Consider the following 461,373-nt stretch of genomic DNA (forward strand, 5'->3'; position numbering starts at 1 on the left):
GAGCGGGTACTGCAGCGGCAAGCCGCTGCAGAGCGATCCGCCTTGCGCAAGCGCAAGGCGGATTCCCGCGCAAGCGCGGGAATGGAATTCCGCAAGCGGAATTCCTGGAGAGATTCAATTCGCGCAAGCGCGAATTGAAGGCACCCGCGCAAGCGCGGGTGCCTTGGCTGGCTGCGAGGGATGCATCGCGTGTGGGTCTGTGTAGTGACTGGAAATTCGCAGTTGCAGCGGGAGTGACGGGGTGTCGGCTCGGTCGGGTGCCGGCCTTGGCGTGGTTACGGGCTCCGCTGCGCTCCGCCTGAACCCCTACCCCGTCTTCGGGTGCGCCTGTTAGGTGTCGCTGACTCTCACCTGATACAGCTGCGGGAGGAGTGGGGATCGGTCGTGTTTGGCTCTGCTCTTCGGAGCTGAGCCACGGTGGATGCATCATAATGACTCACTGTGTAGGGTTTGGCATCAGATGCTGTCTCCCCCTGATGTGATCGGTTTTCAGAGAATTCGTTGGTTACACTCCCGATGAATAGGATCTGCTAATGAATAGTGAAATGCCTTGGATAGCGGAAATCGAGAGATGGGTGCCAGCGCACCAAGCCGTGGAAGTCAGCGATTATGAGGCGCTCACCGTGCTTCTGGATGCTGGGACCGATCCGAACGAGGTGTGTTTCGGGCATACGCTGCTCACTCATGCCGTCGAGGTCGAGGGCGACAGTCATCTGCAGTCGGGGCACCCTTTGAACACCGCTGCCACGGCGATCCTGCTGGCCTACGGCGCCGACCCGCGGCTGACGGCCGAGGACGGACGGACTCCCCTGCAGGTTGCACAGGACTACGACCATGTACTGGCCGAACGCCTGCTTCAGCGCCTCCCGCCAGCCGATCCGGAGCCCCGGCCCCAGGGCAAGGAATGAGGACCAGCCGTGAAACTACGTGACCATCAGGTCGAGGCCGTCGATGCCATCGTGCGCGGCCTCGACGTCCCACCAGAAGGCATCCCTTCTCGTGGCCTGCGCGGGCAGGTCCACGCCGCGTGCGGCACGGGTAAGACCCTCATGGCAGCCGTGGCGGCGCGGCGGATCGTTTCGCGTGGGCGGGTGTTGGTGCTGGTGCCGACACTCGACCTCCTCGCGCAGACGGTGAAAGCATGGCATGAGGCTGGGCACAGAGGGCCGGCTGTCGCGGTGTGTTCGCTGCAGGATGATCCGGAGCTGTGGAACCTCCGGGTCCGCTCCACTACGAACCCCGTACAGCTGGCCCTGTGGCACGGCACGGGGCCCCTGACCATCTACGCAACGTATGCCAGCCTCGGAGTCCTGGCAGAGGCCTTCGAAGGCGCATACGGCCAGCAACTCGCCCCGGTAGACCTCGCGGTAGTCGATGAGGCCCACAGGACGTCGGGCTCGATGGGCAAGGCGTGGGCGGGCATCCACGACCAGAGCGTCATCCCTGCGCACCGTCGGCTGTACTTGACGGCGACGCCGCGGATCTGGGAGGAGCGACCGAACCGGGAAGTCGCGGAGGGGGTACGTGACCCGCTGCCGCCTGAGATGGCGGCCTCCATGGACGACGAGAAGGTCTTCGGACCCGTCCTCTACAAGCTCTCGCTGGCGTCGGCGGTGTCGCGCGGTCTTCTTGCGCGGTACCAGATCATCGTCCTGGAGCTCCAGGACCCGGTCGTCACCCCGGAGCGGCTGATGGGCGAGGAGCGGCGCAGCGAGAAGGTCCGTGGGGAGCGCCTAGGGGCGCTCCAGGCCGCGCTGCTGCACACGATGGCGCAGCATGACCTGTCGACGTGCATCACCTTCCACCACCGGACGATAGAGGCGCAGGCGTACGCGGAGGGCCTTCAGCGCGTGGCGGCGAAGCTGCACGCGGATCAGCCCGAGCAGTACCCCGCCCGGATCTGGGCGGACTGGCTGTGTGGTGAGCACGTACCGGAGCACCGGCGGGGGGTCCTGGGTGGCTTCGGGTCCACCGCGCTGCGGGCCGTCCTGTCGAACTGCCGGGTCCTGGGCGAGGGCGTCGACATCCGGGCCGTGGACTCGGTGGCCCTCCTGGACCCCAAGGGCGCGCCGCACGACATCGTCCAGGCCGTCGGCCGGGCGCTGCGTCAGAAGCCCGGACAAGGGAAACTCGCCTCTCTGATCGTGCCGGTATTCCTCCAGCCCGGTGAAAAGCCGGAGGATATGTTCACCTCGGGTTCGTATCGGCCCTTGGTGAAGGTGCTGGAAGGTCTGCGCGCTCATGATGAAGAGGCAATCGAATTGCTCGCGATTCCGCAGGAGCCTCAGAAGGACATCGCGCAGCCGTCCGAGTACATCGGTCCGCCGCCCGGGGAAGGTGAGGAAGAATCCCGTCTGCTGCTCCGTTTTGCGGCTCCGCGTGATCCGGTGATGGTCGCGGAGTGGGTTTCCTTCAACGTGATCGACACGGAGCGTCAGGACTGGGCGCGCGGCTGGGCGTCGCTGAAGAAGTTCGCGGAGCGTGAGCTGCACGCGCGGGTTCCGTACGGGCACAAGGAGGGTGCGTACCCGCTGGGGCAGTGGGTCGCTGAACAGCGGCGGGCGTACGGGGCGGGGCAGATGACCGGCCGGCGCGCGCAGCGGCTGGAGAAGCTGGGCATGGTCTGGAATCCGGCCGATGAGCGGTTCCAGGAGAACCTTCAGGCCGCGAAGGCGTACTACGAGGAGCACTGGACGCTGTGCGCGCCCCGGCACGCGACGGCGCTGGACCGGCCGGTGGGGCAGTGGCTGTCCAACCTCCGCCGCCCCGGTGTCCTGGAGGGACACCCCGAGTGGGAGACAGTGCTCAAGGAGGTTGATGAGGACTGGAACCCGTCATGGCCGCCCGAGTGGCAGCGGCACTACGCCGTGGTACGGGAGATGCTCGCGGAGGAGACCATCCTCGCGTACATCGAACCCGGGGTCACCGTCCACGGCATGGACATCGGAAAGTGGCTCGCCAAGCAGCGGAAGCCCGAGGCCTGGACTGCGCTGAGCTCCGGGCAGCGCGAGCGCCTGGAGGCCATCGGCGTCGTACCGGTCGCGGCGGAGCTCGAAGCGCCGGCCAAGCCGTCCACCCCGACCCTGAGCACCTTCGAGAAAGGCGCGGCAGCCCTGGCACAGTACAAAGCCCGCACCGGGTCTGTAACCGTACCCAGAGCCCACGAGGAACGGATCGTGATCAACGACCAGGAACACCTCGTCAAGCTCGGAGTGTTCCTGTCCAACAGCAAGAGCCGCCGGGACAAACTCACCACCGACAAACTGGCCACCCTCGCCAACCTCGGACTCGACTGGGCAGCCACGGAACGAGCGGCGTGATGAGCACGAGCGACCAGGAGACCGGCGAGCAGTGGGTGCGGGGCGCCGTGCGGCGGCACGCCCGCACCAGGGCCTTCCCGGAGGCGGAGGGACGTCATCACTGCTGTGCTGGCCGACCCGGGGGTTGCAGGAGGGGCGGGCCCGGGTGGAGGTGGCGGAGACGGAGCTCGGGATGGAGCTGTTCACTCGTCTCCAGCCGTTCCAGGACCGCTACGACCAGGCCGTGCGCGACGGCGACGTGGACGGGCTCACCGAGCTCTGCGGGGGCAAGCACGGTCGTTGGGGGCAGATCTGCGTTCTGCCCGACGGGCACGAGACCTCGATGGAGGAACCGCACTGGGGCCGTACCAGCGAAGGCCGGCCGATAGCTTGGGAGGCAGCGCACCCGACGACTGGTGAGCGGTGGCGGTGCGAGCAGCGAAGGCCCCCGGGGCGCAGGGCGGCCCGGGGTCTTTCGCTGTCCGGGGCCAGCGACACCGCTCCCAGGCCCTACACGCACTGGGGCGCAATGCCCGGGGGTTCTGAGCTGCGGCATCGTACTGGTGTGCGTGTAAGCCCTGGGATCTTGGGCCGCTCCCCCTAGTGCTACCTGGTGGCTGGGCGCGGCTCGGGCGCAGTAGGGCGCGCAGCTCGCGACCCGCAGACTCCAGGCACTTGCCGCCCTCGCGCGGGCGTGGGCGGCGGGCGTGCCGAGACGCGGCAGGCCCCAAGGAGTTCCTGGGGCCTGCCGCGTGCTTCGTGGGTTGCGGGATCAGGCGGGAGGCAGGCCCGGGAGGACAATCCCCGTGTATGCGGCGAGCACGCTTCCCAGTGCTCCGCTGACGACCGGAGAGTTGAGGATGCCCATGACGGAGCTCCCCCACCGCTGGAGCCTGCCAGGGTCGGGCGAGCCACTGGCGGCCTCGGCTTCGATACGTGTGGCGAGCTGGGTGAACTCGATGACCTCGTCTTCCGGCAGGTCGAGGATCGGTGCGGCTTGGCGCAGGGCTCGGGCGAGCATGACGACCGCCGCAGGGTCGATCCCGTCCTTGTTGGTTGTGGCGTTCATGGTGAAGTCGCGGCTGTTCGCGGCGATGTTGCCCGTGTTCTCGCCGATGTGGAAGGTGATATTGTCGCCAGGTTTCGGCTGGTTGACGTGGTCTTGCACGCTTCCTCCTGCCAGGGCGCAGCTGGCGCCCTGGGGTGTGATGGCGACCCTGGCGGGGTCGGTGTCGATGGCTTCGATGAGATCGTGCTCTGCCATGTAGGAGAGCGCTTGGTGCAGTTCGGTGCCGGTGATCTCGGCTCCGGCGAAGTACGAGCCGGGCGTCGCGAGGAACAGGGACGGGTTGATGGGCCTCTGGTCGCCTGCGGTGTCGTAGAGCCATCGCAGGAAGGCGTTCATCGTGTGGCGCAGTCGGGCGGCGCGGTCCTTCTGAAGTTTCTTCAGCCGTTGCACGGCGACGACACCTTCGTCGGTAAGGTGGACGTCGGTGGCCCCAGTCATGTCGCGGGCGATCTCCACCAGGCCGTGTTGCTCAAGTTGGAGAGCGAGGACGGTGGGATCTTCGTCTTCGAGCTGGTGTTCTTCGACGAACCGAGTCACGTCGACGTACTCGGCTGGGCGCTGTTGGTGGTTGGTGTCCAGCCAGATCAGCACTTGTGCCAGGTAGGCGCTGTCCTCGATCGCCCCGCTGTGGTTCAACTCGCCTCCAGATGTGCTGCTTTCGGCCTGGATATGCACACGAGGAGAATTGCGCCGCGCGGCCTGCTCCAAGCTCTTCTTCAAGCCCCCGACGTATGCCTTCGAAAACTTGTCGAAGGCACGGGAGCTGATGCCACGGGCCACGTTGCCCTCCTGTCTCAGGTTTCTCACAGCAAGCGTACGGAGAGGGTCTGACAGTGAACCGTCCGCTCGTGTGTCTCCCGTTTCGCTCGCGTACTGAAAGAACCTTCGTCAGGGCTCTCTACGGGTTCTGGATCCCTTGCTCTACCGCTTCCAGGGCAAGCCGTCGGACGTCGGGGGAGTGGGTGAGGCTACGGATCGTGGACAAGAATTCCTCCGTGATACCCCGCACTGCCCCGCGGTCGGGTACGGGGGCCTCAGCAGCCGCCTGAAGCTCGCTCGTCTGTGCCAGCAGCGCCTGCTGCTCCCCTGCCTCCGGGGTCAGAGCCGGGGTCAGTTGCCGGATCAGGCTGACCACTGCCAGGACCTGTGCCGGGTCGAAGCTGGCCGGTGTTGTGGAGTTCTGGGTGACGCTGGTGCTGTTGGCTGCGATGTTGCCGTTGTTCGTGGCGATGTGGAACGTCACAAGGCCGTTGTCCCTGCGGCGGACGTACGCGCCGACGTCCCCGTTGTACCCCTCCACGCAGTCCTCACCGACCGCAGTGATCTCGGCCAGGACCAGGCCAGTCATCGGATCGAATGTACCGCCGCCTCGGATCAGTCCGTGCTGCTCCAGGTATGCAGAGGCTCGGTCGATCTCGCCCTGGGTAAACCGCACGCCCTGGTCCACGGAGAAGCCGTCGTCCGAGAGCACGTCCATCACGTTCGGCATGGGCTCGCCTGGACCCTGTTGCTGTTTCTGGTGCCACAGCCACTTCAGCAGAGCCGTGCGGGACGCGTTGAGGTGAACCACCGGGTCAGGGAACGGCGCGGGCACTGGCTTCCCGCCGGTGATGTTCCGGTGGGCCTCCTGCAGAACTTGGTGCACCTGTCTGCAGGTCTCGCTTACGTAGCCGCGCAGGTCAGTGACATGCTCATAGCTCATGACACGCTGCGGGACGTCCATCCTCCAGCTGCCGTCCGGTGCTCTGCCGGACGAGCCGGACCAAAACGGTTCTTCGAGGCAGGTGCCCGGGACCATGCGGATGATGCGGGGATCCATCTGCGGGAGTGCCCGCTGAAGGTCCTCTGACGTCAGGGAGACCTCTGTGACCTCGTTCGGGGAGCGCGGGGTGTTCCGCCACAACGCGATCATGTGATGGAGCACCTGGAGAAAGGGCTCCCCTAGGAAGTAACGCGCTTCGTCCAGTGCCCAGGGTGCGGCGACCGTCAGCTTGATCCGGGTGTCCTCCGTGAGGATGCGGGGGACCGCCGTGGTGAAGCCGTAGGAGAGCGCTGCGGATCCGGAAGCCCCGACCCGCGGCAGCGAGTCGAGCACGCCCCAGGGATCCGCCATGCCAAAGGATTTCGCCTTGTATTCCACCCAGTCCCACATCGGCCATAGGCCGTCAGGATCTGCCGCCTGCTGGGTTCCGATCATGGCGAGCAACGCGATTTGCTCGCGTTCGAGTTGTACTTCTGTCAGGTCGTGCACGGACATGTTGTCGATGTCCCCCGATGAGGCGATGTGCTGATACTAAGGGGACGCTAGCGGACACAGGACGTCGCCGTCAGGGCACGCGGACCACTGCACCGGAGGTGAACCACTGCACCAGTGTCGCCGCTGCGTGGACGCCAGCGCGGACGGTTTCCAGGGATCGTTTCGTGCGAACCGGACAGGGCCGGTTCGCGGCCTTCGGCGGGCCGGGGCGGTCAGTCGGGGTCGGTGGTACCGGCGCGGGGCCGGTTGCGGGCCCACTTCTTGAGGTCGCCGACGCGGTAGAGAAATTCGGCGCCGCGCTTGTCGACGGGGCCGGGGGAAGTCCGGGTCGTTCTGGCGGGCCCAGCGCATCGCCTTGAGGCTGGCGACGGCTTCCGACAAGTGGTTCGCGTACGCCTCGCGCAGGCCGACCACCGCGTCGTCCGGGTCGGTTGCCGGGGCCGGGTTCGCCGGCGGCACCGTGGTGTCGGCGGCCTGATCGGCGACTCCGGCACCGGCAAGTCCCACCTGCTCATCGCCCTCGGTACCGAGGCGGCGATGGCCGGCTACCGGGTCAAGTACGTCCTCGCGACCAAGCTGGTCAACGGACTCGTCGAGGCCGCCGACGAGAAGCAGCTGACCAAGACTATCGCCCGCTACGGCCGCGTTGACGTGCTCGGCATTGATGAGCTCGGCTACATGGAACTCGACCGCCGCGGCGCCGAACTCCTCTTCCAGGTTCTGACCGAACGGGAGGAAAAGAACAGCGTGGCCATCGCCTCGAACGAGTCGTTCTCCGGCTGGACCAAGACCTTCACCGACCCGCGTCTCTGCGCGGCCATCGTCGACCGACTCGCCTTCGGCGGCAACATCATCGAGACCGGCACCGAATCCTACCGCCTCGCCACCACTCGCGCCCGCGCCGAACAGCAGGCCGCTGCTGGCTGATCACCGAGGGGGGCCGGGTTGGTGCCAGCCCTTCAGCTCTACCTCTTGCCAAGGTTTCCGAAGGCGCGCGGCACCCACTGATGGAGCTGGGTGCCGAAGGCCGCTGCCGATGTTATGTCGAACGCCGGTATCTGCCCGCCGTCGTCGATACCGTCGAAGTAGTCCACGTCAGCCCAGCCGCCCCGGAACAGCACCACGGACAGCCCAGCGTCCCCCGGGCCGTCGATGAGCACGCCGATGGATACGGGATCACGCACGAGCGCCCTGTCAGTCTCAAGCTGCCGAGGCCACGGCGAAGTTGCGTCCATCCACGTCACCTGCCCAACAGTGAGACCGGCAGCCAGCCACCCCGCAGCCCGCTCAGAGATCACTGCGGCTGCCTGATCAAGATCGATGACACGCTCCATGAGCGGATCATGCCCCACTCCGACGGACGGTTCCACCGACTTCCACACACCCTCCGGCCGGGCCGCACACCCCCGAGCCGACTCCGGTGCTCTCAAATCTCAGCGACATTTTCAGAGCGCCCTGCCATCAACCGCTCTTGGAAGCCACCGACAAACGCTCTCTGGTCTCACCTACGCAGCCAGGATCAAAATGCTCAAGCGCCAGATGTTCGGCCGGGCCGGCTTCGCACTGCTCCGCAAGCGAATCCTGTTGGCTAACTGATCGATGTTAGATGCGTGCGATAGCTTCCACACATGGGTGTCTATCTGGTGAGCGTCGGCGCGGAGGAATGGTTCGGTGGCGAGAAGGACGAATGGGGCCAAGTGGCTTCGGCCCTCGATGCTGAACTCAGACGGCGGGGCCTGCCGCCCTACGAGGACGTCCCCGCAGAGTCGGACTTCGCACCTGGCTCAGGACAAGCTTTCGAGGAAAAGCTGACCCCCGACATGACCGAGTTCCTCGCCTTGTGCCAAACACACCTGTCGCGAGAGGAATCGGAGGTTCTCTGCGGCTGGACCGTGCTCGTGCCCTTCTCGCTCGATGACGCGATCTGGTTGCCCATCGAATCCGGCGACCACGAGTCCATGGTCGCCGGCGCTCCTCAGGTCCTACCGCTCGCCGAGAAGCTGGCCGCATCCATCGATCTGCCAGCAGAAACCCCAGCAACATGCGACAACCTCGACCTGAGCACGTGGTTCAGGCAGCAAGCAAAGGAACTGGCCACTACTCGAACAGGACCGTGGACCAAGGACCTGGACACAGCCTTCTACGTCGCACTGTTCCTGCGCGCTGCACAGCACACAATCCGACGCGGCTGCCCCATCGTCTGCGCCTGAGGCCCCCTTCGGTCTCACCGGTCTCACCGGTCTCACCGGTCTCACAGCGAGGATCACGCACCGTGCACGCGTCACGGAAAGCGTGCCAGTACCCGTACTCGTGGACAAAGCCACAGCCGTGTCCGTGGCTACCGACCCGTATCAACAACTGGATCAACTGACCGTGGATGTTGACATCGACCATGCTGACCAGCTGCTGTGGCCGTCGCCAGGCGTTGAGCTGACAGGGCGTGCAGCCCTCGGCCAAGTGACCGGCGATCTGGCTCAGCCGTTGGTGCCCTCCCATCTTCGGAAGGGCACTGGCCCGGACTCCAGGGCCGGCCAAGCCTGGCCGGCTACTGACGGCGGACGGCTTCTTAGCCTGCCCCGAGCCTGCCTCCGGGGTCGTCTGCGCGGCCGACGCGGCCGCGTGATGGCTTGGGTGGCGGCGGGTAGTCGTCGACGTTCATGGAGTTGTGGAGGCGTGCGGTTTTGGTGGTGAGGCGGAGGAGGGCGCGGCTGGGCCCTGCGGGTAGGGCGGAGATCAAGCGGGCGCCCTGGGCCAGTCCGTGCACGCCGAGACGTGAGTTGGGGATCAGGGTCTTCGCCGCGCTCAGCGCGGCCGCGCGACTGCCGCGGACGTACTCCGCCATCGCGCGCTCATAGGCGGGAAAGGCGCGCTCGTGGTCACCGTCCGTCCGCGCCAGCTCCGCGGCGAGTACGTATGCGCCGACGACGCCCAGGCTGGTGCTGCCGCCGACGGCTGGGCCGGGACTGTAGCCCGCGTCGCCGACGAGCGTCACCCTCCCCCGTGACCAGTTGTCCATGCGGACCTGGGTGATCGAGTCGAAGTAGAACGCCTGGGTGCGGTCGAGCTCGTCCAGCCAGCGGTCCACATCGGGGTGCAGGCCTTCGAACGCACTGCGCAGCAGCTCCTTCTGCCGGGGTACGTCGTGGTGGTGGCCGAGTTCGGGCTCGCTCCGGAACAGGAACAACACCCTTGCGTCACGGAGGTGCCGTGCGCCGTACATGCCGGCGGTGCGGCCGACGCCGACGTGGATGGAGAGCTCGCCGTCGAGGCCGGAGGTGTTGGGGAGGGTCAGCACTCCGAAGGAGGCCCCGATGGAGGTGCTGAAGCGGGGCTCGTCGCCGAAGGTGAGGCGGCGCACGTTGGAGTGCAGCCCGTCCGCGCCGACGACGAGATCGAAGCGGCGCGGCGCGGCGTTCTCGAACCGCACATCGCCGTCGGGCGAGATCGCGGTGATCGAGTCGCCGAAGATGTACTCGACGTCGTCACGCGCGGCGTCGCAGTAAATCTCGCTCAGGTCGTCGCGCATCACCTCGATATGGCGGTCCGAGGTAGCGCTGAAGATCTTGGAGAGGTCCACCCGGACGGAGCGCCGTGTGCCCTCCCGGTAGACGGTCATCCGGTTGGTGCCGGTGGCCCGTTCCTCGATCCGCGGAAGCACGCCCATCTTCTCCGAGATGTTCATGGCGGGCCGGAACAGGTCCACCGCGTGACCGCCGGTCCGGCGCGGTGTCGGCGCGCGCTCGACGACGGTGACAGAGAAGCCGTGCCTGGTGAGCCAGTAGGCCAGAACCGGACCGGCGATGCCGGCGCCGGAAACGAGAATCCGCATGGCTCCCCTCCTTGTCATTCAGCCCATCCGCACGGCGTGGATGGTGGTGAAGGGCAGTAGGGAAGTGGCGGTACGCGGAGGATCCTCAAGTATGGGTGAGTGTCCGAGACCGGGCAGCAACTCGACTGTCGCCCCCGGAACGGCCCGGTAGTCATCGGCGGATGAGGATCGCCATCTGCGGTCGTCCTCGCCGAAGATCACCAGGAGCGGTTTACCGAGGGCCTTCAGTCGGTCCGGGAGCGCCTGCTGCTCCAGGTACTCACGGGTGGCCTGCATCGTCGCGGTGAGTGTGTGGAGGGTCATACAGCGCACCTCGTCCAGGAGTTCGGGCGGGATCCGGTAGCCCGCTCGGCTGAAGCCGGTGCTCGCGAAGGAGCGGATCTGCTCGTCGGTCGGCGGCCACTGCGAGAGCCCGGCCGAGTCGGGCTGCGGTGCGATAAAGGCGTTGAGGCTGGGTCCGGTGTTGACGAGCGCGAGCGCGGTGACCAGCTCCGGTCGCTGTTCGGCGAGGGCGGTGGCGACCACGCCGCCGCTCGAATGTCCGACAACTATGGCATGCTCGACGCCGAGCCGGTCCAGTACCACGCCGGCCCGGCGTGCCTGGTCCGGGAGCGCATAGCTGCGGTCGGTCGGTTTGGCTGACCGGCCGTGCCCGAGGAGGTCGATCCGGATGACTCGGTGAGATCCGGTCAGCAGGGGAACCAGCGGGTCCCACGAGCGGGTCGAGGATGCGGACCCGTGGATGAGCAGGAGTGCGGGGGCGTTGCGAGGGCCGTCCTGGCAGACGTGTATGTCGCCGCCGTCCAGCGCCAGGGCCGCGCTCTCGATGGTCTGGGCGCCGTCATTCATGTGCGGTCCGCCGTCAGATGCAGTCATGAGCTCACTGTCGCCGCCGGTGCCCATCGGCGGATTGGATAAATGTTCCCCTCGGCCGTTCACGTAACATGAAGAGATGCGGACCTTCACGCACGGTACGGCTGTGTGGGACGTCGCAAGCCCTCAGCGTCCCAGCGGGGTGGCCGGTGTCGCCATGGCCGGGTTCCGTGTCCGTGACTTGGACACGCTCCGGATGGTCCCGCACCCGGCCGTGACGCTGCTCATCGAGTTCGGCGCCGGGTCGCCCGTCCTTGACTGTGCCGCGGGTCAGCAGCGAGGAAGCGTCGTGGCCGCGCCCGGGTTCGGGCCCGGAGGCGCGGTGTGGGCGCGGGGAGAGAACGTCGAGTGCCTGCAGGTGCGCCTGTCCCCGGTGATCGCACGCGCAGTTCTGGGCACCTCCCCCGCCGACCTCGACGGCGCCCCCGTGTCCTTGGGCGACCTGTGGGGCCGGGACGGGATCCGGATCCGCGAGCAACTGGGCGATGCCCCGTCCTGGCCGGAGCGATTCGCGTGGACGGACGCACTGCTGGCCCGCCGGTATGAGGCGGGGCCGCCGGTGGACCCGGAGGTGGCCTGGGCCTGGCACCGGATCGTAGGCAGTCGTGGCCTGGTCCGGGTAGACGCTCTCGCGGCCGAGGTCGGATGGAGCCGAAAGCGCCTGTGGTCCCGGTTCTGGTCCCAGCTCGGTCTGCCGCCCAAGCGCGCCGTGAAGCTGGTCCGCTTCGACCACGCCGCCCACCGCCTGGTCGCGGGTGAAGGCGCGGCCCGAGTCGCGGCCGACGCCGGCTACGCCGACCAGTCCCACCTGCACCGTGACGTCATGGCGTTCACCGGGGCAACTCCCGCGGCCGTGGCCTGCGAGCGGTTTCTCGCCGTGGACGACATCGCGTGGCCCAGCCGTGGAGTCCCCGCCAAGCCTCACGTTCCAGGGATCTCCGGCTCGGTCGCCGGCCGGGGGTGAGAAGGGTGATGCTGTGAACGTCGCCTCGGTCACCCGCGCCGGGCAGCGCGGCGGCCCGGAGGCCCGGCGGCGCGCAGGTCCATGGGCGCCGACCATACCGGTCGAGCCGGACCGTACCGGCTCCCGCCTGGAACAGCGCCCCGCCACCGTCGCTCCGCCCCGGGCGACCTTCAGGGCCATACGAAGCAGGATGGCCTCCCAGTAGTAGGCCTGCTGACGCGTGGCAAGACGGGCGCTCAACGCCCGTACTGTGGCTGACGTCGATGAGGGCTCGGTTTCGGGGCGCCTGGCTGCACCACGACGTCGGCGCCCTCGCCCCCGCCGTCACCTCGTACCAGGTGAGGGCGACGTCGCGGCGACGGCCAGATCCATCCGGTGCTGAGTGACGAACCGACCGGACCGGGCGTAAGGATCACGGCCTCCTCGGTGCGCTACGAGCAGGTACGACGTGCCGTAACGGTTCGTTCAAGATCCCCCCGTACACGACTGCAGTAGTTCTCGGTTTCCTCCTTGGGCGTCCGGGCCGCATTCGTCGCGATGGCCGGCCCGTGCTCAGCGCCAGGTGTGCCGAGCCGTGAAGCCCAGCAGTTCCCGGCTGCGCGTCGTGTCGAAGAACGCGTCGTGGCCGCTGAAGCCCTCGCGTACCCGGGTGTCCGGGTGGTGTGCGGCGAGCAGGTTGAGGCTCGGCTCCAGGGCCGCGCTGTCGGGTGCGCAGATGTTGATGACGTGGTGGCCCTCCAGGTCCGCGTCGAGTGCCGCGGCCACGGAGGCGGCGGCGTCCTCGGTGTGCAGCCAGCCCCATAGTTCGCGGCGGTTGCCTGCCGGGTCGCGGTGTACCTCGTCGAGGCGTTCGCGGAGTCGGTCGCCGGCGCCGACGAAGGGGAAGCGGAGCATGACGGTGGTGGTGCCCCAGCGGCGGGTGGTGAACGCGGCGGCCTCCTCCGACATGACCTTGGACAGGCCGTAGGAGTCGACGGTGAGGTTCGGGTGTTCCTCGTCCACCGGCACGTAGGCGGGGTGCAGGTCGCGGTCGGCCCAGGCGAGGCCGACGGCGGAGGCGCTGGAGGCGGCCACCACGCGGGGTACTCCGGTGCGGCCCGCCTCCTGGTGGACCAGGTAGGCGGCGAGGAGGTTGGCGCGCAGCGTTTCGTCCTCGGCGACGATGCCGGGTGCCGGGTAGGCGGCGAGGTGGACGACTCCGGCGAGTCCTGCCTCCCCGGCCGTCTCGCGGGCGGTGGCGAAGCACTCGGTGACGGTCTTGGCTTCGGCGAGGTCGCCGGTCACGAAGGCCGCGCAGCCCTCGTCGGTGTCCCCGTGCTCGCGGTCGGCGCCGACGACGCGGTAGCCGGCGCCGATGAGGTGGGCGACGACCGTGCGTCCGATTCCGCCGGCCGCCCCGGTCACCAGGACGGTTGCCGTCGGGGCCGTGCCGGCCGTTGTTGTCCGTTCGGTTCGCTCGCTCATCCCTTGACCGCTCCCATCAGTCCGTTCACGAAGTAGCGCTGTGCGCAGAGGAACAGGGCGATCACCGGTACCACCATGATCAGTGCCGCTGCCATCAGCGAGTTGTACTGCACGACGTTGGAGGACTGCATCGTCTGGAGCGCGATCGGCAGGGTGTAGCTGTGCGGATCGTTCAGGGAGATACGGGTGAGCTGGTACTCGTTCCACGTGGGGATGGCCGTGAGCAGCGCGATCGTGACGATCGCGGGGCGGGCCAGGGGCAGGTAGATGCGGCTGAAGATGCGCAGTTCGCCCGCGCCGTCCATGCGGGCCGCCTCGCGCAGCTCGGTGGGGACGGAGTTGAAGGAGTTGGTGAGCATGAGGATCGCGAGTGGGGCGCTGCCGTTGACGAAGGGCAGGATCAGGCCCCAGTGGGTGCCGAGGATGCTGAGCTTGCTCTCCAGCAGCACGATGGGCAGCAGGGTGACGACGCCGGGGACGAAGAGCAGTACGAGGAACAGTCGGTACAGCCATTTCTTGCCCGGGAACTCCAGCACCGAGAAGGCGTAGGAGGCGGCCGAGTAGATGACTACGACGAGGACGGTCGTGAGGGCGGTGACCTTGACGCTGTTGAGGAAGTAGTCGAAGAAGTCGAGTTTGTTCCAGGTGTCGCTGAAGGTCTGGAGGGTGGGGTGGTGCGGGATGAGGTGCCCGCCCTCCTGGACCTCCGCGTTGGTCTTGAAGGCCGCGGACACCATCCACAGGAAGGGGTAGACGCTGACGGCGGCGTAGGCGGCGAGGACGATGCCGACGATGATCCGGCCGATGGGCCTGCGGGTTTTGGTGCGGCTGGTGCGGGCGGTGCGGCCCGGGGCGCCGGTGCGGCGCGGGGTGCTGAGCGCTTGGCTGCTCATCCCATCCTCCTCATGGCCCGCTGGTTGATGAAGGCGACGACGAGGGCCGCGATGAACAGGAGCCAGCCGAGGGCGCTGGCCAGACCGAGTGTCGGGGAGAGCTCGTTGAGGAAGGCGAGGCGGTATGTCTCCAGGCCGAGCACGCTGGTGGAGTCGCCGGGGCCGCCGTTGGTCATGATCAGGAAGGACTGGAAGCCCTGGAGAGAGTCGCGGACGTTCAGCAGGATCACGACGACGGTGATGGGCTTCATGAGCGGCCACACGATGGTCGTGGTGGAGCGCAGCCAGCCGGCGCCGTCGATCTGGGCGGCTTCGAGCAGGGAGCCGTCGAGGGACTGGAGGCCGGTCAGGTAGAGCAGCATGGCGACGGGGACGGCGGACCAGACCATGACGACGATCATGGTGGGGAGGGCGGTGTGGGGGTTGCCGAGCCAGCCCTGGGGTTCCTGGAGGGAGCCGAGTCCGACGGTCTTGAGCAGCAGGTTGATCGCGCCGCCCGGTTCAAGGATGTAGTTCCATGCGAAGTACACGGCGATGCCGGTCGTGACGTACGGCAGGAAGTAGATGGAGCGCAGGACGCCCTGGAAGCGTTTGACGGAGTTGAGGACGAGGGCGAGCGGGAAGGCGACGAGGACTGTGAGGAGGGGTACGCCGATGACGACCCAGAGGGTGTTGGTCGCGGCCTTCTTCACGATCGGCCAGTAGGTGGGGCTGCCGCCCAGCAGGTCGGTGTAGTTCTTGAAGCCCTTCCAGTGCCATTCGGGCCAGAAGCCATTCCACTGGGCGAAGCTGAGCGAGAAGCCGTAGATGATCGTGTAGACGCCCATGAGGGCGAACAGGAGGATCGCGGGGGCGACGAAGAGGTAGCCCCAGGCGGCCTGCTTGCGCTTTTCGCGCATTCTGCCGAGGGGTCCGCGTCCGCGGGGTGCCCCGGCCGCGGGGCTGTTGCCGTCCCGGGGTCCGTTCGCGGCGGGGCGCGCGCCCCGCACCGTACCGGTTTCGGTGGTCATTTCTTCTGCTCCGCCCAGTAAGACTTGATCATCGAACTCATCTGGGCACCCGTGCTTTTCGCGGTGCGCGATTTCAGCGGGGTGAACTGGGCCAGTACGGCGCCGACCTTTCCGGGGTCGTACAGGCTGGGCCGGTAAGCGGTGTATCCGGCGTTGTACGCCTTCGCGCCGGAACCGAACGCGGTTTCCATGGAATTCAGGACGGGTCCGAGTGTTTTGCTCTGGTTCTTGTCGAGAGCGTTCGGTGGTACGTCGAGTGCCTGTTTTCCGAAGTCGGCGGCGATTCCGTCACGGGAAAGGAACTTCAGCCACTTCAGAGCCTCGTCCTTGTGTTCCGACTTCTTGGTGACGGAGAGGCCGGTCAGGGAGAACGGGGAGAGCTGGAGGTTGGGGATCGCGGCGTCCTTGGGCGGGGGCACCGGGAAGGTCATGAGGTTGTCGGCGTCGTAGCCGTTCTCGGCGAGGAAGGCGAGGGTGTAGGTGCCGCCGATGTCGAAGGACGCCTTGCCCTGGGCGAAGGCGAGGTCGGCCTCGTCGATGCCCTTGGACTGGGTGCCGGGCACCCAGTACGGGGTGACCTGGTTGTAGGTGTTCAGGACCTTCTGGCCGTCGGCGGAGGACCAGCCCTTGGCGGCGTCGGGGCCGAAGAGCGCCTCGAACCTGTCCTTGCCGAGCATCCCGTAGGCCATGGGCTGCATCAGCCATTCCAGGGCGGTCGAGGGCTGCTTGATACCGATGGTCATCCCGCCGTTGGACGGGTGGGCCTTCTTCATCTTGGCGAGCGCGTCGACGAAGCCCTCCCAGGTGGTGGGCGCCTCGGTGATGCCGGCCTGTTCGGCGCGGCTCTTGTTCATGTAGACGACGCCCTGGGTGCCGACGGTGAGGGGCACGCTGAAGCGCTGTCCCTTCTCGACGCCCTGGGTCTTGGAGCCTTCGGTCAGCGAGTTCCGGTAGACGTCCTCCGTGACGGTGCCGTCGGCCAGGACCTGCGGGAGGTACTGGTCGAGCCAGGTGCGGTCGACGTCCTTGGAGAGGTCCTCAAGGATTCCCGCGCCGCCGAAGGCCAGGTCGTCGCCGTTGGCGTGCACTTCGAGTACGTCGGGCAGGTCGTTGGTGCGGGCGGCGGCCTGGATCTTGGTCAGGAACGCGTCGTCCGGCGTCACCGCCTGGATGTTCACCTTTGTCCCGGTCTCGGCGGTGAACTTCTTGGCGGCCGCCCGCAGGGCGGCCACATGGGACTGTTTAAAGGTCCACATGGAGAGTTCACCGCGCCCGGAACCATTCCCGTCGCTCGTCCCGCACCCCGCGAGCAGTACGCCCATGACGGCGACCGAAGCAAGAATCGAGGAGCGGCGCGTGGTCGGGAGAAATCGTTTCACGTTCCCAGCGCCTTTCTTGAGAGCTGTCCGTTCAGCTCCTGCCGTAGCAGCACATGGAATCTAAATCGACTTGATGTACGATGTCAATAGACGTAACTACACGGAAAACAATGAGAAACCACAGCCGTGTCACCTTCCAGGAGGACCTCCATGACTCCACCGGAACGAGCAGCGGACGCGGTGGCTCCGCGCTCCCCCTCGTCCCCCTCACCGGACGCCGGCACCTTGCCCGGTGCCACCCCGGAGCCCGGTGAGGTGCTCGCGCCCGCTCCGTGGGCCTCGGCCGACCCCGACGCGCTGCGCGTTACGGCCGTACGCACCTTCCTGTGCGCCCCGCAGGGTTGCCCGTACGTCATCGTGCGCGTCGAGACCAACCAGCCCGGACTGTACGGTCTGGGCTGCGCGAGCGATCCGCAGCGCACCCTCGCGATCCGCTCGGTGGTCGACGACTACTACGGGCCGATGCTTCTCGGCCGCGACCCCTCGGACATCGAGGACCTGCACCGGCTGCTGCTCAACAGCGGCTACTGGCGGGGCGGTTCGATCGGGCAGAACGCGCTGGCCGGGGTGGACGTCGCGCTGTGGGACATCAAGGGCAAGGTCGCGGGCCTGCCTCTGCACCAGCTGCTCGGCGGCCGGGCCCGGCAGGCCGCGGACGCGTACACCCACGTCGACGGCTTCGAGGCCGGGGAGATCGCGGAGAAGGTGCTCGCCGCGGCCGAGGGCGGCTACCGCCACGTCCGCGTCCAGGTCGCCGTCCCCGGCACCGACACCTATGGCACCGCCCCGCGCGACGAGGCCGAACGGCGCCGCCGGGCGCTGCGTTCGGGCAGCTGGGACTCGCTGAGCTATCTGCGTCACGTGCCGCCCGTCCTGCGCGAGATCCGTGAACGGGTCGGCCCCGACGTCGAGTTGCTGCACGACGCGCACGAGCGGCTCACGCCCTCGCAGGCCCGCGAGCTGGTCCACGAGGTCGAGGACGCGCGGCTGTTCTTCCTGGAGGACGCGCTGGCGCCCGAGGACGCGGCGCACTTCGGCCAGTTGCGGGCGGCCGGCTCGGTGCCGCTGGCGGTCGGCGAGCTGTACCACGACATCGGGATGTACCTGCCGCTGCTGGAGGCACGGGTCATCGACTTCGCGCGCATCCGGATTCCCACGCTGGGCGGGCTGACCCCGACCAGGAAGCTGGTCGCGGCGGTCGAGCTGTTCGGCGCGCGCACGGCGCCGCACGGTCCCGGCGACGTGAGCCCGGTGGGCATGGCCGCCAACCTCGCGCTCGACATCAGCTCCCCGGCCTTCGGCGTCCAGGAGGCGGCGACCTTCAGGGAGGCGACCTGCGAGGTCTTCCCGGGCACCCCGGTGCCCGAGAGGGGGCGGCTGCATCCCTCGCCGCTGCCCGGTCTCGGCGTGGATTTCGATGAGTCGGCAGCCGCGAAGTACCCGGTGACTGCGCCACTGGAGCACGATCGCTGGGCGCTGCTACGCAACACGGACGGCAGCGTGCAGCGGCCCTAGCGAGCGGTACGCACGGGCGCGGCCCACGCGCCCGTACGCGCATGGCCGAGGGCCCCGACGGAGCGGTTGCGTCGGGGCCCTCGGCCATGCGGAGGATGCTGGTAATGCGAGAGGGAACGGCGGGCTCAGCGCAGCAGCAGTGACATCGGCTGGGCCGACAGGCTGCGGTCGAGGACCAGGGAGGCCGCGCCGACGGCGGCGACGTTCTCGCCTATGGCCGTCGAGGTGACCGTCGTGGGGTGGCTCTGCTTGACGAACGGGGACTGCGCGACCATCGGTTCGATCACGGCCAGGAGCCGGTCGGCCAGCAGTGTCCAGATGGGGCCGCCGAACACGATGGTGTCGGAGTCCAGCAGGGTCGCCGCCGCGCTGACCCCGCGTCCGATACGTACGCCCCAGCGATCGATGATGCTGCCGGCGCGCGGCTCGCCACCGGCCGCGAGAGACGCGAGGTGCTGCAGGCTGCGCTGCGCGTCCTGCGGGTCCGTCGGCGTGAACTCATGTCCCAGTACGGCGAGTTCGATGGCCTCTTCGACGAGGGCGCGGGTCGAGCAGGCGGCGCCGAGCCCGCCGACCTCGCCGACGTTCCCGGACGAGCCGCGCAGCACCGTGTCGTCCACGACCAGGCCCATGCCCGAGCCGGTGCCGAGGTAGAAGAAGAGGAAGTTGCGGCTCTCGGTTGCCGCGCCCGACCAGCGTTCCGCTACGGCGGCGGCGATGACGTCCTTGTCGAGCAGGGCCGCGTAGCCGGTCTCCTCGCTGAGCCGGTCGCGCAGCGGGACGCTGCCCCAGCCGGGGAGCTCGGGCGGGTCGACGACGAGCCCGCGGGTCACGTCGATGGGGCCCGGTGCCGCGATGCCGAGGCCCAGGACCCGGTCGCGGTCCACGCCGGAGTCGCCGACCAGTCCGCTCACCGAGGCGGCCATGCCGGCCATGACGGTGTCGGTGTCGCCGCCGCGCGGGGTGGGTTCGCTGCGCTGGGCGACGACTGTGCCGAGCAGGTCGAGCAGGACGTAGGTGATGACGGCGGGGTCGAGGTGCACGCCGACCGCGTAGCGCGCGCCGGGCGCGACCTGGAGGAGGGTGCGGGGTTTGCCGCTGCCGCTGCTCTGCTTGCCGGTCTCGTGGGCGACGCCCTGGTCGATGAGGCGGCGGGTGATGTTGGAGACGGTCTGCGCGGACAGCCCCGTGGCCTCCGCGAGTTCCACGCGGCTGAGGCCCGCGCGGTCCCGGCGGATCGCGTCAAGGACGACGGATTCGTTGAAGTCGCCCATGCGGGGCAGGTTCGTGCCGCGCCGGATCGACGCCTTCCCGGCACTCGCCCTTTTGCTCGTCACTGTGGTGTCTCCTGGACGTCTCCCGCTCCCGAGGAGGACCGCGGTCGTCCGTGCTCTCGTCCCCCGGGTGCGTCGAATCGGTGGAATTCTACCGGCCGTCGGCCGGTAGCCGTCGCCGTACGCGCGCCGCGGCGGGGTCGGCCCCGGGGGCGCAGCCGCGTACGGCGGCCGGTGGATGGCGCAGAGGAGGTGGCACGGGCCGGTGCCGCCGTCCCGTTGCGTGCCGCCTCCCCTGCGCCCGTCGGGGGTGGCGCTTCCCTGTCGGGGGTCGCGCCCGTTCGCGTCCTCGCCCTCAGAGCTGCTCGACCAGGGCGAGCGACCAGGGGGCGAGGACCGTGTCGAAGCGCAGGACACCGTCCTGGCCGGCGAGGACGGTGCGCACGTCGGTGGCGCGGGCCTGCCGGTCGATGTGGGCGAGCTGTTCGCGGGTGGGTGCGGCCGGGGAGCCGAGCTCGCGCCAGGCGCCGATCGCGTTGCCGTGCTCGGCGTCCAGCACCTCCACCCGGAAGGGGGCGCCCGCGGGCAGACCGGCCAGTTCGAGGGCGAGTCGGCGGGGGGTGCCCTTGGCCTGGGTGGTCTCGGCCACCTCGCGGCTGTCGAAGGAGGCGGGCACCGACTTGGGTTCCTCCTGCGGGTAGTGGTGGACGAGCGCGGTGAGCCTGCCACTGGCCGCGTGCCGGGTCAGGACGTGGTCCTCACCGCGTTCGATCAGCTCGTCGCCGAGCGCGTGCAGCATGCGGTAGGCGTGGAAGGTGGGCTTGGGGATTCCGGGCAGCGTGATCATGCCGAAGCCGCCGTGGAACAGCTCGTCGCCGGCCCCGCCCTCCTCGAACACGTCCGTGAAGGTCCAGTACGACAGCGAGTGCACGGTGTCGAGGGAGTGGAGCAGCGAGCGCGTCACGTAGGTGGCCGCGGGCAGTGTGTCGTGTGTGTGGTCGCGCGGCGAGGAGGACGAGGACCACTCGGTGAGGTGGATCTCGGCGTCCGGGTAGGCGCTCTTGGCGATGAGTTCGCGCAGCAGCGCGAGGTCGACCGGGGTGGCGTCCTTGCCGCGGGTGAGCTTCTCGCCCTGGCCGTGTTCGTCGAGCGCCCAGTCCGTGGGGTACGGGTGGGTGGAGACGAAGTCGACCCGCAGCTCGCGCTCGACGCAGAAGTCGAGGAACGCCTGCATCCACACCGGTCGCCATTCGAGCTCGTCGATGTCGTCGCGGCCGGCCACGATGCGCCGGGAGACGTCCTCCGACTCGCCGCCGAAGCGCTCGTCGGGTACGAAGTTGGAGGTCGCGGGGCCGCCGACGCGCAGCTGGGCGTCCACGTCCTTGACCGCGCGCGCTGTCACCTCGTACAGCTCGAAGTACTCCGAGCGGGTGCCGTGGAAGAAGCCCCAGAGGTTGGCCTCGTTCCACACCTCGAAGTACCAGGAGCGGACCTCGTCGAGGCCGTAGCGGGTGATCCAGTGGCGGGTGATGCGCGCGATGAGGGCGCTCCACTTGCCGAGGTCCGTGGGCGGGGAGCCGTGCGCTCCCCACCAGAAGACGGTGTTGGTCTCGCGGGCCAGGGCGCGCGGGCTGAAGCCGAACTCGACGAAGGGGCGGACCCCGAGGTCGAGCAGGAAGTCGAAGAGCGCGTCGACGTACTGGAAGTTGTAGACGGGTTCGCCGTCCTCGGTCTCCGTGTAGACGAACATGTCGTCGTGGAAGAGCCCGTGGAAGCGGATGTACTCGAAACCGCAGGCTGCGTGCGCCTCGGTGAGCTGGCGCTGCCAGTCGGCGCGCAGACCCTCGTTGGCCCGGCCGGCGCCCACGACACGGCTCCAGTAGTGCGGCAGCGGCGTCGAGGGGGCGTGCGCGAGGGCGCTGACGGAGATGTCGCCCGGCATGATGGTCCTTCCGTCCTGGCGTGCGGGTTCCTCATTAAATCAAAATGATAGACATAAGGCCAGTGAGGCGAGCCGACGCGACGAAGCACCCCGCGGCGGCGCGAAAGGGGTGCGGCGGCAGTTCCCGGTGTCGTGGTCCCCGGGGTCTTGTCGTGCCCCTGGCGACACGACTATGTTGCCGGGGCGCCTGTTGACGGAGGGGCGGACTGCCGCCGCCATACCTCTCCCACTCCAGCGGACGCGGAATCCGTGCGCGGCCGCGCCCCTGGGGACGGCCGCGCCGATGAGGCAGACCGAGAGGGCATCCCCCATGAGTATCTCCCGACGTACCTTCGTCCTGTCCGGCGCCGCCGTGGCGGCCGCGGCGGCTGGTGGTGTAGCTGCCACGCAGGCCGGCGCGTCCCCCGCCCCCGCCGCGAACCCGGCCTCCTCCCCCGCGGGTGATGTGGTCGGCAAGATAACCGTCGGCTACCAGGGCTGGTTCGCGTGCAAGGGCGACAGCGCCCCGATCGACGGTTGGTGGCACTGGAGCCCCGACATGAGCAAGGCGCCCGCGCAGGGTGCGAGCAGCGCCAAGTCCTGGCCCGACGTTGCGGACTACACGCACACCTACCCCACCGCGATGGCGGACCTGAACGGCGGCGGCAAGGCCGCTCTGTTCTCGTCCTGGGACCAGCAGTCGGTGGACACCCACTTCCGCTGGATGCGGGAGAACAACATCGACACCGCCGCGCTCCAACGCTTCAACCCCTTCAGCCCGGAGGGCCCCACGCGTGACGGAATGGCGCAGAAGGTGCGGCAGGCCGCGGAAGCCAACGGCCGGAAGTTCTACATCATGTACGACGTCACCGGCTGGACCTCGATGCAGTCCGAGATCAAGCAGGACTGGACCGAGAAGATGAAGGCGCACACCTCGTCCAGCGCCTACGCGAAGCAGAACGGCAAGCCGGTGGTGTGCGTATGGGGCTTCGGGTTCAGTGACGACGCCCGCCCCTTCGATCCTGCCCCGTGCCTCGATGTCGTCAACTGGTTCAAGGATCAGGGCTGTTACGTCATCGGCGGGGTGCCCACTCACTGGCGCACCGGCACCGAGGACTCGCGGGCCGGCTTCGGGGACGTCTACCGCGCCTTCCACATGATCTCGCCGTGGATGGTGGGCCGTATCGGCAGCGCCGAGCAGTCCGACCAGTTCTACCGCGACATCAACACCCCCGACCAGGCGGACTGCGACGCGCACGGCATCGACTACCAGCCGTGCGTGATGCCCGGTGACCTCCAGGAGGGGCACCGGGCCCACGGGGACTTCATGTGGCGGCAGTTCTACAACATGAAGCGGGTGGGTGCGCAGGGCATCTACATCTCCATGTTCGACGAGTACAACGAGGGCAACCAGATCGCGAAGACGGCGGCGACCGCTGCCGACGTGCCGTCCGGCTCCGGGGTCAAGGCTCTGGACGAGGACGGCACCACCTGCTCCCCGGACTACTACCTGCGGCTGACCGGCGACGGCGGGCGCATGCTCAAGGGTGAGCTCCCGCTGACGGAGACCAGGCCCACCCCCACCACCGTCTAGCCGAAGGGCAGTTGCGGCACAGCGCTGATGGCGGATCGGACACGGCACCCTCGCGGATCTTGAGGCGTAGACACCCTCATGATCCGCGAGGGGTCGTGTTCGTCTGCCTCCGGGGCAGCACTCCGGGGCCTGGCTCCACTCCTCCCGAGCCGACCGGGTCCGCACCTGCTCCGAGCGGCCCCTGATCGCCGTCCGCCACGGAACCCCGCTCCCCCGTGACGTCGCCCCTCGCGTCCGTCACCGACTCTCAGCTCCGGTCGGGCTCCCCCTGGCCGCGTGCGATCTCCTTCACCTTGGCGACGGCGTACCCCCAGCCCTGCGCCACCGTCGGTTTGGCCGGTACGGCGATCTCGTCGGGGTTCGTGAGTACGTCGAGGAGAACGGGCCCCGGTGTGTCGAGGGCTCGTCGTACCGACTCCTCCAGCTCGTCGGGATCCGTCACCCGGATGCCGGTGATGCCCATCGCCGTGGCCACGGCGGCGAAGTCGGGGTTGTCCAGCTCGGTGCCGAACTCGGGCAGGCCGGCCTGTTCCTGCTCCAGCTTGACCATGCCGAGGCGCCGGTTGTCGAAGACGACCAGTTTGACGGGGAGCTTGCCGGTCTTGAGTGTCATGAGGTCGCCGAGCAGCATGCTCAGGCCACCGTCGCCGCAGAACGCGACCACCTGCCGTCGCCGGTCCAGGCTCTGGGCGCCGAGTGCGTGCGGCATGGCATTCGCCATGGAGCCCAGGTTGTACGAGCCGAGCAGGCGCCGCTCGCCGCGCATCTCCACGAACCGTGAGAGCCATACCGTGGCCATTCCGGTGTCGGATGTGAAGACCGCGTCATCGGCGGCGAGCCGGTCGACCGTCGCGGCGAGTGCCTCGGGCCTGATGCCGTGTTCCGGGTTGTCGAACGCGGCGCGGAGCCGACCGGCCGTCCGCTCGTCGTGCTTCGGATCGGCCAGCCGGGCCTGGCCGTCACGCCACGTCTCGAACTCCTTCCGGGCCTTGTCCAGGTGCTTGCGGTCGCGGCCTTCCTCAGCGCCGAGACACGTGAGCAGATCGCGGACCGTGGCGGCCACATCGCCGACGAGGCCGGCCTGTACCGGGACCCGGCGTCCGATGTGGGTGGGTTCGGTGTCCACCTGGATGACCGTGCGCCCCTCGGGATACCACTCGCGATACGGGAAGTCCGTGCCCAGCAGGAGGAGCGTGTCGGCCTCCCGCATCGCGGAGGCCGCTGCCGGGTTGCCGATCAGCCCGGTCTGGCCGACCTGGAAGGGATTGCCCTCGCCCTCGAACCCCTCCTTCGCCTTCAGGGTCAGCACCATCGGAGCGGCCAGACGGTCGGCGAGCGCCAGTACGTCCGCGCGGGCCGCGCGGGCTCCCCGGCCGACGAGGAGTGTCACGCGTCCGCCGCGCTCCAGGAGGCCGGCCGCGTCGCGGACGGCGGACTCCTCGGGCCGCGTCACCGCCCCGCTCAGGGAGAAGCGGGCCTCGCGGTCCGTGCTCAGCTTCCGGTCGCCGATGTCGGCCGGCACGGTGAGCACGGCGACGCCCTTGCGGCCCACGGCGTTGCGGACGGCCGCCTCCAGCATCTGCGGCAGCTGGTCCGGGGAGGAGACCGTGGCACGGAACACCGCGACATCGCTGAAGAGAGCGTCGTTGTCGACCTCCTGGAAGGACTCGCTGCCGATCTCCGCCAGCGGAACCTGTCCAGCGATCGCCAGAACGGGAGTGCGGCTCTTGGCGGCGTCGTAGAGCCCGTTGAGCAGGTGAATCGAACCCGGGCCGACGGTTCCCATACAGACGCCTAGGCGGCCGGAGAGCTGGGACTGGGCACTCGCGGCGAACGCCGCGGCCTCCTCGTGGCGGCATCCCACCCACTCCACGTCCTCGGTGAGCCGGATGGCCTCTGTCAGTGGATTGAGCGCGTCTCCGACAACACCGAACACCTGGCTCACGCCGAGTTCGCTCAATGCGTCGACGATGACGCGGGCAACGGTACGGGGCACAAGGTCCTCCTGGTCAGACGGTGAAGTGATCGGGGTCCGCGGCTTTCCAGTCGGCGGCCCAGGACGAAGGGGGCTCGGCGAGGAGCTGTCCCGGCGCGAGCCATTCGTACATTTCGTCGAAAGAACGCAGCGTGTAGGGGTCGACGCGTCGCTGAAGCATGTGCGGACGCAGGTGGTCCGGATCCGTGACGCCCATGGAGGCCATGATCTGGAGGGCGCCGGCGACCGTCGCCTCCTGGAACCTCTGGACCCGCACGGACTTGTCGGCGACGTTCAGGGCGCGTGCGCGCCGGGGGTCCTGTGTGGTGACACCCGTGGGACAGGTGTTGGTGTGACAGCGCTGCGCCTGTATGCAGCCCACCGCGAACATCATCGCGCGGGCCGAGTTCGCGTAGTCGGCTCCTTGGAGGAGCCTCTTGACCAGGTCGGACCCGGTGGCGATCTTGCCGCTGGCGCCGATCTTGATCCGGTCCCGCAGGCCTGCGCCGACCAGGGCGTTGTGCACGGTGAGCAGACCGTCGGTGAGGGGTGTGCCGATGTGGTCGGCGAACTCCAGCGGGGCGGCGCCCGTGCCGCCCTCTGCCCCGTCCACGATGATGAAATCCGGTGTCGTTCCCTCCTCCACCATGGCCTTGCACACGGCGAGGAACTGCCGCCGCGAGCCGGGGCAGAGCTTGATTCCCGCGGGTTTGCCCCCGGCGAGTTCCCGCATCCGTGCCACGAAGCGGACGAGTTCACGCGGTGTGGAGAACACCTGGTGGTACGGGGGCGAGGTCACCGTTTCTCCCTGGGGCACGCCTCGTACCCGGGCGATCTCCGCGTTGACCTTCGCCCCCGGCAGCACACCGCCGATGCCGGGCTTGGCGCCCTGGGACAGCTTGAGCGACACGCACTTCACATGGTCGTGTGCCGCCTTCTCCGCGAACTTCCCGGCGTCGAAGCCGCCGTCCTCCGTCCTGCATCCGAAGTAGCCGGTGCCGATTTCCCAGACGAGGTCTCCCCCGGGCCGCAGGTGGTAGTCCGACATGCCGCCCTCGCCGGTGTCGTGGGCGAAATCGCCGCGTGCCGCACCGGTGTTGAGGGCCAGGACCGCGTTTGCCGAGAGTGAGCCGAAGCTCATGGCGGAGACGTTGAACAGTGCCATGTCGTACGGCTGGGTGCAGTCGGGGCCGCCGATCCTGACCCGCGGTGGTGTCCGGGGTACCTCGCAGGGCGCCATCGACGGGACGAGGAATTCGTGGCCGGGTTGGTAGACGTCCCGCTCCGTGCCGAACGGCTCCTCCGCGTCCGTGCCCTTCGCGCGTTCGTACACGAGGCTGCGCACGTCCCGGTCGAAGGGGCGGCCGTCGTAATTCCGCTCCACGAAGTACTGCTGGAGTTCGGGGCGGATCTTCTCCAGCAGGAAACGCGCGTGCCCGATCACGGGATAGTTGCGCAGCACCGAATGGCCGCGCTGAGTGAGATCCCATGTTCCGAGCAGGCCCAGGAGAGCGAGCAGCACAGAGGCGGTCCACCACCACGGTGAAATCCATACCGCCGCGCTTCCCGTTCCCAGAGCCGCGAGCAGGGTCAGACCAACAGAAACGATTCGTATCACTGCAGTCGGATTGCCCGGTCCGGGCAGGTCACGCCACCGGGCTTCCCCAAGAGAGTCCAAAAGATCGCAGGGCGGTCTGTACCTCCTCTGCCTGCTGTCTCCCGCACGGTGACGCCGCCTCTGCCCGGTATCGAGGCGGCGTCACCGTCTTCCGCTACGGCATGGCCGGTGTCCGTGGGGCGGGCAGGTAGCCCGTGCCGTGGAAGTACGTCAGGTAGCGGATCAGGATCTCGTCCGTGAGGGGTTTCTGGTGGATGCCCACGGCCGCCGCGGCTTCGGCCGTTCGGCGGGAGTCGAAGCGGCGGAGGTCCTTGGCCTCCGGCCGGCTCCGGCCTTCGTCGCCGAGGAACAGTTGTGCCGCGTTGTCGGGCTGCGCGGATACGCGGGCCTGCCAGTGCGGCGCGGATACGGTTCGCAGCCCGTGACCGAGCCGGGCGGCCGCTTCGAAGACGCGGTCCAGGCCCGGCGCGTCCGGGTTGGTGAGGTGGTACGTCTGCGCACCGACCGGGCCGGACAGGGCGAGGGCCACGACCGCGGCGCTGACGTAGTCGACGGGCACCCAGCCCGTCGAGCCGTGGGGCAGGTCGGGCACCGCTCCCGCCTGGAGGCAGCCCTTGATGAGCTGCCACAGCAGGTCGCGGTCCTGGCAGGCGCCGGTGGCGGTGTCGCCGCTGATCCGGCCGGGGCGGTGGACGGTCACCGGCAGGCCGCGTTCGCGGGCCAGGCCGACGAGTCCTTCGGCGACCCATTTGCTCTGCCCGTACCCGTCGGGCAGTTCGGGCGCGGGGCCCGTCGGCGTCGACTCCGTGATGGTGACGGGATCGGGGCCGGACGCCGGGGCGTATACGCCGGTGGTCGAGATGTAGTGCATTCCGGGTGAGGCGGAGTCGGCGAGCAGGCGCAGCAGCTCTTCGGTTCCGGCCACGTTCGCGTCGCGCAGATCACCGTACGCGGCGGCGAAGTTGACGCGTGCGCCGTTGTGCAGAACCGTGCCGAGGCGGCGGACCAGGGCGGTCCTGTCCTCGGGTGCCAGGCCCAGGCCCGGGGCGGCGAGGTCGCCCGGAACGGCGTGGACGAGGTTCTCGTACCGGGGGCGCCACAGGCCGTAGCGCTCCAGGTTGGCGCGCAGCCGTTGGGCGGCGCTGTGGCTGTCCCGCGCCCTGACGAGGCAGTCGACGGGCCCGTCCGTCGTCTCGATGAGGTCGCGCAGCAGGAAGGCGCCGAGGAAGCCGGAGGCGCCGGTCAGCAGGGGTCGGGCGGACGGGCGCAGGGGGCGGCGCGGGGCGGGCGGGAGAGACGTGGTCTGCCGACGGGTGCCCGAGATGTCCTTGGGCAGCCGGACTTCGGCGGCCAGGTCCGGTGTGCCGGTGTCCGCCTGGTCCTCCTCTCCCGTCGCGCGCCCGAGCAGACGGTCGATCCCTTCGACGGTGGGTGCGGCGAACAGGGCTCGCAGGGTGGGACGCCGGCCGCATCGCTCACCGATGCGCCGGGCCAGGGTGACGGCGAGCAGGGAGTGGCCGCCCAGGGAGAAGAAGTCGTCCGTGACGCCCACCTCCGGCACGCCGAGTGTCTCCGCGAACACCTCGCACAGTGCGCGTTCGCGGGCGGTGCGCGGTGGGCGGCCGCCCGCCGGAGCGGCGCGGTGGGGGGCGGGCAGTGCGCGCCGGTCGGTCTTTCCGTTGGGGGTGACGGGCAGGGCTGCGAGGCTGAGGTGGGCGGCGGGGACCATGTGGTCGGGCAGGCTCGCCGCGAGGTGTGCGCGCACCTCGTCCTCGTCCGGGCCCGGCGCGCCGTCCACGGGCACGGTGTAGACGACGAGGCGGCGGTCGCCGGGCCGGTCCTCACGGACGGCGGCGCAGGCCGCGGCGACCCCGGGCATCGCGGCGAGGACCGCCTCGATCTCTCCGAGTTCGATGCGGAAGCCGCGGAGTTTGACCTGGTCGTCGACCCGGGAGACGTAGACGAGCTCCCCCTCGGCCGTCCAGCGCACCAGATCGCCCGTGCGGTACATGCGGCCCCCCGTGCGGTCGAACGGGTTGGCCAGGAACCGGGACGCGGTGAGCGCGGGCCGGCCGTGGTAGCCGCGGGCGAGTCCCGCCCCGGAGACGTACAGCTCTCCGACCACGCCGGGCGGTACGGGGGCCAGCCGGTCGTCCAGGACGTGGACCGTGGTGCCGTCGACCGGGGCTCCGATGGACACCGTGCGGTCGGGCGCCAGGGGCCCGTCCGGGTGCTGGCGGCCGCTCATGGTGGCGCAGACGGTGGTCTCGGTGGGTCCGTAGGCGTTGACGAGGAAGCGGTCGCGCGCCCACGTGTGCACCAGGGCGGGCGGGCACGCCTCGCCGGCGAGGACCATGGTCGTGCCGGCCGGCAGTGAGTCCGGCGGCATGACGGCGAGTGCGGCGGGTGGCAGGGTGAGGTGGGTGATGCCACGCTCGCGGGCCAGCGCCGCGAGGGTGGGGCCGGGCAGCAGTGCGTCGCGCTCGTCGATCTCCAGGCAGGCTCCGGAGAGCAGCCCCATGCAGAGTTCCCAGAACGCGGCGTCGAAGCTGACGGACGCCATGTGCAGGACCCGGCTGCCAGGGGTGACGTTCAGCCGGTCGCTCTGGGTCCTTGCCATGGCGCCGACGCCCCGGTGGGTGACGACGACGCCCTTGGGCCGGCCGGTGGATCCGGACGTGTAGATGACGTATGCGGGGTGTGCCGGTCGCGGAGCCGTGCCGGTGCGGGCGGTCGCCGGGGCGCAGTCGCCGAGCTGGTCGGCGTACAGGTGCGGCACTGCGGTCCGGGGAAGGCGGCGGTGGATCGCGGGGGTGGTGAGGAGCAGGCGCGGGGCGGCGTCGTCGAGCATGTACGACAGGCGCTGGGCCGGGTAGTCGGGGTCGAGCGGTACGTAGGCCGCTCCGGTCCTGAGGACGGCGAGCAGCGCCACCACGAGGTGGTGGGTCCGGGGCAGGGCGACGGCGACGCGGTCCTCGGGGCCGATGCCCTGTGCGGCGAGGTGGTGGGCGAGGGTCTCGGCGCGGGCGTCGAGTTCGCCGTAGGTGAGGGTGGTCGCGGCGTCGCGGACCGCCGGGGCGTCCGGGGTGCGCCGGACCCACCGGTCGAAGAGTTCGGGGACCGTCGACCCGGTGTGGTGCTCGGCGGGCCCGGTCCCCCAGTCGGCCAGGCGGGTGTGTTCGGCGACGGTGAGCACGTCGTAGGTGTGCAGGGGGCGCTCGGGGTCAGCTGTGACGGCGTCGAGCAGCAGGACGAGCCGGTCGGCGAGGCCGCGGACCGTCGCCTCGTCGAAGAGCTCCGTCGCGTAGTCGACCGCGGCTCGCATGCCGTCCGGGGCGCCGCTGTCGTCGTACGTCTCCATGAAGGTGAACGACAGGTCGAACTTGCTGACCCCGGCGGCGACCGGTACGCCACTCACGGCCAGGTCCGGCAGGTCCATGGCGGCGGCGGGCGTGTGGTTCTGGAGGACGAGCATGGTCTGGAAAAGGGGGTGGTGGCTCTCTGAGCGCGTGGGGTTGAGCAGTTCCACCAGACGCTCGAAGGGGACGTCCTGGTGTGCGTACGCGGAGAGGTTGGAGTCCTTCACGCGGTCGAGCAGTTCGAGGAACGTCGGATCGCCTGTCAGGTCCGTGCGGAGCACGAGGGTGTTCACGAAGAGTCCGACGAGGTCGGAGGCGGCTTCGTCGGTGCGTCCGGCGACCGCCGTGCCCAGCGGGATGTCGTCGCCGGCGCCGTGCCGGGACAGTACGGTCGACAGGGCGGCCTGGAGGACCATGAAGGCGCTGCATCCGCTGGTCCGGGCGAGTTCCGCGACCCGCGCGGAGGTGGTGGAGCCGACGGCGAAGTCGTAGGTGGCTCCGGTGTGCCGGGGTACGGCCGGGCGCGAGCGGTCCCACGGCAGCTCGACCATCTCCGGAAGGCCGTCCAGTGCGGCTTTCCAGTAGTCCAGTTGGCGCGATACGACACTGTCCGGGTCGTGCTCGTCGCCGAGGAGGCGGCGCTGCCAGAGGGTGTGGTCGGCGTAGTCGACGGGCGGTGCGGGCAGTGCGGGTTCCTCGGTGCGGACCCGGGCCCGGTAGGCGGCGCCCAGGTCGTGGGCGAGAGGGGCGAGGGAGGATCCGTCGGCGGCGATGTGGTGGATCACGAGCACCAGGACGTGGGCGTCGTCGGCCAGACGCAACAGGGTCGCCTGGAGCGGGAGGCGGTGTTCGATGTCGATCGGCTCGGCCGCGGCGGCTCTGATCCGGTGGTGGATCTTGTCCTCGTCGATGGCCTCCCACGCGAACGGAAGGCGGACGTCGTCCGGTGCGGTGATGTGCTGGTGCGGTCCGGTGTCGCCCTCGGGGAAGACCGTGCGCAGGGCCGTGTGCCGGCTGACGACGTCGTGCAGGGCCAGGCGCAGGGCCTCCGTGTCGAGCGGTCCTTCGATGCGTACGGCGAAGGGGATGTTGTACGTGGAGGAGGGGCCTTCGAGCCGGTGGAGGAACCACAGCCGCTGCTGGGCGTACGAGAGCGGAATCGTGGCGGGACGTTCCTGCGGGGTGAGGGCGGGGCGGGGCGGGCGGCCCGATTCCGCCAGGGCGGTGGCGAGTGCGGCGACGGTGGGGTTCTCGAAGAGGGTGCGAATCTCGGTCTCGGTGTCCAGGGCGGCGCGGACTCGGCCCACCAGTCGGGTGGCGAGCAGTGAGTGGCCGCCGAGGGCGAAGAAGCTGTCGTCGATGCCGACGCGTGCCACGCCGAGCACGTCGGCGAAGAGACCGGCGAGGATCTCCTCCATGGCGCCGCGCGGCGCCCGGCCCCGTGCGGCGGGCGTGCTGTCCGGCCTGGGCAGGGCCGCCCGGTCGAGCTTGCCGTTGGGGGTCAGCGGCAGCGAGTCGACCGGCTGGATGACGGAGGGCACCAGGTAGGCGGGCAGGTGGTGTCCCACGTGCGCGGCCAGCCGGTCCGGGTCGGGGGCGGGCCGTCCGGGTGCGGGGACGACGTAGGCGGTGAGGGTGCGGTCGCCGGGCAGGTCCTCGCGGACCAGGACGCAGGCGGCGTGTACCGACGGGTCGGTGCGGAGCACCGTCTCGATCTCGGCGGGCTCGATGCGGTGGCCGCGGAGTTTGATCTGCTGGTCGGTTCTGGCCACGTAGTGCAGGAGGCCGTCGGCGTCCCTGCGTACGAGGTCGCCGGTGCGGTACATGCGCTCCCCGGCGCCGGTGAACGGGTCGGCGACGAATCGGGTGGCGGTGAGGCCGGGCCGTCCCAGGTAGCCGCGCGCCACTCCGGCGCCCGCGATGTACAGCTCGCCCTCCGCGCCGGGCGGTACGGGTCGCATCGCCGCGTCCAGGACGTAACCGCGCATGCCGTCGAGCGGCCGGCCGATCGGGGCCGCGCCTGTGGGAGCGTCGCCGGGGCGGACGCGGTGGAGGGTGGCGAAGGTGGTCGTCTCGGTGGGGCCGTAGACGTGCAGGACGGTGGTGCCGGGGTGGTCTGCGGCGACGCGTTGCGGGATCCCGGGTGCGGCGGCCTCACCTCCGGTGGCCACCGTACGCAGCAGGCCGAGGGCGGCCGGGTCCGCTTCGGCGAGGACGTTGAACAGGGCCGTCGTCAGGAACGCCGACGTCAGGCCGTGCCGGTTGACGAGGTCCCTGAGCACGGCGGGCTGGAGCGTGCCTTCGGGTGCCACGACGACGCGGCCCCCGTTGAGGAGCGGGGCCCAGATCTCGAAGGTGGAGGCGTCGAAGACGTACGCCGAGTGCAGCAGGACGGCGTCGGCCGCGCCGTCCTGCCAGGCCCGGTGCGCGGCGAGGGCGGTCACGTCGGCGTGGGTGACGCCGACGCCCTTGGGGAGGCCGGTGGAGCCGGAGGTGAACATCACGTACGCGAGCCGGGCTCCGCCCGTGACCTCGGGAAGAGCGCCCGGTCCGGCCGGGTCCCCCGGCCGGACGCGGCCGGTGGCGTCGACCCTCAGCACCGCTGTGTCCGGGCCGAGTTCACTTACCCAGGGGTGTGTGCGAGTGCTTTCGTCGACGATCAGGACACGTACGGCGGCGACCTCGGAGACCTGGCGGAGCCGTTCCACCGGCCAGCGCGGGTCGAGGGGCACGTAGGCGGCGCCCGCGCGCAGGGCGGCCAGGGAGGCGGTGACGGTGGCGGCCGAGCGGGCCACCAGGATGCCGACGCCGTCCTCCGCGCCGGTCCCTGCCGCGGTCAGGGCGCCGGCGAGAGTGTCCGAGAGGTCGCGGAGCTGCCGGTAGGTGAGCTGCTCGCCCGCGCCGGACACGGCCACCGCGTCCGGGTGCCGGTCGGCGTTCCTCGCCACGGCGTCCGGGATGCTCATGTCCGGTGCTTCGCAGGCCAGTTCGGCGCCGCGCCCCTGGGAGATCAGGGTCTCGCGCTCACCGTCCAGGAGGACGGGCACGGCGTCGGCGGGGCGGTCGAGCCCCTGTGCCATCGCCGTCAGCAGGCGCCGCGTGCGGGCGACCGCCTGGGCGACGTAGTCGTGGTCCAGGACTGCGGCCCGGTAGCCGAAGGTGATCCTCAGGGTGTCGCCCGGGGCAATGGTGAGGGTGAGCGGGTAGTGGGCGGCGTCCGTCCCGCTGAACCCGGTGACGGCGAGGCCGGGCAGTCCCCGTTGCGCGGTGCGCAGGGCCTCGTCGTCCATCGGGTAGTTCTCGAACACGGTGAGGGTGTCGAAGAGTTCGTCCAGCGCGGTGACTCCCCGGATCTCGCTCAGGCCCACGTGCTGGCTGCCGAGGAGCCGGCCCTGTTCCTCCTGGAGCCGGGTCAGGAGCGCGGCCAGGGTTTCGCCGGGCTCGGGGCGCAGCCGTACGGGCACGGTGTTGATGAACAGGCCGATCATCGACTCGATGCCGGGGATCTCCGGCGGCCGGCCGGACACGGTGGCGCCGAACACGACGTCGGGGCGTCCGGTGAGGTGGCCGAGCAGCAGGCCCCAGGCGCCCTGCACAAGGGTGTTGAGGGTGAGGCGGTGGGCGCGGGCCGTTTCGCGGAGCCGGGCCGTCGTGGCCGCGTCCAGGTCGAGCACCAGGGTTTCGGGCAGTTCCGCGGAGTCCGGCGCGCCCGCGCGGCCGGGTCCGGCGATCAGGGTCGGTGCCTCGATCCCGGCCAGGGCGGTGGACCAGGCGCCGAGGGCTGCCGCGCGGTCCTGCTGGGCGAGCCAGCCGAGGTAGGTGCGGTAGGGGGTGACGCGCGGCAGGGTGCTGTCGTCGCCCCCGGTCGCGTACAGCTCGAAGAGCTCCCGCACGAGCAGCGGCATCGACCAGCCGTCGAAGAGGATGTGATGGCTCGTCATGACCAGGCGGTGGCGCCGCGGTGCGGTGCGCACCAGGGTGAACCGCAGCAGGGGCGGGGTGGTCAGGTCGAAGCGGCGGGTGCGGTCGGCGGCGAGGAAGGCGGTGAGGCGTTCCTCCGTCGTGCCCGTGGAACGCGTATCCGTCAGGTCGAGTTCCTCCAGTGGTACCGGCACCTCGGCGGCCACGGCCTGCACGGGCTCGTCCAGGCCCTCGTGGAGGAAGCCGACCCGCAGGTTGGCGTGTCTGCGCAGCAGGCTGCCGATGGCGGCGCGCAGCGCGGGAATGCCGACGGGGCCTTCGAGGTCGAAGACGAACTGCGCGGTGTAGACGTCCACGGCGTGCGAGTCGTAGAGGGCGTGGAAGTGCATGCCTGCCTGAAGCGGCGTCAGCGGTAGTACGTCCTCCAGCTGGAAACCGGTCACTTGTGTCCACCCCACTTGTTCTGCAGTCGGTCGATCTGGGCCTGGTTGAGCGACACCAGGGGAAGGTCGGACGGTGTGTAGCCGCCCGCGTCGGGCCGTTCGGCGTGGTCCGCGATGGCGCGCAGCGCCCGCGCGAACGCGTCGGTCAGCGCCCCCACGTCCTCCTCCTTGAGGAGGTCGCTGGGCCAGGTCCAGCGGGTCACCAGCCGTGGGCCGTCGGGCAGGTCCTCGGTGTGCGCGTTGATGTCGAGGACGTGGTGCACGGGCATGTCCGGGTCCTGGCTGCGCGGCCCGCCGCCGTCGAGGAGTACGTCCCAGTCGGCGCCCGCCGCGCCGTCCGGGGTGCTGTGTGAAGCGGCATACCGTCCGAGGTAGTTGAAGCCGATCTGAGGGTCGATGCCGGTGGTCAGGCGGGGGCGGGTCGCCGGGTTGAGGTGGCGCAGCATTCCGTGGCCGACGCCGTGGTCGGGCACGGCCCGCAGCTGTTCCTTGACGCGTTTGACCGCGCGTTCGATCAGTGCGGCGTCGAGCCCTCCCGGCCTGCGGGCATCGATGGGTCCTGGGTCGAGCCGGACGGGGTAGAGGCTGGTGAACCAGCCGACGGTGCGGGAGAGGTCGATGTGGTCGGCGATCTGCTCGCGGCCGTGGCTCTCCAGGTCGATGAGGACGCCGGTGCCGGTGGGCGCGGGTGTGCCGGGGTTCGCGTCCCGTTCCGCCCGCCAGGTGCGGACGGCGAGGGCGAGACCGGTGAGCAGGATGTCGTCCACCCCCGCGTGGAAGGCGCCGGGGGCGGTGGTGAGCAGCGGCTGTGTCCAGGAGGCGGGCAGGTGGGTGACGAGGGTGCGGGTGCCGTCGGCGGTGTCCAGATGGGGGTCGAGCGGCCGGTATCCCAGTTGGGGGTCGGGGGTGCTCAGTACGTCCTGCCACAGGGGCAGTTCGGCTTCCCGCTCGGTGCTCCGTGCCTGGGAAGCGAGGAGGTGTGCCCAGCTTCGGTAGGACGTGGTGACGGCGGGCAGGGCCGTTGCGGGGGTCTCCTCCGCGGTGCCGGCTTCGGTGACGGCCTGCCAGGCGCGGGCCAGGTCCGCGGCGAGGACGCGCCAGGAGACGGCGTCGACGGCGAGGTGGTGCACGACGAGCAGCAGGCGGCCACGGGCCTGCGGTCCGGCGTCGCACCAGACGGCTTCGACGACGTTCCCTTCCGCGGGCCGCAGCCGCTTGCGTACCTGTTCGCCGGCCTCTGTGGTGGCGGCGCGGGCGGCCTCGGCGTCGAGACCCGCGATGTCGACGCGGGTGAAGCGGTCGCGGGCCGGGACGGCGCCGGGCGGCAGGGCTTCGAGGGCGGGTTCGCCCCCGGCCGGTCGGGTGATGCGCAGGCGGAGCATGTCGTGGTGGTCGATGAGGAGTTGGAGGGCGGCGATGAGCGTGTCCTCCTCGGCTCCCGCAGGCGTGCGCAGTACTCCGGACTGGTTGTAGCCGTCCGTGGTGCCGGGCCGTTCCAGGAGCCAGGCGGCGATGGGTGTCGGCGGCATCTCGCCCGTGCCTCGGTCGGCCCGCGCGGTGGTGTCGTGGTCGAGCGCGGTGGCGGCGGCCGCGATGGCCTCGGGGGTGCGGTGGACGAAGACGTCGCGGGGTGTGACTCCGAATCCCGCCTCCCGGACCCGGCTGACGAGCTGGATCGAGAGGATGCTGTCGCCGCCGAGCGCGAAGAAGTCGTCGTCCGTACGGACGGCCGGGGCGCGCAGGACGGAGGCGAAGACGTCGCACAGGACGCGTTCCCGATCGGTGCGCGGCTGCCCGCCCGGCCGGGTGGCGGCGGGGCGCGCCGGGGCGGGCAGCGCCCCGCGGTCGGTCTTGCCGTTCGGCAGGAGCGGCAGCGCGTCGAGGGCGACGAAGACGGCGGGCACCATGTACGGCGGCAGGGCGGAGGTGAGCCGGGTCCGCAGTTCGCTGTCCGTCGGGCCGGCGCTGTCATCGCGCGCGTCGGGAACGGTGTAGGCAACCAGGCGCCGCTCCCCCGGCCGGTCCTCGCGGACGACGGCGCAGGCGGCTGCGATGCCGTCGAGGCCGGTGAGCGCGGCCTCGATCTCGCCGGGTTCGATGCGGAAGCCGTGCAGCTTGACCTGGTCGTCGGCGCGCGAGACGTAGGTGAGCAGCCCGTCGGCGTCCCGTTTGACGAGGTCGCCCGTGCGGTACATGCGGCTGCCGGCGGGGCCGTACGGATCCGCGACGAAGCGGGTGGCGGTCAGACCGGGGCGCCCCAGGTAGCCGCGGGCGAGACCTTCACCGGCGATGTGGAGCTCTCCGGTGATGCCCGGCGGGACCGGCCGGAGCCCGGCGTCCAGGACGTAGGCGCGGGTGTTGTCGACGGGGTGGCCGAGCGGCACGCCCGCCGCGGTGGCGGCTTCCTCGCTCCGGTGCCGGTGGGCGGTGGCGTCGATGGTGGTCTCTGTCGGTCCGTACAGGTTGTGGACCTCGGCGCGCCAGGCCTGTCCGATCCGCTCGGCCAGGGACGTGGGCAGGGGTTCGCCTCCGCACAGGACGGCTCGCAGCGTCGACGGCGCCTCCTCGGGGCCGGTCTCGGTGAGGACGGCCGAGAGGTGCGAGGGGACGAACTGCGCGAGGGTCACCCCGGCGTCGCGCATGCGGGCGAGCAGTCCGGCGGGGTCGTGGTTGACGGCGGGCGGCACGGGGCAGGTGGAGCCGCCGTGCAGCAGCGGCAGCCAGGTCTCCCAGACCGAGGCGTCGAAGCTCGGGGAGGTGCGTGCCAGGACCCGGTCGTCGTCGGTGAGCGCGAGGTGGCCGGCCATCCAGGCCATGTGGTTGGTCAGGGACGCGTGGGTGACGACGACGCCCTTGGGGCGGCCGGTGGAGCCCGAGGTGTAGATGACGTACGCCGCGTCGAGCGGGTCCGGTCCGGCGCCGGGCGGGGCTCCGCGCCCTGTGGACCACGCTGCCCGGTCGTCCAGCGCGAGGCAGGGGACGGACGCGGCGTACCGCGCGGCGCGTGTGGTGCCGTGGGTGAGGAGCAGCGCCGGGCGGGCGTCGTCGAGCATGTAGGTGATCCGCGCCTCCGGGTACTCCAGGTCGACCGGCAGGCAGGCGGCCCCGGCCTTGGCCACCGCCAGCATGGCGACGACCTGGTCGGCTGTGCCTTCGAGGGCGAGGGCGACGAGGTCGCCTCCACCGATGCCCCGGTCGTACAGATGGTGTGCCAGGTCGTCCGAGAGGGCGTCCAGTTCGCTGAAGGTGAGACGGTGGGCGCCGTCCCGTACGGCGATCGCCGCAGGGGTTCTGGCGGACTGCCCGCGGAACGCCTCGGGCGCGGTGCGCGCGGTCAGGGTCCGGGCGGGGCCGTGTGCGGCCCGCTCCAGGCTCTGCCGCTCGGCCGTCTCCATGACCTCGACCGCGTGGACGCGACTGTCGGGCTCTGCGGCGAGTGCGGTGAGGAGACGGGTCAGACGTGCGGCCAGGGTGTGTGCGGTGGCGGGGGCGAAGAGTTCGGTGGAGAACTCCAGTACGCCGTCGAGTCCCGCGGGCCTGCCCTCGCCGTCGCGCGTCTCGGTGAAGGTGAAGGTCAGGTCGAATTTGCTGATGCCGGTGTGCACGGGCTGCCCGGTCACCGTGAGACCGGGCAGCTCCACCGTGGTGTCCGCCTGGTTCTGGAGGACGAGCATGGTCTGGAACAGTGGGTGGTGGTTCTGAGCCCGTACCGGGTCGAGCGCGTCCACCAGCCGCTCGAACGGCACGTCCTGATGGGCGTAGGCGGCGAGGTCGAATTCCCTGACCCGGTCGATGACTTCGGCGAAGGTGGGATCTCCCGACAGGTCGGTGCGCAGGACGAGGGTGTTGACGAAGAAGCCCACCAGATCGTCCAGGGCCTCGTCGGTGCGCCCTGCCACGGCGGTGCCGAGCGGGATGTCCTGACCGGCGCCGTGCCGGGAGAGCAGAACCGACAGCGCGGCCTGGAGCACCATGAAGAGGCTGCTTCCCCGGGACCGGGCGAGTTCCGCGAGGGCCCGGTGGGTGTCCGCGTCGACGGGGAAGGCGTACGCGTCGCCGCCGTACGCCGTGACGGCGGGGCGCGGCCGGTCGCACGGCAGGTCGAGCAGGTCGGGGGCCCCGGCGAGTGCGGTGCGCCAGAAGTCGAGCTGGCGGGCCGCCTGGCTCGACGGGTCGTCCTCCGCGCCGAGCAGCGCGCGCTGCCACAGGGTGTAGTCGGCGTACTGGACGCCGAGGTCCGTCCAGGCCGGTTCCTCGCCCTCCGCGCGTGCCCGGTAGGCGTCGCCGAGGTCGCGGGCGAGCGGGGCGAGGGACCAGCCGTCGCCCGCGATGTGGTGGACGAGCAGCACGAGTACGTGGGATTCGGCGTCGAGCCGCAGCAGCCTTGCCCGCACGGGCAGTTGGGTGCCGATGTCGAAGGTGTGCGCGACCTCGGCGGTCAGTACCTCGTCCAGGCGGGCGGGGTCGGTGTCGCGGGGGCTCAGGTCGAGGTCGGCGCCACCGGCGTCGAGGACCAGCTGGCGCGCGACGCCGTCGGTCTCGGGAAAGACGGTGCGCAGGCTTTCGTGGCGTTCGACGACGTCCGCGAGGGCGCTCTCCAGGGCCTCCGCGTCGAGTGGGCCGTCCAGGCGCAGCACCAGCGGCACGTTGTACGTGGCGCTGGGCCCCTCGAACCGGTTGAGGAACCACAGGCGTTGCTGGGCGAAGGAGAGCGGCAGCGGATCGGGGCGGTGCGGAGCGCGCTCCAGCTGGTTCCTGGCCCTCTCCGCGCCGTCCAGTGTGGCCGCGAGCGCGGCCGGCGTGGGGTGCTCGAAGACGGTCTTGACCTGGACCTCGACGGCGAGCGCGGTGCGGATGCGGGCGGCCAGCCGGGTGGCGAGCAGGGAGTGGCCGCCCAGGGCGAAGAAGTCGTCGTCGGCGCCCGCCCCTTCGAGGCCGAGCACATCGGCGAAGAGTCCGCAGAGGATCTCCTCGCGCGCGGTACGGGCGGCGCGCCCCCGGACCGGTGCGTCGTGCGCGGGCCGCGGCAGGGCGCCTTGGTCCACCTTCCCGTTCACGGTCAGCGGCAGGGCGTCCAGCAGGACGAACGCGGAGGGCACCATGTAGCCGGGCAGGGACCGGCCGACGGCTCGGGCGAGTTCGGCTGGTTCGGGACGCGTCCCGGCCGCGGGCACCACGTACGCGACGAGCCGCCGGTCGCCCGGGGTGTCCTCGCGGACGACGGCGAAGGAGTCGGCGACACCGTCGCAGCAGGCCAGCACGCCCTCGATCTCGCCGAGTTCGATGCGGTAGCCGCGCAGCTTGACCTGGCTGTCGGCGCGGGTGACGTAGGCGATCTGTCCGTCGGGGGTCCACCGCACGAGGTCGCCGGTGCGGTACATGCGGCCGCCCGACGGGTCGAACGGATCGGCGACGAACCGGGTGGCGGTCAGGCCGGGGAGGCCGGTGTACCCGCGTGCCACGCCGCGTCCGGCGAGGTACAGCTCGCCCGTGACGCCCGGCGGGACCTGGCCCAGGGAGCCGTCGAGGACGTACAGCCGCATGCCGTCCAGGGCGCGCCCGATGGGTGGCGGGCCGGACGGCAGGCCGGGCGCCACGTCGTAGCGGGTGGCGAAGGTGGTCGTCTCGGTGGGGCCGTACACGTGGAGGACGCGGGTACCGGTCGCGGTGCCCGCGATCCGCTGCATCGCATCCGGCGAGGCCAGTTCCCCTCCGGCGCAGACGAGCCGGAGGCCGGTGAAGGCACCCGGATCGGTCTCCGCGATCACGTTGAACAGGGCCGTCGTCATGAAGACCGCGCTCACTCCGTGTTCCTGCACGGCATCGCCGAGGGCGCGGGCCTCCAGGACGCCGTCCGGTGCGACGACGATCCGCCCTCCGTTCAGCAGCGGGGCCCAGATCTCGAACGTCGACGCGTCGAAGACGTACGCCGAGTGCATCAGAACGGCGTCGGCGGCGCCGCCCTGCCAGGCGGAGTCGGCCGTCAGCGCCACCACGTCGGCGTGCGTGACACCGACGCCCTTGGGCAGACCGGTGGAGCCGGAGGTGAACATCACGTAGGCGAGGGCGCCGGGGCTCCGCACGGTGGCGGGGTGTCCCGGCTGCTCGGGCGCGCCGTGGAGGATCCGGCCGAGCCGGTCCACGACCACGACCGGGATCCGGCGCGCGGTCTCGGCCACCCAGGGGGAGGCGAGGGCGTTCTCGTCGACGACGAGGACCCGCACGTCGGCCACCCCGGCCACCTGTTCCAGCCGCTCCGCGGGCCAGCGCGCGTCCAGCGGGACGTACGCGCCGGCCGCGCGGACCGCGCCGAGCGACACCGTCACGACCGCCGGTGACCGGGAGAGCAGTACGCCGATCCCGGTCTCGGGGCCGACGCCCAGGCCGGCCAGGGCGCGGGCCAGTCCGGCGGAGGCCAGGTCGAGTTCGGCGTAGGTGAGGGCGCCGCCGTCGCCGGTGACGGCCACGGCGTCCGGTACGCGGTGGGCCTGGGCCGCGAAGAGCGCGGGCAGGGTGGCGTCCTCGGTGTGCGCCGGCAGGGCGCCGCCGGTCCCCCGGCGCGTGACGCGGGCGTGCTCGTCCGGTGTCATCAGGTCGTAGCCCGACAGGGGCAGGGCGGGGTTCGCGGCCGCCTGCTCCAGGAGCCGGACCAGGCGGTCCGCGAGGGCTTCGACGGTGGACCGGTCGAAGAGGGCGGTGGCGTACTCGATCCCGGCGCTGAGGCCGCCGTCGCGCTCCTCGTCGAAGGCGAAGGTGAGGTCGAATTTGCTGAGCCCGTTGTGGACGAGCCGGCTCTCGACGGTGAGGCCGGGCAGTGCGGGCAGGGCGGTCTCCTGGTTCTGCAGGACCAGCATGGTCTGGAACAGCGGGTGGTGGTTCCGGGCCCTGACGGGGTTGACGCTCTCGACGAGACGCTCGAAGGGCACGTCCTGGTGCGCGTAGGCGGCCAGGTCGAATTCCCGCACGCGCAGCAGGAGTTCGTTGAAGGTGGGGTTGCCCGACAGGTCCGTGCGCAGGACGAGCGTGTTGACGAAGAACCCGACCAGTTCCTCCAGTGCCTCGTCCGTGCGGCCGGCGACGGGCGAGCCGAGCGGGATGTCGTCGCCCGCGCCGTGCCGGTGGAGCAGGGTGGCCACCGCTGCCTGGAGGACCATGAAGAGGCTGCTTCCCGACTCCCGTGCCAGGCGCAGGAGCCGGGCGTGGAGGGCGGGCGGTACGTCGAAGGTGTGGACGGCTCCCGCCGGGTCGGTGGTGACCGGGCGCGGCCGGTCCAGCGGGAGGTCGATGAGGCCGGGCAGGCCCGCGAGGGCGGTGTGCCAGTGGTCGAGTTGCTGCCGCAGGACGCTCCGGGGCGCGAGACCGTCGCCCAGGGCGGTGTGCTGCCAGAGGGTGTAGTCGGCGTACTGGAGCGGGGTGCCGGTCACCGGTTCGGGTTCCCGGCCGGTGAGGCGGGCTTCGTAGGCCTCGCCGAGGTGCCGGGCGAGCGGGGCGAGGGACCAGCCGTCGCCCGCGATGTGGTGCAGGACGAGCACCAGGACGTGGTGGCCGGGCGCGGACCGCAGGAGGAGGGCGCGCAGCGGCGGGTCCGTGATGACGTCGAACGGTTCGCGCACGGCGGCCAGGACCGCGGCCTCCAGATCGGCGGGCGCGGTGCTCACGACCGGCAGTCGGGGGGTGGCGGTCCCGGCGGGAAGGACCACCTGGTGCGGTACGCCGTCGCGTTCGGGGAACAGGGTGCGCAGCGCCTCGTGCCGCTCCACGACGTCACGCAGCGCGGCACGCAGGGCGTCGGTGTCCAGGACCCCGTCGAGTTCGAGCACGAGCGGAATGTTGTAGGCGGAGCTGGGCCCTTCGAACCGGTTGAGGAACCACAGGCGCCGCTGGGCGTAGGACAGCGGCAGCGGATCGGGCCGCCGCACCACGGGCACGACCGGCGGGTGGGTCCGGCTCCGGGTGTCCAGGACGCGGGCCAGGCCCGCGACGGTCGGGTGCTCGAAGAGGGTGCGTACGGCGATCTCGGCACCGAGGACGGCGCGGACGCGGCTGACGACGCGCATGGCGAGGAGCGAGTGCCCGCCCAGCTCGAAGAAGCTGTCGTGCAGTCCCACCAGGGGCCGGCGCAGGACGTCGGCGAAGACTCCGGCGAGCAGGCCTTCCCGGAGGGTGTGCCGCCCCGCTCCGTCGGTGTTGTCGGAGCCGTGCGGGGGTTCCGGCAGGGCGCGCCGGTCCACTTTGCCGTTGGGCAGGAGCGGGAGGTCGTCCAGGATGACGACGGCGCCGGGCACCATGTAGTGCGGGAGGCTCTCGGCGAGGGCGTCGCGCAGGGTGACGGGGCGTTGGGCCGGGTCGCCGGTGACGGCGTAGGCGACCAGGCGGCGCACGCCCGGTGTGTCCTCACGGATCACGGCGCAGGCGGCGGTGACGGCGGGGATCGCCAGCAGTGCGGCCTCGACCTCGCCCGGCTCGATGCGGAAGCCGCGCAGTTTCACCTGGTCGTCGGCGCGTGCGACGTAGTCGAGGAGACCTTGGTGGTTCCAGCGCACGAGGTCGCCCGTCCGGTACATCCGCGCGCCCTTCCCGTCGAACGGGTCGGCGACGAACCGCGCGGCGGTCAGGCCGGGGCGGTCGAGGTAGCCGCGGGCGAGGTTGGGGCCCGACAGGTACAGCTCACCGGTGACGCCCGGTGCGACGGGCCGCAGCCGGCCGTCCAGGACGTAGGCGCGCATGGTGTCGACGGGGCGGCCGATCGGCACGGTCTCGTACGGGGTGGCGGACTCCGCGTGCCCGTCGTTCCCCGGCACGTCGATCCGGTGGGCGGTGGCGTCGATGGTGGCCTCGGTCGGCCCGTAGAGGTTGTGCACGTCGGCCCGCCACACCTCGGCGGCCTCGGCGGCGAGAGCGCGCGGCAGCGGTTCGCCACCGCACAGTACGGCGCGCAGGCCGGGCAGCGGCGCGGCGTGCGCCGCCTCGGTGAGCACGAGGGCCAGGTGGGAGGGGACGAACTGGGCGAGTGTGACGTCGAACCGGCTCATCCAGGAGACCAGGGCACGGGGTTCGGTGTTGGCGCCGTCCGGCAGCAGGCAGACTTCGGCGCCGTTCATCAGCGGGAGCCAGAGCTCCCACACGGAGGCGTCGAAGCTGGCGGAGGTACGGGCGAGCACCCGGTCGTCCGGAGTGATCGCCAGGTGCCCCGCCATCCAGGCCATGTGGTTGGCGAGTGCGGCGTGCGGGACGACCACGCCCTTCGGGCGGCCGGTGGATCCCGAGGTGTAGATGACGTACGCGGGGTCCGCCGGGTGGGGCGCGTCCGGGATGCGCCCGGCACGGCCCGTGGCCGGGGCGGCCGGGGCGTCCAGGGCGAGCCAGGGCACGCCGCAGTCGGACAGCTCCGCCTGGACGTCCGTGGTGCCGAGCAGCAGGACGGGGCGGGCGTCCGCCAGCATGTGGCGGATACGGGCGGCCGGGTACTGCGGGTCGACCGGCAGGTAGGCGGCGCCGGCCCGGAGCACGGCCAGCATGGCGACGACGGTGTCCACGGAGGGCGGCGCCGCGATCGCCACCCTGGTCTCACGGCCCGCGCCGCGTTCCCGCAGGAGGTGGGCGAGGGCGTCGGCTCGTGCGTCGAGCTCGGCGTACGTGAGGCTCGTGTGCGCGTCGCGCACGGCGACGGCGCCGGGTTCGCGCGCGGCCCGTTCCCGGACCGCTTCGGTGACGGTGCGGGATGGCGGGGGCCGCTCCGCTCCGCGTCCCTGTTCCAGGAGGCGGTCCCGTTCGGCGGGGGTCAGCGGGTCCAGGTCGCTGATGGGCCGGTCCGGGTCTGCCACGGCCAGGGTGAGGACGTGGGCGAACCGGGCGCACAGGGCGCGTGCGGTGGCGGCGTCGAAGAGGTCGGTCGCGTACTCCAGGTAGCCGCTGATGCCTCCGCCCGCGTCCGTGGCGCCCAGCAGCGGGTCCGGGGCGGCGCCGCGCGGTGGGCCGGCCTGTCCGCCGATCCCGGCGGATCTCGTGCTCCCGGATTCTTCCGCCGGTCCCGGCACTTCGGTGAGCGAGAACGTCAGGTCGAACTTGCTGCCACCTCGGTGCCGCGACCGGTCGTGGACGGTGACGCCCGGCAGATCGAGACTCGTGCGCTCCTGGTTCTGGAGGACCAGCATGGTCTGGAAGAGGGGGTGGTGGTCGCCGGACCGTTCGGGGTTGACGGCCTCCACGATCCGCTCGAAGGGGATGTCGCCGTGGCTGAGGGCGGCGATGCCGAACCGCTTCACCCTGTCCAGCAGTTGCCGGAACGGCGGGTCGCCGGACAGGTCCGTGCGCAGGACGACGGTGTTGACGAAGAAGCCGACCAGTTCGTCCAGGGCCTCGTCGGTGCGTCCGGCGACGGCGGTGCCCAGCGGGATGTCGGATCCGGCGCCGTGGGCCTGGAGCGTCACGGCGAGGGCCGCTTGGAGCACCATGAAGGGCGTGCAGCCCGCGGTGCGGGCGAGCCGGGTGAGGGCGGCGTGCGCGGCGGCGGGCAGCTCGAAGGGGACGGCGTCGCCCCGGTGGCTGGGCACGGCCGGGCGGGGTCGGTCGAGCGGCAGGTCCAGCAGGTCGGGGGCGCCGTGCAGCGCCTCCTTCCAGAACCCGGCCTGCCGGGCGCCCAGGCTGTCCGGGTCGCTGTCGTCGCCGAGCAGCCGGCGCTGCCAGAGGGCGTAGTCGGCGTACTGCACGCGCAGCGGGGCCCAGTCGGGGGCTCCCGCGCCCTCGGTCCTGGCGCGGTAGGCGGCTGTGAGGTCGCGGCTGAGCGGGGCGAGGGACCAGCCGTCCGCGACGATGTGGTGCAGGACGAGGACGAGGACGTGGCGGTCGGGTCCCGGGCGGAGCAGATGGGCGCGGACCGCGGTGTCGCCCGCGAGGTCGAAGGGTGCGGTGGTCAGGTGACGCACCGTCTCCTCGGCCCAGGTGCCCGCGTTGTCGTCGGCCCCGGGCTGTTCGACGGGGAGGGGGACGAGCGAGGCGGCGGCGTCCGCGTCCAGGACTTCCTGGCGGGCGATGCCGTCGTGTTCGGCGAAGACCGTGCGCAGGCTCTCGTGCCGGGCGACCACGTCGGCGAGGGCGCCGCGCAGGGCGTCCGTGTCCAGGGGGCCGTCGATTTCGAGGACGAGCGGGACGTTGTAGCTGCTGTCGGGGCCCTCCGCCCGGTTGAGGAACCAGAGGCGCTGCTGTGCGAAGGACAGCGGCACCGCGTCGGGACGGGGCTGCGGGAGGAGGAGCGGTCTGGTCGTACCGGTGGTGTCCAGGACCGTGGCCAGGGAGGCGACGGTGGGGTGGTCGAAGAGGGTGGCGAGGCCGAGTTCGGCACCCAGGGCGGTCCGTACTCGGCCGGTGAGGCGGGTGGCGAGCAGGGAGTGGCCGCCCAGGGAGAAGAAGTTGTCGTCGATTCCGACCGCCGCCATGCCGAGGACGTCGGCGAAGAGACCGGCCAGGACCTCCTCGTAGGGGGTGCGCGGGGCACGGCCCCCTGACGTGACGGCGCGGGGCGCGGGCAGAGCCCCCCGGTCGACCTTGCCGTTGGCGTTCAGCGGCAGTGCGTCCAGTGTCACGAACGCGGAGGGCACCATGTACGCGGGCAGTGCGCGGCCCGCTCTGCGGGTCAGGGCGGATGCGTCCGGCCGGGCACCGGGAGCCGGTACGACATAGGCGACGAGCCGGCGGTCACCCGGTATGTCCTCGCGGACCACGACGCAGGCACCTCGTACGTCCGGGGCGGCCAGCAGGACGTTCTCGGTCTCGGCCGGTTCGATGCGGAACCCCCGGAGCTTGATCTGCCCGTCCGCACGCCCGACGTACTCGATGTCGCCGCGGGCGGTCCAGCGCACCAGGTCGCCCGTGCGGTACATCCGGCGGCCCGACGTGTCGTGCGGGTCGGCGACGAACCGGGTGGCCGTCAGCGCGGGGTTGCCCTGGTAGCCGCGGGCGACGCCGTGGCCGCCGACGTACAGCTCCCCCACGACACCGGGCGGCACCATGGCGAGGGTGTCGTCCAGGACGTACAGGCGCATCCCGTCGAGGGCCCGGCCGATGGGCGGGACGCCCGTGGTGCCCGGGGCGACCGGATGGCGGGTGGCGAAGGTCGTGGTCTCCGTGGGGCCGTATACGTGCAGGACGCCGGTGCCGGGCGTCGCGGCGGCCACCCGCTGCATCAGGTCCGGCGTCGCCGCCTCACCGCCGGTGGCGACCACGCGGAGCCCGGCGAACGCGGCCGGGTCCGCCTCGGCCATCACGTTGAACAGGGCCGTCGTCAGGAACAGCGCGGTGACGCCGTGCCGCTCGACCGTGTCGCGGAGGACCCGTGCCTCCAGGACGCCGGCGGGCGCCACGACCACGCGGCCGCCGTTGAGGAGCGGTGCCCAGATCTCGAAGGTGGCGGCGTCGAAGACGTACGCCGAGTGCATCAGCACCGCGTCGCAGACGCCGCCCGTCCAGGTGCGGTCGGCGGCCAGCGCGAGGACGTCGGAGTGGGTGACGCCGACACCCTTGGGGAGTCCGGTGGACCCGGAGGTGAACATCACGTAGGCGAGCCGGTCGCCGCGGACCGCGCGCGGCAGCGGTCCCGGCCGCGGCGGCGCGCCACGCAGGACACCGCCGAGCGCGTCGAGGACGATCAGCGGCATACCCGCGGCTGTCCGCTCCCGCACCCAGGGCTGACGGGCCGTCGCCTCGTCGGCCACCAGGGCGCGTACGCGGGCCGCTTCCCCGACGCGGTCGAGCCGTTCGCCGGGCCAGGCCGCGTCCATCGGTACGTACGCGGCTCCGGCGCGTACCGCGCCGAGCGTGGCGGACAGCACGGCCGCGGAGCGGCCGATGAGTACGCCGACGCCGTCCTCGGCCCCGATGCCCCAGCCGGCCAGGGCAGCCGCGAGGTCCTCCGCCGTCCCGGCCAGCTCCCGGTACGTGAGCGTGACGTCGCCGTCCACCACGGCCGGGGCGTCGGGTGTCCGGCGTGCCTGCGCGCCGAACGCGTCCGGGAGGCTCGATGCCACGGTCCGCGCCGGCACGGCAGCACCACGCCCTTGCCGGCGGAGGACCTCGGTGGCGGTCTCGTCGAGGAGCGGCAGTTCGCGCAGCGGGAGGTCGTGGTCCGCGTCGGCGAGAGCGGACAGGAAGGAGACGACGGCCTGCTGGAGCAGCCGCACGTCCTGCGGCTCGTAGCGCTCCGGGTCGGCGTCGAATCCGATCAACGGCCCCTTGTCGTCGGCCCGTTCCGAGACGAAGAAGGACACGTCGTCGGCCGGTCCGACGGACAGCACGCGGGAGGCGCCGGGGCTGCCGGCGAAGTCCAGGTCGTAGTCGTAGCCCATGATGTTGACGACGACACCGGTCAGGCGGGCCGCGTCGTCGGTCATGTTCAGCTCACGTGCCAGCTGTTCGCGGGAGAACCTGCGGTGCCGCAGGGCGCCGCGCATCTCGGCGGCGACGGCGCGTACGAGAGAGCCGACCGTCATCTCGGGGGTGACGGTGAGGCGCAGCGGCAGGATGTTGGAGGTCATGCCGACGATGTGGCGGAGTCCGCTGTGACGGCCGTTGGAGGCGAGGCCCACGGTGACGTCCTGTGTTCCGGTGGCCCGGCCGATGTAGGCGGCGACCGCGCTCACGAGGACGGCGCTCCAGGTGGTGCGGTTGGCGGAGGCGATCGTGCGCAGGCGGTCGCGGACGGCGATGGGCAGCGTCTCGCCGGTGTGCAGCCGGATCTCCGGTGCGTCGGGGGTGGCCGACGGCGGTGCGTCGGGGGTGGCCGGCGCAGGTGCGGCGGTGCGTCGGCGGATGAGCGCCCGGCCGGCGTGCGCGTCCGCTCTGTCGCCCGGTCCGTGCGTGTCAGCGGTGCCGGGTGTGTCCGACGCGGCGCGATCGGCGACCAGGTCCGCGAACCGGCCGGTCCAGTAGGCGCGGTCGGCCTGGTAGCGGTCCGATTCGCGGTAGGCCTCCTCGTCGGCGACGAGATCGCGCAGGGACGCTGCGGGCACCTCGGCCGTGTCGAGGTTCTCGCCCCGCACCGCGCGACCGTAGAGATCGGCCACGGTGCGGGTGAAGACGGAGCCGCCGAGGCCGTCGACGGCTATGTGGTGGAACCTCACGTACCAGTAGTGCAGTCGGTCGCTGACACGGAGCAGCGCGAAGTGGTGGGCCGGGGCCTCGATCGTGTCGACGGCGGCCATGTCGTCGGCCAGGTAGCGCTCGACCGCGCCGATGGGGTCGTCGGCTTCGGACAGGTCGACCCGGCGGAGCAGGCTGGTCCCGTCCGGGGAGCGCCGGACGACACGCTGGCGGACCGCGCCGTCCTCGGTGACGTACACGGTGTTGAGGCTGTCGCACAGTGCGGCGGCCCGGTCGAGCGCGGCGGCGAATAACACCTCGTCGAGGCCGCCCCGAACCTCGACGCATTCCCCGATGTTGTATTTCGGGCTCTGCGGATCGACCAGTTGCCCGTACCAGACCCCTTGTTGAGCCAAGGTCGTCCCGAACAAATCTTCGGGAACAGCCCCTGCGGAGTCGGAGTTGTTTTCGCGCATGGCGGATCACACCTTTGGGGAGAGATTTACGGGGGACGGAGAGGGCGCGACAAAACCACCCGCGCCGACGCATCACATTTGGGCGACGGCGGACAGATGAAATCACGGAGAAGCGTCGCCGAACCCATGGCATCGACATGGTGGAGTCCCTGTCGGCCCGGTGGATCGACAGGCACACCACCGACTTCACGCATCGAGGACGATCCGCGAGTCAGTCCATTAATGATTCACGAAAGCCAAACAAGGGCGACATGATCGCTCATGGGTCAGACGTGAATGATTGCCGCTCCAGCCTGATCGATTCTGCTCGGTTGCGAGCGAAGACGATCGGACTGGAGCACCGGAACATGCCCGCCCCAGGTGGTCGCCTACGGCGGCGTCAAGGGCTCGGACGCCCTCCTATCCGGCGTCGGCCTCCATCATCCGCACCAGGCTGGTGGGCCGCATATCGGTCCACTCGGCCTCGATCGCGTCCAGACACTCCTGACGCGATCCTTCCGGGCCGCCCACGCTCCAGCCGCCCGGGATTTCGATGTGCGCCGGCCACAGCGAGTACTGTCCCTCGCCATTCACCAGCGTCACGAACCGCCCCGACTCGTCATCGAAAGGATTGGTCACGACCGTCCCCCCACTTGTTCTCGCACTTTCCACGACATGTTCATCAGCCTTTTCTGGCACGCCGCAAATCGATGTCCACAGCGACGCACCGAACCGACCGCCCCCTCACGGTGCGATATCCAGACCATGCGGGGCGAAGATTCGTTACGCCTCGGGATACCGACGTTGCACCGATGACCGAGCCGGATCCCCCCGACTTGGCTCGCTCACGCCAATCACAATAGAGGACATTCGACGGCCGAAGACGCAAATTCAGCCCTTTGCCCGCGCGTACCCAATGGGACCGCAACGGCCGGGACACCGCCGAGACATATGCCAGGGGAATCACAACAGAAACATTCAGCCATCCCATGTCCCTATTGTGTGAGTATCACCGAATACGACCCGATCGAATTTGGATAGTCGGTGGCGTACGCCAGCTGACGTTCTGGCACACCGAGATCACACCGCGCTCCCGTGCGCCGGGGTACGCGCCCCACCTGCGCCCCCCGTCCCACCCAGCCAAAGAGAGCCAAGGGCAGAGGGGGTGCCCGTCGTCCGGCGTGAGACCGGCCGGGCCGGACGCGCCAGTTCGCCGCACTCCCGGAGGGCCAACGCCTCCGGGAGCGCTCAGGACACGGCCTCCCCACGCGCCGCCCCGGTCCGCGCCGGTCAGCTCCTGGACCCCGGTGCGGCGGTTGACCACGCGAATCCCTCGGCCACGGCGCTGCCGGCTTCGGCGTTTTCGGCGGCCGCCACGTACCGGACCACTTGTCTTCGAGTCCACTCGAAGGTGTTGTCTGGCGGGAGATGTTGTCCGAGCGGATGACGGGTTTCTGGAGGAGCACACCATGACGCAGAAGATCTGGTTCATCACCGGCGCCTCGCGCGGCTTCGGCAGGGAGTGGGCCGTGGCCGCCCTGGAACGCGGCGATTCGGTGGCCGCGACCGCGCGCGACCTCTCCACGCTGCATGACCTTCGCGAGAAGTACGGAGAACGGCTGCTGCCTCTGCGCCTCGACGTGACGGACCGGGACGCCGACTTCGCCGCCGTGCAGCAGGCGCACGAACGGTTCGGGCGTCTGGACGTGGTGGTCAACAACGCCGGTTACGGCCACTTCGGCCTGGTCGAGGAACTCACGGAGGCCGAGGCGCGGGCGCAGCTGGACACCAACCTGTTCGGGGCCCTGTGGATCACCCAGGCGGCGCTGCCGCTGCTGCGCGAGCAGGGCAGCGGCCACATTCTCCAGGTCTCCTCCATCGGAGGCATCAGCGCCTTCCCGCTGGTCGGGATCTACCACGCGTCGAAGTGGGCGCTGGAAGGCATCAGCCAGGCGCTGGCGCAGGAAGTGGCGCCGTTCGGCATCAAGGTCACGCTGATCGAGCCCGGTGGCTTCGCCACCGACTGGGCGGGTTCGTCGTCGAGCACGTCCGACCCGTTGCCCGCGTACGCCGACTTCCACAAGGAGGTGCAGGAGCAGCGCCGCAAGCGCGTCGGCACGCCTGGCGACCCGGCCGCGTCCGCCGCTGCCGTGCTGGAGATCGTCGACGCCGACGAGCCGCCGCTGCGCTGCTTCTTCGGCTCGGCGCCGCTGGGTATCGCCAAGGCCGACTACGAGCAGCGGCTCGCCGTCTGGGAGAAGTGGCAGCCCGTGGCAGAGCTGGCGCAGGGCTGAGCCGGGGCCGGTGACCTGGCCATCGCGGCCGCCTCACTGTTGGACACGACGTCCCGGATACGGGAAGCGGTTCGCGTCGCCGCTACGCGTCTCCGGCCGCGGGGGCCGGGGGCGCAGCCGGTCGTTCGATGGTGAACGCGCGGGTGACCGGGTTGACCCGGGCCGGCAGCACAGTCCCCGGGGTGGCGCTGCCGAACCGGTACGCCGGGACTTCGTTGCCGCACTCGAAGGATTCGAAACCGGGGCCGCTGATACGCGTCAGGAGCCGGACCTGGTGGTGGTCGTCGTTGGTCGGCGGGGCTGAGGCGACCGCCAGGACCACGGCGGTCGCCTCGACGCCGAGGGCGGCGAGCTGGAGCGTGGCCCGCCGTTCCTCGCGGGCGAAGAGGAGGGTGGACAACCCGGCGCAGGCGATGCACGCCGCTGCCAGGGCGAGGCCCGCGCCGGCCCACGCCCACCCCGCGCCGGTCTCACCGAGGTCGGCGACAGTGCGGACGGTGACATAGACAAAGGCCCCTCCCGCACCGAGGAACAGGACCGCGCCCACAGTGAACGCGATCGCTGTGATCACCGGCCCCTTGGGGTCCAGCAGGACGGGTTCGTGGGCGCGGGCGATGGCCATGCTCGCACCCTAGGGGCTGTCCGGGAACGCCGTGTTCGGCAGTCCTTGGAGACCTGTCGCGGTCCGGACAAGGTCGGCGACGGCTCTGGACCTGCTGTGCGGTGGCCAGGCGATCACGGTGGTGACGGTCGGCGCGTCCAGCACGGGTACGGCCGCGAGGTCACTGGGCAGTTGGGCTCGGCACGACTCCGGGGAGACCGCGCAGGCACGGCCGAGTGCGACGAGTTGCAACAACTGCGCGTGGTCGCGGACCTGCGGGCCGGGGCCGGGCGGGTAGGTGCCGTCGGGGTCGGGCCAGCGCGGCAGGGGCAGGCCCGGCAGATCGGTGATTTCGGCCATGCGCACATGGGGCCGGGCAGTGAGCGGATGTCCGGACGGCAGGACCACGACCTGCCCCTCCGTGGCGAGCTCTTCCGCGTCGAACCCGGCCGTCGAGTCGAACGGCCGGTGCAGCAGAGCCACGTCGGCCCGGCCCTGGCGCAGGAGTCGTTGCTGCTCGGACGGGCCGCACAGGATGACGTCGATGGGGACCGCGCCGGGTTCGGCGGCGTACGCGTCGAGCAGTTCCGCCAGCAGTTCTCTGGACGCGCTGGCTTTCGTGACCAGGACCAGGCCGGGGCTGCCGGTCGAGGAATGTGCGGCACGGCGGGCCCGGCGTTCGGCGGCGTCCACCGCTTCGAGGGCCGCTCTGCCCTCGGCCAGCAGCACCGCGCCGGCCTCGGTCAGCGTAACGGTGCGGCTGGTCCGATCCAGCAGCGCCGCCCCGAGGCGGCGTTCGAGCTGCTGGATCGCCCGTGACAGGGGCGGCTGCGCGATCTCAAGCCGCTGTGCGGCTCGCCCGAAGTGCAACTCTTCGGCGACGGCGACGAAATAGCGCAGTTCCCGGGTCTCCATATCGCCACGGTACCCGGGATCGATACCCTGACGGTATCGGTGTCCACCCTGTCGGTCTTGGACTCGGCCGGGCCGCGAAGGCAGCATTGACCCCATGAGCGAACGGACAATTGCGCTGGTCACCGGCGCGAACAAGGGAATCGGCTACGAGATCGCCACGGGCCTGGGCGCCCTCGGCTGGAGCGTCGGTATCGGCGCCCGCGACGATGAGCGCCGTAGGTCCGCGGTGGAGCGGCTGCGCGCGGCCGGTGTCGACGCGTTCGGCGTACCGCTGGACGTGACCGACGATGCGAGCGTGACCGCCGCCGCGCGGCTGATCGAGGAGCAGGCCGGGCGGCTCGACGTGCTCGTCAACAACGCGGGCATCACCGGCGGCATGCCGCAGGAGCCCACCCAGGTCGATCCCGACATCATCCGGACGGTCGTGGAGACCAACGTGATCGGCGTCGTCCGGGTGACCAACGCGATGCTGCCCCTGCTGCGCCGCTCCGCCTCGCCCCGGATCGTGAACATGTCCAGCAGCGTCGGCTCCCTCGCCCGGCAGTCGGGAACCGCCGCCGAGCAGACGACGGGTCCGGTGGCCGTGGCGTACGCGCCGTCCAAGACGTTCCTGAACGCTGTCACCCTTCAGTACGCCCGGGAGCTGGACGGCACGAACATCCTGATCAACGTCGGCTGCCCCGGCTACGTGGCGACCGACCTCAACGGCTTCCGCGGGGTGCGTACCCCGGAACAGGGCGCCGCGATCGCCGTCAAACTCGCGACCCTGCCCGACGGCGGCCCGACCGGCAAGTTCTTCGAGGACGCCGGTGAAGTCCCCTGGTGACCCGCGTAGGTCGGAGTCGGAGAGTGAGCACGGGCGTCGGGGCATGCTCCGGACGGCTGCCGGGCCCGGCATCGTCGCGGCGGCCCGACCGGGTTACTGGAGTCCGGCCCGGTCCGGCTTCGGGGCGTCGCTCGGGCCGGACTTGTGGGGCGCGAGCGCTGCCAGGAGGGCCGTGACCACAAGGTCGGTCGAGGCCGCCATGTTCACGGCGTCGGGCGCCAGCAGCCACTGCACCTGCAGGCCGTCCATCACTGCGATGACGGCGTTGGCCGCGTCGTCGGCCTTCTTCGCGTCCTCTTCCGGCAGGTCGCACGCCTCGCGCAGCGCGTCGGCGACGAACGCTCGCAGCCCCTCGTACCGGTCGCGGAAGTAGTCCTGCGCCGGATGGTCGTCCGTGACGGACTCCGCGGACAGCACGGCGTAGAGGCGGACGATGCCTTCGCGTTCGGCGTTGCGGTGCGCCGTGTCGACCAGGTGGCGCAGGAAGTCCAGTCCGCGAGGACGGTCGGGGCCCAGTTGCTCGATGTCCGTCTGGTCGCGGAGTTCGAGGACGCTGGTGAGCAGGAGCGACTTGGACCGGAAGTAGTGCAGGACCCCTGCCTGGGTCAGACCGGCCCGGTCGGCGATCTCGGCGAGCGAGGCGTTGTTGTAGCCGCGGGCGGCGAAGGCGTCCGTCGCGATGTGCAGGATGTCCCGCTGCCGCTTCCGGGCTTCCGGGCTTCGGGGCGTGCGGGGTGTGGCCGCTCGGCCCGGCCCGTCCGCTGACTGGTTGCTCACCGGCACAGCTTAAGGGCTGGGATTTTCGGTACGGGGGCTGAGCCCGCGCCGCTGACCAGGGGCCCGTCGGGGCAGCGGAGGAAAGCCGGGACCAACCACTTACTAACCACTTAGTAGGTGTGCTTCTATATCGCCGTCATCCCAAGGAACTCGCCCCGCCACGGCCGGAAGGGATGCGGCACGGCCTCCCCGCTCCTGCCGTCGCCGCTCCCGGCGACGAGGCCCTCCCCGGGCTTCGTCGCCGCCGGCACGAGCGACACAGCCGAAGGAGAGCCGCACATGTTCCACGCCAGTCCCCTACGCCCACGGACGCGCGCCGCGGGCGCCGCCCTCGTGATGGCCGTGGCGGCCGTCGGCCTGGCCGGCAGCGGTACAGCCGCGCAGGCCGCAGACCCCACGGCACAGGTATGGGTCACCACCCCCGACGGCGGAAAGAAGCTCTCCGCCGAGGGCACCGTCCCGTTCGACGGATCCGCGCAGCCCGTCGACATACGCATCGATGGCACGAACAAGGGCCAGCGGTTCACCGGGGCCGGCGCCTCGGTCACCGGCGCCTCCGCCCACCTCATCCAGGGCCTTCCGCAGGAGAAGCGCGACGCGCTCATGGCCTCGCTGTTCTCCACCGGCGGCGACGGCATCGGCCTCAGCTACCTGCGCCAGCCCCTCGGCAGCAGCGACTTCAACGCCGACAGCAGCCTCTACACCTACGAGGACACGCCCGGGTCCTTCTCCATCGACCGGGACAAGGCCGAGATCATCCCGGTCCTCAAGCAGGCCACAGCGGTCAACTCCTCGATCCGCTTCATGGGCACCCCCTGGACCCCGCCCGCCTGGATGAAGACCAACAACGCCCTCAACGGCGGCAGCCTCAAGCCCGAGAGCTATCAGGCGTACGCCGACTACCTGGTCAAGGCGATCCGGGCATACGGGCAGCAGGGCATCACCCTCACCGACCTGAGCGCCCAGAACGAGCCGGAGTTCGCGGCGAGTTACCCGTCGATGACCATGACGTCGTCGGAGCAGGCCGAATTCTTCAAGGTGCTCGACCGCGCTCTCACCTCGGCCGGTCTGCCCACGAATCTCCTGGCGTTCGACCACAACTGGGACCACCCCAACTACCCGATCGGTGTGTTCGACGGGACCCGGGGCATCAACCGGGTGATCGGCGCGGCCTTCCACTGCTACGGCGGAACTCCCGCCGCGCAGCAGCAGGTCATCGACGCGGGGAAGCGCGTCTTCTTCACCGAGTGCTCCGGCACCGAGAGCGCCGACCGGTCCACCACCTTCGCCGACACCCTCAAGTGGCACGCCGAGAACCTCGTCGTGCAGAACATGCGCAACGGCGGCGAGACGGTCATCGACTGGAACCTCGCCCTGGACCAGAACGGCGGACCGCACCAGGGCGGCTGCGCCGATCGCTGCAACGGGGTCGTGGAGATCGCGGGCGGCAACGTCACCCGCAACGCCGAGTACTACGTGCTCGGTCACGTAAGCAAGTTCGTCAGGCCCGGCGCCACCCGCATCGGCTCCACCAGCCAGGGCAACGGCGGGGTGGAGAACGTCGCCTTCCAGAACCCGGACGGCACCCGTGCCGCGTACGTCGTGAACACCGCTTCCGGCGCGCAGCGGTTCTCGCTGACCGACAACGGCAAGTCGCTCGTCTACACGCTGCCCGCCGGCGCGGTCGCCACCTTCGTGTGGAGCGGCGACGGCGGAACGACCGTGCCGCCCGCCGAGGGTTCCATCGATCCGGCCGCCTGGTACCGGGTGAGGAACATCGGCAGCGGTGGCTGCCTCGACGCCGCCGACTGGGGCACGGCGGACGGGACCGCGCTCCAGCAGTGGAGCTGTGGCACCGGAGCCAACCAGAGCTGGCAGTTCCGGCCCGTGGGGGACGGCGCCTACCAGGTCGTCAACCGGCACAACACCAAGGTGTGGGACGTCGACGGCGGCCCCGGCGCCACCGCGGCGGGCACCAGGGTGCACCTGTGGACATATGTGGGAGGCACCAACCAGCAGTGGAAGGCGGAGTCCGCCGGCCCGGCCGGGCGGTACCGCTTCGTCGCGGTCAACAGCGGCAAGTGCCTGTCCGTGGACGGCGCCTCCACCGCGGACGGCGCCAGGCTGTCGCAGCGGGGTTGCGACGGATCACCGGCGCAGACGTTCTCGCTGGACGGCTGACGCGCGCGGTCCGGGCGGGCCGCGGCCGTCGGGCCACGTCCGGCAGCCGCCGGAACGGAGGGGCCCCCGCGAGCAGGACGACTCGCGGGGGTCCCTCCTGGCATATACGACACAAGATGTCGGGTTTCCGATCGAGCATGGGCGGACGGGTCGGCGTCGACAACAGGGCGCGGGCCACGCCATGCGGACAGACAGGGAACTCCATGGGATTCATGCCCGAAACACCGGAACCGGACCTCGAAGGGAAGATCGCCCTGGTAGCGGGTGCCACCAGAGGTGCTGGGCGCGGCATCGCGGTCCGGTTGGGCGCCGCGGGCGCCACGGTCTACGTCACCGGGCGCACGACGCGTGAGCGGCGCTCGGAGTACGACCGGCCCGAGACGATCGAGGAGACCGCGGAGCTCGTCACCGCGGCGGGCGGAACCGGTATCGCGGTGCCGACCGACCACCTGGTGCCCAAGGAGGTCCGGGAGCTGGCCGGGCGCATCGATGCCGAGCAGGGCCGACTCGATGTCCTGGTCAACGACATCTGGGGCGGTGAGAAGCTGTTCGCGTTCGACGAACCGGTGTGGGAGCACGACCTCGACAACGGGCTGCGGCTGCTCCGGCTGGGCGTGGAGACCCACGCGGTCACCAGCCACTTCCTGCTGCCGCTGCTGGTGCGCCGGCCCGGCGGGCTCGTGGTCGAGATGACCGATGGAACGTCGGCGTACAACTCGGCGCGCTACCGCAACTCGTACTTCTACGACCTGGTCAAGAACAGTGTGCTGCGCATGGCGTTCGTGCTCGCTCACGAGTTGAAGCCGCACGGTGGAACGGCGGTGGCGCTCACCCCGGGCTGGCTGCGCTCGGAGATGATGCTCGACGGGTTCGGCGTCGCCGAGGGCAACTGGCGCGACGCGCTGGCAGAGGTGCCGCACTTCGGTATTTCCGAGAGCCCTGCCTACATCGGGCGGGCGGTCGCCGCGCTGGCCGGCGACGCCGACGTGGCGCGGTGGAACGGCGAGTCGCTGTCCAGCGGGCAGCTCGCACGGGAGTACGGCTTCACCGACCTGGACGGTTCGCGTCCGGACTGCTGGCGCTTCCTGATCGACTCCGAGAACACGGACGAGCCGGTGGACGCCGACCTGTACCGGTGATGCCCGCCGCTCGGGCCGGGCCGGGGCGGCGGACAGCGGTGGCTGTCCACGCCCCGGCCCGGCACCGGGCGGCGCACTCCGACGCCGGTCCGGGCCCGCACCGGGTGGCTACAGGCGCAGCAGCACCGCCCGGGTCCCCAGCGTCGGCACATCGATGGTCGTCGCGCCCCCGGTGTCCGGCTCCAGGGGCGCGCCGGCCGCGCCGAGGTAGTCGGCGGCGACCGTCTCCGTGACCGGGAAGCCCGGGGTGATCCGGCAGGCGACCGGCTCCTCGGCATAGGACTGGAGCCTGACCAGCACCTGTCCGGGGGCGGGAACGGTGAGCCCGACGACGCGAACCCTCGGGTCTCCGACGGTCAGCAGTCCGTAGCAGGCCGCCGGTTCCCCGGTCTGCTCGCCCAGGGCGCGTACGGCGAGGAGCGGGCGGCTGCCGGTGGCCGCGGTGCGCATACCCAGCTCGGGTCCGGTGGTGTGCGGGGCCTCCGCCACCGCCACGCTATAGCGGAACACGTGGTCGAAGGCCTGCTCGGAGGGGAAGTTGGTGTCCCAGATGTTGTTGTGGACCCAGGAGAAGAGGGTGCCGGGTTCGTCCTGGGCGAGCGACTGCGGATAGGGCGCGTACGGGATCGCGATTCCGCCCACCTGCACGAGCGGGGCGTCCTGGGTCGCCACCGCGGCGACCACGGTGTCCTCCTCGAAGCTCACCCAGCGCCGCACCGCGCGCATGTGCTGTGCGGACCCCGGCACGGTCGGCAGAGCGGTGCCCGTCATGCCGCCGGTGGCCTCCATCCGGACGGCCGGCTGCCGCATCGCGAACGGGAAGGCGAAGAACGCGCTCTCCTTGGTCAGGGTCGCGGGCTTCACGATCCGGTTCTCCAGATCGATGCGGGCCTGCCCGTGCGGGAGGTGGACGCGTACCCGCAGCTGTTCCGTGCCGGCCGGTGCGCACTCGTAGACCAGTGTCTCCCCGGTGGCGTCACGGAAGCGGTCCACCAGCGCGGCCGGCGGGGCGGCCGTGCGGGAGGCGAGGAGGTGCATCGAGCCGTTCGCGGTGGTCTTGCTCGACTGGTGGTTGAAGCCGCCTGCCGTGGCGTACTCGTCGTACACGTAGCCGTTGAGGCCGAGGGTGGCGTCCTGACGCACCAGTTCCCGGCCGGTGCGCTTGTCGGTGACCGAGCTGATCCACGCCGACCGCAGGTCGACGCTCACCCGGAGGAACTCGTTCTCCAGGACGGTGGGCCGCGTGTCGTCGCCCGCGTGGGCGGGTGGGGTCCGCTCCCCCGCGACGATGTCCACCCGCACCGCCCCGTGCGCGGGCACATCAATGAGCTGGAACAGGAGGAAGCGGCCGGCGGCCCGGTGCAGTTCGTTGGTCTGCGCCTCCTCGGTGTGTTCCAGCGGTGAGCCGTCGCGCGCGTCGAGCACCCGGACCGGGTCCTCCAGCGGGACCGTGCTCTCGGGGAGGAAGAGCCGGACCGTCTCCGAACGGGTCCAGCTGCACGTGTTGGTGACGTAGAAGCCGGCCAGGGTGCCCGCACGCGGCGCGAGCCGGCCGCCGAGGGCCGCACCGGCACCGTCGAGGAGGGTCTTCGCGTCGTCGTGGGCGCGCAGCGCCTGCGCGTACTTCCAGTGCCACTGACGTTCCCCGGACGCGTGGCCGTGGTCGCCGTGCGTCCACGGGTCGCCGCCGCCCCAGGTGTGCTCGTTGAACAGTGAGGCCGCCCGGTACACCTCGGGAGCCGCCGCGGTGATCCCGGCGCCCGCCGCGCCGAGGATCTCCGCGTGCCCGGCCACCGACTGGGCGTCGGCCAGTGCCGCCTGGCCGTCACGGGTGGCGGCGAGCGGGACGGCACCGGCGCCGACGCCGTCCACCCACCAGTCGCTCCAGTCGCCCTCGAAGGTCTCCAGCCGGTCGCCGTACCGGGCCTCCGCGTCGGCGAAGAAGTCCTCGTTGCGTGAGGTGCGAAGGGTGGGGAAGGCCCACTCCTCGTTCCACCGGTTCACGGTGTCCGCGATGACCCGGCGCGGCGGGCCGTTGTCCGCGAACTTGCCCAGCACCCGCAGGTGCAGGATGTCCCAGGGATACGGGTCGCCCTTGAACTCCTCGTCCAGGACCGGGAAGCCGGGGATGCCGCGTCCCTCGTGCGGGTACTGGTGGGTGGCCAGCGCCGACAGGTAGTGCGGCAGGAGGTCGTCGACCCGGTCGAAGGACTCGTCGAAGCCCAGGATCGAGCCCTCCATGTACGCCAGCCCGTGCGGGGTGTCCGTGCGCCACACCAGTACGCCGCGGCCGCTCGGCGCCTGCCACCTGAACAGCCGGGGCAGCTCTCCGCCGCCGGTGTGGTGCGGGACTGCCCGGCCGGCCCAGTTGTGGGCCACCGAGAGATAGCGGATGCCGCTGTCCGCGAGTACGTCGGGGAGCCCGACGACCTGACCGGGGACGTCCGTCTGCATCGCCGTGGTGATGTCGATGCCGTGCCGCTCGCGCAGCTCCCTCACAGGGCGCAGCAGTTCGTGCAGCTCGTCGGTGGAGCAGGTCTCCGTGTGCAGGTTGAACGGCATCGCGGTCAGCTCGATACGGCCCTCCCGCACCCGCTCCAGGAACCGGGCCACCTGCTCGGGCGGGCGGTTCGCCGACCAGTTCTCGAAGCTGAAGAAGCCCTCGACCGCCCAGCGGAACATCGAGGCGTCGGGCCGGTCGTCCGTCGCGCGGCACAGTTCGAGGAGGGAGTCGAGGTACTTGCGGCCCTCGGCGAGCACCGTCCCCTGCGGGTCGGTGTAGCCGATGTCGAGGTGGGCGTGCTGCACCAGGTGCAGCGTCCAGTGCCGCTGCGGGGTCAGCAGCACCTCGACGTGCTCGCCGGGTGCCAGCTCGGGCAGTTCCACCTGGACCGCGAGGGGCGAGTCCACCTCGGGGACCAGCAGCCGGGTGTCGCCGTCCGGGCCGGGTATCAGCTCGCAGCGCACGGACGTACCGGACAGGGTGGTGACGTGGGCCCGTGTGAGGGGGCGGCCTGCCCCTACCCGTACGGACTGCAGGAGGCCGCCGTCGCCGTCGTGGCGCAGGAGTGGCTCGCAGGAGAGCCGGACGGGGTGTCCGCCGAGGACTCCGGTGGCGCTCACGCCGCGGTCGCGCAGGATGTCGCGGGCGATGTCGGAGTCCCACCAGGAGGGGCGGGACAGGTCGGGGCGGGGCATGGAGAGGGTTCTCCGCTCTGGCGTGGTGCCGGTTCGGGGGGTGCGGGACGTGGAGGGGCGGACGGCAAGGGGGCGGTCAGGAGCCGTCGGTGGCCAGGCCCGCGAAGATCTGGACCATCGCGGACTGTTCGAGGGTCTCCGCGGGAGCGGAGGGGTCGTAGTCGCCGCCGCCCGAGGGCTGGAAGCGGAAGAGACCGTTCGACGGGTCCCGGTTCTCCTTCCAGACGCGCTCCGCGTAGGCCTTCTCCACCTGCCGGTAGGCCTGGCCCGGGTGCGCCCCGGACAGGGTCCGGAGGTTGTCGAAGTAGATCGCGTTGAAGATCGCCGGCTGGTCGTGCAGTCGCTCGCCCTGTTTCCAGTACGCGAGCGAGCCGTCCGCGTCCTGTACGGCGCGCTTGAGGTAGGAGCGGTCCCCGGTGACCTGGTAGAGCGTCGTCGCGGTCCCGATCATGGCTCCGGAGTTGTAGCTCCACAGGGTGGGGTCGACGGTTCCGTCGTCGCCCCGGCTGTTGCGGTAGAGCCCCGGTGACTCGCGCAGGCAGGACCAGTTCCACTCGTACCACTTCTGGGCGCTGGTCAGGTAGCGGCTCTGGTGCGTCTCCTGGTTCAGGCGGGCGGCGAGTTCCGCCGCGAGGCCCGTCACGTTGGCGGCGCGCATGGTGTTGGCCGGGGAGTCGACCCAGTCCATCCCGCCGGGGCACTCCTTGGCCGGGTCGTCGTCCCAGCCTCGGCTGACTATGTCGAAGGTCAGTTCGGCCCGGTGGAGGTAGCCGGTGTCTCCGGTGGCGCGGTACTGGTCCAGCAGGGAGAGGCCCACCACGGAGTTGTCGTCGTAGAAGACGTCGCCGCCCTGGCCGAGCGGTGCGGGGAGGTACGAGTCGTAGCCGGGCCGGCCGTCGCGGGGCTCGAAGTAGAGCTCCAGGGTGGCGAAGCGCTCGGCCGCGTCCGCCGTGTAGTGCGCGCCCTCACCGGGGAGGCCGGCCATGTCGACCGTCGCGGCGGCCGCCTCGCGCATCGGCCACAGGTAGGAATGGGCGTTGTCGGTGCTCTGGCGCGGGAACTTCTCCTGGTACAGGCCGTGGTTCTCCGGCCCTTGGTACAGGTGCTCCTGGAGCGCGTCGTACGTGTGGACCGCGCGGTCCTTCCACGGGTCCGCTGCCGGCAGTGCGGCGGCGGGCGTGGGGCACAGGGCGGCGCACAGCAGCGGGGCGGCGGCCAGCGCGAGGGCGGTGCGGGCGGGGATCTTCACCGGGGTGCCTTTCGGGGGTCGGCTCGGGGCGTCGGAGCGGGGGCGGGTCCTTGCCGTCTCGGCGGCCGGGCTCAGCCGAGCTTGAGACTGCTGACGAAGAACCGCTGAGCGGAGAAGAACAGGACGACGGTCGGCAGCGAGACGAGGAGCGCTCCGCCCAGCACCACCGGGGGCCCGACGTTGGAGTAGTTGCCCTGGAGCTCGGCGAGCGCGGCCATCACCGGACGGATGTTGCGGCTGGTGGACAGGGTGATCCCGAAGAGCAGGTCGTTCCAGACGGCGACGAACTGGAAGACGAACGCCGCGATCATCGCGGACCTGGACAGCGGCACGTGGATCTGCCAGAAGACCCGCCACCAGGACGCGCCGTCCAGCCTCGCGGCCTCGATCACCTCACCGGGCAGGGTCTGGGCGAAGTTGCGCATGATGAAGTAGGCGAACGGGATCGCCACCGCGACATAGACGACGAACAGGCCGATCTGCGCGTCGTAGAGGCCGGTGCGCGCGTACGCGAGGAACAACGGCCGCAGGAAGACCTGGAGGGGCAGCAGGGTGCCCGAGTAGATCAGCCAGAACCACAGCGCCTTGCGCTTCACGGGCATGATCACGGTGGCGAACGCGGCGGTCGTGGCGACCACGATCGCCGCGGCCGAGCTGGTCACCGCGTAGAGCAGGCTGTTGCCCATGGCGGGGCCCAGCCTGGCCCGGGTCCACGCCTGCGACATGTTGTCGAAGAGACCGAAGCCCCCGTGCGGCAGCCAGTGCGGGCTGCCGCCGTACTCGGCGGCGGGCACCATCGCGTTGACCACCAGCAGCCAGGTCGGGACGGCCCAGAGGAGGGAGACCAGCACCAGGACGGTGTTGCGGACGGCGGTGCCGGCGGTGATACGGCGGGTGGACATGCTCATGCGCCTTTCGGGGTGAGCTGGCGCCGCAGATACAGCCACGAGGCCAGCAGCACGATGACGGTGAGGACGACGGCGACGGCCGCCCCGGCGCCGGGACGCAGCGCGAGGAACGTCTCCTGGTACATCGAGACCGCGAGCGTCTCGGAGTTGCGGCCGGGGCCGCCCTGCGTCAGCACCCAGATCAGGTCGAACGACTTGAGCCCGTTGACCAGGCTGCTGCCGACGACGATCACGGAGACGGTCCGCAGCTGCGGCATGACGACGTACCAGAACTTCCGCAGCCCGTCGGCCCCGTCGAGGGACGCGGCCTCCAGGGTCTCCGGTGGGATGGTCTGCAGACCGACCAGGAAGAGGATCACGGCCACACCGGTGGACTGCCAGGTGTTCGCGACGATCATGACGAGGGTGTTGCCCGGCCATTCGAGCAGCCAGCCCTGGGCGAACGAGCCGAGGCCGAGCGCCTGGAGTGCCTGGTTGGCCGCGCCGTCCGTGGTGAGGATGAAGTTCCACACGACGGCCACGGCGGATCCGGAGATCGCGTACGGCAGGACCACGAGCAGCCGCGCCACCCGGGACCACCCCGACCCGTTGGTCATGACGGCGATGCCGAGGCCCAGGACCAGCGGCAGGGCGACCGTGCCGACCACCCACATCAGGGTGTTCTCGATGGATTTCGCGAGGACCGGATCGCTGAGGAACAGCCCGTAGTTGGTGAACCAGCTGAAGCCGGACACCCGGCCGTCGCTGAAGAAGCCCCGGTACACCGTCACCGCGAACGGCGTGAGGAGCAGGGCCGCGACGAACAGGACGGCGGGCGCCAGGAAGCCCGCTCCCGCAGCCCGGTCCCTCAGCCCGCGCGGGGGTGTGCGCGGAGGGGGCGTGGGTGGCGGCGCGGATGAGGAGGCTGCCGTGGGACGCCTGTCGACTGCCGATGTCATGATTCGTCCTTGTTCCAGGCCGCCCACTCCTTGGCGGCACGGCTCGCCATACTGCGCAGCGTCGCCTCGGGTGACATGGCCTGTGTCATGAAGGCTCCCAGGTCATCGGTGTTCCCCTGCATGAGGTTGGGCGGCCCGGACTGTCCGTAGCGGGGCAGCTCGGTCCAGTGCTCGCGCAGCGCCCTCTTCCTGAGACGGGCGAGGACCGGATTGGAGGTGACCGCCTCCGGGTTGGCCGAGCCGTCCTGGAGGAAGTCGGTCCAGACCCGCTGGACGGACGGGTCCAGCCAGTGGCCGGCGTTGGCCATGGCGGCGTCGTGCGACACCGCCTTCTCCGGCACGGCGAGGACGCCCGCCTCGGTGATGACGGACCGCTTCGTGGAGGCGTCGACCGGGGGCAGGACGAAGGCGTCGAAGCCCTCCCCCGGTTTCATTCCCGCCGCCGCCAGTCCCTGCGACTGCCAGGAACCGTGCAGGAACATGCCGACCTTGCCGGTCTTCAGAGCGGCCGGGCCGTTGTTCTGGTCGAAGTCGGCCGGGGTCATCCAGCCCTTCTTCATGAAGTCCTGCCAGATCTGCATGGCCTTGTGCGCCTGCGGATCGGTGTACCGGGCCCGGCCCGCGATCAGGTCGGCGTAGAAGGCCGGGTCGACCTTGCTGATGAGCTCCTCGAACCACTCGTACGCGGGCCAGTTGCCGCTCTGCGTGGCGACGAACGGGGTGACGCCGGACTTCTTGAGCACCTCCGCGTTGTGCAGCAGTTCGTCCCAGGTCCCGGGCGCCCGCAGCTTGTGCTTCTCGAACACCCGCGTGTTGTAGAACAGCACGTAGTACGACTGATAGAGGGGCACCCCGTACACGGAACCCCGGTAGGACATCGCGTCGCGCAGGGACTTGGTCACCCAGCCCTTGCGCTCGTAGGCCTCCCACACCCGCGTCAGATCAGTGAGGCTGCCGGTACGGGCGAGCTGTTTGAGGTTGTAGCCCGACTGCCACTTGATGAGGTCCGTCGCCTTGGTCGTCTGCAGGGAGATCTGCGTGACCTGGGTGTAGGCGGTGGGGTTCGGATTGGACAGCGGGCGCAGCGCGTAGCCGGTGAGCTTCTTCAGTTCGCGTCCGGCCGCGACGTAGCCCGCGTCCCAGGTCGCGTTGTCGTTGGCCAGTGACGTCGTGCCGGGTATGGAGGCGGTGCTGTCGCCCCGCGCGCAGCCGCCGGCCAGCACGGTCGCGGCGCCGGCCCCGAGGCCCGCCAGCACGGTGCGTCGGCGAAGCGGGGGAGACGACTGCTCTGTCGTCCCGCCGGTTGATCTCATGGGTTCACTTCCCTCTGGATCCCGCCGGGGATCCGTGGCTCTGGGGTGCGGTGTGGAGATCCACCGGATGCACGTACGCCGTTCGTCTCCGCGCTCCGGGTTGCCAGGATGTTAACGACACCATGAGTTTGAGACAAGGGTTTCTCGCGCGCTTAGACAAATCCGCACTTCAACATGGGTGCTAAGGGAATGCCATCTTGCAATTCTTGTTCGCATGGAGTGTTATCGATACCATTCACCCGCTTGCCGGTCCCCCTACTCAGGAGCATCTGTGCATCAGCCGCGTCCCTACGAACGCAACCCTCGGTACACCGCCACTGGCGGAACCGTCGTCACCGGCTGGGCGGCCGCCGCGGCGGACGTACCGACGGCCTCCACCGTCCTCGCCCTCGACGGGCCCGCCGCACTGGACTGGGAGGGGGCCGCCGGCTCCCTCGCCGCCGCCCTGCGCGCCCGGGGCGCCGAGGTCGCCCTGTGCGACGTGCGTGACCTCTGGTCCGCGGCGGCCGTCGAACGGCTCTGCGTCCCGGGCCCGGACGCGGACCCGTTCTTCCTGCCCCTCGCCGAGTTCTCGATGGGCGACCTCTTCGAGACGCCCCCGCTCCAGCGGCGCCCGCGCGCCGGCGTCCTGCTGGTCTTCGGCCCCGGAGCCGCCCTCGCCGAACCTGACCTGCTGTGGTGGGCCGACCTGCCCAGGCGGTACGCGGAGGAGGCGATCACCCGGGGAGAACTGCCGCTCGGCACCAACCTCGGCCGTCCCGGAACCCCCGGTGAGCTGCGCAGCCTCTTCTACACCGACTGGCCGGTGGGCGACCGTCACCGCGACGCGGTCGCCCACCGGGTGGACCGATGGGTCGACCTGCAGGGTGAGCGGGGCCCCGCCTCGCTGGACGGCGACGCCGTGCGGGCCACGCTCGCCGCACTGGCGACCGGCCCCGTCCGCACCCGCCCCTTCTTCAACTCCACCCCGTGGGGCGGGCAGTGGGCCGCGCGGGAGCTCGGCTTCGAGCCACGGGGCGGCAACACGGCCCTCGGCTACGAGCTCATCGCCCCCGAGGCCGGGATCCTGGTCGGCCAGGACGAGGCGGCCCAGGTGGAGATCCCCTTCCAGCTGCTCTGCGAACTCCACCCCGAGGAGTTCCTCGGCACCGATGTCCACAGCCGCTTCGGCACGTCCTTCCCCATCCGGTTCGACTACCTCGACACGGTCGGCGGCGGCAACCTGTCCCTGCACCTGCATCCTCGGGAGCGGTACATGCGGGAGACGTTCGGCTGGCCGTACACCCAGCACGAGACGTACTACGTGACCGCGAGCGAGCCCGGCGCACAGGTCTATCTCGGGCTGCGGGACAGTACTGACGTGGACGTCATGCGCAAGGAGGTCGAGGCGGCCGCCGCGGACGGGCTTCCGCTGCGCGTCGAGGACCACGTCATGAAGCACCCGGCGGACGCGGGGCAGCTGTTCATGATCCCGGCCGGCACCCCGCACTCGTCCGGCGAGGGCAACCTCGTCCTGGAGATCAGCGCCACGCCCTACCTCTACTCACTGCGCTTCTACGACTGGCTGCGCAGGGGCGTCTCCGGTGCGCCGCGGCCGCTCTCGTACGCGCACGCCTTCGCCAACCTCGACACCTCCCGGCGCGGCGACGACGTCCTGAAGGACCTCGTCCAGCAACCGCGGACCCTGCGCGAGGGCCCCGGCTGGCGCGAGGAGGTCGTCGGCGCGCTGCCCGGCATGTTCTACGCCGTGCACCGCTTCGTGATCGAGGGACCGGAGGCCGCGGAGGACGACACCGAGGGCCGCTTCCACATCCTCAACGTCTCCTCCGGTGACGGCATCGTCGTGGAGACCGCCGGCGGTATCCGTCACGACCTCGCCTTCGCCGAGACCCTCACCGTGCCCGCGTCCGTCGGCCCCTACCGGCTGCACCCGGTAGGCAGCGGACCGGTGCACGTGGTGAAGTCCCTGGTGACGCCGGTATGAGCCACGTTCCCGTGCTGGAGATCGGCGGCACGCATGTGACGGCCGCCGTCGTCGACACCGAGGCGCGGCCGCCCGTCCCCTTCTCCGCCGTACGGCAACCGGTCCCCGCCGACGCGCCGGCCGGTGAACTCCTCGACGCCATCGCCGCGGTCGCCCACCACATCGACGTCCCCGAAGCCGCTCGCTGGGGCGTGGCGATACCGGGCCCCTTCGACTACGCCACGGGCGTCGGGCGCTTCCGGGGAATCGGCAAGTTCGAGTCGCTGCACGGTGTGGACGTGGGCGCGGAGCTGCTCGGCCGGCTCCCGGGGGCCCCGAGCGGCATCAGTTTCGTCAACGACGCCGATGCCTTCGCCATCGGCGAGTACCGGGCGGGCGCTGCCGCCGGCCGGGGCCGGGCCGTATGCGTCACGCTCGGCACCGGCGTCGGCTCCTCGTTCCTGGACGGGGGGCACCCGGTCGTGGAAGGCCCCGATGTGCCGCCCGACGGCAGGGCGCACCGGCTCACCGTCGACGGGCTCCCGCTGGAGGAGGTGGTCTCGCGACGGGCGATCCGCCTGTTCTACGCCCGGACCGCCGCCGTGCCGGACACCGGGCGGCTCCCGGACCTCCCGGACGTGCACGACATCGCCGGCTCGGCCCGCGCAGGGGACGCCCACGCCCTGCGTACGGTCCGGCACTGCTTCGGCGCACTGGGACGGGCGCTCGCTCCCTGGTGCGAGCGGTTCCGGCCCGACCTCATGGTCGTCGGAGGATCGATGACCGGCTCCTGGGACCTCGTGGGGCCTGCCATCCGGGCAGGCTTCGATTCGTGGGCACCGGGGACCGCGCCCACAACCGTCACGGCCATGCGTCCTGCCGACGCGCCGCTCATCGGCGCCGCCCACTGGGCTCTGCACAGGTCCGCCACTCCCCCGGTACCGACCTAGGCCCGTCTTCGAACCGCCGTCTGCCGGGCGACGCCATGCACGCCCCCGTCCTCCGGGCGGACGACGATATTTCGCGGACACTCCCTAGAATGACGGCGTTCGCGACCCACCGGCCATCCGACGACCCCGCAGGAGAACCCCTCATGGCACAGCACCGGTCGGGCGACGGCGCCGCCCCGACGATGCGCGACGTGGCCGCCAGTGCCGGTGTCAGCGCCATGACCGTCTCCCGGGTGCTCAAGAACGACGCCCGGGTCAGCGAGACGGCGCGCGAGCGCGTGCTCGCCGCCGTCGAGACACTCGGCTACCGGCGCAACGAGACGGCGCGGAGTCTGCGGCTGGGCGGCAGCGGGATGATCGGACTGGTCGTCACCAACCTCGCCAACCCGTTCTACTCGCGCCTCGCGCTCGGTGTGCAGGAGGTGGCGTCCGAGCACGGTCTTCGGGTACTGCTCAGCAACACGGCGGAGCAGGTCGACAAGGAGCGCGGGCTCGTGGAGGACCTGGCGTCCCGTCAGGTCGACGGCATGATCGTGGTCCCGGCGGGCAGCAGTCACCGTCATCTCGCGCCCGCGGCGCTGCGCGGCATGCCGATCGTGCTGGCGTCCCGGCCGCCTGCCGGGATGGACGCCGACTGCGTCCTGGTCGACGACTTCGGCGGCGCCGAGCAGGCCACCGGACAGCTCATCGCGGACGGCCACCGCCGCATCGGCTTCCTGGGCAACCCACCCGCGCTGTACACCGGAGCGGAGCGGTTCCGCGGCTACTGGGCCGCGCACGAGAGCGCCGGAATCGAACCGGACGAGAGCCGGGTGCGGCGCGGGCTCACCGATGTGGCCACCGCGCGGGCCGCCGCTCTGGCACTGCTCGACGCGCCCGACGCGCCGACGGCGCTGTTCTGCACCAACAACCGTCTGACGCAGGGTGCCATCCGCGCCGTGCGGGAGCTCGGCAGGCCGGTCGCTCTCGCCGGCTTCGACGACTTCGACCTCGCGGACGTCCTCGGCCTGCCGCTGACGATCGTCTCGTACGACGCCGACGAGATCGGCCGGCGTGCGGGCCAGATGCTCATCGACCGGATCAACGGCACGGCCACCGGACCGATCCCCGCCCGCAGGACCGTCGTCCCCACCCACGTCATCCGCTACGGGACGCACTGACCCGACCCTGCCACCCCGCTGCCGCCCCTTCCGTGGCACCGGCATGCCCTTTCGCCTCCCCCGCAATCCCTCACGGAGGACCCATGCACCACGACCGAACCGTCACCGAACGCCGGCTCGCCCGCGTACTGGACCAGCGCCTGCGGCCCGCGGTGTACCGCGAGAGCCTGCCCCTGGACGTCGCGATGTGGAACGTCAGCGGCGAACCCGTTCCCGTGTCCGAGGGAATCGCCGCCCCGTACGAGCCGGTCCACAGCGGTGCGCTGTGGGGGCCCGCCTGGTCCACCAGCTGGTTCCGGATCAGCGGCACCGTCCCCGCCGCCTGGGCCAGGCAGCGGGTCGAGGCAGTGGTGGACCTCGGCTTCGGCACCACCCAGCCGGGGTTCTCCGCCGAAGGCCTCGCCCACCGCGCCGACGGAACGCCGGTCAAGGCCCTCAATCCCCGCAACGCCTGGCTCCCGGTCACCGGAAAGGCCGAGGGAGGAGAGGAGTTCACCTACTACATCGAGGCCGCCGCCAATCCGGTCATCTTCGACTCGGGTACCGACGGCGACCCCTTCGTCCCGACCCCGGCCGGTGACGTCGCCCCGTGGCTGCGCGGCGGGACGGCCGCGGGTGAGCCGCTCTACCGGCTGAACCGGATGGACCTCGCCGTCTTCGACACCGACGTATGGGAACTCGTCCAGGATCTGGACGTCCTCTCCGGCCTGATGCACCAGCTGCCCGAGGACTCCACCCGGCGCTGGCAGCTGGTGCGCGCCGTGGACCGCGCCCTGGACGCCGTCGACCTCCAGGACATCGGCGGCACGGCGGCACGCGCACGCGAGGTCCTCGCCCCCGCCCTCGCCTCCCCCGCGCACGCGGGCGCCCACCGGGTCTCCGCCGTGGGCCACGCGCACATCGACACCGCCTGGCTCTGGCCCGTACGCGAGACGGTCCGCAAGGCGGCCAGGACCGTCTCCAACGTCACCGCCCTGATGGACGACCACCCGGACTTCCGGTTCGTCATGTCCCAGGCGCAGCAGCTCGCCTGGCTCAAGGAGCAGCGGCCCGAGGTGTTCGCCCGGGTGGTCGAGAAGGTGCGTACCGGACAGTTCCTGCCCACCGGCAGTCTCTGGGTGGAGCCCGACACCAATCTGTCCGGCGGGGAGTCCCTGGTGCGGCAGTTCGTGCACGGGAAGCGTTTCTACCTGGACGAGTTCGGGGTCGAGACGAAGGACATGTGGCTGCCCGACACGTTCGGTTACAACGCGGCCCTGCCCCAGCTCATGAAGCTGGCCGGCATCGAATGGTTCCTCACCCAGAAGATCTCCTGGAACACCACCAATGCCTTTCCTCACCACACCTTCTGGTGGGAGGGCATCGACGGCACCCGCGTCTTCAGCCACTTCCCTCCCGTCGACTCCTACAACGGTGATCTCTCAGGCGCCGACATCGGGCACACCGAGCGCAACTTCCGGGACAAGGGCGCGGCCAACCGTTCGCTCGTCCCCTTCGGTTACGGCGACGGCGGCGGTGGCCCCACCCGCGAGATGCTGGCACGGGCGCGTCGGCTGGAGGACCTCGAAGGCTCGGCCCGGCTGGAGATGGAGGGCCCGGCGGAGTTCTTCACCAAGGCACGGGAGGAGTACGCGGACGCCCCCGTCTGGGTCGGCGAGCTCTATCTGGAGCTGCACCGGGGAACCCTCACCAGCCAGCTCGCCACCAAGCAGGGCAACCGGCGCAGCGAACACCTGCTGAGGGAGGCCGAGCTGTGGGCCGCCACCGCTGCCGTGCGCACGGGCCGGCCGTACCCGTACGAACTGCTCGACCGGGTGTGGAAGACCGTGCTGCTGCATCAGTTCCACGACATCCTGCCCGGCACGTCGATCGCCTGGGTGCACCGCGAGGCCGAGGAGGCGTACGCGGAGGTGGCCCGTGAGCTCGGCGAGGTCATCGACACCGCCCAGCGCGGCCTGGCGGCGAACGGGAGCGGGGAGGCGGGGGGTGAGACCGTGTTCAACGCGGCGCCGCACGCCAGGGACGGTGTGGCCGCACTCGGCGCCTCACCGCGTGCACGGGCCGCCGGCCCGGTCGCCGCCCGGCCCACGCGGGACGGCGGGTTCGTCCTGGACAACGGCCTCGTACGGATCACCGTGGACGCCCGGGGCCTGGTCGTCTCCGCCGTCGACCTGACGGCCGGGCGCGAGGCGCTGGCGCCGGGCACGGTCGGCAACCTCCTCCAGCTCCACCAGGATTTTCCCAACCAGTGGGACGCCTGGGACGTCGACGCGTTCTACCGCAACACCGTGCGCGACCTGACCGAGGCGGACGAGGTCAGTGCGGTGCCCGACGGCGTCCGGATCGTGCGCAGGTTCAACGACTCCCGTATCACCCAGGTGCTGCGCCTGACCGAGGGCAGCCGCCGGCTCGATATCGAGACCGATGCCGACTGGCGGGAGTGCGAGAAGATCCTCAAGGCCGCCTTCCCGCTCGACGTACGGGCGGCGGAGTCCAGCGCCGAGATCCCCTTCGGTCATGTCCGGCGCCCCACGCACTCCAACACTTCCTGGGACAACGCCCGGTTCGAGATATGTGCCCACCGCTACCTGCACGTCGCGGAGCCCGGCTGGGGCGTGGCCCTTGTCAATGACTCCAGCTACGGCCACGATGTGACGCGGGACGTACGCCCCGACGGTGGAACGACCACGACGGCACGGATATCGCTCCTGCGCGCCCCGCTCTTCCCCGACCCCGACTGCGACCGGGGGGAGCACCGTCTGCGCTACGGGCTGGTGCTCGGCGCGGACATCCACGACGCGATCCGCGAGGGCTATCACTTCAACCTGCCCGAACGTGCCGTCCCCGGCGGCGCGGCTGTCGAACCGCTGGTGCGGATCGATGGGGACGGTGTCGTCGTCGAGGCGGTCAAGCTCGCGGACGACCGCTCCGGCGATGTGATCGTCCGCCTCTACGAGTCCGCGGGCGGACGCGTCCGGACGACCCTCAGGGCCGGCTTCCCCGTGGCCTGCGCGGGGATAACGGATCTGCTGGAACGGGAGCTGGAGGGTGAGCCCGCTCTGTCCTTCGACGGGTCCGAAGTGGAGCTGTCTCTGCGCCCGTTCCAGATCCTGACCCTTCGCCTGGTGCCCGGCGGCCACGCGATCTCGGCGGCGGAGCCGGGGTGAACCCAGGAACCTCGTTACTTGCCGGGGGTGTCCGGGAAGGATGCCTCGTCGCGGTCCGTGCCGTCGGTGATCCACCATCTGCCCCCGCCGAAGAGGGCCAGTTCCGAACGGCCGTCGCCGTCCCAGTCGTGGACGGTGGCGAGGGCGCCGTCGGCGGGGCCGTAGTCACCCGGCACGGAGCGCTTGGTGGCGCGCCAGGGCTTCGACCCGAGCCCGTGTTCCGAGCCGCCCCGCAGCACCTCGATCCGCGCGTCCCCCGTCTCCTTCTTCCTGGTGAGCTGTACGGCCAGGTCGTCGCAGCCGTCGCCGTTGAAGTCTCCGGTGGCGAGCTCGGTACCGAAGCCCTCCTTGTAGTCGCCGCCGTCCATGGTGACCCACTTCCCCGGTTCCTTCCCGTAGCGGACGCTGATCCGGCCGCGCCGGTGGGGGGTGTCGAGCTCGTCATCGCTGTCGACGAAGCTCCGGCCGATGGCGATGTCCTGCCGCCCGTCGCCGTCGAAGTCACCGAAGACGACGTTCTCGCCCTCGGGCAGCCGCTCGGGCTCCTTGCTCAGGCCGCCGGCGGTGGGGGCGCCGCCGGTGAACAGCAGGGGCGGGTCCCAGGGAGAGCCGTACAGCGCGAGATCGGTGGCGTGGTCGTCGTTCGCGTCCCCGGCGACGAGCACGGGGGACGCGCCCTCGTCGACCGGGCTGGGGATCTCCACGGTCCTGGCGGGGGCGCCGGAGCGGTTGAACGGTCCCTTGAGGAGGACGAGTTCCTGGTCCTCGTTGGAGAACCTGAAGACCACGAGGTCGGTGTGGCCGTCCCCGTCGAAGTCGCCGGCGATCGGCGCGGTGCTGTATCCGCTGCCCGGCAGCGGGACTCGTCCGTGCGGTCCGCCGGCCCGCGGGCCCTTGGAGCCTCCCCACAGGATCCGGGCGGCGCCGCTGACGACGAGGTCTGCGTGGCCGTCCCCGTCCAGGTCGGCGACCGTGGGCTGCCACGGGTCGTCGCCCGTCTGGATGTCGTCCGGCATACCGAGGTCGTCGCGGTCGAGGACGGTCGTACGGTCGTGGTCCGGGCCGTGCCGGGAACCGGGCACGACGACCACGTCGAACCTCTCCGTGTCGGAGTTCTCGTACACCAGATCGGCGTAGCCGTCCCCGTCGAGGTCCAGGTCGGGGTCGGGCTTCGCGGGCGTGTCCTCGCGCACGGAGTCGGCCGAACCGGCGGGTCTGCAGGGGCTGCTGGGCACCGAGCGCGGGCCGTCGGACGGAAGTAGGGCGAGATAGGCCACCACCGCGATCGCCGCGACGGAGCCCGTGCGCAGGTGGCGGAAGAACGGACCGCCTGCTGTCGAAAAGTACATCAGCCCACTTCACGGGCTTGGACGACGCCCGCACAAGGAAGCCGATCACTTTGTTACCGGGGTGATGCACGACGGTCCGCTCCGCCTCAGGTGGCGGGTGGGATTCGATGCGCCGTGACGTAGCGGGCGGGGTCGTTGCGGTAGGTGGTGTTCCAGTGGCGTGCGGTTCGCTCGGCGAACGTCTCGTTCGTGTCCAGGATCTCGTCCAGCGGGTCGAGGAAGGCGAGCACCTCGGGTTGTTCGAGCCCGGCCCGGACACGGGCCCGCAGACCTGTGCGCGCCAGGCTGAGCAGGTGGCCCGCCAGCTCCCGGACGGTGTCGCCGCCCAGCCGGGTGGCCAGCCCGTCCGTGGGCAGGGCCTGTTGTGCGGCGTTGCCCTCCTCGGGTGTGTAGTGCCCGAGGAGCTCCCAGGCGGCGGCGCGCGAGGGCGCGTGATAGGTCAGCCCGGTCCACAGGGCCGGGACTGCGGGAATGTGCGGATACGGCGGGCCGTCCGGCGCGCGGGTCTCCAGGGTCCGGCGGACGCGGACGGTGGTGTAGACCTGGTCGAGGTGGGAGAGCCAGTCGTCCCAGTCCGGAGCGGTGCCGTCGTCGAAGCCCTCGCGGAGGTGGTGCGCGAAGGACTGAGGGCCGGCGAGGCGGTAGCCGCCGGGGCCGTGGCGGTAGATCATGGGCAGGCCGAGTGCCCAGTCGGTGAGGGCCTCCGCGGTCAGCGGGGTCCGGAGTGCCGGGCCCGGGGAGCCGACGCGCCTGGGGTCCATGCGGAGCCAGTCGCGGCAGCGGTGGGAAAGGACCCCGTCCAGTTGTCCCGCGTACAGCGGCGAGTTGACGAGCAGCGCGGCGACGACGGGCGAGGCGGCGACCTGGACGCGGAGCTTCGCGGCCAGGTCGTCCTCCGAGAGGTAGTCCAGGGTGGTCTGGGTCGAGGTCGACAGCTTCATGATGTGCGGTGCCCCCTCGCCTTCAGGGCCGAGTCCGGCGAAGTACGTGCGCATGACTCCGCCGCGCACGGTGGGTACCCAGGTGGAGGTGTCGGCCCGGTCGAAGGGGAGGTTCCCGCCGGGGACGATGGCCAGTCCGTGCTGCTGGGTGAGGGCGGCCAGGTCTTCCATGGTGCGGCGCATGCCCGTCACGAGCGTGACGAGGTCGTCTGCGGGAGGGGACGAGAATTCGAGCTGGCCGCCGTGTTCGAGCGTCAGCTTCGTCCCGTCCGGGAGGTGGGCTCCTGTCAGGACGTCTCCGGCCCTCTGTGGCGAACCGCCCCACTCCTGTACCACCTGCCGCAGGAGGGCCGCCATGCCGTGTGGACCGTCGTACGGAGCGGCGAGCCCGGTCGTCTCGTCCAGCACACCTGCCTCGACTTCGAGGCCGATGCGTTCGCGCGTGCCCGGAGGGGCGAGGAAGGCCTTGTGGAGGTCCGGCATGTGCAGGGTCGGACGCGTGCGGCTGTTCTGCGGGTCTTGCGTGCTCATGACGTCACTCCTTGCCTGATGAGGTCTTCCTCTGCGCGGCGCGCGTCCGGCCCTGCCTCGGTGGCGGACAGACGGTCGAGCACGCGGCCGACGGCGTGCAGCGCGGACTGGGCGGCGCCCTGCATCCACGCGTGGGCGGCCGACAGGTGCTCGCCCGCGAAGAAGAGCCGGGGGTTGCTCTCGGGGTGCGGTGCCGCGAGGCCGCCGAGGTATCTGGTGTGCTCCCCCGGGGCGAGGTAGGCGAAGGACCCGCCGCTCATACCGGGCTGGTTGTCCCAGTCCCAGTGCACGATGTCGTCGATGTCGTCGCAGATGCCCGGGTGCAGCTGTTCCAGGCTCCGCATCACCACCCGGTCGCGGTCCGCGGGCGTCAGCGTGGTGAAGCGCCGCGCGTGTGGGCCCCAGAGGTAGGCGCCCGTGAGTACGCCCGGCTCGTGCGAGAGCTCCGCGCTCCGGGCGGTCAGCCGCGGGGACGAGTTCGCACCGGCGAGGGGGGCGGGGCGGGCGTTGTCCGACGGGTACCAGCACTGCTGGATGGGGAGATCGGTGAAACTGCCGCCACCGTAGATGCCGTCGTTGATCTCCCAGCCGCGCCGGCGGAGGTGCACCAGGGTCTTGGTGCTGCTCGCGTACGTGAGACTGCGGACCGCTCGGGCCTGCCGGTGGGGCAGCTCCGGGGTGATGGCGATCTGGTCGAGGGTGGTCAGCGGGACGCAGGCCATCACGGCGTCGTACGACTCGTCGACGGTCCGGCCCACACACTGACCAGTGATCCGCGCCGTGTCCGAGAACAGCTGGACGGCGTCGATACGCGTGGACAGCCGGAGCGTGCCCGGCTTCAGGCGGCGTACGAACTCACGGATCAGCGTATCCATCCCGCCATTGATTTCGAGGGGCGCGGCGTGGAAGAGACCGAAGTAGTCGACGAGCACTTCGAGGAGAGAGGCGTGCTCGTAGTGGACCAATCCGCTGGTGTGTCCGAGCAGGTCCCAGACGTCCTGGGAGAATTCGCGGCGTGCGAACTGCCACAGGGAGGTCGACATCAACTCGTCCAGGGCGGCGTCCCTCCAGTCGCCTTCCAGAACGCTCATCTGCTGTGCCGGAGAGAGTGCGTCCCACGCTGTACGCAGCACATCGTCCAACCACGCTCTCGGTCCGTTCCGGCCGGCCGCGTCGATACCGTAGGCCGAATACAGTTGCCGCACCTGACTCAATCGCACCCGCCGGCCACGCAGGTGGTAATACCCGTCCGGATTCAGATTGATGAAGGGGCGGGTCCCCAGCCCGAACTCCCGCACGTAGTGGAGCACGCATTCGTGGTTGCCCGGGATGCGCATCGCGCCCACATCGGCGTATGTCCCGTCCCAGAACCGGTGCGTGCGGACCCGGCCCCCGGGGCGTTCTGCTCGTTCATAGATCACGGCGTCCACCCCACGCCGCTGGAGTTCATAGGCCGAAACCAGCCCCGCCAGCCCGCCGCCGATGATTCCGACACGCGCCGGGGAAGACCGCTCAGCCACACGTAATTCATCCGGAAAAGCAAAGCATCGGTCGAACAAACCCTCACACTCCCCTTTTTGTTGACCTTCCGAAAACCGATGGTCCGCGCCCGCGCGACAATGCCCGCCGAGACCGCGAGCACAGAATATGAATGGTCATCAGCACTGCGGCCGAAACGCTCGACCGCTGATGACTTCGCCCGGAGACCGGACCCGTTTGCCCCAAGATCTCGTAACACGATCTTGTGACCTCAGATTCTGCATCGTCGCCACACGGCTGCCTGCTCGCTCGCGATACTTGGACCATGGACAGCTACGAGGGCACCGCGACGTTTGAGTGGTGGGCCAATCGGTCGACCTGTCAGGGCAGGCTTTGTGTGCGGGTCGCGGTCCGTGCCGCCGGAGACACCTGGACGTCAGAGGCGACCCTCGAATCTCCCCTGGCCACGAAGGACAGGGAGAGCTTCGACTTCCTGATGCAGCTCGATCCGCACTTCACTCTGCGTTTTGACGACGCGAGCACGGTGCTGGTCGAGGTCGCCGAGGCACGGGCGACAGACCGAGTGACCGCTGTGCATGAGGTCTCGTCTCGAACCTGAGGTGACGGTTGAGGTTGTGCATCCGGGCGATTTTGGGCATGGCGTGGTGGACACCGTCCGGGAACGCGGCCCCGTGGCTCGTCGCGCGCCCAGATTTTTTCACACGAGTGCGGCCATGCTTTGCGCGAAGCGGGGCATCCGGACCTTGTCGCCAGCCAGACCCCTGCTGCGGTGTCGGCCTGGAAGTTGACCCATTCTAAGAGGAGTTGGCCTTGCTGCTTCCCACGCCCATGGACCTGCGTACCGCGCTGTCCCGCTACGCCGACGCGGTCATTGATGACCACCGCCATTCCACCTCGGACACCGCCCGGCGGCACGAAGACACGGCATACACCCTGTGCATCATGACGGGTGCCAACGAAGTGAGGCGCGCTCTGGCCATCGCCGATGCACTTCTCCGGACGAGCACCCCCGCCGCAGGAACGGCACACGGCGATGCGAGCCAGCCGGCTGACGGCCTCCCCAACTGTTCAGAGGCCCTTGCTTCCTAATGCTCTTGTCAAGCGGCTGTAGTCGCTGAAGGTGCAACTTCGTAGCATCGGTCACGGATCAAGGGCCAGATGACGTTGACGCGCCGACGGGCGAGGGCGAACACGGCCTGGACGTGGTTCTTCCCCCTCGGCGCGTTTGCGGTCGTAGAGCCTCCGCGAGTTCGGGTCGCACTGAACGCTGACGAGCGCGGAGGCGTAGGGGACCCGTTGAAGTCGCAGCTCCTCGGCCGGGATGCCGACCAACTTGGCAAGCGAAGCATCGTCACCGGCACACTCGGCCTTCTCCCCACCGTGCTGGTGGCCGCGGCCGGCGTGCAGGACTCCGTGGCCGGGACCGCCCTGCTCGACCAGCTCGCCGCTGGCCATCCAGGCATCCGCAAGGTGTGGTCCGCAGTGGCCTGGCTTGCCGGTCACGGTGACCGAGGAGGGCCGCACCGCGCTGGCCCGTAGCCCCAGCACCGGTGCCGCCGATACCCGGCACCTGGCCGACACTCCCCTCTCGCAGACAACGTTGAACCGGGCACCCACACGGAGATCTGTACTCCTGCCGAACTCGGCCAACAGCTGGACGACTTCAAGCCCGTGGACGGCCAGGCGCAGCCCGGCGTGCGTACTCCGCCTGTGCCGGGCACCTTCGCCTGCCGGGCCCGCACCCGCGCGAGGTCCCGATCCGTGCCCGCCTTCTCCCCGTCCCGGTCACGCCGGGGCGTGGACCCGGTCAGACGACCATGACCCGACGCCCGCGTGTGTGGCCGGCCTGGCTGTCGATGTGGGCCGCCGCGGCCTCGGCGAGGGTGTACGACTTCTCGACCGGGATGTGGAGCCTCCCTCGCGCGATGAGACGGGCGGCCTCAGCAAGCGCCTCGGGCACGCTCCCGGCCACGCCGGAGAACCGGACCCCGGATTCCGGCGCGCCGAGATCGGCGATGGAGACGACCCTCTCCGGATCCCCTGTCAGATCGACGAGCTCGCGGATCACTCCCGAACCAGCCAGGTCGAGAGCGGCGTCGACCCGGCCGAGCTGCCGCACCCGCTCGGCCCAGCCCTCGCCGTACGTGGTGGCGAGGGCGCCCAGGCCCCGCAGATACTCCTGGTTCGAAGGACTGCCCGTGCCGATCACCGCGATGCCGCGGTCGCGGGCGATCTGCAGCACGGCCGACCCGACTCCCCCGGACGCCCCGCTGACCAGCAGCGTCTGCCCCGGCAGCACACCGACCTCGCGGATGACGCGCAGCGCGGTCTCCACCACGGAGGGGTACCCGGCCGCCTCTTCGAAGGAAAGTCCCTCGGGCATCCTGGCCCAGGCTGACAGGACGGCGAACTCGGCGTAGGTACTGGAGCCCTCGCCGAACACGTGGTCGCCGATCTCGATCCCCTCGACGCCCTCGCCGACCTCGTCCACGACCCCCGCGGCGTCCAGCCCGACTCCGGCGGGCAACTCGGTCGGGTGGGCGCCCAGGACCTGTCCTTCCCTGATCCGCCAGTCGACGGGGTTCACACCCGCCGCCCTCACGGCGACGCGTATCCGGCCGGGACCGGCGTGAGGCTCCTCGGCATCGATGAGTCGCAGGACGTCCGGACCGCCGAACTCGGCGAAGTTCACTTTCTTCATACCGAGAACCTAACACTAACGGTTAGCTTTTTGAAACGGTTAGGAATTACTACCTGCTAGCGTCGAGGCATGACCACCGTTGAGTCCGGACGCCGTGAGCGCAAGAAGGCCGCGACCCGCCAGAAAATCGCCGACACCGCCCTCCGGCTCTTCCTGGAACGCGGGTACGACGCGGTGGGCATCCGTGACGTGGCCGCCGAGGCCGATGTAGCCGTCACCACCCTCTTCTCCCACTTCGCCTCCAAAGAGGCTCTGGTGTTCGAGCAGGACGCGGACTTCGAGCAGCGCCTCACCCAGGCGGTCACCGGACGGGCGCCGCACGAGCCGCTCCTCCCCCCGCTGCGCCGCGAGATCCACGCCCTGGTGCGCCACTGCACGGCGGACGGCAACGCCCCGGTCTGGCACATGGTCGTCGGGTCCCCCGCTCTGCGTGAGTACGAGGAGTCGATGAGGCTGCGCCATGCGGAGACGCTGGCAACGGCCATTGCCGCCGATCCTGACCTGGCACGGACCGCGACGGCCTGCCGGACGATCGCGAGGTTCGTGATCGACGCGTACGCACTGGCCCGTGAGGCGCCCGATCCGCAGGCCGCGGTGGACGAGGTCTTCGAAATGATCGAGGCGGCGTGGCGCGTCACCTCCCCTTAGGGGTCCGTCACTGCCGAGGGGCAGCGTCCCCCGCAGAGTGAGGTCGGGGGGCTTCCCCGGCTTCCCCGACCCGATCGAGGCCGTCCAGGAACGGATCCACTGTCGCCTCGGGGAGGCGCTGACGTGTCTCTCGCCGGTCGGCCGGCTGCGGCCGCGCGACCCGGCCCTGGCCGTGGAGCAGCTTCTCGCCCTTCGCGCCAGCCCGATGGCGGTGCGCCTTGCCGCTCCGCCACCCTCGCCCGGGCGCGAGCGGAGGCTCACAACCCGTTCGCCGTGAGGATTTCCATCAGTTTCGGCTTGCGTTTGAGCTCCCTGCGGAGGGCGGCGAGGAAGTGGGTGAAGGTCTCCGGGGTGCCGAGGCGTTCGTGGCAGGCGCGGATACTGCGGAGGAGGCGGGCGATCTCGTGATACGCGCGGTCGCCGGTCGACTGTTTGAGGGGTTCGAGCCGGCGGAGGTAGACGGCGAGCGCGTCGGAAGGGCGGTAGTCCCTGATGCGGTCGGCGAGGGGGAGGAGTTCGTGATCGTAGACGTGGCCTACTGCGGCCTCCCACGCCGCGTCGGCCTGGCCCGCGTCGAGCAGGATGTCGACGCGTACGCGGACAGGGACGCGGGCGTCGTCTCGCAGCAGGGCCAGCGCGGCGTCGCGTTCCTCCTCGCCGCGGTTGCAGGCGCGGCCCGCCGTGTGCAGGGAACGGAACGCGGCGAGGGAGATGTGGGACCGGAAGCCGTCGCGGCGCAGGGCGAGGGCCTCTTCGTGGCGGCCGGTCCGCGCGTAGCGGGCGCAGAGCCACTCGACGAGCTGAGGGTCCTTCCCACTGGCCGGCAAGCCGCGTTCGGCCCATTGGAGGGCATCCCCGGGGCGCCCGGCCGCGTCCAGTTCCCGGGCGATCCGCAGGTGGCTGCTGCCGTCGGGGGCGGGGGTCGCGCCCCAGAACGCGACGAGACCGTCGACGTCGCCGCGCGCCTTCAGTAGCAGTTCCACCAGGCGGCCCGTCTTCTTGCCGGGGTCTTGCCGCCATGCCTCGGTCGCCAGTTCCATGGCACGGTTCAGGCCGGTCGCGCCGAGGACGTCGCGGTAGTCGGCGGGGTCGGCCGAGGTCTTCTCCCCGTAGGGACCGAGCAGGTGCCCGACGAGCCAGCGGGCCGTCGGCTCCGGTTGCGGGCCGGCCGCCCGGCTGGCGCGCAGGTGCAGTCCCTCAAGCACACCCATGGGCTCGTACAGGCATGCGAATCCGAGCGCGTGCTCGTAAATGCCGCTCAGTCGCCACAGCACCCAGCGGATCCCATCGACGGCTTCCGGCACCCGTTCTGCCGCGATCAGCGCGCTCAGGATGATGCCCGCCTCCGCCACCCGCTCGCCGTATTCGACGGCGTTCGCGGAGTCGTCGTTCTCCTGGTCGTACTCCCAGTCCCCGGGGTCGAGCAGGCTTTTGACGCGGTCGCGGATCTCCGCGTGGCCGACCCGGGCGACCTCGGCCCGTAGGCGCAGGCGCTCGCGAACGCCGGGGTCGGCGGCCGACTCCTCGGCCAGCAGGGCGAGCAGGGCGTCCCGGTCCAGCGTCGCGAGCCAAACCGCCGCGTCGTCGCCGGGCAGATTCGGCGACCGGGCCTCGGCCGCGGGGCCCGGTACGGCGTCCGGTACGGAGTCCGCGTTCGAAGGCATCTCCGGGGCAGTTTGCCGCAGGGCCGCGAGGCCGACGGCGACGCAGTGCTTGCAGAAGTGGCCTTCGGCGCCGTACGGACAGGAACAGGTCCCCCTCACCTCGGCCTTGGGCCCGGCGACGAGTTCGATGCAGTACCTCTCCCGGCCCGGCACGGTGGCGCGGATCGTCCCTTTGGCGATGTGCAAGCCACTCACCGCACCCGCGTAATCCTTACCTCGCTCGAAAGACGTCGGCCCGGCGGCACTCCTCAAGGAGCCCTCACCAAACCCCAGTTGCATGCCCGTCATCTCCGCCACCCGTACATTCAAACGGATGCCGCAGCCCGGGCGGAACACCTCGTCCCGCCCACCCGCAGCCGAAAGAGAATCAGCTGGAGAAGGCCGTGAGGAGCATCTCGACGATTACCCGCCGGCGGGCAGCCGACAGCATCCCCATGTCAACTGATCCGGTCCGGGCTACGACGGTGCCATAGCTTCAATAGTCACGCGTGCGCAGCACAACGGCCGGCAGCCCAAAGGAGACGAGGTCCAAGTCGGGTAGCCGGTCAGGTCTCGGCGGGAAGCTCACGGAAGTTTCCGTTCCGGGCGGGCGAGCTTCCGGATCAATCGGACGAGGTCGATCCAGACCAAGGTGCCACCCGATGCGCCGCCGTCTGCCTCTGCCGCGGCCAGCACCGGCCAGGGGTGCGCGTCCCGCCGGCCGGTCGAGGCGGCTACCGCTTGGCGGCCACGAACCCCCACTGGTCGACCGGCACGCCGACGGCGGGCTCATCGGGGCGCCACAGGCTGATCGAGCCGAAGCCCGGCTCCACCAGCTCAAGTCCGTCCGCGAAGGTCGCCATGATCTCCTTGGGACGCGAGATGTACGGCATGGCACCGCCACTGGCGTACTCCTCGGACCCGGCCTCGGTCTCCGGAGTTCCGATGGTGTCGCACAGCATCAGGTGACTGCCCGTGGGCAGCACGTCCAGGTAACTGCGGAGCAGCGCCGCGGCCTCGTCGGAGTCCGCGACGTGTCCCAGCGTGGAAAGGACCATGACGGCCACCGGCTGGTCGAGGTCCAGCGTCCGGGCAGCCTCACGGAGCACCGTCTTCGCGTCGGTCAGGTCCGCGTGCACGTAGTCGGTCGCGCCTTCGGGCCTGCTGGTCAGCAGGGCACGTGCGTGAGCCAGGACGATCGGGTCGTTGTCGACGTACACGATGCGTGCCGTCGGCTCGACGTCCTGGGCGACCTCGTGTGTGGCGTTCGCCGTCGGCAGGCCGGTGCCGAGGTCCAGGAACTGCCGCACCCCTGCCTCACCGGCCAGGTAGCGGACCGCTCGCGCCTGGAACGCCCGGGAGGCGCGTGCTATCTCGATGATCTGCGGGTACAGCTCCGCCATTTTCGCGCCGAGCCGACGGTCCACCTCGTAGTTGTCCTTGCCGCCCAGCCAGTAGTTCCACACCCGTGCCGAATGCGGTGTGCTGCTGTCGATTCCGTCCACCGGCGCTTGGGTGCCCTGCTCGTCAGTCATCGGTCCTCTTCGTTTGTCACATGAGTTGCGCGGACGACGACCGCGCACGCCCATGCTTCCTCACCAGCAAAGTCCGCACCAGCCACAAGGGGGATCAACTCCCCGGCAGCGAGGGGGAACAGGGCGGGGCGCGTACAGGATCTGCATCTGCTGCGATGTGCAGGAGTGCCGGCCCAGAGAACAGGGAGGGCGCCTGTGAACTCGGCGCCGACCAGGCCCTGACCATCCTCCGTGAGGAGGACCCGTCGCGGCCGGGGCGAGGTCCTGGAGACCGCTCCGGTCACGGGGCAGCAACGGCTCGGTCAACGCCCACAACCAGGACGTGTCAGCAAGCGGGATCAGTACCCCTGGCCGACCAGGAAGGAATCGAAGTCGAGAGCGAGTGAGCGGGCTTCGGCCAGATGGCCCTCGTTCGCGCCGTCGACCAGCGCGAAGATGCAGATGCCCTGCTGGGTCCGTACCACCCACATGCTCCGGTCGCCTTCACGGAGCAGCACCAGGCCGAGTTCGGTGCCGGTCACCGCGTCCGTGACCTGGTCCAGGCTCTCGCGGCGCCACACGGCCTCGCCGATGCCGAGGAGCGGAGCAGGCGCGTCCGCTTCGCCGGCCGTCCACAGGGCTTCGAGGCGGGACGGGTCCAAAGCGTGTGCACCCGGTTGTACGCGGGCCTCCTCGGCGGGGGCGAAGTGCGGTCGGCCGTCCTCGCCGTCGCGGCCGGCCATGGCGAAGAATCCTGATTCGGCCGAGTGGACCGCCGCCGCCCGGACGGCGGGGAGTTCTTCACCGAGAGCGAAGTGGGTTCTGAGCACATCGGCCCATTGCTCCGTCACAGGAGACATCGATAGTGACCTTCCGTTGGCATCGCTGCGGTCCAAGGGCCTGTTCGCCTGACGAACCTGCCCAGGTCGCCGCAGGGGCGGGCGCGTTGGGCGGCCCACCCCTGCGGCAATGACTCTCCTGCCCACTAATGCGCAGATCAGACGGGGTGCGCGGCAGACTGGACGGTGAAGTACCTCTCCTGCCCGTGTCCCGCCCTACTGGCCCGGCAGCATCGCGCGTGCGGACTCGGCGGCTGAGTTCACTGCCCGGCCGGCACCGCTCACTGCGTCGGACGTGCTCGCGCCCACCGCTTCGATCGTCGAGTGCAGATGTCCGCCCGCCTTGGCCGTGGCTCTGTGGGCCTTCTTCCGGCTGGTGTGCACCGCTGTGCGGGCGCGGTAGGCCGCCGACGGTTTGCCGTGGGTATCGGCGGCGGCGAGCAGGAGCGCGCCGAACAGGCCGACGCGCCGGGCGAAGTGGAACCGCTGGTCCTTACGCAGTTCCGGGTCCTTCTCCTTCCACCACGCGTGCTCGGCGAGAGTGGTCGGCACGAGGCTCGCGGCCAGGACGAGTGAGGCGGAACGGGGGAAGCGGCCCAGCGCGAGCGCTCCGCCGGCGACGATCTGAGCGGCGGCGTTGAGCCGGACCAGTCTCAGCGGGTCGTCAACGGTGACACCGAACTGCCGCGCCCGGGAGGCGGTGCCGGCGGCGAGGGGGCGTGGGCTGCGCAGCGCGTGCCCCGCATCGGTGATGAACGGGGTGGCCAGCAGCGGGCGGGCGATTCTTCTCAGTACAGCCATGCGTCTCCGTCTGCCCGTGGAAACAGGCGGCATACACGGTCATACGGCATCGACTTCCACGAACGGGTACAGGCAGGCGTGCCCGCGTGTGTGAGGTGTTTCGGGTGTTCCCCTGCTCTGCGCCTTTTCACAGGCAGGGGGTCTGCCGGCGAGTTCTGGGGGCACATGCCGATCGGACGGTGGGAAATGCCATCCACCACGCTGGCCGCCGCGAGGCGGGACACACAGGGGAGTTTCAATGCCGATCGCCGTGCCGGGAAGACCCGCCGAACTGCCCGGTGCGGGCGTGTCCGGGACCTCGCGGGAGAGCAGGGCCTTCACGCTGCCCCGCGGTCTGCGGGGTACGGCCGGCCGGATCGCCGCATTCACCGTCGGGCAGGCAGCGCTGATGGTGGGGGCGGGTCTGCTCATCACCGGCCCCGCCGCGCATGTCTGGCCGATGACCGCCGAGGACCGCGTCGACGAGGGCTTCGAACATCTCCGTACGGGCGCCCTCACCACCGTGTCCTTCGTCTTCTCCGAAGCCGGCAACACTCTCACGGTGATCACCATCGCCCTGCTGGCGTGCCTGGGGCTGGTGCTCATACCCCGGCTGCCGATGTGGCGCCAAGCGGCGTTCCTCGCCGTGTCCGTCTCGCTCCAGGCACTCGTCTTCCTGGTCATTACCCTGTCGGTGGACCGTCAGCGGCCGGACGTGCACCGGCTCGACGCCTCCCCGCCGACATCGAGCTACACCTCCGGCCACACCGGCGCCGCCACCGCGCTCTACGCGGGTCTCGCCTACCTCGCCCTGTCCAGGATGCGCGGCCCGTGGCGCAGGATCACCGGCGCCTTGCTGCTGCTTCTGCCGCTGCTGGTCGCCCTCGCCCGGCTCTACCGGGGTATGCACCACCCCACCGACGTGCTCGGCGGCCTGGTCAACGGCAGCCTGTCGCTGGTGATCGTGGGGTGCGCGCTGTTCGTCCGGCCCGAGGTGGTCGCCGCGCCCGCCGAGCGGCCGGGGCGTGCCGCGACGGCGGGCGGGCACACCGCGGACGTCCCGGGCCCCGTCACCGTCATCGTGAACCCGACGGTGACCGGGCCGCGAGAGCAGCAGGCCCTGCGTGCCGTCCTGGAGCGTCACGGCCATCACGAAGCGGAGTTCGTGGAGACCACGGCGGACGACCCGGGCACCGGCCAGAGCGCCCGGGCCATCGCGGGCGGTGCCGGGCTCATCGTGGTCTGCGGAGGCGACGGCACCGTGCGCACCGTCGCCGACGCCGTGGCGGGCAGCGGCGTCCCGCTCGCCATCGTGCCCAGTGGCACGGGCAACCTCCTCGCCCGTAACCTGCGCCTGCCCCTTACCTCGACCGAGGCGCTGGACGCGGCGCTCCGCGGCGTCCCGTGCCCCGTCGATCTGGCCCGCATCGAGGGCGACGACTTTCCCGCCACTCACTTCACCGCCATGGCCGGGGCCGGACTCGACGCGGCGATCATGGAGAAGACCGCCGAACGTGCCAAGTCCGTCCTGGGCTGGCCCGCTTACGCCCTGGCCGGGGTCTCCTCCCTGACCACGCCCCCCATGCGGCTGACGGTGCGTCTCGACGGGGCCCCGGCCCTGCGCCGGACCGCCCGGATGGTACTTGTCGGCAACATCGGCACCGTGCAGGGCGGCGTGACTCTGCTGCCCTCCGCACGCCCCGACGACGGCCTCCTGGACCTCATGATCCTGGACCCGCATGGTCCCTCCGGCTGGCTGCGGGCGCTCGCCAAAGTGCTGCGGGGCCGTGAGGGAGCCCCGCGCCCCACCCGTCTGCCTGCCTCGGAAGGGGAGGCAGGGGGCCTCCTCGTGGAGTACTTCACCTTCCGCCGGGCCGAGCTGAGGTTCGAGGCGCCGCACCCGCGTGAGATGGACGGCGATCCCGTCGCCCCGGGCAGCCGGCTGACGGTAACTGTCGCCCCGGGCGCCCTGAGTGTCATGCTTCCGCGGGACGAAGCCTGATGGGCACCGTCGTCAAGGTCCCGGTGACCCGTGACATGTCGGGGGACGACCTCTCCGCCGATGAGGCGCTCCAGTCTCTGCGCCGATACGGCCGCTGGCCCTTGGTGCGCGATTCCTTCGTCCGCTTCCGCTACGCCGACGGGTTCAGCCATTCCCGTGCGCTGGCCCTGCAGACGGTACTCGCCCTCATCCCGATGGCCATCGCGTTCGTGGGTCTCTCCTCGACCCTGCACACCGAGAGCATCGGGCGCCTCGCGGAGCTGACCATTCATCAACTCGCCTCGGGGCCGAGCGCCGAAGTCGTCGACGACGCGCTACGGCGTAGCCGCAAGGAGGCGGGTGACGGCGCGGCAGTCGCCCTCTGGCTGGGACTGGGCTTCTCGCTCGTCAACGTCACGACCGCGATGTGCCAGATAGAACGCGGCGCCAACCGCATCTACGGCAACGAACGCGACCGCCCCTTCCACCGCAAGTACCTGCGCGGCCTGGTGATGTCGCTCAGTGCCGGGCTGCCTCTGGGGCTCGGGTTCGTCGTCATGGTCGCCGGCCAGGACCTGGCCACCGCCGCGGTCGGCGTCTACCACCTCGACAGCGAGGCTCAGTCGGCCTGGAACATCCTGCGCTGGCCCTTCGGCCTGCTCCTGGCCCTCATCTCGGCGAGTGCCATCTTCCGCCGGTCACCCCGCCGCGCGCAGCCCGGCTACACCTGGCTGGCGTTCGGCTCCGCCGTCTACCTGGTGCTGTGGACGCTTCTGACCTGGCTGTTGAGTCTCTACCTCCAGCTGAGCGGGTCCTTCGACACGGTGTACGGGCCGCTCAGCGCCTTCATGTCCCTGCTGCTGTGGGCCTATCTCACATCCATCGCCCTGTTCCTCGGCCTGTCCTTCGCCGCCCAGCTGGAGGCGTCACGGGCCCGGGTGCCCGGCCCGATCCACGCCGACCCGGGAGTCTGAATGCCGGTGCGCACCACCGCTCGACATTTCCGCGAGAGCCGCCGTCGCGCGGCCGACCGCCGTTTCGGCGTCCACCTGCTGGGTGCGATCGCCGTGGCCGCCGCCGCCTCGGTCCCTTTCGGGCTGCTGCTGGTCCTGGTCAAGGGCCGGTGGGGACCTCTGCGCCGGATTGACGAGGGCGCGGCCGAGAGCCTCCATCGCACCGCTTTGGAGCACCCCGGCTGGACGACCGTCCTGCGGTTCCTCTCCGACCGTGTGTGGGATCCCTTCACGCTGCGGACCTTGGTCGCGCTGCTCACCGTATGGCTGCTGTACCGCCGCAGCTGGCGGCTCGCCGCCTGGTCGGCGGCGACGGCCGTGGCCGGGGGGCTGATCGGACTGCTCGTCAAGTCCGTCGTCGAGCGAGCCAGGCCGACGCTGGAGGACCCGGTCGCGCACGCACCCGGATTCTCGTTCCCCTCGGGGCACGCGATGACCGCGACCACCTCGTGCGCCGTGCTGCTGCTGGCCCTGCTGCCGATGGTGCCGCGCGTCTGGCGGCCCGTCTGTTGGGGGCTGGCCGTCGTGTCGGTGATCGGTGTCAGCTTCACTCGTGTCGCGCTCGGGGTCCACTGGTTCAGCGACGTGTCCGGAGGCTGTCTCCTGGGCCTGGCGGTGGTGGCGGCCACGTCCTGGGCGTTCGAGTCCTGGCGCGCCGACACGGGCCGGGCTCCGGCCCCCGTGGGTGAGGGGCTGGTACCCGAACTGACCGAGCCCCACCCCGAGGCGGGCACCCGGTCCGGCAGCCGAGCCGACCGCTCCGCCTGACCGGCGGCGAGTCCCCGGCGGTCGGGCGGCACGGTCTCGGCTTGTTCCGGAAGACGATGAGCCGGCCCCCGCGCGGGCCGGCCCGGTGCAGCGGCCCCGAGCAGGGCGTTCGAGACTCCGTTCGGGGCCGTGGCACCATGTTCCGCATGACGACGAACCGAAAGGTCCATGCCGCGTAGTCGGCCGGGACGAGGCCGTGCCGGCGCCGGCCTCCACCGGGCAACGGGCGCACATCCCGTCATCGACGGCCTGTCCTCGCGCGCCCTGTCCGAGATCAACGAGCTTGAGCGCACCCGGAACTACCTGCGGCCGGGCAATGTAAGCGCGGCTCTGGCCCTGTGGAAGGACTACGCCCACCGGCCAGAGCGCGCTCTGTGGCACGCCTACGAGTGGGGCGACGCGCACTTCGACTGCTGCGGGGACCCCTTCGAAGGCCGAGCTCTCCTCGACACGGTAATGCGGGCCCTGTCGCCACGTAGCGCCCGCGAGCTTCGAAAGCTCGTCAGCCGGTGGGACGCCGGCTGGGACATACCGCCCTAGAGCCCCGCCAGTTGCCTCACCACAACCTCGGCTGCCCTTGCATAGCGGTCGGGCTCGCCCGAGTGAGCCCGACCCAGTGGACCCGCGCTCTCGCTGTGCGCGACGAGCCTGAAGATCAGTGCACGGACCAGCATCTGCGGCCAGTCACGATGATCGCCGCCAACCGTCAGCAGGTCGGACGGAAGGTCGAACCACAGCAGCCCGTCTGCGACCACGATCGCCTCGGCGAACGCCGGCGGCCGCCAGTACGGGGAAAAGTCGATCACGACGGGCACTTGATCCGGAGCGAACAGGACATTGCCCGTGAGGTCGCCATGGATGAGCTGAGCTGTGTCCTGCGTAACCGGGCGCCTCAGCTCCAGCAGGGTCGAGAACGGTGCGGCGAGGTCGTCGATCACGTCGATGTCCTGCTCGCCCCACGCGACTCGGTCAGCTACAGCCCACGGGTGCACATGCCGATCAAGGAATGCGGGCCGGGGCAAATGCCGCAGAGCCTTGTGGAAGGCCCGACCGGCACTGAGGACACCGGTCCAGTGCCCCTCCGGTCCAGGTTGACCGGCCAGGAACTCGCTGGCGGCCCAGCCGTCTACAGCGCTTCGCCCGTCGGTGGCCCGCAACGGCAGTGGAACGCGGAAGCCACTGTCTGACGCCAGCTTCTCGTACAGGGAAGCCGCCCACTCGACCTCGTCGTCCGTGCCCTCGGCGGGCTTGAACACAAACCCACCGACGAGGACGCTTCGCCCCTGCCCACCTGTCAGCGGGAGCGCAGAACCCTTCACACCAAAGGCATCAAGGACCGCAGGGGCCGGCACGGCGTTGCTCGGAATTTCATTCACGCCGGGCATCCTGCCGACGTCATCGCGCCTGGCGCACCTTCTTTTCGCCCAACCCCATCCGTCACACGGCACTGGGATGATCAGCCGGACAGGCCCTGGCCGCGGGTGTGGCGGTCGTTCACGTTGTGTCCTCATGAAAGGACGCCGTGGTCGTCACCGGTGGCCGGCTCGTCGTCACCAGCACGGGCACGATCACCTCCGGCCGCTTCACCGGCTGAGCGGGAGTGTTCGTCAAGCGGTAGGAGGATCGTGCCTCCTTCAGCTGGTGCCGGCTGTGGCGAGCAACACGGCCAGGAGGAGCTGCGCGCCCCACTGGACGCCCAGCGCGACGCCACGGACCCCTGGGGAGCGCCGAGTACGGGGCAGCGGATTGAGCGCGGCAACGAGGCCGGAGACGAGTGACAGCACGAAGAGTCCGGTGAGCACCTCGGTGGGCGGCAGTACCGTGCATTCACCGCCGTCGTAGCAGGAACCCAGCGTAGGACTCACGGAAACGGCCGGCGCAAGTGCCGAACCCGGTACGAGCAGCACGATCCCGAGCCACGCGCAGATTCGTACGCGGCGGGTTCGCGGAGAGACCGGGACGCGGTCGTCAGTGGCCGAAGCGCTGTATGTCATCCCACCAGCCAACCGGGACAGCGAACCCTCGGCATCGGCAGATCTACTCATCTGCCGATGAGTAGGCCACCTGAACCTGTCGAACGTGCGCCGAGTCCGGCGCCGGTCGTCGGTGCGACGGTCACGGGGACCTGCACCACGCGTTGGTCCGCCGGACGCCGGACCCCCCGCGTCCGTGACTTCGCCGCACCCGGCCGTGCGCACGCCCGATGCTGGAGCTACGCTGCGATCGATTTGCTGGAATCGCGCTGCGATCTGGGGGAGTTGGAGCTGTGGTGGATCGCATACTGGCCGATCGATACCGGCTTGTCAGGCTGCTGGGACAGGGCGGGATGGGCGAGGTCTGGGAGGCCCGCGACGAGGTACTGGGGCGGGCGGTCGCCGTGAAGGTGATCTCGGTGCTCGGGGGCGGTGGCAGCAGCGCCGACGAGGCACGCGCCCGCTTCCTGCGTGAGGCGCGGATCACCGCCGCGCTGCAACATCCGCACATCGTGACCGTGCACGACCTGGGCACGGCGGCCACCCCCGAGGGGGACACACCGTTCCTGGTCATGGAGCTGCTGCGCGGCGAGGGCCTGGAGGCCGCCGTCCGGCGCGGGCCGGTCGGCGGGGCGGAAGGGGCCCGCTGGGGCGTACAGATCTGCGAGGCCCTCGCCGAGGCGCATGCCGTCGGTGTCCTGCACCGTGACATCAAGCCCGCCAACATCTTCGTCGCGTCGTCCGGTCGGGTGAAGGTCCTCGACTTCGGCATCGCCCGAGCCGCCGACCCCTCGGCCGCCGACGGCCGGCTGACCCGCACCGGGCTCGTCGTCGGCACGGCCGCGTACATGGCGCCCGAGCAGGCGCGCGGCTACCCGGAGCAGCGCAGCGACCTGTACGCGGTGGGCTGCGTCCTGTTCGAACTCCGCACCGGACGGCTGCCGTTCAGCGCGCCCGACACCCTCGGGTTCCTGACCGCGCACCTCAACGATGCGCCGCCCGTGCCGAGCAGCGTGGGGCCGGGCGTCTCAGCCGCCTGGGACCGGTTGATTCTGCGCCTGCTGGCGAAGGATCCCCGCGACAGGTACGACTCCGCCGCCGAACTCGCCGACGCGCTGCGCGAGTGCGAGGGCCGGGCCGCTCCCACGGGGCCTGTGCCGTCCCCGCGCCCCGGGCAGGCGGACACCGTGGTGCCGCCCGAGGCGGCTCCCACCGTCACGGCCACGCGTCCCGACACGCCGGAGGCGGCCGGTCGCACTCCACTGAGCCGCCGCGGGCTCCTCCGGCGCGGCGGCGGAATCGCCGCGGTGGCCGCGGTCGGCGTCTCCGCCGGCGTCTACCTCACCGGCAGCCCCGAGCAGGGGCCGTTCTCCTGGTCGTACGACCCCGGCTCGGACAGGGCGGGGTACGACCAGCCCATTCGGTCCGGTGGACGCTGCTTCGTACCCGCCCATGACAGTGCCCTGATCCAGGCGTTCGATCTCAACAGCGGCAAGCATCTGTGGAAGCGCGACCTCGGCCTTGAGTGGCCTCTGCACGGACGCTCGGAGACGGTCGCGCTCGGCGGCGGCGACACCGTGGTCGCACTGGCCCAGCTGCCCGAGGATCTCATTCCGGTGCTGTACGTCCTCGACGGCGCCACGGGCAGGACCCGTTGGAAGCTGGAGGCGTACGACAAGGACGACCGTGACCTGCACGTGCTCGACCGGGGGCTGGTCCTCTTCGGCAGTGACGACCCCAACGAGCAGCACATCACGGCCTTCGACGCACGCACCGGGAAGGAACGCTGGAGCCAGTCGGTGTCCGGGCCGGGAGACATAACGACGATCGGCGATCTGGCACTGGTGGGCTCGACGGCACTCGACGGCGCGACAGGAAAGAAGCTGTGGGAGCAGCCTCGCATGAACCTGTACAGCGACCTCGCGGAGTACGTCGGCGCGCCGCGGCGGACGGACGACGCGGTCCTCTTCCATGAGCACGGCGAGAAGCAGCGCGTCGACCTCGTCCTGCGCAGCGCCCGCACGGGTGGGGAGAGGTGGCGCGTTCCCCTGTCCGAGATCAAGGCCTCACCCGGCAGCAACGGCACCACGCAGGGGACTCCCCCGGCGGCGCCCCTCTCCGGCACCACCCTCCTCCTCCCACGGCTTGAGGGCGAGCGCGGCAGCCTCACGGCCATCGATGTCCGCACCGGGAAGCAAAAGTGGGCCTTCAAGGGGGAGGCCGGCTCCGGGGAGCGCCAACCCGAACCGGTGTCCACTCCCGGCGGCTTCGTCCTCCCCACACCTGACGGCGCCGTCTGTCTCCGTGCCGAGGACGGGACGGAGCGCTGGCGGTCGAAGGGTGGAGCGGACCTCAGGATCGACTCCGCGGGCAACTACACCATGATCCGTCACTCACACACCGCGAGACTGTTCCAGCATCGGCAGGCGGTCCGCATCCTCCGTTCTGCGGACGGCCACACGCTGTGGGAGGGCGAGTTCAAGTCGAGTATCCGCAAGAGCGCTCCAGTCGCCTCGGGCCGGACGCTCGCCTTCCTGGACCCTCAGGAGACGCTGCGCGCCGTCCGTCTCACGGGCTGATCCCGGCGGGGTCCGAGAACGCCCGCCCCCTCGTGCACGGCTGACGCCCGCACGAAACCGACCGAGAACAGGCCATTCCGCCCCGGCATGATCGTACTGGCCGATTTCGGCGTCGCCCCGCCGTTAGTGGTGACGCTAGGTTCACTCGCGCTCGGCACCATCACACGGCCAGACGACACCGGCCGGTCCCGCGTGCGCGGGTCGGCCAAAGGGGGAGAACAGATGATGCGTCACATACGGTGGACCGGCCGCTTAGGCAGAGGACTCATCGCCTTCACGGCCGCGACTGCCACCGGGATCGCCGCCATGAGTTTCACCGCCACACCGGCAGCCGCCGCACCGGCCGCCACCACCGCCGCTCAGACGGAACTCGGTGACGCCTGCACCGCCGCCGATCTCGGCAAACGCCACCCGTTCATCCGGAGTGTCGAAGTCGCCCCGACGATCACACACTTCAAGGGCTGGTACGTCACCGACGGCTCGCTGGGCTCCCAGACGGTCGAGACCAGCACCCAGACGGTCATCTCGGTGTCCGTCGGCCAGAAGACCAGCATCGAGAGCAGCTTCGAGGTCGAAGCCCTCAGCAAGGCCGGCGCGTCCGTGGGCCTGGACGTGCAGATGTCCTACACCTCCACCGGCAGCACCTCGAAGTCGATCACGTGGAACTTCCAGAAGCCCGGCTACTACGCCCTCTACGAGGGAACGAAGAAGGTGACCGGCGAGTACGGCAGCCTCAACTGCAACCGTGTCGACCTGGGCGGCGGCACCTTCGGTCTGAAGTGGGTGGAAGGCCCCAGCAACGGCAGCTACACCACGTACACGACGCTCGAAGAGGGCGCGGTGCGCTGCGAGGACGCTGTGCCGGCCAACAGCATCATGCGCAAGGCCCAGGATCTCCTCGACTGCGGGACCCCCGCGGCCAGTGCCGAGCAGACACCGGCGACGAAGGCCACCGCGCCGGCCGAGGCCGGGAAGGCCGCACGGGCCGGGAAGGTCGCAGCGAACGGGAAGGCGGCGGACCCGGATGCGACCGGCCCCTCCGTCGGCGCCAACGTCGCACCTGGCTTCACCTGCGACGAGGGCTACTACAAGATCGGCACCGCTGACCGGGCCCTGTTCTGGACCGCGCCCGGCTTCCTCCAGGGCGACAACATCCAGCTGAAGCCCTCCACGGTGCTCAGCCTGAACCTGGACCAGTGGCAGCTGTGCCACGGGCCGGACAACAACGGCGTCTCCGAGCAGATCCTCGTCAATCACTCAAGCAACAAGTGCCTGGCCATCGCGGAGCAGACCGCGGCCGACGAGGGGTCTCCGCTGGTGCAGGCCGACTGCAAGTCGGACGACCTCCAGCGATTCTACATCTACCGGGATGTTCCCGGCTCGGACAACATCGGCGTCCAGAACAAGTACACCGGCTACATGGTCGGGCACGACCGCTACGCCGAGGGCCAGCCGCTGCGTCAGTACAGCAGCGGCAGGCAGGACGGCTCCGGTACGTACGTCCTGGTCAAGGCCTGACGCCTCCCCCGGCCCGATGTGATCCGGACTGACTCCGGTCGCCGGAAGTCGCCTCGTATCAGGCGACTTCGGGCGACCGGGTCCCGCCTCACGAGCCTGCCGCAGGAGAGCCTGTCGCGCTCAGCCCCTCCGTGGCGGGCACGTCACCGGACGCCATCCGCTGGGTGATGCGGTCGAACAAATCCGTCAGAGGCTCGCTGACGTGCCGGCCGAACTCGGTGAGCCCATAGGTGACCTGGGGCGGCGTCGTCGGCTCGACCTCCCGCCGGACCAGACCGTCCTGAACCAGTGCGCGCAGGGTCTGGGAGAGCATCTTCTCGCTGACGCCCCGAATGCTGTCGCGCAGCTCGTAGAACCGAAGGTCGTTGCTCCGCAAGGAGATCAGCACCCAGATGCCCCACCTGCTGGTCACATGGTCGACCATGTCGCGCGCGGGGCAGTCGGTGTGAAACACCTCATACCCGCCGTGCGCACCGGCCTGTGTGAGCTGCGTGCCTTCCCTCATGTTCGGAGCTTACCTCCAGGTATGTTCTTACGAAAAGTAAGCCCGTCTCCTAGCGTCAATTCCCGCAGCGCACAACCGACTAGGAGTCTGAACATGATCGTGGTGACCGGAGCAACCGGCAACGTGGGCCGCCCCTTGACGCAGGCCCTGGCCGAGGCCGGCGAGCAGGTGACGGCGGTGTCCCGGCAGGCGGCGGCGGTGCCGGACGGGGTCCGGCATGTGGCGGCCGACCTGGCGGAGCCGGCAAGCCTCTCCCCCGCGCTGGACGGGGCGAAGGCACTGTTCCTCCTGCTGTCCGGCGACCTCCACTCCCCCGGCGCCAGGCCGTCCGACATCATCGACCTGGCCTCGGCCTGCGGGGTCGGCCGGGTCGTCCTGTTGTCTTCGCAGGGCGTGGCGACCAGGCCGCTCGGCGCCACGCGGATCGCGATGCGCGCGCTGGAGGACGCGTTGCGTGGGTCCGGTATGGACTGGGCCGTCCTGCGACCGGGCGGCTTCGCCTCCAACGCCCTGGCCTGGACGGAGTCCGTCCGCACGCAAGGGACGGTCGCCGCACCGTTCGGGGACGTCGGAGCTCCGATCGTCGACCCGCTGGACATCGCGGAGGTCGCGGCGGCCTGCCTGCTGGACGACCGGCACTCCGGGGGAATCTACGAGCTGACCGGGCCCGAGGTGATCACGCCGCGTCAGCAGGCGGCGGCCGTCGCCGCCGCGCTCGGCTCGCCGGTGCGCTTCCACGAACTCACGCGCGAGGAGGCCAAAGCCGCGATGACCCGGTTCGTGCCGCCGGAACTCGCCGACGACACCCTGGACATCATCTCCGCTCCGAACCCGGCCGAACTGCGGATCAGCCCGGACGTGGAACGAGTCCTCGGGCGCGCCCCGCGCCCGTTCAGTGACTGGGTCGCCCGGAACATCGCCGCTTTCCGCTGAGTGATCGCTCGACCGGGGCCTCGTGCGATGCCGTACGACCACGGCCGCACGGGGCCCTTAGGATCTCCGGCATGGCGACACGACTTGTGCAGATCAACATGAAGGCCCATGACGACTCCGCGCTCGGCGGGTTCTGGGCAGAGGCACTCGGTTGGGGTATCCACAGCGAGGGCCCCGGCGTGACCAACCTCGAACCCATCGGCTTCGCCTACCCCGACCCCACAGCCGTCTGCATCGACATTATCGCCCGCCCGGAACCCAAAACGGTGAAGAACCGCGTGCATCTCGATCTGGCCACCACCTCGACCGCGCATCAGGCCGAATTGGTCGCGCGGCTGAAGGGTCTCGGCGCGACGCTCGCCGACGTGGGTCAGGGCGACGTCCCCTGGACGGTCATGGCCGATCCGGAGGGCAATGAGTTCTGCGTCCTGGAGCCCCGCCCGGTCTACCGAGGCACCGGGCCGATCGCCGCGGTGGTCGTCGACTGCGCCGACCCACTAGCGATGGCCCGGTTCTGGGGCGAAGCGACGGACTGGACGGTGCACGAGGTCACCGACGACCACGCGAGGATGCGCTCCGCCAAGGACGTGGGCCCCTACCTGGAGTTCCTCCGCACCCCGGACGCCAAGACGGTGTGGAACCGCGTCCACCTCGACGTCTCGCCCTACACCGGTGACGACCCGGCGGCGGAGGAAGCCCGGCTGCGCGCTCTGGGCGCGACCGCCCCCGACTACGACCGGTCCGCGATCTCCTGGACGATCCTGGCCGACCCGGAGGCCAACGAGTTCTGCCTCCTCAGCCCTCGCTGACATCGCGCAACGGGAGCGGCCAGGCCCTTTCGGGCTGTCCCCGGGGGCCGCTCGGCTCAGGAGGTCACTCAGCCGGGGTCATAGGGCGGCGCGCCCGGCCGGCAGCTTGCCGATCAGCCCGGCCGCCGCCGGCCGGGCCGCTGTGACGGGCCCCTCCCGCACGACGCTCGCCAGCACGCCGAGCTGGGTCACGCTCAGCCCCGTCGTGTGCTGCCCCGATTCCGTGCGCAGCCGGGCCCGCAGTTTACGGAGTGGAGGAGCCGGCGCCAGAAGGCGCGTCGTCGGGCGCGGCCCTCGTGTGATGCTGGCGTCATGACTGATCACCGCCCCGCGATTGCCGTGGTCCGCTGGCCGGGCTCCACCCCGCCGACCGTGGACGGGGTGGCCGCGCTGCTGGCGGCCTACCATCTGCTGACGGAGGCCGAGAAAGGCGCACCGGTCGCCGGTGTGGCCGGGCTGCCGGAGCGGTACCGGGCAGAGGTCACAGACCCCGGGGCCGCGTTCGCGGGCGATGTCCTGCTGGTGGCTCTCCTGGGGGACGCCGCCGTGGGCTGTGTGGTGGTGACCTCGCCGGCCGACGGGCAGGCGGAGATCAAGAGGCTCTGGACCGACCCCGGGTTCCGCGGCCGGGGCATCGCGTCCGCCTTGCTCGACGCCGCGCTGGCCCGTGCCGCGGAGATCGGCGCGGACACCGTCCGGCTCTCGGTATGGGCATGGCGGACCGGGGCCATCGCCCTGTACGAACGGCTCGGCTTCACCGTCGCCCGGTCGTGGGACGAGCGGGATCAGCTGGTGTGCATGCGGCGTGCCGTACATGAGGCTCCGGGTCCGCGCTGATCCGCTCCGTCACACGGTCACGAAACGTCCTCCTCCTGCGCGGACTCCTCGAAGTGGACGACGCCGTCCTCGTCGAGGCGAGGGTGGATGACCTCGGGATCCTGGGTGTTGCCGTCGGAAGGGCGTGGGCCTTCCGGTCCGTCGGGGCCCCAGCGCAGCAGGCGGCGGGTGCGGACGATCCGGAGCGCGGTGCCCGGGACTTCGACCTGGTTGAGCCGGCCCGCGCGGAGCCGGTCCGCGGCCTGCGCGAATGCCGCCAGCTCCGCCGCCGCGTCGTCGTCCTTGGGGACGGCGGTGTGCGCGTCGACGTCCCGGCCGGCGTCGTGGGCGATCAGGCCCCGCAGGCGTGGTCTGAACCACATCAGGGAGAAGTACAGCGTGACGCGTGCCTCGTGGGCGGTCACGTGCAGGGCGCTGCCCGGCCTCCAGGCCCTGTTGCCGGACCGCTCCACGACCTGGAAGGCGGCCGGCATGAGCAGGACATCGGGGTGGCTCTCCACAGCCCGGACAGAGTCGCCCAGCACGGAGTCGGGGAACCTGCCTCCGGTGTAGACGAGCGAGCGCAGGGACAGCCGCTCGGAAGCCTGGACGGGGGAAAGGGGTGCGTCCGGGTCAAGCACCAGGTCGGCGTCGACCCTGGGACCGTGGATGCCGGGGCCCCAGTCGGGGGTGAGGGGTTCGGGGTCGGTCGGCCGGGGCGTCTCGATGTCACCGTTCGCGTCCATGCCCGCGTACTCCTCGGCCCTCACGACGCGGTAGCGGGTGTCGAGCACGGTGAGTTCGTCGACGCGTTCGCTCTCCAGCCGGGCAACCGCCGCCAGCAGCGCCCGCCGTTCGGCCCTGTCCTCGGCTTCGTCCTTCGCCCGGAACCAGAGCAAGGAGTTCAGTGAGTCCCGGGCCTGCTGCGGACAACCGTGGGTGACCTCCACGGCCACCCGCCACCGCCGCCCGTCGCCCGGGCTCTGCGTGGCCACCCCGAACAGCGGCCCTCTGACGGCCAAGGTGCTGTGCAGCGCCGCGTCGAGAGCGTCGGCCTCCATCGCCGCCTCCACGGGCTCCACCGGCACCCTCACCACCACTGGCCGGCAGGCCGGCCCCACACCCTTTTCGTTCATGTCCCTCATCCTGACGGCAAGGGAGCGCCCGCGTCCTGGATTCACCGGCTCGGTCGAGTGGGTGGATGCTTGTCGCATTTTCCGGTCCGCCTCCGACCGCGGGCCGGGGCACGGCCGGGCGCGGCCGGAGGCGGACCGGCTCAGGTGGCGGGGTGGGCGGCCAGGAATTCGGGCAGCGTCTCGGCGGTGAGCGGGTAGTAGTCGGACAGCCGGGCGCCCTCGTCGAGGCGGCGGCGCGCGAACTCCTCCCGATCCTGATGCCGGATCGAGTCCTCGGCCAGCGGCACCGCGCTGTGCTGCGGGACCACGACGGCCCCGTCCTCGTCGGCCACGATCAGGTCACCGGGGGCCACCAGGACGCCGCCGACCCCCACCGGGACGTTGAACGCGGACGGGAAGAGTTCGGTCTGCGAGGCGTAGTGCGGGGTGACGCCCGTGCACCAGATGGGGACGCCGAGCGCGCGCACCCGGGCCGCGTCCCGGATCCGCCCGTCCACGACGATCCCCGCCCCGCCCTTCAGCTTGAAGTAGCGCACCAGCATGTCGCCCAGGCAGCCGGTGTAGTGGCTGCCCTGGGCCGAGACCACGAGCACGTCGCCGGGACGGATGGATTCGAGGACCTTCCACAGCGCGGTCTCCCGCTCGGCGTCCTCCTGCTCGGCACCGTTGAAGACGTCCTCGCGCCTCGGCAGGAACTGGAGGGTGACGGCACCTCCGGTGATCTGTACGTCGGGCTCCCGGTGCAGCGGCACCGGGCCGTCGATGAACGTCCGTGTGATTCCCATCTGGTGGAGCTTCGCGCAGGCCGTGGCCGCGCTGACCTCGCCGAGGGCCTCCACCATGCGTGCGGTGGGCCGCACGTACTCCGAGGTGTGGATCGGTGCACGCATCGACGCGTACGTCCGGATCTCCTCTGTCGACGGTGCTCCGTGATCCCGGGTCGGGTTCATGCTTTTGCCTCCGTACACAGCGCCAGTGACATCATCGCCTATCGATGGTAGATAACAGTTAATCGATTAGTACTGTCAATGTGTCAGGAGTTTTTTCGTGACCACCACGTCACCTGGCTGGTTCGAAGCCGAACGCTTCGGGCTCTTTGTCCACTTCGGCCTCTACAGCCTGGCGGCACGTCATGAGTGGGTGCGTAGCCGGGAGTTGATGGACCAGGAGAGCTACGACCGCTACCTGAGCCGCTTCGACCCGGATCTCTTCGACGCGCGGGCGCTGGCACGGGCCGCCAAGGAGGCGGGTATGCGGTACGCGGTGCTCACCGCCAAGCACCATGACGGTTTCTGCCTGTTCGAGTCGGAGTTGACCGGCTACTCCTCGGTCCGGGTGAACGGGCGCGATCTGGTCCGGGAGTTCGTGACGGCGATGCGGGAGGAGGGGCTGCGCGTCGGTCTGTACTACTCGCTGCTCGACTGGCACCACCCCGGCTTCACGGTCGACGAGCACCATCCGCTGCGCGGCACAGAGGCCGTGGACGAACCGCGTGACATGAACGCCTACCGTGCCTATCTCCAGGGGCAGGTGCGGGAGTTGCTGACCGGGTACGGGCAGATCGACCTCCTCTTCTTCGACTTCACCTATCCGTCGAAGACCTCCGAGGACTGGGGTGCGCGGGAGCTGATGGCCATGGTCCGCGCCCTGCAGCCGGACATTCTGGTCAACGACCGGCTCGGGATACCCGGCGACTACGTGACCCCGGAGCAGTACCAGCCCGAGCGGCCGCTGGAGCGCGACGGTGTGCCGGTGCGCTGGGAGGCCTGCCACACGCTCAACGGTTCGTGGGGGTACGACCGCGACAACCACGACTACAAGGATCCCGCGCTGCTGGTGCGGATGCTGGTGCAGTCGGTGGCCTGCGGCGGGAACCTCCTGCTGAACGTCGGGCCGACCGGGCGGGGCGCCCTTGATCCGCGCGCACGTGAGACCTTGGCGGCGATCGGCTCCTGGGCGGTGCCGCACTCGCGCTCCGTGCACGGGGCCGGGCCGAGCGGTCTGACCCCGCCCGCGAATGCCCTGTACACCCGGCGCGGCCGTCACCTGTATCTCCATCTGCTCGCCTGGCCGCTCAGGCATGTGCACCTGCCGGGACTGGCGGGGCGGGTCCGGTACGCGCAGTTCCTGCACGACGGCTCAGAGATCGGCTTTCACGAGGTCGACGGCGCCGGTCACGAGCACACCAACATGACTCCCCCGGGCGAGCCGGCCGGGACGCTGACCCTGACCCTGCCGACGGCCCGGCCCGACGTACTCCTGCCGGTGATCGAACTGGAACTGGACGAGGACCCCGACGCCGCCGAGAACGGGGAGGTCTAGGCACATGACGACGGAGACTCTGGGGGCGTCGTTCCGCTCGGCGCTCGGCCCTGAGCTGGCGGGGCTGCTGGGCGATCCGGCGGGCCGGGTCGGAGTACCGGACGTGACGTGCCGGGAGGTGTGGGACGGGGTGCCGGACCCCGTGCGCGAGCGGGTGATCGCCGGCGCGCGGGCCGAACTGGCACGCCCCGAGCCTCGGCTGACCGCGGGGGCCTGGGCCCGCGCGGCGCGCGACGGGGAGAGGGGCGCGTACGAGGACCGGGCCTGGGAGCTCCAGGAGCGGATCTCCCGGCTGGTCCTCGCGGCGGTGCTGACCGGCGAGGTGGCCGACGCGACCGACGCCGGAGAGGTGTGCCCGTATCTGGACGCCGCGGTGGACGGTCTCGTGCGGTTCGCGGAGGCGAGCACCTGGTGCTGGGCCTCGCACGACCGGTTCACGGCGGCGCGCGGCGAGGTGGTGCCCGATGCGGACGAGCCGTATCTGGACCTGGGGGCGGCCGAGGTGGCGGCGCTGTTCGCGTGGGCGGACCACGTGCTGGGGCCTCATCTGGAGCGCCGGGCCCCCGGGCTCCGCCGGCGGCTGCGGCGGGAGGTGGACCTTCGGGTCCTGGCCCCGTTCGAGCGGGTGCGGGACTGGCGGTGGATCGGCGCCGACGGCAACGCCAACAACTGGAATCCGTGGATCCACAGCGCGGTACTGGCGTCCGCGCTGCTGCTGTGCGAGGACGGGGCGCGGCGGGCCGGTCTGGTGCGGCTCGTGGTGGAGGGGCTCGACCACTACATCGCGGTCCTTCCCGACGACGGGGGCGTGGACGAGGGGATCGCGTACTGGTGGGCGGGGGCGTGCCGGGTCCTGGAGGTCCTCGATCTGCTCGCCGGAGTGGGCGGCCCCGCGCTCGACGCACGCGAGCTCCCGCTGCTGGCCCAGCTGCTGAAGTACCCGCAGCGGATGCACCTGGGCGGGAGCTGGTACGTGAACGTGGGCGACGCCCCGCCCCGGCTGTCCGGTGACCGGCCCTGGCACGTCCCGTACCGGTGGGGTGTGCGTCTGGGCCGGCCAGAGACGTCGGCGCACGCGGTGGCGGGCGCCCGGCTGGAGGGCGATCCCGCGCCGCCCCGGGCGGGCCTCGGCCGTGCGCTGGCGGCGCTCGCCGATCCTCGGTGGTGCGGCGCGGTCGCCGAGGAGTCCGCTCCGGATGACGGCTCCCCGTGGCTGGCCCGCGAGGTGTGGCTGCCTCGTCTTGAGGTGCTGGTGGCGCGTCAGGAGGCCGCTTCCACGCGGGGGCTCACGCTCGCCGTGAAGGCGGGCCACAACGGCGAGCACCACAACCACCTCGACGTCGGTTCGTACTGGGTGGCGATGGACGGCCGGCCGCTGGTCGTCGACGCGGGCCGGCCCCGGTACACCACGCAGACGTTCGGGCCCGACCGGTATGAGGCGTGGCCCTTCCAGAGCGCGTGGCACAACGTCCCCGAGCCGGGGCACCCGCAGTCCCCCGGGCGGGAGTTCACCGCCCGCGACGTCGCCGTGCGGCTCGATGGCGAGCGGAGCGTCCTGGGCGCGGAGTTGAGCGGGGCCTATCCGGCCGGTCCGCTGAGCAGCTGGAACAGGACGGTGCGTCTGGTGCGTTCGAGCGGGTCGGCCGTCCCGTACGTGGACGTCGAGGACACCTGGCGGGGGCGGCTTCCGTATGTACGGATCCGGCACCTGCTGTCCGGTCACGTCGAGTTGGGGGACGGGTGGGCGCGGGTGACGGCGGATGGTTCGGGAGTCGTCATGCACTGGGACGCCGCCCTCGCCGACGCCTCGACAGAGCGCGTGGAACTCGACGATCCCCTGCTCAGCGCGAGTTGGGGCGCGTTCCTGACGCGGATCACGCTGACCGTGCGGACTCCGGGCAGCGCCGGGAGGGTCGTGGTGCGGTGGGAGCCGGCCACTTGAACAACAGGTTACGGCAGCACTCTTGAACATTGTGGGATGCCAGCCATAGCATCAGCAATCGATAGACGATTAGCGAAGAGCGAAGGCGTCCCGACCCCGCGTCTCCAGGGTCCGTGGCCGCCGATCGCCCGCCGACGCCCGCCGGCCTTTCCGCCCGGCGCGGCGCGGCACCCCACTCCACCGCGCATCATTTTCGACCCGTACTTCCCGACCGACAGTAGCTATCGATTATTCACGACTACGCAACGGAGCGTGTCCGATGAAAGCAGTCTGGCGCCGTGTTTGCGCCTTCGCCGCCGCCCCCCTGGTGATGGCCTCGGCCGTCGCCTGCGGCGGCGGTTCGTCCGACGAGAGCGCGGGTGGCACCACCACTCTCCGCGTCATCGTGAACATCACGCCGAACCTGACGGAGAAGTACTGGAACGACCTCTTCGCCCGGTACGAGCGCACCCATCCCAAGGTGAAGGTCGATCTGGAGCTGACCGGCACCATCTCGGCGAACGCCAAGCTGACCCAGGACCTGGCGGCCGGCGACCCGCCGGACGTCGCCCAGCAGATCACCCCCACCGCCGAGACCGAGTCCCTCTTCGCCGACCTCTCGGACCAGCCGTGGACGGCCAAGACGCCGCTTGCCGACGAGTACGCCCTCGGCGGCAAGCGATACGTGGTCGGTGTCGGAGAGCAGATCCAGTCGCTGGTCTTCTACAACAAGCAGGCCTTCACCAAGGCCGGGATCGACGCGGGCTCGATCCGCACCCTGGACCAGTTCACCGCCGCGATGGGGAAGCTGAAGAAGGCCGGGTACGAACCGCTGCAGACGGCCGGGCAGTGGGTGACCGGCAGCCAGTTCTCCATGATGGCCGACGCCGGCGTGCTCACCGCGGAGCCGAAGTGGACGGCCCAGCGCATCGCGGGCAAGAACTCCTTCGCGGACAGCGGCTACGTCGACTACTTCGCGCAGTACAAGAAGTGGATCGACGCCGGTTACCTGAAGAAGAGCGCGCTCGGTCTCACCTACGCCGACGGGCAGACGGCCTTCCTCAAGGGGAAGTCCGCCATGTACATCATGGGGTCGTACTTCGTGCCCGCCGCGGACGCCGCCAAGAAGAGCGACGAGATCGGCGTCTTCAGCATGCCGACCGACGGCGCCTACCCGTCCGGCCAGTTCGGCAACATCTCCAACCCGTACGTCGTGATCGACAAGTCCCGGCACAAGGCCGAGGCGACGGACCTGGTCAAGTGGGCCGTCACCGACCCGGAGGCGATCAAGAGCCAGCTCGCCGCCGACGGCAACCTGCGCGCCGGTTTCAGCTACAAGATGTCGAGCCTCGGCACGTCCGTGCAGAAGGTCCTGGACAAAACCCCCTCGGTGATCGTGAAGTCCGGTGCGAACCAGCCCATCGCCGGGTTCAGTGACGAACTGAACAAGCAGGTCCAGTCCCTGTACACGGGCACCTCCGCGGAGGACGCCGCCGGCGGATTGGACAAGTGGTGGAACTCGCAGCGCTGAAGCGTCCGGGGCCGCTCGACGACACCGCCCCGGTCATCCCCGCTCCCCCCTCGCCGACCGGCCGGCGCAGCGCCCAGGTGCGCGCGGCGGCGGTCTCGATCGGGCTGATGGGGCCGGCCGTCCTGCTGTACACCGTGCTGACGGTCGTCCCGGTCGGTGTCGCGATCTATCTCAGCCTCACCGACTGGGACGGCTTCTCCTCGGTCTCGTTCATCGGGCTGGACAACTACCGGCACCTGTTCGACGACCCCAGTTCCTCGCAGGCCTGGTACGTGACCGCGGTCATCGCCGTGTCCGGCACCGTGTTCATGGTCGGGCTCGGTCTGATCTACGCCCTGATCCTCAAGGGCCGCTCGCGCTCCAACTCCTTCTTCCGGGCCGTGGGTTACTTCCCGCACGTGATCAGCGCCCTGGTCCTCGGCTATCTGTGGGCGGCCATCCTCGGCACCAACGGGGCCATCAACAACACGCTCGCCAAGTTCGACATCGAGCCGATCGGCTTCCTGTTCGACGAGAAGATGGCGCTGATCTCCCTGATCGCCGTCATCGTGTGGGCCGGGTTCGGTTTCAACGTGGTGCTGTTCGTGGCGGCGCTGCAGACGGTGCCCGCCGAGCTCCTCGAAGCCGCGGCGATCGACGGGGCGACGAAGCGGCAGACGAACCTGCGGATCGTCGTTCCCATGATCGCTCCGGTGGTGACCGTGGCGACCATCCTGAATCTGGTCGGCCTCATCCGCGCCTACGACATCATCGTCAGCCTCACCGGCGGCGGCCCGGCCGGATCCACGCAGACGTTCACCTACCTCATTCTCGCCCGCTCCTTCGAGGGCACGAAGGTCGGTTACGCGACGTCCCAGGCGGTCTTCCTCATGATCGTGTCCGCCGTGCTCGCCCTCGTCGTGACGGCGCTGCGCAACCGCCAAGATCAAGCTGCGACAGGTTAGGAGCCAGTGGTGGTCGTAATGGAGGCAAAGGCCCGAGAGGCGAAAGCCCACAGGACCAGGACGAAGCCGCCGCCGTCGGCTCCCGACGGGCTGCCGGGCCGTACCGATCAGGGCGAAGGCCGTTCACCCCTGCGCTGGATCATGCTCGGCGGGCTGCTCTTCGTCATGATGGTGCCGGTCTATCTGCTCCTCGTGAACGCGTTCAAGTCGCAGCAGGACATCCTGGACAGCCCCTTCGGCATCCCGCTGAGCAGGCTGACGCTCAAGCACCTGTCGGCCGCGGTGACCAGTCCGCAGTTCAACGTCATCGGAGGCTACGGCTTCACGCTCTTCCTCGTTGTGATGGTGGACGTGCTGTGCATCCTGCTGGCGGGGCCGGCGGCGTACGCGATCGCCCGCAGCCTGAAGAAGCGCACACAGCTGGTGATGCTGTACTTCCTGGCGGGGACGTTCATCCCGGGTGCCGCCGTGATCATTCCCGTGATCTACGTGCTCCGGGAGATCGGCCTGGCGAACACGGTGACCGGTCTGATCGCGCACGACGTCGCCTCGACGCTGCCCGTGAGCATCTTCCTGTTCGTCGGATTCATCCGCACCATCCCGGTGGACATCGACCACGCGGCGACGATCGACGGCGCGGGCAGGTACCGGACGTTCTGGACCATCATCTTCCCGCTCATGCGGCCCGCGGTCGTCACCGTCCTGATCCTCAACTCCATCGGGATCTGGAACGACTTCGTGAGCCCGCAGATCCTGCTGAGCCCGTCGTCCGGGCATTACACGGTGACCACGGCGATCTACGCGGGCATCAGCCAGTACTCGACGGACCTCACGAAGGTCTTCCCCAACCTGCTGCTCGCCATCGCCCCGGTGGTCATCTTCTTCATCTACATGCAGCGCCACATCATCAGCGGCCTCACCGTGGGCGCCGTGAAGGGCTGACCATGCCGGGCGCCCCCCTGAAGGACAGCTGAAGGACCCCAGAAGGACCGAGAAGAGGACCTGGAATGCCCATCCCCCCAGCAACTCCGGTACCACCCCTCCCACCGACGCCGGGGAGGGCACGCGGCCCGCAGCCGCGTACCCGACCGTGGCAGGCGGCCACCATGTTCGCGGCACTGTGCATGGTCATGGCCGGCGCCCACCCGGCCGCCGCCCAGGACGGGCAGACGTACTACGTGGCGACGAACGGCCAGGACACGGCGGCGGGCACCTCGGCCGCGCCGTTCCGCCACATCCAGCGCTGCGCCGACCTCATGCAGCCGGGCGACACGTGCCTGATCAACTCGGGTACGTACGAGGAGACGGTCGTACCCGCCAACTCCGGCACGGCGCAGGCGCCGATCACCTACCGGGCCGCACCCGGCGCCCAGGTGACGGTGAGCGGCGCCTCGCGGGTGACCGGCTGGCAGCCCGTCACCGCCGCCGACGTCACCGCGATCGGCCAGGGCGACCCGTACGCGCCGGACTCCGACTTCGCCGACGCCGTCGCGGCCGGACACGTCTACTCCACGGATGTGGACCTGGGCAGCGACGTGAGCACCGTGCAGGTGTTCACCGACAAGGCGATGGACGTCGAGGCCCAGTGGCCGTACCCGGGTCTCGACCCGCTGGACCCCGTGCTCCAGTACGCGGGGGCCGGAAGCGCCGACGCCACGATCGCCGACCCGGCCCAGACCCGTCCGGCGGGCTACTGGAACGGCGCACGGGCCCTCACCGGCTACTGGTACGTCTCCGCCACCGCCAAGGTGACCGGCTCGACGACCGGCTCGGTGACCCTCGACGCGGCGCCGCCGTGCGTGCACAAGGTGGTGCCGCAGGAGACGCGCTACGCGCTCGCCGGGAAGATCGGCGAACTGGCCCATCCCGGAACCTGGTTCTACGACCCCGCCGCCCATCGCCTGTACGTGTACAGCACCGACGACCCCGGCAGCCACACCATCGAGGCCAAGCGCCGCACCCTGGGCTTCGACCTGACCAACGCCAGCCACACCGCGGTGGCCGGTGTCGGCCTGTTCGCCACGACGGTCAAGACGGGCGCCACCACCACCGGCGTCACGCTCGACGGCATCAAGGGCACCTACCTGTCGCACTACACGGACATCACCAAGGGCGCGACGGACTGCGGCAGCACGGTCACCCGTGGCGTCGGCGACAGCGGCATCATCGTGGACGGCACGGGCAACAAGGTCGTGAACAGTGATCTGTCGCTGAGCGCGGGCAACGGCATCGCGCTGCGCGGACAGAACAACACCGCGAGCGACAACGTCATCCACGACGTCGACTACATGGGCACCTACGCGGCCGGTATCGCCGTGCAGGGCAACAGCCAGACCGTGACCCACAACACCATCTCCCGGGTCGGGCGCAGCGGGATCAACCTGCAGTGGAACAGCGTGGCGGGGCTCAACCCGGGCAAGGACGTCATCGCGTACAACGACATCTCGGCCTACGCCCGGCTGAGCCTGGACGTCGCCGCGGTCTACACCTGTTGCAGCGCCGACATGATGGGCACCTCCATCGACCACAACGTGCTGCACGACCCGGCGCCGAAGACGAGCTCCTCCACGTTCGGCATCTCCGGTGTCTACGCGGACAACGGTCAGAGCGACCTGGTGATCGCGAACAACGTGGGCTGGGGCAACCGCGAGGGCACGGTGATGCTCAACGGGCTCGGGACGGGCTCGCACGACAACGGCGTCTACAACAACACGGGCGGTATGACGCTGTTCTACGTGAAGGGGCCCGACCAGTCGACGGGCACGAAGATCTACAACAACATCGGGAAGATCGCCGGCATGGACGGCGCCACCGACGGCGGTCTCGTCATGTCGAACAACCTGCCCGCGGAGACCGACCCGCTCTTCGTCGACGCGGCCGCCCGGGACTACCGCCTGGCCGCGGGCTCTCCGGCCAGGAACGCGGCGATCGCGCTGCCCGGCATCAATGACGGCTCGACGGACCCGGCGCCCAGCCTGGGCGCCTACCAGTACGGCGCCCCGAAGTGGACGGCGGGCGCGCGGCGCTGACGTTCCCGCGCAAAGGGGGAAGGCCCGGACCTCTCGGTCCGGGCCTTCCCCCTTCTGCCTGCGGTACATCAGTCGCGGGCGGTGGCGGCCTTCCCGCGCGGCTTCTTCGTGGCGCGGCCGTCCGGAACCGGACCCCGGCCGGCCGCGTGGTCGGCGAACGCGATGGCCGCCCCCTCGCCGTCCCCGTCGCGCAGCAGGCTGACCAGGCGGCCGTGCTCGTCGGCCATCGCGGACCAGTCGCCGGCGAACAGCGGGTCGGAAATGGCCCGCAGGGTGCGCAGACTGGGCTCGATGACCTCCCACATCCGCTCCAGGAACGGATTTCCGGCGGCCTGGCTGACCAGTGTGTGGAACTCGATGTCGGCGTCCCTGAAGACACCCACGTCTTTGACCGTCACGGCTTTGCGCATCCGCTCGACCAGCGCGTCGAGTTCGCTCAGCTGATCCTTCGTGATGTGCTGCGCGGCGAGCTGAGCAGCGAGCCGTTCGAGCGGCTCGCGGACCTGGCGCGCGTATTCAGCGTCCTGTTCCGAGATTTCTACGACGAAATGCCCGCGACGCGGCACATGCATCAGCAGGCCCTCCCGGGCCAGCTGTTTCACCGCCTCCCGGACGGGCGCCTGGCTGACCCCGAGCCGTCGCGCGATCTCGGACTCGACCACGCGGTCGCCCGGGGCGAGGTCACCGTCGACGACGGCCTGCCGCAGCAGCTCGTACACCTGGTCGGAGATCAGGGCCTTTCGGAACCGGTCCTTGTTGGTGGCCAGTGTGGAGTCGAATCCCGCCGACGCGTTCGATGCCATGAATTCCCATTCCTGCGTTGGGGGAGGCCAGTTGGGACACTATACGCGCTCATCGCCTATCGATGGAATGCGCGTGCTTTTCCCCACTGCTTCCCCAGCCATTCCAGTTTGACGACTTCGTGGGCGGGGCCGCCACCCTCATGATCATTGAACGGGTACGCCCGTATCTCCTTGTCGGCCTGATCCACATTCCGCAGCGCGCCGTAATGGTTGAACGCCGCGTACACGGTGGAGGGCGGACAGATGTGGTCCATGAGCCCCACCGAGAACAGCGTAGGGGCGTTCGCCCGGCGCGCGAGGCTGACCGCATCGAAATAGGCCATGGTGCGGCTGACGGTCGCCGCGTGCTCTCTGCGCGACTTCACGAACTGGGCGACCTCTGCGTACGGCGGCTTGTCCGTGAGCGTCGTGGCGCGCGGGAAGTGGCAGAGGAACGGCACGTCGGGCAGGACGGCAACCAGGTCGGGGACGAGTCCCCCGGCGGCGAGCGCGATGCCGCCGCCCTGGCTGGTGCCGGCGACCGCGACGCGGGCGGGGTCGACCTCCGGGTGGCTGCGGACCGCTGCCACCGCGCGCACCGCGTCGGTGTACAGGCGCCGGTAGAAGTAGCGGCGCGGGTCGAGCACCCCGCGGGTGAGGAAGCCCGGGGCGGCGATGTCGCCGGACGCGGGGTCCGTGTCGGGGGTCTCGGAGCCCTGGCCGCGGGTGTCCATGACGAAGTGCGCGTACCCGGCGTCCGCCCACAGCCGCCACTCGTGCGGGGCCCCGCGACCGCTGTTGTAGCCGAGGTACTGGACGACAGCGGGCAGCGGTCCCGTCCGGGTCACCGGCAGATGCAGCCAGCCTCGTACGGGGCTGCCGCCGTATCCGGCGAAGGTGACGTCGAACGTGTCCATGGTGGCCAGGCCGTTGTGCACGGGGGTCCAGGTGACCGCGACGTCGTCCGGGTCCTGTTGGGCGAGTGTCTCCTGCCAGAACGCGTCGAAGTCCGCGGGTTCGGGCAGCTCTGGACGGTATTTCTCCAGCTCGTCGAGGGGCAGGTCGAAGAAAGCCATGTCGAATCTCCGCGTCGGTCGGGCCGGCGGGGCCGGCTGCGAGCCACTGTCATCGCCTATCGATCATCGAGAGAATCGAATCAGGGTGCCGCGAAGGCTGTCAACCGCGCAGCCGGTACACCCGCTCGGCGGTGGTCCGCGAGAGCTGCCGGTCCTGCGCGGGGGTGAGGTGTGCGAGTCCGGCGCGCGAGGCGGCGAGCGATCCGGCGCGGGTGCCACGCGTCAGACAGATGGGCCAGTCGGAGCCCAGCAGACAGCGCTGCGGACCGAGTGTGTCCACCACGTGCCTTACCAGGCCCGCGAGTTGACTGTCGGGAACGCCGTGCTGCTGGGTGAGCAGGCCGGAGATCTTCACATGGACGTTGGGTACCCGTGCGGCGCGTTCGAGGTCCGCGTACCACTCCCCCGGATCACCGGTGACCAGGTGCGGCGGGTTGCCCAAGTGGTCCACGACCACCGCGAGTCCGGGATGGCGTTCGGCCACTTCCGCGGCGGACCTCAAAGCACCCCGGTACAGGTTGAGTTCAAGGGCGAGCCCGGTCTCCGCCAGCACCGTGACCAGGGCACGGGCCGGCTCGGGGGTGCTCGCCCAGTCCGGTCCGCCGAGGCGCATTCCGTTGGGGCGGGTGTCGCCGGACTCGTCCAGGAGCGCGCGGAACGCGTCGGGTCCGGCTTCGCCGTGGACATGGAGGTTGCCCACGTAACCGGCGATCAGGTCCGGCCGCCTCCGGCGCAGTTCCCGCAAGGCGTACGTCTCTGCGGCATCGCCCCGTGAGGCCTCCACGAGGATCGCGCCGGCCAGGCCGAGCCCCGCCCCGGACGCGTCCAACTCGGCTTCCGCGTAAGGCCGGTGCAGTGGTGTCCCGGGGCGGATCCACGGGAACCCCTCGGCCGGGTCCCACACATGGACATGGCAGTCGATCACGATCGTCCTCCTCATATCGGCCGGGTCCGGCGTATTGACACCTCGGCCGTATGCCGGTGAGTCTAGCCATCGGCTATCGATGGGCGATTATCTGAGCCCGATGGTCCTGATGTCGGTTCGAAGGCAGGAGTCGTGAATGCGCGGGGTCGACAGGTCGAACGGGGCGCCGGCAGCGCACGGGCCGGTGCTGTACGCGGTCCGGCCGGTGACCGAGGTGCCCCGGTGGGCGCTACTCGAAAGGGAGTTGTTCGCCGCACTGGACAAGGCGTGGCGGCTGTTCTCCGACCGCTACACCGAGGACGACGGGCGGCTGGTCTTCCGTGACCGGCTCGGGGTCGGACTCGACGGCCGGGACGGCGTGGACGACTTCTACGAGCCGTTCTTCAACTGGCCGACGCTGTACCTCCTCGGCGGCAGCGCGGACCTGCTGCCCGCGGCGCGCCGGCACTGGCGCGGGGTGACAGCGCAGCTCACCGAGATGAACATGCTGGTCGACGGGTACGAGCGCGGCTACGACTGGTTCCACCAGGGCGAGGGCCTGCTGCTCTTCTACGGCCTGTGCCTGGCCGACCCGGCCGACCCGGAGCTGCGCCGACTGGCGGCGCGGTTCGCGGACCTCTACCTGCCGGACGGGCCGAACTACGACGCCGGCCACCGCATCGTGCGCGCCCCGCACAACGGTGCGGAGGGGCCCCGCTGGGGGTTCGCGGACGAGGACGCCTTCTTCCCGTGGAGCCTCGCGCTGCGCCCGTACGGTCTGCCGCTGGACGGCATCGACGGCGTCACGCACTTCGACGAGCTGGCCGCCGACCCGGAGCGGGCGCGCGCCTACGGCCGGGCGATGTGGGACCGGATGGGGCGCGGCGACACCCTGGTGAACCTGGCCGCCACCGGGCTCGCCACCAACGCGTCCCTGCTGACCGGGGACCGCCGCTACGCCGACTGGGTCGCCGCGTACACCGGCGCCTGGCAGGAGCGGCTCGCCGGGCGTGACGTGCTGCCGGACAACGTGGGGCTCGACGGAACCGTCGGCGGGCACCTGGGCGGCCGCTGGTACGGCGGCCACTACGGCTGGTCCTGGCCGCACGGACTGTCCTCCGTCGCCTCCGGCGCCCTCGTCGGCGCCACCAACGCGGCGTTCCTGACCGGCGAGCGCGGCTATCTGGACCTCGCCCGCAACCCGCTGGACGCGGTGCTGCGCCAGTCCGAGCAGCGCCGCCCGGACGAACGGGGAACGCTGGGCGAGCGCTGGGATCCGCACCTGCGGTCCATGACCGCGGAGCGGACCCTGATGGTGCCGCAGCGGCACAACGACTCCGGCTGGTTCGACCACACCGTGATGCCCACCCAGCTCCCCATGGCCCTCTGGCACTTCAGCCGCGAGGAGTCCGACCGGGAACGCCTCGAACTGCTCAGGGCCGGTTCCGGCTGGGACTGGTCGGCCGTGCACACGCAGCGCATCAAGGACGAGGCGGGCCACGAGGAGCCCTGGTACGAGTTCCTGCACGGGCGCAATCCGGACTTCCCCGAGCGGATGCTGAGCTCCGCCCTCGCGTCCAGCGCGGAGCGGGTGGCGGCGATCGAGAGCGATCCGCTGGACCCGGCCACCGGCCCCGACGCGCTGGGCATCCACCACTGGCAGCACCTCAACCCCGTGGTCACGGAGGCGCTGCTCCAGCTGACGACCGGCTCGCCGCAGATCCTCTACAACGGCGGCCTCACCCATCTGCACCTGCGCTACCACGACGCCACCGAGCGCCGCCCCGGACTGCCGTCCGACACGGCGGCGCTGGTGACGGACATCCGGCCCGGCAACACCGTGGTCGAGCTGGTGAACACCGGACCGTCGGCGCGGTCCCTGCTCGTACAGGCGGGCGCCTTCGCCGAGCACCTGATCCGGACGGCGCGCGTGGACGAGGGAGCCCCGGTGCCGGTCGACGGGCCGTACTGCCGCGTCGAACTTCCCGCCGCGACCCGCGTCCGGCTGACCCTGACCATGTCCGTGCGCGGCGCCCGTGCGGCCTGCGCGTCACCTTGGGAGACGGCGTGAGCGACGCGTTCTTCACCGGAGACCGGGGCGCGACCCGGCTGCCCTTCGAGCTGCCCCGCCTCGGCATCGGCACCGCGCCGCTCGGCGGCCTGTTCACGGAGGTGAGCGAGGAAGCGGCGGCGCGGACGCTCCGCGCGGCTGGCGACGCCGGGATCAGCTACTTCGACACCGCGCCCCGCTACGGCCACGGCCTCGCAGAGGAACGGCTCGGCCGGCTCCTGGGGCCCGCCGGGGTGAGCGAGCCGGTGCTCTCGACGAAGACCGGATGGCTGCTGCGGCCCCGGCCCGACGGCTCCCCGGGCGAGGTCGTCCCCGACTGGTCGGAGCGCGGCATCCGCGCCTCCCTGGAGTCGAGCCTGACCCGCCTCGGCCGCTCCCACATCGACATCCTCTATCTGCACGACCCGGACAACTTCCTCGACGAGGTGCGGCGCACCGCGTATCCGGCGGTACGGCGGCTGCGCGAGGAGGGGCTGGTGCGGGCCATCGGCTTCGGCATGAACCACAGCGCGCCGATGGCGGCCCACGTCGCGGAGTACGACGTCGACGTCGTGCTGATCGCGGGCCGGTTCACCCTGCTGGACCACGAGGCGCTGGGAACCCTGCTGCCGCTGTGCGCCAAGACCGGCACCGCGGTGGTCGTCGGCGGCGTGTTCAACACGGGGCTGCTCGCGGACCCCTCCCCCGGCGCCATGTTCAACTACCGCCCGGTCCCCGAGGAGACCCTCGCCCGAGCCCGGCGCTGCCACGAGCTGTGCGCCGCCCACGACGTGCCGCTGACGGCGGCCGCCGTGCAGTTCCCCGCCCTCCACCCGGCCGTCACCTCGGTCGTCCTCGGCTGCCGGTCCGCCGACGAGGTCACGGCGAACGTGGCCGCCGCACGCTTCCCCGTACCCGCCGAGCTGTGGCGGTCCCTGGCCGACGAGGGCTTCGTACCGCGGGAGCTCGTCCCGTAACGGGCCGGCGGCGGACCGCCGCACACCCCCTCTCCCCTCGTATCCCGTCGCGTTCCACAGAGGAGTCCCCTACCGTGCGCGAAGAAGAGACCCGGCACGACATCGTCGTCGTCGGTGGCGGGCTGGCGGGCGTCTGCGCGGCCGTCGCCGCGGCCCGGCTCGGGCGCCGTGTCGCCCTGATTCACAACCGCCCCGTCCTGGGCGGCAACTCCAGCAGCGAGGTGCGGGTCTGGGTATGCGGGGCCACCGCACACGGGGTGCACCGGTGGGCGCGCGAGAGCGGCATCATGGGCGAGCTGTACACCGAGAACCAGTACCGCAACCCGGAGGGCAACCCGTACTACTGGGACCAGGTCGTCCTGGACGCGGTCCTCGCCGAGCCCCTGCTCGACCTGTACCTGAACACCGACGTCCGCGAGGCCGAGGCGGACGGCCCGGCCGACGCGCGCAAGGTGCACAGCTGCACGGGCTGGATGATGGGCTCGGAGCGTCGCATCACCTTCCGGGCGGAGCAGTTCCTCGACTGCACGGGCGACGGGCTGCTGGGTCATCTGGCCGGGGCCCGCTACCGCATCGGCCGTGAGGCGCGCGCCGAGCACGCGGAGCCGTGGGCGCCGGAGGAGGCCGACGACGCGCTGCTCGGCTCCACGATCCTCTTCCACACCAAGGACGCCGGACACCCGGTCAAGTTCGTGGCGCCCGCGTACGCCCGCGACCTCGCCGCCACCCCGATCCCGCGCAACCGGGTGCTGCGCACGGGCGACAACGGCTGCGACTACTGGTGGATCGAGTGGGGCGGGGAGCTGGACACCGTCCACGACAACGAGCGCATCCGCGACGAACTCCAGGGGGTCGTGCTCGGGATCTGGGACCACATCAAGAACTCCGGCGAATTCCCCGACGCGGAGAACCTCACCCTGGAGTGGGTCGGCAGCCTCCCCGGCAAACGCGAGTACCGGCGCTTCGTCGGCGACCACGTCCTGACCCAGCAGGACATCCTGGAGCAGCGGTCCTTCGAGGACCGGGTCGCGTTCGGCGGCTGGTCGGTCGACCTGCATCCGGTCCAGGGCATGTACGCGGACGAGCCGGGTGCCCGCCAGCGGTACGCGGACGGCGTCTTCCACATCCCGCTGCGCTGCCTGTACTCGGTGAACGTGTCGAACCTGCTGTTCGCCGGGCGGAACATCTCCGCGACGCACATCGCGTTCGGCGCGACCCGGGTGATGGCGACCTGCGCCACGCTCGGCGAGGCCGCGGGGACGGCTGCGGCCCTGTGTGTCGGCACCGGGCTGTCCCCGCGCGAACTGGCCCTGAAGGAGCCGGAGTCCGTGCGGCGCACGCTGCTCCGGCAGGACGCCTCCGTCATCGGGATCGCCGACGACGACCCCGGCAACCTGGCGCTCGGCGCGGTGGCCACGGCCTCCTGCCACCTGTCCCGGCTGGCGGCCGAGCCGACCGCCGCGGAGCCCGGTGAGCGGTACCCGCTCGACCGGGACCTCGCGCTGCTCCTGCCGGCGGATCCCTCCGTGGAGGCGGTCGACCTGCTCGTCCACGGCGACTCCGCACCGGCGGAACTCACCGTCGAGCTGTGGGACACCGGGCGCCCCGAGAACGCCGTGCCCCAGGGACACCTCACGACGACCACGGTGGCGGTGCCGCCCGGCGGACCGCACTGGGTCACCGCGCGCTTCGGCCACCGACCGCCGGCCGCGCACAATGCCGTGGTCATCGTGCGCGCCCTCCCCGGAGCCGCTCTGGTCCTCGTGCCGCACCGCACCGACGGGGTGCTCGCGCTGCGCCGCAGGGCCGAGGGGGACGCGGCGGTCGACCACGACATCCCGGAGGAGGAGGGGCAGGCCGTGCTGGAGTGGCAGGCCCGCGGCCTGCGCCGCCACACGTTCTGCTTCCGGCTCTCCCCCGACACCCGGGCCTTCACCCCCGCCCAGGCGGTCGGCGGATTCCAACGCCCTTACGGCGGACCGAACATGTGGTCCTCCGACACACTGCCCGGCGCGGGTACGGACACCACCTGGCTGCGGCTGGACTGGGACCGGGAGCAGACGCTCACCGAGGTACGTGTGGTCTTCGACGACGACGTCGACGAGTACCTCAACAACCTGCACAGGCACCGCACCCCGTTCGAGGTGATGCCGGAGCTCGTACGCGCCTATCGCGTACAGGCGCTGGCACCGGACGGGACCTGGGCCACGCTGGTCGCGGAGGCGGCGAACCGGCGCCGCCACCGCGTGCACCGGCTCGCCGCCCCGGTCGGCACCCGTGCGCTGCGCCTGGTGGTCGACGCGACACACGGCGCACCACGCGCACATGTGGGCGCGCTCAAGGCGTACGGCGAGGCCCGCTGAGCCATTCGTGCACGGCGAGGGCGGTCGTGCGGGAGTGTTCCTCCAGTACGGTGAAGTGGTCGCCGGGCACGGTGACTTCGGTGTGCGGCAGGGTCCAGCCGGCCGCCGGCTCGATGCCCGGCAGCGGGTCCCCGGCGCGGACGAAGAGCGTGGGTGCCGACAGCTCCGCCGGTTCCCAGCCGGAGAACCGCTCCAGATATCCGGCCATCGCCGTGAGCCGGTCGGATTCGGCCGAGGCGAACCGGGCGGCCTTGTCGAGCATTCCGACGGTCATCGCGGAGAGAGCGGGCCCGTCCTCGGCTCTGCTTCCGCTGTCGCCGGGGAAGGTGTCGATCAGGACCACGCCGGACGGGCCGGTACCCGTGCGTTCCAGGTGCTCGGCGACGGCGTGTGCCACCCAGCCCCCGGCCGAGCGTCCCAGCAGTGCGAACGGCTCGCCGTCCGCGCACGCGAGGACGGCGGCGGCCTGCGCGGAGACGAAGGCCTCCAGTGTGGCGGGCATCGCCTCGTGCGGCAGGAATCCCGGGTTCGGCAGCACAGAGGCGTGCCGCCGGCCCTGGAGGGTCAGCCCGAACCGGGCGTACTCGTGCGGGCCCGACAGCGCGCTGAGTGCCGGGAAGCAGATCAGCCGGGGCAGGGCGGGCCCGGTGGCGACGGTGACGGGCGCGGGCGGGGTTGCGAGGGCTTCCGCGCTGTCGAAGACCTCGCGGAAGCGGGAGGCGATCGTCAGCAGTGCCATGCCGTCCCAGGCCCTGCCCCGTGCGCAGGCCGTGCGGAAGAGGGCGGACAGTGAGTCGGCGCCGCCGCCGGGTGCCGTGCTCCCGGTCGGTTCCCCGCCCGTCGCACCGGCCGGTGTCGCGGGCGCGGTGGCGGGTGTCCGCGGGGCAGTCCGGGAGAACTGCTCCGCCAGGTGGGCGGCGACCGCACGCGGTGTGGGGTGGTCGAACAGGAGCGTGACCGGCAGGGCCAGCCCCGTCATCTTCGCGAGCCGGTTACGCAGTTCGACCGCGGCCAGTGAATCGAGGCCCAGCTCCGCCAGTGGCCGGTCCGCCTCGACCGCGGACTCCCCCTCGGTGTAGCCGAGTGCGGCCGCGGCCTCCTTCCGTACTTCCGACAGGAGCAGTGCGCCGTGTTCGCCGGAGGGCGTGGCGACCAGCCGTTCCGGCAGGGAATCGCCGCCCCGCGGCTCCGGGAGGGCCCTGCGGACGGGCCGGTGGCCGGGCATGCGGGAGAGCGGCGCCCCGGGGGTGGCGCTCGTCTCCGGGTTCAGCCGGGCCGCGACCAGGACCGCGTCCCGGCTGCCGACGGCGGTGTCGAAGAGCGCGAGGCCTTCTTCGGTCCGCAGCGGGACGAGGCCGGTACGGGCCATCCGGCGCAGGTCCGCGCCGCGCAGTTCCGCGGTCATTCCGCCGCTCTGGCGCCAGGGGCCCCAGACGAGGGAGGTGCCGGGCAGGCCGATGCTCCCGCGGTGCTGTGCCAGCGCGTCCAGGAAGGAGTTCGCCGCCGCGTAGTTGCCCTGGCCGCCCGATCCGAACACCCCCGCCACCGAGGAGAACAGGGCGAAGACGGCCAGGTCGCTGCCCCGGGTCAACTCGTGCAGAGCGAGCGCCGCGTCCACCTTCGGCCGCAGCACACGGTCCAGGCGCTCCGGGGTGAGCGCCGGGATCACGCCGTCGTCCAGCACGCCCGCGGTGTGCACCACACCGGTCAGCGGATGCCTGTCCGGGACGTCCGCGAGGAGAGCGGCGAGCGCGGTGCGGTCGGCGACGTCGCACGCGGCCACCGTCACCTCGGCACCCAGCTCGGCCAGTTCCGCGCTCAGTTCGGCGACGCCGGGCGCGTCGGCGCCGCGCCGGCCGACGAGCAGCAGGTGGCGTACGCCGTGCTCGGCCACGAGGTGGCGGGCGAAGGAGACGCCGAGGGAGCCCGCGCCTCCGGTGATCAGGACGGTCCCCTCGGGATCCAGCCGGCGCGGCGGTCCTTCGTCCGCCGCCGTCCGGGGGGCCGGTACCAGTTCGGGTACGTACGCGACTCCGTCCCGCAGGACCGTCTGCGGTTCCGGGCTCGCCAAGGCCCGCGCCAGGGCTTGTGCGGATGCGGGGCTGTCGTCGGTGTCGACGAGTGCGAAACGGCCGGGGTTCTCCGTCTGGGCCGAGCGGATCAGGCCCCATACCGGCGCGCAGACGAGAGTGTCGTCGCCCGTCGCGGCGCGGCCGTCCGCCTCCGCCCCTGTGACGACGGCGCCCGAAGTGACGACGACCAGACGGGAGTCGGCCAGGCGTTCGTCGGCCAGCCAGTCCTGGACGAGCCGCAGCGCCCATCCGGCGGTGCGGTGCGCGGCCGCCGCGCGGTCCGCCCCGTCCGTCCCGGTGAGCGGCGGGGTGGCGATGACGACGGCCGGTGCGTCGGCGCCCGCGGAGGCGACGTCCGGGTACGCCGTGGGCCCGACGTCCGACCGCAGGAGTGTCTCGCGCAGTCGCGGGCCGGGCTCGCCCAGGAGACCCCAGGTGGCCTGCGCGGTGGATGCGGCGGCGGGCGCGGGCAGGGGTGTCCAGTCCAGCCGGAACAGGCAGTCGTCGTGCGCCCGGACCGCGTTCAGCTGTTCGCGGGGCAGTGGTCGCAGGATCAGTGAGCGCACCGTGGCCACCGGGGTTCCGGAGCCGTCGGCCAGCTCCAGCCGTGCCCCGTTCTCCGCCGTCGGGGAGACCCGCACCCGCAGCCGTCGGGCACCGGAGGCGTGGAGCCGTACACCGCTCCAGGCGAACGGCAGGGACACCCCGCTGTCGTCCGGCGCGGCTCCCGCGAGCATCAGGGTGTGCAGCGCGGAGTCCAGCAGGGCCGGATGCAGGGTGAACCGGCCGGCGTCGCTGTGTTCCCCCGGCGGGAGCGAGACCTCGGCCAGGATGTCGTCGCCCAGCCGCCAGGCGGCCCGCAGGCCCTGGAAGGCCGGGCCGTAGCGGAGCCCGCCGTGGGCCAGCCGGTCGTAGAAGTCCTCGCCGGACTCCGCGTCGAGCGGCAGCGGGACGGCGCCCTCGGGCGGCCACGGGCCGGGCGCGGCCGGTGGCTCCGGCAGTTCCTGGGGCGCGAGGGTCCCGGAGGCGTGGCGGGTCCAGGGCCCGTCGTACCCGGGGGTGTGCGGCCGGGCGTGGAAGGCAACGGCCCGCCTGCCGTGCGCGTCCGGCCGTGCCACCTTCACCTGGAGCTCGACCGTTCCGTCGCGGGGCAGCGACAGGGCCGCGGTCAGGGTGAGTTCCTCCAGGACGGGGGCTCCCACCCGGTCTCCCGCGTGGACCGCCATGTCCACGAACGCCGTCGCGGGCAGCAGCACGGCGCCCAGCACCACGTGGCCGGCCAGCCAGGGATGGCCGCCGAGCGACAGCGGACCGGTCAGCAGCAGACCGTCGTCGTCGGCTGTCGACGTGGCGGAGCGCAGGAACGGATGGGACGCGGTGTCCAACTCCGCCGTGGCTTCCGGCCGGTCGGCTTCGAGCCAGTACCGCCCGCGCTGGAAGGCGTACCTGGGCAGTTCCGTACGGCGTGCGCCGCGTCCGGCGAAGACCGCGTGCCAGTCGATGCGCACACCCTGGGCGTGCAGTGCGGCGGCGGTGTTGAGCAGCGCCTCGGCTTCCGGCCGGCGCCCGCGCAGGGTGGGGACGGCCAGCGGCTCCGGCGCGGCCGCGTCCGTCGTCGGCGCGGGCGCGAAGGTGTCACCGGACAGGCAGTCACGCACCATGCCGCAGAGCACGCCGTCCGGACCGAGTTCCACGAAGTGGGTCGCGCCGCGCTCCCGCAGGAGCCGCACCGAGTCCGCGAACCGGACCGGACGGCGTACGTGGTCCACCCAGTGGCCCGGCGAGCTGAGTTCCGCGTCCGTGGCGGGCCGGTCCGTCACCGCGCTCACCAGGGGAACCACGGGCCGGGAGTAGCCGATCCCCCGGGCCACCTGTGCGAACGCGTCCAGCATGGGTTCCATGCGTACGGAGTGGAAGGCGTGGCTCACCCGCAGCCGCGTGGTCTCGCGGCCCTGCCCGCGCCAGTGCGCCATGGCATCGAGCACCGCGGTCTCGTCGCCGGAGAGGACCACCGAGCTGCCGTTCAGCGCCGCGATGTCCACGTTCCCCTGCCGGCCGGCCAGGTACGCGGCGATCTCCTTCTCCTCCGCCCGCACCGCGGCCATCGCCCCGCCCTCGGGCAGTCCGTCCATCAGACGGCCCCGTGCCGCGACCAGTGTGCAGGCGTCGGGGAGGGAGAGCACCCCGGCGGCGTGTGCGGCCGCCAGCTCTCCCACGGAGTGCCCCGCCACGAGGTCCGGGCGTACGCCCCAGGACTCCAGCAGCCTGAACAGCGCCACTTCCAGGGCGAAGAGCGCGGGCTGCGCGTACCGAGTGGTGTGCAGCAGGCCCTCTCCCTCCGGTCCTTCCGCGTCCGCGCCCGCGTCCGTGAACACCACCTCCCGCAGCGGCTTGGGGAGCAGCGGATCCAGCAGGGCGCAGGTCTCGTCGAAGGAGCGGGCGTAGACGGGATGGGTCTCGTACAGTTCCCGGCCCATTCCGGCGCGCTGGCTGCCCTGACCGGTGAACAGGAAGACGACCGGGCCCGCCGGGCGGGGGCCGCCGGTGCTCACTCCCGGTCGCTGCCGCCCTTCGGCGACGGCGTCGAGGGCGGCGAGCAGCCCGTCCCGCTCTGCGGCCACCACCACCGCGCGGTGCTCGAAGGCGGCGCGGGTCGTGGCCAGGGAGAATCCGAGGTCCAGCAGGCTCGTACCGGGGCGGGCGGCCACTTCGGCGCGCAGCCGTCGGGCCTGTGCCCGGAGCCCGTCGGCGCTCCTCGACGACAGCGGGAACGGCACGGCCCGCCCCGGGGTCTCCCGTCCGGCCGGGAGGCCGCTGTCCGGGGACTGCCGGTCCTCCTCCGGCGCCTGTTCGAGTACCACGTGGGCGTTGGTCCCGCTGATCCCGAAGGACGACACGCCCGCCCGCCGGGGGCGGCCGGTCCGGGGCCACGGCACCGGGCGGGTCAGCAGTGACACCGCCCCGGAGGACCAGTCCACCCTCGGGGTCGGCTCGTCGGCGTGCAGCGTACGGGGCAGCACCCCGTGCTCCATCGCCTGGACCATCTTGATCACGGCGGCCATGCCCGCCGCGGCCTGAGTGTGCCCGAGGTTCGACTTGACCGAGCCCAGCCACAGCGGGTTCTCCCTCGGCCCCGACCGCCCGTAGGCCGCGAGGAAGGCCTCCGCCTCGATGACGTCGCCGAGCCGGGTGCCGGTGCCGTGCGCCTCGACGGCGTCGATCTCGGCGGGCTCCAGCCGCGCGTCGGCCAGGGCCTGCCGGATCACCCGTTGCTGGGCCGGTCCGTGCGGTGCGGTCAGGCCGTTGCTCGCGCCGTCCTGGTTCACCGCGGAGCCGCGTACCACGGCCAGTACCCGGTACCCGGCCCGCCGGGCCTCGGACAGCCGGGTCACCAGCACCATTCCGGCGCCCTCCGCCCACCCGGTGCCGTCGGCTGACGCGGCGAACGCCTTGCAGCGGCCGTCGGCGGCCAGCGCGCGCTGTCTGCTGAACTCCACGAAGGAGTTGGGCCCCGACATGACCGTGACGCCACCGGCCAGTGCGAGCGCGCACTCGCCCCTGCGCAGCGTCTGGGCCGCCAGGTGCAGGGCCACCAACGACGACGAGCACGCCGTGTCCACGGTGATCGCGGGCCCTTCCAGGCCGAGGGTGTAGGCGATGCGCCCGGAGGCGACGCTACCCGCGTTCCCGATGCCGAGGTGGCCCTCGACCTGCTCCGGTGTGCGGGCGAACCGGTCGGCGTAGTCGCTGTACATCAGCCCGGCGTACACGCCCGTGGGTGTCCCTCGCACCGAGCCGGGGTCGATTCCGGCATGTTCGAAGGCTTCCCAGGCGACTTCGAGGAGCAGCCGGTGCTGCGGGTCCATCGCCAGGGCCTCGCGGGGCGAGATGCCGAAGAACGCCGGGTCGAAACGGTCCACCCCGGACAGGAAGCCGCCCTCACGCACGTACGTCCGGCCGACCTTCCCGGGGTCCGGGTCGAACAGCCCGTCGATGTCCCATCCCCGGTCGGTGGGGAACGGGGTGATGGCGTCGGTCCCGTCGTCGACGAGCCGCCACAGGTCCTGCGGGGACTCCACACCGCCCGGAAAGCGGCACGCCATCCCGACGATCACCACGGGGTCGTCGTCCGTGCCGTCCGCGTGTGTACGGGCGGACGCGTCGCCTGCCTGTTCGCCGGTGAGCCGCGCCCCGAGGTGGGCGGCCATCTCCCGTGCGGTGGGGAACTCGAAGGCGGCGGCCTCGGAGAGGGTGAGGCCGGTCGCCGCCGAGAGGCGGCCGGCCAGCACGGTCGACGTCAGCGAGTCGAGGCCCAGGTCGCGGAAGGCGGTCCCCGGTTCCACCTCCTCGACGGCGCAGCCCAGTACGGCGGCGACCTCGCCCCGCACCAGAGCCGGCAGATCCACCGCTCCTGCCCCCGGGGGCGAGGTGGTGCCCACCGCCTCCTCCAGGGGCCTGGCCGGCAGCTCTGTGAGCGCGTACCTCCTGGTCTTCCCGGAGGCGGTGCGCGGGATGCCCGCCACCTCGTAGAGGGCGGCGGGGACCTTGAACGGTGACAGGTGCTCACGGCAGGCGGCCAGGACCGCTCGCCTGTCGAGCGAGCCGGGCGTCCGCGGCACGAGGTAGGCGACCGGCACCTCACCGAGTACGTCGTCGGGCCGGCCGGCCACGGCGGCGTCCTTGATCCCCGGCAGGGACAGCAGCACCGCCTCCACCTCGGAGGGGTGGATGTTCTCGGCGGCGCGGATGATCAGCTCGCTGACCCGGCCCGTGATGGTGACCTCGCCGTCGCCGTCGATCCGGGCGAGGTCGCCGGTGCGGTACCAACCGTCGCGCAGGACCTCCGCGGTGTCTTCGGGCCGGCCGTGGTACCCGGCCATGACCCCGGGCCCGGAGACCCACAGCTCGCCCTCCCCCGAGGCCTCGCCGTTGCTCGCGCTGCCGTCGCCGACACGTGCCCGGGTGCCCGGGAGGACCCGGCCGCACGAGCCCGCCGGACGGGCGGCGCCGGGCACCGGCATGGTGACGGGCCCCGCCTCCGTGCTCCCGTAGTGCTCAAGGAACGGGACCCCGCACGTCTCCTCGAAGTCCCGCCGGAAGGCGGGCGCCGCTGCCACGCCTCCGCTGACACAGCCACGGAGCGCCGGGGCCCCCAGCCCTTCGTCGCGTACGGCGTCGAGGAGCTTGCCGTACGTCGTCGGCACACCGGCGAGCAGGGTGAACGGGTCGTCCGTCCGGCGCAGTTCAGCCAGTACGTCCGGCACGGAGAACCTCGGCAGGAGGACGGCGGACGCCCCGGTCGCGGCCACCCCGATGACGCAGAGGATCTGGCCCATGGCGTGGTGGAGGGGCAGCGGCCAGAGCAGCCGGTCGTCGGACGACATGCCGAGGACGCCGACGAGACCGGCGTCCACGGTCGACAGGCGGTTGCGCTGGGTGGACAGCACGCCCTTGGGGCTGCCGGTCGAGCCGGAGGTGTAGAGCAGCCATGCCGCCTCGTCGAGCCCGAGGTCGTCCGGAGCGGGGACCGATGGTTCGGTGGCGGCCAGGTCCTCGTAGCAGAACGTGCCGGCGGTATCGGCCGCCGCGCCGTCGCCTCCCGCGTGGACGAGCACCACGGTCAGGTCAGGGCGTTTTGCCAGGAGCGGCCGCAGCGTGCCCAGATGAGGCCGGTCGGTGAAGACGACCCGGGCTCCGCTGTCGTCCAGCATGTGGGCGAGCTCGGCCCGGGTGCTCCGCGAGTCCATCGGCACGCCGACCGCGCCCGCTCTGGTGACGGCGAGAACGCTCTCCACGGCTTCGACGCGGTTTCCGAGGAAGATCGCCGCCCGCTCACCGTGCGGCAGTCCGAGTCCGGTGAGCCCGCCGGCCAGTCGGCCGGTCCGCGACTCCAGCTCCGCGTAGGTCACCCGGGACTCGGAGTCCTGGAAGGCGACCTTGGAGCCGATACCGCGCGCGTGCTCCCTGAGCAGCTCGGACAGTGGCCGGATCGGGGCTACGCGTGAAGTCACCGGGACGAACACATCCTCTTCGGGCGGTAGTTGATGTTGGTCCAGTATGGATCGGCAGTCGGGTGAACCCGTCACCCTTTCGAACCAGGCGTGTTGGCGGGTCGCGGCGGTCGGAGCGCCCGGTGGCCGGCGCTTTCCCGTCCGTGCCGCTCCGGTACCTGTTCCGCTTCCCTCGGTTCGGACCGATGCTGACCCTTTTCGCAGCGGCCTACAGCGGATCCGCGTCTGCTGCCGCTGTCCAGCACAACTACCGCATCGCAGCGTCGACTTGTCTGTCGATTCCCTCGCGAACGGCCTCGGGCTTCGCCGCTCCGCTGCCCGCGACAGTTGCCGCTGGAGCTGACGCCGCCGCCCGGAGTGGCGGCGTTGGTGCGTGCCGCTGCCGGTCAGTCGCGGCGCTCGCGCTCCTGCTCCAGGAGGGCGTCGAGGTCGCGGAGCCTGTCCAGACCTCGCACCGCCCAAGTCATCCGCGCGTTGCGCTCGAACCGGTCACGGTGGCGGTGCAGGAGGTTCCAGTATCCGGCGGTGAAGGGGCAGGCGTCCTCGCCGACCCGTACGGACGGGTTGTACCGGCAGGGGCCGCAGAGGTCGCTCATCCGGTCGATGTAGGCGCCCCCGGACGTATAGGGCTTGGTGGTCATGCGGCCCCCGTCGGCGTACTGCGACATGCCCACCACGTTCGGGACCATGACCCAGTCGTAGCCGTCGACGAAGCTGCGGTGGAACCAGTCGGTGACGGCCCGGGGATCCCAGCCCCGTTGGAGGGCGAAGCCGCCGAGGATCATCAGGCGGGGAATGTGGTGGGTCCAGCCTGTCGTCCTGACCTGTTCCAGGACGTGGGAGAGGCAGTTCGCCCCGGTGCCTTCCGGAGACAGGTCCGTGAACCAGCCGGGCAGTGGCTCGTGGTGACGCAGGAGGTTGCTCGCGCGGTACTTTTCGTCGAAGTACCAATAGACGTGCCAGACGAACTCGCGCCACCCGGCGATCTGCCGCACGAACCCCTCGGCACTGTTGAGCGGCACACCGCCCGACCGCCATCCGGCCTCCGCCCGCTCGACGCATTCGGCGGGGTCGAGCAGCCCGAGGTTGAGCGACGTGGACAGCAGACTGTGGCTCATCGTCGGGTCCCCGGCCAGAACCGCGTCCTCGTACTCCCCGAACGTGGCGAGCCGGTGCTCCACGAAGCGGCGGAGTGCGGCGAGCGCCTCCCGGCGCGTGGCCGGGAACACGCGTGGTGCGTCATCGCCGACGAACTCCACGTCCCCGTCCCGCGACCACCGGTCCAGGTCGGACCGCACCTCGTCGTCGATCTCGCTCTCCCGGGGCCGGTACGGCGCCGGGACGCCCAGCTCGGTGACGCCGCGAGGCGGGGGCTGCCGGTTGTCGTGGTCCAGGTTCCAGCGCCCGCCGGCGGGCCGGTCGCCCTCCATCAGCAGATCGTGCGTCCGGCGGACCCACCGGTAGAAGTCCTCCTGACGGAGCTGCTTCGAGGCGCGGCTGTCCGCCCAGGTCTTGAAGTCGTCGTGGCTCACGAGGAAGCCGCGCGCCGGCAGAACCCGCACCGAGGGCAGCCCGCGCACGAAGGCGTGGGCCGCACGGGATGTGGGGTGGTGGACGGTCACCCGGGCGTCGCCCACCGCCTCGCGCAGTCCCTGCCGGTAGGTATCCGCCTTGACGTACCGCACCCGGTCGCCGAGCTCCGCTGCCCGATGGCGCATCGCCGAAAGGAGCAGGTGCGCCTTGGCGCGATGGAAGCGCCTCCTGCGGAGGACGTTCCGGGACTCGATCATCAGCAGCGGCGCGTTCCGGTGCGGGCCGCCGTTCGCCGGGTCGATGAAATGCGGGCCGAGCTGATCACCGAACAGCCAGTGGGGCGTGCCGGATTCTTCCTTGCCCATGCCGAACGCTCCCTTGAAGGACTGCTGCCCGGCCCATGACACGCGGTGCCCGCCGGACCGGTCCGCACCGCGCGCTTCCCCCAAAGATCAAAGCGCACGACGGCGCGGGACGTGGGCCGCACACGCCGTCGCCCGTACCACCGGCTCCGTTATGCCCGCATCGACTTACCAAGCGCATTTCCTTCCATACGGTGACATCATGTCGTCGAACCGCATGCGTCAGCCGCGTATGACCATTTCCGAAGCCGCCGATCCGCAGGAGTTCCCGTGTCGGACCGAAAGCCCGTCCTGAGCGGCCGTACAGCCGTGGTGACCGGAGCCGCGCGTGGCCTCGGTGCGGCCGTCGCCCGCGAACTGTCGGAGCGAGGCGTCCGCCTGGCCCTGCTCGGCCTGGAGGGGGACGAGCTCGCCCGGACCGCCGCAGGACTGCCCACGGAGTCACTTCACTTGCACGTGGACGTCACCGACGACGACGCGATGGTCCGCGTCGCCGAAGAGGTGGGCCGTCGTCTGGGTCCCGTATCGGTCGTCGTCGGCAATGCCGGGGTGGCGGAAGGAGGCCCTTTCGTCGACTCCGACCCGGACACCTGGCGACGCGTGATCGAGGTCAATCTCGTGGGCAGCGCGATCACGGCACGGACGTTCCTGCCACAACTGCTCCGCACCCGAGGTCACTACCAGCAGATCGCCTCGCTCGCGTCCATCGGCGCCGCGCCGATGATGAGTGCGTACTGCGCCTCCAAGGCGGGCGTGGAGTCGTTCTCCCACTCCCTGCGCGCCGAACTGGCCCCCCGCGGGGTGAGCGTGGGCATCGCGTATCTGAACTGGATCGACACCGACATGATCCGGGACGCCGACCAGCACCGCGTGCTGCGCGAGCTCCGGGCCCATATGCCCCCACCGGCGCGCAGGACCTACGCCCCCGAGTACGTGGCCCGTCTCGTGGTCGGCGCGGTCGAACGGCGGGCGCCATCCGTATATGTGCCCGGGTGGCTCCGGGGTGTCCAGGCGGTGCGAGGCGGTCTGCCGGGGCTGGTCTCGCTGCTGACACGCCGGGAGCTGACGCGGTCGCAGTTCGAAGCGACGGGACTGCTGGGGGCCGGCGGACGCGCGGCGGAGGGATTCGGGCCGACGCACGCCTGACACCCGGGCTCACCTTCGTGGCCGGTCCGCCGCGGCTCACCGGCCACGAAGGCGGCGCACAGAACGCGGGCCGCGCAGCGCGGCCCGCGCGGCGTTCGCGCCGGGGGCCCCATGAACCCCACCGCCGGGGTGTGCGGAGGCTGAGGCGAGGTAGAGGCCCTTCACCGGCGTCTCGGGCCGCCCGGTACCCGGAGTCGGCCGGAACACCAGTTGCTGGTGGGCGGCAGCGGTCCCGCCGTTGATCGCGCCGCCGTGCAGATTGGCGTCCATGGATTCAAGGGTGGGCGGTGCGAGGATGCGCCGGGAGGCGATGAGGGAACGGAATCCGGGGGCCCGCCGTTCCACCTCGGCCTCCATGCGGTCTGCCATCGCTTCCTGTTCTCGGCTGTCCCACCGCCCCGTCAGGTCGTCCTCACCTGCGTCCCCCTTGATCAGGTGCGGGACATGGGTGTAGGCCCACGCCGATTCGGTGCCGGCCGGTGAACGGGTGGCGTCGGCCGTGGTCATCTGCCCGACGAGGAGGAAGGGGTGGTCGGGAACCCGGCCCGTCGCGATCTGCGCGGCGAAGCGGGTGAGCCCGTCGACGCCGTCGGCCAAGTGGATGGTGCCCGCCGAGCCGGCCTCAGCGGCGGTCCAGGGCACGCGGCCGGTCAGTGCCCAGTCGACCTTGAACGTCGCGTAGTCCCACTGGAACCCGTGCAGGTCCTTCAGCAGCCGGTCGGGGAGATACCGCGCGTCGACCAGTTCGCCGTAGAGCGCGGGCGCGGACACATCGGCCAGCACCGCACGGGACGCCGGTACGGACTCCCCTTCCGCTGTGCGTACGCCGACGGCTCGTCCGCCGCGTACGACGATCTCGTCGACACGCTTCCCGCAACGGACCACGCCTCCGTGCCGCTCCAGCCGCCGTACCAGAGCGGCGGTGAGCGCGCCGGCGCCTCCGGCCGGCACCGGAAATCCGTAGGTCTGTCCGAGCATGGACATCAGCCACCCGAAGCCCCCGCTGCCCGCCGCTTCGGGGCCGAGGTCCGCGTGCAGCGCGTTGCCCGCGAGCAGGAGCCTGGCGGCCTCGCCACGAAACTGCTCCTCCCCCAGACGACGGACGGGCAGCAAAAGCGTCCGTGCCAGACGCAGACCACCGGCCGCCCGGAGCCTGGCCGCCAGGCGCACGGCGGGCCGCACCGGCGGGAAAGGGGTGAACAGTGCGCGCAGAAGGTCCGGGCCCAGGCGGCTCCACGTGCCGTACAGGTCGAGCCAAGCGGCACCGTCGCCCGCGGCGAACATGTCCAGGCCCTCCGCCGTCTCCTCGGCTCCACGTTCGAGCAGCGCGCAGCGGCCGTCCGGCAGCGGATGTGCCAGGACGCGCGGGGCACGGCTCCAGCTGAGCCCTTCAGCACGCAGGTCCAGCCCCGCCAGTACCGGGGAGGCGGCGGCCAGCGGGTAGAAGGCACTGAACAGGTCGCTCACGTAGTCGGGATGGACGCCCCGGTCACTACGGACCGCGCCGCCCGGCTCCGGCTGCGCCTCAAGTACCTCCACGGTCCATCCCGCGTCGACAAGAAGGTTCGCCGCCACGAGACCGTTGGGCCCCGCGCCGACCACCACCGCGTCAGGCATCGATACCTCCACGTGCTCGCCGTTCCGGGAGACCTGGGCGGGCGTCAGCCGACCTTGTGCATGCTCTGCGAGGCTGTCTCGACCGTGTCGGCCAGTCGGGCGAGCATGCTGCGGTGGCGTAGTTGGATCAGCGCGTCCGCTGCTGTGTTGTGCAGCTTCCCGGCCGGTCCGCGCAGCGGGTGTTCATCAATGGTCACCAGGGCGTTGTCACCCCACGGCCGGACTTCCAGGGCGATCCGGGCCGTGCCGAGCCACCCGCTGTCGACCTCCAGCTCCAGCACTCCGGGAGGCTCGCAGCGCCGAACGACGGTGCTTCCGGCCACCGACCACGGGCCGACCCGAACGGTGTACGTGATGCTGGAGCCGACCTGCGGCCACTCTCCGCCCTCAGGACGCGATTCGGACGTCCCCACCACCCAGTCCGCGTACCGCGTCCCGTCGGCCAGAACCGCCCAGACATCGTCCACGGGGCTTTCGATCAATCGATGTCGTACGGCCATCGGTCCTCCACGTGTCGTCGGGCGGGCGTCCGCTTCCGCCGGGCCGCTCGGGCACCGTGCTCAGGGGATGAGCAACGTTTTGATCATCCCGTCGCGCTTGTCCTGGAAGGTCTTGTACGCCTGCGGCCCCTCTTCGAGCGGCAGACGGTGCGTCGCGAAGTCGTCGACGCCCAACGGGTCCTCATCCGTGAGCAGCGGGAGGATGTCGTCGACCCAGCGTCTGACGTTGGCCTGCCCCATCCTGAGCTGGATCTGCTTGTCGAACATGGTCAGCAGGGGCAGCGGGTCGGCCGCGCCGCCGTACACGCCCGACACCGAGATCGTGCCGCCCCTGCGCACCACGTCGATCGCCGCCCGGACGGCGGCCAGGCGGTCCACGCCCGCCGATTCCATGAGCCGTTCCGCCAGAGCGTCGGGCAGCAGCCCCACGGCCCCGTGCGCCGCTTTCGCCACGGGTGCGCCGTGCGCCTCCATGCCGACCGCGTCGATCACCGCGTCGGTGCCCCGTCCGTCGGTGAGATCGCGGATGGCGTCGCCGAGTTCCTTGCCGTGCCGGCGCAGGTCGAGGCAGAGCACCCCGTCGGCGGCGGCGCGGGACAGCCGGTCGGGCACGAGGTCGACGCCCACCACCGGGCCGGCGCCCCGGTGTCTGGCGATCCGCGCCGCCATCGCGCCGATCGGCCCGAGCCCCAGAACGGTGACGGACCCGCCGGGCGGGATCGCCGCGTACTCCACGGCCTGCCAGGCCGTGGGCAGTACGTCGGACAGGTAGACGAACCGGTCGTCCGCCGGCCCGTGCGGCACCTTGACCGGCAAGCTGTCCCCGAAGGGAACCCGCAGCAGCTCCGCCTGGCCCCCGGGGACCTGGCCGTAGAGCTTGGTGTAGCCGAAGAGGGCGGCTCCCATGCCCCGCTCGCGGACCTGCGTGGTCTCACACTGGGAGTGCAGCCCCTGGTCGCACATGTAACAGTGCCCGCACGAGATGTTGAAGGGGACGACCACACGGTCCCCGGGCGCCAGGGAGGTCACCTGGGGGCCGACCTCCTCCACGATGCCCATGGGCTCGTGGCCGAGAATGTCTCCGGGGTCGAGGTAGGGGCCCAGGACTTCGTACAGGTGCAGGTCAGAGCCGCAGATGCCCGTGGACGTGATTCTGACGATGATGTCCGTCGGGTCCTCGATCCGCGGATCCGGAACGGTCTCCACCCGGACGTCTCTCTTGCCCTGCCAGGTCAGTGCGCGCATTGCGAATCCTCTCAAGAGGAACTTCGGGGACGGCTCCGTGATCGTGAGGGCTCAGCTCTACTTACTGTCGCGCCCTTCATGGCTCGGCGCATCGCGGCAGGCGACCGCGTCCCGGGCCGTCTCGACCTGGGTGGAGGAGTGACCGGCGGGTAGGCGCGCGCGGGCCCAGGGCATAGGTACGGGCGTGAGCGAAGAACAGAACAGCCACCCGGACACCGCGCACCGCCGTCCCGAAGGCGTGAGCGACAAGACGGTCGAAGCGCTGGGCGCCCTGTCGAAGGCCCTGGAGACCACCGAGCGCGCCCGCGGCGCGCTGTACGAGTTCCACCAGCTGACCGGCAGCGCCGACTTCGCCGTCGGCGACGCGGTGCGTCTCCTGCGCGAGGCCGGCCACGACGAGGACGCCGACCTCGTCGAACGTGAGCTCCTCGGCCGCGACGTCATCCCCGGCCACTGGACCTTCCAGCTCATCGAGAGCTACAACCGGACCTACTACCGGCCCTTCACCGAAATCGAGCAGCAACTGGTCCACAGGCTCGCCCGGGGCCGCGACCACCTGTACGAGGCCGAGCTGAAAGGGGCGCGCCGCCCCCTGGGAGGCACTCCCGGCACCACCACGCACACGGGCTGAAGGCTGTCGCAGAAGGTGGGTACGGGCAGACCGGCTCGGGGAGAGGTCCACTGCGCGTTCCCGGCCATTTGCCATCGCGGTCATGCCTTGCGTTTCGGTGGGCAGGTGTGTCCCGAACCCAGGGAGGCCGCAGTGAAGCGTAATCGGATTGAACTGGCCGAGGTACTGGCAGCCGCGGAGGACGCCGCGCCGGTCGGCTCCCTCGATGTCGTGGCGGGGCTCCTCCGCGATCACTTCGGCGCCCGGTACGTGAGCTTCCTGTTCGCCGACGCCGGCGGCAGTCGTCTCCTACGGGTGAGCGACGCGGCCGCCAGGCCGTCGGAGCGCCGTGCCGAGCCGGTTCCCCTCGCCGGCAGCAGCCCCTACGACAAGGTTCTGCGCACCCAGAGACTGGTGCAGGCCGCCGAGGGCGACCGGGAGCGGCGGGTACTCGCCCCGGTCAGCAATCGCGGCGACACGGTCGGTGTCCTGGAAGTGTTCCTCACCCAGGTCACGCCGGATGTGCTGGAGCAGATCGAACAGGCCGCGCGCGCCCTGGCGTACATCATCGTCGCCGACCGCCGCTTCACCGATCTGTACCACTGGGGCAACCGCACCGCCCCGGTCGGCCTGGCCGCGGAGATACAGCGCCAGCTCCTCCCATCGGCCGCCTCCTGCGAGGCAGCCGAGTTCGCCCTCGCCGGTGCCCTGGTGCCGGCCTCCGACATCGCCGGTGACACGTACGACTACAGCCTGGACCACGACACTCTGCATCTGTCCGTCACGGACGCCATGGGGCACGACGTCGACGCCTCGCTCATGGCCACGCTCCTGGTCAACGCGTCGCGCGGCGCCCGTCGCGCCGGGGCGGACCTCTCCGAACAAGCGCGCCAGACCCACCAGGCCCTCCTCGACCACGGCAGGCGCACCTTCGCCACCGGCCAGCTCCTGCGCATTGCCCTGGACGGGTCCCGCGCACAGATCGTGAACGCCGGCCACCCCCGGCCGCTGCGGCTGCGCGACGGCCGGGTCGACGAGCTCCGACTTGCGGTGAACCTGCCCTTCGGCGTCGTCGGGCAGGGCCCGTACCAGGTGCAGGAGCTCGACCTGCGGCCCGGCGACCGCTTGTTGCTGTACACCGACGGCACGCAGGAGCGGGAAGCCGCATCCGTCGACCTGCCCGCCCTTGTCCGTGACACCGCGGCCGAGCACCCCCGCGAGGCCGTGCACGCTCTCGTCGCCGCGGTGACGGACGCCTACCACGGCGCCCCCAGAGACGACGCCACCTTCATGTGCCTGGACTGGCACGGCGCTCGCACGGGAGAGCGTCCCGGCCCGGCAGGGGCCGCGTTCCGCCCCTTGTGCGGCGGAGAAAGAGAAGGCGGCGTCTGACTCACCCGCGCCTGCGAGTCGGACTTCCGAGTCACTCAGAAGTCGCGCTCCGCAAGCCGGCCGCAAAGGCGGGCCGACTCCGCGGGACAAGAGGCATCGCCGTACGCAGACCGTGACCGCCGGAGTGGCGGCCGACTCGCACACGGCCCATGGTGGACAGGCGACGATCAGTCGTCGCCACTACGAAGTCGAGAGGCGGCCATGGCCGTACCACTTCGCACGAGGCCACGACGCATGCTGACGGTGCCCGGCGTCTACACCCCGCAGCACGACACGCACCTCCTTATGCGGGCCCTGGCCAGGGAGAACATCAGCCCCGGCACACGCGTACTGGAACTGGGGACCGGCAGCGGCGCGCTGGCAGTGCACGCGGCCCGACTGGGCGCCCGGGTCACCGCCGTCGACGTCTCCCGCAGGGCGGTGCTGTGCGCCAGAGTGAACGCCGCACTGCACCGCAGCCGGATCACCGTCCGGTACCGCGATCTGTCGGCTCGCGACACGGGACGGTACGACATGGTGATCAGTAACCCCCCGTACGTTCCCTCGCCGACCGCTCTGCCGCCGTTGCGAGGCAGAGCGCGTGCCTGGGACGGCGGCCCGGACGGCCGGGCCGTCGTCGATCAGGTCTGTACCACCGCCGCAGCCGTTCTGCGACCGGGCGGAACACTGCTCATGGTCCATTCGAGGATGTGCGGCGCCCAGACGACGATCGATGTCCTCGCACGGGCGCGCCTCGACGCGGAGGTCGTTGACCGCGAACTCATCCCCCTCGGCCCCGTTCTGCGCTCCCGCCTGCCGTGGCTGCGCGATCAGGGGCTGCTGGACGACGAAGACCAGGACAAAGAGGAACTGGTGGTTATCCGTGCGCGACAACGCTGACCCCCGCCGTGTCCGTCTCGAACGCAACGGACCCCTCCTGGTGGAGGGGCCCGTGACCGTCACCGGGCACGACGGCGTGGCTGTCACCTCCGAGCGCTTCATGGTGGCGGTGTGCACATGCCGTCGCAGCCGCCGCTACCCCTGGTGCGACACCAGCCACCGCAGCCGCCCTGCCCGGGCCGAGACCGACGCCGTCACCGACCCGGACGCGGGTGGGGCGGCATGACAACCTCTCCCTACCTCGAATCCCGTGGCATCAGCCCGGCGCTGCCCGCCCCACGCGGTGTTGTCTCGCGCGGCGTGCTGTCGGCCTTGCGGGACGGGCACGCGCCCCTGGTGGATCCGGAGGCCGTTTCCGGCGCCGATCCGTACGGGGACGATCTCCAGCTCGCGCTCTATGTGCTCTACGAGCTGCACTACCAGGGATTCGACGATGTCGGCAACGACCGCGAGTGGGATCCCGACCTGTTGCGGCTGCGCGGCGCACTCGAACACCGCTTCCTGAGCGCCTTGCGCACGGACGTGCCGGGCGAGGCCGACGCGCACGAAGCGCTCGCCAGCATCCTCACCGAACCGGCCGTTGACGACGGCACCGGCGTGAGCCACTTCCTGCGGGACGAGGGCCGGCTCTGGCAGGTCCGGGAATACGCGGCGCTGCGCTCCCTCTACCACCTGAAGGAAGCCGACCCGCACGCCTGGGTCATCCCACGGCTGCACGGCCGCGCGAAGGCCGCGATGGTGGCGGTGGAGTACGACGAGTTCGGCGCCGGACGCGCCGAGGACATCCATGCCCGGCTCTTCGCGAACCTGATGGACGACCTCGGCCTGGAACACGCCTACGGTCACTATCTCGACGCGGCCCCCGCGCAGGGCCTGTGCACGGTCAACGTGATGTCGCTGTTCGGTCTGCACCGGGCCTTGCGGGGCGCTCTCGTGGGGCACTTCGCCGCGGTGGAGGTGACGTCCTCGCCCGGGTCCCGGCGGCTCGCCAAGGCGATGCGGCGCACGGGTGCCGGACCGGCCGCGGCGCACTTCTACGACGAGCACGTCGAGGCCGACGCGGTGCATGAGCAGGTCGTCCGGCACGAGGTGATCGACCCGCTCCTGGCGGCCGAGCCCGGTCTGGACGCGGACGTGGCCTTCGGCATCCAGGCCACGGGTCTGCTCGAAGACAAGCTGGGTGCGGTGTTGTTGGCGGCCTGGCGCGGCGGCCACTCCGCCCTGCGCGTCCCGTTGACGGCGACCGCGAAGCAGCCCCTCATGCTCGGTGATCAGCGGAAGACGGTTCCTCATGATCACCGAGCATGAGGGGCCGGGTTCCCTCGTGGTTCTCGCCAACTTCGTCTCCCCGCTGGCGGTAGATCTCCGGGAGGAGTCGATCCTGCGTCAGTGGTCGGAGCAGGCACCGCGCAAACGATGGCTCACCCGGCCTGGCGATGTCCTGATCACACCGGCCCCCCTCAGTGATCCGTTCCGCCGCTACGTCTTCCATCGGTTGGGCGTACCCGACGGCTCCGTGGCCATCATCGTCGTGCCGGACACCCCCCACGTACCGATGGCCGAGGCGCTGGCCGAGCACGGCCTGCTGAAACCGCGGCCCTGGGTCACGACCACCTGTGAGGGAGCGCGGGCCCTCGCGGTGCCCGATGTCTTCGCCGACCCGGCGCCCGGCGGCGCACCGGCGGACGCCTCGGCGCCGACCTACCATCGGCGCCGAGCGGTCCGGCTCATCCCCCACTCCCTGCCAGGGCGTCATCCGCTGGGCCCGCGGGCCTCACTGAACGCGACGCGACCTCTCGGGAGAGCCCTGCTCCTCGTCGTCATCGCTGTCGTCGTCCCCCGGCACGTAAACATCAAGAACCTTGATGTTGATCTCAACAACTTCCAGCCCGGTCATCGTCTCCACCGCGTCAGTGACATGGACGCGGATCTTCTTGGCGGTGTCCAGAATGAGAGTTCCGTAGTCGACCACGATGTCGACATCGACGGCGGCCTGCTTCTCGCCCACCTCGACCTTCACTCCGCGGCCAGGGTCGTTGGAGCGGGACACCTTGTCCCGCATCGCCCCCACGGCCCGGGAGGCTCCACCGCCGATGGCATGGACCCCATCGGTCTCACGTACCGCTATTCCGGCGATCGTGGACACCACGGTGTCCGCGATGACCGTCGTCCCCTTGGTTCCGCCCGACGATTCGTTCGATCCGAGCGCCGTTCCGTTGCCATTGCCGTTCGTCGCCATGAGTACCTCGCAGCGAGAGTTCCGAGAGGGGCAAACCGGATTTGGCGGACGTTTCCGCCACCCGTGCCCCCTTCCACCGTGCTCCAAGATCCCCACGTACGCCATTCGAGTGCCCTGGCGGCGCGGCGCATTCGTGTCGCCCTCCCCGGCTCGGCCCTCAGTCGCGCGGCAGGAGGGAGCCCAGGGGTCCGAGATCGAGGTTGAGGTCTTCCGGCCGTACGCCGTGCTGCTCGCAGAGCTCTGCCATGCGCTGATCGAGCATCATCAGCGTCGTGCCGATCTCATCGGTCTGTTCGTCGGTCAGGTCCCCTTGGTCGATGCGCCGCAGGGCTTGCCGCTCCATCAACTGCCTCAGCAGTTCGACCACCGTGAGGACCAGGGTGACCAGATCGCGCCCCATCTTCTCGGAATCCAGGTCCACCCGTGAGCTCGTCACAGCGGCCCGCTGTCGCCCCAGGGGGCGGGAACACGCTCGTTGACCGACGACAGCAGCGCATGGAGTGAGACCCGTACGAGGGGTACGTCGGCGATCGCGATGACCAAGTCACCGCTCACGACCACCCCTGTCCCCAGGACACGGTCCAGCAGATCGACCAGTGGCACGCCGATCGGACCGCTCAAGCCGCCGGGGGTGTCCCAAGGGACCGCTTCACGCGTCACGGACTACACCTCTCCCACGAAGGAGTAAGGCACCCAGGGCCCCGAGACCTCGATGTGCGCACCGGTACGTTCTCGCAGGCCGGCGACCAGCAGGTCCAGCTCTGCGGCCCGGCTCTCCTCGACCAGATAGGTGGCGTTCAGGACCTGCACGCGATGGTCATCACGGGCTCCGTCGCCGTGCGGCCGCAGGCGACGGGACTCCGTGGCGAGGCGGCTCACATCGGCGTCCACGGCATCCGCGACCCGCAAGGAGTCCACCTGTCGCTGCTCACGCCGCGACTGCAGGTTCCGCTTGCGCTCCAGGTAGGCTCTGCCCGCTCCAGGGGCCGGGCCTTTCCCTTCTGCGGTCACAGCCGTCCGCTCCTCTGCGGTGCCATCGCCCGTGCTCCGCGGGGCGGGCGCGTAGACCTTGATTCCCCACTCGGCGTGATGCGCGATCCGCGTCAACGCCCTGCGAAAGCGCGTCGACTCACCGGCGAGTGCGAGTGCGGCTCTCTCGTCCCCGTTGTACAACGTGGCCAGCGGCAACGGGACTGTGGGAAAGCGCGTGGCGACCGCCGAAACGACCTCGTGGTGAGCACGCGCGTACCGTTCGAGTTCAGCCTCGTCGGTCAGCCGTTCCTGCCAGGCCTCGTCCGTGAAGTCAGCCCCCCGAACGGTCTGCACGATCGCTGTGAGCGAGCCGGTACGGAGGCAACGCACCGGTCCGTCCCGCGAGACTCCGGCGAGCCCGTCAACGTCGGGGTCCCCCTCCGTGTGGCAGACCGCGAACACGTAGGTGGCGTTCGTCTCCGATGTCCCTGTGCTGCACTCCGTCATGAGCCCCTGTTCTTCCTCTCCGTGGCTCGTCGCGGTTCCGGCGATGTCTCTTCGGTGCGCGATTCGAGTGCTTCGAGCCGCGCCCGCAGCTCGCGGTTCTCATCCCTCAGGGCGTCCTTCGCCGCGCGAGAGCTGAGCGCGGGGTCGGTCTCCCACCAGTCGATCCCGGCCTTCTTCGCCGTGTCCACGGACGCCACGAAGAGCCGCAGGCGGATGGTGAGCAACTCGATATCGAGAAGGTCGATCTTGATGTCCCCGGCGATCACGATGCCCTTGTCGAGAACGCGCTCCAGGATGTCCGCCAAGTTGGTGTTCTGCGGTCCGGCCACGGGATAGGAAGCATCCTGTCGGAAGTCGAGATCAGTCACTTCGTGCTCTCCGTGATCGCTGCTTCGCGGACCCGGTCCGCCTCCTGCGCGGTGCCTCTTCCTCTTCTTCCTCTTCCTCTTCTTCCTCCGGCTCGTCCTCCTCTTCGTCTTCGCCTTCCTCCTCGTCCTCGTCGGTCAGCGGGTCCTCGTCCTCTTCATCCCACTCGTCCTCGTCTTCGTCCTCGTCCTCGTCCTCGTTTTCGTACTCCTCCCCCTCCGGGTCCTCCTCGTTCTCCGCCTCTTCCTCTTCCATGGCCTCTTCGTGAGATACGACCACTTCTCCGTCGCGGATCTCGCCCCGCCACCCGTCCGGCTCCTCGTCCGTGAGCGTGACGTACCGCTGGAAGTGCTTGAAGTCGAGCCGGATCCGGCGTCCTTGCACACGCCAGAGGTTGCCCGTCTTCTCGAAGAAGCCGGACGGGTAGTACTCAATGACCAGAACGATGCGGGTGAGGGACGGTGCCAGTTCGTGGAAGCTCACCACGCCCCGTGTCGTTCCCTTGGCACCCTCGGATGTCCAGACAATGCGATCGTCAGGGACCTGTTCCTGGACCGTTGCCTTGAAGCTGCGCGAGGAGGGCCCCACCTTGACCTTCCAGTCGCTCGACATCTCCTCGTCCATCGAGACATCCTGCACGCCCTTGGCGAAGCTGCTGAACTGGTCGTACTGGGTCCAGTAGTCGTAAGCGGTGCGCAGCGGTACTCCCACATCGAGGACCTCGATGATGTTCATGGATTTTCCGCCGCTCGCCTTGCGCTTGCCCTTGCCGCCTCCGAAGGCCTCCTTGGCCTTGTCCACGACGTTGTCCTTGGCACCCTTGGCCTTCTCCGACACGAACGCCTTCACCGGGGAATCGCCCTGGAGTATGCGGGAACCGATGGCCGGCAAAGAGCCGCCGTTCTCGGCTACATCGGTCAACTGGCCGGTGACATCGGTCAGCTTGTCCCCCGCCTTCTCCGCAAGCTTCTCCACCTGCGTACTGAGGAAGTTGGAAAGCTCGCTGCGGAGTTTGTCCATTCCGGACTCTTCGGCCTCTTCGGTCTCTGCCGATTCAGGCTCTGCTTTCTCCGTCCTGGCCATGACTCGCTACCTCCGACCGCTGTTGCGCTTGGATGCCGCCCGCTTCGACGATGACTTTCCTGCTGCCGTCTTCTTGGCCGCCGTCTTCTTTGCCGGGGCGGTCTTCTTGGCAGCGGCCTTCTTCGCCGAGCCGCCGGACTTCTTGGCTGCCGCCTTCTTGGCCGGGGCGGTCTTCTTCGCGGCGGCCTTCTTCGCCGAGCCGCCGGACTTCTTGGCTGCCGTCTTCTTGGCTGCCGCCTTCTTTGCCGGGGCGGTCTTCTTCGCGGCGGCCTTCTTCGCCGGAGCCGTCTTCTTGGCCGGAGCGGTCTTCTTGGCCGGAGCGGTCTTCTTCGCTGCGGCCTTGTCGGTCCGAGGACGCCTTCTCGGCTGCTTCTCCTCCGGCTCCTCCTCGGGTTCTTCCTCGGGTTCTTCCTCGGGTTCTTCCTCGGGTTCTTCCTCGGGTTCGTCCTCGTCCTCGTACTCGTCTTCGTCCTCTACCGGCTGCTCACCCTCGTCGTCACCCTCCTCCGGCTCGTCCTCGTACTCTTCGTCCTCGTACTCGTACTCGTCGTCCTCGGCGCCCTCGTCCTCGTCGCTCGGGGGTTCGAGGAGACGAGCCGTGCGCTCGCTGATCGAGCCGGCCAACGTGCTCATGCTGCGGTTGGCGGCGGCGGTCACGGCCTTGCGCCCCGCGTCAAGAACCTCGCCCCTGAGCTGTTCCTGCAGTTCAGCCACCTGGGGGACCTCACCGAGTCGGCGCATACCCTCTGCGGCGATTTGGCGGGGTTCCAGACCGAAGCGCCGACCGGCGAGGTAGGTCGCGACGCTCAGAGCCACTCGCCCCTTTTTGGTCCGGCCCAGCACATAGCCGCCGACTACTGCGACCGCGAGGGTCAACTTCGTCTGATCTTCCATGAGCTCGTCACCTTCGATCACTCTGTGCCAGGCCGACCCGTACGGCGTGCAGGCGGTCAAGCAAGCGTTCCTCTTCGCGTTCGAACTCCTCCAGGCTGATGTCTCCGGATTCGAGTTCCTGGTTGAGAACAGCCAGCTGCGTACGCAACACGGCAGGGTCGTGCAGCTCGCGCTCGGCAGCGTCATTGAGCTTCTCCGCCACCCAGACCACGCCGCGTACCGGCGCGATCGGGAGCGTGAGCAAACCGGTGATCAGCCCCATGTCATCCGCCGCCCACGAGCGCGGGTCGGGCCTCCGCCGAAACGAAGCTGTAGCAGGGAAGCGGGCCGACGGGCCGGATCTCCGCATGGTCACGAAAAGCAGCGCCCAGGCTCCGGGCCCGCGCGAGGAAGGCCTCGCTCCCGGAACGGTCGACAAGGAAGGACTCGTTCAGCACACATCCCGGAACATCGGGCCCCGCGACGGCTGCCCGAGCGGCGGGTGCGAGCTCGCGAAGGATCTGCTGCGCCGCGGCGGCTGCCCGCCTGCTGAGAGCAGCGGCGATGGCCTCGCCCAGCCGGAGGCTGGCCTCGTAGCCCGGGGCTCTCCGAGCGGCCGCACGGAGTTTCCGCACGCTCGTGTCCTCTGCGACGAGTGCTTCCAGCGCGTTCTGCGCGGGAAGCACCTTCACATTGATCTCGACGTGTCCCGCGAGCCGGTCCAGGGTGGCGGCATACCCGGCTTGCTGAGCTGCCAGCTGAGCGAGGACCGACCGCTCGTCCGCCGCGACCATGCCGAACCGCATGGGCAGCACCGGCCCGTCGTCGGCCAGGCGCATCAGGAGGTCCTGGTGTGCCAGCAGATCACGTCGACGGGCGCGCAGTTGCGGCGGCGCGTCGCTGACGACCGCTTCGAGCAGGCCGTGACTGATGACCCGGAGGGCCGCCGGTGGCGATCCGACGCCGACCGCGTCCTTCGGAAGCGCCGTCGCTGCCCGCAGGATCGCGTAGACGTAAACACCCTCGGTTGCCACGGTCGCGCTCATGCGTCCGCGCGCCGTCGTCGGCTCTCACTGCTGCGGGCAGGTGCGCGTCGCTTCTTCGGACGCGCCTGCGGCTCGTCCTCTTCCTCTGCCAAGTCGTCATCACCGCCTACTGCTTTGCGTACGGTGTTGCCCACGGTCTCCACGGCGTTGCGCGCCTTGCGCTTCCCCACCGACTTGGCCACACCGCCGCCCAGAAGCTCGGGAACGGTGGTGCTGCCGGAGTCGCGCTCCAGGTCGAGCCGGTTGCACGCCTCCGCGAAGCGCAGGTACGTATCCACGCTCGCGACAACGATGCGGGCGTCGATCTTCAGGATCTCGATGCCGACCAGCGAAACCCGGATGAATACGTCGATGACCATGCCGCGGTCAAGAATGAGCTCCAGTACGTCGTACAACGTTCCAGCGCGGGGCGGGCAGGCCACTACCTCGTCCGTGTAGGTGGTCGCGGTCATCGAAAGTCCTTCCAACAGGGAGCAAAGCGCGGGTTACTCGTCGGCTGCACCGCGTCGGTAGCGCCGGACCCTGCGGTATTGCAGGAGTTCGCCGTCCCGGTCCAGCTGCACCTCGTAGGAAGCGAGGAGGCTTGTGGTGTCGGGGATCCGTGGCACTTCGAGAACATCCACCACCACGCACCAGCCGTCGTCCTCGCGCCGCACCGCGGAGACCCCCTCCGCGGGGTGGCCGATCAGCCCCTCCAGGCTCTTGCTGGCAGCGCGAGCCGCGTGCTCCGGCCCCCGCGCCGGTCGTCGGGAGCGGGAGGCGGTCGCCGTCTTCGAACTCCCGGCGTGTGTGCGACGTTCTTCTGCCATAAGGCCAGTCTCGTCACTCACGTCGGCCGCGCATCTTGAGCGGTTCCATCGGAGTGCGTGGGACGAGGACCGGGGCGTCCGTCGACGTCTCCAGCGGTATACGGGGGCGGGGCCTCGGCGCATTCCTCGGATTCGCGCGGGCGGCGAACGCCGCACGGAATCAGGGGTGACGGCATTGCCAGTCGGAACGACCGATCATTCACATGGCACGGACAGCTAACGCTGTTCTTCCGCGAACGTGAGCGCCTCGCGATGCTTATCGAGGCCTTCCCGCCCGTCCCGCGCTCGCAAGGACAGGTCCGAGCACAGTCTCCGCGCCATCTCGCGTGCGTCGTCCCGCGGCGCCGCCCCCTCGACGTACTCCAGAAACCCCAGCAACGCCTGCACCTCGCCGCTGCGCAATGCCACCTCGACGACCTCTTGCTTCTCGGCGGTCAGGGCCTTCACCACACGCCTCTGACAGGCGTCGATCCGCAGGCATTCGAGTCGGCTGTCGTAGGACGATTCCGTACTGCCGGTGTCGGTGTCGGTGTCGAAGACGGCGAGCCGCTGAAGAAGCGATCCCGGGTCCCCGTGCGGAGCGCGATAGAAGGGTCGCTCGTCGCTCCCCGAGAATTCGGCGTCCAGCTGGACCTCGGAGAGGAAAGCGGCCACCCGGCCGGGGTCCGGTGTCAGCCCGCCGCCCATCCATCGGGCCGACTCCATCAGCGTCCGGCCGGCCCCCTCCGGGATACAGAAGAAGCACCACCCCGACACGCCGCACCAGAGGAGCCCCGCGTCCCGGCCCGCGCCGAACGCCTTTCGCCGGAAGGCATGAGTGAACTCCACGCTTCCTTCCACGTCGGCCCCGAACGCGTCCTGGGTGGGGTCGTCGTAGGCCCCGTACGAGGAAATGGAGGAAACCGGGAGGCCTTCGTCGAGAAGCCTTCCGGCGACAGCCACCATGTAGTGGCCTATGGCAGCTTCGAGGTCGTCCCTCATCTGCTGCGCACGGTTTTCCTTGTACACCACGAGGGTTCTCCTGATCTGGCTCCGGCCGCGGGTCCTTCCTTCAAGCCGGTTCCCAGAAAACTGCAGTTCACACGGGGTGCGGCGCACCTGGCTCCGCGTCGCCGTCTCTGGCGGGACCGAGGCGGGCCCCTCTCGGATCCCGCCCTTGCGGACCGGGCTGCAGGAGGGCTTCCCACCACAGGGCGCACCGGTTCGTGCGGTCCCTCCTGCGTATCCGCCGGCTTGTGCGCATGCTGGATGGACGATGCTGTTCTGCTCGCCCTCGGGCCGGCACCGGTTCGAGGTGGTGCACACCAACAGATGAGGCGGTGAGCCCTGTGAAGGCACTCGTCTACCAGGGGCCGCGGGATGTTGCGGTTGCCGATGTTCCCGATGCCAGGATCGAACGTCCGACAGATGTGCTCGTCAAGGTCACCTCGACCAATATCTGTGGGTCCGACCTGCACATGTACGAGGGCCGGACCACCATGGAGACGGGGCGGATACTCGGCCACGAAAACCTCGGAGAGGTAATCGAGGCCGGCGCCGGGGTGGACCGCGTAAAAGTGGGCCACCGCGTCTGCCTGCCGTTCAACGTCGGCTGCGGATTCTGCGCCAACTGTGAGCGCGGTTTCACCGGCTTCTGTCTCTCGGTCGACTCCAGCACACCCGGCGGAGCCTATGGCTTCGCGGCAATGGGGACCTACGCCGGTGGCCAGGCGGAGTACCTGCGGGTCCCCTGGGCCGACTTCAACTGCCTTGTCCTCCCGGACGACGCCGCGGAGAAGGAGAACGACTACGTGATGCTGGCGGACATCTTCCCCACCGGCTACCACGCCACAGAACTGGCCGATGTCTCGCCGGGCGAGTCCGTCGTGGTCTACGGGGGCGGGCCTGTCGGCCTCATGGCGGCCTATTCAGCTCGTCTGCGCGGCGCGAGCCAGGTTCTGGTCGTGGACCGGCAGGCCGACCGGCTCCAACTCGCCGAGCAGGCCGGAGCCACCGCGGTCGATGATTCCGAGGGCGATCACGTGGAGCGGATACTCGACCTCACCGACGGTGGGGCCGACAAGGGCTGCGAATGCGTCGGGTACCAGGCCCACGACCCGCAGGGCGAAGAAAAGCCCGAGGCGACCATGAACGACCTGGTCGCTTCCGTGAAGGCGACCGGTGCCATTGGAGTCGTCGGAGTGTTCCTCCCCCAGGACGACGGCGCTCCGACCGAACTGACACGCGAGGGCAAGCTGCCCTTCGACTTCGGCCAGTTCTGGTTCAAGGGCCAGCGGATCGGGACCGGTCAGGCCAATGTGAAGGCGTACAACCGCTACCTCGGCCGGCTCATCCAGCACGACAGAGCGAAGCCGTCCTTCATCGTCTCGCACGAACTGCCTCTGGACGAGGCCGCGAACGCGTACCGCCACTTCGACGACCGCGACGCGGGATGGACGAAGGTCGTCCTCAAGCCCTGAACCTCGCCGCGCGGGCGCCGGGCTCGGGTGGCCTGCAGGGGTCACGGCAGGTTGGAGTCCACGTAGCCACCCGCAGGGCGCCGCCCGGGGTGGCGGAGGCGTGCGAGAAGGCCAGGTAGACCACCATGTGGGCGATCTCCTCGGGCTCGAAGAGGCGCTGGAGCAGCGACTGGGGTCGGTGCGTGCGTATGAACTCGTGCTGCGCCTCGTCCCACGCAATCACCAGACTGGCCAGCAGCCCCACGGCGCACCGAGGCCCACGGCGACCGTCGACGTGCTGAGCATCATCGCGATGGTGCTGGGAGTCATCCCGCTCGTCTTCTGCCGACCGTCTTCGGCGTGGTCGCCCTGGTCCTGGCCGGAGTCGCCCAGATCGTCCGGCACGAGCGGCTCGCGGTGATCGCCATCGTGGTCGGCGCCGAGGGTCTGGTCGGCGGCATGGTGCTCGGGGCACTGCTGGCGTCATGACGGTGCGGATCCTCGGCGGCCTCATCACGGTCCGGATCCTCGCATCGGGCCGGCACCGGGCCATGTCGTCCCGTCACACGAACCGTGCCGGCTACCAGCCAGCTTCACTCCGTTGCAGGCCGTGCGGCAGTCGGATGTATCAATGCCACTGCTCGGCGTTCTGTACTCGGCTCGACTAGGACTTGTCCGGCCGATCATGTCAATGTCCCGTGCCCGGCTCGTTGTGCTGGGCTCAGATTCCCCGGGCAGCTTGTGCCGGAACCGCGCCAGATGTCCGGTCACCCTCACATCTCCATGTGATCACACGCTTGACCTCAATCGCGCTTGAGGTATGACGATGATCCACATGACCACAGAATCCACATCCCACGCGGCAGACATCGAAGCGATCGACCGGCTCGTCGCGACCGTCGAGCACTCCCAGCAGAACAAGGACCCCGAAGAGTTCCTCAGCCTCTTCCACCCTGACGCGATCTGGACGACGGCCCACGGCAAGGTCCTCATCGGCCTCGACATGATCTCGGAATTCACCCGCAAGACCCTCCCCACGGCAAGCTGGGACGGCAAGGTCACCTACGAGGTGGTCCACGTGCTCTTCATCCGCCCCGACGTCGCGGCAGTCAAGGTCCGTCAGCGTTACCTGACCCCGGGCGAGGAGAGCGAGGGTGCCCCGCTGTACGTGCTCTCGAAGCAGGCCGACGGCCGCTGGCTGATGACCGCCTGCCAGAACACGCCGGTGGTCACCGACTAGCTTGCCTGTCGTTCATGTTCGGGGCCAGATCGCGAGGGCTGCCGCAGTGGCGATGCCGAGATGGATGTAACGGCGCTTGTCGTAGCGGGTGGCCACCGCCCTGTACTGCTGCAACCGATTGATAGCCCGTTCGACGGTGTTGCGTTTCTTGTACCGCTCCTCGTCGAAGCCGGGCGGCCGCCCGCCGCGTGAGCCTTTGCGCGGCGGGCGGCCCTGCTGTCTGTCTTCTCCGGGATCGCGTGCCGGATGCCCCGGCGCCGCAGATACTCGCGGCACGAGCCGTGGCCGTATGCCATCTGTGCCGCGGGGCTGTCAGGCTTCCTGCGCGCTCTGCCCGGTCCGTCCGTGGGACGCGAATCTTCTCCAGCACGTGCCTGAACTGCGTGCAGTCCGCCCGCTGTCCCGGTGTGACGATCAGGGAAAGCGGGCGACAGCGGCAGTCCGCACTGAGGTAGGGCTTCGTGGTGAACCCGCCCCGCGAGCGGCCCCGGCCCTCACTTCCTGCACCACCTCCGCCAGGCGGGCGACAAGGCTCTGCCATGGCGTTTCGCCCTGGTGTTCTGCCGCCGTGTCCCCCTTTGAGACGGGGACCGGCGGTGGTTCGGTGCGGGCGTCGGCGGCATGCTGATGTGCCCGCACGATGGTGGAGTCGACGGAGATGCCCCAGTCGATCTCGCCTGCGGCATCGGCCTGGACCTGCTGGAGCAGGCGTTCCCAGGTCCCGTCGGCCGACCACAGGCGGTGGCGTTCATAGACCGTCTTCCACGGGCCGAACCGTTCGGGCAGGTCCCGCCACTGAACGCCGGTCCGCACCCGGTGCAGAATCCCGTCGATCACCTGCAGGTGATCCCGCCACCGGCAGCAACGTCTGTTGCTGACCGGCAGGAACGGATCCACTCTGGCTTTCCACTGATCAACAGCTCGCGTGAGCGACGACGGCGGGCCCCGGACATGGCTCGGGTCCCGCCGTCGCACAGGCCGAAGTCAGCACATCGACCGGTCGACGCCTCCAAGCGGCGAGACCGTGCCGCTCACTTCCGTCGTCACTCTGATCTCCACCTGCCTGCGGGCGCTCCAGGCCCGGCAACTTCAACAGGTCAGCCGTAACCATCTGGTATCCGTTGCCGAGGACCCGTGACCTACGCATGACGAGCGCACCAGCCCCAGACCACGCACACTCGGCCGCAGACCACCGCCTACCTCCACGGCAGAGCGACAGCCTGACTTCACATCGACCTGACCCAGCTCAGAGACGTCATGCGCCCTTCGCTCCAGGGCTTTTCAGGGACTTTATGTCGCCCAAAGCAGCAACCTACTGAAAGACCAGGAAGGGCCTCTGACGCAGGTCAGAGGCCCTCCTCAAGGCAAAGCCACCGGTGGCGGCAGACGAGTCGACCTGTACGACCACCGCACCTCACCCGGGCCGCCGCGATGACCACTGGCGAACTGTCCGACTGGGAACGCGAGTTCTACGGCGCCAGCCGCCGCGCGGACGCGGCCCCCATGTTCGGCCTGGACGCGGCGTCCAACACCGTCGCCTACGCACGCGAGGTGGGCCTGCTGGACGAGGCGTTCGGGGAGAACCTGGAGGTCGCGCCGGCCTCGGCCGCCCTGCTGCGCGCGGCACGGCGGGTCCGACTGATCACGGTCACCGGCGGCGCCAACTTCCCGTCCTCGCGGACCTACCGGCCGCTTCCGGAAGCGGCTGGAGCTCGGTCTGGGTGGCGTCGCTGGTGCTGCCCCGGCTCCTACCGGCCCGTCGCGGAGTGCCTGGAGTCCTTCGGACTGGTCACGGAGAAGGCCGTCCCCCACACGTTCGTACAGCGCCGCTTCACCGGTCCGCAGGAGCGGCGGTTCGCCGCGAGTCGGTGACGTCGGACGGCAAGGACCCCCGGGAGAAAGAGACGGACGGCCATTTCCACACCGCTGCCCATCTCCCCCGCCCCGCCCAGGACACCGTTTCGTTCCCGGTCACCGACCTCGTGCGCTCTTCCTGAGTGGCCCACCTGCCTGAGGCGGGGGCGGCCGCAGCGGCTACGTCCGTGGCCAGGTCACCAGCAGGCGTTCCGGGCTGCGCGAGGTGGTGCCGACCCGCCAGTGGACGGACTCCGGCGGTTGGGACAGCCGGAGCTCCGGGAACCTGGCCGCCAGGCGGTGCAGGGCCAGTTGGAGTTCCGTCCGGGCCAGCCAGGCGCCCAGGCAGTAGTGCGGGCCGGCGCCGAACGACAGGGTGGGGGCCTCCATGGGTGCGAACAGGTTGTCCGCCGTGCTCGGCGGAAAGACGGCGGGGTCGCGGTTGGCCGTGCCGCAGTCCGCCAGGACGACCGCTCCGGCCGGGATCAGTACGCCACCGACCTCGACGTCCTCGGTGGCGCGGCGGGTGCTTCCCCGGTCGTCGCCCAGGGGGATCAGGTGGAGCAGGCGGTCGGCGAGCGTGCCGGCCTCCTCCTCGGAGGCCGCGAGGAGCGGCCAGGCCTCCAGCCTCTCGGTGAGCAGGTAGAGGAGCGAGTTGCCGAGCATGGTCATCGTGCTGTCGTGTCCGCCGACCACCAGCCCGCAGACCAGGCTGACCAGTTGCGCCTCTGGGATTCCTCCCTCCTCATCGGCGGCCCGTACCAGGCCGCTCACCAGATCGACCCCGGGTTCACGCCGCCGTGCCGCCAGGAGCTGTGCGCCGAACTCGGAGAACTCGGCCATGGCGGCGCCCACTTCGTCACCGCTGCGGGAGCCGTCCGTGAAGGCGTGGTCGCTCCAGTGCCGCATCCGCTCCCGCGCGGACTCGTCCAGCCCCATCAGCCGGCTGATCACGGCCACCGGCAACGGCAGCGTGAACTCCGCGACGATGTCCACCTGGCCTTCGCCCCGCGCCAGTCCGTCCAGCAGCTGTTCGACGATCGCCGCGATCCAGGGCTGCCACCTGGCGACCGCTCGCGGAGTGAACGCGCGGCGCAGGGTGCGGCGCAGTCGCAGGTGGTCGGGGCCGTCCTGGTTGAACATCAGGTCCGGGTCGTTGACCAGCCCCGGCGACTGGGTGACGGAGGGCCCGTCCGGCGCGTACAGCTCGGCACGGCCGAACCGGCTGTCGCTGAGTACCTGTTTGACATCGGGATACCGGCTGACCAGCCAGGCCGGCGAGCCGTCCGTGAGCTCGGTGAGCCGCGGCGGGCCCGGGGTGCCGAACTCCATGCGGTGGAGCGGCGCCAACAGCGGTTCGGGACCGGCACTGCTGGCGGTGCTGACTGCGGTGGACAAGGTACCTCCTGGCTGTGTGTGTTCGACAGGACAGCGGACGAGTGGAAGGCCGGGCCGGGGAAGGGGGACGGCGGGGGGGGCCGGCCGGGCGGTCACAACTCGACCAGCACCTTCCCGAGGTTGGCCCCTCGGTCGTGGTAGAGACTCCCGTAGGCTGCGGGAATGCGGTCGAAGCCGTAGTGAACGGTGTGGTCGCAGACCACCTCGCCCCGCCGGACCCGTTCGCCCAGCTCGGTGTGGAGCGTCTTCCAGTTCTCTTCGGTGAACCACTCCAGGGAGAAGATCCCGCGCACGGTGGCTCGCGGGAACATGATGTACGGAAGGAGCCGGGGTCCCACCGCGTCGCGGCCGACCTGGGTCGCCCACTGCCAGCACACCGCTACCTGGCTGCCGACGTTGAGCAGGGAGAAGACCACGTCGGTCACGGCACCGCCGAGGTTGTCGAAGTAGCGGTCCACGCCGTCCGGAGCCGCCCGTGCGAGCGCCTCCCGCACGCTGTCGGCACTGTCGCCCTGCCGGTAGAGGACGACTTCGTCGAACCCCAGCCGCGACAGGTACTCCGCCTTCTGCGGGCTCGACGTCGTGCCGACCACCCGGGCGCCCGCGATCCGCGCGAGCTGGCCGACCAGCGTCCCCACCGCGCCGGAGGCGCCGCTGATCACCATCGTGTCCCCCGGTCCGGCGTCGAGGAACGTGGCGAGTGTGCCCCAGGCGGTCATGCCCGGACCGCCCATCGCGCTCAGTGCCGTCGCCAGGGGCAGCGCGTCGTCGTACCAGCTCGGGTCGAGCCGGCGGAAGGCGGGGAAGACCATCGGGAAGGTCCCCGTCTGCCAGAGGGATTCCTCGCCGGAACTGATCAGATGGGAGCGCCAGCCGCCGAAGCCCTGCACGAGATCGCCGGGCCGGTGCGCCGCGCGCGGTCCGGCATCGAGCACCTCCATGATCGAGTCGGCGCCCATGTGCCCGCCCAGCGGGGTGTCCAGAGCGATGCCCTGGAGGTAGGGATCGACCGAGACGTAGAGCGTTTTGAGCAGCATCTCGTCGGGTGCGAGGTCCACGTCGATGTCGCGGACGACCTTCTCGTAGATCCGGTCCACGTCGGGAGTGCCCTCGACGTGTTCACGGACGACCCACTCCTTGATCTTCACTTCTGCTCCTGTTCCACACGGGTGGATCCGGACCGGGCCGCGGGGAGCCCCCCGACCGGAATGACGAGATGGGTCGGCGGCGGCCGGGTCTCATCGAGGGAGGCGGTGAACGCCCTGCGGTCGTCGCGGCAGACGAACTGCATGACGTGCCGGCCCGCCGCGGCCGCGCGGATCAGTCCGCCCGTGGTCGCCCAGACACCGGACAGGTAGAAGTTCTCCAGGCCCGGGAGCCCGGGGCCGTGCTTCTTGATGAGCTCCTCCAGGGTCTCGCCGCTCTCCACGAACGGTTGCCATCCAAGGACCGTCCCGTCGTGGTTGCCGGTGTACCTGACCTGGGTGAGGGGGCTGGACACGTCACGTACCGCGATGGCGTCCTCCAGGCCGGGGTACCGCTCCTCCAGGAACTTCACGAGCGCCGTGCGTGCCCGCCGTTTGGCCGCGTAGTAGCCGCGGCCGTGCCGCACGGGGAGGGTGTGGAGCTCCTGGCCGCCGCGGCTCCGGGTGATCTGTTCCGGGCCTTCGTCCAGGGCCCGCCAGGGGGCGATGTCGCAGAAGTAGGTGGCGTAGACGATGGTCGTCCCGTCCGGCGAGAGCTCGGGGTAGTGGCGGCTGCGGAACTGGACGTTGATGCTGCGGTGGCGGATGCCGGTCAGCTCGGCCGCCTGCGCCTCGTCCAGCAGGTAGGTGGTGCACGGTTCGCCCTCCGGGAAGGGCCGTTTCAGACCCAGGAAGAGAGTGAAGTAGCCGGGGAAGACCATGCCCGGTTCGTTGAGGGTCTCGGTGTAGAGCCGTCGGTAGGCGTCGTTCAGATAGCGGCCCTTCAGGAGTTTCATCATCGTGGTGGGTCCGTCGCAGGCGGACACGATGATGTCCGCGCGCAGTTCCCGGCCGTCGCTGAGCCGGACGCCGACCGCCCGGTCGTCCTCGACGAGCACCTCCTCGACCTTGGTGTTGTACGTGACCCGGCCGCCGAGCCTCAGGTAGCGCTGCTCGATCGACTCGGCCAGGCCTAGCGAGCCGCCTTCGGGGACGCCCGCGGAGAGGTTGGCGTGCGAGGCGAGCTGGAAGTGGGTCGGCAGTACGGGGAACGCCGGGTGCTTCTCGTACAGGACGAAGTTGAACGCCTCTCGCAGCAGCGGGTCCTTGAACCGGGCCGAGTACTCCGACATCAGCACCGAGATCGACTTGCGCACGGCGTTGAAGTACGGGACGAACGACGCCAGCATGCGCCATCGCTCCACCCGCCCCATCAGTCCCACCGGTTTGAGGAACGGGTAGACGGCCAGCGCCTTGCGGAAGGAGCGCAGCTGGCGGCAGAACTCTCTGATCTGCTTCGCGTCGGCGGGCGAGAGTTCGGTGAGATGGTCCTGCAGCCGGTCCGGGTCGGAGTAGAAGTAGACCGCCCTGCCGTCCTGCCCCCGCACGATGTTGAAGACGTCGAAGTGGCGCACCTCCTTGCCCTGGAGCGCGCCGAGCTCCAGCCAGATCTGGTGCATCTCGTTGCCGGGGCCGCTGCCGAGCATCCAGCTGACGCAGGCGTCCAGGGTGAAGTCGCCGCGTTCCCAGGCGGTGCAGCACCCTCCTGGGATCTCGTGCATCTCCAGTACCTGGGAGCGGTAGCCGTTCATCTGCGCGTAGCAGCCGGTGGAGAGGCCGCCGAGCCCGGCACCGATAATGATCATGGTCTGTCTGTCGCGCGGCTCCCGCGCCGCGGACCTCTTCGTCTGACTCCTCTCTGTCCTCACGCGCCGGTTCCCTCCTTGGAGGACCACCGGTCGAGCTGGGGCAGCTTGCCCAGCCTGTCCGGGTGCCAGGGGGCGGTGCCGCCGCTCTCCCAGGCCTTGAACGGAAGGCCCAGCTCCGCGCACAGGTACTGGGTGGCGAAGCGGCCGGTGGAGGCGGCACGGATCAGGCCGCCCATGCCGACCCACTGACCGGCCATGGAGAACCCGCTGAGTCCGGGCAGCCGCATCCGGTCCTTGCCGACCAGGCCCGCGGAGACGTCGTCGGCGTCGGAGAACGCCTTCCAGGCCAGGATCGAGCCGTTGTGGTTTCCGGTGTAGCGCCGGGTCGTCGCCGGTGAGGCCACGTCCACCAGGTCGATCCGCTTGGCCGTGCCCGGCCAGAGCCGCCCCAGGAACCGCCGTACGAAGTCGGCCACCTTGCGCTTCTGCGCCCAGTAGGCCTTGCGGTCGCTCTGGCGCAGCGCCTTCCAGTAGGTGTAGTCGCTGAAGTAGGTGCAGTGGACCACGGACTTGCCCGGCGGTGCGAAGCCGTCGGAGTAGCGCGAGCGCAACTGGACCACCAGGCTGTTCTGGAGTGCGCCGGGCAGTTCGGCGGCCTCCTCTGGCCGCAGCAGGTACGTGGTGCTGTGGGCGTCCCCGGCGGGGAGATCGCCATGGACGCCGACGAACGCGGAGACCACGGCGGGGAACAGCGTTCCCGGGCGTTCCAGCAGTTCGGTGTAGAGCTTGTCGATCCTCTGGCCGGTGTATCTGCCTCCCAGCAGCTCGTAGACGGTGGTGTGCCCGTCGGCGGCGGACACGATGTGATCGGCGTAGTAGCGCCTGCCGTTGCGCAGCTCGATGCCGACGGCCCGGCCGCTGTCCACCAGCACCCGCTCGGTACGGGCGCGGTAGGTCACCGTCCCTCCGAGCCCGGTGTACCGCTCCTCCACGGAGCGGGCGAGGCCGAGCGAACCGCCCTGCGGGAAGCCCGCGTTGCCGTGGTAGGCGCTGGCCATGTTGAACAGGTACGGGAGCAGGGGGAAGCCCTCCGGGTCCTGGAAGAAGATGTTCCGGAAGGCTCTGCGCAGCAGCGGGTCCTCGAACCGGTCCGCGAACCGGTGCATCGGGGTGGCGGCGGTGCGCCAGAAGAGGCGGAACGCCGGCAGTACGGTGCGCAGTGTCGCCGCCCGCTCCCGGACGGTCCGCAGGGCCGGTGCGGTCAGGAACGGGTAGAGCTCGATCTCCGTGAACCTCCTCAGGTCACGGCAGAAGGAACGGATCAGCCGTGCGTCGGCGGGCGATACGCGCAGCAGGTGTTCCTCCAGCCGGGCCGGGTCGTTCCAGAAGGTCACCGACCTGCCGTCCTCGTCGACGACCTTGTTGAACAGTTCGAAGTTCCTGACGGTCTTGCCGTCGAGCGCGCCCAGCTCGCGCCAGACCTGGTTGGCGTCGTTGCCCGCGGCGGTGCCGATCAGCCACTCGATGCAGTAGTCGAAGAGGTAGCCGTCGCGGGACCAGGCCGTGCAGCATCCGCCGGGCAGCACGTGTTTCTCGAAGATGCGGGTCCGCATCCCGCTCATCTGCGCGTAGCAGCCCGTGGACAGGCCTGCCACGCCCGCGCCGATGACGATGACGCGGGGCGCGCTGCCGGGTGTCCGGTGCGGGCTGTCCCAGTCGTCCTCATCCGGCATGGTCGGCGTCCCCCGTGAGAAGGGCGCGTACCAGGGCGGCGTTGCGCGGGAGGTGTTTCGGGTCGAGCATGTCGGCGTGTGTCCCGGAGCCCCGCAGGACGTGGGTCCCGCCGGTGGAGCTGCCGTGCCACGTGCCAGGGGCACCGACGGCGTAGAGGCCCGCCTTCTCCTCGTCGGTGACGACGCCGACCGAGGCCGCCACCGTTCCGGTGTTGGGGGTTCTGCCGCAGAAGCCCACATACTCGGCCGCGTGCTCCAGGACGGTCTCGGCGACGATCTCTGAGCCGGTGTGCTGGTACAGATGCCTGCCCAGCTCCGCCTCGAAGATCCTGACGCCCTCCTCGCCCGGTTCGTACGTCTCCAGGATGCGCCGGGAGTCCAGCACGACGACGTGGGAGACCTCGCGCCCGCGTGATTCGAGCTCCTTGGCGACCTCGAACGCGAGGTTGCCGCCCAGCGAGTACCCGAGCAGCCGGCAGGGGCCCTCGGGCTCGACGGACTCCACCAGGTCCGCGTACCGGGTGACCTTGTCGTCACCGGGCACATAGTTGAACGCGACGATCGGATAGGTGAGGAGCTGCGCCGCGAAGCCCCGGTAGACGAGCGCGTGGCCGCCGGCCGGGGGGAAGCAGAAGACGGGCTGTCCCGGTCCGGGGTTGAAGGTGAGGTACGGCAGCTCCTCCGCGGTCGTGTTGTTGACGAGGTCCTCCACGGCCGCGGCCATGCCGTGCAGGGTCGTGGCCTGGTACAGCCGGCTGACCGGGACGCCGATGCCGAACTCCGTCCGCAGGTGGTGGAGAAGCTCGATCAGCTTGATCGAGCTTCCGCCGGATTCGAAGAAGTCGTCCCCGAGCCCCGCCCGGTCCATCCCGAGCAGCGCCTCCCAGTGCCGGGCCATGCTGTGTTCGTAGAGGGTCACCGGTGCTTCGTAGGACTGCTGCCTGTCCGCCCCGGCCGGTACCGGGAGCGCGGCGACATCCACCTTTCCGTGCGCGGTGAGCGGCAGTTCCGGCAGCTCGACGACGTGGGAGGGCACCATGAAGGCCGGTACGGCTCCCGCGAGATGGCGGCGGACGGCCCGCCGGTCCAGTGTCCGGCCCGGCTCCGGTACGCAGTACGCGCAGAGGGTCGGTTCCCCGGCCGCGTCGGGGCGGACGGCCACCACGGCGCGGGCGAGGCCCGGCCAGTCCGCCAGATGCGATTCGATCTCGGCGACCTCGATCCGGTGGCCGCGCAGCTTGACCTGGTGGTCGCTGCGTCCGAGCAGGTGCATCCGGCCGTGCGTGTCCCAGCGGGCCACGTCGCCCGTCCGGTACAGCCGTACCGGTGCGGCGCCCGGCTCGCGGCTCAGCTGCCGCGTCACGAAGCGGTCCGCCGTCTGCTCCGGGTCACCGGCGTATCCGAGCGCGACGCCCTCGCCGCCGATCCACAGCTCGCCCGGCACGCCGGGCGGGACGGGTTCGCCGTGCTCGTCCAGGACATGGAGGGTGCTGTTGGCCAGCGGGCGGCCGATCGGCACCATGAGACCTGGTTCGAGGCCGTCGGCAGGCCCTTCGAAGAAGGCGCTGTCGATGGTCGCCTCGGTGACACCGTAGGAGTTGATGACCCTGGTGCCGGGGCCGCACAGCCCGCGCAGCCGCTCGTACTCCGCCACCTTCCACGCGTCGGAGCCGACCACCAGCAGGCTCATGAAGTCGAGCCGTTCGCCGGCACGCTCGCAGTGGTCCATCAGGCCCCGTACTACGGCGGGGACGAACTCCGCGCAGTCGACCCGTTCCGCCCGCATCGTGCGGTACAGCCGGGTCGTGTCGAAGATCAGGTCCCGGTCGGCCAGCACCAGCCGGCCGCCGGAGCACAGGGCGCGGACCAGGTCGCCGGTGAACACGTCGAACGAGGGCTCGGCCATCTGGAGGTGGACGCGTGCCGCGTCCGCAAGCCGGTACTCCCCGGACCATGCCGCGTACGCCGAGGCGAGGCTGCGATGGCTGACCCGGACGGCCTTGGGACGGCCGGTGGACCCCGAGGTGTTGATGACGTAGGCGGGCGCGTCGAGGTCGGTGGCCTCCTGCGGCGCGGGTCCCTCGGTCTCCGTGGCGCGCAGCCCCGCCGGGGTCAGCACGGTGGCGGGCAGGCTCTCGGCCCAGGCGGCGCGCGTCTCGTCGACGACGATGAGGGCGGCCTGAGCGACGCCCAGGACATGGGCGACGCGCTCCGCGGGCTGGTCGGGGTGGACCGGCAGGTAGGCGCCGCCCGCCCTGAGCACCGCGAGGAGGGTGACGACGAGCTCCGGTGACTTGTCGAGGCACAGCCCGACGACGGAACCCCGTGTCACGCCCAGCTCGCGCAGCCGCCGGGCCCTGGCATCGGCCCTGCGGTCGAGCTCTCCGTACGTGAGGTGTTCCGTGGGACCCCGCAGGTCCGGCACGGAGACGGCGACGGCTTCGGGCTGGGCGCGGGCGATGTCTCCGATCAGCTGGTGGACGGCCCGGTCACGGCCGGGTTCCCGTCCGGCGACGGCCGGCAGCCGGGAGGAGCCGCTCCAGTCGGTGACCAGTCGCTCGCGCTCCTGGGCTCCGAGCATCTCCAGCCTCGGGGTGGGCAGTCCGGCGGGTGCACGCGTCATGCTGTCGAGCAGCTGGGCGTAGTGAGCGGCCATGCGGCGGACGGTCCGGGGCAGGAAGAGATCGGTGTTGTACTTGAGGACGCAGTGGAAGCGTCCCTCCGCCTCGTCCTCGTAGACCGACAGGGTGATGTCGAACTGCCCTTCCTCTTCAGGCAGTTCGATGTACTCCAGGCGGTAGCCGTACTGCTCGGTGGCGACCTTGTGGGTGAGCAGGATGAACATCGCCTGGAACACGGCCGAGCGGCTGGGGTCGTGCTGGAGACCCAGCTCCTCGACCAGCAGGACGAACGGGTACTCCTGGTTGTCCAGGCCGTTGAGGACCGTCCTGCGGACCTGCTCCAGCAGCTCCGCGACCGTGGGGCCCTCGGACAGGTCCGCGTGCAGCGGCAGCGGGTTGACGAAGTAGCCGTAGACCGAGGAGAACTCCTGGTGGGTGCGGCCGGTCACCGGGCTGCCGACGATGACGTGGTCCTGGCCCGAGTAGCGGTGCAGCAGGATGTAGTAGGCGCTGAGCAGCACCATGAACGGCGTCACGCCGTGCTCCTGTGCCAGCGCGTGGACCCGGGCGCTGAGCTCCTCGTCGAGCACGAAGAACTCGGAGGCGCCGTTGTGCGTCTGCACGGCAGGTCGGGGCCGGTCCACCGGCAGGTCCAGGAGCGGGACCTCCGCGGGCAGGTGGGAGCGCCAGTAGTCGAGCATTCCGCCCGCTTCGGGTCCCGCCAGGAACCGGTTCTGCTGGTTGAGGAAGTCCAGGTAGCGGGCACCGACGGGCGGCAGCGCGGGTTCCCGGCCCTGCTTCAGCGCCTCGTACACGGCGAGCAGTTCCTCGATGAAGGTGAACGTGGAGATCGCGTCCGAGACGATGTGGTGGACGGCCTTCATGATGACCCAGCGGCTCGGCCCGCGTTTGAACAGCCGGAACCGCACGAGCGGGTCGCGTTCGAGGTCGTACGGTTTGCGGTACTCGCGGATGATCGTGTGCCGGATGTCCTCCCAGTCCTGGCCCTGGACGTCGAACAGGCCGAGGTCGGGCTCCGTGCCGGAGGTCGTGCGCTGCACCGGCAGGCCTTCCTCCAGGTGGAAGTTGGCGCGCAGCGCCGGATGGCGCGCGACGAGCCTGCGCACCGCCTCGAACATCAGCTCGGGTTCGATTTCGGCGCGCACCTCCACGGCGCCGCCGATGTTGTACGCGTAGCCGTCGGGGTTGAGCTGCTTGAGGAACCAGAGCGCCTTCTGGTTCTGGGTCAGGGGATGGCTCAGCTCGTCCGTGTACACCTCCACGGCCGTGGCGTCACCCTCCCCGGCGCTGCCGGCCGCGACCCGTTCGGTCAGGCCGTCGTACAGCCTCCCGGCCAGTTCCTCCACGGAGGTACCGCTCAGCAGGGCGACCACGGGCAGGGCGATTCCGAGATCGGCCTGTGTCCTGGCGCGCAGCTCCATCGCGAGCAGCGAGTCCAGCCCCAGCCCGGTGAGCCCGGCCGCTGGGTCGATCTCGTGCGGCGCGGTGCGAAGGACGGTGGCGGTGATCGCCGTGAACCGGTCGGTCACCAGACGGCGGCGGTCCGCCTCGCCCGCCTCGCGGAAGGCGTCGAGGAGTCCGCCGCCCTCCTCCACGGCGTGTTCCCGGGCGGCCGCGGCCAGTTCGGTGACCAGCGGCGGCGGGGAGTCGTACCAGGCCAGGAAGGTCTGCCAGTCGACGACCGTGGCGACGAGCAGCTGTGCCCGGTCCTGTCCGATGACGCGTTCCAGGACGCTCATCCCGGCTTCCGGGGACAGCGAGCTCATGCCCCGGCTGTGGAGGTAGTGGTCGACCAGGCCCAGTTCCTCGATCATTCCGGTGGCCCAGGGGCCCCAGTCGAGGCTCAGTGCCGGCAGGCCCCGCGCACGCCGCCGATGTGCCAGCGCGTCCAGAAAGGCGTTGCCCGCGGCGTAGTTGGTCTGGCCCGCGGTCGTCAGCAGTGAGGCGATCGAGGCGAAGAGGACGAAGTGTTCGAGCGGTTCGTCCCGCAGGTGCTTGTCCAGCAGGTACGCCCCCACGGCCTTCGGGTCGAGCACCGCGTCGAACGTGGGGCGGTCCATGTCCGGGACCAGCTTGTCCCGCACCTGCCCCGCGAGGTGGAACACGCCGCGTACGGGCGGTGCACCGCCCCGCCGGTGCTCGTCGAGCCAGCCGGTCAGCGCGTGTTCGTCGGTCACGTCGACCGGCGCGAGGACCGTCTGCGCGCCTGCGGCCTCCAGCTCCCTGAGGAGGGCCACGGCCCTGCCCTGCGCCGTTGCCGGGTCGGTCTCCTGCCAGGCGTCCCGGCCGGGTACGGGGGTCCGGCTCATCAGGATGAGCCGGCGGGCACCGCGCTTCACCAGTGTCCGGCACAGCAGCCGGCCCAGGGCGCCGAACGCCCCGGTGACGAGATAGCTTCCGTCCGCCCGCAGGCGCAGCGGCAGCGGCCTGCTCAGTCCTTCGGCTGGCCGGATGCGGCTGGTCGCCCGGCGGTCGCCGCGCAGCCCGATCTCCTCCTCGTCGTCGCTGAGGAACTCGCGCAGGAGTGCCTCGGCGTCCGCCCGGACGCCGGTTTCGCCGGGCTCCCGTGCGGGGTCGAGGTCGATCAGCTTGCCGGGGTGTCCGGCCAGCTCCTGGTGCCGGAGGACCCGCGTGACGCCCCAGGCGGGCGCGCCGAGCGGTTCGGGCGCCTCTCCGGGTGACACGGGCTGGGCGCCTCGGGTGACCACGTGCAGCCGTCCGCCGGTCTGCCGGGCCAGCAGGATCCTGGCGAGCGCGACCAGGGAGTAGGCCCCGGTGTCGGCGGCCCGCACCAGGTCCTGGCGTTCGGAGGCGTCGATGCCGGGCTGGTCCAGGTTCCACAGATGCACGACCGTGCCCCGGAAGGCCACACCGTCGCGGTCCAGTTCGGTGAAGAGCTGTTCCAGCCGGGCGGCGCAGTCCGGTGCGGCGGACAGTTCTCCGGTCCGCCCCGGCCGGTCGTCCGCTTCGTCCGCGTCGTCCGCGTCGTCCGCGTCGTCCAGCCGTACCGTGCGGCAGCGGTCGCCGCGCGCGGTGACCAGCTCCGCGAAGGCGTCGCCCACTCCCCCGTTGTCCGCCAGGACGAGCCAGTCCTGCGGCTCGCCGGTGCCGGATGGCTCGGCCGCCGCTCCGGAGGAGGCTGTTCCGGAGACCGCCGGCCAGGGGCGGTCGGTCCAGACGGGTTCCGCGAGCCAGGAGTCGACGGTGCTGCGGGAGACGGCCCCCGAGGCCTTCTCCACGTCGGCCGCGCGGAAGCCCCGCATGCGGCCCAGCGCCGTCCCGTCCTCGGCGTACAGCGCGAGATCGCCCACCAGTGCGTCCCCGTCGTGGCGGCGCACCGTGCCGTGCACCCACAAGGTGCGGTCGCCCACGGGGGAAACGCTCATCTCGTCGAGCGACAGAGGTAACCGGATGCCGGTGCCCGGCGCCTGTGTCTCCCCGGTCGCCAGCTGCGGCGTCAGCAGAGTCTGGAAGCAGGCGTCCAGCAGCACCGGGTGGATGTGGTGGTTCGCGGCCCCGCTCCCGATCGCCGCGGGCGGAGTGATCCGGGCCAGCACCTCGTCGGCGCCGATCCAGACCTCCTCGATGGCCTGGAAGGCGGGACCGTACTGATAGCCCAGCGCGGCCAGCGCGGTGTAGCACTCCTGGCCGTCCAGCCGGCGCGGGCACCGTTCCCTGATCGGGTCCGCGTGCAGCGGTGGTCCGGCCGAGCGGCGCTGCGCGGTACGGAGCACTCCGCCGGCGTGCACCACCCGCTCCGCCTCAGGCCCGGCAGCGGCGGACGCGACGACGAAGCCGCCGTCCTCCAGCGACACGGAGAGGTGGACCGTGCGGGCGTCGTCCTCGGCCAGGAAGAGCGCCTTGCGCAGATCGATGTCGGCCAGCACGACGTCCGTGCCCCCGGTCAGCTCCCGTACGGCCTGTGCGGCCATCTCCAGGTAGCCGGCCGCGGGGAAGACCACGGAATCCTGGATGCGGTGGTCGGCCAGGTAGGGCAGCCTCTCGGTGTCGAGCCGGGCCTGCCAGGTCGGTTCGGTGTGGTCCGTGCGGCGGCCCAGCAGGGGGTGGTCGAGCCGGCCGAGGCGGATCTGTGCGACGGCTCCCGGCTCCGTCCAGTGCCGGTCACGACGCCAGGGGTAGCGGGGCAGCGGGACCGTGCGTCCCACGGGCTGGAGTACGTCCCACGCGATGTCGAACCCGTGGTTGTGCAGGGTGGCCAGGGACAGGGCGAAGCGCTCCGGCTCGTCCTCAGCGCGGCGCACCGACGGCACGGAGACTCCCGTGCGGCCCTTCGCCTCCAGGCATTCGCGGATGGCGTGTCCGAGGACCGGGTGGGGGCCGATTTCGAGGAACAGCCGGTGGCCGTCGTCTGCCAGCCGGTCCACGGCCGCGTGGAAGCGCACCCGGTCGCGGACGTTCTTCCACCAGTAGCCGGCGTCCAGCTCGACGCCCTCCGCGACGCCCTCCTGGCCCGTCAGGTGAACGGGAACCGTCGCCGGGCGGGGCTCGATGCCGGCGAGCGCGGTGAGGAGCTCGTCCTTGATCCGGTCCATGGCGGCGCTGTGGTAAGGCACCTCCACCGCGAGGAACTTGGTGAAGACCTGTTCGGTGCGCAGCTCGTCGGCGAGCGCGGCCAGCGCCGTCCCGTCCCCGGCCAGGGTGACCGAGGCGGGGCTGTTGACGGCGGCCACGGAGATCAGGTCGCCGTAGGGGCGCACCCGGCGATCGGCCTCGGCCTCCGGCAGCCCGACGGCGAGCATGGTGCCCGTTCCGGCCAGGGTGTGCTGGAGCCGGCTGCGGTGGACGGCGATCTTGACCGCGTCCTCCAGTGTGTAGACGCCCGCTTCGTAGAAGGCGGCGATCTCGCCGGTGCTGTGTCCGACCACGGCGTCCGGCTGGATGCCGTAGGAACGCCACAGGGCCGCCAGACCGATCTGCACGGCGAAGTTGGCGGGCTGCGCGAGCCAGGTCTCCGCCATCCGCGACCGGCTCTCGTCGGCCGCCATCTCGTCCATCAGGGACCATCCGGCGATCTTCCGGATCTCCCGGTCGCACGCGGTGACCGCGTCCCGGAAGACCGGCTCACTGGCCAGCAGGCCCCGGCCCATGGCCCACCACTGCGGGCCCATGCCGGTGAACACCCAGACGAGTCGGCGGTCCGGGGCGTCCAGCTGCCTTCCTTGCGCCACGCGGGGATGCGGTTCGCCCCGCAGATAGGTGTCCAGCGCCTCCTCCAGGGATTCCCTGGAGGAGTAGACGACGGAGAGACGGGATTCGAGGTGCTGGCGCCGGTGGGCGAGTGTGTGGCCGAGGTCGTCGAGTGCGACGGCGGGGCCGTGCTCCGCGGTGAGCTCGCCGCTGATGCCCCGCGCCAGTTGCGGGAGGGCGTCCGGGTGCCGTGTGGTCAGGGGCAGGATGCTCCAGCCGCGCTCCTGTGGTGGCAGGACGGGCGGGGAGTCCGGGGAGGGCCTGGGGTTCTCGGCGCGTGCTGTGTGCGCGGGTGCCTCCTCCAGCACCGCGTGGGCGTTGGTCCCGCCGAAGCCGAAGGCGTTCACTCCCGCCCGCGCGGGTCCCTCGTGCTCGGGCCAGTCCGTGACCCGGGTGGGGATGTCGTACGGCGAGGAGCCGCGGTCGATGGCCGGGTTGATCCTTTCGAGGTTGATGTGGGGCGGGATCCGGCGGTGCTTGAGCGCGAGGGCGGTCTTGATCAGCCCGGCGATGCCTGCGGCCGATTCCGTGTGTCCGATGTTGGCCTTCACCGAGCCGACGTAGCAGGCGGCGCCGGGGGCGCGCCCGATGGCGAGCGCCCGGGACAGGGCGTTGGCCTCGATCGGGTCACCCACCGGTGTCGAGGTGCCGTGCGCCTCCATGTACTGCAGATCACCGGGGGTGATGCCCGCCTCGGCGCAGACCTGCCGCACGAGTGAGACCTGGGCCTCTCCGTTGGGAACGGTTATGCCGTTGGTCCGGCCGTCCTGGTTGACTCCGGTGCCGGCGATCACCGCGTGGATCGGGTCCCCGTCCCGCAGCGCGTCATCCAGCCGCTTGAGCGCGACGAGGCCGACACCCTCGGCACGTACGTAGCCGTCGGCCGAGGCGTCGAAGGTGCGCGAACGCCCCTCGGGCGACAGGAATCCGCCCTTCGTCTCCGCGATGGTGTACTGCGGTGCCATGTGCAGGAGCACTCCGCCCGCGAGCGCGAGACCGCTCTCTCTTCTGTTCAGGCTCTGGCACGCGAGGTGGACGGCGACCAGGGACGAGCTGCACGCGGTGTCGACCGAGAGGCTGGGGCCGCGGAAGTCGAAGGAGTGCGAGATCCGGTTCGACACCATCGTCATCATCGTGCCGGTCGCGGTGTGAGCGGCGAGTGTCCCGAAGCCCAGATCGGCGAACTGCAGGATCTTGTAGTCGAGCGTGAACGCTCCCACGTAGACGGCCGTGTCACTGCCCGCCAGTTCGGCGGGCCGTTGGCCGCCGTCCTCCAGGGCCTCCCAGGCCACCTCCAGGAGCTTGCGCTGCTGGGGGTCCATGTGATCGGCCTCGCGCGGGCTGATGCCGAAGAAGCCGGGTTCGAACTCGTCGAAGCCCTCGATGTATCCGCCCCTGCCGCCCACGAGGCGGCCGGGCTTGTCCCGGTGGCCGCTCCCGAGGGTGGTGACGTCGTAGCGGTCCGCGGGTGTCGGGATGACGCAGTCCTTGCCGTCCAGCAGGTTCTGCCAGAAGGCCCGGTGGTCCGATGCCTCGCCGGGAAAGCGGCAGCCGATACCGATGATCGCTACTTTGCCCGTAGAAGCGTCATTGATCGCGTCAGCCAAGTTCGCACACTCCTCATCAGGTGGTCACGCTGCCGGGAGGCAGCGCCGAAGTCTGTGGTGCGGGGCAGGGCCCCGGGGTCGGACGGTCTCGCCTCAGGCCCCCTTCGCACGGCGCCACGGGTGGAGAAGGCTGCCGAGGATCTCGCCGGTTCCGGGGAAGGAGGCGGGATCGCAGAGACCGACCGAGGCCGGCTCGCGCCCCGGCCGCCAGGTGAAGCTCCCGAAGAGGTGGTCCCAGCACGAAAGGTCGGAGCCGTAGTGGCCTGCCTCGGACAGATCGGTGCTGTGGTGCAGACGGTGCTGTTCGGGGCTGGCCAGGACGTGGTTGAGCCTGCCGATGCGCACGTCGATGTTGGCGTGGACGAAGTAGCCCTGCGCGGCCACGAACAGGCCCGTGGCGAGCACCGAGCGACTGGAGAATCCGGCCACTGCCAGGGTGAGTTGGACGGCGCCCTGGGCGAGGACGATGTCCAGTACGTGGTTGACGCCGTTGTTCGCGACGTTGACCTTCTGCGGTACGTGGTGCACCCCGTGCAGCCGCCACAGCAGCGGGTTGGCGTGCCCCAGTCGGTGTACCAGGTAGCTGGCCAGCGAACCGCTCAGCAGGGCGGCCGGGATCTCGGCCCAGAGCGGGAGAGCCGGATCGGCCGGTGCGATCCTCCCGACCGCGGTGGTCACCCCGAGCTGTGCGAGTGCGCTCGCGGCCATGGTGAGGAGGAAGTAGACGCCGTACCAACGCCATTCCGCCCGGCTGGGATGCCAGTCGCGCCGGTGCGGAATGAGCCTTTCCAGTACGGCGAGGTAGATGAGAGTGCCCATCAGGAAGAGCGGGCTGACCCGGCCGGGATCCCAGTGCAGGATCAGCGAACTCGCGGCCACGCAGAGGGTGGCTGCCAGGAGCAGCGGATAAGCGAGAGAACGGAGAATCTCCGGGGGCTGGACCCTCGTCGATAATCGTCGCGCGGGCCGAATGCAGCCGTCGGCGCGCCGTTCGTATTCGTACACCCGAAACACCTCCGTGGAAATGCTGACCGACCGCGCCACCTGCGCCGCCGCAAGGGGAACCAGGACTGCCGGGCTTCAGTGGGAAGCCGAAAGCCCCAGGGCGTACGGAAATTGAATGGCAAGCACCCACGCACCCTTGAGGGGCGAATGTGGGTAGCCGAGAATTTGAGCTGATTCAATGCGGTGACCTCATGAAAGGCGCCCCGCACGAACCCGATACATCCATGTCCGCTTCCAGCGGCTTCAATCCTCGACCGGTGACTTGATGAGATTCCCCCCGAGCGCCTCGACTGATCTTCAACTCATTGAACCGGACGTTCGGTCCGGAAGAAATAGGGAGAGGCCCCGCTGTCGCCAATGTGGGTTACTTAGTATTCTTTTCGTTTCTTTCATGCTCGCCCGCCGGGCTCGCGGCGACCGGCCCCGGCGGCAGGGAACCCGGCGTGCGACACCCTTGCGGTACCTAGGAGCCCTAGGTTATATCTAGACCCCTTAGGAACTTGGGGAGGACGCATGGTGCGGGCCGGACTGACAGTCGAACGGGTGACGATCGCGGGCGCGGAGCTGGCCGACGAGGTCGGTCTCGACCGGGTGACCATGTCCCAGGTGGCGCGGCGGCTCGGGGTGAAGGACGCGAGCCTCTACACGCATGTCCGCGGTCTTGAGGATCTGCGCGGCCGGATCGCCCTGCTCGCGGCGGACGAGAAGACCATGCGGATCGCGGAGGCGACGGCCGGGCGGGCGGGCCGGGACGCACTGGTCGCGTTCGCGGACGCCTGGCGCGAGTACGCCCACGAGCATCCGGGCCGCTACACGGCGACGCAGATCCCCATCGACATCGATCCCGAACTGGCCGCGAAGGCACCCGGACCACGACGCGCGGTCGAGCTGACCTACGGCATGCTGCGCGGCTACGGACTCGCGGAGCCTGACCTGACGGACGCGGTCCGGTTGCTGCGCAGCACGTTCCACGGCTTCGTCGCTTTGGAGGCCGCGGGCGGCTTCGGACACGCGCGTTCACCTCAGCACTCGTGGGTGCGGGCGCTCGATGCCCTGCACACCCTGCTGGAACACTGGCCCCAGGCCCGGGAAGGCGACCCCGCGTGACCGAACCGACAGTCGGCAGCCTCCGCGTGGACGGCGCGACCCTGCACTACGAGGTACGCGGCCACGGACCGCTCCTGCTGCTGATTCCCGGCGGGACGGGCGGCGCCGCGTCCTTCGACCCGATCGCCGGCGAGCTGGCCGCCGAATACACCGTCGCGACCTACGACCCGCGCGGCATGTCGCGCAGCACGCTGGACGACCCCGGGGCCGGGCAGCACGTGGCCGAGCACGCCGACGACGCCTTCCGCCTGCTGCGGCTGCTCTCCCCCGGTGAGCCCGCCCGTGTCTTCGGCTGCAGTTCCGGCGCGATCGCCGCCGTACATCTGCTCACCGTCCGCCCCTCGGCCGTCGAACGGGTCGTGGCGCACGAGCCGCCGATGGTCGAGGTCCTCCCCGACGCTCCCGCGCATCGCGCACTCATCGCGCGCGTCACCGAGACGTTCCGTACGGAGGGGCTCGGTCCGGCGATGGCGGCGTTCGCGGCGGGGCTGAGGAAGGACGGCGCCCCCGGCGAACCGGTCGCGGCGGTCGAGCTGCCACCGCAAGCGGCGGCGCGGGCCGAACGGACGATGGCGGACCTCCCGTACTTCGTCGGACGCATCGTGCCCGCGTTCATGTCCTACGCACCGGACGTCCACCGGCTCGAAGAGCTGTCGGACCGGCTGGTACTGGCGTGCGGCCGGGACTCACACGGTGAGCTGCCCTACCGTCCGGCCGCCTTCCTGGCCGAGCGCCTCGGCACGGAACTCCGGCACTTCCCCGGCGGGCACACCGGGCTCAGCACGCATCCCGCCGAGTTCGGCGAACACCTCCGCCAAGCCCTCCGCACCTGAGACAGCGGCAGCGGCAGCGGCAGGGCGTGATGGCGGCGGACAGCTGCGGGCACACGTACCCGCGGCCGGCACGCCACGAGGGTGTGCCGGCCGCGGGCCGGGTCGTGTCCGGTGCGAGGACCGGAGCTACTTCTTGGCGGACGCCTTACCGGCGCTGCCGTTGATGACGAACTGTGAGCCGGGTTCGACCACGACGTCGCCGTCGGCCGAGCCGCTGATGGTCACACCGGACAGAGTCGCGCTGCCCCTGGCCCCTCCCATGGCCAGGATTCCCGACCCGTTGACGGAATTGTCGATATGGACGTTCGAGATCTTCGCGCCGGGCACGGACCCGCCGCCCGACTTGAACTGGATCCCGTCGTAGGTCGAGTCATGGATGTCGGTGTCCCGGATCGTGACACCCGGTATGTCCTGACCGGACGCGAACAGCGTGATGGCGCCGAACTCCTGGGCCTCGCCCCAGAACGCCCCGCCGGTACGGAAGAGCTCGTTGTTGGCGATCAGCGTCTCCCCGGAGAACGGCAGCGGATCGTGGTCCGTCGCCAGCATGATGCCGGGGTAGTTCATGGTGTCGGAGACGATGTTGTTCTCGATCGTGTTGCCGTAACCGCCGTAGACCGCGATGCCGTTGGCACGCCAGGGCAGCTGGATCGTGTTGTTGCGGAAGTGGTTGTCGTGGCCGACGTCCACCGACGGGTTCTTCACGTACTTGCTCGACCACACGGCGAGCGAGTCGTCTCCGGTGTTCCTGAACGAGGAGTTGAACACCGTCGAGTTGCGGGTCCCGTTGGCGAAGTTGATGCCGTCCGCGTAGGTGTTGCGAATCCGCATGCCGGTGAACTCGACACCGTCACCGGGTCCCCAGAGGTCCGGGATGTTGTCGTAGTCGCGGCCGACCCACACGCCGACGTTCGCGTGCTCCAGCCACACATTGGTGATCTTGGTGTCCTTGCCGAACCGGCCGTTGAGGCCGACGCCGCCCTCGGCGTTGCCGTCACCGCCCCGGATGGTGCCGGAGCCGAAGATCGCGATGTCCGAGATCTTGGTGTTGTCGTCGATGTCGAACCCGAAGTTCCCCTCGTGCGGGTGGTTGATGCCGCCCGCGTCCTGCGGCGCGGTCAGCGTGTACAGCTGCGAGTGCCACATCCCGGCGCCCCGGATCGTGACGTCGCTGATGCCCACCTGGTTGTACTGACCCCGGTTCAGCGGGTCGTCGGTGAGGATCTTCTGCTCCTGGCGCCACTGCCCCGGCGGAATCCACACACAGCCGATCTCACCGTTCTGGTTCGCCGTCACGGCCCGCTGGATGGCGTCCGCGTCGTCGATCCCGTCGTTCGGGACGGCTCCGTAGGTGGTGATCGAGGTGCATCCGGCCGGCTGTGCGATCGCCGGTGCCACCTGCTCCAGGTCGACGAGGTCGATGATGTAGAAGGACGCCGAGTCACCCGCGTCGCGCTGGAGCCGGAACTTCGTACCCGCCGGGTAGGTCTGGCCCAGCAGCGCGTTGGACTCGTCGAACAGCCGGCGGGCATCACCGCCCGGCCGGTTGGTCAGACCCTCCGGGCTGTCCGTGTCGCCGTAGAGCCAGCTGTGCTTGGAGGAGAGGGTCAGCTTGCGGGCGAAGGTGCCATTGACGTAGAGGCTGATCGTGGCCTCCGCCCCTCCGCCGGCCGGGGCGTCGGGGACGGAGTTGCGGACCACGATCGAATTGGACGGGACGGTCGAGGTGACCTCGACGTACTCACCGGTGGAGTCGAGCCGTACGGACTGGCGGCCGGAGGACTCGGTCGCGAAGTTCGTGTGGCCGAAGGTGCGCTTCTTGTCGGAGGTCAGCAACGTGCCCCGGTAGTCGCCCTTCTCCGCCTCGTACTCGGTGTACGGAACCGCGGCGCCCCGGCCGACGACGATGGCGCGGGAGTAGACGTTGTTGTTCTCGTTCGTCTCGGCGACCGCGCCGGTCGCGTCCGCGGTCGCGGTCAGGTTCGCGCCACCGCTCTTCGCGGTCCAGCTCCCGCTGATCGGCACGGTGACCGTGGCTCCGGCGGGGATCGCGCCGGTCGTACCGTTCAGGGTGGTGCTCTCGACGAGAAGACGCGTGACTGTCGACGCGCTCACCGCGGTGGTTCCCCGGTTGTGTACGGACACGGTGAACGTGACGGCGGAGCCCACAGCGGGGTTCGCCGGGCTGGAGGTGATGCCGACGACCTCCAGGTCGGGGCCGGGGCTCTGCGAGACCACGAGCTTCGACGCGGCGGTACGGCTGTTGTTGGTGTTGTCCTGCTCGATGACCGTGTCGGTCGGGTCGACCACGGCCGAGACGCTGTACGTCCCCATCGGCCGCTTGCCGACATCGACGGACACGGTGTCCGACGCACCGGCGGCAAGGGCGCTCACCGGCGCGCTGCCGGCCACCACTCCTTCCAGGCTGACATCGACCGTCGTCGCGGCGGCCGGCGCCGTACCCGTGTTGCGTACGGTGGCGGTCACGGTGACGTCGTCGCTCTCGGAGGGCGAGGCGGGCGACCACTTCACTTCGGAGACGGTCAGGTCCGGGTTGGGCGCGGCGGTGCCGACGACCTGTATCTCGGCGACCTGGGCACCGGGAGCGCCGGTGTTGGAGAAGAACTTGAGCTGGACGTCCGCGTACCGGCCGGTCACCGGGATCGTCACCGTGTTCTCGTTGCCGGTCGGGCTGAACGCGTAGTCGGCCCGGTCCTTCAGCGAGGTGAAGCCGGTGGCGGACTGGGAGCGGCCGAGGATCTGGAGACCCTGGGTGCGCGCCGCCCAGGCCTGGTCGGGCGAGAGCTTGACGACGACGGCTTCGAGATCGGCGTCGGCGCCGAGCTTCACCGTGAGCGTCGCGGGGTAGCCGTTCGACTCCCAGTACGTGCCGGTCCTGTCGTCATTGGCGTTGGCCGCCACGAAGTTCTGCGTGGCCGAGGAGGCCTCGATCGGCTTGTTCAGCGCCAGGTTGGAACCGACGGTCACCGGTGGGCCGGGGTCGTCGCCCCCGTCCTCTCCGTAGACCTCCACCTGGGAGAGCTGTGCGGCGTTCCAGCCGGTGTTGGCCGTCACCTGCACCCGGATGTAGCGCGTCTGCTTCGCGGTGAGGCCGATGGTGACGGTGTTGCCCGCCGACGGTGTGAACACCCGGGCGGCCGACGCCGACAGCGTGCTGAAGCTGCTGCCGTCGCCGCTGCCCTGGACGGCGAGCGTCTGGGTCCGCGCCTCCCAGGTGTTCGGCAGCTTCAGCACCACCTGGTCGACGTCGAACCGGGCCCCGAGGTCGATCCGCACCCACTGCGGGAACGTCCCCGGGCTCTCCCAGTACGTCTGCTGGCTGCCGTCGGTGACGTTCGACGCCACGTAGGCACCGTTCGAAGCGCTGGCCGTCGCCTGCTTACCGAGAGCGAGGTCGGGACCCGGCACGGCCGCAGAGGCCGTGACCGGCAGGATCCCGACCGTCATCAGTGCGGCTGTCACCGCGCCGATGAGGAGCCGCCATCTGAATTGCTTCCATCTCATGCTGTCCTCTGTTCCGTGGGGCCGCGGGACCGGGAGGGCATACGACGACGCGTCACCGACCGCACGACGCGTGGTGCGTCATGCGGTCGGTCAGGGCCGGGGTGTGGACTGCCGGTGCACCGATGGAGGGACGATCAGGTACGCCGGCAGAGGGGAGAGCGAGCCGCCTGCCGGGAAACTCACGCTCATTGCCTAGTATTTTGAGTGATCTGGTCAATTTTTTGCGGTGTTGAGGTGACAGGTTTCTAGCAGGTCACGCTTTTGTCAACGGTTCTCGCCACCCCTTCCACCGACAGGCCCTGTCCTTGCGATGCCGGGGCGGAGTGGCAGGGGTGCGCCGACTCCCGTCCCGACCAGCGGAGTCAGGCCTGGCCCCTCCTCCAGCGGCGAGTGTCAGGAGAACTACGGGAAGCGGGACTTGGGACTCGGCAGGAGAGTGATCGTCGACGTTGCGGCCCTCCGGGCGGTGCACCACAATGCCGGTATGACGGGTGAACTCAGGCCGACCGGCGACTCCTCCGGATCCAGCGCAAGGCCCGACATGCGGGCGTCCGACCGGGACCGGGACCAGGTCGTGGAGATCCTCCAGATCGCCGCGGGCGACGGCCGGCTCACCGCCGCCGAGCTGGACGAACGCCTGGACGCGGCACTGTCCGCCCGCACCGCCGGCGAGCTGGCCCGGCTGACGGCCGACCTGCCCTCGGAGGGGATGCCTCCGCAGGCCAAGGATCTGGTCCGGATCGACCAGCGGTTCGGCGATGTCTCACGCACCGGACGCTGGCTGGTTCCGCGCCGGATGGAGATCCGCCTGATGTTCTGCGACGCGAAGCTCGACTTCACCGACGCGCTGATCACGCACAGCACCCTGCACATCGATGTCGACCTGCGGATCGGGGGAAACCTGACCCTGGTGACCAGGCCCGGGATCGTGGTCGATGCCGACGGCCTGGAACGCAGCAGTGGCGACATCAAGATCCGCCCGGCGTCGGAGGCCGACGTTCCCACCGCCCTGCGCGTGCTCGTGGCCGGACAGTCCCGGGGCGGCGACTTCACCGCCCGACCCCCGCGGCGGAAGCTCTCGGAGCGGCTGCGCCGCACACCCGGCAGGCTCGGCAGCTGAGCCGGGCCTTGGCCGCTGCCGCTCTCCCGATTGATTGAAACCGTTCAATCGACGAACTCACCTATTCGGCAACGCACATGAATGACGCGTGCCCGATCAAGGCCCCGTCGAGAAACTCGCTGCACGCTCATTGACCCACACCCCGTGCGCCTCTACGTTCAGCTACGTCCACTCTGTGAATCGATTCATCACTTCTCTGTGAGGGGCCGCATTGATCAGCAGGCGGAACATCCTGACGAGCGCCGCTGCCACGGTGGGCGCCGTGGCGGCCGGAGTCGTACCGGCCGCGGCAGCTCCGGCGCCGGTGCCGGTGCCGGCCAAGGCACCTGTGCGGCGCGGTGCGCCACGTGTCACCGCGCCGACCGTCGAGTACGTGTCGCACCCCCTGGGGCTCGACGCGCGACACCCACGGCTCAGCTGGCCGGTCGCCTCGGACGAGCCGGACGTCCGGCAGAGCGCCTATCAGCTCCGGGTCGCGTCCAGCGCGTCCCGGCTGTCGCACCCGGACATCTGGGACAGCGGAAAGGTGCTGTCCGGCGAGTCCGTCCTCGTCCCCTACGCGGGGCCGGGGCTCAAGCCTCGGACTCGCTACTTCTGGTCCGTGCGGGTGTGGGACACGGCCGGTGGGGAGTCCGGCTGGAGCGCGCCCTCGTGGTGGGAGACCGGCCTCATGGACCCCGCCGAGTGGTCCGCCGCATGGGTGTCCGCTCCCCCGGCCCTCACCGACGCGCCCTCGCTGGAGAACAGCTCCTGGATCTGGTTCCCCGAGGGGGACCCGGCCAACAGCGTCCCTGAGGGCACCCGTTGGTTCCGTCACACGGTCGATCTCGCGGACGGGATCACCGCGGCGACCCTCGCCATCAGCGCGGACAACGTGTACACGGTCTCGGTGAACGGCACCGAAGTGGCGCGCACGGAACTCGCGACCGACAACGACGGCTGGCGCCGTCCCGCGGTGATCGACGTCCTGGCGCAGCTGCGCACCGGCACGAACGTCCTCGCGGTGTCGGCGGCCAACGCGAGCGAAGGGGCCGCCGGTCTGATCGCCGTGCTCGCCCTGCGCACCGCGTCCGGCGAGCAGAGCATCGTCACCGACGCCTCCTGGAAGTCGACGGACGAGGAGCCCGCCGAAGGCTGGCGCGGGCCCGGCTTCGACGACAGCGGCTGGCCGGCGGCGAAGGTGGCCGCCGCGTGGGGAGCCGGACCGTGGGGCAAGGTCGTTCCCGCCCTGTTCGCGGCCAACCAGCTGCGGCACGGGTTCGAGCTGCCGCGCAAGAAGATCGCACGGGCGCGGCTGTACGCGACGGCTCTCGGCCTGTACGAGGCCCATCTCAACGGCCGCCGGGTGGGACGCGATCAGCTCGCTCCCGGCTGGACGGACTACCGCGAGCGCGTCCAGTACCAGACGTACGACGTCACCGAGCTCCTGCGGCCCGGTGCGAACGCCATCGGCGCGTATGTGGCGCCGGGATGGTATACGGGCAACGTCGGCATGTTCGGGCCTCATCAGTACGGCGAACGCCCGGCCCTGCTTGCGCAGTTGGAGATCGAGTTCACGGACGGCACGAAGAAGCGGATCACGTCGGGCACGGACTGGCGGGCCGCCGCCGGACCGATCCTCTCCGCCGACCTCCTCGGCGGGGAGACGTACGACGCGCGCAAGGAGACCCCCGGCTGGACCTCGCCGGGCTTCGACGACCGCACCTGGTCCGAGGTCAGCGGCGCGGGCGAGGACGCGCCCCGCCTGGTCGTCGCGCAACTGGACGGCCCGGTACGGGTGGCGAAGGAGCTTCCCGCCAGGAAGGTGACCGAGCCCTCGCCCGGCGTCTTCGTCTACGACCTGGGCCAGAACATGGTCGGCTCGGTGCGGCTGCGGCTGTCGGGCGACGCGGGCACGACGGTGCGGCTGCGCCATGCCGAGGTCCTCAATCCCGACGGCACGGTCTACACCGCGAATCTCCGCAGCGCCGCGGCGACCGACACCTATGTCCTCAAGGGCGGCCGCTCCGAGACGTACGAACCCCGCTTCACCTTCCACGGGTTCCGCTATGTCGAGGTGACCGGACTGCCCGTCGCTCCCCCGGCCAGTGCGCTGACCGGTCGCGTGATGCACACGTCCGCCCCGTTCACCTTCGAGTTCGAGACCGACGTCCCCATGCTCAACAAGCTGCACAGCAACATCACCTGGGGCCAGCGCGGCAACTTCCTCTCCATCCCCACGGACACGCCCGCACGCGACGAGCGTCTGGGGTGGACGGGCGACATCAACGTCTTCGCGCCGACGGCCGCGTACACGATGGAGTCGGCCCGCTTCCTCACCAAGTGGCTCGTCGACCTGCGCGACGCCCAGACCGCGGAGGGCTCCTTCACCGACGTGGCGCCCATTGTCGGCAACGTCGGGAACGGCGCGGCCGGCTGGGGCGACGCGGGCGTCACCGTCCCGTGGTCGCTGTACCGGGCGTACGGGGACCGGCAGGTCCTCAAGGACGCCTGGCCGTCGATCCGGGCCTGGCTGGCGTACCTGGAGAAGAACAGCGACGGCCTGCTGCGGCCGGCCGCCGGTTACGGCGACTGGCTGAACGTCTCCGACGAGACGCCGAAGGACGTCATCGCCACCGCGTACTTCGCGCACAGTGCCGACCTGGCGGCCCGGACGGCGACGGAGCTGGGCGAGGATCCGGCACCGTTCGTCGACCTCTTCACCCGGATACGCACGGCGTTCCAGGCCGCGTACGTCACCCCGGAGGGGCGGGTGAAGGGCGACACCCAGACGGCGTACGTCCTCTCCCTGTCGATGGACCTGCTGCCCGACTCCCTGCGCACGGCGGCGGCGGACCGGCTCGTCGCACTGATCGAGGCCAAGGACTGGCACCTGTCGACGGGCTTCCTCGGTACGCCCAGGCTGCTGCCCGTCCTCACCGACACCGGGCACACCGATGTCGCCTACCGCCTGCTCCAGCAGCGCTCCTTCCCCAGCTGGGGCTACCAGATCGACAAGGGCTCCACCACCATGTGGGAGCGATGGGACTCCATCCAGCCGGACGGCGGATTCCAGACCCCGGACATGAACTCCTTCAACCACTACGCCTACGGTTCGGTCGGTGAGTGGATGTACACGAACATCGCGGGCATCGCGGCGGGCCGGCCCGGCTTCCGCGAGATCGTCATCCGGCCCCGGCCGGGCGGCGACGTCACATCCGCCCGCGCCACGTTCGCCTCGGTCTACGGACCCGTCTCCACCCGGTGGAAACTGCGCTCGGGCTCCATCGATCTGCGCTGCACCGTGCCTCCCAACACGACCGCGGAGGTGTGGGTCCCCTCGGACGCCCCGGACTCGGTCACCCACACCCACGCCACGTTCCTGCGCGAGGAGGAGGGCTGCGCGGTGTACCGGGTCGGCTCCGGGAGCCATCACTTCACCGGCTAGGACACCCTGTCAGCGGGACTCCGTCGTAAGGTAGTTGTCCCATACATCTCATAGAGGGAGACAGTCGTATGCCGATCCCGCTCGGTCTTGGCCTTCCGCAGATGAAGCAGTACGACATCGGCCGCGACGTGCCCGACGTGGCAAGGGCCGCAGAAGCGGCCGGCTACGAGAGTCTGTGGGTCTTCGAGCGGGTTCTGTTTCCCGAACCGGCCACCCAAGGCCTTTACGGAGTACCGGGCCTGGCCTGGCCGGACCACTACCGGGGCGTCGCGGATCCGTTGATCACCATGACGCTCGCCGCCTCGGCCACCGACCGCGCCCGGCTCGGCACCAGCGTTCTCGTCGCGCCGCTCCACATCCCCTTCCAGCTGGCCCGCTCGCTCGCCTCGCTGGACGCCGCCAGCGGTGGCCGGGTGGTCGCGGGGCTGGGGACGGGCTGGTCCCTGGACGAGTACGCCGCCGCGTCCGTCGCTCCCTTCGAGCAGCGCGGCGCGGTGCTGGACGAGCTGCTGGACGTGTTCGCGGCCGTCTGGGGGCCTGACCCCGTCTCGTACGAGGGGACCCTGACCACGATCGCCCCGTCCGTGGTGGGGCCGAAGCCCGCCCGCCCGATCCCGGTCCTCCTCGCGGCGAGCGGCCCCCGGGCCGTTCGCCGGCTGGTCGACCGGGCGGACGGCTGGATGCCCGTGGCCATGGGGGCGTCGGCCTTGGCCGAGCAGTGGCAGCGGGTGCAGGACGCCGCCGCCGAGCGTGGTCGGGAGCGGCCGCTCGCCGTCTGCGCCCGCGCGAACGCGCGGTACAGCGCCAAGCCGGTGGAGGGCGACGACCGGCAGCCGTTCCAGGGAAGTGTGGCGCAGATCGTCGAGGACCTGGTGGCACACGCCGCCACCGGCGTCACGGAGATCATGCTGGACCTCCAGGGCACCACGCGTGACGCCACGGAGCTCATCGACGTGGCGACCGAGGTGTACGAGGCGGCGCGGGCAGCGGGGGTCTGAGCCCGTCCGTCCGGGGCTCGTTGTCGTACCCCCGTGGCAGGGTTTTCTGAGGGCGCCGGACCGGGCGTCCTCAGCACACTGCCGGAATCCGGCTGCCCGAATCCCGCCCTGGGATCGCGCAGCCGGATTCACCCGGCCGAACGCGGTCGACCGGACGCGGTCCGACGGCCGCCGAAGGAGCGCACGATGTCGGGCACCGACGAACCCCGTACCTCCCTGGCCGCTGTCGCGGCTTTGCTCGCTCCGGCCCATGGGGCTGTCGCCGCACGGGTGCTTCACGCCCACGACGACCCGGCGGGCTACGTACGCGACCACGCCGACACGCTGGCGGACCGGGGCATCGAGGGGCCCGTTCCCGGCCTCGCGTGGATAGCGCTCGTCGACGCGCTGTCCGAGCACCGGTTGCTGGCGGAGCTGGACTGGAAGGAGGACTCCCACGAGATCCGGTCCCGGCTGCGTGGGCTCGCCTCCCGGCCGTCTGTGGACCCCTGGGTACTGGTCGGGGCGGATGTCATGGGTCTGCCGACCCATGACTTCCTGGAAGCGTGCGGCCGGTGTTTCCGCGACGTCGGAGCGGCGCTCGCCGTTCTCGACATCGAGTCCGACTGCTATCCGGTGGTGTGCCTGCGGGCCGCGCGGGTGGAGGAGCTGGCCTCGCTCGCTGCCCGCGCGGGCTTCACCGCACGGGGTTTCGGCGTCTGACCGCCGTGTCGGGCCGTAGCCGATCCGGGGGCTTCACCGGCCGGACGGGCGTATCAGGCCGGTCTCGTAGGCGAACACCGCGGCCTGGGTCCTGTCCCGGAGTCCCAGCTTGACCAGGATGCGGCCGACGTGGGTCTTGACCGTCTGTTCCGCGACCACCAGGTGCACGGCTATCTCGGCGTTGGAGAGTCCCTGCGCGATGAGCGCCAGGACCTCGGTCTCGCGTTCCGTCAGGTCGCCCGCCCGGCCCCGCTCCGGGATGCGGAGTGTCCGGGTGACGCGGGAGAACTCCGCGATCACGCGCTTGGTGATGCTCGGGGCGAGGAGGGCGTCACCGGCGGCCACCACCCGGACGGCCTCCGCGAGTTCGGCCGCGGAGGCGTCCTTGAGGAGGAATCCGGAGGCACCCGCGCGCAGGGCCTCGTACACGTACTCGTCCAGGTCGAATGTGGTCAGGACGAGGACCTTCACCGTGGACCCGGCGGGTTCCGTGATGCGGCGCGTGGCCTCGATGCCGCCGACGCCGGGCATGCGGATGTCCATCAGCACCACGTCCGGGGCGAGTTCGGCGACCTTGGCCACGGCGTCCAGGCCGTCGACCGCCTGACCGACCACCTCGATATCCGGCTCGGCGTCGAGCAGGACCGTGAACCCCTGGCGGACCATCATCTGGTCGTCGGCGATGATCACGCGGATGCTCATACGGGTTCCTCCAGGGAAAGTGCGGGTTCCTCCAGGGGAAGTATCGCCACGACCTCGTAACCGCCTTCGGGAGTGGCCCCGTTGGCGAAGTCCCCGCCCAGCATGGCAGTGCGTTCCCGCATGCCGAGCAGCCCGTGGCCGATGGCGCGCGGGGGCGGGGCCGGGTCTTCCGGCGCCGTGTTGGTGATGCGGACGGCGAGGCAGCCGGGCCGGTAGGCGATCTTGACGTGCACCGCCGTCCCGGGCGCGTGCCGGATGGCGTTGCTGAGGGATTCCTGGACGATCCGGAACGCGGAGAGATCGACGCCGGGCGGGAGGGGCCGCGGTGTGCCGGTGAGCTCGGTCGTGGCCCTGAGGCCTGCCCCTCGCACGTTGTCGAGCAGTTCGGGCAGGCGGTCGAGGGTGGGCTGGGGGCTGTGTCGCGCCTCGGCGGACAGCGTGTCCTCCGAGCGGAGGACGCCCAGGACGCGTCGCAGTTCGGTGAGTGCGTCGACGGCGTTCTCACGGATACCCGCGAGGTTCTCCTTGAGCTCGTCGGAGGGGTGCTCCACGAGGTGCGGGGCGACCTGCGCCTGGATGGAGATCACCGACATGTGATGGGCGACCACGTCGTGGAGTTCGCGGGCGATGCGGTTGCGCTCCTCCAGGAGGGTGCGGCGGCTGCGCTCCTGCTCCGTGCGTTCTTCCTGAACCACGAGTTCGGTGCGGGCGACCTGACGGCCACGCAGCGCCACACCGACCACGACGGCCGCGACGAGGACGGCCACGGCGACCCGTGTGTCGACTGTCGGACGCACGAAGTCGGCGGGGTTGCAGACCAGCCCCGCCAGCACGCAGAGGACGAGGGCCTCGACACCGACCCTGGGCCGCAGTCGCAGCGCCATCACCAGCAGCACCCCCGCCTGCGCGACGGTTCCGGACACGGTCCAGGGAATCGAGCCGTCGCCGTCCTGGGGCCGCGCGGTCAGCGCGACCACGATCATGACGGTGGTCACCGCCCACCAGGCCGGCACCGGTCGGTACAGGGCGGCGATGAATGCCACGGACTGCAGTACGCCGAGGAGTACGGCGCTGCGGTTGTCCATTCCGTACTGCGCCACGAGCGTGTTGATGCTGAAGACCGCGAGCGGCACCGTGCACACCACGAGCGGCAGCAGGAAGGCGGGGAGCCAGTCGTGCAGCGAGGGCCGGTCCGGCCGGGGCGGAGGATCGACGGCAGTGGTCCACAGATCGTGGACGAGGCTGCGCGGGAGGGCTCTCAGACGCTCCGTCAGCTGCGCCCCGGCTCCCGCCCATAGCCTGTGCATGGCTGTCACTCTAGGCACGGTGTGTCTCGCAAGCACTAGTGGGTCGTCCTTCCCGCACCACCGTGGTCCGTCCCCGCCGGCGCTGTTCGTACGTTCTGAACGCCGCCCAGCACGCCGTCAGCGCGACGGCGAAGACCGGCAGCCACAGGAGCCGGGCGATGATCCACTGCGCCCCGTCCGGGCGGGTGTGCAGCCCGGGCAGGGTGCGTCCGGTGAGGAGCCCGGTCGCGGTGACCGCGAGCATCGCCGTCTGGTGCCAGAGGAAGACGGTCATGGCGCTGAGGTTGACCAGCGCCACCGCCGCCCAGGCGGCAGGCCTCACGAGGATCCGCCGCAGTGGCCCCGACAGGAGCAGTGCCGCCCCGCACTGAGCCAGTCCGAAGGTGACGGCGGCCAGGGTCGGCGGGTCGAGGTTGGAGATGCCCGCGCCCGGTACGCCGACCATGGAGGCGGGGTATCCGGCGAGGAGGACCAGCAGCGCGGTGGCGGTCGCGCCGCCGATGAGCAGGGTCCAGCCGGTCGTACGCGACCGCAGTTCCCCACGGGCCCAGGCGGTTCCGAGGCAGTACGGCACCAGCCAGCCCGCGGCCACGTTGATCCAGCCGAGCCGGGCGGGGCCGTCGAGTCCCAGCCTGATGATGTCGACGTGGATGACCACGACGACGGGCCACAGCGGGTGGAGGCGGGCGACGAGCGGGGTCAGCGCGGTGAGCCCGGCGAAGACCAGCAGGAACCACAGGGGTGAGAGCACCAGTTTGAGCAGGGCGTGCAGATTGTCGTAGCCGACTCCGGAGACGAACATCGTGCCGGCCGTCACGGTCCAGACCACCAGCAGCGCCGCGACCGGCCGGAACAGCCGGGCGGTCCTGGCGCCGAGCCAGTGACCGTAGGTGGCGCCACGGGCGCGGGACGACTCATAGCTCTTGGCCGCCACCTCACCGCCCACCAGGAAGAACACCGCGAGGGTCTGGAACACCCAGGAGACCGGGGCGAGTTCGGGTGTCCGCTGGAGCGGGCTCGCGGCGTGGACGCTGCCGCTGTCGACGACCATGGCGGTCACCAGCCAGTGGCCGAGCACGACTCCGAGGATGGCGAGGGCACGCAGCGCGTCGACAGCCCGGTCGCGGTGGGACGGGGTCGCGGCTTCGATCCGCTCGATGAGCTCACGCATGCCGGCTCCCCCCGGAGGGCTCGGTGCCCGAGACGATGCGGGCGATGTTCTTCAACGACCGGGAGCCGGGCTTGAGATAGTCGCTGTGCCCGCCAGTTCCCGCGTCGAAGACGCGGGCGCCGAACCCCGGTGACACGGGGTCCGCTCCGAAGCCGATCGAGACGAAGGGGAGGCGGAGCCGGGTGTGCGGAACGTCCGCCACCCAGTCCGCCGTTGCCCTGCCCGCCCAGACGGTGGCACGGGTGTGCAGGGCACGGACGTCGCCGGCACCCGTGCCGGGGCTGGCGTAGAGGACGAGGGCGGCCACTCCCCGCAGGCCGGGCGCGGCTCGGGCGCATACGACCGAGCCGTAGGAGTGGCAGAGCAGGGAGATCCTGGCGGCCGGCCTGACCGTGTGCAGTTCGTCCGCGAACCGGGTCAGCCCGGGTGCCGCCGTGTCGGCCCGTCCGGTGGTGAGCGCCGCCGGGCTCACCGTGGCCGGTGTCCGGTAGCCGAGCCATGCGACGACGGCGGCCTTCGGCCCCAACTCCCTTCGCAGGGCGGTGGAGTCGTTCCTCAGTCGCCAGTACCGGTCGAGGTTGGTATCGGCGCCGGGCACCAGTACGGCGATCCGCTCGGCCCGCGTCAGATCTCCGAACACCTCGGCTGTGCGGCCGCCGTCGCGGCCGTCGAAGAGGAGGAAGTGGCGACGGGGGTCCGCCATCCCGCGCAGCGCGGCGGCCCGCTTCCGGTCCCCGTGACGCGCGGCCATGCGCCCGGCGGCCAGGACGCCGTCGCGGGTGGCGGCGTACCGGGCGTCGAGGGTGCCCCGAGCGGCGTCCCGCAGCGGGGGGAGCGGCGCCGGGGCGGGTGCCGGGACCGCCGCGGGGCTGGAGGCTCCGGACACGGGGGCGGCGACCGAGGCGGCGATGAGCGCGGCCAGCAGGGTGCGGCGCAGCCGGCTGTTGCGGAGGCGGACGGGCATGGGGGCTGGGGTCCTTCCGTACCGGATGCGTGAATCGCATCCGGTACGAAGTTATGGACCGCGCCCTGTCGTCGGCGTCCCTCCCGGGACCGCACCTGTCACGTAGCTCCCAAGTACTACGGGTCTCCGGAAGGTTGACCGGCGCTCAGGGAGCCTTCGGCGGGCCGCTGTACGCGCACGGGCCGGCCGGAGAGCGAAGGCTTGGGGCCGGTGGAGCTCGGGCCGGCCTGACGCGCGCGGGCTTCCGGGGGGCCCGCTGTCAGCCCTGGAGGGCGGCGAGTTCGCGCACCGTCGCCATGTCGCTGAACGGGATCAGCTGTTCGCCGACGATCTGGTACGGCTCGCTGCCCTTGCCCGCCACCAGCACGATGTCGTCGGGGCCCGCGCTCTCCAGGGCGAAGGCGATCGCGGAGCGCCGGTCCGCGCGGCGTTCGAACCTGGTTCCGGTGGCCTCCAGGCCCGGAACGATCTGGTCCATGATCGCTTCGGGGTCCTCGTTCCTGGGGTTGTCCGAGGTCAGGACGCAGAGGTCGGAGCGGGTTCCGGCGATCTCGCCCATCCGGGCCCGCTTGGTGACGTCCCGGTCTCCGCCGCAGCCGAAGACCGTGATGACCCGGCCGCCCCGCGAGAAGTCCCGGACCGCGCCGAGGACCTTGTCCAGGGAGTCCGGCGAGTGGGCGTAGTCCACGATCACCGCGGTGCCGCGCGGCGTCTCGAAGCGCTCCAGCCGGCCGGGGACGGGTGGCATCCGGTCGAGTGCGGCCACCAGTCCGGCCAGATCGTGGCCCAGGAGGTGACAGGCGGCCACCGAGGCCAGTGCGTTGGACACGGAGAACCGTCCGGGGACGGGGATCGCGGCCGGGTACTTGCTGCCCTCGTGGTGGAGGGTGAAGCGGGTGCCGAAGGCGTTCATGCTCAGGTCCGTGGCCCGGTAGTCGGCCTCGGCGTCGATGCCGTACGTGGTGACCCTGCCCGGCATCGTCGGGGCGATGGCGGCGCCCACCGGGTCGTCCGCGTTGACCACGGCCCTCTCGCAAAGCCCCTGGAAGAGGCGGAGTTTGGCGTCGCGGTAGTTCTCCATGGTGCCGTGGTCGTCCAGGTGGTCCTGGGTGAGGTTGGTGAAGATGCCCACGTCGAGGAAGCCGCGGTCCACCCGGTGGTGCAGGAGACCCATCGAGGTGGCCTCCAGCACGACCGTGCCGACCTCGTGGTCGCGCATGTGCCCCAGGAGGTACTGGAAGTCCGGTGACTCAGGTGTGGTGAGGACGGAGCGCGGCATCGGGATGAGCTCGTCACCGATCCGGCTGCCGGCGGTGCCGATCACGCCGACCCGCGCGCCCTCGGCGATCCTGAGTACGGACTCGACCATGTACGAGACCGAGGTCTTCCCGTTGGTACCGGTGACGGCCACCATGTCCATGCTCCGGCCGGGCTCTCCGTGGTAGCGGGAGGTGACCACCGCGGCCGCCGTACGCGTGTCCGCCACCCGCACCACGCACGCGCCGCCGGGGGACGCCCGCACCGCCGCCAAAATGTCCGGCCCCTCGTTGCCCACCAACACCGCCACGGCACCCCGCGCGAGTGCCGGGCCGACGGCCTCCGGGCCGCCTTCGCGGTGGCCGGGAACGGCGATGTAGAGCGAACCCGGTGTCACGCGGTGGGCGTCGAAGCAGGCTCCGGCGGTGATCGGGGTCTCCGGGTCACCGAGGAGTACCTCGTGATCGTGCCCGGCCAGCAACTCCCTCAGATTCATGCGGGGTCCTCTCGAAGATGCGGCTGGGCCCCCGGCGGGCGCCGCCGGGGTTGCCGACGGAGCTCCTCGGGAGCCGCGCATGGTGTGGGATGCCGCTGTGTACGCAGCGAAAGCGGTGGAAGAGCTCCGTGGGCGGAGTGGGCGGGCGCGGCCGGAAGCGGAACGACGGCGCGGCGCGGGGCCGGCGGTGGTTCCTGGTCAGCCGTGACCGTGCAGGGCGCGGCAGCGCGCCTGGTTGGCTGCGGGGCACAGCGGGTGAGGTGCCTGTCGCAGGCACTCCCTCACCGCATCCATGTGACCCATGAGTGGAGTGTACGTCCTGGGGACGGCGCGGGATCACCGTCGTCGTGACGGCCTGGAGCAGGGGGCGCTCCGGTGGGGCGCGGGCAGGGCTCCGGCCAACTTTCGCACGCGAAGGGCCTGTCGCGCGGAGTGGGCACTCCGCGCGACAGGCCCCCGGTACCCGGCGTGGTACTCGGGCCGGGTGGAACGTCAGGTCGCGCTGGACATCAGGCCGTGTGGAGCGTCAGCCCGTACCGGTTCAGGATCTCGTTGATCGGCTGGTGCCAGGTCTCGCCACCCGAGCTGCAGTCGCCCCAGCCGCCCGAGGTGACTCCCTGCGCCTGGTCGCCGCTGATGAAGGAGCCGCCCGAGTCGCCCGGCTCCGCGCACACGCTGGTCTTGGTCATCTCGTAGACGGCGCCCTGGCTGTAGTTCACCGTGTCGTTGGTGGCCAGTACGTTGCCGCAGTGCCAGTGGGAGGTGGAACCGGAGCGGCATATCGAGGCGCCGACGGGAGCGACGGCGGAGCCGCGTACGAGCTGGTCGGAGACGGTGCCCCAGCCGATGACCACGGGGACGGTCCACCAGCCGTTGCCGACGCTCACCCAGGCGTAGTCGTCACCGGGGAACGACGACCCCTGGAAGTTGCCGATGGCGGAGCCGTCCCAGCCGCTGACGGACGCACCCGCCTGTCCGCAGTGTCCGGCGGTGACGAAGCCGCCGATGACGGAGAAGCCGATGGAGCACCGTACGTTGCCGGTGTAGTACGGGTCGCCGCCCACGGTCCCGGCGGCGAAGGTCCGCGGTGCCCGGGCGGTCTGTTCCACGACGACCGGTCCGGCGTCGCGGGCCTTCTCGACGAACGTGCGGACATCGTTGTCATCCTGCGCGGAGGCGACGACGTTCACGACGACCTTGTTGGCCTTCGGGTCGACGTGCCAGCTGCTGACCCCGGCGGGCGCGTCGAACGTGTCGATCCGTGCCTTGACGGCGTCCAGCTGGCGCGCGGTGTGGGTGACCAGGCGGACGTCGGCACCGGTCGCCCGCACGGCCGCCCGCTGCTTCGCGCTGGTGACGGCCACTGTGAGGCTGCCCGTCGACGGATCGAACCAGGAGCCGCCGTAGGTGTCTCCGGCGGCGCGCTCCGCCTTTCCCTGGATGGCGGTCGCCGTCTTCTCCGCGGACAGCCTCGCCTTCGCCTGGCTCTCTGTCAGCCCGAAGTCCTTCTGCATGGCGGTGAGCAGTCCGGCGGACGCCGGGAGTGCGTCGGAACCGGCGCGGGAGGCGGTGGCGGGGGTGTCGGCGGCGGAGGCGGAGGGGAAGCCCGCGCCCGCCCAGGCTCCGACGAGGAGCACGGCGGACAGTGCGGTTCTCAGAGCTGTGATGCGTCTCAAGGCATTGGCCCTTCTGTTGTTCCGGCGAAGTGGGGGAGGAACAGCAGGCGTCCGGGAGGCGTCTCGTCTGAGAGCGCTCTCAGAGTGTGCCGTTCCGGACTGTAGCCCAGAGTTGTTTACAGGTCCATGCCAATGCACGAGTGGCGCCGGACGACTCCGTCCGTATCGTCCGGCGCTTCGGGACATACCCACGCCGTCGTGGTGGCACCGGATCCACGGGGCGAGCCCGTGAACCCGGTGCGGGAGTGCGGCGGGTTACGGGAGGGGCAGGGGCCGGTAGTCGAAGCCCCGCCACAGCGCGCGGACCGTCCCGCTGTCCGACCAGTGGGCGGGGGCCGGCGCTCTGCCGGTATCCGTCGTCTCCCAGGTCCGGACCGGACCGTCGGCGGCGAGCGGCTCCCAGCCCGGTTCGCCGTTGGTGGCGAATCCGGCCCAGGCGGCGGCCATCCGCTCCGAGAGGTGATGGTCGGCGGCCGTCGGGGCGCCGCCGATCAGGAACCGGACGCTCTCCTTGTCGAGGTTCCCGAAGGCGAACGGGACGTCCGCGCAGTGCCAGGCGTAGGCCACCGGCTGCGATCCGCCGCGCTGCCGCGCGAAGCGCGAGAGGAAGGTGCGCCCGCCCGCCCGTGCGTGGGCGTCGGCGAACCGGCTGCTGTACTCGCCGAACATCAGGTCCCCGTACAGGGCGAGATGGACGTCGCCCACGGGGGCTTCCGGCATGAGCGCCCGGTAGCCGCGCGTCAACGGATCCGGAAGTCCGAAGTCCGCCGCGAATCGGCTCAGTTGTGGCTCTGTAGTGACCTTCGCACTGCTGCCGACCGCGTCCAGCAGCCAGTACTCCTGGGTGGTGTGGCAGACGAGCAGGTCGATGCCGCGGGCCGCCCCGCCGGCCAGGAGGGCGAGCGGGTCGCCGCGCAGCCACACGCCGTCGGCGACCGGGCCGTAGATGACCGGGTCCCAGTGGTGCCGTCCGGAGTGCGGGTCCTGCCGGTATCCGTCCAGGACGGCGTCGGATGCTCGCACCAGCGCCTGCGGCGAGGCGGCCGTCAGCCCGGCGGCCGTCGCGGGGACGCCCGCCTCTGCGGCCACCTTCTCCATGAGGTGCTCCGCGAGCTGAGGTGAGTAGCAGGGGCCGACCACGCTGTGCGCTATCGCTCGCCGGAACAACCCGCGTGCGCTGTCCATCGCCATCAGGCAGGCCACCGACGCGGCTCCGGAGGACTGCCCTGCCACGGTGACGTTGTCCGGATCCCCGCCGAAGGCGGCGATCTCGCGGCGCACCCATGTCAGGGCGGCGATCTGGTCGAGCAGCCCGCGGTTGGGCGGGCAGGGGTCGGGGCCGTCGGCAGGAACATGGCCGAAGCCCTCGAACCCGAGGCGGTAGTTGAGGGTGACCACGACCAGCCCGGCGCGGGCGAGCGCGGCGCCGTCGAAGTCCGGCTGGGCACCGGAACCGAAGGTGTAGGCGCCCCCGTGGATCCAGACGAGCACCGGCAGCCGGGCCCCGGCTACGGCGTTCCCGGACGCCGGGGTCCAGATATTGAGGCTGAGGATGTCCTCGTCGCCGGGCGACCAGCCCGGTGCGTCCGGCAGCTGCGCGGACTGCGGCGCGACGGGTCCGAAGTCCACGCAGTCACGGATGCCCGCCCAGGGGCCGCGGGGTCGCGGCGCCCGGAACCGGCCCGCCCCGAAGGGCGGCTCGGCGTACGGGATGCCGAGGACGGCGACGACATCCCGGTCCGGGTCTCTTCCCCGCACCGGGCCGCAGGTCGTTTCGAAAACACTTGTCAACGTCGCTCAGCCGTCCTTCACTCCCCCGCCCCAGCCGGGCGCGGGGATCAGGATGGCAGAGTTGTCGATCACCGCGCGACCGATTTCACCGTCGCCCGCGATGCCGGAGTACTGGATCAGCGGGCCTGGCTGATCGCCGTACGGAGCATCGCCACGGTCGTCGCGGCCGCCGCGCGTTCCGCGTCGTCGCTCGTCGCACGGACCCGCTCCTCAAGCAGCACCACGGCCGCCTGGAGCACGCCGACCCGCACCGGAACGCTCTGCATCGCCGTGAGGACCGCCGCGGCCTGTTCGGCCGGGGTCGCGGTCGCGGCCTGCGGGATGAGAGTGGAGATACCGCGCCCGAGCGCACGGTCACGAGGCGGCTGAGCCGCGGCTGTGGTCACCGCAGAAGTCTGCCGCACGGGGCGGCCCGAACGGGTCAGCGACCTGGCCGCCGCGCCCGGTACCGTCCCGGACGCCTTCTCGGCGCGGGTGCGCCGATCAGGCGGGCGGGCCGCCGAGATCGAAGACGAGGCGTCCGGACACCTGCCCCTTGAGGACTTCGCCGATCGCGGAGTTGATGTCCGCCAGATCCCGGCTCTCGCGGACCACACGGGTGCGGCCGAGCCGGTGCAGCTGGAAGACTTCGGTCAGGTCCTGACGGGTTCCGACGATCGAGCCGATGACCTTCGTACCGTTCAGCACCGTGTCGAAGACCGGGAGTTCGAGCTTGCCCTCCGCGGGAAGGGCCACCAGGACGAGGGTGCCGCCCCTGCGCAGCGCGCTGTAGGCCGCGCCGAACGACTCGTTGCTCACCGCGAGGGAGATCGCCGCGTCGGCGCCGCCGAGCCGGCGGGTCTCCTCCGCGACGTCCTGGACGCGGGCGTCGATGACGTGATCGGCGCCCAGCTCCCGGGCCAGAGCCAGCTTCTCGTCGGTGACGTCGACGGCGACGGTCTCGGCGCCGAAGATCCGCGCGTACTGAAGGGCGAGGTGCCCCAGTCCGCCGATACCGGAGACGAGGGCGCGGGTGCCGGGGCGCGCGCCGGAGAGCTTGACCGCCTTGTAGGTGGTGACACCCGCGCAGGTCAGGGGCGCCGCGTCCAGCGGGTCGATGCCGTCGGGCACAGGCACGACGTAGTTCCCGTGGGCGAGGGCGTACTCGGCGTGGCTGCCGTCGACCGAGTAGCCGCTGTTCTCCTGCGCCAGACAGAGCGTCTCCCACCCGGAGACGCAGTGGTCGCAGTGTCCGCACGCCTCGCCGAGCCAGGGGATGGCCACCCGGTCGCCCACCGCGAGATGGGTGACCTGGTCGCCGGCCGCCTCGACGATGCCGATCCCCTCATGGCCGGGGACGAAGGGCGGACTCGGTCTGACCGGCCAGTCCCCCTGGGCCGCGTGGATGTCGGTGTGGCAGAGCCCGGAAGCCTCCATGCGGACCAGGACCTGGTGTCCGGCCGGGGTGGGGACCGGCCGGTCCTCGACGACGAGGGGCTCGGTGAAGCTGCGGACGACGGCGGCCCTCATGCGTACTCCTCCGCTTCGGTGCGGTGTGCCTGCCCGGCACGCGAAGACGCGCCGCGAGCACACAAGCCTCGTAACAGAGTATTTCGGATGGCCGGATCTCGCCCCTTGTCGCCGTCGGCCGAGCCGCTACCCCTTCGCCCAGGTGCGCATCGCCGCCCGCGAGGAGAAGTCCGCGACGTCCTTGTCCAGGGGGTGATCGGTGTACTGATGAATACGCCAGGAGGCCTTGATGCGGGGCTTGCCCGCCGTGACGTAGTCCGCGATCCACAGACCGTCCCCGGCGTACGACGTGGTGTCGTGGTTCAGCCAGAAGTAGCGATTGCAGTACAGCAGGACCCGGTGGTGCGGCCGCAGCCGTTTGACCTCGCGGATGAACTGGTCCTTCTCTGCGTTGCTGGCGCGGGTTCCCTCACCGTTCTCCTCCCAGTCGACGGCCAGCAGTTCCCCCGCCTTCTCCGGTGCCTTGCTCAGGAAGTACGCCGCCTGCGCCGCGATATTCCCGGGCCACAGGAAGTGGTAGAAGCCGACCACACATTCCGCGTCGCGTGCGCGTTTGGTCTGCTCGGCCAGATGCGGGTTGACGTACGAGCGCCCCTCAGTGGCCTTGATGAAGACAAAGTCCAGACCGTCCGTATCGATGGACGACTGATGGGAACTGACGTCGACACCGTGGAGCATGGGCACCGCCTTCAAGTGGTCCGGGTGATTCCGCTTTCTCATCCGTTAACTGCCCGCGACTTACGCGTCCCATCCGCCGGTGGGGTAGAGGAATCGTTTCTCCGTCACCCGGAATAGCCCCGGGCCGGACGGGGTTGGTGAACCGGCAGGAGCCATTTCACGCAACGCGGGCACCAATTCAGGCAGCGCGGGCACCATCGGAGGTCGGACCATGAAGATCGGCATCATTGGCGCGGGAAACATCGGCGGCAATCTCACCAGGCGGCTGGCGGCACTGGGCCATGAGGTGTCCGTCGCCAACTCACGCGGCCCGGAGACACTCGCCGAGCTGGCCCAGGAGACCGGCGCCACCGCGGTCACCGCGGCGGAGGCCGCCCGGGACGCCCGGGTCGTGGTCGTGACCGTGCCGCTCAAGGCCGTCCCCGCGCTGCCCGCCGGATTCCTTGACGCCGCCGCGGAGGGGGTCGCGGTCATCGACACCGGCAACTACTACCCGCAGCGCGACGGCCGCATCGCCGCCATCGAGGAGGGCCTGCCGGAGAGCCGCTGGACGGAGACCCAGATCGGCCACTCCGTCGTGAAGGCCTTCAACGGGACGTACGCGCAGGACATCCTCAACCGGGGCCTGCCGGCCGGCACCGCCGGCCGGCAGGCTCTCCCGGTGGCCGGTGACGACGCGGCCGCCAAGGCGGCGGTCCGTGAGCTGATCGACGAACTGGGCTTCGACACCGTGGACGCCGGAGGGCTCGACACGTCGTGGCGCCAGCAGCCGGGGACGCCGGTGTACGGCGACCGGGGTGACGCGGCAGCCATCGAGAAGGCCCTGGCCGCGGCGTCCCCCGAGCGCACCGCCGAGTGGCGGGCCTGACACCGGACCCGGAGGACCGGGCCTGACGCCGGGCGCGGAGATCCTGACCTGACACCGGGTTCGGGGCCCGCCCCGGCGGTTCGGTCCGTCAGTCCTCGAAGGCGGTGCTGCGGCTGACCTTCTCCCAGGTCAGGACCTCGGCGCGGGAAGCGTCGAGGGCGCCGAGCACCGCGTCCGTGGCGTCGTTGCCGAGCGGCAGCCGGAGTGGGGTGTCCGGGGCGTCCAGGGCGGCGAGGATCGCTGTAGCCGCCTTGGCCGGGTCCCCCTCCTGCTTGCCGTCCGAGCCCGGGAGATCGGAACGGACCGGGCCCACGGTCGCCTCGTACGCGGGCAGCGCCGCCGACTGGTGCAGGGCGCCGCCCCCGGCGAACCCTGTCCGGAACGAGCCGGGCTCGACGATCAGCACCTTGATCCCGTGCGGGGCCACTTCGGCGGCAAGCGCCTCTGACAGGCCCTCCAGCGCGAACTTCGTGGCCGAATAGGCGCCGACACCGGGGAAGGTGAACCGGCCGCCCATGCTGCTCATCTGGACAATCGCGCCGGAGCCGTTGCGGCGCATGTGCGGCAGCACCGCGCGCACCAGCGCGGCCGGCCCGAAGAAGTGCAGGTCCATCAGATCACGCAGCTCGCGGTCGCTGGTCTCCTCCACGGCCCCGATCAACCCCATCCCCGCGTTGTTGACCACCACGTCGATCCGCCCGTACCAGAGCACGGCGTCCGCGACCACGTCCGCGATGCGCGCCGTGTCCGTGACGTCCAGCTGGACCGCGACGGCGCGGTCCGGGTGCGCGGCGACGAGGTCGTCGAGCGTCTTGGGCCTGCGGGCAGTGGCGACGACGGTGTCCCCGGCGGCGAGTGCGGCGGAGGCGATGGCGCGGCCGAATCCGGAGGAGGCGCCGGTGATCAGCCAGACCCGGCCCGGCGTCCCGTCGCCGGCAGCCGCGGCGTGTCCGGTGTTCGTACGGTGCTCGGCGTTCATGGCCAACTCCATCTGTTCTCGGGTTCGTTGCGGTGGTTCAGTTATGTCATCCGGCTCCCCCGGCGGTCCAAGACAGAGACCCGTCCGGCCGATAAAGACGACTTATGATGCCTGGATGGAGCTGCGTCAACTGCACTACCTCACGGTGATCGCCGAGGAGGAGAACCTGGGGCGGGCCGCCCGGCGGCTGTTCGTCAGCCAGCCCGCCCTCTCGTACGCCCTCAAGAGCCTGGAGTCCGAGCTCGGGGTGCGGCTGTTCGACCGGCACGCCGGGGGCGTCTCCGCGACCGCGGCGGGGCAGGACGTGATCGCGGAGGCGTTGCTGACCGTTCGCCAGGCGGAGCGGGTATCGGCGGCGGCCGAGCGGCACACGCGCGGTGAGACCGGCGTGCTGCGGGTGGGTTTCGAGGCGAGCGGCGCGGGCGAGCTCACCACGCGCGCCCGCGCGGAGTTCGCCCGGCGCCACCCCGGGGTGCGGGTGGCGCCCAAGCGCTACGACTGGGGACAGGAGGCCGACGCGCTGCGCGACGGCCAGACCGATGTCGCCTTCGTCTGGCTGCCGAACGACCTGAGCGGGCTGCGCGGCGAGCTGGTGCACACCGAACCGCGTGTCGTCGGGCTGCCCCGCGGGCACGCGCTGGCGGACCGTTCGGGCATATCGGTGCTCGAAGTGGCCGACGAACCCCTGCTGTGGACACAGCGCGCGCCGCGCGAGTGGGTGGACTGGTGGGCGGTCAACCCCCGGCCGGACGGTTCGAGTCCGAAGTGGGGGCCGACCAATGACAACGTCGAGGAGATGCTGGAGCAGGTGGCGGAGGGTTCCTCCGTCTGCTTCGCCCCCCTGAGCATGGCCCGGTACTACGCGCGGCCGGATCTCGCCTGGGTCCCGCTGACCGATGTGGAACCGCTGCGGGTGGTGCTCGCCTGGGCGGACGGCAAGGACACGGCGCTGGTACGCGGCTTCGTCCAGGTCGTACGGGAGCTCGCCGCCGCGGCGGACGCCCCGGCCGGCTGACCGCCGGTCAGGGCCTCACGCCGTCAGGGCTTCTCGTCGTCAGGACTTCTCGTCGTCGGGGCGGGCCGGCAGGCTGTCCATGAAGGAGCTCACGGAGAACACCGCGCGTCCGGGACCCGGCGGACCGTAGCCGGGAGGCGAGGTCAGCCCGTACTCCTCCATCGTCGAGCGGTAGGCGTCCAGCAGCCGGATGTGGTACTCCAGCGGCGCGCCGTCCGGGTTCGTCTTCCCCAGCGGCGTCGTGGGCTCGGGGCACCAGGTGGTGAAGCGCGGCGTGATGCCGTGCGACATGAAGAACCGCAGGCCTTCCGTGGTGGAGTCGATGGCCTCCTTCACCGTGGTGAAACCGAACGGCTCGGCCATCTCCACGCCCGCGACGAAGTTGGGGATGACGTTGCGGGCGCCGAAGACCTCGGCGGAATCCAGGATGCGGCGGTGCCATTCGTCGCGGCCGACGTAACGCTCCTTGCCGGGGCAGTACAGCTCGAACAGCCGGGGGTCCCAGACCTCGTAGTTGGGGTGGTAGATCTGCACGCCGTAGTCGTGGAAGCGCTGCACATCGGCCTTGGGCAGGGCCTGGGCGACGACCTTGCCGATCCAGCGGCCGGGGAAGCGCTCCTCGATGGCCTTCGCGTACTGGCCGTAGAAGTCGGCTTCGTCCCGGCCTCCAATGTGCGAGGTGATGGCACCACCGGTGAGCGTGTAGGCCGTGGACGTCTTCGCGGTGTCGTAGCGGTCGATGATGGCCAGCGCCTCAAGGACCTCCTCGACCGGTTTCACTCCGGTGTACGGGCGTCCCGCCGCCTTGTGCTGGCGCCAGTTGTGGTTGATGTCGCAGTACTGGCACTCCTCCTTGGCGCCGAAGTACTGGCAGACGCGGAAGACCGTCAGATAGACGAGGTAGCCCCACTGGATGGTGGGCGCCACCTCCATCACGGACTTGCCGTTCTCCAGCGTGTGCCGGTAGTAGTCGGGCATCGGGGGAAGCCCGACGTCCGAGATCCGCCTGCCGTCGAGGTAGAGCCCGAGGACACCGTCGGCGTCGGCCGCGACCCGGTAGGGCGATGTGGGGTTCACCCGCACCGAGACCACGGTGCGCCGCAGTTCGTACGGTCCGCCGGTGAGGACGATCTCCTCCGGCGGGCGGCGCAGGGCGGCGGCCCCCAGCTCGGGCAGGGTGCCGTGGTCGAAGGAGAAGATGAAGTACGACTTCGGCTTGACGTCACCGCCCTCGTTGTCGCTGAGCGCGGACTCGTCGAAGGCCAGGCCGCCGCGCAGCAGATCCTCCTTGATGACGGCTTCCCGCGGCACGTGCGGGAACTGCTCCATGAGCCGTTCGATCAGGCGGGTGCGGCTCGCGTCGGCGCTGCCGGGCTGGGTACGGCCGGTGTCTGTGCGGCTGGGCATGTGCGGGGCTCCTCGGTCCGGTTCTCGGTGATGTTCCGGATACGCCACCTGTGCAACGAACAGCGGAGCGGATGCGTTCTCGATCCCGGGCACCGGATACGGGGACGGTCGCGGCGCCCGCCGCCGCGGCGTATGTGACCGGCCAGTAGGGTGTGGGGCCCCGGAGCCCGTCGGCCGTGCGGCCGTCCCGACGCCCGGTGGTTGCCGCAGTCGGCCGCGGATCGGAAGTGCCTCATGACCCGCACCATGTCCGTCTCGGACAGCACGGTGGTCTCCGCCGCGCCCTCGGCGGTGTACGCGCAGGTCAGCGACCCGACCGCGATGGGTCGCTGGAGTCCGGAGAACCGGGGCGCGAAGGTGCTCGGGGAGCGCCGGGAGGCGTACGTCGGCATGGTCTTCGAGGGCCGCAACAAGCGCGGCAGGATGAGCTGGACGACGCGGTGCACGGTGACCGCCGCCGATCCCGGCGAGCGGTTCGCCTTCCGGGTCCACGCGATCGGCGCCCGGCGGCCGCGGCTCCCCGGCGCGATCGCCACCTGGGAGTACCGGTTCGAGGAGGCGGACGGCGGCACCCTGGTCACCGAGACCTGGACCGACGACCGCCGCGCCTGGCCGGACTTCCTGGCCAACGCCTTCGACCGGGCGGCCACCCGGGGCCACACCTTCGCGGACTTCCAGCGCGGCAACATCCGTACGACGCTCCAGCGGCTCAAGGCGGCGCTGGAGGCCCCGTCGGCAGGGGACGCGCCGGGGGCGTAATCGCTCCGGCGGCTCCTTCAACGCTCCCAGTGGGAGGGACGGCTGAGCGACAGGGGGATCCTGGTGGCGCCGTTCCCCCGGGCCGCGTTGAGCTGTGCCTGCGTCAGGAAGAGCGCTCCGGTCAGGTCCGCACCGGACAGTCGCGCGTCCCGGAAGTCCGCGCCGATGAGGTCGGCGAGCCTGAGATCGGCACCGGTGAGGTCCGCCGCTATGAGGCAGGCGCCGCGCAGGTCGCCGCCGCGCAGGTCGGCTCCCTTGAGCCGGGCGCCGATGAGGTCTGCGCCGCGGTGGTCGCGCCTCTTCTTAAGAGGGGCGGTGGCACGGACGAGTTCGCTGGTACGCGAGAGGAGAGCCGCGACCTCGTCCCGGTGGGCGGCGACGTCCAGCTCCGCGAGGGCGTCGGCGTCGAGGTGGGTGAGGCGCTCGGTCTCGTCGAGGGTGCGGCCGATCTCGCCGTGCAGGGGGCGGGCCGGTGCCAGCTCGGCCGCCTCCGTCAAATACCAGAGCAGCTCATGCAACTGGCGCATGACCGGGAAGACCTCGAACATCCGCTGGGCGCTCTCCGGGGCCGCGCGCCAGTCCTGTCCGCCGAAGGTCTCCCCCGAGACCTTCTGTCCGGCGCCGAAGCAGTCGTACACGGTGCAGCCCGGAAAGCCCTCGGAACGCAGCCTGGTGTGGATGCCGCAGCGGAAGTCGTCCTGAAGGTTGCGGCAGGGTTTGCCGGCGTCCTTGTTGATGGCGAAGTCCGCGGAGCGGGTCAGGGTCAGCGCGACACAGCACAGCCCGAAGCAGTTCCCGCAGTCGGCGCGCAGACCTGCCCGGCCGGTGCCGTCCGGGTCGTCGGTGCCGGGAGCTCTGTCGGTATCGGGCACGGTGCCTGTGTCCTTCGGTGTGCGGTGTTCATGAACGGGCCGAGCCTACCGAGGTCCCCGCCGGGCCCGGTGCACGCGGTGTCCGTTCCGGAGAACGGGGGGGCTCCCCCACGGCCGGCGGCTCCGCGCGCGACAATGGTGGGTACTACATCTTTATGGGAGGTGCCACCATCGTGGCGAACGCACCGGTCGACAGCATTCCGGCCAGGCGGGTACTGACCGATCCGGCGGGCCTGACCCGGTACCAGCACGACGAGGCCGAGTGGGCTCCGTACGGGATGCCACTGGCCGTGGTCCGCCCGGCGAGCACCGACGAGGTCCGGGATGTGGTGCGCCACTGTCTCGCCCACCGCATTCCGCTGGTGCCGCGCGGCGCGGGCACCGGCCTGTCGGGCGGGGCCAACGCCGTGGACGGGGCGATCATCCTGTCGTTCGAGGACATGAACCGGATCGTCGACATCGACGCGGCCGAGCGGCTGGCCGTGGTCCAGCCCGGTGTGGTCAACGACGACCTCCGGGCGGCCTGCGCGGAGCACGGGCTCTGGTACCCGCCGGATCCGGCGAGCTCCCCTTGGTCCACGATCGGCGGGAACGTCGCGACCAACGCGGGCGGTATGTGCTGCGTCAAGTACGGCGTGACCCGCGACTACGTGCTGGGCCTCGAAGTGGTCAACGGGCTCGGCGAGGTCGTCTCGCTCGGACGCCGTACCGCGAAGGGGGTGGCGGGTTACGACCTCGCCGGGCTGATGGTGGGCTCGGAGGGCACACTCGGGGTGATCACGGAGATCACGGTGCGGCTGCGCCCGGCACGCCTCCAGGAGCGGACGGTCGCGGGCTACTTCTCGTCGGTGGTCGCCGCGGGTGAGGCGGTGAGCGCCGTGACCGCGTCCGGTGTCATCCCGTCCGCGCTCGAACTGGTCGACCGCCACTGCCTCGCCGCCGTGGACGCCTGGAAGAAGATGGGGCTGTCCGCGGACGCGGACGTGGTGCTTCTCGGCCGGGTGGACACTCCCGGGGCCGAGGGCGACGCGGAGGCCGAGCTGATCCGGGACTGCTTCGAACAGGCCGGCGCGAGCTGGGCCGCGGTCTCCACCGACCAGCAGGAGGCCGATGCGCTGTTCCAGGCTCGACGGCTGGCCTATCCGGCGCTCGAACGGCTCGGCCCGGTCCTGACGGAGGACGTCTGCGTACCCCGTACCTCGGTTCCGGAGATGCTGGCCCGGATCGAGCGGACGGCGGCCAGGCACGACGTCCTCATCGCCAACATCGCCCACGCGGGGGACGGCAATCTGCATCCCCTGATCATCACGCCGCCGGGTGATGAGGCGGCGCGTGCCCGCGCGCAGTCCGCCTTCGAGGACATCCTGGACGACGCGATCGCGCTCGGTGGCACGGTCACGGGCGAGCACGGGGTCGGACTGCTGAAGATGCGCGGCATGGACAAGGAGCTGGGTCCCGCGGTGCTCGCCATGCACCACGCGGTGAAGGCGGCGCTCGATCCGCACGGCATCCTGAACCCGGGCAAGGTCCTCACAGAGCTCGCCTGACCCGGGCTCCGGCCGGAGCCACGGAGCCGGTGGGGCGCCGTTGTCAGTGCGGCGGCGCACACTGGCGGCAAGCGCGTACGGGCGAAGGGGGAAGCGGATGGGCACCGAGGAGGAGGCCGGTTTCGAACCGGCCACCGGTGAGGGCCCGTCACCCCTGGGCCCGGCGGAGAAGCGTGCCGCCGCTGTTCGGGCCGCGTTCGCCGGGATGGCGCAGATCCGGCGGCTGGCCAACTCCGGGCACCCGGACCCGGAGTCCGTACCGGCCCCGTGGGAGCTGCACAGGCCGGTACGGGCCGTCGCCCTCGCGCTGGAGGCGTCGGGGCTCTCCGCGTCGGCGGTCGACGCGTCGGGGCGGCGTACGGCGACCGGATACCGGGTGGAGGCCGCGACAGCGCCGGGGACCGTACGCGTCGAATGGCTCGGCCCGCCCGGCAGCGGGGCGGCGCACGAGGAGGGCGACGAACTGAAGCGGTGCGCGGCCGCGTTGCGGGCGTCGGGCTGGATCGCGCTGCTGTACCACGGCCCGCGCCGCCGGCGATTCCTGGAGGTCGAGCCACCGGCCGGCGTGCGGGCCTGACAGCCCGTAGGGGCCAGGTCCCGGGGTGTTGTCAGACCCATGGGGGATGCTTGTGGGTCCGACACCTCTGACCGGGAGATGCTGAGATGCCCGATGCCGAACTCGCCGCGGCCCAGGCGTACGTCCGTCTGCTCGAAGCCACCCGGGCTGCTCTCTGCGATCCGGATGACGCCCCGCTGTACATGCCCCTGCTCGCCGCACCGATCGAGGAGGCCGACGGCGCGCTGCGGCGGGCCGGGCTCTCGGGCAACGAGTCACGGTTCTTCGACCTCGTCCGGTCGCTCCGGCCGAGCATGTCGGACAGCGGGCACTGAGACGACGGCCCGGAGGAACCCCGGACGCCGGGTGCGCGCCCGCGCCGCCAGGACCGGCCGGTAGCGGTCTTTCCGGCCGATCTGTGGTGAATTGATTCAAAACAAGGTTCAAACCAGGAACAAGACTGGCCAGCCGCTTGACTAGTCGTCGGCGCCAAACCTAGCGTACGTTCCAGATGAAACGATTCACATCCTTCCTGACGGCCGCGGTCGCCGGATGACTCTGCTTACGAGGTGCTCATGTCTGATGTGTCGGTCGTCAAGGCAGCCCTGAAGTCTCAGGTGATCGAGACTCCTTCGTGGGGTTACGGCAATTCCGGGACTCGTTTCAAGGTGTTCGCCCAGCAGGGGGTGCCACGCGACCCGTTCGAGAAGATGGAGGACGCGGCGCAGGTACACGCGTTCACCGGGGTCGCGCCGAAGGTGTCGTTGCACATCCCCTGGGACAAGGTGACGGACTACGCCGCACTGACCAGGCACGCCGAGGGCCTCGGGCTCCGGATCGGCGCGATCAACTCGAACGTCTTCCAGGACGACGACTACCGGCTGGGCTCCGTCACCCACCCCGACGCGGCGGTGCGGCGCAAAGCGACCGGCCACCTGCTGGAGTGCGTCGACGTCATGGACGAGACCGGCTCGCCCGATCTGAAGCTCTGGTTCTCCGACGGCACCAACTACCCCGGCCAGGACGACATCGCCACCCGCCAGGACAGGCTGTCGGAGGCGCTGGCGGAGGTGTACGAACGGCTGGGCGACGACCAGCGGATGCTGCTGGAGTACAAGCTCTTCGAGCCCGCGTTCTACGCCACGGACGTGCCGGACTGGGGCACCGCCTACGCGCACTGCCTGAAGCTCGGCCCGAAGGCCCAGGTGGTCGTCGACACCGGTCACCACGCACCGGGCACGAACATCGAGTTCATCGTGGCGATCCTGCTGCGCGAGGGCCGGCTCGGCGCGTTCGACTTCAACTCCCGCTTCTACGCGGACGACGACCTGATGGTCGGCGCGGCCGATCCCTTCCAGCTGTTCCGGATCATGCACGAGGTGGTCAAGAACGGCGGCCTCAAGCCCGAGACCAACGTCAACTTCATGCTCGACCAGTGCCACAACATCGAGGCGAAGATCCCGGCGGTGATCCGGTCGGTCGCCAATGTGCAGGAGGCGACCGCGAAGGCGCTGCTGGTGGACGGTGACGCGCTCGGCGCCGCGCAGCGGGCGGGTGATGTGCTCGCGTCGAACGCCGTCCTGATGGACGCGTACAACACCGATGTGCGGCCGCTGCTCGCCGAGGTGCGCGAGGAACAGGGCCTGGCCCGTGACCCCTTCGCCGCCTACCTCGCCTCCGGTAACCAGGAACGCATCGCGGCCGCCCGGGTGGGCGGCACCCAGGCCGGCTGGGGCGCCTGACCCCTTCCGCACGGCCCCGCCCACCGTTCGTACCCCGCCGTGAACGCATCTCTCACCCCGAAGGAACCCCTATGACGTCCGCGACGCACGCCGAGGTCGCAGCGCTCCTGGAGCGCGCGCACCGGATCGGCTCCGACCCCCGCAACACCAACTACGCCGGTGGCAACGCGTCGGTGAAGGCGGTCGGCGCCGATCCGGTCACCGGTGGCGGGACCGAGCTGCTCTGGGTCAAGGGCTCCGGGGGCGACCTCGGCACGCTGACGGAGGCGGGTCTCGCCGTCCTGCGGCTGGACCGGGTCCGCGCGCTCAAGGAGGTGTATCCGGGTGTCGAGCGCGAGGACGAGATGGTGGCGGCCTTCGACTTCTGCCTGCACGGCAGGGGCGGCGCCGCGCCGTCCATCGACACCGCCATGCACGCCCTGGTCGAGGCGGCCCACGTCGACCACCTGCATCCGGACTCGGGGATCGCCCTGGCGTGCGCGGCGGACGGCGAGAAGCTGACCGCCGAGTGCTTCGGGGAGAGGGTGGTCTGGGTGGGCTGGCGCCGGCCGGGGTTTCAGCTCGGTCTCGACATCGCGGCCGTCAAGGAGGCCAACCCGCAGGCGGTCGGGGTGGTTCTGGGCGGTCATGGAATCACCGCCTGGGGCGATACGTCCGACGCGTGCGAGCAGAACGCGCTGTGGATGATCCGTACCGCCGAGACGTTCCTGCTGGAACGCGGCAGGGCCGAGCCCTTCGGTCCCGTACTGCCGGACCGGATGCCTCTGCCCGAGGCGGCGCGCCGTGCACGGGCCGCCGCGCTCGCCCCGTTGATCCGTGGTCTGGCGTCCACGGACCGCCCCCAGGTGGGGCACTTCACCGACGCCGCCCCGGTGCTGGACTTCCTGTCCCGCGCGGAGCATCCACGCCTCGCCGCGCTCGGCACCTCGTGCCCGGACCACTTCCTCCGTACGAAGGTGAGGCCGCTGGTCCTGGACCTTCCGGCGGACGTGCCACCGGAAGAGGCCGGGGAGCGGCTGCGGGAGCTGCACGCGGAGTACCGCGAGACGTACCGCGCCTACTACGAGCGGCACGCCACTGCCGGCTCCCCCGCGATGCGTGGTGCGGATCCGGCGATTGTGCTGGTGCCCGGGGTGGGGATGTTCTCCTTCGGGAAGGACAAGCAGACCGCGCGGGTGGCCGGGGAGTTCTACCTCAATGCCGTCAACGTGATGCGCGGCGCGGAGGCCGTCTCCTCGTACGCGCCGATCGAGGAGTCCGAGAAGTTCCGGATCGAGTACTGGGACCTGGAGGAGGCCAAGCTGCGCCGGATGCCGAAGCCGAAGCCGCTGGCCACCCGGGTGGCACTGGTGACCGGTGCGGGCTCGGGGATCGGGAAGGCCATCGCGCACCGGCTGGCCGCCGAGGGCGCGTGTGTCGTCGTCGCCGACCTCAACGCGGAGAGCGCCGCAGCGGTCGCAGAGGACCTCGGCGGAGCGGACCGGGCGGTCGCGGTGACGGTCGACGTCACCAGCGAGGAGCAGATCGCCGCGGCGTTCGAGGCCGCCGTGCTCGCCTTCGGCGGTGTGGACCTCGTCGTCAACAACGCGGGGATCTCCATCTCCAAGCCGCTGCTGGAGACGACGGCGCGCGACTGGGATCTGCAGCACGACATCATGGCGCGCGGTTCGTTCCTGGTGTCGCGGGAGGCCGCCCGGGTGATGCGGGCTCAGGGCATCGGCGGCGACATCATCTACATCGCCTCCAAGAACGCCGTGTTCGCGGGTCCGAACAACATCGCGTACTCCGCGACCAAGGCCGACCAGGCCCATCAGGTGCGGCTGCTGGCGGCGGAGCTCGGCGAGCACGGGATCCGGGTGAACGGGGTCAACCCGGACGGTGTGGTGCGCGGTTCCGGGATCTTCGCCGCCGGCTGGGGCGCCCAGCGGGCGGCGACGTACGGCATCGAGGAGGAGAAGCTCGGGGAGTTCTACGCCCAGCGGACCCTGCTCAAGCGCGAGGTGCTGCCGGAGCATGTCGCCAATGCCGTGTTCGCTCTGACCGGCGGCGACCTCACGCACACCACAGGTCTGCACATTCCTGTCGACGCCGGTGTGGCGGCGGCCTTCCTGCGATGACCCGGACACGATCCTGATGGCTGCGCACGCATGCGACCGGCCGGTCGGCGAGGCCGTTTTCGCCGCCGTGGATCTCGGCGCCACCAGTGGCCGGGTGATGACGGGCAGGGTGGGCCCCGGCACGTTGGTGCTGAGCGAGGCGCACCGGTTCGCCAACGAACCGGTGCGGCTGCCGGACGGGCTGCACTGGGACGTACTGGCCCTGTACCAGGGGATGCTGGACGGGCTGCGGGCGGCCGGGCGCAGCGGCCCGCTCACCTCGGTCGGCATCGACACCTGGGCGGTGGACTACGGTCTGCTGGATGGGGACGGGGCGCTGCTCGGGGTGCCGTTCCACTACCGGGACGGGCGCGGCGACGGGATGGCGCGGCGGCTTCCGGAGGGCTGCGGCGCCGCGGAGCTGTACGCCGTGAACGGGTTGCAGCATCTGCCGTTCAACACGGTGTTCCAGCTGCTGGCCCACCGTGCCACGGCTCAGTGGGAGGCGGCGCGGACACTGCTGTTGATGCCTGATCTGCTGGTGTACTGGCTGACGGGGTCTGTGGGTGCGGAGATCACGAACGCGTCGACGACCGGTCTGTTCGACGCCCGGGCCGGTGGCTGGTCGGATGCGCTGATCGGGCGGCTGGGGCTGGCGCGTTCGCTCTTTCCGCCGCTGCGTGAACCGGGTGATCCGGCGGGGACGCTGCTGGCCCACGTCGCCGCGGCCACGGGTCTGCCGGCCGGGACCCCGCTGACCACCGTCGCCTCGCACGACACGGCGTCGGCGGTGGTGGCGGTCCCGGCGACGGAGCCGGACTTCGCGTACGTGTCGTGCGGAACCTGGTCACTGGCCGGTCTGGAGCTGGACGCCCCGGTGCTGTCGGAAGAGTCGCGGGCGGCGAACTTCACCAATGAGCGCGGGGTGGACGGCACCGTCCGCTACCTCCGCAACATCATGGGGATGTGGCTGCTGGAGGAGTGCCGCAGGGCGTGGGACCGCGAGGGCACCGCCACCGGACTGGCCGGGCTGCTGGCCGACGCGGCCGAGGCGGAGCCGTTCGCCGCGGTGATCGATCCCGATGACGAGGCGTTCCTCGCGCCGGACGACATGCCCTCCCGGATCGACGCGTATCTGCTGCGGACGGGGCAGAGGCCTCCGGGGAGCCGCGGCGGCTATGTGCGCTGCGTGCTGGAGAGCCTGGCGCTGGCCCACCGCAGGACGTTGCGGCGGGCGGCCGAGCTGGCGGGCCGCGAGCCGACACGGATCCATCTGGTCGGCGGCGGCTCGCGCAACGGGCTGCTGTGCCAGTGGACGGCGGACGCGAGCGGGCTGCCGGTGACGGCCGGGCCCGCAGAGGCCACGGCGCTCGGCAACATCCTGATGCAGGCCCGCGCCCAGGGTCTGGTGGGCGGCCTCGCCGGGGTGCGCCGGCTGGTCGCCCGTACCCAGGAACTGCGGCACTACGAACCGAGGGGCGACGGGCGGGACTGGGACCGCGCGGAGGCCCGGCTCACCGGAAATCACCTGCGAGGAAGGGAAATACCTGATGTCTGACGACCGCGCCGCCGAGCCCGGCGGCGCCCTGGCACGGACGTCCCGCCACCGGACCCGGGTGGGCCTGGTCTCCGGCGGGCTCGGCGCGTACTGGCCGCAGTTCCCCGGCCTTCTCGAACAGCTGCGGGAGTCGGCCCGGTTCGTGACCGCGCGGATCGAGGCGATGGGGTGCGAGGTGGTCGACGCGGGCTTCGTCTCCGATCCGCAGGAGTCGGCCAGGGCTGCCGAGCAGTTGCGGCGGGCCGACTGCGATCTGGTGGTCACGTTCCTGACGACGTACCTCACCGCGTCGATGGTGCTGCCGGTCGCCCAGCGCACGCACACCCCGGTGCTGGTCATCGACCTCCAGCCGACGGAGGCCATGGACCACGCGAACACCGGGACCGGCGAGTGGCTGGCGTACTGCGGGCAGTGCCCGCTGCCGGAGGTCGCCAACGTGTTCCGGCGCAGCGGCATCCCGTTCCGCTCGGTCTCGGGCCATCTGCGCGACGAGAACGCCTGGGGCCGGATCCGCCGCTGGATCTCGGCGGCCGGGGTGCGCGGTGCGCTGCGTCACGGCCGCCACGGGCTGATGGGTCATCTGTACCCGGGCATGCTCGACGTCTCCACCGATATGACGCTGGTCTCCTCGCAGCTGGGCGGTCATGTCGAGGTGCTGGAGTTCGACGACCTGCGGGTCAGGGTCTCGGCGGTCACGGACCGGGAGACCGCCGAACGGGTCGCCCTGGCCCGGGAGGTCTTCATCCTGGACGATTCCGTCGATGAGGGCGATCTCGCCTGGGCTGCCCGGGTCTCGGTCGGTCTGGACCGGTTGGTGGCCGATTTCGCGCTGGACAGCCTCGCCTACTACCACCGGGGTCTTGAGGGTGAGATCCATGAGCGGCTGGGGGCCGGAATGATCCTGGGCGCCTCGCTGCTGACCGCCCGCGGGGTGCCGATGGCCGGTGAGTACGAGCTGCGCACCAGCCTCGCCATGCTGATCGCCGACACCATGGGGGCGGGCGGCTCTTTCACCGAACTGCAGGCGCTCAACTTCCGCGACCGGGTCGTTGAGATGGGTCACGACGGGCCCGCCCATCTGGCGATCAGCGCGAAGGACCCGTTGCTGCGCGGTCTGGGTGTGTACCACGGCAAGCGCGGCTGGGGTGTCAGCGTCGAATTCGACGTCACCCACGGGCCGGTCACCACGTTCGGTATCGGTCAGGAGGCCGACGGTTCGTTCGTCCTGATCGCGTCCGAGGGGGAGGTGGTGCCCGGTCCCCTCCTGGAGATCGGCAACACGACCTCCCGGGTGGACTTCGGCTTCGATCCCGGTGAATGGACCGATGCCTGGTCCGCCACGGGCATCGGTCACCACTGGGCGCTGTGCACCGGCCACCGTGCGCGGGATTTCCGGGCCGCGGCGGACCTGCTGGGCCTGGCCTTCCGTACGGTGACCGGGCCCAACGCCCTCTGACGGGGGCGGCGCCGTCAGGGAGCCGCCGGGGTGTCCAGGCCGAGCTCGCCGTCGCCGAGGGAGGCGAAGAAGGTCTCCACGTCGGCGTCGGTGACCTCGGTGAGCGCGGCGGGGCTCCATCGCGGGTTCCGGTCCTTGTCGACGATCTGGGCGCGTACGCCCTCGACCAGGTCGGGCCGGGTGAAGGCGGTGGACGAGACCCGGAACTCCTGGTCCAGTGCGGCCTCCAGGCGGTCGAGGCGGCGCGCCCTGCGGACAGCTTCGAGGGTCACCTTGAGCGCGGTGGGCGACTTCGCCAGGATCGTGGCGGCGGTTTCCTTCGCGGCGGACTCGCCGCAGTCACCGAGGCGCTCGACGATCTCCTCGACCGTTCCGGCGCTGTAGCAGGAGTCGATCCAGCCGCGCTGTGCGGCCAGTTCGCCCCCGGGAGCCGCACCGGCGTAGCGCCGCACCGTCGTGGCGATGTCCGAGGGTGTGGTGCACAGCTCCAGGGCGGCGGTCAGGCCGGGAAGCTCCCGCGACGGCACGAAGTGGCCGGCGAGTCCGCACAGCAGCGCGTCCGCCGCGCCGACGGCTGCCCCGGTGAGCGCCAGGTGGGTGCCGAGCTCGCCGGGCGCCCTGCCCAGCAGGTAGGTGCCGCCGACGTCCGGGACGAACCCGATACCGGTTTCGGGCATCGCGATGCGCGAACGCTCCGTGACGATCCGGATCGAGCCGTGGGCCGAGACCCCGACGCCGCCGCCCATCACTATGCCGTCCATGATCGCCACGTACGGCTTGGAGAACCGGGCGATACGGGCGTTCAGCCGGTACTCGTCACGCCAGAAGTCCAGTGCGGTCCCGCCGCCGGCCAGGGCGTCGTCACGGATGGCGCGGATGTCGCCGCCGGCGCACAGCCCCCGCTCCCCCGCCCCCGTGAGCAGCACGGCGGCGACCGAGTCGTCCCGCTCCGCCGCGTCGAGCGCTTCCGCCATGCGCAGCACCATGGTGTGGTTCAGCGCGTTGAGGGCCCGGGGCCGGTTGAGCGTGATGTGGCGGATGCGCCCCTCGGTGTGCAGCAGGACGGGATCCTCGTGGTTCATGCGTGCGCTCCGGTCAGCCCCAGTACATGCCGCTCCGCCGGTCACGGACGGCCTTACGCTGCCATTGTGCGCGGCGGTGCCGGAGCCCCGGCAGGAGGGGTGGTGGCGGCCGCGGCGCGGCGGACCGGTCGCCTGCCGGGAGCGTTTCCGCTGTGGCAGCCGTACCCGACCGGCCAGACAATTGGGTCAGGCAGTACGGCAGCCCCGCCGGACGATCTTCGGAGCAGGAATGACCGATCACGACCGGCCACCGATCATCCCGATCCGGCCCGGCCCGTCGGCCGGGAAGGCGCCCGGCGGCGACATGGGGACGGCGGAGCGGCTTGCCATGAACCGCACCGGCAGTTTCGAGTGGGATCTCGATGCCCGGACGCTGGACATCGACGAGGCGGGCCTGCTGGTGTTGGGTATGGACCCGGCCACATTCGACTCACGGCCGGAGTCCCTGGTGGAGCGGCTGGAGCCCGAGGAGCGGCTCCGTCTCGATACGGCGATCGACGAGGCCGTCAAGGGCGGGCGCAGCTCGTACAGCCTTCATTTCCGGGTCCCGACGGAAGAGAGCGGCGACCAGTGGACCCATATCCAGGCGCGCATCCTGCGCGGCGCCGACGGCCGGGCGCACCGGGTGATCGGGGTGGTGCGGGACGCGACGGCGGAAGTCACCCATTCGGCCTTCGTGCTGGAACTGGAAAAACGCCGTCAGCGCCAGACCGACATCGTTGAACGCACAACGAGCGCGTTGTCACGGGCGGTGACCGTGGACGACGTGACGGCCGCTCTGACGGGACCGGGCGGGCTGGCCCGGCTGGGCGCCGACGGTCTGGCGCTCGGGCTGCTGGACAACGCCACGCTGAATGTCATCGCGCTGAGCGGCGATTCGCTGGAGGTCATCGATGAGCTGGGGCAGGGCCGGCTCGACCGGAACTTCCCGCTGGCCGACACCGTTCTCAGCGGCCGGCCGCGCTTCGTGAGCTCGCTCGGCGCTCTCACCCGGCGCTATCCGGTGCTGGAGCCGTATATGGGCCAGCTGAAGTTCCAGGCGGCTGCCTATCTGCCGCTCGTCGCGCAGGCGCGTTCACTCGGCGGACTGGCGCTCTTCTACCGTGAGCGCACGGCCTTCAACGCCGACGAGCGCAATCTGTGTCTGGGGCTCGCCGCGATCGTCGCCCAGTCCCTCCAGCGGGCCAAGCTCTTCGACGAGGAACGGGAATTCGCCACCGGGCTCCAGTCGACGATGCTGCCCCGGCGGATCCACGACATCGAGGGCGGCGAGATCGCGGTCCGCTACCACGCGGCATGGAGCGGCCGCCAGGTCGGCGGTGACTGGTACGACGTGATCCCGCTGCCCAAGGACCGCGTCGGCATCGTGGTGGGCGACGTGCAGGGCCATGACACGCATGCGGCCGCGATCATGGGCCAGCTACGGATCGCGCTGCGTGCGTACGCCGGGGAGGGGCATCCGCCTTCGACGGTACTGGCCCGCGCCTCCCGGTTCCTCGCCGAACTGGACACGGACCGGTTCGCCACCTGCGCCTACGCCCAGGTGGATCTCGGCACCGGAACGGTGCGGGTGGTGCGGGCCGGTCACTTCGGTCCGCTGATCCGGCACATGGACGGCCGGGTCGGCAGCCCGCAGGTACGCGGCGGGCTGCCCCTGGGCATCTCAACCGACTTCGAGGACGAGGAGTACCCAGAGACGCGGCTCGATCTGGTCCCCGGAGAGACACTGGTCCTGTACACCGACGGACTGGTCGAGGAGCCCGGCGCCGACATCGACGCGGGGGTGCGCACGCTCGTCAACGAGGTGAGCGCGGGCCCGGCCGGGGCGGAGGCGCTGGCCGACCATCTGTCGGACCGGCTGTGGGAGCGCTGGGGCTCGGGCGACGACGTGGCGCTGCTGGTGTTGCGCCGCAGTCCGGACCCGGGTTCGCCCCGGGCGCCTCGGCTGCATCAGTACATCCATCAGGCCGACCCGGAGGGGCTCTCCGACGCGCGGACGATCGTGCGGCAGGCGCTGACCGACTGGGGCATGGCCGAACTCGCGGACGACGCGGAGCTGGTGACCGGGGAGCTGCTGGTGAACGTGCTGCTCCACACGGAGGGCGGCGCGGTGCTCACTCTGGAGGTACTGCCGGAACCGGTGCGGCGGGTACGGCTGTCGGTGCAGGACCGCTCCAGCGCGTGGCCCAGGCGCCGGGCACCGGGTGAGACGGCCACTTCCGGGCGGGGTCTGCTCCTCCTGGACGCCGTCTCGACGCGGTGGGGCATCGAGCCGCGCGGCGAGGGAAAGGCGGTCTGGTGCGAGATCGGACCGGCGGCGCCGCCCACGTCCCCGCCGGTCCACCGGGACACGGACAACCGGTAGTCACCGGCGAGTCCGGCGGCCGCCACGGAAGGCGGGGTCCGCATGACGCGGTGTCCGCGCGACGCGGTGTCCGTTGCCCGGACGGGGTGTCAGTTCCGTGGACACGGCGGGTGGACAGCGTTGAGGGGCGTGGGGGGGGCCCCCCCCCCGGGGGGGCCCCCCCCCCCCCCCCCACCCCCCCCCCCCCCCCCCCCCCCCCCCCCCCCCCCCCCCGGGGCCCCCCGCCCCCGGGGGGGGGGGCCCGCGGGGGGGGGCGCCGGGCCGGGCCCCGGGGGGGGGGCCCGGGGGGGGGGGGGCCCCCCCCCCCCCCCGGGGCCCCCCCCGCCCCTCGACCGGACTACCGGGCGACGAACGCCCGGACCGCCGGACTACGTCAGTGCTGAGCGGTGCGACGCTTGCGCACGGACCACATGATGCCGCCACCGGCCAGCAGCACGGCGACAGCCGCACCACCGATGATCGGAGTGGCGGACGACGAACCGGTCTCGGCCAGGTCCGGCGAGGAGGGGCTCGGTGCGGCTGCGGCGGGCGCAGACGACGAAGCGGACTCGCTGGGGGTGTCGGCCGGGGTGGGCGCCGAGGTCGTGGGCGTCTGAGACGGCGTGGACGGCTCGGACGGCTTCGTCTCGGAAGGCGTGGGCGTCGGCGTCGAGGTCTGACCCTCGCACACCGGTGCCGTCTTGTCGTCTTCCTTCGAGTACTGGTCGCCGTCACCGGCCTTGACGGAAAGGTGCACCGCCAGGGCCTTGTCGTGCTCAGGCAGGTCGATCGTCTTGTCGAGCCCCTTGCCGAAGCTCTCCGTCGGCAGCAGCTCCTTACCGTCAACGGTCACGGTCACCTGGTTGGTGACCCTGTCGTTGTACGCGCTGAGGTGAAGGCTCACCTCGGTACAGGTCACGTCCCAGGTGGGGGTGTGAGCTGCGGCCGGACCGGCGGTGAGAACCACGCCGGTCAGACCGACAACCGCAGCGGCGGCGAGGGTTCCCGCAGCACGCAGCGATCTCCTGGGTATGGTCATGGATTGTTCCTCCGCATATGTTTCATCGCCCGAATGGCGGTGGGGCGCACAGTACTGCCCCTGTCTCCCGTATGTGCACCCGCCCCACACACCATTCGACGTCACAACTGACAGCACATCGTCGCTGGTTGGGACATCACGGACAGCCCGGTCCGGGCGACGGCCGGTCCGCCGGTGGCGCGAAGTGAGCGCATGACACCGGAACGTACCGTTCGAGGTGGTGTCAGAGCGGTCGGTGCATGATGTGCACGCCCACGAACCCGTGCTTCGGATGGTTGAATCCATCGGGCAGTGTGCCCAGGACTTCGAAGCCGAGCGAGCGGTAGAGCCCTACGGCGGCGACGTTCGTCTCCACCACGGCGTTGAACTGCATGGCCCGGAACCCCGCCGTGCGCGCCCAGTCGATCGTGTACTCGCACAGGGCCCGCCCCACGCCGCGTCCGGCGTGCCGGGGATCGACCATGTAGCTGGCGCTCGCGATGTGCGAGCCGTTGCCCATATGATTCCTGTTCATCTTCGCCGTACCCAGAACCGTCCCGTCGTCGGCGACGGCGACGACCGCACGGCTGGGCGACTTGACGAGCCACCACTCGCTGCCCTCCTCCTCCCCGAGGTCGAGGGGGTAGGTGAAGGTCTCGCCCACGGAGACGATTTCGTGAAAGAACGGCCAGATAGCGGGCCAGTCACCGGTGGTTGCTTCCCTGATCAACATTGCGCAAAGACTGCCAGCCGGGGCCCCATTTCGCGACCCCCTGCCCGCCGTCCGCGACGCCCTCCCTCCGTGGGCCCACCCGCTGACCGGCCGGCGGACGGTTCCGGCCGCGCGAACCGTGCCCACCGCGCGGACGACGCTCGGCAGAGTGGCCGGCCGGGCGTGGTGCCCGCTCCTGACGACGCCGCTCGCCACGTACCCGGCGCAGCCGGAGCCGGGCCAGCAGGCCGAGGGGGGTCGCCCCCGCGGTCGGTTGGGCCGGCTCCGCCGCGTCTACTTGTTCGGCCACGCCTACTCGTTCGGCCGGCTCTACGCGTTCGGTCACGTCTACTCGTTCAGCGGGCTCTGCTCGTTCGGCCGGGTCGCCCGGGTCAGGCCGATCGATCGGCACGGCTGCCATCGGCGGCCGGTCGAACGCCTCCAGGTCCGCACGCTGTTCGTCACCGGGCCGCGGCGCCTGACGGACCTCGCGGGCGCCGTCCAGCTCCATGATGAGGTTGACCCGCCGCCAGAGGATCTCGTCGGGTTCGTCGGCCAGCATCAGGCGCCCCATCGTGTCCTGCGTCGCCGTTGACGCCCGCCGGCCGAATACCGGTTCGGGCCGGACCCGGGCGAAGTAGGCGCGCTCGTACGGATCGTCCACCACTTCCGCCAGCTGGGCCGGGTCGAGCGCCTCGGCCACGACCGCCGCGCGTGCCCAGGGATCCTCGGTCAGGCTCAGCAGCCGTTCGATGCGCCGCGAGCGCCAGTTGCGCGGGCGGCAGTCCCTTCCGGAGTCGAGCCGGTCGCGCATCCAGACCGGGCTCCTGCCCAGCAGCAGTTCGGGCGAGCGGGCAGCCAGTTCGCCCAGCTCCTGAGCGAGGTAGAGCCACACCACCGCCCGGTAGCGGTTGAGGTAGAACGCGATGGGCGTGACACATCCCGCGCGCGCCAGCCGCGTGAAGCGGACCGGGCTGATTCCGAGCAGCCGTGCGCCTTCCGCCGTCCCCACCGTTCGCACCCGCTCCCGCAGGGCCCCCGGAAAGCCGCTCTCCGAGCGGAGCCGGTCGATCTCCTCCTGGCGGACCCTGGGCCGCCCACCGCTCCGCCGCGCCTCCACCCGGACGATGCCCAGGTGCACCGCAAGCTCGAACTCTCCTCGCTTCAGAACGAGGTCCGCGGCGGCCCGGCTCGCGGCGACCATGTGAGCCCCGTCCGTACCTACCGCATCCGTCACCGGCATCACGATTCTCCCCCGTGAGATTCGAATACTCTCTGTGACCAAAGGTAGCTCAGAGGGAGTGACAGCCATCCTGCCTGTGGATAACTGCCGGGCCGGGCGGCGGAACCGAGCACCGGGTCCGGGGTGCCAGCGCCGAGCGTCCGGCTCGTCAGAGCCGGTCGAATCCGCCGGTCCCGTCCTGTCGCGCCGCCACGCCGAGGTGCTCCCCGACCTTGTTGACCAGCAGCGTCATCTCGTACGCCACCTGCCCCACATCGGCCTCGGCCTCACTCAGCACACACAGGCAGCTGCCGTCCCCGGCGGCCGTCACGAAGAGCAGTGCCTCGTCGAACTCCACCATGGTCTGCCGGGCCCTTCCCGCACGGAAGTGCCGTCCCGATCCGCGGGCGAGGCTGTGCAGGCCGGACGAGACCGCCGCCAGATGTTCCGCGTCCTCACGTGCCAGACCTGTACTGGCTCCGGTCACCAGACCGTCGTTCGACAGCACCAGGGCGTGCCGTATCTGTTCCACCCGGCTGGTGAGATCGTCAAGGAGCCAGTCGAGTCCCCTGTCCAGTGCCATTCCATTCCTCCCCGTTCATACGTTCCCCGTGCCCCACTTACGTGTAAGCCTTGCGCACGGGTCACGTCCGGGCAAGCGTCCCTCCGCGGATCGGACAGGGCGAAATCGGGCCAAGTCTGCGGAGCGCAGTGCGACGTCGAGCCGGGGCCTGTCGCAAAGGGCCGCGACCGACGACCGCTCGCCCCGGGCGCTCCGCGTCCGGCGCCTACACTGGTCCCTTCGGGTGCGAGGAGTCGGCCCACGCGGACGGGAGTGAAAGAGTGTCGACAGGTGCCGGCGGCGGTTTCCAGGATCCGCCCGCAGAGGTGCTGGCCCAGGCGGCTGCCGCGTTCGGTCTGCTGGCGACGCCCGCCCGGCTGCACATCGTGTGGGCGCTGGCCCAGGGCGAGAGTGACGTGACGGGCCTGGCGGAGCGGGTGGGCGGCACTCTGCCGTCCGTGAGCCAGCACCTGACGAAGCTCAAGCTGGCCGGTCTCGTCCGCTCCAGGCGCGAGGGCCGCCGGCAGGTGTACCTGGTCGATGATCCAGAAGTGGTGACGGTCGTACGGCTCATGGTCGGCCAGCTCGCGGAGCGGGCCGGGTACCCGGCCTCGCAACCGGTACGGCTCCATGAGCTCGGTGCCTGAGAACGCTGCCGCGGCGGGAACGGGCGACGGAACGGGCGTCGTCGTACCGATGCCCGGCACCACCGCCGGCTCCGCGGCCAGCCCGCGACCGCCTGCGGCACCGACGTCGCTCCAGGTCCTGCGTGCCCTGGACAGCGGGCCCCGGGGGCTGGCCGAGGCCGAGGCGGAGGAGCGGCTGGCCCGGTTCGGCGAGAACATCCTCCCCGCGTGGCGCCCGGTCCCCTGGCCGCTGCGCTTCCTGCGCACCTTGCGGGACCCCTTCACTTCCGTTCTGTTCTGCCTCGGGCTGGTCTCGGCAGCGGTGGACGCGTGGGGCACGGCGTCGGTGACGCTGGTGCTGGTGGTGGTCAGCTGCCTGCTGCGCTCGGCGGAGGAGCACCGGGCCGACCGGGCGACCGCGGCGCTGCGCGAGCTGGTCGCGACGACAGCCACGGTGCTGCGCCGCAGCGGGCCCGGGGCCACGCCACAGGCCCGCGACGTACCGGTGGGTGAGCTCGTGCCGGGCGATGTGATCAAGCTCGGCCCCGGAGACCTCGTACCCGCCGACGTGCAGCTGTTGCGCGCGAGCGGCCTCACCGTGCACCAGTCCGCCCTCACCGGGGAGTCCGCGCCCGTCGGGAAGCATCCCGCTGACGACGGCCGGCGGCAGCAGGCCCCGCCCGCGCTGCACAGCGTGACCGAGGGAGCGGAGGGTGTGTTCGCCCAGCGCCAGCTGTGTTTCCAGGGCAGCAGTGTGGCGTCCGGGAGCGGCACGGCGGTGGTGGTCGCGACCGGTGGGGACACCCGGTTCGCCGCCGCGTACGACCGCTCGGCACACCTGCGCGGCGCCAGCGCGTTCGACCGGACGGTGCAGGGGATCTCCTGGACCTTGATCCGCTTCATGCTGCTCACCCCGCCGCTGGTCCTGATGGCCAATGCCGCGCTGCGCGGCCGGGGGCTGGAGACGCTGCCCTTCGCCGTGGCGGTGGCGGTGGGGCTGACACCGGAGATGCTGCCGGTCATCGTCACCACGGCACTGGCACGGGGTGCTTCGCAGCTCGCCCGGAACAGCGGGGTGATCGTCAAGCGGCTGCCCGCGCTGCACGACCTGGGCGCGATCGATGTGCTCTGCCTGGACAAGACCGGAACCCTCACCCAGGACCGGCCCGTCGTCGACCGCTCGCTCGACCGGACGGGGGGCCCCGATCCTCAGGTACTGCACTGGGCGGCGGTCAACGCGCTGTGGACGCTCCAGCTCGCCGACCTGCCGGCGCCCGACGCCCTCGACGAAGCCGTGCTGGACGCCTCGGAGCAGCAGGAGGAGTCCGGTCCCGGCGGCGGGAGCCCGCGTACCGCTGTCGGCTCGTACGACGCGGTGGCCGCGCTGCCCTTCGATCCGGTGCGGCGTCTGTCCACCGCCGTCGTCCGGCTCCCCGGCGGACTCGGCACCCATGTGCTGGTCACCAAGGGCGCCGTGGAGGCCGTCCTGGAGCGGTGCGAACTGGAACCGGCGGAACGGGAGCGGCTGGCCGGCGTGGCGGCGCGGGAGGCCGCGGAAGGTCTGCGGCTGCTCGCCGTCGCCCGTACCGAGCGGCCCGCGCGGCTCGGTACGTACACCCCGGCGGACGAGCACGGGCTCGACTTCCTGGGCTTCGTGGCCCTGCGGGACGCGCTCACGCCGAGCGCTGCCGACGCGCTGGACGTGCTGGCCCGCCGCGGTGTCGCCGTGAAGGTGCTCACCGGGGACCATCCGGGCACCGCGGCCCGTGCCTGCCGGGACCTCGGGCTGGATCCGGGGCAGGTCGTCGCCGCGGAGGAGATCGACGCGATGACCGGGGCGGAGCTCGCCCGCACGGCCGACCGCGCGACCGTGTTCGCCCGCTGCACCCCCGGCCACAAGGCCAGGATCGTCGCCGCGCTGCGTACCTCCGGGCACACCACGGGGTTCCTCGGTGACGGCGTCAACGACCTGCCCGCCCTGCACGCCGCCGACGTGGGCATCTGCCCGCGCAACGCGGTCGACGTGGCTCGGGAGACCGCCGATGTGGTCCTCGCGGAGAAGGACCTCGGCGCCATCGACCACGCGATCACCGCGGGCCGGCGCAGCAGCGGCAACATCGCCACGTATCTGCGCATCACGCTCTCCTCGAACCTCGGAAACGTGATCGCGATGCTGGCCGCCGGTCTGCTGCTGCCGTTCCTGCCGATGCTTCCGGCGCAGGTCCTGGTCCAGAACCTGTGTTTCGACGCGGCGCAGCTGGCCTTCGCCTTCGACCGCCCCGCCTCCTCCGTACTGCGGCGGCCGACGGTGCTGCGCCCGAGGGACTTCCTCCGGTTCATCACCCGGTTCGGGCTGCTGAACGCCGCCGCCGACCTGGCGACCTTCGCCGTGCTGGCCCTTGCCCTGCACGATTTCCGGGCGGACGACCAGGCGGCCTTCCACTCCGGGTGGTTCACCGAGAACCTGCTCACCCAGGCCCTGGTGATGCTGCTGCTTCGCACCGGCCGACGGGCCGCGGAGGGGCGCACCGGCGGGCCCCTGCGGGCGGCCGCGGCCGGTCTGGCGGCCGTCGGCGTCCTGCTGCCGCTCACACCGCTCGGCCCGCCACTGGGCATGAGCGCGCTGCCGCCGCTCTACTACCTGTTGCTCGCCAGCGTCCTCGCGCTGTACGCGTACGGTCTGGCGGGGGCGCGCAACCGCTACGAACGGAAACGGGGGCTCTCGTGACCACGGTGAGCGACGACGCCACGGGGTCCGGGGCGCGGGCTGCGGCGGTACCCGGCGCGGAACTGCCGGAAACCACCGTCGGAGGCGCTCACGGCCGAACGGCACGGGTACGGCGCGCCACGTCCGACGACATTCCGGCGCTGGTCCGGATGCGCGCGCTGATGCTGTCCGACATGGGGCTCGACACCGGCGACGAGAGCGCGCCGTGGCGCGCCGCCTCCGCGCGGTGGTTCGCCGACCGGATGCCGCTTTCGGACGAGTTCGCCGCGTTCCTGGTCGAGGATCCCGAGCTGGGCGTCGTGGCGTGCGCGGTCGGCGCGTGCGACGCGCACGCGCCGAGTCCGGCCAACCCGAGCGGGCTGCACGGGCACGTGTCCAACGTCAGCACCGATCCTCGGCGGCGCAGGCTCGGCCATGCCCGTGCCTGCCTCGACGCACTGCTCACCTGGTTCGAACAGGAGACGCGCGCGGCCGTGGTCGGTCTCAATGCCACCGGGGACGGCGCCGGACTCTACGAGTCGTTCGGTTTCGCGCCGCCCCCGCACCCCTCGTTGCAGCTGCGGACGGCCGGGCCGTCGGCCTGAGCCTTCATCGGGCCGGTCAGCCGTACGAGAGGTCGCTGCACAGGTCGTCGTCGGCCGAGCGGGCTTCACCGGCGACGGCGGACGGTACGGCGTCGGGCTTCGGTGTCGCCGGGGCGGCCGCGGGGTTCTGGGCGTAGTCGCTGCCGACGATGACCTGGATTCCGGCGTCCGCCGACTCCGTGGTGTGTGCTCCCTGGAAGAGCCTGGCCGTGTTCTCGGCCTTGTCCCGGAGGCCGGGGCCGTAGGTGATCAGGGTCCGGGTCTGGTCCTGGGAGTTCGCTGTGGCCGTGCCGGTGACGGTGAAGCCGTGCGAGCGCAGCAGCTCCGCCGCCTTGGCCGCGAGCCCGGTCACCGTGGTGCCGTTGTAGACGGCCACGTCGGTGCCCGCGCCGGAGACCGGAGCGGTGGGAGAGGGGGACGCCCCGCCGGAAGCCGGGCCGCCGCTTCCCTTCTTGCCTGCGGCGTTCTGCCCGTCGAGTGTGCGGTCGGCCTTGAGCGACGCCCACAGTGCGTCGGCGTCCGGTTCCACGATCGCTACACGGGCGCCCTGGTAGCGCCAGGGGATGGTGACGAACTTCGTGTTGTGCAGGTCGACGTTCTTCATCGACATAGCGAACGACAGCAGCCGGTCGGCCGAACCGAGCCCCGGGTCCACGGTCATCGCTTTGGTGGCCGCGTTGGCGAGCGGCAGCAGGGTGGTCGGGTTCAGTCCGCGTGACTTGACCTTCTTCACGAGGGAGCCGACGAAGGCCTGCTGCCGCTTGATGCGCCCGATGTCGGATCCGTCGCCGATGCCGTGCCGGATCCGTACGTAGTCGAGAGCCCGCTGTCCGGAGACCGACTGCGGCCCCTTGGCGAAGACCAGGGATCCCTGGGTCGCCCGCTTGGGATTCAGGTCGCGCTGGTAGATGTCCTGCGGCAGGCAGACGGGTATGCCCCCGACGGCCGAGGTCAGCGCGGAGAACCCGGCGAAGTCGACCACGATGGTGTGGTCGACCCGCAGTCCGGTGAGGTGTTCGACGGTGTTCTGGGTGCAGGCGGGGTTGCCCTCGGCCGTCTCCCCCACCGAGAACGCCGCGTTGAACATGGTGTTCCGCTGCGGTGCCGTCCAGCTGCCGTCGGGCTTCTTGCAGGCCGGGATGGAGACCAGGGTGTCGCGTGGGATGGACACCGCGACGGCGTGTTCGTGGTCGGCGTAGACGTGGAGCAGGAACGCGGTGTCGGAGCGCCCCACGTCGCCCGTGCCGCCGCCGAGCCCGCTGTTGGCGCCCGCGCGTGAGTCCGATCCGATCACCAGGACGTTCTGCCCCTCGGACGTGTCGGGCGGGCGGTCGCCGGAGATTCCGTCGGCGCTGAACGTGTCGATGCTGCCGTTCAGCTTGAGGTACCCCCAGCCGACCCCGGCGACCAGCAGCACGAGGAGCGAGAGCCCGAACAGGCCCGTCCGCCGCAGGCGGCTCCCACGTCGCCCTGTCCCCTTGCCTTTGTGACTGCCCGCCATGTCGCACCCCAGTTCGTCCGGCTTCCATGGAGTCGGACTCGCACCGCCCACGCATGGTTGTACAGTTGCGCAATGTAGCAAGTGTTCGCGTCCGAATGGATCACTGGATCACCGGACCTGTCCATGGTCGGCCTCATCCAGTGTCCACGAACACCTGCCGGAATCATTGACCGGAAGACACCCGAAGAAAGGGCGTGGAGCGCATGCTGCGCAACGGCCTCGAACCCTGGCACCTGCTGATCATCGCGCTGGTCGTGGTGATGCTGTTCGGCGCGAAGAAACTGCCGGACACCGCGCGCGCCCTGGGCAAATCCATGCGGATCCTGAAGAGTGAGGCGAAGGCCATGAAGGAAGAATCGCCTCAGTGAGCGGAGCGGCCACGGACTCTGCGGCGCCTCCCCACTTCACGGCTTGCGCAATCGGGGAACCGCAGAGGACGGGCCGTCGTTCAACTCGATGACGGCCGAAGAAGCACTGATCAACGGATCACTGGATCATTGGAGGAAGTTCATGGGTGTGACCCTGGCCAAGGGCGGCAATGTCTCCTTGTCGAAGGAGGCACCCGGCCTGACCGCGGTGACGGTCGGCCTGGGCTGGGACGTACGGACGACGACGGGCGCCGATCACGACCTCGACGCCAGCGCGCTGCTGTGCTCGGAGACCGGCAAGGTCCTCTCCGACCTTCACTTCGTCTTCTACAACAACCTCAACAGCCCCGATGGTTCGGTCCAGCACACCGGTGACAACCTGACGGGTGAGGGTGAGGGCGACGACGAGTCCATCAACGTGGACCTGGCGGGTGTCCCGGCGGATGTCGCGAAGATCGTCTTCCCCGTCTCCATCCATGACGCGCAGAGCCGGGGGCAGAGTTTCGGCCAGGTGCGCAACGCGTTCATCCGCGTGGTGAACCAGGCCAACGGGGTCGAGCTCGCCCGTTACGACCTCAGCGAGGACGCGTCGACGGAGACGGCCATGGTGTTCGGCGAGCTGTACCGGCACGGGGCGGAGTGGAAGTTCCGCGCGGTCGGCCAGGGGTACGCCTCCGGCCTGGCGGGTATCGCCTCCGACTACGGCGTCAACGTCTGACCTCTTCGGCACGGTGACCGGCCTCGCCGGCTCGGTGACCGAATGCGTACGGGTCCCGGCCCGCTCTCCCGCCTGCGGAGTGCGGGCCGGGCCCGTTTCCGCCGGCCGCGGCCGATCCAGGGCACTGCCGCGAGGAGCGGTTACGCGATCATGTCCGTATGGCCGATGACCACAGGCACGTACAGGACTTCTTCAGCGCCCGCGCCGCGGACTGGGACGCCCGCTTTCCCGACGACGGACCGACCTTCGCCTCGGCGGTCTCCGCCATGGGCCTGCGCGCGGGCGACGCCGTGCTCGACGCGGGCTGCGGTACGGGGCGGGCACTGCCCGCCCTCCGTTCCGCGGTCGGCTCCGGGGGCACCGTGCTGGGCGCCGACCTCACCGCGGCCATGCTGGAGGCAGCGGCGCGCGCGGGCCGCGACCGCGACGGGCTGCTGATCCAGGCCGACGCCGCCCGGCTGCCGGTCCGGACGCGGGCGCTCGACGCGGTGTTCGCGGCCGGGCTGATCGCACATCTGCCGCAACCGGAACGGAACCTGGCGGAACTCGCCCGGGTGGTGCGGCCGGGCGGGCGGCTGGCGCTGTTCCATCCCATCGGCAGGGCGGCGCTGGCCGCACGGCACCGCCGCACACTCACCGACGACGATCTGCGGGCGGAGCCCAACCTCGCCCCGCTGCTGGCCCGTTCGGGCTGGCGGCTGAACACGTACCTCGACGAGGAGGCCCGCTTCCTCGCCCTGGCCGAACGGGTGAGCTGATCCCCCCGCGCACCGGGCGGACGACTCACTCGGCCGGGGCGTCCGGACGGCTCAGGTGCCGGACCGGGCAGCCGCCGAGGCCGGGCGTGGGATACGTACCGAGTCCGGACACCTCGTAGCCGCCCGGATACCCCTTGATCTCGGGATTCTGGCGGGCGTAGTGCGGGGTGGCGCGAGGCGGCAGCAGCCGCACCGCGCGGGCCCTCAGCCGCAGGGCGCCCCGGGTGAGCCCGCGTGCCACCGGTCCCGGGCGTTCGTAGCGGAAGGCCCGTAGCAGCGAGTCGTCCAGCAGCGCGAGGCTCGCTCCGCGCACCAACCGGGCGAGGGGGCGCGGGTACCAGGAGGCCATCAGCGCCAGCGTGGCGTCCGATACCTCGCGCGCCCCCTCGTCCCAGCCGAAGTGCTCCTGCTCGTAGGCGTCGAGGGCCCGCTCGAAGTCCTCGTACGTGTGCGGCAGGTCCTTGATCCCCATGTGCGCGCCCAGGGTCCGGTAGTAGGCGGCGCATGCCGCCTTCTCGTGCGCGGACAGCCGCCGCCAGCCGTAGGCGTCCAGCCATCGCTTCGGAGTGACGACGAAGGTGCACAGCACATAGCGCATGTCGTCGTTGCCGATGTCGTAGCTGCGGTGCATCTGGTTGATGCGGCGGATGGCCGTACGTCCGGGGACGCTGTCGAAACCGTGCTCGACCACCGCGTCCAGAAGGAGCGCGGTGTCGTCGTAGCGCTTCTGCGAACGGTCCGTCAGCTCCGCCGTCTCGGCGAGCAGTCGGCCGATGCTGGGGACGGCATACGTCCGGTACAGGGCGAGTTCCAGGGCGCGGGTGATGTCCCAGGGGAATTCGTACGTCGCCGTGATCCGGTAGATCTCCAGGAAGTCCCGGTCCGGATCGAGGCGTTGGATATCCTTCAGCCGGTCGTAGCGCTTCACCGCACCGTCCCCCTCGCTGTCCGGGTCACGTGTCCAACCCTACGTGCGCGGGCAGGACCGTGAGTACACGCGCAGGGCAGGGAACGCCGTGCACGCGCGGCACATCCTCCCGCGTGCGCACGACGCCTGTCGGGCACATACATATCCAGGAAGGGCGGTCCCCATGACCGACATGTTCGGCATACTCCGCAGAGCCGTGAACCCGGGCCGCAAGGACGGCCGGCCCGGTGGTGCCACCAAGGCGCCGGAGCGCCGGCAGCACAATCTGTTCGACGCGGCGGCCACGTTCGTCGCGGCGTCGGCGGAGGACGACCAGGAGCGGATGGACGAGGCGAGCGGCTGGGTGTCGCCGGAAGCGCTCTCCTTCGGCGTCGGAGAACTGGCCTGCCGGGCGGTCATCGCCCTCGCCCGTGAGCGCGGCGAATCACCCGAAGCGGTGGCCCGCGATCTCCTCGGACTGACCGGCGAGTAGGCGTTCCGTCCTCGGCTCACCGGCACCGGGCCACCAGTGACTCCGCCTTGTCAGGGCCTCGACGAGCAGGTTACCCACTGGTTAAGGTGCGCCGACGGACAACCATGACGGACGAGGAGGGTGCAGTGACCGGGACGGACAACGCAGTCGCCGATGACGCACTGTACGTACTGACTGCGGTCCTGCTGACCCCAGCGCAGTTCCCGAGCGTGCTCGGCGACGACTATCCGGCGGCCTGCGCGGCACTCGGTCTCGATCCTTACGCCACGGGGTACGGGCTGGTCATGGGTCAGGACGGCGACGGGGCCAGATGGACCGTCGTCATCGATGACGTGTCCCTGGTAGCCGTGGCGATAGCGTCCTGGGACTGCGGCATGGAGTATGACCTGTCCCCCGACGAACACTCGGTGGTCCGCGCTCTTCCCGGCTGGCCGCTCGCCGTGGCGGTCGCCGCGCCCGGCCTGGCCGCTCCGCACGACCCCGCCCCCGATCCCGGGGCGGACGGCGGGGAGCTGCCTCCGCTGGCTCCGCCGGACCCCGATGCGTGGGGCCCGGCCCAGCGCCGGCTGGGCGCGGACGCGGTCGCATCGCAGTGGGCGGACTGGCGCGAACAGATCAACGACGAGACCGCGCTCCCGGCGAAGGGGGACGCGGTTCCGGACGAGACCACCGGGGATGTCGAGGCATCCGGTGCGGACGATGCGGACGCGGAGGCCCGCACCGAAGACACCGAAAGCCCGGACCCCGACTCCACGGGCCGCGAGGGCGTCGTCCCGGAGGGGGCGGACTCCGCCCCCTCCGGGACGCATCCCGGTGTCCGGCGGGCTCTGGCCGAAGCCCGCGCCTACGTCGACGACCCGCCGCCGCCCGGCCGGGTCCGGTCCTCGTTCGCGCCGGGGGACGCCCGGACGATCCGGGCCGACGGCCCCGGCTGGTCCATGGTGGCCAGGACCGACGACATGGCGTTTCTGCTGCTGGACGAGATGCCGGGCGAGATACTGCCGGTCCGGCGCGGCACCGCTCTGCCCGGCCTGCTCAAGGCACTGGACACGCTGGCGGTACGGCCCTCCTGAGGCGCCCCGGGCGCTGACGCCTCATGCCGGGCGGCTGCGGGCCGCCCCGGGCCCCTCCGATCGGGGGCCCGGCACCGCTCAGCGGCCGATCTCCTTACGGCTGATCCTGCGGAGCCTGCGCCGCTGGCTGGGGTCCAGTGCCAGGTAGGCGATCGCGGGAACTCCGATGAGCACCAGCAGTGACAGCCAGAACCCGATGAACGGCATCAGGACGACCGCGACGACGACTCCCCCGATTGCGATCTTTGCGCTGTTCGACATCGTCCATGCCTCCTTCGCGGCCAGCGGCCGCTCCTGCTGTGAGAACGCCTGTGCGTGCCCATCGGTTCCAGCCTGCCCCGAACCCGTCGGAAACGGTCACCTGAGCGGTGCGCCGACCTCGTGCATGTGCTCAAGCGCCTGGCGGTAGGACTCGATGAGTCCGGTTTCCGCGTACGGCATGCCGAGCGCCTCGCAGTGGGCCTTGACCAGGGGCTGCGCCAGCCGCAGATGCGGGCGGGGCATGCTCGGGAAGAGGTGGTGCTCGATCTGGTAGTTGAGCCCGCCGAGGAACCAGTCGGTGAGGGCGGCGCCCCGGACGTTGCGCGAGGTGAGGACCTGGCGCTGCAGGTGTCCCCAGCGGTCTCCGTCCGGGTCGGGCATCTCCATGCCCTTGTGGTTCGGGGCGAAGGCCATGCCCAGGTGGAGACCGAAGAGCGCGTGGTGCACGAGAGCGAAGACGACGGCCTTGCCCGGTGACATGACGGTCAGCAGCAGCGCCGCGTAGAGGCCGAGGTGGGCGACGAGCAGCAGGGCGGAGAGGGCGCGCTCGCGTGCGGGCTGGTGTCGCAGGTACTGGAAGCCGGAGACCTTCAGAGCGATGCCCTCCAGGAGCAGCATCGGGAAGAACAGCCGGGCCTGGTTGCGGGTCAGCCAGCGGGCGAAGCCCTCGCGCTGTGCGGCCTGCTTCTGCGTCCAGACGAGGGCGCCGACGCCGACGTCGGGGTCCTTGTCCACGTGGTTGGGGTTGGCGTGGTGGCGTACGTGCTTGTCGTTCCACCAGGCTTCGTTCATGCCGAGGAACAGGTTGGCGTGCACCAGGCCGATGGCCCGGCTCGCCCTGCGGTCGCCGGATATCTGGGCGTGTCCGGCGTCGTGACCGACGAACGCGGTGCGGGACCAGAAGATGGCCAGGGGCAGCGCGAGCAGCAGGGTCCACCAGGTGTTACCGAGGAGGAACATGCCCGTGAGCACGGCACCCAGCGCGAACAGATTGGCGGCGATGCCGGCCGCGTACCAACCGGTGCGGCGTTCGAGGAGCCCTTGCCCCTTGACGGCCCGCAGCAGTGGCGCGAAGTCGCTTCCTGTACTTCCGACACTTCCGGCACTTCCGGCACCGTCACGGGTTCGTTCCGCGACGGTGGTTGCGGCCTGAGGCATGATGTCTCCGGTCTTAAGGGATGCGCTGACCTGATGAAACGTACGGGTCGCAGATATACGGCAGCCATGGAGCCACCACCCGAGGTTTCCTGGTGCCAGCCCCCTCATTCCGGAGGGGGGCTGGCTACACCTGACCGACATACCGGACACAGGTGTGTGATCTAAAACATGCGGCGACTAGCCCCGTCGCGGGATGCGATGGAGTACCCTCGGCGACCTCAGCCAACTAGTCAAATTTGAGGAATCTGACATCGCTGTGCACAGCCTCCCCGCAGCAACGCTCTCCGAGATCTCCGCACTCATCGGCTGTTCCGTGGTGTTCCTGCCCGCGGATCCCTCCCGGACCGGACGCGTCGCCTTCTGGTGCCCAGACGGTAGCAGTCCGCCCGATGGGCCGGGGACCGTCGAGGACCTGACCGTGACCGGCGCCGACGCCGAGCCGTACGAAGTACCGGCGCGACTCCTCCCCGTGCGGGACGCCCTGCCGGTACTGACCCGCGCACGGGCCTCCGCGCACGCCTCCGCGTCGGCCGCCTTCTGGGGCGCGGCCGGGCTGGTGTCCCTTCAGTTCACCGCGCGTGGGCTGCTGTTGCCGGGGCTGAGCACCACGGACCAGGACGCATGGCGGGCCGGACCGCTCTCCGCGGACGATCAGGACCGGATCCGCGCCCTGGCCGCCTCCATGCCGCCAAGTGCCCACGCCGTTCCGCTGGATGCGACTGCCGAGCCACTCCTGCTGCCCGAACCGGAGTGGCTGGTACGGGCGTTCCTCGACGCGGTGGCCGACGGCCTGCCGCGCACGCCCGCCGCGGCCCTCGCCAACGGTGGCCCGGCCTTCACCGCGGACACTCCGCGGCGGCTGCCGGACCACCGCGCCTGGGCCGCGGATGTCGCGGCCGGTCATGACGCGGGTGTCCGGCTCTCGCTGCGCGTGGAGGTGTCCGGGCTCGACCGGGCCGACGAGGGGACCGGTGGCCGGCTGTCCGGCCCGTCCTTCCGGGTGGTGCCGCAGATCCACAGCGTCAGCGACCCCACGCTGGTCACCGATGCCGCCCTGATCTGGACGGGCAACGGACCGGCCGCCGCCGCCCTCGGCCCGAAGGCCCGGATGGACGCCCTGCTGATGCTGCGCCGGGCCGCCCGCGCCTGGCCGCCTCTCACCCCGCTGCTGTCGGCCGCCGTGCCGGACGCCGTGGAACCGGCCGACGAGGAGATCGGAGAACTGCTCGGCCCCGCCTCACGGGCGCTCGCCGCGACGGGCGTGCAGGTGCACTGGCCCAGGGAGCTGGCCCGCAAGCTCACGGCGCGTGCCGTGATCGGTCCGCCCGACGACGAGCACGACAGTGCCGGCCCGGACGGTTTCCGGCCAAGTGCCCGTACCGGCTCCGACACCGCGCCGCTCCTGTCGGCGGACTCCCTGCTCGCCTTCGACTGGAGGTTCGCGCTCGGCGACCGGAGCCTCAGCCGCGCCGAGCTGGACCGGCTGGCCGAGGCGGGCCGGCCGCTGGTGCGGCTGCGCGACCAGTGGGTGCTGATCGATCCCGAAGAGGTGCGTCGCGCCCGGGAGACCCAGGACCGCAAGGTCACCCCCATCGACGCGCTCGGGGCGGTACTGACCGGCTCCACCGAGGTCGGCGGCCGCCGGGTCGAGGTCCGGGCCACCGGCTGGCTGGAGACCCTGCGACAGCGGGTCGCCGATCCGGAGTCCCGGCAGACGCAGGACGGCGAGCCCGCGCTCGGCCAGCCCGCGGCGCTCACCGCGACCCTGCGCGACTACCAGCTCCGTGGCCTGAACTGGCTGCACACGATGACCTCGCTCGGACTCGGTGGCTGCCTCGCGGACGACATGGGGCTCGGCAAGACCATCACCCTGATCGCGCTGCATCTGCACCGCCAGACCGTCGAATCGGCCGCGGGCCCCACCCTGGTCGTCTGCCCGACCTCCCTGATGGGCAACTGGCAGCGGGAGATCGAGAAGTTCGCCCCCGGCACCCCGGTGCGCCGCTTCCACGGCGGCGCACGGAGTCTGGAGGACCTCCCCGACGGCGAGTTCGTCCTCACGACGTACGGGACGATGCGGCTGGACGCGCCCAAGCTCGCGGCCACCCGGTGGGGCATGGTCGTCGCCGACGAGGCGCAGCACGTGAAGAACCCGTACTCGGCGACGGCCAAGCAGTTGCGCACGATCGGCGCGCGGGCCCGGGTCGCCCTCACCGGCACTCCGGTGGAGAACAACCTCTCCGAACTGTGGGCGATCCTCGACTGGACGACCCCGGGTCTGCTCGGCCGGCTGGGCACGTTCCGTACCCGGTACGCGCGAGCGGTGGAGGACGGCAGCGACCCGGCGGCGGCCGAACGGCTCGGCGCGCTGGTGCGTCCGTTCCTGCTGCGCCGGCGCAAGTCCGATCCGGGCATCGCTCCGGAGCTGCCGCCGAAGACCGAGACGGACCGCGCGGTCTCCCTGACGGCCGAACAGGCGGGCCTGTACGAGGCGGTGGTCCGCGAGACCCTGGCGGCGATCTCCGCAGCAGACGGCATCGCCCGGCGCGGCCTGGTGGTGAAGCTGTTGACCGCGCTCAAACAGATCTGCAACCATCCCGCGCAGTACCTCAAGGAGGACGAGCCGCAGATCGCGGGGCGTTCGGGAAAGCTGGAGCTGCTCGACGAGCTCCTGGACACCATTCTCGCGGAGGGCGCGGCCGTCCTGGTGTTCACCCAGTACGTACAGATGGCCCGGCTCCTCGAACAGCACCTGGCGGCGCGCGGGGTCCGTACCCAGTTCCTGCACGGCGGGACTCCGGTCACCGCGCGGGAGGAAATGGTGAACCGTTTCCAGGCGGGCGAGGCCCCGGTCTTCCTGCTGTCGCTCAAGGCGGCCGGTACCGGGCTCAACCTCACCCGGGCGGGCCACGTGGTGCACTTCGACCGCTGGTGGAACCCGGCGGTGGAGGCCCAGGCCACCGACCGTGCGTACCGCATCGGGCAGACGCAGCCGGTGCAGGTACACCGGCTGATCGCCGAGGGCACCATCGAGGACCGGATCGCCGGGATGCTGGCCCGTAAGCAGGGGCTCGCGGACGCGGTCCTCGGTTCCGGCGAGAGCGCCCTGACCGAACTCAGCGACGCGGAACTGGCCGACCTGGTCGAGCTGCGAGGGGGCGCACGATGAGCAACGGATACGAGTACGAGCCCGGCGCATACGGGCCGGACAGAGATGAAACGGACGGATACGGCTCCGATGGCTACGGCTCCGGCGGATACGGCTCCGACGAGTACTCCGGCCCGTACGAGGAGAACGACGCCTACGAGAGCGGCGGGCGGGACGGAACGGCTCCCCCGCCCCCCTCGCAGGAGCGCACCTTCGCCGCGCTGCCGCCCGCGAGCGGGCGCGCTTTCGCCGAGTCCTGGTGGGGCCGGGCCTGGCTGAAGGCGCTGGAGGACACCGCGCTGGACGGCCAGCAGCTCAAGAAGGGGCGCCGGCTCGCCCGTGAGGGCGGCGTCGGGGTGGTGTCCGTGCGGCCCGGCCGGATCACGGCTGTGGTGCAGGACCGGGACACGAGCGCGTACCGCAGTGACGTGCTGCTCCAGGAGCTGAGCGAGGAGCAGTGGGACCGGTTCCTGGACATGGCGGTCGACCGGGCCGGGCACATCGCGGCGCTGCTCGACCGCGAGATGCCGCCACATCTGGTCGAGGACGCCTCCGCGGCGGGCGTGGAACTGCTCCCGGTCATCGGCGACCTCGATCCGGAGTGCACCTGCGAGGCCTGGGACCACTGCCCGCACACCGCCGCGCTCTGTTACCAGGTCGCGCGGCTGCTTGACCAGGACCCGTTCGTCCTGCTGCTGATGCGCGGACGCGGCGAACGCCGGCTGCTCGACGAGCTCCAGGTGCGGATCACCGCCCGCGCCGCGGGACACGAGCCGTCCGGGCCCTCCGACGCGACGGCCGCCGGGCCCGCGGGCCCGGCCGTGCGCGGAATCCCGGCGGCGGAGGCGCACGCGGCGGGCGACATCCTCCCGCCGCTGCCCCCTCCCCCGGCCCTTCCCGCGGAGGCCGGCGTGTCACCCTCGCTGGACACGGAGACCGACCCGGAGCCCGGCGTGGACCCGACGGCGCTGGAGATGCTGGCGACGGACAGCGCCGCACGCGCGCACCGGATGCTCGCGGACGCGCTGTCACCGGGCCACGGACTACAGCCTGTCCCGGCCGCGCTGACGCCGGAACAGGACGCGGTACGGCTGGCCGCCACCGCGCGTCCCGAGCCGTGGATCGCGACCCGGCTGGCGACCGCGTCGGGGCGCGGACCGGCCGGCCTGCGGATCGCGGTCCGTGCCTGGCGGTACGGCGGCGCGGCGGCGCTCTCCGTCCTCGACGAGCAGTGGACACCGGACGCGGCGTCACTGGCCCACGCCAGGACGCGGCTCGCCGCCGCCTGGGACGAGGACGAGGCACCCCGGCTGCGGGCCGAGCACAACCGCTGGACATCGGTGGACGGCGCGCTCCAGCTCCGCTACGGACGGGACGGGCGCTGGTACCCGTACCGCAAGGAGAGCGGCCGGTGGACCCCGGTCGGCCCCGCCGACGACGATCCGGCGGCGGCCCTGGCCGGCGCGGACCAGAGCGAGGCGGGTCGGAGCGACACCGGTCGGAGCGAGGCGGGTCCGGGCGAAGCAAGCCGGGGCCAGATCTGACGGAACCTCACTGGCGGCCGTGGGCAGGCGCATCACCCCCGGCCGCCGCCGCTGCCATCGCCCCTGCCATCGCCCCTTGCTTCTGCGGCCACCGCGGAGATTCATCCCGCCTGTCACCCGACCGAGCGTGGATTCGCCCTCGTGCCGTCTTCCGCCGCTCGCGCGGCCCCCGTACCGTGGGGCGCGCGAGCCGCTCGGCCGTACATCGGACAACGCGTTCCGGCCATCGGACAGGAGATACCGACCCCCGACCCGATGCCCAAGAACCCGGGGACCCGGGAACCCGGGGACCCGGGGACCCGGGAACCCGGCGGAAGGCAGCCTCCCCCACGGTGGTCCGCCGCCCCGGACACACGGTCTCCTGCCACCTCGGACAAAACCCCGGACTGCTCCCCCACTCACAGCTGGAGTACACATGCACCGGAGAAGGATCCTTCAGGGCGCGGTGGCCACGGCCGCGGCCACGCTGCTCCCGGCCTCCGCTCGGGCCGCCGCGGCGGCAACGGCCGGTGACACGGACTATCCGTCGGCCCACTGGGTGCCCGCCTCGACTTCCAACTACACGGTCTCGACGCGCCCTTCGGCGTATCCCGTGCAGTACGTGATCATCCATGTCACCCAGGAGACGTTCTCGGACGCGGTCGCGATCTTCCAGAACCCGGCGAAGCAGGTCTCCGCGCACTACGTGGTCCGCTCGGCGGACGGCTACATCGACCAGTGCGTCAGGGAGCGGAACATCGCCTGGCACGCGGGCAACTGGGACTACAACACCCGGAGCATCGGCATCGAGCACGAGGGCTATGTGGACCGCCCCGAATACTTCACCGACGCCATGTACGAGAAGTCGGCGCTGCTGACCGCCTCGGTCTGCGACCGCTACGGCATCCCCAAGGACCGCGCGCACATCCTCGGCCATGTACAGGTCCCGGGTACCGACCACACCGATCCGGGTCCGAACTGGGACTGGGTCCGGTACATCCGCCTCGTCAACCTTCTCGGAACGGGCTGACCGACGGCCGGACGGCCCCGGCTCAGGGCCGGCCGATTGCTCTCCGCACCACGGTTGTCGCAGGCGTCCGGTGCGACGACGATGGGGGGTGTACGGCGCCCCTGGACGGGAGGGTGATTTGACGGACCCCTGGTTGGCCCTGGCAGCCGACGCGGACCCCGGTGAACGGCTCGGCGAACTGCGCCACGCGCACGAGGTGTTCACCGCGGCCGGCCGCCTGGAGCGGCCGGTCCGCCCGGTGGTGGGTGAGTCCTGGCGCCGCTCGGCGCGGGCCCGCGTCTGCCCGGACGGCGCCGCGCTGGTCGATCTGGACGCCGACGACGTCGGCCCGTACCGGGAGTCCCATCCGCTCGCCCGTGCCATGCCGGTGATCCGGGAGCTGATGAGCGCCTACGCGACGGACGGGGAGCACCTGCTGGCGGTGTGCGACGCGCACGGGAGGCTGCTCTGGGTCGAGGGGCACCCGGTGACCCGACGGCGGGCCGGGCGGATGAACTTCGTGGAGGGCGCCCGCTGGGCGGAGTCCGTCGCCGGGACCAACGCGCCGGGGACGGCCATCGCCGTGGACCGCCCGGTCCAGGTGTTCGCGGCCGAGCACTTCCTGCGCCCGGTGCAGCAGTGGACGTGCGCGGCCGCGCCCCTGCACGACCCGCACACCGGACGGGTACTGGGCGCGGTCGACATCACCGGCGGGAACGGTCTCGCGCATCCGCACAGCCTGGCGTTCGTGCAGGCCGTCGCCCGCGCCGCCGAGTCCCAACTGGCCCTGCTCGCCCCGCCCCCGGCCGCCGGCACCGTACGGCTGAGCGCGCTCGGCAGGAACGAGGCGCTGCTGACCGTGGCCGGCCGGGGGCTCCGCCTCAGCCCACGGCACAGCGAGATCCTGGTGGCGCTGGCCAGGCACCCCGGGGGCATCGGCGGCGAGGAGCTGCTCATCGAGCTCTACGAGGACGAGTCGGTGACCCCGGTGACGCTGCGGGCGGAACTCTCCCGGCTGCGCCGCCTGCTCGGCCCCGACCTGTTGCTCTCCCGCCCCTACCGTCTCGCCTCGCGCGTCGACGCGGACTTCGACACGGTCGCACGCCGGCTGGCCTCGGGCGCGGTCGCCTCGGCCATGAGCGCCTACGCGGGCCCTCTGCTGCCGGGTTCGCAGGCCCCGTCGGTCGTACGGCTGCGGCGCCGGCTCGACGACTCGTTGCGGGCCGCGCTGATCGCGCGCGGTGATCCCGGGCTGCTGGCGGACTGGGTATCGAGCCCGTGGGGCGAGGACGACCTCCCCGCGTGGCGGGCGCTGGCCGAGGCCGCACCGGCGGCCCAGCGGCCGGCGCTGCTGGCCAGGGCCATGTCACTGGACGCGGAACTGCGCTAAGGGCTGTCCCGCAATTCCTGGCGGGCGCGCGACGACCGCTACGGCATCTCTCCCCCGTAGCCTGAACGGCACGGGACCCCTCCGCCTTGCGATGCACCGCATCCGACGCCGCGCGCTGATCCACCAGGAATTGCGGGACAGCCCTTAGAGGACCGGCGACCGACGAGACCAGGTGTCACCCGACCCTGCGGCAGTCCCGAGTGTCGCAGCGAGGTCATGGCATGCGAGCTGCGGAAGCACCTGCCCGCGCTATGACCGGTTCGCTCAGCCGATGTACGCCGGAGACACCGCCGCCGTGCTGATGCGTCGGGGTGTGCCCGTGCCGTCGGCCGGGATCGTGTAGAGGTCGGCTCCGTAGTCGCCCGGCAGGGCGTACGTCAAGGTGCGGTCGTCATGCCAGACCGCCTGGTCGTCAACGCTGCGAGGTTCCGACAGGGCCGTTTCGTGGCCGGTGCGGAGGTCGAGGACGTACAGGTGCCACGGGGCGTCCGCCGGGAGGCCCTTGACGCGTTTTTTGTAGGCGACGCGCGTGCCGTCGGGGGAAAGGGACGGGCACTCGACGTTGGTGTGCACGGTGGTGACGGTGCGGGCCCGCAGGTCGCCGCGGACCAGGTAGGCCGAGCCGTGCGTGGCCATCGTCGCGTAGAAGGTGCGGTCGTCCGAAGCAAACGTCACGCCCCAGAAGTTGACGTCCGCCGCGTGATAGGTCCGGCCGCCCTTGACCACGCGGTATGCCTCCAGTGACGACGTCAGCCGCCCCGTGTGGGTGTCGACGATCGCTGCCCGAGTCGAGAAGTTCGTGCCCGCGTAGGAGTCGCCGCCGACGAACGCCGTCCAGGCCGCGTACCGCCCGCTGGGCGAGACCCTGGCCCGGGACGGGATCCCGGGCACGTCGTAGCGGGCCCGCTCGCGCAGCCCGGCGTCCAGGACTACCGCCTGGTAGGTGTCCTGGACGGCGCCGCGCTTCGCCCGGAGGCACACGCCGGTGCCCGAAGCAGCGTAGAAGCGGAGGCACTTGACCTTTGACGCGACCCGGGGGCTAGACGGGTCGGACGCCGGGACGGACGCCAGCTCGTCGCGGTGCGGCCCCCACGCCATGTTGCGGAACACCATCAGCCGGGATGCGGTCAGGGACACCGGCCCGGCGGTGATCCGGGGGCCGCCCGGCCGGGCCTGGTTCCTGCGGTCAGCGCGCGCCGAGGCGTGCAGTACGGAGGCCACCGCGACGCCTGCGAGGACGACCAGGGCACAGGCCAGGACCAGGATGCGGTTGCGCAGCGTCATACGAGACCTTCTGAGGGGGTGGTGGGGCGGATCGGGCGGACGCACAGCGCGAACACGGCGCACAGGGCGAGCAGGGCGGCCGACGCCGTGAGCGCCGTCCGGTCGCCCCATGCCGTCCAGGCCGCGCCGAAGCCGAGCGAGCACGCGAAACGGGCCAGCGCCTGGCCCGTCTGGACGAGCGCGAGCCCGGACGAGCGCAGCTCGCGCGGCACGCTCTCCGAGGCGGCCGCCATCAGCACGCCGTCGGTCGCCGCGTAGAAACCGCCGTGGAGGAGCAGTACGGCACAGGCCGTCGCCGTGCCCTGCCACGAGCTGAGCAGAAGGGCGTACGCGAGGAGCAGGGCGCCGTGTCCGCCGAGGAACACCTGCCACCGGCCGACCCGGTCCGCGAGCCGGCCGAACGGGACAGCGAGGAGCAGGAAAGCGGCGGCGGTGCCGAGGGGCAGCAGCGCGAACCAGCGGTCCGGCACTCCGAGGCGCCGCTGGAGGAGCAGAAACACGAAGGAGTCACTGACCGTGGCGAGCCCGAGCAGCAGCGCGCAGACCGTGATGCGCCGCAGCTCCGGGCGGTGGAGGAGAGCCAGGGCAGCGCGCAGAGTGGGGGCGGGGCGCTGTGCCGAAACCGGGAGGGCAGTGAGGGCCGGAGTCCCGGCTCGGCCCTTATCGGCATCGGCACCTGTCGGCCGCCCGGAGCCATCCTTCGTGGCCGCACCCCCCGGTACGAACAGCACCAGCACCAGCACGCCCACCACGGCCACGCAGAAGCTCACAGTGAACACGGCGTCGTAGCCGTCGACGGTGGCGCGGAGGACGAGGAAGGCGACGAGGGGGCCGAGCAGGGCACCCGCCGTGTCCATCGCGCGGTGCACGCCGAAGGCCCGGCCGCGGTTCTCCGGCGTGCTCGACAGGGAGATGAGGGCGTCGCGCGGGGCCGTGCGCAGGCCCTTGCCGGTACGGTCGGCTGCGAGGATCAGGCCGATGGGGGTCAGCGTCTGCGCCACCAGGAGCAGGGGTCTACAGGCCGCCGAAAGCGCGTACCCGGCCCCTGCCACCCACTTGTGGCGCCCGCCTCCCCGGTCGGCGAGGTGTCCCCCGACGAGGCGGACCAGGGCCGAGAAGCCGTTGTAGATCCCGTCGAGGAGCCCGAAGCCCAGCGGGGACAGGCCGAGGCCCGCCACCAGGTACAGCGGCAGCACCGCCGTCACCATCTCGGAGGAGACGTCGGTGATCAGGCTGACCGCGCCGAGGGCCAGCACCGTGGGCGCGACCGCGGGACGGCGCCGCCCGGCGAGAGACCGGGCGGCGCCGCCCGCGGACGGGGCCGCCGCCGGGTTCTCGGGCGTGCCGGCGCGGCTGTCCGCTACGTACACGTCAGGACGTCCAGATGCCCGTGATGTCCTTGGCCGAGGCCGCGTTCCCGGCGTGCGCAAGGCCGTGCATGTCCTCCAGCGTCCGCAGCAGGTCGTAGTGGTTGTAGGTGGTGGCCGAGGACGACCCCGGGGTCACCTGCTGGCCGTAGAGAACCGTCGGGATCTTGTTCCCGGCGAGCCGGTTGTCCTCGTCGAAGGTGACGACGAGGAGGCTGTTGTGGGTCTTGGCCCAGGTGGCGTAGGCGCCGAGCTTGTTCTTCAGCCAGGTGTCACCGGTGGACACCGAGCAGTCGTGCATGTCGCTGCACAGGTTCGGGACGACGAAGGAGACCTGGGGGAGCGTCGAGTAGTCCGTCGGGAACTGCGCGAACGTCTTGGCGCTGGACGTGGGGACGTTGCTGAAGCCGAACCAGGGGTTGTGCTTGCGGGCGTAGTCGCCGCTGCTGCAGGTCGTCGAACCCTGACTGGGCAGCGTCTCGTTGTAGCTGCCCCAGGTCCTGCCCTTGGCGATCAGCTCGGAGGCGAGGTTCGGCGCGGAGGAGAAGCCGGGCGTGTAGCAGCTGTCGTCCGTGATCCCCTGCGTGGAGCCGGAGAAGAGGGCGAAGTAGTTCGGCTGACTCGGGTGCGTCTCGGCGTACGACTGGGAGAGGTTGGCCCCGCCCGACTTGAGCGAGTTGATGTAGGGAGCGCTGGAGGAGCCGATCACCTGGCTGTACGCGTGGTTCTCGAAGACCACGACCACGACGTGGTCCGGGGTCGGGACGGCCGCCGCGGCGTGCGCGGGCGCCGAGCCGGCGAAGCCGGTCCAGACCCCGGCCGCTGCCGCGGTGAAAGCGAGAGCGGCTGCCACGACGACACGACTGCGGCGGTACACGTTTCTGCCGGGCACTGCAGACCTCCGGTGAGGGGATGACGACGGTGGCGGTGCGGTCAGAGCATGCACACGCCAACAGTCCCCGGGGTCCCGTCCCTCTGCCGGCAGGGTGAAGAGCGGATGAACGGTTGTCGATCCGGACAGTGGGCGGTTTGCCGGAGGTGACGGCCCCGTACCTGCTCTCCGGGGCTCCTGATGATGTTCCGTACGAGCTGTGGGACGGCGAGGAGGAGGCATTGGCCGCTGCCGCGGCTTCCGGGCGGCGGCCGGAAACCGACACACCATGCCCGGTCCCAGTACAGCCGCTTCGGCGTCCGCACGTTCCTGGCCCCGGCCCCCCGGGGAGCCCATTTTCCTAGCAATCCCGTGGTCGTGATGAGCCAAGGCCCCGATCCGGGGCAGCAAGGGGGTGCGGGGCCGCAGTCGAGGGCTCCCGGGTGATCACACGAGGAGCGACGTGACCAGTTCGTCATCCCGCCGTCTGCGGCGCAGGTCCAGTTGTCCGGCCTCGGGTGGAAGACCACGGTACCTGGACGTGCTTGCCGACTCGTCCACCCTCAACCCCGCGGACCAGCCCGAACGGCTGGCCCAAGCGCTGACCGACTTCCTGATCCACACCGAACCGGAACCGGCCCGGCACACCCGCTGAGCGCGGAACTGGCAGCGGACTCGCCGGGTGCTGTGCGAACGCACCGCCGGAGCACACCGGGGAGGACTCGGACCGCAGCCCCGCGGCCGCTTCTCGCTCAGTCAGTCGTCGCGGCGCTTCGAGCGCATCTTGAGGACCAAGGGGAGTACGAACCAGGCCGCTGCGAACCACGCCATGACAGTGCCGACGAGTATCTCCGCCAGCAGGTCGGTGAGCACGGTGTGCAGCAGGAGAAGGAGCGTGCAGCCGATGGTCAGTGCGAGCAGGACCATGCCGCACACCATGAACCGGCCTGCGACAACCACCACTTCGTCCTTCATCCGGGAGCCGGCAAGGAACCGGTGCAGCGCGACGGGCGCGATAAGGGCTCCGATGGCGGCAGCGCCGAGGACGACAGTGATCACGTAGACACGGTGGTCGAAGTCTCCCAGCTTTTCGAATCTCTGAGTGAATGCGACGCTGAGCAGGAAGCCGAAGAGGATCTGGATGCCGGTCTGTGCGACCCTGGTCTCCTGCAGAATCTCGTTCCAGCGGCGGTTGACCCGCTCCCTGGGGCCTTCTTCCTCGGCCGCCTTCGGGTTCCCTGAGTTCTCACCGGCCGGCGGGTGTGTCCTCTCGCGGCTCACGCCTTCCGCCCCGGGCGCAGACGCAGCGTGCTCGACGGGTCTGCCGCCCTCCGTGCCCAGGGGCGCAGAGTTCAATGGCTTCACGATGTCTGCTCCATGGGAACTCATGTGCCCTTATTGGACATGCCTACGCCCAGCATCCACGGCACCAGGCCCGACAGCCGGCCGAGCCCGGACCGTCCTCCGACAGTCCGTGCTATGCGCCGTTCGTGCTGATGCCCGTTGCTGTCCGCCACCCCGATGCAGGTTGCCGCGGAGGCGAGCGCTCCTCCGATCGCGCCGCATGCTGGTCGAGACGACGGAGCTCACCGGAATGGGTGAGGTGGATCCGGAGACCGACAGAGTCTGGGTACGGGCGGGCACAACGGTCGAGGTCCTGCCGCAAAGCGGGCCGCGGTACTACTCGTCCCGCCAGATCAGTTGCCCTACCTGGAACGAGACCCCCGACACCCTCCAAGGCGACCTCGCGGCACACCGCCACCACTCGACCATGTGGTCGCCCGCCGACGACTCCTTGGAGAAGTGCTACCGCATCCCGAACCCGCCAGGGCTCGCCATGGGAAACCGCAGCCTGACCTTCGACTTCGACAGAACGGACGCACCACGTGCTGTCCTACCGGGACGCCGACTCCCCTTTCCCCTTCTACGAGATGGAATACGCCGTGCGGGCCGAGTGCGCGGCCCAGGTCATGCGGGCCACCCGCCGGCTCATGCGCGACCAGCACCCGGAACGCGAACACCCCTTGCTCTTCCGCTTCGCCGCCGGTGACGACGCACACCTCTCCCCCTTTCTCCGGGCGTGACTCGGTCACGGTCTCCACCGGCGCGTGGCCGGACTCTGGCGAGGACGGCGTCTCTTCCCTGAACTCAACCGCTTCGCCGTCGTGCGCGCGGAGTTCGATCCTCGCGACCTGTTCCTCAAGGACCATCTACGCGCACTGTTCGCCTGAGGAGATCTGCTCCTTTCACGCATCCCGAAGGTGCCTTCGGCGCGAAGTGTCCTGCACGACGACGTGTTCTCCTCGCCCGGCAGGGCAGCCGAAGAATCGACGGAACAGACGACGCCGCCAACGACGTGAAGAGTGTGGATCTGTGACCGCGACCGGACCACGATCCTGACGAGGAGTTCGATGACCCTGTACGAGAATCCCCTGACGCCGGCCGGATCGGCGAAGCCCGCCGACGGGGACGCCGGCCGAATGTTCCAGATGATCACCGGCTACTGGGTGACCCAAGTTGTCCGGACGGCAGCTGAGTTGAACATAGCTGACCACCTGGCCGCCGGTCCCTCCACTGCTGCGGACATCGCCTCGGCGGAGTCACTCGACCCGTCAGCGACATTCCGTTTCCTACGGGCCTGCGTCGCAGTGGACCTGGCGACGTGTGACGACGGCGAACACTTCACTGCCACCCGCCTGCTGGACACGCTGCGCACGGACCGGTCGGGCTCGCTGCGCGATCTGGCACTGTGGGGCGGAATGACCTCTCACTGGCGGCCGTGGGAGCGGCTCGTGGACGCGGTGCGCACCGGTGAGGGCCAGGCCGAGGCGGTGATGGGCAACGACCTGTTCGGGTACTTCACCGAACACACCGACGAAGGCGCGCTGTTCACCGCTGCCATGTCCGCAATGACCGAGGGAGCGGTCGAGCACTTGGCGCGTGTCATCGATCTCGCGGGAACCGAGACTGTTGTCGACATCGGCGGGGCGGCGGGCGCCTTCGTCCAGCGCCTGATGACCCGACACCCTTCGCTGCGCGGCACGGTGCTCGACCTTCCGCACATCGCCGACGCCGCCGTGAAGTCCGCAGCGAGCGCGGGAGTCTCCGACCGGTTCGACTTCGTAGGCGGCGACTTCTTCGACTCCGCGCCGGCCGGGGACGTGTTCCTGCTGAAGTACGTGCTGCACGACTGGGACGACGAGTCAGCTGTCCGCATCTTGCGCACCTGCCGGACATCACTCAACCCGGGCGGCCGCATACTCGTCGCCGAGCTCGTCGTCGAGATCAACGACGCCACGGCCCTGCCGCCGCTCATGGACCTCAACATGCTGACGCTCGCCAACGGAGGGCGGGAGCGCAGTCGGCCCGAGTTCGAGAAGCTCTTCCAAGAGGCCGGCCTACGGCTGACCCGCGTCACGCCCTCCGCCTCGCTGGTCTCCATACTGGAGGCGGTCCCTGCGTAGAGCCACCTTTCGGACGGCGCCCCGGGGGGATCAAGGGCCTCCGCCACAACTGGGGCGCCTTGTCGCGAAGACACGGCACAGTAAATCAGGGGCATTCCACGCCCGCGCACCAAGGACCTCGACCTCGATGCGGGCCGTGGGGCCAGAAGCGGCGAACGCGCACCGCCGTCAGTGAAGCTGCCGAGCTCACGCAGAGCGACGAGCCGGTCAGTCTGACCAGCATCGCCCCGCGGGCCGACGTCTCGGAGGCGACCATGTATCGCCACTTCCCCGACCTGCCGGCCGTCCAGCTCGCGGTCGCGGAACGCGTCTGGCGCGCTCCGGCCGATGTCCTCGCACCCCTCCCCGGACCCGCCTCGCACCTGCCTGCTCCGAGGTGGATGCGACGATAGTCTCGGGCTCATGGGACTTGAGTGGGAGCAGCTCGTCATCGACGCCGCCGACCCGGTGGCCCTTGGCCGCTGGTGGTGCGAGGCGCTCGGCTGGACCGTGCTGAACGACTCTCGTGAGGAGTACGAGATCAGGCCGGAGCCCGACCGACTGCCGGGCCTGCTCTTCGGGCCCGCCGCGGAGGGAAAGACTGGCAAGAACAACGTGCACCTGGACTTCCGCCCCGACGACCGGGACGCGGAGGTCGAGCGCCTCCTTGCCCTCGGCGCCCGCTACACGGACGTCGGGCAGCGGGGGGACGAGCCGTGGGTAGTGCTCGCGGACCCTGAGGGCAATGAGTTCTGCGTGCTGGGCAACCGATCTCGGGGGTAGGGCGTGTCCGCGAAGTCGCGTCGTCCGCCCGGAGGGCGGGCCCGGCGGCGTCCGGTGGTTCCCCAAGCTCTCGGTTTGCCGGACGCAGATCCTCGGACTGGACGTATTCGGGACTCCGCCCGGTGCGGCGAGAGTGCGTGCCAGGCGTCGCCGGGCAGGCGGGACTTCGCGGGCACGCCCCAGGCCTGTCGGTACGCAACGGGGTTGCAACGTCGCGCTGCCTAGCCTCGCGTCGAGGGCCGCCCAACGGCGGGCGGCACCGGATCCGGGAGGCCACAGAGATGACCCGTTACGCTGCGCCGGGCACCGAGGGCGCGATCGTCTCGTACGAATCGCGCTACGACCACTGGATCGGGGGCACGTACGTGCCGCCCGCCCGTGGCCAGTACTTCGAGAACCCGAGCCCCGTCAACGGCCGCCCGTTCACCGAGATCGCCCGGGGAACCGCCGAGGACATCGAGCACGCCCTGGACGCGGCGCACGCCGCGGCACCGGCGTGGGGTGCCACCTCGGCGGGCGACCGGGCCTCGGTCCTCAACCGGATCGCGGACCGGATGGAGGCTCATCTGGAGGAACTCGCGGTCGCGGAGAGCTGGGAGAACGGCAAGCCGGTACGGGAGACCCTGGCGGCCGACATTCCGCTGGCCATCGATCACTTCCGCTACTTCGCGGGCGCGCTGCGGGCCCAGGAGGGCTCGCTCAGCCAGCTGGACGAGGACACCGTCGCGTACCACTTCCACGAGCCGCTCGGTGTGGTCGCGCAGATCATTCCGTGGAACTTCCCCATCCTGATGGCCACCTGGAAACTGGCCCCGGCGCTCGCCGCGGGCAACGCCGTGGTCCTCAAGCCGGCCGAGCAGACCCCGGCGTCCATCCACGTGTGGCTGAGCCTGGTGGCCGACCTGCTGCCGCCGGGTGTCGTCAATATCGTCAACGGCTTCGGCGCGGAGGCCGGCAAGCCGCTGGCCTCCAGCCCGCGCGTCGCGAAGATCGCGTTCACCGGGGAGACCACGACGGGGCGGCTGATCATGCAGTACGCCTCCGAGAACATCAAGCCGGTCACCCTGGAGCTGGGCGGCAAGTCCCCGAACATCTTCTTCGACGACGTCTGGTCGGCCGACGACGACTTCCGCGACAAGGCACTCGAAGGCTTCACCATGTTCGCCCTCAACCAGGGCGAGGTCTGCACCTGTCCGTCCCGGGCGCTGATCCAGCGCGGCCACTACAGTGAGTTCCTGGAAGCGGGCATCGCCCGTACCGAACAGATCGTTCCGGGCCATCCGCTGGACACGGACACGATGGTCGGCGCCCAGGCCTCCAACGACCAGCTCCAGAAGATCCTCTCCTACCTGGACATCGGCCGGCAGGAGGGTGCGAAGGTCCTTACGGGCGGCGAGCGGATCGAGTACGACGGGGAACTGTCGGGCGGCTACTACGTACAGCCGACGATCTTCGAGGGCGACAACCGGATGAGGGTCTTCCAGGAGGAGATCTTCGGCCCGGTCGTCGCCGTCACGTCCTTCTCGGACTTCGACGACGCGATCCGCACCGCGAACGACACTCTGTACGGGCTCGGGGCGGGCGTATGGACCCGCGACACGAACACCGCGTACCGGGCGGGTCGCGCCATCCAGGCGGGCCGCGTCTGGACGAACTGCTACCACGCGTACCCGGCGCACGCCGCATTCGGCGGGTACAAGCAGTCCGGTATCGGCCGGGAGAACCACCGGATGATGCTGGAGCACTACCAGCAGACGAAGAACCTCCTCGTTTCGTACTCTCCGAAGAAGCTCGGCTTCTTCTAGGGCGTGTCGGCGAGGTGCGTGCCATACGCCCCTGGGCAGGCGAGACTTCGCGGACCCGCCCCAGGGGCGATGGTCGCCGACGTGCCGGCGCCGTCAGCCGCCGATCGCCGCGCGTGCTGTCACTCCGCGGCTGCCAGGAGCGCGGTACGGGTTCCCAGGGCGGTGGAGAAGCGGTCGGTCACCTCGGCGAGGGCCTCGGCGGAGCCCGGGGCCACGGTCAACTCGCCGTCGTGGCCGACGCTGATGTCCTTGTCGAGCGTGAACCACCCCGGCACGATGTGCGCGGCGCCCATGGAGCTCAGCACGGGGCGCAGCGCGTAGTCGATCGCCAGGACGTGGGCCAGGCTGCCGCCGGTGGCCAGCGGCAGGACGGTCTTGCCGGTCAGGGCGTACTGGGGCAACAGATCGAGCAGCGACTTGAGCAGCCCTGAGTAGGCGGCCTTGTAGACCGGGGTGCCGATCACCACCCCGTCCGCCCGCGCGAACAGTTCGGTGGCCGCGACGATCGCAGGATGGCCGAACTGCGCGCCGAGCAGCGCGTCCGCGGGCAGGGTGCGGACCTCAAGGGAGGTCACCTCGTGCCCCTGGTCCCTCAGCCGGTCGTCCAGGTCACGCAGGAGCCGTGCGGTTCGGGAGGTCGGGGAGGGGCTTCCGGAGACGGACAGGACGTTGGCCATGAGGGCACCTTTCGGGTCGGGGGTTCGGATGGGCAGTCGGACGGGCAGGGCGGGACGCCGCTTCGGACGGTGCGACCGGGCGGCGGCACTCACCACGCACTGGACTCGACCGTGATCACGGAGGTCAGTTCGTTGCGGAGTGTCTCCAGAAACGTGATGATCTCGGCCGCCACCGAGCGGTGCTGGAGGTCGTTCAGGACGTCGTGATGGGCATCCCGGACCACCGAGAGGCGGGCCCGGGAAAGGGACTTCGCCGTACGGGCCACGGCATCCCGGTCGGCGAGCGGATCGGCGTCACCCACGAGGATCAGGGCCGGGACGCCCACGTCCCCGCTGTACGCCGCCGTGAGCAGAGCGTCCGGCACGGCGTCCTGGAGTGAGCCCCGCCGGATCCCGGCGTCCTCGGTGAGCGTGTTCCGGTGCGCGGGACAGAAGGTGCGTACGTCGAGTTCCTCGTTCCAGTCGCGGGCCGCTGTGGCCGTGTGCCCCGGCAGACCGGCGAGCACGACGGCGTCCGGCCGCCAGGCTGCGGGGATCTCCGCCTGGCCGAGCAGCGCGGCGACCGCGGCCGCTCCGGTGTCGGCGCCGACGAGCACGACGGGGCGGGCGGCACCGTCCTGCGCGGCGGTCCCTTCGAGCGCCGCGGCGAGCTGGGCACCGAAGCCCGCCAGAGTGCCGGCCAGGTCGTCGGCGTCGATCTCCGGCGCGTCGATGATCCGGACCCGGTAGGCGTCGGCGGCGAGACGCCTGCCGAACCGGGTGTAGGCCGCCCGGGTCTCGCCCCGGCCGGGCACCACGAGGACGGTGCCGCGGACGCGGAGGCCGTCGGGGCCGAAGTGGTCGCTGTACTCGGGCATTTCAGACTCCAGCGGGTTCGGTGGCGGATCGGGGTGCGGCGGTGGTCGCGGGCTTCCAGCCGAGGGCGGGCGCCACCTCGGTCGCGATGAGTTCGAGGGCCCGGACGGCGGCGTCGTGGTCCGGGACCGCCGGATTGAACTGGGTGATCAGATCCGTCGCGACGGGCAGGACCCTCTCCTGCCGGAGCGCGGTGACGATCTCCTCGGGTGAGCCGTGGAACGCGTGGAAGCGCCGCAGCGCCTCCTCCCTGCCCAGCCCCTTGGGGAAGGAGCCGCTCTCGGCCATGCGCAGGGCGGCCCGGTGGACGTCGTCGCCGATATGGCTGAGCGCCGTGCGCCTGTCCTTGGCGGGGAAGACGAACCGGGAGAGGCCGATCCGTGGCCGCCGGGGCCGGTCCCAGGCGGCGAGGAACGCGTCCGCCCAGGGGCGCTGCACCTCGTCCGTGGGTGCGTCGAAACCGTAGGCCGCCCGGTTGAGGAGCAGGTTCGAGCCCCCGGCAGCGGCGTAGGCCGCGCCGCCGGCGCTGAAGACGCCCTGCCAGATCCGGTCGCGGAAGCCCACGGCGGCCGGCTGGATACGGAAGCCGGGCGCACCGACTTCCTCGTTGGCCAGGGCCGTGCGCAGCACGTGGAGGTTCTCGCTGGTCAGCTCACGCCTGCGGTCGAAGTCCTTGCCGAGGGCGGCGTACTCGGAGGCGGCTGCCCCGCTGCCCACGCCGATCTCGACGCGTCCGCCGCTGAGCAGGTCGACGGTGGCGACGTCCTCCGCGAGGCGGACCGGATCCTCCAGCGGGAGGATCGTGATGGCGGTGCCGAGCCGTATCCGGGTGGTCCGGGCCGCTGCGTGTGCCAGGAAGGGCCAGGGCGAGGAGAGGCCGCCCCCGCCCCCGGTGACGTGGTGCTGGGCGACCCAGCCGACGTCGAAGCCGAGTTCGTCGGCGGCGACGAAGAGTTCCTGGGCGTTGCGGTACGTCCTGGCCAGGTCGTCGCCGCGGCCCTGTACATGGGTGAGGAAGCCGAGTCTGAAGCGCGGTGGTTCGTCGGTCATGAGATGACTGCCTTTCAGCGATCGGGGGTGAGCGACAGCCGTACGCGGCCGGGCCGTGGGGCGGGGTACGCGGCTCGGGGCGCTCGGCCGACTCAGTCGCGTACGAGCTCTCGTTCGAGCGTGTGCCGGTTGGCGGCGAACGGCAGGCCGAGATTGCCGCGCAGGGTGTCGGCCTCGTACTCCGTGCGGAACAGGCCGCGCTTCTGGAGGAGGGGAACCACGCCGTCGACGAAAAGGCTGAGGTCGTCGTTGTTCCGGAAGGCGAGATTGATGCCGTCGAAGGTGCCGGCGTCGAACCACTGCTCGATGGTGTCGGCGACGGTCTCCGGAGCGCCGACGAACGGCGAGCGGCGGAACGCGTTGACCGACTCCGCGACCTGTCGCAGCGTCAGGTTCTCTGTGCGGGCGCGCTCGATGATCTTCGCGGCGCCGGTACGGCCGCCCTTCTCCGCGAGGTGGGAGACGTCCGGGAAGGGCGCGTCCAGGTCGTGTCCCGCGAAGTCGTACGCGCCGAAGGAGCGGCCAAGGAGCGCGAGGTTGCTCGCGAAGTCGTTGTCCTCCTCGAAGATCTCCCGCTCGCGGTTCCTCGCGTCCTGGTCGGTCGCGCCGACGATCGGGCCGCCGTGGATGAACACCTTGATGTGCTCGGGGTCGCGGCCGTAGGCGGCGGTGCGCCGCTTGATGTCGGCGTAGTACTCCTGTGCCTGTTCCAGGGAGCCGCCCGGGGCGTAGATGCCCTCGGCCACCCGCGCGGCGAGATCGCGGCCCTCGGGTGAGACCCCGGCCTGGAAGATGACCGGCTGGCCCTGGGGCGAGCGGGAGATGTTGAGCGGCCCGGCGACCTTGAAGTGCTCCCCTGCGTGGTCGAGGGCGTGCAGCCGGGCCGGGTCGAGGAAGACGTCACGCTCCACGTCCGCCGGGAAGGCGTCGTCCTCGTAGGAGTCCCACAGCCCCCTGGCGACCTGGACGAACTCCAGCGCCCGGCCGTAGCGCGTGGCGTAGTCCAGGTGCTCGTCCAGCCCGTAGTTCCTGGAGGTGCCGGTGTCGAAGCTGGTCACGACGTTCCAGCCGGCGCGCCCGCCGCTGATGTGGTCGAGGGAGGCGAAGCGGCGGGCGAGGTTGAACGGGGAGTTGTACGTCGAGCTCGCCGTGCCGACCAGGCCTATGTGTTTGGTGTGGGTGGCCACCGCGGACAGGAGCGTGAGGGGCTCCAGCCGGTTGAGGTAGTGCGACGGGTAGGTGCTGTTGATGAACTGGCTGTCGACGATGAAGAGCGCGTCGAAGAGCGCGTGCTCGGCCGCCTGGGCCTGCTGGATGTAGTAGTTGATGTCGATGCTGGCGTTCTTGGCGACGCGCGGGTCCTTCCACAGACCGTGCTGTCCGGGGCCTCCGACGCCGTAGGGGTGCAGTGCGAGGTGGATCGTGCGGGACATGGCTGTTCCTCTCAAGAAGGCGGTACGGGGTGGCAGTCGGTACGGGGTTCGCCGTGCTCAGGCGTTCAGCAGCGCGCGCAGGGCCTCGCGCTCGGTCCGGTCGGCCGCGCCGGTGCGCAGCGTCGGCGCCGAGCTGACGAGCAGTCGGGTGTACGCGTGCCGGGGGCGGTTGATGACGTCCGGGGAGGCACCGGCCTCGACGAGTTCGCCCTGATAGAGCACCGCGATGCGATCGGCGGTCCCCGCCACGGACCCCAGGTCGTGGGAGATGAGGACGAGCGCCACGCCGGTGTCCCGTAGCTCCTTGAGGATTTCCAGGACCTTGACGCGGTTGGCCGAGTCCAGCGCGCTGACCGGTTCGTCCAGGATGACCAGCCGGGGCTCTGTGACCAGCGCCCTGGCCACGGCGACACGTTGGCGCTGACCGCCTGAGAGCTCGCCGGGCAGCCGCTCGAACAGCTCTCCGGAGAGGTGGACGCGGTCCAGGAACGACCGGGCGCGCGGGGTTGCCTCCTTACGCGTGACGCCCTGGACGAGCAGGGGTTCGGTCAGGGAGTCCTCGACGGTGAGATCCGGGTCGAGGCTGCGCAGCGGGTCCTGGAAGACGTACTGGACGACACCGCGGCGGCGCAGGGCGCGCCACTGGCGGCGGCCGTAGGCGGTCACGTCCTCCCCGTCGATGAGGACCGATCCGGCCGAGGACGGAACCAGGCCGAGGACGGCGCGGGCGAGGGTGGACTTGCCCGATCCCGTCTCACCGATGAGCCCCACGGTCTCGCCGGGCGCCACGCTCAGCGAGACTCCGCGCAGGGCGTGTCGGCGTCGGCGGCCCCGTCCGTAGCGCACGTCCAGTCCGGTGACATCAAGGACCGGCCCGGCGTCTCCCCCACGACCGGCTGCCGCTGCCTGTGCCTCGGCGGACTCGGTGGTCATGATGCCTCCTTGGGCGCGAGGAACTTCTCCAGGCCGTACTGCTCGTGCTCGTCGATGAGCAGCCGGGTGTACTCGTGCCGCGGATCGTGGAGCACCGCCAGTGTCGGGCCCTGCTCCACCACGTCGCCCTGCTTCATCACGAGGACCTCATCGCACAGCTGGGCGACGACGGCCAGGTCGTGGGAGACGACCACGAGCGCCAGCCCGGTCCGCTCCCGCAGCTCCGCGAGCAGATCGAGGATCTCGGCCTGGACGGTGACATCGAGGGCGGTGGTGGCTTCGTCGGCGATGAGGGTGCGCGGTTCGACGGCGATGGCCGCCGCGATCAGCACGCGCTGGAGCATGCCTCCCGACAGCTCGTAGGTGTACTGGCTGTAGACCAGCTCCGGATCGCGCAGGCGCACCGCCCGGAGCAGTTCGACGGCGCGGTGCCGTGCCTCGCGCCGCTTCAGCCCCTGCTTGGCCCGCAGGACCTCGGCGATCTGGGCGCCCACCCGGATCGAAGGGTTGAGGTAGGACGCCGGGTCCTGGAAGACCGCGCCGATCGTGGCGCCGCGCAGGGCCGTCCACTGCCGGGACGTGAGGGTGGCGATGTCGGTGCCGGCGATCTCGATCGAGCCGCCGGACACCTCGAAGTGCGCGGGAAGGATGCCCAGCGCGGCCCGGCAGGTGAGGGTCTTGCCGCTGCCGGACTCTCCGACGATGCCGACCGCCTTGCCGGGTGTGAGGTCGAAGGTGATGCCGTGCACGATCTCCCGGTCGGTGACGCGGTCGCTGATACGTACGTCGCGGAGCGAGAGCACCGGCGCGGTCGCCGGGGCGGGCCGGGCGGCGGTGACGGCGGGCTCGGTCTGCCCGCGAGCGATGTGCTGGGACACGGTCGTCACAGGGAACCTCCGGTGGGGACGGGACCGCTCCGCCCGAGGCGGTTGGCACGGGCCTTGCGGTTGTTGGCCAGGGCCCGGCCGGCCTCGCCGGACACATCGCGGATGGCGTCCGCGAGGAGGTTGCAGGCCCAGACGGTGACCATGATCAGGAGGGCGGGAGGCACCGGTGCCCACGGCTGGTGGCTGAGGTAGCCCAGGTCGGAGGCGAGCAGCCCGCCCCAGGTGGGCGCCGGGGGCTGGACGCCGATGCCGAGGAACGTCAGGCTCGACACGATGACGAAGCCGACGCCGATGGTCTGGGCGAGTGCGATCGCGATCGGCGGGAGTACCTTGACCCAGACGTGACGGCGTACGACCCAGCCGACCGAGGCACCGGAGATGATCGCGGCCTCCACGTACGGGGAACGTGCGACGGCCAGCGTCGCCGCGCGGGACACCCGGTAGAAGAGCGGCGAGACCAGCGCTCCGGTGACGAGCATGGCCTGGGTGAGTCCGTTGCCCAGCAGAGCGATCACGGCGATGGCGAACAGCAGGAACGGCAGGGCCACGAGGGTGTCGGCCAGGCGGAGGGTGAACCACTCGAAGGCCCGGCCGAGATAGACCGACAGGATGCCCGGCACGGCGCCGACGACCAGGGCCATGAGCGCGACCTCCAGCGAGCCGAGCACGCTGACGCGCGAGCCGTCCAGCAGCCGGCTGAGCACGTCACGGCCGAGGTAGTCGGTGCCCAGCCAGTGGGCGCCCGAGACATCGGCGAGCGGGTTGTCACTGGTGGCCAGGGGGTCCTGCGGAGCGATCCACGGTCCGAGCAGCGCGAGCAGGGCGATCACCACGAGGATGACGACGGCGATCCGGCCGGACACGAGTGCGAGCACGCGGCGCACCATGGTCACACCCCCCGCTGCGATGCGGGCATGACGCGTGCCAGCACCAGATTGATGATCAGGTTGAAGGAGACGACCAGCAGGATCGACACCACGAGGACGCCCTGCACTGCGGGTACGTCACCGGCCTGGGCGGAGTCGTTGGCGAATCTGCCGAAGCCCTGGAGGCCGAAGATCCACTCCGTGACGACGGAGGCGCCGACCAGTGCGGGGAACTTCTGGCCTAGCGTGGCGAGCGCGGGCCCGAGACCGTTGCGCAGCACATGGCCGAAGAAGATCCGCCGGGGGCTCAGTCCCCGTACCACCGCCCCGGTCACGTAGTTCTCGTCGTAGGCCGAGATGAGACTCGTACGCAGTTGGCGGGCGACGTCCGCGATGACGTCGAAGCTCAGCGCGAGCGCGGGGAGGGTGATGTGGGCGAGCCAGCGGCCGAAGCCCTGCTCCGCCGGGATGTAGCCGGCCGAGGGGAAGAGATGGAGTCCGACCGCGAGGACCGAGACCAGCACGATGCCGACGACGAAGGCCGGCATCACCGAGATCACGGTGACGAACCCGGTGATCGCGCGGTCGACGAAGGTGGTGCGCCGGAGGGCGGCCAGGGTGCCGAGGCCGAACCCGGCCACCACCCCGATGATCAGCGCGAACGTGGCGACCGACAGGCTGACACCCAGGCCGAGGCCGATCAGGGTGGAGATGTCGGCTCCGTTGACCCAGCTGGTGCCGAGCTGTCCGTGCAGTACGCCGGTGAACCAGTCCCAGTACTGGGACAGGAACGGCTTGTCGAGCCCCCACTGTGCCTCGATCCGGTGGATCGCCTCCGGGGTGGCCTCCTCGCCGAGCTGGATGCGCGCCGGGCTGAGGCCGCTCAGCGACCGCAGGGCGAACGTCACGAACGTCGCGACCAGGAACACGGGTACGAAGATCGCGACCGATCGGCCGAGGGCGGCCAGGACCCGGCCCGCCGCGTGCCGGGCGCCGGGCGCGGCGAGCCCGCGACGGCGGGCTGGAGCAACCGGTGGAGCGCTCGTCGTCATGGGGCTTGCCCCTCTCTTCAGCGAATGCATGTCAGTTGCCTCGGGTGAAAGCTCAGTTGGCTGGGACGGCAGTTCAGTTGCCTCGGGTGACAGCTCAGTCGCCTTGATGGACAGTTCAGTTGGCGCCGTTGAGGGTCACACCGGTCCAGTCGATGTGGGCCGGGTTCTTCGGCAGTCCGGAGATCTGCTTGCTCTTGGCGAAGAGGTTCGGCGCGGAGTACGTGAAGACCAGCGCCTTGCTCCCGAGGCCGGCCCGGGTCGCCTTCCGCAGGGTTTCGGTGTACTTCGGCGAGTCCAGCGGTGTCCGGCGGACCTTGGCCACGGCCTCCTCGAAGCCGTCCGGCTCGTACGGAGTGCTGAGGTTGAGCGGGCCGTCGGGGCCGAAGTGGGCCGTGAGGGTCTGCACGGCGGAGTCGCGGCCCGTGGTCGCGTACAGCGAGAACGTCAGGTTCTTGGCGAAGAACGGGGTGGCCCAGTTCTTGTCGATCTTGATGGTCACCTTGATGCCCACCGCGGCCAGCTGCGACTGCACGATCTCCGCCTGCGGGTCCTCGGCCGGAACGACCAGGCTGAGCTTGATGTCACCGGCCTTGTGCCCGGCGTCCGCCAACAGTCGCCTGGCCTTGTCCGGATCGAAGGGGTAGGCGTTCTCCGACTTCGGGTCGTAGGCGACATATCCCTTGGGGAAGGGCTGGTTGGTCACCTCTCCGTAGCCGAAGGTCAGTTTGTCGACGAATTCCTTGCGGTTGACGGCGTAGCGGACGGCGTCGACGACGCGGTCGTCGTCGAACGGCGCCTTGTTGACGTTGAGGCTGATGTTGGAGGCATTGAAGCCCGGCTGGGAGAAGACGTCGAGGCCCGCCTTCTTCGCGGCGTCCGCCTGGCTCGGGTCGAGGTCCGCGAAGTTGTAGACGCCGGTCTGCAGGCCGGAGACGACCGTCGAGGTGTCGGGGGCGGAGTTCAGCTCGACGTCGTCGATGTGGATGTTCTTCGCGTCCCAGTAGCCGGGGTTCTTCGTCAGGACGGCCTTGGTGCCGGGGACCAGCTGTTTGACGACGAACGGCCCTGCCCCGACCGGGTTCTGGTCCAGTCGGGCCGGGTCCTCGGCCGCCTTGGGGCTGGCGATCTGGAGGACGCGCTCACCGAGCAGTTGCGGTATCTGGTAGTCGACCTGGGTGAGGTGGAGGACCGCGTCCAGCCCGTTGGCGTCCACGGACTTGATCGACGTCAGGTCGCCGAAGAGCGCGGAGTTCTTCTGCTTCTTGGCCCGTTCGACGGCGGCCTTGACCGCGGTGGCGTCGACCGGCTCACCGTCGCTGAACTTCAGACCGGGGCGCAGATGAAAGGTGATCCGGTCGCCGGCCGCGTTGTACTCCCAGCTCTCGGCGAGGTCGGGCACGGCCTTGCCGGACTCATCGGTCCGGGTCAACGAGGCGTACACGAGGGCGAGTTCGCGGAACTGGGCCCCGCTGCCCGAGACCACCGGGTCCCAGTGGGCGGGGAAGTAGGAGGAGGCCCACTTCAGCGTGGCGCTGCCGGACGAGGCGGAGACGTCGCCGCCGCAGGCGCTCAGGGCGGGGGCGAGGAGAGCGACGAAGGCGGTTCCCAGAGCCGCGGACCGAAGGCCGCCGGCCCGTCGGGCCGACCGGACGCGGTATCCGGGGCGGAGCGTCGTGAGTCGAGGGGACATCTCATTCTCTCTGTGACAGTCCCGCCTGACCCGGCCGGGATCGGGGCGGGAGGTCGGGAAAGGGGAGGCGGCGCCGCACCCGCGCCGGACCACCGGCCGGCACACGGGTGCGCGGACAGCGTCGGCACACGGACGTGCGGACAGCGGGGATCAGGACAGGCCTCGGGCACGCGGACAGGAGGCCGTCGGCCAGGGGATGGGAAGGGAGGAGGGAGGAGTGTGAAGGACCCGGCCGTGCGCGAGACGGCACTCCAGGAGGAGCGCCGGGAGTCAGGGGTGGGCCGGGATGCGGGATCCGGTGCGCGACGGTGCGCGGCGGAGCACAGAGGCACGAGGTGCGGGGACAGGCGCGGCTCGGCGCGACAGCGGGCAGTCAGTGCTGCCGGCGGGCGTCAGGCGGGGCCTGTGGATCGGAGCGGTGGCCGGTCAGCGACAGAGTGCGCTGGAGGTGCGCCGAAGATCCACGTATCGGCACACCACACCGGGGTGCGTCGTGAACATGGTGCACATCCTGCTGGCAGCCGTCGACGTCTGTCAATGGACACCAATTGGTGTCTCATTCGGTGGAACGGTCCCTGACCGCAGATCAGAGCCCTGCCGGGGGCCGGGGGCTGGTCGCCGGGTGCATCGCGGCCTCCCCGGGATGCAGCCACAGCGGCCCGTTCCCGGTATCCACCCGGACGGCGTCCGACGGCGGCCGGCCCCCGTCCGTGAGCAGCTCCGCCTCCGGTCCGGTCAGGCTCCGACAGCGCTCCAGGGCCTCGGCCGGGGAGAGGAGCACAGGGGTCTCCAGCAGCCCGGGGCAGAGCTCCTCGACGGCCGCCGCGTATGCCGCGAAGGGCCGCCAGCCGGGCACCACCCGGTACCCGGCCGGCGAGCGGAACAGGAGGGTCGGGAGCGCGTACCGGAACCCGTCGTCGGGGGTCGGTCTGGCCGCGCCGGGGTGTGGCGATCCGTCGTGCACGGACAGCACTTCGGGCACCGGGCGGCGCGCCTCCGCCCGGTCGGCCCGTACCCGTTCGAGCACTTCGTCGGAGGCCGCGTCGGAACTCAGCCGGCCCGGATCAAGGCCGGGCACGCCCCGCGTCGCGGCGAGCGCGAGCGCGCCGGTGTCGGCCGGTTCCCCGAGTACGAACACGGTCTCCCGCAACCGCCTCAGCACCCGCTCGGCCACGTCGGCACCTTGGAGCTCAGCGGCTTTGGCCACGAGCGAGGAGGGCCAGGAGCTTGCCGCGACCCGGCTCAGCCGGACCGCCCGGGGTGCCAGGGTGTGCGAGCTGACCTCCTCCACGTAGCTCGTGTACCAGGCGGTCTCGGCCGCCGGGTCGGGCGGCGGATCGTCGTCGATGTCGAAGAGGATGGCGTACGAGCGCCGCCAGCGGACCCGGCCCGCCAGGGCCGCCCGCAGCCGGCGGAAGACGGGCTCGGAGCCCCAGGCCCAGGGACACATCGGATCGGTGTACTCCACCACCTCCACCACGGGCGGCGGTTGCGGGGCGCCCGTCACGAGACACCGACCCCGGACGGCCGCTCAAGCGCGCCCGAGGGAAGCAGGGAGGCCAGGGTGAGTCCGCCCAGGACCGCCGTGGCCTCCGCCTCGACCTGCCGCCACACACCGGGCAGGCCCACGGCCGGGCCGGGGTAGTCGAGCGCGGCCAGGGACTCGCCGCGCAAGGTGATCACTTCGCCGTCAACGGCACGCACGATGTCCAGCAGGGCGATCTCGCCGGCCGGCCTGCCGAGCCAGTAACCGCCCTCGCAACCTCGCTGGCTGCGCACCAGACCTGCTCTGCGCAACTCGCCCACGACGGACTTCAGGAACCGGAACGGGATTTCCTGCGAGGAAGCGATGGCCTCACAGGTGAGTGGACGGCCAGGCTCACGGGCGAGCTCCAGGAGGGCCCGCGTGGCGTAGTCCGCCTTCGCGGAGATATGCATCCCCACATCATGCCCGACGGCCCTTCCGCGACAAGGGGCTTCGCGGAGTCCCGCTCCCACATTGCGGCAACATTGCCGCAGGTGAAGGGCAATGGACACCTCTTGACATCCTTTTCCGCGCCGCTCTAGCGTCCCTGCCATGAGTGAGCCGCTGACGACCCCCGGTGAAGGCTTCCACCCTCACCTCCACGACGCCCCTGACCAGTCGGCCGCGCCACTGCGCAGCCGGGTGCACCACATCCGTGCGGACGCCCTGGACGGTGACACCGCCCAGACCGGAGGCATGCGCAGGTTCGCCGCCGTCAGCGGAAGGACCGTCGGAGCGGAGAGGCTGTGGATGGGCCAGACCCACGTGGCCCCCGCGACCTCCTCCTCCGACCACCACCACGGTGAGTCCGAGACCGCCATCCATGTCGTCAGCGGGCACCCCGAGTTCGTCTTCCTGGACGACTCGGGCGGCGAACCGGAGGAGGTACGGCTGCGCACCTCCCCCGGTGACTACATCTTCGTCCCGCCCTTCGTACCGCACCGGGAGGAGAACCCCGACCCGGCGGAGGAGGCCGTGGTCGTCATCGCCCGCAGTACGCAGGAGGCGATCGTCGTCAACCTCCCCCGGCTGTACGCGCTCGGAGACCCTCCGGCCTGACGGCCGGGATGAGACCGGCAGGCGATGAAGGCGGTGGGGTCGGCGGGCTCAGCGCCAGGGGATGTTCCGCCAGGGGCTGCCTTCGCTCTCGGTCAGCAGCCGGTGCGCCGTGACATTGCTCCGGTAGTAGTCGCCGTAGTCCTCGCCGTCGAACCGCAGCACACGGCCCAGCGCATACCCCGCCGAGAAGTCTTCCCAGGAGCGGTAGGCCGATCTGCTCAGCGCGCCCGCGTGCACGATGGCCTGCTCCGCCTCGTGCGGAACACAGAATCTGGCGGACAGCCCCCATCTGGACAGATTCACAGCACGCCCGTAGTCGTAGGCGACGGTCGTGGTGACCCGGCCGTCCGGCGGCAGCAGCCCGTCGGCGCGGAACCGGGCCTCGTACCTCACGATGCGTCGTACGAGCTCCTCGATGTCCCTGACCGTGTCATGGCCCACCCCGATGTCCTGGGCGTGCCCGGCAGCCGTTTCGCGCCACAGGTCCGGGGACGGCTGCTCGCCCAGTCCGGCCCTGAGCTGTTCACGGACCCGGAGTACGAAGTCGGGCTCGGCCGGGCTGTTGCGCGCGTCCAGGAGGGCGTCCAACTGCTTCCGCCAGCCGGCCGGTTCTGTGATGCCCCAGGAGTCGCGAAGCAGCTCCAGCTCGCACGAGTACTCGTGGTAGACGGTGCCCACCTCGTTCCAGGGCACGCCGTTGCCGACCGCCAGGTGCGCCCCGCACGCCAGCCCGTACGCCAGTGGGCCGTGCAGCGCCCCGTGGCGCAACGCGATCAGCCGGTCGCTCCTCGGGCGCTCGTTCTCCGCGTGGTAGCGGCGCCACATCGCGCGGTGCGCGGACGTGGCCGGGAAGAACATCTGAGCGGGAGTCCCCGTGTTGACCGACAGCAGTTCATTGGGGTCGCGCCAGTCGTGCTCCGCCAGCCACCTCAGGGAGACACCGTGGAACACCCATTCCGGGTGCCAGGGCGGCAGCATCCCACGGGTGAGTACCGGCCGGCAGCGCCGACCGGTCCCGTCCCGGTACGAGCGCCAGGTGATCATGTCGGGAGCGGCGTCCGCCTCGGACTTCGGCGCGACGATGTACAGCTCCTCACCGGCCAGCACGCGCAGTTGGGCCTCCGCGTCACCGCGTACCCCCGCCTCGTACAGCAGATGTTCCGTCACCGAAGGCGACACCCAGGGGACGCCGTGGGCGGGCAGGCCGGGATGGGAGGGCAGTGGGTTCATGACCACGCGATGTTCCGGTAGGGGCTGTTGGGGTCCCGCGTCAGCACGCGGTGATGGGCGAGTGACTCCTCGTACATCACCCCGGACTGATCGTCCTCGTCGAACAGGATCGCGCGGGCCAGCGAGTAGCCGAGCGAGAACCGCGCCCAGGAGCCGTACGCCTCCCGGGCCAGGGCCCCGATCCGCAGCACGGCCTGTTCGGCTTCGCGCGGATCGCAGAGGCGGGCGCCCAGTGCGAGCCGTACGACGTTGACGGCCCGTCCGTAGTCGAAGGCGGCCAGCGTGTCGACCCGCTCGTCGGCGCCGAGGGCGCCGTCCGCGCGGAGCCTGCCCTCGTACGTGACGGCCAGCCGCAGTGCTTCCTGGGCCTCGGCCGCCTCCGACGGTGCGGCCCGGCGGCGCGTCAGCGCGTCGGTGAGCGCGGCGGACCACTCCGGGGCCGTGGGGGTCCGGCCCAGGCGGCCGGCGAGGGTGCGGCGGATCTGGAGCACCGACTCATAGGTGCGGCCCACGAGCCGGGCGCCCAGCAGTGCTTCGAGAGTCTCCCGGTAGGCCGCGCGGTCCAGCACGCCCCAGGGATTGCGAAGCCGGGCGCGATCCGTCGAGTACCCCTGATAGGTGGCGCCCAGCTCGTTCCAGACGAGGCCGTTGTTCACGGCGAGATGGGCGCCGAGTGCCAGTCCGTGCGCGAGCGGTCCGTGCAGCGGCCCTGTCCGGTGCGTCACCAGCAGTCCGGTCCGCGGCCCCGCGGACCGTTCGTGGGCCTTCTGCCACGCCCGGCGACGCCCCGGTCCGGCCGCGAGGGTGACGGCATAGGGCGTGCCCGGATTGATGACCAGCCGGCGCACCCCGTCCGGCCAGCGGCGCCTGAGCGCGTCGAGGTCGATCGACTCGAACACCCATTCCGGGTGCCAGGGCGGCAGCGCGCCGGAAGTGTGCGCGGTCACACACAGCCGGCCCGGCGTCACGGGATCCGGGTGCGCGGTGAGCGGGGGCACATAGCCGGGAGTGTCCGCGTGCAGTCGGGCGACGAGCACGTAGAGCCTGCTCCGGGCCAGGGCGTCCAGTATCGCGTCGCGGTCGCCGGCCGCCGCCGTCTCGTGGAGCAGCCGCTCGGTCTCGGTCGGCGGCCCCCACCCGGACGACCGCACCCCTGCCCCCGGCACACCGGCCTCCGTTGCCCCTGTTCCCGTCGTCACGGTCGGATCCTACGGAATGCCTCCGGCGGTCGGCAGGGTGGCTCGGGAGATGCCCTCTGCGCCCGGCGGGTTCCGCAGGCTGAGCCCCTTGGTGGTGAGACGAAGAAGCCGCTTCGCCGAAGCCGTGGAGTCTGGGTGATGTTCTGTGGCCATCGCGAGGCCGACGGCCAATGTGATCAGGTCGGCCGCTGTGACATCCGGGTCCATGGCGCCCGCTCGCACGGCGTCGCCCAGAAGCGGTGCGGCCGCTTCCTGGAGTGTCATCGAGCAGCTGTTGTCGTGCACGGAACCGTCGTAGGAGAGTGCGACCGCCAGCCCGCGGGCTCGCACGCAGTATTCGACGACCTCATCGAGCCACTCCATCAGAACGGCATAACGGTCACCGCCAGGACCGCCCGCCAGCTCGCGGGCGTGCGCGCGAAGGGCTTCGACCCGTTCCTGGGAGACCGCCTCCAGCAGCGCCAGGCGCGAGGGGAAGTGCCGGCGCACCGTGGCCGAGCCGACTCCCGCCGTGCGCGCGATCTGTTCGAAGGACGCGTCGGCGCCGTGTGCGGCGACCTCTTCCTCGGCCACCGCGAGGATGCGCAGGTAGTTGCGCCGGGCGTCGGCTCGCTGTGCGGACATGACGGCGGTCTCCAGACTCGTTGCCGCTAAACGGCGGGGTCTGCCATATTGTAGCCAACACGAAACGGCGACCCCCGCCGTTTAACCGTTCCGGGAGTGACCATGCCGATCTCAACCGCAGCACCCGTGCTCGTCTCCGGCGCCACCGGCAAGCAGGGTGGCGCTACCGCACGTGCCCTGCTCGCCGCAGGAACTCCCGTCCGTGCCTTGGTGCGAGACGCCGCGTCGGCGCGGGCCCGAGCAGTCGAGGAGCTGGGCGCCGTGCTGGTCACCGGCGACCTGGACGACCGCGCGTCCCTGGCCCGCGGCGCCGCGGGTGCCCGTGCGGTGTTCTCCGTCCAGATGCCCGCCTTCACCGGGGACGGCTTCGACTTCGACGGCGAAGTGGCTCAGGCGCGCAACCTCATCGAGGCCGCCCGGGAGGCCGGCGTGCCGCAGTTCGTCCACACCTCCGTGACCGGGGCCGGCCAGCACATCGAGACCCCTGGCTGGGCCGAGGGCCGCTGGGCCTCGATGGAGGGCACTCTGGGCGCCAAGGCCGCGATCCAGGATCTGGTCCGGGCGGCCGGCTTTCCGTACTGGACACTCCTCAAGCCGGGCTTCTTCATGGAGAACTTCCTCCCCTCAAGCGCCTTCCTCTTCCCGCGCGGCATCGAAGGGGGCCTGGTCAGCGTCCTGAACCCGGAGACCCGGCTGTCCCTGGTCGCGGTCGACGACATCGGAGCCGCGGCAGCGGCGGCCGTCGCGGACCCGGACACGTTCAACAAGGTCGAACTGGAGCTGGCGAGCGACCACCTGTCGATGACGCGGATCGCCGAGGTCCTCTCCCGGGCCCTGGGCACGCACCTGCCCGCACCCGACATGACCGAGGATCAGGCCAAGGCGGCCGGAATGCCCGGACCGGGCGCGAGTCACGAGTACCTCAACGTGGCCGGCCAGCCCGGCCGTCCCGAGTACGCCCGAGACCTCGGCATCCCCCTGACCACTTTCGAGACGTGGGCGCGCACGTACATGAGTCCCACCGCGTAGGCCACGGAACACTCGGCAGCCGTACGAACGGGCCGTAGGAACGGGCCGTACATCTGGGGGCGTACGTGTGGGCCGTACGTGTGGGACTCCTGACGGCAACGCGGGGGAAACACTCCGTCCCTACGGTCTCCTTCACACCGGTCATGGCTGCGAACGGCCGGTGTGCGCGGAGGCATTGCCGCCCCCGGCGCTAACCAGCCGTCTTCCGCCGAGCTTTCAGGGAGGAACGATGGCTGTGTCCACGCATGCCGTCGCGCCCGCGCCGCCGGGCCCACACCCCGTCGATGTCCGGCCGCCACTGCGCCGCCTGGTGCCGCTGAGCGTGCAGCATCTGCTGGTCGCGTACGCGGGCATGGCGACGATGCCGTTGCTCGTGGGTACCGCGCTGGATCTGCCCGAGGACCGGATACGGCTGCTCATCAGCGCCAATCTGCTGGTGAGCGGGGTCGCCACGCTGTTGCAGTCGCTCGGTGTGATGCGGGTCGGGGCCCGGCTGCCGATCGTGATGGGATCCACGTTCACCGCGATCACGCCCGCTGTGCTGATCGGCAAGGAGCACGGGCTCGCCGCCGTGTTCGGGGCGACGATCGTGTCGGGCCTGGTGACGTCGGCCGTCGCCCCGTGGTTCGGGCGGTGGCTGCACTTGTTTCCGCCGCTGGTGACCGGGACCGTCATCGCCGTGATCGGCTTCTCGCTGGTCCCGTCGGCGGCCGGGCTCGTCACCGGGGGCCACGGCGGCGCTCCAGGCGGGCGCGGACTCGCCCTGGCGGCGGTGACCGTGGTGCTGGTGGAGCGGCTCGCGCCGCCCGCCCTGGCGCGGTTCTCCGTGCTCGTCGCGCTGGCCGCGGGGACCGGACTCGCCGTGCCGCTGGGGCTGTTCGACGGGTCGGGCGTCGCGCAGGCGCACACGGTGACGGCGCCCGATCCGACCGCCTTCGGAGCCCCCACGTTCGTCGTCCCGGCCGTCGTCGCGATGCTCGTCGTACAGTTGGTGAACATGGTCGAGTCCGTCGGTGACACCCTCGCCGTCGGGCAGATCGTCGGGCGCGGCGACGACGCGCCCACCGTCGTACGGGCGCTGCGCGCGGACGGCGTGGCGACCATGGTGTCGGGGGCGCTGGCCTCGTTCCCCGTCGTGACGTTCGGGCAGTCGGTGGGTCTGGTCAGCGTGACGCGGGTGCGCAGCCGCCATGTCGTGGCGCTGTCCGGCTTCTTGATGGTGGTGCTCGCGTTCGTGCCGGTTCTCGGCGCGGCCGTCGCCGCCGTGCCGGGTCCCGTCCTCGGCGGGGTCTCGCTCGTCATGTTCGGCATGGTCGGCGCGGTCGGTCTGCGCATCCTGGCGCGGGCGGATCTGACCGACTACCGCAATCTGCTGACCTCGGCGCTCGCCTTCGGGCTCGGGATGATCCCGGTCGGGGCTCCGGACTTCTACGCCCCACTCCCCCCGTTCGTCCGCACAGTCCTGGACAGCGGCATCGCCGTCACCGGCATCGTCGCCTTCACCCTGAACCTGTTGTTCCACCACACGCCCCGGTTCCGGAAGGACGACGCCCGATGACGACGCCCGGCATCGACACCATCACCGACGTCACCGTCTTCAGCGAAGGCCGCTGGCGGGCCGGCACGGACGTCCACCTGGCCGGGGGCCGGATCAGCGCTCTCGTGCCGGCAGGTGAACTCCCGCGCGGCGAGCGGGTCCTGGAAGGGGCCGGCGGACATCTCGTCCCGGGCCTGGTGAACACCCACACACACCTCTTCCAGGCGGGTCTGCGCGGCATCGGCGAGGGACTACCGCTGCTCGCGTGGCTCAGTGCCGTCGGCGAGGAGGCGGCGCTGCTCACCCCCGAGCGGGCCTACGCGACCGCGGCCGCCGCCGCTGCCGAGGCGCTGCGCAGCGGCACCACCACCCTCGTCGAGCACATGTGGCCGCACCCGTCGCCGGGGGTGCACGACGCGGTCCTGCGGGCGCTGCGCGACAGCGGCATACGGGCCGTGCTGTGCCGGGGCGTCGCGGACCGGGCCGACCGCGGCCGCGCCTGGGGCTTCGACCCCCGGCTGATGCAGCCGTTGCGGGAAGCGCTCGCGCACACGGACGAGCTGATCGCGGCGGCGCGTGACAGCCGGGTCGGGGTGGGCGTCGCCGTACCCAATCCGCGGTGCCTGACGCCCGAGGGGATGGCTGCCGTGCGCGCGTACGCCGACGAGCGCGGCCTGCCCGTCTCGTTGCACCTCCTGGAGACGACGACGGACGACACCATGTGCCGCGAGCACACGGGGGCCGGCGCCGTGGAGTATCTGGAGCGGGCGGGGTTCCTGTGGGAGCGGCTGCTCGCCGTGCACTGTGTGGAGCTCGACGCGGCGGGCCGCGCGACGCTCGCCCGGCACGGCGTCGGCATCTCGTACAACCCGCTCAGCAACATGCGCCTGGGCAGCGGGATCGCTCCGGTGCCGGAGATGCTGGCCGCCGGGCTACGGGTCGGGCTCGGCGTCGACGGCGCAGCGAGCAACGACACCCAGGACATGATGGAGGCCCTGCGCATCGGCGCCTATCTGCAACGGGCCGCGCACCGCAAGGCCGATCTGCTCGGGTTCCCGGAGATGTTCTCGCTGGCCTCGAACGGCGCGAACCTCGTTCTCGGCCTGGAGGAGCGCCCGGACGGCGTGCGCGCCGGGATGCAGGCCGACCTCGTCCTGCACCGCTTCGACAGGGACTACGCCTGCCTTCCGGTACGTGATCCTGGGGCCACGCTGCTGACGTGTGCGGGCAGCCGGACCGTGGCAGCGGTCATGGTCGACGGCGAGGTCCTGGTGCGGGACGGAGAGCATGTCCGGCTCTCCGCAGCCGAGTTGGCGGCCGGGCTGAGCTTTACGGCGGCGTAACACCGTGGTCCACGGCGGAAACACCCGCCGGGCAGTCTGAACGCATCGCGTGCGGGTCCCGGGGCAACGGGGCCCGCACCAGCCCACGGCGCCGGACCCGCCACGAGGTCCGCCGCGACCGTGCCCGCGGGCCTCTGAGCGTCCGCGGTGGGGAGTGCAGGGGCGGTGACTGCATCCCGGAAACCCACGATCGCTTCGAGGAGCGACAACCGCGATGACTGACACGACTGAGACGGCTGCTGTCACGACCAGGACGGCTGAGGCGGCCGGGACGGCTGAGGCGGCCGGGACGACGTACGGCCTGGCCGAGCTGGCCAAGGAGACGCGCATGGGCGGGGCCGGGACGGAGACCTCCGGCCGGGAGATCCGCAGGATCGACCTCAGCGACTTCGACGACCGCAAGGCCGAGATCACCGAACAGCTGTGGGCAGCCGCCACCGATATCGGCTTCTTCCAGCTCGTGCACCACGGCATCGAACAGAGCGCCGTGGACGGGGCGTTCGCCGATGCCGAGCGGTTCTTCGCGCTTCCGGAGGAGGCCAAGGCCCGGCACGCTCTCAAAAAGGGACTCAACTCGGGCTGGGAGTCCATGACCCAGGTCCGTCCGTCGATCGGGACGCCGGACCAGAAGGAGTCGTACCAGCTGACCCGGCCGCACATGGACGGCCTGTGGCCGGACGACGAGCTGCCCGGCTTCCGGGAGCGCACGCTCGCGTTCGAGGCGCGGTGCAGGGAGCTGGCGATGCGCGTGCTGTCCTGCTTCGCGGACAGGCTCGGGCTGCCCGACGGGTTCTTCACGCGTGCCCACGACCCGGCCAGTGAGCAGTACCAGTCGACGCTGCGCATGCTCCACTACTTCGCGGTCCCCGACGACGTCCAGATCCCGGCGGACGTGTGGCGTGCGGGTGCGCACACGGACTTCGACTGTCTGACGCTGCTGTTCCAGCGCGACGGGCAGGGCGGACTTCAGGTGTGCCCCGGCAAGGAGGCCGAAGCGCAGGAGTGGACGCCGGTCGAACCGGCCGACACGGTGATCACCTGCAACATCGGGGACATGCTGATGCGGTGGAGCGACGACCGGCTGCCGTCCAACTTCCACCGGGTCAAATCGCCCGGCCCCGGCGACGACCGCTCGGCCCGCCACAGCATCGCGTTCTTCGCACAGGCCGACCGCGACGTGGTGATCGAGGGGCCCGGGGGCCGCTACCCGGCGATCACGGCCGCGGACTACATCCAGCAGCGCATCGCCGCCAACTTCGCACGCCAGGGAAGGTGACGTGACGATGTCCACGAGGAACACCGGTACCGGACGGCTCGCGGTGCTCGGCCTGCAGCATGTGATCGTGATGTACACCGGATGTGTGACGGTGCCGCTGGTGTTCGGCGCGGCGGCCGGCCTCGACGCCGCGACGGTCGCCGTGCTCATCAACGCCGATCTGCTCGTCGCGGGCATCGTCACGATCATCCAGGGAGCCGGGGTCGGCCGGATCCTGGGCGTGCGGATGCCGGTGATGGCGGGCGCGGCGTTCACAGCGGTGACGCCCATGATCCTCATCGCCGGGGAGTACGGATTGCAGGCGGTGTACGGGTCGATGCTGGCGGCGGGGCTCTTCGGCCTGCTGGCGGCCTACCCGTTCGCGAAGGCGGTGCGCTTCTTCCCGCCGCTGGTGAGCGGTGTGGTGATCACGGTGGTGGGGCTCGCGCTGATCGGTGTCGGGGTGAATCTGATCGTCGGCAGTGATCCGAAGGCCGCCGACCACGCCGCGCCGTCGCGGCTCGCACTCGCCGCCTTCGTCGTGATCGTGATCCTCCTCGTCGCCCGCTTCGGCCGTGGATTCCTCGCCCGGACCGGCGTGCTGCTCGGTGTGGTGGCGGGGACGGCGGTCGCGGTGCCGCTCGGCCTGGTCGACGTCTCGGCCGCGCGGACGGCGGACTGGGTCGGCGTCAGCGCTCCCTTCCACTTCGGAGCGCCGCAGTTCCCGGCGGTCGCGGTGCTCTCGATGTGCGTGGTGATGCTCGTCCTGTTCGCCGAGTCGACGGCGGATCTCCTCGCGGTAGCGGAGCTGACCGGCAGGAAGCTGACGACGGCGGACATGGCGCGCGGGCTGGCGGCGGACGGCCTCTCCGGTGTCCTGGGCGGCGTCATGAACGCCTTCCTGGACACGGTGTTCGCGCAGAACGTCGGCCTGGTGACGATGACGAAGGTCCGCAGTCGGCACGTCGCCACCGTGGCGGGCTGCATGCTGCTGGTCCTCGGGCTGATCCCCAAGCTGGGCGCGCTGGTCGCCGGACTGCCGCAGCCGGTGGTCGGTGCGGCGGGGCTGGTGATGTTCGCGACGGTCGCCACCGTCGGCATCGGCACGCTCCGCACGGTGGACTTCGACGGTACGCACAACCTGCTGATCGTGGCCGTGTCGATCGGTGCCGGCATGGCCCCCGAGGTGGCCCCCGATCTGTACAGCAGGCTCCCGGAAGGGGTGGGGATCGTGCTGGGCTCACCGGTGACGAGCGCGACGCTGGTGGCGTTCGGGCTGAACCTGGCGTTCAACGGAAGGGGCCCGGCCCGCGTTCGGCGCGTGGAACCGGTCGACGTACCGGCCTGAAGCCGTTCCGTGGGCTGATGTCGCAATCCCCTCGGGCTCCACTAGAGTGCGGCGCTATGCCGTTCCCGGATGAGCACCACCAGGTTGCGGTGGTCGACTATCGACCCGAGTGGCCCGCCGAGTTCGAGCAGTTGGCCGACCGCCTCGGTACCGCCTTGGGGGATCTCGCGGTGGGCATCGATCACGTGGGGTCGACCTCCGTACCCGGCCTTGCGGCCAAGGACTGCGTGGACGTGCAGGTGCGCATGAGGACGATCGACGAAGCGCGTGACGTTCCGCTGCTGGCCGCGATCGGCTTCCGGTGCCGCCCGGAGCCGTGGAACCGCTTCGAGGTGTCGAGCGGCCAACGTTGCCGCAAGCTGGTCTTCGCGCCGCCCGTCGGGGCCCGCCCGTGCAACGTCCACCTCCGGGAGAGCGCGGGCCCCAACGCGCGGTTCGCGCTGCTGTTCCGTGACTACCTGCGCGGGAACGAGGTGGCTCGTCGCGCATGGGGAGCGTTCAAGCAGCGGCTGGCACAGAGCGTGCCGGACTTGACGGACTATGGACAGATCAAGGCCCCGGCGACCGAAGTCCTGATGGCGGCGGCAGAGCGATGGGCCGCGGATTCGGGCTGGTCCCCGAAGTGACCCGTCGGACGGGCCTGCCGACATGACCGGTTGAAACGCGCGCTTCTTGCCTCTGACGGAATTGGGTGGCGGACGCGCCCCGGCCGCAGCGAGGATCTCTCGGTACCCGCCGATGAAGGGGCAGTCGTGGACGACATCGTTCCCAGAGAGCTCATCTCTTTCGCCGATGACGAGGGGAACAGCGTCACCGTCACCGTTCTGGGACGTGCCCCCGGATGGCCCGCCGTGCTTGAGGCCGAGATCGTGGTCAGGACGCCATTCGTTTCCGGCCGTGTGGACTTGGCGCTGTACACCTCACGGCTGGAGAGCTGGTCCGCCGCCCTGGACAGGCTCGACGCCGGCGAGGACGTTGCCTGGATGGAGATGAGCCGTGGTCCGTCGATCTTCGTCCAGCTCACCGGCGAGCGTGACTGTCCGGAGGTGGTCGTGGAGGACGAGTCGCGGTCCATGGTCACCGTCCGGGTGCCGTTCGTACCGCCGGACGACTGGATAGCCGACCACCAACAGCGGCTGCGGAAGGTGATGGACCACTGGGTTCCGCTGCTGTCGGCGTAGACGGGGCAGTCGGCGTAGACGGGGCAAGCGTCCGCCACCGGATGGGCGCACGTCCAATGGCGCGGAGGGCGATACGCCGCGCGTACAGCCTCCCGCCCGGTCCGGATGGTGGCGGGCCATGAGCGTCGGCGCCTCGTCCGGCGAAATGAGCGTCCAAGACGCAACATTTTTTGCGTGATCTACGTCGATATTTTCGCAAGGTGCGCACACTATTGCCGATGCGTAACCATGTCGTTACGATCCCCGCAGCGGAATCCCGATCTGCCTTCCTGCCAACTGCCTCTGCTTCACACGTAGTTGGCCTAGTCGAGGAGTTTCCTGATGGGCGTCACCCGCCGGACATTCATGCAAGCGGTCATCGCGGTCACAGCCGTGGGCGCGGCAGGGGGCGCGCAGACCGCCCTGGCCGGGGCCGCGGTGGCCGCCGGCAGTCCGCCCGGGGATGTGGTCGGGAAGGTCACCGTCGGCTATCAGGGCTGGTTCGCCTGCGCCGGTGACGGCGCCCCGATCAACGGCTGGTGGCACTGGACCCAGGACTGGAGCCGGCCGCCGTCCCCGTCGAACACCGGCACCAAGTGCTGGCCCGACATGAGGGACTACGCGCACAGCTACCCCACGGCCTACGGCGATCTCGGCAACGGGCAGCCCGCGGCGCTGTTCTCCTCCTACGACCAGCAGACCGTCGACACCCACTTCCTGTGGATGCGGCAGTACGGCATCGACACGGCGGCGCTGCAGCGGTTCAACCCGACCGGCGGCGAGGGCCCGACCCGCGACGCGATGGCTGTCAAGGTACGGGCCGCCGCCGAGTCGCACGCCGTGAAGTTCTACGTGATGTACGACGTCACCGGCTGGACCGGCATGCGGTCGGAGATCAAGACCGACTGGACCAACAAGATGAAGGCCCACACGGCCTCACCCCAGTACGCCACCCAGAACGGGAAGCCGGTGGTGTGTATCTGGGGCTTCGGCTTCAACGACGACAACCACCCGTTCTCCACGGATGCCTGCCTGGACGTGATCAACTGGTTCAAGGACCAGGGCTGTTACGTCATCGGCGGGGTGCCGCGCGAGTGGCGTACGGGTGGCGCGGGAACGCGCACCGGGTACGGGGACGTCTACCACGCGTTCCACATGATCTCCCCGTGGATGGTCGGCGCGATCGGCAACGCCGGCGACTCGGACAACGCCTACTCCACCTACACGGTCGGCGACGAGGCGGACTGCGCGGCGCACGGCATCGACTACCAGCCGTGCGTGCTGCCCGGCGATGTGTCCGGCCGCCAGCGCGCGCACGGCGACTTCATGTGGCGGCAGTTCTACAACATGTGCCGGGCCGGGGTGCAGGGCATCTACATATCGATGTTCGACGAGTACAACGAGGGCAATCAGATCGCCAAGACCGCCGAGACCCAGGCGTGGGTCCCGACCGGGTCCGGACTCCTGGCACTGGACGAGGACGGCACCGCCTGCTCGTCCGACTACTACCTGAGACTGACCGGCGACGGCGGCCGGATGCTGAAGGGCGAGATCGGCCTCACCCCGGTCCGCCCCACCCCTCCGACGCCCCCGGGCGGAGCCGACACCACCGCACCCACCGCCCCGGCGAGGCTCCGGGTCACCGACCGCACCAGCAGCTCGGTGACCCTGGCCTGGGACGCGGCGACCGACAACGTCGGTGTCACCGGCTACCACGTGCTGCGAGTGAACGGCCAGTCAGGCACCCAGGTGGGCACCGCAACAGGCACCTCGTTCACCGTCACCGGGCTCGCCCCGTCCACGGATTACGTCTTCCACGTGGTCGCGCTCGACGCGGCCGGGGGCGTCTCGCTGCCGTCGAACCAGGTCACCGCCACGACCACAACGGCCGGCGGCACCACGGACCTGGCCCTGCGCCGGCCGACCTCGGAGAGCGGTCACACCCAGGGCTACGGGTCCGGCAACGCGGTGGACGACGACCCGAACAGCTACTGGGAGTCCGTGAACAACTCCTTCCCGCAGTGGATCCAGGTCGATCTCGGCGCCGCGAGCACCGTCCGGCGGATCGTGCTCACCCTGCCCCCGTCCAGCGCCTGGGGCGCCCGTACCCAGACGGTCTCGGTCCAGGGCGGCATCGACAACGGCGCCTCCGGTCAACTGCTCGCCGCGGCGGAGCACCGATTCGACCCGGCGACCGGCAACACCGCCACCCTCACCCTGCCGGCGGGCTCACCCGTCCGGTACGTACGGCTGACCGTCACGGCCAACACCGGCTGGCCGGCCGCCCAGATCTCCGGCCTCAAGGTCTACGCGGCCTGAGCCGCCGGGTGCGGCGGGGGACGGGGACGGCGCGATCCGGTGGCCCCCTCGACGCTGTACGGGGGCCGCGCCGGCCATGACCCGCGCGGCCCCCGTACAGCCACTACTGTCGGACCCCATGATCGTATGGCTCAACGGCACCCACGGTGCGGGCAAGACGACGACCAGCGCTCTCGTGCAGCAGCTGATCCCGGATTCACGGGTGTTCGACGCCGAGCTGGTCGGCGGGATGCTCATGAACATCACTCCGGGGCTGCCCTGGACGGGCAACTTCCAGGACTGGCCGCCGTGGCGGCCGCTCGTGGTCGAGACCGCCCGCCATGTGCTGGCGTACACCGGCGGCACCCTGGTGGTGCCCATGACGGTCCTGGTCGAGCCGTACTGGCGCGAGATCAGCGCGGGCCTCGCCCACCACGCCATTCCCGTACGGCACTTCGTCCTCCACGCCGATCAGGACACCCTCCGCGGGCGTATCGAGGGCGACGCCCATCTCGGCCCCTCCACCTTCCGCCTCACCTACCTTGAGCCCTACGCGGAGGCCGCCCGCACCTGGCTCCACAGCGAGGCCGAGGTCATCGACACCACCCGGCTCACCCCCGCGCAGGCCGCCCAGCGGATCGCGGACTCGGTCAACGGCTGAGTCCGCGGCTGCGGCTGCCACTCGACGGGCAATAATTTTGCAGGGCCTGCATTTTTGCTTACTATGCAAGATGTGCCGACCAAGAAGCCCTCCGCGTCCGGGCCCTCCGAGCCCAAGAAGCCGTCCCCGCCGGGGCTTCGGGAACGCAAGAAGCGGGCGACCCGCAACGCCCTCGCGGAAGCCGCCGTACGTCTGGCCGCCGAGCACGGCGTGGAGAACGTCACGGTCGAGGCGATCAGTGAGGCCGCCGGGGTCTCGCCCCGGACGTTCTTCAACTACTTCTCCAGCCACGACGACGCGTTCGTGCTGATAGACGAGGCGGTGGGCGAGCGGATCAGGGAGTCCGTGCGCCTCGCCCCGGCCGACCGTCCGCCGCTCGACGTGGTCCGTGACGCGCTGACCGAGGAGCTCGGCGGTTTCGAGCAGCGCAAGGAGTTCTGGGCCCTCCAGGCCAAGGTCTTCCAGCGCTCCCCCCACCTCATCCAGCGCGGCCTCCAGGCCCAGGTGGCGGACCAGCGTGCCCTGGCCGCCGCCATCGCCGACTGGCTCGACACCGGCACCGGCACCGCGTCCGAATCCGCGTCCGAAACCGCGGACGCGGCCCCGGATTCGCGGGGTGCTCCGGCCGGGCCCAGTACGGCGGGCGACAGCCTCTTCCCCCAACTGCTCGCCGCGGTCGCCCAGACCGCGGTACGGGTCGCCATCGAGCACTGGTGCGACCACCCCGGAGAGGTGGAACTCGCGGACACCTTCCAGGAGGTGTTCGTCCAACTCGCCCACGGCCTCCCCCGGCCACCCGGGTAGCCCCGCCGCCGCCTCCCACCGGCGCGGCCGCCCTCTCTCTCCTCAACGCCGACCTCTGTTCTGCCCAGCACCGAAGAAGGACACCGTGACCGCAACCGAGGCGCCGGAACAGGCGCCTTCCTCCATGTCCAACCGGCAGATACTCCAGGCGATGTCCGGCCTGATGGCAGGCATGTTCGTCGCCATCCTCGCCGGTACCGTCGTCGCCAACGCGCTGCCGCGCATCATCGCGGACCTCGGCGCCAGCCAGTCCGCGTACACCTGGGTCGTGACGTCCGAACTCCTCGCGATGACGGCGACCGTGCCGCTCTGGGGCAAGCTCGCGGACCTGTTCAACCAGAAGCTGCTGCTCCAGCTCTCGCTCGGCCTGTTCGTGGTCGGTTCGCTGGTGGCCGGTTTCTCGCAGGACGTCAACACGCTGATCGTCAGCCGCGTCATCCAGGGCATCGGCGCCGGTGGTCTCACCGCGCTCGCCCAGATCGTGATGGCGGCCATCATCCCGCCGCGCAGGCTCGGCAAGTACGCGGGTATCTTCGGCGCGGTCTTCGCCGTCGGCACGGTCGCCGGTCCGCTGATCGGCGGTGTCCTCGTGGACACCTCCTGGCTCGGCTGGCGTTGGTGCTTCTTCGTCGGCGTGCCGTTTGCACTGGCCGGAATCCTGCTGCTCCAGCGCACCCTGAAGCTGCCGACGGTACGCCGTCAGGTCAGGATCGACTGGCTGGGCGCCTTCCTGATCGTCGCGGGCGTCTGCGCGCTGCTGATCTGGACCTCGCTCGCCGGCAACAGCTTCGACTGGGCCTCCTGGCAGACCGCCGCCCTGGTGATCACCGGCGTGGTGCTGCTGACAGCCGCGGTCTTCGTGGAGTCGCGGGCGGCCGAGCCGATCATCCCGCTGGCCATCTTCCGCAACCGCACGGTCACGCTGACCACTCTGGGCAGCTTCTTCGTCGGCATCGCGATGTTCGCCGGAACCGTGTTCCTGTCGCAGTACTTCCAGATCTCCCTGGGCAAGTCACCGACCGTCGCGGGCTTCATGAGCCTGCCGCTGATCGGTGGTCTGCTGGTGTCCTCGACCGTCGCCGGGCAGATCATCGCCGCGACCGGCAAGTGGAAGCGGTACCTCGTCTCGGGCGCTGTGATCATGACGGCCGGGCTCGGCATGCTGTCGACGATCGACGCCGACACGCACTTCGGACTCCTCAGCCTCTACATGGCGTTCATGGGGATCGGCGTCGGCATGCTGATGCAGAACCTGGTGCTCGCCGCCCAGAACGACGTACCCGCGCACGAACTGGGCGCGGCCACGTCCGTACTGTCCTTCTTCCGCAGCCTCGGCGGCACCGTCGGGACCAGCGTGCTCGGCGCGGTGCTCGCCAACCGGGTCGCGAGCGAGATGACCAAGGGCCTGACGGAGAACGGCATCCCGGCGCCCGCCGGTGGCCACGGCAGCGCCGTACCCGACATGACCACGCTGCCCGAGCCGATGAAGAACATCGTCGAGCACGCCTACGGAGTCGCCACCGGCGATCTCTTCCTCATCGCCACACCCTTCGCCTTCCTCGGCCTGCTGGCGGTGCTCTTCATCAGGGAGAAGCCCCTCAAGACCACCAGCGGCATGGAGCGGCTGGCCGCGGAGGCGGCCCCCGGCCCCGAGGACGCGGCAGAGCGGCCGCCGCTCCCCGAGCCTCCCGCTCCCCGGCAGGGGGAGGCCGGGTCGCCGGAAACGACCAGGCACTGACGGGGCACATCGTGCCAGGATGCTCGGCATGTCTCGTCGTGCACTGAGCTTCGGAACGATGGCGGAAGCGTACGAGCGGTTCCGGCCGGGGTATCCCGAGGAACTGTTCGACGTGGTGATGGCGTACGCCGGTCAGCCGGTCTCCAGCGCCCTGGAGATCGGCGCCGGGACCGGCAAGGCCACCCGTCTGCTGGCCCGGCGGGGGGTCCCGGTCACGGCGACCGATCCCGACGCGGCCATGCTCGCCGAGCTGCGCAAGCATGTGCCACCGGGCGTCAGGACGGCCCGCGCCGCTTTCGAGGAGCTGCGGCCAGACGAGAGATTCGGACTCGTCTACGTGGCATCGGCGTTGCACTGGACGGAGCCGGCGGGCCGGTGGTCCCGCATGGCCGGGCTGCTGGAGCCGGGCGGCGTGTTCGCCTCGTTCGCCAGGCCGGTGGGGCTGGCCGACCCTGCTGTGGAGGAGGCCGTTCGCGCGGCACGGGCTCCGTTCCTGGAGAGCGACGATGTCCCGTCCCCGGACGGGACACCTCCGGAGCACGACATGCAGTGGCCCGGCACGGAACTCCAACGGTCCGAGTGGTTCGACGGAGTCCAGCAGTCCGTGATCGAAAGTCGCCTGACGATGAGTGCGGGCGACTTCGTCGGTTACCTCTCGACCGTCTCGGCCTACATCGTCCTGCCCCAGCCGCAGCAAGCCGAGGTGTTCAGCCGGATCCTGCGGGTGCTGCCCGAGACGGTCGAGATCTCCACCGCCACCATCGTCCATCTCGCCCGTCGGCGACACGAGGCGTAGCGCGGGACGGGGGCGCTATTCGCCGGTCCGGGTTCCGTCCGCGTTCACCCGCACCCCGTCGACGGTCAGCGTCCCGTCGTGGTGCGCGGTGACCTTCGCGGTCATCGCACCCGCGAGATCGATCCGCTGCCAGCTGCCCCCGTCGCCCTGCTCGTCCAGGGCAGCGCCGGAGGGGATCTGGGTGGCCGCGAGCACGGTACGCCGCTGAGCACCGGTGAGTTTCGGGTGCGACGTGCGCAGCAGGTCCTCCGCCCCGTCCGGAACGGCGGGCGGCAGGCCCTCTGCGCCGATGTGCGGGAAACCGTAGGTCATCCGCCGCTCGTACACCTGGAGTGCCTCGTCCGTGGGGAGGTACGGCGTTCCCCGGCCCGCGCACCGGGTGAGCGAGTCGCCCGCGCCGGTCTCACGGCACTTCTGCACGAGGACGGCTCGCAGTTCGGTCTTCGCCTGCTCCAGGAGGGTGCGGAACTCCGGGTCGGACCAGCGCAGCTGGGCGGTCTTCTCGCCGACGATCCGGCCGCCCATGATGTCGGTCGGGTAGTGGAAGGACAGCAGGATGCGGTTGTTGCCGTACTCGGAGGCGCGGGCCAGGATCTGCGGTGCCAGTTCGGGCAGCAGGGTGGCGAGGACGATGCCCTGCGCGTAGCCGTGGCTGGTGTGCCCGCTCGGGAAGGAGCCGTCGCCCGCGAGACCGGCGTAGCCGCCGGGGCTGTCCCAGGGCTTGATGAGTCCCTGGTCCTCGGTGAACCCCATCCGGACGAAGGGGCGCTTGTACTGGTAGTTGTTCTTGGCTGTCTGGTACCAGTCGGCCGATGAGTCCGGGGTGTGCTCGATCCGGCCGGACAGCAGCGCCTCGGTCTTGGGGAGTTCGCCGTTCTTCAGTGCCTGCCCGTACAGCCGACCGAGGGTCGCGCCCAGTCCGTCCGCCATGGTCCGGTAGGGGCTGTTCGCGCCGTCCACGAGTGCCTTGTGGACCTGGGGGTCGGTGGGGCCCGAGGGGGCGTTGTTGATGTCGACGACCGTCCGGTCGTCGAGCGCGTTCAGTTCCTCGTACGTCGTTCCCTTGGGAAGGGCCTCGTTGGCGCCCATGACCGACGGCTCGTTCCTGGCGGCGTCGAACGAGCGCAGCAGCCAGGTGAAGTAGTCACCGCCACCGGGCGCGGTGGGCTGGGTGTCGGAGGCGTACGGGGTGTCCAGCTGCTTGTCGGTGAAGGGCAGGGAGCCCGTGGTCTGCGCGAGCGGGCCGGGTCCGAAGTAGATGTCCGAGCTGGTGCTGTCGCACTGGTGGATCTCGACAGCCAGGGTGTTGGTCCCCGGGCGCAGGGCGGAGGCCGGTACGGCGAAGCGGGCGGAGACCGGGTCTCCCTCGCCCGAGGTCCCGTCCGGGGTCTCGTACTGGAGGTTCTTCGTGATCTTTCCGTCGCCGTGACCGGCGATCCGCCTGCCGTTGAGGTAGACGGTCACGGTGTCGTCGTAGACGACCGTGCCGACGAGCCCGCTGATCGTGTCCAGGGAGGCGCGGTCCATCGAGAAGGAGGTGCGGAAGAAGTACGCCTCGGTGCTGTCACCCGCGCCGTCGCCCTCGCTGCCGCTGCCCGCGTCCTTGCGGAGCCTGAGCTTCGTGCGGACGGGGAAGCCGTCCCCGAGGTCGGTGCCGTCGTTCTTCGCGCCGAAGGGGCCGGTGGCGGTCTTCCAGGGAACGTCCCCGACGTCGAAGCCGGTCCGGGTCCACGCCGTGCGGTCCTCGTTGCCGCGCGCCGGGTCGATGTCCGGGGTGTCGAGGTAGCTCCAGCTGGTCGAGGCGTCGACGACGGCCTTGCCGATGCTGACGTCGTCGATCCACCCCCCGGGCCTGGAGCCGGACTTGGCGTGGGCGTCGTCGTAGCGCAGCAGGATCTGACTGACGTGCTTCCCGGCGAGCGCGCCGAGGTCGGCCGAGACGGTGTTCCACTCCCCCGGGGTCAGCTTCCTGTCCGCCGTCCGCACCTCGCGGGTACGGGGGTGGCGGCCGTCCGGGTCGGTGTAGAGGATGTCGAGCGCGACGTGGGCGGAGGCGGCGTCGTCCGGGCGGATCGCGTAGCTGAGCCGCGAACCGCGTACCAGGGGGACGTCGAGGCCGGAGCGCAGGACCACCGTGGAGGAGGCCGGTCCGGGGGCGAGGACCCGGCCCGCGTACCGGAGGGCGGCCGAGCCGTCCGCCGCTCCGACGGAGTCGGCGTTCTCGACCCCGGCCCCGAGCCCGGCGGCCGTGGATCCCGCGGAGCTGCGCAGGGTCCAGTCGGCGAGCTGGAGCTTCGAGCGGTCGGCGGCCGGACCCTGGCACCGGTCGGCGCAGTTGTCCGTGACACGGAGCTGGTAGTGGCGGTACGCGTGCGTGGTGGTGACCGGATAGAAGTCGGTCTGCCCACGGGTGCCGAAGCGCTGCTCCTTCTCCTGGTCCAGGACGTGCCAGGAGGAGTCGTCCAGGTCCGTCGCGGCGGAGTCGCTGTCGCTGCCGAGCACGGTCCACGCGGCCGGGTCGCGGGGCGGCGCGTCGTTCGCGGAGGTGAGCGAGTAGCCGGTGACAGCCGCCGGGGTACGCAGGGTGTAGATCGCGTACACGGGCTCCTTCTCTGTGGGCCGTCCGCTGTCGCGGGCGTACCACTTGGTGGCGGAGTCCTGGTCGGAGAGGCTGGTGACGCCTTCCTGCGCGCTCGTGTCGTTGGGGTGGCCGGACCGTACGTCGCGCACCGTGGTGGTGACCTCTGTGGTCTCGCCGCGCAGATTCCGCGCCTGGCCTCGGGCCGGGAAGCCTGCGGGCCGGGGCGTCCCGGGCTCGTAGGAGGTGGCCCAGTAACCGCCCGCCTCCGGGGCCGCGCCCGCCGGTCCGGCCGAAGTGGCGGAGGCGGCCGGGCCCGTCCCCGCCACGAGCGTCGCCGCCACGAGAGCGGCTGCGACCACACCGGCGCCCACGTCCTGCCCGCGTCTGCTGAACACCCGCACGGCTCGCCTCTTCTCTCCGGACAACGTTGTCACCTGCCGAGCCTGAGGGTTTGGTGGAGGACATGTCAACGCTCGGGAGTCCGAGTGTCCTGTTCGTGCCGCCGACTGGGACGGAATGCCGTCGCCGCCGTGGTGGACACCGTGGCCGCGGTGAGCGCGGTACGGCTGGACCAGGTCAGTGCCGCCGTCGCGGTCAACGCGAGCAGCGGGACGGCGAAGCCGGTTCGTGCGCCCGCACCGTCGACGAGCCGGCCGACCGCCGCGGCGGAGAACGCGATGCCCGCCGCGCACGCGGAGTTCGCCCAGGTGAAGGCCTGAGTGAGGACCGGCCTGTCCATGACCGACTCGACGAGCGTCGAGGAGACGATGACGCACGGAGCGACGCCGGCGCCGGGCAGCAGGAGGGCGAGGCCGAGCTGCCAGGAGGAATCGGCCAGCATCGGCAGCAGCGACGCGCAGGCCAGGAAGGTCAGGATCAGGGGCAGCCGGTGGCCGGGCGGGGTGCGCCGGTGGCAGCGCCCGTAGACCAGACCGGCCAGCAGGCTCGCCGCGCTCATCACCCCGTACAGGAACCCGGCCGCCGAAGCGGCGTGGTGGGCGGCGGCGAAGGCGCTGACCGAGACCTGCATCGAGCCGAAGAAGACGCCGAGGGCCACATTGACCGCCAGCAGCGTGCCGAAGTTCCGGGTCCACAGCCGGCCCGGCCCACGGTCGGCCGTACCGCCCCGTACCACCCTTCCGGCAGGGACCGGGGCGGTACGGCGCAGTGCCGCGAAGACGAGTCCGGCCCCGACGACGAGCGCCCCCGCCAGCGCCGTACCCGCGGCCGGGTGCAACCGGGTCGCCATCAGCACCGCGAGGGCGGGTCCGAGGAGGAAGGCGGCGTCGTTGCTCATCGTTTCGAGTGCGAAGGCCGGGGCGAGTTCGGCTCTTCCGTGCAGCAGGGCCGACCAGCGGGCCGCGGAGAGCGCACCGATCTGCGGGACGGTCGCCCCGGCGGCCAGACCGGCGGCCATCAGCGGCAGCACCGGCGCACCCGTGAGCGCCAGCACGACCAGGGCGGTGACCGCCCCGGCGTGGGCGCACAGGAGGGGAGCCAGGACACGCGGCTGCCCGAACCGGTCCATGAGGCGGGCCGCCTGCGGGCCCACCAGGGTCTCCGCCACGGCGAACAATCCGGTGACCAGACCGGCCACCGCGAACGACCCGGTCTCGGCGTGGACCAGCCAGACGATGCCGAGCCCGGCCATGGCCACCCCGACCCGGGCGGGGGCCGCGGCCAGGAAGAAGGCCGCCGCGCCGGGGGTCCGCAGGGCCGAGCGGTAGGAGGCGGTCCCTGTCCCGGCCGCCCCCGGATGGTGAACCGCCCGTCCCTGACGACGGAACCGTGCGGTACGACGGAGAGGCGTGCGGCGACCAAAACCTGCGGTACGACGGAACCGGTGCCGCGGTGTCACGGCGAACCTTCCGCTGCACGGTGGGACGGCCGGGGAAACGGCGCCCGCCGAGGGAGCCGTCCCCCGCCGCCAGGAGTCGTCCATGGTGACGCGGACGGGGACGGATTCAGGGTCCGCGTCGGCGTCGGCTCCAGCGCCGGCAGAAATATCGAGTGGTGAGAGCGGGAAGTCGAGATCGTGCGATGGATCTCGCAGGGCATGACACTAGCCGCGTTGCCGGGCCCGGAGAAGACCGCGCGCGAGTCGCTGTTGCGCCGCGTGCGTGGTCGGACGACGGCGACCCGTGCGGGTTACACATACCGGCGGGGCCGCCGTGGTAGCCCTGGGATTACCCCCGTGAGGGTGAGAACGCGGGCAGGAGCCTTCCGTGACCGCGCTCCTGACGGAAGATCACCCGCAGGGCCCGCCAAGCACAGCAGAGAAGGTTCATGATGCGTACCAACCGGAAGATCGCCGTCGCCATCGCCGCCACCGCACTGCTGGGTGCCACGGGAGGGGCCACGGCGCAGGCCGCGTCCGTCGCGGCCGTGAGCACCGCACCCTCCGCATGCCGTCCGGCCAACCACCTCGCGAAGATCACCACCGCGTCCAGCAGCGCGGGGCACCGCCACTACCGCGTGACCCTCACCGCGCCGCGCGGCTACGACGCGTGCCGGCTCGCGGGTTCGCCCACCGACGTTCGGTTCTCGGACCACGGCTCGGAGAGCGGGATCACCGCCGGCCGCTACGGCGGCCAGGGGACCGCGGTGACCTTCGGTCCGGGGCACCCGGTGCACTTCGACATCCAGGTGCCCAACAACGACTGCGGCGTCCCCGCGGACGAGGCGTCCTTCACGCTCCGGGCTCCGGACGGGGAGATCCCCGGCACATCAGTGGCCGACGGCAGGCTCAGGGTGGCGGCCGGCACCCTCGTCGGTCCGGTGCGGAGCGGCGCCTGAGACCCGTCCGAGGATTTCGGTACCCGTGCCCTCGCCGCTCGCGGCGAGGGCACAGCTCTTCGCGCCGTCGGTCGCCCCACCGGGCTCGTGGCCGGACACCGGCCCCCGGCCGCGCAGTTGGCGATCCACCCGGCACGGCGGCCGGTCCGGGGCGGCCGGTCCGGACCGAGTCGGCTCTCGTACCAACCGTGACCAGCGAACGCACCCGCACGCCTCCGTTAGCATGTTCGAACTCACGACGAGCGTCCCCATCGCTCGCCATTCACCGGAAAGTCGGGCTTTCCGGTGTGAAGAGTGGCTTACTCAACCAACATCTAACAAATCGGCCAAACAATTGATACCTATAGTATCGCGGGTGTTTTCGCGAATATCGAGCAGAACCACGACCGCCCCGTGGCATCGGCCACGAGCGATACTGTGGGGCACGGCGGCCGTGGCGACCCTCGGATTCCTGGTCGCGCTGGAGATCTCCGCACGCCATTACGGATTGCCGGGGCCGATAACCACCCAGGCCCAAGAGGTCATAGTCGCCCCCCAGTCGGGCTTCCTGCTCTACGCGAGCATGGCGCTGATGATGGTGGTGCTCACCTGGCGGGAACGGTTCATCGCGATGGGTACCGCGATAGGAATCGATCTCGTCATTCTGCTGGTGCGCTGGGCGGCCGACGCCAGGGTGACCCACGGCCACCCCTTCGGCAATGGGGCGTTGTGGGTGGTCGTGGGCTGCGGCGTCATCGCCGTCACACGCCGCACGGGGCAGGAACGCATCCTGCTGCTGAAGGGCGTCGGCCTCGGTCTGCTGCTGGTGACGGGCCGCAAGACCGGTGACACCTGGCTGCTCATCACCTCGAAGACGCGCCCGGCCGTTCTCGACCAGTACGTCGCGACCGCCGATCACGCACTGGGCAACCCCTCCTGGCTGGTGGGGCGGATGGTCGAGGCCACCGGCCCGGTCGGGGACCGGTTCCTCGACTCCGTCTACACGCAGCTCGCGGTCGCCGCGGTCGTCGTCGCCCTGTACCAGCTGCGCAATGTGGCGGCCGACCGTCGCTTCCCCGGCCACCACCTGGTCCGCACCTTCCTGGTCATAGGCCTCATCGGGCCCGGCATATACGTGCTCTTCCCGGTGGTCGGGCCGGTCTTCGCCTACGGCGCCGACGGCGGGCACTGGGCGGTGTCCAACCTGTGGCCGGACACGATGCCGCAAATCGGCGCTCCGCATCACATGTCGTTCGACGAGATCACGCCGCGCAACTGCATGCCCAGCCTGCACACGGCATGGGCCACCTGCATCTTCATCCACTCACGCAAGGGCCCCCGGACCCTCCGCTACGCGGGCACGTTCTGGCTGCTCGCCACACTCTGCGCGACGCTGGGCTTCGGCTATCACTACGGCGCGGACATCATCGCGGGCGTCGTGTTCACGCTCACGATCGAGGCGGGCCTGCGCACGTTCGACCGCGGCTGGGACCGGTCGGGAGTCAAGCTGGTCGCCTACGGGGTCGCCGTCTTCACCGCGCTCCTGCTGGCGTACCGCTATCTGTCGTTGCCGATGGCCCACCATCCCTGGGTGTTCGGCCCGCTCCTCCTCCTGGCGATGGCGTCGGTGATCCACGGATACGTGCGGACCACCGAACAGTGGGAACCGAAGACCGCCCCGGCGCGGCAGCCGGAACCGCTGCCCGAACCGGTCTGAGACGGATGAACAGGAACAGTCCGGCGGGCTCCGCCCCGGGCGGGGCCGAGGAGCCCGTCGGACTGTTCCGTGGGGACTCGTTCCGTCGAGACGCATGCCGCTCCGGGCCCGCGCTCCCCGGTAGCCTGCGCCCGTGGGAATCGAACTGAACACTGACAACTGGCTGGCGGACACTCGGGAGTCCTACGACACCGTGGCCAAAAGCTACGCGGACCAGGTGCGCGACCTGCTGGACGACACCCCTGAAGAACGTGCCGTACTGGCGCTGTTCGCCGCACGGGTGCGGGACAACGGGGAAGGTCCGGTCGCGGACGTGGGGTGCGGGCCGGGACGCATCACAGCCCACCTGCACGGACTGGGCGTGGACGCGTTCGGGATCGACCTGTCCCCCGGGATGATCGAGGTGGCCCGGCGCGACCACCCCGGCCTGCGGTTCGAACCCGGATCCATGACGGAGCTCGGTCTCCCCGACCGCTCGGTGGCCGGGCTGATCGCCTGGTACTCGCTCATCCACGTCCCCGACGTGGAGATCGGTTCGGTCCTGGCGCACTTCCACCGCGTACTGAGGCCCGGTGGCCCGCTGCTGCTCAGCTTCCACGTCGGGGACGAGCGGAAGCTGAAGACGCAGGGGTACGGCGGCCACCCGATGAGGGTGTACGTGCACCGGCGCACGCCCGGTCAGCTGGCCGCCCGGCTCGACGACGCCGGATTCGACGTCGAGGTACAGCAGACCCTCACCTCGGCCGAGAGCAAGCTCGGGGGCCTCCTCCTCGCACGCCGGCGGCCCGATGCCCGGGGAGCGGAGCGGCCCCTCGCCGAGTGACGCCCGGGAACGCGGCCCTCGACGGCCGGGCGGTGCGGGTCCGGGCGTCGCCGGGCCGCCCGGTGCTGTCGACGGCGCCCACGGACGCGCGCGGCCGGTTACGTACTCTTGAGGCATGCGCATGCGCCCCACTCTGAGCTGGTCCCCCACGGAGGATCTGCCGCCCGCCACCACCGACCTGGAGCCGGTCACCGACGCGCTGGGCGCCGGCGGCGTGCTGGTGCTCAGCGGGGCCGGGATCTCCACGGAGTCGGGCATCCCCGACTACCGGGGCGAGGGCGGGAGCCTGAGCCGGCACACCCCGATGACCTACCAGGACTTCACCGCGAGCGCCCAGGCCCGGCGGCGGTACTGGGCTCGCAGCCATCTCGGCTGGCGCACCTTCGGCCGCGCCCGGCCGAACGCCGGGCACCGGGCGGTGGCCGCGTTCGGGCGGCAGGGCCTGCTCTCGGGGGTGATCACCCAGAACGTCGACGGTCTGCACCAGGCCGCCGGCAGCGAGGACGCGGTGGAACTCCACGGCAGTCTGGACCGGGTCGTCTGCCTCACCTGCGGCACGCTCAGCTCGCGCCGCGACCTCGCGCGGCGGCTGGAGGAGGCCAACCCGGGCTTCCGGCCGGTGGCCGCCGCGATCAACCCGGACGGCGACGCCGATCTCACCGACGAGCAGGTCGGGGACTTCCACGTGGTGCCCTGCGCGGTCTGCGGCGGCATCCTCAAACCCGATGTGGTGTTCTTCGGCGAGACCGTGCCGCCCCGCCGGGTCGAGCACTGCCGCGAACTGGTCGGTGCCGCGTCCACGCTGCTGGTTCTGGGCTCCTCGCTGACGGTGATGTCCGGGCTCCGGTTCGTCCGCCAGGCGGAGCGGGCGGGAGTGCCGGTGCTGATCGTCAACCGGGACCCCACCCGGGGCGACCGGCACGCCGTCACCCGCGTCGCGCTCCCGCTGGGAACGGCCCTCACCGCGGTGGCCGGCCGGCTGGGCGTCCCCGTCACCGACGCCCCCTCTGACGCGACGGCCCCTCACGAATCCGCTGTCGAAGGAGACTGATGTCCCGGACGAGCCGTTCCCCCTTCCTCCTCGCCGGGCTGATGGCCGGAGCCGGAGCTCTCCACCTGGCGGTGCCGAGGGTGTTCGACGGGACCGTTCCGAGGATCCTGCCCGGTCCGCCGCGTGCGTGGACGTACGGGAGCGGGGTGGTCGAGTTCGCGCTCGCCGCCGGGCTCGTCCACCCCCGGACGCGGCCGGTCGCGGCCCGCGCGACCGCCGGGTTCTTCGTCGCCGTCTTTCCCGCCAACGTCCGGATGGCCCTCGACGCGCGGCACTCCCCCGCCCTGCCGAAGGCAGCTGCCCTCGGCCGGTTGCCCCTGCAGATTCCCCTGGTCATGTGGGCCCGCAAGGTCGCCCGTGCCGAGGGCGCTTCCTCTCGCTGATGTGTCCCGGCGGTACGCCGGATCAGCGGATCTCGGTGACCCGGTGTTCCTTGAGCTTCGCGCAGTTGGAGTTGTCGACCGACACGTACACGTTGCCGATGCTGCCGCTCCAACTCACGCAGTGGCCCTTGCCGTAGACGTACGCGGGCCCGGCATACGACGTGTAGTTGCCGTCGTCACCGGCCCACTCGTCGGTGTCCGAGACGTAGATGGACGTGGACATGCTCTTGGCCGTGCCCGGGTTGGCGCGGATGGTCGCGACGCAGTTCTTGCCGTTCGCGGAGTTGTACGTCAGGTAGACGGTGCCCTGCGAGCCGATGGGCGCCGAGTTCACCGTCTTGTAGGCACTGCCGCAGACCCCCTGCGGTGTGACGTTGGGCGCGGCAGAGGCGGTCGTGCTGAGTACGACGGTGGCACCCAGCGTCAGCGTGGCCAACGCCGCGACAGTCGCGACATTACGTACGCTTCGCATATATCCCCCTTGTAGTTCTGAGAGCGGATTACTCCCACTTGATGTGACCCTCGAACGACAAGGATGGTTGTGCCGGATGCACCCGGAGATGCCGAAGCGGCGGCGACCGGCACCACTCGGAGAAAGTTCCACCGGAGCCCTTCCGTTTTCGCAGCTCACCGGAGCGCGAATAGGTCTAGACCACTAATGAATCGGAAAGCTATTTACCAGCCGCACTCCCCTGTGGCTCACTGTGTCGTGTTCGCGTCATGTGGACGCGCGTAGATCCTCTGCCTCTCTCCCCCCACCAAGCAGGAGGAATCCATGCTTCCCCGCCGCCTCTCCCTCACATCCGCCCAGCGGAGACTCTCCGTGGCCGGTGTCCTCGGCATGAGCGCCGCGCTGACGCTCAGCCTGATGTCGGGCACCGCCGCCTCGGCGCCGCTGCCCTCCGACAGCACCGTGCCACTGGGCAAGGGCTACATGGGCGTGGGCTACGTCCAGGACAGCAAGGACTTCAAGCCGGACAGCCGGCAGCCGGCCCTCGAAGGGGCACCTGACGCGAACCTCCTGGCGAACCCCGTGGGGATGGACGTCTCCAGTTACCAGGGCAGCATCAACTGGACCTCGGCCCGGGGCGCGGGCATCGAGTTCGCCTGGATGAAGGCGACCGAGGGCACCACGTACAAGGACCCGACCTTCAGCACCAACTACCTGGGCGCGTACAACGCCGGGGTCATCCGGGGCGCGTACCACTACGGGCGGCCCGATGTGTCCGGTGGCGCGGCACAGGCGAACTTCTTCGCCGACAACGGTGGCGCCTGGTCGCGCGACAACCTGACGCTCCCCGGCGTACTGGACATCGAGGGCACCTGCTACGGCAAGACGCCCGCCGCGATGCAGTCCTGGATCCTCGACTTCTACAACACGTACAAGGCCCGCACCGGCCGCGACGTCGTCATCTACACCAGCCCGAGCTGGTGGAACTCGTGCACCGGCGGCTGGAGCGGCATGTCCGCCAAGAGCCCGCTGTGGGTGGCCCACTGGACGTCCGCGGGCAGCCCGAGCATCCCGACGGGCTTCCCCTTCTGGACCGTCTGGCAGTACACGTCGACCGGCTCGGTGAGCGGTATCTCCGGCAACGTCGACCGCGACCGTTTCAGCGGTGACCGCTCCCGCCTGCTGGCCCTGGCCAACAACACGCCGTGACAGCGGCTCCGGGGGCGCGGTGACCGCAGGAGCGGTGACCGCGCCCCCGGGACCGGCCACGGCGTGAGCACCGGGCGCAACGACCTTTCGCGAAGGAGAGATTCATGAGCTCGACACCACAGCCCCTCAGCAGGCGCGGCGCTCTGCTCGCCGGAACGGCGGCCCTGGCCGGCGGGCTGGGGCTGGCGGGCCGTGCGGAAGCGGCCGTACGCATGCCGGAGGGCGCACCCTCCCCCCTCGCGGCCCTGACCCCGGCACAGCGCGCCGGGCAGTGCGTCATCCACTCCTACCCCGGGCTCACGCCTCCGGCCCGGCTGATGGACGCCATCAGCGAAGGGCGGACGGCCGGGGTCATCTTCTTCACCGAGAACATCAAGAGCCTGAGCCAGATCGAGGGTGTCATCCAGGAGATGAACGCGGCGCACGCCGACGCCCCGGTGAGCGCCCCGCTGCTCCTGATGACCGACCAGGAGGGCGGCCTGGTGCGCCGACTGCCCGGTGAGCCGGTGTGGTCCGCGAAGGACGTCGGCGCCTCGTCGGACCCGGAGGGGCAGGCGGAGTTCACCGGGAGCGGGGCGGGCATGAACCTCGCGGGCGTCGGCATGAACGTCAACCTGGCCCCCGTGCTCGACGTGTACCGCACGGCAGGCGACTTCACCGACCAGTACGAGCGGTCCTACAGCGAGGACCCGGAGGCGGTGGCGTCCTGCGGCTCGGCCTTCATCACCGCGCAGCAGGCCGCCGGGGTGGCGGCCACCGCGAAACACTTCCCCGGCCTCGGCCCCGCCTCCGCGAGCCAGAACACCGACCTGGGCCCCGTCACCCTCACCACGTCGGCCGCCACCCTCCGGAGCGTCGACGAGGCGCCCTACCGCGCGGCGGTCTCCGCCGGGACCAAGCTCGTCATGCTCTCCTGGGCCGTCTACCCGGCGCTGGACGCGGACCGGCCCGCCGGGCTGTCCCCGACCGTGATCGGCGAGCTGCGGAACCGGCTCGGCTTCCGGGGCGTGACCGTCACCGACGCGCTGGAGGCCGGCGCTCTCAAGGCCTACGGCTCCACGGCGAAGCGCAGCGTGCTGGCGGCCTCGGCCGGTATGGACCTGATCCTGTGCTCGGCCCGGGACGCCGCTCAGGGGGACGCGGCGGTGACCGCGCTGAGCGAGGCGCTGACGGCGGGCACCCTCGACGGGGCGGCCTTCGACGCGGGCGTGAAGCGCGTGAACGCGCTCCGCGGCGGCCTCGCCTGAGCTCAGGGACGGCCGCCGGCAGCGCGGCCGCTATCGGTTCGATCACGCCAAGGTCCGGCCAAGGACCAGTAATACAGTCACCTGATAGCTTAGGCCGAATCGCAGGCCGGAACGGAGGTACGAGGGGCAGGTCCGACCCTGACCCGGGCGAGGACACCCCTCAGATCACGATGCTGCAAGTACACAAGCTTGAGCGCTACAAGGACGATCAGGGAAACGAGATCGTCTATGACGGCGAGATCCGTGACGCCAAGATCGATATCCGGTTCAAGGGATCGAACAACAGGCTAGTCATCAGCCCCAAGGCTGACGTCAAGGACCTGCTTGTCACCTTCACCGGAGACAACGGGCAGATCGACATCGAGCAGACCACGAAGAAGCGCGCTGGTCTCCGCTTCGAGCTGCGCTGCGGGCACGAGTCCCGGATCCGGATCGGCGAGAACGTGGGCTGTGCCGGCCGCACCTTCCTCTCCGCCGTCGAGGGCGTCTCCGTGACGATCGGTGCCGATGTGATGTTCGCCAAGAACATCGAGGTGCGCGGCGACGACACCCACCCGATCTTCGACGTGCACACCGAGAAGCGGGCGAACCCGTCGCAGTCGATCGTGGTGGGCGAGCACGTCTGGATCGCGAAGCACGCGGTCGTGATGGGCGGCGTCACCATCGGCAACGGCTCGGTGATCGGCTTCCGGTCCATCGTCACCTCGTCCATACCCAACAACTGCATCGCGGTGGGAGCACCGGCGCGGGTGGTGCGGCGGGACATCGCCTGGGAGCGTCCCGAGGTCGTCTCGCGCCGCCCGAACGAGCTGCATCCGCGCAAGGGCGAGAAGTCCGCGCAGTACTGGAATCCCACTGTCGAGGACGACGTCCCGGCGAAGCCGGTGATCCGGCAGCAGCCCAGGGCCCAGCGGCAGGGGGCGGCCCGGATCCTGCCGGCTCCGGTGCGGCGGTTCGCCAGGAAGTTCCGCTCCTCCTGAGTCGCCTCGGTGACATCGCGTGAAACGGCCTCGGGCCCGGACGGAAGTCCGGGCCCGAGGCCGTTTCACGTGCGCGCGAGGTCCGATGTCGCTACTGGACCGGGGCGCTCGACTCCAGATGCGTCACCATGCGGTTCAGCCCGGTCGGCAGATCCACCACCGGGCTCCAGCCGAGTGCGGCGAGCCGCGCGCTGTCCAGGCCCTGCTTCTTGGTCAGGCTGTAGGCGCGCGCGTCCGACTCGTTGGTGAAGCGGAGCTGCTGCCCGCGCTCCGGGCGCACCTCGGTGAACAGCTCGGCCAGCCGCCGGATCGAGACCAGCCCGGCCGGGTCCGCGACGTTGTAGGCAACGTCGTCGCCACGGAGCAGGGCGTAGAACAGGCCCGCGATGGCGTCGGCCACGTAGGTGTAGGTCCGTACGCCGGAACCGTCGCTGTTGAGCACGATGTCCTTGCCGGCCACCACGTTCGCCGCGAAGTCGGCCTGCACGCGCCCGTCGTCGAGCGCCATCCCCGGACCGTAGACGTGACCGAACCGGACGGCGCGGCTGTCGATGCCGTACTGCGCCTGGTAGGTCGCGCAGATCGTCTCGGCGGCGCGCTTGCCCTCGGCGTAGCAGGCCCTCGGGTTGAGGATGTCGAAGCCGCCGTAGCTCTGCTCGTCGATCAGCTCGGTCTCCGGGGCCTGGGCCCCGTAGACCTCGGCGGAGGACATCAGGACGAATCCGCGGCTGGCCTTCTCCACACAGAGGTCGAGCAGGTTGAAGGTGCCGAGCAGATTCGCCTTGATCGTCATGACCGGCTGGCTGCCGTGCAGGGCGGGGCGTGCGGCGCTCGCCCCGTGGATCACGTAGTCGACCGGGCTGGGCAGTTCCAGCGGAACCGACACGTCCTGGACGACCAGGTTGAAGTCCGGGCGGTCCAGTACGTCCGCGAGCAGCCGCCTGGCCTTCTCCTCGTTGCGCACCAGGCCGTGCACGGTGATGCCCGCGCCGTGCCGGTCGTTCAGTGCGAGCAGCGTGTAGACGACGTACGACGGCAGCATGCCGCTCGCACCGGTGACCAGCACGGTGCGGCCGGACAGCTCGCTCCACGGCAGGTCGCGGTCAAGGATCTCGTCGAGGTCGTGCGCCACGACCGGACTGGAAACGGTGGTCAATGGAATCACGTACCTACGATCTGCTGGTTTTCGAGGATCTCGAAGAACGTCCGGCACAGGTAGAAGTCCTCGGACGTCGTGATCTTGATGTTCGAGCGGGGACCGACGACCCGGTAGATCTTGCGCCCGTAGCGGTGCATGAGGGAGCAGGAGTCGATGGTGTCGTGCTCGCCCTCCTCGACCGCCCGGTCGTACAGGGAGAGGATCTCGCCGAGCCGGAAGCTCTGCGGGGCCTGCGCGGCGTAGATGTGGTCGCGCGGGATCACGTCGTCGATGTGCTCGTACTCACTCGACACCACGGTCTCGTTGAACTTGGTGCAGGTGATGGCCGAGCCGTGCTCGCGGACGGTCTCGATGTTGGCCGTGATCAGCTTGGCGTCGATCAGCGGCCGCACGCCGTCGTGCACGAGCACGACGGTGTCGGCGGGGCACTCGGCGGCAACCGTCCTGAGCGCGTTGTGCCGCGACTCCTGACCGGTCCGGCCACCGTCGATGACCCACTTGACCTTCTCGATCTCGTACCGCTTGAGGAGCTTCTCCATCAGTTCGCGGTACTCGGGGAGTATCGCGATGGCTATCGCGTCTATCTCCGGGTGCGCCTCGAAGTGTTCAAGGGTGTGGATGATGATCGGCTTGCCGTGGATCTCCAAAAACTGCTTGGGGAGAGCACGGCTGTTCATCCTCGACCCAATACCGCCGGCGAAAAGCAGGGCAACATTCACAGGTCATTCCTCCGACTGGTCGCTGAGCGGCTGGTCGCCCACCGCGGTGTTGTCCGGAACAGTGTCCAGCCACTGGTGCTGACCGCCCGTTTCGCGGCCTCCGTGATCTCCGACGACAAGCCAGTCGATCACGCGGTCCGCCGAGTTCGTGTCGACGTAGTCGAAGTTCTCCCGCCGGAATTCCTCGACCTTCGAGAGGTCGAAGTCCTCGTCCTGCAGTGCCTTGAGCAGGTCGTCGAAGGTCACGCAGATGGTGCCGGGAGCGACGCTGTCGTAGTCGCGGTGGAACCCGCGGATCACCGAGTACGTGTCCTTGTCGTACGCGTAGAACAGGATCGGCTTGTCGAGCAGCGTGTACTCGTAGATCACCGACGAGTAGTCCGTGACCAGCACGTCGGTCACGTGCAGCAGGTCGTTGGTGTCGGGGAACGACGCGAAGTCGATCAGCCGGTCCGAGTACTCCTCGGGGATCGGCGGGGGCTCCGAGATGAAGTGGTGCATCCGGAAGAGCACGACGTACTTGTCGCCGCAGACCTCGTGGAGCTTCTCGAAGTCGATGCGGTCGTAGTCGTAGTGCGCGTCGCTGATGCTCTTCCCGCGGAAGGTCGGCGCGAACAGCACGATCTTCTTGCCCCGGAACTGCGGGTAGGAGGCGAAGAAGTCGTCCGTAACCTTCTGGGAGTGCTCCTCGTTGAGGAAGGTGTCGATGCGGGGAAGGCCGGTCGGCACGACCGCCGACTCCTCGACACCGAAGGCCTCCGCGTACACCGGCACCAGGTGCTTGGACCCGGTGATGACGTAGGTGTACTTGCGGTGGGCGTTGGAGAGCTTCGGCGAACCGTACTTTCCGAAGCGGCTGTAACCGACCGCCTTGAAACCGCTTCCGGCGTGCCAGAGCTGAATTATCTTGGTTTCCGGCGAAATGGTCAGGTTACCGAGAAGCCCGAAATAGTCGTCCATCAGAACGGTGTCCGACGTCGCGAGCAGATAGATCAGGCGGAGCGTGCTCCACTTGTTCGCGGTCGACGGTATTCGGAACGAGTGATTGAACTTGTACTTCTTGTCGAGGTCCCGCTCGATCATCCGGTCGTGGACGCGCGCCAGGTTGCCGCCGAGGCCGGTGCGCATCTCGGAGGCGAAGAGGATCTTGTTCCCGCGCGGCGGGTTCAGACGGCGAGCGGCCCAGTAGAAACGGTTGGCGAGCTTGCGTCGCCGGGCCCGCGGCAGCACCTTCAGTGCTATTCGCTTACCCATGGGCTTCTTCGTCTTGCTCTTCTTGCCGCCGCCACCACCGCGGAACAGCTGGTACGTCCGCATGAGGAACTCGGGATTCTCGTCATCGTCGGAAAGACCGAACGAAATGACGTACACCGAGCGATTGCGGTCGTAGAGGAAGACGCGGGAACTGACGTCGAGCCGGTCCGTCGCCTTGAGGTCGAACGTGGCCCCCGGCAGCTGCTCGTCACCGAGCACCGGGACGATCCGCCAGGTGCCGTTGGGCACTTGGCGCCGGTTCTCGAAGTTGGTGACGTTGATATCCAAGCGATGCTGTTCGGCGCCGATTTGCCGAGAGTTAACCGGGAATTCGCGCCCGTTGTCAACAATCAGGAAGCTGAGAGCACTAGCATCTCCAGTAAAGTCGGCGACCTCCACAACGAGACTGAGGTGCACACGCTCCCAGGAAATCGTCGCTATTGAGCAACGCGCCATCGTCGTCCTTCCAAATTTGTGAACCGTTACGCCTTCTACGAGGCATGTGCGACGGCCACAGAGCCTGCCAGCGCCAGGTGAGACGATTGCCGGAGCATAGCTTACCGAGTCACACGAGCCCCAAGTTGAGACGGGGGGCCGTCACCGGACGCTGCGGTCGAGCGCGCCCTCGGGCCCTCTCGCAGAACGTGATCCGACCGGGGCCGGAAGCGCCGGTATGCCTGTCTGCCACTCCATGCGAAGCCCCGTCGAACCGGGTGGGCCTGTGGTGCGCACGTACTAGGACGCGTGAGCGGCTGGTCCGGTTGCACTGGAAAGGGACAGCGTCGCGGGATCGCCGCCGTGGCACCGGCCGGGCAGGAGGAGATCGCCGGCCGGGCGCTGTGCACGGCCGGATCCGCCGTCGCGTTTGCAGGCGCGACCGTCTGCGCAGCTCGTCGTCATCCCCCACCGCACGGGCCTGGCCCGCACCGCTCCCGGCGGCGAGCGCCCCGGACCGGCTGAGTGCCCGTCAGCATAGGATGTCCTCCACGAACTGTTCGTACGGGTGAGGGGCGGGGCCAAAGGTGTTCGGGGGTAGGAAGACAACCGAGGGCGGGCTGCCGAAGATCCCGCGGGGCGTGGATCCGCGGCGAGCCCGTGCTCTGCCGGTTCCGGCCGGGGCGCAGGTGGACGCGCGCATGTTCATGCTGGGTGGCGACCGGATGCGGGCGCTCAGGGTGATCCTGGACGCGACGGGCTACGACCTGCGCCAGGCCCGGGACATCACGTATGCGCTCGTCTACGACATCCAGGTGCCGACACCGGGCTGAGCGACGCCCGTACGGTCAGCCGGCGGCCGGCCGCTCCCGCGGAGTGAGGTGCTGCCACAGGAAGGTGTGCGTCAGGGCGCTGTTGTGGGCGGCCTGCTCGTTGTCCCCTGCGCCCGCGTGTCCGCCGCCGGTGTTCTCGTGGAGCAGGACGCGGTGGCCCAGTTCGCGCAGCCGTGCCGCTGCCTTGCGGGCGTGGCCGGGGTGGACGCGGTCGTCACGGGTCGAGGTCGTCAGGAGCACCGGCGGGTAGGCCCGGTCCGCGTCGAGCCGGTGGTACGGGGAGAGTGCGTGCAGATGGGGGCGGTCGGCCTCGTCGTCGGGGTCTCCGTACTCGGCGATCCACGACGCGCCGGCGAGCAGCTCGTGGAAGCGGAGCATGTCCAGCAGCGGTACCTGGGCGACGATCGCGCCGAACAGCTGCGGGCTGCGGGTGAGCATCGCGCCCATGAGCAGTCCGCCGTTGCTGCCGCCCGCCGCGCCCAGCATGTCCGGGGTGGTGATGCCCCGCGCCACCAGGTCCGCGGCGACGGCCTCGAAGTCCTCGAAGGCCCGTGATCGGTTCGCGCCGAGTGCGGCCCGGTGCCAGTCGGGGCCGTACTCTCCGCCGCCGCGGATGTTCGCGATCGCGTAGGTGCCGCCCCGTTCCAGCCACGCGCGGCCCGTCGTCGCGCCGTAGAACGGGGTGAGGGAGACCTCGAAGCCTCCGTAACCGTAGAGCAGGGTGGGCCCGGGGGCCGTGCCGGGGGCGGAGCGGTCGGGGCCGATCACGAAGTACGGCACCCGTGTCCCGTCCGCGGAGACCGCGAAGTACTGCCGCGCCGCCAGCCCTGCCGTGCCGAAGCGGGCCGGGGCCTGCTTGAGGATCTGCGATCCGGCGCCGATCTCGCCGTGGTACAGGGTGGACGGCTGGAGGAATCCCGACACGTCGAGGAAGTACTCGTCGGAGACGTCCGGGTCCGTGTCGACGACGCTGACGGCGGACAGCGGGGGAACGTCGGCGAGCGGACTGCGGGCCCAGCCACCGGGTGCCGGGGTGAGCACCTCGATGCGGGTGCTGACGTCGCGCATCGTCTCCAGGATCAGGTGGTGCCGGGTCCAGGAGTGCCCGGACAGGGCCGTCCGCCCGTCCGGGGTGAACAGCACCTCCGCGGTGCGGTCGCCGGCCAGGAACGCGTCGAAGCCGAACGCCAGCAGGGATCCCGCCGGGTGTCCGAGCCAGCCGGATTTGAGGCTCACGACCAGATACTCGCGATGGGCGTAGGCGTAGGCGTCGTCCGGCACCTCGATCCTGACGAGTGAGCCGTCGGCGGTCAGGAGGTGCGTCTCGCTGTGGTGGAAGTCCAGCGACCGGAAGACGAAGTCCCGCTCGAAGCCGGGGGTGCTGTCGTGCCAGCCCCCGGCCGACACGTCCTGCGTCCGGCCCTCGAACACCGGGGTGGCGTCCTGCGCCGGTGTGCCGCGCCGCCATCTGCGTACCGTCCGCGGATAGCCGGAGTCGGTCATGGAGCCCGGCCCGAAGTCGGTGCCGATGAAGACGGTGTCGGCGTCGATCCACCCGATCCGCGTCTTCGCCTCCGCCACCTGGAAGCCGTCCTCGACGAAGGTGCGGGTGGTGAGGTCGAACTCCCGGACCACGACGGCGTCACCGCCGTCACGCGACAGGCACACCAGGGCGCGGTCGTACTCGGGGTGCCGGACCCGTGCCCCGGCCCACATCCACTTCTCGCCCTCGGCGGCGGCGAGCGCGTCGACGTCGAGGACGGGCTCCCACTCGGGGGCGTCCTTGCGGTACTGCTCCAGCGTCGTACGCCGCCACAGGCCGCGCGGATGCGCGGCGTCCCGCCAGAAGTTGTAGAGGAACGCTCCGCGCCGGACGGTGTACGGGATGCGGTCCGAGGCGTCCAGCACCTCCCGCAGCCCCTCCTTGAGGGCGGCGAACCCCGCGTCGGTGGCCAGGGCGGCCGCCGTCTCGGCGTTCCGTTCGGCCACCCACGCGAGCGCGGCCTCGCTCTCGATGTCTTCCAGCCACAGGTACGGGTCTTTTTCGATCACACCCCGAATTGTGCAGGTCCGGGAAGCCCGGCGGGACCATATCCCCCGATGCCCCGAGGATCACCAGTCGTGGACGGTCCCGTCGTGGAGGCGGTTGACCGGCAGATACGCCTGGGCGTACGGATGGGCCGCCGCCAGCTCCTCGTCCAGCTCGACCCCGATGCCGGGGGTCTCGCCCGGGTGCAGGTACCCGTCCGTGAAGGTGTAGGCGTGGCGGAACACCTCGTGGGTGAGCGGGGTGTGGCCGGAGTACTCCTGGATGCCGAAGTTGTGAACGGCCAGGTCGAGGTGGACGGCGGCGGCCATGCCGACCGGGGAGATGTCCTCCGGTCCGTGCACGGCGCTCTTGATCTGGTACTGGGCGGCGAAGTCGAAGAGCTTGCGCAGCGGTGTGACGCCGCCGAAGTGGGTGACCGCGGACCGTACGTAGTCGATCAGCTGCTCGGTGATCAGCGCCTGGTAGTCGTGCACCGTGTTGAAGACCTCGCCGATGGCCAGGGGCGTGGTGGTGCTGCGGCGCACCAGGCGGAGCGCCTCCTGGTTCTCGGCGGGTGTGCAGTCCTCCAGCCAGAACGGCCGGTAGGGCTCCAGGTCCTTGCCGAGCCGGGCGGCCTGGATCGGGGTGAGCCGGTGGTGGGCGTCGTGCAGGAGCGGGAGTCCGGGGCCGAACTCGGCGCGTACCGCGTCGAAGACGGCGGGCATGTGGCGCAGGTACGCCTCGGTGTCCCAGTCCTCCACCAGGGGGCGGGCCTGCTGGTGGAGGACCTGCGAGCCCTTCTCGTCGGTGTCGGACACTCCGTAGACGGCCTTGAGGCCGGGGATGCCGGACTGGATACGGATGGCGGGGTAGCCCTCGGCGATCCTGGCCCGCACGGAGTCGAGGAGTTCGGGGATGTCGCGGCCGTTGGCGTGGCCGTAGGTGCGGACGCGTTCGCGGCTCGCGCCGCCCAGCAGCTGGTAGAGCGGGAGCCCCGCGGCCTTGGCCTTGATGTCCCACAGCGCCACGTCGACGGCGGCGATGGCGGCCATCGTCACCGGTCCCCGACGCCAGTAGGCACCCCGGTACAGCGACTGCCAGGTGTCCTCGATCCGGTGCGGGTCGAGGCCGATGAGCAGCGGCGCGATGTGGTCGGTGAGGTAGCTGACGACGGCGAGTTCCCTGCCGTTCAGGGTGGCGTCCCCGAGGCCGGTGAGTCCTTCGTCGGTCGTCAGCTTCAGGGTGACGAAGTTGCGGCCGGGGCTGGTGACGACGACCTTGGCGTCGACGATCTTCATGCGTGTGTTCTCTTTCCGGATGTCGGGGAGGGTGTGCGGGTCGGTCCTGGGCCGGGTGCGGCTGCCGCGCTCCGGCCCAGGCCGGGCGGTGGCCTCTCAGCCCTTGGTGGCGCCGGAGGTCAGCCCGGCGACCAGGTATTTCTGTCCGAGGACGGCGGCCAGTACGACGGGCACGGTGATGAGGGTGGCGGCTGCCATCAGCCCGCCCCAGTCGGTGCTCGCGTAGGAGATGAAGTTGAACAGGGTCACCGGCACGGTCTGGGTGCGGTCGTCGGCGAAGACCAGCGCGAACATGAAGTTGTTCCAGCTGAAGACGAATGCCAGCAGCGAGGCGGTCGCGGTACCCGGCGCCGCGAGCGGCAGCGAGATGCGCCAGAAGGCGCCGAAGGCGCTCAGTCCGTCGGTGCGCGCCGCTTCCTCCAGTTCGACCGGCAGTCCCGCGAAGAAGCTGATCATGATCCACATGATCAGCGGGACGGAGACGAACATGTGGCTCAGCACGAGCACGGTGTAGGAGCCGACGAGCCCCATCCGCGCGAACAGGTAGTACCAGGGGACGAGGAGCGAGATCGCCGGGACGATGCGCGCGACGAGGATCAGGGAGCCGGTTCGGTGCATGTTGAACCGGCCCACCGCCCAGGCCGCCGGTACGGCGATGACGGCGGACAGGACCGTCGACACCACGCCGACCAGCAACGAGTTGCCCATCGAGCGGACGATCTGCCCGGCTTCCACGATGCTGCGGAAGTTGTCCAGGGTCGGCCTGAACCACAGCCCGACGGACGGGTCGGTGACCTGCACATTGGTCTTGAAGGCGGCGGCGAACATCCACACGAGGGGCAGCGCGAAGACGAGCGTGACGATCGTGATGGCGGTGCCGCGCAGCCACGTCCCGCCCCGGCGCCTGCGGGCGCGCGAGGCGGTGTACGGGGCGCCGGAGGGCCGGGGGGCGTGGGAGACGGTGGCACTCATGCGTTCTTCCTTCCGCCACGGCGGCGCAGCAGGACCACGACGCCGATGATGAAGAGCGTGAACAGGACCAGGACGGCGGCGGCGAGCCCGTACTCCTGGTAGTCGAAGGTCAGCCCGTAGGCGTAGACGTTGAGGGTTTCCACCTCGAAGTCCGACCCGCCGCCGGCGCCCTTGGTGGCGTAGAGGATGTCGAAGGTCTTCAGCGCGTCGACGGCGCGCAGCACGAGTGCGGTGGCGAGCGTGGGCCCGAGCATCGGGAGGATGACGTGGCGGAACCGCTGCCAGCCGTTTGCTCCGTCGACCAGCGCGGCCTCCTCGGGTTCCTCGGGCAGTGTGGTGAGCCCCGCGAGCAGCAGCAGCGTCATCATCGGCGTCCACTGCCACACGTCGATGAGCATCAGCGTCGGCAGTGACTGGCTGACGGAGCCGAGGAACTCCTGCCGGGGCAGGCCGACGGCGGCGAGCAGGTGGTTGGCTATCCCGTTGGTGGGATCCAGGATCAGCAGCCACAGGATGCCGATCGCGACCGGTGTGGCGAGCAGCGGGATGATCAGGACGGTGCGCACCCAGCGCATTCCCCGGAACGGCTTGCGCATCAGCATCGCCAGGGCGAGCCCGAGCACCGTCTCCAGCACCACCGCGCCGACGGTGAAGACCAGGGTGCGGCGGGCGGCCGGCCAGAACCTGCGGGTGTCCTCCAGGGCATCGGCGAAGTTGCGCAGCCCGATGTGGCTCTTGCCCGCGTTCACCGCGCCGAAGGCGTCGGTGAGGCTGAGGTCGAGGGTGAAGGCCAGCGGAAAGACGATCATCAGGCCGACGAAGAGCAGTGCCGGGGCGAGCATCATCCACTTCAGCCGCCGGTTGGCCTGTTCGAAGGTGCGGGGCCCGCGTGCGCGGGGCGCCGCCGTGTCCGGCGGGCGGAGTGCGGAGCGGGCCGCGGAGACCTCGGTGGTGGACATCAGGACTCCTTGTGGCGGTTGTCGCGTACGAGGAACTCGGCGAACTCCGCGTCCGCGTCGCGTGCGACCGGTGGGACGGACTCGCCGAGGATGCCCGCGACCAGCGGGCGGCCGACGATGTCGCGGGCCCGGCCGACCTGGAGGACCCGGGGCCGGTCGTAGCCGCGTCCGCGTTCGGCGTTGATCCGCATGGCTTCGGCCAGGTCCGGCGGGAAGGAGGCCAGCGTCTTCGGGTCGGACCACACCGAGGAGCGGGCGCCGGGTATGCCGTCGGACTGGAGGGTGGCCGACATCCCGGGGCCCGCGGCCCACCTGATGAACTCCCAGGCGTCGTCCCGCAGCAGGGAGAAGGTGTTGATGCCGAGGCTCCATGACGGGATGTTGTGCGGTCTGGCACCGGCAGGTCCGGCCGGGAACGGCGCGAAGCCGACGCTCTCGCGCACCTTGGACACCTTGGGGTCGAGGAAGCTGCTGTAGATCGCGTCGGCGTCGATGTAGAACGCCGCCTTGCCCTGCGCGAAGATCGGCATCGCCTGTTCGAGGCTCATGTTGGTCGCGCCGGGCGGTCCGGCCTTGGCCAGCAGGCTGCCGTAGTACTCGTACGCGGCCAGGGCCTCTGGGCTGCCGATGCCGGACTTCCCGTCGACGACGAAGTCCCCGCCGTGCGAGTAGAGGAAGCTCGACCACTGGGAGACGGCGCCGCTGCGCTGGCCCCGGCCGACGTATCCGTAGAAGCCCTTGTCGCGCCGGGTCAGCTCCCGGGCGGCGTCCATCAGCGCGTCCAGGGTGCGCGGCGGCCCGCCGAGGTCCTCGACCAGGTCCTTGCGGTAGTAGAGCGCGGGGCGTTCGGTCACCACCGGGACGCTCAGCACCTTTCCGGCGGTCACGGACGCCTCGCGCGGGGCCTTCTGGAAGTCGGTCCAGCCGAATTCCGCGTCGCCCTCGACCCGGTCGCTGAGGTCGGCGAGCCAGCCGTTGTGGCCGAAGACCAGCTGTTCCTGGAGTGCGCGGACCATCATGACGTCGACGTCGGTGCCGGAGGCGTTCAGCTTGACGTTGTAGCTGCTGGACAGCTGGTCGGCGGTGAGCAGGGTCATCGAGACCCGTCGGCCGATCCGGTCCTCGAACTCCTTGACGCGGCGCTTGACCGCCTGGGACCACACGTGGTTGATCGCCATGATCCGCAGCGGCGTACTGGCCGAGGGCTTCTTGCCGCCGGCCGAACAGGCGCTCAGCGCCCCCGCCCCGGCGGCCCCCGCCACCAGCCTCCCGAAGGAGCGCCGGCTCAGGAGCTGGCTGCTCGTGGACATCCTTGTCCTCGTCTCTGTGCGGTGCGGTGCCGGGTCTCGTGGTGCCGGGGGCTGCGCGTCGCGTCCCGGTCCGCACCACCCCGACCGTCTGGTCCAACTGGTAGGACCAGTTGGTTCAGACGGGACCGTAACAGCAGAGGTGCCATGTCGGCCAGCCCCCGGGGAGAGAACCTGTCAGGGCCGAACAGGCCGCCCGGTCATTCGGCGGGCCCGTTGCCGCCCCGGCGGCCCTCCGCCTGGTCGAGCAGCGTCTCGATGTGGTTGCGGGCCATGGTGTCGACCCGCAGGTCGAGATCGGCCCCGTAGGTGCGCAGTCCCAGCGTCAGGTGTTCCCGCATCCGTGCGCAGGCGAGGTCGACGTCCCGCGCCTCGACCGCTTCGAAGATCTCCGGATGGTGCGGCACGCCGGCCTCCGCGATCGATGGATCGGAGTTCGAGCGGAGCATCATCTCGAACATCATCCCGCTGATCGAGGACAGCATGATCCGCAGGACCGGGTTCTTGCTCGCCACCGCGATGGCGTCGTGGAAGTCCATGTCCGCCTGGGCCTTGACGACGACATCGGTGGCCGCCTCCAGGGCGTCCCGCGCGGACCGCATGACCGCGATGTCCTCGTCCGTCGCCCGCTCGGTCGCCAGCCGGACCATCTCCACCTCCAACGGGATGCGGGCCTCGATGAGCTGACGCACGGTGGGGCGGCCCGCCCGGTACAGCGCGTCGTACCCCCTGGCCTGCCCGGAGGACTGCTCCCGGACGAAGGAGCCCCGTCCCGGGGCGACTTCGATCAGGTGCTGGGCCTCCAGCCGCCGCAGCACCTCGCGCACGACGTTGCGGCTGGAGCCGAAGTGGGCGGCGAGCTCGCGCTCCGAGGGGAGCTTGGTCCCGACGGCGATCTCTCCGGACCTGATGTCGTGCTCCAGCTGACGGGCGATGCTCTCGGTGAGGAGCCCGCGCCGGGCGGGGTCCGCGACCGGGCCCGGCCGCTCGGAACCTGACGGGGAGGAGGGGGCGGACGGCTGCATGATCGCAGCGTACAGGCCGGTCGCGGCCCGTACACGAGCCCTGACCGGCTGCTCGCGGCCACGAGCGGCCACGACCGGCCGCCGCACGGCTCCGCCCGCCCCGTGTCCCGCACCAGCGGGCCGGGACACAGGGGGCGGGGCATCGGATGGTGGCGGTGTCGATCACGACGCGGTAGCGCACGTCCAGTTGTCGCAGGTACGGGTGGAGTCGACCATGCAGCCGATGCCACGGCAGGGACCTGGGTGTCTGCCGGGGTACGAGGCGGACTACGCCTGCTGTGCGTACTGCCGGCAGGGTCATGCTGGCCACCGGGCCGAACCCGGATACTGGAATACATGGACCAGCGCGCCGAACTCAGCGAATTCCTCCGCCTCCGCCGGGGCCGGCTCAAGCCCGAGGACGTGGGCCTGCCGAACCTCGGCCGGGCCCGCCGGGTACCGGGGCTGCGGCGCGAGGAGCTGGCACAGCTGGCGGGTGTGTCCGTGGCGTACTACACACGTCTGGAGCAGGGGAACAGCGGGAACGTCTCCGGTGAGGTGCTGGACGCGATCGCCCGTGCGCTGCGGCTGTCGGACACCGAGCACGCACACCTCACCCACCTGGCGAACCCGAAGACGAAGAAGAAGCGCGCGGCCGCCGCCCGCCCGCAGCGGCTGCGGGCGGAGCTCCAGCATCTGATCGACGCCATGGAGTCGGTGCCCGCGTATGTCCTGGGACGGCGGATGGAGATCCTGGCGTCGAACCGGATGGCACGGGCGCTGCTCGGCGACGAGACGACGCTCCCGCCCGAGGAGCGCAATATGGCGCGGATCGTGTTCCTCGACCCGAACTCCCGTGATCTGTACGTGGACTGGGAGTGCAAGGCCATCGAGTTGGTGAGCGCGCTGCGGCTGTGCGCGGGCTGCTGGCCCGACGATCAGCAGCTGTCCGCGCTGGTGGGGGAGCTCTCGGTGAAGAGCGAGGAGTTCCGGACCCTGTGGGCCGCGCACACGGTCCAGGAGAAGGGGTACGGCACGAAGCGGCTGCACCATCCGCTGGTGGGCGACCTCACCCTGTCCTACGAGACGCTCAAGCTGCCCGCCGACCAGGACATGTCCCTGATCACCTTCCACGCCGCGCCCGGCTCGGCCTCCGAGGAGTCGATGAGGCTGCTCGCCAGCTGGGGCCTCGACACCGACACCCGGACCGCACACCACTGACCGGGCTCCACTGACCGGGCTCCCCCGGGCACCGCGCCGGTCCGCGTCTCAGGTGGAGCTGAGCGGATGGGTCGCCGTCGCGGAGCGCGGGGGCCAGGCGTGGGGTGCCAGGATGCCGAGGACGTAGGCACGGGCGACGAGCGCGGGTCTGGTCGCGGCACCGAGGAGTTCCCGCAGGCGGCTGAGGTGGTAGTCGACCGTCTGCCGGGACAGCCTCATCGAGGCCGCTATCTCACCGTTGCTGCTGCCCTCCGCGAGAAGGGCCAGTATCCGGATCTGCGCGGCGGTGAGCGGCGCGTGGGCGTCGTGGACGAGGCTCTGGTGCGTGACGACGGCCCAGACGTTCCGGGCACGGGCGGCGGACCGGCCCACCGTCGTCAGGTGCAGCTGCGCGCGGCACTGCCGGCCCTGGACGTCGACGAGCACGGCGGACGTCTCCACCCGCCTGACGCGGCGGGCTATCAGCCCGTTCCATCTCCTGTGCAGCTGAGCGAGGTCGGGCGCCGGGGCGAGCAGGGTGTGCGCGCGACGCCCGACCAGGTCGGACCTGCGGGTCCCCAGCAGTTCGGCAGCGGCCGCGCTCGCCTGTACGACGCGGCCGTTCGCCGACAGGAGGGCGCAGGGCACGCCGCTGTGGTCGCGCAGCGCTTGCAGGTTCTCCTCGGCCTCCCGGCGCTGTGCCATCGCCCGGATGTGTTCCGTGATGTCCACGTAGATGCCCGCGACGCAGGTCTGGGCGTTCTCCCGCACCGGGAAGCGGTGTCCCGCCGCCTGGCCGGTGGTGCCGTCCGAGCGCTGGTAGCCGAGCGTGTGGCGCACCGGTCTGCCTCGGGCCAGGATCTCCTGGTCGAGCGCGCGGAACTGGACGGCGTCGGCATGGGCGTCGAAGTCCTCGATGTACTTGCCGACAACGTGTTCCGGAGTGGTGCCGTAGAGGTGGGCGTAGGCGTGGTTGGCCCACAGGTAGCGCCCGTCGCGGTCCCGGATGAAGGCGGCGGCCGGGGCGAGATCGGCGAAGTCCGCGAACGCGGCGTACCCGCGCGGACCCTCGGGCGGGGCGCCGACCTCCACGGCGAGTCCACGCGTGCGGCCCCGGCCGCGGTTCTCGTCCAGGTGCCAGCTCACATCGAAGGTGCGGCCGTCGAACAGGGCCTGGCGGCAGCCCTTCGCGGGTGTGCGCCCCGGGGCCGGCAGTTCCTGGCGTATCCGGTCCAGGAATCGCTGGACCGTGGGTAAGTCGGTGAAGGCCCCTCCTCCCCGTGTCAGCACGCGCCACTGTCCGTCAGCCTCCCACCAGGACACGCGTAGATGCTCAAGCATTTCCTTTAGATCCGAATCGTCCACAGGGGCCTTCCGTTCTCGTGTCGTCCGACTGACGCGGGGTGCCATCGCCATGCGTATCCCGTGCGGAGCGCGAGCATGCCCGGTTCTCGGCCGACCTGGAAACAGCGGACCCGCCCCTTCTGGACACCGATCGGCGGGTACGAAGCCGGACGGCGGTGCGAGGCGGCAGGCAACTCTGGCATTTGCCTGAGCGGTAGGTGCTCCCGGCGGCATTCCGGCCCTCCGCCGCCTGATTCCCTGGTGTGTACGGGCGAACACACGATGTCACGTGCGGGGGCTGATACCTCCGCACGGTCGGCCTCCGGGGCGGGCCCTCAGCCGGGTTCCGGGCGCACAGTCCGGCCCGCGCACTTCTGACGACACGATCGAATGGAGAAGAACTTCAGTGAGCAACGTGCTGTTGGTGCATGCCAAGGGCGGTCCGCCGCTCGGCTACGTCCTGTCCCGGGCGGCCGCGAAGTCGCGGGTACACCTGCTGGCGCTCAGCGCTCTTCCGGCCGCGGCGGCCGACGTCGCGGCGAGCCTGTGCGCCTCGGTCGTGACGCCCGCCGAAGCGGATCGCACCGATCTGGTCTCTCTGATCGCCTCGCATGCGCGGGCCGTGGGAGCCGACGCGGTGCTCACCTTCTCCGAGTACGCGGTCGTCGCCGTCGCCGAGGCCTGTGAGGAGCTCGGTCTCGCCGGCGCCGGGAGCGCCGCCGCACTGGCTCGTGACAAGAGGCTCATGCGGCGGACCTGGTACGAACACGGCCTCTCCCAGCCCGAGTTCCGCCCGGTCGCCACCGAGGCCGAGCTGCGCGAGGCCACCGGCGCGCTGTCCTCCCCGCTACTGCTCAAGGCGGCGTGGAGCGCCGGCTCCACCGCACACCAGATCATCCGCTCCCCGCACGAGGTCTCCGCCGCCTGGCGTCGTTCGCGCGAAGTGATTGCCGAATCCGCCCTGTTGGGCTACTCGGAGCTCCATGTGGCCGAGGCCGATGCCGATTTCGTCGTCGAGGAGATCGTGAGCGGCACCGCCTCCGACTGGTTCACCGAACCCGGCTGGGGCGACTACGTCAGCGTCGAGGGTGTCGTGGCCGACGGAGTCTTCCACCCGGTCTGTCTCAGCGGCCGGATGCCGACGGTCGAGCCGTTCACAGAACGCGCGGGGATCACGCCCGCGCCACTGCCGCAGGACTCCCAGGACCGCGTCGTGGCCCTCGCCCGGCAGGCCGTGGACGCCCTCGGTCTCAAGAACTGCGGGACGCACACCGAGATCAAGCTCGGCTCGGGAGGCCGTATGTGGCTGATCGAGACAGCGGCCCGGTTCGGCGGCGCGATGACTGTCCCGCAGATAGAGGAGGTCTTCGGGCTCGACCTCGTGGACATGCTGATCGATCACCTCCTCGGCCGCCCGGTGGATTGGCCCGCCGACGCCCTCACCCCTGGCCGGGCGCGCGGCGCCGCCGGGTCCCTCGTCGTCCTCGCCGTGGACGGCGAGGGCAAGGCCTGGCCGGACCGGCGGGTCTGGGACTTCCCGGCGGTCTCGGCGGGCACGGCGCTCAGCCGGGGCAGCGCGCTGTCCGTGGTGGCGGAGAGTTCGCTCCCCGACGGCAGCGCGATACCGGTCTACGACCCGGCCGCGGGCGCCAACACCATGGCGGCGCTGTGCCTCCTGTCCGCCGGCGACTCGCGGACCGTACTCCGCGACTTCGAGACCCTGGTGGACGCCCTGCCCCAGGTCCTGCCCGCCGCACTGCCAGAGGAGGTCTCCGCATGAGCGCCCTCCTCACCACCGGAGCCCCGGAGCCGGCCACGGACCGGACGGTCGTCGGCGGGAACCTCTCGCTGCCGCTCTTCCGCACCCTCTCCGGAGTCCTGGCCGGTCATCCGTATCTCAAGGTCGTCGTCGACCTGGCCGAGAACACCTGGCACCTGCTCGACACGGCCGCGCACCCGTTCCACGTCAACTACACGGCCACGCGCGTCCTCGGAATGGAACTCGCCGAGCTCGATGCCTCGCTCGACGAGTTCAACGCCTCCGTCTACATGGACCCCGAGCGCCGTTTCCTGCTCGGGGTGCTGTCCCTGCACACCGAGCAGGAAACGGCGGGCAACGAGCGCACGTTCCTCGTCCTGGAGACGACCGAGGCCGACACCATGCACGGCGCGCTGCTCGAAGCCTTCTACGTGTTCGTCCGGGCGCGCCTCGACAGCAGGCTGCCGCTCCTGCTCAAGCCCGCGAACCACGGCCAGGAGGAGGAACTCACGGCGATCAGCGCGACCCGGGTGCCGCGCGTCCTCAGCCACGAGCTCTTCGGCAACAGGACCCGGACGCCCCTCAACCCGGGCGACGCCACCGGGCGGCTGCGCTTCTTCCGTACCACTGAGGAGTACACGGCCGCGGCGGCCGATCTCGGCTGGTCGGACATCGTCGCCATGGCATGCGTCCCCGACGACGTGCCCCGCACCGCCGGGTTCCTCAACACCGCGCCGATCACACCGCTCTCGCACACCAACGTCCTCGCCGCCGGCTGGGGCATACCCAACGCCGTCGTGCGCGACCTGGAACAGCTGGTCGAGCGGGACGGCCTGGACGGCGCCTGGGTCCGCTACCGGGTCCATGAGGACGAGATCACCCTGGAACCACAGTCCGGGGAACCGGTACTGACGGCACCGGCCTGGCACCAGCAGCGCATCCGCCTGGAACCGCCGTTCCTCCAGGACGCGCCTGTCATGTCCCTGTACCGGCTGCGCAGCGCCGACCGCGACCGGTACGGCACCAAGGCCGCCAACCTCGGCGAACTGCACCACGTACTCGACAGCCGCACAGCCGATCTCACCGCCTTCTACGGGCGCCCCCGCCCGCCGCGCGAGGACCTCTACGGGCACCTCGCGACCCGCCTCGGTCTGCGCGGGCCCTCGGCAGCCGAACTCCGCTCGGCAGCCGGCGCCTTCGTGGCCGGCACGGTCGGGGCACCTGACGGTGTCGCCCTGCCCTTCGCACTGCAACACCACTTCCTCACCTCGTCCCCCGCGCTCCAGCAGGGCATCGGCAAACTGAAGATGGCGCTCGAACTCGACGCCGACGACATGCTGGACCCGCTCTGCCTTCAGCTCCAGCACCTGATCCGCCACACACCCATGCCGGAGTCCGTCACCCGGCAGATCGAGCAGGCCCTTTCCGCACCCCCCGGCGCGGGCAGCCGTCTGGTGGTGCGTTCCTCCTCCAACGCCGAGGACCTGCCGGGCTTCTCCGCGGCAGGCGTCTACGACTCCGTGACCACCGTGCGCGGTCCCGGCGAACTCCTCGACGCGGTACGCCAGGTCTGGGCCTCCCTCCTGTCGCCACGCAGTGTCCGGCTGCGCCACCAGGCGGGCATCTCGCTCGACGACACGTACATGGGCGTGATCATTCAGGAGTACATACCCGCCCGCCTCGGCGGTGTGCTCGTGACCTGCAACCCAACGCGGCGCGAGGACTTCCGCAACGTCTACCTCAACTGCTCCCCCGGCTCGCCCGAACAGGTCGTCGAGGGCTCGGTCCTGCCCCAGCAGTACCTTTACAACACGGTCGAGGGAGGGGGCCGCACCGTCGCCCTCGGCTCCTGGAGCGAGGGGCTGCCCGCGGCCACCCGCGTCCGGCTCGCCGACCTGTCCCTGACCGGACGGCTCCTGCAGTCCCACTTCTCCGCATCGGATGTGGACAAGCCGCTGGACATCGAGTGGCTGATGACAGACCGGGACGAACTCCGCCTGGTCCAGATCCGCCCGTACGCGCTGTGAGGCCCCGCCTCCCGTGGCAGACCGGGACCGGCACGGGCACGGCTGCCGGCCTGACACCCACCGCCCGCCGCGTCATCAGACTCAACTACGGCTTCCAGCTGCTGTTCAACCTGCTGTGGTGGATGCCGGTGTTCTACGCCTTCCAGAAGGAGGCCGGGCTCTCGGACGGGCAGATTTTCGGCATCCAGAGCATCTACTACGTGGCCTTCTGCCTGTTCGAGATCCCGACCGGGCTGATCGCCGACCGGATCGGCACCCGCAACTGTCTGCGGGCCGGTGCCGTCGTCATGACGGCTGCGAACCTGGCGCCGGTGTTCAGCCCCTCGTACACCGGCTTCCTCGTCCACTTCCTCGCCATCGCCGCAGGGCGCTCGCTCACCTCAGGGGCGGCGAGCGCCTACCTGTACGACGGGCTGCGCGCCGAGAAGTGCGACGAGCACTATCTGCGGGCGGAGGGCACGGCACGGGCCCTGGGCCTGGCGGCCAAGGTGGTGTGCTGGCCACTGGTCGGCCCCCTGATGGCCCTCGCCCACACGGCCCCGTACGTCCTGAGCGCGGTGAGCGCCGGGGGTTCCCTGGTCTGCGCGGTGGCGCTCCCCCGGCTCGCCGCCCCGTCGCGCACCGGCGACACGGAGAAGGCCGCCGGGACGGGGGGCGGGCGCGGAGGCAGGGGCGCGGCGTCGCTGCGTGACGCGGGCGCCGCGCTGCGCTGCGTCGCCTCCTCGCCATGGCTCGCCCTGGTGATGGTGCAGGGCGTGGCCGTGTTCACCCTCTCCCGGATCTGCCAGGTCAACCTCTTCCAGCCCATCCTGCTGGACCACGGCATCGGTGAGGCCTCGCACGGCGGAGTGCTGGCCGCCATGACTGTGGCGGAGGCGGTCGCCTCGGCCCGCCCCCAGTGGCTGAGCCGCCGCCTGACTCCGGTGGCCTGGGTGTCGGTTCTCAGCCTCGTGCTCGCAGGCGCCTTGGCGGGCATCACCCTGGGCGGCCCGTGGACCGTCGTCGCCCTGCTCTGCCTGTTCGCCGCCGCCACCGGCTTCGCCTATCCGGTCCAGCGCAAACTGGTGAACGACGCCGTGCCCGCCCACGCCCCGCGCGCCACGCTGCTGTCGGTGGAGAGCATCGTGGACCGTGCGGTGTGCGCGCTGGCGGCCGTGGCCGCGGGCGCCTACCTCTCGGCGGGGCACCTGGACAGATTGCTGTGGCACAGCGCCCTGGCGACGGCGGTGCTGCTCGGGGTGCTCCAACTCGTCCTGCGCAGGGGGACGGTCCGGCGAAGGCCGGGCCGGGCGGGCACGGGAGCGGCCAATCCCGCGGACCCGGGCGGGGCCGCCCCCGGCGCCAGGACGCCCGCGGCGGCGAGCAGTACGGACACGCCTGCCTGAGCGGGGCCGGCGGCTGCCGGGAGGCGTGGACGCGGCGCCGGGGTCAGCGGGGCAGGTGCGCGAGGAGCTCGATCAGCCGGGCGGGCAGGTAGGCGGGCCGGTGGGGCCTTCCGACCTGGTAGGCCAGGTAACCGAGCGAGGCAGCGACGTCGGTCTCCTCGCCGGTCTCGGCCTCGTAGACGAGGCGGCAGCCGCCCGAGCCGGCCTTGGCGCGCTCCCAGAGGACGGGCGCCGGTTTGCGCTCCGTCTCGGTGCGCGGGGTGATGATCCGGTCGCCGAAGTCGTCCCAGGCGAAGGGGGCGGAGCCCGTCCAGCCCGCGTCCACCTCCGACTTCAGCCTGGCCGCGCGCTCGGCGTCGGTCCGGCCCCAGGAGGACGGCACGTTCGTGACCAGGCCCACCTCGATGTGGCGTTCGCGCAGGGCGCGCAGGTAGGCGGACGCGTCGGGCAGATAGCTCGTGCTGCCGTCGTCGGCCGTGTGCACCAGGGTCTCCCCCAGGTCGAAGTAGACGACGGCGCAGCGGCGTTCGGTACCGGTCGGTGCGGCGGCGGACGCCCCCGCGGCCTCGTCGGCGATCCCCGGCACGGCCGTACTCGCGGGCGCGACCAGTGCGGTCGACGCCACCGCGGCAGCCAGCACGAGGCTTGACCGGACGAGACCCCGGGAGGCGAATCTGCTCATGACGGCGGCACCCTTCATCGGGACGCACCACGCGGGTGCGCGATTGTTCTGTACACGCCACATCATGCCGCAGATATTGACGCCCGATGGGCAGACTCCCGGAAGATCTCCCTCCGGGCCGCCACACCGGCTCGTCAGACTTTCACTCGAAGTCCCCCGAAGCGGTCCGCTCGGCCAGCTTCTGGAACTCGCCGAGGTCGTAGTTGGCCAGGACGGAGTCGAGGTTGGTCATGGCTCCCAAGTGCTCCACAAACCCCTTGGGGTCGTATTCGATCTGCAGAGCCACCCGACTCGACTGGTCGTCCAGCCGGTGGAAGGTGACGACGCCGGCGTGGTGAACGCCCTCCGTCGTCCGCCAGGCGATCCGGTCCTCCGGCACGACTTCGGTGAGCTCGGCGACGAAGACCTTGTCGACCCCCGGCAGCGCCAGCTGCCAGGCGAAGCGGCGCTCGTCCAGGGGGTCGACGCGCTGCACATGGCTCAGGAACCTGGGCCACCGCTCCACATCGCTCCAGAGCGCCCAGCTGATGGCCACCGAGGCCTTGATATCGACGGTCTCAACGATCGAGGAAGACATGCGGACTCCTTGGCAAGGGGGTGGGTTCACGCGGGATGGATGTCAGGTGTGCGGGACGGATCTCAGGTGTTCCGGGTGGCCAGCGTGAAGGAGTGTCCGGCGGGATCGGAGTAGAGGCGGGTGTCACGGGTGCCCCCGTTGTCCTTCGTGTCCAGAGGGCGCGCACCAAGGCTGACCGCCTCGCGCTCCGCCTCGTCCATGTCCTCTGGCGCCACCAGGATCCGCAGATGAGCCTGCTGAGAATCGTCGGGCCTCGGCCAGCTGGGAGGCGCGTAGCCGTGGTCCCGGCGGATCGCGAGACGCACCCCGTCGTGGCCGACTATCTCGACGATGTCGAGCTCCTTCCCGGTCTGCACCTCCGCGTTGAGCAACTCGGCGTAGAACTCAGCGAGTTCGTTCGGTTCTGCGCAGTCCAGCACCAGCACGGTCGTCTTCGGCACCGCCATAACCGTCCTCCTGTCTACCTGTCCACCGGCATCCGGTCACCAGCATTCGTCCCGGATACCCCCTTCGAAGGACCGCACACCCGCACTCCCCGCACTCGCGAACCGCTGCCCCGGTGCTCCGGCCGGCTCGGCGCGGGCACCTGCGGGTCGTACGCGTCGCGCATGGCCGAGAAACGGATTTTCGGGGCATACGGCGGAAGCCCGGCCCCGGCGGCCGGCTGCGCGTCGGCGGCGCCCTGCTGCGCGGCCGCCGCGAGCGTCTACGGTCTGGGCGACGGAGCCAGGCACGCCTGGGACCTGCTGCGCCGGCCGTGCGGGCTGCTGCTCGCCCTCATCTCGGCGAGCGCGATCTTCCGTCGCTCACAACGCCCGCGTACCGGCCGGGAATCACGGAGCACCGCGGCTTGTTGGGCCAACGAACCGCTTGTACGAACCGGCTCGGTCCGGGAGAGCACTCCACTTCGTCCGGGAGACGACACCTCATGTCGGAGCCAGAGATCGACGCCATCGTCTTCGACGTGCTCGGCACGCTCGTCGACGAACCTGCCGGGATCCGCGCGGGCATTCGCCTGCTCGACCCGTCGCTGGACGATGCCGGGGCCGAGCGCCTGCTGTCGCTGTGGCAGCGGCATATCGACCGCGAGCAGCGCCGCGTCCTGGACGGCAGCCGGCCCTACCTGCCCAGCGATGCCCTGGACCGGGAGGCCGCCCGGCTCGTCGCCGGCGCGGCCGGTTTCGACGATCCGGCCGCCGTGGAGGCACTGGCGTCGGCGGGCACCCGGCTGTCGCCCTGGCCCGATTCCCTGGCAGCCCTTGCCCGGCTCGCTCGGCGGTATCCGCTGATCGGGCTCTCCAACGCGAGCCGGACGGCTCTGCTCGGGCTCAACGCCCATGCGGGGCTGCGCTGGCACCAGGCCCTGTCCGCCGAGGAGGCCCGTACCTACAAGCCGGACCCCGAGGTCTACCGGCTGGCCGTCACCGTCTCCGGCCGGGCGCCGGAGCGGTTGCTCATGGTCGCCGCCCACGCGTGGGACCTGCGCGGTGCGCAGGCGCTGGGCCTGCGCACCGCCTATGTCGCCCGTCCCGTCGGTGATCCGCCCGCCGCCGCCGACCGGTTCGATCTGTACGCCGGGGGCCTGACCGACCTGGCGGAGCAACTCGGCGCGGGCTGAACCGGCGCCCGTTCAGCTCCGCTGGAAGAACTCCACCTCCGCCAACGCCAGGTGACGGCCCTTGGTCAGGCCCGCGGGCGAGCTCAGGACCAGGCGCACCGTCTTCACGTCGCTGATGCCGGTGGACACCGGCTGCGAGCCCGGTTTGTCGCTGAGGGTGACCCGCTTCGTCTGCTTCTCGCCGTCCTGCGTCGTCACCACCAGGTCGATCCGCAGTGCGCGCCCCTGCCGGGCGTACTCCTCCGGAGACTTGGACGCCCCGTTGGTGATGAGCACGTCGACCAGCCGGAACGGCTTGTCGAAGGTGTACGTGACCGAGGCCTCCGGCCCGGGTGCGCCCCAGTAGCGGTTGTTCAGCCCGTCCGTGGTGTTCTTCGCCGGGTGCCGGGGGATCTCCGCGCTGGCGGCGATGGAGACCGGGGTCACCGCCTTGGGCTTGCCCAATTTGTCCTTGGTGTCCTCGAACAGGGCGCGCCCGGCCGGCAGCAGCAGGAGGCCGCCCGCGCACAGGGCCAGCAGCACGGCCAGGATCACCAGTCCCCGCACCACCCGGCCCGAACTCGCCCGTGCCCGGCGGCGGAACGGCCACACGGTCCGCCACCACGGCAGCGGGGCGGGCTTCTCCTCGGGGTGCAGCGGAGCGGCGCAGCGCCGGCAGAACCGGCGGCCCGGCAGGTTGGGCGTGCCGCAGGCCGGGCAGGGCACCCCAGCCGCCTCTTCCGGCGCCGCCACGGGCCGTACGACGGGGCGTGGGGCCACCGGCTTGGCGGGGAGTACGGGCAGCACGGGGTCCTGCGCCGACGCCTCGGGGGCGGGTGAGGCCGGGGCGGGACTCGCCTCGGGCGGCACGGGTGCGGGTGGTGCGGGTGCGGGTGGTGTGGCGGTGGGTGGCGGTGTGGGGCCGGGTGCGGGGGTGGGGTGCGAGGGGGTGGTGCTCGGTGCGGCGGCGGTCTGCGCCGGGGTGGGTTCCGCGGGAGCCGGGGCGGTCTGCCGCTCCGGTGGAGTCGGGGTGTTCGCGGGCGGTGTGCTCGGGGCAGGTTCGGATTCCGACCAGCCCAGGTAAGCGCCACAGTTGCCGCAGAAGTCGTCCGCTGCACCGTTGGACGCCCCGCAGGTGGGACACGCGCGCATGGCGTCACCTCCCTTCATCGGCGGGCGGGCCGGGCAGGACCTCCACCCGGCAGACGGTGTGCACCGGGCACATGGCCCGGACGATCTCGTTGACCCGGTCCACGTCCACCACCGGCTCGCGGCCCGGCCACACCCGGACCAGGATCTCGGCGGAAGGCTCCGGCGGCAGTTCGGCACCGGCGGTGCGCGACCACGCCGCACCGCCGTCCCCGGTGATCGCGGCATGCACGCCGAGCCCGAGCCGCAGCCCCTCCACCAGGCCGCGCCGGGTACCGCGCCAGCGGTGCAGTTCCACCGCCCGGACCACCGCCTCACGGCGCAGTTCCACGGGCCAGCGCGGATCGTCGACCGCGCCCACCCACGACGCCAGCCAGGCCAGGAAATCGACCGGCGCCACCCGGGGGTCGAAGTAGGAGGGCAGGTTGTCGAGCGTCGCGAACACCGGGGCGAGCACGGTGTCGAGCCCCTCGGTGAAGCGCTGCGCGAAGTCGTCGTCGGCGTACAGGGCGGGCAGTTGTCCGCCGATCGGATACCTGCTGGGCAGACCGGGTACGGCCGCGCGGCTCATCCCCGTACCTCCGGTTCGATGGCGGTGACGACGACCTGGTGCTGGTACGAGAAGACCAGCGCGCCGGCCGCGACGTCGATGCGGTCGGCGGGCGCGCCCCGGCGGCCTGTCGTCGGGTCGGCGGCGAACAGCCGGATCTCCTCCACCAGCGCGTTGCCGGTGGCGCGTTGCAGTACGCCGAACACCTCGCCGTACTGCACCGGACGCCCGAACGGCCACCCCGTGCCGTCCGGGCCGCCGTGCAGCGGGTTGAGGAGCCGGAACAGCGCGTCGAGCGCCGCCTCGCGCACCCGGTCGGTGTCGCCCGGCGCCGCCGCGAGCCTGGCCACGACGGTGACGCCCTGGTAGACCGGCGGCTCCACCACGAGCCGGGTGCCGATCAGCCGTCGCTCGTCGAGACTCGCGGTGATCGCCCGGAGCACCTGGTCCGACGGGATCAGCTGCTCGAACCGGAGCCGGTCGCCCTCGTCGGCCACCGCGTCCGGTACGACCAGGACCTTGACCGCGCCCGCACCGTCCCCGGTGGGCATGCAGCGCACCCGGCGCACCGAGGGAGCCGCCCGGCGGCTGATGATCTCGTAGTCCTCCGCGGTCACCGCGCGTTCCTGCATCCGCAGCGCGTCCGGTGCCCGGAGCTTCGCATTGGCGACGGTCTCACCGGCGACGCCGCCGCGCGCCGCCTCCCGGTTGGTGACCCGTGCCACGTACGGCACGGAACTGCGCAGCACCGAGATCACGCCGCGGGCGACGTTGCCCGCCGGGCCGCCTCCGGTGCGGTAGCGGGCCACCCGCAGCTGGGCTCCCTTGGGCGGTACGGCGCCGCACTGGCGCAGTGTGCCGTCCGGCTCGCGCAGCACCGGGGGGAAGGTGAACTCGCCGGTGGTGGCGTCCACCCGGACGTGCTGGTCGGACGGGCCGGAGCGGCCGAAGTGCTCGACCACCTCCCAGCGGCGCCACCCCTCGGCGGAGGACACCTCCACCACCGGGGGTTCGCCGTCGAGGAGGACCGGCGGGCGGCCGAGCCGGAACGTCTGCCCCGCCACCCCCTCCGAGGTGCCGAGCGGTACGTCGGTCACCGTCTCCGCGTGCTCGGCGTACATGGTGCCGCCCACGGTGAACACCGCCGCCTCGCGCACGGTCGGCGACTCCGAGTAGAACGGCTGGCCCGGTTCGGGCTCCGTCACGCGGCAGCGCAGCCAGCCGGCCCTGGTCCCGCCGATCACCGACGCGGTGTGCCCGGCCGGTACGTGGACGATGACCTCGCCGGGACGGTTCAGTCCGCCGGTGGTGTCCGTGCCGGTCTCGCACGCGCGCCAGCCGCCGCCGTCCCAGGCCTCCCACACCAGCGGGGGCTGGCGCGGGTCCACGCCGATGCCCTCCACCCTGCTGTCCACGCGGACCGCGACCACGCAGCGCGGGACGGGGGCCGGCAGGCCGAACAGCAGCGCGTCGCCCGGCTCCGGTGTCGCCTGGAAGCAGGGCACGTCGAGCCCTTCGGCGAGCGTCCTGGTCCGGTCGCTCTGCTCACCGGTCCGGGGCGAGGTGACGAGCTTCACCAACTCGCTGGGCACGACGTGGAGTTCGTCCGTGGTGGTGAACACCACGGCCTCCTCGGTCTCGCCGCGCACGGTGGTGACCTCGGTACCGGCGGGCAGCGTCACCGTCTCCGGCTGCGGCGCCGAGAGCCAGAAGTCGACGTCGGCCCCGGCGGCGGCCGGCGGGAACAGGCAGATACCCAACAGGTCCAGGAACGCTGTGTAGTTCTTGTCCGGTACGCGGTTCAGCCGGTACAGCAGCTGATCCACGAGATAGGCGAACGTCTCGATCAGGGTGACGCCCGGGTCGGAGACGTTGTGGTCGGTCCACTCCGGGGCGCGCTGCTGCACGTACCGCTTCGCCTCGTCTACGAGTTGCTGGAACCGTCGGTCGTCCAGGTTGGGGAAGTCCAGAGCCATCAGTCCGCGACCGAATCCTCGGTCTCCTCCTCGGAGGGGATCGTGTAGAAGGGAAAGACCAGGTTGCGCCGGTCGTTGGTGGAGCGCACGGTGTAGCGCACGTCGATGTAGAGGGTGCCGTCCTCGACGGCGTCGAAGGCGACCACCACGTCGTCCACCGCGATGCGGGGCTCCCAACGTTCGAGGGCCTCGCGGGTCTGCTGCGCGATGCGGCCCGCGGTGGCGCCGTTGCCCGGGGCGAAGACGTAGTCGTGGATGCCGCAGCCGAATTCGGGACGCATGGGGCGCTCGCCGGGCGCGGTCCCGAGCACCAGCCGGATCGCCTCCTCGATCTCACGGTCGCGTTCGACCATGGCGATCCCGCCGGTCGCCCCGACGCGCAGCGGGAACGCCCAGCCGCGCCCGATGAACCGTTCGCTCATCACATGCCCCCGATGCGGACGTTCTGGGCGCCGGTCAGGATGTTCCCGGAACACGCCGTGCGGTCGCCCGCCCGTGCGGCCGGCAGCCCGCCGATCAGTACCGTGCCCGTGGCGAGCGCGGCCGGGTCGGGCAGGATCACATTGGCCGGCCCCAGCAGTGCGTGCGGGGGGATCGGACAGGTGTGGAGGCTGCCGACGACGGCGGCGGGACGGCCGCCGATCAGCACCCGCATCACCGCGGCGGCGGCGCCGGGCGGCGGAGTGGCGATCACACCACCGTGGCTGGTGGGGTCGCCGGTACGGGCTGCGGCTGGCATGCGGCACTCCTTGCGGAAGGTCCTGGGCCCGGAGGCCGGTCGCGGATTCGGTCGGGTGGGGTCGGGTGGTGCGATCCCCGCGGCGGGGCGGCACATGTGGTGGGTTGTCAGTTGATCCGGATGAGCCGGGCCTTGAGGACGCCCAGCAGGCCGCCGTCGACGGTGACATCCGTGGTGCCGTTGACCTGGACGGAACGGCCCCCGATCCGCACTCCGTCGGTGCCGTCGATGTCCACCTGTCTGCCTCGCACGTTCACCTTGCCCAGCTTCGCGTCCAGGGTGATGCCGTCCTTGTCGAGCACCACGGAGGTGAGGGGGCGGCCGCGCCCCGCGTACACGGTCAGCTCGATCCGGTCCCGGCGGTCGTCCAGGCGTACTTCGAGGCGTTCGTCGGCGGTCATCAGCCGCAGTCCGGACGGGCCCGGCGCCCGCGCGTCCAGCAGTTCCACCCGGTGTCCCGAACGCGACACCACCGAGCGGCGGTTGACCTTTCCACTGGTCCGGTCGATCAGCGGGACGTCATGGGGAGACGGCTGGTCCACGCCGTTGTACAGCCCTCCGATGACGTACGGGCTGTCCAGCAGGCCCTGTTCGAACCCGACCAGGACCTCGTCGTTGACCTCCGCGCTCACCACCCCTCCCCCGCCGACGCCGCCCCACTGCACGGTGCGCACCCAGTCGGTGACGTAACTCTCGTCCAGCCAGGGGAACTTCAGCCGGACCGCGCCGCGCTCCGCGCCGTCCGGCTCCCGTACGTCCGTCACCACGCCGATCGCCAGCCCCGGCATCCGGGGGCCGCGGTCCGGTCCGCCGGTCACCAGGCCCGTCAGGGAACGGTCCGGGCCCGCGCCGACCCAGACGGTGGTGCGGTATCCCTCGTGCGGTTCCAGGACGTGCTGTACGGCCGTCGCCGTGTAGCGGCCGGAGAACGCCTGCCCGACGTTGCCGAGGGCCACCGGCTTCCCGGCCCGCAGCCGGGGATTGCCCTCGGCCACCGCCTCCAACTCCCCGAATCCCGCGCTGACCTGGGCGGCCGTCGCGTCCGCGACCGCCGTCGTCTCGGCCTGGGTGCGGTACGGAGTGTCCGTGACGGCCAGCTTCGCCTTGCCAAACTTGGCGCTCGCCGACGGGCTCAGGCCCGGTACCGCCGTGTCGCTGATCACCGACGGGTTCCGCGCCACCAGGGGCCGCTTCGTCCTGACGTCCCAGCCGCGCACCTCGACGGAGGCCGCGCTGTCCGCCGCCGAAAGCGAGGCCCGCAGCGCGAGGAGGTTACGGCCGTACTCCAGCACCATCGGGTTCTTACTGGCCGAGGTCGACGGCGCGGGGGCGCCGGACGCCTTCTGCGGGCGGGTGAACTGGAGCAGGCCCTTGTCGTCGACGCGCACCTGCGCGCCGCTCTCACCCGCCAGGTACTGCAGGAAGTCCCAGTCGGACACGTTCGCCTGCGAGAGCTGCTGGTAGGTGACCGGTGCGGCCTGCACGGTCCCGCAGGCCAGCCCGGCCCCAGCGGCCACCTTGCGGACGATCGCGGCCGCCGTCATGTTCCGGTACGCCACCACCTTGCGGCCCCGCTGCAGCCGGTGCGCCTTGGAGTAGCCGCGCACCACCGTGAACGAGCCCGTACGGTCCCCGTCCAGCTCAAGGGCCGTCACCTCGCCGTCGAAGAGCCGCTCCCGCGCCTGCCCGGAGGCGGTCACCACGGAGACCCGCAGCGGGGTGCCGATGGTGATGCCGGTCGCCTGGAGGAACTCGTGATCGGGGTCGCGGAAGGTGAGCACCGCCGCGTCGGGCAGGCCCACGCTCTCGTCCACCACACAGCTCACCAGCTGGGCCGCCCAGACCTTGGGGAGCTCGGCAGGCGTCTCCACGACGGGGTCCGCCGCGAACGACCGGCTGGCCTTCGCCTCGGTTGTGCTCACCGTTCCTCCTGACTGTCCGTGTCCAGCAGCGCCGGAACCACCAGCTCGGTGCCGGGCGGGAGCGCCATGGGGTCGTCGATTCCGTTCGCCTCCGCGATGACCCGCCAGGCCGTCGGGTCGCCGTACTCCCGCCAGGCCAGCATGGCGAGGCTGTCTCCCGCCACGACCGTGTGCGTACTGCGGGCGGTGCGCGCGCCGGACGTCGGGTTCTGGCCCGCCGTGTCGACGCTCGCCTCCTCGATGGACAGCGAGCAGGTGGCCCGCAGCGGCTTGCCGTCCACATCGAACAGGGTGTAGCTCACCGACAGGCTGGACAGCACCCCGTCGAACGAGGTCGTCCGCGAGGTGCCCCATTCGAACCGGACCCACGGACTGGCCGGCTTCTTCCGTCCCAGGCTCGCCGGTGTCGGCACGCACGCCTTCATCAGCTTCTCCACCGCCTGCTCCACGGAGTTGTCGTGGGTGGCGGTGGCGTCCAGGAACACTTCGAGGCTCAGCGTGCGGGGTCCGCTCCCGACGAACTCAGGCAGCGCCGACTGCCCGGCCATCCGGGACGGGGAGCGCCGCCACTCGGTGGTCTTGCGCAGCTCCAGGGTGGAGGGGTTGAACTGGAGGTCGAGCTGCGCGACGGTCCCACCGGGCTTCGCGCCGACCGAGGCCGGGGGCTCCTTGAGGGTCAGCTGGGCTCTGGCCCGGCTGGAGCGCACCGCTGGCGACATGCCTGGAGTTCCTTTCCGGTGCGGATACGGGGGCGGGGGCTGGGGCTTGAGGCCGGGGGTGGGCCGGGGGTCAGGAAGGGCGCAGCCCCTGGTGGGCGATCTCCAGGGTCTCCACCGCCGCCTCCGACCGTGCGGGGTCGAAGGACGGCCCCTGCCAGCGGACCGGGACGATTCCGAAGACCTGCCAGCTGATGATCCTGGTCAGGTCCGGTTTCAGCGCGACGATCTCGCCGTCCTTGGGCTCCACCCGCCGCAGCGTCTCGTCGAGCCAGCGGCCGATCTTCGCCGTGTCGGTGGTGACCGGCCTGGTGAGCGTGATGTTCGACCAGCTCACGCGTCCGGGCAGTTGCCAGGTGAAGCCGTTGTTGCCGCCTTCGGCATAGGTCTCCATCTCCACCTCCGCGCCCATGCCCGAGCAGGTGTGGAAGGCCCCGAGGTCGTTCCCGGCGATCGCGAGCCGGAAGAACACGCTGGTCGCGAAGATACTGTCTGTCATTGCTCCGTCATCCGTTCCGTGCTCTCAGCGGCGTCCGTCGTAGGGACGGCCCGTGCGGTCCCGGCCACGCCGCAGTTCGGTGCGCAGCAGCCGGGCCACTGGGTCGAGCAGGCGGCGCGCCAGCTCGTCCAACTCGGCCCCGGATCCTTGCGGTAGACCTGCGGCCCCGCCCCCACCGCTGCCGGTGCCGGATGATGTCGTGCCCGACCGCTGTGAATCCGCTTTGGGCGATGCGGCGTTGGGCGCGGGGCCGTTGGACGCGGAGCCGTTCGACCCGGAGCTCTCAGGGACGGAGCCGTTGGGTACGGAGCCGTCGCTCGCACCGGTCACGTCGCGCTGGACCGGGGGCGCCGGGCCCGTCGGCGGGGTGGACCTCGGCCGGACCACGGGGACGGTGCCCGCGGGCGTCCGTGCCGGTGCCGGCGAGCCCGGCGGTCGGCCCGCGAGCGCCTGCGCCTGCGGGGCGGTCACCGGCAGGGGCCGTACGGGTACGGGCCGCCCTGCCGGTGCGGCGCCTGCCGGTGCGACGCCTGCCGGAACCGGGCCTGCCGATGCGCCGGCCGTTCCCCGGCCGAGCGGCGCGGGCCGGACAACCGGGACGCGCTGGACGGACTGCGAAGTGCCGTTGTTCCGCACGCCGCGCTCGGCCGCCCCTGTCTGCGCTCCGGAGCCTCCGGTGGCGGCGCGCTGGACCTGGGGCGCCGGGGCGGCCACGGACGGCGATCCCTGCGACGGCTGCGCGGGGCCACTGCGATGCGGGGCCGGTGCGCCGGGCCAGCGCGCCGCCACCACGGGGCGGCCGGCGGGGCGGGCGGCCACGGGGGCCGCCACGCCGTCCGGGGCCCGGGTGTTCAGGCCGAGCGGGCGCGCGGCGAGCAGCGAGAGGGTGCGGGGCGGCTCCGGCGCGGCGTGGGCTCCGGCGCGGGCCACGGTGAAGGGGTGCGGGCCGACGGTGCTCATGGGCGGGGCGCCAGCGGTGGTCACGGCGCCTGCGATCCCTCTGGCGCCTGCGGTGCTCGCGGTAATTGCGGCAGGTGCGGGGCTCGCGTTGCCCGGTGCGAGGGCGCGGGCGACGACGACGGGGGCGGGAGCGGCGGTGCCGCTGTCCTCGGGCCGCTGCTTGCCGTAGCCCAGGCTGTCGGAACCCGAAGTGCCGGGCCCGGAACCACCCGACGGCGTATCGGCGCCTCGGGTGTTCCCCGCGGAGGCGCCCAGCAACGGCGCGTCCTTGGCCTCTGCCCGGTTCCCGTCCACCGTGGGCAGCGCCGGGGGCGCGGCGGACGTACTGCCACTACGGGCCGGGGCACGCTGGATGTCGGGGCCGGGAGCTGTACGGGGCAGCCGGGCACCGGACCCGGTCGCGCCCGGCAGGCCTGCGGTGGGCGGCAGCTCGGACAACGGCGCGCCCAGGCCACCGCGCGCACGGGCGCCCGGGCGACGGTCCGGAGCCGTACGGCCCGGAGTCGTACGGTCTGAACTCGTGCGGTCTGAAGTCGTACGGCCCGGAGTCGCGCGTTCCGGAGTCGCACGGGCCGGAGTCGCACGGGCCGGGGTCTCCGCTCGCTTCGTGGGGGCGCTCGGAGTGCTGGGGGCCGGGGCACCGGCCGTTGTATCCGAGTGGTGCTGGACCACGGGCAGCGCCGGGCCGGGGGCGGAGGCGGTACGTGCGGTCGGCGGAACAGCCTTCGCTTCGGCCACCAACGGCGTTGCTGTGGAAGGCAGTTCACTCATCGGCGCACCGAGAGGCGCGCGGCCGGGGGCTCGCTGTACGGGCGCCGCCGGGCGCGTCCCCGACCCTGCCCGCGCGGGTGCGGTGGAGTCGGGGCCGGGTGCGTCCGGGGTGGCCCGGTCACCGGTTGCCGGGGAGTTGGCGGGGCGCAGGGCCGGAAGCCGACGCACGGGTCCGGCCGGACGCCGGGCGACGGTCGGCAACGGACCGACGGGGCGGGTACGTACGGCCTGGCGGGACACCTCGGCCCTCTCGGCCCTCGGCGCGCGGAATGCCTCCGGGGCGCGGGACGACTCCGACGGTCCGTCTCCCCGCTCGGGCTGTGGCCCCGGCGTCCCGGTCGCGGAGCGCTGGACGGCCGGGCCGGACGGCGTACGGCGGCCGGAACCGGCGGTCGGCCGGGACCCGCGCGCCTGGTGCGGCCCGGACGCGCCGGACGGTGTCCGCGAGGCGCTTCCACCGGTGGCGGACCGGGCCGGGGCGGCGGCTGCGCCCGGGACCACGGACACGCGGCGTACCAGCGGGATGTCCGGAGTGGAGGCCACCCGGCCGTTGGCAGTGTCCGTGGGGGTCACGACGGGTCCGGTCGCCGGGTCCACCGCACGCTGGACAGGCGGGTGCGACGGACGGAGCGTGGCGGGGGAATCCGCGGACGTGATGCCCCGGCCGGTGCGGGACGTTCCGCCCGAACGGCGTTCACCCGCCGGGCTGTTACCGCCGGGACGGGCCTCGGCGGGCGCCGGGCCGGGGCCCGTAGCCACCGTTCCGGTTCCGGTGCTCGACGCCGACCCCGGACGCGTCCGGCGCGAGACCTGCGGCGTCCGGGCAGTCGGCGTCCGGGCGGGAGGCGTCCGCGTACCGCCGTCCGCGCTCCCCGTGTCGGGCGCGGCGGCCTGGGATGTGACGCTCTCCGGGCCGGTCGGCTCCTCTGTGCGCAGGGCGCGGAGCAGCAGTGGGCCCCGGCCGGTGCGGGTGGCCTGCGGGGCGGCGGGTGGCGTGACGCCGCGCACCAGACCGGTCGGGGCGGTGGGCAGCAGGGCGTGACCGAGACCGGCGTCGAACGACGGGTTCTGCCAGGCCGCCAGGCCGTCGCGGAAGGCGAGGCCGTCGCTGACGCCGAGCGGGGCGCGGGCCACGGTCAGCTGCGGCGGCGCGGTGCGGCGCCAGCCGCCGTCCCAGTCCCCGGGCACGGAGGGAGCCGGACCGCCGGAAGGAGTCGGACCACCGGAGGCGGCCGAGCTAGCGGATTCGCCCCGGCCCCCGGCGTTGCCGGACAGGCCGGCTCGCTCCGTAGCCCGTGAACGGTCCGCGGTGTCGGGTCCGGCAGTCCGGCGGCGCAGCCTGTCCCGCCATGCCATGCGCTCAACCGCCTTCGTTCACACGGGTGTTGATTCGGGCAATCTCGGATACCCACTCCTGGCGCTCGCCGTGCGTCAGGTCGAGGATCTCCTCGCGCTGCCAGTGGAAGTGGTAGGCGATGTACGCGATCTCCTCCCGGAGCCGGGGAAGGGCGTACGTCACGATTCCCCCAGGCGCCCACCCGAGAGGTCGACCTCGAAGCCGCCCTCGCAGTGCGGGCAGGTCACCGCCGCCCGCGTGTGGCCCTCGCTGTTGACGCGGCGGTAGAAGTCCTGGAGGAACGCCACGTCGGTGGCGTACATCCGCTCCACCACCCCGGCGTGCACATCGGTGATCGCGCCGAGCCGGGTGATCACCTGGCTGAGCAGCACCACGCTCAGGTACGCCGGGTTCTCCTTGACCCGCAGGTCGATCTGGGGCCGCAGCTCGTCACGGGCGGTCGCCAGGCGCATCGAGCCGTGCCGGTGCACCGTGCCCGCCTCGTCCACGTATCCGCGCGGGAGCTCGAACTCGAACTCGGTGCGCAGTCCGCGGTCCTCCCGGGGCGGCGGGGCGGCGGCGGGGGCCGCCGCCGCCTGCTCCGGTACCGGGGCGGGCTCCGTCGCCTGGAGGATCTCCTCCAGGTTGCCCGCGGACACCGTACGACGCCTCATTCGACGACGATCTCCTCGAAGACGATCGTGACGGACTCGGTGGCCGCGGCGGACTCGCCCGCCTTGAGCGACGGGCCCTCCCACTTCGAGGCCCAGCCCTGCATCAGCTGGATGCGCCGGACCGTGCTGCCCTCCGAGTCCTTGATCTCGATGGTGAGGTTCTGCCGCGCGGCGTCCACGGCACCCTTGTTCAGGGTCTCCTTGATCCACGAGGTGAACTCACTGCTCTGGTCGAGTCCACGGGTGATCGTGACCTCGCCGGCCTGCCGGGCGCCGGGCTGCTTGCGGATGATCTGCTTGCCCTCCGCGCTGACCTGACGGACCTCGACGACCTCCTCCTCGACGGTCAGTCCGCTGATCTCCTGAATCGACTCGACCAGGTAGCCGCCGAGCTGCACGCCGAAGACGTGGGTGGAAAGAGCATCGCCCTCTGCCATGACTGTCTGTCACCTTTCTTTGCTGACCCGCGGGTCACTCGTCGATGAGGCTGGTGGTGTCGGAGAACTGAGCCAGCCGGAACACCACGAACTCCGCGGGCTTGACCGGCGAGACGCCGATCTCACAGATGACCCGGCCCTGGTCGATGGACTCCTGCGGGTTGTTGTCGCGGTCGCACCGCACGTAGAACGCCTCTTCGGCGGTGCGGCCGAACAGCGCGCCCCTGCGCCATTCCTCGGTGAGGAACGCGGTGACGTTGCGTCGGATGCTCGACCAGAGCCGGTCGTCGTTCGGCTCGAAGACGACCCACTGGGTGCCCAGGAGGATGGATTCCTCCAGGTAGTTGAAGAGCCGGCGCACGTTCAGGTAGCGCCATGCCGGATCGGAGGAGAGGGTGCGGGCACCCCACACCCGGACGCCCCGGCCGGAGAAGGCGCGCACGCAGTTCACGCCGATCGGGTTCAGCAGGTCCTGCTCGCCCTTGCTGAGCCGCAGTTCCAGATCCACGGCGCCGCGGATCACCTCGTTGGCGGGCGCCTTGTGCACGCCGCGCTCGGCGTCGCTGCGCGCCCACACACCGGCGATATGACCGCTGGGCGGAACAGTGGTGTTGCGGCCCGCGGCCGGGTCGAAGACCCGCACCCACGGGTAGTAGAGGGTGGCGTACCGGGAGTCGTAGCCCGCCTCGTCGTTGCGCCAGGTGCGCACCTGCTGGGCGGAGAGTCCGGGCGGGGTGTCCAGGATGGCGACCCGGTCGCCCATCTGCTCGCAGTGCGCGATCACGGCGAGCTGCACCGTCCGCACGCCCTCCGCGTCGATGTCGCCGCGCTGGTGGGCGCTCATCAGGTCGGGGACCGAGACCATGGTGATCTCGTCGATGGCCTCCAGGCCGCCGAAGCCGGTGCGGGCGGCGGCGTCGCCGACGTACTCCGACGCGTCGAGGCGCGCCACTTCACCGGAGCCGGACGCGGCGGGCTCGGCCGGGGCGTCGGGCACGGCCACGGTCTGGCCGGCGGGCTTGCTCTGGGTGGCGTTGCGCTGCTCGGTGACCGCGATGAGGGTGGAGGAACGCGTCTGGGTGACGAGGTACCCCTTGACGTTCTTGCGGGTCGAGGCCTCGTACGTCTCCACGACCTTGTCGCCCTGGCGGACCAGGACCTTGAAGCGGTCCTCCGGCGGGTTCTCGCCGTCCGCGTCGGCGATCTCCACCGACACCCCGGAGACGCCCGGCCGGGCCGCGATCAGGAAGCCGCCGAGCTCGACCGGCTCGGCCGCCCTGGGCTGCGACCCCCGGTCGCCGTCGGCCGGCGATCCACCCTCCGCGGGTCCGCCGATCCGGACCACGTACGCGGCGCCCCCGCCGTTGGCGAAGTATCCGTAGACCGCGTGGGGCAGGTAGGTACCCTCCGCGAATCCGCCGAACAGCTGGGTGTACTGGTCCCATGAGGTCACCAGTGTCGGTGCGTGGAACGGTCCGTTCTGGGCAAACCCCACGAACGCGGCGACGGCGGTGCCGACCCCTTCGATCGGTCGGGCACCGGACTGCACCTCCTCCACGTACACACCCGGGGTGAGGTACGTCGGCATACTCGCTCCTTCGCGTCCTTACGGGTCACCTGTGTCCAGGCCGAGTCTTCGCTGCCGGCCCGCCACCGCGACAGGGACCCGCGGACCTGGCCGGGGGCAAGACCGCTGCCTTTCCGGGACGCTCCGCGCTGGCCTTCCGGGCCAGGTGGCGGGTGGTGGCGGCCCGGTCCGAGGCCGTACGCGCCTCAGGCGCCCGCGGCCTCGGTCATGTACGGGCCGAACTCGCCCTCCAGGACCAGCCGTCCGAGCTTGCGGTACTCCTGCACGACCGAGGTCACCACCTGGCGCATGGTGAGCGGGCCGCCGGACTCCGCCGCCAGGTACGCCGCGGTCACCGCGCAGGCCCGGATCGAGCCGCCGGCCAGTTCGAACCGGTCCGCGCAGAAGCCGAGGTCCAGGTCGTCGGCCCGGGGCAGCCGGTCTCCCAGGCACCGGTCCCAGAGGGCGAGGCGCTGGCCGGAGTCGGGCACCGGGAAGTCCGCGACCACGTCCAGGCGGCGGGTGAACGCCTCGTCCAGGTTGGCCCGCAGATTGGTGGTCAGCACGGCGATCCCGTCGAACGACTCCATGCGCTGGAGCAGGTACGCCGACTCGATGTTCGCGTGCCGGTCGTGGGCGTCCTTCACCTCGGAGCGCTTGCCGAAGATCGCGTCGGCCTCGTCGAAGAGCAGGACCGCGTTGACCGCGGACGCCTCGGTGAAGATCCGCTCCAGGTTCTTCTCGGTCTCCCCGACGTACTTGTCGACGACCGTGGACAGGTCCACCACGTACAGGTCCATGCCCAGATCGGCCGCGACGACCTCGGCGGACATGGTCTTGCCGGTCCCCGACTCGCCCGCGAACAGCGCGATCACGCCACGCCCCCGGCCGCCGCCGGGCCGCATCCCCCACTGGCCCAGCACCTGCTCCCGGTGGCGGGCGCGCAGCGCGAGTTCGCGCAACCGCCGGTGGGTGAGCGGGGGGAGAACCAGGTCGTCCCAGCCGACGCCCGGCTCGACCCGGCGGGCGAGCCGGTCGAGCCCCGCGCCGTTCTGGGCGCGTACGGCGCTCTGCAGGTCCTCGGGGCGGACCGGGCCGCCGGCCAGGGCGGCGGTGCGGACCGCCGCCGCCGCGGCGCGGCGCAGCTGCCCGGCGTCCAGACGGTGCGCGGCGACCGCCGGGGCGAGCTCCTCGGCGTCAGCGGTCACGGGGCCTTCGCCGACGGCCCGGTCGAGGGCGTGCCGCCAGCGCGCGGCCTGCCGCTCGGGGGACGGCGCCGGCACGGTCAGGACGACGGGCGCGTCGGCCGCCCACGCCGGGTCCCAGCCGGTGGTGCCGTGCGTGAACAGCGGGATTCCCCGCAGCGCCGCGCACAACGCCCCCAGCGTCCGGGTCCGTTCGGCGGGTTCCGCGGGCAGCGCCTCCACCGGTCCGAGGACGACCCCGGAGCCGGTCAGCCGGGCTTCGCGGGCGGTCGTCCCGGCGAGTTCCGGCACATCGCCGGAGCGCCGGGCGAGCGCCGCCGCGTCCAGGACGAGCGGTCGCAGCCCGGCCGCGCGCAACGCCGCGGTGGCCAGTCCCTCTGCGTCGCCGCCCCGGCTGCGCAGGTGGACCAGGCCGGTGCCGCTGCCGGCGGCGGCCGCGGCCCGCTGGATGTCCGCCGCCTCCGCGGTGGGGTCCTCAGCGGTCTCGCCGAGCACCCCGGCGAGCCGGGCGTCGGGGTGCGCGTTGCCCAGGAGGTGCCCGGACACCCGGTCGGGGGCGGCCAGGACGCGGGAGAGCGGCGGCCGTTCCGGCTCGGTGACCACGATCAGGCCGCCCTCGACGAGCGGTGCTCCGGGTGCGAGCCGGAACCGGGCGGGCGCCGCGCCGGCCAGCCCGCACAGCTCAAGGGCGAGACCGACCGTGGGGCGCCGGCGCGTCAGGTCGTCGTTGAGGTAGCCGTAGAACCGTTCGAACCGGGCGTCCAGGTCCGGGGCCACCGCGATCAGGAGCAGGTCCAGGTCCAGCGGGGACAGGCCGAACCGCACGGCGAGACCTTCGAGTACCGAGCCGGGCGGGGGCTGCCAGGGCTCCTGGGCGGGTATGCCGAGGCCGCCCGGCCCGTCCAGGATGCGGGTGATCGCCTCGGGGGTGAAGTACTGGCCCCGGTAAGGGTCGTCGGGATCGGGGTCGGCACCGCGACGGTCCTCCACGGCGCGCCGCACGCGCTCCTCGACCAGGCTGAGCCGCGCCCAGAGGTGCGCCGCCTCGGCATCCGGCCGGAAGTCCGGCCGGTCCGCGTACCGGCTCACGGGGCCTGGCCCGGCGAGGACAGTGGGTTCGACGGTGTGGGTCACGGCTGACGGTCCCCCCGGCGGCGGCGGGCGGGGGCGGGCCGCCGCTCACGCGGTCCGGCGAAGCCGTCCGGTCCGGCCTCGCTCGTTCCCGTATAGCGCAGCCGCCGTCCCGGCACCGCGTCCCCGTTCTCGTTCCGGGCGGCGGAGCGCACGACGAGCCCTTCGGTGACCGGCGGCGCGACGACCGTGCTGACTCCGGCGAGCGGTGCCCGCACCAGTACCCCGAGCGATGCCTTCAGCTCGCCGCCGAGCGCCGACCAGACATCCGACGCGGCCGGGGCGTCGAGCCTGCCCCCGGCGGTGTCCAGGCTGACGGTCAGGCCGAGTTCGGCGAGTGTGCCGGTGAGCAGCCGGGCGGGCAGCGTGTCGGTGGCCACCAGGCAGGCGAGCACCTGCGAGAGCAGCCGGTGTTCGTCCTGCGGGCGGCTCGCCCATGCCGTCACCAGGTAGGTCAGCTCGAACCAGCGCGGCGGGGTGCGGCGCGCGACCAGGTGCCCGTCCGCGTCGTACACCTCCCCCGCGCCGCTGCCGCGCCGGGTGGCGTCCTCCCGGATGTCGTACAGGAAGACGCAGACGGTGGGGGCGTTACGGCGTGCCGCCCAGTCCTTGGTGGGGGCGTCGAAGACCACTTCGACGCCCGATGCCTCCAGTCCGGACTCACTGAGCAGGCGGCGCATCGCCTCGTCGACCTCGTGGATCACCGGCGGGTCATCTCGCCGGGCGGCTGCCAGTTGCCGATGACCACCAGGAAGTCGGTCTTCACGGCTGAGAACCCGGGCCCCCTGGCCGTGATGACGCGCGGTCCGGTCTCGTCCTTGGCGAGGATGAGCAGCTGGCCGATGAACGTGCCGTCGGGCTGCGGGACGGTCGGCGCGGCCGCGGCGGTGATGCCCGGCTTCCAGGTGAACCGCACCGGCGCCCCGGGCGGGAAGTCCTTGCCGCGCACCGAGGTGACGAAGCCGGGCTTGCCGATCGGCGGGACCGCGACGATGCGCGGCTGGAGGACGCGCAGTGGCTGCCTCGCGGTGTTGTCGCTCCTGTCGGCGTCGGTGCCGGTGGTGGTGAGCAGGCCGGTGACGGTGCTGCTCAGGGCCTTGTCGGGGCTGAGGACGACGCGGACGACGGTGCTGGCGCCCGGTGTCAGGTCCGGCAGCGCGCACACCCATGAGCGGTCGCAGCCCGCCGGTGGTCCGCTGTTCGGGACGGACCGGGGCAGGCCGACCTTCAGCCTCAGCCCGGTCGCCAGTGCCTCACGGCCGTTGCGCACGGTGTACGTCACGACGACGCGTCCGCCGACGTAGCCGGGGTTGGGCTGCGCCGTGACGCGCACCGAGGGTCCGGCGGCGGGCGCGGGAGGTGCCGGGGGCACGGTGGGCGGTGTGGTGGTGGGCGGTGTGGTGGCGGGGGGCGGCTCGGTGGTGGGAGGCGCGCGGGTGGGTGTCGGCGGCTCCGGTGTCGTTGTCGGGGGCGGGGTGTCCTCGCGCACCGGCACCACCGTCCGGGAGGCGTTGTCGCTGGGCAGCGGGTCCTGTACGGCGCCGGTGACCGACCAGTCGAACGGGGCGTCGCCGGGGGTGACTCCGACGAGGGTGACGCTCACCCGGACCGTGGTGCCGGGCCGCACCAGTCCGACATCGCACTGGAGGGAGGCGGCGTCGCAGGTGCCGCCGGGCCAGGTGAGTCCGGTGATCCGGGCGCCGGGCGGTGGGGCGATGGTCAGCCGGGTGCCCGGGGAGGCGGCGGGGCCGTTGTTCACCACGTCGACGGGGACCGTCGTGGAGCGGCCGACGGCCACCGCCGGGACGTTGCCGGGCGCGTGCACCGCGAGGTCCACGGACTGCTGGACGCTGGGTTCCTTCTGACGTCCCGGAAGGCCGGTGGTGAGCGGGCTGAGGGCGCAGGTCGCGATGTCCAGCAGGTAGAGCTTTTCCGGGCTGTTGGCCGGGAGCGCCTCGCGGGAGCTGAGGACCAGGCCCGTGCCGTCGGCCGTCCAGGCGGCGTCGCGCGGCTGGAAGGGGCCGGTGCGGGAGGTGTCCGGCAGTTCCTGGCGGCAGCCGTCGGGGACGTTGTGGGCGGCCTCCGGCAGCAGCACCTGGCAGCTGTCGGCGGCGAGGGAGGTCAGCAGGATGCCGTTGCGCTGGTCGGTCAGGCCGCCGCCGTTCTTCCGGTTGAAGGCGATGCCGAGCCCGTCCGGGGAGAACGCCGGGCTGTCGTCGATGACCTTGCAGTTCCCGGGGCAGAACGCGGCGCTCAGGTCGCGCTGCGCGGCCAGGTTGTTCACCGGCACGGTCCAGATGTGCTTGTTGCCGCCGCCCCCGTCGATCACCTGGTTGCGGGTGAAGGCCAGGGTGGTGCCGTCGGAGGACCAGGTGGGCTGGGCGTCGCCGCCCTGGGGCTGCCCGGCCGGCGCGGTGATCCGGTCGCGGATCTCGCCGGTCGCGACATCCGCGATCAGGATGCTGCTGGGTCCCGCCGCGGCACCCACGCCGCCCGGCGAAGTCCGGGTGAAGGCCAGGTACTTGCCGTCCGGGGAGAACGTCGGGTCGGTGTCCCAGTCGTCCGGCCCGCGCCCGTCGAGTTTCATGTAAGCCTCGTGGGTGCCGTCGGCGTCCGCCATCCAGATCCGCTCGACCCGGTGCTCCGGGGTGCCCTCGAAGCGGGTCAGCACGATCCTGCGGCCGTCGGGCGTGTAGTTCTGCCGCTCGGTCCACGGGTCCCCCTTGGACGGGCGGAAGAGCGGGTCGTGGGTGGGATCGGTGTCGGTGTCGGCGGCCGGGTCCTCGTTGAGGATGGTCAGACCCAGGTCGCGGGGGTCGGAACCGTCGGAGCGGGCGTCCTGGAGCGTCACCTCGTGCGGACCGGCGGCGGAGATGCGCTCGACCACCACACCACCGTTCTGGACCGTGCCGGTCCAGGTGGGCGATTCGACCTCGCGGTCCTCGCTGAGCTCCAGTTCGGGTGTGGCATCGGAGTGCGCGGTCACCCGGAACACGTGGTCCCAGTCGCCCTCGCAGTCGCAGGTGCGGTCCGGGCTCAGGAAGAGCACGTCGTTCCCGTCGGGCAGCCACGCTGCCCCGTGGGTACGCCACTCTGCCTGTACGCCCCCCAGCAGCGGCCCGTCGGTGCGCCCGTCCGTCACCCGCAGCCGGGGTCCCGGCGGTCCGGCGGCGGTGTACGCGATCAGGTCGCGGTGCGCGGGATCGTCGACCGGGTTCCAGGCGGGCTCGGTGGCCGCGCCGTTGGCCGGGTCCGTCACCCGGGTGTCGGCGCCGCCCGCCAGGGGCCGTACGTAGATCTGCATACCGGCCGCCGGGTCACTGCCACCGGAGTACGCGAGGCGCTGCCCGTCCGGGGAGACCGTCGGGCACTCCTCGTCCCAGGGGGTGTCGGTGAGCCGGGTGAGGCCGGTCCCGTCGGTGCGCACCATCCACAGGTCGCGCTGCTTGCCGCCGTCCGCGCCCCCGGGCTCGGCGGAGTCGAACACGACGGAGTTGCCGTCCGGTGTCAGCTGGGGGTGCCCGGCGTACCGGCCGCTGGTCAGCTTGCGCACCGAACCGTCGGCGGTCCGCAGGTAGACCTGCGGTGCCTTCTCGTCGCGGCGGCTCACGAAGACCATCTGGTCCCCGAGAGCGGACGGCTGGAGGTCGAAGTGGACCGGCCCCTCGCCGAACAGCGGTGCGCTGTGGGTGTCGCTCTCCACCCGGCCGAGGCTGCGGTGCCGGGTACCGGCGTAGGCGATCCGGGTGGCCGAGGCATCGGCCGCCTGCGGCCTGGGGTCCGCGCTGCCCTCCCCGGCGGCCGTTGTCACCGCGAGCAGGGGGATCAGGAGCAGCAGCGACGCCCCGAGTCTTCCCGGGCGGAACCGCCCACCGGGGCCGGCGGTGCGCATCACGGTCCACCTCGCTGTCTGGTGCGGTTTCGGGCTTTCCCCCGCCACCCTGCCGGGTTCTCGTACGGTGCGGCAGGGCGGCGGGGACGTACCCGGGGGAAACGTGCGGTGCGCTTTCGGGCAGTTCCGAGGTGCCCCGACGCCGTCAGATCAGCCCGTTGCGCAGTGCGTAGCCGACCGCGTGGGCCCGGTTGCGCAGTTGCAGCCGCGTGATGATCTCGTGCAGGACGTTCTTGACGGTCCGTTCGGAGTAGGCGGTCTTGCGGGCTATCTCGACGGTGTCCAGGCCTTCGGAGACCAGGCGCAGCATGTCCGCCTCGCGGGTGGTCAGCGTGGACAGCGAGAGGCTCCGCGGGTCGAGAGCGGAGCGCTGGAGGCTGCCCACATGGGTGAGCAGCTTGCCCAGCAGGTCGCCGGGGAGCACGCCCTCGCCGTTGGATATCGCCAGGACCAGGTGGAGAAGCTGGTCCTGGCCCGCGTCGGCGCGCCGCAGTACCGCGGAGACGCCGCACTCTATGACGCGTTGCAGCGCGCCCGCGCCGAGGGTGCCGACCACGAGCCCGGTGCGGGTGGCGGTGTTGTGCCGGAGCCGGTGCAGCAGGGCCGCCACGTCGTCGTCGACAGCGTCGACGACGACCAGCGACACCTGGGCCTCTTCCGCGGAGGCGTCGTCGAGGAGGCTGACCTCGGGCCGTCGGCGTAACTGCTGGACGACGCCGACGTGCAGGACCGGGTCGGCGGCGTACACGGCGACGGTCACCTGCTCCACTCGGTCGGACGGGGAGGCCCGGTGCGCGGCCGGTGCCTGGGCGGAGAGACGTGGTGCGGTGACGGACACGGCCGGACGGTACTGCTCTGGGCAGGTCATGGGCAGGGTTCCTGTTTCATGAGTCCGTGGGCAGATGGTTCGGAAGTTCTGAAGTTCGGAGGGTTCTGAGGGTTTCGGAGGTTCGGAGGGTTCATGAGGGAAGAGTTCGTTCGGGGAGGGTTCGTGAGCAGAGGAAATGCGGAGGGTTCGTGAGGAGTGGTTCATGGGTGGCAGTGCGTGGGAGCGGCGGACGTGAGAGCGGATCAACGGCGGTTACGGATGCGGGCGGCCGGCCCGCGAGGTGACCGGACGGATCAACGGCTCACCGGTTCAGTGGAGTTGGTCTTGACTCCCCGGGCACCGCGACTGCCCGGGTCTTGCCCTTGCGCTCCTCGCGGCGGACGTGCCGCGGTCCTACCGTGACGGTGTGACGCCTTCTGCAGCCCCTTCCGGCCCCAGCGCGCCCGGCCTCGACATCCCGGCGGTGACCGTGGCGCCGGGCAGCACCGCCACCACCAGCCTGACCGTCCGCAACGACAGCGACATCGTCGAGGCGTACAGCCTGGAGGTCGTCGGGGACTGCGCCCCCTGGGCCACCGTGGAACCCCCACGGGTCTCCCTCTATCCCGGCACGTCCGAGACGGTGACGATCCGGCTGGATCCGCCGCGTTCGCCGGAGACCCGGCCCGGTGACATTCCGCTCGGCGTGCGCGTGCTGCCGGCCGAGCACCCCGAGTCGGTGCGGGTCCCGGAAACCACCGTGCACGTCGAGAAGTTCCGCGAGCTGCACACCGAGCTGGCGCCGCGCCGCAGGCGGGGCTGGCTGCGCGGCCGCTACCGGCTCGCGGTGCGCAACCTGGGCAACGCCCCGACGGAGGTGGGCTTCGCCCCGGGCCAGGCGGGCGAGGAGCTGCGGTTCGCGTTCAGCCCGGCGAAGCCGAAGCTGGAGCCCGGCGAGACGGCGGAGATCCGGCTGCGGGTCCGCACGGGCAAGCCGGTGTGGTTCGGCTCCCCGGTGGTGTGGCCGTTCACCGTGGACGCCGCGGAGACCGCCGAACCCGCCGAATCCGCCGCGCAGGAGGAGGCGTGGCGTGACGAGACCGCCGTCCGGCCGCCCCTGAACGCGGAGTTCGTCCAGATCCCGATCTTCCCGAAGTGGCTGCTGGCCGTGCTCGCGGCGCTGCTCGCGCTGCTCCTCGCCTGGTTCACCCTGGTCCGTCCGGCGGTGCGCAGCGCGGCGAAGGAGGCCGCCACGAAGGAGGTCCAGGCCCGTCCCAATCCGGGCGGGTCGCAGGACAGCCAGTCGCCGGGCACCGGTGCGGGCGGCGAGCAGGGCAATCCGTCCGGTGGCGACAAGGGTGCGCAGCCCGGCGCGAGCCCCGGGGCCACGCCCGGCGCGGGCGGCGGCGGGACCTCGACGGGCGACGGGCAGCAGAGTTCGGCCACCATCGACCTGAAGACCTCCGGCGGGACGAGCAACGCCGGTACGTACAAGGTGCCGCAGGACCACGCCTTCGGGATCACGGACGTCGTCGTCGCCAACTTCCAGGGCGACGAGGGGGTGCTCACGATCACGTTCGGCAAGCGGAAGATCACCACGATCGCGCTGGAGACCTTCCGCAACCAGGACTACCACTGGGTCACCCCTATCAAGATCACCGAGAACGACACCGTGACCGTCAACGTGACCTGTGCGAAGCCGGGTACACCGGCCACCGGACGCCGGGCGCAGGAGTGCCACGAAGTCCTGAACGTGAGTGGTGTGCTCAGCCCCGTCAAGCAATGAACCAGGCCTTCCGGGACAATATCGACCAGTGCGGTGTCGTCCGAAACGGCAGATTTATCGTTTCGTCTGAAATTCGACACCAGGCCCGGTCCATGCCCGCGGACCGACGGGGGGTCAGGGGCGGCGTGCCGGGATGACGTAGTCGGCGGCCATCCGGGGGCTTTCCCCCACGTCATGACACATGACCGGGTCCTCGGCGGGCGGCGCCGGCGGCTCCGCGCACCGCGGCCGGAAGAACCTCCGCCGGTCACAAACTGGCCGACTTTCGCCGTGACAACGTGCGAGTCCCGGACCGGGACCGGGAGCGGGAACGGAAGCGCTTCGACTCCGTACGGCCCGGAGGGGTGGATGCGGCCTGCCGGCTGCAGGCACCGGCAGGCCGCCGGTCCCGCTCCGGCTCATGTGTGGAGGCTGTCGAGCCGGCACGGGACATGCGCGGCGGACGACGGGGCCACCGAAGGAGTTCCGGCTCCTCGGCACTCGGTCCGGATCCGATGGCACCGGATCCGGACCGAGGTCCCGTGCGGTGGCTGGGTCCCGCTGACGGGTCCGCTGCACGTGTGGGGTGACGCCTGCCCGGGGCCGGATGCGTGCCGATCACCGGCCCGGCCCCGGGCGGCCGGGGCGGGTCTCTCGCCGTGAGCCCCGCCCCTCAGTCATCCGGAGCCGCGGGGCCGCCGGATTGGTACCGGAGCGGACTGGGCACCGGCTTCACCTGTACGGCCGAAGCCGGTGCCCACCCGCCTGCGCGTTCCACGCGCTCTACGCATGGCCGTGGCTGCCGGTGAGCGTGGCGTACACGACGACGTTGTCCGCGTAGCGGCTGTCGTCCTTGGAGTAGTCGCCGCCACAGGTGATGAGGCGGAGCCCGGCGTGGTCGAGGTTGCGGTACACCTCGACGGTGGGGAACCGGTCCTTGGGGTAGAGCGCGGTCCGGTCGACGGTGAAGTCGGCGGTCCGCCCGTCCGCGCGCCGGACGCTGATCCGGTCACCGGGACCGAGCTTGCCGAGGCCGAAGAAGACCCCGGGGGCCCCGTTCCAGGTGACATGTCCCGCGATCACGGCGGGCCCAACAGCTCCGGGCGTGGCTCCGGGCCGGTACCACCCTGCCTTGTCCGGGTCCCGGGGCGTCTCCATGGCCCGGTCCTTGCCGAGGCCGAGCTCCTCCAGGCTGGAGGTCACCTTGAGCGAGGGAATCGTGATGCTGACGGGCCGGGACGCGGGCAGCGCCGCGGTGCGCGGCTTGCCGGACGGTGCCGCGCTGTGCGTCCCCTGCCGCGTCGCCGGGGGCTGTTCGGTGGCGACGACCGGGCCGCCCTTGTCGGAGGCGGGGGGTGGAGCGGGCTGCTGCCGGCTGGTTCCCAGCGCCAGCAGCAGCCCACCGGTCAGAAGCAGGGCGGCGGCGAGGGCGATGAGCGTGACGTCGCGCCGCCGGACCCTCGTGCGGTGCGCGCCTTCGTCGGCTGTCCCATTCATCGCTTCACCTGTCCCTGCGTCCGGCCGTTACGGGGCATCCGACGGGGTGTCCGTCGGTGCGGGGCGTCTCAGCTGTCGTGCCGGGCGTCCGCCGTGCGCGTCCGGCGCCGTACGACGAACAGCCCGCCTGCCGCGAGGACGGCCGCGCCGCCCGCCGCGAACAGGCCGGGCGACTCCACGCCCGCCGTGCTCCCGCCACCGGTCTCGACGCCACCCGCGGGCATCGAGCCGACGGCCGCGCCCTTGACCATGCCGCAGCTCGCCGGGGCGGTGGCCTCCTGCGGCAGCTTCGGGTCGAGCTCGCTCTTCCCCTTGCCGAAGTCGTACTTGGCGTTGCCGTTCGGGTCGATGCCGTGCTGGACGACGTGCAGGTCCTTGATGTGCTCGGCAACGCTGTGCGAGACCGGGATCGTCCGGGAGTAGCTCAGCTTCCCGTCCTTGTCCGCGACGGGCATCCGGTCGACCGCCAGGCCGCTGTCCTTGGACGTGTCGCCCTTGGTGGTCAGGGAGATGTTGATGTCCCCGTACACCGGCAGCCCCTCGGCCGTGCTGACGATGCCGTCACCGTCCTTGTCCGCGCTCATGTCCGGGCAGCGGAAGTCATGGCCGTCGGTCGAACCGTGGATGTGCTGCGCGTGCGGCTGGCCGGGCACCAGTCCCTCGGCCTCGATCTTCACGGTGAGCTTGTCGCCCTCCACGCTCACCATGGCCGTGCCACTGGCGCCGGAGTTGTTCAGCTGGTTCAGATCGATCTGGTACGTGTCCCCGTCGGCGGCTTTCGTCGTGCTGCCGGCGGCATGGCCGTCGTGCGCCATGGCGGGCACGGCCGCGCAGAGCGTGAGCGCGGCGGGTACGGCCAGCAGGGCGGTGAGACGGGTTGTACGGCGGGCATTCACGAAGACGCATCCCCTTCCGGCGGTTCCGGTCACAGAACCGGAACCGCGTTCGGTCGCTGATGTCGTCTATTCGGTGCCGTCGGCGCAGCGGATTGGTCCGGGACGGCCGCCGGACGGCCCGGCGGTCATCGCCAACGACCCGACACATCGAACGTGCTGTCGATACATGGGTGTGTGGAAGACGGGCACACGGGCTGCACCCGCACTTCACCGAATCGAAAAGGGAGTCCCGACCATGCTGGGAATCGTCGCAGCTGTGCTCTTCTTCATCGCCTTCCTGATCAACGCCGCCGACATCGCGACGAACGACGCGTTCTCCTCTGTGAACGTGATGCTGCTCGGCCTCACGGCCCTGGCCCTGCACGTGGGCGGCATCGGCACCGGATGGGGGCGTGGCAGTTCGCGCAGGCGCTGACGCGAGGCCGGGGGCGTGGTGTTCCGGTCCTCGTGAATGCCGCGACCGTCCTGGACGCCGAGTGGCGCGCCCTTACCGGGCCACCTAGTTTGCCCAGTAGTAGTGTTCTGCGCCCCTTTGCCCGAATGGCGGAAGGCCAACGGTCATGAGCCCCCACCGTGACGATCCGGAACGCCTGGAGCCCGAAACGGGTCCCGCCCCCGACGCGGCTCCGGAGTTCCGCCCCTACCGCCACCCCGCCGCCGGCTGGGGTGCGGCGAAGAGCGTGAGCCAGTTGCTGGTGCGCGAGGGGGCGCTCGTGGACGGCCCGCGCGCGATCAAGCGGATGAACCATGAGGACGGCGGGTTCGACTGCCCCGGGTGCGCCTGGCCCGACGACACCAAGGGCCTGCATCTGGACATCTGCGAGAACGGCATCAAGCACGTCACCTGGGAAATGACCCGCAAGCGGGTCGGGCGCGAGTTCTTCGCCGCCCATTCGGTGACCGAGCTCAGCGAGTGGAGCGACTACGACCTGGAGAACCAGGGCCGGCTCACCGAGCCGATGGTCTACGACCCGGGGACGGACCACTACGTCCCGATCAGCTGGAAGGACGCGTTCGAGGTTGTCGGCAGTGCCCTGCGCGGGCTGGACGACCCCGACCAGGCCTCGTTCTACACCTCAGGACGCCTCGGCAACGAGGCGACTTTCCTCTACCAGCTCATGGCCCGTGAACTGGGCACGAACAACCTGCCGGACTGCTCCAACATGTGTCACGAAGCCAGCGGACGGGCTCTGCACGCCTCGCTCGGCACGGGCAAGGGGACCGTCGACCTCCAGGACTGGGAGAGTGCCGACGCGCTGTTCATCCTGGGGGTCAACGCCGCTTCCAACGCGCCCAGGATGCTCACCGCACTGGCCGAGGCCTACCGGCGCGGGGCCCGGATCGTGCACGTCAACCCGATGGTCGAGGCCGCCGCCACCCGCACCATCGTGCCCCACGACTTCACGGACATGGCCCTCTTCAAGTCGACCCGGACCAGCACCCTGAACCTGCAGCCCCGCATCGGCGGCGACATGGCTCTCCTGCGCGGCATGGCGAAGGCGGTCCTGGAGCAGTCCGCGTCCGACCCCAAGGCGCTGGACCGCGTGTTCATCGACCGCCACACCACCGGCTTCGAGGACTACCGCGCCGTGTGCGAGGCCACGCCGTGGAGCGAGATCGAGGACCAGTCCGGGCTGGGCCGCGCCGACATCCTGAAGGCCGCGCGCGTGTACAGCGAGGCCGACCGCTCCATCATCAGCTGGTGTCTCGGGCTGACCCAGCACGAACACGGTGTCGACACCGTCCGGGAGATCGTCAACCTCCTTCTGCTGCGCGGCAATCTGGGGCGTGAGGGCGCCGGTCCCTCCCCCGTGCGGGGGCACAGCAATGTCCAGGGCAATCGCACCTGCGGGATCGATCACCGCCCCACCGACGCGTTCCTCGACCGCCTCGCCGCGGCCTGCGGCATCGAGCCGCCCCGTGCGCACGGCCTGGACACCGTCCGCACCATCCCGGCGATGCACAGCGGTGACGTGAAGGTGTTCGTCGCGATGGGCGGCAACTTCGCCCTCGCCGCACCGGACACCCCCTACACCTTCGCGGCCCTGCGCTCCTGCGAGCTGACCGTGCAGGTGAGCACCAAGCTGAACCGCAGCCACGTCGTCCACGGCCGGCGAGCCCTCATCCTCCCGTGCCTGGGCCGCACCGAGAAGGACCACCAGCGCAAGGGCGTCCAGAGCACGTCCGTCGAGGACTCGATGAGCATGGTCCACCTGTCGGTCGGCATGAAGCGCCCCGCCTCACCGCATCTGCTCTCCGAACCGGCCATCGTCGCCGGCATGGCGCGCGCGGCCCTCCCCGACAGCGCCACGCCCTGGGAGTGGTACATCGAGGACTACGACCGCATCCGGGACACCATGGCCGAGGCGCTCGAAGGCTTCGAGGACTTCAACCGCCGGGTGCGGCTGCCTCTCGGCTTCCGCATCATGCAGCCCGCCCGCGAACTGGTCTTCCTGACGCCGTCCGGACGCGCCGAGTTCTCCGCCGCCGCCCTGCCCGACGTCATCCCCGCCCCCGGCACCCTCGCGCTCGGCACGATGCGGTCCCACGACCAGTGGAACACCACGATCTACTCCGACAACGACCGCTACCGCGGCGTCAAGAACCTGCGCACACTGGTCTTCATGAACCGGGCCGACATGCGCGAACGCGGAATCGCCGACATGGGCCCGGTGGACATCACCAGCACCGCCAGGGACGGCAGCAGTCGGTCCCTCGACGGCTACCTCGCCATCCCCTACGACATCCCACGTGGCTGCGCGGCCGGTTACATGCCCGAGATGAACGTGCTCTGCGCGCTGAGCGACTACAGCACCCAGAGCGACCAGCCGATCATGAAACACGTCAAGGTCACCATCGAACCGGCGGCCTGAGCGAGGCCGTGGGCGCCGGCTCCGTCCCGGACCGCGCGACCACGGAGGCCGCCACCCGTGAGGCGGACGTCAGCATCCGCGCGGCCCTGTCGCTCGACAGCCGTACGGCGCCGCCGTCGCGGAACGCCCCGGCACCGCCGAGCCAGTTGAGCATCCCGGCCATGAACGCGTCACCCGCGCCGATCGTGTTGACCACCTCGACCCGCTCCGCGGGTACCGACACCCGCTCCAGGTCCGGGGTGAACGCCGTGCTGCCCGCCGCACCCCGGGTGAGGACCACCAGCCGGTTCTCCCCGGCCAGCCGTTCGCAGGTCTCCTCCGGGGCCGCGCCCGGCCAGAGCGCGGTCACGTCCTCGTCGCTCACCTTGAGGATCCGGGCGCGTCCGCACAGCTCCCGCAGCCGGCGCTGGGCGGACGCGTGGTCGAGCGTCCGGTCCTCGCGCACGTTCGGGTCGACCACCAGGACGGAGTGTTCGGCCCCGGCGCGCGCGGTCGCGGCCACCACGGCGGCGGCGGGCGCGACGACCGCGGCGAGCCCACCCGCGTACACGGCGCCGAACCGGGCCACTTCGCCCGTACGGTCCGGCAGCCGGAAGGTGGCGGTGTCGTGCAGGTGGAAGTGGTAGCCGGTGGAGTCGGGGCCCGGGTCCGCCACGGCCAGTGCGGTGGGCAGCTCCGAGCGGGCGCACAGGTCGAGCCGGGTACCGGCGGAGACCAGCCGCTCCTCGATCAGGCGGGCGAATCCGTCGCCGCCGAGCCCTCCGGCGAACCAGCTGGGGGTGCCCAGCCGGGCCAGCCCGGCGGCGACGTTGGCGGGTGCGCCGCCGGGCTGGGCCCGGTGCGCCCCCGGATCGTCCGAGGACGGCACCAGGTCGATGAGGGCCTCGCCCAGCACCAGGACGGCGTCGGGACCACCGGTCACGGCTCCACCACGATCTTGCGGCCCTGGCCCGCCTTGAACCGCTCCAGGGCGTCGGGGTACTGCTCCAGCGGCAGCCGGTCGCTGATGAAGACCGCCGGGTCGATGACTCCCCCGGCGAACAGCGCGGCGGCGCGCTCGTAGCTGTGCAGCACGGCCATCGAGCCGGTGATGGTGATCTCCTGGTTGTAGATCCGGTACGGCTCGATGACGGCTTGGGTCGCGTAGTCCGCGACGCCGAACTGGAGGAACGTGCCGCCCTTGGCGACCCGGCCGAGGCCGTCCTGGATGGCGCCGGCGTTCCCGGTGGCGTCGACCACGACATCCCAGCCCCGTACCGTCTCCAGCTCGTCCGCGGAGGCGGCGGAGCGCGAGACGCCGAGCTTGACGGCGGTGGTGAGCCGGTCCGGGTTGACGTCCAGGATGTCGACGGAGGCGGCGCCGGTGCGTTTGGCGAGCTCCAGCATCATCAGTCCCATGGTGCCGGAGCCGTAGATGAGCACCTCTGCTCCCAGCGTGGAGCTGAGCACGTCGTAGCCGCGTACGGCGCAGGAGAGCGGTTCGATCAGCGCCGCGGTGGCCACGTCGACGTGATCGGGGAGCTTCACGCAGTTCGCCACCGGGGCGACCGCGAACTCTGCGGCCCCGCCGGGCTTGCTGACCCCGATCGCGTTCCAGTTGTCGCAGAGGTTCCCGCGCCCGGCGCGGCAGTAGTGGCACTCGTGGCAGTGCAGAGACGGATCGACGGCGACCTTGTCCCCGACGGCCAGTTCGGTCACCTCCGAGCCGGTCTCGACGATCTCGCCGGCGAACTCGTGGCCGGGGATGATCGGCAGCGCCGGGGCGAACTCGCCCTGGAGAATGTGCAGATCGGTGCCGCAGAGCCCGCAGGCCCGGACGGCGACGACGACGTCCCGGGGGCCGGGGGTCGGGTCGGGGACGGTCTCGACCGACACCTTGCCGATGGACTCGATGATCGCAGCCCTCATTTGACAGCTCCAAGGGAAAGGCCCTGGACGAGCTTGTCCTGGGCGGCGAAACCGGCGGCGAGCACCGGCAGGGACACGACGACGGAGGCGGCGCACAGCTGGGCGAGGAAGAGCCCCTGGCTGGTGACGAGGCTCGTCAGGAAGACCGGTGCCGTCTGCGCCGTCACGCCGGTGAGCACCCGGGCGAAGAGCAGCTCGTTCCAGCTGAAGATGAAGCAGATGAGGGAGGTGGCCGCGATTCCGGGTGCGGCGACCGGCGCCACCACCCTGGTCAGCACGGTCGGCAGCCGTGCTCCGTCGACCTGGGCGGCCTCGATGATGGAGACCGGCACGTCCGCCAGGAAGGACTGCATCATCCATACCGCGATCGGCAGGTTCATCGACGTGTAGAGGATGACGAGGAACCAGATGTTGTCCAGCATGCCGGTGTTCTTGGCGAACAGATAGACCGGCAGCAGCCCCGCGACGACCGGCAGCATCTTCGTGGACAGGAAGAAGAACATCACGTCCGTCCACTTCTCCACTCGCTTGATGGAGAGCGCGTACGCGGCGGGGAGCGCGAGTACGAGCACGAAGAGCGTGGAGAAGACCGATGCGGTCACGGAGTTGATCAGCGGCGGCCAGGGACTCGCCCCGCCGCCTGCGCCGAAGAACACCCGGTAGCCGTCGAGGGTGAGGGGGGCGCCGAGCGACGGCGGGTTGGTCGCGGCGTCGGCCTCCGAGTGGAAGGAGGTGAGCAGCATCCAGAGCGCGGGTGCGCAGAAGACGATGCCGACGATCCAGGCGACCACGCCGAGGGCGGTGGAGCGCCGTCTGCCCCGGCGCGTCGTGCGCGCGTGCTCCGTGCGGCCCGGCCGGGCGGTGGGCGCGGCGGTCAGGGTGCTGCTCATGTCCGGTTCGCCTCCTCGCTGAAGAGGGACGAGACCACGCGCAGGGCGAAGGTGGCGACGACGATGGTGCCGATCACCACGACCACGCCCGCGGCGGACGCCAGTCCGTATTCATGGGCTTGGTAGAAGGTCTGATAGATCGTGTAGGGGAGGTTGGCCGTGCCGAGTCCGCCGGCGGTGATGGTGAACACGGCGTCGAAGTTCTGCACGATGTAGATGGAGCCGAGCAGTACGCCGAGTTCCAGGTAGCGGCGCAGGTGCGGCAGGGTCAGGAAGCAGAACATCTGCCAGCTGCTCGCGCCGTCCAGCCGGGCGGCCTCCATCTGTTCGGCGGACCGGCTCTGCAGCCCGGCGAGCAGGATGAGCATCATGAACGGGGTCCACTGCCAGATGAGGGCGGTGGCGACCGCGGCCAGCGGCATGTCGGAGATCCAGTCGGGCTGTCCGGGGCTGTCGGCGCCGAACAGTCCGGTGAACCAGGCCCAGGCCCCGTTCAGCAGTCCGTACTCCGGGTTGTACAGGACGTGTTTCCACATCAGCGCCGCCGAGACGGGCACCAGCAGGAAGGGCGTGATCAGCAGGGTACGGACGAATCCCCGCCCGACGAACCTGCGGTCGAGCAGCAGGGCGAGCAGGAGTCCGAGCACGACGCTGACGATCACGACACTCGCCGTGAGCAGGACGGTGGTGACCACCGAGTCGCGCAGGCTCGGGTCGCTGAACACCTCTTTGTAGTTGGCGAACGCGCTGAAGCTTCGCTGGTCGGGCGAGAGGGAGTTCCAGTCGAAGAACGAGACCACCACGGTTGCCACGAAGGGCAGTTGGGTCACGGCGATCAGGAACACCAGGGCAGGGAGCAGGGGGGCGCGATTGGCCCAGACGCGCGCCCGGCCGGGGGCCTTCGCGGTCCTGCGGGGCGGGGCGGCGTCATCCTGCGCGCCGGGCGGCGAGACGTCCGGGGTGGATACGGGGGCACTCACCGCTGCTCCTTGCCGACCTTTTCGGCGAGTGTCTGCGAGGTCTTGAGCGCGTCGGAGACCGACTGGCGGCCGGCGATGGCGGCGCTGATCTCCTGCGAGACCTTGGTGCCGAGGTCGGTGAATTCGGGGATGTCGACGAACTGGATGCCTACGGTCGGCCTCGGCTGGGTGCCGGGGTCGCGGGGGTTCGCGCCGGCGATGGCCTGCCGGGTGACGCTCGCGAACGCCGCGGCGTCCTTCAGGTAGTCCTGGTTGGAGTAGGTGGAGGCGCGCTTGCCGGCGGGGACGTCGGGCCAGCCGACCTTCTCGCCGACGAGGTTCTCGTACCCCTTTCCGGAGGCCCAGGAGATGAACTTCCAGGCGCTGTCGGTCTTCTTGGAGGCCTTCTGCATGCCCCAGGCCCAGGTGTAGAGCCAGCCGGAGGTGTCGGTCTTCTCGACGGGCGCGGCCACGTATCCGACCTTGCCCCTGACCGGGGAGCCGGAGGCCTCCAGTGATCCGGCGCCCGCGGTGGCGTCGTACCACATGGCCGTCTTGCCCTGCGTCATGTTGTTGAGGCACTCGGCGTAGCCGGACTGGGGGGCGCCCGCCTCGCCGTGCTTCTTCACCAGGTCGACGTAGAACTCGACGGCCTTCTTGAACTCGGGTGTGTCGAGCTTCGCGTTCCAGTCCTTGTCGAACCAGGTACCGCCCATGGTGTTGACCACGGTGGTGAGCGGGGCGATGACCTCGCCCCAGCCCGGCAGGCCGCGCAGGCAGATGCCCTTCATGCCGCTCCTGGCGCCGTCCGCCTTGGCCGCCAGGTCCGCGACCTGCTGCCAGGTGGGCTTGGCGGGCATCTTCAGGTTCTTCTCCGCGAAGACGTCCTTGCGGTACATGAGGAAGGACGACTCGCCGTAGAACGGCTCCGCGTAGAGCTTGCCGTCCTCCGCGGTGAGGGAGTCCCGGAGCGGCTTGAGGATGTCGCCCTGGTCGAAGGCCTTGTCCTTGGAGGCGTACGAGTCCAGGGGGTGCAGCCAGCCGTTCTTCGCGTAGAACGGCACCTCGAAGTTGCTGATGGTGGCGACGTCGTACTGGCCCGCCTGGTTGGAGAAGTCCTGAGTGATCTTGTCGCGTACGTCGTTCTCGGGCAGCACCGTGAAGTGGACCTCGATGCCGGTCTCCTTCGTGAAGTTGGCCGCGGTGAGCTTCTGCAACTGGACCATCTGCGGGTTGTTCACCATGAGTACGTTGATCGACTCGCTGTCACCGGACGAGCTGCCGCCGCCCGCGCCGCTGCACCCGGCGAGCAGCGCCGTGAGGGCGGCGCCGGTACCCAGACGCACGCTCAGCCTGCTGCGATGTTGCTGAAGGTGGAGCATGTGGTTCTCCTGATCACTCGTCATCGAGGGACTGCTTCAACTTGCAAGGGACATGTCAGCCAGCCCGGCTGACGGGCGCGGGGCGGAGCGGTCGGGCTGTGCCGGGGGTGCGGTCAGGCGCGGACGACCTGGGGGCCCAGCCGCGAGTAGCGCTGCGCCTCCGCGGAGGCCAGACCCGTATCGGTGACGATGGACTCGAAGTCACCGACCTCGGCGAAACGGCAGAAGCTGACGGCGCCGAACTTGGTGTGGATTCCGGCGAAGACCCGGCGCCGGCTGCTGCGCATGGCCTGGGCCTTCACCTCGCTCACGGCCGGATCGGGCGTGGTCAGCCCGTACTCGCGGGAGATCCCGTTCGCCCCGACGTACGCCAGGTCGATCACGAATCCGGCGAGCATCCGGGTCGTCCAGTGGTCGACGGTGGCCATCGTGGAACCGCGCAGCCGGCCGCCGAGGAGCAGCACCGTGGTCTTCTCCGCGTCCGCGAGGGCGGTCGCCACGGCGAGGGACGCGGTGACCACGGTCAGGGGCCGGTCCCTCGGCAGTGCCTCGGCGACGAGCATGGGGGTGTAGCCCTCGTCGACGAAGACCGTCTCCGCGTCTCCGAGCAGATCGGCCGCGGCCGCCGCGATCCTGGACTTCTGGGGAACGAGCCGGCTGGTGCGGGCGGCCAGCGTCGTCTCGAAGCCCGCGCTCTCCACCGGGTAGGCGCCGCCGTGGGTGCGGCGTACCAGGCCGTGTTCCTCCAGGATGTGCAGATCCCGCCGGACGGTCTCCTTGGCCACCTGAAGCGTGCCGGCCAGCGCGGTGACGTCCACAGACCCTTCGCGTCTGGCAATCTTGAGGATCTCTCGTCGGCGCTCGTCGGTGTCCACGACACACTTCCCTGCGTTCGCTGCGACTCGGGCCCCGTTCGGGCTCATGAATCGTTTGTACAAGCAAGGGACCCACGGCGACCAGGCTCTTCACCACCTCGCCTGTGCCCGTTCGTGCCCGTTTCGCCGGGGCCGTATCGGCTGGTCAGGCCATACGGACCGGCTGCCGCCACCCGGACTCCTGCCCGATCGAGGCCGCACGCGCGCCCGAACGGCGCCCGTGGCGGTCGGCACTCCCTCGCCGGGGCGCCGGGCCGCTGCCCGTTTCCGGGACGGTCAGAGGACCGGCGGGCGGCCCAGCCGGGTCATGCGCCACACGGTGCGCCACTTCATCGGCTCGCGCGGACCGCACGGCGTCCGCAGCCCCTCGGCGAACCCGCCCCACCAGGCCCGCAGACCGGCGGCCGAGCGCATCCGTGCCATGGCCAGGGAGATCCAGACACCGAGATAGACGGGGACGAGCGGGGCCGGGAGGCGCCGGCGGGCCAGCCACACCCGGTTGCGGGCGGTGAAGCGGTAATGGGTCGCGTGCCGGGCCGGGGACGTCCTCGGGTGCTGGAGAACGAGTTCGGGCTCGTACTGGATCGTCCAGCCCGCGTCGAGGGCGCGCCAGGCCAGGTCGGACTCCTCGTGCCCGAAGAAGAACTCCGCCGGCCAGTGCCCGATCCCGTCGAGCATCGGCATCGAGAAGGCGTGTCCGCCCCCGAGGAAGGCGGTCACGGGACCGCCCCGCATCGGGTCGTCGGCGCGCAGCCGGGGCACCCAGCGACGCTCCGTCACCCCGTACTCGTCGGCGACCCGGAACCCGACGATGCCGAGCCCCGGGTCGTCCGCGAAGAGCCGCTGAATCCGGCGGAACACGTCCGCGGCGATGAGCAGGCCGTCGTCGTCGAGTTCGACGACGACGTCCACCTCTCCCGACTCGCTCAGCGCCCTGAGCCCGACGTTGCGGCCACCGGGGCAGCCGAGGTTCTCCTCCAGCGGGATCCTGGTCACGTCCGCCGTGATGTCGGTGAGAGGCGTCGCGTTGCCGACCAGGACCACTCTCGCCGCGGGCACGTCCTGTTTCTCCACCGAGGCGAGCAGCGCGGCCAGTTCCACGGGCCGAGTGCCCATCGTGACGATGACGACTCCGAGGCGTGGCAATGGCATATCGGTCTGCTCCAGCGGTCGGTGAGGATGCCGATGCTAACGCCGGACCGGGCCGACCACGGACGGCCCGGTTACTTGAGCGCCCCGATGGCGTCGAGCGCGACCTTCGCGGCGCCCGCGATGAGGGCGTCGTCGCGTTCGGCGTCCTTGGCGTCGCGGCGGGAGAGGACGGCCAGGGTGATCGGGGCGGCGCCCGGGGGCCAGATGACGGCGATGTCGTTCCGGGTGCCGTAGCCGCCCGTGCCCGTCTTGTCGCCCACCTGCCAGTGGTCCGGCACACCCGCGCGGATGGTGTGGTCGCCGGTGGTGTTGCGCCTGAGCAGGTCGGTCAGTACGGCCCGCTTTTCGGAGGGGAGGGTGTCGCCGAGCACGTACGCGCGCAGCCCGGTGGCGAGGGCGCGGGGGGTGCTGGTGTCCCGGAGGTCGCCGGGGGTGGCGTCGCTGAGCGCGGTCTCGTAGCGGTCGCAGCGGGTGACGTCGTCACCGAGCGCGCGGAGGGCGTCCTGGAGGGCGCGGGGGGAACCCAGCTCGTGGAAGAGGAGGTTGGCGGCGGTGTTGTCGCTGTACCGGATGGCCGCGTCGGACAGCTCGCGCAGGGTCATCCCGGTGGCGACGTGCCGCTCGGTGACCGGTGAGGCGCTGACGAGATCCTCGCGGCCGTAGCGCACCAGCCGGTCCATCTGCCGGAGCGAGTTCTTGTCCAGTACGGCGCCGACGAGCAGCGCCTTGCAGGTGGAGGCGTAGGCGAATCGCTCATCGGGCCGGTGGGTGACGGTCCGGCCGCTGCCCGTATCGAGCGTGTGGACGCCGAGCCGGGCGTCGAACTTCCGCTCCAGTTCGCGGAACGCCCGCTCGGTACGGGGATCGGCCGGGGCCGATGGCGAGGCCGACGACGGAGCGGTCCCGGACGGTTTCGGTGAAGCCTCCGGGCCACTCGTGCAGCCGACGAGCGGGAGGGCGGCGAGGCCGGTAAGAACGGCACGGCGGGACAGCGAAGTTCGAGTGTGCATGGCATACGGGCTTTCTGTTCCGATGGGACGTGTCTGTCCCGGATTCAAATCCGCCACCGCACCCCATGTCGAATACCATCTCGGGACTGATCTCATTCACATGCCATATCACCGCACGCCAGGAGGTACGGAGTGCTCACCGAACGGCATCTGGAAATCTTCGTCGCCCTGGCGGAGGAGGAACACTTCGGTGCCGCGGCCCAGCGTGTGGGCATGACCCAGCCGCCGCTGTCGCAGGGCCTGCGCAGGCTGGAGGCGCTGCTCGGGGTCCGGCTGTTCGACCGTGAGCGGGGGGTGTTCCTCACGGAGGAGGGTGCCCTGCTGCTTCCGCACGCCCGCCGCGCGCTGGCCGCGTTCGCGGAGCTCCGCGAGACCGGTGCCCGTCAGCGGGCCGACGGGCGGCGGCTGCGGATCGGGCTGGCCCCGGAGGTACCGGCACCACTGGCCGCGGAGGTGGCGGCGGCGCCGGTCCGGGCGGGCGAGCGCGCCAGGATCGGCATGGTGACGGCGTCGACGGCCGCGCTGCTCGGTGACGTCGCGGCCGGACGGGTCGACATCGCCGTGATCCGGCACCCGTCCGTGCTGCACGGCCTCGCCGCGGGCCGGGTGATCCTGCTGCCGACCTGGGTGCTGTCCCCCGCCGGGGTCCGCGGAACCGGTGGGACGACGCCCTCACGGCTCCCCGTCGCGGTGCGCCCGCGTGCCGAAGCGCCCGCGGCCCATGACCTGTTCATCGACACCCTGGCCAGCCGGGGCCGCCGGGTGGAGACCGTGGTGGTGTCCGACGAGCGCGCCGGGCTCGCCCTCGTGGCGGCGGGTCAGGCGGTGCTCGTCACGGCGGACGACGCGCTGACGGCGTCCGGTGTGGAGCGTCGCACGGCAACGGACCCGCCACTCCCCCTGCGGCTGCGGGTGGCCTGGGATCCGAGGCGCCCGGGTGCGCGGGAGACCGCCGGGACGGCGCAGCTGCTGGAGGACGCCCTGGCCCGGAAGGTGGCACCGTGAGCCGGCCCCGGCACGGCGGTGGGGTGGAGCGCGCCATCCGCGAGATGTTCGACGACGCGGGCGTCCGGGGCTGGCTGCACGTGGCGGAGCTGCACCGCCCTTCGGCCCGCGTGGTCATCGAGCCCGGCGAACAGCTGCCGCTGGGCTCGGTCTACAAGGTGCCGCTGATGGCCGCCTTCTGCCGCCTCGCCGACACGGGGCGGATCGACCCGCGCCACCGGGTGACCCTTGAGCCGGCCGACCGGGTCCCCGGTCCGACCGGCATCTCCGTCCTGCACGACCCCGTCACCATGTCACTGCGCGATCTGGTGACGCTGATGATGACCGTCTCCGACAACACCGCGGCCGCCGCCGTCCTGCGGGCGGTCGGCGCCGATACGGTCGACGCCTACTGCCGCGACCTGGGCATGCCGGACACCCGTATCCACGGCGGTGTCGTCGCCACGTTCAGCAGGCTCGTCGCGGAGACGGGGGCGCCCTCCCTGGACGCGGCCCTGGCCCATGTGGCGGACAACGACACCGTGGTGCCGGCGGGTGTGTACGACCCGGCCTTCAAGGCGTCCGGCACACCGGCGGACATGGCCCGGCTCCTGCGGGCGATCTGGACGGACGACGCAGCTTCCGCCGAAGGCTGCGCGTTCATGCGCGAGGTCATGCGCAGGCAGCCGTGGACGCACCGGCTCGCTTCCGGCTTTCCCTACGACGACGTCACCGTCTACGGCAAGACCGGCACCTTCGGCTCGCTCCGGCACGAAGCCGGCGTCGTCGAACTCGCGGACGGCAGCACCTACACCGCGGTGGTGTTCACCCAGGCGGCCAGGGCCGACAGCAGACTGCCGCGCGCCGACGCGGTGATCGGTGCCGCCGCGCGGGCCGCGGTGGAGGAACTACGGGGGCACCAGGACACCTGACGGGCGACCGCCCGCACCGGCCCTCATCTCTTGCGCCACTCCTCGGCCAGCAGCTCGTACGAGCGCACCCGGTCCGCGTGTCCGTGGGTGATCGTGGTGATCAGCAACTCATCGGCGCCGGTGGCCTCCTGGAGCTCCGCCAGCCGGTCGGCGACCCGGTCGGGCGAGCCGACGAACTGGGTGTCGAGGCGGTCCTGGACCAGGGCACGGTCCGCGTCCGTCCAGATGTGGGCCCGGGCCTCGTCCGGCGTCGGGAACTCGATGGCACCCTCGGCGAGACGGATACTGCGGACCCAGGCACCGTAGCCGGTGGCCAGTTCGCGGGCGGTCTCGTCGTCCTCCGCCACCACGACGTCGGCGGACACGCTGACGTAGGGCTCGGCGAGGACATCGGAGGGCCGGAACGCGGCGCGGTACCCCTCTGCCGCCTCCAGCACGGTGGCGGGGCTGACGTGGTAGGTGGCCGCGAACCGCAGCCCGGACCGGCCCGCCACCTGGGCGCTCCGACCGCCGCTGCTGCCCAGGATCCACAGCTCCACCTCTGCGCCCTCCCCCGGGACGGCATGGGCCTCGATGCCGTCCTCTGAACGGTAGGTGCCCGCCAGCAGCGCCAGGATGTCGTCGATCTGCTCGCCGTAGTCCTGCGATTCGGCGTGCGGCTGCTGGAGCAGCTTGCGCTGGAGCGCGATCCGGGGCGAGCCGAGCAGGTGCTCGAAGGAGAAGCGGGGCGGGACGCGGAGGCCGTTGGGCGTGCGCCCGTCGACCACCGGGGTCGCGGACGGCCGCGGGGCGGCGCCGTCGGACGGGCGTCCACCGGAGCGGCCGAGGCCCAGGTCGAGCCGGCCGGGATGCAGCGCGTCGATCAGGCCGAACTCCTCGACCGTGGACAGGGCGGTGCGGTGGCCGAGCTGGACGGCGCCCGCTCCGAGCCTGATCGACGTGGTCGCGGAGGCCGTCAGGGCCAGGACGACCGCGGGCGACGTACCGGCCACGCCCGGGTTGAGGTGGTGCTCGGCGAACCAGTAGCGGGCGTACCCGAGGCCCTCGGCCCGCCGGGCCAGATCGATGGAGTTGCGGAGCGCCTCGGAGGCGGAGGAACCGGAGGACACCGGGACCAGGTCGAGAACCCCGAGCGGAATGTCGGACATGACGGACGGACTCCTCAGTGGTCGGCGGGAACGGGCCCGGATTCGGGTGCGGGCTCGGGTCCGGGCTCGGGCTCGGCGAGGACCGGCCCCCAGACGAACGGCGGATCGGGGATCTCCCGGCGCAGCACGGGTGCGACGTCCGACTGGAAGAGCGCGAGCGAGTCCCGGTGCTGGGTGTCCGTCAGGCCGCCCGAGTCCGCGTGCAGATGGAGGACCGTGTGGCCGAACCGCTCGTGGTAGCGGTGCACCTTCTCGATGATCTGCTGCGGGCTGCCGATCAGCGCCGAGCTGCGCTCGACGAAGTCCTCCAGGGTGGTGAACACCGGTTCCAGGCCCAGCTGTTTCTGGAAGGCGAGGTTCCCCTCGAACACCGGCCGGTAGGCGGCGAGCGCCTCCTGTGAGGTCCGGGCCGCGTAGACCCCGGCCGTTCCCGCGCCCACCGCGATGTCCGCCGGATCGTGGCCGTGGTGCACCCAGCGCTCACGGTAGTAGCGGATCAACTCGGCGTAGGGCTCGATGGTGTTGGTGACGTTGGCGGAGAAGAGCGGATCGCCGTAGCGGGCGGCGAGATCGACCGACTCCCTGCTGGTCGCGCTGCCGTGCCAGACCCGGACCGGCTGCTGGAGGGGACGCGGCCAGACCTCGGCGTCCTTGAGTTCCGGGCGGAAGCGGGTGGCGGCGGTGACCTTGTCCTGGCGCCAGAGCTGCCGGAACACCTCGTAGCTCTCGGCGTTGCGGTCCCACTGGTCCTCGGGGGTGACCTGGAAGAGATCGCGCTGAGCGGCGCCGTTGCCCTTGCCGATGATCAGTTCGAGGCGTCCGCCGGAGAGGTGGTCCAGCGTCGCGTAGTCCTCGTAGGCGCGCACCGGGTCGAGGAGGCTGAGCGTGGTGACGGCCGTGAACAGCCGGATCCGGGAGGTGAGGGCGGCGATGTGGCTGAGTACGACCGGGGGTGAGGAGGAGATGAAGGGCCGCTCGTGCCGCTCCCCCACGCCGAAGCCGTCGAAGCCCAGTTCCTCCGCGAGGAGCGCGTTGTCGAGCACCTCGTGAAAGCGGTCGCTGGTCGGCTTGCGCACGCCGGTCACGGGGTGCGGGCCGTGCACGATCAGGGTGATGGCGAGGAACTTCATGATGCCTCCCGCCCCTCGCGGGCGTCGTCGGGGTGGTCGAGGCCGAGGTGGTCGCGCAGGGTGGTGCCCTCGTACTCCGTCCGGTACACGCCCCGTTCCTGGAGCAGCGGGACGACCCGGTCGGCGAACTCGTCGAGGCCGCCCGGAGTGATGTGCGGGGCGAGGATGAAGCCGTCGGAGACGTCGGTCTGGACGAAGTCGTTGATCGTGGTCGCGACGGTGGCCGGGGAGCCGACGAAGGCCTGGCGGTTGCCGGTCTCGATGACCAGGTCGCGGATGGACCACTTGTTGGCGGCCGCGCGCTCCCGCCACTCGCGGGCGACGGCCAGCGGGTCGCGGTACATGCGTACCTGGGCGCGGCCGCGGGCGATGGTGTGCTCGCCCGGGTCGGGGTCGATGTCGGGGAGGGGGCCGTCCGGGTCGTAGCCGGACAGGTCCCGGTTCCAGACGAATTCGAGGTGCTTGATGGCGGTGGCTCCGCTGACCTGGCTGCGGCGTACCTCGCGGGCCTGCTCCTCCGCCTCGGCGTCGGTGTCGCCGAGGACGAAGGTGGCCGCCGGGAGGATCAGCAGCTGGTCGGGCCTGCGGCCGTACCGGGCGAGGCGGTCCTTGACGTCGGTGTAGAAGGCCTGCCCCTCCTTGAGGGTGGCGTACCGGCTGAAGATCGCGTCCGCGCTCGACGCGGCGAAGTCACGGCCCTCCTCCGAGTCGCCCGCCTGGAAGATCACCGGCCGGCCCTGCGGGGAGCGCGGCACGTTGAACTGTCCCCCGATGTCGAAGTGCTGCCCCTTGTGCACGAAGGCGCCGGCCTTCGCGTCGCTCAGGAACGTGCCCGTCTGCCGGTCGGCCACGATCTCGTCCCCGTGCCAGGAGTCGAAGAGTTCGTTCGTGGTGGCCAGGAACTCCTTGGCCCGTGAGTAGCGCTCCTCCTTCGGGAGGAATCCGCCCCGGCGGAAGTTCTCACCGGTGAAGGCGTCCCAGGAGGTGACCACGTTCCAGGCGGCGCGTCCGCCCGAGAGGTGGTCGAGGCTGGCGAACTGGCGGGCCACCTCGTAGGGCTCGTTGAAGGTCGAGTTGATCGTCCCCGTCAGGCCGAGGTGTTCGGTGACGGCGGCGAGCGCGGCGAGGACGGTGAAGGTGTCGGGCCGCCCCACGACGTCCAAGTCGTAGATCTCGCCACCCTGTTCGCGCAGCCGCAGTCCTTCGGCGAGGAAGAGGAAGTCGAACTTGGCGCGCTCGGAGGTCCGGGCGAAGTGCGTGAAGGAGCTGAACTCGATGTGGCTGCCGGCCTGCGGATCACTCCACACGGTGGTGTTGTTGACTCCGGGGAAGTGGGCCGCGAGATGGATCTGCTTGAGGGGCTTGCTCATGGTCGGGGGTCCTTCCGGCTCAGGCGGTCGCGGTGGCGGCGTAGCGGTTGGCGGGGCGGGTGAGCCCCAGCAGTCCGCGCAGGGTGTCGGCCTCGTACTCCCGGCGGAAGGCGTTACGGCGCTGGAGCTCGGGGACCAGCCCCCGGGTGATCGCCGGAAGGTCGTGGCCGGCCACGGCGGGGCGCAGCCGGAACCCGGTCAGTCCGGCCGCCGCCAGGTCCTGGAGCAGATCGGCGAGCCCGGCGGGCGTTCCGGTGAAGACCGGGGCGTCGCTGGTGTACGGCTCGCCGGCGAGCTCGTCCAGCCGGTCCCGGCGGGCGGCGGCAGCGGCGGGGTCGTCGTCCAGGAAGACGACCAGGTCGCCGAAGATGTGCACGGTCTCGTCGGCGCGGCCGGCCGCCGCCTGTTCGGTGCGGATCTCCTCGACGACGGCACGGGCCTCGCCGGCGTCGTGCGGGGTGACGTAGCCGATGTCGGCGGAGCGACCCAGCAGCCGGTACGGGACGGTGGCGTGCGCCAGGGCGCTGACGACCGGCTGGCCCTGGGGCGGCCGGGGTGTGACCGAGGGGCCCTTGACCCGGAAGTGCGTGCCCTCGAAGTCGATGTAGTGCAGCTTCGCGCGGTCGATGAAGCGTCCGGTGGCGACGTCCCGGATCTCGGCGTCGTCCTCCCAGCTGTCCCAGAGCCGTCGCACGACCTCGACGTAGTCGGCGGCCTCGTCGAACAGGCTGTGCACCAGTTCCCGTCCGGCGGGTGTGCGGTAGTCGTCGGCGCCGAACGGCGGGAAGGTCCGGCGGCCGAAGTGCGCGGCCTCGTGCGCTCGGGCCGTGACCTGGATGCGCAGGCCCGCGCGCCCGGTGCTCACGTAGTCGAGGGTGGCGATGGCCTTGGATATGTGGAACGGCTCCGTGTGGGTGGCGACCACCGTCGGGACGACCCCGATGTGCCGGGTCAGCGGGGCGACCCGTGCCGCGATGAGGACGGCGTCCAGCCGTCCGCGCACCTGGTCGGTGCGCCCGTCGGGCTCGGTGCGGGACGAGGACTGGAGGCCGAGGGCGTCCTCGATGGTCACGAAGTCGAGCAGTCCGCGTTCGGCCTCTGTGACCAGATCGGTCCAGTAGGCGGCGGTGAGGAGTTCGCCGGGGCGGGCGACGGGTTCGCGCCAGGCGGCAGGGTGCCAGCCCGCGCCGTCCAGGGCCACGGCGAGATGCGGGAAAGAGGGTGCAGAGGACACGGGTTCGGTGCCTTCCTGATCGACCGGACGAGAGAGCCGGCCCCGGTACGGGGGCGGCCGCGAAAGCAACAGGTCAGCGGCGACAGAGTGGGCCGGCGACGTGCGGGAGGTCGGCGTACCGATGTCGGCGGGGCGCGGGACGCGGCTGCCTCACGTCCGCTCCCCCGGGGCTCGGACGAGCAGGAACCGGGTGCGGCGGCGCAGGGTGAATCCGATCGACTCGTAGAGCCGGATCGCTTGGGTGTTGCTCGCTGCCGCGTGGAGGAAGGGGGTGTCGCCGCGCTCCCTGATGCCCGCCGCGACCGCGCGCACCAGCCGGGTGGCCAGTCCCCGGCCGCGGTGGTCCGGATGGGTGCAGACGGCGCTGATCTCCGTCCAGCCCGGCGGGTGCAGGCGCTCTCCGGCGAGGGCGATCAGCCTGCCCCGGTGCCGGATGCCCAGGTAGTCGCCCAGTTCGATGGTGCGGGGCAGGAAGGGGCCCGGCTCGGTGAGGGCGATCAGGCCGAGGATCTCGGGCACGTCGGCGGGCCCCAGCTGTTCCGCCTCGGGGGCGGGTTCGGCGTACAGCGCGGTGTCGACCAGCTGGACGCCGTCGCCGCCGCGTTCGACGGTCCAGCCGTCGGGCACCGTGCGCGCCCCGGAGACCGGGGTGACGGCACCGGGTCCGACCAGGGCGGCCAGATCGGCCCAGGCCCGCGGGTCTTCGGGGTCCTCCAGGGCGCTGAACGGTGAGACTTCCGTGGGGTAGCGGGCGGCCCGGCCGACCCGCTCGGCGAGGTGGGCGTGCGGACCGGTCAGCGCGGCCCAGGCCGCGTTGTCCAGGATGTGCGGCGGTACCGCTCTCGGGGGCGGGGCGTGATGAACGCTGGTGGACATGGTGACGCGGGGTCTCCGTATCTGGGGCATGGGCGGGAGGTGTCCGGATCCGGCCGGAACGGCGCTCGGGTGCGGGTCAGGAGTTGTCGAGCGGCAGTCCGGGCGGGTCGACCAGGGAGGACGGCACTGCCTCGTTGGAGAGGTTCCAGGCGGCGAGCCACTTCGCGTACTGGCCGTTCTTGATCAGGTGGTTGATCGCGTCGGCGAGCGGCTTCGCGAGTCCGCTGTCCTTCTTCGCCGTTGCCGCGATCAGTCCCTGGAGCGTCGCGCCCGCGCCGGAGAACTTGCCCGCGTTACGGGTCGGGTTGGGGGTCTTCGCGGTCTGCGTGATGTGGTAGGCGATGCCGGGGTTGGGCCCGAAGGAGAGGTCGATCTTCCCGCTGGCGAGTGCCAGGGCCGTGGCGTTGTTGTCCTGGTAGTACTTCACGTCGAGCTTGCGGCCCTGCTTCGCCAGCTTCGCCTTCCACTCCAGCAGGATGCGCTCCTGGTTGGTGCCGGCGCTGACGGCGACGGTCCGCCCGGCCAGGTTCCGGTAGTCGCCGTCGAAGTTCCAGGTGTTCTTCTTCAGCGCCTCGAAGGCGAGGTTGTCCTGGCGGTAGGAGGCGAATTCGTACTTCTTCTTGCGCTCCTCCGTGTCGGTGACGTTCGACAGGGCCACGTCGACCTTGCCGCTGTCGATGCCGACGAACATGTTCTCCCAGGTCGAGTTCTTCAGTTCGGGCTCCAGCCCGAGGACCGCAGCGACCAGCCGGCCGAGATCGGGTTCGGCGCCGGTGAGGGTCTTCTGGTCCTCGCCCACGTACGCGAGGGGCGGGAATCCGGCGGGCAGCGCGCCCACGCCGATCACCAGCTTGCCGCGATCGGCCACCGACCTGGGCAGTTCGGCGCTGATCGACTTCACCTCCACCACCTTGAGTTCGGTCTGCTCGGCGGCGCCGTTGGATAGCGCGCCGACGGTGACCGTTCCGGCCGGCGCGCTGCCGGTCCTGGTCGCGGCGTCGCCGTCACCGCCGCACGCGGCGAGACCGGCGGCGAGCGAGGCGAACGCGGCAGAGGCGGCGACACCTCGGCGGAGTCTGCTGCGGAGGATGGGGGTGCGCATGGTGGCTGTCCTTGTCGGGTGCGGTGAGGGTGTACGGAGACGAGGGGTGACGCGTCGGACGCGGCCCGGCGCGTGTGACGCAGGAGAGGGGGACGGTCGGCGGGCTCAGAGCACCTTGCTCAGGAAGTCCCTGGTCCGCTCGTGGATCGGGTGGTCCAGCACCTGCTCGGGCGGGCCCTGTTCGACGATCCGGCCGCCGTCCATGAACACCACCCGGTCGGCGACCTCGCGGGCGAAGCCGATCTCGTGCGTGACGACCAGCAGGGTCGTGCCGCTGCCCGCCAGGTCCTTGATCACGGCCAGTACCTCGCCGACGAGTTCGGGGTCGAGCGCGGAGGTCGGTTCGTCGAAGAGGATGACCCCGGGCCGCAGGGCGAGGGCTCGGGCGATGGCCACGCGCTGCTGCTGCCCGCCGGACAGCTGGCGCGGATAGGCGGCTGCCCGGTCCCCGAGCCCCACCCGGTCGAGCAGGTCGCGGGCCAGCTCCCGGGACTCCGGCTTGGTGAGTTTCCCGGTCGCGACCGGGGCGGCCGCCACGTTGTCCAGCACGGTGAGGTGCGGGAAGAGGTTGAAGTTCTGGAAGACGAACCCGATCCGGCTGCGCTGCGTCAGGATGGCGCGCTCGCTCAGCTCCTTGAGCCGCTCCCGGTGCCTGCGTACGCCGATCAGCTCGCCGTTCACACTGACATGGCCGATCTCGGGCTTCTCCAGGTGGTTGATCACCCGCAGGAGGGTGGACTTCCCCGAGCCGGACGGTCCGAGGACGACCGTGACCTCTCCGGGACGGACGGTCAGCGCCACACCGTCGAGGACGCGCTGGGAGCCGTACCACTTGTGCACGTCGTGCACCTCGACGGCGGCGGGGCGCGCCGGGGCCGCCGTGACGGCGTCCGCCCGACCCGGTGTCCCGGTGGGCTCGGCCGCTTCCGTTGTGCCGGTCGTCGCCTCCGCGCTCATATCGCTGTCTCCTTCCGGACCCGTGCCCGCAGATCGCCCAGGCCGGTCCGCAGTTTCTGGAGCGGCGTGGGCGGCAGGGTGCGCAGCGCGCCCCGCGAGTAGTACCGCTCGACGTAGAACTGGATGACGGACACCACGCTGGTGAGGATCAGGTACCAGGCGGTGGCGACCAGCAGCAGTGGCACGATGTCGCCGGGGTAGGTGCTGCCCATGCTCTGTACGGAGCCGAACAGATCGAGCAGCGAGACGTAGAAGACCAGCGAGGTGCCCTTGATCAGGCCGATCAGCTGGTTGACGTAGTTCGGGGTGATGGAGCGCAGCGCCTGCGGGAAGACGATCGTCGCGAACCGGTACCGCTTCGGGAGGCCGAGGGCGGCTGCCGCCTCGTGCTGGCCCTGGTCGACGGAGAGGATGCCGCCGCGCACCACTTCGGAGGCGTACGCCGCCTCGTTCAGGCTGAGACCGACGACGGCGACGGTCATGTCGGTGGCGAGGCGTGATTCGTCGAAGCTGAAGAACGCCGGGCCGAACGGCACTCCCACACTGAGCGTCCGGTAGAGCGCGCTGAAGTTGTAGAGGAACAGCAGGATCACGATCAGCGGGACCGACCGGAACAGCCAGGTGTAGATCCAGCTGACCGCGCGCGGCACCGGGCTCGGGGAGAGCCGGGCCAGGGCCAGCAGCACACCGCCGAGAAGCCCCAGAACGGCGCTGAGCAGGGCGACTTCGAGCGTGACGAGCAGGCCTTCGAGGATGGTGGGCCGCAGGAACCAGTACTGGAACCGGTCCCACTGGTAGAAGGGGTTGGCCACCAGGCCGTGGACGATCTGGGCGACCAGCACCAGCACGACGACGGTGACGATCCAGCGGCCGGGCCGCAGGAGCGGGCGGACCCGCTGCGGGACCGGCGGCTTCGGTACGACGGGTGGTCCGGGGCGGGGGGCCGCCCCGGCGGGCGGCGCTGCCCCTGGGGACACAGCGACGCCGGGGGATTCACTCACGGTGGGCTCCAGCGGATGCGGACGGCCCGGACCGCGGACGGCAGCGCCTCGCCACGCCAGTCGTCGGGAACGACGCGGGCGGGGCGCGGGCAGCGCGGCGCGGAGCAGGGGGCCGGGCGGGGAGAGGACGCACCGCGGCAGCGGTGGACGTCAGGGAGTCAGCGGGCCGTCAGCCTTGACAGCGGGCGCGACAAGCGGCCGTACACAGCGCGCTGTTGACACGCTGGAGGTCGACGGAGCGGTCCGCGCAGAGCAGGACGCGGCCTCGGGACCGCCAGGCAGCCATCCCCTCAGCTGCGTGCATCGCTCTCACCGTCACCGATCCGCCCCGCGGGGCCTCGCGCCTGCCGGACACCGTCCGGTCCTCAACTGCGGCGCTCCGCGGTGTGCTGGGGCGCCGGCCGGCGAGCCGGGGCGTATCGCCGCTGCCCGGAGCCGTTCCGCGCCGCAAGTTATGCATGGGCCGACAGGAATGTCAACGCGGGTGACCAACAGGCGAGATGGCCCCCGTGACCTCCTTGACGGCGTCACCCGGCGCACCGAAACTGACGTGGACGGTCACGATTGTCAGCGCCCCCGTACGGGATCCGTCCTGCTCACGGGGTCCATCGGCCCCGGCCCGCTGGCAGGCAACCCTTCCACCGCGACGGGGTGCCCCGGGTGACGACCGGGTCCCGCCGGTGCGGCGGGGCAAGCGTGGTCCCGCGTCTCGCGGGCCCCGGAAGTCGGGACGGGTGGCATTTGTCCAGGAACGGCTTGACGAGGCGCCTGCACATCGATCTGCTGCGCGTCTCCAGCGCCTACTAGCCCGGAATACCCGAGGCGCACGGGCCCGTTGTCATGATGACGCGGTCGGGTCAGCCGTGCGATGACGCGCGCACGTCCGCGCTGTCGTGATCCGGACCGGTGCGCGAGCGCAGCCGTTCCCCATCCGGCCGCTGGTGCCCACAAGGCGGCGGTGGCTTCCTCGTTCCCACAGGGATCTCCACAGGAGAGTCATGCCCGAGACAGCTTCGCGCAGTTCCAGCACAGGCAGCTCCATCACGTGCGGCTCGGTCCCATCCGGCCCGAGTCCGTGCGCCACGCATCCCCGTCCGAAGATCGCCGTACCGTCCTCCCGCATCCACAGCCGTATCGGGGTCGGTCTGGCCGGCGGCTTCTATCCCGCTCCGCACCGCTACGAGCTTTTCCTGTCGGCGAGTTGTCCGCGCTCGCTGCGTATCTCGATCACCCTCGGTCTGCTCGGTCTCCGGGACTCGGTCGCCACCACGTTCCTGGGGCACCCGTCCGCGACACCCGAGGCGTATGCCTCGCTGCGTGGCGCGTACGAGGCCACGCTGCACCATTACGACGGTCCGCTGACGGCGCCCGCGCTGTGCGACCGGTGGAGCGGGCGCATCGTCAGCAACCACACGCCGGACATACTCCGCGATCTGGCGGGCCTGCTGTCCGGCCATGACGAGGCCCGCCCCTCGGCGCTGCGCCCTCCGGAGCTTGCCGACGGCATCGAGACCCTGCGCGAGCTGCTGGACCGGGACGTCACTCCGCACGCGGGGTCCGCCGAGCGGTCGGCGGCTCTGGACCTGCTGGACCGGTCCCTGGCCCGGCGGCCCTACGCGCTGGGCGAGGAGCTGACGGCCGGGGATGTGGACCTGTGGGTGGCGCTCGTCCATCTCGGCCCGGTCGGCGCCTTCGGTGACCGTCCCCGGCTCAAGGAGTACGTACACCGCCTCTGCGGCCACCCCGCCTTCCCGGAGGCACCGGAGATGTCGGAGATGCCGGCAGCTCCAGGCTCTCCGGGGAGTCCGGACGTGCCGGGCGGGGTGGCCGTCGTCGACCCGGCGGCTCAGGCTCCCACGTAGGCCGCGAGGTGCTCGCCGGTGAGGGTGGAGCGGTCCGCGACCAGGTCGTCCGGGGTGCCTTCGAAGACGAGCCTGCCGCCGTCGTGACCGGCGCCGGGGCCCAGGTCGATGATCCAGTCGGCGTGCGCCATGACCGCCTGGTGGTGCTCGATCACGATGACGGACTTCCCTGAGTCCACCAGCCGGTCGAGCAGGCCGAGCAGCTGCTCGACGTCTGCCAGGTGGAGGCCGGTGGTCGGTTCGTCGAGGACGTAGACACCGCCCTTCTCGCCCATGTGCGTGGCCAGCTTGAGGCGTTGCCGCTCACCGCCGGACAGGGTGGTGAGCGGCTGGCCCAGGCTGAGGTAGCCGAGCCCGACGTCGGCCAGCCTGTCGAGGATGCGGTGGGCGGCCGGGGTGTGTGCCTCGCCGCTGCCGAAGAACTCCTCGGCCTCGGTCACCGACATCGCCAGCACCTCGCTGATGTCACGGCCGCCGAGGCGGTATTCGAGCACCGAGGCCAGGAACCGCTTCCCCTCGCACTCCTCGCAGACGGTGGCGACGCCCGCCATCATCGCGAGGTCGGTGTAGACGACCCCGACGCCGTTGCAGCCGGGGCAGGCGCCCTCGGAGTTGGCGCTGAACAGGGCCGGCTTCACATCGTTGGCCTTGGCGAACGCCTTGCGGATCGGGTCGAGGAGCCCGGTGTACGTCGCGGGGTTGCTCCGTCGCGAGCCGCGGATCGCGCCCTGGTCGATGGAGACCACCCCGTCCAGTCCGGAGACCGAGCCGTGGATCAGTGAGCTCTTGCCGGACCCGGCGACGCCGGTGATCACGGTGAGGACCCCGAGCGGGATGTCGACGTCGACGTCGCGCAGGTTGTTCGCGTCCGCGCCCCGGACCTCCAGCGCACCGGTGGGCTTGCGCCGGGTGTCCTTGAGGGTGGCCCGGTCGTCGAAGTGACGGCCCGTGACGGTGTCCCCGGCCCGCAGCCCCTCGACGGTGCCCTCGAAGCAGACGGTTCCGCCCGCCGTGCCGGCGCCGGGGCCGAGGTCGACGACGTGGTCCGCGATCGCGATCGTCTCCGGCTTGTGCTCCACGACGAGCACCGTGTTGCCCTTGTCGCGTAGGCGCAGCAGCAGCGTGTTCATCCGCTGGATGTCATGGGGGTGCAGTCCGGCGGTGGGCTCGTCGAAGACGTAGGTGACGTCGGTGAGGGAGGAACCGAGGTGGCGGATCATCTTGACGCGCTGTGCCTCGCCACCCGACAGCGTGCCCGTCGGCCGGTCGAGCGCGAGGTAGCCGAGGCCGATCTCCACGAACGAATCGAGGGTCTGCCGCAGCGCGGTGAGCAGCGGCGCGACGGAGGGTTCGTCGAGGTCACGGACCCAGGCGGCCAGATCGCTGGTCTGCATCGCGCAGGCGTCGGCGATGCTGATCCGCTTGATCTTCGAGGACCTGGCGCCCTCGCTGAGCCGGGTGCCGTCGCACTCGGGGCAGGTAGTGAAGGTGACCGCGCGCTCCACGAACGCGCGGATGTGGGGTTGCAGCGCTTCCTTGTCCTTGGACAGGAACGACTTCTGGATCTTGGGGATCAGTCCCTCGTAGGTGAGGTTCACACCCTCGACCTTGACCTTGACCGGCTCCCGGTAGAGGAAGTCGTGCATCTCCTTCTCGGTGAACTCGCGGATCGGCTTGTCGGGGTCCAGCAGGCCGGATTCGGCGTAGACCCGGACGGTCCAGAAGCTGTCGGACTTCCAGCCGGGGATGGTGAAGGCGCCCTCGGAGAGCGATTTGGAGTCGTCGTAGAGCTGGGTGAGGTCGATGTCGGAGACGGTGCCCCGGCCCTCGCAGCGCGTGCACATGCCGCCGGTGCGGTTGAAGGTCGCCTTCACCGCCTTCTTCGCGCCGCGCTCGACGGTGATGGCCCCGCTCGCCCGGACCGAGGGAACGTTGAAGGCGTACGCGCCGGGCGGGCCGATGTGCGGCTTCCCGAGGCGGCTGAAGAGGATCCGCAGCATCGCGTTGGCGTCGGTGGCCGTGCCGACCGTGGAACGCGGATCGGCGCCCAGTTTCTGCTGGTCGACGATGATCGCGGTGGTCAGTCCGTCCAGCACGTCGACCTCGGGCCGCGCCTGCGTCGGCATGAAGCCCTGGACGAAGGCGCTGTACGTCTCGTTGATCAGCCGCTGCGACTCCGCGGCGATCGTGTTGAACACCAGCGAGGTCTTGCCCGAGCCGGAGACCCCGGTGAAGACCGTGAGCCGCCGCTTCGGGATCTCGATGCTGACGTCCTTGAGATTGTTCACGCGCGCGCCGTGCACGCGGATCACATCGTGGACATCGGCAGCGTGCGGCGCGGACGACGCCGCGTCCTTCCTGGTGGCCATGGGTGTCGGTTCTCCATCTGTCTGTCGGCCGGTGTGCCGGGCCATGATGACGTGATCGCGGCTCAGCTGTCCTGGAGAAGCCCGAGCACGTTGCCGTCGGGGTCCGTGAAGGTGGCCACCAGGCGGCCGCCGCCGACATCGTGCGCGGTCTCCTTCACGGTGGCGCCCGCTGCCGTCACCTCGGCCAGCTTCGCCTCGATGTCGGGCACCTCCCAGTAGGTCACGGGCGAGCCCGCGCCCTGTCCTCCCCCGTCCGGCACCAGCCCGATGTGCTGGCCCCCGGCCTCGTAACCGACGTAGTAGGGCGCGTCCGCCGTCGGCGCCACGCCGAGCAGGGCGGTGTACACCGCCTTGGCGGCCGCCAGATCGGACACGGGGTGCAGAACGGTCTTGATTCCCTGAGTGGCAGAGCCGGACATGGTCGCTCCTGTGGTTCGTGGGGCGCGTCGGCCCCGTGTGGACGCTCGCGCCGGGCCGACGCCGGGGTTCGGGGTCGGGGGTCGCGGGCCGCGCCCGGTGCCGGGCGCTCGGTGTCTGGCCATCACGCTAACCGTGGCCCGGTGACCGCGCTTCTCCATTCCTGACCGGTCCGGCCGGTGGCCCAGGACCCGGCCGCGACCCTTCGCCCGGCCGCCCACGCCCCAGGTCAGGGCGATGGACGGGACGGATTGCCGCTTTCCGGCACCGGGTCCATGCTGGTGTGATGGGTGACGAGGCCGGCCCCGAGCTCATCGCGTACGTCGAGCGCGCCCTGCGAGTGATGGAGGCGGCAGGGGCGCACTCGTCGGATGTCCCCGTGCGGCAGCTGGCCCGGGAGGCGGGTCTGCCGGTGGCCACCGTCGAGCGGCTGCTGAGGGTCCTCGCACGGGACGGCTACCTGACCGAGCAGGCCCACGGTGTGTTCACCCTCCCCGCGGAGCGCCGGGCGCCGGGCGGCGGGCGCGGGCTGCCCGACCGTATCCGGCCCGCCCTGAAGAGCCTGCGGGACGACCTCTCGGCCGCGGTCTACCTGACGTTGTACGAGGAGGGCGAGATCCGGGTCATGGAGATCGTCGACAGCGCCCGCGCGCCGCGCGTGGACCTCTGGGTCGGGTTCCAGGACGCCGGACACGCAACGGCCCTCGGGAAGAGCGTGCTGCGGGAACTCGACGGGGCGGCGCGCGCGGAGTACTTCTCCCGGCACCCGCTGACCGACCTCACGCCCCGCACCATCACGCGCAGGGAGGAGCTGCTGCGGCAGCTCGACTCCGCCCCGGCGGCGCCGGTCGTCATGGACCGGGAGGAGTACGCGCGCGGTACGACCTGCATAGCCGTGCCCGTGTACAGCGGTGACCAGATCGGTTCGCTCGGCATCTCCTTCCGGTCGGACCGGATGTACCGGACCACCCGGGTCCGGGCCGGGCTGCTGTCCACGGCGATGCGCGTCACCATGGGCCTCTCGCTTCCCGACTGAACCCGCTGACTCCCGACTGAGCCCAGCTGGGCGGAAGTTCGGGAGAAATCCGTGGCGGTTCGTTGTCACAGGCGATACGATCACCGCGATGACGACTCACTCTGTTCACAGATTGGGGGACCCGTCCGCGCAAGGTGAGTGCTGATGCTCACCGAGACCGCGAACCGGGATTCCCGTATTTCCTACTGGCTGCGCGTGCGCGAGTTCGCCGTGCCGCCCTCCATGATCGAGACCGCGACCACCCGCCGTTCCGTCGGCGACTGGGCAGGGGCGTGCGCCGCCGCGGGTATCGACGTCGATCTGAACCTGCGTTCCGTGGCGTGCGCCCACGGCCGTGAGCTGGCCTCCCGGATCCGGGCGGATCTGCGACATCTGGCGCCCGACCTGCTGCGCTGGCATCTGCCGAGGATCGCTCCCGACGGGCTGCTGCGCCCGGGGCTGACCATGGCCCTGGCCCGGTACGACGGCGGGGGCCGGGACGGCCCGTGCCCGCCCCAGCTCGTGATCCGGACCCCGCCTGCCTGGGCGGACGGCGGTCAGCGGATCAGCCTCGCGCTGTGGGACGGTTCCCTCTCCGAAGCGGGCGCGCGCCGGCACCCGCATCCCCACCCCAGCCGGCGGTTCCGGCTCGATCTGCACCGCCATCTGTGGGACGCGCGCCGGGCCGGCGAACTGCGGAGCCGTGCCGGGGCCGATCGGCCGCCCCCCGGCGGGGATCCCGGCCCGGAACGGCGACTGCCGGGGCCGCATCGCTTCGCCGTTGACCGGTGGGCGGACGAGGCCGGGATTCTGCTCCGTGCCGAGGGGCTGCCCGCCGGTCCCGTCACCGTGCGGTGCGGGGCCCGGCACCGGCTGCTCCTGACCCCGGTCGCGAAGGGCGACGGGGACGGGAACGCGTACGGGTACGGGGATGGCGAGGCGGACGAGAACGGGGACGGCCCGCCCGTGCTGCGAATCTCGGCCACGCCCTCGGACAGGGCCGCCACCCTGCCGGTCCTGCCCGACGCGGCGGTCTGGGTGCCGCCCGACCTGGAGCTGCTCCGCGCCGGTGCGATCGGGGCCGGGCGGCTGCACCCGCTGGTCGCCTCGGCCCTGGCACCGGACCACACCACGGTCAGCGCCAGCCGTGACCCGGACCCGACGGGAGGACCGCGCCTCGTCGAGTGCCGGGGCGCCCGGCACCGGATCGGCCTGGTCAACGGGGTGCTGGCGGCGCTCGACCACGATCCGGACGAGATCCGCCGCGAGGAGCTGCTGGTCGCCCTGACCGGTACCCCGCTCCCCTGTCTGCGGGCCATCGACGAGGCGCACCGCCGTCCGCACTGCCTCACCGGTGTCCGGGAACGGCTCGTCCACGGCGACATCACCGGAGCGCTGGCCGTCGTCGAGGGTCTCCTGGGCCCCGGCGCGGTGCTGCGCAACGGCGCGCTGCGGGACGAGCTGGAGGCGGCCGCACGGCGGCGGGTCACCCACGGACTGTTCAGAGCCGGCCTGATCGGGGGCGGCCCCCGATCCGCGCCCGACCGGGTCCCCCCGGACCGTGCGCCTTCCCGTTCCGGTGGCCGCACCTCACGCCCGCGCCGGGCGACCCTCCGCTGACCCCGAGGCGCTGCCCCGCGCGCCTCGTACGCACACCTCATACACAGGCTTCCGCCACGACGCGTCCTGCCACGGACCGACATAACCGACAGGTGATCAGACATGCCCGTATACGCACCGTTCGCGACTCCCGACACCTCGGCCGAGCCTCCCGCCGCCCATGCCCCCCAGCTCGACGTCGCCGCCGATCTGCTCGCCCTGCTGCGCGACACCGGCACCGAGCCGCGCCCCGACACCCAGCTGGAGGCCCTGACCCTGGCCGTGGCCGCCGACCTGCCGGTGATCCTCTGGGGCGAGCCGGGGATCGGCAAGACCGCCGCCCTCACCCAGCTCGCCGCCTCCCTGGAGCTGCCGCTGACCACCGTCATCGCCAGCGTGCACGAGCCGTCCGACTTCTCCGGGCTGCCCGTCGTCGGGGACGACCCGGCGGAACAGGGCGTCCCGATGGCCCCGCCGGACTGGGCCGTACGGCTCGTACGGGCGGGCCGCGGCCTGCTGTTCCTGGACGAACTGTCCACCGCGGCCCCGGCCGTTCAGGCCGCCCTGCTCCGCCTCGTGCTCGAACGGCGGATCGGGTCCCTGCGACTGCCCCCGGAGGTACGGATCGTGGCGGCGGCCAATCCACGCTCCTCGGCCGCCGACGGCTGGGAGCTGAGCCCGCCCCTGGCCAACCGGTTCGTCCACCTCCAGTGGACCCATGACCACGAGGTCGTGGTGCGCGGCCTCGGCGGGACCTGGCCCCGTGCGACGCTGCCGAGGCTCTCCCCCGACGGGCTGCCGCAGGCGGTGGACTTCGCCCGCCGGGCGGTGTGCGGGCTGCTGGCCGCCCGCCCCGCGCTCGTGCACCGGCTGCCCGGCAACGAGGCCCGCAGGGGCGGTCCCTGGCCCTCGCCCCGTACCTGGGACATGACGCTTTCGCTGATCGCCTTCGCGACCGCGGCCGGCTCGTCCCGGGACGTGCTCTCCGCACTGGTGCGGGGCACGGTGGGGGACGGTCCGGGGCTGGAGCTGCTGGCGAGCCTGGACCGGATGGACCTCCCCGATCCCGAGACCCTGCTCGCGGACCCGGCGCGGGCCGCGCTGCCCGAACGGGGTGACCTGCGGCAGGCCGTGCTGGACGGAGTGGTGGCCGCGGTCCGCAACCGTCCTGCCAAGCCCCGCTGGGACGCGGCGTGGGAGCTCCTGGTCCGGGCCCTTGAGACCGGGGCCCCGGATCTGGTGGTCGTCCCCGCGACCACTCTCGCCTCACTGCGCGAGGACGACTGGGACGTCCCCGCCGCCATCGAGCAGCTGGCCGGGGTCGTCTCGCTGTCCCGCCGGGCGGACCGGGCAGCGGCCCGGACGGCGGCCGCCGAGCAGGCCCGCCGATGACGCCCCGGACACCGGGAGCACCCGGAACGCCCGCCGCGCCGGTCCCGCTGGACCTCGGCAAGCTCTTCGCCGCCCGGCTGCACGCCGCCAGGGTCCGCCCCTACCTGGCGACGGCGCTGTTCGCGCTGCACACCGTCGAATCGCGGCGGGTGCCGACGATGGCAGTCGACCGGCACTGGCGGTGCTACGTATCCCCGGCGTTCGTGGCGGCGACCCCGGTGGAGGAGCTGGCCGGGGTGTGGGTGCACGAGATCTCGCATCTGTTGCGCGACCACCACGGGCGCGGCGACCGGGTCGCGCGGGAGCGCGGGCTGACCGGCCCCGGGGACCGGCTGCGGATGAACATCGCGGCGGACTGCGAGATCAACGACGACGTGTTCGGCGCGGGGCTCGCCCGGCCGGAAGGCGCCGTCCGGCCGCAGACCCTCGGGCTTCCGGAGGGGGAGCTGATGGAGGACTACCTGCGGCAGTTCCGGCTCGGGCCGCGCACCCAGAGCCTGGCCTGGCTGGACTGCGGCAGCGGGGCCGACGGGCTGGAACGGGAGTGGGACCTGGGGGCGGACGGCGCGCACGGCCTCAGCGCACAGGAACGGGACGCCGTCCGCTTCCGGGTGGCGCAGGGCATCACCGGCCGCCCGGGGGACGCCCCGAAGGGGTGGCAGCGGTGGGCGGAGGAGGCGTTCCACCCGCCGCAGGCGTGGCGGGAGTTGCTGGGGGCGGCCGTACGCTCGGCGGCCTCCGGGCCCGGTACGGGTCAGGACTACACCTACGGCCGCCCGTCCAGGCGCTCGGCCGGGGTACCCGGCGCGGTACTGCCGAGCCTGCGCCGTCGGCCGCCGCGCGTCACCGTGATCATCGACACCTCCGGTTCGGTCAGCGACGCCGAGCTGGGCAGCGCGCTCCTTGAGGTCGCCGCCATCTCCCGCACCGTCGGCGGCCGCCGGGACCTGGTCAGCGTCCTGTCGTGCGACGCGGCCGCCGGGGTCGTCCTCCCGCTGTGCCGCGCGGAGGGCCTTCCCCTGGTGGGCGGCGGGGGTACGGATCTGCGCTCGGGTTTCACCAGGGCGCTGCGGGCGCGGCCCCGTCCGGATGTCGTGGTGGTGCTCACGGACGGGCAGACGCCGTGGCCCGCCGAGCGCCCGGCGTGCCGGACGGTGGTGGGGCTGTTCCCCCGGCAGCACGCGCGCGGGTCGTGGCGCGAGGACGATCCCGACTACGTGCCCGACTCGCCGCCCGGGTGGGCGCGCACGGTGGTGATCGGTTCCTCTTCCGCCGCCGGGTGAGGTGTCCGGTGAGGCCCGGCGGCGTTGCCCGAGAGGCCCGGTGGCGGGCCGCCTGCTAGGGTCATCACGCTGTTCAGCGTGTACGGAGGAGATCAGACATGGCGGGTGACGACGACATCTCCGGGTGATACCCGGAGCTGACGGCCACCGGCGGGCGCCCAGGAGCGCAGCCGAAGTGGCCATGTCGTTGTTCCCTCTGTCCACTGCCCCGGGGCCGCACTCCGTGCTGTCCCGGAATCATCCGCGAGGTCTCCCGCATGTCCGACGCTTCCCTCATCTGCTCCGGTCTCTCCTTCTCCTGGCCCGACGACACCCCCGTATTCCATGACCTGTCCTTCGCGATGGGGAGCGGCCGTACGGGTCTCGTCGCTCCCAACGGGTCCGGCAAGAGCACCCTGCTCAAGCTGATCGCCGGTGAACTCCGCCCCACCGCGGGCTCCGTCTCGGTGGGCGGCACCCTCGGTTACCTGCCGCAGAGCCTGCCGCTGACCGGTGATCTGACGGTGGCCGAGGTGCTGGGCATCGACGCCGTCATCCGGGCCCTCGACGCCGTCGAATCCGGTGATGTGGGCGAGGACCACTTCGCGGTCATCGGTGACGACTGGGACATCGAGGAGCGCACCCGCGCCCAGCTGGACCGGCTCGGCCTGGCCGGCATCGCCCTCGACCGGAACATCGGCACGCTCAGCGGCGGGCAGGTCGTCTCCCTCGGTCTGGCGGCCCAGTTGCTGAAGCGGCCCGATGTGCTGCTGCTCGACGAACCGACCAACAATCTGGACCTCGAAGCCCGGCACTCGCTCCATGACGCGCTCGACGCGTGGGGCGGCACCCTGCTGCTGGTCAGCCACGACCGGGCGCTGCTCGGCCGCATGGACCGCATCGCCGAACTCGGCAGCGACGAACTACGCCTCTACGGGGGGAACTTCACCGCGTACGAGGAAGCCGTGCGGGCCGAGCGGGAGGTGGCCGAGAAGAACGTGCGCAACGCCGAGCAGGAACTGAAGCGGGAGAAGCGGGAAATGCAGCAGGCCCGCGAGCGCGCCGAGCGCCGGGCGAGCAACGCGGCCCGCAATCTCAAGAACGCCGGTCTCCCCCGCATCTTCGCGGGGAACATGAAGCGCGGCGCCCAGGAGTCCGCGGGCCGGGCCGGGCAGACCCATTCCGCCCGGGTCGGCGAGGCCAGGGCGCGGCTGGACGAAGCCGGTCGCGCGGTACGCGACGAGCAGCGCATCACCCTCGAACTGCCGGACACCGTCGTCCCCGCCGGACGCACCGTCCTGCTCGCCGAGCGGGTGCGGGTACGCCTCGGCGGGCGGGAGCAGTTCGCCGGTGAGGGCGTCGACCTGACGATCCGGGGGCCCGAGCGCATCGCGCTCACCGGACCCAACGGCGCGGGAAAGAGCACCCTGTTGCGTCTGATCAACGGCGAACTCCAGCCGGACGGCGGCGAGATCAGGCGGTCCGAAGGACGGATCGCCTATCTGTCGCAGCGGCTCGACCTGCTCGACCTCGACCGCACGGTGGCGGAGAACTTCGCCGCGTCCGCCCCGCACCGGCCGGAGGCGGAACGGATGAACCTGCTCGCGCGCTTCCTCTTCCGGGGCGACGGCGCCCACCTCCCCGTCGGGTCGCTGTCCGGTGGCGAGCGCCTGCGGGCCACCCTCGCCTGCGTCCTGTGCGCCGAACCGGCCCCGCAACTGCTGCTCCTGGACGAGCCGACCAACAACCTCGACCTGACGAGCGCCGATCAGCTGGAGGGCGCGCTCAGCTCGTACCGGGGAGCGTTCGTGGTCGTCAGCCACGACGAGCCCTTCCTCACCAGGATCGGGGTGGACCGGTGGCTGAGGCTGGCGGACGGCGAGCTGCTGGAGAGCGGGGCTCCGCGGATGTGACCCGCTGACGTGCCGTCCTGGCCCGCGCCCGAGGCCGACCGCCCGGCGGGCCGCGAACCGATCACGTTGGATGGGACCACCATGACCGCACCCGCACTGCTCGCCCACGACATCGTGCGCACCCTCGGCTCGAAGCGTGTACTCGACGGGGTGTCACTCACCGCCGCGCCCGGCCACCGCATCGGCCTGATCGGGGAGAACGGTGTCGGCAAGTCGACTCTGCTGCGCCTGCTCGCCGGTACGGACGAGCCCGACGGCGGCAGCGTCACCAGGCCCGCAGATGTCGGCTTCCTGCACCAGGAGATGGCCTTCGACGCCGAGGCGTCGATCGCCGACGTGCTGGACGACGCCCTGCGCGAGGCACGGGAGGACCTCGCGGCCATCGACCGGCTCACGGAGGAGCTGGCCCGCACCCCGCAGGACTCCCCCGGATACCCCGAACTGCTGGCGGCGTACGGCCGGCGGCTGGAGCTGGCGGAGGAGCGGCAGACCTGGGACGCCGACCGGCGCGCCGCCGTCCTGCTCACCGGGCTCGGGCTCTCGGCTCTGCCGTACGAACGCGCCCTCGGGTCGCTGTCCGGCGGGGAGCGCGGCCGGCTGGCGCTGGCGGCGCTGCTGGTGCGGCGTCCCTCCGCCCTCCTGCTGGACGAGCCGACCAACCACCTCGACGACGAGGCCGCCGCCTTCGTGGAGGAGCAGCTGCGCGGGATGCCCGGGCCCGTCGTGATCGCCAGTCACGACCGGGCCTTCCTGGACGCGGTCTGCACGGATCTGATCGATCTGGATCCGGCCGTCGACGGGCCCGTGCGGTACGGCGGCGGCTACAGCGCCTACCTGGCCGTGAAGCGGGCGGAGCGGGCGCGCTGGGAACGGCGTCACGCCGAGGAGCAGGAGGAGATCGAGGCGCTACGCCGCTCCGCGGACGTGACGGCGCGGCAGGTCGCGCCCGACCGGGGTCCGCGCGACAGCGAGAAGATGGGGTACGGCCTGCGCGCGGGCCGGGTACAGAGCCAGATCGCGCGCCGGGTCCGCAACGTCTCGCGCCGGCTGGCGGAGCTGGAGCGGCATCGGGTCGGGGAGCCTCCGCAGCCGTTGAGGTTCCGGCACTCGGGGCTCGCGGACGCGTCGGCGGAGGGCACCCTCGTGTCCCTGCGCGGGGTGCGGGTGCCGGGCCGCCTCGCGGTCGAGCGGCTCGATGTGACGGCGACCGAGCGGCTGCTGGTCACGGGCGGCAACGGCGCGGGGAAGTCGACGCTGCTCGCCGTGCTCGCGGGGCACCTGGTCCCGGAGGGCGAGGTGGGCAGGCGGCCGGGGCTGACGGTCGGGCTGCTCGCGCAGGACACCCGGTTCGCCCGGCCGGACCGTACCGTCCGGGACACGTACGAACGCGCCCTGGGCGCGGACCGGGCGGAGGAGGTGCCGCTCATCTCGCTCGGCCTGATGCACGAGGCGGATCTGGACAAGCAGGTGGGACGGCTGTCGGCCGGCCAGCGCCGCAGGCTCGCGCTGGCCCTGCTGACGGCCCGGCCTCCGCAGCTCCTGCTGCTCGACGAGCCCACCAACCATCTGTCCCCGAGGCTCTGCGACGAGTTGGAGGAGGCGCTGGGCACGGGCCCCGGCGCCGTCGTGCTGGCCAGTCACGACCGCTGGCTGCGCGAGCGCTGGCGGGGCCGCGGCATCCGGCTTCAGCCGGAGCGGGCCGCCGTCGGGTAGCGCACGAACAGGACGCCGTGCACGTCGGCCTCCGGTGCGCGGTAGATGTGGGGGACGTCGGCCCGCCACTGCGCGGACGCACCGGGGCCGACCGTCCGGGTGTCGTGCGGCGGGCCGACGACCGCGGTGCCCGCCAGCACCATCAGGCTCTCCCCCGTGCCCGGGACGTGCGCCTCGGACTCCTGGGTGGCGCCCGCGCGGATGGTCACCCGGAAGACGTCGGTGACCGCCGCCGCGTCCTCGTACCGCTCCAGCAGGACCGCGGTGACGGCGCTGCCGGAGACCCCGGGGAGGCTGCCGTCGGGGCCGGGGATGCCTTTCGGCGCCGGGTCGCTGAGCAGCGCGCTGAGCGGCCGGCCGAGCGCGGTGGCGAGTGCGTAGAGGGTCTCCAGGGTGGGGTTGCGCCGTCCGCTCTCCAGCTCGGAGAGCGTGCCCTTTCCGACCCGGGAGCGCCGGGACAACTCCGAGAGGGACAGGTCCTGTTGGTGCCGCAGCGCCCGCAGCCTGCGCCCCACGTCCTCGTTCAGCCCCATCGGCGTCCACCCGCCTCCCTTCCCGGTTGACGGGTGTCGGCCCGCCTCTCTAGTGTTCCACGAACAGAACGTTCTGTATACGGAACACGCTCGCGGCACGCCGGTCCCGCCGCTGGTCAACGGCGTCCCGCACCGCACAGGGGAAGTGGCTCACCATGTTCGTGATCGCCCGCATTCGCTCGGCCGCGCCGCCCTCGGCCGTGGCCGCCGGACTGATCGCCGTCATGGTCGGGGTCACCAGCTCCGCGGCCCTGGTCTTCACCGCGGCGAAGGCCGCCGGGGCGGACTCGCGCGAGATCTCCTCCTGGATGCTCGCGCTCGGCGTCGGCCTGGCCTGCACCTGCGTCGGGCTGTCGCTGCGCTACCGGGCCCCCGTCGTCACCGCGTGGTCGACGCCCGGTGCGGCGCTCCTCGCGACCGGCCTGAGTGGTGTCTCCATGCCCCAGGCGATCGGCGCGTTCGTCTTCTCCGGGCTGCTCATCCTGCTGAGCGGGGTGACCGGCTGGTTCAGCCGCCTCATGGGCCGCATCCCGGTACCGCTGGCGGCCGCACTGCTGGCGGGGGTCCTGCTGCGGTTCGGCACCGGCCTGTTCAGCACGATGCACGGCAGTTTCGCGGTCGCCTTCCCGATGTTCGTGCTCTACCTGCTGGGGCGGCGCCTGCTCCCCCGGTACGCGGTGCTGCTGGCGCTCGGCGCCGGGGTGGTGGCCACTCTGTTCACCGGCGGCTGGCAGCCGGACAAGGTCCGGTTCGCCCTGGCCACCCCGGTGTTCGTCACCCCGGAGTTCGACTGGAAGGTGCTCGTCAGCGTCGGCGCCCCGCTGTTCGTGGTCACGATGGCGTCCCAGAACCTGCCCGGAGTGGCGGTGATCCGGGGCGCGGGCTACGACGTGCCGGTGTCCCCGCTGATGACGTGGACCGGGGCGGCCAACGCCGTACTGGCACCGTTCGGCGCGTTCGGCCTCAACCTCGCCGCCATCACGGCCGCCATCTGCACGGGCGAGGAGGCCCATCCGGACCGCGACAGGCGCTACCTGGCAGCGGTCTGGGCGGGTGTCTTCTACCTCTGCGTGGGCCTGCTCGGCGCGACCGTCGCCTCGCTCCTGACCGCGATGCCGCACGCGCTGGTCCTGGCGATCGCCGGAATCGGCCTGCTCGCCACCATCGAGTCCTCCCTGTCCACGGCCCTGGCCGACAAGTCCTCCAGGGAGGCGGCCGTCGTGACCTTCCTCGCCACGGCCTCCGGAGTGACGCTCCTGGGCATCGGATCGGCCTTCTGGGGACTGCTGGCGGGCCTGATCACCAGCGCGATCGCGTCGTTGGGGCGGACCGGCCGCGACGCCCCGGCAGCGACCCCGGAGCCGGAACCGTCACCGCGCGAACTCCGCGTCCCGTAACGCGGGCCGGGGCCGGTGGCCGGCAGACCGGCCACGTGCGCGGCGGCCCCTGTCCTGTCCGTGGAACGGAGTTGCCGCGCACGGCGTGAGCACGGTGGGATGGACTCCATGCCGAAAGCGCTTGCGCCCGTCCCCGCCGAATCCCTGGCACCCTTCGACCACCTGGACCACCGCTACCGCGGTGAGAACCCGGTACGCACCCTCGGCCATCTGTTCCGCCCCGACCGCGGCCGGCTGGCACTCGCGGTCCTCGTCTTCGTCGTGAAGCACAGCCCGATCTGGCTGCTTCCGCTGATCACCGCGACCGTCCTCGACGTGGTCGTCCAGCACGGTCCGGAGTCCGGACTCTGGGAGTCCACCGGCATCCTGCTGGTCGTCCTCGTCATCAACTACCCGCTCCACCAGTGGTACGTACGGCTCCTCGGCGGCAGCATCCGCCGGATGGGCATCACCCTGCGCTCCGCGCTGTGCCGCCGGATGCAGCAGCTGTCCATCGGCTACCACGCCCGGGTCAGTTCGAGCGTCCTGCAGGCCAAGGTGGTCCGCGATGTGGAGTCCGTGGAACAGATGGTGCAGCAGAGCGCGGACATGGGTCTCGGCGCCGTGGTCACCCTGATCGGCGGGCTCGTCGTCATCGGTGTGCGCGTACCGGCGTTCCTGCCCGTCTTCCTGGTGGTGGTGCCGGCCGCCGGGTTCCTGGTGATGAAGCTGCGCGCGCGGCTGCGCAGCCACAACGAGTCCTTCCGCCGCGAGGTCGAGCAACTCTCCTCCCGGGTGGGTGAGATGACCACGCTCATCCCCATCACCCGCGCCCACGGCCTGGAGCGAACCGCGCTGGGCCGGGTCGACGGTTCGCTCCGCCAGGTGTTCGCCGCAGGGCTTCGCCTGGACACGGTCAACGGCCGGTTCGGCTCGCTGGCCTGGGTCATCCTCAACACGCTCGGGGTGCTGTGCCTGACGGGCTCCGCCCTGGTCGCCTATCACGGGTGGATGCCGGTCACCGCGGGCGACGTGGTGATGCTCAGCTCCTTCTTCACCGTGCTGACCGGCTCCGTGACCACACTGCTCGGTCTCGCTCCGGTGCTCACCAAGGGCCTGGAGTCGGTGCGTTCGGCCGGCGAGGTGCTCCAGGCCCCGGACCTGGAGCAGAACGCGGGCAAGGCGCAGGTGGAGCGGGTCACCGGTCATATCGACTTCGAGGACGTCGGATTCGCCTACGACGGAGCGGACCCCGCGGTCGACAGGTTCACCCTCTCCGCGCGGCCGGGCGAGACCATCGCGCTGGTGGGCGCCTCCGGCGCGGGGAAGTCGACCGTCCTCAACCTGCTCATCGGCTTCATCCGGCCCACCTCCGGCCGCATCCTGCTCGACGGCGCCGACATGGCCGGGCTCGACCTGCGCAGCTACCGGCGCTTCCTCTCGGTGGTACCGCAGGAGTCGATCCTGTTCGAGGGCAGCATCCGCGACAACGTGACGTACGGGATGGGCGACACGGACGAGGAAACGCTGACGCGCGCCCTGGCGGACGCCAACGCCCTGGAGTTCGTACGGGACCTGCCGCTCGGCCTGGACACGGTCGTCGGCCAGCGGGGTGCACGGCTCTCGGGCGGGCAGCGGCAGCGGCTCGCGATCGCCAGGGCGCTGATCCGCGACCCCCGGGTGCTGGTGCTCGACGAGGCGACCTCCGCACTCGACAACCACTCGGAGGCCCTGGTCCAGGAGGCGCTCTCCCGGCTGGTGCACGGGCGGACCGTCTTCGTCGTCGCCCACCGCCTCTCGACGATCCGGAACGCGGACCGCATCGTGGCGATGGAGGGCGGGCGGATCGCGGAGGTCGGTTCGCACAGCGAACTGCTGGACAGCGGCGGGGTGTACGCGGGGCTCCAGCCGGCCCGCCCCTGACACGCGCCCGAAGTCCCGCGTCCGGCTCACACCGGACGCGGTATGAGCACCCCGGTGGCCCGGGAGGTCCGTGGACCTCCCGGGCCACCGGGGTTCCGGGTCAGGGGCGCACGGTGCAGAGCGCCAGCAGGCACAGGTTGAAGCCCTGGGTATTGCTCGGGCCCGCGTTCCCGTCCTCGGCGGAGCCGCCGACCGAACAACGCGCCAGCAGGCACAGATTGCCGCCCTGTACGCCGTGGTAGGCGGGCGCGGCCCAGGCCGCCGGCTGCGCCGCCCGTATGGAGCCGCCGGCCGGGGCCGTCCGCCCGGCCGCGCCCGCACCGGCCGCCGACGTGATCACCAGTACTCCCGCGGCTGCCAGGGCCGCACACCAACGCGGGACTGCTGAGGGGATGTTCATGGACGCTCCAGAGATCTCTTGAGTACTCGACATCCGACATGGACGATTCGAGGCCGACGGGCTCCCGGCTTGGCCGACGGCTCGAATCGATTACTCATTCGGCTGATACGCACTCGTGAAGCGCAAACCCCCACCTCGTCATGCTGTGTCCCGCATCACATCACCAATCCAACACCTTTGTGACTTCGAACGACTGATGTGACAGCCCAATCGGGACGACGGTGGCATTTCCGTAGGTGTGTGGGGCCGTGCCGGCGCCTCAGAGGTGTGCTTCACAGCAGCGATGCGTGAACGCGCCCCGGCCCGTGCTCATTCCGCCCTGCCCCGGCGCTCCGCCACGGGCCGTCTCCGTACCGCAGGCCTTCCACAGAGGTGAGAACGCGTGACCGACGCACCGCACACAACGACTTCGCATGATGATGTTCCGCTGACCTCGGCCCAGCGTGGCATCTGGTTCGCGCAGCGCGTCGGCGCGGACAGCGCGGCGTACAACGTGGCCGAGTACGCCGATGTCCGGGGGCCGCTGGACCCAGCCGTCCTGCGGGCCGCGGTCGGCCATGTGGTGGACGGCACCGAAGCCCTGCGGGTGACCTTCGTCGAGCGCGACGGTGTCCCCTTCCAGCGGGTCCACCGGCCCGGCGCCACGGACCGGCCCCCGCTCGACGTCCCACTGGTCGACCTCTCCGGCCACCAGGACCCCCACGGCGAGGCGTTGCGGCGGATGGAGGCGGCGCTGCGGCAGCCCGCCGACATCGTCACCGGCCCGCTGGTGCGTCTGACCCTCTACCGCCTCACGGACACGCGGCATCTCTTCCACCAGCAGGTGCACCACCTGGCGCTCGACGGCTACGGCGCCGCCCTGGCGCTCGCCCGGATCGCCGACGCCTACACCGCGGCGCTCACGCCGTCCGAGGCGCAACCGCCGCTGACCGGCGGGGCGCTCGCGCTCCTCGTCGACGAGGAACACGCCTACCTGGCATCCGGTCAGCACTCCGCCGACCGCGAGTTCTGGACGCGCTACTTGTCGGACTCCCCCGTGCCCGCAAGGCCCGACGCGAGCGGGCCGGTGTCCGGACGCGGGTCGCTGCGGGTGCGCGCGGAGGTGTCGCCCGACCGGGCGGACCGGCTGCGGGCGGCGGCCAGGGAGTCCGGGGTGGCCTGGCCGACGTTCTTCATGACCGCGCTGGCCGTCTACACGCACCGGAGCCGAGGAGTCGGCGAGGCCGTCCTGGGCCTGCCGGTCACAGCGCGGCGCACTCCCCTGGCCCGTGCCACACCGGGCATGCTCAGCTCCATCCTGCCGATGCGTCTGACGCTCGCCCCGTCCGACCGGGTGTCCGACGTGGCGAAGCGGGCGTCGGCGGAGGGCCGCAAGGTACTCCGGCATCAGCGGTACGCGACGGAGGAGCTGCGGCAGGATCTCGGACTCGCCGGTACGGATGTGCCGTTGAGCGGCCCCACGGTCAACATCCTGGCGTTCGACGACAGTCTCAGCTTCGGTCCGCACCGGGCCACCCTGCACAACCTGGCCATCGGCCCGGTGGACGATCTCGCCGTCGCCGTGCACGCCTCGTACGCGGACGGCGGGCTCCACATCGACCTGCACGGCAACTCCGCCCGCTACACACCCGAGGAGCTGGCCGGGCACCACCGCCGGCTGTGCCGGCTGATCGAGCAGTTCACCGACGACCCGTCCCGCACGATCGGCTCGCTGGACTTCCTCAGCGAGGCCGAGCGCCGGCTCGTCCCGGGCCTCGCCGCACCGCACCGCGCCGCCCCGGACAGCACCGGCGGCGTGCCGGTCACCCTGCCCGAGCAGCTCGACCGGCAGGCCCTGGCCACCCCGCACGCGACCGCGGTCGTCTCCGGGGACACCCGGCTGACGTTCGCGGAGCTGAACGGCCGGGTCGACGCCCTCGCCGCGGTGCTGGCCGCCGCCGGGGCGCGGCCCGGCGCGAAGATCGCCGTCGGTCTGCCCCGTTCCACCGAACTTGTCGTGGCGATGCTGGCCGTGATGCGCGCGGGAGCCGCGTACCTGCCGCTCGACCCCTCGTATCCGGCGGAGCGGCTCGCCTTCATGATCGAGGACTCGGCCCCGGCCGCGCTGGTCGCGAACTCCGGGACCGCGCACGTCATCGATCCCGCACGGGCCCTGCCGCTGGTGGATCCGGAACTCGTCCGGCAGGAACCCGATGTGAGCACGCCGGTCGGGCCCGGACCGAGGGACACCGCGTACGTCATCTACACCTCGGGCTCCACCGGAAGGCCCAAGGGCGTCGTCGTCGAGCACCGCTCCCTGAGCAATCTCCTCGAACACCACCGGCAGGAGTCCCACGCCCTGGCGGAGGAGACCTACGGCAGGGGGCTGCGGGTCGCGCTGACGGCGGCGACCTCCTTCGACGCGTCCTGGGACCCCGTCCTGTGGATGGCGGCGGGACACGAACTGCACATCATCGACGACGACGTCCGGCGCGACCCCCAGGCGCTGGTGAACCACCTGGTGCGGGAACGCATCGACGCCATCGAGACGACACCCACCTATCTGCGGCAGATGCTCACCGCAGGCCTGCTCACCGCCCCCGCGCACCGGCCACGCGTCATCGCCCTCGGCGGCGAACCCGTCGACGAGGCCCTGTGGCGGGAGCTCGCCGAACGGGACGATCTCCTCGTCTTCAACTTCTACGGACCGACGGAGGCCACGGTCGACGCGGTCACGACCCGGATAGCCGGCCGGAACCCGGTCATCGGGCGGCCGGTCACCGGCGCCCGTGCCTATGTGCTCGATCCCTCGCTCCACCCGGTACCGCGCGGCGGCACCGGTGAGCTGTACCTCTCCGGCGAGGGCGTGGCCCGCGGCTACTCCGGACGGCCGGGACTCACCGCGGAACGCTTCATGCCGGACCCGTTCGGGCCGTCCGGCGCCCGCATGTACCGCACCGGGGACCTCGCGCGGTGGGGCGATGACGGGATGCTGGAGTTCCTCGGCCGCGGCGACGGCCAGATCAAGATCCGCGGTCACCGCGTGGAGACCGGCGAGATCGAGGCGGCCCTGCGGGAGCTGCCCGGGGTGAGCGAGGCGGCGGTGACCCCGGTCGCGGTGCGGGAAGGCGAGGAGCGCCTCGCCGCCTACCTGGTGCCCGCCGACGCGAGTGCCGCCCCCGGTCTCGAAGCCGTACGGGACGCCCTGGCCCGGGTTCTTCCGGGCCACATGGTGCCGTCCGCCTACGCGACGGTGGAACGGCTGCCGCTCACCCCGAACGGCAAGCTGGACCCGGGCCGGCTGCCCCCGGCCCGCCCGGTGGCCGTCCGGGGCGGCGCGCCGCGCACGCCTCAGGAGGAGCGGATGTGCGCCGTGTTCGCCGAGTGCCTCGGCCTGACAGAGGTGGGGCGGGACGACGGCTTCTTCCTGCTCGGCGGACACTCTCTGCTGGCGACCCGTCTGGTCGGGTTGATCCGGGCCGGGTTCGGCGTCGAGCTGCCGATCCGGGCCCTGTTCGAGGCGCCCACACCGGCCGGGCTCGTCGCGCTGCTGGACACCGCGCCGCCCGCGCGCCCCGCGGTGGGCCCGGTGCGTCCCCGCCCGCGGCGGCTGCCCGCCTCGTTCGGGCAGCAGCGCCTCTGGGTGACGGAGGCGATGGGCGACGCGGGAGCGGCCTATCACCTGCCGCTGGCGCTGCGGCTGTCCGGTGCGCTGGACCGCGATGCCCTCTCCGCGGCGCTCGATGACGTCGTCGCGCGGCACGAGAGCCTTCGTACGGTCTTCTCCGAGGACGCGGAAGGGGTCGTCCAGCGCGTGCTCGAACCGGGCGCGGCCGATTCTCCGCTGGTGGTGCGGGAGGCCTGCGACGCGCAGGACGTACGGCCCGATCCCGCCCCGTTCGCGCTGGACCGCGAACTGCCGCTGCGCGCCGAGCTGTTCCCGGCCGGCACCGATGAACACGTACTGCTGCTGGTGCTCCACCACATCGCCGCGGACGGCTGGTCGGTCGGCCCGCTGCTGCGGGACCTCTCCGCCGCCTACACCGCCCGCGCCCTCGGGGGTGCGCCCCGCTGGGAGCCGCTGCCGGTGCAGTACGCCGACTACGCGCTGTGGCAGCGGTCCCTGCTCGGGGACCCCGGACAGCCGGACAGCGTGGCGGGACGCCAGCTCGCGCACTGGACCGCGGCGCTGGAGGGCCTGCCCGAACAGTCCGGATTCCCCGCGGACCGGGCGCGTCCCGCCAGGTCCACCGGCCGTGGCGGGCGCGTCCCGGTCGTCGTCGGCCCGGCCGCGCACCGGGCGCTCGTCGATCTGGCCGCTGAGAGCGGGGCCAGCGCGTTCATGGTGCTGCACGCCGCGCTCGCGGCGCTGATGAGCAGGCTGGGCGCGGGCGACGACATCGCGATCGGGACCCCGGTGGCGGGGCGCACCGACGAGAGCCTCTCCGAACTGGTCGGCTTCTTCGTCAACACCCTGGTACTCAGGGCCGACACGTCCGGAGCCCCGAGCTTCCGGGAGCTCGTGGCGCGGGTGAAGCGCAGCGACCTCGCGGCCTACGCGCATCAGGACCTGCCCTTCGAGCGCGTCGTGGAGGCACTGGCACCGGAGCGCTCCGCCTCCCGGCATCCCCTCTTCCAGGTCATGTTCAGCCTCAACAACACCCCTGTCCCCCGCCCGGTGCTACCGGGCCTCGCGGTCAGCCACCAGAGCTCGGTGCGCGGCACGGGGGCCAAGTTCGATCTCACCTGGGACCTGGCCGAGCGCTTCGACCGCGCGGGTGCGCCCGCCGGGATCGAGGGGGAGCTGGAGTTCAGTCACGATCTCTTCGACCCGTCCACGGCGAAACGGTTCGCCGAGCACTTCTCCCGGCTGCTCACCGCCTTGCTCGCCGGTCCGGACGGGCCCGCCGACGACGTCTGCTTCCTCACCCCGGTCCAGCGCGCCGAGGCCCTCGACGAACCGCCTCTGCGAGCAGGCGCCCGCCCGTCACCCGGATCCTCCGGCAGCGGCGTCCCGGACCTGACGGTGCTGGACGTCCTCGCCACCCGCGGCGCCCTGCAGCCCGGCCGGACCGCCGTCGTCGCGCCCGACGGGCGGCTGACCTTCGGTGAACTGCTGGCCCGCACGGAGCACCTCGCTCGGCGCATCCGGCAGGCGGGGGCCGGCCACGGCGACCGGGTGGCCGTCGCCATGCCCCGTACCACCGGACACATCGTGGCGCTGCTGGCCGTACTGCGGGCCGGGGCCGTCCACGTACCGCTGGACCCCGCCCAGCCGGCGGCCCGCAACCAGCTGATCCTCGACACGGCCGCGCCCCGGCTCCTGCTGACCGCGGCCGGAACGGACAGTTCCCTTCCCGCCACAACACCCCGGCTGCTGCTGGACGGGCCGGTTCCCGGGGACGCCGCCGCAGGTCCGCCGCCGCCCGCGCCACGGGCGGGGGACGCCGCGTACGTGCTGCACACCTCGGGCTCCACCGGGCTGCCCAAGGGCGTCACGGTGGAGCACGGCGCCCTGGCCGCCCTGTACGCGAGCCACCGCGAGCGGCTCATGGAACCGGCGGAGGCCTTCAACGACGGCCGTCCGCTGCGGGTCGCGCTGACGGCGGCCATGACCTTCGACGCCTCCTGGGACCCGTTGCTCTGGATGATCGCCGGACATGAACTCCACCTGGTGGACGACACCACCCGGCGGGATCCCGAGGCCCTGGCCGCTCTGGTCCACGATCGCGCGATCGACGTCATCGAGACGACCCCGTCCTTCCTCGGACAACTCGCGGCGAACGGCCTGTTCACCACCGGCCGGCGCCGCCCGAAGGTTGTGGCGCTCGGCGGCGAGGCCCTGGGGGAACGGCTCTGGGCGAAGCTCGCCGCGCTCCGCGACGTCACCGTGTGGAACCTCTACGGGCCCACCGAGACCACCGTCGACAGCGTGATGGGCCAGGTCGTCCCCGGCGTCCGCCCGCACCTGGGCCGTTCGGTCGCGGGCACCCGGGCCCGGGTTCTGGACGCGCGGCTACGGCCGGTCGCCCCGGGCACCACCGGCGAGCTCTACGTGTCCGGGGCGGGGCTGGCCCGGGGCTACGAGAATCTCCCGGCGGCCACCGCGTCCCGCTTCGTCCCCGATCCCTACGGGGCCCCCGGTGCCCGCATGTACCGCACCGGTGACCTCGTACGGCGGCAGGACGGGCTGCTGGTCTTCGTGGGGCGGGCCGACGGCCAGGTCAAGGTCCGGGGATTCCGGGTGGAGACCGGCGAGGTCGAGAGCGTGCTCAGCGGCCATCCGGACGTGGACCGGTGCGCGGTCGCCGCGGTCGCGGGGGCGGACGGCGGGCGGCTGGCCTGCTGGGTCGTCCCGAGGGACGGCAGCCGTCCCTCCGCGCGTGAGCTGCGTTCCTTCGTGGCGGAACGGCTGCCCGCGTACATGGTGCCCGCCACCGTGACGCACCTCGGCTCGATACCCCTGACACCGCACGGCAAGGTCGACTTCCGGGCACTGCCGCCGGGCGAGGACGCCCCGCCCCGCCGGGACGCGGACGCCGACGGGGCGGCAGCGCAGTCGCCGCGTTCGCCGCGGGAGGAGATCCTGTGCGCTCTGTTCGCGGAGTGCCTGGGCCACGAGCACGTCGGCAGGGACGAGGACTTCTTCGAACTGGGCGGCCACTCGCTGCTGGCCACCCGCGTCGTCGGCCGGGTCCGGACCGCCTTCGGTGTGGAACTCCCGCTGCGCGCGCTCTTCGAGTCCACCACCCCGGCGGCCCTCGCGAGACGGCTGGACGGGGCGGGCGCGGCGCGGCCCGCGCTGCGCCCGGCGGTGCGGCCCGACCGCCCCGCGCTGTCCCCGGCCCAGCAACGGCTGTGGTTCCTGAACCAGTTGGACCCGGAGGGAGCCTCGTACCACATCGCCTTCGCCGTGGAACTGGACGGCGTGCTGGACCGTTCGGCGCTGCGGCTGGCCGTGACGGACCTGGTGGCACGGCACGAGAGCCTGCGAACCCTCATCGGGGTGTGCGACGGCGAGCCGTTCCAGGCCGTCCTCGCTCCCGACGACGCCCGGCCCGATATGCCCGTGCGGGCGGTACCGGAAGGCGATGTCCGGACGGCGCTGCGCGAGGCGGCGGGACGCCCGTTCGACCTGGCCCTTGAGATCCCCCTCCGCGCGGAGCTGTTCCGCACATCGGCGGAACGCCACACGCTGCTCCTGGTCGTGCATCACATCGCGGCCGACGGATGGTCGATGGGCCCACTGGCGCGGGACCTGGCCGAGGCCTACGCGGCCCGGACCGCCGGGCGGCCGCCCGGCCTGGCACCGCTGTCGGTGCAGTACCCGGACTATGCCCTGTGGCAACGCGGCCTGCTGGGCGGGACCGATACCCCCGATTCGCTGATGTCCGGCCAGCTCGCCTACTGGAAGGCGGAGATGGCGGGCGCACCGGCGGAGACACCGCTGCCCGCCGACCGTCCCCGGCCGGTCGTGCCGAGCGGCCGGGGCGGTTCGGTGACCTTCCGCGTGCCCCCGGCGACGACGGCGGGCATCGCGCGGCTGGCCAGGAAGTCGGCATCCAGCACCTTCATGGTGCTGCACGCCGCGCTGGCCGCCGTGCTGCACCGGACCGGTTCCGGCGACGACATCACCCTCGGCACCCCCGTGGCGGGCCGGACCGACGAAGTGCTGGAGCCGTTGGTGGGGTTCTTCGTGAACACCCTGGCCCTGCGCGCCGACATGAGCGGCGACCCGGACTTCGCGGAGCTGCTGGCCCGGGTACGGGAGACCGATCTCGCCGCCTACGCCCACCAGGACCTTCCGTTCGAGCGGCTCGTGGAGGAGGTGCGGCCGGTTCGTTCGCTGAGCCGCCATCCGCTCTTCCAGGTGATGCTGACCCTCAACAACACCCCGCCGCCCCACACGGAGCTGCCCGGACTGCGGACCCGGGTCCACGAGGTCGACACGGCGGCGGCCAAGTTCGATCTGTCGTTCAGCTTCACGGAACGGCAGGACGGCGACGGCGGCACGTACCTGGACGGCACGCTGGAGTTCGGCCGGGACCTCTTCGACACCGCCACCGCTCGCCGGATCACCGAGTGGTTCCTCACGCTGACGGCGCACGCGGTCGAGGCGCCGGACACCCCGCTGGCCGATCTGCCGGTGCTGGCCGGACCGGAGGAGTCCCGGCTGCTCGCCCTCGGCGACGGCGGAACCGGAGCCGAAACCGGGACCGTCCTGTGCCGGTTCGCCGAAACCGTCGCCGCGCGCCGCGAGGCCGTCGCCGTGGTCGCCCCGGACGGCGAGGCGACCTTCGCACGGCTCGACGCCCGCTCCGACCGCATCGCGGCCCTGCTGCGCGCCGAGGGTGTCCGGCCGGGTGAGTGCGTCGCGGTACTGCTGCCCCGGTCCCTCGACTCCGTAGCGGCGCTGCTCGGTGTGCTGAAGGCGGGCGCGCTCTACGCACCGCTCGACGCGAGCCTCCCGGACGGCCGGATCGCGGCGGTGCTGGACGACGCGCGGCCCGCGCTGGTCGTCGTCGCCGGCGCGACCGGGCACCGGCCGACCGGCCCGTGGCGCCCCCTGGTGCTCGGCGGCGCCACGGAACCGGAACCGGCCACCGCCACTCCCCCGCCCACGGCCCGTCCGACCCCGGGCGACGCCGCGTACCTGATCCACACCTCGGGTTCCACCGGCCGTCCCAAGGGCGTACGGGTGGGACACGGTTCGCTCGCGCGGCTGCTGGACCACCACCGCCACCAGGTCTTCGCACCCGCCGTCCGGGCACGCGGCGGGCGACGGCTGCGGGTGGCGCTGACCGCGGCGCTGTCCTTCGACGCGTCCCTCGACCCCCTGCTGTGGATGATCGACGGGCACGAACTCCACCTGCTGGACGACGACACCCGACGCGACTCCGAGGCCCTGGTGGACGTCGTGCGCTCCCGGGAACTCGACGTGCTGGAGTCGACCCCGACCCACGTCGGCCATCTCCTGGAGGCGGGACTCCTGTCCGCCGGGACCGGCCATCGCCCGACGGCCCTGATCCTCGGCGGCGAGGCGGTCCCGGCCGCGCTGTGGACGGCGCTGCACAGCGTCGCGGACGTGCAGAGCTGGAACTTCTACGGTCCCACGGAGACCACCGTCGACACCCTGGTCGCCCGGATCTCCGACACCGCCCGCCCGGTGCTCGGCGGTCCCGTGACCGGCACCCGGGTCGCGCTGCTCGACGAGAGGCTGCGCCCGGTACCGCTGGGGGTGACCGGGGACCTGTACCTCTCGGGCCGCAGCCTGGCGCACGGCTACCACGACAGGCCCGCCGAGACCGCCCGCAGCTTCGTTCCCGACCCCTACGGCCCGGCATCGAGCCGGATGTACCGCACCGGCGACCGCGCGGTGCGCGCACCGGACGGCTCGCTGCTCTTCATTGGGCGCGATGACGGACAGATCAAGGTGCGCGGCTTCCGGGTCGAACCCGACGAGGTGGCGACGGTGCTGACCACGCACCCCGATGTCGTGGCCGCCGCCGTGGTCGCGCGCGTGGACGGCGCTGCGGGGACCCGGCTCGACGCCCATGTGGTGCTGTCCGCCCCACCGGAGGGCGAGCGGGCCCCGGCGGAGCCCGAACGCCTCGCGGCGCTGAGGGAGTTCGCGGCCGGGCACCTGCCCGGCTACATGGTCCCGTCGGGCTGGCAGAGCCTGGACCGCCTCCCGCTCACCCAGAGCGGGAAGCTGGACCGGAACGCGCTGACCCGCCCGGCGCCCCTCGGCGTGACGGACACCGAGGGACGCAGCCCCCGCAACCCTCGCGAGGACGTCCTGTGCACGCTGTTCGCCGAGGTGCTCGGCGTCGAACGCGTCCTGATCGACGACGACTTCTTCGCGCTGGGCGGCCACTCGCTGCTCGCGACCCGGCTGGCCGGACGCGTCCGGACCGCGCTGGGCGTCGAGCTCAGCATCCGGAGTCTCTTCGAGGCGCCGACGGTGGCCCGGCTCGCGGAACGGCTCCTCGACGGCGCGCGGGACAATCCGCTGGCGACGCTCCTGCCGCTGCGGACCACGGGCAGCCGGCCCCCGCTGTTCTGCGTCCACCCGGCGGGCGGACTCGCCTGGTCCTACGCCGGTCTGCTGCCCCATCTCGATCCCGGCCAGCCGGTGTACGGGCTGCAGACGCCGAATCTGGACGGCGGCGAACCGTTCCCGGCGAGCATCGAGGAGATGGCCGCCGTCTACGTGCGTGAGCTCCGCGCCGTCCAGCCGGCCGGGCCGTACCACCTGATGGGCTGGTCCTTCGGCGGCAACGTGGTGCAGGAGGTCGCGGTCCAGCTCCAGGAGGCCGGGGAGCGGGTGGCGCTGCTCGCGATTCTGGACGCCTTCCCGCTGGCTCCGCTGGACGACCTCGACAACGCGGACCGGGACACAGTGTTCCGGGCGCTGCTGTCCAACATGGGGGTGGGCGAGGAGGGCCTCGGCCGGGAGGGCGCGGTCGGGGCGAGCGCGGTCCGCGACGCGTTCCGCCGCAGCGGGAGCCCGCTCGGTTCGCTGGAGCCCTCCGTCATCGACGCGATGGTGGACAACTTCGCCGGCCAGGCCCGGCTGATGCGGAAGTACACACCCCGGCGCTTCGAGGGACCTGCCCTCTTCTTCACCGCCACCGAGGGCCGTCCCGCCGACACCTTCGGACTCGGCCTCTGGGCGCCGTACATCAGCGGCCCGGTCGAGAACCACGACGTGGCGTGCGCGCACGCCCAGATGATGCGGCCCGACGCCCGCGCGCTGATCGGGACCACGCTGGCCGGCGCGCTCGGCGCCGGCCACGACACCAACCAGGGAGAGACCCGATGACCAACCCCTTCGACGACCCGCAGACCCAGCACCGTGTCCTGGTCAACGACGAGGACCAGCACGCCCTGTGGCCCTCCTTCGCCGAGATCCCCGCGGGGTGGCGGGCCGTGTACGGACCCGCCGACCACGCCGCGTGCCTGGACTACGTAGAGGTGCACTGGACGGATCTGACGCCCAGGAGCGCCCGCGTCGCCATGGCCTGACCCACCCGATCACCGCACCCGCACGACGAGAGGCAACCATGACGGAGCGGCGGAACGAGCCGGCGATACGTGCAGAGGGGCTCACCAAGAGGTACGGCGACAGACATGCTCTGGCCGGGGTGGACCTGGAAGCGGCGCCCGGCACCGTACTGGGTGTGCTCGGGCCCAACGGGGCGGGCAAGACCACTGCGGTGCGCATCCTGTCCACCCTGCTCCGGCCGGACGGCGGAGAGGCCCGGGTGGCGGGGCACGACATCCGCAAGGACCCCGAGAGCGTGCGGAAGAACCTGGGCCTCTCCGGCCAGTACGCGGCGGTCGACGAGAAGCTGACGGGGCGGGAGAATCTGTATCTCGTCGCCCGTCTCTACGGAATGGGCCGGCATGCCGCCCGGCGCAGAGCAGGGCAGCTGCTGGAGAGCTTCCACCTCGAAGAGGCCGCGGACCGGCCGAGCGGCAGCTACTCGGGCGGCATGCGCCGGCGCCTCGATCTGGCGGGCGCGCTCGTCGCCCGTCCGGTCGTCGTCGTCCTGGACGAGCCGACCACGGGGCTCGACCCGCGGGGCCGCGCCGACACCTGGCGTTCGATCCAGGAACTCGTCGCGGGCGGCACCACGGTCCTGCTGACCACCCAGTACCTGGAGGAAGCCGATCAGCTGGCGGACACCATCGTGGTCATCGAGCACGGCCGGGTCGTCGCACGGGGCACCGCCCCGGAGCTGAAGGGCCGGGTCGGCGGCGAGCGGCTGTCCCTCACCGTGCCCGAGCCGTGTCTCAGGCCGACGGCCGCGGAGATCCTGGCGGGCCTGGGACCGCACCTCCCGGTGCTCGACGAGCGCACGGGGCGGCTCACGGTCACCACCGAGCACGGCGCCCTCACACTGGAGGACGCGCTCGGACGGCTGCGGCTGGCCGGGATCCGGGTCCGGGACGTGGAGCTCGCCCCGCCGACCCTGGACGATGTCTTCATGGCCCTGACCGGGCAGCCCGATCCGGCGCGGCGGCAGAGCGCGGCGCCGGTCGGCGCGGCCGGCGGCGGGGAGGCGGCGCGATGACCGGGATCGGCCGGCTGGGCCGCGACGCCACCATCGTCGCCTGGCGCAATCTGCTCAACCTGCGCCGCACACCGGGCTCGGTGATCGCCGCCCTGGTGCAGCCGGTGATGTTCGTCCTGCTGCTGGCGTACGTGTTCGGGGGCAGCCTCGGCGGCGCCGGGTACCGGACCTTCCTGATGGGCGGGATCTTCGCCCAGGCGGTCACCTTCAACGCGGCGTTCACGGCCCTGGGGCTGGCCAACGACATGGACAAGGGCATCGTCGACCGCTTCCGCGCCCTGCCCATGCCCCGGCTCGCCGTGCTCCTCGGCCGCACGCTGTCGGATCTGGTCATGAGCGCGGTGACCCTGGCCGTGACATCGCTGTGCGGTCTGCTGGTGGGCTGGCGCATCACCGGGTCCGCTGCCGACGCGGTCCTCGCCTATCTGCTCGTGCTGCTCTTCGCGTTCGCCATGTCCTGGGTCGGGGCGGCCATCGGTCTGCTGGCACGGAGTGTGGAGGTCGCCCAGAGCGCCGGCCTGATCTGGCTCTTCCCCGTCACCTTCGTGTCCTCGGCCTTCGTCTCGACCCACACGATGCCAGGACCCCTGCGCGGCGTCGCCGAATGGAATCCGGTATCGGCCACGGCCACGGCGGTGCGCGGGCTCTTCGGCAACTCGCCACCGGTGGGCATGCCGACGAGCGGGGCGTGGCCCGTCGTGCACGCCCTGCCGTACGCGCTGTGCTGCGCCGGGGCCGTGGTCGCCGTGTTCATGGCGCTCTCCCTGGCCCGCTTCCGGCGGATCACGCTCGGCTGACTACCAGGGACCGGCCGCAGCCCTCAGGGTCAGGAGGGCTCCCACGGCCAGCACGAGCGCGGCGGACGCGGCAGGGCCGATCCCCGCGAGCCGGGCGAACGGGGCGCGCAGCCGGGCGTACTTCTCCGCGCGCGCCTCGAACCCGTCCCGCAGCCGTACCAGCAGCAGTCCCGCGAGGGTGAGCGTCACGGCCATTCCCAGGCCGTACCCGACAACGAGCAGCACACCGAAGGCGGTTCGCCCGAGGGCGACGGCGCCGAGCAGGACGACCAGGGCGGAGGGGCTGGGAACGAGGCCTCCCGCGATCCCCATCCCGATCAGCCCGGTGCGTGAGGTGCGGGCCGGACGGGCTCGGTGGGGGGCGTGGCTGTGCGTGCGGTCCCTGGCGGGGGCGGGGGCGGGGGCGAGGACCGTACCGCCGTGCCCGGCCGGGAGCACCGATTCCGGGATGTGTCCGTGATGAGGGTCGTGGTGGTCGTGGTGGTGGTGGCTGTGCCCGTGGTGATGGCTGTGCCCGTGGTGATGGCCGTGGGCGTGGTGGTGGCCGTGGGACGGGCGTTTCGTCAGTGCGGCGCGCAGGAGCCAGAGACCGATCCCGGTGACCATCAGCCCGCTGACGAGTCCGAGCCAGGCCAGCACGGTCTCCCCCGCCAGCGACGTCGCGAGCGGCAGGGCGAGACCGAGTGCCAGCACCCCCGCGGTATGGGTGAAGGTGACGGTGACCCCGACGGTGACGGCGTCCCTCGGAGAGCCGCGGCGGCCCGCCAGGTACGCGGCCATGATGGTCTTTCCGTGACCGGGCAGCGCGGCGTGCGAGGCGCCGAGCACAAGGGCGAGCAGCAGAGCCAGCAGCCCGGCCGGAACGGTCAGTTCGCGTCGTCCCACGAGTGCGTCGAAGACTCCGGAGACCTTGTCCAGCGCCACGGTGACCGGGCCCGCTCCCGGCAGCACCGTCCGTGCCACGGCGGCGGAGCGGCCCTCGCCGGGTTCGGTGCGCAGCCGGGCCGACCGCTGGTCCAGGGGCGTGGCCAGCGGGTCCTTGGGGTAGTGGCGGAGTTCGTCGGTCGGAGAGGTGGTGGGCAGGGTGGACCGGGTGAGCGTGACGCCCTGCCCGCGTGCGGTCATCTCCTGCCAGCCGATGCGCCGTTCGTCGTACTCCGTGCGCACGTCGATGTCCGCCGGCCGGCCCAGTTCCGCGGCGGCGTCGAGGGTGCAGCTGAGCCTGCTGGTCCGCAGTCCTCCTTCGCCCGGCCGGAATGTGAACGTGCCGCCCACGTTCTTCCAGCGCACCGGTGTACCGCCGATGTCCAGACGCAGCTGCCGGGTGAGCAGGGCGCAGTCCCCGGCGGCGAAGGACCGTGCCTCGGCGGTGTCGACGGAACCGTCGTGGTCCCGGTCGACGCGGGGGCTGAGCTGGGCGGTGGCGATCTCCGCGCGGTCCACCACGATCAGCGCGCCGACGGCGTCCGGCCGGAAGGTCAGCCCGGTGTGGTGGTTGACCGTGAAGTTGCCGAGGGGGTGGGCGTGCGCCGTGGTGGCGAGGGAGGTCAGGAGCACGGTCAGCGTTCCCGTGAGGGTCAGCGAGGAGAGGACGCGGGAGAGCTGTCGGTTCATCGGACGGTGTCGATTCTGCTGAGCTCGGTGCGGGCCCGGGGGGCGTCCACCGGATGGAAGTGGGGATCGGTCGCCAGGGCACGGCGCAGGTCGGTGGCGGCGTCCCCGGTCCGGCCGAGCGCCTGGTTGATGAGCGCCCGGTGGTAGCGGAACGGTGCGCTCACGGTGCCGAGGGCGAGTGCGAGGTCGGCCTGTTCGACCGCCTCGGTATCGCGTCCGGCCCGGTGCAGGGCCCAGGCGTACGCGTCGTGGACCGCGATGAACGGCCGTTGCCGCAGAGCGGCGCGCCCCATCGCGACGGCGGTCCGCGGGCTGCCGTGATCGGCCTCGAAGAGCACCGCGTCCGCGTCCGGCACCCCGCCGCTCGCCTTCCTCAGCGTCTCCTGCGCCCTGAGTACGCCGTACTGCTCCTCGGCCTGTGCACGGTGTCCGAGCGACCGCTGGAGGTCGCCGAGCCCGAGGAGGTACTGCGGCAGGGGCGCCGCGGCGACGGCGGCGGTGAAGTCGGTGACGGCCTGGCGGGTGTCACCGAGCGCGGTGTGGGCGCGGGCCCGTGCCTCCAGGAGGGCGGCGTCGCCCGGGAGTACGGCGAGTCCGGTGCCGGCCAGCTTCAGGGCGGTGCGCGGGTCCCCGGTCTCCAGGGAGAGGGTGGCGAGGTGGGTCAGGGCGAACGCCTTGTCGGCCGGGGTGCCGGCCGCCTGGAGGGACTTGTTCATCAGGTCGCGTGCCCGCGCCGTGTCACCCCGCAGTTCCCAGCTGTACGAGGCACGGGCGAGGGCGCTGCTGTCGGGTCTGAGGTCGCTCATGCGCTGCACCGCCGCGTAGGACTCCTCGTAGCGGCCGAGCTGGGTGAGCGCGTCGGCCAGGACGCCTTGGGCGGGTGCGCTGTAGGGGTTGTCGGTGGTGGCGCGCCGCGCCCAGGTGAGGGCTTCGGCGAAATGGTGGCGGGCGGATTCGAGGGCTCCCATCCCGGTCTCCGCCGCGAAGTTGCCGGCCGGCTGGAGGGCGAGGGACTTGCGCAGGGCGGTCCGGGCCCGGTCGTAGGTGGCCGCGTCCGCGGTGCTGCGGGCCTGTTGTACGTAGGCCATGCCGAGGGACGACCAGCCGCCGGGATCGGCGGGCAGTCTGCGTACCCGGGTCCGCAGGGCTTCGGTCGGGTCCTTGGCGCGGGGTGCGTCCGGGCCGGACACGGCCGTGGGCGTGGGCGTCTGCTGGGGAGCCAGGCCCAGGGCCCCGACCGTGAACAGGGTGCCCCCCAGGGCGAGGGTGACCACCGTGCTGCGCAGTCGTCGTCTGCCGCCTCCGGCGGCGGGCTCGGGGACTTCGTCGGTCGGGGCTGGCACTGGTTCTCCCGGTGGTGTGGGACGGGCGGGGCGGAGTCGGTGTCCGGACCGGCCGGTCCGGTCCGGACACCGATGTGAGCGGGTCTCGCCCCCGGTGCAGGGGCGGCCGGTCAGCTCGTGGCGCGGCGCCGGCGCAGGCGCAGTCCTCCGACACCCAGCAGGGCGACGCCCGCGGTGCCGATCGCGGCGGCGCTCGACGGTGTCATCGCCGACTGCCCGGTGCGGCCGGCCGGGCCGCTGTTGACGCTCTTGGTGTGCGGGAGCGCCAGGTACGGGAAGCGCGTGCCGAAGGGCACCTCATTGGCATCGACCTTGTCGCCGTCCGCGAGCGCGGGGACGAGCTTGCCCGTCTGGGCGGCTCCTTCGACCGCCTGGAGGGAGATGTCGATGACGTCGTCGGTGAGCCGGCGTCCGTTCGGGAATCCGGCCAGGTCCCCGGCGAGGACGCCGAGCCTGTTGGGCTTCGCGGTCGGCGGAACGGCCATGTTCAGCCGCAGTTCCTCGGCGGGGACGATCTTCTTGAGCGGGGCGTCCTTGTTCAGCCGGTGTGCGTTCAGATCTGCCTTGACCGGTCCGCAGGCCTTGCAGATGCCGGTGAGGTAGATCTCCGCGAGGTCGTTGCGCGGGGCCTTCGGGGCGGGTACGCCGTACACCTTCTGGATCAGCTTCGGCAGGATCGGGTCCAGCACCTTGTCCACGACCGGCTGGACGGTCCGGTCCTGGCTGGGGTTGAGGGTGTTGAAGGCGTCCTTGTACTTGAGCGGTACGACGACCTCGTTGACGAGTGGGTTACCGAGGCGGGAAACCTGCTTCCAGCCGGCCTGGGCGCTCGCCGTCCGGGAGTCCGTGACCTGGACGCCGCGGCGCTCGGTGGTCGACCAGATCCCGACGACCGGGTTACGGGTGGCGTTGCCCCGCAGTGCCAGGTCCTTCTTGGGGATCTGGAGGGCGACCGAGTTGACGTTGTACCCGGCGAGGGTGTCCTGTCCGCGTTCGCCGAGGTTCCCGCCGTAGAGCAGGTCGAAGACGCGCAGATCGGCGAAGAACGGGTCCTCCGCCTGTCCGGCGAACGCCTTGCGGCCACCCGTGGCGTCGCGTACCGCCTGTGCGCGCAGGGTCGCGTAGTTCGGCATGGACGCCTTGCCCACGTTCGACGGCGCCACGGGGGCCCCGCGCAGCACGGTCGAGGTGCCGCGGGAGGTGGTCACCGTGAGGTCGTAGACCTGCCGGATGTTGAGGTCCGGGTCGTTGAGCGAGGTGACCGGGCCGGTGTTGTAGAGGAACTGACCGCCCGCGTCCCTGGTCAGGGTGCGGAAGCGCCAGGTGTACGTGACGTCGGCGTTGCCGTCGCCGGTGTTGTCGATCTTGATGTTGTACCGGGCGTCGTCGGCGAACTGGTAGAAGTTCGGGCCCCCGTTGGGCTCTTCGAACGGGATCCAGTTGGCGGCGAGCGTCACCGTGTCGGAGCGGTCGGGGCTGGTGAACGCGTACACATCGGTGTTGTCCGCCCTCGGGTCACCGGCGATCAGCGGCGCCTCGCGGTGGCTGGAGGCGGCACTGATTCCGGGTGCGAGGGTGAGAACTCCGAGCCCGGTGGCCAGCGCACCGGCACCGAGGACGAGGAGGGAGTGGTCGAGGACGCGCCTGCTGCGCGGCCTCTGAATGGGGGACGTCAAGACTGGTCCTCTCGACAACGGAACTCCGCCGCACCTCCTGGCCGGGGCGCAGGTGCGGGTACGGCGCGATCCATGGGATGGGCGGAACGGGCCGACGACGGCGCACACGGGAAGAATTCCGTGCGCCTTTCGCGGGAGCTGTGCCCGCGCCGGTCGTCGGGGCGACAGCGAACCACATTTCTCCGGCGTGGATTCACGCATTCCCCCGGAATTACTTCAGCGAACGCACACCGCTTCCCGCATCACCGCAGATGAAGGCACGAATGCGACCTCCCGAACCCGTGTCGATTTCCTGGAGAACACGCCGCCCCGCGTAGGCCATAAGAGAAACCGCCCGCTTATTGCGAACCTGTGGCATCAAGCAACAGCCATCCGTTTGCCGCCCCATGACCAACATTCACCCGCCCGGCCGGTCACCCGGTTGGTAAATCATCTCAGCATCATGGGCTTTCGGGTGTTCTTGACCAATTTCGCCCGGACGCCAATCCGGAGCCGGCTCGGCTACGGATTACTCACGAACGGCCGGACGGACGGCACCCGTGACGACTTCGGAGAAGAATTAGACAGAGCCCACTGATTTTCCGTCAAAGCGTTTCCGGTTATCGATAATTCGGGTGACGAAGAGTCGGTACCTCGGTTCGGTGTTGCCGTTTCCCATACCACCCGCACACAGGCGCTCACCCGTCCCGTAAATACAGGAGGAAATGGTGTCCGACGTTCATATGCTGACCGGTGCGTACGCACTTGACGCACTGGAGGGGCGGGAGCGCACCGCCGTCGAGGCGCACTGCGCGGGATGTCCCTCGTGTCTTCGCGAGTGCGAGGAGTTCCGGGCGACCGCCGCCCGTCTGGGGATGGCGTCGGCGACGATCCCGCCCGCTGCCATGAAGGGGCGGGTACTCGACATCGTCCGGGCGACTCCCCGGCCACTGTCGTGGCGGCTCAGGATGAGTGGACTGGGGCGGCGGCTTCACCATCGAGCGGCCGTCCGGCTGCTGAGCCGCACCCTCCACTGAGCGGGGTACGAACAGCCCTCGGGACACCGGAGCGAGCGGGCCGCGAAAAGCCCCGCTGCGGACCAGGACCGGGGGGCCGATTCCGGCCGGGTCCGCAGCGGGGCGGCTCTGTGCGGGCTGCGCCCGGGACTACTTGGGCATCAGGACCGTGTCGATGATGTAGACCGTCGCGTTGGCCGTGGGCACGTTGCCGCACACCACGTTGGCGCTGTCGTTGACCTTGTAGGACTCACCCGATCCGGAGGTGGTGAGCTTGGACTTCTCCAGGGTGTCGAAGCTGCCGTTCTCCAGCTGCTTCGGGGTGAGCTTCTGGCCCACGACGTGGTAGGTCAGGATCTTGGTGAGCGTCGCCTTGTCGCTGAGGACCTTGTCCAGGTCGGCCTTCGGGATCTTGGCGAAGGCCTCGTTGGTGGGTGCGAACACGGTGATGTTCTTGGCGTTGTTGAGCGTGTCGACCAGGCCGGCCTTCTTGACCGCCGTCACCAGGGTGGACAGGTCGGGGTTGTTGGACGCGGCCGTGGCGACCGGGTCCTTCGACATCCCGTCGAAGCTGCCCGCGCCTTCCTTCGGGACACCCGCACAGGCCGGGCCGAACGGCTTGTTCATCGAGGCCGAGTCGGCCGTGGCCGGCTCCGAAGCGTCCGGAGCGGCGGCAGCGGCACTGGACTTGCTGTCCGACGCCTTGTCGGAGCTGTCGTCCGAGCACGCGGTCAGTGCCAGCGGAAGTACGGCGGCTGCGGCGACGGCGACGGCTGCACGACGGTAGCGAAGGGCGTTCATGGTGTTCTCCTTGACGGAATACGAGTTGATGGAACGGGGGTTGTGGAATACGGGTTCTGGAAGGCGGGGAGCAGCGGTCGCGGCCGGCGGCTGCGTCTGCGACGGGTGCCGGGGCCGGTCAGGACGGCCCGGTACCGAGCGCGCGCCCCGGTGGAAAGGCAGTGAGGTACGTCCGGTCCGGACGCCACCGGCCCGGCCCATGGCTCGGGCAGCGGGCACGGCAGGAATCGGAGTGGTCCGGAGGATCTTCACGCAGCTGATTCGGTGCTGAACGCCCGGCGGATTGGTCGATCACTCGATCAGGAGAAGATTTCCCGAAACGCGGACATCTGAGGGCGGTGACGGTATGACAGGCGTTCCCCCTGATACGCGCCTTCGCGCCGGACGCCCCCTCGCCGGGCGGCCGATCATATGGTGGCGAGTGTGATCGTTCGTGAGCATGCGCTGAACACAAGTGGCAGTCGGCATCCGGGCTACCTGGCTGCGGCGGTGGTGTTCGCCATCGGGATGGCCGGGACCACGCTGCCCACGCCGTTGTACGGGCTCTATCAGCAGCAGATCGGCTTCTCCGAGCTGATGGTGACCGTCGTCTTCGCCGTGTACGCCGTCGCGGTCATCACCGTGCTGCTGCTGGCGGGCAACTACTCGGACAAGGTCGGCCGCAGACCCGTACTCCTGTGCGCGATGGCCCTGTCGGCCGCGAGTGCCGGATGCTTCCTGCTGGAGCGCGGTCTGCCGCTGCTCTTCGCGGGACGGCTGCTGTCCGGGTTCGCGGCGGGGTTGCTGAGCGGCGCCGCGACGGCGGCCGTCATCGAACTGGCCGGGCCCGCGCAGAAGGCGCGGGCCGGATTCGCCGCCACGGCCGCGAACATGGGAGGCCTGGGCTGCGGACCGCTGCTGTCCGGGCTCCTCGCCCAGTACACGCCCTGGCCGCTGGCGCTGCCGTTCTGGGTCCACCTGGGGCTGGTGGCCGTGGCATCCGGGATCACCTGGTTCCTTCCGGAGACCGTCGCAGAGCCGCAGCGGTGGCCGCGCCCGGCGCCCCAGGGTGTGGCGGTGCCGCCCGAGGTGCGGAGTGTGTTCGTGCCCGCCTCCGTGGCGGCCTTCGCCGGCTTCGCGCTGCTCGGACTGTTCACGGCGGTCGCGCCGAGCTTCGCCACGCAGACGCTGGGGGTGCACAACGCGGCCGTCATCGGGGCCGTGGTCTTCTCGGTGTTCCTGGCCTCGACGTTCGGGCAGTCCCTGACGCGGCGTTTCGGCGCCCGCCGCGCGCTGCCGGCCGGCTGCGGCATTCTCATGGCGGGCCTGGTGCTGGTGGCGTCGTCGCTCATCGCCGAGTCCCTGCCGTTGCTGATCCTGGGGGCGCTGTGCGGGGGCACCGGCCAGGGCCTCGCCTTTCGCGCGGCGCTCACCCTGGTCAGCGGTGCGGCCCCGGCCGAGCACCGCGGCGGCACCATCTCGGCCTTCTTCGTCGTCGCGTACACCGGCATCTCGGTACCGGTCGTCGGGGTCGGCGCCATCGCCACCTGGCTCGGGCTGCGCCAGGCCGGACTCGTCTTCACGGGCTGCGTGCTGCTGCTGGCGGCCGGGGCCGGAACGTACGCCGCGCTCAGGCCACCGCCGGGTACCTGAACGGCGGCGGGACGCACAGGAGGCAGGACGGGCCCGGTCCGCCGCTCAGTCGGCGGTGCGGCGCAGGACCAGGCTGACGAAGCCCCAGGTGTCGCGGTAGCCGCGCAGCCATTCGGTGCGCCGGGTGGCGGACAGGGCGAGCACCTCCGCGCCGTCGGGGTGGCCGGGGTGGTCGAGCGCCCAGTCGGCCAGCGTCCCCCAGCAGGCCCATTCGTAGTCGTCCAGCTCCTGGCGGGTACTGACGTGGCCGTGGACGGGCGTCCAGCCGTCGGCCACGACCCGGTCCACGGTCGTGGCGAGGTCGGCGAAGTCCCCGAGCATCTCGATGGCCTCCGGTGACGGTTCGCGCTCCCAGAAGCCGTCACCGACCAGCACCCGGCCGCCCGGAGCCAGGTGTTCGCGGGCCGCGGCGAGGGTGGGGAGCAGCCCGCCGAAGGCATGGGCCGCACCGAAGCTCAGCACCAGGTCGAACCGGTGCGGCGAGACGAAATCGGCGGCGGGCAGCTGGTGGAGGGCCAGGCGGTCCGCGACGCCGAGCCCGGTGGCGCGCGTACGGGCGTCCGCCAGTGCGCCCTCGGAGATGTCGACGCCCTCCGCCCGCAGTTCCGGCCGGGCGGACAGTGCGCGCAGGAGCCACTCCCCGCCGCCGCAGCCGAGGTCGAGTACGCGCCCGTCGCCGCGCGTGAGGCCGTGGTCCAGCAGTTGACGTACCGAGTCGTCGTCGAGCGGGGACTTGATGGGGTGGTGGGTATGGGCGATTCTGGAGATCTCTTCTCGCTTCACCGGCGCAGCGTGACAGCACCGGGGACCACGCGCATCCGCTTTTCCGGCCGGTTCCCGTCGACGGAACTGGCCGCGTTTCAGACGGTGGCGATGAGCAGGTCCTCGCCGCTCGACGGGCGGAGGCCGTCGGTACGGTCCGCGAAGTAGCGTGCGGCCAGCTGGGGTCCCGACACGTGCCGGGCGCTCTCGAATCCGGCGGCGCGGGCCAGGGCGAGCATCTCCCGCGGGGTGTGGAAGCTGATGAAGGGTGTTCCGGACGCGCGCGCCCTCGGTTTGGTCTCCTCCAGCCGGTCGCGGTCGGCGTCATCGACGAGTTCGGACGGCAGCATGAACGTCATGGCGAGCGTCGAGCCGGGGGCGAGCCCGCCGAGCACGCGCAGGGTAGCCGCGATGGCCTCCCTGGTGAGGTACACCGTGACACCGGCGCAGACGACGAGCGCCGGCCTGCTCGCGTCGAAGCCGGCGCCCGACAGCTGCTGCCACCAGTCGCCGCCCGCCTCGAAGTCGACCGGCACCAGTCGCAGCCGGTCGGGGATTCCGTAGCCGAGCTCGATCAGCCGTCGGCGTTTCCAGGCCTGGGTGGCCGGCTGGTCGATCTCGAAGACCCGGAGCCGGGAAGCCGTCTCGGGCCGGCGCTGGACATAGGTGTCAAGGCCCGCTCCCAGGATGACGTACTGGTCGATGCCCTGGCTGATCTCCTCCGCGACCAGGTCCTCGACGAAACGGGCGCGGCACACGGTGGAGGCCCGGAACCCGCTGGTGGCGTCCGGGTCCATGTCGGGACGGCTCCGCCAGTCCGCTTCCGGCGCGACCAGCCGCAGGCCGATCTCGTCCTCGAACACATGTGGCTCGGCGTCGACCTGTACATGCATCGCCCGCCAGAGCGCGACCCGCACCGCGGTGTTGTCCGGCTCCTCGTACTGCTCGTCCGTCATGGCTGTTCCCACTCCTTACGGTCGGCTCCGGGCCGAGACCCACCTTACCTAAATAGTTTTATATGTGGACTTTCCAGCTATTTGACACAACCGGCACACGGATCACTTCACAACGGCCTGCACGCATGGCTTCGGCCTTCCGGGGAAGAGGCCCAGACCGCCGGGGTTCGCCCGGCGTCAGACGTACGGCCACCGAAAGGGCAGCACACGACGTGTCGGCACAACACACGATCCAGGTAGCGGGAGAGTGGCGAGCCGCCGCATCCGGCGCCACGCGCGAGGTTCTCGACCCCGTGGACGCGACAGCGTTCGCCGTGGTCTCCGAGGGGGACGCCGTGGACGCGGACGCCGCCGTCGCCGCGGCCCGGACCGCTTTCGACGCGGGTCCCTGGCCGCATACGCCCGTCGCGGAGCGCGCCGCGCTGCTCAGGCGGGTGGCCGGTCTGCTGGAGCGCGACCGGGAGCGGCTCGGCGCCCTGGAGTGCCGGGACGCCGGGAAGACGCTCGAAGAGGGCCGGGTCGACGTGGACTGCGTACGGGACGCCTTCCGTTACTTCGCCGACCTCGTCATGAACGAGAGCGGCGGCCGTGTCGTCGATGCCGGGTCCGAGGAGATCCACAGCGTCGTGGTGCATGAACCCGTCGGCGTCTGCGGGCTGATCACCCCATGGAACTATCCGCTCCTCCAGGCCAGCTGGAAGATCGCGCCGGCTCTCGCCGCGGGCAACACCTTCGTGATCAAGCCGAGCGAGGTCACGCCGCTGACCACGGTCGCGCTGATCGCACTGCTCGCCGAGGCCGGACTGCCGGCCGGGGTCGCCAACATCGTCACCGGCCCCGGCGCCACCGTCGGCGCACGGCTCGCCGAACACCCCGATGTCGACCTGGTCTCCTTCACCGGCGGGCTCGCCAGCGGGACGAAGGTGATGCGGGCCGCCGCGGAATCGGTCAAGAAGGTCGCGCTCGAACTCGGCGGCAAGAACCCCAACGTGGTGTTCGCGGACGCCTGCGCCACGGAGGAGGGCTTCGACACCGCCGTGGACCAGGCGCTCAACGCCGCCTTCATCCACAGCGGGCAGGTCTGTTCCGCCGGATCGCGGCTGATCGTCCAGGAGTCGGTGCGCGAGCGGTTCGTCACCGAGCTCGCCCGGCGCGCCGAGCTGATCCGGATCGGCCGCGGCACCGACGACGGCGTCGAGTGCGGTCCGCTGGTCTCGGCGCAACAGCTGGCCAGGACCGAGGAGTTCGTGGCCTCCGCGCTCCACGAGGGTGCGGTGCTGCGGGCGGGCGGCGAACGCCCGGAGGGGGCGGGGTACTTCTACCGGCCCACCGTCCTCGACCACTGCGACCGCTCCATGCGCGTGGTGCGCGAGGAGGTCTTCGGACCGGTCCTGACCGTCGAGACGTTCCGTACCGAGGACGAGGCCGTGACTCTCGCCAACGACACGGAGTACGGGCTGGCCGGCGGCGTGTGGACCGCCGATCCGGGGCGCGGCCGCCGGGTCGCGGCCCGGCTGCGCCACGGCACCGTCTGGATCAACGACTTCCACCCCTACCTGCCGCAGGCCGAGTGGGGCGGCTTCGGCAGGTCCGGCATCGGCCGGGAGCTCGGCCCGACGGGTCTCGCCGAGTACCGCGAGTCCAAGCACATCTACCAGAACCTCGCCCCGCGCCCGGTGCGCTGGTTCGCGGGCTGACAGGAGCAGAGGCGATGGAGAACATGAACCACTACGACTATGTCATCGTCGGCGGCGGCACCGCGGGCTCCGTGATCGCTTCGCGGCTCACCGAGGACCCCGACGTCACCGTCGCCCTCATCGAGGGCGGCCCCAGTGACGTGGGACGCGACGACGTCCTGACCCTGCGCCGCTGGATGGGCCTCCTGGGCGGCGAGCTGGACTACGACTACCCCACGACCGAGCAGCCACGCGGCAACTCGAACATCCGGCACAGCAGAGCCAGGGTGCTCGGCGGCTGCTCGTCCCACAACACCCTGATCGCCTTCAAGCCGCTGCCGTCCGACTGGGACGAGTGGGCGGAGGCGGGCGCGGACGGCTGGGACGCCGCGTCGATGGACCCGTACTTCGCGCGGCTGCGCAACAACATCGTCCCCGTCGACGAGGCCGACCGGAACGCCATCGCCCGCGACTTCGTCGACACGGCGCGGACGACGCTCAAGGTCCCGCGCGTCGAGAGCTTCAACAAGGCGGCCTTCCAGGACGGTGTGGGGTTCTTCGACCTCGCCTACCATCCCGAGAACAACAAGCGCTCCTCCGCCTCTGTCGCGTATCTGCACCCCTTCCTCGACCGGCCGAACCTCCATATCGCCCTGGAGACCTGGGCGTTCCGGCTGGAGCTCGACGGGGACCGGGCGACCGGAGTGCGGGTGCGTACCGCGGACGGCACGGAGCGGCTGGTGCGCGCCCGGCGCGAAGTGGTGCTGTGCGCGGGCGCGGTGGACACGCCGCGACTGCTGATGCACTCCGGGATAGGCCACCGCGCGGAGCTGGAGAAGCTCGGCATACCCGTGGTGCACGACCTGCCGGGCGTGGGTGAGAACCTGCTCGACCACCCGGAGTCGGTCATCGTCTGGGAGACCCACGGACCGATTCCGGAGAACTCCGCGATGGACAGCGACGCCGGGCTGTTCGTACGCCGGGACCCGGAGAGCCCGGGTCCTGACCTGATGTTCCACTTCTACCAGATCCCGTTCACGGACAATCCGGAGCGGCTCGGGTACGAGCGGCCCGAGCACGGGGTGTCCATGACGCCGAACATCCCGAAGCCGAGGAGCCGCGGCCGGCTGTATCTGACCAGCCCCGACCCCGAGGTCAAACCCGCGCTGGACTTCCGGTACTTCACCGACGCGGAGGACTACGACGGACGGACGCTCGTCGACGGGATCAGGATCGCCCGTGAGATCGCCGCGCGGCAGCCGCTGGCCGGCTGGCTGAAGCGGGAGGTCTGTCCGGGGCCAGAGGTCACCTCCGACGAGGATCTGAGCGAGTACGCGCGCCGGGTCGCGCACACCGTGTATCACCCTGCCGGTACGTGCCGGATGGGCGCGGCCGACGACGCGCTCGCGGTGGTCGCACCCGACCTGCGGATCCGGGGTCTGGACGCGGTCCGGATCGCCGACGCGTCGGTGTTCCCGACGATGCCGACCGTCAACCCGATGATCGGGGTCCTGATGGTCGGGGAGAAGTGCGCGGAACTGCTCGGCGCCACTACTGGGGGTCATGTCCGATGAACACACCGCCGCACGTCTTCTCCGTGAACAACCTCTGGAAGGTCTTCGGGCCGAAGGCCGACCGGGTGCCCGGTGACGCCGAACTGGCCGAGCTCGACGGCACGGAACTGCGCGAGCGGACCGGCTGCACGGCCGCCGTGCGCGACGTCTCCTTCGATGTCCGCAAGGGCGAGGTGTTCGTCGTGATGGGCCTGTCCGGGTCCGGCAAGTCCACCCTCGTACGCTGCCTCACCCGGCTCGTCGAACCGACGTCCGGTCAGATCACCATGGACGGCGAGGACGTGCTGTCGATGAACGCGGGACGGCTGCGTGAACTGCGCCGCCACCGCGCCTCCATGGTCTTCCAGCACTTCGGTCTGCTGCCGCACCGCTCGGTCGTCGACAACGTCGCGTACGGGCTGGAGATCCAGGGCATGGGCCGGGCCGAACGGCGCTCGCGCGCCGCGGAGTTCATCGCCAAGGTCGGACTCGAAGGCCTGGAGGACCGGCGCCCCGGCGAGCTCTCCGGGGGACAGCAGCAGCGCGTCGGGCTGGCGCGGGCACTGGCCGTCGACCCCGAAGTGCTGCTGTTCGACGAGCCGTTCAGCGCCCTGGACCCGCTCATCCGGCGCGACATGCAGGAGGAGGTGGTGCGCCTGCACCGCGAGGAGGGCCGCACGATGGTCTTCATCACCCACGACCTGAACGAGGCGCTGAAGCTCGGGAACCGGATCGCGCTGATGCGGGACGGCCGGATCGTGCAACTGGGCACCCCGGAGGAGATCGTGGGGTCCCCCGCCGACGACTACGTACGGGACTTCGTGCGCGATGTTCCGCGCGAACAGGTGCTCACCGTGCGGGCGGCGATGCGTCCGGCCGACAGCACGGAGAGCGTCTCGGGGCCCGCGCTGGCACCGGGAACCACCGTCTCCGAGGCGATCGAGGCGGTCGTGCGTACCGGTGAGACCGCGCGGGTGGTCGATGGGGGGCGCTGCGTGGGAGTGGTCGACCACGCGTGCCTGCTCGGCGTCGTGGCCGGGATTCCGGCCGTGAAGGAGGCCGCGTGATGCGGATACCCCTTTCTGATGCGCCGCCGGGCCACATCGCGCCGGGTCCGCGGTCGGCCGCGAGGCCCGCCGTACTGAGCCGGGGGTGGCAGCGATGACCACGACCGCCACCCCCGCACGCCCCACGGCTCTCGTCCCTCCCGGGCCCGCCACCGCCTTCGCCCGGCACCGCACCGCCCTCCTGCTGGGCGCGGCGGTCGTGCTGCTGGTGCTCGGCAGCGCCCTGGTCGGCCGGGGTGCCTGGCCGGGGGACCTCACCGTCGACCTCACCGGTCCGCTCGGCGGCGTCAGCGACTGGATCATCGACAACCGCGACACCCACCCGCTGTTCCTCTACTTCTTCGGGTACATCAGCAACGGCGTCGTGCTCTCGGTGCGCGCCGTCTACCTGGTCCTGCTCGCGGCCGGCTGGGCCGGGGTCACCGCGGCGGTCGGGCTGATCGCCTGGCGGGTGGCCGGTGTCCGGCTCGCGCTGTCCGGGGTCGTCGCGTTCCTGCTCTGCGGGCTGCTCGGCATGTGGGTGCCGACCATGCAGACCCTGGCGCTGATGGTGGTCGCCGTCCTGGTCTCGGTGGCGCTCGGGGCGCTGCTCGGCCTGGCCGCGGGCCTCTGGGACCGGGTCTTCCGCCTGCTGCGGCCGGTGCTCGACACCATGCAGGTGATGCCGGCCTTCGCGTATCTGCTGCCGGTGGTGCTCGTCTTCGGCATCGGCGTGCCGGCCGCCGTGCTGGCGACGGTCGTCTACGCGGCTCCGCCGATGGCCCGGCTGACCGCTCTCGGGCTGCGCGGCGCCGACGCGGGCGTCATGGAGGCGGCGGCCTCGCTCGGCGCCACCGGACGGCAGCGGCTGCTGACGGCCCGGCTGCCGCTGGCCCGCAAGGAGCTGCTGCTCGGCCTCAACCAGACGATCATGATGGCCCTCTCGATGGCGGTCATCGCCTCCGTGATCGGCGCCGGCGGTCTCGGTGACCGCGTCTACCAGGCGCTGGCCTCCGTCGATGTCGGAGCCGCGCTCGCGGCCGGCATCCCGATCGTGCTCCTGGCCGTGGTGCTCGACCGGGTCACCGGCGCGGCCGGCAACGGGCTCGACACGCCACGGGCCGGATCGGCCCGGCTGGGCTGGGCCGTCGCCGCGGCCGGCACCGTGGCCGTCGCCGTCGTGGCGCGCCTCGTCTCCGGGACGACGTGGCCGGACGGCGGCACGGTGGCGGTCGCCGAGCCCGTCAACCGGGCGGTCGACTGGATGACCGGCCACCTGTACTCCGGCGTCCCGGTCATCGGCGGCACCGCGGACTGGGCGGCCCACTTCACCACCTGGGTCCTGGACCCGGTGCGTGACGGACTCCAGTGGCTGCCCTGGTGGGCGGTGCTGCTGCTGGTCGCCGTGCTCGCCATGCTGATCGGCACCTGGCGCACCACGGTGACCGCCGTCCTCGCGATGGCCGCCATCGGGGTACTCGGCGTCTGGGACCCGGCGCTCGACACGCTCTCCCAGGTGCTGGCCGGTGTCGCGGTGACCCTGGTGGCCGGTTTCGCCGTCGGGATCGCCGCCTCCCGCAGCGAACGGCTGGAGCGGCTGCTGCGTCCGGTGCTGGACGTGTTCCAGACGATGCCGCAGTTCGTCTATCTCATCCCCGTCGTGGCCCTGTTCGGTGTCGGCCGCGCACCGGCGGTGGCCGCCGCCGTCGTCTACGCGCTGCCCGCGGTCGTCCGCATCACCACCCAGGGCCTGAACGGCGTCGACCCGGTCACCATGGAGTCCTCGCGCTCCCTCGGTGCGACGGGGGTCCAGCAGCTGCTGAAGGTCCAGCTTCCGCTGGCCAGGCCTGCGCTGCTGCTCGCCGTCAACCAGGGCGTCGTCCTGGTGCTCGCCGTGGTGGTCATCGGGGGTCTCGTCGGTGGCGGGGCGCTCGGCTACTCCGCCGTGTTCGGCCTGGCTCAGGGCGACCTGGCGACCGGGCTGGTCGCCGGCGCCGCGATCGTCCTGCTCGGCCTGATGCTCGACCGCGTCACCCAGCCGACGGCACGCCGCTCCGGAAAGGGGGCCTGACATGGCTCGTCCGCGCACTCCGCTCATCGCGCTCGTCTCCGCCACGGCGCTGGTCGCCGTGGCCGGCTGCGGCGCCGCGGACATAACCCAGCAGTCCTCGCCGTTCGCCAACGCGCGGGGCGCGAAGACCGTGACCCTGTCCGTGCAGTCGTGGGTCGGCGCCCAGGCGAACGTCGCCGTCGCCCAGTACCTCCTCGAACACGAGCTGGGCTACCGCGTCGACACCGTCCAGATCGACGAGGTGCCCGCCTGGGACGCCCTCAGCCAGGGCCGGGTGGACGCGATCCTGGAGGACTGGGGCCATCCGGACCAGGAGGCCAGGTACGTCCAGGACAAGAAGACGATCAGCTCCGGTGGCGAGCTCGGGGTCACCGGGCACATCGGCTGGTTCGTACCGACGTACTTCGCGAAGCAGCATCCCGACGTCACCGACTGGCACAACCTCAACAAGTACGCCGAGCGGTTCGCCACGGCGGAGAGCGGCGGGAAGGGCCAGTTGCTGGACGGCTCCCCGTCCTACGTCACCAACGACAAGGCGCTCGTGCGCAATCTCGACCTGGACTACCAGGTCGTGTTCTCGGGTTCCGAGGCCGCGCAGATCACTCAGATCAAGCAGTTCGCCAAGGAGAAGAAGCCCTTCCTCTCCTACTGGTACAAGCCGCAGTGGCTGTTCGAGAAGGTACCGATGACGGAGGTGAAGCTGCCCGCGTACAAGGAGGGCTGCGACGCCGACGCGAAGAAGGTCGCGTGTGCCTACCCGCAGACGCCGCTGAAGAAGTACCTCAACGCCCGCTTCGCCGGCAGCGGCGGGAAGGCGGCCGGTTTCCTCAAGAGGTTCTCCTGGGACACCGAGGAACAGAACAAGGTGGCGATGATGATCGCCGACCAGAAGATGTCGCCCCAGGACGCGGCGGAGAAGTGGGTCCACGAGAACGAGAAGACGTGGCGGGCCTGGATTCCCCGCTGATCGCTCCCTCCACACCGTGACGGGCGGGGGCGCCCGGTCTCAGACCGCGGCGCCTCCCCCGGCATCGCCCGGGGACGCCTCGGTGAGGGCGAACCAGGCGGTCTTGCCCTCGGGTTCCGGCCGCACACCCCACTGGTCGGCCAGGATGTCGAGGAGCAGCAGGCCGCGCCCCGAGGAGGCGAGTTCGACGGGGGTCCGCTGGTGGGGCAGTTCGTCGCCCCGGTCCATGACCTCGACGAGCAGCCTGCGCCGGCCGGTCTCACCGGTGATGTGCGCGGTGAGCGAGCCGTCCTGGTCGGTGTGCACGAGTACGTTGCCGAGCAGTTCCGTCGCCAGGAGCACCGCGGTGTCCACCTGGTCCGGCCGCGCCCAGTCGTGCAGCAGCGCCTTCAGCTCGGCCCGCGCCTCGGCCAGCCCCTCGCCCTGGTCCTGGCCGATGGTCAGCACCAGCCGGCGCTGGTTCACCTCGGCGCGCGGCTTCACGGAGTCCCGGCGCAGGAGCAGGAGCGCGATGTCGTCACCGTCGCGGGCGACGCCCTCGCGGGCCCCGGGTTCGGGGCTGAGCACGGCCGCCATCAGCCGGTCGGCCATCCCTTCGAGATCCTCCACGGGACCGGGCGAGAACGCGTCGCGCACCCGCACCCAGCCGCTGTACATGTCGTGGCCGCCGTTCTCGATCAGGCCGTCCGTGCACAGCATCAGGACCTCGTCGTCGTGCAGGCGCAGGATGTCGACGGGGTAGTCCTCCTCGCCGGGCATCAGCCCGAGCGGCAGGCCGCCGCTGACGTGTTTGAGCAGACAGGTGCCGTCCGGCATCCGCAGGACCGGGTGCGGGTGGCCGGCGCGGGCGATGTGCAGATTGCCGGTGGACGGGTCGGCCTCGATGTAGAGGCAGGTGGCGAACCGGTCGTCGTCGAGGGTGGTGAGGAAGCGGGAGGCCCGTGCCAGGACGGCGTCCGGGCCGTGCCCCTCCGCGGCGTACGCGTGGACGGCCGTGCGCAGCTGGGCCATCAGCCCGGCGGCGTGCACATCGTGTCCCTGGACGTCTCCGATGACCAGGGCGAGGCGGCCGTTGGGCAGATCGATGCTGTCGTACCAGTCGCCGCCGACCATGAGCCCTCCCCCGGTCGGCACGTAGCGCGTCGCGACGCTCAGGCCGGTCAGTGCCGGGCCTTCGGCGCGCATGCTCTGGCGCAGGCCGCGGGAGAGGGCGAGTTCCGCCTTGCCGGCTCGGGCGCGTTCGAGGACCTGGGCGATCATCCGGCCCGTCACGGTCAGCAGGGCGCGCTCACTCCTGGTGAAGGCGACCGGTGAGCGGAAGGCGGCGAGCCAGACTCCGACGACCCGCCCGGCGGTCACGAGCGGCAGGAAGGCCCACGCGTTGCGGCCCTTGCGGGCGGACAAGTGCCAGGTGGCCGGGAACGCGGCGCGGTACTCCTCGGTGGAGGCCAGGAACACCGCCCGGCCCGTTCTGGCGACCTCCGCGGCCGGGTAGCCGGTCGTCAGCGGCATCCGGAAGCCCTCGTCGACCACGCTGCCGGGCCGGAATCCGTACTGCGCCAACGCGGTGAGGGAGCCGTCACCGGTGTCGAACACGCACTGGGCGTCCATCGGGAAGTCCGGGGCGTACAGCCCGGCCACCAGCCTCAGCGCCTCGTCGAGCGAGTCGGACTCCGCGACCGTGTGACCGGCCGAGAGCAGGAGCGCGTCACGGCGCCTGACCGCCTCGCCGGGCGGGACGCCTTCGCCGGGCGTCCGGCTCCCCCCGTCGCCCGGCGCCGGGGACGGGGTTTCCAGCCGGTTCAGCTCGGCGATCTGGTCCAGCTCGGCCTCGAACTCGTCCGGCGGCGGTTCATGCCGTTCACCACCCATCCGGCATCCCTTCCCGATGTCCGTCGCCGACTGTTCGTACCATGCTCCGACGGCGGAGCCGGGTCCGCAGTGCGAGAGCCCCCGAAGGCGCACGGCGCGGGGCGGCGCGGGGCCTGGGCGCGGAAGCCGGAAAGGGGGTCGCGAGGCGTGGACGTACTACCGCCGCAACGGGGGCGGTCAGCTGTCAGCGATACGCGGCAGACCTGCGTACATCGCTGAAGTCGACGGCCAGATCGGCCTCGCGGAGAGTCTCCTCAGCCACTCGGCGCACCTCCGCCAGGACGTCCCCGTGTTCCTCCACGAGACCGGCGTAGATCGGTGCCTCTGAACTGTCTGTGAAACTCACGTCGAACTGCCTCAATCGGTTGGTATGCCATCGTTCGGCCGGAAACAGGGGCCGATTCTACGTGGTCCGCCGTCCGGGCCGCGGGCGGCACCGAGGAGTGGGAATTCCGGGCGGTGCACGGTTCCGGGTGTGCTCACCGGCCGGTCCGGCGGCCGGGGCATGAGATCCTGCGCCGGGCGCGGAGAGAGCGGTTGACCTCAAGTCAACTTGAGATCTTAGCGTTCTGTCCGCGCCCCTGGCCGTGTCCGGCCGACGGGAGCATCGATTCGTTCCCGGAGGCACGCATGAGTATGGAAGTCACGGCGTGGTCATCGCTGCACAGTGCGATGAACGCTCAGCAGGACCGTCGGCCCTTCTCCCGGGCGACCGTGCGCAGGATCGGCGCCTTCGCCCGGCCGCGCCGCCGTGAGCTGTACCGGTTCCTGGTACTGAGCGTGGTCATGGCCCTGCTGGCGGTGGCCACGCCGGTGCTGGCCGGCCGGGTGGTCAACGCGATCGTGCAGGGCAAGGAGAACGGCACGGTGACCCGGCTGGCCCTGCTGATCGCCGTCATCGCCGTGGCCGAGGCGGGGCTCGGTCTGCTGACCCGGCTGCTGTCGGCCACCCTGGGCGAGGGACTGATCCTGGACCTGCGCACAGCGGTCTTCGACCATGTGCAGCGGATGCCGGTCGCCTTCTTCACCCGGACCCGCACCGGGGCCCTGGTGAGCCGGCTCAACAACGACGTCATCGGGGCGCAGCGGGCGTTCAGCAACACCCTGTCGGGTGTGGTCTCCAATCTGGTGACCCTGCTGCTGACGCTCACGGTGATGCTCACCATCTCCTGGCAGATCACCTTGCTGGCGCTCGTCCTGTTGCCGGTGTTCGTCGTGCCCGCGCGGCGGATGGGCTCCAGGATGGCCCGGATGCAGCGTGAGGCCGCGGGTCACAACGCCGCCATGGGCACCCAGATGACCGAGCGTTTCTCTGCTCCCGGCGCGACCCTGGTCAAGCTCTTCGGACGCCCGGCCGACGAGTCCGCCGAGTTCGCCGCGCGCGCCTCCCGGGTCAGGGACATCGGTATCCGTACGGCGATGGCGCAGTCGACGTTCATCACCGCGCTGACCCTGGTGTCCGCGCTGGCTCTCGCACTCGTCTACGGGCTCGGTGGCTACTACGCGCTGCGCGGGAGCCTGGAACCGGGCGCGGTCGTCTCGCTCGCGCTGCTGCTCACCCGCCTCTACGCCCCGCTGACGTCGCTGGCCGGTGCCCGGGTCGAGGTGATGAGCGCGCTGGTGAGCTTCGAGCGGGTCTTCGAGATCCTCGACCTGAAGCCGCTGATCTCGGAGAAGCCGGATGCGCGCAAGGTGCCGGACGGTCCGGTGTCGGTGGAGTTCGACGGGGTTTCCTTCGGCTACCCGTCGGCGGACAAGGTCTCCCTCGCCTCCCTCGAAGAGGTCGCGACCCTCGATTCCCGGGGCGGTACGGAGGTGCTGCACGAGGTCTCCTTCCGTGCCGAGCCCGGCCGGATGGTCGCTCTGGTCGGTTCCTCCGGTGCGGGCAAGTCGACGATCGCGCAGCTGCTGCCCCGGCTGTACGACGCCGATTCCGGCTCCGTGCGGCTGAACGGCGTCGACGTACGCGATCTGACCGCCGAGTCGATCCGCGAGACGCTCGGCATGGTCACCCAGGACGGGCACCTCTTCCACGAGTCGGTCCGCGCCAATCTCACGCTGGCCAGGCCCGGGGCGAGCGAGGACGACATCTGGGACGCGCTGCGCCGGGCCCGCCTCGACGGGCTGGTGGCCTCGCTGCCCGACGGTCTCGACACGGTGGTGGGCGAGCGCGGCTATCGGCTCTCGGGTGGTGAGCGTCAGCGGCTGACGATCGCCCGGCTGCTGCTGGCCCGGCAGCGCGTCGTCATCCTCGACGAGGCGACCGCGCACCTGGACTCCACCTCGGAGGCGGCCGTGCAGGAGGCGCTCGCCGAGGCGCTGGAGGGACGCACCGCCGTGGTGATCGCCCACCGGCTCTCCACCGTGCGGGCGGCCGACCTGATCCTGGTCATCGAGGAGGGCCGGGTGGCCGAGCGGGGTACGCACAGCGAGCTGCTGGCCGCGGGCGGACGGTACGAGGAGCTGTACCGGACGCAGTTCGATCCGGCGACGGCGGACGGGGCGCAGCCGGAGTCGGTGCCGGCCGAATGACGGGCGACGCGCCCCCGGTCCGCACGGACCGGGGGCGCGTCGTGTGTGGAGGGTGCCGCGGCCGGGTCAGTCGTTGTCGACGTGCTGGCCGGTGACGGAGCCGCTGGCCGCGTCGATGTCGACGGTCGTCTCCTTGTAGTCCTTGGCCACGACGTCGACCGACCAGACGAGGACGTTCTTGTCGTTCTCATCGAGGTCGAGGGAGGTCACGGTGCCCTTGGCCTTGTCCGTCGCGGCCTTGGCCGCCTGCTGCGGCGTCTGGGTGGCCTTGGCGATCCGCGCGGCCGTCCGGCTCTTCTCCTGCGCGTCCTGGTCCGTGTCCTCGACGGACTGGAGCACCTTGCCGGTGACCGCGTCGATGCGCACGGTGTGCTCGGTGCCGTCCTTCGCGACGACGGTCGCCACCCACTCCGGGCCGGTGGCGGAGGGGCTGGCCGAGGGGGAGGCGCTGGAGCCGCTCGGTGAGGCCGAGGCGCTCATGGACGCGCTCTCGGAGGCGGAGACGGACGCAGAGGCGGAGGCGGACGCGTCGGTGTCGTCGTCCGACTTGCCGGGGCCCTTCAGGTCGAGTTCGGTCACCTTGCCGCCCTTGACGGCTCCCTCGGCCGTGGTGACGGCCTTGTCGAAGGTGATCTTGGTGGAGGCCAGCAGCTTCTTGCGCTTCTCCTGGTCCTTGGTCAGCGAGGCGCTCGGGCTGGGCGAGGAGCTGGTGGTGCGCTCCGGGACGGCACGGGCGGCTTCGGAGGTCTCCGTCTTCGTCGACGTGCTGCCGCTGTCCTGGCCGCAGCCGGTCAGCAGGGCGGCGGTCAGGACGACGCAGGCGGCGCCGGCCGCGCGGAGGCGGTGGGCGCGCAGGAATCCGGTGTTCTTCGGTCGGGGGTCATATGTCATGCCGGCATGCCTAACCGCCCTGCGGCTCCGGCATGTGGGGTGACGGGTCGTAGTCACCCGATCAACCCTGTTCCGGGCCCGGACCCGCTCGTCGGCGTCACCGGAACCCCCCGGCGACGGAATGTCGGGGCGCCGGGGCGGCAGGGCCCGATTCCCCAGGCGCGCCATGGGATATTGCCTCCCGCGGGTCGCGATCCGGCCGTTTTGGTGCGAGCCTGGAGGCATGACCTGGGCGTCCTGGACGACTCGCGGAGTGTATTCGGGGCACGGCGGCGTGCTCACCGAGGAGGTCGGGCCGCTGTCCGGCGACTTGACCGTCCACACCACATGGGCCGACGACACTGCACAGATCACGGTGCAGTACACCGATGCGGCCGACTGGTTCACCATGTCCGGCAGTCCCGTCCCCTGCTCCTCCGAGGAGGACAGCCGGGCGCTGCACGAGGCCGTGGTGAACGCCGTCCGGCGGGGTGCGGCGGCCACGGTTCCGACCGTGTGCCTGGAGCCGGACCGGCCGGCCGGCGGGACCGCCGCCGAATAACCGACAACCGCGGGGCCGTCAGAGCCGATACGTGGCCGCGCCCGCGCGCCGAGGGCGTACGGGCGCGAGCCGGTTCCGTCGTGCTCAGTGCGCCTTCTTCACGAACTCCGTGGTGTACGTCTTGGCGAGGTCCACGTCCGCGTTCTTGAGGTTGGGGTTGAAGGCCTTCAGGACCCGCTCGACGGTGGCGGGTCCGTCCGGGGGCATCACCCCGTCCGTGGTGAACATCGGCAGGGTGTTCTTGATGGACTGCGCGTACAGCGCCGCGCCGCCGCCCTGCGCGTAGTCGGCCGGCATCTTCGCGGCGATCTCGTCGGCGCTGTGTGTCGACATCCACTTGAGGGTCTTCACGAAGGCGTTGGCCAGCTTCTGCACGGTCGGCTTGTGGGCGTCGACCCACTCGGTCTGCATGTAGAGGCTGGAGGACGGGTAGAGGCCGCCGAGCGCCTTCCTGGAGCCCTCCGGGGTCCGCATGTCGACGAGGATGCTGCCGAGCTTCTTGTCGAGGATGGTGGCCACGGTCGGGTCGGTGGTCATGCCGCCCTGGATGGAGCCCTGCTGGAGCGCGGAGATGAACGTCTGGCCGGCTCCGACCGCGACGGGCGTGAACTCGCTGGTCTGCACGCCGTTCTTCACGGCGAGGTACTTCGTCAGGAAGTCGGTCGAGGAGCCGAGGCCCGTCACGCCCAGCTTCTTGCCCTTGAAGTCCTTCGCCGAGCTGATGTCGCCCGCCGCCTTGTTGGAGACCATCTCGACCTCTCCCGGGGCCTGGGAGAGCTGGACCACCGACTCGATGTGCTTGCCCTTCACCTGGAGGTCGAGGGTGTGGTCGTAGAAGCCGACGGTGCCCTGTACGTCGCCGGAGACCAGCGCGGTCTCCGCCTGGACGCCGGCGGGCTCGGTCAGCAGCTGGACGGCGACGCCCTCGTCCTTGAAGTAGCCGAGCCGCTCGGTGAGCATCGCGGGCAGGTAGATGACCTTGTCGAGGCCGCCCACCATGATCTTCACGCTGTCGTTCTTGTCGCCGGACGCGGAGGTGGAGTCTCCTCCGCAGGCGGTCAGGGTCGCCGCGGCGAGGGCTCCGGCGACGGCGAGGGCCGGGATCCGGGGGGACATACGCATCTGGTTCACGTCCTTGTGAAGAGGGTTCCCGGGAGGGGAAGAGGTGTCACGGAGGGCAGGGGGAGGGCGCGGTCAGCGCGCGGTGTCGGCGTCGGCCGGTTTCCAGCGGAAGAGCTTCTTCTCCAGGAAGGTGAGCAGCCCCTCGGCGAGGAGGGCGACGACGGCGAGGATGGCCATGGCGGCGTAGACGCCCGCCGCGTTGAAGGTGCCCTGCGAGGCGGCGACCAGCAGCCCGAGGCCCTTGGTGGCGCCGATGTACTCACCGACGATGGCGCCGATCAGCGCGAAGCCGAAGCTGACGTGGAGGCTGGTGAAGATCCACGAGGTGGCCGAAGGAATGACCACCTGGAGAGTGACCTGCCGGTTGCTGGCGCCGAGGATGCGGGAGTTGGCGACGAGGTTGCGGTCCACCTCCCTGGCGCCCTGGAAGGCGTTGAAGAAGACCGGGAAGAACACCAGGACGACCGCGGAGGCGACCTTGGAGGCGGGTCCGAGGCCGAACCAGATCAGGAAGATCGGGGCGAGCACGATGCGAGGCAGGGCGTTGAGCACCTTGATGTACGGGCCGAGGACATCGGCGGCGAAGCGGACCCGGCCGAGCGCGATACCGAACAGCACTCCGGCGATCACGCCGATGACCCAGCCGAGCAGCGCCTCGTAGAGGGTGTACCAGATCTGTTCCCACAGGGAGCCCTGGGCGGTTCCGTCGGTCACCCAGGTCCGGATCTGTTCCCAGATCTTCGACGGCATGGAGAAGTTGAACGGGTCGATGACGGCCGTCCTGGCCAGCCACTCCCACAGCCCGACGACCGCGACGAGCACGGCGATCCGGCTGGCCAGCACCAGCATCCTGCGGTTGCGGGCGGCCCGCGCCCTGGCCTCGGTCCGGCCGGTCGGGCTCGCGGCGGCGTCCTTGGTGACGGTCTCAGGCAGCATCGGCCGCACCCCTCTCGCGGGTGATGCGGACCTCTTCGCCGAGCGAGGACCAGATCTCGCGGTAGATCTCCAGGAACCGGGGCTCCAGCCGCACCTGTTCGACCTTGCGCGGACGCGGCAGTCCGATCTCGAAGACCTCCTTCACGGTGGCCGGTCCGGCCGTCATCACGACCACCTTGTCGGCGAGCGCGATGGACTCCTCCAGGTCGTGCGTGACGAAGACGACGGAGGCTCCGGTGCCGCCCCACAGCTCCAGCAGTTCGTCGGACATCAGGGCCCTGGTCTGCACGTCGAGGGCCGAGAACGGCTCGTCCATCAGCAGGATCTCCGGGTCGTTGACGAACGTCGCCGCGAGTGCGACCCGCTTGCGCTGGCCCCCGGAGAGTTGGTGCGGATAGCGGTCCTCGAAGGAGGACAGGCCGACCCTGTCGAGCCAGGCCCGTGCGCGTTCCCTGGCCTCCGCCTTCGGCACGCCCCGGAATCGGGGCCCCGCCATGACGTTGGACAGGACGGTGCGCCAGGGGAAGACCGCGTCCTGCTGGAAGACGAAGCCGACCTTGTCACCGATGCCGCGCACCGGTTCGCCGGAGACCAGTACCTCCCCCTCCGTGGGCTCCTCAAGGCCGCTGATCAGGGTCAGGGTGGTCGACTTGCCGCAGCCGGTGGGGCCGACGACCGCGACGAACTCCCCCCTGCCGATCGTCAGGTCCAGATCCCGTACGGCGGTGTGGAGCGCCCCCGAGGGAGTCCGGAACGCTTTGCTCGCCCCCCGCAGCTCGATGGCGGGGCTCAGTTCGCTCTTCATGGGCCGGGACGCTAGGGGCGGTCCGGCGGCGGCGGGAGTCTTGCGCTCACAACCGTGGGTTCTGCCCGTTACCCGGGGTTCTGCTCATTGTGCTCACTCCCGTACAACGAAGCGGAGACGAGGGCTAGGCAGCGCGGTCGGCGCCGTTTACCTTGCGTTTACACCGAGCGTGATCGGCGTACCGGATTCGAGGACCGTTGGAGAGCGGCCGCGGGAGAGCAGAGGACACGGACATGCGGATTCACTGGCCCCGCCGTGTCTTTGCCCAGGTTCTGGTCACCCAGGTGGCGATCACGACGGGGGTGGTCATGCTCGTCACCGGGCTCTTCCTCGCCCCGCTCAGCCATGAGCTGGACGACCAGGCGATGCGCCGGGCCCTGTCCATCGCCCAGACGACCGCCGCCGAACCCGGCCTGGTGGACCAGCTGCTCAGCACCCGGCCCGATCCGTCCGGGCCCGTACAGGCGGAGGCGGAGCGGATCCGGCGGGCCACCGGGGCGCTGTACATCGTGGTGATGGACACCCGGGGTGTGCGGTGGTCGCACACCGAGACCGCGCGGATCAGCGAACGCGTCTCGACCGATCCGAGCACGGCGCTGGCCGGCCGCGAGATCATGCAGATCGACATCGGCACCCTGGGGCGCTCGGCGCGCGCGAAGGTTCCGCTGCGCGACCGGACCGGCACCGTGGTCGGGGCCGTCTCGGTGGGCATCGCGTACAAGAGCGTCCGGCAGGGGCTGCTCTCCACCATTCCGGTGCTCCTTCAGTACGCGGGAGCCGCACTGGCCGCGGGGGTGCTGGCGGCGCTCGTCGTCTCCCGCCGACTCCAGCGCGACACCCACGGTCTGGCCTTCGCGGACATCTCCTCGCTGCTGGACGAGCGGGAGGCGATGCTGCACAGCATCCGGGAGGCGGTGCTCGCCCTTGACGCGCGCGGGCGCATCCGGCTGCTCAACGACGAGGCGCAACGGCTGCTGGAGCTGACCCCGGACGCCGTCGGCCGGACGCTGGGCGACGTGCTGCCGCCGGGGCGCACGACGGAGGTGCTGGCGGGCCGGGTCGACGGCGCGAATCTGCTCACCGTCTGCCGGGGGCGGGTGCTGATCGCGAACCGGATGCCGACCGGCGACGGCGGCGCCGTCGTGACGCTGCGCGACCGCACCGAGCTGGAACTGCTGGGCCGCGAACTGGACTCCACGCACGGGCTGCTCGACGCGCTCCGGGCCCAGGACCACGAGCACGCCAACCGGCTGCACACCCTGCTGGGTCTGCTGGAGCTGGGCAGGCACGAGGCGGCGGTGGAGTTCGTCACCGAGGTCTCCGACGGGCACCGGGCCTCGGCCGAGCAGGTCGCGGAGCGGGTGAACGATCCGCTGCTCTCCGCTCTGCTGGTCGGCAAGTCCGCGGTGGCCGCGGAGCGCGGCGCGTCCTTGCTGGTCTCCCCCGCGACCCGGCTGCCCGATGTGGTGGTGGATCCGCGCGATCTGGTGACCGTACTGGGCAATCTCATCGACAACGCCCTGGACGCCGCCACGCTGGTCGAGGTGGAGCTGTTCGCCGAGGGCACCACGGCGGTCCTGCGGGTCAGTGACAACGGGCCGGGGGTGCCCGTCGCGATGCGGGAGCAGATCTTCACCGAGGGCTGGTCCACCAAGGAGTCCCCGGCCCACCGGGAGCGGGGGCTCGGACTGGCGCTGGTGCGCCGCCTGGCCGAGCGTTACGGCGGCGCGGCCCGGGTCACGGCCAGGGCCGGTGGCGGCGCCGTCTTCACCGTCGTCCTGCCGGAGGCGCTCGCCGTCCGGCAGCGAGCCGAAGTGGGAGGGGCGCAGTGATCGACGTTCTGGTGGTGGACGACGACTTCCGGGTGGCGGAGATCAACGCGGCGTACGTGGCGAAGGTGCCGGGGTTCCGGGTCGTCTCCCGTGCTCACACGGCCGCGCAGGCGCTGTCCGTCCTGGAGCGCGAGCATGTCGATCTGATCCTGCTCGATCACTACCTGCCGGACCGGACGGGGCTGACCCTGGTGCGCCAGCTGCATCAGATCGGCCATCCGGCCGACGTGATCATGGTGACGGCGGCCCGCGATGTGGTGACCGTGCGGACCGCGATGCGGTACGGCGCCCTGCAGTACCTGGTCAAGCCGTTCAGCTTCGGCGGTCTGCGCTCGAAGCTGGAGAGCTACGCGACGCTGCGCCGCACCCTGGAGGGTGTGGAGAGCCGCCGCGGGGAAGCCGGTCAGGAGCAGGTCGACCAGATCTTCGGGGCGCTGCGCACACCGGAGTCCGTCGCCGCGGCCGGGCTCCCCAAGGGGCACTCGGCGCCGACCGCCGACGTGATCCGCCAGGTCCTGTCGGCGGCCGGCGAGCCGCTGTCCGCGCACGAGGTCGCCGCGCGAGCCGGTCTGAGCCGCTCGACCGCCCAGCGCTACCTCAAGTACCTGGAGGGCTCGGGCCGGATCAGCCTCACGCTGAAGTACGGGGACACCGGCCGCCCGGAACACCGCTACGCCTGGGCGGCGGTGGGCTGAGTGGCCGCTTCCCGGTCCGCGCAACCCCGCTGCAACGTCCGGCCGGGTTGCATGGAGGCCATGCGCGTACCGCGATCCGCGCGGTGCCCGGAGGGAGGCCGATCCGTGAACCGATGCGAGAGGGTGCGGCCATGAGCGCCGAGGACGCGCCGCCGGTGGAGCTCACGCCGGCGGCCGCCGATCTGCTGCGGCGGCTGCGCGGGCTGCACGGACCGTTGATGTTCCATCAGTCGGGCGGCTGCTGCGACGGCAGCGCGCCGATGTGTTACCAGGACGGTGAGTTCCGTACCGGCGGCTCCGACGTACTGCTCGCCTCTCTTGAGGTCGACGGGGTGGCGGAGCGCATTCCGTTCTGGATGTCGCGGAGCCAGTCGCAGGTGTGGGCGCACACCCGGCTGATCGTGGATGTGGTGGAGGGCCGGGGCAGCGGCTTCTCGCTGGAGGCCCCGGAGGGGGTGCGGTTCCTGATCCGGTCGCGGCTGGTGGGCGGCTGACCGGGAACCGGGCACCCCCTGCGGGGATTCAGCCGGCGTCGCGCACCGCCACGATGCCGTTGAACACACCGACGTACGCGGTGCCGTCCGGACCGATCGTGACGGGCGCCCAGTTGTTGTCGTAGGAGGGGCCCGTGCCGGTGAGCTTGGTCCAACGACGCTGTCCGGTGCGGAAGTCGACCGCGGTGAGGTACCAGGCGTCGATGCCGAGGCTGTTGGGCTGCTTCTCGTAGAAGTAGAGCAGACCGTTCGCGGTGGACAGTTTGGGCACGGTGGAGGGCGAGCGGACGTCGCTCTCCCACACCGTGTCGCAGCCGCTGCCGTCGGGCCGTACGTCGATGCGGGCGGCTCCGCCGACGACGCTGCGGCCGAGCAGCAGCGAGGTGAGGTTCTCGTAGCCGTAGTTGTTTTCGACGACGAGGCTGTTGCCCCAGCTGATCATGGAGTTGTCGGTGGTGGAGGCTCCGGAGCCGAAGACCGGGACCTCGCAGACGAGGCGTTGGCCGTCGGGCACGCCGAGGCCGCGCCGGTAGACGAGGACATTCATCCGGTCGTCGGCGTTGTCGGTGATGGCCACGTAGTCGTCGCCGTCACCGAACAGGTCCGGGGTGGTGCCCGAACCCTGGTTCACGGAGCCGGGTTTGGTGCCGGTCCCCCGGTCGTAGGTCTGCCGCCACTGGACCGTGGGCGTGCCGTCGGCCGAGGCGGCGAAGCTGTAGAGGGCGTGGTCCGTGACGATTGATACGCCGTCCTCCGCTACGGAGAACGAGTTCTGGATCTCCTCCCCCGCGAGCTGTACGGAGCGGATCGCGGAGGTCCGCGGGTCGACGGTGCCGACCCTGCCGAGCCGGGTCACCCACCAGATGCGGCCCTGCCAGTCGGGCATGACGGAGGTGACGGGATCGCACGTTCCGCCGGGGTAGAGGTTGGTCCAGCTGACGCAGTCGTGCGGCACCTGTCCGGTGAGGTCCCAGTCGTCGTCGACGACGAAGCGCCAACTGCCGTCGGGGGCCTGTTCGTGGGCGATGCGCCGGATGTGCTGGCGGGAGTCGGCGAGGACCACCCGGTCCTGGTCGTCGAGGTAGAAATAGGCGCCGCCCGAGGTGTCCTTGAAGATCTTCGAGAAGTCGAGCCGGGTGATGGCCTCGACGGTCGAGGACCGCTGCGGCAGCGCGTACTCGGCGAGGGTGTCGAGCGTGCGCGGGTCGAGCAGTTTGAGCAGGAACCCGGTGAACGTGCCGCACACCGTGATCAGCCGGCCCGCCGCGTCGAAGGTGGCGGTGGCGCACTCGCCGCCGAGCGGGGCGATCTGTTCGCTGCTGACCCGGGGATCGCGGCCGAGCGGCCCCGAGTACGGGTGGGTGCCGCTGCCCGCCGCATCGGCGTGCATGCCGCTGCGGCCGTTCGGGGCGAGGAAGGGGTGCTGCGGCGGAGCCTGCCCGGGTACGGGCGAAGCCGTGGCGGGCGCGCCCTTGTAGTCGCTCACCAGGCGGTGTCCGGGTGCGCGGGGGATCTCACCCGCCGCGGCCGGTGAGCCCGCGACCATGAGCGCGATGACGCAGAGGGCAAGGGTAAGGGCCGGCGCACGGGCCGGCCCACTTCTGGACAACGGGAACAGCGGGGACATCGGACTCCTCGGTCGGGACGGGGGTCGCGCCGCCGCCCGACGCTAGGCCGAGGCCCTTGAGGTGTCCATGGAGATGCGCCGTGTTTCATCGACGCTTCACGGCCGTGCAATGTTGCCGGATCCCCCGCCGCCCCCGCGCTGTCCGCCCGCTCCGCGCCGCGCGCCGGTCCTGCGGTCGAGCAGCTCGCGCCGGATCTCGGCGGCCGTGCTCCTGGCCCGCTCCGAGGTCGCCCTGCGGTCGGCCTGGGCGGGCACGAACCGGTGCGCCCCCACGCCGCACCGAGGGCACGCGGTGTCGGTGTGGATCAGCCGGCCGTCCTCGCACCGCGGGTCCTCGCAGAAGGACGGGCCGAGCAGGTGCCGGGCGATCTCCAGGGGCGGCCAGCGGCGCCCGCCGTCCTCGTCCTTCTCCTGGAGGGTGTGGGCCCAGCGCGCGTTCCACCGGCGCTCCACCCGGTCCAGGAGCTGGTCCGGGCTGCGCCGGCCGAGCTCCCGGTGGATCATCTCGATGAGTTCGGCCGGATAGCAGGGACCGAACTCCCTCATCAGCGGCTGCGGAAGCACGTGCAGGAGGTAGCCGACCGGGTCGGCGCCCGGCCGCTGCCACTTCCGGCACTGGCAGTCCCCGTCCGTGGTCAGCGGGGTGCGGCAGCGGTTGCAGAGACCCCGGCAGTCGCCGCACAGTCCGTGGTCGAGCCCGTCCAGGTGCGGGGCGGGCGCCCGGCCGCACTCCCGGCAGCAGGAGGCGCACAGTCCGCAGAGCCGTTCGAAGCCGACGACCGTCGCCCAGGGCCGCTGCTGGCAACGGCAGCAGCGGCTGCTGCGGCAGTGTTCGTGGTGCACGGCGCCCGGTTCGCGTCCGAGTGGGGGCAATGACATGGCTGCGTTCTCCGGGTCCCGGCTCGGTGCGGCGCCCGGCAGCCGTTGCCGTGCCGGACGGGGATACGGTACGCGCTGCCGCGCACCCCACCGGACCGTTTCATACCCGAATGCCCTGGGCCCGCGAACAGCCGCACAAGGTAAGCAACCGACTGAAACATCAATGTTGCTGTACGCATGGGTCTGTACGGGACCGTACATGAGCGTTTCCGTGCCACCGCTTGACCTTGCCATTGGCGGCAGGGTTGAACGATTGCCGCATGAACAGCAGCTCAGCACCTTCCGCATCCTCCGTCGACCGGGTCGTCGCCATCACCGGAGCCGGGACCGGCATCGGCCGCGCCACCGCCCACGCCTTCGCCGCCGAGGGGGCCACCGTGCTCGTCATCGGGCGGCGCCCCGGCCCCCTGGAGGAGACCGCCGCCGGGCACGACCGCGTCGTGCCGCTGGTGGCCGACATCACCGGCCCCGGCGAGCCCGAGCGGATCGTCCGTACCGCGCAGGAGACGTACGGGCGGCTCGATGTACTGGTCAACAACGCCGCCGTGGTCCGCAGCGCCGCGCTCGACGCCGTGACCCCCGAGATCATCGAGCCGCAGATCGCCACCAACCTGGTCGCGCCCCTCCTGCTCTCCCGGGCCGCGCTGCCGCTGCTGGAGGCCTCCGGCGGCGTCATAGTGAACATCAGCACGTCGATCGGGCAGCGGGGTTGGCCGGGCGGCTCCGTCTACGCGGCGACCAAGGTGGCCATGGAGCTGTTCACCCGCACCTGGGCGGTCGAGCTCGCACCGCGCGGCATCCGCGTCGTCGCGGTCGCGCCCGGCGCGATCGGCACCCCGATCGGCAAGCACCAGGGGCTGACGCCCGAGCAGTTGGCGGCGCTGCGGGAATGGCAGCTGGCCCACACACCGATGCGCCGGCGCGGCACTCCGGAGGAAGTGGCGCGCTCGATCACGTATCTCGCCTCCCCCGACGCCTCGTTCATCACCGGTGCGGTTCTCCCGGTGGACGGCGGTGCGGTGGTCGCGTGATAAGAGTGAACGGGGAGGTGGTGGGCGTGCTGATCGGCGAACTGGCCACGGTCACCGGGGCGACCGCGCGTGCGCTGCGCCACTACGAGCAGGCCGGGCTGATCACGTCGCGGCGGGCCGCCAACGGATACCGCGTGTACGAGGCGCGCACGGTCGTCCGGGTCCGGAACATCCGCCACCTGCTGGCCGCCGGGCTCACGCTGGACGACGTGCGGGCGTTCCTGCCCTGCCTGGACGGCGATGTCGCCGCCTCCCCGCCCTCCCCGCGGGGGCTGCGGATCGCCCGCGAGCGGCTCGCGGTCCTCGAAGCGCGGATCGCCGCCCAGACCGAGGCGCGGGACCGGCTGGCCGAGGCGCTCGGGGCGCTGTCCGGCGGCCCGGCCCGGCCGGGCGGAGCCACCGGACCGGCGGCGGGGTCAGGGCCTGATGCTGCTCACGACATCGGCGGTGGCCGTGAGGCCCTCCTGAATGGTGGGCGCCATGCTCGTCCCCGCGAGGAAGAACCCCAGCAGTCCGCAGACCAGCGCGTGTGAGATCTTCAGTCCGCCGTTGCGGAGGAAGATCACCGCAAGGATCAGCAGAAGCAGCACCAGTGAGATCGAAATGGCCATGGCCAACCTCCTCCGCCGCGCCTGAATTGCGGCATTCGGCGGCCAGTTTGGCGTAGCGGAGGAGCCATCCGGCGCACTGGCGTGTCCGCCAAACGGGTACGGCTGGGCGGCCACGGGCAGGGCCCCGGCGGCCCCCGGCCGGCCGGTCCCGCCGGGGGCCGCCCAGGGGTGTCAGGGCGCGGGCAGCTCCATCAGTTCCGCGACGGTCCCCCGGTGGCCGCCCGCCGTGCCGTACGCGATCGAGTCGGCCTTGGCGCGCTTCAGATACAGGTGCGCCGGGTGCTCCCAGGTCATCCCGATACCGCCGTGCAGCTGGACGCATTCCTCCGCCGCGTGGACGGCGACCTTGGAGCAGTACGCCTGCGCGACGGCCACCGCCAGCGGCGCGTCGGGGCTGCCGGTGGCCAGCGCGTCCGCGGCGTTGCGCGCCGCCGCCCGCGCCGAGACGACCTCCAGCCAGAGCTGTGCCATGCGGTGCTTGAGCGACTGGAACGAGCCGACGGGGCGGTTGAACTGGTGGCGCTCACGGGTGTACCCGACCGTCTCGGTCAGGCACCACTCGGCGATCCCGAGCTGCTCGGAGGCGAGGAGCCCGGCTCCGGAGAGCAGTCCCGCGCGCACCGCTTCCCGGGCGGCCCCGGTGTCCGCGAGGCGGGTTCCGGTGGCGCCGCTCAGGGTGACGGTCGCGAGCGGGCGGGTCAGGTCGAGCGCGACGAGCGGCTCGACGGCGACGCCCGGAGCGTCCGCGTCGACCGCGTACAGGCCGTCGGCGGTGGGCACCAGCAGGACGTCGGCGGCGGCCGCGTCCGCGATCGGGCCGAGCGTGCCGTCGAGGGCGGCGAGCGGGGTGCCGGTGTCCGGCGCGGCGTTCCCCGGCGCGGCGGAGAACGGTACGGCGAGCACGGCTGTCCTGCGGCCCGTGGCCAGGTCGGTCAGCAGCGCGGCCACCGGCCCGTCCTGGCCGCCGAGCGCGAGCAGTGTCCGGGTGGCGACGACGGAGCTGGTCAGGTACGGCACCGGGGCGACCCTGCGGCCGAGTTCCTCCATGACCACGGCGGCCTCGCGGTGCCCGGCCCCCTGACCGCCGAGCTTCTCCGGCACCAGGAGTCCGGCGGCGCCGATGCCGGTGGCGAGCGCCTTCCACAGCTCCGGGTCGTACGGCGTGGCGGACTCGGTGCGGGCGATCACGCCCGGCGCGTCGCACCGGGCGTCCAGGAGTGAGCGGACGGCGGCGCGCAGATCCTCCTCGGCCTCCGAGTACAGCAGGTCGGGCGCCTGGGTCTCTTCCGTGCTCGCTTCGGTGCTGTCTTCGGTCCGTGCGGTCATCGGGACAGGTCCTTCCAGGCGACGTCCTTGTCGTTGCGCGGCTCTGCGGGCAGGCCGAGCACGCGTTCGGCGACGATGTTGAGCAGTACCTCGCTCGTGCCGCCCTCGATGGAGTTGCCCTTCGAGCGGAGGTAGCGGTACCCGGCGTCGCGTCCGGTGAAGTCGACGAGCTCCGGGCGGCGCATCGTCCAGTCGCTGTACAACAGCCCTTCGTCGCCGAGGAGTTCGACTTCGAGTCCGCTGATCTCCTGGTTGAGCCGGGCGAAGGCGAGTTTCATCCCGGAGCCCTCGGGGCCCGGCTGTCCGGCGACGAGCTGCTGGCGCAGACGTTCACCCGCCAGCCGGGCGACCTCCGCCTCCACCCAGAGGGTCAGTAGGCGCTGGTGCAGATCGTGGGTGCGCAGCTCGGGGCGTTCGCGCCAGGTCGCGGCGACGGGTCCGATCATGCCGCCCTCGCGCGGGATGCGCGCTCCGCCGATGGAGACACGCTCGTTCATGAGCGTCGTCTGCGCGACCTTCCAGCCCTCACCGACCGGGCCGAGCCGGTGGCTGTCGGGGATGCGGACCCCGGTGAGGAAGACCTCGTTGAACTCGGCCTCGCCGGTGATCTGCCGCAGCGGCCGGACCTCGACACCCGGGTCGGTCATATCGCAGACGAAGTAGCTGATGCCGCGGTGCTTGGGCACGTCGGGATCGGTACGGGCGATGAGGATCGCCCAGCGGGCCAGGTGGGCGCTGGACGTCCAGACCTTCTGCCCGTCGACCACCCAGTCCTCCCCGTCGCGGACGGCGCGGGTGGAGAGGGCGGCCAGGTCGGAGCCGGCGCCGGGTTCGCTGAAGAGCTGGCACCACACCTCCTCGCCGACCCACAGCGGGCGCAGGAAGCGCCGCTTCTGCTCGTCGGTGCCGAAGCCGAGGACGGTGGGGGCGGCCATGCCGAGGCCGATACCGATGCGGCGCGGATCGTTGTCCGGGGCGCCGGCGGCGGCGAGTTCGGCGTCGACGACGGTCTGGAGGGAGCGAGGTGCGTCCAGGCCGCCGAGTCCGGCCGGGTAGTGCACCCAGGCGAGTCCGGCGTCGAAGCGTGCCTTGAGGAAGTCGGTGCGGTCCGTGGTGGCCGGAGGGTGGGCGGCGAGCAGTTCGCGGGTGCGGCGGCGCAGTCCGGCGGCGTCGGGCGCGGTCATCGGGCGGCTCCCGACGGGAGGACGACGATGCGGCCGGTGCTGGTGCCGTCGGCGACACGCTGGACGGCGGCCGCCGCCCCGTCCATCGCGACACGCTCGCTGATCAGGGGTTTGATGACGCCCTCCGAGGCGAGCCGGGTCAGTTCCCGGTGGCAGTCGCGGACCGCCTGCGGGTCCTTCGTGTTGTACAGGCCCCAGTGGAGGCCGAGGACCGAATAGTTCTTCACGAGCGCGTGGTTGAGCCCCGGGGTGGGGATCACGCCGCTGGCGAAGCCGACGACGACGATCCGTCCCTCGAAGGCGACGCACTTCACGGACTTGGCGTACGCGTCGCCGCCGACCGGGTCGTAGACGACGTCGGCACCGCGTCCGGCGGTCGCGTCCTTGACGGCGGCGACGATGTCATCGGTGCGCCGGTCGATGACCAGGTCGCATCCGAGCGCGGTGGCGGTCTTCGCCTTCTCGGGTCCGCCGACGACGCCGATGACGGTGGCCCCGGCGGCCTTGCCGAGCTGGACGGCGGCGCTGCCGACCCCGCCCGCGGCGGCGTGCACGAGCAGGGTCTCCCCCGCCTTCAGGTGCGCCCGGCGGTGCAGCCCGAACCAGCCGGTCTGGTAGCCGATGTGCAGCGCGGCGGCTTCGGCGTCGTCCAGCGCCTCGGGGGCGGGCAGCAGGGCCGCCTCGTCCGCGACGACGTACTGGGCGAAGCCGCCGTGTGGCAGCGCGGGGGTGGCGAGCACCCGGCGCCCGTCCTCTGTCCTGCCGCAGATCTCCACGCCGGGCGTGAACGGCAGCGGGGGCCTGACCTGGTACTGGCCCCGGCAGAGCAGCGCGTCGGGGAAGTTGATGTTCGCCGCGAGCACCTCGACGAGCACCTGCCCGTCGCCGGGCGTGGGCCGGTCCGTCTCTTCCAGCCGCATCACCTCGCTCGGCTCGCCGTTCCGGTGCACTCGCCATGCCTGCATGAGGGGCCTCCACAACACTGTCGGCATTACCACTGCTCCGGCGCATACTAAGCGGTCGCTTGCCCCTCTGGGAACAACCAGCGGGTGACCGTTTCGGCCGGGGCCCGAAGGACCGTCCGCGCGGGATCGGCCGTGACACGGCTGTGCGCCCGGCCCCGCCCGCGGTGCTGCGGGGGCGCCGGGCGCACTTCGGGCGGGCCGCTACCTGCCCGCCACCACCTCCGCGATCCGCGGCGCCTCCGCGCCCTTGCGCCAGGTCAGCCGCACCGCGTCGGCGGTCCGGCCGTGCGCGTCGATGCGGGTGTACGCACCGCCGAGCCTGCCGACGGTCTCCCAGTCGCCGTCCGCGTTCCGCAGCTGGATGTCCGCCGCGCCCTTGGCGCCGGCCGGCCGCAGGACCGTGACCGAGCCGACCGCACGCGCGCTGCCGAGCCCCACCTCAAGGGACTCGCCGGCCTGCGGGGCCCGTGCGGCGCGGTAGACCGTGCCGGGGTCCCCGTCGGCCGCCGAGTCCATGGCGGAGCCGGTGGCGGCGGGCGGGTTGCCGGTGACCGCGCCGTCCGTGGTCGCGACGTGGAACTCACGGACGACGACCCAGCTGGTCTGGGCCGCGGTCGCCCGCGCCCGTACATAACGGGCCTTCGTACCGGCGGGCGCGGTCACGGCGACGTCCGGCTTCCCGGAGAAGGCGGTGAGCGACTGCCAGCTCTTGCCGTCGGCCGAGTACTCCAGCACCCCGTCGTGCAGGTAGTCGTCGGCGCTGCCGGGCTTGCCCATGGCGAGCGTGATGTCGCCGATGTCCCTGGACTCGCCCAGGTCGACGGTGAGCTGATCGTCCACGGCGGGCGCCCCGTCGCTCCAGAAGTACGTGGAGTCGTCACCGTCGAGCATCCGGGCCGCGGTGTTGCTCTGGTACGTGCCGAGGCTCGTCGAGGCGCTGGGCCGGCCGCTCACGCCGAGGATCCGGTCGTACTCCGCGGTGGCCGCGTCGACGAACCCGTCCAGCACCCCGTCACCGACGTGGACGGGCACCTTGCCGCCGCCGAGGCCGGTGTACACGAAGGACTTGGCGTGCTCGACCTGCGCGGGCAACTGCTGCCGGAGGTCCCAGGCCTGTGCGCCGTTCCCGGCACGGGCCGCCTCCACCATGCGCAGGGCGGTACGGGACGCGGTCGCCCAGGACTCGGTGGCGTCCAGCCAGGGACCGGAGTCCTCGACGAAACCCCGGTCCGGAAGTGCCGCGCGCAGCCGGGCGGGGGCCGCGCCGAGGTTTCCGAGCACGGTGGTGAGCCGCTTCGCGTCGCCGGACTTCCAGAAGCGCGCGACCTCCGCCGCGAGTTCCGGCGCCTTGTCGGTGTTGAGCGCGGAGCTGTAGTTGACGTCGGCGAAGGCGCGCAGCGCCTGCTCGGTGCGGGTGTCGCCTCCCGCGTACTCCTTGAGCCCCTTGCCCCACGAGGTGCGCGGGTCGTAGGCGGCGTCGTTCCAGGAGTAGTCCGCGACGGTGTACAGCGAGAGCTTCGAGGCGTACGGCTGGATCATCGGGTTGGCGGTGATGCCCGCGAGCCTGCCCGGGAGCCCCTTCTCGCGTCCGTTGAACGGGCCGAGGAGCAGCCGGTCGGTCGCGTAGTCGTTCACCGGGTAGTTGTCCCAGGTCAGGATCGGGTGCCCGAACACCTTCCGGGCGGTGTCGGCCTGAGCGACCGTCATGGTCGGCGCGACGACTCCGACGCCGGTCCACTCGACGAGCACATCCGGGTCGAGCTGCTCGGAGAGGGCCGTCTTGTAGGCCGATTCGCTGATGTTGTAGTACTCGGTGGGGACCATCTGGAGCGGCTGCGCACCGGGGTGGGTGGCGATGAACTCCTTGTTGACCCGGTTCAGCAGGTACGCCTGCGCGGCCCCCGCCGCACCGCCGCCTGTCCCCCACTTCTCCTTGTCCGCGTCGCAGTTCCAGTCGGTGTAGCTGATGTCGTCCAGCGGCACCGCGAACGTCCGTACGCCGATGTCCCAGATCGTCTGGAACTTGTCGACGAGGGCCTTGACGTCGGCGTCCGAGCTGTAACAGACCGACAGTCCGGGAGAGAGCGCGTAGGTGAACTCGACGTGCCGCCGGCCCGCCCGGTCGGCGAGCTCCTTGATCTGGGCCAGCTGGTCGGCCGGGTAGGCGTCGCGCCATTTCTCTCGGAGGTAGGCGTCGTCCTTGGGCGAGTACACGTAGATGTTCATCTTGTGCTCGCCGTAGTAGTCCAGCTGGTCGAGCCGGGCCTTCTGCGACCAGGGGGTGCCGTAGAACCCCTCGATGACGCCGCGCAGCGCGGTGCCCGGCCAGTCGCGCACCGCGAGTCCGCCGACCCTGGCGCCCGGCCCCCGCTGGTGCGGCAGGATCTGGCGCAGGCTCTGTGCGGCGTAGTACGTGCCGGTGGCGTCCTTGCCCGCGAGGACGATGCGGTCCGCGCCGATACCGAGGACGTAGCCGTCGGCGGGCAGCCCGTCGGTGCCTTCGAGCTTCTGGGCGGCGAGCGCGCCCGCGTCACCGACGTGGACGGTGAGCCCGCTCGCGGAGGCCCGGGGGCTCCGGACGACGTGCTGCGCACCGGCCCGTTTCAGGGCGGTCTCGACCACGGCGAGCGAGGACTCGTCGGCCGTGCCGCCGGCCACCACGGTGACGGTGGGAGTGATGGTGACGCGGTCGGACCGGCTCTTCACCGACTGCGGGGTCGGGGTGATCGTGGGGGTCCCCGGGCTGTCCTGGGCCTTCGTCGGAGTGTCGGTTGCGGTGGGGCCGGCTGCCTGTGCGGACGGCCCGGCGGCCAGCAGGCCGCCGACGAGCAGGGCCGCCGCTGCGGCCGTGGCGGTGAGACGGGGTGGGCGAGGCGTCACAGATCCTCCATTGATCACTCAAGTCATCAGAGTCGCGCAACACAACTGGACTGAATTCAACATCCTGGCGCTTACATGTCAATGGTCTGGACAACATCACTGCGTGGACCTGGAGTTTTGCCTTCGGACGCGGTACTTATGCGCCATGACAGAGCCCATGCACACCCCCGGATTCGCCGCTCCTCCCCCACTGGGCGCCAGCGCGTTACCACCCGGCACCTACGACGGCGTCGTGGTGCTGGTGACCGGCGGCGGCTCGGGACTCGGCAAGGCGATCGCCGCCGAATTCGCCCGGCTCGGCGCGGATCTGGTGCTGGTCGGCCGGAACGCGGAACGGCTGGCCGCCGCCCGCGACGAGCTGGCCCCCCTGACCGGCGGCCGGGTCATGACCGTACCGGCCGACATCCGCGACCCCGACCGGATCGCGGCGGTGTTCGACGCGGCCGAGGCCCGGCTGGGGCTGCCGGAGGTACTGATCAACAACGCGGCCGCCAACTTCCCCTCCCCCGCAGAGGACTTGTCGCCCAATGCCTGGCGGGCGGTCCTCGACATCACGCTGACCGGCACCTGGTTCATGACCCGCGAGTTCGGGCGGCGCCACCTCGCGGCCGGCACGCCGGGCTCGATCGTCAGCGTCGGCGCCTCGTACGCCTGGACCGGCGGCCCCGGCTACGCCCACTCGGCCGCCGCCAAGGCCGGGGTCAAGAACCTGGTCGAGACGCTGGCCGTGGAGTGGGGTCCGTACGGAATCCGGATCAACGGCCTGGTGCCGGGGCTGATGCCGCACGAGGACATGACCACCGACATCCGCGCCCACCTGAACCGGGCGGGCGAAGCGGACCCCGAACACAGGGAACACAGAGAGCACAGCGGAAACAACCAGCACAACGAACCCGACGGGCCGGACGCGCCCCACGTGACCGGTCCGCGCGACGAGCACGACGCGCGGCAGCCCGCTCTACGGGTCGGCCTGCCCCGGGAACTGGGCTGGGCGGCGACGTTCCTGGCCTCGCCGTACGCCGGTTTCGTCTCCGGCCACTCGCTCGTGGTCGACGGGGCGAACTGGCAGCGCCGCTCCCTGGTCGCCCCGCCCGTGGTACCGGTACGCGAGCAGCTGGGCCGTGGCCCGTTCGCCCCGCGCGGCCCCGGCGGGCGGTGAATCAGCCTCCCTCGAAGTGCGGCGGCCGGCGGGCCGCCTTGGCCGCATAGCCCTCCGCGCAGTCCTGCGAGGTGAGGGTGTGGGCGGCCGCCAGCGCGGTCCGGTCGAGCGCGGCGGCCATCCCGGCGTCCGCGAAGGCGTCGACCGAGCGCTTGATGTGCCGGACGGCCAGAGGGGCGTTGGCCGCCACGGCGTCGGCCGCGGACCGCGCGGCGTCCTCCAGCTCACCGGGCGGCGTGACCTTCTGGAGCAGCCCGATCCGCTCGGCCGTGGCCGCGTCGATCCGGTCTCCGGTGAGCGCGAGGTACTTCGCCCAGCCCGCCCCGGCCTCGCGGGCGATCCGCATGTCGCCGCCCGCGTCGACGGCGACCCCGATACCGGCCTCCGGGAGCGCGAACACGGCGTCCTCCGCGGCGATCCGGATATCGGCCATGAGCGCCAGCTCGAACCCGAAGCCCAGGCAGTAGCCCTGGACAGCGGCGACCACCGGCTGCGGGAGCCCGGCGAACGCGGCGAAGCGTTCGTGCACCCAGCGGATGCCCTCGTAGTAGTTCTGGGTGCGCTCGGCGGGGGAACGCCCGGTGATGTCGCCACCGGGCGCGGTGACGTCGATCCCGGCACAGAAGGCCCGGCCCTCGCCGCGCAGCAGAACGGCGCGAACCGAGCCGTCGAACCTGATCCGGTCCGCCATGATGCCGAGCTGCCTGCTGGACTCCCAGCTCCAGCCGTTGAGCCGGTCGGGCCGGCAGAGGGTCAGCACACCCACGCCGTCCTCGATCCGGAGCGTGATCCGCTCCTCGCCCTGCGGAATACCGTGATCGAGGATGTCGAGCACTGCCATCCCTCCCGCCCTCAACTGACGCACCGTCAGAAAGCTTTGTGCGGCACAGGGTACGGCGGCACGGCCGGGCGCGGCCAGGGGGCGTCCGGCTCAGCGCGCGAACAGCTCGAACGTCACGGCGGGCCGGCCGCCGAACCGCTCGCCCGACGCCTCCGCGTTGCCGGCCAGGAAGGTGCGGCAGTACTCCTCCGGGTCCTGGTCGGTGAGCACCTCGATGTACGTGCGGTGGGCCAGCAGCGAGCGCACGGAGCGTTCGAGTCCGGCCGTCACGTCGACGGCGTGCGTCGGTGTGGCCGATCCGGCGACGGCCACCCAGCGCACCCCGTCCCAGGGTTCGAGCCCCTGCTCGACCAGTTCCGGGAAGATCCAGCGATTGCCCGCGTCGCCCGCCGCGTCCAGGGCCGCCCGGCCGACCGCGCGGTGGTCGGGGGTGTTCCAGGCGACGCCGCCCCAGGTGTCGCGGTGGTTGAGGGTGACGATCAGCTCGGGCCGGTGGCGGCGGATGGCCGCCGCGATGTCGCGGCGCAGCTCCACGCCGTACTCGATCACCCCGTCGCGATGGTCCAGGAACTCCACCCGGGAGACCCCGACGACCGCCGCGCTCGCGCGCTGCTCCCGTTCGCGCAGCGGTGCGCACTCCTCCGGTTCGAGGGTGTCGATGCCGGCCTCGCCCCGGGTGGCCAGCAGATAGCCGACCTCGCGTCCTTCGTCGGTCCACACGGCGACGGCCGCCGCGCAGCCGTACTCCAGGTCGTCGGGGTGCGCCACGACGGCGAGCGCGCGCCGCCAGTCCACGGGCATGGATTCCAGCTGCTCGGTCATACCGGCAGGCTAAGGGCTGTCCCGCGATCACAGACGGATCGGCACAGGGACCCGCCGACGCACCCCGGCGACGCGTCCACGAACACCCGACTTTGCATGATCATGCGTAATAGCGCATACTCTTCCTATGTCTAAGGTTCTTACCTCCCTGCCGGCCGGCGAGCGCGTCGGCATCGCCTTCTCCGGTGGTCTCGACACCTCCGTCGCGGTCGCCTGGATGCGCGACAAGGGTGCCGTCCCGTGCACCTACACCGCCGATATCGGCCAGTACGACGAGCCCGACATCGCGTCGGTGCCCGGCCGCGCGTCGGCCTACGGCGCCGAGATCGCGCGTCTGGTCGACTGCCGTGCGGCGCTGGTCGAGGAGGGCCTGGCGGCACTCACGTGCGGCGCGTTCCACATCCGCTCGGGCGGGCGTGCCTACTTCAACACCACGCCGCTCGGCCGCGCCGTCACCGGCACCCTGCTGGTGCGGGCGATGCTTGAGGACAACGTACAGATCTGGGGCGACGGCTCCACGTTCAAGGGCAACGACATCGAGCGGTTCTACCGCTACGGTCTGCTCGCCAACCCGCACCTGCGGATCTACAAGCCCTGGCTCGACGCGGACTTCGTCCATGAGCTGGGCGGCCGCAAGGAGATGTCGGAGTGGCTGCTCGCCCACGGCCTCCCCTACCGCGACAGCACCGAGAAGGCGTACTCCACCGACGCCAACATCTGGGGCGCCACCCACGAGGCCAAGACCCTGGAGCACCTCGACACGGGCGTGGAGACCGTCGACCCGATCATGGGTGTGCGGTTCTGGGACCCGGCGGTCGAGATCGCCACGGAGGACGTCACGATCGGCTTCGACCAGGGCCGCCCGGTGACGATCAACGGCAAGGAGTTCGCCTCCGCCGTCGACCTGGTGATGGAGGCGAACGCCATCGGCGGCCGCCACGGCATGGGCATGTCCGACCAGATCGAGAACCGGGTCATCGAGGCCAAGAGCCGAGGCATCTACGAGGCGCCGGCCCTGGCCCTGCTGCACGCCGCCTACGAGCGGCTGGTCAACGCGATCCACAACGAGGACACCGTCGCGCAGTACCACAACGAGGGCCGGCGCCTGGGCCGTCTCATGTACGAGGGCCGCTGGCTCGACCCGCAGGCGCTGATGATCCGCGAGTCCCTCCAGCGCTGGGTCGGCGCGGCGGTCACCGGAGAGGTGACGCTGCGGCTGCGGCGCGGCGAGGACTACTCGATCATGAACACCTCCGGTCCGGCGTTCAGCTACCACCCGGACAAGCTGTCCATGGAGCGCACCGACAACTCCGCGTTCGGCCCGGTGGACCGGATCGGCCAGCTCACCATGCGCAACCTCGACATCGCCGACTCCCGCGCCAAGCTGGAGCAGTACGCCGATCTCGGCATCGTCGGCAACACGCACGCCAAGCTGATCGGCGCCGCCCAGGCGGCTTCGACCGGCCTGATCGGCGCGATGCCGCAGGGCGGCGCCGAGGTCATCGCCTCCCGCGACAGCGCCGAGGGCGACGACGACCAGATGCTCGACCGCGCCGCCATGGAGTTCGGCACCGACTGACCGGAGCCCGTACGAATCCGCCCGGACTTCGTTCACCACGGCTTCGGATACCCCGACGGGTACCCTGGCCCGTCCGGGGCAGTAGAGAACGAGAACCCGCCCCGCTCGGTGAACGAAAGGAAACACCGCTCGTGACCAGCCCCGTATCGCTCTCCCCAGCCCAGGCCGCGGCCCGCCTCACGGAGTTCACCGTCATCGATGTGCGGGGTCCCGGCGAGTACGCCTCCGGGCACGTTCCCGGCGCCCTGAACATCCCGCTCGACCGCCTCTCCGAGGCCGTCCCCGCGCTCAAGTCCGCCTCCGCACGCGGCGCACTGCTCGTCGTCTGCGCCTCCGGGGTCCGCTCCACCCGGGCCTGCGACATCCTCTCGGCCGCCGACATCGACGCCGCCACGCTGACCGGCGGCACCTCCGCCTGGGAGGGCGAGGGCCGCGACCTGGACCGCCCCGCCGGCTCCCGGTCCGGCTGGCCGATGGAGCGGCAGGTGCGGCTCGCCGCCGGTTCGCTGGTGGTGGCCGGTCTGCTGGCGGGGGTCAGGTATCCGGCCGCGCGGTGGCTGTCCGCCGGTATCGGCGCCGGTCTCGTGTACTCCGCGGTGACCGACACGTGCGGCATGGCGGCGGTCCTGTCCCGCCTCCCGTACAACCGTGACCCTCGGGCGGCGGCGAGCCTGGACGCGACGCTGGACGCCCTCCAGGGCTGACCCGCCCGGCCCGGTCGCGGGCCGGGCTCCGTGGCGGGCCGGCGGTTGTCGCCGCCGTACACCATCCCGGTCTCAGGCCACGTCCCCGTCTCAGACCTCGTCGCGGACCAGGGCGAGCAGCCGGTCCAGGACCTTCGGGCCGCCCGCGCGCAATCCGTCGTGCTCGTACTCGTCGGTCACCCAGGTGCGCAGCCCTCGGATCGAGGCGGCGGTACGCAGCGCGTGGGCCGTGTCCACGTACATGTCGTCGTGGTAGACGGCGGCGGCCACCGGTACCTCGTTGGCGGCCAGCCGCTCCGCGTCGTACAGCGGCTCCCAGTCGGCGCGGGTGGCGAGCAGTTCGGCCGTCTCGCGCAGCGGGCGCAGGGCCGGGTCCACGTCGAAGTGCCAGGGGTGGATGCTCTCGCCGGTGAACAGGACCGGGCCGTCGCCCCGGAGCGCGGCCGCCGCGTCGAACTGCGGGAACTCGGCGCGCACCCGCTCGGCCGCCCAGCCGGTGGGGCGTCCGCCCTGGCCGTAGATCGGCTCGTGCAGGAGCGCGTACAGCGGGTGCCCGGCGAGCGAGCAGGCCGTGCGCACGGCCTCCTGGAAGGCGTCCGAGAGCTCGGTGCCGTGAGGGGTACGGACGAAGGCGTTCTCCAGCAGGTAGTGGAGCTGGTGGCTGCCGCTGCCGCCGCCGAGCATGATGCCGAGGGACTGGAACCCCTCGGGCGTCAGCCGGTGTCCGGCGCTCTCGGGCTGGTGCTCCGCGAGGTGAGCGGTGATCTCGCGGGCGCGCTCGACGTCCTGCGGGTAGCGGGCGTAGTGCGCGGCGTTCTTCCGCTCGATCCTCGGGTACGCGGCCCGGTAGACGTCGTCCGCGTGGGCGTCGAGCGAGGGCAGACCGCCGGTGATCAGGACGGTGCTGAGCCCCTCCGGCGCGGCGGAGAGGTAGCGCACGGCGCAGAAGCCGCCGAAGGACTGGCCCAGCACCGTCCAGGGCGCGCCGCCGGTCAGCTGCGGGCGGATCAGCTCGCAGTCCCGCACGATGCTGTCGGACCGGAAGTGCGTCAGGTAGTCGGCCTGCTCGCGCGGGCCGCCGCGCAGCGGCAGCGTCTGCCGGTTGGCCGGGGTGGACAGGCCGGTGCCGCGCTGGTCCAGGAGCAGCACCCGGAACTCCCGCACCGCGCGGCCCAGCCAGGCCTCCGTGCCGGTGAAACGGCGGGCGCCGAAGCCGGGCCCGCCCTCCAGGTACAGCAGCCACGGCAGCTCCTCCGCGGCCCTGGAACCCGCCACCACCTCCCGGCCGAAGATCTCGATCTGCTCACCGCCGGGGTCGGTGTGGTCGAGCGGCACGGTGAAGTGGCGGTCGGTGAGGACGACGCCGGGCTGACGGTAGCTGTTCAAGGGTGCTCCTGAATCCGATGTTTCCCGGACAGTTCAGCACACCCGGGTGACCCGGACAGTCCCGGCCCGTGTGCGGCGGTCCCGGCCGCCTCCTAACGTGCAGTCATGATCCGGTTCGAGCAGGTCGGCAAGGTCTATCCGGACGGCACGACGGCGGTGCACGAACTGTCCTTCGAAGTCCGCGAGGGCGAGCTCGTCACCCTGGTCGGCCCGTCCGGCTGCGGCAAGACCACCACGATGATGATGGTCAACCGGCTGATCGAGCCGACCTCGGGGCGGATCCTGGTGAACGGCGAGGACATCTCGACTCTCGACCCGGTGAAGCTGCGGCGCGGGATCGGCTACGTCATCCAGCAGGTCGGCCTCTTCCCGCACCGCACGGTCCTCGACAACACCGCCACGGTCCCGGCCCTGGTCGGCTGGAAGCGGTCCAGGGCGCGGGAGCGGGCGGCCGAACTGCTGGATCTGGTCGGCCTCGACCCGGCGACGTACGGCTCCCGGTACCCCGCCCAGCTCTCCGGCGGCCAGCGCCAGCGGGTCGGCGTGGCACGCGCGCTGGCCGCCGATCCGCCGGTGCTGCTGATGGACGAACCGTTCGGCGCGGTGGACCCGGTGGTGCGGGAGCGGCTGCAGAACGAGTTCCTGAGCCTCCAGGCAACGGTCAGGAAGACGGTCCTGATGGTCACCCACGACATCGAGGAGGCCGTGCGGATGGGTGACCGCATCGCGGTGTACGGGGAGGGCCGCATCGAGCAGTACGACAGCCCGGGGGCGGTGCTCGGGTCCCCCGCGACCCCTTACGTGGCCCGGTTCGTCGGTGCCGACCGGGGCCTCAAGCGGCTCTCGGTCACCACCATCGAACCGGAGGACCTGGAGGAGCCCCCGGTCGCCCGCCTCGACGAGCCGGCCCGGGTGGCGGCGGCCCGGCTCGGCGCGGCGGGCTCGCGGTGGGCCGTGGTCCTGAACGGCGAGGGCGAACTGCACGGCTGGGTGGCGGCGGACGCGCTGGGCATCGCCGGGGAGCACGGCACGGTGGGCGAGCTCGCCCGCCGGATGGACGCGTGGGTGCCGGTCGGTGCCCCGTTGAAGCAGGCGTTCAGCGAGATGCTCCAGCACGACGCCGGCTGGGTCGCGGTGCTGGACGGGGCCCGGTTCCTCGGCGTGCTGACCCCGGCGAAGCTGCACGAGGCGCTGCGCCGCTCCGTGGACGCGGACGCGCAGGGCGTGGGACGCGACGAGGTCGACTTCGACTCGGTGTCGGACGCCTGACGCGTACGCGGCCCCCCGGCTCCCGCCCCGTCTACACTCCGGCGGACAGTCGGCTTCCGGCCTCTTCCCACAGCCCGGGTTCGGCCCAGTCGTCCCTTTCACAGGCGTCTTCCTCGAACCAGCCCGTCCCCGCGAGCCACGTCTCCAGCCACTCCGCGAGACCGGCGGAGTCGAGGAACCAGCAGTGCTCCCACGATCCGCCGCCGTACGCGTTCGGTTCGAAGAGCAGGACCTGACCGTCCTCACTGAGACAGTCGACCCCCGCGTACATGGCACAGCCCCAGGTCAGGACCGGTACGACCCCTTCTGGCCACTCCGGGTGCTCCACTCCGACGGATTCCTCACGCCGGGTCAGGTATTCGCCGACGACACCGGCGTCCGGCCTGTCCGGACCGATCAGCGGCAGCAGCCGGTACTCGGGCCCGAAGCCGCCGTCGGCGACCTCGCGGTACAGACGCGCGAGCAGGGGATGCAGCGAGAAGCCCAGTTGGGCCTCGGCCCGCGCTATCAGCGCATCGTCAACAGGCGCGGGAAGGCCCTCGTTGTCCGACGCGGCGCGGACGGCGACGCGTTGTACGAGGTCATCGATGTCGGTCATGACCGTGATGCTGCCAGAGCCCTCTGACATGAAGGTGATCAGGACCGCCGGGCGGATGCGGTTCTCAGGGCTGCTCGGGCCTGCGGGCGAGAAAGGTGGCGAAGGTCCGCTCAGCCCCTTCGCCGGGTTCCTCCACCAGCCGCGCGGTGAGGGCGAATCCGGCCTGCTTCAGGAGCTCAGCGATCCGGTCGGGCGGCAGCAGGTACGACTCGTAGGAGACGGGGTGATCGCCGTACGCCCGGGTGGGACGGAAGTGCTGGCCGGACCCCACGTGGCCGGCCAGCATCAGGCAGCCGCCCGGCGCGAGGGTGCGGCGGAACTCACCGAACACCACGGGCAGCAGCGCCGGTGGCGTGTGGTGGGTGGAGTAGTAGGCCAGGATGCCGCCGAGTCCGCCGTCCCGGACCGGGAGCGCGGTCATCGAGCCGACGCCGAAACGCAGATCCGGATGGGCGGCGCGGGCCAGCTCGACCATGGCGGGCGACAGGTCCAGCCCGAATATGTCCACTTGCCGCGCGGCGAGGTAGGCCGCGACTCTGCCGGGCCCGCAGCCCAGGTCGGCGACAGGCCCGAGACCGGCCGTTCGCACCGTCTCCGCGAAGACGTTCAGCATGCCCCGTGACAGCGGATCGAGCTCCTCCGGAGGCCTGACCCGTTCGAAGTAGGCGCAGGCGACGGTGTCGTACGACTCCCGGACAGCGGAGAGGTAGGCGTGATCAGGCATGCAGGCGACTCTAGTGAGGGCCCGCCGCGTGCTGCCAGAAGTCACGCATCATGACCGGTGGGGTGGGGCCCGCCATCGCGACCTGGCTGAGCATGACGGCGACCGTGCCGGTGGACGGGATGATGTGCGCCGTCGTGCCGGTGCCACCGACCCAGCCGTAGCGCCCCGGCACGTTCCAGGAATCGAGCGTCTCGACGTCGACCGCACCGCCGAACCCCCAGCCCTGCCCCTCCGTGAACAGCCCGCTGGCCGCACGCTGAGCAGGGGTCAGGTGGTCGGTCGTCATCTGCCGCACCGATTCGGCCGTCAATAGGCTGCGGCTGCCGACGGCCCCCTCGTCGAGCAGCATCCGGGCGAACGCGTACCAGTCGTCGACGGTCGAGACGAGCCCGCCTGCCCCGGACGGGAACTCCGGCATGCTGCTCCACTGGCCGTCAGGGGCGTCCAGCAGTTCCAGGGCTCCGTCCGCGCCGGCCCGGTAGTAGCCGGTGAACCGGTCGAGCCGGTCCGCCGGGACGGCGAAGCCGGTGTCGGTCATTCCTAGCGGTTCGAACAGCCGCTCCGCCATGAACTCCGGCAGCGACCGGCCGGAGGCCCTGGCGATCAGGACGCCGAGGATGTCGGAGCAGGTGTTGTACAGCCACGCCTCGCCTGGCTGGTGGAGCATCGGGATGCGGGCCAGCGCGGCCATCCACTCGTCGGGGGCGGCGACGCCCCCCGGCTCCGGCGAGCCCTGGTGCAACTCGCTGAACAGGGGTGCGGCGGCGGGCAGCGAGAAGTCGGACGGGAATCCGTACCCGGCGCGGAAGGTGAGCAGGTCGAGCACGGTGATCGGCCGGGCGGCCGGGACCACGTCGTCGACCGGGCTGGCCGGGGTGCGTACGACCTTCGGTGACTCCAGTTCGGGCAGCCACCGCCCGACCGGGTCCGAGGCCGCGATCCGGCCGTCCTCGATCAGCATCATGGCGGCGGCCGCGGTGAGCGGCTTGGTGATCGAGGCGATCCGGAAGATCGAGTCGCGGGCCATCGGCGCGCCGCCGTCCGTGAAGGCGGAACCGGCCGCCGCCACCTCGATGCGTTCGCCTCGGGCGACCAGCCCCACCGCGCCCGGCACAGAGCCGTGACGGACATGCGTTTCGAGTACTTCGCGCAGGGTGCTCATCGCTCCGCCTTCTCAGCTGTGGGGTTCAACAGGATGACTCCACCGGAGGAGTGAACTCATCGGTCGGGCCCGGCCGTGCTCAGCCGGCCGGAATGAGGTGCTCGGACCGCAGATAGCCGCGGGCCACGTCCTCCGGGAGCCGTCGCCAGCTGTCGACCTGCTCGTTCAGCCGGGCCAGGTCCGCGGTGGTCAGTACGGTGTTGAGCCTGCCCAGCGCCGTGCGCACGCCCTCGCTGCCCGCCCGGGACCGGTTGACGACGGGGACGAGGTAGTCGGCGTTCTGCAGGTGCTTGTCGTCCGCGAGCAGGACGAGTCCGAATTGGTCCAGGGTGGCGTCCGTCGTGGTGGTCAGCACCATCTGGTCCCGGCCGCTCTGGACCGCCTGCTTGGCCGGGGTGGTACCGACACCCTTGGGGTCCACGGCGGTGATGTCGATGCCGTACGTCTTCTTCAGGCCGGGTGCGCAGTACGGGCGCTGCACGCATTCGTCACCCGCCGCCAGCCGGACCGGCAGCCCCGATTTGCCCAGGTCGCTCAGCGATTTCAGGTGGTACTTCCGCGCGTACGCGGAGGTGACGGCGAAGGCGTTCTGGTCGACGGCGCGTCCGGGGTCCAGGACGGTGAGGCCGCGCGGTGCGGCCAGGGCGCGCAGGGCCTTCATGGTGGCGGCGAGGTCCGGGGAGCCGACGGGGGCGGCGTCGGCGCCGTTCTTCTTGGCGTTCAGCCAGTCGGCGAACGTGGCGGCGTACTCCGGTACGACGTCGATCTGGCCGCTCTCCAGCGCCGGTTCGTAGATCTCCCGGTTGGTGACGGAGATGATCTTCGTGGAGTATCCGGCCCGGTCGAGCAGCAGGGCGTACATCTGGGCGAGCAGATCGCTCTCGGTGAAGCCCGCGGAGCCGATGGTGAGGTGTCTGCTGTCGCCGGGCGGTGCGGTGACTTCGCCCTGGTTCTCCAGCGCCGGTCCGGTGGTGCAGGCGGTCACCGGCAGCGCGAGAAGCAGGATCGCGGGGAGTGTGCGGCGGGCCCTCATCCGGTGTTCCCGTCGCGGACCCAGTCGGGCGCGAGCCGCTGCGCCAGCTCGAAGAGCCCTTCGACGATCAGGGCGAACACGGCCACCAGGACGGCGCCGGCGACGACCTGGGCGGTGGAGGCGAGGTTGAAACCGGCGGTGATGATCCGGCCCAGGCCACCGCCGCCCGCCAGCGCGGCGATGGTGGCGGTGGCGACGAGCTGCACGGCCGCGATCCGTACGCCGGTGAGGATGAGCGGCAGAGCGAGCGGCACCTCGACCTGGAACAGCAGCTGCCTGCCGGTCATCCCCATGCCCCGGGCCGCCCGCACCACGTCCTGGTCGACCTCCCGCATGCCGACGTAGGCGTTGGTGAGCAGGGGCGGTACGGCGAACAGGACGAGGGCGACGATGGTCGGCCCTTCTCCGAACCGGCCGACCGGGGTGAGCAGGAGGAGCACCAGGACGGCGAAGGTGGGGACGGCCCGGCCGACGTTGGAGATGTTGACGGCGAGGGCGCCGCCCTTGCCGAGGTGGCCGAGGACCAGGGCGACGGGCAGCGCGATGAGACAGCTGATCAGCAGGCAGACGACGGTGAGGTAGAGGTGCTGGCCGAGCCGGGTCCAGATGCCGTCGTCGCCGTACCAGTGCGCGGAGGTCGTGAGCCAGGACCAGGCCTTGGAGAGGGTGTTCACGACTGCCTCCGGGTCCAGGGGGTCAGCAGGCGCTGCACGAGGAGGAGCAGCAGGTCGGCGGCGACGGCGATGACGACGCAGAGGACGGACGCGGTGAGCACCTGGGCCTTGAAGTAGGTGTTCATCCCGGAGTAGATGAGGTTGCCGAGTCCGCCGTAGCCGACGACCGCGCCGATGGTGACCAGGGAGACCGCGGAGACGGTGGCGATGCGCAGGCCCGCCATGGCGGCGGGCAGGGCGAGGGGCAGTTCCACGGCGAGGAGCAGCCGTACGGGGCCGTATCCCATGCCTCGGGCCGCCTGCCGGGTCTCCTCCGGTACGGCTCTGAGTCCGGCCAGGATGTTCCGTACGAGGAGGGTGAGGGAGTACAGGACGAGGCCCGCGACGACGAGCGCGGCGGAGAGTCCGTACACCGGCAGCAGGAGCGAGAACATCGCGAGGGACGGCACGGTGTACAGGACGGTGGTGACCCCGAGCACCGGACCCGCCGCCCAGCGCCAGCGGCGGGCGGCGAGGGCGAGCGGGAGGGCGAGTGCCAGGCCGATGAGCACGGCGATCACGGTCAGCTGGAGGTGCTGGAGCACGGCCTCCCAGAGGATGTGCCGGCGGCTGCTCAGGTAGGCGCCGCAGATCCATTCGTTGCGCGCGAGGCAGTCGTCCGGGGGCGCGGTCACCCGTCCATTTCAGCCCGGAACGGTGCGGGAGCGCGCGTACTGATCGACTGTTCGTGGCGGAGGGACGGCAGGCGCTGCCGGGCCACGTCGTCGCTCGGCTCCGGTCCGTCGGGCAGGCACTTGATGTAGGTGGCCGGGAGGTCGTCGAGCGGGCGTCCGAGCACGGCGGGATCTCTCAGCGAGGCGCCCGGGTGCGGCGTCGCGTCGGCCATGATCCGTGCGGTCTGCTCGTCCGTGAGCCCCCGGCCCTCGAAGTCGGCCGCGGCCGGCGGCGCCCAGTAACCCGCGTTGCCCGCGAGCTCGGCCTCCATCGCGGCCGGGCCCTGCCACCGGGCCGAGACGAAGGACTCGCCGTCGGCGGGGACGCCGGCGTCCACGAAGACGGCCCGGTCCAGCCGGTCACCGATGCGTACGGCGGCCTGGCCGACCGGGATGCCCGAGTAGCTGTGGCCGACCAGGACGACATCGCGCGGGCCGAGGCGCTCCACCTCGTCGACGATGTCGGCCACCGGCGGTCCGTGCTTCTCACCGACACCGCCCGCCGGTCCGGCCACCGCTGGAGCCTCAAGGCTGATGTGATTAACCTCTTCCACACCTGTTCGACCAATTCACTGTGGAGCGCCGCATGCACCCCTTCCGCGAAGCCGTCGAGGCGCACGATCTCGACGCGATCGAGGCGATGCTGGCCGAGGACGTCGTCTTCACGAGCCCGGTGGCGTTCAAGCCGTACGCCGGCAGGCCCCTCACCGCCGCGATCCTGCGCGCGGTCAACGAGGTGTTCTCGGACTTCCGGTACGTCCGGGAGATGGCGAGTGCGGACGGGCGCGACCACGCGCTCGTGTTCGAGGCGAAGGTGGGTGACCGGGAGATCAGCGGCTGCGACTTCCTGCATCTGAACGAGGCGGGCGAGATCGACGACTTGACGGTGATGGTCCGGCCGCTGTCCGGGGCGCAGGCGCTGGCGGCGGCCATGGGCGCGAGGTTCGACGCGATCGCCCGCGAGGCGTCGGCCGGCTGACCCGGCCGGGCGCGAACCGGGCGGCGTTACCGGCGGCGTTGATACGATCAGTGATCCATGGACACAGTCACGGACATCCGGATGATCACCGTCGCGGCGGGCCGTGTCACGCTGTCGGACCGGCGTACGCAACGCAGTTGGACGGTCGGTCTCGCCCCGTACCGGATCGCCGCGTCCGTGGTCACCCAGGACCTGTACGCGCGGGTCACCGGCGAGCGCCCGGCCACCGCGCAGGGCGGCCGGCTGCCCGTGGAGAGCGTCTCCTGGCTGGACGCGGTCCGGTTCTGCAACGCCCTCTCCGTACAGGCCGGGCTGACCCCCGCCTACCGCGTCGGCTCCGGGGCCGAAGGCGTGGAGTCCGCCGAGGATGTCGCCCGGGACGATGCCGCCGACGGGTACCGGCTGCCCACGGAGGCGGAGTGGGAGTACGCCTGCCGCGCCGGCACGACCGGTGCGCGTTACGGGGAGCTCGACGACATCGCCTGGCACCGCGGCAACTCGCGGGAGCGGATGCGCGAGGTGGGCGGCAGGGAGCCGAACGCCTGGGGCCTGTACGACATGTTGGGCAATGTCTGGGAATGGTGCTGGGACGTCTACGACGCCGAGGTGTACGGCAGCTACCGGGTGCTGCGCGGCGGCGGCTGGTTCGACGAGCACTGGAGCTGCCGGGCATCGGTACGGCGGCGCAGCCACCCGACGTTCCGGATCGACGACACCGGGTTCCGGGTGGCGCGTTCCGTCCTGTGATGTGCCGTTCCGCCGGGAAGGACGTTCCCGGCGGAACGGGCTCCGCCGCCGGCTTGCGGACCCGTGGTGCGCGGTGTCGACTCGAAGAAGGTGCGCGGACGGCTGTCCCTCCTCCTCCGGTCTGGGGTGAATCCCCGTGCTGTTCTCCGATCGTGCCGACGCGGGACAACGGCTCGCGACGGCTCTCCGCCCGCTGGCGGGAAGCGATCCCGTCGTGCTGGGCCTGCCCCGGGGCGGGGTCCCGGTGGCCTTCCGGGTCGCCCGGGAGCTCGGCGCGCCGCTCGATGTGATCGTGGTCCGCAAGCTCGGCGTCCCGCGCCACCCCGAGCTGGGCTTCGGCGCCATCGGTGAGGGCGGTGTGCGGGTCATCAGCGAGGACATCCTGCGCCGCAGCGGGGCCTCCGCCGCCGAGCTCGCCGCCGTGGAGCGCGCCGAGAGCGCCGAGCTGCTGCGGCGGGCCCGCGCCTTCCGCGGCGACCGGCCGCGCATTCGCTTCGAGGGACGCGTCGTGATCATCGTGGACGACGGCGTCGCGACCGGCGCGACCGCCCTTGCCGCCTGCGAGGTGGCCAGGGCGCAGGGCGCGGCGCGCGTCGTGCTCGCCGTACCCGTCGCGGCGCCGGACGCCGCCGAGCGGGTACGCGGCCAGGTGGACGAGCTGGTGTGCCTGTCCACGCCGCTCCGGTTCGCCGCGGTGGGCGAGTGGTACCGGGACTTCGGCCAGACCCCGGACGAGGAGGTCGTCGCGCTGCTGGCGCGGGCCGCGGACCGGGCGTCCGCGCCCACGCCCGTCGAGGTGGACGTGGAGGCGGGCGGCGTCGTGCTGCCGGGTGAGCTGACCCCGGCCGGATCCGCCCGCGCTCTCGTGGTGTTCGCGCACGGCTCGGGCAGCAGCCGGCACAGTCCGCGCAACCGCTCGGTGGCGGCGGCCCTGCACCGGGCGGGGTTCGGCACCCTCCTCTTCGACCTGCTCACACCGGCGGAGGAGGCCGAGCGCGCCAACGTCTTCGACATCGGGACCCTGGCGGAACGGCTGGTGAACGCCACCGACCGGCTGCTGCGTCGCGAATCCCTGCCGGTAGGTGTCTTCGGGGCGAGTACCGGGGCCGCCGCCGCGCTGCGGGCGGCGGCGGCCATGGGCGCGGAGCGCGGCACGGGGATCGGCGCGGTCGTCTCCCGGGGCGGCCGGCCCGATCTGGCGGGCCCCTGCCTCGGTGACGTCCGGTCTCCGACGCTGCTCGTCGTGGGTGGTCGCGACGAGCGGGTCCTGGAGCTGAACCGGCAGGCGAAGTCGGCGCTGCGCTGCGAGAACCGGCTGGACGTCGTCGCCGGCGCGACGCACCTGTTCGAGGAGCCGGGCGCGCTGGACGAGGTCGCCGCGCTGGCCGGCGAGTGGTTCACCGAGCACCTGGCGGACCGGTCCGGCTGACCGGACGAACGCCGGGAGCGGATGTACGAACGAATAGGTGAACCCGAAGCAACCCTGAGCGCGCCACAGCCGTCTTGATCCACAACAAGGCGGTACGCCGCACACGACAAGCCTCTTCCGACCCCCCATGAGCGCACAGGTCGGACCACCGGGCAACTATGCACTGCGTGTATACATCACGCGTATAGTTGACATGGCCGGTCCCGTTCGCGCGTGAAAGGCTCCCATGCACAGCAAAGCACTGGCGCCCGAGTACCAGGGTGCCCTCACCAAGATGTCCGTGAACGCCTCCCTCACCGACGTACTGGCCGAGGGAGAACGCCACTTGAGGGCGGCCGAACTCGCCGGCTCCCAGCAGGAAGTGGCCCGCACCGGTCTCGCGGTGGCGGAGGCGCACCGCAGGCTGGGCCATGTGCAGGACGCCGACCGCGCCTGGAAGGCCAGTTACCGCGCGGCCCGGTCTGCGGAGGACACCGGGGCGATGGCCTGGGCGCTGTGGAGCGGCGGCACCCTCGCCCGCCAGCGGGGCGCGCTGCGTCTCGCCTTCCGGCTGCTGGGCCTGGCGGCGGACCTCGGCAAGAAGGGCGGCGATGTGGTCGCCCGCGGCTACTCGCTCGCCGGGCTCGCCGAGACCGGCCGCATCCAGGGCGACTACCGGACCGTCGCGGCGCTGCACGAGCAGCTCCTCGCGGAGGCGCGGGCGCGCGGCGAGGCGCGGCACACCGTCTGGGCCCTGGAGGGCATCGCGCAGATCCACCGCAACACCGGCTCGTTCGACACCGCCCTGGAGATGTTCGAGGAGGCGGCGCAGCTCGCCGGGGACGCCGACGACCGGCGCGGCCGGGCCTGGGCGCTGCGCGGTATGGCCGACATCATCTCCGTACGGGACAACGACCCGGAGCGGGCGCTCGCCCTGCTGTCGGAGGCCGAACTGACCTGCCGCGAAATGAACTTGTCCAGCGCCCTCGCCTACAACCACAAGATGCGCGCCAACGTGCTCTACCGCGCCGGGCGGTACGAGGAGGCGCGGCAGGTCTACGAGGAGGCGCTGGGGGAATTCCGGGCGATGACCGAACCCCGGGGAGAGGCGCTGGCCCGCCTCGGACTGGTCAAGTCGCGCGCCCGGCTGGGCCGGGACCGCGCGCAGACCGCGGAGGAACTGGACGGGCTGCGGGTCACGCTGGACCGGATAGGACTGCTCAACGCCCGTGACATGGTCGACAAGGCCTACGCGGAACTCGGCGTGTCACCGGCCGGTGACACGGTGGCCGGGGAAGCCGGCCGCCGATGACACCGCCGGTGACCCAGCAGGCCACGGCGCCGGAGATACTCGCCCGCTGCCGCGCTCTCGTCCGGCCCGGTCTGGAGCGGGCCGTGCGGCAGCTGCATCCCTGGCACGCCGAGATCACCGCGTTCTCGCTCGGCTGGGACGGGCCCGGTGGGCGGGCCGTCCCCGGTGGGCAGGGCAAGGGAATCCGGCAGGCCCTCGCGGTGCTCGGCGCGGAGGCCGTCGGCGCGCACGCGCGCAGTGCGGTACGGGGAGCCGTCGCGGCCGAGCTGATCCACACCTTCTCGCTGCTCCACGACGACATCATGGACGGCGACGAGACCCGCAGGCAGCGCGCCACCGCCTGGAAGGCCTACGGGACCGGGCCCGCCGTCCTGGCGGGCGACGCGCTCTTCGCACTGGCCGTGCAGACCCTGGCGGACGCCCCCGGCGCGCACTGTGTGCAGGCGGTGCGGCTGCTGTCCGGGACGCTGAACGACCTGGTCCGCGGTCAGGCCGACGACCTGCTCTTCGAGTCCCGCCCCTGGACCGGACCCGATGCCGTACGGCCGCACGAGTACCGGCTGATGGCCGAGCACAAGACGGGCTCGCTGCTCGGCTGCGCCGCCGGTCTGGGCGCCGTGCTCGGCGGGGCCGGACGGACGGCCGTCGACGCCCTCACCTCCGCGGGACGCCATCTCGGCGTCGCCTTCCAGGCCATGGACGACGTGCTCGGCATCTGGGGCGACCCGGAGGTCACGGGCAAGCCGGTGCACAGCGATCTGCGCCGGCAGAAGAAGACGTACCCCGTCCTGACCGCCCTCGCGGCGGGCGACCGGGCGGCGCTGGAACTGGGCGCGCTGCTGCGTACCGGCGAGCCGCTCGACGACGCGGCGGCGCGGCGGGCGGCCCGTCTCGCCGAGGAGGCCGGCGGGCGGTCGGCCACCGTGGCCGAGGCCCACCGGCACCTGGACAGCGCCCGCGCCTGCCTGGAGAGCGTCGCGTTGGAGCCGGAGGCGGCCGGGGAACTCCTCGCGCTGCTCCCCTACTTCGTCGAACGCACCGTGTGACGGGGTCCGGGCGCGCCGCCGGCCCCGTAAGTACCGGGCCGGCGGCGACCACGGTCAGGAGTGCATGGACGCGCCCTTGAGGATCTTGTCCACGGCGTTGCGGGGGCCGTGCACGGCCAGCCCGACCAGGTCCATCCCGTCCCGCCGCACGGCCCGGACGGCGGCCCGGTTGTCCCGGTCGTTGCCCGTCGAGAAGAGGTCGGACGTGAACACCGAGAGCGGCACGCCCCGGCCGACCGCACGGGTGTGGGCCGCGGTCAGCACCTCCTTGCCGCCTTCGAGGACCAGGACCGGCTGGCGGAACATCGGCAGGTAGGGGGTGCCGTCGGCGTCGGCGTACGGTTCACCGACGAGTTCGGGCACCGCCGTGCCGAGCCCGCTCACCAGGAAGGCCGTGACGTTCAGCCGCTGCCAGGTCAGCAGGTCGTCCCGGAGCAGTACGGCGATCTTGGTGTCGAAGCGGACGGGGGCGGTTTCGTGTGTCATGTCCCCGAGCCTGCCCGCCCCTCCCCCGGTCCGTCTTGTACGAACTTTGCACGCTGCCGGGAGCGGCGGGGCGGCCCGGCGCGCCGGGCGTACGATCGGTTCATGGCTGCTCGTCCGGACATCACCGCGTGGTGTCCGCCCGTGGAAGGGATCGAAGAGGTCTTCCACGCCCACTTCGTCGATCACTCCTACCCCATGCACACGCATGACGCGTGGACCCTGCTCATCGTCGACGAGGGCATGGTCCGCTACGACCTGGACCACCACGAGCACGGCGTGCTCAGTCATGTGGTGACGCTGCTGCCGCCGCACATTCCGCACAACGGCGGCGCCGCGACCCCGGAGGGCTTCCGCAAACGCGTCCTGTACCTCAACACCGCACAGGTCGACGAGCGGCTGATCGGCATGGCCGTGGACAGCCCCGTGCTGCCCGATCCGGCGCTGCGGCGCCGGATCGCCCGGCTCCACACGACGCTCTCCCGGCCGGGCGACGAACTGGAGGCGGCGAGCCGGCTGGCCCTGGTCGCGGAGCGGCTCGACCAGCATCTGCGCAACCGGCTGGAGCCCGTCCGGTACGTGCACGACCGCAGGATCGCCCACCGGCTGCGCGATCTTCTGGACGAACGGTTCGTGGCGGGCATCTCGCTCCAGGAGGCGGCGCTGCGCCTGCACGCCCATCACACGCATCTGGTGCGGGCCTTCAGCCGGGAGTTCGGGATGGCACCGCACCAGTACGTGACCGGGCGCCGGGTCGATCTGGCGCGCCGGCTTCTCCTCCAGGGGCTGCCGGGGCCAGAGGTCGCGATGTCGGCCGGTTTCTACGACCAGTCCCATCTGGCCCGCCATTTCAAGCGCGTCGTGGGCACCAGCCCGGGGCGCTACGCCCGCGCTCGCGGACCGCTTACCTGAGGCCGGGGCTACCGGCGCTCCAGCGAGCCCCGCACGAAGGCGGCCTGCCCGGCGTGCTGGAGATCGTCCGACAGGACACTGATCAGCCGTACGCCCAGGGTGACCGGCGGCGACCAGGCCTCGTCCACGACGCGGTCCAGCGCCTTGCCGTCGAGGCCCTGGAGGAAGCCGATGGTCTGGAGGTGCACCGCGTCGTGGTAGCCGATCAGCAGCTCCGCGGAGTCCACCTTCACCTCTCCGACCTGCTTGCTGCTCTGCCCGTAGCCGGTGGCTCCCTCGGCGAAGGGCAGATCGAAGCGGGCGGCCCAGTCCTGGGCCGCCCAGATCTGTTCGATGCCGGCCGCGTCCGCGATGTGGTCGTCCTGGACCCGGGTCAGGTGCCAGACGAGCCAGGCGATCGAGTTCGCGCCCTTGTCGAGGCGGGCGTGGAGATCTTCGGGTTCGAGGCCTTCGACGGCCGAGTGCACCGTCTCCCGGACGCGGGTGTATCCGTCCACCAGAATATCTGCGACGTTCATGTCATCACCATGCCGTTCCCCTGCCCCGGCCGCGCCGACGACACGCCCCGCGGGACGCGGCGCCGGTGAGGCGGACTCCCCTCACCGGCGCCGCCGGGTGATCAGCTGTAGACGCCGAACTCCCAGAGCGAGTAGCCCCAGGCCGTGCCCCGCTGCGTGAGGCTGAGCTTCACGTACCGGGCCGTCTGGGCGATGTCGAGATCGTCGGCATTGCCGTTACCGCTGGTGGTGGAGTACACCGAGCGCCAGTTGCTGCCGTCGTCCGAGACCAGTACCTCGTACGACTTGGCGTAGGCCGGGTCCCACACCAGCTGGAGGTGGCGGAAGGACTTGCGCTCACCGAGGTCGACCTGGATCGACTGGGGGTCGCTCCAGTCGCTGGCCCAGCGGGTGTCCATCCTGCCGTCGACCGCCATGGCGGGGGTGCAGGGGCAGCCGGTGCTGCCGGCCTGGGCCGAGGTGGCGGTGGCCGGGCGCCCGAGCGCCAGATTGGTGCCGGTGACCGGCGGGACCACGACCTTCACCGACTTGGTCTCGATGCCGGCGTTGCCGTGTCCGTCCTCGGCCTGGATGTAGACCTTCCACACCCCGAGCCGTTCCGGCGCCTTCACCGCGAAGGTGCCGTTGCCCGTGGACCGCCACTCCGCCTCGACCAGGGCCTTGTCACCCGTGGCGTAGTTGCCGCTCAGATAGATCTTGTACGTCAGCGCGTCGTTGTCCGGGTCGCGGATGTCGGCGCCGACGGTGAACTCCCTGCCCGCAGGAGCGCCGTTGGCGTTCTGGACCGTCATGTTGCTGATGACGGGCGGGGTGTTGTCCCCGGCGGTGGAGCCCTTGTACGCCTTCTTCAGCGCGTAGTACGAGAGCCGCTTCTTGCCGTCGGGCACCACGTTGAACCAGACGCCGCCGAAGTCGTGCTCCGTTCCGTAGTGGAAGAGCGTGGCGCCCAGGGCGACGCCCTGGTGGGCCGTGACGCAGTTCCAGGCCTTGGTGTAGCCCTCGGCCTTCTGCACGTCGGTGGGCTCGTCCGGAACGCCGTTGGCGTCGTCCGGGACCTCCCACTCACCGGCCGGGCCGCCCTCGGTGATGATGTAGGGCTTGCTGTAGCCACCGGACTCCCAGGCGCCGCGCACCCCGCAGATGTCGCCGTAGGAGTTGACCGAGTACAGGTCCAGGTCCGGGGCGTTGCGCTTGTAGTAAGGCCAGGCACCCGTCCAGGCGTCGGTCGAGGTCACCGGGTGGTCGGGGTCGATCGTGTGGATCTTCTTCGCCACGTCGTTGACGAAGGTGGTGTAGGCGTTGCGCTGCTTCTCCAGCTCGTCACCGCTGTAGCAGTTCTGGAGACCGAGCACCGACTCGTTGCCGACGTTCCACATGAGTACGCCGGGGTGCTTCTTGTACGTGTCGACCCACTTGGCGAACTCGGTGAGCGAGGACGCCTTGTACGCGTCGTCGGTCAGGTAGTTGACGCAGCCGCCGCTGCCGGGACCGCCGCCCGGCTGGAGCCAGAAGCCGCTGACGACCCGGATGCCGTTGGCCGCGGCCTCGTCCAGCAGTGGCTTGGAGGAGGCGTCGGTGCCCCAGGTACGGATGGTGTTGACACCCATCGACTTCAGGTCGGGCAGATAGCGTGCCGCGTCGGCGACGGACGGGCCCCAGGTCAGTCCCTTGACCTGGTAGGGCTTGCCGTCGACGGTCAGCTGCCAGTTGCCCTGCGAGCCGGTGACCCGGACCGCGCCGCCGGTGGCGGGCGGTGTGCCGTCGGTGCTGCCGTACACCTGGAACTCCCAGAGGGAGTAGCCGTAGCCGCCGGCGCGGGCGGTGCCGTACATCCTGACGTACCGGCCGGATCCGGAGACGGCCAGCTCGTCGGTGCCGCCATCGCCGTCGGTGACGGTCTTGAGCGTGCGCCAGTCCGTTCCGTTGTCGGACGCCTCGATCCGGTACGCCTTGCCGTAGGCGGACTCCCAGGTCAGGACGACCCTGCTCAGGTTCGCGGTGGCCCCCAGGTCAACCTGGATCCACTGCGGGTCGCTCCATTCACTGGCCCAGCGGGTGCCGCTCGTATCCCCGTCCACGGCCGCCGACGCCGGGTAGCCGTCCCCCTCGCGGGAGGAGGCGGTGGCGGTTTTCCCCTGGGAGAGCAGGGAATCGGCGGCTCGGGCGGAGGTCGCCGTGAGCATCACGAGCGACGACGCGAGAAGCGCGAGAAGAGTGATCAACAGCGTGCCCGTACGCGGTCTCGCGGGCAGGGCTGCGCTAGGTCTGTGCACATTCTCTCCTGGCAGAAGAGTGCGGGACGTATCCCGAAACCGAATGGGAGAGCGCTCTCCCAGGAGAGTGACGTGTAGCCGTTCAGCTGTCAACGAGCTTGACGCGACGGGTTCGGCGAACGGGGCCGCGGCGCGTTCAGCGGGCCCGGACAGGCCCTAGGGCACGAGCCGGGTGGACTCGGCCGGCCGCTCGGTCCGGCCGCCGACCCCGGCAGCCCGCGCGGCGGCGTGCAGGGAGCGCAGCGCCAGCATCAGGAAGCCGATGTCGTCGAGGTACACGGGGTCGGGCAGCAGGTCCACAGGTGACACCGTGTAGATCACCGCCGCCCAGACCAGTGCCTTGTTCTGCAGCGGTATACCGGCGTCGACCAGCAGTTTCCTGGCCCGGAACACCCGCACCAGAAGGACGGCGGCGATACCCACGGTGAGCAGCACGAGAACCGCGCCGATGATGAGCCATGCCGTGGTGTCCATGACTCATCGTGTACCCGGTGACGGCGCAATCATCACGCGGGGCGGCCGGCGGTCCGCAGGCCCCGGCTCAGCCGTACTCCTTGGCCCGTCGGCGGCTGCGCCGCTTGAGCGCGCGCCGCTCGGTCTCGCCGAGACCGCCCCACACGCCGGTGTCCTGGCCGTTCTCCAGGGCCCACCGCAGGCACTCGGCCCGCACGGGGCAGCCGTGGCACACCGCCTTGGCCTCCTCGGTCTGTACGAGCGCGGGGCCGGTGGCCCCGATGGGGAAGAACAGGTCGGGGTCCTCTTCGCGGCAAGCAGCCCGCTCGCGCCAGTTCTCCATGGGTCTCACACTCCAGACTGTCGTGTTCGTGTGCGGGGATCAGTACGCTGCGGGTGACCGTCGTGAGCTCTCCGAAACCTCCCGCGAGAAGGATCTCCGGTTCGCAGGAGCTGCGGTGGCGGCGGGTCCGGGGCGACCATGGGAGACAGCGAACCTTGTGTCCGGGCACGGCGACGGCTTGGGAAGGATGGTCCGTGGACGGCACCGATGACATGCGGACCGGCTCGGGCGAAGCCCGCCGGGCAGCGGTGCGCCGCTCTTCCGAGACCGGTCTGGTGGACGTCCTCGGGACGGCCGCGATGATGCTCGACACCGAGGGCCGCATCGTGCTGTGGAGCCCGCAGGCCGAGCGGCTGCTGGGCTACACGCCGCAGGAGGCGCTGGGCAGGTTCGCCGCCCGCATCCTGGTCGACGAGGAGCACTTCGAGCTGGTGCTGAGGCTGTTCTCCGAGGTGATGGACAGCGGTGAGACGTGGGCGGGGAGCTTCCCCGTACGGTGCAAGGACGGCACCAGCCGGCTGCTGGAGTTCCGCAACATGCGGTTGCAGGACGACCGGGGCGACTTCTTCGCGCTGGGGCTGGCCACCGACGGGGCGACGCTGCGGCAGGTGGAGCGCGATCTGGCGCTGTCCGTGCGCCTGGTCGACCAGTCGCCGATCGGTCTGGCGGTCCTGGGCAGCGATCTGCGGTATCTGGCGGTGAACCCCGCGCTGGAGCGGATGAACGGTCTGAGCGCGGCCGAGCACCTGGGGCGCCGGGTCGGGGAGGCGCTGCCCTTCCTCGACGCCGAAGTGGCCGAGGCGGCGATGCGCGAGGTCCTGAAGAGCGGTGTGCCGCAGGTGGGCCATCAGGTGGAGGGCCGTACCGCGGCCGATCCGGAGACCGACCGCGCCTGGTCGATGTCGCTGTACCGGCTGGAGGACTCCGGTGGTCAGGTGCTGGGCCTGGCCGTCTCGCTGATCGACATGACCGACCACCACCGGGCGGAGGCCGAGGCGGAGCGGGCCCGGCACCGGCTGGCGCTGGTCGCGGACGCCTCCGTGCGCATCGGGACCACCCTGGACCTGGAGCAGACGGCGCGGGAACTGGCCGAGGTCACGGTTCCCGCGCTCGCCGACGTCGCGGCGGTCGATGTCCTGGACAGTGTGCTGAAGGGGCGTCCCAGCCGGACCGAGGGCCCGGCCCTCATCCAGGCGCTGGCCGTCGTCGCGGCCCGGCCCACACCGGTCGTGGAGGCGGCGGATCCGCCGGGTCACGCGGCCCATTACGGAGCCGACCGGCTGATCACGCGCTGCGTGCGTACGGCGGAACCGGTGCGGGTGCCCCACCTCGACGCGGAGGCGCTGTCGCGCGTCGCCCGCGACAGCCGCTCCGCGGGGCTGCTGGCCGAGGCCGGCGCGCACTCCTACCTGGCGGTGCCGCTGATCGCCCGGGGCGAGGTGCTGGGCGCCATCGACCTCATCCGGACGGACAACCCGCGGCCGTTCACCGCTGACGACGAGGTGCTGGCCTGCGAGCTGGCCGCCCGCGCGGCGGTCTGCATCGACAACGCCCGGCTGTTCCGGCAGCAGCGGGAGACCGCCCTCACCCTCCAGCGCAGCATGCTCCCGCACAACCACCACTCCCCGGCCGGGCTGGAGGTGGCGTCCCGCTACCGGCCGGCCGCCTCGCGGTACGAGGTCGGCGGCGACTGGTTCGACGTCATCCCGCTGCGGAACGGCGGGACCGCCCTGGTGGTGGGTGATGTCATGGGCAGCGGTATCAACGCGGCCTCCACGATGGGGCGGCTACGGACGGCCACCCAGACGCTGTCCAGGATCGGGCTGCGGCCCGCGGAGGTGCTCGGGCACCTCGACGAGATCACCGCCGATCTGGACCCGTGGTTCGCCACCTGCGTCTACGTCGTTTACGACCCGGCCCGCGACAGCTGCCGGGTGAGTACCGCCGGGCATCTGCCGCCGGTGCTGATCCCGGCCGGGGGCCCGCCCCGGCTGCTCGACCTGCCGGCCGGGGCGCCGCTGGGCGTGGGCGGTGTTCCTTTCAGCGACGTCACGTTCGAGCTGGGACCGGGCGACCGGCTCGTCCTGTACACGGACGGTCTGGTCGAGACGCGTGACCAGGACATAGACACCCGGCTGGCCGCCCTGCGGGAGCTGCTCCGCGAGCCGGACGCGTCGCTGGAGGCGTCCTGCGACCGGCTGCTGCGCGAGCTCCGGGACCCCAGCCACCACGACGACGTGGCGTTGCTGATGGCCCGGGTGCGCGACTGACTCCGGGCGGTGGCCCGGGACGCGTGCCACCGCCCGCCGGGTCGTTCAGCGGCCGCACCCGCGGTGCCGGCGGCAACGGCGGCGCGGCGCGGAGCAGCGGTGTGCTCCCGCGCCGAGGAAGCCGAGCCCGATGCCGAACATCCAGGCGTCCTTGGCCAGTGGAACGCCTGCCTGGCTGGGGCGCAGGCTGCCCGGCTCACGCATTCCGGGGACCCGCAGGTACAGGCCGAGCAGTCCGCCGGAGAACCCGGTCAGCGCCAGTCCGGCGAGCCGGGTCGGCACGACGGGGGCCAGCAGTGCGCTGCCGACCGCGATCTCGGACCAGGCGAGCAGCCGGGTGAACCGTCCGGCCTCGATCCGGTCGAGAAAGGGGTAGGCGGTGCAGGCCATGCCGTGCAGGGTCTGTGCGGTCTCCTCGTCGGCCTTCAGCTTGCCCAGGCCGGAATTCAGGATGAACGCGCCAGTGGCGAGGCGCGGAGGAATGTCACGCGGTTCGAGCACCGACAGCATCGAAAAGCCTCCACAGATCAGGTCCAAGGCCCCCGCTCGATCATAGGCAGCGGGCTGCCGGACCGCTCGCAGAGAACGGCCCCGGTGCCGCCGTCCGGTCAGAGATACTGGCCGCGGCGGGACGAGAGAGGCGGCACAGTGATCCAGCGACAACCCGGGTACGACGTTGTGGTGGTAGGTGGCAGCGGGGTGGACACCATCGTCCGCGTCGACTCCCTGCCGGTCCCGCTCGCCGATTCCGTCATGGTGGGTCCGATCGCGGAGTGGGCCGGGCAGACCGGGGGCAATGTGGCCCTCGGCGCGCGGGCGCTCGGTCTGGACGTGGCCCTGCTCGACTGCATCGGTGACGATCCGACCGGCGCCCTGGTGCGCGAGCGGCTGGCCGAGGGCGATGTGGAGTTCCATCCGCTGATCTCCGCGGCGGGCACCCGGCGCGCGGTCAATTTGGTGGACGCGAAGGGCCGCCGGATGTCGTTCTACGACGCCCGGGACCCCGCGGAGCTGCGGATGCCCCGGGACTTCTATCTGCCCCGGCTGCGGCGCGCCCGTCATGTGCACCTGTCCATCACGGGCTTCACCAGATTCCTGTACGACGACATCGAGGCGCTCGGTGTCCCCGTCTCCACCGATCTGCACGACTGGGACGGACTGGCCGAGCACCAGCGGGAGTTCGCCCTGCGGTCCGATCTCGTCTTCTTCAGTGCCGCGTCGACGGGAGAGCGCGCCCCCGCGCTGATGCGGCAGATCCTGCGCGAGGGCCGCGCGCGGACCGTGGTCGCCACGGCGGGGGCCGAGGGCTCCTGGTTCCTCACCCGTGACGGCGGACCGGACCCGTACCACGTACCGGCGACCGTCCCGCCGGCCCCGGTGGTGGACAGCAACGGCGCGGGCGACGCGTTCGTCACCGGCTTCCTGTACGGGAGGCTCGACGGCAGGGACGTCCACGACTGCGCGCGGCTGGGCGCGGTGGCAGGTGCCCATGCCTGCACGGGGCCCGGCTCGACCGCCCTCATCGGCCTAGAGGCTCTGCTCGCGGCGGACCTCAGCGGTTCGCGGGGAGCCTGATACCGCCCGTGCCGCCCACGGGCGGCACGGGCTCCTGGCCTCACAGCGCCACGGTCAACTGCGCCTGTACGTGGGCCCGCAGCACAGCGGCCATGTCCGTCACGCAGCCGCTGATGAGCCACTGGACCTGAAGCCCGTCCATCATGGCGATCAGCTGCTGCGCCGCCTCGTCGGGCTCGATCCCGGCACGCAGCGCGCCCTCGTCCCGCGCCTCCCGGTAGGAGACCTCCGTGGAGAGCAGTGAGGTGCGGTAGCGCTCCACGAAGTACGCGTGGGCCGGGTGGTCCGCGGAGGTCGCCTCTGCCGCGAGTACGGAGAACAGCTCCACGATCCCCCGGCGTTCGGCGTTGAGCGCGGCGAGGTCGACGAGCCTGCGCAGCCGGCCGACGCCCTTCGGACTGCCGAGGGCGAGCCACTGGGAGTCGACCTCGTCGCGGTGTTCCAGCACCGCGAGCAGCAGCGACTGCTTGGTCGGGAAGTGGTGCAGCAGGCCGGGATGCGAGATCCCGCAGCGGGTGGCGATCACCCGCAACGACGCGCCCCGGTAGCCGGCCTCACCGAAGATGGCCATGGCCTGGTCGAGGATCTCCACGCGTTTGGCCCGGCCCTTGGCGTAGCCACGCCGTGTATCGCCGGTCATGTGCCACTCTCCCCGGCCGTCCCCGACGGCGTCAATGAGTACAGTTGCATACTCACATACTTACCACCCGGTCGGGATTCGGCGTACGGTGGGACCGGGTGGCCGAGTTGGGCCGGCCGGTCCTTCCGCCACCCAGGTATCCGCCCGATGAGAACGTCATCGACGTTGTGAAAGGAACTCCTGTGGGCTCCTCACTGCCCTATCTCGACCCCGCGCTGTCCGTCTCCGAGCGCGTCGCCGATCTGGCCGGGCGGATGACGCTGCCCGAGAAGGTCGGCCAGATGCTCCAGTTGAACGCGAAGGACGGGGTCCGGCACCACATCGAGGAGATGCACGCGGGCTCGATCCTGCACGCCTCCCCCGACCGCGTCCTGGAGGCGGCCGCGCTCACCGAGCGGACCCGGCTGCGGATCCCGCTGCTCGTCGCGGAGGACTGCATCCACGGCCACTCGTTCTGGGAGGGGGCCACGATCTTCCCCACCCAGCTCGGCATGGCCGCGAGTTGGGACCCCGAACTCGTCGAGCGCATCGCGCGGGCGACGGCCGTCGAGGTCGCCGCGACCGGCGTGCACTGGACGTTCTCCCCGGTCCTGTGCATCACCCGGGACCTGCGCTGGGGCCGGGTGAGCGAGACGTTCGGCGAGGACCCGTTCCTCATCGGCGAGCTCGCCTCCGCCATGGTGCGCGGGTACCAGGGCGACGGCCTCGACGACCCGACGGCGATCCTGGCCTGCGCCAAGCACTTCGCCGGCTACTCGGAGACCCAGGGCGGACGGGACGCGAGCGAGGCCGACATCTCGCGCCGCAAGCTCCGTTCGTGGTTCCTGCCCCCGTTCGAGCGGGTCGCCAAGGAGGGCTGCCGGACGTTCATGCTCGGGTACCAGTCGATGGACGGGGTCCCGATCACCGTCAACAACTGGCTGCTGAACGAGGTGCTGCGCGGTGAGTGGGGCTACACCGGAACGCTGGTGACCGACTGGGACAACGTCGGCCGCATGGTGTGGGAGCAGCGGGTCTACGCCGACCACGCGCAGGCGGCCGCCGCCGCGGTCCGGGCGGGCAACGACATGGTGATGACGACGCCGGACTTCTTCGGAGGCGCGCAGGAGGCGGTCGCCGCCGGCACGCTCGACGAGGCGGAGATCGACGCGGCGGTCCGCCGGATCCTCACGCTCAAGTTCGAGCTGGGCCTGTTCGAGAACCCGCGCCATCCGGACCGCGAGCGGCAGGCCGAGGTCATCGGGAGCGCCGGGCACGCCGAGCTGAACCTCGAAGCGGCCCGCCGCTCGCTGGTGCTCCTCACCAACGACGGCACGCTGCCGCTGGCCGGCGGTCTCACGGCCGGACCGGACGGGCGCGCGCTCGCGGCCACCGGGGCGGAGCCGCGTACGGTCGCGGTCATCGGGCCCAACGCCGACGACGCGCAGACCCAGCTCGGTGACTGGGCGGGCTCCTCCGGTCAGGCGGACTGGCTGCCGGACGGTCAGCCGCGCGACATGATCCGTACCGTGCTGGAAGGCTTCCGAGAGCATGTGCCGGACGGCTGGACCGTCACCCACGCACGCGGGGCCGACATCCTCACCGTGGGGCCCGACCCGCTGGGCGCGTTCTTCCCCGACGGGCAGCCCCGGCCGGAGGTCGTCGTTCCCTCTGAGCCCTCCGAGGCGCTGATCGGCGAGGCCGTCGCCGCGGCCGAGGCCGCCGACTATGTCGTCGCGGTCGTCGGTGACCGTATCGAGCTGGTCGGCGAGGGGCGCTCGACCGCGACCCTGGAGCTGATCGGCGGCCAGGTCGCGCTGCTCGACGCGCTCGCCGCGACGGGCAAGCCGCTGGTGGTGGTCGTCATCAGCTCCAAGCCGCTGGTGCTGCCGCCCTCCGCGCACAACGCGGCGGCGATCGTGCACGCCTTCAACCCGGGCATGCTCGGCGGCCGGGCGGTGGCCGAACTGGCGCTCGGCCTCATCGAGCCGTCCGGCCGGCTGCCGGTCTCCTTCGCCCGCCACTCGGGTCAGCAGCCGACGTACTACAACCAGGTACGTGGCCAGCACGGCTCCCGCTACGCCGATCTGACGCAGAGTCCGGCGTTCGCCTTCGGTGAGGGCCTGAGCTACACGAGCGTCTCGTACACCGAGCTGGAGGTGCTCACGGAGGACCTCGGCGCGGACGACGTCCTGCGGGCGCGCGTCCGGGTCAGCAACACCGGTGACCGGCCGGTGCGGGAGACGGTGCAGGCGTACATCAGCGACACCGTGACGTCGGTGACGTGGGCCGAGAAGGAGCTCAAGGCCTACCGTCAGGTGGTGCTCGAACCCGGCGAGTCGCGCGAGGTGGTCATCGAACTGCCGGTCGCGGAGTGCAGTCTGGTGGACGCCGCGGGCAACCGTATCGTCGAGCCGGGCGGGTTCGAGCTGCTCGTCGGCCCGTCCTCGCGCGACGAGGCGCTGCTGCGGGCGGGCTTCACCGTCAAGGGCTGAGAACCGCGCCCCGGGCGCCCGGTGCGGTGCCGGGCGTCAGGGGGCCGGTCGCACCCCCGCGACGCCGGATAGCCCGACCGGGGCCCGGCAGCCGCCCGTCGGCGGGTCGCGGGGATACCGCGCGGGCCGCCGCCTACTCTCACCGGCACGGAACGTGGGAGCGGGTGGCGTTGCGGAAACGGTGCTGCGCGGCCCGTGCAGGCGGCCGCCGTCTCCCTCGATCACGACGTCACTCCTGACGAAGTACGGGGAGTGCCATGCCGGATCCGCAGCGGGGCCGAAGAGCGGGGGTGGCGTCGCTGGTCTGCGGCCGGCGCACCAAGTGGCTGGTGGTGGCGTTGTGGCTGATCGTCTTCGTCGTCGCCGCGCCGCTCGCGCAGAAGCTCACCGACGCGCAGGACAACGACGCCGCTTCCTGGCTGCCGAGCAGCGCGGAGTCCACCCAGGTCCTGGAGAGTTCGAAGGACTTCAGGCCCGAGATCATCACCGCGGTCGTCGTGTACGCCAGGGAGGGCGGCCTCACCGGGGCGGACCGTTCCCGGATCGCCCAGGACGCGCGGGAGCTGCGGACCACGCGGGTGCACGGGATCCGCGGCCCGCAGACCCAGGGCCCCGTGTTCGACAAGAAGGTCTCCCCCTCGGCCGCGCAGATCTTCGTACCCATCACGATGGGCGACGAGGGCTGGAAACAGCTCGGACCGGCCGTCGACTCGATCCGTGATCTGGTGGGCGGCAGCGGCGGCGGACTCGCCGTGCACGTCACCGGGCCCGGCGGTATCTCGGCGGACTCGTCGGACGCCTTCTCCGGCATCGACTCGACGCTGCTGATCGCCGCTCTCGGCGTGGTCATCGTGATGCTGCTGATCACCTACCGCAGCCCCACCCTGCTTCTGCTGCCGGTGATCGCGGTGGTGGCGGCGCTCTTCAGCGCGCAGGCGCTGATCTATCTGCTCGCCGCGCACGCGGGTCTGACGGTGAACGGGCAGAGCGCCGGCATCCTCACGGTGCTGGTGTTCGGCGCGGGCACGGACTACGCGCTGCTGCTGGTGGCGCGCTACCGGGAGGAGCTGCGCCGGCACGAGGACCGTCACGACGCGATGGCGCGGGCGCTGCACCGGGCCGGGCCCGCCGTGCTGGCGAGCAGCGGGACCGTGGTGCTCGGCATGCTGGTGCTGCTGGTCGCGGAGATGAACTCGACGCGGGGGCTGGGGCCGGTGGCCGCGATCGGCGTGGCGGTCGCGCTGATCGCCATGCTCACGCTGCTGCCCGCCCTGCTGGTGATCTTCGGCCGGTGGGTCTTCTGGCCGGTCGTCCCGCACTTCGGCTCCGCCGAGCCGACCGAGCGCGGGATCTGGGCCCGGACGGGGCAGCGTCTGGCCCGCCGCCCCCGGACCGTCTGGGCCACCACCGCGCTGGTGCTCGCCGCCCTGTCGCTGGGGCTGACGCAGCTCAACGCCTCGGGCCTCAGCAACGCCGACTCCTTCACCGGAAAGCCCGACTCGGTCACCGGCCAGGAGGTGCTGGACCGCTACTTCCCGGCGGGCAGCGGGGACCCCCTGCTGGTCATCGCCTCGGCCGGGCGGGACGACGCGGTACGCCGTGCGGTGGCGACGACACCCGGGGTGGTGCCCGGTTCCGTCATCGTGCCGCCGGGTGCGCGGCCGGAGGCGGACGGCCGGGTCATCCTTCAGGCGACGATGACCGCCCCGTCGGACAGCGACGGGGCGAAGGAGACCGTGGAGCGGGTCCGTGACGCGGTGCACGCGGTGCCGGGTGCCGAGGCACAGGTGGGCGGCAGCACCGCGGCGCTGATCGACATGGACGCCGCGACCCGGCACGACAACATGCTGATCATTCCCCTGGTGCTCCTGGTGGTGCTGATCATCCTCGCGCTGCTGCTGCGTGCCGTGGTCGCGCCCCTGCTGCTGATCGCCACGGTGGTGCTGTCCTTCGCGGCGGCGCTCGGCGTCAGCGCGCTGGCGTTCCGTTTCGTCTTCGACTACGCGGGCGAGCCCACGGACTTCCCGCTGTTCGTCTTCGTGTTCCTGGTGGCGCTGGGCATCGACTACAACATCTTCCTGTCGACGAGGATCCGCGAGGAGGCCGCTCTCCAGGGCACCAGGGCGGGCGTGGTGGCGGGCCTCGCCGCGACGGGTGCGGTGATCACGTCGGCGGGTCTGGTGCTGGCGGGGACCTTCGCGGCGCTCGGCACGCTGCCGGTCGTGGTGTTCGCCGAGATCGGTTTCGCGGTGGCGCTGGGCGTGCTGCTGGACACCTTCGTCGTGCGCTCCGTGCTGGTCACGTCGCTCTTCCTGGACGTCGGCCCGCGCGTGTGGTGGCCCGGCCGGCTGGCCCGCGAGGACGGTACGGCGCGACGCGAGCCGGATTCACCGGCGCCGAAGGCGTAGGACCTGTCAGGGGGTTGTCCGGCTGTCGCGGTGTCATCGTTCCGGATCGGGGGGATCCTGGCCACCCGGCCGTGGCCGCTGCCGGGCGGGCTCGTCCGGGGCATCCGGCGCCGCCGCTCCCTCCGGAGCGTCAGCGGCCTCCGCGGCCACGGGCATCGCGGCGCCGCCGCCCCGCAGCCGCTCGATGTCCGAGGGGCGCACCTTGACGATGATCAGCGCGATCAGCGCGGCCACCACGGCGAAGACGACGGCGGTGACAAAGGCCCTGGAGATGCCCGTCACCAGCACCTGCTCGCCCCACTGCCCCGGCAGCTGGCCGGTCCTGCGGAACTGCGCCACCTGCGCGGGGGTCGCCTGCGACAGGAAGCCCGGGACCTGATGGGTGGCCTCGTTGCGGCTGGCCGTACCGAAGACCGTGACCAGGATGGACAGGCCCAGCGAACCGCCCACCTGCTGCATGGTGTTGAGGATCCCGGACGCCGCGCCCGCCTCCCGCGACCGGACACCGGACACGGCCATCAGCGTCAGCGAGACGAACTGCAGCCCCATCCCGAGCCCGAACACCAGCACCGGACCGAGCAGGCTGCCCAGATACGTGCTGTCGGCGTCCGCCTGGGTCAGCCAGCCGAGCCCGGCGGCACACAGGAGGGAGCCCGTCACCATGAAGGGTTTCGGCCCCCACCTGGGCAGCAGCCGCGAAGTGAACCCGGCACCCACGGCGATGATCGCGCTGACCGGAAGGAAGGCGAGTCCGGCCCGGAGCGGGCTGAAGCTCAGGATGTTCTGCACGAAGAGGGTCAGGAAGAAGAACATTCCGAACATCGCGGCGGACAGGCACAGCATCATCCCGTACACACCGGCGCGATTGCGGTCGCGGAACATCCACAGCGGCGTAATGGGCTGCCTCGACCGGCCCTCGATGGCGATGAACAGGGCGAGCAGTACGACGGCCGCGGCGAAGGCTCCCAGGGTGAGGCCGTTGCTCCAGCCCTCCTCGGACGCGCGGATGAAGCCGTAGACGAGCAGCACCATGCCCAGCGTGGCCGTCAGTGCCCCCGCCACGTCGAAGTGGCCCGGGTGGCGTTCGGACTCCCGGATGAAGCGGGGTGTGGCGAGCACGATCAGCAGCCCGATGGGGACGTTGACGAAGAAGATCCACCGCCAGTCGAGCCACTCCACCAGCAGCCCGCCCGCCAGCAGCCCGATGGCGCTGCCGCCGGCCGAGACGGCGGCGAAGACGCCGAACGCCCTGTTGCGGTCCGGCCCTTCGCGGAAGGTCGTGGTGATGAGTGAGAGCGCGGTCGGCGAGGCGATGGCACCGCCGACGCCCTGGAGGGAACGCGCCGCCAGCAGCTGCCAGGATTCCTGGGAGAGCCCGCCGAGCAAGGAGGCGAAGGCGAAGAGCACGACGCCGAACATGAAGACTCTGCGGCGGCCGAGGATGTCACCGAGCCGCCCGCCCAGCAGCAGCAGTCCGCCGAACGTCAGCGTGTAGGCGTTGACCACCCAGGAGAGGTTCTCGGTGGAGAAGCCCAGGGCGGTCTGGATGTGCGGAAGGGCGATGTTCACGATGGTGATGTCGAGAACCACCATCAACTGGCACGAGCAGATGACGAGTAGGGCGATCCCGCTGCCGTGTGCCCCCTTCGGGGACTCGGCAGACTGGCGGGGTGTCGCGTGGGATTCCGTCATGGGATCGCTTGCAGAGCGTGCGGAGCTCGCAGATTCAAGCCGTTGAGTGAACGCATCCGTTCACTCACACGAGATTAGTCCTGCCCGTCCGCCCCCGCCAATCGATGGAGGTCCCGGACGGCCGGCGAGCGGACACGCGGGCGCGGCGCGACATTACGGCGGCGTGAATTCGCGCGGGGCCTCGCGCACGGTGCCCCGGCCCCGTGCGCGGATGGTCGGTCGCGGACCGCGAAGCCCTGGTCGGGGGCGGTTTTCCGGGGCCCGCCGGGACGGGTCCCGGACCGTGCCCGGGCGCCCCGCGCGGTGCGGGCACGTGGTTGACGTACCCGACGGGGCGCTGCGAGTCTCCGGAACATGTTCGCGACGGCCACTCCCGATGCGCGGCCCGCCCCGCGCGCCGGCCGCACCGCGCTGCCGCCCGGGTGTCCGGGCCGCTGTAGCGCTGCCTGACCGCCCCTGTCGCACCGCGCCACCGCCACGTCCCGACACGCCCCGTCCCGGCATCCCGGCGTCCGCACGTAACCGCGTCCGGCGGTGGCGGTCCGCCGCCCTCGGTCCGCCGCCCATGGGGCGTACCTCTCGAAAGGATTCCCGCAATGTCCTCGGCAACCACCGCTTCCGCATCCGCTTCCGCATCCACCGTGACCGTCCGGAAGGTCGGCGGACGTATCGGCGCCGTCATCTCCGGGGTACGTCTCGGCGGCGACCTCGCCCCGGAGACGGTCGCGGCCGTCCGGGCCGCGCTGCTGGCCAGCAAGGTCGTCTTCTTCCGCGGCCAGGACCACCTGGACGAGGACAGCCACGAGGCGTTCGGCAGGCTGCTGGGCACCCCGGTCGCCCACCCGACCGTCCCGTCCGCCGACGGCCGCTACTCACTGGGCATCGACTCCGACCACGGCGGCCGCGCCAACCAGTGGCACACCGACGTCACCTTCGTACCCGCCTATCCGGCCTTCTCCATCCTGCGCGCGGTGACCGTCCCGCCCTACGGCGGCAACACCCTCTGGTCCAACACCGCCGCCGCGTACGCCGGGCTGCCCGAGCCGCTGCGCACCCTGGCCGACGGCCTGCGGGCCGTCCACTCCAACGACTACGACTACGTCGCGCTGCGCCCCGACGCCCTGCCGGAGGCGCTCGCCCAGTACCGGAAGGTGTTCACCTCGACGAAGTTCCTCACCGAGCACCCGGTGGTCCGCGTCCACCCGGAGACGGGCGAACGGGTGCTGCTCCTGGGTAACTTCGTCCAGCGCGTCAGCGGGCTCACCGGCCGCGACTCGCGGGCGCTCATCGACCTGTTCCAGTCCCACATCGAGCGCCCGGAGAACACCGTGCGCTGGCAGTGGCGGGCCGGCGACGTCGCCATCTGGGACAACCGCGCCACCCAGCACTACGGGGTGGACGACTCCGACACCCACGAGCGCAAGCTGCGCCGCGTCACCATCGACGGAGACGTCCCGGTCGGCACGGACGGCCGGCGCTCCACCCTGATCAGCCCCGCGCAGGTGCCGGAGCCCGCCTTCGGTATCGCGTCCGGCGCCTCGGCGGACCCGGTGGCCGCGACCGGGGCCTGAAAGGACCGAAGGTAAAGACTCCTTTCATTGCGCAACCTTTAAAGTATGAGCATGGATACCGATTGCACGACACGCGAGGAGCACGCGGTGCTCGTCGGGGGCCCCGCCCACGGCCTGCGCCTGCGCGTCACCGACCGGCCCACGGTCGTACAGGTCACCCGTCCCTGCGAGGTGGAGGCCGCGCCGGGCGGCGTCCGGGCCGAGGCCCTGTACGTGTACCGGCTCGGCCTGCCCCCGGGCGACGGCCCGCTGCGCTACGGCTACGACGCGGCGAGCCCGTGACCCCGGCCGGCGGCGGCGCACCGGCCCCACCGGGGCGGGCCGGTGCGCCGCCGGTCAGCCGGCGGACACCTGCGCCGCGACCTCGATCAGCAGGGCCTGCCCCGGGTTGAGCGTCGGCATCGGCAGCCCCGCACCGCTCAGTACGGTGCCCGGCACCGGGACCCAGCCGTCGAGCGCCGCCGTGCACCAGAGGGGGCCGGTGACCTGGTGCAGCGCGGGCAGCCCCGCCTCCGTACGGATCCGGACCCGGTAGGGCCGCCCGGGGGTGAGGCCGGGCAGCCGGACCCGGCCGGACTGCCCCGGCACCGAGGTCTCCGTGCGCGCCCAGCAGTACAGCGCGGCGCCGCCGTCCGCCGCGACCACGCCGTGCAGCTGGGTCGCCTCGTCGTCGAGGTCCGCCCTGACGACCCGTCCGCCGTGCAGGAGGCCGCGCAGTTCCTTGTAGAGCGCCGCCCACCGGCCCAGCGCCGCGCGTTGCTCCGGGGTGCGCCCGGTCAGGTCGTCCTCGATGCCCGCGTGCCCGAACAACGCGGTGATCAGCCGGAACGAGTCATCGGTGACCCGCCCCGTCGTATGGCTGCGCGGGCCCCCGACATGGGTGCCGATCAGCTCGGGCGGCAGCAGCTGCGCCGTCCAGCGCTGGATCGACTGGCGCTCCACCGGGTCGTTGCAGTCGGACGCCCAGACCCGGTCCGTACGGGCGAGGACGCCGAGGTCCACGCGTCCGCCGCCGCTGGAGCACGACTCGATCTCCAACGCGGGGTGGCGCTGCCTGAGTTCGTCCATCAACCGGTACAGAGCCACCGTCTGGGCGTGCGTGCCGGGCCGGTCGGCGCCGTCCGCCCCGCGCCGCACCGCCTCGTGGAGATCCCGGTTGTGGTCCCACTTGAGATAGTCGATGCCGTAGTCGGTGACGAGCGTGTCCAGCCGCTCCAGCAGATGGGCGAAGGCGTGCTCGTCGGCGACGTTCACCACGTACTGGTGGCGGGAGCTCGGGCCCACTCCGGCGGACGGGCCGAGGATCCACTCGGGGTGCTCGCGGGCCAGCCGCGAGTCGAGGTTCACCATCTCCGGCTCCACCCAGAGCCCGAACTGCATTCCGTGGCCGTGCACCCGGTCCGCCAGCGGGGTCAGCCCCTCGGGCCACACCTGCGGGTCCACCGTCCAGTCACCGAGCCCCGCCGTGTCGTCCCGGCGGCCGAGGAACCAGCCGTCGTCCAGGACCAGTCGCTCCACCCCGACGGCGGCCGCCGCGTCGGCCAGCGCCAGCAGCCGTTCGGGGCGGTGGTCGAAGTAGACCGCCTCCCAGGTGTTCAGGGTCAGCGGCCGGGGCGACGACGGATGGCCGGGGCGGGCGCGGAGCATCGTGTGGAAGCGGCCGGCCAGCCCGTCCAGCCCCTCCCCCGACCAGGCGAAGAAGCATTCGGGGGAGGTGTACCGGTCGCCCGGGGCCAGCCGGATCTCGCCGGGAGCCAGCAGTTCGCCGCCGCCGAGGACTCCCCCGTGCACCCCGGCGCCCTCGGGCAGCCGTTCGGCGAGCCAGCGCTGGTTGCCGCTCCACCCCACGTGGAGGGCCCAGACCTCGCCGGTACGGAACCCGAATCCGGGGACCCCGACCGTCAGGAGGTGCGGCGCGTCCACTCCGGGCTTGCCCCGGCGCACCTCACGGACATGGCCCGCGAACGCCAGCCGGCCACGCTGCGGGGTGCGTTCGCGGCACCACTTCCCGGTGAAGTCCAGGATCTCCTGGGCCCTGTTCGGCAGCGGGAGCAGCGCGGTGGTGGCGGCGAGGTCGTACGGGACGGTGGCGGCGGTGCCGGATTGGCCGGGGGCCGGGCACGAGACGCTGGTGCGCACGCCCAGGACGCCGGACGGGTCCAGCCGGTAGGTCAGGGTGATGTCGAGCGCGGCATCGGTGTCGTGGAGGGCGATGGCCAGTTGGCCGGGGCCTTCCTCGGCTCCGGTCATCACGACCCTGGGGGCGGTGGCCGTCCCGGCCCGGTGGCCCTGCTGGGCGGGGGTGCCCAGCCAGCCGTCGGCCTCGGTGGGCCAGACCGTGAACCGACGTGGTTCGTCGGGGGCGTTGTTGAGCGTGGCGGCGTCCGCCGTCAGCCCGAGGGCCGCGAGACCGTCGCCGGTCAGCTCACCGAGGTCCTCGCCCCAGTGCAGGACACGGGGCAGCGGAGCCTGGAGTTCGACGACGAAACTCACCCCGGCCGCGCGCAGGTTCACGATCCGGTTGGTGATGCGGGTCATGGCATGTCCTCTCGAAACCACTGGGCGGGGCCCGCGTCGGCACCCCCGTACGACCGGACCCCTGCCGAGGCCCGCCGCCTGCGATGAGAGCGCGGCGACTGCAACGATAGTTTCCTTCCAACGTCAATATATTCAACATCGACCCGAGATCATTTCTCCGTTTCCGCGCACTGCGGCGTTCCGGGCCCAGCTCCTTGCTTTCGGCCAGAAGGTAATCTCCACGGGGTGAACCTCTCCCGGCAGCCACCGTCCGCAGCCCTTGTCCTCCAGGCCCTGCTGACCCAGGGACCGTTGACCCGGGCGGAGCTCGGACGCCGCACCGGGCTCTCCTCCGGGGCCGTCACCAAGGTCTCGGCGCCGCTGCTCGACGACGGCTGGATCACCGAGCTCGGCCCGTCCGGTGACCGGCAGCCCGGCCGCCCGGCCACGTTGATGGCGGTACGGCCGGAACGGGCCGGGTTCATCGGGATCAAGATCACCTCGGACGAGCTGATCGGGATGCTCGTCGACCTCACGGCGGCGCCACTGGCCACCCACCGCACCCCGCTCCGCTCGCGGGATGTCGGCACGGTGGTCAGGGCCGTCGCCCGGCTGGTCGGCACCCTCTCCGGACGGGCCGGAGAAGGGGAGGGCGGGTCAGGGCCTGCGGTGCACAGCATCGGCGTGACGGTCTCCGGCGATGTGGACGGCCCGTCCGGCACGGTCCGCTACTCGCCCTTCCTCGACTGGCACGGGGTGCGCCTCGCCGCACTGGTCGAGGAGGCCACCGGCATTCCGGCGGTGATCGACAACGACGTACGGGCCCTCACCGTCGCCGAGCAGTGGTTCGGCGCCGGGGTCGGGCTCTCCTCGTTCGCCCTGGTCACGGTCGGCGCGGGGGTGGGCTGCGGAATGTCCGTCCACGGCCGGGTGGTCTCGGGGGCGTTCGGGGTCTCGGGCGAGCTGGGACATCTGCCCGTCGGCGGCAGCGACCGGGTCTGCACCTGCGGCAACACCGGCTGCGTCGAGGCCGTCGCGTCGACGCAGGCCATCGTGGACCAGGTGCGGGAGCGGACGGGGGACGCGGATCTGTCCCTCGCCGACGCCGTGCGCCTCGCGCGGTCCGGAGACACCACGGCGCGCGCCGTCTTCACCCGGGCCGGGCGGGCGCTGGGACTGGGAATCGCCTCCGTGGCCAACCTCATCGGCCCGGAGCGCGTCATCATCTCCGGCGAGGGCGTGGCGGCGTACGACCTGTTCTCCGACGAGATCCGCCGGACCTTCGCGGACCAGGCCTTCGGCGCGGCCGCCCGGTGCGAACTCGTGGTGCGGCCGCTGCCGTTCGAGACGTGGGCACGCGGTGGCGCGGCGATGGCGGCCCACCGCGTCTTCGCCCCGTTGCCCGCCCGGCCCGCCGGGGCGGCGGGGCACTGACCGGCGCCCGCCGCCCCGTCCCCGTCAGGCGTTGGGGTCGAAGGGGATGCCCGCGGGCATCGCCTTCTCCAGGTGGCCGGCGAAGTTTCCGTCCTTCAGACCGAAGACGGCACTGCCGAAGTCGGCCTGCGTCAGCTTGTCCCGGATGCCTTCGGGGTAGCCGTTCCAGCCGACGAGGTCGGGGAACTGCCACTGGTGGTAGTGGTTCTCCGGCGGCTCGTCGCCGGTGGTCGCGGGACGGAAGCAGTGGGTTCCGATGCCGTCCTTGTGGTAGACGGCCTTGGGGTGGGTGCCGTCCCACTGGATCTGATCGCGGCCGTAGACGCTGAAGCCGCCGTGGGCCGAGGTGGAGACGTACTTCGCCTCGTTGTCCTGGACCCAGACCACGACGTGCTCCCAGTCGTGGCGGTGCCCGCCGAGACCGCTGCCGGCCACGGCCTGGTCCTTCTCGAAGTAGAGGCCGTAGATGATGGCGCACCAGCCGTTGTTGCACTTGGAGCGGGCGTAGCCGTTGGTGTTGTCCAGGTCCCAGGAGTCGTGGCAGCTGCCGTTGACTGCGCCGGTGGTCTTCAGCCCGGGGGCTACGGTGCCGTCGGGGCCGATGGCGGGGGTCGGATAGCAGCCGTCACCGTCGTAGTCGTAGGCCGGCTGGAAGGTCTGTTCCAGTCCGTCGGCATTGGCGGGCAGCGCACCCGGCACGTCCGCGAAGGCGCTGCCCGGCGCGGCCAGGACCAGCGTCCCGGCGGCGGCCAGCACGAGTGACACCTTGCGGATCCGTCGTCTGTTCTTCACTGCTTCCTCCTGGTCGAAGCGTGTCCGGCCACGCCATTCGATGACATGGCCATGCCCATACCCACGCTCGGGGAACCGCGAAGCCCCGCCGGGTACGGGAGATTTCGCGGCGGTGAGGACTCGGCCAACTGCCGGGCGGCGCACGGGGAGTGGCCCGTCCGGCAGACCGGGACACGGTGGGACCCCGGCGGTTCGGGGCCGTCCGTACGACGTCTCATCGGGGTTGACTTTTTTTCTTGACAGAGGAAATTAACTCCCCTACGTTTCCCGCCATGTCATCGACCAACCTCGTCGAGACGTTCCCGGCGCCAACGCCGGCTGCCTCTCTGGTGTTCACCACTGCCCTGTCCCAAGGGCCGCTGTCCCGGGTGGAGATCGCCCGCAGGACCGGGCTGTCCTCGGCCGCCGTGACCAAGGCCGTGCGCCCGCTCATGGAGACCGGGTACTTCGTCGAGGAGGCCGACGGCAGCACGCCTCCCTCGGTCGGCCGGCCGGCCAACCCGGTGCGGGTCAACGGGGGTCGCGCCCTGTTCATCGGCGTCAAGGTGACCGCGGACGAGGTCATCGCCGTCCTCGCGGACCTCTGCTGCCGGGTCAGGGTGGCCCGTCATGTGCCGCTCACCGAGCGGTCGCCCGGTGCGGTGATCTCCGTGATCGCCGCGCTCACGGGCGAACTGGTCACCCGGGCGCAGCCGTTCGGCGTCGGAGTGCGCGGCCTGGCCGTCGCGGTGTCCGGCGATGTCGACCGGGCCGCGGGGGTGGTCCGCTATTCGCCGTTCCTCGGCTGGCGGAACGTCGCACTGGCCGGGCTCGCGGAGACGGCCACCGGCCTGCCGGCCACGGTGGACAACGACGTGCGGGCACTGACCGTGGCGGAGCAGTGGTTCGGCGCCGGGGTCGGGCGGTCCGACTTCGCGCTGGTCACGGTCGGGGCCGGGATCGGCTGCGGACTGGTCGTCCACGGCCGGGTGGTGGCCGGGGCGCACGGGGTGGCCGGTGAGATCGGCCACCTCTCCATCGACCCGCACGGGCCGCTCTGCCACTGCGGCAACCGGGGCTGTGTCGAGGCGATCGCCTCGGACTCGGCCATCGTGCGCCGCATCCAGCAGGAGACGGGGCAGCCGGTCGGCGGCCCCGCGCACGCGCTGGAACTGGCCAGGTCGGGCGAGCCGGTGGCCCGCGAGGCCTTCGCCCTGGCAGGGGCGGCGATCGGCCGGGCCATCGGGGCGGTCGCCAATCTGCTCGGCCCCGAGTGCGTGATCATCTCCGGCGAGGGGCTGGCCGCCTACGACCTGTTCGCCGCGCAGATCCGCGACGCGTTCGCCGCCACCGTTTTCAGCACAGCCGCGCACTGCGACGTGATCACACGCCCGCTGCCGTTCGAGGAGTGGGCGCGCGGGGCCGCGGCCACCGCCATCCAGACCTTCATCGGGTCCGACACCATCAAGGAGAATCGATGACCGAGCCGAGCCGCATACCGGTACCGGGCCGTCCGGGCCGCAGGCGCGTCATGGGCGGGCTGATGGGAGTGGGCGCCGCGGTTCTGGCGGCCCCCGCGCTCACCGCCTGCGGGTCCGGGGCCGCCGCCGACCCCAAGACCGTGACCTTCGGGTCCAACGGCGCCGACGCCACACCCAAGAAGGCGTACGAAGCCCTGACCAAGGCCTTCGCGAAGGACAGCAAACTCACGGTCAGGACCAACACCGTCGACCACGACACCTTCCAGAAGGGCATCTCCAGCTACCTCCAGGGCACTCCGGACGACGTCTTCACCTGGTTCGCGGGCTACCGCATGCAGTACTTCGCCAAGAAGAAGCTGTGCGCTCCGCTGGACGACGTGTGGGAGAAGATCGGCGGCGGCTTCAGCGAGGCCGCGAAGCAGCTCTCCCGGGGCGAGGACGGGAAGTACTACTTCGTTCCGCTGTACAACTACCCGTGGGCCGTCTTCTACCGCAAGAGCCTCTTCAGGGAACGCGGTTACCGGGCGCCCACCACCTGGGACGACTTCGTCGCCCTGGCCAAGCGGATGAAGAAGGACGGCCTCTCACCGATCGCCGCCGGGTACGGGGGCGGGGACACCTGGAGCATCCTCGGCGCGTTCGACTACCTGAATCTGCGGACCAACGGCTACGAGTTCCACACCTCGCTGCTGCGCGGCGACATCAGCTGGACCGACCGCCGGGTGCGCGGAGCGATCGACCGGTGGCGCGAGCTCAGCCCGTACTACCAGGAGCGGGCCGGCGGCCGTTCCTGGCAGGACGCCGCCCAGTCACTGCTGGACAAGAAGTCGGGCATGGCCGTCATCGGCCTGTTCCTCGGACAGCAGATCAGCGACCCGGAACTCCGGGACGACATCGACTTCTTCGCGTTCCCCGAGATCGATCCGTCGCACGGCCAGGACACCGTGGAGGCGCCGACCGACGGGTTCATGCTCAGCCGCCGGCCCAAGAACGAGGAGAAGGCCAAGCAGTTCCTGGAGTTCCTCGGCAGCGCCCGCGCGGAGGGCCTGTACATGGGCGTCGACCCCAGCAACGTCGCCGTGCACAGCGACGCCGACACCAGCGGCTACAACGCGCTGCAGAAGAAGTCCGCCGCGCTCATCTCCCGGGCCGAGCACATCAC

The 461,373-nt window shown here is 71.2% G+C and carries 354 protein-coding genes, 9 pseudogenes and 1 riboswitch (1 of these 364 only partly in view); of the genes and pseudogenes, 160 read left to right on the plus strand and 203 right to left on the minus strand.

Translation table 11 applies throughout. The annotated features are described in order from the left end of the window. The first annotated feature begins 533 nt into the window (after positions 1-533). On the plus strand, positions 534-908 hold the full coding sequence (locus ACFVQ0_RS00005; protein WP_390082941.1) for an ankyrin repeat domain-containing protein: 375 nt from the start codon (positions 534-536) through the stop codon (positions 906-908). A 9-nt stretch (positions 909-917) separates the two neighbouring features. Then, on the plus strand, positions 918-3,320 hold the full coding sequence (locus ACFVQ0_RS00010) for a Helicase associated domain protein (protein ID WP_390082942.1): 2,403 nt from the start codon (positions 918-920) through the stop codon (positions 3,318-3,320). Positions 3,321-4,071: 751 nt separating this feature from the next. On the opposite strand, the gene ACFVQ0_RS00015 is transcribed toward ACFVQ0_RS00010, so the two are convergent. After that, positions 4,072-5,148: a hypothetical protein gene (locus tag ACFVQ0_RS00015; RefSeq protein WP_390082944.1), complete on the minus strand. Its 1,077-nt coding sequence runs from the start codon at positions 5,146-5,148 to the stop codon at positions 4,072-4,074. A gap of 118 nt (positions 5,149-5,266) precedes the next feature. Then, positions 5,267-6,625, minus strand: coding sequence for a hypothetical protein (locus tag ACFVQ0_RS00020; RefSeq protein ID WP_390082946.1), 1,359 nt, complete (start codon positions 6,623-6,625; stop codon positions 5,267-5,269). 474 nt (positions 6,626-7,099) lie between these two features. Between ACFVQ0_RS00020 and ACFVQ0_RS00025 the strand changes: the two are divergent. Then, positions 7,100-7,552, plus strand: a pseudogene (locus ACFVQ0_RS00025) (ATP-binding protein); the annotation flags it as partial. A gap of 38 nt (positions 7,553-7,590) precedes the next feature. On the opposite strand, the gene ACFVQ0_RS00030 reads toward ACFVQ0_RS00025, so the two are convergent. Then, positions 7,591-7,959, minus strand: coding sequence for a hypothetical protein (locus ACFVQ0_RS00030; RefSeq protein WP_390082947.1), 369 nt, complete (start codon positions 7,957-7,959; stop codon positions 7,591-7,593). 294 nt (positions 7,960-8,253) lie between these two features. Here ACFVQ0_RS00030 and ACFVQ0_RS00035 point away from each other — a divergent pair, with 294 nt between their 5' ends. Further along, a complete protein-coding gene (locus ACFVQ0_RS00035; protein ID WP_390082949.1) occupies positions 8,254-8,835 on the plus strand; it encodes a hypothetical protein in 582 nt (193 codons plus the stop codon). Positions 8,836-9,191: 356 nt separating this feature from the next. On the opposite strand, the gene ACFVQ0_RS00040 is transcribed toward ACFVQ0_RS00035, so the two are convergent. After that, positions 9,192-10,454: an FAD-dependent monooxygenase gene (locus tag ACFVQ0_RS00040; protein ID WP_390082951.1), complete on the minus strand. Its 1,263-nt coding sequence runs from the start codon at positions 10,452-10,454 to the stop codon at positions 9,192-9,194. An 18-nt stretch (positions 10,455-10,472) separates the two neighbouring features. Next, a complete protein-coding gene (locus tag ACFVQ0_RS00045; RefSeq protein ID WP_390082953.1) occupies positions 10,473-11,330 on the minus strand; it encodes an alpha/beta fold hydrolase in 858 nt (285 codons plus the stop codon). A 76-nt stretch (positions 11,331-11,406) separates the two neighbouring features. On the opposite strand from ACFVQ0_RS00045, the gene ACFVQ0_RS00050 reads away from it, so the two are divergent. Then, positions 11,407-12,291, plus strand: a complete 885-nt coding sequence (locus ACFVQ0_RS00050; RefSeq protein WP_390082955.1) for a helix-turn-helix domain-containing protein — start codon at positions 11,407-11,409, stop codon at positions 12,289-12,291. 552 nt (positions 12,292-12,843) lie between these two features. On the opposite strand, the gene ACFVQ0_RS00055 is transcribed toward ACFVQ0_RS00050, so the two are convergent. From ACFVQ0_RS00055 to ACFVQ0_RS00070, 4 genes are read right to left on the minus strand one after another with little or no spacing between them, the layout of a single operon-like run. Beyond that, positions 12,844-13,755, minus strand: coding sequence for an NAD-dependent epimerase/dehydratase family protein (locus ACFVQ0_RS00055; protein WP_390082957.1), 912 nt, complete (start codon positions 13,753-13,755; stop codon positions 12,844-12,846). Beyond that, on the minus strand, positions 13,752-14,648 hold the full coding sequence (locus tag ACFVQ0_RS00060) for a carbohydrate ABC transporter permease (protein ID WP_390082959.1): 897 nt from the start codon (positions 14,646-14,648) through the stop codon (positions 13,752-13,754). Before ACFVQ0_RS00060 ends, ACFVQ0_RS00055 begins: the two co-directional genes overlap by 4 nt. Beyond that, positions 14,645-15,658, minus strand: coding sequence for a carbohydrate ABC transporter permease (locus tag ACFVQ0_RS00065; protein ID WP_390082961.1), 1,014 nt, complete (start codon positions 15,656-15,658; stop codon positions 14,645-14,647). The genes ACFVQ0_RS00060 and ACFVQ0_RS00065 overlap by 4 nt, the downstream gene beginning before the upstream one ends. Beyond that, on the minus strand, positions 15,655-17,037 hold the full coding sequence (locus tag ACFVQ0_RS00070; RefSeq protein WP_390082963.1) for an ABC transporter substrate-binding protein: 1,383 nt from the start codon (positions 17,035-17,037) through the stop codon (positions 15,655-15,657). Before ACFVQ0_RS00070 ends, ACFVQ0_RS00065 begins: the two co-directional genes overlap by 4 nt. Before the next feature lie 150 nt (positions 17,038-17,187). On the opposite strand from ACFVQ0_RS00070, the gene ACFVQ0_RS00075 reads away from it, so the two are divergent. After that, the gene (locus ACFVQ0_RS00075; RefSeq protein ID WP_390082965.1) at positions 17,188-18,552 is read left to right on the plus strand and encodes an enolase C-terminal domain-like protein; all 1,365 of its coding nucleotides are present in this window, start codon (positions 17,188-17,190) and stop codon (positions 18,550-18,552) included. 125 nt (positions 18,553-18,677) lie between these two features. Here ACFVQ0_RS00075 and ACFVQ0_RS00080 read toward each other — a convergent pair whose 3' ends face one another. Together ACFVQ0_RS00080 and ACFVQ0_RS00085 are read right to left on the minus strand one after the other, a co-directional pair. Further along, positions 18,678-19,889 (minus strand): ROK family transcriptional regulator, encoded by a 1,212-nt coding sequence (locus ACFVQ0_RS00080; protein WP_390082967.1) that lies wholly within the window; start codon positions 19,887-19,889, stop codon positions 18,678-18,680. Positions 19,890-20,181: 292 nt separating this feature from the next. After that, positions 20,182-21,768 carry a beta-xylosidase gene (locus tag ACFVQ0_RS00085; RefSeq protein WP_390082968.1) on the minus strand — a complete coding sequence of 529 codons (1,587 nt, stop codon included), beginning with the start codon at positions 21,766-21,768 and terminating at the stop codon, positions 20,182-20,184. Positions 21,769-22,078: 310 nt separating this feature from the next. Here ACFVQ0_RS00085 and ACFVQ0_RS00090 point away from each other — a divergent pair, with 310 nt between their 5' ends. After that, positions 22,079-23,341: a glycoside hydrolase family 71/99-like protein gene (locus ACFVQ0_RS00090; RefSeq protein WP_390082970.1), complete on the plus strand. Its 1,263-nt coding sequence runs from the start codon at positions 22,079-22,081 to the stop codon at positions 23,339-23,341. Between the two features lie 247 nt (positions 23,342-23,588). On the opposite strand, the gene ACFVQ0_RS00095 is transcribed toward ACFVQ0_RS00090, so the two are convergent. The 6 genes and pseudogenes from ACFVQ0_RS00095 to ACFVQ0_RS00120 form a co-directional block, all read right to left on the minus strand. Then, positions 23,589-25,337: a thiamine pyrophosphate-dependent enzyme gene (locus tag ACFVQ0_RS00095; RefSeq protein ID WP_390082972.1), complete on the minus strand. Its 1,749-nt coding sequence runs from the start codon at positions 25,335-25,337 to the stop codon at positions 23,589-23,591. Between the two features lie 13 nt (positions 25,338-25,350). Then, complete coding sequence (locus tag ACFVQ0_RS00100; protein ID WP_390082974.1) at positions 25,351-26,934, minus strand: FMN-binding glutamate synthase family protein; 1,584 nt, start codon at positions 26,932-26,934, stop codon at positions 25,351-25,353. A gap of 154 nt (positions 26,935-27,088) precedes the next feature. Beyond that, positions 27,089-28,351 (minus strand): thioester reductase domain-containing protein, encoded by a 1,263-nt coding sequence (locus ACFVQ0_RS00105; protein ID WP_390085304.1) that lies wholly within the window; start codon positions 28,349-28,351, stop codon positions 27,089-27,091. Positions 28,352-28,408: 57 nt separating this feature from the next. Continuing rightward, a pseudogene (locus ACFVQ0_RS00110) lies at positions 28,409-34,672 on the minus strand (amino acid adenylation domain-containing protein); the annotation flags it as partial. After that, complete coding sequence (locus ACFVQ0_RS00115; protein WP_390082976.1) at positions 34,654-49,206, minus strand: amino acid adenylation domain-containing protein; 14,553 nt, start codon at positions 49,204-49,206, stop codon at positions 34,654-34,656. The gene ACFVQ0_RS00115 and the pseudogene ACFVQ0_RS00110, both read right to left, overlap by 19 nt. A gap of 399 nt (positions 49,207-49,605) precedes the next feature. Beyond that, the gene (locus ACFVQ0_RS00120) at positions 49,606-49,824 is read right to left on the minus strand and encodes an MbtH family protein (RefSeq protein ID WP_390082978.1); all 219 of its coding nucleotides are present in this window, start codon (positions 49,822-49,824) and stop codon (positions 49,606-49,608) included. Positions 49,825-50,654: 830 nt separating this feature from the next. Between ACFVQ0_RS00120 and ACFVQ0_RS00125 the strand changes: the two genes are divergently transcribed. Continuing rightward, a complete protein-coding gene (locus tag ACFVQ0_RS00125) occupies positions 50,655-51,479 on the plus strand; it encodes an SDR family oxidoreductase (protein WP_390082980.1) in 825 nt (274 codons plus the stop codon). A gap of 82 nt (positions 51,480-51,561) precedes the next feature. Here the strand turns inward: ACFVQ0_RS00125 and ACFVQ0_RS00130 are convergent, their stop codons facing one another. Then, positions 51,562-52,101 carry a hypothetical protein gene (locus ACFVQ0_RS00130; RefSeq protein WP_390082982.1) on the minus strand — a complete coding sequence of 180 codons (540 nt, stop codon included), beginning with the start codon at positions 52,099-52,101 and terminating at the stop codon, positions 51,562-51,564. 9 nt (positions 52,102-52,110) lie between these two features. Beyond that, positions 52,111-52,995, minus strand: a complete 885-nt coding sequence (locus tag ACFVQ0_RS00135) for a LysR family transcriptional regulator (RefSeq protein WP_390082984.1) — start codon at positions 52,993-52,995, stop codon at positions 52,111-52,113. A 94-nt stretch (positions 52,996-53,089) separates the two neighbouring features. Between ACFVQ0_RS00135 and ACFVQ0_RS00140 the strand changes: the two genes are divergently transcribed. After that, positions 53,090-53,821: an SDR family oxidoreductase gene (locus ACFVQ0_RS00140; protein WP_390082985.1), complete on the plus strand. Its 732-nt coding sequence runs from the start codon at positions 53,090-53,092 to the stop codon at positions 53,819-53,821. Positions 53,822-53,914: 93 nt separating this feature from the next. Here the strand turns inward: ACFVQ0_RS00140 and ACFVQ0_RS00145 are convergent, their stop codons facing one another. Further along, the gene (locus ACFVQ0_RS00145) at positions 53,915-54,598 is read right to left on the minus strand and encodes a TetR/AcrR family transcriptional regulator (RefSeq protein ID WP_390082987.1); all 684 of its coding nucleotides are present in this window, start codon (positions 54,596-54,598) and stop codon (positions 53,915-53,917) included. A 279-nt stretch (positions 54,599-54,877) separates the two neighbouring features. Here ACFVQ0_RS00145 and ACFVQ0_RS00150 point away from each other — a divergent pair, with 279 nt between their 5' ends. Together ACFVQ0_RS00150 and ACFVQ0_RS00155 are read left to right on the plus strand one after the other, a co-directional pair. Further along, positions 54,878-56,779: an RICIN domain-containing protein gene (locus tag ACFVQ0_RS00150; RefSeq protein ID WP_390082989.1), complete on the plus strand. Its 1,902-nt coding sequence runs from the start codon at positions 54,878-54,880 to the stop codon at positions 56,777-56,779. 212 nt (positions 56,780-56,991) lie between these two features. Further along, positions 56,992-57,918 (plus strand): SDR family oxidoreductase, encoded by a 927-nt coding sequence (locus tag ACFVQ0_RS00155; RefSeq protein ID WP_390082991.1) that lies wholly within the window; start codon positions 56,992-56,994, stop codon positions 57,916-57,918. Between the two features lie 108 nt (positions 57,919-58,026). Here the strand turns inward: ACFVQ0_RS00155 and ACFVQ0_RS00160 are convergent, their stop codons facing one another. The 5 genes from ACFVQ0_RS00160 to ACFVQ0_RS00180 form a co-directional block, all read right to left on the minus strand. Beyond that, positions 58,027-61,116, minus strand: coding sequence for an alpha-mannosidase (locus tag ACFVQ0_RS00160; protein WP_390082993.1), 3,090 nt, complete (start codon positions 61,114-61,116; stop codon positions 58,027-58,029). Between the two features lie 76 nt (positions 61,117-61,192). Then, positions 61,193-62,365 carry a glycoside hydrolase family 76 protein gene (locus tag ACFVQ0_RS00165; protein WP_390082994.1) on the minus strand — a complete coding sequence of 391 codons (1,173 nt, stop codon included), beginning with the start codon at positions 62,363-62,365 and terminating at the stop codon, positions 61,193-61,195. Between the two features lie 71 nt (positions 62,366-62,436). Further along, positions 62,437-63,267 (minus strand): carbohydrate ABC transporter permease, encoded by an 831-nt coding sequence (locus tag ACFVQ0_RS00170; RefSeq protein WP_390082996.1) that lies wholly within the window; start codon positions 63,265-63,267, stop codon positions 62,437-62,439. 2 nt (positions 63,268-63,269) lie between these two features. Further along, positions 63,270-64,211, minus strand: coding sequence for a carbohydrate ABC transporter permease (locus tag ACFVQ0_RS00175; RefSeq protein WP_390082997.1), 942 nt, complete (start codon positions 64,209-64,211; stop codon positions 63,270-63,272). Further along, complete coding sequence (locus ACFVQ0_RS00180; protein WP_390082998.1) at positions 64,208-65,524, minus strand: ABC transporter substrate-binding protein; 1,317 nt, start codon at positions 65,522-65,524, stop codon at positions 64,208-64,210. The genes ACFVQ0_RS00175 and ACFVQ0_RS00180 overlap by 4 nt, the downstream gene beginning before the upstream one ends. Before the next feature lie 271 nt (positions 65,525-65,795). Between ACFVQ0_RS00180 and ACFVQ0_RS00185 the strand changes: the two genes are divergently transcribed. The 4 genes from ACFVQ0_RS00185 (at position 65,796) to ACFVQ0_RS00200 (ending at position 72,764) form a co-directional block, all read left to right on the plus strand. Next, positions 65,796-67,508, plus strand: a complete 1,713-nt coding sequence (locus ACFVQ0_RS00185) for a class I mannose-6-phosphate isomerase (protein ID WP_390082999.1) — start codon at positions 65,796-65,798, stop codon at positions 67,506-67,508. After that, on the plus strand, positions 67,505-68,437 hold the full coding sequence (locus ACFVQ0_RS00190; RefSeq protein ID WP_390083000.1) for an ROK family protein: 933 nt from the start codon (positions 67,505-67,507) through the stop codon (positions 68,435-68,437). Before ACFVQ0_RS00185 ends, ACFVQ0_RS00190 begins: the two co-directional genes overlap by 4 nt. Positions 68,438-68,580: 143 nt before the next feature. Beyond that, the gene (locus ACFVQ0_RS00195; protein WP_390083002.1) at positions 68,581-69,597 is read left to right on the plus strand and encodes a LacI family DNA-binding transcriptional regulator; all 1,017 of its coding nucleotides are present in this window, start codon (positions 68,581-68,583) and stop codon (positions 69,595-69,597) included. 83 nt (positions 69,598-69,680) lie between these two features. Continuing rightward, positions 69,681-72,764 carry an alpha-mannosidase gene (locus ACFVQ0_RS00200; RefSeq protein WP_390083003.1) on the plus strand — a complete coding sequence of 1,028 codons (3,084 nt, stop codon included), beginning with the start codon at positions 69,681-69,683 and terminating at the stop codon, positions 72,762-72,764. A gap of 14 nt (positions 72,765-72,778) precedes the next feature. Here ACFVQ0_RS00200 and ACFVQ0_RS00205 read toward each other — a convergent pair whose 3' ends face one another. The 3 genes from ACFVQ0_RS00205 to ACFVQ0_RS00215 all read right to left on the minus strand — a co-directional run bounded on the left by ACFVQ0_RS00205 (position 72,779) and on the right by ACFVQ0_RS00215 (position 77,105). Next, on the minus strand, positions 72,779-74,113 hold the full coding sequence (locus ACFVQ0_RS00205; RefSeq protein ID WP_390083005.1) for an FG-GAP and VCBS repeat-containing protein: 1,335 nt from the start codon (positions 74,111-74,113) through the stop codon (positions 72,779-72,781). Between the two features lie 86 nt (positions 74,114-74,199). Then, on the minus strand, positions 74,200-75,585 hold the full coding sequence (locus ACFVQ0_RS00210) for a glutamate-cysteine ligase family protein (RefSeq protein WP_390083007.1): 1,386 nt from the start codon (positions 75,583-75,585) through the stop codon (positions 74,200-74,202). Further along, positions 75,582-77,105, minus strand: coding sequence for a flavin monoamine oxidase family protein (locus ACFVQ0_RS00215; protein WP_390083009.1), 1,524 nt, complete (start codon positions 77,103-77,105; stop codon positions 75,582-75,584). The genes ACFVQ0_RS00210 and ACFVQ0_RS00215 overlap by 4 nt, the downstream gene beginning before the upstream one ends. Positions 77,106-77,389: 284 nt before the next feature. On the opposite strand from ACFVQ0_RS00215, the gene ACFVQ0_RS00220 reads away from it, so the two are divergent. Then, the gene (locus ACFVQ0_RS00220) at positions 77,390-77,683 is read left to right on the plus strand and encodes a hypothetical protein (protein WP_390083011.1); all 294 of its coding nucleotides are present in this window, start codon (positions 77,390-77,392) and stop codon (positions 77,681-77,683) included. Positions 77,684-77,895: 212 nt separating this feature from the next. Next, the gene (locus tag ACFVQ0_RS00225; protein WP_390083013.1) at positions 77,896-78,174 is read left to right on the plus strand and encodes a DUF5133 domain-containing protein; all 279 of its coding nucleotides are present in this window, start codon (positions 77,896-77,898) and stop codon (positions 78,172-78,174) included. An 8-nt stretch (positions 78,175-78,182) separates the two neighbouring features. On the opposite strand, the pseudogene ACFVQ0_RS00230 reads toward ACFVQ0_RS00225, so the two are convergent. Continuing rightward, positions 78,183-78,390, minus strand: a pseudogene (locus tag ACFVQ0_RS00230) (IS110 family transposase); the annotation flags it as partial. A 33-nt stretch (positions 78,391-78,423) separates the two neighbouring features. Between ACFVQ0_RS00230 and ACFVQ0_RS00235 the strand changes: the two are divergent. Further along, positions 78,424-78,561: pseudogene (locus ACFVQ0_RS00235) on the plus strand (IS5/IS1182 family transposase); the annotation flags it as partial. A 331-nt stretch (positions 78,562-78,892) separates the two neighbouring features. Here the strand turns inward: ACFVQ0_RS00235 and ACFVQ0_RS00240 are convergent. After that, entirely contained in the window at positions 78,893-79,786 is an 894-nt protein-coding gene (locus ACFVQ0_RS00240) for an NADP-dependent oxidoreductase (RefSeq protein ID WP_390083015.1), read from the minus strand. Positions 79,787-79,855: 69 nt separating this feature from the next. Here ACFVQ0_RS00240 and ACFVQ0_RS00245 point away from each other — a divergent pair, with 69 nt between their 5' ends. Continuing rightward, positions 79,856-80,434 carry a TetR/AcrR family transcriptional regulator gene (locus tag ACFVQ0_RS00245; protein ID WP_390083017.1) on the plus strand — a complete coding sequence of 193 codons (579 nt, stop codon included), beginning with the start codon at positions 79,856-79,858 and terminating at the stop codon, positions 80,432-80,434. A gap of 257 nt (positions 80,435-80,691) precedes the next feature. On the opposite strand, the gene ACFVQ0_RS00250 is transcribed toward ACFVQ0_RS00245, so the two are convergent. The 4 genes from ACFVQ0_RS00250 to ACFVQ0_RS00265 all read right to left on the minus strand — a co-directional run bounded on the left by ACFVQ0_RS00250 (position 80,692) and on the right by ACFVQ0_RS00265 (position 85,231). Further along, complete coding sequence (locus ACFVQ0_RS00250) at positions 80,692-82,293, minus strand: SWIM zinc finger domain-containing protein (RefSeq protein ID WP_390083019.1); 1,602 nt, start codon at positions 82,291-82,293, stop codon at positions 80,692-80,694. A 518-nt stretch (positions 82,294-82,811) separates the two neighbouring features. Next, positions 82,812-83,612 carry an SAM-dependent methyltransferase gene (locus ACFVQ0_RS00255; RefSeq protein WP_390083021.1) on the minus strand — a complete coding sequence of 267 codons (801 nt, stop codon included), beginning with the start codon at positions 83,610-83,612 and terminating at the stop codon, positions 82,812-82,814. Between the two features lie 338 nt (positions 83,613-83,950). After that, positions 83,951-84,451: a hypothetical protein gene (locus tag ACFVQ0_RS00260; RefSeq protein ID WP_390083023.1), complete on the minus strand. Its 501-nt coding sequence runs from the start codon at positions 84,449-84,451 to the stop codon at positions 83,951-83,953. Between the two features lie 195 nt (positions 84,452-84,646). Then, positions 84,647-85,231 (minus strand): DoxX family protein, encoded by a 585-nt coding sequence (locus ACFVQ0_RS00265; protein WP_390083025.1) that lies wholly within the window; start codon positions 85,229-85,231, stop codon positions 84,647-84,649. A 238-nt stretch (positions 85,232-85,469) separates the two neighbouring features. On the opposite strand from ACFVQ0_RS00265, the gene ACFVQ0_RS00270 reads away from it, so the two are divergent. The 4 genes from ACFVQ0_RS00270 to ACFVQ0_RS00285 all read left to right on the plus strand — a co-directional run bounded on the left by ACFVQ0_RS00270 (position 85,470) and on the right by ACFVQ0_RS00285 (position 89,512). After that, positions 85,470-87,212, plus strand: a complete 1,743-nt coding sequence (locus ACFVQ0_RS00270) for a diacylglycerol kinase family protein (RefSeq protein WP_390083027.1) — start codon at positions 85,470-85,472, stop codon at positions 87,210-87,212. Next, positions 87,212-88,165, plus strand: a complete 954-nt coding sequence (locus ACFVQ0_RS00275) for a YihY/virulence factor BrkB family protein (RefSeq protein WP_390083029.1) — start codon at positions 87,212-87,214, stop codon at positions 88,163-88,165. Before ACFVQ0_RS00270 ends, ACFVQ0_RS00275 begins: the two co-directional genes overlap by 1 nt. Further along, positions 88,166-88,972, plus strand: a complete 807-nt coding sequence (locus tag ACFVQ0_RS00280; RefSeq protein ID WP_390083031.1) for a phosphatase PAP2 family protein — start codon at positions 88,166-88,168, stop codon at positions 88,970-88,972. A 168-nt stretch (positions 88,973-89,140) separates the two neighbouring features. Continuing rightward, entirely contained in the window at positions 89,141-89,512 is a 372-nt protein-coding gene (locus ACFVQ0_RS00285) for a hypothetical protein (RefSeq protein ID WP_390083033.1), read from the plus strand. Here the strand turns inward: ACFVQ0_RS00285 and ACFVQ0_RS00290 are convergent. Continuing rightward, positions 89,509-90,348, minus strand: coding sequence for an aminoglycoside phosphotransferase (locus tag ACFVQ0_RS00290; protein ID WP_390083035.1), 840 nt, complete (start codon positions 90,346-90,348; stop codon positions 89,509-89,511). The genes ACFVQ0_RS00285 and ACFVQ0_RS00290 overlap by 4 nt on opposite strands. Before the next feature lie 258 nt (positions 90,349-90,606). Further along, complete coding sequence (locus ACFVQ0_RS00295; RefSeq protein WP_390083037.1) at positions 90,607-90,837, minus strand: hypothetical protein; 231 nt, start codon at positions 90,835-90,837, stop codon at positions 90,607-90,609. Between the two features lie 401 nt (positions 90,838-91,238). Between ACFVQ0_RS00295 and ACFVQ0_RS00300 the strand changes: the two genes are divergently transcribed. Both ACFVQ0_RS00300 and ACFVQ0_RS00305 read left to right on the plus strand, forming a co-directional pair. Then, the gene (locus tag ACFVQ0_RS00300) at positions 91,239-93,524 is read left to right on the plus strand and encodes a PQQ-binding-like beta-propeller repeat protein (protein WP_390083039.1); all 2,286 of its coding nucleotides are present in this window, start codon (positions 91,239-91,241) and stop codon (positions 93,522-93,524) included. A 225-nt stretch (positions 93,525-93,749) separates the two neighbouring features. After that, positions 93,750-95,042, plus strand: coding sequence for an RICIN domain-containing protein (locus ACFVQ0_RS00305; protein WP_390085306.1), 1,293 nt, complete (start codon positions 93,750-93,752; stop codon positions 95,040-95,042). Between the two features lie 88 nt (positions 95,043-95,130). Here ACFVQ0_RS00305 and ACFVQ0_RS00310 read toward each other — a convergent pair whose 3' ends face one another. Continuing rightward, a complete protein-coding gene (locus ACFVQ0_RS00310) occupies positions 95,131-95,547 on the minus strand; it encodes a winged helix-turn-helix transcriptional regulator (RefSeq protein WP_390083041.1) in 417 nt (138 codons plus the stop codon). 93 nt (positions 95,548-95,640) lie between these two features. Here ACFVQ0_RS00310 and ACFVQ0_RS00315 point away from each other — a divergent pair, with 93 nt between their 5' ends. Further along, on the plus strand, positions 95,641-96,480 hold the full coding sequence (locus ACFVQ0_RS00315; RefSeq protein WP_390083043.1) for an SDR family oxidoreductase: 840 nt from the start codon (positions 95,641-95,643) through the stop codon (positions 96,478-96,480). A gap of 71 nt (positions 96,481-96,551) precedes the next feature. Beyond that, entirely contained in the window at positions 96,552-97,289 is a 738-nt protein-coding gene (locus ACFVQ0_RS00320; protein ID WP_390083045.1) for a VOC family protein, read from the plus strand. 123 nt (positions 97,290-97,412) lie between these two features. Here the strand turns inward: ACFVQ0_RS00320 and ACFVQ0_RS00325 are convergent. Next, positions 97,413-97,592: pseudogene (locus tag ACFVQ0_RS00325) on the minus strand (MarR family transcriptional regulator); the annotation flags it as partial. A gap of 9 nt (positions 97,593-97,601) precedes the next feature. Here ACFVQ0_RS00325 and ACFVQ0_RS00330 point away from each other — a divergent pair. Beyond that, the gene (locus tag ACFVQ0_RS00330) at positions 97,602-98,126 is read left to right on the plus strand and encodes a GNAT family N-acetyltransferase (RefSeq protein ID WP_390083047.1); all 525 of its coding nucleotides are present in this window, start codon (positions 97,602-97,604) and stop codon (positions 98,124-98,126) included. 17 nt (positions 98,127-98,143) lie between these two features. On the opposite strand, the gene ACFVQ0_RS00335 is transcribed toward ACFVQ0_RS00330, so the two are convergent. Together ACFVQ0_RS00335 and ACFVQ0_RS00340 are read right to left on the minus strand one after the other, a co-directional pair. Next, the gene (locus tag ACFVQ0_RS00335) at positions 98,144-99,241 is read right to left on the minus strand and encodes a DUF5954 family protein (RefSeq protein ID WP_390083049.1); all 1,098 of its coding nucleotides are present in this window, start codon (positions 99,239-99,241) and stop codon (positions 98,144-98,146) included. A 140-nt stretch (positions 99,242-99,381) separates the two neighbouring features. Beyond that, the gene (locus ACFVQ0_RS00340) at positions 99,382-100,191 is read right to left on the minus strand and encodes a ribonuclease activity regulator RraA (RefSeq protein ID WP_328864210.1); all 810 of its coding nucleotides are present in this window, start codon (positions 100,189-100,191) and stop codon (positions 99,382-99,384) included. A 97-nt stretch (positions 100,192-100,288) separates the two neighbouring features. On the opposite strand from ACFVQ0_RS00340, the gene ACFVQ0_RS00345 reads away from it, so the two are divergent. The 6 genes from ACFVQ0_RS00345 to ACFVQ0_RS00370 all read left to right on the plus strand — a co-directional run bounded on the left by ACFVQ0_RS00345 (position 100,289) and on the right by ACFVQ0_RS00370 (position 108,988). Further along, a complete protein-coding gene (locus ACFVQ0_RS00345) occupies positions 100,289-101,563 on the plus strand; it encodes an alpha-L-fucosidase (RefSeq protein WP_390083051.1) in 1,275 nt (424 codons plus the stop codon). Positions 101,564-101,567: 4 nt separating this feature from the next. Continuing rightward, the gene (locus ACFVQ0_RS00350; protein ID WP_390083053.1) at positions 101,568-103,505 is read left to right on the plus strand and encodes a heparinase II/III family protein; all 1,938 of its coding nucleotides are present in this window, start codon (positions 101,568-101,570) and stop codon (positions 103,503-103,505) included. A 259-nt stretch (positions 103,506-103,764) separates the two neighbouring features. After that, a complete protein-coding gene (locus ACFVQ0_RS00355; protein ID WP_390083055.1) occupies positions 103,765-105,015 on the plus strand; it encodes an ABC transporter substrate-binding protein in 1,251 nt (416 codons plus the stop codon). Next, positions 104,994-105,959 (plus strand): carbohydrate ABC transporter permease, encoded by a 966-nt coding sequence (locus ACFVQ0_RS00360; RefSeq protein ID WP_390083057.1) that lies wholly within the window; start codon positions 104,994-104,996, stop codon positions 105,957-105,959. The genes ACFVQ0_RS00355 and ACFVQ0_RS00360 overlap by 22 nt, the downstream gene beginning before the upstream one ends. A gap of 18 nt (positions 105,960-105,977) precedes the next feature. Beyond that, positions 105,978-106,901 (plus strand): carbohydrate ABC transporter permease, encoded by a 924-nt coding sequence (locus ACFVQ0_RS00365; RefSeq protein ID WP_390083059.1) that lies wholly within the window; start codon positions 105,978-105,980, stop codon positions 106,899-106,901. 164 nt (positions 106,902-107,065) lie between these two features. Continuing rightward, entirely contained in the window at positions 107,066-108,988 is a 1,923-nt protein-coding gene (locus ACFVQ0_RS00370; RefSeq protein WP_390083061.1) for a right-handed parallel beta-helix repeat-containing protein, read from the plus strand. 68 nt (positions 108,989-109,056) lie between these two features. On the opposite strand, the gene ACFVQ0_RS00375 is transcribed toward ACFVQ0_RS00370, so the two are convergent. The 3 genes from ACFVQ0_RS00375 to ACFVQ0_RS00385 all read right to left on the minus strand — a co-directional run bounded on the left by ACFVQ0_RS00375 (position 109,057) and on the right by ACFVQ0_RS00385 (position 111,771). Further along, positions 109,057-109,791, minus strand: a complete 735-nt coding sequence (locus tag ACFVQ0_RS00375) for a GntR family transcriptional regulator (protein ID WP_390083063.1) — start codon at positions 109,789-109,791, stop codon at positions 109,057-109,059. 56 nt (positions 109,792-109,847) lie between these two features. Continuing rightward, a complete protein-coding gene (locus tag ACFVQ0_RS00380) occupies positions 109,848-110,846 on the minus strand; it encodes an acetylxylan esterase (RefSeq protein ID WP_390083065.1) in 999 nt (332 codons plus the stop codon). Between the two features lie 100 nt (positions 110,847-110,946). Further along, positions 110,947-111,771: an amidohydrolase family protein gene (locus tag ACFVQ0_RS00385; protein WP_390083067.1), complete on the minus strand. Its 825-nt coding sequence runs from the start codon at positions 111,769-111,771 to the stop codon at positions 110,947-110,949. A gap of 136 nt (positions 111,772-111,907) precedes the next feature. Between ACFVQ0_RS00385 and ACFVQ0_RS00390 the strand changes: the two genes are divergently transcribed. From ACFVQ0_RS00390 to ACFVQ0_RS00400, 3 genes are all read left to right on the plus strand, one after another. After that, positions 111,908-113,821 (plus strand): hypothetical protein, encoded by a 1,914-nt coding sequence (locus tag ACFVQ0_RS00390; RefSeq protein WP_390083069.1) that lies wholly within the window; start codon positions 111,908-111,910, stop codon positions 113,819-113,821. Beyond that, positions 113,818-114,777 carry an aldo/keto reductase gene (locus tag ACFVQ0_RS00395; protein ID WP_390083071.1) on the plus strand — a complete coding sequence of 320 codons (960 nt, stop codon included), beginning with the start codon at positions 113,818-113,820 and terminating at the stop codon, positions 114,775-114,777. Before ACFVQ0_RS00390 ends, ACFVQ0_RS00395 begins: the two co-directional genes overlap by 4 nt. A gap of 74 nt (positions 114,778-114,851) precedes the next feature. Beyond that, on the plus strand, positions 114,852-117,140 hold the full coding sequence (locus tag ACFVQ0_RS00400; protein WP_390083073.1) for an FAD-dependent oxidoreductase: 2,289 nt from the start codon (positions 114,852-114,854) through the stop codon (positions 117,138-117,140). On the opposite strand, the gene ACFVQ0_RS00405 is transcribed toward ACFVQ0_RS00400, so the two are convergent. Both ACFVQ0_RS00405 and ACFVQ0_RS00410 read right to left on the minus strand, forming a co-directional pair. Beyond that, positions 117,115-125,223, minus strand: a complete 8,109-nt coding sequence (locus ACFVQ0_RS00405) for a type I polyketide synthase (RefSeq protein WP_390083075.1) — start codon at positions 125,221-125,223, stop codon at positions 117,115-117,117. The genes ACFVQ0_RS00400 and ACFVQ0_RS00405 overlap by 26 nt on opposite strands. A gap of 386 nt (positions 125,224-125,609) precedes the next feature. Then, positions 125,610-127,121, minus strand: coding sequence for a cryptochrome/photolyase family protein (locus ACFVQ0_RS00410; protein WP_390083077.1), 1,512 nt, complete (start codon positions 127,119-127,121; stop codon positions 125,610-125,612). A gap of 267 nt (positions 127,122-127,388) precedes the next feature. On the opposite strand from ACFVQ0_RS00410, the gene ACFVQ0_RS00415 reads away from it, so the two are divergent. Further along, positions 127,389-128,264 (plus strand): SDR family oxidoreductase, encoded by an 876-nt coding sequence (locus ACFVQ0_RS00415; protein WP_390083079.1) that lies wholly within the window; start codon positions 127,389-127,391, stop codon positions 128,262-128,264. 36 nt (positions 128,265-128,300) lie between these two features. On the opposite strand, the gene ACFVQ0_RS00420 is transcribed toward ACFVQ0_RS00415, so the two are convergent. Genes ACFVQ0_RS00420 through ACFVQ0_RS00430 form a run of 3 tightly spaced genes read right to left on the minus strand, consistent with a single transcriptional unit; the run spans position 128,301 to position 131,626 of the window. Further along, entirely contained in the window at positions 128,301-129,881 is a 1,581-nt protein-coding gene (locus ACFVQ0_RS00420; RefSeq protein WP_390083081.1) for a phytoene desaturase family protein, read from the minus strand. A 44-nt stretch (positions 129,882-129,925) separates the two neighbouring features. Further along, positions 129,926-130,381: an SRPBCC family protein gene (locus ACFVQ0_RS00425; protein ID WP_390083083.1), complete on the minus strand. Its 456-nt coding sequence runs from the start codon at positions 130,379-130,381 to the stop codon at positions 129,926-129,928. Positions 130,382-130,441: 60 nt separating this feature from the next. Next, positions 130,442-131,626 (minus strand): zinc-dependent alcohol dehydrogenase, encoded by a 1,185-nt coding sequence (locus ACFVQ0_RS00430; protein ID WP_390083085.1) that lies wholly within the window; start codon positions 131,624-131,626, stop codon positions 130,442-130,444. Positions 131,627-131,810: 184 nt separating this feature from the next. Here ACFVQ0_RS00430 and ACFVQ0_RS00435 point away from each other — a divergent pair, with 184 nt between their 5' ends. The 6 genes and pseudogenes from ACFVQ0_RS00435 to ACFVQ0_RS00460 form a co-directional block, all read left to right on the plus strand. Continuing rightward, the gene (locus ACFVQ0_RS00435) at positions 131,811-132,257 is read left to right on the plus strand and encodes a hypothetical protein (protein WP_390083087.1); all 447 of its coding nucleotides are present in this window, start codon (positions 131,811-131,813) and stop codon (positions 132,255-132,257) included. Between the two features lie 132 nt (positions 132,258-132,389). Next, entirely contained in the window at positions 132,390-133,628 is a 1,239-nt protein-coding gene (locus ACFVQ0_RS00440) for a PP2C family protein-serine/threonine phosphatase (RefSeq protein ID WP_390083089.1), read from the plus strand. 201 nt (positions 133,629-133,829) lie between these two features. Then, on the plus strand, positions 133,830-134,507 hold the full coding sequence (locus tag ACFVQ0_RS00445) for a HemK2/MTQ2 family protein methyltransferase (protein ID WP_390083090.1): 678 nt from the start codon (positions 133,830-133,832) through the stop codon (positions 134,505-134,507). Beyond that, positions 134,491-134,733, plus strand: coding sequence for a CDGSH iron-sulfur domain-containing protein (locus ACFVQ0_RS00450; RefSeq protein WP_390083092.1), 243 nt, complete (start codon positions 134,491-134,493; stop codon positions 134,731-134,733). The genes ACFVQ0_RS00445 and ACFVQ0_RS00450 overlap by 17 nt, the downstream gene beginning before the upstream one ends. Beyond that, positions 134,730-135,815, plus strand: a complete 1,086-nt coding sequence (locus tag ACFVQ0_RS00455) for an iron-containing redox enzyme family protein (RefSeq protein WP_390083094.1) — start codon at positions 134,730-134,732, stop codon at positions 135,813-135,815. The genes ACFVQ0_RS00450 and ACFVQ0_RS00455 overlap by 4 nt, the downstream gene beginning before the upstream one ends. Further along, positions 135,799-136,086: pseudogene (locus tag ACFVQ0_RS00460) on the plus strand (hypothetical protein); the annotation flags it as partial. The gene ACFVQ0_RS00455 and the pseudogene ACFVQ0_RS00460, both read left to right, overlap by 17 nt. A gap of 195 nt (positions 136,087-136,281) precedes the next feature. On the opposite strand, the gene ACFVQ0_RS00465 reads toward ACFVQ0_RS00460, so the two are convergent. From ACFVQ0_RS00465 to ACFVQ0_RS00520, 12 genes are all read right to left on the minus strand, one after another. Continuing rightward, positions 136,282-136,746 (minus strand): Asp23/Gls24 family envelope stress response protein, encoded by a 465-nt coding sequence (locus tag ACFVQ0_RS00465; protein WP_390083096.1) that lies wholly within the window; start codon positions 136,744-136,746, stop codon positions 136,282-136,284. Between the two features lie 157 nt (positions 136,747-136,903). Then, a complete protein-coding gene (locus tag ACFVQ0_RS00470; protein ID WP_390083097.1) occupies positions 136,904-137,182 on the minus strand; it encodes a gas vesicle protein K in 279 nt (92 codons plus the stop codon). After that, a complete protein-coding gene (locus ACFVQ0_RS00475) occupies positions 137,179-137,406 on the minus strand; it encodes a gas vesicle protein (RefSeq protein WP_390083099.1) in 228 nt (75 codons plus the stop codon). The genes ACFVQ0_RS00470 and ACFVQ0_RS00475 overlap by 4 nt, the downstream gene beginning before the upstream one ends. Positions 137,407-137,409: 3 nt before the next feature. Then, positions 137,410-138,225, minus strand: coding sequence for a GvpL/GvpF family gas vesicle protein (locus ACFVQ0_RS00480; protein ID WP_390083101.1), 816 nt, complete (start codon positions 138,223-138,225; stop codon positions 137,410-137,412). Then, positions 138,222-138,593 (minus strand): gas vesicle protein, encoded by a 372-nt coding sequence (locus ACFVQ0_RS00485; protein WP_390083103.1) that lies wholly within the window; start codon positions 138,591-138,593, stop codon positions 138,222-138,224. Before ACFVQ0_RS00485 ends, ACFVQ0_RS00480 begins: the two co-directional genes overlap by 4 nt. Continuing rightward, positions 138,586-139,674: an SRPBCC family protein gene (locus ACFVQ0_RS00490; protein WP_390083105.1), complete on the minus strand. Its 1,089-nt coding sequence runs from the start codon at positions 139,672-139,674 to the stop codon at positions 138,586-138,588. Before ACFVQ0_RS00490 ends, ACFVQ0_RS00485 begins: the two co-directional genes overlap by 8 nt. Before the next feature lie 6 nt (positions 139,675-139,680). Next, positions 139,681-140,568 carry a histone protein gene (locus ACFVQ0_RS00495; RefSeq protein ID WP_390083107.1) on the minus strand — a complete coding sequence of 296 codons (888 nt, stop codon included), beginning with the start codon at positions 140,566-140,568 and terminating at the stop codon, positions 139,681-139,683. A gap of 7 nt (positions 140,569-140,575) precedes the next feature. Next, positions 140,576-140,830 carry a gas vesicle protein GvpG gene (locus ACFVQ0_RS00500; RefSeq protein ID WP_390083109.1) on the minus strand — a complete coding sequence of 85 codons (255 nt, stop codon included), beginning with the start codon at positions 140,828-140,830 and terminating at the stop codon, positions 140,576-140,578. A gap of 1 nt (position 140,831) precedes the next feature. After that, complete coding sequence (locus ACFVQ0_RS00505) at positions 140,832-141,593, minus strand: GvpL/GvpF family gas vesicle protein (protein ID WP_390083111.1); 762 nt, start codon at positions 141,591-141,593, stop codon at positions 140,832-140,834. After that, on the minus strand, positions 141,590-142,045 hold the full coding sequence (locus ACFVQ0_RS00510; RefSeq protein ID WP_390083113.1) for a gas vesicle structural protein GvpA: 456 nt from the start codon (positions 142,043-142,045) through the stop codon (positions 141,590-141,592). The genes ACFVQ0_RS00505 and ACFVQ0_RS00510 overlap by 4 nt, the downstream gene beginning before the upstream one ends. A gap of 33 nt (positions 142,046-142,078) precedes the next feature. Then, positions 142,079-142,402 (minus strand): gas vesicle protein, encoded by a 324-nt coding sequence (locus ACFVQ0_RS00515; protein ID WP_390083115.1) that lies wholly within the window; start codon positions 142,400-142,402, stop codon positions 142,079-142,081. Positions 142,403-142,618: 216 nt separating this feature from the next. Continuing rightward, complete coding sequence (locus tag ACFVQ0_RS00520) at positions 142,619-143,413, minus strand: hypothetical protein (RefSeq protein ID WP_390083117.1); 795 nt, start codon at positions 143,411-143,413, stop codon at positions 142,619-142,621. A 317-nt stretch (positions 143,414-143,730) separates the two neighbouring features. Between ACFVQ0_RS00520 and ACFVQ0_RS00525 the strand changes: the two genes are divergently transcribed. Continuing rightward, entirely contained in the window at positions 143,731-144,861 is a 1,131-nt protein-coding gene (locus ACFVQ0_RS00525; RefSeq protein WP_390085308.1) for a glutathione-independent formaldehyde dehydrogenase, read from the plus strand. Between the two features lie 41 nt (positions 144,862-144,902). Here the strand turns inward: ACFVQ0_RS00525 and ACFVQ0_RS00530 are convergent. Next, positions 144,903-145,081: pseudogene (locus tag ACFVQ0_RS00530) on the minus strand (oxidoreductase); the annotation flags it as partial. A 119-nt stretch (positions 145,082-145,200) separates the two neighbouring features. Here ACFVQ0_RS00530 and ACFVQ0_RS00535 point away from each other — a divergent pair. Both ACFVQ0_RS00535 and ACFVQ0_RS00540 read left to right on the plus strand, forming a co-directional pair. Beyond that, on the plus strand, positions 145,201-145,329 hold the full coding sequence (locus ACFVQ0_RS00535; RefSeq protein WP_390083119.1) for a hypothetical protein: 129 nt from the start codon (positions 145,201-145,203) through the stop codon (positions 145,327-145,329). A gap of 337 nt (positions 145,330-145,666) precedes the next feature. Next, positions 145,667-146,080, plus strand: a complete 414-nt coding sequence (locus tag ACFVQ0_RS00540) for an SgcJ/EcaC family oxidoreductase (RefSeq protein WP_390083121.1) — start codon at positions 145,667-145,669, stop codon at positions 146,078-146,080. 12 nt (positions 146,081-146,092) lie between these two features. Here the strand turns inward: ACFVQ0_RS00540 and ACFVQ0_RS00545 are convergent. Beyond that, positions 146,093-147,055 (minus strand): annotated as a pseudogene (locus ACFVQ0_RS00545) (IS5 family transposase). A 456-nt stretch (positions 147,056-147,511) separates the two neighbouring features. Here ACFVQ0_RS00545 and ACFVQ0_RS00550 point away from each other — a divergent pair. Further along, the gene (locus ACFVQ0_RS00550; protein ID WP_390083123.1) at positions 147,512-147,952 is read left to right on the plus strand and encodes a hypothetical protein; all 441 of its coding nucleotides are present in this window, start codon (positions 147,512-147,514) and stop codon (positions 147,950-147,952) included. Positions 147,953-148,114: 162 nt separating this feature from the next. Here the strand turns inward: ACFVQ0_RS00550 and ACFVQ0_RS00555 are convergent, their stop codons facing one another. The 6 genes from ACFVQ0_RS00555 to ACFVQ0_RS00580 all read right to left on the minus strand — a co-directional run bounded on the left by ACFVQ0_RS00555 (position 148,115) and on the right by ACFVQ0_RS00580 (position 164,282). Continuing rightward, entirely contained in the window at positions 148,115-149,266 is a 1,152-nt protein-coding gene (locus tag ACFVQ0_RS00555; RefSeq protein WP_390085310.1) for a cytochrome P450, read from the minus strand. Between the two features lie 158 nt (positions 149,267-149,424). Continuing rightward, complete coding sequence (locus ACFVQ0_RS00560) at positions 149,425-150,480, minus strand: MDR family NADP-dependent oxidoreductase (protein ID WP_390083124.1); 1,056 nt, start codon at positions 150,478-150,480, stop codon at positions 149,425-149,427. Then, positions 150,477-152,162: a phytoene desaturase family protein gene (locus ACFVQ0_RS00565; RefSeq protein WP_390083126.1), complete on the minus strand. Its 1,686-nt coding sequence runs from the start codon at positions 152,160-152,162 to the stop codon at positions 150,477-150,479. The genes ACFVQ0_RS00560 and ACFVQ0_RS00565 overlap by 4 nt, the downstream gene beginning before the upstream one ends. Before the next feature lie 59 nt (positions 152,163-152,221). Further along, positions 152,222-153,898 (minus strand): phytoene desaturase family protein, encoded by a 1,677-nt coding sequence (locus tag ACFVQ0_RS00570; protein ID WP_390083128.1) that lies wholly within the window; start codon positions 153,896-153,898, stop codon positions 152,222-152,224. Continuing rightward, positions 153,888-163,355: an amino acid adenylation domain-containing protein gene (locus ACFVQ0_RS00575; protein WP_390083130.1), complete on the minus strand. Its 9,468-nt coding sequence runs from the start codon at positions 163,353-163,355 to the stop codon at positions 153,888-153,890. The genes ACFVQ0_RS00570 and ACFVQ0_RS00575 overlap by 11 nt, the downstream gene beginning before the upstream one ends. A gap of 93 nt (positions 163,356-163,448) precedes the next feature. Continuing rightward, the gene (locus ACFVQ0_RS00580; RefSeq protein ID WP_390085311.1) at positions 163,449-164,282 is read right to left on the minus strand and encodes a sterol desaturase family protein; all 834 of its coding nucleotides are present in this window, start codon (positions 164,280-164,282) and stop codon (positions 163,449-163,451) included. A 591-nt stretch (positions 164,283-164,873) separates the two neighbouring features. Here ACFVQ0_RS00580 and ACFVQ0_RS00585 point away from each other — a divergent pair. Both ACFVQ0_RS00585 and ACFVQ0_RS00590 read left to right on the plus strand, forming a co-directional pair. Next, complete coding sequence (locus ACFVQ0_RS00585; protein WP_390083132.1) at positions 164,874-165,467, plus strand: TetR/AcrR family transcriptional regulator; 594 nt, start codon at positions 164,874-164,876, stop codon at positions 165,465-165,467. Further along, a complete protein-coding gene (locus ACFVQ0_RS00590; RefSeq protein WP_390083134.1) occupies positions 165,464-166,300 on the plus strand; it encodes an alpha/beta fold hydrolase in 837 nt (278 codons plus the stop codon). The genes ACFVQ0_RS00585 and ACFVQ0_RS00590 overlap by 4 nt, the downstream gene beginning before the upstream one ends. 126 nt (positions 166,301-166,426) lie before the next feature. Here ACFVQ0_RS00590 and ACFVQ0_RS00595 read toward each other — a convergent pair whose 3' ends face one another. Next, a complete protein-coding gene (locus ACFVQ0_RS00595; RefSeq protein ID WP_390083136.1) occupies positions 166,427-169,825 on the minus strand; it encodes a CARDB domain-containing protein in 3,399 nt (1,132 codons plus the stop codon). 484 nt (positions 169,826-170,309) lie between these two features. On the opposite strand from ACFVQ0_RS00595, the gene ACFVQ0_RS00600 reads away from it, so the two are divergent. The 4 genes from ACFVQ0_RS00600 (at position 170,310) to ACFVQ0_RS00615 (ending at position 176,072) form a co-directional block, all read left to right on the plus strand. Continuing rightward, entirely contained in the window at positions 170,310-170,945 is a 636-nt protein-coding gene (locus tag ACFVQ0_RS00600; protein WP_390083138.1) for a DUF1707 domain-containing protein, read from the plus strand. Between the two features lie 211 nt (positions 170,946-171,156). Continuing rightward, positions 171,157-174,372, plus strand: coding sequence for an alpha-L-rhamnosidase (locus ACFVQ0_RS00605; RefSeq protein ID WP_390083140.1), 3,216 nt, complete (start codon positions 171,157-171,159; stop codon positions 174,370-174,372). A 68-nt stretch (positions 174,373-174,440) separates the two neighbouring features. Next, the gene (locus tag ACFVQ0_RS00610; protein WP_390083142.1) at positions 174,441-175,370 is read left to right on the plus strand and encodes an LLM class F420-dependent oxidoreductase; all 930 of its coding nucleotides are present in this window, start codon (positions 174,441-174,443) and stop codon (positions 175,368-175,370) included. A 186-nt stretch (positions 175,371-175,556) separates the two neighbouring features. Continuing rightward, positions 175,557-176,072 carry a DUF6630 family protein gene (locus tag ACFVQ0_RS00615; protein WP_390083144.1) on the plus strand — a complete coding sequence of 172 codons (516 nt, stop codon included), beginning with the start codon at positions 175,557-175,559 and terminating at the stop codon, positions 176,070-176,072. A 33-nt stretch (positions 176,073-176,105) separates the two neighbouring features. Here ACFVQ0_RS00615 and ACFVQ0_RS00620 read toward each other — a convergent pair whose 3' ends face one another. The 10 genes from ACFVQ0_RS00620 to ACFVQ0_RS00665 all read right to left on the minus strand — a co-directional run bounded on the left by ACFVQ0_RS00620 (position 176,106) and on the right by ACFVQ0_RS00665 (position 187,623). Beyond that, positions 176,106-176,774: a response regulator gene (locus ACFVQ0_RS00620; protein ID WP_390083146.1), complete on the minus strand. Its 669-nt coding sequence runs from the start codon at positions 176,772-176,774 to the stop codon at positions 176,106-176,108. Continuing rightward, positions 176,771-178,081 (minus strand): sensor histidine kinase, encoded by a 1,311-nt coding sequence (locus ACFVQ0_RS00625; protein WP_390083148.1) that lies wholly within the window; start codon positions 178,079-178,081, stop codon positions 176,771-176,773. Before ACFVQ0_RS00625 ends, ACFVQ0_RS00620 begins: the two co-directional genes overlap by 4 nt. Before the next feature lie 10 nt (positions 178,082-178,091). Next, positions 178,092-179,252, minus strand: coding sequence for an acyltransferase (locus ACFVQ0_RS00630; protein ID WP_390083149.1), 1,161 nt, complete (start codon positions 179,250-179,252; stop codon positions 178,092-178,094). Further along, the gene (locus ACFVQ0_RS00635) at positions 179,245-180,216 is read right to left on the minus strand and encodes an alpha/beta hydrolase (RefSeq protein WP_390083151.1); all 972 of its coding nucleotides are present in this window, start codon (positions 180,214-180,216) and stop codon (positions 179,245-179,247) included. The genes ACFVQ0_RS00630 and ACFVQ0_RS00635 overlap by 8 nt, the downstream gene beginning before the upstream one ends. A 259-nt stretch (positions 180,217-180,475) precedes the next feature. Then, complete coding sequence (locus tag ACFVQ0_RS00640) at positions 180,476-181,969, minus strand: UDP-N-acetylmuramoyl-L-alanyl-D-glutamate--2,6-diaminopimelate ligase (RefSeq protein ID WP_390083153.1); 1,494 nt, start codon at positions 181,967-181,969, stop codon at positions 180,476-180,478. Positions 181,970-182,478: 509 nt separating this feature from the next. After that, complete coding sequence (locus ACFVQ0_RS00645) at positions 182,479-183,627, minus strand: S1 family peptidase (protein ID WP_390085313.1); 1,149 nt, start codon at positions 183,625-183,627, stop codon at positions 182,479-182,481. Positions 183,628-183,900: 273 nt separating this feature from the next. Beyond that, positions 183,901-185,436 (minus strand): carboxylesterase/lipase family protein, encoded by a 1,536-nt coding sequence (locus ACFVQ0_RS00650; RefSeq protein WP_390083155.1) that lies wholly within the window; start codon positions 185,434-185,436, stop codon positions 183,901-183,903. Between the two features lie 116 nt (positions 185,437-185,552). Beyond that, on the minus strand, positions 185,553-185,822 hold the full coding sequence (locus tag ACFVQ0_RS00655; protein ID WP_073733859.1) for a hypothetical protein: 270 nt from the start codon (positions 185,820-185,822) through the stop codon (positions 185,553-185,555). A gap of 97 nt (positions 185,823-185,919) precedes the next feature. Further along, a complete protein-coding gene (adhP, locus tag ACFVQ0_RS00660; protein ID WP_390083157.1) occupies positions 185,920-186,945 on the minus strand; it encodes an alcohol dehydrogenase AdhP in 1,026 nt (341 codons plus the stop codon). 126 nt (positions 186,946-187,071) lie between these two features. Beyond that, positions 187,072-187,623 (minus strand): glycoside hydrolase family 25 protein, encoded by a 552-nt coding sequence (locus ACFVQ0_RS00665; RefSeq protein ID WP_390083159.1) that lies wholly within the window; start codon positions 187,621-187,623, stop codon positions 187,072-187,074. A gap of 211 nt (positions 187,624-187,834) precedes the next feature. Here ACFVQ0_RS00665 and ACFVQ0_RS00670 point away from each other — a divergent pair, with 211 nt between their 5' ends. Continuing rightward, a complete protein-coding gene (locus ACFVQ0_RS00670) occupies positions 187,835-188,491 on the plus strand; it encodes an NADPH-dependent F420 reductase (RefSeq protein WP_390083161.1) in 657 nt (218 codons plus the stop codon). A gap of 88 nt (positions 188,492-188,579) precedes the next feature. Here ACFVQ0_RS00670 and ACFVQ0_RS00675 read toward each other — a convergent pair whose 3' ends face one another. Continuing rightward, positions 188,580-189,470, minus strand: a complete 891-nt coding sequence (locus ACFVQ0_RS00675) for an oxidoreductase (protein WP_390083163.1) — start codon at positions 189,468-189,470, stop codon at positions 188,580-188,582. A gap of 115 nt (positions 189,471-189,585) precedes the next feature. Between ACFVQ0_RS00675 and ACFVQ0_RS00680 the strand changes: the two genes are divergently transcribed. Continuing rightward, the gene (locus tag ACFVQ0_RS00680; RefSeq protein WP_390083165.1) at positions 189,586-190,485 is read left to right on the plus strand and encodes a LysR family transcriptional regulator; all 900 of its coding nucleotides are present in this window, start codon (positions 189,586-189,588) and stop codon (positions 190,483-190,485) included. A gap of 39 nt (positions 190,486-190,524) precedes the next feature. On the opposite strand, the gene ACFVQ0_RS00685 is transcribed toward ACFVQ0_RS00680, so the two are convergent. Continuing rightward, on the minus strand, positions 190,525-191,892 hold the full coding sequence (locus tag ACFVQ0_RS00685; protein ID WP_390083167.1) for a radical SAM protein: 1,368 nt from the start codon (positions 191,890-191,892) through the stop codon (positions 190,525-190,527). Between the two features lie 234 nt (positions 191,893-192,126). Here ACFVQ0_RS00685 and ACFVQ0_RS00690 point away from each other — a divergent pair, with 234 nt between their 5' ends. After that, on the plus strand, positions 192,127-192,651 hold the full coding sequence (locus tag ACFVQ0_RS00690; protein ID WP_390083169.1) for an SRPBCC family protein: 525 nt from the start codon (positions 192,127-192,129) through the stop codon (positions 192,649-192,651). A gap of 17 nt (positions 192,652-192,668) precedes the next feature. Here ACFVQ0_RS00690 and ACFVQ0_RS00695 read toward each other — a convergent pair whose 3' ends face one another. Continuing rightward, complete coding sequence (locus ACFVQ0_RS00695; RefSeq protein WP_390083171.1) at positions 192,669-193,523, minus strand: pentapeptide repeat-containing protein; 855 nt, start codon at positions 193,521-193,523, stop codon at positions 192,669-192,671. A gap of 173 nt (positions 193,524-193,696) precedes the next feature. On the opposite strand from ACFVQ0_RS00695, the gene ACFVQ0_RS00700 reads away from it, so the two are divergent. The 7 genes from ACFVQ0_RS00700 (at position 193,697) to ACFVQ0_RS00730 (ending at position 202,478) form a co-directional block, all read left to right on the plus strand. Continuing rightward, positions 193,697-195,070 carry an FAD-binding oxidoreductase gene (locus ACFVQ0_RS00700; RefSeq protein ID WP_390083173.1) on the plus strand — a complete coding sequence of 458 codons (1,374 nt, stop codon included), beginning with the start codon at positions 193,697-193,699 and terminating at the stop codon, positions 195,068-195,070. Positions 195,071-195,167: 97 nt separating this feature from the next. After that, positions 195,168-195,647: a hypothetical protein gene (locus ACFVQ0_RS00705; protein ID WP_390083175.1), complete on the plus strand. Its 480-nt coding sequence runs from the start codon at positions 195,168-195,170 to the stop codon at positions 195,645-195,647. Positions 195,648-195,733: 86 nt separating this feature from the next. Beyond that, positions 195,734-195,961, plus strand: coding sequence for a hypothetical protein (locus ACFVQ0_RS00710; protein ID WP_390083177.1), 228 nt, complete (start codon positions 195,734-195,736; stop codon positions 195,959-195,961). Between the two features lie 240 nt (positions 195,962-196,201). Continuing rightward, positions 196,202-197,368: an L-rhamnose isomerase gene (rhaI, locus tag ACFVQ0_RS00715; protein WP_390083179.1), complete on the plus strand. Its 1,167-nt coding sequence runs from the start codon at positions 196,202-196,204 to the stop codon at positions 197,366-197,368. A gap of 71 nt (positions 197,369-197,439) precedes the next feature. Beyond that, positions 197,440-199,485, plus strand: coding sequence for a bifunctional aldolase/short-chain dehydrogenase (locus ACFVQ0_RS00720; RefSeq protein ID WP_390083181.1), 2,046 nt, complete (start codon positions 197,440-197,442; stop codon positions 199,483-199,485). Positions 199,486-199,501: 16 nt separating this feature from the next. Then, positions 199,502-201,022, plus strand: a complete 1,521-nt coding sequence (locus ACFVQ0_RS00725) for a rhamnulokinase family protein (RefSeq protein WP_390083183.1) — start codon at positions 199,502-199,504, stop codon at positions 201,020-201,022. Then, a complete protein-coding gene (locus ACFVQ0_RS00730) occupies positions 201,015-202,478 on the plus strand; it encodes an arabinose isomerase (protein WP_390083185.1) in 1,464 nt (487 codons plus the stop codon). Before ACFVQ0_RS00725 ends, ACFVQ0_RS00730 begins: the two co-directional genes overlap by 8 nt. A 14-nt stretch (positions 202,479-202,492) precedes the next feature. Here the strand turns inward: ACFVQ0_RS00730 and ACFVQ0_RS00735 are convergent, their stop codons facing one another. Continuing rightward, positions 202,493-203,560, minus strand: a complete 1,068-nt coding sequence (locus tag ACFVQ0_RS00735) for an enoyl-CoA hydratase/isomerase family protein (protein ID WP_390083186.1) — start codon at positions 203,558-203,560, stop codon at positions 202,493-202,495. 229 nt (positions 203,561-203,789) lie between these two features. On the opposite strand from ACFVQ0_RS00735, the gene ACFVQ0_RS00740 reads away from it, so the two are divergent. Further along, positions 203,790-205,925: a SpoIIE family protein phosphatase gene (locus ACFVQ0_RS00740; protein WP_390083188.1), complete on the plus strand. Its 2,136-nt coding sequence runs from the start codon at positions 203,790-203,792 to the stop codon at positions 205,923-205,925. Positions 205,926-206,298: 373 nt separating this feature from the next. Here the strand turns inward: ACFVQ0_RS00740 and ACFVQ0_RS00745 are convergent, their stop codons facing one another. From ACFVQ0_RS00745 to ACFVQ0_RS00760, 4 genes are all read right to left on the minus strand, one after another. Beyond that, on the minus strand, positions 206,299-206,943 hold the full coding sequence (locus tag ACFVQ0_RS00745) for an LAETG motif-containing sortase-dependent surface protein (RefSeq protein WP_390083190.1): 645 nt from the start codon (positions 206,941-206,943) through the stop codon (positions 206,299-206,301). Between the two features lie 223 nt (positions 206,944-207,166). Continuing rightward, positions 207,167-207,655: a GNAT family N-acetyltransferase gene (locus ACFVQ0_RS00750; RefSeq protein ID WP_390083192.1), complete on the minus strand. Its 489-nt coding sequence runs from the start codon at positions 207,653-207,655 to the stop codon at positions 207,167-207,169. After that, positions 207,627-208,877, minus strand: coding sequence for a DUF6397 family protein (locus tag ACFVQ0_RS00755; RefSeq protein WP_390083194.1), 1,251 nt, complete (start codon positions 208,875-208,877; stop codon positions 207,627-207,629). The genes ACFVQ0_RS00750 and ACFVQ0_RS00755 overlap by 29 nt, the downstream gene beginning before the upstream one ends. 148 nt (positions 208,878-209,025) lie before the next feature. Further along, positions 209,026-209,439 carry a roadblock/LC7 domain-containing protein gene (locus ACFVQ0_RS00760; protein ID WP_390083196.1) on the minus strand — a complete coding sequence of 138 codons (414 nt, stop codon included), beginning with the start codon at positions 209,437-209,439 and terminating at the stop codon, positions 209,026-209,028. Between the two features lie 260 nt (positions 209,440-209,699). Here ACFVQ0_RS00760 and ACFVQ0_RS00765 point away from each other — a divergent pair, with 260 nt between their 5' ends. From ACFVQ0_RS00765 to ACFVQ0_RS00775, 3 genes are read left to right on the plus strand one after another with little or no spacing between them, the layout of a single operon-like run. Next, positions 209,700-210,065, plus strand: coding sequence for a metalloregulator ArsR/SmtB family transcription factor (locus ACFVQ0_RS00765; protein ID WP_073733875.1), 366 nt, complete (start codon positions 209,700-209,702; stop codon positions 210,063-210,065). Next, complete coding sequence (mgtA, locus tag ACFVQ0_RS00770; RefSeq protein WP_390083198.1) at positions 210,049-212,772, plus strand: magnesium-translocating P-type ATPase; 2,724 nt, start codon at positions 210,049-210,051, stop codon at positions 212,770-212,772. The genes ACFVQ0_RS00765 and mgtA overlap by 17 nt, the downstream gene beginning before the upstream one ends. Continuing rightward, entirely contained in the window at positions 212,769-213,356 is a 588-nt protein-coding gene (locus tag ACFVQ0_RS00775; protein ID WP_390083200.1) for a GNAT family N-acetyltransferase, read from the plus strand. Before mgtA ends, ACFVQ0_RS00775 begins: the two co-directional genes overlap by 4 nt. Positions 213,357-213,372: 16 nt before the next feature. Here ACFVQ0_RS00775 and ACFVQ0_RS00780 read toward each other — a convergent pair whose 3' ends face one another. Further along, positions 213,373-214,857, minus strand: a complete 1,485-nt coding sequence (locus ACFVQ0_RS00780; RefSeq protein ID WP_390083201.1) for an LCP family protein — start codon at positions 214,855-214,857, stop codon at positions 213,373-213,375. A 203-nt stretch (positions 214,858-215,060) separates the two neighbouring features. Between ACFVQ0_RS00780 and tatA the strand changes: the two genes are divergently transcribed. The 3 genes from tatA to ACFVQ0_RS00795 all read left to right on the plus strand — a co-directional run bounded on the left by tatA (position 215,061) and on the right by ACFVQ0_RS00795 (position 216,701). Further along, a complete protein-coding gene (gene tatA, locus ACFVQ0_RS00785) occupies positions 215,061-215,225 on the plus strand; it encodes a Sec-independent protein translocase subunit TatA (RefSeq protein WP_073734671.1) in 165 nt (54 codons plus the stop codon). Positions 215,226-215,367: 142 nt separating this feature from the next. Continuing rightward, a complete protein-coding gene (locus ACFVQ0_RS00790; protein ID WP_073733877.1) occupies positions 215,368-215,943 on the plus strand; it encodes a TerD family protein in 576 nt (191 codons plus the stop codon). Between the two features lie 158 nt (positions 215,944-216,101). Continuing rightward, a complete protein-coding gene (locus tag ACFVQ0_RS00795; RefSeq protein ID WP_390083203.1) occupies positions 216,102-216,701 on the plus strand; it encodes a class I SAM-dependent methyltransferase in 600 nt (199 codons plus the stop codon). A gap of 25 nt (positions 216,702-216,726) precedes the next feature. Here ACFVQ0_RS00795 and ACFVQ0_RS00800 read toward each other — a convergent pair whose 3' ends face one another. Beyond that, entirely contained in the window at positions 216,727-217,629 is a 903-nt protein-coding gene (locus ACFVQ0_RS00800) for an oxygenase MpaB family protein (protein ID WP_390083205.1), read from the minus strand. 172 nt (positions 217,630-217,801) lie between these two features. Here ACFVQ0_RS00800 and ACFVQ0_RS00805 point away from each other — a divergent pair, with 172 nt between their 5' ends. Together ACFVQ0_RS00805 and ACFVQ0_RS00810 are read left to right on the plus strand one after the other, a co-directional pair. After that, complete coding sequence (locus ACFVQ0_RS00805; protein ID WP_390085315.1) at positions 217,802-218,101, plus strand: hypothetical protein; 300 nt, start codon at positions 217,802-217,804, stop codon at positions 218,099-218,101. Positions 218,102-218,226: 125 nt separating this feature from the next. Continuing rightward, positions 218,227-219,174 (plus strand): hypothetical protein, encoded by a 948-nt coding sequence (locus tag ACFVQ0_RS00810; RefSeq protein WP_390083207.1) that lies wholly within the window; start codon positions 218,227-218,229, stop codon positions 219,172-219,174. Positions 219,175-219,252: 78 nt separating this feature from the next. On the opposite strand, the gene ACFVQ0_RS00815 is transcribed toward ACFVQ0_RS00810, so the two are convergent. Beyond that, positions 219,253-219,435: a hypothetical protein gene (locus ACFVQ0_RS00815; RefSeq protein WP_024489709.1), complete on the minus strand. Its 183-nt coding sequence runs from the start codon at positions 219,433-219,435 to the stop codon at positions 219,253-219,255. Positions 219,436-219,531: 96 nt separating this feature from the next. Then, positions 219,532-220,593 (minus strand): fatty acid desaturase family protein, encoded by a 1,062-nt coding sequence (locus ACFVQ0_RS00820; protein WP_390083209.1) that lies wholly within the window; start codon positions 220,591-220,593, stop codon positions 219,532-219,534. 256 nt (positions 220,594-220,849) lie between these two features. On the opposite strand from ACFVQ0_RS00820, the gene ACFVQ0_RS00825 reads away from it, so the two are divergent. From ACFVQ0_RS00825 to ACFVQ0_RS00840, 4 genes are all read left to right on the plus strand, one after another. Beyond that, a complete protein-coding gene (locus ACFVQ0_RS00825) occupies positions 220,850-223,762 on the plus strand; it encodes a DEAD/DEAH box helicase (RefSeq protein ID WP_390083211.1) in 2,913 nt (970 codons plus the stop codon). Beyond that, on the plus strand, positions 223,759-225,285 hold the full coding sequence (locus ACFVQ0_RS00830; RefSeq protein ID WP_390083212.1) for an SWF or SNF family helicase: 1,527 nt from the start codon (positions 223,759-223,761) through the stop codon (positions 225,283-225,285). Before ACFVQ0_RS00825 ends, ACFVQ0_RS00830 begins: the two co-directional genes overlap by 4 nt. Before the next feature lie 415 nt (positions 225,286-225,700). Continuing rightward, the gene (locus ACFVQ0_RS00835) at positions 225,701-226,294 is read left to right on the plus strand and encodes an N-acetylmuramoyl-L-alanine amidase (protein WP_390083214.1); all 594 of its coding nucleotides are present in this window, start codon (positions 225,701-225,703) and stop codon (positions 226,292-226,294) included. A 118-nt stretch (positions 226,295-226,412) separates the two neighbouring features. Continuing rightward, entirely contained in the window at positions 226,413-227,663 is a 1,251-nt protein-coding gene (locus tag ACFVQ0_RS00840; RefSeq protein WP_390083216.1) for a GAF domain-containing protein, read from the plus strand. 264 nt (positions 227,664-227,927) lie between these two features. Here ACFVQ0_RS00840 and ACFVQ0_RS00845 read toward each other — a convergent pair whose 3' ends face one another. From ACFVQ0_RS00845 to ACFVQ0_RS00860, 4 genes are all read right to left on the minus strand, one after another. Continuing rightward, positions 227,928-228,947, minus strand: a complete 1,020-nt coding sequence (locus ACFVQ0_RS00845; RefSeq protein WP_390083218.1) for a TolB family protein — start codon at positions 228,945-228,947, stop codon at positions 227,928-227,930. Continuing rightward, complete coding sequence (locus tag ACFVQ0_RS00850) at positions 228,944-230,317, minus strand: MFS transporter (RefSeq protein ID WP_390083219.1); 1,374 nt, start codon at positions 230,315-230,317, stop codon at positions 228,944-228,946. Before ACFVQ0_RS00850 ends, ACFVQ0_RS00845 begins: the two co-directional genes overlap by 4 nt. Position 230,318: 1 nt before the next feature. Next, positions 230,319-231,206 carry an alkaline phosphatase family protein gene (locus ACFVQ0_RS00855; protein WP_390083221.1) on the minus strand — a complete coding sequence of 296 codons (888 nt, stop codon included), beginning with the start codon at positions 231,204-231,206 and terminating at the stop codon, positions 230,319-230,321. Positions 231,207-231,941: 735 nt separating this feature from the next. Then, the gene (locus ACFVQ0_RS00860) at positions 231,942-232,466 is read right to left on the minus strand and encodes a DUF6328 family protein (RefSeq protein ID WP_390085317.1); all 525 of its coding nucleotides are present in this window, start codon (positions 232,464-232,466) and stop codon (positions 231,942-231,944) included. Between the two features lie 605 nt (positions 232,467-233,071). Between ACFVQ0_RS00860 and ACFVQ0_RS00865 the strand changes: the two genes are divergently transcribed. The 4 genes from ACFVQ0_RS00865 (at position 233,072) to ACFVQ0_RS00880 (ending at position 237,216) form a co-directional block, all read left to right on the plus strand. Then, positions 233,072-233,269: a D-arabinono-1,4-lactone oxidase gene (locus ACFVQ0_RS00865; protein WP_390083223.1), complete on the plus strand. Its 198-nt coding sequence runs from the start codon at positions 233,072-233,074 to the stop codon at positions 233,267-233,269. Positions 233,270-233,596: 327 nt separating this feature from the next. Then, positions 233,597-234,649, plus strand: a complete 1,053-nt coding sequence (locus ACFVQ0_RS00870) for a methyltransferase (RefSeq protein ID WP_390083224.1) — start codon at positions 233,597-233,599, stop codon at positions 234,647-234,649. Positions 234,650-235,051: 402 nt separating this feature from the next. Then, positions 235,052-235,411, plus strand: coding sequence for a VOC family protein (locus ACFVQ0_RS00875; RefSeq protein WP_390083226.1), 360 nt, complete (start codon positions 235,052-235,054; stop codon positions 235,409-235,411). 281 nt (positions 235,412-235,692) lie between these two features. Next, entirely contained in the window at positions 235,693-237,216 is a 1,524-nt protein-coding gene (locus tag ACFVQ0_RS00880) for an aldehyde dehydrogenase family protein (RefSeq protein ID WP_390083228.1), read from the plus strand. Between the two features lie 119 nt (positions 237,217-237,335). Here ACFVQ0_RS00880 and ssuE read toward each other — a convergent pair whose 3' ends face one another. The 11 genes from ssuE to ACFVQ0_RS00935 form a co-directional block, all read right to left on the minus strand. Continuing rightward, positions 237,336-237,893, minus strand: coding sequence for an NADPH-dependent FMN reductase (gene ssuE / locus ACFVQ0_RS00885; RefSeq protein ID WP_390083230.1), 558 nt, complete (start codon positions 237,891-237,893; stop codon positions 237,336-237,338). Between the two features lie 89 nt (positions 237,894-237,982). Continuing rightward, entirely contained in the window at positions 237,983-238,750 is a 768-nt protein-coding gene (locus ACFVQ0_RS00890) for an alpha/beta hydrolase (protein ID WP_390083232.1), read from the minus strand. Between the two features lies 1 nt (position 238,751). Beyond that, complete coding sequence (locus ACFVQ0_RS00895) at positions 238,752-239,798, minus strand: LLM class flavin-dependent oxidoreductase (protein ID WP_390083234.1); 1,047 nt, start codon at positions 239,796-239,798, stop codon at positions 238,752-238,754. Between the two features lie 92 nt (positions 239,799-239,890). After that, on the minus strand, positions 239,891-241,231 hold the full coding sequence (locus ACFVQ0_RS00900) for an LLM class flavin-dependent oxidoreductase (RefSeq protein ID WP_390083236.1): 1,341 nt from the start codon (positions 241,229-241,231) through the stop codon (positions 239,891-239,893). A gap of 57 nt (positions 241,232-241,288) precedes the next feature. Beyond that, positions 241,289-242,164: an ABC transporter ATP-binding protein gene (locus ACFVQ0_RS00905; protein ID WP_390083238.1), complete on the minus strand. Its 876-nt coding sequence runs from the start codon at positions 242,162-242,164 to the stop codon at positions 241,289-241,291. Further along, positions 242,161-243,030: an ABC transporter ATP-binding protein gene (locus tag ACFVQ0_RS00910; protein WP_390085319.1), complete on the minus strand. Its 870-nt coding sequence runs from the start codon at positions 243,028-243,030 to the stop codon at positions 242,161-242,163. The genes ACFVQ0_RS00905 and ACFVQ0_RS00910 overlap by 4 nt, the downstream gene beginning before the upstream one ends. A gap of 17 nt (positions 243,031-243,047) precedes the next feature. After that, positions 243,048-243,938: an ABC transporter permease gene (locus ACFVQ0_RS00915; RefSeq protein WP_390083240.1), complete on the minus strand. Its 891-nt coding sequence runs from the start codon at positions 243,936-243,938 to the stop codon at positions 243,048-243,050. 2 nt (positions 243,939-243,940) lie between these two features. Continuing rightward, entirely contained in the window at positions 243,941-244,969 is a 1,029-nt protein-coding gene (locus ACFVQ0_RS00920; protein WP_390083242.1) for an ABC transporter permease, read from the minus strand. A 115-nt stretch (positions 244,970-245,084) separates the two neighbouring features. Continuing rightward, a complete protein-coding gene (locus ACFVQ0_RS00925) occupies positions 245,085-246,659 on the minus strand; it encodes an ABC transporter substrate-binding protein (RefSeq protein ID WP_390083244.1) in 1,575 nt (524 codons plus the stop codon). A 586-nt stretch (positions 246,660-247,245) separates the two neighbouring features. Continuing rightward, positions 247,246-248,109, minus strand: a complete 864-nt coding sequence (locus ACFVQ0_RS00930) for a DsbA family protein (RefSeq protein ID WP_390085321.1) — start codon at positions 248,107-248,109, stop codon at positions 247,246-247,248. Positions 248,110-248,162: 53 nt separating this feature from the next. Further along, a complete protein-coding gene (locus ACFVQ0_RS00935) occupies positions 248,163-248,597 on the minus strand; it encodes an RrF2 family transcriptional regulator (RefSeq protein WP_390083246.1) in 435 nt (144 codons plus the stop codon). Between the two features lie 139 nt (positions 248,598-248,736). Between ACFVQ0_RS00935 and ACFVQ0_RS00940 the strand changes: the two genes are divergently transcribed. Further along, a complete protein-coding gene (locus ACFVQ0_RS00940) occupies positions 248,737-249,243 on the plus strand; it encodes a cupin domain-containing protein (protein ID WP_390083248.1) in 507 nt (168 codons plus the stop codon). 48 nt (positions 249,244-249,291) lie between these two features. Here the strand turns inward: ACFVQ0_RS00940 and ACFVQ0_RS00945 are convergent, their stop codons facing one another. The 3 genes from ACFVQ0_RS00945 to ACFVQ0_RS00955 are packed head-to-tail and all read right to left on the minus strand — an operon-like array spanning position 249,292 to position 252,296. Next, entirely contained in the window at positions 249,292-250,473 is a 1,182-nt protein-coding gene (locus ACFVQ0_RS00945) for a DUF1266 domain-containing protein (protein ID WP_390083250.1), read from the minus strand. Continuing rightward, positions 250,470-251,672, minus strand: a complete 1,203-nt coding sequence (locus ACFVQ0_RS00950) for a DUF1266 domain-containing protein (protein ID WP_390083252.1) — start codon at positions 251,670-251,672, stop codon at positions 250,470-250,472. Before ACFVQ0_RS00950 ends, ACFVQ0_RS00945 begins: the two co-directional genes overlap by 4 nt. Before the next feature lie 9 nt (positions 251,673-251,681). Continuing rightward, positions 251,682-252,296, minus strand: a complete 615-nt coding sequence (locus ACFVQ0_RS00955) for a TetR/AcrR family transcriptional regulator (RefSeq protein WP_390083254.1) — start codon at positions 252,294-252,296, stop codon at positions 251,682-251,684. A 102-nt stretch (positions 252,297-252,398) separates the two neighbouring features. Here ACFVQ0_RS00955 and ACFVQ0_RS00960 point away from each other — a divergent pair, with 102 nt between their 5' ends. From ACFVQ0_RS00960 to ACFVQ0_RS01015, 12 genes are all read left to right on the plus strand, one after another. After that, positions 252,399-253,325 carry an NmrA family NAD(P)-binding protein gene (locus tag ACFVQ0_RS00960; protein WP_390083256.1) on the plus strand — a complete coding sequence of 309 codons (927 nt, stop codon included), beginning with the start codon at positions 252,399-252,401 and terminating at the stop codon, positions 253,323-253,325. A 235-nt stretch (positions 253,326-253,560) separates the two neighbouring features. Next, positions 253,561-254,883 carry a uracil-xanthine permease family protein gene (locus ACFVQ0_RS00965; protein WP_390083258.1) on the plus strand — a complete coding sequence of 441 codons (1,323 nt, stop codon included), beginning with the start codon at positions 253,561-253,563 and terminating at the stop codon, positions 254,881-254,883. Beyond that, positions 254,880-256,205, plus strand: coding sequence for an amidohydrolase family protein (locus tag ACFVQ0_RS00970; protein WP_390083260.1), 1,326 nt, complete (start codon positions 254,880-254,882; stop codon positions 256,203-256,205). The genes ACFVQ0_RS00965 and ACFVQ0_RS00970 overlap by 4 nt, the downstream gene beginning before the upstream one ends. Positions 256,206-256,419: 214 nt before the next feature. Beyond that, positions 256,420-257,481, plus strand: a complete 1,062-nt coding sequence (locus tag ACFVQ0_RS00975; protein WP_390083262.1) for an isopenicillin N synthase family dioxygenase — start codon at positions 256,420-256,422, stop codon at positions 257,479-257,481. A 7-nt stretch (positions 257,482-257,488) separates the two neighbouring features. Continuing rightward, positions 257,489-258,808: a nucleobase:cation symporter-2 family protein gene (locus ACFVQ0_RS00980; protein ID WP_390083264.1), complete on the plus strand. Its 1,320-nt coding sequence runs from the start codon at positions 257,489-257,491 to the stop codon at positions 258,806-258,808. 56 nt (positions 258,809-258,864) lie between these two features. Continuing rightward, complete coding sequence (locus tag ACFVQ0_RS00985; protein ID WP_390083266.1) at positions 258,865-259,434, plus strand: GrpB family protein; 570 nt, start codon at positions 258,865-258,867, stop codon at positions 259,432-259,434. A gap of 126 nt (positions 259,435-259,560) precedes the next feature. Further along, positions 259,561-259,989, plus strand: a complete 429-nt coding sequence (locus ACFVQ0_RS00990) for a DUF5959 family protein (protein WP_390083268.1) — start codon at positions 259,561-259,563, stop codon at positions 259,987-259,989. 321 nt (positions 259,990-260,310) lie between these two features. After that, positions 260,311-262,287: a discoidin domain-containing protein gene (locus ACFVQ0_RS00995; protein WP_390083270.1), complete on the plus strand. Its 1,977-nt coding sequence runs from the start codon at positions 260,311-260,313 to the stop codon at positions 262,285-262,287. Between the two features lie 118 nt (positions 262,288-262,405). Beyond that, positions 262,406-262,927, plus strand: a complete 522-nt coding sequence (locus ACFVQ0_RS01000; RefSeq protein WP_390083272.1) for an ATP-binding protein — start codon at positions 262,406-262,408, stop codon at positions 262,925-262,927. A gap of 72 nt (positions 262,928-262,999) precedes the next feature. Continuing rightward, positions 263,000-263,731 (plus strand): TetR family transcriptional regulator, encoded by a 732-nt coding sequence (locus ACFVQ0_RS01005; RefSeq protein ID WP_390083274.1) that lies wholly within the window; start codon positions 263,000-263,002, stop codon positions 263,729-263,731. 124 nt (positions 263,732-263,855) lie between these two features. After that, positions 263,856-265,469, plus strand: a complete 1,614-nt coding sequence (locus ACFVQ0_RS01010; RefSeq protein WP_390085323.1) for an MDR family MFS transporter — start codon at positions 263,856-263,858, stop codon at positions 265,467-265,469. A gap of 28 nt (positions 265,470-265,497) precedes the next feature. Next, positions 265,498-266,265 carry a class I SAM-dependent methyltransferase gene (locus ACFVQ0_RS01015; protein ID WP_390083276.1) on the plus strand — a complete coding sequence of 256 codons (768 nt, stop codon included), beginning with the start codon at positions 265,498-265,500 and terminating at the stop codon, positions 266,263-266,265. Positions 266,266-266,280: 15 nt separating this feature from the next. On the opposite strand, the gene ACFVQ0_RS01020 is transcribed toward ACFVQ0_RS01015, so the two are convergent. Further along, complete coding sequence (locus ACFVQ0_RS01020; protein ID WP_390083278.1) at positions 266,281-269,241, minus strand: phosphatase PAP2 family protein; 2,961 nt, start codon at positions 269,239-269,241, stop codon at positions 266,281-266,283. Positions 269,242-269,312: 71 nt separating this feature from the next. Continuing rightward, a complete protein-coding gene (locus ACFVQ0_RS01025; protein ID WP_390085325.1) occupies positions 269,313-270,560 on the minus strand; it encodes an MFS transporter in 1,248 nt (415 codons plus the stop codon). A gap of 572 nt (positions 270,561-271,132) precedes the next feature. On the opposite strand from ACFVQ0_RS01025, the gene ACFVQ0_RS01030 reads away from it, so the two are divergent. The 5 genes from ACFVQ0_RS01030 to ACFVQ0_RS01050 all read left to right on the plus strand — a co-directional run bounded on the left by ACFVQ0_RS01030 (position 271,133) and on the right by ACFVQ0_RS01050 (position 275,595). Then, entirely contained in the window at positions 271,133-271,642 is a 510-nt protein-coding gene (locus tag ACFVQ0_RS01030) for a DUF4232 domain-containing protein (protein WP_390083280.1), read from the plus strand. A 412-nt stretch (positions 271,643-272,054) separates the two neighbouring features. Further along, positions 272,055-273,338 carry a phosphatase PAP2 family protein gene (locus ACFVQ0_RS01035; RefSeq protein WP_390085327.1) on the plus strand — a complete coding sequence of 428 codons (1,284 nt, stop codon included), beginning with the start codon at positions 272,055-272,057 and terminating at the stop codon, positions 273,336-273,338. Between the two features lie 145 nt (positions 273,339-273,483). Then, on the plus strand, positions 273,484-274,161 hold the full coding sequence (locus ACFVQ0_RS01040; protein ID WP_390085328.1) for a class I SAM-dependent DNA methyltransferase: 678 nt from the start codon (positions 273,484-273,486) through the stop codon (positions 274,159-274,161). Between the two features lie 115 nt (positions 274,162-274,276). Then, positions 274,277-275,212 carry an NAD-dependent protein deacetylase gene (locus ACFVQ0_RS01045; protein WP_390083282.1) on the plus strand — a complete coding sequence of 312 codons (936 nt, stop codon included), beginning with the start codon at positions 274,277-274,279 and terminating at the stop codon, positions 275,210-275,212. Beyond that, positions 275,212-275,595, plus strand: a complete 384-nt coding sequence (locus ACFVQ0_RS01050; RefSeq protein ID WP_390083284.1) for a hypothetical protein — start codon at positions 275,212-275,214, stop codon at positions 275,593-275,595. The genes ACFVQ0_RS01045 and ACFVQ0_RS01050 overlap by 1 nt, the downstream gene beginning before the upstream one ends. 22 nt (positions 275,596-275,617) lie before the next feature. On the opposite strand, the gene ACFVQ0_RS01055 is transcribed toward ACFVQ0_RS01050, so the two are convergent. Next, entirely contained in the window at positions 275,618-276,067 is a 450-nt protein-coding gene (locus ACFVQ0_RS01055; protein WP_390083286.1) for a spore-associated protein, read from the minus strand. A 303-nt stretch (positions 276,068-276,370) separates the two neighbouring features. Here ACFVQ0_RS01055 and ACFVQ0_RS01060 point away from each other — a divergent pair, with 303 nt between their 5' ends. The 3 genes from ACFVQ0_RS01060 to ACFVQ0_RS01070 all read left to right on the plus strand — a co-directional run bounded on the left by ACFVQ0_RS01060 (position 276,371) and on the right by ACFVQ0_RS01070 (position 279,482). Then, positions 276,371-277,255: a GH25 family lysozyme gene (locus ACFVQ0_RS01060; protein WP_390083288.1), complete on the plus strand. Its 885-nt coding sequence runs from the start codon at positions 276,371-276,373 to the stop codon at positions 277,253-277,255. Positions 277,256-277,359: 104 nt separating this feature from the next. Next, positions 277,360-278,502 carry a glycoside hydrolase family 3 N-terminal domain-containing protein gene (locus tag ACFVQ0_RS01065; protein ID WP_390083290.1) on the plus strand — a complete coding sequence of 381 codons (1,143 nt, stop codon included), beginning with the start codon at positions 277,360-277,362 and terminating at the stop codon, positions 278,500-278,502. A 170-nt stretch (positions 278,503-278,672) separates the two neighbouring features. Then, positions 278,673-279,482 carry an acyltransferase gene (locus tag ACFVQ0_RS01070; protein ID WP_390083292.1) on the plus strand — a complete coding sequence of 270 codons (810 nt, stop codon included), beginning with the start codon at positions 278,673-278,675 and terminating at the stop codon, positions 279,480-279,482. Positions 279,483-279,573: 91 nt separating this feature from the next. Here ACFVQ0_RS01070 and ACFVQ0_RS01075 read toward each other — a convergent pair whose 3' ends face one another. From ACFVQ0_RS01075 to ACFVQ0_RS01085, 3 genes are read right to left on the minus strand one after another with little or no spacing between them, the layout of a single operon-like run. Further along, a complete protein-coding gene (locus tag ACFVQ0_RS01075) occupies positions 279,574-280,614 on the minus strand; it encodes an NAD-dependent epimerase/dehydratase family protein (protein ID WP_390083293.1) in 1,041 nt (346 codons plus the stop codon). A 29-nt stretch (positions 280,615-280,643) separates the two neighbouring features. After that, positions 280,644-281,360, minus strand: coding sequence for a 2-C-methyl-D-erythritol 4-phosphate cytidylyltransferase (locus tag ACFVQ0_RS01080; RefSeq protein ID WP_390083295.1), 717 nt, complete (start codon positions 281,358-281,360; stop codon positions 280,644-280,646). Positions 281,361-281,363: 3 nt separating this feature from the next. After that, positions 281,364-282,902: a CDP-glycerol glycerophosphotransferase family protein gene (locus ACFVQ0_RS01085; protein ID WP_390083296.1), complete on the minus strand. Its 1,539-nt coding sequence runs from the start codon at positions 282,900-282,902 to the stop codon at positions 281,364-281,366. Between the two features lie 848 nt (positions 282,903-283,750). Here ACFVQ0_RS01085 and ACFVQ0_RS01090 point away from each other — a divergent pair. Continuing rightward, entirely contained in the window at positions 283,751-283,882 is a 132-nt protein-coding gene (locus ACFVQ0_RS01090) for a hypothetical protein (protein WP_311301560.1), read from the plus strand. Between the two features lie 15 nt (positions 283,883-283,897). Here ACFVQ0_RS01090 and ACFVQ0_RS01095 read toward each other — a convergent pair whose 3' ends face one another. From ACFVQ0_RS01095 to ACFVQ0_RS01120, 6 genes are all read right to left on the minus strand, one after another. Then, positions 283,898-285,943: a prolyl oligopeptidase family protein gene (locus tag ACFVQ0_RS01095; protein ID WP_390085330.1), complete on the minus strand. Its 2,046-nt coding sequence runs from the start codon at positions 285,941-285,943 to the stop codon at positions 283,898-283,900. Positions 285,944-285,994: 51 nt separating this feature from the next. Next, on the minus strand, positions 285,995-287,209 hold the full coding sequence (gene manD, locus ACFVQ0_RS01100; protein ID WP_390083298.1) for a D-mannonate dehydratase ManD: 1,215 nt from the start codon (positions 287,207-287,209) through the stop codon (positions 285,995-285,997). A gap of 96 nt (positions 287,210-287,305) precedes the next feature. After that, complete coding sequence (locus ACFVQ0_RS01105; RefSeq protein ID WP_390083299.1) at positions 287,306-288,181, minus strand: carbohydrate ABC transporter permease; 876 nt, start codon at positions 288,179-288,181, stop codon at positions 287,306-287,308. Further along, positions 288,178-289,140 (minus strand): carbohydrate ABC transporter permease, encoded by a 963-nt coding sequence (locus tag ACFVQ0_RS01110; protein ID WP_390083301.1) that lies wholly within the window; start codon positions 289,138-289,140, stop codon positions 288,178-288,180. The genes ACFVQ0_RS01105 and ACFVQ0_RS01110 overlap by 4 nt, the downstream gene beginning before the upstream one ends. Continuing rightward, on the minus strand, positions 289,140-290,450 hold the full coding sequence (locus ACFVQ0_RS01115) for an ABC transporter substrate-binding protein (protein ID WP_390083303.1): 1,311 nt from the start codon (positions 290,448-290,450) through the stop codon (positions 289,140-289,142). The genes ACFVQ0_RS01110 and ACFVQ0_RS01115 overlap by 1 nt, the downstream gene beginning before the upstream one ends. A gap of 197 nt (positions 290,451-290,647) precedes the next feature. Next, on the minus strand, positions 290,648-291,472 hold the full coding sequence (locus ACFVQ0_RS01120; protein WP_390083305.1) for a FadR/GntR family transcriptional regulator: 825 nt from the start codon (positions 291,470-291,472) through the stop codon (positions 290,648-290,650). A gap of 336 nt (positions 291,473-291,808) precedes the next feature. On the opposite strand from ACFVQ0_RS01120, the gene ACFVQ0_RS01125 reads away from it, so the two are divergent. Then, positions 291,809-292,672: a helix-turn-helix domain-containing protein gene (locus tag ACFVQ0_RS01125; RefSeq protein WP_390083307.1), complete on the plus strand. Its 864-nt coding sequence runs from the start codon at positions 291,809-291,811 to the stop codon at positions 292,670-292,672. Positions 292,673-292,720: 48 nt separating this feature from the next. Here the strand turns inward: ACFVQ0_RS01125 and ACFVQ0_RS01130 are convergent, their stop codons facing one another. Then, positions 292,721-293,941: a PAS domain S-box protein gene (locus tag ACFVQ0_RS01130; protein ID WP_390083309.1), complete on the minus strand. Its 1,221-nt coding sequence runs from the start codon at positions 293,939-293,941 to the stop codon at positions 292,721-292,723. A gap of 460 nt (positions 293,942-294,401) precedes the next feature. Between ACFVQ0_RS01130 and ACFVQ0_RS01135 the strand changes: the two genes are divergently transcribed. Genes ACFVQ0_RS01135 through ACFVQ0_RS01145 form a run of 3 tightly spaced genes read left to right on the plus strand, consistent with a single transcriptional unit; the run spans position 294,402 to position 299,166 of the window. Beyond that, entirely contained in the window at positions 294,402-295,775 is a 1,374-nt protein-coding gene (locus ACFVQ0_RS01135; RefSeq protein WP_390083311.1) for an acetyl-CoA carboxylase biotin carboxylase subunit family protein, read from the plus strand. Then, entirely contained in the window at positions 295,772-297,781 is a 2,010-nt protein-coding gene (locus ACFVQ0_RS01140) for a PEP/pyruvate-binding domain-containing protein (RefSeq protein WP_390083313.1), read from the plus strand. Before ACFVQ0_RS01135 ends, ACFVQ0_RS01140 begins: the two co-directional genes overlap by 4 nt. Next, positions 297,778-299,166 carry an MFS transporter gene (locus ACFVQ0_RS01145; protein WP_390083315.1) on the plus strand — a complete coding sequence of 463 codons (1,389 nt, stop codon included), beginning with the start codon at positions 297,778-297,780 and terminating at the stop codon, positions 299,164-299,166. Before ACFVQ0_RS01140 ends, ACFVQ0_RS01145 begins: the two co-directional genes overlap by 4 nt. A 43-nt stretch (positions 299,167-299,209) precedes the next feature. Here the strand turns inward: ACFVQ0_RS01145 and ACFVQ0_RS01150 are convergent, their stop codons facing one another. The 3 genes from ACFVQ0_RS01150 to ACFVQ0_RS01160 form a co-directional block, all read right to left on the minus strand. After that, on the minus strand, positions 299,210-299,848 hold the full coding sequence (locus ACFVQ0_RS01150) for a hypothetical protein (protein WP_390083317.1): 639 nt from the start codon (positions 299,846-299,848) through the stop codon (positions 299,210-299,212). 142 nt (positions 299,849-299,990) lie between these two features. Then, positions 299,991-300,425, minus strand: a complete 435-nt coding sequence (locus tag ACFVQ0_RS01155; protein WP_390083319.1) for an SRPBCC family protein — start codon at positions 300,423-300,425, stop codon at positions 299,991-299,993. Between the two features lie 62 nt (positions 300,426-300,487). Further along, positions 300,488-300,871, minus strand: a complete 384-nt coding sequence (locus tag ACFVQ0_RS01160) for a VOC family protein (RefSeq protein WP_390083321.1) — start codon at positions 300,869-300,871, stop codon at positions 300,488-300,490. 482 nt (positions 300,872-301,353) lie between these two features. Between ACFVQ0_RS01160 and ACFVQ0_RS01165 the strand changes: the two genes are divergently transcribed. Next, positions 301,354-302,043, plus strand: coding sequence for a haloacid dehalogenase type II (locus ACFVQ0_RS01165; protein WP_390083323.1), 690 nt, complete (start codon positions 301,354-301,356; stop codon positions 302,041-302,043). Positions 302,044-302,055: 12 nt separating this feature from the next. Here ACFVQ0_RS01165 and ACFVQ0_RS01170 read toward each other — a convergent pair whose 3' ends face one another. The 17 genes from ACFVQ0_RS01170 to ACFVQ0_RS01250 all read right to left on the minus strand — a co-directional run bounded on the left by ACFVQ0_RS01170 (position 302,056) and on the right by ACFVQ0_RS01250 (position 322,414). Next, complete coding sequence (locus tag ACFVQ0_RS01170) at positions 302,056-303,174, minus strand: NADase-type glycan-binding domain-containing protein (RefSeq protein ID WP_390083325.1); 1,119 nt, start codon at positions 303,172-303,174, stop codon at positions 302,056-302,058. Positions 303,175-303,178: 4 nt separating this feature from the next. Then, the gene (locus ACFVQ0_RS01175; RefSeq protein ID WP_390083327.1) at positions 303,179-303,742 is read right to left on the minus strand and encodes a phage tail protein; all 564 of its coding nucleotides are present in this window, start codon (positions 303,740-303,742) and stop codon (positions 303,179-303,181) included. Beyond that, positions 303,739-305,697 (minus strand): putative baseplate assembly protein, encoded by a 1,959-nt coding sequence (locus ACFVQ0_RS01180; RefSeq protein WP_390083329.1) that lies wholly within the window; start codon positions 305,695-305,697, stop codon positions 303,739-303,741. Before ACFVQ0_RS01180 ends, ACFVQ0_RS01175 begins: the two co-directional genes overlap by 4 nt. After that, entirely contained in the window at positions 305,697-306,119 is a 423-nt protein-coding gene (locus ACFVQ0_RS01185) for a GPW/gp25 family protein (protein ID WP_390083331.1), read from the minus strand. The genes ACFVQ0_RS01180 and ACFVQ0_RS01185 overlap by 1 nt, the downstream gene beginning before the upstream one ends. Continuing rightward, positions 306,119-306,436 (minus strand): PAAR domain-containing protein, encoded by a 318-nt coding sequence (locus ACFVQ0_RS01190; protein WP_311301568.1) that lies wholly within the window; start codon positions 306,434-306,436, stop codon positions 306,119-306,121. Before ACFVQ0_RS01190 ends, ACFVQ0_RS01185 begins: the two co-directional genes overlap by 1 nt. 107 nt (positions 306,437-306,543) lie before the next feature. After that, positions 306,544-308,358, minus strand: coding sequence for a VgrG-related protein (locus tag ACFVQ0_RS01195; RefSeq protein ID WP_390083333.1), 1,815 nt, complete (start codon positions 308,356-308,358; stop codon positions 306,544-306,546). Next, the gene (locus ACFVQ0_RS01200; RefSeq protein WP_390083335.1) at positions 308,355-309,077 is read right to left on the minus strand and encodes a LysM peptidoglycan-binding domain-containing protein; all 723 of its coding nucleotides are present in this window, start codon (positions 309,075-309,077) and stop codon (positions 308,355-308,357) included. The genes ACFVQ0_RS01195 and ACFVQ0_RS01200 overlap by 4 nt, the downstream gene beginning before the upstream one ends. 70 nt (positions 309,078-309,147) lie before the next feature. Next, entirely contained in the window at positions 309,148-309,573 is a 426-nt protein-coding gene (locus tag ACFVQ0_RS01205; RefSeq protein WP_073733939.1) for a phage tail protein, read from the minus strand. Positions 309,574-309,597: 24 nt separating this feature from the next. Then, positions 309,598-312,492 carry a hypothetical protein gene (locus tag ACFVQ0_RS01210; protein WP_390083337.1) on the minus strand — a complete coding sequence of 965 codons (2,895 nt, stop codon included), beginning with the start codon at positions 312,490-312,492 and terminating at the stop codon, positions 309,598-309,600. 172 nt (positions 312,493-312,664) lie between these two features. Further along, positions 312,665-312,823, minus strand: coding sequence for a DUF6760 family protein (locus tag ACFVQ0_RS01215; RefSeq protein WP_185092612.1), 159 nt, complete (start codon positions 312,821-312,823; stop codon positions 312,665-312,667). Next, on the minus strand, positions 312,820-313,314 hold the full coding sequence (locus ACFVQ0_RS01220) for a hypothetical protein (protein ID WP_390083339.1): 495 nt from the start codon (positions 313,312-313,314) through the stop codon (positions 312,820-312,822). The genes ACFVQ0_RS01215 and ACFVQ0_RS01220 overlap by 4 nt, the downstream gene beginning before the upstream one ends. Beyond that, positions 313,311-313,751 (minus strand): phage tail protein, encoded by a 441-nt coding sequence (locus ACFVQ0_RS01225; protein ID WP_024494932.1) that lies wholly within the window; start codon positions 313,749-313,751, stop codon positions 313,311-313,313. Before ACFVQ0_RS01225 ends, ACFVQ0_RS01220 begins: the two co-directional genes overlap by 4 nt. A gap of 34 nt (positions 313,752-313,785) precedes the next feature. Continuing rightward, complete coding sequence (locus tag ACFVQ0_RS01230) at positions 313,786-315,339, minus strand: phage tail sheath family protein (RefSeq protein WP_390083341.1); 1,554 nt, start codon at positions 315,337-315,339, stop codon at positions 313,786-313,788. Positions 315,340-315,524: 185 nt separating this feature from the next. Beyond that, entirely contained in the window at positions 315,525-317,612 is a 2,088-nt protein-coding gene (locus tag ACFVQ0_RS01235; RefSeq protein WP_390085332.1) for an ATP-binding protein, read from the minus strand. A 41-nt stretch (positions 317,613-317,653) separates the two neighbouring features. Next, positions 317,654-318,358 (minus strand): DUF4255 domain-containing protein, encoded by a 705-nt coding sequence (locus ACFVQ0_RS01240; protein WP_311301574.1) that lies wholly within the window; start codon positions 318,356-318,358, stop codon positions 317,654-317,656. Then, complete coding sequence (locus tag ACFVQ0_RS01245; protein ID WP_390083343.1) at positions 318,355-321,546, minus strand: hypothetical protein; 3,192 nt, start codon at positions 321,544-321,546, stop codon at positions 318,355-318,357. The genes ACFVQ0_RS01240 and ACFVQ0_RS01245 overlap by 4 nt, the downstream gene beginning before the upstream one ends. 145 nt (positions 321,547-321,691) lie before the next feature. Further along, the gene (locus tag ACFVQ0_RS01250) at positions 321,692-322,414 is read right to left on the minus strand and encodes a LuxR C-terminal-related transcriptional regulator (protein WP_390083345.1); all 723 of its coding nucleotides are present in this window, start codon (positions 322,412-322,414) and stop codon (positions 321,692-321,694) included. Positions 322,415-322,781: 367 nt separating this feature from the next. Here ACFVQ0_RS01250 and ACFVQ0_RS01255 point away from each other — a divergent pair, with 367 nt between their 5' ends. Beyond that, entirely contained in the window at positions 322,782-324,140 is a 1,359-nt protein-coding gene (locus ACFVQ0_RS01255; protein WP_390083347.1) for a hydrolytic protein, read from the plus strand. A 762-nt stretch (positions 324,141-324,902) separates the two neighbouring features. On the opposite strand, the gene ACFVQ0_RS01260 is transcribed toward ACFVQ0_RS01255, so the two are convergent. Beyond that, a complete protein-coding gene (locus ACFVQ0_RS01260; protein ID WP_390083349.1) occupies positions 324,903-325,616 on the minus strand; it encodes a class F sortase in 714 nt (237 codons plus the stop codon). Between the two features lie 68 nt (positions 325,617-325,684). Further along, on the minus strand, positions 325,685-326,512 hold the full coding sequence (locus tag ACFVQ0_RS01265) for a hypothetical protein (RefSeq protein ID WP_390083351.1): 828 nt from the start codon (positions 326,510-326,512) through the stop codon (positions 325,685-325,687). Between the two features lie 235 nt (positions 326,513-326,747). On the opposite strand from ACFVQ0_RS01265, the gene ACFVQ0_RS01270 reads away from it, so the two are divergent. Further along, positions 326,748-326,927 carry a hypothetical protein gene (locus ACFVQ0_RS01270; RefSeq protein ID WP_390083353.1) on the plus strand — a complete coding sequence of 60 codons (180 nt, stop codon included), beginning with the start codon at positions 326,748-326,750 and terminating at the stop codon, positions 326,925-326,927. A 145-nt stretch (positions 326,928-327,072) separates the two neighbouring features. Beyond that, positions 327,073-329,385, plus strand: coding sequence for an FdhF/YdeP family oxidoreductase (locus ACFVQ0_RS01275; RefSeq protein WP_390083355.1), 2,313 nt, complete (start codon positions 327,073-327,075; stop codon positions 329,383-329,385). On the opposite strand, the gene ACFVQ0_RS01280 is transcribed toward ACFVQ0_RS01275, so the two are convergent. From ACFVQ0_RS01280 to bla, 8 genes are all read right to left on the minus strand, one after another. Beyond that, positions 329,363-330,307: a PfkB family carbohydrate kinase gene (locus tag ACFVQ0_RS01280; protein ID WP_390083357.1), complete on the minus strand. Its 945-nt coding sequence runs from the start codon at positions 330,305-330,307 to the stop codon at positions 329,363-329,365. The genes ACFVQ0_RS01275 and ACFVQ0_RS01280 overlap by 23 nt on opposite strands. After that, positions 330,304-331,293, minus strand: coding sequence for a zinc-dependent alcohol dehydrogenase family protein (locus tag ACFVQ0_RS01285; RefSeq protein ID WP_390083359.1), 990 nt, complete (start codon positions 331,291-331,293; stop codon positions 330,304-330,306). Before ACFVQ0_RS01285 ends, ACFVQ0_RS01280 begins: the two co-directional genes overlap by 4 nt. Then, on the minus strand, positions 331,290-332,183 hold the full coding sequence (locus tag ACFVQ0_RS01290) for a carbohydrate ABC transporter permease (protein ID WP_390083361.1): 894 nt from the start codon (positions 332,181-332,183) through the stop codon (positions 331,290-331,292). Before ACFVQ0_RS01290 ends, ACFVQ0_RS01285 begins: the two co-directional genes overlap by 4 nt. Continuing rightward, positions 332,180-333,163, minus strand: coding sequence for a carbohydrate ABC transporter permease (locus ACFVQ0_RS01295; protein ID WP_390083363.1), 984 nt, complete (start codon positions 333,161-333,163; stop codon positions 332,180-332,182). Before ACFVQ0_RS01295 ends, ACFVQ0_RS01290 begins: the two co-directional genes overlap by 4 nt. Continuing rightward, complete coding sequence (locus ACFVQ0_RS01300) at positions 333,160-334,524, minus strand: ABC transporter substrate-binding protein (protein WP_390085334.1); 1,365 nt, start codon at positions 334,522-334,524, stop codon at positions 333,160-333,162. The genes ACFVQ0_RS01295 and ACFVQ0_RS01300 overlap by 4 nt, the downstream gene beginning before the upstream one ends. Before the next feature lie 113 nt (positions 334,525-334,637). Then, the gene (locus ACFVQ0_RS01305; protein ID WP_390083365.1) at positions 334,638-335,399 is read right to left on the minus strand and encodes a DeoR/GlpR family DNA-binding transcription regulator; all 762 of its coding nucleotides are present in this window, start codon (positions 335,397-335,399) and stop codon (positions 334,638-334,640) included. A 276-nt stretch (positions 335,400-335,675) separates the two neighbouring features. Then, positions 335,676-336,551 carry a glycosyltransferase family 2 protein gene (locus ACFVQ0_RS01310; RefSeq protein WP_390083367.1) on the minus strand — a complete coding sequence of 292 codons (876 nt, stop codon included), beginning with the start codon at positions 336,549-336,551 and terminating at the stop codon, positions 335,676-335,678. Positions 336,552-336,622: 71 nt separating this feature from the next. Next, positions 336,623-337,561: a class A beta-lactamase gene (gene bla / locus ACFVQ0_RS01315; protein WP_390083368.1), complete on the minus strand. Its 939-nt coding sequence runs from the start codon at positions 337,559-337,561 to the stop codon at positions 336,623-336,625. A gap of 132 nt (positions 337,562-337,693) precedes the next feature. Between bla and ACFVQ0_RS01320 the strand changes: the two genes are divergently transcribed. Both ACFVQ0_RS01320 and ACFVQ0_RS01325 read left to right on the plus strand, forming a co-directional pair. Further along, entirely contained in the window at positions 337,694-338,566 is an 873-nt protein-coding gene (locus ACFVQ0_RS01320) for a LysR family transcriptional regulator (RefSeq protein WP_390083370.1), read from the plus strand. Further along, on the plus strand, positions 338,563-339,477 hold the full coding sequence (locus ACFVQ0_RS01325) for a serine hydrolase (RefSeq protein ID WP_390083372.1): 915 nt from the start codon (positions 338,563-338,565) through the stop codon (positions 339,475-339,477). The genes ACFVQ0_RS01320 and ACFVQ0_RS01325 overlap by 4 nt, the downstream gene beginning before the upstream one ends. A gap of 23 nt (positions 339,478-339,500) precedes the next feature. Here the strand turns inward: ACFVQ0_RS01325 and ACFVQ0_RS01330 are convergent, their stop codons facing one another. The 8 genes from ACFVQ0_RS01330 to ACFVQ0_RS01365 all read right to left on the minus strand — a co-directional run bounded on the left by ACFVQ0_RS01330 (position 339,501) and on the right by ACFVQ0_RS01365 (position 348,295). Continuing rightward, positions 339,501-340,625 (minus strand): MsnO8 family LLM class oxidoreductase, encoded by a 1,125-nt coding sequence (locus ACFVQ0_RS01330; RefSeq protein ID WP_390083374.1) that lies wholly within the window; start codon positions 340,623-340,625, stop codon positions 339,501-339,503. Positions 340,626-340,639: 14 nt separating this feature from the next. Beyond that, positions 340,640-341,755, minus strand: coding sequence for an LLM class flavin-dependent oxidoreductase (locus ACFVQ0_RS01335; RefSeq protein WP_390083376.1), 1,116 nt, complete (start codon positions 341,753-341,755; stop codon positions 340,640-340,642). Then, the gene (locus tag ACFVQ0_RS01340; protein WP_390083378.1) at positions 341,752-343,125 is read right to left on the minus strand and encodes an NtaA/DmoA family FMN-dependent monooxygenase; all 1,374 of its coding nucleotides are present in this window, start codon (positions 343,123-343,125) and stop codon (positions 341,752-341,754) included. Before ACFVQ0_RS01340 ends, ACFVQ0_RS01335 begins: the two co-directional genes overlap by 4 nt. 19 nt (positions 343,126-343,144) lie before the next feature. Continuing rightward, positions 343,145-344,359 carry an LLM class flavin-dependent oxidoreductase gene (locus ACFVQ0_RS01345; RefSeq protein ID WP_390083379.1) on the minus strand — a complete coding sequence of 405 codons (1,215 nt, stop codon included), beginning with the start codon at positions 344,357-344,359 and terminating at the stop codon, positions 343,145-343,147. 150 nt (positions 344,360-344,509) lie between these two features. Beyond that, a complete protein-coding gene (locus ACFVQ0_RS01350) occupies positions 344,510-345,235 on the minus strand; it encodes a GNAT family N-acetyltransferase (RefSeq protein WP_390083380.1) in 726 nt (241 codons plus the stop codon). Between the two features lie 76 nt (positions 345,236-345,311). Continuing rightward, positions 345,312-346,337 (minus strand): ABC transporter substrate-binding protein, encoded by a 1,026-nt coding sequence (locus tag ACFVQ0_RS01355; RefSeq protein ID WP_390083382.1) that lies wholly within the window; start codon positions 346,335-346,337, stop codon positions 345,312-345,314. Between the two features lie 105 nt (positions 346,338-346,442). After that, positions 346,443-347,294: an amino acid ABC transporter ATP-binding protein gene (locus ACFVQ0_RS01360; RefSeq protein ID WP_390083384.1), complete on the minus strand. Its 852-nt coding sequence runs from the start codon at positions 347,292-347,294 to the stop codon at positions 346,443-346,445. Continuing rightward, positions 347,291-348,295: an amino acid ABC transporter permease gene (locus ACFVQ0_RS01365; protein ID WP_390083386.1), complete on the minus strand. Its 1,005-nt coding sequence runs from the start codon at positions 348,293-348,295 to the stop codon at positions 347,291-347,293. The genes ACFVQ0_RS01360 and ACFVQ0_RS01365 overlap by 4 nt, the downstream gene beginning before the upstream one ends. Before the next feature lie 556 nt (positions 348,296-348,851). Beyond that, a riboswitch (SAM riboswitch) is annotated at positions 348,852-348,998 on the plus strand. Between ACFVQ0_RS01365 and ACFVQ0_RS01370 the strand changes: the two genes are divergently transcribed. Together ACFVQ0_RS01370 and ACFVQ0_RS01375 are read left to right on the plus strand one after the other, a co-directional pair. Next, positions 348,992-349,102 carry a putative leader peptide gene (locus ACFVQ0_RS01370; protein WP_390083388.1) on the plus strand — a complete coding sequence of 37 codons (111 nt, stop codon included), beginning with the start codon at positions 348,992-348,994 and terminating at the stop codon, positions 349,100-349,102. (Overlaps the previous riboswitch by 7 nt.) A 191-nt stretch (positions 349,103-349,293) precedes the next feature. Beyond that, the gene (locus ACFVQ0_RS01375; protein WP_390083390.1) at positions 349,294-350,157 is read left to right on the plus strand and encodes a glutathione S-transferase C-terminal domain-containing protein; all 864 of its coding nucleotides are present in this window, start codon (positions 349,294-349,296) and stop codon (positions 350,155-350,157) included. On the opposite strand, the gene ACFVQ0_RS01380 is transcribed toward ACFVQ0_RS01375, so the two are convergent. Both ACFVQ0_RS01380 and ACFVQ0_RS01385 read right to left on the minus strand, forming a co-directional pair. Further along, complete coding sequence (locus ACFVQ0_RS01380; protein WP_390083392.1) at positions 350,142-352,526, minus strand: ATP-binding cassette domain-containing protein; 2,385 nt, start codon at positions 352,524-352,526, stop codon at positions 350,142-350,144. The two genes, ACFVQ0_RS01375 and ACFVQ0_RS01380, sit on opposite strands and share 16 nt — an antisense overlap. A 62-nt stretch (positions 352,527-352,588) precedes the next feature. Next, the gene (locus ACFVQ0_RS01385; RefSeq protein WP_390083394.1) at positions 352,589-352,945 is read right to left on the minus strand and encodes a VOC family protein; all 357 of its coding nucleotides are present in this window, start codon (positions 352,943-352,945) and stop codon (positions 352,589-352,591) included. A gap of 284 nt (positions 352,946-353,229) precedes the next feature. Between ACFVQ0_RS01385 and ACFVQ0_RS01390 the strand changes: the two genes are divergently transcribed. From ACFVQ0_RS01390 to ACFVQ0_RS01415, 6 genes are all read left to right on the plus strand, one after another. Then, entirely contained in the window at positions 353,230-353,979 is a 750-nt protein-coding gene (locus ACFVQ0_RS01390; RefSeq protein ID WP_390083396.1) for an IclR family transcriptional regulator, read from the plus strand. 144 nt (positions 353,980-354,123) lie between these two features. Then, entirely contained in the window at positions 354,124-355,578 is a 1,455-nt protein-coding gene (locus ACFVQ0_RS01395; protein WP_390083397.1) for a hypothetical protein, read from the plus strand. Between the two features lie 102 nt (positions 355,579-355,680). Further along, positions 355,681-356,949 carry an AAA family ATPase gene (locus tag ACFVQ0_RS01400; protein WP_390083399.1) on the plus strand — a complete coding sequence of 423 codons (1,269 nt, stop codon included), beginning with the start codon at positions 355,681-355,683 and terminating at the stop codon, positions 356,947-356,949. Then, on the plus strand, positions 356,946-358,232 hold the full coding sequence (locus ACFVQ0_RS01405; RefSeq protein ID WP_390083401.1) for a VWA-like domain-containing protein: 1,287 nt from the start codon (positions 356,946-356,948) through the stop codon (positions 358,230-358,232). Before ACFVQ0_RS01400 ends, ACFVQ0_RS01405 begins: the two co-directional genes overlap by 4 nt. 257 nt (positions 358,233-358,489) lie before the next feature. Continuing rightward, positions 358,490-360,124 (plus strand): ribosomal protection-like ABC-F family protein, encoded by a 1,635-nt coding sequence (gene abc-f, locus ACFVQ0_RS01410; protein WP_390083403.1) that lies wholly within the window; start codon positions 358,490-358,492, stop codon positions 360,122-360,124. Between the two features lie 81 nt (positions 360,125-360,205). Beyond that, the gene (locus ACFVQ0_RS01415) at positions 360,206-361,837 is read left to right on the plus strand and encodes an ABC-F family ATP-binding cassette domain-containing protein (RefSeq protein WP_390083405.1); all 1,632 of its coding nucleotides are present in this window, start codon (positions 360,206-360,208) and stop codon (positions 361,835-361,837) included. On the opposite strand, the gene ACFVQ0_RS01420 is transcribed toward ACFVQ0_RS01415, so the two are convergent. Beyond that, positions 361,810-362,370 (minus strand): helix-turn-helix domain-containing protein, encoded by a 561-nt coding sequence (locus ACFVQ0_RS01420; protein ID WP_390083407.1) that lies wholly within the window; start codon positions 362,368-362,370, stop codon positions 361,810-361,812. The genes ACFVQ0_RS01415 and ACFVQ0_RS01420 overlap by 28 nt on opposite strands. A 155-nt stretch (positions 362,371-362,525) precedes the next feature. Here ACFVQ0_RS01420 and ACFVQ0_RS01425 point away from each other — a divergent pair, with 155 nt between their 5' ends. Both ACFVQ0_RS01425 and ACFVQ0_RS01430 read left to right on the plus strand, forming a co-directional pair. Then, the gene (locus ACFVQ0_RS01425; protein WP_390083409.1) at positions 362,526-363,767 is read left to right on the plus strand and encodes a benzoate/H(+) symporter BenE family transporter; all 1,242 of its coding nucleotides are present in this window, start codon (positions 362,526-362,528) and stop codon (positions 363,765-363,767) included. Between the two features lie 108 nt (positions 363,768-363,875). After that, positions 363,876-365,669, plus strand: coding sequence for an ABC transporter ATP-binding protein (locus ACFVQ0_RS01430; protein ID WP_390083411.1), 1,794 nt, complete (start codon positions 363,876-363,878; stop codon positions 365,667-365,669). Between the two features lie 100 nt (positions 365,670-365,769). Here the strand turns inward: ACFVQ0_RS01430 and ACFVQ0_RS01435 are convergent, their stop codons facing one another. Continuing rightward, positions 365,770-366,069 carry a hypothetical protein gene (locus ACFVQ0_RS01435; RefSeq protein WP_390083413.1) on the minus strand — a complete coding sequence of 100 codons (300 nt, stop codon included), beginning with the start codon at positions 366,067-366,069 and terminating at the stop codon, positions 365,770-365,772. A gap of 382 nt (positions 366,070-366,451) precedes the next feature. On the opposite strand from ACFVQ0_RS01435, the gene ACFVQ0_RS01440 reads away from it, so the two are divergent. Genes ACFVQ0_RS01440 through ACFVQ0_RS01455 form a run of 4 tightly spaced genes read left to right on the plus strand, consistent with a single transcriptional unit; the run spans position 366,452 to position 378,925 of the window. After that, positions 366,452-376,873 (plus strand): amino acid adenylation domain-containing protein, encoded by a 10,422-nt coding sequence (locus tag ACFVQ0_RS01440; RefSeq protein WP_390083415.1) that lies wholly within the window; start codon positions 366,452-366,454, stop codon positions 376,871-376,873. After that, positions 376,870-377,076 carry an MbtH family protein gene (locus ACFVQ0_RS01445; protein ID WP_390083417.1) on the plus strand — a complete coding sequence of 69 codons (207 nt, stop codon included), beginning with the start codon at positions 376,870-376,872 and terminating at the stop codon, positions 377,074-377,076. Before ACFVQ0_RS01440 ends, ACFVQ0_RS01445 begins: the two co-directional genes overlap by 4 nt. A gap of 38 nt (positions 377,077-377,114) precedes the next feature. Beyond that, entirely contained in the window at positions 377,115-378,128 is a 1,014-nt protein-coding gene (locus ACFVQ0_RS01450) for an ATP-binding cassette domain-containing protein (protein ID WP_390083419.1), read from the plus strand. Further along, positions 378,125-378,925, plus strand: a complete 801-nt coding sequence (locus ACFVQ0_RS01455; protein WP_390083421.1) for an ABC transporter permease — start codon at positions 378,125-378,127, stop codon at positions 378,923-378,925. Before ACFVQ0_RS01450 ends, ACFVQ0_RS01455 begins: the two co-directional genes overlap by 4 nt. On the opposite strand, the gene ACFVQ0_RS01460 is transcribed toward ACFVQ0_RS01455, so the two are convergent. From ACFVQ0_RS01460 to ACFVQ0_RS01470, 3 genes are all read right to left on the minus strand, one after another. Then, the gene (locus ACFVQ0_RS01460) at positions 378,926-380,539 is read right to left on the minus strand and encodes a nickel transporter (RefSeq protein WP_390083423.1); all 1,614 of its coding nucleotides are present in this window, start codon (positions 380,537-380,539) and stop codon (positions 378,926-378,928) included. Continuing rightward, a complete protein-coding gene (locus ACFVQ0_RS01465; RefSeq protein ID WP_390083425.1) occupies positions 380,536-381,882 on the minus strand; it encodes a hypothetical protein in 1,347 nt (448 codons plus the stop codon). Before ACFVQ0_RS01465 ends, ACFVQ0_RS01460 begins: the two co-directional genes overlap by 4 nt. Positions 381,883-381,992: 110 nt before the next feature. After that, complete coding sequence (locus tag ACFVQ0_RS01470) at positions 381,993-383,558, minus strand: DUF4331 domain-containing protein (RefSeq protein ID WP_390083427.1); 1,566 nt, start codon at positions 383,556-383,558, stop codon at positions 381,993-381,995. 722 nt (positions 383,559-384,280) lie between these two features. Here ACFVQ0_RS01470 and ACFVQ0_RS01475 point away from each other — a divergent pair. Then, positions 384,281-384,574 (plus strand): zf-HC2 domain-containing protein, encoded by a 294-nt coding sequence (locus tag ACFVQ0_RS01475; RefSeq protein WP_390085336.1) that lies wholly within the window; start codon positions 384,281-384,283, stop codon positions 384,572-384,574. A 129-nt stretch (positions 384,575-384,703) separates the two neighbouring features. Here the strand turns inward: ACFVQ0_RS01475 and ACFVQ0_RS01480 are convergent, their stop codons facing one another. Further along, complete coding sequence (locus tag ACFVQ0_RS01480) at positions 384,704-385,354, minus strand: fasciclin domain-containing protein (RefSeq protein ID WP_390083429.1); 651 nt, start codon at positions 385,352-385,354, stop codon at positions 384,704-384,706. A 423-nt stretch (positions 385,355-385,777) separates the two neighbouring features. Here ACFVQ0_RS01480 and ACFVQ0_RS01485 point away from each other — a divergent pair, with 423 nt between their 5' ends. Then, positions 385,778-386,986, plus strand: a complete 1,209-nt coding sequence (locus tag ACFVQ0_RS01485) for an MFS transporter (protein ID WP_390083431.1) — start codon at positions 385,778-385,780, stop codon at positions 386,984-386,986. A 45-nt stretch (positions 386,987-387,031) separates the two neighbouring features. Here ACFVQ0_RS01485 and ACFVQ0_RS01490 read toward each other — a convergent pair whose 3' ends face one another. Continuing rightward, complete coding sequence (locus ACFVQ0_RS01490; protein WP_390083433.1) at positions 387,032-387,769, minus strand: SAM-dependent methyltransferase; 738 nt, start codon at positions 387,767-387,769, stop codon at positions 387,032-387,034. A gap of 77 nt (positions 387,770-387,846) precedes the next feature. After that, a complete protein-coding gene (locus ACFVQ0_RS01495; protein ID WP_390083435.1) occupies positions 387,847-388,704 on the minus strand; it encodes a class I SAM-dependent methyltransferase in 858 nt (285 codons plus the stop codon). Positions 388,705-388,916: 212 nt separating this feature from the next. Between ACFVQ0_RS01495 and ACFVQ0_RS01500 the strand changes: the two genes are divergently transcribed. From ACFVQ0_RS01500 to ACFVQ0_RS01520, 5 genes are all read left to right on the plus strand, one after another. Continuing rightward, positions 388,917-390,401, plus strand: a complete 1,485-nt coding sequence (locus ACFVQ0_RS01500) for an aldehyde dehydrogenase family protein (protein ID WP_390083437.1) — start codon at positions 388,917-388,919, stop codon at positions 390,399-390,401. Between the two features lie 14 nt (positions 390,402-390,415). After that, the gene (locus ACFVQ0_RS01505; RefSeq protein WP_390083439.1) at positions 390,416-391,954 is read left to right on the plus strand and encodes a GMC family oxidoreductase; all 1,539 of its coding nucleotides are present in this window, start codon (positions 390,416-390,418) and stop codon (positions 391,952-391,954) included. Then, positions 391,951-393,000, plus strand: coding sequence for a glycine betaine/L-proline ABC transporter ATP-binding protein (locus tag ACFVQ0_RS01510; protein WP_390083441.1), 1,050 nt, complete (start codon positions 391,951-391,953; stop codon positions 392,998-393,000). Before ACFVQ0_RS01505 ends, ACFVQ0_RS01510 begins: the two co-directional genes overlap by 4 nt. 94 nt (positions 393,001-393,094) lie before the next feature. Continuing rightward, a complete protein-coding gene (locus ACFVQ0_RS01515) occupies positions 393,095-395,050 on the plus strand; it encodes an ABC transporter permease subunit (RefSeq protein ID WP_390083443.1) in 1,956 nt (651 codons plus the stop codon). A gap of 1 nt (position 395,051) precedes the next feature. Then, complete coding sequence (locus ACFVQ0_RS01520; RefSeq protein WP_390083445.1) at positions 395,052-396,017, plus strand: ABC transporter substrate-binding protein; 966 nt, start codon at positions 395,052-395,054, stop codon at positions 396,015-396,017. A gap of 39 nt (positions 396,018-396,056) precedes the next feature. Here ACFVQ0_RS01520 and ACFVQ0_RS01525 read toward each other — a convergent pair whose 3' ends face one another. Continuing rightward, a complete protein-coding gene (locus ACFVQ0_RS01525; RefSeq protein ID WP_390083447.1) occupies positions 396,057-397,889 on the minus strand; it encodes a SpoIIE family protein phosphatase in 1,833 nt (610 codons plus the stop codon). A 184-nt stretch (positions 397,890-398,073) separates the two neighbouring features. After that, positions 398,074-398,235 (minus strand): hypothetical protein, encoded by a 162-nt coding sequence (locus ACFVQ0_RS01530; protein WP_199884365.1) that lies wholly within the window; start codon positions 398,233-398,235, stop codon positions 398,074-398,076. A 284-nt stretch (positions 398,236-398,519) separates the two neighbouring features. Here ACFVQ0_RS01530 and ACFVQ0_RS01535 point away from each other — a divergent pair, with 284 nt between their 5' ends. Further along, complete coding sequence (locus tag ACFVQ0_RS01535) at positions 398,520-400,421, plus strand: ABC transporter ATP-binding protein (RefSeq protein WP_390083449.1); 1,902 nt, start codon at positions 398,520-398,522, stop codon at positions 400,419-400,421. A 66-nt stretch (positions 400,422-400,487) separates the two neighbouring features. Here ACFVQ0_RS01535 and ACFVQ0_RS01540 read toward each other — a convergent pair whose 3' ends face one another. Next, positions 400,488-401,312, minus strand: a complete 825-nt coding sequence (locus ACFVQ0_RS01540; protein WP_390083451.1) for a PepSY domain-containing protein — start codon at positions 401,310-401,312, stop codon at positions 400,488-400,490. Between the two features lie 223 nt (positions 401,313-401,535). Between ACFVQ0_RS01540 and ACFVQ0_RS01545 the strand changes: the two genes are divergently transcribed. Continuing rightward, positions 401,536-401,853 carry a hypothetical protein gene (locus ACFVQ0_RS01545; protein ID WP_390083453.1) on the plus strand — a complete coding sequence of 106 codons (318 nt, stop codon included), beginning with the start codon at positions 401,536-401,538 and terminating at the stop codon, positions 401,851-401,853. Between the two features lie 84 nt (positions 401,854-401,937). Here the strand turns inward: ACFVQ0_RS01545 and ACFVQ0_RS01550 are convergent, their stop codons facing one another. The 3 genes from ACFVQ0_RS01550 to ACFVQ0_RS01560 form a co-directional block, all read right to left on the minus strand. Beyond that, positions 401,938-402,975: an ABC transporter substrate-binding protein gene (locus ACFVQ0_RS01550; protein WP_390083455.1), complete on the minus strand. Its 1,038-nt coding sequence runs from the start codon at positions 402,973-402,975 to the stop codon at positions 401,938-401,940. 72 nt (positions 402,976-403,047) lie between these two features. Further along, positions 403,048-403,911, minus strand: coding sequence for an ABC transporter permease (locus ACFVQ0_RS01555; protein WP_390083457.1), 864 nt, complete (start codon positions 403,909-403,911; stop codon positions 403,048-403,050). Continuing rightward, the gene (locus ACFVQ0_RS01560) at positions 403,901-404,716 is read right to left on the minus strand and encodes an ABC transporter ATP-binding protein (RefSeq protein ID WP_390083459.1); all 816 of its coding nucleotides are present in this window, start codon (positions 404,714-404,716) and stop codon (positions 403,901-403,903) included. Before ACFVQ0_RS01560 ends, ACFVQ0_RS01555 begins: the two co-directional genes overlap by 11 nt. Before the next feature lie 233 nt (positions 404,717-404,949). Here ACFVQ0_RS01560 and ACFVQ0_RS01565 point away from each other — a divergent pair, with 233 nt between their 5' ends. From ACFVQ0_RS01565 to ACFVQ0_RS01575, 3 genes are all read left to right on the plus strand, one after another. Continuing rightward, the gene (locus tag ACFVQ0_RS01565; protein WP_390083461.1) at positions 404,950-406,548 is read left to right on the plus strand and encodes an ATP-binding protein; all 1,599 of its coding nucleotides are present in this window, start codon (positions 404,950-404,952) and stop codon (positions 406,546-406,548) included. After that, a complete protein-coding gene (locus tag ACFVQ0_RS01570) occupies positions 406,545-407,243 on the plus strand; it encodes a response regulator (protein ID WP_311301627.1) in 699 nt (232 codons plus the stop codon). Before ACFVQ0_RS01565 ends, ACFVQ0_RS01570 begins: the two co-directional genes overlap by 4 nt. A 131-nt stretch (positions 407,244-407,374) precedes the next feature. Next, the gene (locus ACFVQ0_RS01575) at positions 407,375-407,737 is read left to right on the plus strand and encodes a DUF779 domain-containing protein (protein ID WP_390083463.1); all 363 of its coding nucleotides are present in this window, start codon (positions 407,375-407,377) and stop codon (positions 407,735-407,737) included. Positions 407,738-407,765: 28 nt separating this feature from the next. Here ACFVQ0_RS01575 and ACFVQ0_RS01580 read toward each other — a convergent pair whose 3' ends face one another. Next, positions 407,766-409,364: a hypothetical protein gene (locus tag ACFVQ0_RS01580; protein ID WP_390083465.1), complete on the minus strand. Its 1,599-nt coding sequence runs from the start codon at positions 409,362-409,364 to the stop codon at positions 407,766-407,768. 96 nt (positions 409,365-409,460) lie between these two features. Next, positions 409,461-410,243: a hypothetical protein gene (locus ACFVQ0_RS01585; protein ID WP_390083467.1), complete on the minus strand. Its 783-nt coding sequence runs from the start codon at positions 410,241-410,243 to the stop codon at positions 409,461-409,463. A 260-nt stretch (positions 410,244-410,503) separates the two neighbouring features. Between ACFVQ0_RS01585 and ACFVQ0_RS01590 the strand changes: the two genes are divergently transcribed. Both ACFVQ0_RS01590 and ACFVQ0_RS01595 read left to right on the plus strand, forming a co-directional pair. Further along, positions 410,504-411,274, plus strand: coding sequence for an SDR family NAD(P)-dependent oxidoreductase (locus ACFVQ0_RS01590; RefSeq protein WP_390083469.1), 771 nt, complete (start codon positions 410,504-410,506; stop codon positions 411,272-411,274). A 26-nt stretch (positions 411,275-411,300) separates the two neighbouring features. Continuing rightward, a pseudogene (locus tag ACFVQ0_RS01595) lies at positions 411,301-411,642 on the plus strand (MerR family transcriptional regulator); the annotation flags it as partial. A 48-nt stretch (positions 411,643-411,690) separates the two neighbouring features. Here the strand turns inward: ACFVQ0_RS01595 and ACFVQ0_RS01600 are convergent. From ACFVQ0_RS01600 to ACFVQ0_RS01620, 5 genes are all read right to left on the minus strand, one after another. Beyond that, entirely contained in the window at positions 411,691-411,885 is a 195-nt protein-coding gene (locus tag ACFVQ0_RS01600) for a hypothetical protein (RefSeq protein WP_024489726.1), read from the minus strand. A 171-nt stretch (positions 411,886-412,056) separates the two neighbouring features. Beyond that, positions 412,057-413,211, minus strand: coding sequence for an acyl-CoA dehydrogenase family protein (locus tag ACFVQ0_RS01605; protein WP_390083471.1), 1,155 nt, complete (start codon positions 413,209-413,211; stop codon positions 412,057-412,059). Then, a complete protein-coding gene (locus ACFVQ0_RS01610) occupies positions 413,208-414,395 on the minus strand; it encodes an acyl-CoA dehydrogenase family protein (RefSeq protein ID WP_390083473.1) in 1,188 nt (395 codons plus the stop codon). The genes ACFVQ0_RS01605 and ACFVQ0_RS01610 overlap by 4 nt, the downstream gene beginning before the upstream one ends. Then, positions 414,392-415,360, minus strand: a complete 969-nt coding sequence (locus ACFVQ0_RS01615; RefSeq protein WP_390083475.1) for an NADPH:quinone oxidoreductase family protein — start codon at positions 415,358-415,360, stop codon at positions 414,392-414,394. Before ACFVQ0_RS01615 ends, ACFVQ0_RS01610 begins: the two co-directional genes overlap by 4 nt. A 201-nt stretch (positions 415,361-415,561) precedes the next feature. Then, on the minus strand, positions 415,562-418,240 hold the full coding sequence (locus tag ACFVQ0_RS01620; RefSeq protein WP_390083476.1) for a beta-N-acetylglucosaminidase domain-containing protein: 2,679 nt from the start codon (positions 418,238-418,240) through the stop codon (positions 415,562-415,564). 145 nt (positions 418,241-418,385) lie between these two features. Here ACFVQ0_RS01620 and ACFVQ0_RS01625 point away from each other — a divergent pair, with 145 nt between their 5' ends. Then, on the plus strand, positions 418,386-419,399 hold the full coding sequence (locus ACFVQ0_RS01625) for an SDR family oxidoreductase (RefSeq protein ID WP_390083478.1): 1,014 nt from the start codon (positions 418,386-418,388) through the stop codon (positions 419,397-419,399). Between the two features lies 1 nt (position 419,400). Here ACFVQ0_RS01625 and ACFVQ0_RS01630 read toward each other — a convergent pair whose 3' ends face one another. Then, positions 419,401-420,240, minus strand: a complete 840-nt coding sequence (locus tag ACFVQ0_RS01630) for an enoyl-CoA hydratase/isomerase family protein (protein WP_390083480.1) — start codon at positions 420,238-420,240, stop codon at positions 419,401-419,403. A 90-nt stretch (positions 420,241-420,330) separates the two neighbouring features. After that, complete coding sequence (locus ACFVQ0_RS01635; RefSeq protein ID WP_390083482.1) at positions 420,331-421,062, minus strand: PIG-L deacetylase family protein; 732 nt, start codon at positions 421,060-421,062, stop codon at positions 420,331-420,333. 127 nt (positions 421,063-421,189) lie between these two features. On the opposite strand from ACFVQ0_RS01635, the gene argG reads away from it, so the two are divergent. Together argG and ACFVQ0_RS01645 are read left to right on the plus strand one after the other, a co-directional pair. Then, positions 421,190-422,641, plus strand: a complete 1,452-nt coding sequence (gene argG / locus ACFVQ0_RS01640; protein ID WP_390083484.1) for an argininosuccinate synthase — start codon at positions 421,190-421,192, stop codon at positions 422,639-422,641. Between the two features lie 131 nt (positions 422,642-422,772). After that, complete coding sequence (locus ACFVQ0_RS01645; RefSeq protein ID WP_390083486.1) at positions 422,773-423,345, plus strand: rhodanese-like domain-containing protein; 573 nt, start codon at positions 422,773-422,775, stop codon at positions 423,343-423,345. A 90-nt stretch (positions 423,346-423,435) separates the two neighbouring features. Here the strand turns inward: ACFVQ0_RS01645 and ACFVQ0_RS01650 are convergent, their stop codons facing one another. Further along, positions 423,436-424,731 carry an alpha/beta fold hydrolase gene (locus ACFVQ0_RS01650; RefSeq protein WP_390083488.1) on the minus strand — a complete coding sequence of 432 codons (1,296 nt, stop codon included), beginning with the start codon at positions 424,729-424,731 and terminating at the stop codon, positions 423,436-423,438. A gap of 105 nt (positions 424,732-424,836) precedes the next feature. Between ACFVQ0_RS01650 and ACFVQ0_RS01655 the strand changes: the two genes are divergently transcribed. Continuing rightward, positions 424,837-426,000 (plus strand): ABC transporter ATP-binding protein, encoded by a 1,164-nt coding sequence (locus tag ACFVQ0_RS01655; protein ID WP_390083490.1) that lies wholly within the window; start codon positions 424,837-424,839, stop codon positions 425,998-426,000. A 31-nt stretch (positions 426,001-426,031) separates the two neighbouring features. Here the strand turns inward: ACFVQ0_RS01655 and ACFVQ0_RS01660 are convergent, their stop codons facing one another. The 7 genes from ACFVQ0_RS01660 to ACFVQ0_RS01690 form a co-directional block, all read right to left on the minus strand. Beyond that, positions 426,032-426,598 carry an SMI1/KNR4 family protein gene (locus tag ACFVQ0_RS01660; protein WP_390083492.1) on the minus strand — a complete coding sequence of 189 codons (567 nt, stop codon included), beginning with the start codon at positions 426,596-426,598 and terminating at the stop codon, positions 426,032-426,034. Between the two features lie 64 nt (positions 426,599-426,662). After that, on the minus strand, positions 426,663-427,322 hold the full coding sequence (locus ACFVQ0_RS01665) for a class I SAM-dependent methyltransferase (protein ID WP_390083494.1): 660 nt from the start codon (positions 427,320-427,322) through the stop codon (positions 426,663-426,665). 10 nt (positions 427,323-427,332) lie between these two features. Then, positions 427,333-428,484: a serine hydrolase domain-containing protein gene (locus ACFVQ0_RS01670; RefSeq protein ID WP_390083496.1), complete on the minus strand. Its 1,152-nt coding sequence runs from the start codon at positions 428,482-428,484 to the stop codon at positions 427,333-427,335. A gap of 79 nt (positions 428,485-428,563) precedes the next feature. Further along, a complete protein-coding gene (locus ACFVQ0_RS01675; RefSeq protein WP_390083498.1) occupies positions 428,564-429,517 on the minus strand; it encodes an ABC transporter substrate-binding protein in 954 nt (317 codons plus the stop codon). Further along, entirely contained in the window at positions 429,514-430,191 is a 678-nt protein-coding gene (locus ACFVQ0_RS01680; RefSeq protein ID WP_311301657.1) for an ABC transporter permease, read from the minus strand. The genes ACFVQ0_RS01675 and ACFVQ0_RS01680 overlap by 4 nt, the downstream gene beginning before the upstream one ends. Next, complete coding sequence (locus ACFVQ0_RS01685) at positions 430,188-430,865, minus strand: ABC transporter permease (RefSeq protein ID WP_390083500.1); 678 nt, start codon at positions 430,863-430,865, stop codon at positions 430,188-430,190. Before ACFVQ0_RS01685 ends, ACFVQ0_RS01680 begins: the two co-directional genes overlap by 4 nt. After that, entirely contained in the window at positions 430,862-431,419 is a 558-nt protein-coding gene (locus ACFVQ0_RS01690) for an alpha/beta fold hydrolase (protein WP_390083502.1), read from the minus strand. The genes ACFVQ0_RS01685 and ACFVQ0_RS01690 overlap by 4 nt, the downstream gene beginning before the upstream one ends. Before the next feature lie 71 nt (positions 431,420-431,490). Here ACFVQ0_RS01690 and ACFVQ0_RS01695 point away from each other — a divergent pair, with 71 nt between their 5' ends. The 5 genes from ACFVQ0_RS01695 to ACFVQ0_RS01715 all read left to right on the plus strand — a co-directional run bounded on the left by ACFVQ0_RS01695 (position 431,491) and on the right by ACFVQ0_RS01715 (position 436,396). Continuing rightward, complete coding sequence (locus tag ACFVQ0_RS01695) at positions 431,491-431,883, plus strand: nuclear transport factor 2 family protein (protein ID WP_390083503.1); 393 nt, start codon at positions 431,491-431,493, stop codon at positions 431,881-431,883. 57 nt (positions 431,884-431,940) lie between these two features. Beyond that, entirely contained in the window at positions 431,941-432,630 is a 690-nt protein-coding gene (locus ACFVQ0_RS01700) for a formylglycine-generating enzyme family protein (RefSeq protein WP_390083505.1), read from the plus strand. 136 nt (positions 432,631-432,766) lie between these two features. Next, on the plus strand, positions 432,767-434,059 hold the full coding sequence (locus tag ACFVQ0_RS01705) for a phosphoribosyltransferase family protein (protein WP_390083507.1): 1,293 nt from the start codon (positions 432,767-432,769) through the stop codon (positions 434,057-434,059). A 226-nt stretch (positions 434,060-434,285) separates the two neighbouring features. Beyond that, entirely contained in the window at positions 434,286-435,350 is a 1,065-nt protein-coding gene (locus ACFVQ0_RS01710) for a tetratricopeptide repeat protein (RefSeq protein WP_390083509.1), read from the plus strand. Beyond that, positions 435,347-436,396 (plus strand): polyprenyl synthetase family protein, encoded by a 1,050-nt coding sequence (locus ACFVQ0_RS01715; RefSeq protein WP_390083510.1) that lies wholly within the window; start codon positions 435,347-435,349, stop codon positions 436,394-436,396. Before ACFVQ0_RS01710 ends, ACFVQ0_RS01715 begins: the two co-directional genes overlap by 4 nt. A 54-nt stretch (positions 436,397-436,450) precedes the next feature. On the opposite strand, the gene ACFVQ0_RS01720 is transcribed toward ACFVQ0_RS01715, so the two are convergent. Next, positions 436,451-436,882: a DUF2000 family protein gene (locus ACFVQ0_RS01720; protein ID WP_390083511.1), complete on the minus strand. Its 432-nt coding sequence runs from the start codon at positions 436,880-436,882 to the stop codon at positions 436,451-436,453. A 102-nt stretch (positions 436,883-436,984) separates the two neighbouring features. Between ACFVQ0_RS01720 and ACFVQ0_RS01725 the strand changes: the two genes are divergently transcribed. Next, the gene (locus tag ACFVQ0_RS01725) at positions 436,985-437,791 is read left to right on the plus strand and encodes an AraC family transcriptional regulator (RefSeq protein ID WP_390083512.1); all 807 of its coding nucleotides are present in this window, start codon (positions 436,985-436,987) and stop codon (positions 437,789-437,791) included. A gap of 8 nt (positions 437,792-437,799) precedes the next feature. Here the strand turns inward: ACFVQ0_RS01725 and ACFVQ0_RS01730 are convergent, their stop codons facing one another. From ACFVQ0_RS01730 to ACFVQ0_RS01745, 4 genes are all read right to left on the minus strand, one after another. Continuing rightward, complete coding sequence (locus ACFVQ0_RS01730; protein ID WP_390083513.1) at positions 437,800-438,309, minus strand: DUF664 domain-containing protein; 510 nt, start codon at positions 438,307-438,309, stop codon at positions 437,800-437,802. A 101-nt stretch (positions 438,310-438,410) separates the two neighbouring features. Next, positions 438,411-440,582 (minus strand): discoidin domain-containing protein, encoded by a 2,172-nt coding sequence (locus ACFVQ0_RS01735; RefSeq protein WP_390083515.1) that lies wholly within the window; start codon positions 440,580-440,582, stop codon positions 438,411-438,413. 156 nt (positions 440,583-440,738) lie between these two features. Continuing rightward, positions 440,739-441,056, minus strand: coding sequence for a YkvA family protein (locus ACFVQ0_RS01740; protein WP_390083517.1), 318 nt, complete (start codon positions 441,054-441,056; stop codon positions 440,739-440,741). 67 nt (positions 441,057-441,123) lie between these two features. Beyond that, entirely contained in the window at positions 441,124-441,378 is a 255-nt protein-coding gene (locus tag ACFVQ0_RS01745; RefSeq protein WP_390085338.1) for a WhiB family transcriptional regulator, read from the minus strand. A gap of 212 nt (positions 441,379-441,590) precedes the next feature. Here ACFVQ0_RS01745 and ACFVQ0_RS01750 point away from each other — a divergent pair, with 212 nt between their 5' ends. Further along, on the plus strand, positions 441,591-443,648 hold the full coding sequence (locus ACFVQ0_RS01750; protein WP_390085340.1) for a SpoIIE family protein phosphatase: 2,058 nt from the start codon (positions 441,591-441,593) through the stop codon (positions 443,646-443,648). Positions 443,649-443,693: 45 nt separating this feature from the next. On the opposite strand, the gene ACFVQ0_RS01755 is transcribed toward ACFVQ0_RS01750, so the two are convergent. Continuing rightward, on the minus strand, positions 443,694-444,158 hold the full coding sequence (locus ACFVQ0_RS01755) for a hypothetical protein (RefSeq protein ID WP_390083519.1): 465 nt from the start codon (positions 444,156-444,158) through the stop codon (positions 443,694-443,696). A 168-nt stretch (positions 444,159-444,326) separates the two neighbouring features. Between ACFVQ0_RS01755 and ACFVQ0_RS01760 the strand changes: the two genes are divergently transcribed. Continuing rightward, positions 444,327-445,223: a carbohydrate kinase family protein gene (locus ACFVQ0_RS01760; protein WP_390085342.1), complete on the plus strand. Its 897-nt coding sequence runs from the start codon at positions 444,327-444,329 to the stop codon at positions 445,221-445,223. A 40-nt stretch (positions 445,224-445,263) separates the two neighbouring features. On the opposite strand, the gene ACFVQ0_RS01765 is transcribed toward ACFVQ0_RS01760, so the two are convergent. Next, positions 445,264-445,863, minus strand: coding sequence for a TetR/AcrR family transcriptional regulator (locus tag ACFVQ0_RS01765; protein ID WP_390083520.1), 600 nt, complete (start codon positions 445,861-445,863; stop codon positions 445,264-445,266). A gap of 182 nt (positions 445,864-446,045) precedes the next feature. Between ACFVQ0_RS01765 and ACFVQ0_RS01770 the strand changes: the two genes are divergently transcribed. Continuing rightward, entirely contained in the window at positions 446,046-448,337 is a 2,292-nt protein-coding gene (locus tag ACFVQ0_RS01770) for a glycoside hydrolase family 3 N-terminal domain-containing protein (protein ID WP_390083522.1), read from the plus strand. A 257-nt stretch (positions 448,338-448,594) separates the two neighbouring features. Then, a complete protein-coding gene (locus ACFVQ0_RS01775; protein ID WP_390083524.1) occupies positions 448,595-450,745 on the plus strand; it encodes an MMPL family transporter in 2,151 nt (716 codons plus the stop codon). 33 nt (positions 450,746-450,778) lie between these two features. On the opposite strand, the gene ACFVQ0_RS01780 is transcribed toward ACFVQ0_RS01775, so the two are convergent. After that, positions 450,779-452,437: an MFS transporter gene (locus tag ACFVQ0_RS01780; protein ID WP_390083526.1), complete on the minus strand. Its 1,659-nt coding sequence runs from the start codon at positions 452,435-452,437 to the stop codon at positions 450,779-450,781. 596 nt (positions 452,438-453,033) lie between these two features. Between ACFVQ0_RS01780 and ACFVQ0_RS01785 the strand changes: the two genes are divergently transcribed. Together ACFVQ0_RS01785 and ACFVQ0_RS01790 are read left to right on the plus strand one after the other, a co-directional pair. Continuing rightward, entirely contained in the window at positions 453,034-454,008 is a 975-nt protein-coding gene (locus ACFVQ0_RS01785) for a TauD/TfdA dioxygenase family protein (RefSeq protein ID WP_390083528.1), read from the plus strand. A 51-nt stretch (positions 454,009-454,059) separates the two neighbouring features. Then, complete coding sequence (locus tag ACFVQ0_RS01790) at positions 454,060-454,290, plus strand: hypothetical protein (protein WP_073734695.1); 231 nt, start codon at positions 454,060-454,062, stop codon at positions 454,288-454,290. 54 nt (positions 454,291-454,344) lie between these two features. Here the strand turns inward: ACFVQ0_RS01790 and ACFVQ0_RS01795 are convergent, their stop codons facing one another. Beyond that, positions 454,345-456,546, minus strand: coding sequence for an alpha-galactosidase (locus ACFVQ0_RS01795; protein WP_390083529.1), 2,202 nt, complete (start codon positions 456,544-456,546; stop codon positions 454,345-454,347). A 225-nt stretch (positions 456,547-456,771) separates the two neighbouring features. Between ACFVQ0_RS01795 and ACFVQ0_RS01800 the strand changes: the two genes are divergently transcribed. After that, positions 456,772-457,959, plus strand: coding sequence for an ROK family protein (locus ACFVQ0_RS01800; RefSeq protein WP_390083531.1), 1,188 nt, complete (start codon positions 456,772-456,774; stop codon positions 457,957-457,959). A gap of 24 nt (positions 457,960-457,983) precedes the next feature. Here the strand turns inward: ACFVQ0_RS01800 and ACFVQ0_RS01805 are convergent, their stop codons facing one another. Then, complete coding sequence (locus ACFVQ0_RS01805) at positions 457,984-458,751, minus strand: NPP1 family protein (protein ID WP_390083533.1); 768 nt, start codon at positions 458,749-458,751, stop codon at positions 457,984-457,986. Positions 458,752-459,023: 272 nt separating this feature from the next. Between ACFVQ0_RS01805 and ACFVQ0_RS01810 the strand changes: the two genes are divergently transcribed. Both ACFVQ0_RS01810 and ACFVQ0_RS01815 read left to right on the plus strand, forming a co-directional pair. Next, the gene (locus tag ACFVQ0_RS01810; RefSeq protein WP_390083535.1) at positions 459,024-460,211 is read left to right on the plus strand and encodes an ROK family protein; all 1,188 of its coding nucleotides are present in this window, start codon (positions 459,024-459,026) and stop codon (positions 460,209-460,211) included. Continuing rightward, positions 460,208-461,373, plus strand: the 5' portion of a protein-coding gene (locus ACFVQ0_RS01815) for an ABC transporter substrate-binding protein (protein WP_390083537.1). Its footprint extends 145 nt past the window's final position; the window shows 1,166 of its 1,311 coding nt (coding positions 1-1,166); its start codon is at positions 460,208-460,210; its stop codon lies off the right edge, out of view. The genes ACFVQ0_RS01810 and ACFVQ0_RS01815 overlap by 4 nt, the downstream gene beginning before the upstream one ends.

Origin of the sequence: Streptomyces sp. NPDC057900 (assembly GCF_042887885.1) — a bacterium.
Lineage (GTDB): Bacteria > Actinomycetota > Actinomycetes > Streptomycetales > Streptomycetaceae > Streptomyces.

Excerpts from the sequence above, each read along its gene's own strand:
- ACFVQ0_RS00005 (WP_390082941.1), top strand. The coding sequence starts at position 534 with ATGAATAGTGAAATGCCTTGGATAGCGGAAATCGAGAGATGGGTGCCA.
- ACFVQ0_RS00020 (WP_390082946.1), bottom strand. The coding sequence starts at position 6,625 with ATGTCCGTGCACGACCTGACAGAAGTACAACTCGAACGCGAGCAAATC.
- ACFVQ0_RS00030 (WP_390082947.1), bottom strand. The coding sequence starts at position 7,959 with ATGGAGCGTGTCATCGATCTTGATCAGGCAGCCGCAGTGATCTCTGAG.
- ACFVQ0_RS00035 (WP_390082949.1), top strand. The coding sequence starts at position 8,254 with ATGGGTGTCTATCTGGTGAGCGTCGGCGCGGAGGAATGGTTCGGTGGC.
- ACFVQ0_RS00040 (WP_390082951.1), bottom strand. The coding sequence starts at position 10,454 with ATGCGGATTCTCGTTTCCGGCGCCGGCATCGCCGGTCCGGTTCTGGCC.
- ACFVQ0_RS00045 (WP_390082953.1), bottom strand. The coding sequence starts at position 11,330 with ATGACTGCATCTGACGGCGGACCGCACATGAATGACGGCGCCCAGACC.
- ACFVQ0_RS00050 (WP_390082955.1), top strand. The coding sequence starts at position 11,407 with ATGCGGACCTTCACGCACGGTACGGCTGTGTGGGACGTCGCAAGCCCT.
- ACFVQ0_RS00055 (WP_390082957.1), bottom strand. The coding sequence starts at position 13,755 with ATGAGCGAGCGAACCGAACGGACAACAACGGCCGGCACGGCCCCGACG.
- ACFVQ0_RS00060 (WP_390082959.1), bottom strand. The coding sequence starts at position 14,648 with ATGAGCAGCCAAGCGCTCAGCACCCCGCGCCGCACCGGCGCCCCGGGC.
- ACFVQ0_RS00065 (WP_390082961.1), bottom strand. The coding sequence starts at position 15,658 with ATGACCACCGAAACCGGTACGGTGCGGGGCGCGCGCCCCGCCGCGAAC.
- ACFVQ0_RS00075 (WP_390082965.1), top strand. The coding sequence starts at position 17,188 with ATGACTCCACCGGAACGAGCAGCGGACGCGGTGGCTCCGCGCTCCCCC.
- ACFVQ0_RS00085 (WP_390082968.1), bottom strand. The coding sequence starts at position 21,768 with ATGCCGGGCGACATCTCCGTCAGCGCCCTCGCGCACGCCCCCTCGACG.
- ACFVQ0_RS00090 (WP_390082970.1), top strand. The coding sequence starts at position 22,079 with ATGAGTATCTCCCGACGTACCTTCGTCCTGTCCGGCGCCGCCGTGGCG.
- ACFVQ0_RS00115 (WP_390082976.1), bottom strand. The coding sequence starts at position 49,206 with ATGCGCGAAAACAACTCCGACTCCGCAGGGGCTGTTCCCGAAGATTTG.
- ACFVQ0_RS00125 (WP_390082980.1), top strand. The coding sequence starts at position 50,655 with ATGACGCAGAAGATCTGGTTCATCACCGGCGCCTCGCGCGGCTTCGGC.
- ACFVQ0_RS00130 (WP_390082982.1), bottom strand. The coding sequence starts at position 52,101 with ATGGCCATCGCCCGCGCCCACGAACCCGTCCTGCTGGACCCCAAGGGG.
- ACFVQ0_RS00135 (WP_390082984.1), bottom strand. The coding sequence starts at position 52,995 with ATGGAGACCCGGGAACTGCGCTATTTCGTCGCCGTCGCCGAAGAGTTG.
- ACFVQ0_RS00140 (WP_390082985.1), top strand. The coding sequence starts at position 53,090 with ATGAGCGAACGGACAATTGCGCTGGTCACCGGCGCGAACAAGGGAATC.
- ACFVQ0_RS00150 (WP_390082989.1), top strand. The coding sequence starts at position 54,878 with ATGTTCCACGCCAGTCCCCTACGCCCACGGACGCGCGCCGCGGGCGCC.
- ACFVQ0_RS00155 (WP_390082991.1), top strand. The coding sequence starts at position 56,992 with ATGCCCGAAACACCGGAACCGGACCTCGAAGGGAAGATCGCCCTGGTA.
- ACFVQ0_RS00160 (WP_390082993.1), bottom strand. The coding sequence starts at position 61,116 with ATGCCCCGCCCCGACCTGTCCCGCCCCTCCTGGTGGGACTCCGACATC.
- ACFVQ0_RS00170 (WP_390082996.1), bottom strand. The coding sequence starts at position 63,267 with ATGTCCACCCGCCGTATCACCGCCGGCACCGCCGTCCGCAACACCGTC.
- ACFVQ0_RS00175 (WP_390082997.1), bottom strand. The coding sequence starts at position 64,211 with ATGACATCGGCAGTCGACAGGCGTCCCACGGCAGCCTCCTCATCCGCG.
- ACFVQ0_RS00180 (WP_390082998.1), bottom strand. The coding sequence starts at position 65,524 with ATGAGATCAACCGGCGGGACGACAGAGCAGTCGTCTCCCCCGCTTCGC.
- ACFVQ0_RS00190 (WP_390083000.1), top strand. The coding sequence starts at position 67,505 with ATGAGCCACGTTCCCGTGCTGGAGATCGGCGGCACGCATGTGACGGCC.
- ACFVQ0_RS00195 (WP_390083002.1), top strand. The coding sequence starts at position 68,581 with ATGGCACAGCACCGGTCGGGCGACGGCGCCGCCCCGACGATGCGCGAC.
- ACFVQ0_RS00200 (WP_390083003.1), top strand. The coding sequence starts at position 69,681 with ATGCACCACGACCGAACCGTCACCGAACGCCGGCTCGCCCGCGTACTG.
- ACFVQ0_RS00205 (WP_390083005.1), bottom strand. The coding sequence starts at position 74,113 with ATGTACTTTTCGACAGCAGGCGGTCCGTTCTTCCGCCACCTGCGCACG.
- ACFVQ0_RS00210 (WP_390083007.1), bottom strand. The coding sequence starts at position 75,585 with ATGAGCACGCAAGACCCGCAGAACAGCCGCACGCGTCCGACCCTGCAC.
- ACFVQ0_RS00220 (WP_390083011.1), top strand. The coding sequence starts at position 77,390 with ATGGACAGCTACGAGGGCACCGCGACGTTTGAGTGGTGGGCCAATCGG.
- ACFVQ0_RS00240 (WP_390083015.1), bottom strand. The coding sequence starts at position 79,786 with ATGAAGAAAGTGAACTTCGCCGAGTTCGGCGGTCCGGACGTCCTGCGA.
- ACFVQ0_RS00245 (WP_390083017.1), top strand. The coding sequence starts at position 79,856 with ATGACCACCGTTGAGTCCGGACGCCGTGAGCGCAAGAAGGCCGCGACC.
- ACFVQ0_RS00255 (WP_390083021.1), bottom strand. The coding sequence starts at position 83,612 with ATGACTGACGAGCAGGGCACCCAAGCGCCGGTGGACGGAATCGACAGC.
- ACFVQ0_RS00260 (WP_390083023.1), bottom strand. The coding sequence starts at position 84,451 with ATGTCTCCTGTGACGGAGCAATGGGCCGATGTGCTCAGAACCCACTTC.
- ACFVQ0_RS00265 (WP_390083025.1), bottom strand. The coding sequence starts at position 85,231 with ATGGCTGTACTGAGAAGAATCGCCCGCCCGCTGCTGGCCACCCCGTTC.
- ACFVQ0_RS00270 (WP_390083027.1), top strand. The coding sequence starts at position 85,470 with ATGCCGATCGCCGTGCCGGGAAGACCCGCCGAACTGCCCGGTGCGGGC.
- ACFVQ0_RS00275 (WP_390083029.1), top strand. The coding sequence starts at position 87,212 with ATGGGCACCGTCGTCAAGGTCCCGGTGACCCGTGACATGTCGGGGGAC.
- ACFVQ0_RS00280 (WP_390083031.1), top strand. The coding sequence starts at position 88,166 with ATGCCGGTGCGCACCACCGCTCGACATTTCCGCGAGAGCCGCCGTCGC.
- ACFVQ0_RS00285 (WP_390083033.1), top strand. The coding sequence starts at position 89,141 with ATGCCGCGTAGTCGGCCGGGACGAGGCCGTGCCGGCGCCGGCCTCCAC.
- ACFVQ0_RS00305 (WP_390085306.1), top strand. The coding sequence starts at position 93,750 with ATGCGTCACATACGGTGGACCGGCCGCTTAGGCAGAGGACTCATCGCC.
- ACFVQ0_RS00310 (WP_390083041.1), bottom strand. The coding sequence starts at position 95,547 with ATGAGGGAAGGCACGCAGCTCACACAGGCCGGTGCGCACGGCGGGTAT.
- ACFVQ0_RS00315 (WP_390083043.1), top strand. The coding sequence starts at position 95,641 with ATGATCGTGGTGACCGGAGCAACCGGCAACGTGGGCCGCCCCTTGACG.
- ACFVQ0_RS00320 (WP_390083045.1), top strand. The coding sequence starts at position 96,552 with ATGGCGACACGACTTGTGCAGATCAACATGAAGGCCCATGACGACTCC.
- ACFVQ0_RS00330 (WP_390083047.1), top strand. The coding sequence starts at position 97,602 with ATGACTGATCACCGCCCCGCGATTGCCGTGGTCCGCTGGCCGGGCTCC.
- ACFVQ0_RS00335 (WP_390083049.1), bottom strand. The coding sequence starts at position 99,241 with ATGAACGAAAAGGGTGTGGGGCCGGCCTGCCGGCCAGTGGTGGTGAGG.
- ACFVQ0_RS00340 (WP_328864210.1), bottom strand. The coding sequence starts at position 100,191 with ATGAACCCGACCCGGGATCACGGAGCACCGTCGACAGAGGAGATCCGG.
- ACFVQ0_RS00350 (WP_390083053.1), top strand. The coding sequence starts at position 101,568 with ATGACGACGGAGACTCTGGGGGCGTCGTTCCGCTCGGCGCTCGGCCCT.
- ACFVQ0_RS00355 (WP_390083055.1), top strand. The coding sequence starts at position 103,765 with ATGAAAGCAGTCTGGCGCCGTGTTTGCGCCTTCGCCGCCGCCCCCCTG.
- ACFVQ0_RS00365 (WP_390083059.1), top strand. The coding sequence starts at position 105,978 with ATGGAGGCAAAGGCCCGAGAGGCGAAAGCCCACAGGACCAGGACGAAG.
- ACFVQ0_RS00370 (WP_390083061.1), top strand. The coding sequence starts at position 107,066 with ATGTTCGCGGCACTGTGCATGGTCATGGCCGGCGCCCACCCGGCCGCC.
- ACFVQ0_RS00375 (WP_390083063.1), bottom strand. The coding sequence starts at position 109,791 with ATGGCATCGAACGCGTCGGCGGGATTCGACTCCACACTGGCCACCAAC.
- ACFVQ0_RS00380 (WP_390083065.1), bottom strand. The coding sequence starts at position 110,846 with ATGGCTTTCTTCGACCTGCCCCTCGACGAGCTGGAGAAATACCGTCCA.
- ACFVQ0_RS00390 (WP_390083069.1), top strand. The coding sequence starts at position 111,908 with ATGCGCGGGGTCGACAGGTCGAACGGGGCGCCGGCAGCGCACGGGCCG.
- ACFVQ0_RS00410 (WP_390083077.1), bottom strand. The coding sequence starts at position 127,121 with ATGGGCAAGGAAGAATCCGGCACGCCCCACTGGCTGTTCGGTGATCAG.
- ACFVQ0_RS00420 (WP_390083081.1), bottom strand. The coding sequence starts at position 129,881 with ATGCCTGACGCGGTGGTGGTCGGCGCGGGGCCCAACGGTCTCGTGGCG.
- ACFVQ0_RS00425 (WP_390083083.1), bottom strand. The coding sequence starts at position 130,381 with ATGGCCGTACGACATCGATTGATCGAAAGCCCCGTGGACGATGTCTGG.
- ACFVQ0_RS00430 (WP_390083085.1), bottom strand. The coding sequence starts at position 131,626 with ATGCGCGCACTGACCTGGCAGGGCAAGAGAGACGTCCGGGTGGAGACC.
- ACFVQ0_RS00445 (WP_390083090.1), top strand. The coding sequence starts at position 133,830 with ATGGCCGTACCACTTCGCACGAGGCCACGACGCATGCTGACGGTGCCC.
- ACFVQ0_RS00455 (WP_390083094.1), top strand. The coding sequence starts at position 134,730 with ATGACAACCTCTCCCTACCTCGAATCCCGTGGCATCAGCCCGGCGCTG.
- ACFVQ0_RS00465 (WP_390083096.1), bottom strand. The coding sequence starts at position 136,746 with ATGGCGACGAACGGCAATGGCAACGGAACGGCGCTCGGATCGAACGAA.
- ACFVQ0_RS00480 (WP_390083101.1), bottom strand. The coding sequence starts at position 138,225 with ATGACGGAGTGCAGCACAGGGACATCGGAGACGAACGCCACCTACGTG.
- ACFVQ0_RS00490 (WP_390083105.1), bottom strand. The coding sequence starts at position 139,674 with ATGGCCAGGACGGAGAAAGCAGAGCCTGAATCGGCAGAGACCGAAGAG.
- ACFVQ0_RS00495 (WP_390083107.1), bottom strand. The coding sequence starts at position 140,568 with ATGGAAGATCAGACGAAGTTGACCCTCGCGGTCGCAGTAGTCGGCGGC.
- ACFVQ0_RS00500 (WP_390083109.1), bottom strand. The coding sequence starts at position 140,830 with ATGGGGCTGATCACCGGTTTGCTCACGCTCCCGATCGCGCCGGTACGC.
- ACFVQ0_RS00505 (WP_390083111.1), bottom strand. The coding sequence starts at position 141,593 with ATGAGCGCGACCGTGGCAACCGAGGGTGTTTACGTCTACGCGATCCTG.
- ACFVQ0_RS00510 (WP_390083113.1), bottom strand. The coding sequence starts at position 142,045 with ATGACCGCGACCACCTACACGGACGAGGTAGTGGCCTGCCCGCCCCGC.
- ACFVQ0_RS00515 (WP_390083115.1), bottom strand. The coding sequence starts at position 142,402 with ATGGCAGAAGAACGTCGCACACACGCCGGGAGTTCGAAGACGGCGACC.
- ACFVQ0_RS00540 (WP_390083121.1), top strand. The coding sequence starts at position 145,667 with ATGATCCACATGACCACAGAATCCACATCCCACGCGGCAGACATCGAA.
- ACFVQ0_RS00550 (WP_390083123.1), top strand. The coding sequence starts at position 147,512 with ATGACCACTGGCGAACTGTCCGACTGGGAACGCGAGTTCTACGGCGCC.
- ACFVQ0_RS00555 (WP_390085310.1), bottom strand. The coding sequence starts at position 149,266 with ATGGAGTTCGGCACCCCGGGCCCGCCGCGGCTCACCGAGCTCACGGAC.
- ACFVQ0_RS00565 (WP_390083126.1), bottom strand. The coding sequence starts at position 152,162 with ATGATCATTATCGGTGCCGGGCTCGGCGGCCTCTCCACCGGCTGCTAC.
- ACFVQ0_RS00570 (WP_390083128.1), bottom strand. The coding sequence starts at position 153,898 with ATGCCGGATGAGGACGACTGGGACAGCCCGCACCGGACACCCGGCAGC.
- ACFVQ0_RS00585 (WP_390083132.1), top strand. The coding sequence starts at position 164,874 with ATGGTGCGGGCCGGACTGACAGTCGAACGGGTGACGATCGCGGGCGCG.
- ACFVQ0_RS00595 (WP_390083136.1), bottom strand. The coding sequence starts at position 169,825 with ATGAGATGGAAGCAATTCAGATGGCGGCTCCTCATCGGCGCGGTGACA.
- ACFVQ0_RS00600 (WP_390083138.1), top strand. The coding sequence starts at position 170,310 with ATGACGGGTGAACTCAGGCCGACCGGCGACTCCTCCGGATCCAGCGCA.
- ACFVQ0_RS00610 (WP_390083142.1), top strand. The coding sequence starts at position 174,441 with ATGCCGATCCCGCTCGGTCTTGGCCTTCCGCAGATGAAGCAGTACGAC.
- ACFVQ0_RS00615 (WP_390083144.1), top strand. The coding sequence starts at position 175,557 with ATGTCGGGCACCGACGAACCCCGTACCTCCCTGGCCGCTGTCGCGGCT.
- ACFVQ0_RS00620 (WP_390083146.1), bottom strand. The coding sequence starts at position 176,774 with ATGAGCATCCGCGTGATCATCGCCGACGACCAGATGATGGTCCGCCAG.
- ACFVQ0_RS00625 (WP_390083148.1), bottom strand. The coding sequence starts at position 178,081 with ATGCACAGGCTATGGGCGGGAGCCGGGGCGCAGCTGACGGAGCGTCTG.
- ACFVQ0_RS00630 (WP_390083149.1), bottom strand. The coding sequence starts at position 179,252 with ATGCGTGAGCTCATCGAGCGGATCGAAGCCGCGACCCCGTCCCACCGC.
- ACFVQ0_RS00635 (WP_390083151.1), bottom strand. The coding sequence starts at position 180,216 with ATGCCCGTCCGCCTCCGCAACAGCCGGCTGCGCCGCACCCTGCTGGCC.
- ACFVQ0_RS00640 (WP_390083153.1), bottom strand. The coding sequence starts at position 181,969 with ATGAATCTGAGGGAGTTGCTGGCCGGGCACGATCACGAGGTACTCCTC.
- adhP (WP_390083157.1), bottom strand. The coding sequence starts at position 186,945 with ATGAGGGCCGCCGTCGTCCGCAGCTTCACCGAGCCCCTCGTCGTCGAG.
- ACFVQ0_RS00665 (WP_390083159.1), bottom strand. The coding sequence starts at position 187,623 with ATGCTCCACGGTGTCGACGTCAGTTCCCATCAGTCGTCCATCGATACG.
- ACFVQ0_RS00670 (WP_390083161.1), top strand. The coding sequence starts at position 187,835 with ATGAAGATCGGCATCATTGGCGCGGGAAACATCGGCGGCAATCTCACC.
- ACFVQ0_RS00675 (WP_390083163.1), bottom strand. The coding sequence starts at position 189,470 with ATGAACGCCGAGCACCGTACGAACACCGGACACGCCGCGGCTGCCGGC.
- ACFVQ0_RS00680 (WP_390083165.1), top strand. The coding sequence starts at position 189,586 with ATGGAGCTGCGTCAACTGCACTACCTCACGGTGATCGCCGAGGAGGAG.
- ACFVQ0_RS00685 (WP_390083167.1), bottom strand. The coding sequence starts at position 191,892 with ATGCCCAGCCGCACAGACACCGGCCGTACCCAGCCCGGCAGCGCCGAC.
- ACFVQ0_RS00690 (WP_390083169.1), top strand. The coding sequence starts at position 192,127 with ATGACCCGCACCATGTCCGTCTCGGACAGCACGGTGGTCTCCGCCGCG.
- ACFVQ0_RS00705 (WP_390083175.1), top strand. The coding sequence starts at position 195,168 with ATGGGCACCGAGGAGGAGGCCGGTTTCGAACCGGCCACCGGTGAGGGC.
- ACFVQ0_RS00710 (WP_390083177.1), top strand. The coding sequence starts at position 195,734 with ATGCCCGATGCCGAACTCGCCGCGGCCCAGGCGTACGTCCGTCTGCTC.
- rhaI (WP_390083179.1), top strand. The coding sequence starts at position 196,202 with ATGTCTGATGTGTCGGTCGTCAAGGCAGCCCTGAAGTCTCAGGTGATC.
- ACFVQ0_RS00720 (WP_390083181.1), top strand. The coding sequence starts at position 197,440 with ATGACGTCCGCGACGCACGCCGAGGTCGCAGCGCTCCTGGAGCGCGCG.
- ACFVQ0_RS00725 (WP_390083183.1), top strand. The coding sequence starts at position 199,502 with ATGGCTGCGCACGCATGCGACCGGCCGGTCGGCGAGGCCGTTTTCGCC.
- ACFVQ0_RS00730 (WP_390083185.1), top strand. The coding sequence starts at position 201,015 with ATGTCTGACGACCGCGCCGCCGAGCCCGGCGGCGCCCTGGCACGGACG.
- ACFVQ0_RS00735 (WP_390083186.1), bottom strand. The coding sequence starts at position 203,560 with ATGAACCACGAGGATCCCGTCCTGCTGCACACCGAGGGGCGCATCCGC.
- ACFVQ0_RS00740 (WP_390083188.1), top strand. The coding sequence starts at position 203,790 with ATGACCGATCACGACCGGCCACCGATCATCCCGATCCGGCCCGGCCCG.
- ACFVQ0_RS00745 (WP_390083190.1), bottom strand. The coding sequence starts at position 206,943 with ATGACCATACCCAGGAGATCGCTGCGTGCTGCGGGAACCCTCGCCGCC.
- ACFVQ0_RS00750 (WP_390083192.1), bottom strand. The coding sequence starts at position 207,655 with ATGTTGATCAGGGAAGCAACCACCGGTGACTGGCCCGCTATCTGGCCG.
- ACFVQ0_RS00755 (WP_390083194.1), bottom strand. The coding sequence starts at position 208,877 with ATGCCGGTGACGGATGCGGTAGGTACGGACGGGGCTCACATGGTCGCC.
- ACFVQ0_RS00760 (WP_390083196.1), bottom strand. The coding sequence starts at position 209,439 with ATGGCACTGGACAGGGGACTCGACTGGCTCCTTGACGATCTCACCAGC.
- mgtA (WP_390083198.1), top strand. The coding sequence starts at position 210,049 with ATGAGCTCGGTGCCTGAGAACGCTGCCGCGGCGGGAACGGGCGACGGA.
- ACFVQ0_RS00780 (WP_390083201.1), bottom strand. The coding sequence starts at position 214,857 with ATGGCGGGCAGTCACAAAGGCAAGGGGACAGGGCGACGTGGGAGCCGC.
- tatA (WP_073734671.1), top strand. The coding sequence starts at position 215,061 with ATGCTGCGCAACGGCCTCGAACCCTGGCACCTGCTGATCATCGCGCTG.
- ACFVQ0_RS00790 (WP_073733877.1), top strand. The coding sequence starts at position 215,368 with ATGGGTGTGACCCTGGCCAAGGGCGGCAATGTCTCCTTGTCGAAGGAG.
- ACFVQ0_RS00795 (WP_390083203.1), top strand. The coding sequence starts at position 216,102 with ATGGCCGATGACCACAGGCACGTACAGGACTTCTTCAGCGCCCGCGCC.
- ACFVQ0_RS00805 (WP_390085315.1), top strand. The coding sequence starts at position 217,802 with ATGTTCGGCATACTCCGCAGAGCCGTGAACCCGGGCCGCAAGGACGGC.
- ACFVQ0_RS00815 (WP_024489709.1), bottom strand. The coding sequence starts at position 219,435 with ATGTCGAACAGCGCAAAGATCGCAATCGGGGGAGTCGTCGTCGCGGTC.
- ACFVQ0_RS00820 (WP_390083209.1), bottom strand. The coding sequence starts at position 220,593 with ATGCCTCAGGCCGCAACCACCGTCGCGGAACGAACCCGTGACGGTGCC.
- ACFVQ0_RS00830 (WP_390083212.1), top strand. The coding sequence starts at position 223,759 with ATGAGCAACGGATACGAGTACGAGCCCGGCGCATACGGGCCGGACAGA.
- ACFVQ0_RS00835 (WP_390083214.1), top strand. The coding sequence starts at position 225,701 with ATGCACCGGAGAAGGATCCTTCAGGGCGCGGTGGCCACGGCCGCGGCC.
- ACFVQ0_RS00845 (WP_390083218.1), bottom strand. The coding sequence starts at position 228,947 with ATGACGCTGCGCAACCGCATCCTGGTCCTGGCCTGTGCCCTGGTCGTC.
- ACFVQ0_RS00870 (WP_390083224.1), top strand. The coding sequence starts at position 233,597 with ATGACCCTGTACGAGAATCCCCTGACGCCGGCCGGATCGGCGAAGCCC.
- ACFVQ0_RS00875 (WP_390083226.1), top strand. The coding sequence starts at position 235,052 with ATGGGACTTGAGTGGGAGCAGCTCGTCATCGACGCCGCCGACCCGGTG.
- ACFVQ0_RS00880 (WP_390083228.1), top strand. The coding sequence starts at position 235,693 with ATGACCCGTTACGCTGCGCCGGGCACCGAGGGCGCGATCGTCTCGTAC.
- ssuE (WP_390083230.1), bottom strand. The coding sequence starts at position 237,893 with ATGGCCAACGTCCTGTCCGTCTCCGGAAGCCCCTCCCCGACCTCCCGA.
- ACFVQ0_RS00890 (WP_390083232.1), bottom strand. The coding sequence starts at position 238,750 with ATGCCCGAGTACAGCGACCACTTCGGCCCCGACGGCCTCCGCGTCCGC.
- ACFVQ0_RS00895 (WP_390083234.1), bottom strand. The coding sequence starts at position 239,798 with ATGACCGACGAACCACCGCGCTTCAGACTCGGCTTCCTCACCCATGTA.
- ACFVQ0_RS00900 (WP_390083236.1), bottom strand. The coding sequence starts at position 241,231 with ATGTCCCGCACGATCCACCTCGCACTGCACCCCTACGGCGTCGGAGGC.
- ACFVQ0_RS00905 (WP_390083238.1), bottom strand. The coding sequence starts at position 242,164 with ATGACCACCGAGTCCGCCGAGGCACAGGCAGCGGCAGCCGGTCGTGGG.
- ACFVQ0_RS00915 (WP_390083240.1), bottom strand. The coding sequence starts at position 243,938 with ATGGTGCGCCGCGTGCTCGCACTCGTGTCCGGCCGGATCGCCGTCGTC.
- ACFVQ0_RS00920 (WP_390083242.1), bottom strand. The coding sequence starts at position 244,969 with ATGACGACGAGCGCTCCACCGGTTGCTCCAGCCCGCCGTCGCGGGCTC.
- ACFVQ0_RS00925 (WP_390083244.1), bottom strand. The coding sequence starts at position 246,659 with ATGTCCCCTCGACTCACGACGCTCCGCCCCGGATACCGCGTCCGGTCG.
- ACFVQ0_RS00930 (WP_390085321.1), bottom strand. The coding sequence starts at position 248,109 with ATGTGTCCCTGGGCCTGGGGCTCCGAGCCCGTCTTCCGCCGGCTGCGG.
- ACFVQ0_RS00935 (WP_390083246.1), bottom strand. The coding sequence starts at position 248,597 with ATGCATATCTCCGCGAAGGCGGACTACGCCACGCGGGCCCTCCTGGAG.
- ACFVQ0_RS00940 (WP_390083248.1), top strand. The coding sequence starts at position 248,737 with ATGAGTGAGCCGCTGACGACCCCCGGTGAAGGCTTCCACCCTCACCTC.
- ACFVQ0_RS00945 (WP_390083250.1), bottom strand. The coding sequence starts at position 250,473 with ATGAACCCACTGCCCTCCCATCCCGGCCTGCCCGCCCACGGCGTCCCC.
- ACFVQ0_RS00955 (WP_390083254.1), bottom strand. The coding sequence starts at position 252,296 with ATGTCCGCACAGCGAGCCGACGCCCGGCGCAACTACCTGCGCATCCTC.
- ACFVQ0_RS00960 (WP_390083256.1), top strand. The coding sequence starts at position 252,399 with ATGCCGATCTCAACCGCAGCACCCGTGCTCGTCTCCGGCGCCACCGGC.
- ACFVQ0_RS00970 (WP_390083260.1), top strand. The coding sequence starts at position 254,880 with ATGACGACGCCCGGCATCGACACCATCACCGACGTCACCGTCTTCAGC.
- ACFVQ0_RS00975 (WP_390083262.1), top strand. The coding sequence starts at position 256,420 with ATGACTGACACGACTGAGACGGCTGCTGTCACGACCAGGACGGCTGAG.
- ACFVQ0_RS00980 (WP_390083264.1), top strand. The coding sequence starts at position 257,489 with ATGTCCACGAGGAACACCGGTACCGGACGGCTCGCGGTGCTCGGCCTG.
- ACFVQ0_RS00985 (WP_390083266.1), top strand. The coding sequence starts at position 258,865 with ATGCCGTTCCCGGATGAGCACCACCAGGTTGCGGTGGTCGACTATCGA.
- ACFVQ0_RS00995 (WP_390083270.1), top strand. The coding sequence starts at position 260,311 with ATGGGCGTCACCCGCCGGACATTCATGCAAGCGGTCATCGCGGTCACA.
- ACFVQ0_RS01000 (WP_390083272.1), top strand. The coding sequence starts at position 262,406 with ATGATCGTATGGCTCAACGGCACCCACGGTGCGGGCAAGACGACGACC.
- ACFVQ0_RS01010 (WP_390085323.1), top strand. The coding sequence starts at position 263,856 with ATGTCCAACCGGCAGATACTCCAGGCGATGTCCGGCCTGATGGCAGGC.
- ACFVQ0_RS01015 (WP_390083276.1), top strand. The coding sequence starts at position 265,498 with ATGTCTCGTCGTGCACTGAGCTTCGGAACGATGGCGGAAGCGTACGAG.
- ACFVQ0_RS01030 (WP_390083280.1), top strand. The coding sequence starts at position 271,133 with ATGATGCGTACCAACCGGAAGATCGCCGTCGCCATCGCCGCCACCGCA.
- ACFVQ0_RS01045 (WP_390083282.1), top strand. The coding sequence starts at position 274,277 with ATGCGCATGCGCCCCACTCTGAGCTGGTCCCCCACGGAGGATCTGCCG.
- ACFVQ0_RS01050 (WP_390083284.1), top strand. The coding sequence starts at position 275,212 with ATGTCCCGGACGAGCCGTTCCCCCTTCCTCCTCGCCGGGCTGATGGCC.
- ACFVQ0_RS01055 (WP_390083286.1), bottom strand. The coding sequence starts at position 276,067 with ATGCGAAGCGTACGTAATGTCGCGACTGTCGCGGCGTTGGCCACGCTG.
- ACFVQ0_RS01060 (WP_390083288.1), top strand. The coding sequence starts at position 276,371 with ATGCTTCCCCGCCGCCTCTCCCTCACATCCGCCCAGCGGAGACTCTCC.
- ACFVQ0_RS01065 (WP_390083290.1), top strand. The coding sequence starts at position 277,360 with ATGAGCTCGACACCACAGCCCCTCAGCAGGCGCGGCGCTCTGCTCGCC.
- ACFVQ0_RS01070 (WP_390083292.1), top strand. The coding sequence starts at position 278,673 with ATGCTGCAAGTACACAAGCTTGAGCGCTACAAGGACGATCAGGGAAAC.
- ACFVQ0_RS01090 (WP_311301560.1), top strand. The coding sequence starts at position 283,751 with ATGTTCATGCTGGGTGGCGACCGGATGCGGGCGCTCAGGGTGATCCTG.
- manD (WP_390083298.1), bottom strand. The coding sequence starts at position 287,209 with ATGAAGATCGTCGACGCCAAGGTCGTCGTCACCAGCCCCGGCCGCAAC.
- ACFVQ0_RS01105 (WP_390083299.1), bottom strand. The coding sequence starts at position 288,181 with ATGAGTGCCACCGTCTCCCACGCCCCCCGGCCCTCCGGCGCCCCGTAC.
- ACFVQ0_RS01110 (WP_390083301.1), bottom strand. The coding sequence starts at position 289,140 with ATGTCCACCACCGAGGTCTCCGCGGCCCGCTCCGCACTCCGCCCGCCG.
- ACFVQ0_RS01115 (WP_390083303.1), bottom strand. The coding sequence starts at position 290,450 with ATGTCCACGAGCAGCCAGCTCCTGAGCCGGCGCTCCTTCGGGAGGCTG.
- ACFVQ0_RS01120 (WP_390083305.1), bottom strand. The coding sequence starts at position 291,472 with ATGCAGCCGTCCGCCCCCTCCTCCCCGTCAGGTTCCGAGCGGCCGGGC.
- ACFVQ0_RS01125 (WP_390083307.1), top strand. The coding sequence starts at position 291,809 with ATGGACCAGCGCGCCGAACTCAGCGAATTCCTCCGCCTCCGCCGGGGC.
- ACFVQ0_RS01140 (WP_390083313.1), top strand. The coding sequence starts at position 295,772 with ATGAGCGCCCTCCTCACCACCGGAGCCCCGGAGCCGGCCACGGACCGG.
- ACFVQ0_RS01150 (WP_390083317.1), bottom strand. The coding sequence starts at position 299,848 with ATGAGCAGATTCGCCTCCCGGGGTCTCGTCCGGTCAAGCCTCGTGCTG.
- ACFVQ0_RS01155 (WP_390083319.1), bottom strand. The coding sequence starts at position 300,425 with ATGTCTTCCTCGATCGTTGAGACCGTCGATATCAAGGCCTCGGTGGCC.
- ACFVQ0_RS01160 (WP_390083321.1), bottom strand. The coding sequence starts at position 300,871 with ATGGCGGTGCCGAAGACGACCGTGCTGGTGCTGGACTGCGCAGAACCG.
- ACFVQ0_RS01165 (WP_390083323.1), top strand. The coding sequence starts at position 301,354 with ATGTCGGAGCCAGAGATCGACGCCATCGTCTTCGACGTGCTCGGCACG.
- ACFVQ0_RS01170 (WP_390083325.1), bottom strand. The coding sequence starts at position 303,174 with ATGCGCGCGTGTCCCACCTGCGGGGCGTCCAACGGTGCAGCGGACGAC.
- ACFVQ0_RS01175 (WP_390083327.1), bottom strand. The coding sequence starts at position 303,742 with ATGAGCCGCGCGGCCGTACCCGGTCTGCCCAGCAGGTATCCGATCGGC.
- ACFVQ0_RS01180 (WP_390083329.1), bottom strand. The coding sequence starts at position 305,697 with ATGGCTCTGGACTTCCCCAACCTGGACGACCGACGGTTCCAGCAACTC.
- ACFVQ0_RS01185 (WP_390083331.1), bottom strand. The coding sequence starts at position 306,119 with ATGAGCGAACGGTTCATCGGGCGCGGCTGGGCGTTCCCGCTGCGCGTC.
- ACFVQ0_RS01190 (WP_311301568.1), bottom strand. The coding sequence starts at position 306,436 with ATGCCAGCCGCAGCCCGTACCGGCGACCCCACCAGCCACGGTGGTGTG.
- ACFVQ0_RS01200 (WP_390083335.1), bottom strand. The coding sequence starts at position 309,077 with ATGTCGCCAGCGGTGCGCTCCAGCCGGGCCAGAGCCCAGCTGACCCTC.
- ACFVQ0_RS01205 (WP_073733939.1), bottom strand. The coding sequence starts at position 309,573 with ATGACAGACAGTATCTTCGCGACCAGCGTGTTCTTCCGGCTCGCGATC.
- ACFVQ0_RS01220 (WP_390083339.1), bottom strand. The coding sequence starts at position 313,314 with ATGAGGCGTCGTACGGTGTCCGCGGGCAACCTGGAGGAGATCCTCCAG.
- ACFVQ0_RS01225 (WP_024494932.1), bottom strand. The coding sequence starts at position 313,751 with ATGGCAGAGGGCGATGCTCTTTCCACCCACGTCTTCGGCGTGCAGCTC.
- ACFVQ0_RS01230 (WP_390083341.1), bottom strand. The coding sequence starts at position 315,339 with ATGCCGACGTACCTCACCCCGGGTGTGTACGTGGAGGAGGTGCAGTCC.
- ACFVQ0_RS01245 (WP_390083343.1), bottom strand. The coding sequence starts at position 321,546 with ATGCGCACCGCCGGCCCCGGTGGGCGGTTCCGCCCGGGAAGACTCGGG.
- ACFVQ0_RS01250 (WP_390083345.1), bottom strand. The coding sequence starts at position 322,414 with ATGACCTGCCCAGAGCAGTACCGTCCGGCCGTGTCCGTCACCGCACCA.
- ACFVQ0_RS01260 (WP_390083349.1), bottom strand. The coding sequence starts at position 325,616 with ATGAATGGGACAGCCGACGAAGGCGCGCACCGCACGAGGGTCCGGCGG.
- ACFVQ0_RS01270 (WP_390083353.1), top strand. The coding sequence starts at position 326,748 with ATGCTGGGAATCGTCGCAGCTGTGCTCTTCTTCATCGCCTTCCTGATC.
- ACFVQ0_RS01275 (WP_390083355.1), top strand. The coding sequence starts at position 327,073 with ATGAGCCCCCACCGTGACGATCCGGAACGCCTGGAGCCCGAAACGGGT.
- ACFVQ0_RS01285 (WP_390083359.1), bottom strand. The coding sequence starts at position 331,293 with ATGAGGGCTGCGATCATCGAGTCCATCGGCAAGGTGTCGGTCGAGACC.
- ACFVQ0_RS01290 (WP_390083361.1), bottom strand. The coding sequence starts at position 332,183 with ATGAGCAGCACCCTGACCGCCGCGCCCACCGCCCGGCCGGGCCGCACG.
- ACFVQ0_RS01300 (WP_390085334.1), bottom strand. The coding sequence starts at position 334,524 with ATGCTCCACCTTCAGCAACATCGCAGCAGGCTGAGCGTGCGTCTGGGT.
- ACFVQ0_RS01310 (WP_390083367.1), bottom strand. The coding sequence starts at position 336,551 with ATGCCATTGCCACGCCTCGGAGTCGTCATCGTCACGATGGGCACTCGG.
- bla (WP_390083368.1), bottom strand. The coding sequence starts at position 337,561 with ATGCACACTCGAACTTCGCTGTCCCGCCGTGCCGTTCTTACCGGCCTC.
- ACFVQ0_RS01330 (WP_390083374.1), bottom strand. The coding sequence starts at position 340,625 with ATGTCCGACATTCCGCTCGGGGTTCTCGACCTGGTCCCGGTGTCCTCC.
- ACFVQ0_RS01335 (WP_390083376.1), bottom strand. The coding sequence starts at position 341,755 with ATGAAGTTCCTCGCCATCACCCTGATCGTGCACGGCCCGCACCCCGTG.
- ACFVQ0_RS01340 (WP_390083378.1), bottom strand. The coding sequence starts at position 343,125 with ATGAGCAAGCCCCTCAAGCAGATCCATCTCGCGGCCCACTTCCCCGGA.
- ACFVQ0_RS01350 (WP_390083380.1), bottom strand. The coding sequence starts at position 345,235 with ATGTCCACCAGCGTTCATCACGCCCCGCCCCCGAGAGCGGTACCGCCG.
- ACFVQ0_RS01355 (WP_390083382.1), bottom strand. The coding sequence starts at position 346,337 with ATGCGCACCCCCATCCTCCGCAGCAGACTCCGCCGAGGTGTCGCCGCC.
- ACFVQ0_RS01360 (WP_390083384.1), bottom strand. The coding sequence starts at position 347,294 with ATGAGCGCGGAGGCGACGACCGGCACAACGGAAGCGGCCGAGCCCACC.
- ACFVQ0_RS01375 (WP_390083390.1), top strand. The coding sequence starts at position 349,294 with ATGCCCGAGACAGCTTCGCGCAGTTCCAGCACAGGCAGCTCCATCACG.
- ACFVQ0_RS01380 (WP_390083392.1), bottom strand. The coding sequence starts at position 352,526 with ATGGCCACCAGGAAGGACGCGGCGTCGTCCGCGCCGCACGCTGCCGAT.
- ACFVQ0_RS01385 (WP_390083394.1), bottom strand. The coding sequence starts at position 352,945 with ATGTCCGGCTCTGCCACTCAGGGAATCAAGACCGTTCTGCACCCCGTG.
- ACFVQ0_RS01390 (WP_390083396.1), top strand. The coding sequence starts at position 353,230 with ATGGGTGACGAGGCCGGCCCCGAGCTCATCGCGTACGTCGAGCGCGCC.
- ACFVQ0_RS01395 (WP_390083397.1), top strand. The coding sequence starts at position 354,124 with ATGCTCACCGAGACCGCGAACCGGGATTCCCGTATTTCCTACTGGCTG.
- ACFVQ0_RS01400 (WP_390083399.1), top strand. The coding sequence starts at position 355,681 with ATGCCCGTATACGCACCGTTCGCGACTCCCGACACCTCGGCCGAGCCT.
- ACFVQ0_RS01405 (WP_390083401.1), top strand. The coding sequence starts at position 356,946 with ATGACGCCCCGGACACCGGGAGCACCCGGAACGCCCGCCGCGCCGGTC.
- abc-f (WP_390083403.1), top strand. The coding sequence starts at position 358,490 with ATGTCCGACGCTTCCCTCATCTGCTCCGGTCTCTCCTTCTCCTGGCCC.
- ACFVQ0_RS01415 (WP_390083405.1), top strand. The coding sequence starts at position 360,206 with ATGACCGCACCCGCACTGCTCGCCCACGACATCGTGCGCACCCTCGGC.
- ACFVQ0_RS01420 (WP_390083407.1), bottom strand. The coding sequence starts at position 362,370 with ATGGGGCTGAACGAGGACGTGGGGCGCAGGCTGCGGGCGCTGCGGCAC.
- ACFVQ0_RS01425 (WP_390083409.1), top strand. The coding sequence starts at position 362,526 with ATGTTCGTGATCGCCCGCATTCGCTCGGCCGCGCCGCCCTCGGCCGTG.
- ACFVQ0_RS01430 (WP_390083411.1), top strand. The coding sequence starts at position 363,876 with ATGCCGAAAGCGCTTGCGCCCGTCCCCGCCGAATCCCTGGCACCCTTC.
- ACFVQ0_RS01435 (WP_390083413.1), bottom strand. The coding sequence starts at position 366,069 with ATGAACATCCCCTCAGCAGTCCCGCGTTGGTGTGCGGCCCTGGCAGCC.
- ACFVQ0_RS01445 (WP_390083417.1), top strand. The coding sequence starts at position 376,870 with ATGACCAACCCCTTCGACGACCCGCAGACCCAGCACCGTGTCCTGGTC.
- ACFVQ0_RS01450 (WP_390083419.1), top strand. The coding sequence starts at position 377,115 with ATGACGGAGCGGCGGAACGAGCCGGCGATACGTGCAGAGGGGCTCACC.
- ACFVQ0_RS01455 (WP_390083421.1), top strand. The coding sequence starts at position 378,125 with ATGACCGGGATCGGCCGGCTGGGCCGCGACGCCACCATCGTCGCCTGG.
- ACFVQ0_RS01460 (WP_390083423.1), bottom strand. The coding sequence starts at position 380,539 with ATGAACCGACAGCTCTCCCGCGTCCTCTCCTCGCTGACCCTCACGGGA.
- ACFVQ0_RS01475 (WP_390085336.1), top strand. The coding sequence starts at position 384,281 with ATGCTGACCGGTGCGTACGCACTTGACGCACTGGAGGGGCGGGAGCGC.
- ACFVQ0_RS01480 (WP_390083429.1), bottom strand. The coding sequence starts at position 385,354 with ATGAACGCCCTTCGCTACCGTCGTGCAGCCGTCGCCGTCGCCGCAGCC.
- ACFVQ0_RS01495 (WP_390083435.1), bottom strand. The coding sequence starts at position 388,704 with ATGACGGACGAGCAGTACGAGGAGCCGGACAACACCGCGGTGCGGGTC.
- ACFVQ0_RS01505 (WP_390083439.1), top strand. The coding sequence starts at position 390,416 with ATGGAGAACATGAACCACTACGACTATGTCATCGTCGGCGGCGGCACC.
- ACFVQ0_RS01510 (WP_390083441.1), top strand. The coding sequence starts at position 391,951 with ATGAACACACCGCCGCACGTCTTCTCCGTGAACAACCTCTGGAAGGTC.
- ACFVQ0_RS01515 (WP_390083443.1), top strand. The coding sequence starts at position 393,095 with ATGACCACGACCGCCACCCCCGCACGCCCCACGGCTCTCGTCCCTCCC.
- ACFVQ0_RS01520 (WP_390083445.1), top strand. The coding sequence starts at position 395,052 with ATGGCTCGTCCGCGCACTCCGCTCATCGCGCTCGTCTCCGCCACGGCG.
- ACFVQ0_RS01525 (WP_390083447.1), bottom strand. The coding sequence starts at position 397,889 with ATGGGTGGTGAACGGCATGAACCGCCGCCGGACGAGTTCGAGGCCGAG.
- ACFVQ0_RS01535 (WP_390083449.1), top strand. The coding sequence starts at position 398,520 with ATGAGTATGGAAGTCACGGCGTGGTCATCGCTGCACAGTGCGATGAAC.
- ACFVQ0_RS01540 (WP_390083451.1), bottom strand. The coding sequence starts at position 401,312 with ATGACATATGACCCCCGACCGAAGAACACCGGATTCCTGCGCGCCCAC.
- ACFVQ0_RS01545 (WP_390083453.1), top strand. The coding sequence starts at position 401,536 with ATGACCTGGGCGTCCTGGACGACTCGCGGAGTGTATTCGGGGCACGGC.
- ACFVQ0_RS01550 (WP_390083455.1), bottom strand. The coding sequence starts at position 402,975 with ATGCGTATGTCCCCCCGGATCCCGGCCCTCGCCGTCGCCGGAGCCCTC.
- ACFVQ0_RS01555 (WP_390083457.1), bottom strand. The coding sequence starts at position 403,911 with ATGCTGCCTGAGACCGTCACCAAGGACGCCGCCGCGAGCCCGACCGGC.
- ACFVQ0_RS01560 (WP_390083459.1), bottom strand. The coding sequence starts at position 404,716 with ATGAAGAGCGAACTGAGCCCCGCCATCGAGCTGCGGGGGGCGAGCAAA.
- ACFVQ0_RS01565 (WP_390083461.1), top strand. The coding sequence starts at position 404,950 with ATGCGGATTCACTGGCCCCGCCGTGTCTTTGCCCAGGTTCTGGTCACC.
- ACFVQ0_RS01575 (WP_390083463.1), top strand. The coding sequence starts at position 407,375 with ATGAGCGCCGAGGACGCGCCGCCGGTGGAGCTCACGCCGGCGGCCGCC.
- ACFVQ0_RS01580 (WP_390083465.1), bottom strand. The coding sequence starts at position 409,364 with ATGTCCCCGCTGTTCCCGTTGTCCAGAAGTGGGCCGGCCCGTGCGCCG.
- ACFVQ0_RS01585 (WP_390083467.1), bottom strand. The coding sequence starts at position 410,243 with ATGTCATTGCCCCCACTCGGACGCGAACCGGGCGCCGTGCACCACGAA.
- ACFVQ0_RS01590 (WP_390083469.1), top strand. The coding sequence starts at position 410,504 with ATGAACAGCAGCTCAGCACCTTCCGCATCCTCCGTCGACCGGGTCGTC.
- ACFVQ0_RS01600 (WP_024489726.1), bottom strand. The coding sequence starts at position 411,885 with ATGGCCATTTCGATCTCACTGGTGCTGCTTCTGCTGATCCTTGCGGTG.
- ACFVQ0_RS01605 (WP_390083471.1), bottom strand. The coding sequence starts at position 413,211 with ATGACCGCACGGACCGAAGACAGCACCGAAGCGAGCACGGAAGAGACC.
- ACFVQ0_RS01610 (WP_390083473.1), bottom strand. The coding sequence starts at position 414,395 with ATGACCGCGCCCGACGCCGCCGGACTGCGCCGCCGCACCCGCGAACTG.
- ACFVQ0_RS01615 (WP_390083475.1), bottom strand. The coding sequence starts at position 415,360 with ATGCAGGCATGGCGAGTGCACCGGAACGGCGAGCCGAGCGAGGTGATG.
- ACFVQ0_RS01625 (WP_390083478.1), top strand. The coding sequence starts at position 418,386 with ATGACAGAGCCCATGCACACCCCCGGATTCGCCGCTCCTCCCCCACTG.
- ACFVQ0_RS01630 (WP_390083480.1), bottom strand. The coding sequence starts at position 420,240 with ATGGCAGTGCTCGACATCCTCGATCACGGTATTCCGCAGGGCGAGGAG.
- ACFVQ0_RS01635 (WP_390083482.1), bottom strand. The coding sequence starts at position 421,062 with ATGACCGAGCAGCTGGAATCCATGCCCGTGGACTGGCGGCGCGCGCTC.
- argG (WP_390083484.1), top strand. The coding sequence starts at position 421,190 with ATGTCTAAGGTTCTTACCTCCCTGCCGGCCGGCGAGCGCGTCGGCATC.
- ACFVQ0_RS01655 (WP_390083490.1), top strand. The coding sequence starts at position 424,837 with ATGATCCGGTTCGAGCAGGTCGGCAAGGTCTATCCGGACGGCACGACG.
- ACFVQ0_RS01660 (WP_390083492.1), bottom strand. The coding sequence starts at position 426,598 with ATGACCGACATCGATGACCTCGTACAACGCGTCGCCGTCCGCGCCGCG.
- ACFVQ0_RS01665 (WP_390083494.1), bottom strand. The coding sequence starts at position 427,322 with ATGCCTGATCACGCCTACCTCTCCGCTGTCCGGGAGTCGTACGACACC.
- ACFVQ0_RS01670 (WP_390083496.1), bottom strand. The coding sequence starts at position 428,484 with ATGAGCACCCTGCGCGAAGTACTCGAAACGCATGTCCGTCACGGCTCT.
- ACFVQ0_RS01675 (WP_390083498.1), bottom strand. The coding sequence starts at position 429,517 with ATGAGGGCCCGCCGCACACTCCCCGCGATCCTGCTTCTCGCGCTGCCG.
- ACFVQ0_RS01695 (WP_390083503.1), top strand. The coding sequence starts at position 431,491 with ATGCACCCCTTCCGCGAAGCCGTCGAGGCGCACGATCTCGACGCGATC.
- ACFVQ0_RS01700 (WP_390083505.1), top strand. The coding sequence starts at position 431,941 with ATGGACACAGTCACGGACATCCGGATGATCACCGTCGCGGCGGGCCGT.
- ACFVQ0_RS01710 (WP_390083509.1), top strand. The coding sequence starts at position 434,286 with ATGCACAGCAAAGCACTGGCGCCCGAGTACCAGGGTGCCCTCACCAAG.
- ACFVQ0_RS01715 (WP_390083510.1), top strand. The coding sequence starts at position 435,347 with ATGACACCGCCGGTGACCCAGCAGGCCACGGCGCCGGAGATACTCGCC.
- ACFVQ0_RS01720 (WP_390083511.1), bottom strand. The coding sequence starts at position 436,882 with ATGACACACGAAACCGCCCCCGTCCGCTTCGACACCAAGATCGCCGTA.
- ACFVQ0_RS01725 (WP_390083512.1), top strand. The coding sequence starts at position 436,985 with ATGGCTGCTCGTCCGGACATCACCGCGTGGTGTCCGCCCGTGGAAGGG.
- ACFVQ0_RS01730 (WP_390083513.1), bottom strand. The coding sequence starts at position 438,309 with ATGAACGTCGCAGATATTCTGGTGGACGGATACACCCGCGTCCGGGAG.
- ACFVQ0_RS01740 (WP_390083517.1), bottom strand. The coding sequence starts at position 441,056 with ATGGACACCACGGCATGGCTCATCATCGGCGCGGTTCTCGTGCTGCTC.
- ACFVQ0_RS01745 (WP_390085338.1), bottom strand. The coding sequence starts at position 441,378 with ATGGAGAACTGGCGCGAGCGGGCTGCTTGCCGCGAAGAGGACCCCGAC.
- ACFVQ0_RS01750 (WP_390085340.1), top strand. The coding sequence starts at position 441,591 with ATGCGGACCGGCTCGGGCGAAGCCCGCCGGGCAGCGGTGCGCCGCTCT.
- ACFVQ0_RS01755 (WP_390083519.1), bottom strand. The coding sequence starts at position 444,158 with ATGCTGTCGGTGCTCGAACCGCGTGACATTCCTCCGCGCCTCGCCACT.
- ACFVQ0_RS01765 (WP_390083520.1), bottom strand. The coding sequence starts at position 445,863 with ATGACCGGCGATACACGGCGTGGCTACGCCAAGGGCCGGGCCAAACGC.
- ACFVQ0_RS01775 (WP_390083524.1), top strand. The coding sequence starts at position 448,595 with ATGCCGGATCCGCAGCGGGGCCGAAGAGCGGGGGTGGCGTCGCTGGTC.
- ACFVQ0_RS01780 (WP_390083526.1), bottom strand. The coding sequence starts at position 452,437 with ATGACGGAATCCCACGCGACACCCCGCCAGTCTGCCGAGTCCCCGAAG.
- ACFVQ0_RS01785 (WP_390083528.1), top strand. The coding sequence starts at position 453,034 with ATGTCCTCGGCAACCACCGCTTCCGCATCCGCTTCCGCATCCACCGTG.
- ACFVQ0_RS01790 (WP_073734695.1), top strand. The coding sequence starts at position 454,060 with ATGGATACCGATTGCACGACACGCGAGGAGCACGCGGTGCTCGTCGGG.
- ACFVQ0_RS01795 (WP_390083529.1), bottom strand. The coding sequence starts at position 456,546 with ATGACCCGCATCACCAACCGGATCGTGAACCTGCGCGCGGCCGGGGTG.
- ACFVQ0_RS01810 (WP_390083535.1), top strand. The coding sequence starts at position 459,024 with ATGTCATCGACCAACCTCGTCGAGACGTTCCCGGCGCCAACGCCGGCT.